Origin of the sequence: Chryseobacterium sp. 2987 (assembly GCF_031456375.1) — a bacterium.
Classification (GTDB): Bacteria; Bacteroidota; Bacteroidia; order Flavobacteriales; family Weeksellaceae; genus Chryseobacterium; species Chryseobacterium vaccae.
Map to the genome: position 1 here is coordinate 1 of NZ_JAVDUN010000003.1, position 461,373 is coordinate 461,373.

Below are 461,373 nucleotides of genomic sequence, written 5' to 3' on the forward strand. Positions count from 1 at the left end.
AAGACTTAATCTAAAAGGAAAGAGTCCGGTACAGTACCGAACTCTTTCATATAATAATATTGTTTAATTTTGTCTAAACTTTTGGGTGCAGTCTAGAATTGTCAATGGGATTTTTATTTTGTATTGATTTCAATTATCTTCCGAAGTCGTCCTGCACTCTTACGATATCGTCTTCATCTGAAGGATTGGATACATCCGTATGCTGCCAGATTTCAGCAACTACTCCCCAACCATCTAAGCCAATCAGACGGTGTCTTTCACCCTGTTGCAGCTTTACCTGTTCTTTCGGGTGGTATTCTTTCAGCTCGCCTTCTACATCTGTAGTGCTTCTTTTAATTCCTACCGTGCCTTCTACAACCTGCCAGATTTCAGCTCTGCGATGATGATACTGCCAGCTCAATCGTGCCTGTGGGGCTACGATAAGGATTTTAGGGCTTAATTTTCCGCTTATTTTCAGATTGTTAACATCAATTCCATCAAAATAAAGGTTGGCAAAATCCTGTGCCTGATTTTCATCAATCACAAAGAATCCGCCCCAAGGCCTTGTATCATCTTTTGCCACAAGATTAAAACCCTGTGCACCAAGCATTTTTTCTATTTTATCGAATACTTCTTTTTTCACTACACTCATACTTTTTGTATTGCTTTTAAAATTATTTCCAAAAATAAGTATTGTTTCATTATTCTGTAGACATTGAGTAAGGAAAATCTTTTTCCTGTGAGCCTCTTTCTTTATTCGGCTTATTATCCATCTGAAAATCCAAAACTGCTCCTTTTAGCAGTTCTTTGTGGCTTAACCAATTTCTGGAATATGGCTGAGCATTGACTTTCAAAGATTTCACATAGAAATTCTCCGTATTATTCTCCGATGCTTTTATTTCAATTTTCTTTCCGTTTTCCAGATGAATTATGGCTTCCTTAAATAAAGGTGCTCCTAAGACATACTGATCTGTAGCAGGAGTTACAGGATAAAATCCTAAAGCCGAAAATACATACCATGCAGAAGTCTGTCCGTTATCTTCATCTCCGCAGTATCCATCTGGAGCTGCCTGATACAGTTTGTCCAACACCTGTCTTGTCCAATATTGTGTTTTATAAGGTGCTCCGGCATAATTGTACAGATAAATCATATGCTGAATCGGCTGGTTTCCGTGGGCATATTGTCCCATATTCATGATCTGCATTTCCCGGATTTCATGAATAACGCTTCCGTAATAACTGTCATCAAAAATCGGAGGAAGAGAAAATACTTCATCCAGTTTGGCTTCAAATTTCTTTTTACCGCCCATCAGTTTAGAAAGCCCTTCAATATCCTGGAAAACCGACCATGTATAATGCCAGCTGTTTCCTTCTGTAAAGGCATCCCCCCATTTGAACGGGTTGAACGGAGCCTGAAAATTTCCATCTTTATTTTTACCTCTCATCAATCCGGTTTCAGGGTCGAAAAGATTTTTATAATTGTATGCTCTCTTTTTGTAAATATCAATTTCTGAAGCTGGCTTTCCTAAAGCTTTTCCCAGCTGGTAAATTGCAAAATCATCGTAAGCATATTCTAAAGTCCTGGCCGCATTTTCATTGATCTTTACATCATAAGGAACATAACCCAGCGTATTGTAATATTGAACTCCTCTACGTCCGACTGCATCAATAGGACCTTCGTTATTGGCTCCATGTTTAACGGCCTGCCAGAGGGCTTCAATATCATAACCCCGAATGCCTTTTATATAAGCATCTGCCACTACTGATGCAGAATTATTTCCCACCATAATGTCAGAATATCCCGGGCTGCTCCATTCAGGCAGAAAACCTCCTTCTTTGTAAGCATTAGCTAATCCTTCCTGCATTTCTGCATTGATGCCCGGATATACCAGGTTCAGGAATGGATATAAAGCACGGAAGGTATCCCAGAATCCGGTTCCGGCAAACATTCTTCCATCCAGAATTTTGCTGTTGTAAGGACTCCAGTGTTTTATTTTATTATTGGCATCGATTTCATATAGTTTTTGTGGAAAAAACAGTGTTCTGTACATAGAAGAATAGAATGTCCGCATCTGCTGATCGGTTCCTCCTTTTACTTCAATTTTTCCCAGTGTTTTATTCCATATATTTCTGGCATCTGTTTTTACCTGTTCAAAATTTCTGCCTCCGATCTCTCTTTTCAGATTGAGTTCTGCCTGTTCAAAACTGATGAATGAAGAAGCTATTTTCGCATAAACACTTTCTTTATTTTTAAGCTTAAAACCTACGATGGCTCCTGTATGTTCACTTGTAATTTCCAGTTGCCCGTTTACCAAGGCATTATCTTTCCAAAGCGTTGTCAGATCAAAATCTTTATCGAACTGAACGACAAAATAATTTTTAAAATTTTCATATTTTCCTCTGGCATATTTGGTGGTATAGCCCAGAATTTTTCTTTCTTTTGGGATGATTTTGATATAAGATCCTTTATTTAAGGCATCAATAACAACATAAGCGCTGTCTGTTTTCGGAAAATCAAATTTAAAAAACGCGGCCCTTTCTGTTGGGGTGAGTTCTGTAGTCACATTGATATCTGCCAGATAAACACTGTAATGATAAGGTTTTGCGGTCTCTGCTTTATGACTGAACCAACTTGCGCGTTCTTCTTCTTTAAACTTTGGCTTACCTACACCCGGCATGATGGCAAATGCTCCATAATCATTCATCCATGGAGAAGGCTGATGCGTCTGTTTAAAACCGTTGATTTTATCAGCATCGTAGGTATATGCCCATCCGTCTCCCATTTTTCCAGTTTGCGGTGTCCAGAGGTTCATTCCCCAGGGAAGCCCGATCGCCGGATAGGTATTTCCATTGGATAAGGATGGTTTGGATTGGGTGCCCATCAACGGATTTACATAATCTGCAGGAGATATATTCTGACCTAAGGCCAATGCCTGTAACAAAAGTAAGCAGGCAGATAATATAAACTTCATTGTATCTTTTCGTTTGTTAATTTATATAAGCTTTTTTGCATAACTGGCTGCTCCCAGAATAGCGGCATCTTCAAAGATGGCAGAGATTTTAACCTGCAAGTTAATATTATTCTCCTTTAAGTTTTTTATAAATCTTTTTTCGAAATGAGGATAGGCTTTGGCTATATTTCCTCCTATAACTAAAACTTCCGGTTTATAATGATTTACATGCTGCACAATAAATTCAGAGAAAGTATCTGCATATTCATTAAATATCTGAGCCTGTATTTCCAAAGGCTTATCCAATAAATCTTTTGTTCCTGAGATCTGTTCACCCGTAAGTTCTGCATAGCGTTTCACAAACCAACGTGTTGCCAGGTAATCTTCAAAGATAGACTCTCTGAAAGGCGAATCCCAGAGATCCTCATCAGTGGCAAACTCACCATTGTAGAAGGTTGTTCCCAGTCCTGTACCCAGAGTTACTCCGAACACTTTTCGGAATCCCTGCACACAGCCTCCAAAGACTTCTCCTTCCATAAATGCTGCCGCATCATTCACAAAATGGATCTGCTGCTCTGAAATCTCCAATCTTTTTGCCAGCTCTTCTTTAATATTGACTTGATATATATCGATAAATTTTCCCTGCTGCATCAGGGAAATTCCGCTTTCATAATCGAAAGGTCCCGGCATTGCGATCCCTATTAAAAGATGTTCTCTAACAAGTCCCTGCATACCCTTTTCAATGGCTGAAACCCAGGCTGAAAAAATATCTTCCCTGGAACCGAAAGAGTCTACATGTTCCCTGATATAGGTGGCCGTAATGATTTCACGCTTAGCTGGATCCACCTGGGCCATCGTAATATGGGACCCGCCTATGTCTATTCCTATTATATTCTGCATTATATCTTACTTTATTATAATCAAAAAAACCTGTGACCCAAACGGACAACAAAAGCAAAGTTAAGCACTAATGGATGTCCGTTCTAAGTCTCAGTTAAAAATCCCCTAATTTTTATTTTTTTGTTATGTATTCTATTATTTCTGGTTTTATTTCACCAGCACTTTTCCGGATGTCAGAATCTTCTTATCAGATGAACTTATTTTATAGATATACGTTCCTGCAGACAGGTTATGCGTATTGATGACCGTACCATTTTTATCTATTTTCTGTGTGACCATCAGTTTTCCTGACATATCGTAAAGCGTTACCTCATCTGCTGTGGTGTCGTTCGCTGCAAAATGAAGATCACTTCCTTTTTTAACAGGATTCGGATATAAATAACGGTCTGTTTTCTCTGATCTGCTTTCTTTTACTGATAACTGATCTGAACAGGCTACATCTGTTCTCCAGTTTGTATTGGTCATATTAATCATTGTTACAAAATGGGTATTTGCTGTTGCATCCAGAACACCGATTCCGCTTCCTTCATTCATTTTCCAGTTGGCTTCAAGACCAACGGCATTTGCCGCTACATTACATTTATGATCTAAAATCTCCTGAGCTGTCAATGCTTTTTTCCAAACTCTGAATTCATCCAAAAAACCGTTTAGAGTACGTGAGTTGTCATAGTTTCTTCCCAGATAAAGGATCCCGTTTGCTGTAAAATTACCGGAAACGGTATTACTTGCATCCTCAATCCCATTAACATAAAGTTTCATAGAGGCGCCATCATATACTGCTGCTACGTGATACCATGTATTGGTGGCAAATGCCGTAGTGCTGCTCAGCTTTACCTGAGATGATCCGAAACTTAAAGTAAACTGCAGCTTATTATTGGCAAGATTTCCATCTCCGAATCGCAGGATTGCGGAATTATTATCTCCCACCTCAATTCCGGCTACAGACGAAATATAAGGGAAGCCAGTTTTAAATGCATTTACTTTTACCCAGCCTTCAATTGTCAGGGCATTTCCACTTAAGTTAAACTGTCCGGCATTAAGATATTGGGTACTTCCATTAAAAGAAATCGATCTGGCTCCCGGGCTCTGAACCGGAGCGAAACCGCTGTTAAATGCTGTATCCGCTGAATAAGCGCTGGTATTTCCTGCCCCGCATACGGCCTGTACTCTCCAGACATAATTGGTATTCTCCGTAAGATTCTGAAGTGTGTACGTTGTGGTTGAAATATTCGGAACATCTATCCAGGTTGAAGCCGCAGCTGTTTTATACTGAAGGTTATAAGAAGTTGCAGTTCCTACGGCATCCCAGGATATTTTAGTGGTATTCCCGAGAAAACTCTCAGATTTAATTCCTGCCGGGACTGCGCATCCGTTTCCCGAATTAAAGCGTGGGGCAAACAGATATGTACTGGTGAGTGTTGGAGAGCAGTTGGACTGTATTCTCCAGTCATATTCTGTATTTAGGGTCAGATTATTGATAACAATACTGCTGCCTGAATAATTGCTTCCGGCACTCGTCCAAGTCGTGGAATTGGCTGGCTTATAGTCAATATTATAGGTTTGGGAAGCATTGGAGGTCCATTTCAAAGTAGCTGAAGTTCCAGTAACGTTGGCAGCTTCAAGCCCTAAAGGCGGGTCACATGACTGTCCCTGCGCCCATGAGTAAAGCTGTCCGGTAAGCTGGGTATTTTCATTGTAAAGGATATTGGATCCTGTGCTTAGGTAACTTGCTACATCTGTCGCTCCCAGATCATACCACATGAATACGCCATAACCGTCATTTTTCGTATTGGTAGCCAGCGTTGCCAGTGTAGAAGCTGTTGTAGAATCAGGATTGGTATTACGTATCCATGTTGCTGCAGCAGAAATTTTTGTTTTATCAAGAGGAGGTACAACAGGAGCATTGTACGTTCCGTAGTAGGCATTCCAGCTGTAGTTGATATAATTTCCGGCTGCATCGCCGTTGTAACTTTGTCTTGTCGTTGCCGGGCCTATGTAATAAAAAGTGATCAGCTTATCAGGCATTGCCGCTTTAAGTTCCTGCAGCAACATAACAAATGAGCTGTTGTTGGGTTGTCCCGTCCCGTTGTTTCCATATCCGGCATATTCATCATCTAAATCTACTCCATCTAAACCATACGTATATACAGTGTGGGCAATCTGTCTGGCAAAATCACGGGCTGCTTCACGGTTCGGGAAATTAGAAATTCCGGCTCCCTGGTGATTTCCTAAAATATCCAGCAGCACTTTAATTCCTTTCTGCTGTAATGGTCTCACATAGGTATTGACATCGTTCAGGACCTTGGTAACGTTATTGTTGCTGGAAATATAAGCTCTGCTTTTGGAAGTATCATAATTGATGTTTGCGGCAAAAATAATAGCAACATCAAAAAGCTGTTTACCACTGTTTTGCAAGGTATAGGACCCGGCATTCAGCATATTGCTGTTGTTTACTTCCACGTAGCATATTCCTACGGGATCAAGTTGCTGCGCCTTGAGCAAAGCCCCTGTCTGACAAGCCATAAGCATCAGTGCGGCAAGAATGGAGTTCTTTTTCATAGTATAATTTTTTTGTTTTTTTAAATATGCAGTTTCCTGTGCAGACTGATCAGAGAAATGCCAGTTCTGCAGAAGGGATATCGCAAAAAAGAGTAAACGGAACCTTAAGGATCTGAAATTTTAAGTCAGCAGATCCTGATTTTCGTTAAATGTTTTCCATAATAATTCTCCGAACAATGTGTTTGCCCAGGCAAACCATTCTCTGGTAAATTTCTTGTCGTTGTCCTTGTGAAAGGATTCATGCATAAAGCCTGTACCTCCGTGGGTTTTCTGCAGCGTTTGTATACACCATCTGATCTCATTTTTATCTTTGGTGGTAAGTGCTTTCATGATGATACTCATTGGCCAGATCATATCAAGGCCAATATGCGGACCTCCTATTCCTTCTGCCAGGCTTCCTTTGAAAAAGAACGGGTTGTCTTTTGACCATACATATTTTCTGGTATTAAGGTAAACCGGATCATCAGCTTTTACAGCATCCAGATATGGTAATCCTAAAAGGCTTGGGCAATTGGCATCATCCATCAGGTTATAGCTTCCGAATCCGTTGGTTTCAAAAGCATATATTTTCCCATATTCAGGGTGGTTATAAATACCGTATTTTTTGACTGCTGCATCTACCTCATCTGCAAGACTGTTCAGCTGTGCAGCCAATGTTTTTTCATTTTTAATTTTTGAAACCATTTCCGCGGCCTGGCGAAGACTTACTACAGCAAATAAATTCGATGGAATCAGAAATCCATAGATGGTAGCATCATCACTCGGACGGAACATGGAACTGATCAGTCCTACAGGATTTGTGGGATAGCCATAGCCTCCCATTGGAACTCCGTCTGTGGCCCATGCAGTGGTGCGTTCGAATTTATAAGGTCCGAGATCTTTTTTGCGCTGCTGTTCAATAAAGGTCTGTAAGGTAAGTTTAATCCCTTTCAGCCATTTGTCATCAAAAGGTTTGGTATCCCCTGTTGTTTTCCAGAAATGATAGGCCAGACGAATCGGGTAACACAGAGAGTCTATTTCCCATTTTCTTTCATGGGTTCCCGGTTTCATATCCGTGTGGTCGTATTCTTTCCACTTGCTTATTTTCTTATCGTCGTTATAGAATGCGTTGGCATAAGGATCTTTAAGAATGAACTCTGTCTGTTTATGGATTACTCCCGAGATCAGCTTATGAAGCCTCTCATCTTTTTTAGAGAACTGCAAATAAGGGAAAACCTGGGCGGAACTATCGCGGAGCCACATAGCATCAATATCTCCGGTAATCACATAAGTATCCGGTGTACCGTTGATTTCTTTATAAAATACTGTTGTATCTAATGTATTGGGGAAACAGTTTTCAAAAAGCCAGACTAATTCTTTATTTTTAACGTTCTTTTTGAAGGCAGCAATGGCATTTTCCACGGACTCACTGGTAAAATGTCTCTTGTCTTTAGGTACACGGACTACAGGGAAATCTTCTGTAACCAGGTTTTTAGCAAAAACATTTTGGGTAAACAGCAGTCCGGCTCCCGCCAGTGCGCTTGTCTTAATAAACTTTCTCCTTTCCATTGATACTTTTTATTTCTTTATTATTTATTAGATTTATTGTACAGGTTTGCTTCCCATGATAAATTTCAGCTCTCCTCCGTTCATAATATCGCTGTGATTCAATTCCCAGCTTTTGTATTCTTTTCCGTTCAGGAATATTTTCTGAACGTAGATATTTTTATCGGAAATTTTATCTGCAATAACCGTAAAGGTTTTTCCATTTTCCAGCTGCAGAGATGCTTTCGGGAATTGAGGGGCTCCTATGGCATATACAGGTTTCCCAGGCGTTACCGGATAGAATCCTAATGATGAGAAAATATACCATGCTGACATCTGCCCGCAGTCTTCATTATTCACAATTCCATCTGGTTTTGCGGCATACATATTATCACGGATGTATTTTACCATTTTCTGGGCTTTATGAGGAGTTCCTGCATAATTGTACAGATAAGGAACATGATGTCCCGGCTCGTCTCCAAACCCTAAAGATCCGATAAATCCTGAAATATCTACATGCTGTTCTCCCTGCATATTCAGTTTTTCGGTAAAGGTTTTGTCCAATTTTTCTTCAAATCCTTTTTTTCCGCCATATAGCTTTATCATTTCATCAATCTGATGCGGCACAAAGAAATCATAGGCCCAGATATTTCCTGAAACCCAGTGCGGCTGAAGTTTTTTCCAGTCATTCAGGGCAAAATCAGGTAAGAATTCTCCTTTTTTATTTCTTGGCCAGAAGTGATTATTCTCTTTGTTGAAGGTATTCAGGAAATTCATTGATCGTTTTCTGTATACTTCTGCTTCCTCTTTTTTTCCCAATTTTTCGGCTAACTGCTGAATACACCAGTCGTCATAAGCATATTCCAGAGTTGCAGAAACAGAAGCTCCGTTCTCGGAAGGTGAATATCCTAATTTGATATAGTCATTCAGGCCACCGCCACCGTCGCTACTGCTCATCTTATCAGTTAAAGAAGCATCTTTCATAGCAGCAAATGCTTTTTCGTGATCAATACCGGGTATCCCTTTGGAAATGGCATCCCAGATCACTGAAGTACTGTGATAGCCTAACATGCAAAAGTTGTCATACCCGCATAATTCCCAGATCGGCATATGATCTTTACGGTCTGTATATCTGCTGATGAGAGAATTGGCAAATTCTTTTGTATGCTTCTGGTCCATGATCGTCAACAGCGGATGTGTTGCTCTGAAACCGTCCCAATAAGAATACGTACTGTAGTTGGTAAACCATTTGGTATTCATATTTTCTTCTGCGGCAACGTAATCACCATTGACATCCATATAAAGGTTAGGAGCAATGAACGTATGATAAACTCCTGTATAGAAAATCTTCCTCTGATCATCTGTTCCGCCTGTCACCTGAAATCTGCTGATAAGATCTCTCCACGTTTTCTGAGCTGTTTCTTTGGCTTTTGCAAAGTCAACATTTCTGGCTTCGGAATCAAAGTTTTCCTGTGCTCCTTCTGTGCTTACCGGAGACAGGGAAACTTTCACTTCAATACCTTCATCTTTTTCCGTAGAAAATCTCACAAACGCTTTGGCATCTTTGGCAAGAGCCATTTTTTCATTATTTCTGATCTTCCCTTCCGAATACACCCCATAGGATTTAAAAGGCTTTGAAAATTCCATCACGAAATAGGCAAATCTTTTTCCTCCCCAGCCTGTACTGTAGCTGTATCCTTTAATCTTATTATTTCCTTCTATGCTTACCAGGGTATGATACACATTTCCGAAAATTTTGTTAACCGGATCAATAATAATATTGGATTCTTCACTTTTAGGAAAGGTATATTTATGGAATCCCACTCTTGGTGAGGCAGTCAATTCTGCTTTAATTCCATAGCTGTCCAGCATAACGGAATAATATCCCGGCGAAGCAGCTTCTCTTTCATGGCTGAATGTAGAACGGTATCCTGTTTCTGGTTTATCTTCCGATCCCGGAAGCATTTTGATCTGTCCTACCGTAGGCATCACAAGAATATCTCCAAGGTCTGCCCAGCCGGTTCCGCTAAGGTGATTATGACTGAAACCCATGATGGTCTTACTGCTGTAATGATATCCTGAACACCAGTCCCAATCCCCACTTTTGGTATTTTGGTCCGGACTGAGCTGTATCATTCCGAATGGCGTTGTAGCTCCCGGAAAGGTATGGCCATGGCCGCCTGTCCCAATGAACGGATCTACCCAGGAAAGGACATCATCCTTTCGCTGCTGTGCATTTCCGTTGTGTGAAAGCAGGATTGTTACTAAAAATATAAGCAGTTCTTTTTTCATAATGGTAAGGAAGGTCTCAAATTTTTTTTAAGATAAGAGTTTATTTAGGAATATGAAAATCATAATAACAATACTGTATGGTAAAAGCATAGGTTTTATCGATATTATTAAAGTTTTCAGACCATTATATTGAATTATTTTTCATAAAATCAATGATTTCTGAAATATATCCAAATGCGACAGCAACTACCGTATCGGCAGCACCATAATACACAGCTACCTTATCTCCTTCAGTTAATGCAGCACACGGGAAAATCACATTAGGAATATCTCCCGTAAGCTCATACATTTCTGCCGGAGCCAACAGGTATGGTTTGGTTCTGTACAATACTTTTGAGGGGTCTTCCAGGTCAAGCAATGCAGCTCCCATAGAATATCTGAAGCCTCTGCAGGTATTGATTACTCCGTGGTAGAAAAGCAGCCACCCTTCACTGGTTTTGATAGGTACCGGTCCTGCTCCTATTTTGGTACACTGCCAGGCACTGTCTTCAAAGGGGGTAACTTTCATTACGCATCTGTGTTCGCCCCAGTATTTCATATCCGGGCTGTAGCTGATGTAAATATCTCCAAACGGGGTATGTCCGTTATCACTCGGACGGCTCAGCATGGCATATTTCCCGTTGATTTTTTCAGGGAAAAGCACCCCATTTCTGTTGAAAGGCAGAAAGGCATTTTCGCACTGGAAGAATTCTTTAAAATCGAAGGTATATCCTATTCCGATGGTAGGGCCATTGTATCCGTTGCACCAGGTAATCCAATAACGGTCTTCAATAAAGGTTACGCGCGGATCATATTTGTAATCGGATTCGATCATTTCGGTATTCCCGGCTTTCATTTCAATGGGATCATGGTTGATCTTCCAATGAATGGCATCTTTACTGAAGCCGGCAAAGATATTCATCTGTACGGCTTTGTTATCACACCGGAAAACGCCTGCAAATCCGTCTTCAAAAGGAACAACTGCACTATTGAAAATGCTGTTGGATGAAGGGATTGCATATCTGCTGATAATTGGGTTTTCTGAAAAACGCCACATAATATCGCTGCAGTCTTTCGGACGGTCCTGCCAAGGGATCATTACTGATTGAGATGTCATAAAGTAGTGTTACTTTTTTATTTTTTGATTATTAATTAACTGATTGGTTCTTCTTTGGGTTTTTCAGGATACGGGAACGGAACCAGCAATGTTACAATGAATGCCGGTATGGTGGCAACAAGCACCCAGATGAAAAACATTTTATATCCTATCCAGTCGCTGATCATTCCACTGAACATTCCGGGAATCATTACTCCCAGATTCATAATTCCTGTGGCAAATGCATAATGGGCCGTCTTGTGTTTTCCGGGAGCAATCTGCTGCATCATGTACAGCATCAGTCCTACAAAACCAAATCCGTAACCGAAATATTCCGTTATTACAGCCAAGCCTACTGAAAAAAGATCTTCCGGCTGATAATGCGCCAGCAATGCATACACTACAAACGGTATATTAAATGCACAACAAAGCCAGATCAGGGATTTTTTAAGTCCTCTTGCCGAAATGAAATATCCCGCCAGTACGGATCCTAAAATAAATGCCGCAGAGCCGTATGTTCCATAAATAAGGCCGATATCTGAAGTGGATAATCCTAATCCTCCTGCTGTTCTCGGAGCCTTAAAAAATAAAGGCGCGATCTTAATGGCAAATCCTTCGGCAAAACGGTATAAGATGATAAACATAACCGACCATAATATATTCCGTTTGGTAAAGAAGGATGTGATTACTTCCAGCAGTTCTTTACGGATATTTCCTGCGTTTTTATCTTTTTTGTCCTCTTCATTTTTCTGTTCTTTCGGCAATACCCAATAATGATAAACTGCTAAAGCGAAAAATATAAGAGCATACACCCCCATGATGATCATCCAAGCATGGGTAACTCCTTTTGTTTTTTCCAGAACTCCGGCAAAATAAACCAAAGCACCACTGCTGATAATTTTGGCCAGATTATAGAATGCGCCCTGCCAGCCGATATATCTTGCCTGTTCTTTATTAGAGAGAAAGGTAATATAGGTACCGTCTGCTACTACGTCGTGTGTGGCTCCGCAGAAAGCAACCACTGCAAAAAGAGCAATGCTGTACCTGAAAAAATCATGAAGAGGAAGACTTAATGCGATCAGGGCAAAAAGCACTCCTATGGCTGCCTGAGTAAAAAGGACAAAGAATTTTTTTGTTTTATAGATTTCCAGAAAGGGGCTCCAGAGAGGCTTTAAAGTCCACGAAAGCATAATAAGCCCCGTCCAGAAGGTAATCTTTGCATCTGAAACACCCATGTCTTTATACATAATTCCGGAAACAGCATTAATGGTTACAAAGGGAATTCCCATTGCAAAGTATAATGTTGAGATCCAGAAAATAGGTTGTACTGAACGTGTCTCAGAATTGTTTTTTCCCATATTCAAACTAAAATGTTAAAGAAAAGAAGGCCTCTCGAAAGTATCATCCCGGCGTCAACGAAACTAAAAAAGAATAATCTAAAAAACGAATATGCTAAAGATTTTCCTATACCGGTATGAAAAAAAACCAAATTAAATCTATTTTTCGAGACGGCCTTCTGTTTTCTTTATAATTGATTCTGAAAAGTATTATTTTTTATCCCACCACAGTTTTGTTCCTCCTGTATCAGGACCGCCAAGGTACTGTAGAGCCTGTGCATAATTCAGGGTGTTATTTCTATATTTGGTTGGGATAGGAACTCTTCTGATCATGGCATCGGTGCTAATGGTTCCCTGGCTGTCATTCAGGACATTTTTGAAAATCACAGGATAGCCTGTTCTTCTTTGTTCTGCCCACGCTTCGGGTCCGTCAGGATAAATGCCAATCCATTTCTGGGTTATGATTCTCTCAAGCTTTCTTTCAAAAGAATCTCCATTGTTCCATTTGATGGTAATGGTGCTCAGCATTGGACTTCCTGCCAGAATACTGTTTGATGCATTTTTAGTATCAATATAAGGAGCTTCCACAGAAACGGCATCTTCTATATACGTTGCATATGAAGAGCTTTTTCCCCATTCTGCAAAGGACATTTCAACTCCTTTATTATAATTGGTTCCTGCATCTCCTGCTCCGGCATAGCCTCTGATGGCTGCTTCTGCTTTCAGGAACCAGATTTCTGCGGCAGTCATAATTTTGTTTTTGCCATCAGAATTTGAAAAATAATCTCCGGCGGCAGAGGTGGCAGCTGGCTGGGAAAAGTTACCATAACGGTCTTTACTTCCTCCCATATCAACCCCAAGCCTTACTCCAATGTATTGTCCGTTTACTGTAGGATCAACTGCAGGTTTGGCATATGATGAAATCCGCGGGTCATTAAATCCGTTCATATAAGCCATTAAAGGGGCTCCAATTTTGCAGTCTCCCCATGAATAAATGATATTATATAAAGGAGAAGCACCACCATAACTTACTAATGCATTCTGGCTATTAGTTTCGATCAGACCGGCTGAAGAGCTTAATGCTTCCTCAGCATATTGTTTTGACTTTACCGGATCTGCATAGCTAATCCTCATGGCCAGTCTCAATTTCAATGAATTTGCGAGACGGGCCCAGGAAGCGGCATTTCCACCAAATACAACATCTCCTTTTTTAAGAACTGACTGATCTTCGGTACCGATGCTTTTCTGAAGTGAAGTAATTGCTGATGTAAGATCCTGGATAAAATGATTATAGGCCTCCTGCTGACTGTCTACATCGGTAATTCCATTAGGGTTTGGCGTCAGATACTTACTGTATATTACCGGGCCATGTGCATCTGAAACTTTTTGAGAGGCCATTACTCTCAATATTTGTAAAACGGCCAATGAATGGGAGAAATCTATCCCTGCATAGTTTTTTGCTGAAACGGTGGAAAAATTCTTAATCTGCTGGAAAACATCTTCCAGCTGGGTCATCATTATTCTTTCATTCCATCCGTCCATTATAAAATAAGTGGTATTATTTTTACCTCCGTTATATGCCGTGGCAGTACTAAAAAGACCACTATACATATCTGCATTTAAATTGGTTTGCAGCTGATAAACCCAATCTGTAGGATGTGCCAGATTTCTCTGCATCTGCTTTAGCGGATTTACCAGTTGTACAAAATCAGCATTTAACTGCTCACTTCCAAGACCTGAATACTGAGAATTAATATCTTCAAAATCGCTTGTACAGCTTAAAATTGAAGAGGTTACCAATCCTCCGATTAATATTGTTTTTATTTTATTTTTCATTGCTGTAAAGATTAGAAAGTTGCTTTTAATGAAACACCTAGAGATCTGGTTATCGGCATACCAAACATATCTACTCCTACACCTCCCGGATTTACGCCTGACACCTGTTCCGGATCAAAAGGAGCCTTCTTGTATAAAAAGAAAAGATTAGATCCTGTTACTCCGACCGTTGCATTCTGCAAAAATCCGGACTTCAGATTAAATGTATATGAAATTGAAGCCTGACGTAATCTTATAGCGGTTCCGCTATACATATAAGCTTCCTCAACATTAGAAACTGCTTCGTAGTATTCTTTTGCATCTGTTTTCCCTGTATAGGCCTGTCCATTTTCGGTCACTGCATTATTAATGGTAACCCCGCCATTATCACGGGCATCTGCAGTTACTTTACTTACCCCGTATCTGTCATTCATCATTTGAGTATACCCTAATACCTTTCCGCCAAATCTTCCGTCTATCAGAAAGTCTATATTAAGTTTTCCTATACTGAAGGAATTATTGAGACCAAGCATAAATTTAGGATTCGGATTACCTAAATAGTCTACAGCCCCGGTATCAAATAAAGGAACTCCATGATCGCTTACAATAATCCTTCCTTCCCCATCACGTTTAAAAGTTTTTCCATAAATATCACCAAAAGAACCACCTAATTTCAATTTGTTATATCCTCCTCCTAACAGGGTAAAAAGTTTTTCATCGGAATCATTGAAATATTGTGAAGGGAAAAGTTCAACAATTTTATTCCTGTTGGCAGATATATTAAGTGTTGATGTCCATGAAAACCTTTCTCTTTTGAAAATATCTACCGCCAGAGAAGATTCAAATCCTGTGTTTCGTATTTTACCAGCATTAATATCCAATTTTCCTCCAAAAGTTACAGAAAGGTCTGAGGAAGCCTCAATACCCTGAAGATACTGATGAGAATTGTTGGAATTATAATACGTAAAATCAAGTCTCGCTCTGTTTTTAAATAACCGAATATCAGTTCCTACTTCAAACGTTTTATTTTCTTCAGGCCTTGGAAAAAGTGATTCATAGCCCTCACGAACAACTGGATAGGCGCTATATGTTCCTACGATATTTCCTGCATTAAAAATTAATTGCGGCATGGTAAATGTAGGATCCAAAGCATTACCTACAATCGCATAGGAGCCTCTTACTTTCCAGAAACTAAATAAATCCGGAAGTTTTACGATATCCGATAGAATGGCATTCACCCCTACAGATTCATAGTCGAAAGAAACATTTCCTAACCCGGCTAAAGTAGATGACCAGTCATTTCTGAAAGTCAAATCTAAATATAGCTTATTCTTAAATCCAATATTAGCACTTGCAAAAACAGATTGATCCTGTCTTCTTGTACCCGTAATTGTATAATTTTGTCCATTTCCATTTTGCCCTGTCCATTGCAGATTATTTAAGGTAAACTGATTAGGTACCACCAATAGATTGTTTTCTATACTGGTTACAGAAGCTCTTTTATCACTAATACTTGCGCCCACCGTAAAATCCAGAGTAAAGTTATCTCCGATATGTGGGTTTCCGCTTAATAAAACATCTCCGTAAGTAGATCTGTTATCATACAGGTTTTTGTAAATTTTACCATTATTATTTCCTCCTAATATTACCGGTAATGAGAAAACAGCAACATTTCTCTGCGTATCAGAATCAAAATAGCTGTAGTTTCCTCTGATTTTTGCTGTCAGCCATGGATTAATAGCATAACTTAGCGCTGCTGAACCATAGAAGTTTTTATTCTTGGTGGTAACAGCATTTCTATTTAATATCCAATATGGGTTTTGGGATTCTACGCTGAAGCTTCCATCAGGAGCAACCGCCCACCAATTTTGGGCCGGCAAATATCTTTCCTGATTAAAATAGGTATAATTATCGCCACTAAAATTATCAAAATTAATACCTCTTGGCAACCAATAAAGATTAGTAAGAGGTGAAAAATAAGAACCTGGAGTAAGCCTATTCTTTGTGTTCTGCATAGAGGCCATTACATTGACATCCAAGGTGAGTTTATCATCAAAAAACTTACTGGAATTTCTGAAATTAAGGTTATACTGATCAAAAGAAGAAGTTGGAATTACCCCTTTATTCGTTGTATTACCAAAGGAAAATAAGTTGGTACTTTTTTCATTTCCTGATTGAAAACTGAGACTATTAATCCAGGTCATTCCTGTTCTGAAAAAATCTTTTGTATAATCTTTGGATTCTCCTTTTGCACCCCAGCTTTGCAAAGATCCTGTTGCCCCTGCGGAAGGATTATAAGGTATCGTTTGCAGATAGCTGTTCTGTAATTCAGGCAAAGCATATACATTATCCATCGTCAGACTGGTTGAATAGGTTATATTGCTTCTTCCTGCTTTACCTTTTTTTGTCGTAATCAATACAGCTCCATTACTTCCTTGTGACCCATACAAAGCCGAAGCAGATGCCCCTTTCAAAAAGTTAATACTTTCTATATCTTCAGGATTTATAGTACTCAATATATCTCCTACATCCGGCATAGAAGCATAAAAATCTACATTCGGACCTCCAACACCATTGATAATAGGAATTCCATCAATCACATACAGCGGCTGGCTGTTTCTTGTGGATTTATCCCCTCTCATCACCACCCTCACAGATCCTCCGACCCCACCGTTGGTTTTATTGATTTGCACGTTGGAAACTTTTCCGTTGATGGAATTGAGAAGATTAGGCGTTTTTACCTCCGTAAGCTCATCCCCGCCAATCTGCTGGCTCGAATAGGTTAAAGACCGCGCCTGCCTTTTTATCCCCAAAGAAGTAACAACCACTTCTTCTATTTTGGTTGTTTTAGCAGTATCTGCCTTCTTCGTTTCCTGTGCATGAGCAGATAAAGAAATAGCTAATAAAACCGGTATAACAGTTTTTCTCATAAGGTTTAGGATTAGTTTAGATTTATTTGAGAATTAATTATATTTCCTTAAATAGGATTTTAAAACCTAAAACACATTCGTTGTATTTTTTTCGCAACATTATGTTTTGAAAGCTTCAAATAATTTAAAGTTTGATTAAGATTTAATTCACATTAGCAAATCTAAATTTTGTAAACAGCCAGATATAACACTATTTTATCATAAAACGATATTATTTTTTCAGGTCTATTTAAAAACAGTACAATACCGACTAAAAACCAACAGATTACGACCAAATAAAATCATGAAATTCAGCATGCTTTTTAGTCTGTTTTAGAGCAATTAAGGAGTAAATTTTGGTATTTTAATGCAAAAAATCCGGATACAATGATCCGGATTTTGATAATTAACAGTATAATTTTTAACTTTTTATACTTCTATTCAATTTTTTTCACTCCTTTAAACTGTTCTTTAAATTCAGTGGGTGTTGTTTTCTTTATGGACTTAAAAACCTTGTTGAAATTGGCAATATTGTTGAATCCGGCTTCAAAAGCTGTTTCAAAAACCGTAAGATTCTTTTCCATCAGCCATCGGGCAGCATAACTGATCCTGATTTCATTCAGGTAATTCACAAAAGTTTTTCCTGTTCTTTTTTTAATAAATCTGTTAAAGGTAACGTTGCTCATACTAACCAGTGATGCTGCATCATTCAGAGATATTTTACTTTCAAAATTCTTATGGACAAAATCATGAACAATCTTCATTTTATCATTATCAGCAAACGTCTCCAGTTCTATACTGTACGATGAAAGCAATGTTTTGTCTTCCGCAGTGGCCAGTTCATTCAGAATCTTCATAATTTCAATAAAAGATTCAAAACTGCTCATTTTGGATAGATTAAGAAAAGAATCTTTCAGTTTTTCCGCCAGTTCCGGTGAAAACAAAATCCCCCTGATTGAATCTTTCATCAGATTACTAATGGGCTTCAGAATATTTTTATCCATCATCGACTGGTTAAAAAAGTCCTGATTGAACTGTACGGTAATCTCGTGAGTCTTTCTGTTTTTACACTTGTGATTGGCCCAGCAATGAGGCAGATTCGGGCCTACCAGCACCAGTTCATAATCGCCGATCTCCCCGGTATGGTCGCCAATCATCCGCCGGTATCCTTTTCCTTTATAAACAAAGTTGATCTCTACTTCCGGATGATAATGATAGGGAAAATCAAACGATGCCTTGATACGGTCAAATACAAGAAAACTGTCTTCGGGAGATAACGGTGTTATTTCTCTCAATATATTTTCTAACTTGCTCATGAGTGGGTGAAAAAATTAAGTTATAAATCAAATACAGTACTTTTACAAAATTGATAAAAAAACAATCAACTAATATATAATTTTTATTTTTTATCTGTTTTTTGTTAAAAATTTGAAAATAGCGTATCCGCCAGATAACCTTACGACTTAATTCACCTTAAAAAAGTGGAAATATATTAGCTTAACAGGAGACAAATCTATACACAATAATAACTTTCGGCTTCCTTCTGTCGCCTTCATTTCTTTTCGTATCTTTAAACTAAAGTAATTCTATGCCGCTCATTTTTGAAGATCATTATAAAAAACTGGGGCTTGAAGTGTTTTCGGAAAGAAATCTGGAAGCCGTTCAAAGCAATGCTTTCATATCTGACATTAAAATCCTTTTCATTCCTGAAGGCTATGAACTAACAGTAGATTTCAGCCATTACAAAACTTCAAAACCTTCTTTATTTTTTCTTACCGGACAGCATATGAAGATTGAAAAGGGAAAAGAAGAGGCTTTATTACTCTATTATAATCGTGATTTTTACTGTATCCAGATTCATGATAAAGAAGTAGCCTGCGATGGGCTTTTATTCCATAATGTATTTGAAATTCCATTTGTTGAAATTGATCCTGAAGAAGCAACAGATTTCAAAAAGCTGTTTCAACATATAAGAGAAGAGCTTGAATATAAAGATTCTTCGGCTGAAGAAATGATACGAACGTATGTAAAACAGATTATCATCCGTGCCACCAGAAAATGGAAACAACAAAATCTTGATCATGACACTGTAAAAATTTCAGGTACCGAACTTGATGTTTTCAGAGATTTCAGCAGACATCTGGAAATTCATTTCAGGAAGAAACATAATGTATCAGATTACGCCGAGCTGCTTCATATCGCTCCGAAAACTTTAACGCACAAATTTAAAAGCCTTAGACTCGAATCTCCCAACCAGTTTATCATTAACAGAATTTTGCTGGAAGCCAAAAGGTTATTATTTTATACGGATAAACCTGTTAAGGAGATCGCCTATAATCTGGGATATGAAGATCCAGCCTATTTCAACCGATTATTTACTCAAAAAACAGGAAGCACTCCTTCCAATTTCAAAAAAAATTACACTTCAGGAAAAAAGTACAATATTTAAGTCTTTTTATCTATTGAATCCAGCTATAAACTGCAATACCTTTGTCATATCAAAAAACAATACAAAATATCAATAATAAAAACCAAACATTATGAGACGTAACGCAACAGCCGTTTGGAACGGTACCATCAAAGAAGGAAAAGGACACTTAACTACTCAGAGTACCACCTTAAACGAAACTCAGTATTCTTTTAACAGCCGTTTTGCCGATGGTGTAGGAACCAATCCTGAAGAACTTCTGGCAGCAGCACACGCGGGATGCTTTACCATGAAACTAAGCGCGGAACTTTCCCAGGCAGGTTACAATCCTGAAGAATTAAAAACAACTTCCGTCATCACTCTTGACCCAAGTATCGGAAAAATCACAAAATCTGAACTGACTTTAACAGCAAAAGTTCCGGGAATTTCTGAAGAAGAGTTCCAAAAGTACGCTAAAATCGCTGAAGAGGGATGCCCGGTAAGTGCTGCATTCAATTTTGAAATTACTCTGAATGCGACTTTAGCATAAGATTATATTCAATTTCTTTTTAAACCATTAAAAGTAAGTTTGAAAACATTAGGAAAATGCCTTGCAGTTCCTATTTCTGACTGGTTTTAATGGTTTATTTTATTCTTGCTGATTGAGCTGATTTTTTTGATAATAATAAAACTGATTTGCAGGTGATGAAATATTTTAAGAGAAAAATATACCGATTGGTATATTTCCGTATATTTGTATTGAAAAAAAAGATATAAAAATGTCAAAGGCAGAAAAGACCAGGCAGTTTATTATTGAAAGAACGGCATCTATATTCAATACTAAAGGGTATATGTCTACCTCACTATCAGACATTACTGAGGCAACAGGCCTTACAAAAGGGAGTATCTATGGAAATTTTGAGAATAAAGACGAAGTGGCTATTGAAGTTTACCGATACAATGCCAGCCAATTGAGCAAAATCATGAGCCGGTCTTTCGGGGACGAGTTTCCAACAACAGTGGATAAGCTTTATGCATTCGTAGCTTTTTACAGAAAAAACTGGCGTTCAGTTTTCTCCAACGGAGGCTGTCCAATTATGAATGCAGCCACTGAAGCGGATGATTCTTTTCCTGCATTGAAAAACCAAGTCAAAGAATCTTTTGAAATTTGGACCCATAAGATTTCCGGAGTCATTCAACAGGGGCAGAAAAACGGAGAGCTCAACCCTGATGTTCATCCCGATGAATATGCAGCTCTTTTCATTATGCTCATTGAAGGCGGGATATTGCTTTCCAAAACTACTGATGAAGAAAAATTCCTGAACCTCGCACTGGACAGGATCACCCAAATAATCGATTGCGAACTCATCATCCTTTCATCTTAAAAACAGAGATTATGGAAACAAAAAAAGTGGCTATTGTAGGATATAACAGAATTCCTTTTGCCAGAATCAATACAGCGTATGCAGATCAGGGAAACCAGCAATTGCTGGAAGCTGCACTCAAAGGCCTGATACAACAGTACCATCTACAAGGAAAGCTTTTGGGGGAAGTAGCGGGAGGTGCCGTTATCAAACATATTTCCGAAAGCAACCTCATCCGGGAATCTGTTATGAATACATCCCTAGATCCGGCAACTCCGGCCTGTGATCTTCAGCAGGCTTGTGATACGGGAATTGAAGCCGCCATTTATATCGGAAATAAAATTGCATTAGGCCAGATAGAAAGCGGAATTGCCTGCGGTGTAGAAGCCATGAGTAATATTCCTTTTGAATCTTCACTCCGTTTGAGAAAAGCTCTTTTAAAAGCCAATAAAGAGAAATCAGCATTTGGAAAAATAAAACAGTTATTAAGTCCCAAGCTTAAAGACTGGCTGCCCATTCCTTACAAAGGACAGGAACCCAAAACCGGCCTGGTTATGGGCGGACATACAGAAATTACCGCAAAATATTATGAAATTTCCCGTGAAGAACAGGATGAATTAGCTTTAAAAAGCCACCAGAATATGGCAAAAGCTTATGATGAAGGATTTTTTGATGATATGATTACACCAGCTTTTGGACTGGATAAAGACAATAATCTGCGTCGTGATACCAGCTTAGAAAAACTTTCGCAACTGAAACCTGCATTTGACAAACAGCATGGAACGCTGACTGCCGGGAACTCAACCCCTTTTACAGATGGAGCTTCCGCTGTATTATTGGCCAGTGAAGAATGGGCAAAAGCAAATAACCTACCCGTGCTGGCTTATATTACTTTTTCAGAGGTTGCGGGGATTGAATATGTTGAAAACAAACAGAATCTTCTTTTAGCACCTGTTTTTGCAGCCGACAGAATGCTCAGAAAAGCAGATATGAGACTGGAAGATTTTGATTTTTATGAAATTCATGAAGCCTTTGCCGCACAGGTTCTTGCTACCCTGAAGATCTGGGAACATGATGATCTGGCGAAAAAATTCGGACTGGAAAAAGCATTAGGAAAGATCGACAGAAATAAGCTGAATGTAAAAGGAGGAAGTCTTGCAGCTGCTCATCCTTTTGCTGCCACGGGAGGCAGGATCATTGCTACAATGGCCAAGCTTCTCCATGAAAAAGGAAGCGGAAAAGGATTTATCTCCATTTGTGCCGCTCGAGGACAGGGTGTTACGATGATTATAGAAAAATAGTACAAAATATATGGACAGATTAACACAGCTTCAGCAATTTATAGGAAAAGAATTCAGCCAGTCGCCATCACCCTTTATGAAATGGCTTAATCCAGTTGTCATTTCTGCGGAAGAAGGACATCTTCAATTTCAGTATACGGTAAGGCCGGAATGGCTGAACCCGATCGGAAATCTTCACGGCGGTGTAACAGCAGCCATTATTGACGATATCATTGGAGCTACTATGTTTTCCCTGAATGAAAATTCTTTCATCACCACCATCAATAATGTGATTGATTATTTCTCAACTGCAAAAGAAAATGATAATATTGTAGCCGAAACAAAAATTATAAAAAGAGGCCGGCAGTTTGTGAATGCCCAATGCGAAATATGGAATGCAGACAAGACAAGGCTTATTGCCAGAGGAACCTCCAATTTATTCAAAATTAATAACTAAGTATGAAATCACCATCATTGATTCTTTCAAACAAAAAGATGGTGGCGACTTATGACCCTTAAAAAGATAGATACGTATATATGAAAAGAGTTGTCATTACAGGACTGGGCGCAGTGACGCCTTTGGGAAACAATGTCGAAGATTTTTGGCACAACAGTATTAACGGAGTTAGCGGTGCAGGAATCATTACTCATTTTGACTCAGAGAAATTTAAAGTACATTTTGCCTGTGAGGTTAAAAACTTTGACCCGAAAGTCCACCTCACCCATAACGAAATAAAAAGAAGCGACCTGTTTACCCAATATGCCCTGTATTCATCTGCAGAGGCCATTCAGGATTCAGGGCTTGACCTTCCGAATATGGACCCTTTTGATACGGGAGTGATCTGGGGAACAGGGCAGGGTGGTATGTGGACCTTTGAAAGCGAACTGATGGAATTTGCGAAAGGAGACGGAACGCCAAGATTCAATCCGTTCTTTGTTCCTAAATTCATTGCTAATATGGCTTCGGGAATGATTTCTATGAAATTCGGTCTTCAGGGAATAAATTATACCACGATTTCAGCCTGTGCAACGGGAAATACAGCATTGATGGATGCCTTTAATTATATCCGTCTGGGGAAAGCGAAAGTAATTATCAGCGGAGGTTCAGAAGCGGCCATTTCTCCGGCATCAATAGGAGGTTTTTCCATTATGAAGGCCATGTCCACCAGAAATGATGATCCGGCTACAGCCAGCCGTCCTTATGATGCAGACAGAGACGGCTTTGTTATGGGAGAAGGTGCAGGAGCACTGGTTCTGGAAGAATACGAACACGCTAAAGCAAGAGGAGCCAGAATTTATGCAGAGCTAGTTGGGGCGGCTATGACTGCCGATGCTTATCATATGACCGCACCTCATCCTGATGGTGTAGGAGCCATTAAAGCGATGCAGCTCGCACTTAATGAAGCAGGAATTAATGCTGAAGATATTGATTATCTGAATCCTCATGCCACTTCTACTCCGCTTGGCGATCTTGTGGAATTGAAAGGGATCAGCAAGCTGTTTAACGGCAGTAAAAAGCTCGACATTAGTGCCACCAAGTCTATGACCGGACATTTATTAGGAGCGGCAGGGGCGGCAGAAGCCATCCTATCCATCAAAGCTGTGGAAAACGGAATTATTCCACCAACGATTAACCTTCATAAAATTGATGAAAATATTCCGAAAGATGTCAATATTGTTTTTGGAGAGGCTAAAGAGAAGGAGATCAATTATGCTTTGAGTAATGCTTTTGGATTTGGTGGGCACAATGCCACTTTGATTTTCAAGAAGTTTAAATAAAGGGAGTTTTTATTTTCTCACTGATCTAGCAGATATTAGGGGTTATTATAATATAGAATCTCATACTAATAAAAATAAAAGCAGCCATTAAATTGACTGCTTTTGTTTTTATGCTTATTTTAGCCATTCCGACGAAGAAAGGTATTTCTGGTCGGGATAATAAATAAAGAGAAGATTTCTTCCTTTGATGGTATTAATGATGGGCTGTGTAAGATCTCTCGGAATAGCAGGACATCCCCAGCTTCTTCCGATTCTTTTGTGCGTTGCGGCAAATTGTTCACTTACATAATCTGCTCCATGCATTACAATTGCTCTTCTGTATGCGGCATCATTAAAACCTTTATCCATTCCCAGCAATCTTAAAGAAAATCCGTTATCGCCTCTATAGGTTGCATCTGTGATATAAAATCCCATGCTACTCTGCTGCGAACTTTCCGTATTAGAAAAATTCGTAGCAAATTCTTCGCCGGTATTTTTTCCGTGGGCAACCAGTGAGTTGAACAATACTTTTTTGTCGTTAAGATCAATTACCCAAAGTCTTTTTGTATTAGAGGACATAGAAAAATCGCAGATGGTTAGTAAATGCGACTCCTGATTGAGCAATCCTGCTTTTTTCAGATTTTCAAATCCTGTCAGTGCTTTTGAGAAAACTTCGAAGTTCATTTCGTGATCAGGATCAAATGCAATAGATTGGAATAATGCTTCTGACGAAGATACAGCAGCTGTAGTCTTCTCAGATTTCGTGTCGGTTACTCTTTCAGTTTTTACTGTGGGGACATTCTCATTCTTTACTGCCGGTCTGGGAGAAAGATAGAATGAAGTCGTGACCATGTAAACAAGGCCTAATACGCTATAAAATCCTTTCATTCAATACTATATTAATTCCAAATTAGTGAGGCAAAATTATAAAAACATAATTACCAGCAGGTTATAACTCTAAAAAGTTTAACTCAATTTAAGAAACTTTAACGGTGCGATGATTCATCTATTTGATTATAAACCTCTTTCAGTTTTTTCCAATAACTCCTATTTATCGGTTCATAAATAGGATAAATACATTTGAGCGCAAAAATATCCAACTGACTTCTTGAGCCGAGCCAGCTTATAATATTTTTAACTAATCTTTTTTCCTCAAAGCCAGCCCATTCTCCGGCCGGATCTAATAGATTGAAAAAGAGAACAGGAAAAACTTCATATTGATCTATTTTTCTAATTTCTTCAAAAGTGAAGGGACTTTTAAAAAACGTAAGAGCTACATAATGAAAATCTGATTCCTGAAGTTCCGTATCCAGGTATAATTCGGATAATGCCTTCCAAACCATTTTCCGTTCATCCGTGAGCTCCAGCACTTCCATATCATTCAGTTAAAAAACTATTTTTCAGAATTCGGGACGAATTCTAAACTCACAGAGTTCATACAATAACGCAGTCCTGTAGGTTTCGGACCGTCATCAAAAACATGTCCCAGATGAGAATCGCATCTTTTGCATAGTACTTCTACCCTGTCCATCCCATAGGCAAGATCTCGTTTGTAATAAACGCCTTCTTTATCGGCTTCAAAAAAACTCGGCCATCCGCAACTGCTGGCAAATTTAGAAGTAGAACGGAACAGATGATTTCCACAAACAGAACAATAATATTCCCCGATTTCATCAAATTCATTGTACTTTCCGGTGAAAGCTCTTTCTGTAGCGGCTTCTCTGGCAATAGCATAAAGATCAGGAGCGAGGATTTTCTTCCATTCATCATTGGAAATGTTGAGTTTTGTGGTATCTGTTCTGGAATAGTATGGATTATTTTTTGCTTCTTTATTTTCCATGGAAGTGATTTTAAGGGGTTGATGTTTCTGCCCGCATCCTTGCAGAAAAATTAATATGATGATGTAAACTAAAAATCTCATCATAAGTTTTAAATTCTTGTATCTTACCCACAAAAGAGAGAGGAGATGTAAAAGCACTTCAGATTTTGAAAATCTTTAATTTTCTGCTTATTTGCATTTTTCAGAGACACGTTTCTATCTTTTATGGTTTAAATATTGAATGATTTGATAGTCAAATTTAGTAAATTTGAGAATATGAATGATGACGCAAAAAGAAAACAGCTCAGAAAATATAAAGCATTTGCCACAGGATTATTTGTTCTGATGGCGGTGATTTTCATTGTGACCACCCTATTACAGAAGTCCAATACTTCTCATTGGATCGGCTATGTGCGTGCTTTTGCAGAAGCAGCGATGGTCGGAGCGCTTGCAGACTGGTTTGCTGTTACCGCTTTATTCCGCCATCCTTTGGGAATTCCTATTCCTCATACCAATCTGATTGAGAATAGCAAACAACGGTTGGGAGATAATCTCGGAAGTTTTGTGGTGAGCAATTTCCTGTCTCCTCAGAATATCCGTCCCTATATTCAGAAGCTTAAAATTTCAAACTTCGTAGGAGATTGGCTGGGGAAAGAAAAGAATCAGAATATTCTGATCAGAAATATTTCGGATATTGTTCTTGACATTCTGAATAAACTTGATGATACGACAGTGAGCCAGTTTATCAGCAAAAAAGTGTCTGAAATGACAGATGATATTCAACTCAATAAAGTAGTAGGAAACGGGATCGGTTATATTCTGGAAAAAAATGACCATCAGAGGATCATCACCAACCTTTCAAGACAGATCAAGGAATATATTCTGGAAAATGATGAAATGATTAAAGACCGGGTAAAAAAAGGAAGCTACACGTTTATTCCGTCTTTTGTAGACAATAAAATTGCAGACAAGATTGCAGACGGACTTTCTGATTTTTTCAAGGAAATAGAAGAAAGCCCTCAGCATGAAGTGAGAACGCTGATTACACAAAAAATTCATGAATTTTCTGTTGATCTTAAAGAAGATCCAAAATGGAACGACGAATTTAAAACCATCAAAAACGGACTTCTGAAAAATGATAAACTGGAAGAATATTCCAACGACATCTGGATTTCTATCAAAAAAACGCTGATGAAGGAGTTGCAGGAAGAACATTCTGCATTAAAAAACTATCTTTCTAAAAACCTGAATGAGTTTGCACAGAATTTAAAGACAGATGAAAGTCTTCAGAACAAAATTGACCACTGGGTTCGCGTTACGGCTTACAAATATATTCTTAAAAATACCCATCAGTTCGGAAACCTCATCAGTACAACGGTTGGAAACTGGCAGGGAAAAGAACTGAGTGAAAAACTGGAACTGGAAGTTGGAAAAGACCTGCAGTTTATCCGTGTTAATGGAACTCTGGTAGGTGGTCTGGTGGGGCTTATCATCTATACGATTGCCCATTTCTTCCTTTAAAACTGAAAAACTAGCCATGAAAAAAACGTTTATTGTATTATTCCTTTTCTTTTTTATTGGCTGTTTCAGTCAAAAGATTGAATTGAAATCTGTAACGGATTCATCACAGATTTTCAAAGGCCAGATTGCAGGAATCCCTATTACCATGCAGCTTAATTATGCGGGTATCGCAGATTGCAGCCTGTATCAGTATTTTGTAGATGGCTGGTATTACTATGATAAGTATCAGAAGAAAATCCCTCTGACCGGAGTTTATGATTATGGCAAACTGTCATTGTATAATTTCGGAACTCAGCAAAAACTGAATTCTCAAAAACTTAAAGAGCAGATCACCTCCCCACAGAAAATGGAGAAAACGGACGAACTCGCTCAGGCATTGAATCCTAAAGAATATATTCTCTTCGATCGTGACTACACAAAAAAAAGTATAATTTCCGGCAGCTTTCATCTGGGCAAAAAAGTTCAACCGGCAGAACTTCTTACTGAAAATAACATGATTTATCGTTATAACAATTATCTGTCTCTGCCTAATAATAAAAAGATCAATACCTTCGATTTTATTAACCAGGCTGGCGGGAATGAATTGATTTCCTATGCATCGGGGGAAAACGGGAACAGAGTTTTGCTGTATTTTGAGCATACTTCCAACTTTAATGCCTGTGGAAGATGCGGGGCCAGCGAAGGAGAGAAAGGCTACCGCATTCTTTACTTTACAAAAGACTGGAATTTTAAAAATTACGAAGAGTTTTTGACAGAAAGTTGTCTGGAATCTATTTATGATACCTCAAAAATAAAATCTAAAGACAGAAAAACCATTCAATATAAAGTAGGTAAATCAACGTCTTCTCCTCCTTATACATTTACAGTTGACATAAAGAATTCATCCATAGTAAGATCAAAATAAAAAAGAGAGCCGTACTGACTCTCTTTTTGTATTTATCTTGGCAACCTGCCGGCTCTTTTTAAAAGTTCTTTATTGATCTCGCTGATCAGTCCCGGGCCTTCATAGATAAATCCGGTGTATAGCTGTATTAAGCTTGCTCCGGCATCTAATTTTTCCATTGCGTCTCTCACCGAGTGAATTCCTCCTACTCCGATGATTGGGAACGCACGGTTGCTTTTTTCAGAAAGATACCGGATCATTTTTGTGCTTCTCTCACGGATAGGTTTTCCGCTTAAGCCTCCGTTTCCTATTTGAGCTAATACTTCCGGCGAAGTTTTTAAACCTTCTCTGTTTACGGAGGTATTGGAAACAATCACTCCGTCTATTTTTGTTTCTGCGATCAGCTCAACAATTTCATCCAATTGGCTGTTGTTAAGATCCGGAGCGATTTTCAGTAATATGGGTTTCTGTACAGGTTTTGACTGATTGATTTTTTTCACTTCCGTAATCAGTTCACGCAGATAGTCTACATCTTCCAATTTGGCATGGCTTCCTACATTCGGGCAGCTTACATTCAATACAAAATAATCTACATGGGGATGAAGACCTTCAAAACAGTCCAGATAATCCTGGGTATAGTTTTCCGGAGTGGTATCTGTATTTTTTCCGATATTTCCACCGATGATTATTTTGCCCTTGTTGCCTTTCAGCTTTTCGATAGCCGCTTCAAGACCATCATTGTTGAAGCCCATCCTGTTGATGATTCCACCATCTTCTATTAAACGGAATAATCTTTTCTTAGGATTTCCTGCCTGAGCTCTTGGGGTTACCGTCCCGATTTCTACAAATCCGAAACCTAAGTCCCCTAATTCATTGAATAATGTGGCATTTTTATCAAAACCGGCCGCCAGTCCTACGGGATTTTTAAATTTTAAGCCGAAAACTTCTCTTTCCAGACGTTTATCTTCAATAGGTTTTGGAAAAAATAATTTGGTGAGAAATCCAAAATTTTTAAGCATTGAAAATGTAAAATGATGAACTTCCTCGGGATCAAATTTGAAGAGAACAGGTCTGATGATACTTTTGTACATTGAAAAAAAGTTTTACAAAAATACTCAATTTAAAATTAATCTATGGTTACCCTATGATATTTTATGGAAAAATGTTTTATAAACAGAATCTATAAAAGACAACACCACAATCTGTAGTAGAGAAAATATTGAGACTAAAAATTTTCTCTCGCAGAAGATGCATATTTTTTTGAATCCTTAAATTTTAAAGACCTGTGAAAGAAATATGGGGTAATCAAAATATTTCCCAATGACAGCTAGGAGTACAGGCTCAGGTCAAAGTTTAGGAGGTCTCCTACCCTTTTGAATTCTTCATCTATCGTAGCGTTCAGTATCATTTTTTCGTTGGTAACAGGATGATTGAAAATCAATTGATGAGCATGGAGCGTCATTTTGTTGATACCAAATGTCTGGAGCCACAGCTTATTCTGTTTATTACAGCCATGTTTTCTGCAGCCTAAAATAGGATGCAGAATATGTTTAAAATGTTTTCTCAGCTGATGAAACCGTCCCGTTTCAGGGATCGCTTCCACTAAACAATATCTGGAAGTCTGATGTTTTAAAAAAGGTAAATCAATTTCCGAAGTCTGCAGACGGTGATAGTTGGTAACAGCATTTTGCTTAACTTCATTTTCATTGATTAAATCATAATCGATGGTTTCTTTTTCTTTCGTCCAACCACGAAGAATTGCCAGGTATTTCTTCTCCACTTCGCGTGATGCAAACTGCTCACTCATGATTCTAAGGGTATCTTTATCTAAAGTAAACAGAAGAACACCTGAAGTCTTTCGGTCTAAACGGTGCACAGGATACACTTTTTGCCCAATCTGTTTCTTCAACTCCTGAATAGCATAAGTATCTGCCGCCCCTGCATAAAAAGATTTATGAACCAATAATCCACTGGGTTTGTTGATAGCAATGAGGTGTTCGTCGCGATAAAGAATTTCTAACATTTTGCAAAACTAAGTATAATTAGTTCTACAGCTCTCTTTTAAAGGTATAAATAACGCCATAAAAAGTTCCTCCATAATCTCTACTTTCAGCAGTCACCAGTTCCCAACCCTCACTTCCGTATTGATTTAAAGTTTTATCAATTTCAGCAGGTTCATATTTATTTCCCCAAAATCCCTTAGGCTCAATAATAACTGTTTTATATTCGAATCTTTTTTTCATAATAAATTTCTATTTTAAATGTACAATAAATTTTCGAAACTTAACACGGATTGAGTGGGATGTCTGAGCTCTTTTCGGGTTTTTGGCAGCGGCGGCTCCTAATTCTCTTGTATATAAAAACTTCTGTCTTCCATCCTTCAACTTCCCGCTTTTTCACTATTTTTGCACTTCAGACGTTAAAAAAATTATGGCAAAGCAAGAAGATGTTTTCAAGAAAGTGATTTCTCACGCTAAAGAATATGGTTTTATTTTCCCTTCTAGTGAGATCTACGATGGTTTATCCGCTGTTTATGATTATGGACAGAACGGAGCCGAACTTAAAAATAATATCAAACAATACTGGTGGAAAGCGATGGTACAGCTTAACGAAAATATTGTGGGTATTGATTCGGCAATCCTTATGCACCCAACAACATGGAAGGCATCAGGCCACGTAGACGCTTTCAACGATCCATTGATTGATAATAAAGATTCTAAGAAACGTTTCAGAGCTGACGTTTTGGTGGAAGACTACTGCGCTAAAATTGAAGATAAAGAGAATAAGGAAATTGAAAAAGCGGCGAAGAGATTCGGGGATGCTTTTGATAAGGATCAGTTTGTAGCGACTAATCCAAAAATTCTGGAATACAGGGCAAAAAGAGAAGCAATCCTTTCAAGGCTGGCAAAATCTCTGGAAAATGAAGACCTTGCCGATGTAAAAGCTTTGATTGAAGAACTTGAAATTGCTGATCCGGATACAGGTTCCAAAAACTGGACGGAAGTAAGACAGTTCAACTTAATGTTTGGGACTAAGCTTGGAGCATCTGCAGACAGCGCGATGGATCTTTATTTAAGACCGGAAACCGCTCAGGGGATCTTCGTAAACTTTTTAAATGTACAGAAAACTTCCCGTCATAAACTTCCTTTCGGTATCGCCCAGATTGGAAAAGCTTTCAGAAATGAGATTGTTGCAAGACAGTTTATCTTCAGAATGCGTGAATTCGAACAGATGGAAATGCAGTTCTTCGTAGCTCCGGGAACGGAACTTGAATTCTACGAACAATGGAAGCAGAAACGTCTGAACTGGCACTTAGCCTTAGGACTAGGAAACGACAACTACAGATTTCATGATCATGAGAAATTGGCTCACTATGCCAATGCTGCAGCTGATATTGAATTCAATTTCCCATTTGGATTTAAAGAACTGGAAGGTATTCACTCCAGAACGGATTTCGACCTGAAGGCTCATGAAGAGTTCTCAGGAAGAAAGCTTCAGTTCTTCGATCCTGAAAGAAATGAAAACTATGTTCCTTACGTAGTGGAAACTTCAGTAGGTTTAGACAGATTATTCCTTTCTATCTTTGCTCATTGCTTAAGAGACGAAGTTCTTGAAGACGGCTCAGAGAGAACAGTATTGTCTTTACCTCCTGCATTAGCACCAATCAAAGCAGCAATTCTTCCGTTGATGAAGAGAGATGGCCTGGCAGAATATGCAGAAAAGATCTTCAACGACCTGAAATATGATTTCAACTTATTCTACGAAGAAAAAGACGCCATCGGAAAACGTTACAGAAGACAGGATGCCATTGGTACTCCTTACTGTATCACCATCGATCATGATTCTCTTACGGATCATACGGTAACCATCAGAGACAGAGATACGATGCAGCAGGAAAGAGTTCCGGTTGCTGATCTCAGAAGAATCATTGATGAGAAGACCAACTTCAGAAATTTACTTTCAAAACTATAGACCCAAAGCCCTGATTTATCGGGGCTTTTTTCATGAAAATAAACAGACTGAAAAAGAACTTTCCAGGATATTCCCTATCAAAGATTTGATAACAGAATCAAACTCAGAACGGAAAATAAAATAGTGCATTTATTTTCTCATCTTCAAATTCTTTCCAAAATTATTTTAAATTTGTTGAGGACTGATACTCATACCTCTATGAAAGTATTGAAATATGTAATAGGCGGCGCAGCACTCGGGGTGGCAGCGGCCTATCTTTTTGGATATGACTACTTATTCAGCGGCATTTCCAAAACCTATCTGAAAGGAAAATCAAGTGCTTATATTGATGACGGGAATCTTTTTCCCAGCAACCCTGTTGCATCGGGAGAACCTCAACTCTGGGCAAAAGACTCCGAATACAATAAAAAGGAACTTCCGGAAAACATCACTGAGGATTTAAAACGCTCCAGAACAGCCGCTTTCATTGTCATTAAAAATGGCAAAATTCTTCACGAACAATATTGGGAAGGTTACAACCAACTTTCACATACCAATTCTTTTTCTATGGCAAAAGCGGTAACCGTGATGCTTTTAGGAAAAGCTCTTGAAGAAGGCATCATTAATAATATAGACGAGAAACTGTCTGATTTCTATCCTGAATTTAGAGAAAAAACATTCGGAAGCCAGGTCACACTTAGAAATCTGGCCCAGATGGAAGCCGGACTTGACTGGAATGAAGATTACAATAATCCTTTTCTTCCCAATGCAAAAGCGTATTACGGGAAAAGTCTTGTGAAAGCAGTATTTTCCAGAAGTTTTAAAGAGGAACCCGGCATCCGGTTTGAATACCAGAGCGGCTCCACGCAGCTGCTTGGTTTTGCCCTGAGAAAAGCACTTGGCCAACCTCTCGCCAGCTATTTATCTGAAAAATTCTGGATTCCCCTGGGAATGGAACAAGATGCAACGTGGAGTACTGACAATCATGGTATGGAAAAAACGTATTGCTGTATTCACGCCTGCGCAAGGGATTTTGCGAGACTGGGACAGCTGTTTTTAGATAATGGGAAAGTCGGAGCAACCCAGGTTCTGAATGAAAGATTTATAGAGCAGATGCGGACCCCCACCGAGAAATCAAACGAAATTTATGGTCTGGGACTTTGGATCAATCATGATAATCCTATTAAACATTATTATTTCCTTGGACTTCAGGGTCAGTATATCATTATGGTTCCTGAGCACAATATGGTTATTGTAAAAACCGGAAGCTATTCAAACAATCCTAAGAACGACAGAGGAAGGCCGGATCAGGTAAGATTCCTTGTTAATGAAACCGTACAACTATTTCAAACCTCATAATGGAAAAATACAACGCAAAAGTTGATGAATACATCGAGCAGGCTCCAGATTTTGCAAAGCCGATATTACATTACCTTCGTGAAACAATTCATGAGGTATGCCCTGATGCTGAAGAAGCCATCAAATGGAAATTTCCTACTTTTATGTATAAGGGGAAAACTCTATGTTCGATTACCGCTTTCAAGCAATATTGCAGTCTCGGATTCTGGCTTCATCAGGAAATGAAAACGATAAAGGAACTGGAAACCAACGCTGAAAAAAGCAATATGTTCAGTCTAGGCAAAATCACCAGAATGGAGGATCTTCCATCAAAAATTCTGCTGAAAAAAGCCATTAAGGAAGCCATGGAACTTACGGATATAGGCGTTACAATGAAGAAAGCAGCTCCTTCCAAAATAGAAACTGAAGTCCCTGATTATTTTCAGACAGCTTTAAATGCCAATCAAAAAGCGCTGCATATTTTTGAGAAAGCCTCACCATCATTCAGGAAAGAGTATATCAACTGGATTATGGATGCTAAAACAGAAACTACCCGTCATAAAAGAATGGAACAGGCTCTGGAATGGATCTCAGAAGGTAAAGGAAGAAACTGGAAATATGAAAGGAAGTAGGTTCAAAGGATATTTTTCTTCAGATCATTGATCTAGAAAAAACGTAACTAAATAATCAATGGAATCTGAAGTTCGCTTCAGGCAGAGTATTGTTCTTTAGAAAAGCCTCATACTCCGGAGATAGTTTTGCACGGCCGAATGTATTTTCCCCGCTCATACTTCCGAGGCGGACTTTATCTTTTCCGAATTTTCTGTTCATAGCATCCATCGCTTTCATCACCGGAAGGTGCTGGTTCTGGGTATCTTCTTCAAAAAGGCTGATCAGTCTCTCATTTTCGGGAACAAAGTCATTGACAATTACTCCGGCTCTTTTATAGTGAAACCCCTCTCTGTAAATCGCTTCAAACAATTCATTGACTACCCTTCCTATCAGAATGGAGGAATTGGTAGGATTGGGAAGAATTCGTGTCATGGCGTTCCTGTATTCGGGGAGATCTTTTCTGAAACGGTTGGTCTGTACAAAAACCGTGACCATTTTACAGCAGGTATTCTGCTTACGAAGCCTTTCCGAACAATACATTCCAAAAGTCTCTACCCTTTCGCGGACTTCTTCCTTTTTGGTAAGCATTTCCATGAAACTCCGGGTAACCGCAATTGATTTTTTAGGAGATGGTGTATCCAGCTCCAGCTGGCGGATTCCTTTCAACTCATTAATCATTCTTACTCCGTGAATTCCCATGATCTTTCGTACCCAGATTTCAGGTTTCTGAAGCAGATCCCAGGCTTTATAGACGCCGCTGTCGTGCATTTTGGCAGAAAGTCTCCGCCCTATTCCCCAGACATCCCCTATCGGAAGCCATTTCAAAGCTTTTTCAATTTTTTCAGGAGTATCCAGAATATAAACTCCTTCAAATTGATCGGTATATTTTTTTACAATCCGGTTGGCAACTTTGCACAAGGTTTTAGTAGGAGCAATGCCAATACTTACCGGAATATGCACTTTTTCTTTAATCTCGTTTTTAATCTTCAGGCAATAATCATATAGGTTAACATATTTAAAACTCGTCAGATCTAAAAAGAGTTCATCGATGCTGTATACTTCAAAATCTTTTACATCAACATACGATGTTGCGACCCCAATGACTTCCTGACTTTTAAAATTATACAGTTCAAATTTAGCAGAAAAGCTTTTTACATCATGTTCTTTAAAAAGCTCTTTATATTTAAAAGCGGGTGCTGCCATTGGAATTCCCAAATCCTGTGCCTCTTTACTTCTGGACACCACGCAACCGTCGTTGTTGGAAAGAACCACAACGGGTTTGCCTTCAAGCTTAGGATCCAGAGTCCTTTCGCAGGAAACAAAAAAATTATTGCAATCTACCAGAGCATACATAACGGATGGTGAATATCTAATACAAAATTATCATTTTAAAAGAAGAAATCTTCAGCTTTCTCAATGAAATCGTTTATAAGCTAAATCGCCCTTATTTTGGCGACAAAATCTTCGACAGATTAGTAATAGCGGCCATTACAGGAGTATGATTGAAAAACAGATATACATTAAAAAGCAATAAAAATTGAAAATTATATCGTTAAAACTATTATTAATATTACATTTGCGATACAAATTTAAAAAAAACTTAAATTAATTTACCATGAAAAAAGTCTATCTTATTTCATCTCTTGCATTAGTGATGATGACAAGCTGCAAAAAAGACCAAACTACAAATGTTGATGCAAACACAACAAACGACACTACAGCAATTAAAAAAGAAACTACGGTTGATGGTGCTAACACTGCATCAGCAGAAAAACCTGCAGGTACAATCGATCCAGCAACCGGAAAATTGTCAATATCTGAAAACAAATGGGTTTTATCAGAATTAAATGGAGCCGCTGTAACAAACAATACAGATAAAGATTATTTCATTTCTTTAGATTCTGGATTAGCAAGATTTTCTGGATTTACAGGTTGTAATACTGTAGAAGGAGATTATCAAATAGTTGAAGCGGGGAAATTATTGTTCGCCAATGTTAATAGCACAGAAGTGGCTTGCGACCAAACTAAAATGGAAAATGAATTTATTGCAGCTTTAAAAAGCACAGATAGTTATACGATTGAAGGTGATATGTTACAGCTTCAAAAGGGAAAAACTGTAGTTGCTAAATTTGCAATCAAAAAATAATTATTATAAAAATTTAATTTTTAAAATCCTCTTTTCAGAGGATTTTTTTGTTTAAAACTTAATATGTGTATCCGTAGAAAAGATGATGAATAATATGTTTGGAGGCTGGACCGATATCGGTTTTGATTCTAGTTGTAGTTTGGAAATTTGTTCTTACAATGAATTTTGTTAATTAAAATGTTTAATCTCAAAAAACGATGGATGTTAGAACTTTCTTACCAAAAGTAAATGCTACTTTTCGAAAATTCAGTTCTCTTTCAGGGTTATATCCGTCTGCAATGGGGCTAAATCATCTTTATCCGCTCTTCTTCCAGATCAATCTGATACAGCTGATGGCGTATCAATTCTTCATCAATCGACAGATCTTTGTTGAGTTCTGAAAGAAACCGTCTCTGACTTTCCAGCATTTCAATGAAAACGGCCTTGGTTTTCTCATTCATCCATTCTGTTTCATCAGCTTTATTTTTTTCTTCCCAGTGTTTCAGCATCCGCTCTATTCCGGCATGGCTGTTCAGTCCATTTTCATGTTTATTTTTCAGGAAATGATAAACATGCTGCCTCAACTTCTGCTTGATCTCCTGTCTGGCCTGATTTTCTTTTTCTTCATTGATAAAATCATCAAAAGGGCGCAGATATCTGATTACATAAGGAAGGGTAAGCCCCTGCACCAGAAGAGTAAGCAGTATGACTACAAAAGTAATGAACAGAATAAGGTTTCTGTTGGGAAAAGGAAGACCATTTTCAAGGGTAATAGGAATAGCCAGCGCTGCAGCCAGTGATACTACCCCTCTCATACCGGTCCAACCCAGTACAAGCGGCATCATCAAACGCCTTTTGGTAGAAGATGCTCTTGGAGCAACACCGGGTCTGAAAACAAGAGTAGCAATCATGGCTGCATAAGAACTTACGATCCGTGCTGCGATAAGAATTCCCGTTACCAGAACTCCATATTGAATAGCTGTCTTCAGGGGAATCCCTTCTGAGCGCAAGCCGCCTACAATTTCAGGAAGCTCCAGCCCAATGAGTAAAAAGACAATTCCATTCAGGATAAACACAAAACTTTCCCAGACACTGTATCCTCTTATACGGCTGGTACTGTTTAAGAAAATCATTCGCTTATTCGACATATACAGCCCTCCGAATACTACTCCCAACACCCCGGAACAATGAAACTGCTCTGCTACCCAGTACATGAGGTACGGTTCAATCAACGTAAGCGCAATATCTGATGAAGCGTCTGTAGGAAGCCGTTTATGAGCCTGTACAAAAATCCAGGCAAGCGCTAACCCAATAACAGGTCCTCCCAGCACCATCCATAAAAAATCCAGAGACGCATCCTGCCATACAAACTGCCCTGTCCCTACAGCAACCAGTGCAAAGCGGAAGATAATCAGTGAAGAAGCATCATTCAACAGACTTTCGCCTTCCAGAATTGCTGATGTAGTGTTGGGAATTTTCACAAATTTCATAATAGCTCCCGTACTCACCGCATCAGGAGGAGATACAATTCCGCCTAACAGGAATCCTAGTGCAATGGTAAAGCCAGGAATAAAATAATTAGCGGTTATGGCTACCGTAAACGCAGTGAAAAAGACCACCAGAAAAGCAAAACTTCCGATAATCCGCCACCATCTTTTCATTTCTTTGAAAGAGATTGTCCATGCAGCTTCAAATAACAGAGGTGGCAGAAAAATAAAAAAGATAAGATCCGGATTGATCTTTACAGCCGGAAGACCGGGTACAAAGCTGACCAGCAGGCCGAATACAACCAGTAAAATCGGATAAGCAATTTTCAGTCTGGCAGCCCACATATTCAACAAAACAATTGCAGCCACCATAGCCAGCAAAAAAGGTAAGATCGTGTGCATTCGGTATTATGTTTTCTATCTTTCATATTTACCACTTCTATTTGATTTTTAAAAATTTAGAGATCATTTTTTCTACTATTTTTTTATGTAATCGGATTTCCGGATAAAAAATTTCAGAATTCAATTAAAACACGTCAAGTCCTGTCGCCTACCGTCTATACTTTTGTTTTATAATAATAAACTCATGGATAAAGTAACATCAGAAAGAATCAATAAGCTTCACCCGGAAGTAAGAGAAGAAGTAAGACAGATCATTAGAGAATGTGACGAAGCCCTTACCGGCAGGGCTAAAGTAAGAATTACGCAGGGACTGAGGTCTATGGAAGAACAGGAAAGGCTGTATGCTATCGGAAGGATTACTTCCGGAAAAAAGGTAACCAATGCTAAAGCCGGCCAAAGTATTCACAATTACGGACTCGCTGTAGACATCTGCCTGATGATTGACGGGAAAACGGCAAGCTGGGACACGGCTAAAGACTGGGATAATGACAAGGTTGCCGACTGGTACGAATGTGTAAAAATTTTCGCCAGACACGGCTGGGATTGGGGCGGAAACTGGAAAACCTTTAAAGACCTCCCTCATTTTGAGAAAAAGAATATTCAAACCAAGAAAGGTATGGTAAAAACCAGTTGGAGAAACCTTTCTAAAATGGCAAAGGACCAACAGCAATATGTGATTTTTTAATTTTCTTTTATTTGAAATTGAATAAAATACGACAAGTTCTGTCGCTTCCCCGGTCTACCTTTGTTTCATAGGAAAATGTTAGTTACCTGAGATCTCAATACTAAAACCAGCATCAGCTTTCATCGGCAGATTGTTGGTTTTAGTTATCTCAGGACCTGTTATTAAAAAAAACCAACCAAACATCATGAAAAAGACCACCATTCTTTCTTTGGACGGAGGCGGAATAAGAGGAATTATTACCTGTATTATTCTGCGTTACATAGAGGAACAGCTCCAGCATTATGACAACCCGGGTGCCCGGCTCGGTGATTATTTTGATCTGGTAGCCGGAAGCAGTACCGGAGGGCTGATCGCTTCTATTATTTTATGTCCTGATGAGCACCGGAAGGCAAAATATTCTATTCAGAAAGGATTAGAATTATATGCTGAGAAGGGCGGAGATATATTTCAGGTCTCTTTTTGGGAAAAGCTGGTCAATCCTTTTGGCCTGCTGAACGAAAAGATCTCCCAGGAAGCGCTTGAAAAAAACCTGAATGACTTTTTTGGACACCTTGAGCTTAAAGAATTTATAAAACCATGTTTAATCACCAGCTATGATATAGAGAACAGAAGAGCCAAGCTTTTTAATTCGTGGGAGGCTCATCTGAGCACAGATAATTTTTATGTAAAAGACGTTTGTAGAGCGACTTCTGCTGCTCCTACTTATTTCAGACCAGTACAGATAAAATCGATGTACGGGCAGATTTTCAGTTTGATTGACGGAGGAATGTTTGCCAACAATCCTGCACTCTGTGCTTATGCCGAAGCAAGGAAAATTCCTTTCGCAGAGGTTCTGAAAAACCATCAGAAAGCCAATCATCCAACCGTAAACGATATGATCATTGTTTCTATAGGAACAGGAATTGAGGCGAGACCGTATTCTTTTAAGAAAATGGAGAAAGCCGGGAAGATTGGCTGGGTAAATCCTATCATTGATATTTTAATGTCTGCCAATGCAGAAACTGTAGATTATCAGCTAGGCCAGATGTTTCAGACATTAGGAATGAGGAATCAGAAGAATTATTACCGTCTGAATCCATCTTTAAAAAATGCTTCTCCTGCAATGGATAATGTAAAGAGGTCCAATATTGAAAATCTAATCCAGGCGGGATTAAGTTATATTGATGACAACCGTGAAAGCCTCAATCAGATTGTACAAAAACTGATCAGAAATAAAATATAAAAAAAGTAAAAAAGATTTTTAATGCGTCAAGTTTTGTCGCTTTCCACGGATATCTTTGAAGCATCAACAAAGACAAAAAAATAATCATTTAAAACTTTTAAAAGCCTTTGAATTCAACATCAATTTATACGGGACAACCTGAAATATGCCCGCTAAACCTTAAAGCACCCAACATGGAAACACCAGATCACAACCCGGATACCGCTTTCGATACCGATCTCTATACCATAGAATGGAGCGACATCGAACATGCAGAGATGGATTATGAAAACTATCTCAATGACATTGAACATTTTTTTAAGGAAGATTTTGAAGAAGATATTCTTGAAGAAGATGCACCCAGATAATTTTAACACAACAGGTTCCGGCGCTGTTCATCGCTCTTTGCAATCTCTCGCAATGCCTATAACAGTCTCATTAAACAGCCAATACACCTTTGAAATCACCAATCACAAAATGATGAGCAGCCGGAACCGTGTTTAATAATTGATAGATAAACCTGTATTTCTGATACAGGAAACCATGAACATTTTATTCAGCCGCAACACCAAAAGTTGCGGTTTTTTTTGTAATATTCCACAGACTAAAATAAAACCATGAGATATCCATTCATTTTTTTGCTGTTTATATTGATCGGATGTAAAAAAGAGAATATCACAGAGCTTCCCAAGCCATTGAAAATTAATAAGATTTTCACAGAGCAGACGTATGGTGATGATGCAAAAGCATATACCAATGACAGCCTATTTTGCATCTATCAGGATGATACTCATCTTAAAGTCTGGAAAAACGGAGTTTTCCTGAACGATAACCAGGATATTCTGCCTTTAATTAAAAAAAATGATTCAACAAAGATGTTCAAGACTTATAAATTCCAGTCGGAGCTAATGAATCTGGACTTTAAAAAATATTCTGATAAGGCTGTTAACCGGGATACAAAAGATTATCAGATCAGAAAAAAAGGCGAAGATTATTTTCTGTACAAAAAAGGATATAACGAAATAAAATTACCGGTCCGCCACTATGAATCTATGGATTGGATTACCTTTAACAGCATGGACATCAATAATGACAAAATTCCTGAACTTTTTATATTTAACGAGTACTATAACAGCCGGGAGGATAATGAAGATGGAAAAATGACCGTTTATGAAATAAAATAAATGATCTGTTTTTATGAAAATTATAATCTTAAAAGCATTGTCTATATTAAGAAGTATGGATGTTATTATTTGAAGAAATCCTCCCTTATTTAGACGATTACAGAAATCTTAATCAGATTACGATAATCATTGTTCATGAAAAAAAGAATGAAATAATCAAAATGCTGGAAAATGAAGGATTTGTTCTTGATTTCATATCAATTTCCACACTAAAACCATAATGAAAATGAAAACCAAAATCACAGAACAGGAACAACCTGTTACCACAGAAGATATAGAGCATATTGAAAAACAATTCGGCTTCACTATGCCCGAAAATCTAAAAAAGCTCTATTTAAAATATAACGGCGGTGTTCTGGAATCCGGGGAAAACTCCTATGATTTAGACAGCATAAAGTATGGAAACTCCCGGATGGAAGAAAGTATAGACAGTTTTCAGATTACGGAGCAGCACATTCCCCGGGAATATCTTCCTTTTGCCACTACGCCAATTGGTCATATCATTTGTATTTATACAGGAAACGGGAGCAAAAACGGATCCATCTTTCTTTTCCGGTATGATGAAATGGAACCTGTATTCTATAACCGGAATCTGGAAGATTTTTTAGCCATAGACTCTATTGAAGAACTTTAAAACAATAAACTGAATGATCAATTATATTGAAAGCTTTACTTTAAATTACCATCACAATTATTTTAAGTTTGACAGAAACTTTTATGAAGACCCTAAAAAAAACATCCTTACATTTCCGGGAGATTTTTACCACTATCAATCTGTAATCATATGGAAATATAATAACAGAAAATATATGTACTCTACAGAATTGGTTGGGCATATGCCTTGTCCTGACTTCAATGGCATTGCTTTTATTAGCAGAGTGGACAAAACCAAACTTATTATCTGTAATCCGGACGCCAGCGAAAGGTTTATCCTCTCTCCTCCCGATTTCCTTCAAAAGGAAGAATATGAGAAAAGGGATTTTGGCATTCATTTTTTTAGATTCTCTGCAATTTTTGAACGTTTTGATCATTATTTTGAATATAATGGTAAAAAATATCTGACTGTAAAAATATCCTTATACGAAAACGAATCCTGCCTTTTTGGTATTTCACAATTGCGCTATCTGGATGTAGAAAGCGGAGATTTCTTACCTTTTACAAAAACGATTTTCACAACAACAATGGACTTTGAATCAGGAAATCCTCATGCTGCACCAGTAGAGAAAAAAATAGATCTGTAGGATTTAGCCAAAACTTGTAAGAAAAAGTCTTAAATCTCATTCACAAAAAATAAAATACGACACGTTTTGTCGCATTAAGCACATATCTTTGTTACATAGAACTTTAGCCATTAAGCCCGTTCTGTTAACACGTTTTCTAACGATTACAGAGTAAGCAAAACCTTAAAAATAAACTCATGAAAAAAGATTTTTATCTGACAAGATATGCCTTAATCATCAAAAGATTAGAAAGCTCTCCTGCTACCTACCCTCAGCTGGAAGCATACCTTCTGAACTCTTTTGAATTTCAGGATGCGGAGATCAAAAGCTACTCCATCCGTACCCTTCAGCGCGACATCCGTGAGATATCCGATCTTTTTAACCTTTCTATCCACAACAAGAAAAAAGGCGACAACCGTTATTATATAGAAAGCCGCCCCATCATGGAAGTGGATGAATACAACCAAAAACTGCTGGAATCTTTCCAGGTAAGCAATGCCTTAAACCTTCATCCTGATTTTTCAGATTTTATCTTTTTCGAAAGCAGAAAACCTACCGGAATTGAGCACTTTTATGATCTGTTCTTCGCCATCCGCAATAAAAGAGTGGTTAGTTTTGAGCATTACAACTACAAAAATAAACTGATGACCTCCCGCAAGGTTCATCCTCTTGCTTTAAAGGAATCTAAAGACAGATGGTACCTGATTGCGATGGATACGAAAGATAAAATGCTAAAGTCATTTGGGCTGGACAGAGTTAATTATCTTGATGTAAGCAAAAACAAATTCAGGGAAAAATACAACTACAACTTCAGAGAACATTTCAAAAATGCTTTTGGTGTGATGAATCTTGCAGAACAGAACCCCCAGAGTATTGTCTTAAAATGCAGCCGCCATCAGGGAGAATACATCAGGAGCTTCCCGCTTCACCAGTCGCAGAAAGAAACCAAAGAAACACCGGAAGAGATCTATTTTGAGTTCTTTCTCCACCCTACTTATGATTTTATGCAGGAAATTCTTTCTTATGGAAAAGAGGTAACCGTTTTAGAACCGAAATGTTTAGTTGATGACATCCGCACCCATCTTCAGGAGTCCCTGAACCGCTATCTTGAAAGCTGATCAATAATCATTTCATCTCATATTTTTTAGTTATATTTACATAAATATACCCATCTTGAAAGCATTATTACTCTCTCTCTGCTGTATTATTTCTTCATTTTGCTTTGCACAGCAGAAAGAAGAATTCAGACTCGTGAAGAGCTACTATAATCAGCACAGGATGATGTTGAATTCAGAATTTAAAAAGAAGTTTGATTCAGAGACGAATACTTTTGTAAAAGCCGGCATTAAAAGTGACTATAAGCTTTTCATGAAAAAGATGGACAGCATTGAAAACATTGCACTCATCGGCGCTTTGTTGAAAGTAAGAAACATGGAAGATCTCCAGGGAATCGGTAAGCAGAAGCATTTATCTGATAACAATTCTGACAAACCCACAGACGTTGAAAAAGCCGCAAATTATCCCGGCGGGATTAATATCCTGAGACAGGAAGTGGCTGATCTCTTTTATACAGAGGGTGTTTATACCGAAACGAAAACCGTAAAAACCAATGTTGCTTTTATTGTAGAAAAGGACGGAAGCATCAGCAATGTTCACGCTCAGGGTGATAATTTCACCTTCAACAGGCAGGCAGAAATTGCGCTCTACTCTGTTGCTGAAAAGTTTTCCCCGGCTTTTGTTAAAGGAGATCCTGTGAGGTACCGTTTCAAGCTTCCTTTAACTTTAACTCTTGAATAAAATCTATGTTTACCGACGAATATTATATGAAGATGGCGCTTCAGGAAGCAGAAACCGCCCTGGAAAAAGATGAGGTTCCCATCGGATGTGTGATTGTTTCCAACAACCGCATCATAGCAAGAGCTCATAATCTTACTGAAACATTAAACGATGTTACAGCCCACGCAGAAATGCAGGCGATCACTTCAGCAGCCAATTTTCTTGGAGGAAAATATCTGAAAAACTGTACGCTTTACGTCACCCTTGAACCTTGTGTGATGTGCTCAGGCGCCCTTGCATGGTCACAAATCTCCAAAGTAGTGATTGGAGCAAGAGACGAACAACGCGGCTTCATCAATAAACACCTCACCCTCCATCCCAAAACGGAAATGGTAATCGGAATTATGGAAAACGAATGCTCTGCGATTGTTAAAGAGTTTTTCAAAAGCAAAAGATAAACAAGGGTAAGGAAGATGGTGGCTGGAAGGTGGAAGTTCCTGCAGCCTGAAAACAGCTGAAGATTTATTGTAAGAATTTTCTACTCAATAGAAAAGTTTTCCGGTATAGCCGGAGTTTACCTCATCCATATTCTACTCTACTTTTTCTATTACGGTGTGAAAAAGAGGCCGTAAAGCATTCATTTTCTTCCAGTTTAACTCTTTTGCCCGGATTTCGCCGCTTCCCCAATTAAGAATGATCAGGCTGTCTTTTTTTTCGTAAGAAATATTCATATGAATTTCTTTACCATCATCATCTTTAAGAAGAAATAATCCTCTAGGGCCTGAAGCATAATGAAAATCTCTCATCTGTTCTTTTTTATCCATCAGAATCAGGTAATGATTACGATGAAAGAAAATATACTGCAGATCTGAATTTTCATCTGTATTTTTAAAACCACCATGAATAGAAGGCCTTTCTGATATATCATCATTATAATTCCCGGAGCTGATGTAGGGAAACAAGATGAGGACCAATGATGATCCAAGAAAAGCAGTTTTAATAAATACACCCAGCGGCCGCAACATTCCCTGTACATCCCGGGTTTCATTTAGCTTTGTTTCTTTCTTCAACACTAAAAAATGGAAAATCGGAATCCAGTCATCTTTCAAGGCAAAAACCGTCATCAATAGTAAAATCAGGGAGAATAGCTTTACAGAAATATCAAACCCGATATTGATCGCTACTATATTGATGAAAATACCAACAGCAATCAGCAATCCCAGAACTCTTGTACGATAAATAAGAATCAGAAGTGCTGCCAGAAGTTCTATCCCACCGGTCCATACAGAATAAGACCGGGAAACTCCCATCGTGCTCCAGAAGAGGATATCCCGATCCAGATTTCCAAAGCGGGAATAAAGAATATTGGGTTCCGGAAGATAAAACTGGGCTTTAAAAACTTTATCAAAGCCATATTTCATCAGAACTACAGCCAGATATACAACGATTGCTTCTTTAGAAAAAGAGAGAACCTTTTGAATATATTTCGGGCTGACCAACGTTGTGATACCCAATGACAGTACCAGTAGAATTCCTATGAAAACAAGCATAGAAATACTATCCGAAGAAAAATCAATTCTGACATTTTCCAATCCGAAAACAATATTTGCTATCCATTCTGTAAGATCACCGAATAGAAAAACGGTAATTTCCCTCTGAAAATCCCCCAGAAAATCCAGCGGAAAAAAAAATATGAAAAGCAGAAAAAAAGTTCCTGCCCAGCTGATAAGCTTATCGCTCATTATTTCTTTTTATTTTTCTTCCAGTTGTATAATCCGGAAATTCCGGAAATCATCAGTACTCCCAATAAAAGACCTCTCGGAGTTTTTTCAGACTTTTCTTTGGCAGGTTTTACTGCGGCAGGTTTTATCGGCTTATAGGTTTTATTTTTTTTATCATATTCCACAAAAACAACACTGTCTACGTCATTAACGAAGAAATAATCTCTTTTCAGAACCTGTTTTACACTGTCTATATTTTTTTTTGAAAAAAGAGGTTTATTCACGATCTCTCTTCCCGGTGTCCATACTTTTCTGCTATCTCTCCTGTCTTTGGGTACCAATTTATCGGAAGAGCTGGTCACCAGAATGGCTTCATTATCATTAAGAATAATCACAGAATCGAGCCTTGCATCCTTTACAAATTTTTGAGGTGCAGCGCCGAGATTAGAAAAATTGGCATCGAAAAGGTCTTCCGAAACCGCTTTGGTAAAGTTTTCAGTACCTCCACTATGGCTTTTAAAAGCAATCAGCTTTGTTTGTGAAAAAGAAGTAATACTGGTGATGAGAGCAAACAACGAGTAAATTATTTTCATGGAAATATTTTAAGATTGGATTCCTTCTTCCATAAAAAGTTAAAATCAGAATTATTTTCTGAAGATGGAATACATCATCACATCGAAATATTCATCATCCTTTTTAAGGTGCTGTTTCAAAAGTGCTTCCTGCTCCATGCCTATTTTTTCCATAATCCTTCCGGAGGCCTGGTTATGAAGGAAATAAGTCGCATAAATCTTATTAAACTGCAGTTCCTTAAATCCGAACTCAATCAACGCTTTTGCAGCTTCTGTAATGTAGCCTTTGTTCCAGAAAGGCCTTCCCATCCAATAACCCAGCTCTGCTTTATCACCATCCCTATCGTGAAGGCCGATAGCTCCTATGATCTGCCTTTCTTTATTACGGACAGCAAATGTATAACCTGTATTCCTATCAAATGCTTCTTCAGACATTTTCAGCCAGAATTCGGCATTCTTTCTTGTGTAAGGAAACGGAATATTAGAGGTAAGATCTGAAAAAATCCGATCCTGAAGATATTCCGTGACAAGATCAAGATCCTCTTCTTTCAGTTTTGAAAGAACAAGCCTTTCTGTTTCTATTTCCGGGAATTCATTGAGTTTTTTCATGATAGGTTTTTATTTATAACTAAAGGTCTTTTCCTAAGAAATAAAGTCCTTTCAGAGTATGCAGCCTGTCCATGACATGGATCTTTTCAGTCAGAGGTTTATAAACATGAGAAACGCCTCCGGTTGCTACAACAAAGCAGTCATCATTCACCTCATCATTGATACGGTCTATAAAGCCTTCGACCATTCCCAGGAACCCGTAAACCATTCCGCTCTGCATGCAGGTTACCGTATCCAGTCCCAGTACAGATTTGGGCTTTTTCAGTTCAATTTCAGGGAGCTGGGCGGTATGGCTGATCAGGGAGTTCAGGGAGGTTACAATTCCCGGGGCAATAATTACGCCTAATGTTTCTCCTGTTTCTGCCACACAGCTTGCCGTGAGCGCTGTTCCGAAATCAATTACAATCTTCTTTCTGTTCGGATACATATTATGGGCCGCTACAAGGTTGGCATAAATATCGGTTCCCATCTGTTTGGATTTGGCCTGTACTCCCGAAGGGGTGGTCCGGTCTACAATAACCGGAAGAATTCCATGGATTTTTTTAATTGCCGAACTGATCACTTTGGTAAGCTGGGGAACTACAGATCCTATGATCACCTTACTGATGTCCTGTGGTTCTATTTTATACGTCTGATACAGCATCAGCATCTGTACATACAGCTCATCTGCCGTTCTGTACGGTTTGGTATTGATCACCCATGAAATATCACAGTTGTCTCCGTTAAAAAGTCCGAATCTTATATTGCTGTTTCCTACGTTGATGACGATTGAATTCATTTGATTTTCTAAACAGTTACGGGTTAAAAAAAGGATTGTAAAAATAAGGCTTTCTGCTTAAAAATCTGTTCGATATTTCTATTAATTTAAGATCGTTGTTAATGCATTTAGCACAATTCTCGTTTCACTTACTAAAAAACCCTCCGCAGTTGCTTATTGAGCTTATTAATTTTCTTTATAGCTCTTTACATTTGAGCATCACTAATCAATTAATCATTATGAAAAACTTAAAAAAACTTTCCAGAAGCGGATTAAAATCTATCATTGGCGGTGATGTTTTATGCCCTATGCCAAGCGGAATACCCGCACGATGTCCCGGAACCGTATGCCCGCCTGACCCATGTAAAGAGCTATGCTTTAGATCCTATAAAGATTGTCATTCATAAGGAATATTATAGTCATTAATCTCATTTTTATCCATTAAAAAAGGGAATATTTTTCAATACTCCCCCTTTTTTAATTTTTGCCGGTTATTTCACCTCAACAAAGTTATCTTCCGGATTAACATCGGCCATTCTCTGGCTGAAATCAACAGCCATGGCGGCTAATTGTGATTTTGTATAAGGAATAGTCAGTATATATTCTTTCTGAGTCCAAGGCCAGTACGGTTGGGTTTTTAAATCACCATAGATGTCCTTTTCTTTCCATGTATGCGTCAAATTCACAGGAATCTGGTAGTTGATAATTTTTTTATCTGCAGTCACAATACTGAAGTCGATCGGCATAGGAACCTGTCCGTTATTGACCAACGTAATCGTTGTAGATTTTGCATCATATTTCACATCCTTAATTCCGTAATCAATAGTTTTTGTTGTATTGATCCAGTAATGATGGAACCACTTAAGATCCATTCCGGAAACCTTCTGTGCAATGTGAAGGAAATCCCTGTCTGACGGATGTTTCAGATGCCATTGATCATAATACTGCTTTAAGGTTTCTGCCAGATTCTCTTCACCCATAATATAACCCAGCTGCACCAGGTATAATTCTCCTTTCACATAAGAGGCATACGTATAGGATGTACCGTTATCATGATGATCTCCCAGCCATACTGCAGGCTCTTCAATCCCCTTCTTCAGGAACTTCCTGTAAGCATCTAATGTTTTATAAAAAGGATTGGGAAGATCTTCAGGAAATAGCTGATGCATCACAAATCCTTCTGCATAACTTGTAAATCCTTCATCCATCCACGGGCGCATCGGCTCATTGGTTGCCAGCATCTGCTGATACCAGGAATGGGCACCTTCGTGGGCCATTAATCCCATTAAATCTTTTATACTTTTGGCTTCTCCTAAAATCATGGTACACATTCCGTATTCCATTCCTCCGTCACCTCCCTGGATAAATGCATATGTCGGATAAACATATTTTCCGAAATGCGTATTCATCATCTGGAAATATTTGGTGATATAGGGCTGTGCTTCCGCCCATACTTTAGTTTTATCATTTTTTTGATAGACCAGATATACTTTCGGGCCTTCCGGAACATCAAAGTTTTCAACAGAGTAGTCTCTGTCTGCGCTCCATGCAAAATCCAGGATATTTTTCGCGGTCCATTTCCAGACTGCTTTTTTATTTTTGTCTGCTTTGATTTTAGCGTCAGCGGTATAGCCTTTCACTTCTGCAGGATTTTCAAGGATTCCTCCTGCTCCCACAACGTAATCTTTATTGATTTTAATCGTTACATCAAAGTCGGCAAACGGAGCATGAAATTCTCGTCCGATATAATCAAAAGTGGCCCATCCGTCATAATCATATTCTGCAATTTTCGGATACCACTGGGTCATGGTCATATCCACACCTTCTTTATTATTTCTTCCGCTCCTTCTGATCTGTTGTGGAATGACAGCATCCCAATCCATTGTGAAAGTTGTTGTGGAATTCGGTTTAATGGGTTCTGCGAGGTATACTTTCATTACCGTTTCCTGGATCTCAAATTTCAGATTTTTACCATTCTGTTTGATCCAGTGAATATTCTGAGCGCCTTCTTCCTCTTTAGGAATAGAAGCCAATCTTGAAATGCCGTCTTTCTGAAGCCTTGAATCTCCGTTTTTTCCCTGACCGACTACTCTCTGATCCATCATAGAATTCGGTTTAAAGGCATTCCAGTACAGATGGAAATACACCACCTTCAGTTCGTCCGGTGAGTTATTAGTATATTCTAAAGTCTGGGTTCCCTGATAGGTAAATTTTTCAGCATTAACATCAATCTCCATTCTGTACTTCGCAGCCTGCTGATAATAAGGGCCCTGTTGGGCATGAAATTGTGAAATGATAAACGCAAAAAGGATTGCAACCGATTTTTTCATTTAAAATTTATTTTTTCTAAAGGTAGGTAAATTAAATAAAAGCCTCAAATAGGAGTTATCCGAGGCTTTATTCTGTTCATTATGGTTTTAGATTGATTTTTATCTGATTTGTTAAATGTTTGTGAGTTATATTTTTTCAGTATTATTCTTTAAATTTCCTTCTCATTCAGAAGCAACTTATACTGTGTCCAGCTCAATTACGAACGCAGTGTATTCGCAAATGGATTTTATATTATGAAGACAGGTGTTCAGCTTTAGATATCAGAAAGCAATTTTCTGATCAGAGTAATCTGTCCCAAATGGTAGTAAGCGTGTTCAATCATCCCGTCTATATTTCTTCGGTAGGTTCCGTATTTTTCATCCACGAAAACCTCATCTATTTTATCATCGGGTATCTGCTCCACCAATAATGCAAATCTTTCCGAATCCGTCCACAATTTATTCAACAGTTCTTCCCATTGCTCCTGAGATTCAATAGGGGTAAGATCAAAACTGAACTGGTCTTTTATTTCGAGTTCACCCCCTTCAAGAACATTCTTAACTCCTGCTATATAATAATGGATATGAAAGGTGAGCATTGCTATCGTATTTAAAGAACCTACTCTTGTGACCGCCTGTTCCCAGCTAACATCAGAAAGCTGGTTTTTATAATTGGTATTGGCAATCCAGAGACCATCCAGCAGGACTTCCCTGAATCTTTTAGCTAATTGTGAAGCTGAGCTCATGATTTTGATATTTTGATTTTCCTAAAGATAAGCAATTAAAGAATTGTTTCTAACTCTATGATTAGGCAGATTATGCAGATTTTTCCTGAATATTTCTTCTGGATCTATATATTAACCCTGTAATTATTTGGATCTAAAAACAAAAAACCTCAAATGCAAAAACATCTGAGGTTAATTTTTATAATTTTAATTACAATTATTTTTTAGCCGAAACTTCTTTCTTTCCGCTTTGTAAAATCTTTTCAAGGATTCTTAAAGTAATCAGATAGGTTGGCTTTACTCCTGTAAGGCCCAAACCTCCTGAAGATAGTGTACTTCCTGTTTCCAAAGGATTATCTGAAGCATAATAAGCATACATTACAAACAGATCCGGTGAAATATGGTGTCTGATCTTGGAAGCTACCTGAATGGCTTTCTGATAATGTGCTCCTTCCATTTCAAGACCAATTGCTTTCCATGAAGTATTCATAAAATAGGAAAGAATATCCCTGTTCTGAAGTGATGTTCCTAAAACCGTGATCATCGGGCCTTCAAAAGCTTTCAGTTCATCATCTATAAAATCATCAAGCTTCAGGGCGTTTTCAAAAGGATAGTTATCTGCTGTACCTTCAAAAATGTGGGACGTAGGAATCATAATATCTCCTTTTCCTCCGGCAAGAATTCCCGCTTTACCCATAATGGAAACAGACTTTACTTTCATCATGTAAACTTCTCCTTTATGCTCGTAAGGCCTCAGCAGCTCATCCATTACTTCATAAGCCTGCTCACCAAAGGCGTAGTCAAAGACCATTACCACATCATCTCCTCCGAATTTAAGATCTCCGAACGGTGTGTTTTTAAGATCTGTTTTGCTTAGGTCAATGATCTGAACATCAATATTACTTCCGCTCTTATCATTAATATAAATCATTCCTTCCTCCAAGGCATATTTGGAAACCTTGTCACGAAGTTCTTTTTTATCGGAAATATCACCGTACAGTTTATAATCTACCTCTTTGGTCTGTTTTTTCTTTAATGCATCATTGGCATACAGCATATTTTTTACAGAGTGCATATTGGCAGAAATAATATGCAGAGGACGCATGTGAAGGTTATTTTCAAACAAAACGTCTTTTACTGTATTGGCCCATTTTTCACCAAAATAATGATGCCCTACTCTTTCCTTTAATATAGCGCTGAAGTGAATTTCTCTTTCTCTGGTTTGTTTAGCATCCTCTAGACTTACTTTACCTAAGTTGTAGATGATTTTAAACAGACGGTCAGGATTCTGATCATCCCCGAACGTATTATAAGCGTTTAATGTTTCGTCAAAAGTTCTTCCTATTAAAGAAGAAAGGTGGATAAGGGCCACTTCTTTTTCTTTTCTGCTGAACTTCTTTTCGCCCTTCACCACTTCTTCAATAATTTTGAAGGCGCGTGTAGGCTTCCAGTTTTCATCCTTGATGAAAGCCAGGTTACGGATTTTATCAGCTTCTATAAATAAGAAGGTAAGGTGGGTAAGAATGTCATAAATTTCGGAACGGCCCAAAAGAACCTCAATATTCATCTGGTGTTCGTCTATTCTATAACAGTTTCTTCTTCTCTTTTTAGGTACAATTGGTTCGAAACTTCCTTTATCAAACCCTTCATCCGATGTAAGATGAATAAAAGCGCATTCTTCAATCCCTTCCGGAAGCCTGTCTAAAACATACATCAAACCATCCAGCTCCAGCTTATTGGGAATATTCATCGTACCGTAAATCTCCGGGTTGATTGTTTTCAGCAAGCTTCTGATGCTCTCTCCCGAAACACCTCCAGGCTTGAAAAATCCTCTATAAAATAAGTGTCTCATAGAGATATATAATCTTTCAATAGCCTCTGTTGTTTCTCTTGCTCTAGAATTTGTCATAAAATAAATTTCACACAAATATACAAAATCTCCGCTCAACTTATTTTAACTATCTTTTAATAAGTTGTTTAAAACGTACTGACAGAAAGACATATTTGAAATATGGTAGCTTCTTCTTATATTTATATTCGGACAGGTCTACTGCAGCAACTCTTTAACTTCATGAAAAACATAATCACTAAAATTTCTCTTTTCTGGAAGATATGGCTCAGTCATATTTTTATATATTATCCCATAAGAGCGGTATTCTTTCTGTTCGAGTTTGAAGAAAAGCCCGATCTCTTTCATATAACTAAAGTAATGCTGTTTGCTTTCTTTCCCGGGATCTATGGAATGTTTGAAAGGTTTCCGTTGATGATTGTCATTCAAATGGCAGTTATGCTCATCATAACGGAAATCATTTCCCTGAAAAAAGTTGCAGCCTATTTAATTACCATTATCATAACCAATATGATACTATACACTTCCGGTACTTATGACACTCATTGTTTAAAGGACTTTATCTGTTCATTTCTCATTTTTCTGACCATATTCCTTTTTATTTTCAGAAAAGATCTTAAAAATTGAATAATGCTCCTATCTTCATACTGATATAATAACAATATATCATTCACACCCTATCAAAAACACCACTATCACGCAAAAATTAAATAAAATTTCAAAACACCCCTTATTTTTTTTAGGGTAAAAACATTTTCAATTCATTTTTTTTGTAAATTTGCCCTACAAAATTAACCTTATTATGTCAACTTTAAGATTCAAAGCGTTAGAAACCCTTCCATTTAAGGACTTCAGAAGAGACAACTCGGTTGAGGTTCCGGTGAAACTGTCAGAATTATTCTGCCAGAATGTTTTCTCAGAAGAAACTATGAGAGAATATCTGACAAAGGAAGCATTCCAGTCTATTATGGATGCTGTAAAGAAAGGAACTAAGATCCAGAGACATATTGCAGACCAGGTAGCTGTAGCAATGAAAGACTGGGCGATGAGCAAAGGAGTAACCCACTATACTCACTGGTTTCAGCCTTTGACAGGAACGACTGCTGAAAAGCACGATTCTTTCTTCACCCCGATTGAAGGAGGCAGAGCGATTGAAAGATTCAGCGGTAACTTACTGATTCAGCAGGAACCGGATGCTTCTTCTTTTCCGAACGGAGGAATCAGAAATACTTTCGAGGCAAGAGGTTATACCGCATGGGATCCTACTTCTCCTGCATTCATCATGGGAACAACCCTTTGTATTCCTTCGATCTTCATTTCTTATACCGGGGAAACTCTGGATTATAAAGCCCCTCTTTTAAGAGCTTTGAATGCTGTAGATGAAGCTGCAACCAGCGTTATGCAGTATTTTGACAAAAACGTAACGAAGGTAACTCCTACTTTAGGCTGGGAGCAGGAATATTTCTTAGTTGACTCTGCATTATACCAATCACGTCCTGACCTTGTGATCACAGGGAAAACATTATTAGGACACTCTCCAGCAAAAGGACAGCAGCTGGATGACCACTACTTCGGTTCTATTCCTACAAGGGTAATGAACTTTATGAAAGAACTGGAAATTGAGTGTATGAAACTGGGAATTCCGGTAACTACGAGACATAATGAAGTAGCACCCAACCAGTTTGAGCTGGCTCCGATGTTTGAAGAAGTTAACGTTGCAGTAGATCACAACTCTTTATTGATGGACATCATGGCAAGAGTAGCACACAAGCACCATTTCCACATTCTGTTTCACGAAAAACCATTCGCAGGAGTAAACGGAAGCGGAAAGCACAACAACTGGTCTTTAGCGACAGATACTGGAGAAAATCTTTTAAGCCCGGGAAAAAATCCTAAGAAAAACTTACAGTTCCTTACCTTCTTCGTGAATACCATTAAGGCTGTATATGAATACGCTGATCTTTTAAGAGCCAGCATTGCATCAGCAAGCAACGACCACAGACTTGGAGCTAATGAAGCACCTCCTGCAATCATTTCCGTATTTATCGGAAGCCAGCTGTTCAGCGTGTTGGAAGAACTTGAAAAAGTAACCAACGGAAAACTGAGCCCGGAAGAAAAAACAGAATTAAAATTAAACGTTGTAGGAAAAATTCCTGAGATCCTTCTTGATAATACAGACCGAAACAGAACTTCTCCTTTTGCGTTTACAGGAAATAAATTTGAGATCAGAGCGGTAGGTTCTTCTGCCAACTGTGCAGAATCTATGACGGTAATGAATACCATCGCAGCCAAGCAACTGAATGACTTCAAAAAAGAGGTGGATGCTCTTATTGAAACAGGCCTTAAGAAAGATGAAGCAATCTTCAACGTATTAAGAGAATACATCAAGCAATGTAAAAACATTATGTTTGAAGGAGACGGATATTCTGACGACTGGGCTAAAGAAGCAAAAAAGAGAGGCCTGAACAACTTAAAAACCACTCCTGAAGCTCTTAAGCAGGAAATGAACAAAAAGTTCCTTGATCTTTATGAAGAAGTTGGTGTGTTCACGCACAGAGAAGTTGAAGCCAGAAACGAGATCAAATTAGAAAAATATTCCACGGTAATTGATATTGAAGCAAGGGTATTAAGTGATATCGCAAGAAACCACATTATTCCTTCTGCTTTAAATTATCAGAACCGATTAATTGAGAACGTTAAAGGATTAAAAGAGATTTTCGGAGACAAGGAATTCAAATCACTGGCAAAAGAACAGATGAGTTTAATTACAAGCATTTCTGAAAATGTTGCTAAAATTAAATTAGGGGTTGAAGACCTTATTAAAGCGAGAGAAACAGCGAAAGCCATATCAGATAGTCAGAAGCAGGCAGAAGATTACTGCAACAAAGTAAAACCATTATTCGATGCGATCAGAGACGCTTCTGATGATCTTGAAATGATGGTAGATGATGAACTTTGGCCAATGACTAAATATAGAGAAATGTTATTTACAAAATAACATCTGTAAAGTTCCATATTAGTTTTAAATCCTCGGTTTTCCGGGGATTTTTTTGTTTTGTTAACATCCTGAAAAATTGGAGTTTAAATTCACAAACCATGATTTATAGAAGAAAATCGATAGCGTTTGTTAAAGAATCTTAATAAAAAAAACCGCAGACTTACCAAAAACAGGCGGTTGCGGTTTGTTTTTCTTTAACATACTTAAATAATATGTTAAATAGTGTTAAAATAAGATCCTGACAATTATCATATCAGGGGTCTTTTGCTCGGAATCTCTACTTTTGTAATGCTTTTGAAAATAAATATTCCTTTTAACACGGATAATCAAATATATATGAAGAAAAGAGTTTTGTTTTATTTAGTTGCTTTAGTTTCTACAGTTTCATTACAGTCTTGCGCTACAAATTATGTAGTTTCACAACCAGCAACTTACACTAAAGAATACAAAACAGATGCCAAACTAGCTTCTATTGACAACAAGAAAATGGAGCAGGATAAGCAGAGACTCATCGATTCTTTCCTTGCTGAAAAAGCGGCATCTATCGCCAACGCGAAAAAGGCTATTAAAAATTCTGAGATTGCAAAAGCAGTCAAATACAATAAAACTATCGACAACATTCTTACAGAAGCTGAAACTTACCTTGGAACTCCTTACAGATACGGAGGAATGACCAGAAAAGGTATAGATTGTTCAGCTTTCGTTCTTTCTGTATTCGGAGCTGCGGCAGGATTAAGCTTACCAAGAGTAGCTGCTTCCCAGGCTCAGGAAGGTGAAAGAATTGAAAAAGAAAACCTTCAGAAAGGAGATCTTATTTTCTTCTCACACGGAAGAAGAATCTCTCACGTAGGTATTGTAGAAAGTGTTACTGAAGAGGGCGAGGTGAAATTTATTCACGCTGCCACTTCAAAAGGAGTGATGGTTTCGTCACTGAATGATTCTTATTGGGGACCTAAATACAGATTCGCAAAAAGAGTAATCAATGAAAACGGAGATGCTTACAATAATTTAGCATCTGCCACTCCAGCAGCCACTGCAAGTTTTTAATTTTAAATAATTGATTTAAATAATGAAGCCGTCAGAAAATCCTGACGGTTTTTTTATTGTGTCTTGCTGAATAATTATAATGTCTGTATTGAGGTTTCGGCTAAAGCCAGGTGAATGTATCTTTATGAATGAATGGAGTAACGCCCATTTCTATTGAATTGAATGCTTAATCCAATTTCCAGACTGTTAATTGCCCTTATCGATTTCAATATCCAGCTTATACAGCAGACCATATACTTCAGACAAAGAGAATTTAGCTTTTTTAAGCCTATTTACGACAGGATCTATAGAATAATTGAACGATGACCGCAAATCGGCTTTTTCAAGGTTAGAATGATCGAAAACGGCTCCGGAAAGATCACATCCTTTCAAAACAGAATTTGAAAGATCACAATCTGTGAAATCTACTTCAATTAATTTTGAATTTTTAAAAAGTGTCTTTTTTATAGAAGTTCCGTAAAACACAGAGTTATTCAGCATACAATCTTCAAACCTGAAGAAAAGGCCAAATCCGTTGCATTCACTGAACTGAAGACCCAGCATTTTACATTCTTTAAAATAAACATTTCGGAAAGCGGTATGGGCCAGCTTTACCATACTGAGATTACAGCCCAAAAATTCACAATCCGTGAACGTAAAACCGGAGAGATCTGTATATTCAAAATTGCAGTTGCTGAAAGTACAGTTTTCATACTCTCCTTTTTCCAATGGAGACTGGACAAGGTCTGTATTCTCGAAGTTTTGGTCAACTGCATATATATCTTTCATAAGTAAACAGGAATTATATTGAGAATAATCTTCCTCAAAATTTAAATATGGATTGTTGTAATTTCTATTGAATAAAAAACTTATTGCTAAACAAGACTATTTTTGTCTGAATAGTTCAGCTTAAAGAAAATAAAAGTCATCATAGAGAAAGCCAGCAAAGAACTTCCTCCGTAACTGAAATACGGGAGCGGAATTCCTACGGTAGGGAAAAGCCCCATAACCATCCCTAAATTGATTGAAAAGTGCATCAGCAGAATCGAGGCAAAACAATAGCCGAACACCCTGTTAAAAGTGGATTTCTGGCGTTCTGCAAGATAGTAGATCCGTCCGATATAGACCATATAACATAAAACCAGCACAGCACTTCCTATAAAACCCCATTCTTCTCCAACAGTACAGAAAATATAATCTGTCTCCTGTTCCGGAACGAATTTCCCCTGTGTTACAGATCCTTCGCGGTATCCTTTTCCGGTCAGTCCTCCAGATCCGATTGCTGTTTTTGAATATAATAAGTTATACCCTGAAGTATCCCGGAATGCTTTTTCTCCTTTATAAAGCACTTCAATTCTCTCTCTCTGGTGCTTAGGAAGCTTTTCCAGAATATAAGGTGATCCAAAGGCTAGTCCGCAAAGCAGAAGAATAGATCCCGAAATACCTGAAATAGAAATCACATCCCATGACATTCTATGGTAGTTCATGGCGATTAAAACTCCGGCAATAATCAATATCGTAATAACGACATACAGAGGAGGAATGGCCAGGGAAACAAGAAATACTCCTGCGAAAATAAATCCAACCCCAAACAGCATTCCGCTAAGTCCTTCTCTGTATAAAGCAATAAAAAAGGCTATAAATACAAGCATGGAACCTACATCAGGAATAGCAAGCACCACAGCCGCAGGAATTCCTATAACAGCAAGTGCTGTCCAAAGGGATTTTTTATTTTTAAGATTAAAGTCTGGTCCGGAAACATAGTTCGCCAGCATCAGAGCGGTTCCTATTTTTGCAAATTCTACAGGCTGCATGGTAAAGCTTCCGAACTTATACCAGTTCTTCTGTCCCAAGATCTCTTTTCCAAAAGGAAACAAACCAATCAGCAGCAGAACCCCGCCTATATAGATTATTCCTGCCATATTTTCGAAGAACTTACTTCTTCCTACAAATATCACAAGCCCTACAAACAAAGAAATACAAAAGAATACAAGCTGCTTTTCTCCCAGCTTCTGATCAACACTGTAAATATTGGCAATAGCAAAAATGCAAAGCAGGAAATACAGTCCGAGACCTAATTTATCTATTCCTTCTGCCCACTTCATTGCTTTATAGGTTTTTTGTTATTTTTAGTTTCTTCGTCTATCTTTTTCTGAAGTTTGGCTTTTTGCTGCTTCACCCGCTCCAGACTATCTTTTATTCTTTTTTGCTTGATTGAATCAGGTTTAGGATCAACATATAAACCTTTACGTTTTAAATCTGCAATCCATTGCCTTTTATACTCAGGCATGAAACTCGAGGTAATCATCTTTTTATACAGATTCTCTCTTTTCAAGTCACCTGTAATATATTTTTCAGCAATTACCGTACAAGCCGGCCCGGCCCACGTAGCTCCAAATCCGGCATGCTCCATTACTGCCACTACAACAATTTTAGGTTTATCAGCCGGGGCAATCAATACAAAAATAGAATTATCTTTTCCTTGCGGAACCTGAGCTGTACCTGTTTTAGCTAATTGTGTAAAGTCGTTGGATTTCAACCCTCTTGCCGTTCCTCTCAGAACTACCGCTTCCATACCTTTCAGAACCGGTTCGAAGTGTTTTTCATCAACCAGGGTTTTATGTTTAACCTTAAATCTTGGATCAGGATTTGGTTTTCCATCAATTGCTTTTACAATATGAGGGGTATAATACCATCCTTTGTTAGCAATAGCTGCTACATAATTGGCCAGCTGAATTGGGGTTACCAAAACATCTCCCTGCCCCATCCCGTTATAAATAGCACCGGTTGACATTTCATCCCAGTTTTTAAAATCAGTTCTCTGGGAACCACTTGCCTTCATGATGGCTTTAAACCTTTTCTCATAAAAGTCTCCTGAAGGGATTCTTCCTTTTGCACCCACGGCAAAATCATTATTCAAGAATTCACCAACTCCAAAACTGCTCATGATCTTTTTCCATTCATCAACACCTTTTGACGGATTTCCCGGATATTTTTTGATGATTGCAATAAACGCATAAGTGAAGAAACAGTTACTGGAAACCTGAATTGAAGGAATCAGCGGATCTGCCCCACCATGACCTTTAATTCTTTTACCTTTATAGAAAAATCCGCCTCCACAAGGAAAAATAGTCTTTTCATCCATAACTCCCATCTGCATTGCCGCCAGGGCAGTCAACAATTTGAACGTTGATCCCGGAGGGTATCCGGCCTGTAAAGAACGGTCAAAAGTAGGCTTGTTTTCGTAAAGAGTATCTTTTGATAGGGCATATAAATTTTTTGACTTATAGGGCCCTGTGAAAAGGTTCGGATCAATATCCGGTCCGGTTGCTGCAACCAATACTTCTCCATTATTAGGATCCAAAGCTACAATTGCACCGTGTTTGTTGACCAACATTTCTTCAGCTGTTCTCTGAAGATCATAATCAATGGTTAACGTAATATCTTTACCTGTAATTACATCTTTATCTAAAGATCCGTTTTTATAAGAACCAATATTTCGGAGCTTGATATCTTTTTGGATATATTTCACCCCTTTTACTCCACGAAGTTCTTTTTCATAAGATTTTTCAACTCCTGTTTTTCCGATGAAATCTCCCGGTAAATAGTATACAGAATCTTTTTTTATTTCACGTTCATTCACCTCACTGGTATACCCCAGAAGGTTTCCGGAAGTAGAAACTTCATACTGACGCTGAGGTCTCGAAACAATGCTGAATGCCGGATATTTGAAAATGATTTCCTGTACTCTTGCAATATCTTCCCTGCTGAGGTTTTTGATAAACGTCATAGGGGTCAGCTTTGAATAATATTTTTCTTTTTTAATAAGATTGATTCTGTTGATAAAGTCATTTTTAGAAATCTGCATAAGCCCGCAGAAACCCAAGGTATCAAAATCAGGCTTCATCAGGGCCTGGGTAAATGAAATTTCATAGGCAGGCTGATTTCCTACCAGGATCTTTCCGTTCCTGTCAAAAATAACCCCTCTCTGCGGGATTACATATTCTGTCTTAATGGAAGTATTAGCTGCATTCAGAGCATACCGGTCTGTAAACAGCTGTAAATAGGCAAGCCTCGCTACAAAAATAAGAGCGATAACAACGAGAATGGAAAAGATTTTTAAATAACGTGTGTTCAAACTTTTTGTTTGATTTTAAATATTAATGCATAAATAACGATAAATATAAAGGAAATTATACTTGTTATCACAACATTAAGTAATATTTCAAAAAACCTGCTAAACTTAAAAAATTCAATATACTGCACTACAAGCTGATGCAGGAAGATACTGGAAAACAGAAACAGCAAAAATTGCGCCCATTGAAGGGACTGAAAAGAAAAAAAGTCTGTAGATGTATCTGTAGAAGTTCTGAAGATTAATGTTCTGAAATACGCAATAAGTGTTGTTGCAAAAGCATTGATTCCCCATGTGTTGAGGAACCCATCTACAGAAAGCCCTATTAAAAAGCTTAGCGCTAAAAACTGAAATTTATTTCTGAAAAAGGGATAAAACATTACAAATACAGGATATAATACCGGAGTATATTTCCCAAAAATAGTAATCCTGTTCAATACAAAAATCTGTAATGCAACAAGAAAAATCATGATCAATATATCGGTAAATAAAGTCCTGCTAATCATTTTCCTTTTTTATTACAGCCTGCATCGTGTCCTGAATTTTCTGCACTTCAGCTTTTTTCAGGTTTTTCACGACATACACTTTATTCAACGCTCCCATTTTTTCACTCAGCTCTACTGAGATATCCCAGAAGCCTGTTTTATTGTCTACTGAATATCCGGCAATAGTTCCTATCGTTACCCCTTTTGGAAAAATAGCAGATTTTCCATCTGTAACAACGGTGTCTCCTATTTTTAAAGCAACATATTTAGGAATATCTGCAAGGTGCATCACTCTGGAATTATCTCCATTCCACGTTAATGTTCCAAAATATCCGGAATTTTTAAGGGCAGCATTAATTCTGATTGTATTGACACTTAATACAGACTGAACCAATGCATAACTGTCTGTAGAATTGATCACAATCCCCGCGATACCCCTAGGAGCCATTACCCCCATTTGAGGAAAAACCCCGTCTCTACGGCCACGATTAATTGTAAAATAGTTATTTCTTCTGTTGATACTGTTGAAAACAATTTCACCATCAACAAAAGTATAGATCTGTCCACCACCTAAAGTATCATGAACTTTTCTGAACATGGGATTCTTTGCTCCTTCCTTACCGTAAAGTTCGGTCATCAGAGCTTTATTCTGTGCTACAAGATCCTCATTGGTCTGTTTCAGCTTCAGATAAGAAACCCCTTCATCAATATAACCGGAAACCCAGGAATTCAGCGCAGCCGTTTGGCCCGCAATCCAGGATCTCTGCATGGCGTTTTTAGAGAATATCAAAATGAGAGCAATAATTTGCAGAAATATAAAGAAGACAAAAAGAGCGTTCTTCGAAAATAATCTCAGCAAAAATCCCATTCAGATATAAAGTCGTAAAAAGTTAAAATTATTTAATTAAGAAATTGAATTTATCCATATTCTTAAGGGCGATACCGGTTCCGCGTACTACAGCTCTCAACGGATCTTCTGCTACAAAAACAGGAAGACCGGTCTTTTTGTGTAATCTGTCTGCAAGACCTCTCAATAATGCACCTCCACCAGCAAGATAAATACCTGTTTTATAGATATCAGCTGCCAGTTCCGGCGGTGTAAGGGAAAGTGTTTCCATTACGGCATCTTCAATTCTGATGATGGATTTATCCAATGCACGTGCAATTTCTTTGTATCCCACCATGATCTCTTTTGGCTTACCTGTGATAAGATCTCTTCCCTGTACCGGAATATCTTCAATATCCACATCAAGATCTTCAACCGCAGAACCTACTTCAATTTTGATTCTTTCTGCTGTTCTTTCTCCGATGTAAAGGTTATGGTGAGTTCTTAAATAATAAGCAATATCGTTGGTAAATACATCTCCTGCAATTTTCACAGATTTATCACATACAATACCTCCTAAAGCCACTACAGCAATCTCGGTAGTACCTCCACCTATATCGATGATCATATTTCCTTCAGGCTTCTGAACATCAATTCCTACTCCTATTGCAGCAGCCATTGGTTCATAAATTAGCCTTACTTCTTTTGCATTTACTTTCTGTGCCGAGTCTCTTACGGCTCTTTTTTCAACTTCAGTAATACCAGAAGGAATACAGATCACAATTCTTAGTGCCGGCTGAATGAATTTACCTTTAATTCCAGGAATTTTTTTGATAAATTCTTTGATCATATGCTCCGAAGCATGGAAATCTGCAATAACTCCATCCTTTAGCGGACGAATAGTCTTAATATCTTCGTGAGTTTTACCCTGCATATGTTTAGCCTGCTCCCCGACAGCAATCGGTCTACCCGTAGAACGTTCAATTGCGACAATTGACGGCTGATCTATAACAATTTTATTATTATGGATGATAAGGGTATTGGCAGTACCAAGGTCTATCGCAATTTCTTGCGTAAACATATCGAATAAACTCATATTTTTCTTCTGATTTTAAGTTTACAAAGATATAAATTTAACACTACTAAAGAAATTTAACGAGCATATAATTTGGTTAAAGTTTTATTAAAATTTACAATCATTTATTAACTTTTGCCCTAATCATTTACAGAGCCTGATTTAAACTAAAATTCATGGAAAGGGGGAGGAAAGGCAAAATCACGGAAAAATTCGCAAATCTGTTCATTTGCTAGGGGCGATAAATTGTTTTTTCAGCTTTCTTCTATTCTATCAATTTAATAAAAAGCACCAATAATCGGATGTAGTCAAATAGTTTTTTACGATAATTATCATATACATTATCAGAGGACGGTTAATGAAAAAAAACGTAAATTTGCGACTGCTTATGTTACAGTATTCCAACATCCATCAAACATCGAATTTTGCAGTGCTTTCCATCAGCTACGAGAAGGCTGATGTAGAAACCAGAGGCAAGTTTGCATTCTTTGATGAGAATATTAAAAACTTCGTTACCCGAATCCACAATGAGGATCTTGGTGATGCTTTTGTGGTTTCTACCTGTAACAGAACCGAAATCTACACCACTTCGCCCAATTATCTTCTGGTGGCAGAGGAATACTGCAAAACTATCGGAGTACATCTAACCGATTTTCTTCAGTTTGCCAATATTCTCACCAAAGAAGAAGCGCTGATCCATCTGTTCAGAGTAGCCGCGGGACTGGAAAGCCAGATTATTGGAGATTTTGAGATTATCGGGCAGATAAAAAAAGCATACAGCCGTTTTAAGAAAGAAAGGCAGAATTCAAACCCTTATCTGGAAAGAGCAATCAATGCTGCGATCCAGATTTCGAAAAGAATTAAAAATGAAACAGGCATTTCCAACGGAGCTGCTTCTGTTTCTTATGCCGCTGTTCATTACATCCTGAACAGTCAGAAAAGGATTACTGAAAAAAATATTCTTCTTCTGGGTGTGGGAGAAATTGGTCAGAATACTGTTGAAAACCTGGTAAAACATGTTTATCAGCCGAAAATAAAGATCGCTAACCGAACTCAGGAGAAGGCTGAAAAGATTTCTCAGAAATATAATATTCCTCATGTTGATTATTCTGATTTTGACAAGGAGCTTAGAAATACGGATATCCTGATTGTAGCAACGGGAGCCAAACACCCCATCGTTAACAAGTCTCATTTTCCCAACGGAAAGGAAACCCTGGTAATAGATCTTTCCATCCCGCATAACGTGGAAAAAAATATTATCGAAAATGAAAACGTAACGCTGATTGATGTGGATGAACTTTCCAAACAGATTCAGGAAACGATTCAGCAACGGGAAAAAGAGATCCCAAAAGCAGAGAAGATCATCAAAGAACTGATGAAAGACTTTATTGAATGGGAGAAAAAAAGAAAACTGGCTCCGAATATTCACCACTTCAAAGCCGTTCTGAAAAACATGGAACGCAATGAAATGCATAATTTTTATAAAAAAAATAAATACATAAACATCACGGACATGGAGCTTTCTGATAAGATGATACAGAAAATCACCAACCGTTTTGCAAAATATATTATAGACAACCCTTTAAAAGCCGAAGAAATTAGTAAATTAATGCACGAAATATTAGTTGAACAACCAAACAACGAATTCAATGAAAAGCATTAGAATCGGAACAAGGAATTCCGCACTTGCACTTTGGCAGGCCAGGGAGGTTGCGAGGCACCTTCAAAATAATAATTATTTAACGGAAATTGTTCCTATCGTATCTTCAGGCGATAAGAACTTAAACCAGCCGCTGTATTCTTTGGGAATTACAGGAGTTTTTACGAGAGATCTTGATGTTGCATTATTAAATGACGAGATCGATATTGCCGTACATTCTCTGAAAGACGTCCCTACACAGCTGCCTCAAAATATTGAGCTGATTGCTTATCTGGAAAGAGATTATCCACAGGATGTTCTTATTCGTAAGGAATCAGCACGAAACAAAGAGTTTCACGAACTTAAACTGGCAACAAGCAGCCTGAGAAGAAGAGCATTCTGGCTCAGAAATTATCCAAATGCTGAGTTTTCAGATATCCGTGGGAATATTCAAACCCGTCTTCAGAAACTGGAGGAAGGTGATTTTGATGCTACCATCTTATCTTTAGCCGGAATCAAAAGGATGAAAATGGACATTGATTATGAAATGCTTCCACTGATGATCCCAGCTCCGTCACAGGGCGTAATTGCAGTGGCCGGACACTCTGACAAAAAAGAAATCAACGAAATCTTAAGGCAGATTAATCATAAATCCACCCAGATTTGTGTAGAAATGGAACGAAATTTCCTGAGCACACTGGAAGGAGGTTGTACTGCCCCTATTGGCGCTTTTGCAGAAATCATCGAAAATCAGATTCGCTTTAAAGCAGCATTATGTTCACTGGACGGAAAGAACTGTATTGCTACTGATGAGAATTTCGAGTACAATGAAACAGAAAACTTTGGAGAAAAGTTCGCAAAAGCTGTTCTTGAGAACGGAGGAAAAGAATTAATGGCGGAAATCAAAAGCCAGATCTAGACTGATTTTACATCATTAATTTCAGTCTTTATTACTTTCTTATCTTTACCTTCCATCATCAAGCTTACCAACAATGAAAATCTTATTTACCAAAAACATAGACCCTGCCGTTATATCCAGAGAATTAGGCCCGGAAATTTCAGCTGACTGTGTTGAAGTAATTAAGACTTCACCGATAAGAATAACACCGTTTGACCTTAAAAATTACTCTTTAATTTTTACAAGTGTCAATGGTGTTACTTCATTTTTTGAAAACGGCTTTAAACCCAACGAAGATTTTACCGTAAAGAACTATAATAAAATCTACTGTGTTGGAGAAAAGACAAAACGGGAACTTAGAAAACATGGTTTCGGCACTTTTAAAGTATTGAAAAACGCTGAATCCCTTTCCGGTTTTATTATTGGAAAATGCCAGCACGAAAAGTTTCTTCACTTCTGCGGCAATCTGGCTATTGATGTTCTGGACAAAGATCTTCCTTTACAGAATATTAAGTATAAAAAGATTACCATTTACACGACAGAAGAACTATATCCTTCAGTATCTGAAAAATATCATGCTGCAGTTTTTTTTAGTCCGAGCGGAGTTCGTAGTTTTGCAAAATTAAATTCTCTGGATGGCATGAAAATTTTTTCGATAGGCGAAACAACTTCCGGAGAACTTAGAAAATATACAAAAGAGAAGATCTTTACATCAGAGGGCAACACTTTGATTTCAATTTTTGAACTGATAAAAAAAGAGCTTTAAAAATCTTCTAAGATCCATCAATAATAACTGCCTGAAAAGACAGGACGACAGTTTTAAGTTTAAATAAATTATGATTAAAAACGACTTATATTTAAAAGCACTCCGCGGAGAAACCGTTGAAAGGCCTCCAGTATGGATGATGAGACAGGCCGGAAGATATCTGCCGGAATTCATTGCTCTTCGTGATCAGTATGATTTCTTTACAAGATGTCAGACTCCTGAACTTGCCGCAGAAATTACCATACAGCCAATCAGAAGATTCCCTCTGGATGCTGCCATTCTGTTCTCTGATATTTTAGTGGTTCCCCAGGCTATGGGAATTGATTTTAAAATGAAAGAATCCGTAGGCCCTTGGCTGGATAATCCTATCAGAACAGCAGAACAGGTTCAGAATATTGAAGTTCCTGATGTAAATGATACCTTAGGATACGTTTTTGACGCTATTGAACTCACTCTTCAGAAACTGGACAATGAAATCCCATTGATTGGTTTTGCAGGTTCTCCATGGACGATTCTTTGCTACTGTGTAGAAGGAAAAGGCAGCAAAGCTTTTGATATTGCGAAATCATTCTGTTTCCAGCAGCCTGAAGCAGCTCACTTACTTCTTCAGAAAATCACCGATACTACCATTGCTTATCTTAAAAGAAAAGTAGAAAAAGGAGTTTCTGCCGTTCAGGTATTTGATTCCTGGGGAGGAATGTTATCTCCTGCTGACTATCAGGAATTCTCATGGCAGTATATCAACCAGATTGTTGAAGCATTAAGCCCATTAACCCACGTTGTGGTATTTGGAAAAGGATGTTGGTTTGCCCTGGAAGATATGACTATCTCCAAAGCTTCTGCATTGGGTGTTGACTGGACGATCACTCCTGAGTTTGCAAGAACTTTAACCAATCATACGATGACCCTTCAGGGAAATTTTGATCCGGCAAGACTGCATTCCACTCCTGAAACAATCAAAAAAATGGTGACTGAAATGATCAACCGTTTTGGAAAAGACCGTTATATCGCCAACCTTGGACATGGAATTCTTCCTAATATCCCGGTAGAAAATGCTGAAGCCTTCATCAGAGCTGTTGTGGACTGGAAACCAAACTCTGAATTTTAAATACAAACTGAATACAATCCTAAATAATAAGCCTCATGAGTTTTAAACTTATGAGGTTTTTACATCAAAAAAACTAAATCTATGGAAAACGAAAATAATCCTAATTTTGAGGACTTTATGAACTTTGTTAATCAAACCAGTGAAGAGAAAAAGCAGGAAATTAATACTGAGTTATATGGCAAAATATCTTTGTGTGTGGATCAGGTTATTGAGTTCCGGCAAAGTAAAGACCCGGGCCTTTTTATTACAACATTTCAGAAGCTTAAAGAAATAGCCTTGGAATGCGATATAGATGAGATTACCAACATCTTACTATACGAAAGAATTTACGCCACCCATTCAAAGGAATACAGCGAATTTTTCTCAGACATTGTGGTCCCTCAAATGTATGGAAAGATTAAAAAAGAAAATTTTCAGTATATCGAAAATATCATATTTACCCAGGAGGACAGCAAAAGAGAGCAGGCTCTGGTTATCTATCTCAAAATAGCCAAAGAACATGGCGAGCATCAGCGAAAGATTCTGAACTTTGTGGAACAGAACTATCAACAATTTTCTAAAAATCAAAAAGTTCTTTATTGTATGCTGACAGATGAAACACTGAGCCACAGCCCACACGCCAATAGAATTAAAAAATTAATGAACATAAAAGAATATTCATTAACCTATGGAGGTGATTACACTCGCGAAAGCAATCAGGAACACAAATCCCTCAATAAAAAATGGTGGGAAATCTGGAAATAAACTATAAAAAAACCTCTGAACATCCAGAGGTTAATTTTTTTATTATGAAAGCATTCGTTGCGCCTTTTTAACACCTTCTACGAGAAGATCAATTTCCTCAAAAGTATTGTAGACTGCGAAACTGGCTCTTACCGTACCTGCGATATTAAAGAAATTCATAATCGGCTGCGTACAGTGATGTCCCGTTCTTACAGCAATACCCATTTTATCAAGGATCATTCCTACATCTGAAGAAATACCCACTCCTTCCAAGTTAAAGGAAACAACACCTGTTCTTTTGGCTTTTTCACCATAAATTTTAATGTTATCCAACTGTAAAAGCTGTCGCTGTGCATATTCCAGTAATGCATTTTCATGATTCTGAATATTCTGTCTTCCTACTTTTTCCATGAAATCGACTGCTGCACCTAAAGCTATATTTCCGCCTACGTTAGGGGTTCCTGCTTCATATTTAAACGGAAGTCCTGCATAAGTAGTTCCCTCAAATGAACAGGTTGCAATCATTTCTCCACCTCCGTGAAACGGCGGCAACTCTTCCAGGATTTCACGTTTACCATATAAAATCCCTGTTCCCATCGGAGCATACATCTTATGACCGGAGAACACAAAGAAATCACAATCCAGTTTCTGAACATCAATATCGAAATGAGGTGCAGACTGTGCTCCATCAATAACAATATAGGCATCCGTATTTTTTCTGGTTCTGGCAATGATCTCTTCAATAGGATTCACGATTCCCAATGCATTGGAAACCTGATTCACAGAAACCACCTTAGTCTTTTCGCTTAAAAACCGATCCAGATAATCCAGCTGAAGAATACCATTTTCATCAATTGGAATAACACGCAGTTTAGCCCCCGTTCTTTCACACAGCATTTGCCAGGGAACAATATTGGAATGGTGCTCCAGATATGAAATAATGATCTCATCATCTTTCTTTAATTTCTGTGTCAGGATATAAGCGATAAGGTTTAAGCCTTCTGTTGTTCCTTTTGTAAAGATTACTTCAAAATCATGTTCAGCATTGATGAATTTTTGAATCTTTCTTCTGGAAAGCTCCATTTCTTCTGTTGCCAGCTGGCTCAATGTATGAATTCCCCGGTGAACATTTGCATTGATCTCTGTATAATATGCATGACAGACTTCTAAAACCGAATTTGGCTTCTGAGATGTAGCTGCATTATCTAAATAAACCAGCGGCTTACCGTTCACTTCCCTGCTCAATATAGAAAACTGGTTTCTTATTTCCTGAATGTCAAACATTTATTTATTTTTTAAATTAAAACGTTCTTATTTAGAACACTTCAAATTTACGGCTTTTTTTCCGAAAGGAGGTACCCGGTTAAGAGGTGATCGTTGTCATTTGATAGAAATATTCAATGATTCCAAGTGAAGAATGCTGATAAATAGAAAATTTAAATTCAGTAATTGTTTATTATCATTCTGTTTTAAGCACAAAAAAACCTGTCAAAAAATTGACAGGTTTATATGGTCTAAATAAGAAATTCTTATTCTGCAGATTTTTCTTCTGTTGTAGGAACATCAGGAGACTGAGTTGCCACTTCTTCTGCTTCTTCTTCATCTTCATCATCCATTGCAGCAGCACCTCCTTTCATTGCATTTCTAGACATCTTAACAGCTACAACAACTGCATTGTCCGGGTGCATGAAAGAATATCCTTCAGTTTTGATTCCTCCAACATAAAGTTTGTTACCAATTCTTAATGGAGTTACATCTACAACGATCTCATCAGGAAGGTTTGCAGGAATAGCTTTCACTTTTAGTTTTCTGAAAGACTGACGTAGAACACCACCAGCAACAACACCTTTAGAACGCCCTGTAATTCTTACTGGAACTTCCATAATAACCGGCTTATCATCAGATAACTGGTAGAAGTCAATGTGAAGAATTTTGTCTGTAATTGGGTGGAACTGAATATCCTGAAGAACAGCTGGAATAGTTTTTCCGTCAACTTCAATAGATACCGTGTGTGCTTCAGGAGTGTATACTAATCCTTTGAAAGCTCTCTCTTCTGCAGAGAAGTTCAAAGGTGCCTCACCTCCATAAACAACACAAGGAACTAATTCAGCATCACGTAAAGCTTTTGTAGACTTTTTGCCCACGCTTTCTCTTTTTGTACCTTGAATTGTAATAGATTTCATTTATAAAAATTTAAAAATTTGTTCTGATTTAAATTTGCAATCCGTTTAAAATCAATTAAATAACAAACTTACTACTAATTGATTGGTGCTCATGAACCATCTTCATCACGTCCGCAAATAACGGGGCGCAAGATAGCACTTTTATTTTAGATGACAAATTATTTTGCACAGGAATTGAATCAGTTACAATAACTTCCAGTAATTTTGATTTCTCAATATTCTCATAAGCTTTTCCTGAAAGCACTCCGTGAGTAGCCATAGCTCTTACTGTTTTTGCTCCCTTCTCCATCAGGATCTCAGCAGCTTTGCAAAGTGTTCCCGCAGTATCAATCATATCATCAATAAGAATCACGTTCTTCCCATCTACATCACCAATAAGGAACATCTCCTCTACTACATTCGCTTTTTTTCTTTCCTTATAAGCAATTACAACTTCTGCACCCAGGTGGCCTGCATAGTTTTTCGCTCTTTTCGCACCTCCCATATCCGGAGAAGCAATGGTAAGGTTATCCAGATTCAGAGATTTGATGTAGTCTACGAAAATAGTAGAAGCATACAGATGATCTACCGGAATTTCGAAGAATCCCTGGATCTGATCTGCGTGCAGGTCCATTGTCATTACTCTTGTAGCCCCTGCTGCTGTTAACAGGTTAGCAACCAATTTTGCCCCTATCGGAGCTCTCGGCTTGTCTTTCCTGTCCTGTCTTGCAAGTCCGAAATAAGGAATTACAACAGTAATACTCTTCGCGGAAGCTCTTTTTGCTGCATCAATCATTAGAAGAAGTTCCAAAAGATTGTCTGCAGGAGGGAAAGTAGATCCGATTAAGAAAACTCTTCCTCCTCTTACGGATTCATCCAGAACAGGTTCAAATTCCCCGTCGCTAAACTCCTGAAAGTTGATTTTTCCTAATTCTTTCCCATAATACTGGGCAATTTTTTCTGCCAAGTCCTTGCTCGTCCTTGTACAAAATAGATAACTTAACTGATCGGCCATTTTTACTTTTTAAAGATTTTGCAAATTTAAAAAAAAACCACAAGATTTGTTCTTGTGGTTTCTAAGTTTTTATTTTCGTGTATGATTACGGGAATTTTATTCCGGAATATTTATTAGGATCTACCTGTGGTAAAGTAGATTTATATCTTGCATTGATTGCTTTAATGAATTCGTTGGCAATCACAGCATATCCTCTTCCTGTCAGGTGAACTCCATCCAGTGAAAATGCGCCTCCGGTTACAAATTTAGCAGTGTATCTCACACCATCCCATGAAATTCCGGATTGCCCACCCAGCTCATTCATTTTAGCATTTGCATCTACGAAAGCAAGCCCTTTTGCTGAGGCAATTTCTTTAAGCGCATCATTATAAGCTTTTGTGGCAGTCATTACTTTTGCCGTTTCTTTTTCTGTAAGAACATATCTGTCTTCTAAAGGAACTGCAGTCCCTGCGCTTATCCCTTGCGGATTACATGTTGCGTCGTAAGGCTTAAGCAGATTTGAAGCTGGTAAAATGATAAAATCATTACTTGTTGTCTGTCTGTAAGACTTCAATCCAGGATTATATACAGTAAGGTCTTTTAGATCTTTATCCAATATTATGGCTCCGTTTGCAGTGGCTCCGGCAGTAAACTTGATCACTCTGCTCTGATATTCAGCATCAGTAATCACTCCCATTGTTTTCATCTGTAAAATTCCGGCATTGTAAGGAGCATAAGCGGTGTTCAGCTGTGCTGCCTGTGCATCGGAAAGATTAGAAATAGGCTTACTAGGCACTGTAGTGAAAAACGGAATTGTCGTTACATTAGGAATGTTTGCCAACACTCCTTTTGCCCCATTAGCGGTAAGCGCAGTTACATAAGAATTGATCGTAGACTTATAAAGTGTAGGGTCTGTAATGTCATTATTCCCATAGGTAAGAGGATTGGGATTTCCTGTTTGATCCACCCCTGTTCCACCACTGGTAGCATAAGAAAGAACATCGTTATTACCAATCCAAAGAGAGAAGAAAGTAGGCGCCTGAGCAACAGCTGCTGCAACCGGACTTACTCCTGTTGAGAATCTTGAATAATAAGGATTTAATGCTCCATAATTACCCAATCCCAAATGGAAAGACTTCGCTCCCGGAACCCCAAGATTCTGGTAAGGTCCGCCGGAAGAAACATTATCTAACGGAGCACCCGGTGCAGATGGTTTTGGAGCCAAAGCATTATTACACCCCACTGTTAAAGTAATTTTACCATAAAAATCACCTGTTGCAGGATTAGCAAGGTTGGTAAAACCTCCGCTATTATTAGGCATCATCGGCTGCTTGAACTCTCCTCCGCCGGCAAGTTTCATCTGAGTAGCCAACATTAATGGATAGGATTCATTCTGCCCGTCGACATAGAGAGCATTATCTCTGAAACCTGAAGTTAATGAGTTTCCAAGGGCTATGTATTTTGAGAAATTCGCCTCGCCATTCGTTACCTTAATATCTTTTACATCAGTATCAAAGTCGTTGTTACAGCTTGTTGTAAAAAGAAGTGCAGAAACAGCAAGTGTTGATATTATAATTTTTTTCATAGTCTTTTAATTAAAAAGGATTATAAGATAAACCTAAACCAAAGTAGAATGCTTTAGCTTTTGCCTGTCCGTAAAAACCAAGATTCGCATTGTTTACGTCTCTCGCCTGAGGTATAGCATATCCACCTGCTATATCAACTCCGAATTGCTTTAATTTAAATCCAAGTCCTCCCGTAATTACATAGGTATTGAACGAAGGAGTCTCAGGAATAAAATGATCATCGGTGTAAGGAGATTCGTCATAGTAAGCACCCAAACGTCCAAAGATCATATTGCTGAATGCATATTGTGTTCCCAATCTGAAGGTCTTGGAATTTCTGAAGTTTTTAGAAGCTACAAGAACAGTAGGATCTGCCTGATTTCCAACCGGAGCGTTTGCAAAATCTAATGTCAGCTTACCATATCTTTCCCATCCATGATAGTTAAAGTCCGCTGAAACTAACCACTTAGGAGTGACTTTATAGGTAAGACCAATTGTGTATTCTTCTACCAAAGGAAGGGTTGCAGTGAATTTATCCTGTCCGGTACTTGGATCCAAACCTAAAAGCGGATAAATATTAGCTGACGGGAACTGGAATGTTGCTGTTCCTTTTTTAGCTTTCATATCTACAGGAGAACGGTAAGCGATACTTACATCCAGCTTAGGATCAGGTCTGAAATAGAATCCGAATCCATATCCGCTTCCACTGGCTTTTTCATCTTTAATATTGAGTTGTCCGCCGAATTGCGTAACGGCTTTATCCCAGTTTACTTTTCCTTTAGCATAGATATAACTTGCACCGAATGACATCCAGGGAGCAAGTTTCACAGATACCATCGGCTGAAAATAAAAACTTTTTAGTTCTAACTTCTGCACCATCTCTTTCCCCTCCCAATCGTTAGGCCATTGAATGGTACTTCCAAAAGGTGTTGAAAAACTAAAACCAACTGATAAATTCTCTATCGGCTTATATGCAATTGCAGCATAGATAGGTGTTCCAAGAGGATTATCAGTTTCCGTACTCTGTAAAGTATTCAGGTTTTGAAAAGTCACCTTATTACTCGCCCCAAATCCTCCTGCAACAATACTCAGTTTAGAAGGAATGAATGACATACCCGCCGGGTTGAAGAATGCCACACTTGCATCTTCGGCATGAGCACTAGTATGTGCCATTGCCAATTGCTTCACCCCTTGCAGAGAAACCCTGAAGCCTCCTGCATAAGCCAAAACACCCGCCAATAAAGCAGTTGATACTAATATTTTTTTCATAGACTATTATTATATAACCCAAATATAAAGTTATTTTAAATACACTTGTTAATAATTCCCAATATTTTAAACAATATCCTAAAAGAAAATTATGTTTAAAATAATACTTTGATGATTATTATCCATAATGTTATAATTTTTAGTGATTTAGGCCTTACAATAATAAATTAAGATTTTAACGTTTAATGTTAAACAAGGATGTTATTGAATATTTAAGTATTTTAGAATTGCGTAAAGATAAATTTACATAAATTTGCAAGATTATAAACAAATAATAGTGATATGAGTTGTGGATGCAAAACATCCGGCGATTCTACACATTCGTGCGGACCTAAAAAGACCGCGAATGGCTGTGAAAATGTAAATACCTGCGGGAATAGTTATAAATTAAGTGTTTTTGACTGGCTTTCTAACATCAACAATCCCACGCCGAACAGGTGTGATTTTGTAGAAGTTAGATTTAAAAATGACAGAAAATCGTTTTTTAAGAATGTAAACAATATTCCTTTACATATAGGTAGCGTAGTAACAGTAGAATCCAGCCCGGGACACGATGTAGGCGTAGTAAGCCTTACGGGAGAATTAGTAAAGATTCAGATGAAAAAGAAGAAATTTCCTGATGAATCTGCACTGAAAATATACAGACAAGCCAACCAGAAGGACCTCGAGGTCTGGCAGGAAGTGCGAAAAAAAGAAGACAGTGTAAAACTTGAGGCCAGAAAGATCGCTCATCGCATCGGCCTTGAGATGAAGGTTACCGATGTAGAGTATCAGGGTGATGCATCAAAGATCACATTTTACTATACAGCAGATAACCGAGTGGATTTCAGGCAATTGATCAAAGACTATGCCGGGGCTTTCAGAACAAAGATCGACATGAAACAGATTGGGTTCAGACAGGAAGCTGCAAAAGTAGGAGGAATAGGATCTTGTGGAAGAGAACTCTGCTGCTCCACCTGGCTTACAGATTTCAGGTCTGTCAATACCAATGTGGCTAGATATCAACAGTTGAGTATTAATCCCCAGAAACTTGCAGGGCAGTGTGGTAAGCTTAAATGCTGTCTCAATTATGAATTGGATAGTTATCTGGATGCTTTGAGCCATTTCCCATCTTCTTCAACCACTTTAGACACCGAAAAAGGACGGGCATTCTGCATCAAAATAGATGTTTTCAAAAAGAAAATGTGGTTTGCTTATGTGGAAAACTCTATTGCATGGTATGATTTTGATATCGACCTTGTAAAAAAACTGATCTCCAAAAACAAACGCGGAGAAAAGACACTTCCTTTAGAAGATCTTAAACAGCCTGATACTTCTATGCAGACTATTGATCTGATCCAGGAAAACAATGTAGATCGTTTCGAAAAGAAAAACAGAGGAAACAGAAACAGAAATAACCAGAATAAGCAAAATAATAACCCACAAAATCAGGGACAGGGACAAAAGAGAAACAGACCGGAAAGGCAAGAAAGACCGGAACGTTCTGAAAAACCTGAAAATCCAAATGCTCATTCAGGAAATCAGCAGAGGCAGCAAAAACCAAACCCACAGCCAAAAGCACAAGTGGAAAAGGCAGAAACCGGAGCTGATGGTGAGAAAAAATCTCAAAACAACAACCCGAACAAAAAGAAATTCAAAAAGAAATACCCGCCAAAAAAAGATAAAGATGTATAAAATTTTAGGATTATTTACCCTTATCCTTTTCTTTAGCTGTACTTCTTCTTCAGGAGAAGAAGTCATCATGAGTTCTGTTAACAATAAATGGAATAAGAAAAGTGAACAGAAATTTAATCTTGAAGTTTCAGATCCGCAGAATCTTAAAAATATTATATTTGTTGTAAGAAACAACAATAGTTATCCTTACAGCAATATAAGATTTATCGTGAATTTCACCAATCTTCAGAACAAGAAAAAGGAAACTGATACCCTGAATTATGTTCTGGCAAAACCAAACGGCGAATGGCTTGGTACAGGTTTTGGTGACACGAAGGAAGTTTTGTTTCAGTATAGAACGAATTATAAGTTTCCAACAAAAGGGAAATATGAAATAGGGCTGATCCAGGCGATGCGGAATGATAACCTTCCGGGAATAGAGGATGTTGGAGTAAAAATAGAAACGGCTAAACCGTAACCATAAATGGAAGACAACAAACAAAATGCAGGAAACAGGGGAAAAACCTTCCCTCTTCCTCCCAAAAATAAGAAAAATAACTCATGGAAGAGATGGGTTAAATTTATTTGGATTGGACTCATTGCGGTAGTTTTAGGAATTTCAGGACTTTTCTTTGCTGTTTCCCAGGGATTTCTTGGGGAAATGCCGGATGTAAAAGAACTGGAAAACCCAGACATCTATGTAGCTTCTGAAATTATTTCATCAGACGGGGTTACCTTAGGTAAGTTTGAAAAAGAAAAAACACAGCCTATCGTTTATAAAGACCTTCCTCCTTATCTTATATATGCTCTTCAGGCTAAAGAAGATGAACGTTTCAAGGAGCATTCCGGTATCGATTTAAAATCTATTCTGAGAGCAGTACGATATGGAGGAGACCGAGGTGGAGGTTCTACCATTACCCAGCAGCTGGCTAAACTTTTATTTACTAAAAATCCATCTAAAAATCCTATTAAAAGAGGGATCCAAAAGCTAAAAGAATGGTCTGTTGCCGTAAGTTTAGAAAAGCGCTACACCAAAGAAGAAATCATTACCCTCTATTTCAATAAATTCGATTTCACCTATAATGCGAATGGTATTGAAATGGCTTCCAAGATTTACTTTAACAAAAAAACTTCGGAACTTACCCTTCCTGAAGCAGCGGTTTTTGTAGCCATGTTAGAAGCTCCTATTGCCAATAACCCTATGAGAAACCCTGAGCGTGCCAAGCGAAGAAGAGATGTTGTTTTGCAACAAATGTTTGAAACAGGATATATAGACCAGTCAACCTATGATAAAGCAGTTAACACACCTATTGAGGTAGACTATCATCCCATTAAAAATATTAATGATGACTACTCGGCTTACTATAAGTTTTATTTAAGAAAGGAAATTGATAAGTATCTTGAAGCCAACGAAAAAGAGACGGGTAAAAAACTGAATCTTTATAAAGACGGACTAAAAATCTATGTAACTCTTGATTCAAAAATGCAGAAGTATGCAGAAGAAGCAATCAAGGAACACTTAACAGATCTTCAAAAAAGATTTGATGCAGAACAAAGAGGCAGAAAAAACAGACCTTTCTATTATTTAACAGATAAGCAGGTGACCAGTGTAATGACCCAGGCAATGAAGAGAACCGGGCGTTACAAACAACTGAAAGCAGCCGGAATTACAGAAGATTCTATTTTATTGGAATTCCACAAGCCCATCAAAACATCACGTTTCACATGGAGCGGAGAAGAAGAAGTTGAAATGTCACCTTGGGACTCTATCAGATATCACAAACAGATTGCTCAGGCAGGTCTAATGTCTATGGTTCCGGGAAGTGGAGAGATCAAAGCATGGGTAGGAGGTATTGACTGGCAGCACTTCCAGTATGACCATATCAAACAAGGGAAAAGACAGGTGGGATCTACCTTTAAACCGTTTGTATATGCCACTGCTATTATGAAACTTGGAATGACTCCATGTTCCACTGTTTCTAACGGAACTTACGACCACAAAGGATGGCACGTTCCGGGAAGAGGAGGAATGCTTACCTTAAAAGATGCATTAGCTCATTCTCAAAACCCGGTAGCAGCGCGTCTTATTGAAATGACGGGTGTAGATGCCGTAATCCAGACAGCAAGAGACTTGGGTGTTACAGAAGACATTCCTAGAAACAATACCATTGCATTAGGTTCATCAGATATTACCATCTATGAAATGCTAGGTGCCTACAGTACCTTCGCCAACTATGGAAACTACAACAAACCGGAGATGATCTGGAGAATTGAAGACGCCAACGGACGAGTGATCAAAGAAGTTAATGTAGAGCCTAAAGAAGTAATGAATCCAATGTACGCGTACACCATGATTGAACTGATGAAGGGCGTTTCACAATACGGAACTGCTTCAGGAGAATTAGGAAGAAGAGGGATTTCAAAAGCTGTGGAAATTGCAGCCAAAACAGGTACTACACAGAACAACTCTGACGGTTGGTTTATGGGAATCACTCCAAAACTGGCTACCGGAGCCTGGGTAGGATGGGAAGACAGAGCTACCCACTTCTACGGAACTGGTGAAGGTCAGGGTGCGAAAATGGCACTCCCAATCTGGGCGATCTTCATGAAGAAAGTATGGGCAGATAAGAGTTTAGGAATTACACCAGACGACAAGTTCACCCGCCCATCAGACTGGAAAGACGGCTGTTCAAATCTTAAAGGACTAGGTGAAGGCTATGGTGATGAAGGAGGTCTTCAGACCATCGATGAGATCAAAAACCCAAGACCTGCCGATCCTACTCCAAAGAATAACACAGAAAAGAAAGAAGAAAATATCAATGAAAACCTTCATTCATCAGACAATGTAGATTTCAATAAATAAATTCTCTTTTATCAATACATAAGACCTTTCATTAATTTGGAAGGTCTTTTCTTTTTTAATTAATACCTTTGATGGATGAATATTGAACAGATCAGACAGCCTTTTACTGAAATATTTCCCGGAGACTTATCCGGCAATACTATACAGAGAAACACTCCAAAGGTTTTATTTGCCTCCACTCAGCCCGCTGGTTTTAATCATCCACAGCTGATTGTCTTCAACCAGAGTCTTTCAGATGAAATTGGATTGGGAAAATATGAAGAAAAAGACCTGGATTTTCTTGTCGGAAATAATCTTTCGGAAAATATTCACCCTTATTCTACCGCTTATGCAGGTCATCAGTTCGGAAACTGGGCCGGCCAGCTTGGAGATGGAAGGGCAATACTGGCTGGAGAAATCACCAATACTGCAGGAAAGAAAACAGAAATACAATGGAAGGGAGCCGGAGCCACACCCTATTCAAGACATGCAGATGGCAGAGCCGTACTGAGATCTTCGGTACGTGAATATCTGATGAGCGAAGCCATGTATCATTTAGGAGTTCCTACTACCAGAGCTTTAAGCCTTGCTTTAACCGGCGAAGATGTCGTTCGGGATATGATGTACAACGGCAATCCCCAACTGGAAAAAGGAGCTGTGGTGATAAGAACTGCCGAAAGCTTCCTTCGGTTCGGGCATTTTGAACTAATGTCTGCCCAGAGAGAATATGATACCCTACAGGATCTTGTTGATTTTACTATAGATCATTACTTCCCGGAAATTACCTCGGAAGGGATACAGAAATATAAAGACTTCTTTGCTGCAGTTTGTACCAGAACAGCAGATTTAATGACTGAATGGTTCAGGGTTGGATTTGTACATGGGGTAATGAATACAGATAATATGTCTATTTTAGGACTGACTATTGATTATGGACCTTATTCTATGATGGATGAATATGATTTAAACTTTACCCCAAACACCACTGATCTTCCGGGAAGAAGATACGCCTTCGGAAAGCAGGGGCAAATCTCCCAATGGAACCTCTGGCAACTTGCCAATGCACTTCACCCGTTAATCAAAGATGAGACATTTTTAGAAGATACACTGAATCATTACGGAACCTATTTCTGGGAAGCTCACGACAAAATGCTCTGCAGAAAATTTGGATTTGATGAACTGCGAAAAGATGATGAAGATTTTTTCACCAACTGGCAGGGCTTAATGCAGGAACTCCAACTGGATTATACTTTATTTTTCAATCAGCTGGAAAAGCTGTTCTTTACTCAGGATACCCGATCTCTTTTTGAAAATGTTTCTTATACTGTGTGGACTGAAGAAAAATTCAGAAAGCTGGAGAACTTTATCAAGCAATATCAAACCAGAATCACTTCCAATACAATTTCAACTGAAGAATCTTTGGCATTGATGAGACGGTCAAATCCTAAATTTACCCTTAGAAACTATCTTCTTTATGAATGTATTGAAGAGATTACCCATGGAAAAACCGAAATGCTGAATAAGCTCACAAAAGCTTTGGAAAATCCTTACGAAGAAATTTATCCTGAATGGTCTGCAAAACGCCCTTCAGCTTATGATGAAACAACTGGGTGCTCTACTCTTTCTTGTAGTTCTTAAATTGATTATTATTAATTAAATATGTTGATATTATGTTTTTTTACTATATTTACAAGTAAATTTAAACGTATAAATCAATGAAAACAAAATTACTCTTCATTTTACTAACCTCTTCAATATTTGGAAATGCACAAATATTATCAGAGACATTTCAAGGAACGACATTTCCTCCTACAGGATGGACAACGGGTTCAACAGTAGCATCCAGACCTTGGGCATTCACAACAGATATGTTTGATGATGAAGGTCAAGCAACATTCAACATCACAGGAGGAAAATCTGCAGCTATCGGATGGATTGCACAAAGCAATAATGCTCATTTAACAAGTCCTTCTTTTAGTTTAGCCGGAACAACCGACCCTGTTCTAAAATTCAACGCTAAAATAGGATATGAGTACATGGTTGCTCCGTTCGCCAACGGAGATTTAAAAGTTGAAGTTTCAACAAACGGGGGAACTACATGGACTCAGGTATGGGTTGAAGAAAATTATGGAGTTTATGATGATTATGAAACATTAGCAATTACTGTTAATTTAACTCCATATGCTGGTCAGGCAAATGTCAAAATTAGATTCCGTTATGTAGCTACCGATGCAGACAGCCTTTCAATTGATGATATAAGAGTCTTAGCAAGTGGAACACTGTCTACTCAGGAAGCAAATGGTAAAGCTAATCACTCAACAAACATCTACCCGAATCCTACCAAAGGTGAAATTAACATAAAGACAGACAAAAAAATCAAATCCACTACGGTATTTGATATGACTGGTAAATCTTTATTAATAAATAATTCTGAAAAAACAGATATTTCTTCACTTCCAAAAGGAATCTATTTATTAAAAGTAGACTTCCTTGACGGAACATCTGTTTCTGAAAAAGTAATCAAACAATAATTTTATTTATTAAATATCATAAACCTCACCCAATCCGGTGAGGTTTTTATTTTTACTTTTGCAAAAAAATAGATCCATGTCTTTTATTAAAACAAAAATCATCCATTTTTTAAGGTTGGCATTCCCGTCCTCTCGTACTGAGCTGGCTGTTTTCCTGTTTTTCTTTATCTGCTATGGAATTCTAGGTACTTACATCGCCCTTAACTACAGAATTATTTTTGACAGCAGGATTCCGTGGGATGCCTATTTTAGCTTTGATAATAAAGCGATTGTAATGTCCGGCGGAAGCTTTGAAAGGCACCCTCTCTCCTATTATTTCTTCAACTGGATAAGAGAGACTGCTCTTTTTATTTCAGGCGGAAAAATGGACGCTAATTTCAGACTAACACTGGCTTGGTTCAGCAATACAGCCATTAGTCTGTGCATGCTTCAAATTTTTAAATATCTTAAAAATATTATCGAGCTGCCGCTTAAAATCAGTCTTCTGATCCTTCTATTTTTTGGATTTTTCTCGACCAATATTATTCTTTCATTCACTCCTGAAAACTTCACTTATACGCTCTTCCTGCTAAGTTTATATAACTATTATGCAGCCATAAAACTTAAAAAAGACGGAAAAATTGCAGGATCCGCGATGGTATTGGCCGGAATTTCAATCGGAGGGCTTACCATCACCAATCTGGTCAAAGTTTTTATTCCGGTAGCCTTTGAAAAAGATCTTTTCAGAAACTGGAAAAAATTTGGGAATGCTGTTTTCAGAGTAATGCTTACGACAGCCAGCTTTGTATTCTTATACTTATTCAGGATTGATTTTAAATACCAGAACATTTTTTCAAAAACCAACCAGCAATATGAAAAGTTCTCCAATGTAGAATCTATTCCGGATTGGGATATGATCCTTTCTTACTTTTTAGGAGGTAATATTCTGTTTCCGAGCTTCATGATTACCGATAAACACAATATGAAAGGATTTGATTTCAAAGGTCTTTTAATGGAACCTTATTCATCCCTGTTTCCTTATATTTTCATAGTCATTCTTTTAGCTCTGATATGTTGGAGTTATTTTAAAAATTTCAACAATAAACTGGTCCAGATCCTGATGATTTCTTTCCTTGTAGACATTGTCATTCACTGCATCATGAGGTTCGGGCTCCACACGTCATATATTTACGGCGGACACTTCGTTTTCGTCTATCCGTTGTTGTTGGGATGGCTTTTTTATGCCTATAAAAAACAGCCTCAGATCGTGACATTTTTAACTGTTTCGACAGGCATTTTATTCATTTTTCTGGCAGTCAATAATACCCTGCGGATGTCAGACTTTTTCTGGTTTCTGAATCGCTATTATCAATAAAAAAAACTCCGGAAATTCCGGAGTTTTATACTGTATTATAATTGGTTTATTTTGCTTCTGAACAGAAAATTCTGTACTGTACTGCAAGAGCCGATTTAAAGTATTCTCTTATTTTCGAAAGGTCAGAGGCTGCACTTTGTTTTGTAAAATAACTTCCCGCCAGAATTTTATAGTTGGGCCTTAAAGAAGCATCCGTCTCCACTTTCAGATTAGGAAATCGCTTTCTGAAATATGCTTTTACCTCATTTGCTTCTTCATTACTTTTCACTGTAGTAATCTGGATCTTAAATCCTAAAATTCTAGGATTTTTACGACAGATTTCCGCATTCGTAAGTTCTCTGTTCGGAACATAAATTTTAGAAGGCTTTGTGGGAATAGTTGTACCACTATCCACAGTATTGTCTTTCACCGTACCTGTAGATACAGTTTTAGAACACTTTCCTTCGATGCCTTCCAAAGCTGCACTCACTTTGGAGTCCATAGTCATGGTAAGCTCAGTTCCCGCAAGGGTATCTTTTTTAACAACCTGCTGTGCCTCAATGGTATAAAATCCGAATAAAGATATTATCGAAAATATTTTGATTAAATTTCTCATTTAAACTTGTTTCCGCAAATTTATACAAATTAAAAAATTATACCAAACATGGTTATTTAGAATCAATACAAATTAAACGTAAATGATATTTTCCCTTTTCCATATACCGTTAAATTCCTGTTAAAAATATTATTTTTGCGGAATTGATTGAATGTTCAATATTTTACTAACATAAGATAATTTAAATGATTAGTTGGAGAAAGCATTATAAACAAACGTTGATCGCAATAGGCTTATTGCTATCAACCAGTGCTTCAATTTACGGGCAAGACGGCGATCCAAAAAATGGTGAGAAACTTTTCAAAGCGAATTGTACTGCATGTCACGCGCTGGATAAACAGGTAATAGGACCTCCTTTGAAAGGAGTTGTAGAACGTGTAAAGACAGAAGGTGGTGTAGACAAAGATTGGCTTCACAAGTGGATCAAGGACAACAAAGCTCTGAGAGCTTCTGGAGACAAATACGCCAATGAAATTTTTGAAAAGTATAACAAGACTGAAATGCAGGTCTTTCCAAATCTTACCGATAAGGATATTGACGACATTTTAGCTTTTACAACTAATCCTCCAGCACCAGAACCGGAAAAAACAGCAGAAACAACTCCAGGAGGAGAGACTGCAGCTGCTCCGGCAGACAAATCCACAACAAACATTGTGATCATTTCTCTTTTAGCAATCGCAGGTTTATTAGTATGGATATTAATTAAACTAAGACAATTGGTTAAATTAGGTCAATCTGAAGACTTAGCCGGACTAAACGAAACAAGAGTTAGATCTTTCAGTGAAATCTATCAGAAATACCACTATGTAGGTAAAGCAGCATTAGGTATCCTTGCTATTTTAGCAGCTTATGGAGTTTGGAACTGGATTATGTGGATCGGGGTTTACAAAGGGTATAAACCAGAACAGCCTATCTATTTCTCGCACAAAATCCACGCTGGAGAAAATAAAATCGACTGTCAGCTGTGCCACTCAAGTGCTAAATACGGAAAAGTATCTGAAATCCCTTCTATGAACGTTTGTATGAACTGTCACAGAACCATTTCTGAATACAACGGTAAATACCTTGAGCCAGGAAAAGACAAAGCATTCTACGATGGGGAAATCCAGAAGATTTATGCTGCAACAGGCTGGGATCCTGCAAAACAACAGTACACAGGAAAAACACAGCCAGTTGAATGGACAAGAATCCACAACATGCCAGACTTCGTTTACTTCAACCACTCTCAGCACGTAGTAGCAGGTGAGCAGGCGATCATCAACTCTTTCAACAAGAAGAACCCTAACAACAAAATTGATGTTGTTTGTAAAGCTTGTCACGGAAAAATCGATACAATGAATGTTGTTCAGATGGCTAACGACTTTACAATGGGATGGTGTATCGAATGTCACAGAACAACTGAGGTTGATATGAACAACGGTTATAATAAAGAGTACTTCAAAAATCTACACGACAAGTTGAAAAAACAATACCCTAAAGACGGCGGTAAGATCACTGTAGATGCAATTGGAGGTCTTGAGTGTGGTAAATGTCATTATTAATAACTAAAAAATTAGAAGTATAAATGGCTTCAAACAAAATACAATTCAGAAGTATTCATGAACTTAAAGATCCGGCTTTAAATAATAAGCTGGCTCAGAAAGAGTTTCAGGAAGAAATTCCGGTAGAAGATTTCCTTGGAGATGCTGAACAGAACGGATCAAGTACTTCAAGAAGAGATTTCTTAAAATTATTAGGATTCTCAACGGCAGCGGTAACACTAGCTGCCTGCGAAGCTCCGGTTATTAAAACGATTCCTTATGTGGTAAAACCGCATGACATCATTCCGGGGGTTCCAAATTATTACGCTTCAACTTATTTTGATGGTTTCGATTTCGCCAGCGTTTTAGTAAAAACCAGAGAAGGAAGACCAATCAAAATTGATCCGAACCCGGCAGCTGGTGATTTAGGTAAAACTAACGCAAGAGCTCAGGCAAGTGTACTTTCTCTTTATGATAACGATAAAGTAAAGCAGCCTAAATTTGAGGGTAAAGACGAAACTTTCGATAAAGTAGACAGCTTCGTTCTTAAAGGATTAGATGAGGCCAAGGCAGCAGGTAAAAAGATTGTACTTTTATCACACTCTTTACCTTCCCCTACTTTCAAAAAATTATTTGCTGAATTCAAAGCTAAATATCCTACAGCAGAATTAGTAACTTATGATGCTTTCCCTTACTCTGCAGCTTTAGATGCTGCTCAGGAAGTATTCGGACAAAGAGCTTTACCAGTTTACGACCTTAAAGGTTCAGAATTGGTAGTTTCTTTCCAAGCTGATTTCTTAGGAGATTACAACGCTGCAAGCTTAGAAACATCTTATGCGGCAGCTAGAAAGCCAGGTCCGAACATGTTGAGACACATTCAGGTGGAAGCCAACATGTCTTTAACAGGTGCTAACGCAGATTCAAGATACAGATTAAAGCCAAGTGCTGTAAACAAAACTTTAGTTGAAGTTTACAATGTAATCGTAGGAGGAGCCAGCACTTCAGATAAAGCAGCTTCTGAGATTGCGAAAGAACTTAATGCAAAAGGCAGCAAAGCTGTTGTTTTCGCTGACGGTTCCAAAGGGGCTCAGGTTTTAGCGCACTTAATCAACCAAAAGTTAACTTCAGTTGCTTTCACAGGTAAAGCTAACTTACTTAAAGAATTTGATAACGCAAGATACCAGGAATTCTTAGGATGGGTAAACGGTGGTCAGGTTGGCGTATTGATCGCGAACAATGTAGACCCTATCTACTCTCACCCGAAAGGAGAAGATTTCAAGAAGTCTTTAACTAAAGTTCCTTACGTAATTGCTGTTGCTGATAAGAAAAATGAAATGTATAAGGCAGCGAAAGCTGTTATTCCGGTAGCTAACTGGTTAGAGTCTTGGGGAGATATTGAGCCTCAGACCGGAGTATATTCATTAATGCAGCCTACAATCCAGAAGATCTACAAATCAAGACAGATTGAAGAATCTCTATTGGTTTGGAAAAATGGTAAAAATAATGCTGCTAACAGCTACTACGATTACTTAAAAGCCAATGCACCTTCAGTTTTAGGAGGTACCTCTTTCAACAAAGCTTTATATAACGGGATCAATACTTCTTCTAACGCTACAACACTAGCTTATACAGGAGGAAATGGAGCTCAGGCTGTTGCTGAATTAGGAAACTTCAAAGCTTCTGATTTAGAATTGGTATTATACACCAAGCCTTCAATGGGTGACGGTACTCAGGCTAACAACCCTTGGCTTCAGGAATTACCGGATCCGTTGACTAGAATGTCTTGGGATAATTATCTGACTATTTCTCCAAAAGATGCAGAAAAGTTTGCTATCGATAACGATCTTAATGCAAGAATGCAGTTAGACGGTTCAATTGTAAACCTTACTGTAAACGGAGTAACAATAAAAGATGTTCCTGTATTCATCCAACCAGGACAGGCAGAAGGATCAGTAGGTCTTGCGCTTGGTTATGGTAAGAAAAACTCAGGAGCAACTGCTGATACCGGAGTAAATGCATATCCTTTATTTGATGGTTCTAACTTAGCTGTTTCAGGAGTTAAGATCGAAAAAACAGGAGAAAGCCATGAATTTGCAGGTATCCAGCTTCAAAATACATTAATGGGCCGTTATGAGATTGCTAAAGAAGTTCCTTTGGCAGAATTCATCAGCGTACCTTTCGATGACGAACACAAAGGATGGAACAAGCCTTTGGAATACCACACCATCAGTGGAGCACTTCCTGCGAGAAAAATTGACCTTTGGGATGCTTTTGATGATACAGACGGACCTCACTTCAACCTATCTATTGACCTGAACTCTTGTACAGGATGTGGAGCATGTATTATTGCTTGTCAGGCTGAAAACAACGTTCCTGTAGTAGGTAAAGAAGAGATCAGAATGTCAAGAGATATGTACTGGTTAAGAATTGACCGTTACTATTCTTCAAGACAGAAGGTAGAAGTATACGAAGGATTGAAAGAAGGAATGGCAGTACCTGAATTATATGGGACAGCATTCGGAGACGGAGGGGCATTGAACCACCCGGCAGATAATCCAGATGTAATCTTCCAGCCAGTAATGTGTCAGCACTGTAACCACGCACCTTGTGAAACAGTATGTCCGGTAGCGGCTACTTCACATGGTAAGCAAGGTCAGAACCACATGGCTTACAACAGATGTATCGGTACCAGATATTGTGCAAACAACTGTCCATACAAAGTAAGACGTTTCAACTGGTTTACATATAACCTGAATGATAAGTTCGACTTCAACATGAACAATGATTTAGGAAGAATGGTACTTAACCCTGACGTAGTTGTAAGAACAAGAGGGGTAATGGAGAAATGTTCAATGTGTATCCAGGAAACTCAGGCAACGATTCTAGCTGCTAAGAGAGAGAACAGAAAAGTAACAGACAATGAGTTCAAGAACTCTTGTGCATGTGCTGCTGCTTGTTCTACCGGAGCAATGACGTTCGGAGATATGAATGACAAAGAGTCTGAAGTTAGAGAATTATACTCCAGCAACAGAAGATATTATTTACTAGAGGAGATCGGAACCAAGCCAAATGTGTTCTATCACGCTAAAGTAAGAAACAGAGTAGAAAAATAAAGTTTAAATAATAAATAGGTAAAAAATGTCAGGACATTACGAAGCTCCGATAAGGGAACCTCTAATTATTGGTCACAAAACTTATCACGATATCACAGAAGATATTGCACGACCTATCGAAGAAAGAGCAGGTAAATTATGGTGGATCTCATTATATGCAGCCTTAGTTCTATTCATCTATGGATTCGGATGTATCGCTTATACTATCGGAACAGGTATTGGAGCATGGGGGCTTAACAGAACTATTAACTGGGGTTGGGATATTACCAACTTCGTATGGTGGGTAGGTATCGGTCACGCCGGGACCCTAATCTCCGCAGTATTATTATTATTTAGACAGAGATGGAGAATGTCTGTAAACAGATCTGCAGAGGCGATGACGATCTTTGCGGTTGTACAGGCAGCAATCTTCCCGGTAATTCACATGGGTAGAGTTTGGGTAGGATATTGGGTATTCCCTTTACCAAACCAATTCGGTTCTCTTTGGGGGAACTTCAACTCTCCTCTACTTTGGGACGTATTTGCAATCTCTACGTATTTCTCAGTATCAACAGTATTCTGGTTCATGGGACTAATCCCTGACTTTGCAATGATCAGAGACAGAGCGAAAACGCCTTGGACTAAAAAGATTTATACATTCCTTGCATTCGGTTGGGGTGGTAAAGCAAAACACTGGCAAAGATTCGAAGAACTATCTTTGGTTCTTGCAGGTTTAGCAACGCCGCTTGTATTCTCAGTACACACTACCGTATCTTTTGACTTCGCAACTTCGGTTATTAAAGGATGGCACTCTACAATCTACCCTCCTTACTTCGTTGCCGGTGCGATCTTCTCAGGGTTTGCAATGGTACAGACGCTATTGTTGGTTGCAAGAAAAGTGTGTCACTTAGAAGAGTACATTACAATGTATCATATCGAAATTATGAACATCGTAATCATCTTAACAGGTGGTATGGTAACTGTAGCTTATGCTACTGAATATTTCATCGGATGGTATTCCGGATCAAGATTTGAAGACTTTACTTATCTTTCTCCAGGTGCTGCTGTTGGACCTTACTGGTGGGCTTTCTGGTCACTGATTATCTGTAACCTTGTAGTTCCTGCTTCATTCTGGTTTAAGAGACTAAGAACGAACATTATCTGGACTTTCATCGTTGCATTGATCATCAACATCGGTATGTGGTTTGAGCGTTTTGATATCATCGTTATCAACCTTTCAAGAGACTACCTACCAGGATCATGGACTATGTTTAAGCCGACGATCATTGACGTAGGTGTATACTTAGGAACAATCGGATTCTTCTCTGTATTATTCTTATTATATGCGAGAACATTCCCTGTAATTGCACAGGCTGAATTAAAATCGATTTTGAAAATCTCAGGTGAAACTTATAAAGCAAAAGAAGGAGATGAGCACCACTAAAATTGTATACGGACTTTATGCTGACGACGACGATTTAATGAACGGCGTTAAGGCATTCAACGATAAAGGAATCAAAATAAACGAGGTTTATACTCCGTTTCCGGTTCACGGACTTGACAAAGCTTTAGGGTTAAAGAAAACAAGAATTTCTGATGCCGCATTTATATATGCGCTTTATGGGGTAACCATCGGTGCTACTATAACATGGTACGTAATGAACCATGACTGGCCGCAGAATATTGGTGGTAAACCAGCTTTTGACTGGGGACACAATATGCCTGCATTCGTAGTTCCAATGTTTGAATTAATGGTATTCTGTGCCGCTCACATGATGTCTTTAACTTTCTTGGTTAGAAACAAAATGTATCCGGGAGCTCCGGCTCAGAACCCAGATCCAAGAACTACCGATGACAAGTTTTTAATGGAATTTGTAACTGATGATGTAGAATCTGTAAAACAGTTGCTTATTGAAACTGGAGTTGAAGAAATAACTGTTAAAGATGCTTAAAATGAAAAAGAACGTATTAAGAATTACAGCAGTTTTAGGTTTAACAACCGTTTTACTTAACTCTTGCGGACCAAAAGAAAATACACCATTAGTATATTTCCCGGATATGTATTTTCCTGTAGCTTACGATCCATTGATGAAAGCTGAGGATGCTTATTCCGATCATGAAAATGAAATTCCTGCTTTCGTTAAAAACAACGGAGCAACCGGACTTTCTCCAGTAGAAGGAACCGTAGCTCAGAACAAAGACGGAGTTTTTGAAGAAAGTCTTTTACCTAAAAATGTTGACGAGTACAATGCAGGGTATGACGCTTCCAAAAAGATTGCTGCCTCTCCTTTGAATCCTGCTAATGCAGAGAAAGATATTGAAAGAGGAAAATTCTTATTTGAGCGTACCTGTGCAGCTTGTCACGGTACAGGAGGAGATGGACAAGGACCAATAGTACAGAGCGGAGCCTATTCAGGAGTTCCAAACTATGCAGATAGAGAAATTACTGTAGGATCTGTTCATTATGTATTAACTAACGGTAGAAACGCGATGGGGTCTTATGCAGGACAGCTAAACCCTGGTGACAGATGGAGAGTAGCCATGTATGTGATGAATGCTTTCAAAAAAGGAGCAGCAGCACCGGCAGCAGCTACGGCAACTCCAGCAGCAGCAAAAACTGAAACGACTACCGAAACTAAAAAATAAGAAAAGAAATGTATAGTTTTTCACCAAAATTAAAATCAACTTCTATAATACTTCTTGTTGTAGGTTTAATTCTATTCGGTGCCGGTTATTTCATGAACCATGGTCTGGATGATGTTAAGATAGGAGAAATGATGGAAGCTGTTCATGCTTCAGGTCATACTGCCCCTACCCACTCAAGTGAAATGGTAGGTCCACAGGATCACCAGGCTCATTTGGAACATGCTAAAATGCAGGTTCACAACCAGCCTTTAGCTTCTCTTCACTTTGTAGCTGTCTTTTTCTTTGGAGTAAGTTGTGCTGTACTGTTTTTCTACTGTATTCAGCACGCAGCACACGCAGGATGGCCAATTATTATTACAAGAGTAATGGAGGCTATTGCTTCTTTTATCCCTTACGGAGGTGCTATTCTGATTATTATGATGATCTTAAATATCACTCATAACGGACACCTTTTCCATTGGATGGATCCGGCTTTAACTGATCCTAAAGATCCTCACTTTGATGTGATCCTATTTGAAAAGAAGAAATTCTTAAATATTCCTTTCTATGCAGTAAGAACTTTAATCTATGTGATTGGTGCTTCTTTCTTCGCTTGGAAACTTAAGGCTCAATCTAAGAAAGTAGACGAAACTAAGTCTAAAGTAGAGTATCAAATGCTTTACAGATGGTCTGTAGGTTATATTGCATTCTTCGGATTTGCATCTGCAGCTTGGGCTTGGGACTGGTTGATGTCTATTGACCCTCACTGGTATTCTACAATGTATATCTGGTATTCAATGGTTAGCTGTCTTTCAAGTGGTATTGCGGTAATCATTCTTTTAAGTGTTTATCTTAAGAAAAATGGTTTCCTTCCACAGTTCAATGATAACCACTTACACGATTTAGGAGTATTCCTATTCGCTACAAGTATGCTTTGGACGTATACATGGTTTGCACAGTTCATGCTTTACTGGTATGCCAACGTTCCGGAAGAGGTGAACTACTTCTTCGGAAGATTCCAGCACTACTCTCCTACTTTCTTACCAATGCTGATCATCAACTTCTTATTACCACTATTGGTATTAGTAAGCAGCAGCATCAAGAGAAATTACAAAGTAGTAACAACAATGGCTGTTGTAGTTATTTTAGGACACATCTTAGACTACTTCAACATGGTAATGCCTGGAACGGTAGGACCATACTGGAAAACTCCTGAAGTATTCTTATTAATTCTGGGAGCTGTTCTATTTGTTGTTGGATTATTTATGTTTACTGTACTTTCAGCTTTATCTAAACTGAAGTTGATCCCTACAGGAAACCCATTCTTACACGAATCTGAAATTTATGAATATCCTTTCTAAGGATTTTGTAACAGAAATAAAGAAAAAAAGACTGATTGTAATGATCAGTCTTTTTTTATGGACCAAAGTCATCAGGCAACCATTCTGAATTTTGTACGTCTATAAAAAAGAAGATATAACCACTAAAAACAATTTCTTATTATGAAAACAAAACTATTAATTTACTCCGTATTCATATTTCTGTTCAACTTTATCCAGGCGCAGACCATTACTTTCGTTTCTGAAAAAACAAATAAACCTCTTCCCAAAGTTTCAGTTTTTGGCAAAGACGGGAGTATTCTCGCCTATTCTGATATTGACGGAAAGATTGATAAAAAGGTGTTGAGCCCGGATCAGGAAAAATTCCAGCTGGTGTATAACAATTTTCCTGTTGCCACTCTTTCTTATGCAGACCTTAGTCAGGAAATAATCAGGATCAATGATCAGGTAAAAGAAATCGAAGCAGTGATCATCAAAAACACAAAACCTGCAAAATATATTTTCATTAAAGGAAACTTTAATGCCTATGTAACAGTTAACAATAAACTTAACAGTTATGCAGACGGTATTGCCACCTATATTTTTGACAACAAAACAAAAAAACTGAAAAGTGCCAATGTTGAGCAATACAGAGTATTCAGACTGACCGATGCTAAAGAAGAGAAAAAACAAACAGCATCCTGGGATTATGGAAGTTCGCTTCAGATTCCTAAGCTAAAAAATGTAGGAAATCCCGAAGAATATAAAACAAAGAAAAATACCATTAAAGAACTGAAAGGTGACCGTAAAGATCAGATTGAAGTAACCGGTGCCGCTCTTCAGGAAAAAGAATTTTCCCTATTCGGATTTAGATTCTTTGATATTAGAACCATCCTGAATATGTCTTTCGAAAAAGAATCAGAAAAAACACTCAAGGATTTCCTGGAATATAACGAAGTAGCCTTTGTAAAATTGAAACATAAGAGCGAACCGGATTATACCCAGATCATTCTTTATAATAATTTTTATCCTACAGAATTTAGCTTCAGCAATGACAATGATATTGAGAAAGTGAAGTTTGATAAAAATAACAGCAATTACAATGCATCCTACTGGCAGGACTCTTCATTCCCTAATATGCAGACTATTTTCAGCAGCTTTTTTAAAGGTGACTTAAAGGAACAGCCTAATAAAAAATAGTGAAAATAGCAGGATTCAGACTTTTGGAAAACATAAAGTAAAATAAAAATCCAGTATTAATAAAGGTTTTACTAAATTTGTAGCAAACCAAATAAAAATGAAAAAGTTTTCTTTGCTACTTATTTTCAGTTTGTTGCTGTTTACAGCATGCAAGAAAGATCATGTAGATGCTACGAATACTAAAACGCTGCAGTCCAGTATCAATGATATGACTTCCAGCCTTTCAACGATTAACCAGATCAAGTTCAATGAAGCTCTTTATATTCTGAAGACCTTTGGTGTGGAAGCTGATGGAGATGTGGAGGAACTTAAAGCCTTAGGAAAACTTATCAATGGTAAAAAAGTACCTGAGATCCTATCCATGGCTGACGGTGTCGCTCAGAAAAACGGCATTGAATGGGCAAGTACAGCCCCGCCATCTCTTGGAGAAATGAATATCTTCGGGGATGACAAAGCAAAAGAAACGGACCCTAATGACGTAAAAGCAAGCTCATTAACGATTACTGCCAATCCAACAGGAGATGACGGAACAGGTGCTGCTACGGCTATCCAGATCGTTCCAAGATTAGTAGATATTGCAGGAAAACCCGTTTCATTCACCGGAGCAGGTCTTGAAGCAACTTTAGAGGTATTCAGCAACGGAGTAAAGCTTGCTACCGCTAAAAACCTGATGCAGGATAATAATTTCAAAGGATTTAATCTTAAATTCTCATCCATTCCTGCTGCAAAAGTGGTAGACAATAAAATTGACATTACTGTGTCTGTAAAAACAACAGCTAAAACTTTTAAAATGTCTAAGATCGGGCTTGATGTAAATCCTTCCGCTCTTAAGGTTCCGGCTGCTCCAAAAACGGACTCTACCGCTGTCAATCAAGATCCAAGTGCTGTTATTGATCCAAATAATCCGGGATCTACAACTCCAGGTACTACTACAGATCCAAATGCAACGCCGACTCCAACAACACCGGCAGCACCTAAACAACCTGCTGCTGATCCGAAAAATACGGTAACCAAGTTCTTAAGCAATGTAAGCTCACAAAACCTTAAAGCGGCTTATGATGCTTCCAACAACCCAGGATGGGGAAGCTATGAATCTTTCTCCAATCCTAATTCAGGATTTGGTTCTGTGAAAAATGTAAGCGTAAAAAACATCAGTACCAATGGAACAACAACCAACAGTGCCAGCGTAAATGCTACTTATGATGTAACGGATAAAAACGGAAAAACAACTTCATTAAAAGTTACTTTCGGACTTAAAAATGTAAACGGTGACTGGAAAATTTCCAGCTATAAAATAAATCCATAAATGGCATCAGCAGAACTGATCACAAGACTTAACGAAACCATTGAAAACATCCCTGATTTTCCTATTCCCGGAATACAGTTCAAGGATATATCCCCCATTTTCTTAAATCCGAAGCTTTATGAGGATGTTATTGCTGATCTTGTGGCTTTCAGTAAAGGAAAGGTAGATGCTGTATGTGGAATAGAAAGCCGCGGTTATCTTTTCGGGATCGCCATTGCGGTTGCGTTAGAAGTTCCTTTTATTCTCATCAGAAAAGCGGGAAAACTTCCTCCCCCAGTAATCTCAGAAAGCTATGATCTGGAATATGGAAGCGCCATCATTGAAACCCGTGAAGGGCAGATAAAACCTGGGCAGCGAATTCTGATCCATGATGATCTTCTGGCCACAGGCGGAACCACAGAAGCAGCAGCAAAACTGGTTGAAAAACAAGAAGCAGTTGTATCCCAATTCAGCTTCCTGATTGGATTGACAGGATTGAATGGTGATGAAAAGCTGAAAAAATTTAACGCAGAAGTTTATCATATTTTAGAATATTAGATCTTATAAAAATATTTTCGGCTCCGCTCAGCATGACAGCAACTGACAAGCATATAAAAACGCAGCATCAGAGAAGTCGTTCAGAGCGGAGTCGATTCGTTTTCAAGGTTCATCATTGACAATTCACTCTATTTATTTAAATAAAATCAATAATACTCACAAAGTATTTTGTAAATCATTCAGAAACAATTAAATTTGCATTTCAATTTTTAGAAATTTATGGCAAAATTGGGAAAGAATGCTCAGAATGAGCAAGAAGGTAAAGAAACCGTTGAGTTTTTTAAAGACCTTGACAGAGAAGCTTTAAACACTGAAAGATTCCTTGAAAAATATTCAAAACCACTAAGTATTGTTTTTGGTGCTTTGGTATTGGGTGTTTTAGGGTTCTTTGCTTACAAGCAGTTTGTAGTAGCTCCTAAAAACGCTGAAGCCGTAAAAAGTTTCCTAGCTGCTCAGAAAAACCAGATGGATGGAAAGGATAAAGAAGCTTTGGGTGGAAAATCTGCAGCTAATCCTGGATTTGTTGGAACATACAACGAATATTCAAATACAAAAGTAGGTAAACTTTCAGGATACAATGCCGGATTATTAAAATTCAAAGAAGGAAAATTCCAGGAGGCTTATGATCTTTTCGATCAGTTTTCATCTGACAATAAAACATTAATGGCTCTGAAATACGGAGCAATGGCAGATGCAAAATCCGGACTTAATAAAAATGATGAAGCTTTAGCTTTATTAGACAAAGCAGCAGGAGCATCAAGTGATCCTTATACAACCTACTATTTCACAAGAAAAGCAGGTATTGTTGCAATAGGATTAAAGAAAAATGCTGAAGCTAAAAAATACTTCTCTACTATTGACGAGAAATATCAGGATTATGACAACGGAATGTCTGATTCTTATATTGAAATGACTAAATACTTTTAAAAAATGGCAACAGTTAATCTTTCCGATTACAAGCCACTTCATATAACTAATGCCGAAGATTTTTCTATCGGCATTGTTTTTTCTGAGTGGAATGATTTTGTAACGTACAATCTTCGTGATGCAGCTTTGGAAATTCTTGAAAAAGAAGGCGTAAAACCAGGAAACGTTAAACTTTTCCCGGTTCCGGGTGCCTTTGAGCTGAATTACGCAAGCATGCAGCTTTGCAAAGAGAGAAAATATGATGCAGTAATCGCTATAGGATGCGTAATCCGTGGAGAAACCCCTCATTTTGATTACGTATGTTCTGCAGTAGCACAAGGAATCAAAGACTGCAATATCATGACAGATACCCCTACCATTTTCTGCGTACTTACAGACGATACCAAAGAACAGTCTGTAGCAAGAAGCGGCGGTGATTTGGGAAATAAAGGTGTAGAAGCAGCCGTAACCGCTCTGAGAATGATCGATTTCAAAAAGAACCTTTCAGAGAAGAAAGGAAACATAGGTTTCGGACACTCTTAAACCTGTTAATACAGCTTAACGATACAAAGGACTATTTTTCAATAGTCCTTTTTTATTGGATCACGTTTAAACATCATGATCTCCAGAACTTTCTCTGCCTTAACATATTTTAAAAAAAATTAAAAAATGGATAAGAAATATCATGTTTTTACTTTTTATCACTAAAAGTTGTGTACAAAAGCTATCTTTGCGAAAATTAACAAAGATTTACACAAAATGTTTTCAAAAAAAATAACTCCTTTTTTGTATTTAGGAATATTCTATCTTATTATATCACTGATACTAAGGATTGTATTCTTTTTCCATCCGATCACAACAGCAAGTTTCGGATTCTTTGAAATCATAAAAGTGCTGGGTATTGGCCTCCTGAATGATATTTTTGTATTCATTCTCGCCAGTTCATTGCTAGCTGTTTACTTCTTGTTTATTTCCGATTCCAAGTATAAAAAACCATATGGTTACCTTATTTTCGGGGCTCTGGTCCTGTTCTTCCTATATATCTGGCTTATTCCTAACAATATTTTCAAGCAATACGGAGGTTCTATTTCAGAAGTCGCTCTTACTTTTGTCGGTATAAAGACACTCTTTTTCGGATTAATGCTTTTCCTTCCGACTCAAAGGATTAAAATACGGAACGTTTTATACTTTATTACCCTGTTTCTGTATGTACTTCTCATCATTTTCAACTGTGTAAGTGAATATTTCTTTTATAACGAATTCGGAGTACGTTATAACTTCATTGCCGTAGATTACCTGATCTATACCAACGAAGTTATCGGAAACATCATGGAAAGCTACCCTATTATTCCGTTATTTTCAATCATCATAGCTCTTACAGCCATCGTAACATGGTTTATCTATAAAAAAACAAAAGGAGAGCTTCTGGATCTCCCGAATATCAAGCAGAAAATGATCCTGTTGGGAACCTTTGTTGTGCTTTGCGGAATCAGTCTTCTTGCCATATCTTCGTTAATGCAGATCCGTTCTGATAATGTATTTGCTGACGAAATTGAAGACAACGGTCTTCCTAAATTTTATTGGGCATTCACCCATAATGAGCTGGATTATTTTCAGTTTTACCAACAAATCAACCAACAGCAGGCAGAAAAAAGCTTCTTAAGCCAATATGCTGAACAGACATTACAGAGAAACATTGTTGCAGAACAGCCTGAACTTAAAAAGAATGTTGTTTTGATTTCTATTGAAAGTCTCTCTGCTGATTTTATGGAACATTACGGCGGAACCAAAAAGATCACACCATTCCTTGACAGCCTGGCAGACCGCTCATTGATGTTTACCAATCTCTATGCTACCGGAAACAGAACCGTAAGAGGTCTTGAAGCCCTTACCCTCTGCATTCCTCCTACAGCCGGAGAAAGTATTATCAAAAGAGATGATAATAAAAACAAGTTTACCACAGGAAGTGTTTTCAAATCCAAAGGATATGACGTGAAGTTCCTGTATGGTGGCTACAGCTATTTTGATAATATGGAAGACTTCTTCGGTGGAAACGGTTATGATATTGTTGACAGAAATAGCTTTAAACCGGAAGAAATCTCTTTTGCCAATGTTTGGGGCGTAGCTGATGAAGATATGGCTAAAAAAGCAATCCAGGTGATGAATGCAGAAGCTAAGTCAGGGAAACCATTTTTCAACCACTGGATGACGGTTTCCAATCATAGGCCTTTTACTTATCCTGAAGGACGAATTGATATTCCGGGAACGGCAAAATCAAGGGACGGAGGTGTAAAATATACAGATTATTCCCTTAGAAAGTTCTTTGAAATGGCTAAAAAACAGGACTGGTATAAAAATACAGTCTTTGTAATCATTGCGGATCACTGTGCTTCCAGTGCGGGGAAAACAGAGCTTCCAATGGATAAATACAGAATTCCGGCTATGATCTTCTCTGATGGGTTCATTCAGCCTCAGAAATTTGACAGGCTGATGTCACAGATCGACGTGATGCCTACTCTCTTCGGAATGCTTAATTTTAATTATAAATCGAAGTTCTTAGGGCAGGATGTTTTCAAAAAAGAATTTCAGCCGAAGGCTTATATTGCAACATATCAGGATTTAGGATTTGTAAAAGATAACCGCCTGACGATTATTTCGCCTGTAAAAAAAGTAAAACAGTACAGTCTGGATCTGGAGCCAAGCAGCCTTGCTCCTGAATTCAAACTTTATTATAACGAAAAATTGCTGAAAAAGCCTGAGCAGAAACTGGTAGACGAAACAGTTTCCGCCTATCAGTCTACGTCATACTGGCTTAAAGAAAAGCAGCTTAACCGATAAGGTGAGGTACAAAACGGCTCTGGTTATTGGTGATTAGGTGAATACTTTCCCTGATCCCGATACCGGCAGGCTCCTGTCCTATGACCCAACTTCCTATGACCGGATAATTTCCTTCAAAAGCAGGAAGATCAAACAATTGCTGATAAATAAAACCTTCTTTACCGTACACTCCTGAATTCTGCTCAACCGGAATATGATTTCTGGTGAGGGTAACGTTGGCTCCTTCTCTTGAATAAATTGGTTTTTTAGCAAAATCTTTCAGATGTCTCTGTTCAAAATAAGCCTCAAGCAGATAAGGATGCCCGGGATACATTTCCCAGAGTACAGGCAGAATCGCTTTCGACGAGAGCAGGATTTTCCAGGCAGGCTCAATCCATTGCGATCTGAAATCGTTTTTCACTAATTTTTCTCCAAAACCGTCCTGAAGAATCCATTCATAGGGGTAAAGTTTAAAAATATATTCCATGATGGAATGGTCTCCGGCAATAAACTCTGCGGCTTCATCCGCCCAGCCGATATCCTGAACAGGAATAAATTCCGTATCAAATCCTGCCTGAGAAGCACAATCTCGCATATATTCCACATTCGTTACGTCTTCAATATTGGTAAGCGAGGCAAAATAAATATGATGCGGATTCATGTATTTTTTAAGATAGCTCCAATAAGCAACCAGTTTTTCATGAATGGAATTAAACTGATCTTTATACGGGTACATCTCCTGAAGCCAGTACCATTGTATCACCGATGCTTCATACAGCGAAGTGGGTGTATCCGCATTAAACTCCAGCAGTTTCAGGTTCTTTCCGTCAAATCCAAAATCAAATCTTCCATATACGGAAGGGTGATCTTCTTCCCAGCTTGTGATGATATACTTCCGGAACCATTCAGGGATATTGAATTTGGCCCAGAGATTTTTTTCAATAATATAATCCACGGCTTCCAGACACATCTGCCATAATTCCGAAGTTGCCGTTTCGATCTTATTAACTTCTTCTGAACTCAACTGATAATAATGGCTTTCATCCCAATAAAGGCCGTCCAGAGAATGGTATCCGAATCCCAGATTTTCCAGCTTATGTTGCCAGTTTTTTCTGAATGGTGACTGAATTCTTTCCATAATTTATGATGATGCTCTGAAACCGCTTTTTCCTAATCCACCTCTTACTACATTTCCTTTATAGGTATTTCTTCCGATATTGGATTTGCTGCTAATTGCATCACTGTAATATCCCGCTTTCTGATAAGAGCCATGGCTGTAAGATCCGTAAGGTCTGAATGCATGAAACAGAAGAAGCCCCGCCACAAAACCATGTGATCTGGAATAAGAAGCTGTAGTATCAGATCTCATATAGACTTTCTTTTCATTCTGATTTTTGGGTTTTTCCTGAGAACAGGCCGCTAAAATTCCTGTTACAAAAAGTAATTTTATAGAACCGGACTTTTTCATTATTGAACCGTTATAAAGAATTCGTAATCTTTTTTCGTCTTCGCAATAGGATTATTCCCGTCATTGTCATCTCCTCCTACCAGTGTATCCCCAAGACTTGGAATAGTATCTTTTTTTATAATCTCTTTAAAAAGCTTATTGTCTTTCCATATTTTATGTTTGGTAACCAAAACATCCGCATTTTCAATATGTTCCACAGAAAGCTGCGTCTCAACAGATCCTTTCTTGTCTACAGTATTCACTTCATCCTCTTTCACTTCTTTACATGCTGTAAGTGACAATATTCCAGTCAACAACAGCCAACATTTAAATTTTTTCACGTAGTTTTTAATTTTTCACAAAAGTAGTCATTTAGTAACGATATTATTTTAAATTTACAATTCAAAAAATTTATTACTATGAGATGGACAGACGACAGAGGCGGAAACGTTGAAGACCGCCGTGGTTCCGGAGGTGGCGGAGGAGGAATGATTGTAGGAGGCGGACTCGGGACCTTAATAATAGCAGCCATTGTTTTTTTCCTGGGAGGTGATCCTTCCGGTATACTGAATTCCGGCAGCGTACAGTCTTCCGGCAGTTCCCAGCAAAGAGAGCTTACAGCCAATGAAAAAAAGATCGGGGAAATGGTAGATATGATGGGAAAATGGAACATCATTACCTGGGATCAGATCTTTAAAGAAAACAATATGGAATATAAAGCTCCGAGGATTGTTCTTTTCGAAGATGCTACCCGTTCAGGATGCGGTCCTGCACAATCGGCTATGGGACCATTTTACTGTCCTGCCGATCAGACGGTGTATATGGATATGAGTTTCTTCAATGAACTTCAGCAGCGGTTCGGGGCACAGGTAACCGAATTTACAGTAGCTTATGTAATGGCCCATGAAGTAGGACACCACGTACAAACTCTACTGGGAACTACCCAGAAAGTAGATCAGTTAAGAAGAAGTGGAGAATATTCTGAAGCCCAGATGAATCGTGTTTCAGTAGCCACTGAACTACAGGCTGATTTTTATGCAGGGGTATGGGCGAAAAGAATAGACCAATCCAGAAAAGTTCTGGAGCCCGGAGACATTCAGTCTGCCATTGATGCTGCCCAAGCTGTTGGAGATGACAATATTCAGAAAAGATCTCAGGGATATGTAAACCAGGAAAGCTTTACCCACGGCTCTTCCGCACAGCGTAAAGAATGGTTTATGAAAGGATATAATACCGGAGATATCAGACAGGGCAATACATTTGATGAGCTTTTGAAATAAAGAATGGAAACTGGAAGTTACAACCCTGCCTGCCACTTCTAACAGCCATCATGTGAATTTGAACACTATTATTCTGAATCACTAAGAACATAAAAAAACCTGAAGGGATCTTCAGGTTTTTATTTTTATTTCAGCTCAATAGGATTACTGTTTTTCTTAGCTTCCTCTTTTACTCTTTCTTCTACTCTCTTTTTCATATCTGCCGGATTCTGATTGCCTCCGCCAGGGCCTCTTCCTCCGCCTCCAACTCTAATTGGAGCAGAAATACCACCGGAACCGCCGCCGCCCTGAGCCATCATAAATGACATCGGATCTGTTTTATATTTTTCCTGCTGCTTCAGATAATCTGCTCTTTTTACTTTCAATACATTTCCAAACTGATTCAGGCTTGGCGATTCAGTAATCTTATAGTTTTTCATCAGGTCAAAAGAATAATCTCCTTTGTCATCTTCAATTTTCACAATCAGTCCCGGAAGTCCTCCAAATTTATAAGGCCCATCCTGGTAAGGTAAATCTGTAGAAAACCAGGCAGTCCATTTTCTTCCTGCAAAATCAGTTTCAGCCTTCTGAACTTTATATTCTCCTATCTTCATCGTTTCTGAAGAAATTTTCCAGTTCAGAGGTCTGTCTTCCTCATAAGAATAAATATCCCTTCCTATTCTGTCTTTAAAATAGGTTTTTTGATTGGCCTTATCTTTTTCAACAGAATAATTGATATTGCTCCTCAGGCCTTCCATCTGCTCTCTGCTAAAGTTTACTCTGTCACCTCCACCCTGAAAGGCTTTCCGCATAATAGAATCTCTTTTTATTCTGTTCTCAGAGTAAAATACAGACTTTTCAGGTGAAATATCAAGATAAGCATTTTCTGTTTTTATATCACTTTTGTTCTCTGCATCCGGTTTCATAGTCACCTGATACACAAACCTATTAGTTTGGGCAGAAATATGCTGCATAAAGAACGCCAAAGCAATGATTCCTAATTTTTTCATGTATATTTTTTTTATTTTAATTCAATTGGGTTTTGACTGACATCATGTTTCATTGTTAAGTTTTCTATTGCGGAACTCTGCATAGAGAGATTACTATTTTCGCCTCCCATTCCCCTGTGCATTCCTCCCGAACGGCCGCCTCCATCTATTCCGCCTCCGTGTCTTCCGCCGGTGAAATTAGTATTCCCGGCTGTCATTGTTCTCCTGTTTTTATTAAACTCTAACTCCAGCGCTGCCTTATCTCCATTAAAATTAATTCTTGTACTTTGTTTGGCTTCTTCATTTACAGCTTCTTCAAATGCATTATTAACCATAATTTTTTTAACAAGATCAAACTTATAGTCTCCTTTGTCATCTTCGAGCTTAACAATCAGTCCCGGCAATCCGGAAAACTTGTATGGGCCGTCTGAAATAGCGATGTCCTTTGTAAACCACGCAGTCCAGGTTCTTCCTCCGAAATTAACAATGGCTTTCTGAGCAGAATATCCATTTTGTTTCTCCACAATATTGGTGATTTCCCATTTCACAGGTCTGTCTTCCTGATAATACACAGGTTTTCCCGCTGCCCTTTCATAATAATGCACTTTCTGTTCCGGAATATCTTTCATGATAAAATACTCAAAAAAAGTGGGTTCAATAGGTTTCTTTAATTTGAGTTTAGAAAAACTTTTCTCCTCTTTTCTGCTGCTTCCCTTTTCTTCCGGTTTAAAAGACGCTAAAAGAGAATCTCTGATCAATTTATTTTCGCTGATAAATAAAGACCGGGCCCCCTTAATATCCAAAAAAGTCCTTTCCTTCTTCATACTCACCAGATTAATGGAGTCCGGATTTACAGATGTTTCATAAATATATCTTGTCGTCTGCCCATAGAACAGTGTTGTTAACAGCACAAAAAAGCCAAGTAATCTTTGTCTCATTACTAATTTTCTTTATAGATGAAAAATATAATTCAAAGTTAAACCAAAACAGAGTCTCTCAGATGACAGGGGAAAAATTTATATAACTTTAACTAAAAAACATGCTATTAAGAACAGAATCATTAAAATAGATATCTTCGATTTGAGATTGCGGAAATTAGTTCGTATTTTTGCATCATTAAATCATTCTAAATAAATACAATGATAAAAGTATCAGATCACGCAAAAGAAAAAGCCATCCAGCTGATGACAGAAGACGGCTTTAATCCTTTTGAAGATTATATAAGAGTAGGGGTTAAAAGTGGAGGATGTTCTGGTTTAGAGTATGTTTTGAAGTTTGACAACCAAAAAACAGATTCCGACCAGATTTTCGAGGACAATAACATTAAAATTATTGTAGATAAAAAATCGATCCTATATTTAGCAGGAACTATTCTTGAATATTCAGGAGGACTGAACGGAAAAGGGTTTGTTTTTAACAATCCTAATGCATCCAGAACATGTGGATGCGGCGAATCATTTAGTCTTTAGAGAAAAGACATAAGATCCTAGATTTCAAGGCTCAGCATGTTTCTGGCCAATGAAATCTAAAATCTGAAATCTAAAAAATAATAATGAGTAAATATACTGAAGACGATTTAAGAGTCGATCTAGAAAATAAAAAATATGAGTTCGGTTGGGAAACCAAAATTGATTATGAAGATTTCCCGATTGGATTGAATGAAGATATCATCCGTGCCATCTCTGCTAAAAAAGAAGAACCGGAATGGATGACAGAATGGCGTCTGGAGTCTTTCAGAATCTGGCTTAAAATGACGGAACCGACGTGGGCCAACATTAAATATGAAAAACCTGATTTTCAGGCTATCCGTTATTATGCTGCTCCAAAAGTAAAACCGGAACTGGCAAGCTTAGATGAAGTAGATCCTGAATTATTAAAGACTTTTGCAAAACTGGGAATCAATATTGAGGAACAGAAAAGGCTTTCAGGAGTTGCTGTAGATATTGTAATGGACTCTGTTTCTGTAAAGACCACTTTCCAGGAAACACTGATGGAAAAAGGAATTATTTTCTGCTCCATCTCAGAAGCCATTAAAAACCACCCTGACCTGGTAAGAAAGTATCTTGGAAAAGTAGTTCCGAGAGGTGATAATTTTTACTCTGCACTGAACTCCGCGGTATTCTCTGACGGAAGTTTCTGTTATATTCCTAAAGGAGTAAAATGTCCAATGGAACTTTCAACATATTTCAGAATTAATCAGGCCGGAACAGGACAGTTTGAAAGAACGCTTCTGATTGCCGATGAGGGAAGTTATGTTTCTTATCTTGAAGGATGTACTGCACCGTCAAGAGATGAGAACCAGCTTCACGCCGCTGTAGTTGAACTGATTGCAATGGATAATGCTGAAATTAAATATTCAACGGTACAGAACTGGTATCCTGGAAATGAAGAAGGAAAAGGAGGCGTTTTCAATTTCGTAACGAAAAGAGGGCTTTGCGAGAAAAATGCAAAAATCTCATGGACACAGGTTGAAACTGGTTCTGCCGTAACCTGGAAATATCCTTCATGTATCCTGAAAGGTGACGGATCGATTGGAGAATTCTACTCTATCGCTGTAACCAATAATCATCAGTATGCTGATACAGGAACAAAGATGATCCACATCGGAAAAAATACGAAATCAACGATTATTTCCAAAGGGATCTCTGCCGGAAAATCTCAGAACTCATACAGAGGTCAGGTAAAAGTAATGCCTTCTGCCAAAGGAGCCAGAAACTTCTCTCAGTGTGACTCTCTGTTGATGGGTAATGAATGTGGGGCTCATACTTTCCCATATATTGAAATTAAAGATCCTACCGCTCAACTGGAACATGAGGCAACGACTTCAAAAATTGGTGAAGATCAGATCTTCTATTGTAACCAGAGAGGTATTGATACAGAAAGGGCCATTGCTTTGATTGTTAACGGTTTCAGCAAGGAGGTTTTAAATAAACTTCCGATGGAGTTTGCCATTGAAGCACAAAAACTATTGGAAATTTCATTGGAAGGATCAGTAGGGTAATAAAGAGATGATAGCTACAGAAAGATTAATTTTAAGAAAACCTGTAAAAGAAGATTTTGAAAGATTCTTTGAAATTAATCATGATCCTGGGACCAATATTCATAATCCAAGCGGACCGATGAGTTTTGAAAAGGCAGAAAGCACATTTGCCAGAATGCTTGAGCATTGGGAAAAGTATAATTTCGGAGGCTGGGTGATTGCAGAAAAGGATATTCCCGAAAGCACAATAGGTTTTGGAGGACTGAGCTATAAACTCTATGGAGAAGAAGAAAAGCTGAATTTAGGTTATCGCCTGGCTTGCGAAGCATGGGGGAAAGGATACGCCACAGAGTTCACAAAGAAAGCTATAGATTTTGGGCTTAATGAGGAAAATAAAGAAGAAATACTCGCAATTGTCCGTCCCAGTAATATAGCTTCTGTTAAAGTTTTGGAAAAGGCAGGTATGATACAAATCGGGACCCTTAATGATGTCCCGGGTCAACCTGAAAGTTTAGTATATAGAATTCAAAAATAATTTGTTTAAGCAAATAAAATGTTAGAAATTAAAAACCTTCACGCCAAAATTGAAGATGGCGCAGAAATATTAAAAGGTATTAATCTTGAAATAAAACCGGGTGAAGTTCACGCGATTATGGGGCCAAACGGAGCCGGTAAATCTACCCTTTCTTCTGTCATTGCAGGAAAAGAAGATTATGAGGTAACTGACGGAGAAATTCTTTTCGAAGGAGAGGAAATCAGCGAAGACGCCCCTGAAGAAAGAGCACACAAAGGAATTTTCCTTTCTTTCCAGTATCCTGTAGAAATTCCAGGAGTTTCTGTAACGAACTTCATCAAAGCAGCTTTGAATGAAAACAGAAAAGCAAACGGACTGGAAGATATGCCTGCTAAAGAAATGCTTGCCCTGATCCGTGAAAAATCTGAAAAACTAGGTATCAAGAAAGACTTCCTTTCAAGATCTCTGAACGAAGGATTCTCAGGAGGAGAAAAGAAAAGAAATGAAATTTTCCAGATGATGATGCTTAATCCTAAACTGGCTATTCTTGATGAAACCGATTCAGGATTAGACATTGATGCTTTAAGAATTGTTGCAGATGGTGTTAATCATTTTAAAAATGAAGGAAACGCAGTACTTTTGATCACTCACTATCAAAGATTGCTTAACTATATTCAGCCTGATTTTGTTCACGTTCTGGCAGACGGAAAGATCATCAAAACCGGTGATAAGTCTCTGGCATTAGAACTTGAAGAAAAAGGTTACGACTGGCTTCTTAACTAAGAAGAAAATATTTTGGAAGGGATTTTATCAAACCTTTCTGAAGATGCGGAAAAACCGCGGTACTATTATTATTTTAAATATATAAATCAGGTGTGATGGCCGAAATATCAGTAATGGCTTTATACGATCAAATTATTGACAACCACGGTGAATTCTTGGAGACTCTTCGTCATAGATTTCTGGATGAAAACAGAAAAGAGGCGCTTCAGAAATTCGAGAACCTGGGTTTCCCTACCAAAAAAGACGAAGAATATAAATATACCAGCTTAAAAGAGATCACAGAGAAAAACTATAATTTTTTCCCGAAAGAAAGTCACAATATCACTAAAGAACAGCTTGACCAGCTTCATTTAGGTGAGGAACATTTTGACTGGATCGTTTTTGTAAATGGTAAACTTCATAAAGAACTGTCCAAAATTTCTATTGAAAATGTAGAGTTCCTTTCATTCAACTATGCTTTGAATGATGAGAAACACAAAGAGGTTTTTGACACTTATTTTAATACAATTGCTTCTAAAGACACTGCTTTCACGAACTTAAACCTTGCTTATTGCAAGTATGGATTCTTCCTGAAGGTTCCTAAAAATGTGGTCATTGAAAAACCAATCCATGTTTTTTACATTTCTCAGAACCAGGAAGAAAACACCTTCTACAATACCAGAAATTTACTGATCGTAGAAGAAGGCGCTAAGGTTGAGGTTATTGAAAGCCACCACAATTTTGACAGCACATATGTTCTGACCAACTCGGTGACTGAAATCTTTACTCATCCCAATGCAAAAGCAGACTGGCATAAGCTTCAGAATGACAACAACACGTCTTATCTTATTGACAATACTTTTGCAAGACAGGAAAAAGACAGCTTAACCACTGTAAATACCTTTTCTTTCGGGGGTAAACTGGTAAGAAACAACCTTGATTTTATTCATAACGGATCAAATATCAATTCATTCATGAATGGGATTACGATCATTGGAAAAGATCAGTTGGTTGACCATCATACAGCAGTGCACCACAACTTCCCTCACTGTGAAAGCTACCAGAACTATAAAGGGATCTTCGATGGCAATGCACACGGTGTTTTCAATGGAAAAGTTTTTGTAGATAAAATTGCCCAGAAAACCAATGCTTATCAGCAAAACAATAACGTATTGCTGAGTGAAGGCGCTTCTATCGATACTAAGCCACAGCTGGAGATTTTTGCAGATGATGTAAAATGCTCTCATGGATGTACCGTAGGCCAGCTGAATGAAGATGCTCTGTTCTATTTAAGAGCGAGAGGTATTTCTAAAAAAGAGGCGCAAGCTCTTCTTTTATATGCTTTTGCTAATGATGCGATGCAAAACATCGATATTGAACCGCTTAAAGAAAAAATATCAAAATTATTAGCGGAAAAGCTTGGAGTAGATATAGAATTTTAATCCATATACAATTGATACATAAAAAGCACTTCAAATGAAGTGCTTTTTTGTTTTTTATGCTGACTGCGTTATTTCTTTAACCATGATTGGTTATCTTTATTATCCGAACGTTTTCTACCATTGTCTATATTATAAGCAAAACCAACTCCCAGTGTCTGTTTCAGCTGGGTTTTCTGAATCTGGTTGTGGTCGTATAGAAGATCCAGCGTAATATTGGTAGAAACAAATTTATTGATCTTCATATTGAGGATTCCGCTGTAGCCAAGAACCAATCTTTCAGGGTGATCCAGGTAATTGGAAAATACAGAAGCTGTATTGATCAAGCTCATATTTTCCATGATTTTAAGCTTATAGATGGCTGTCCCTAAGAAACCGAACTGAAATAAAGAAGAGTCGCCATCGTTTTTCAGACCATAGGTTCCGGCAGTCTGCAGCTCTTTATCCAGAACAAAGGTCCAGCGGGCGTTGGCAGGACGAAGAGTCATGGTAAAGTTATCGTTAGGACGATACGTTACACCAGCCCCCACATTAAGATATCCCGGGGCCATGAAGTTTGAAATTTTCTTGGCATCCGGATTATTTCCATCTTCATAACCTGCTGCAAACTGCGTCTGAAGGCTCATTCCGCCTGAAATATACCAATTTTTAGCAAATTCACGCCCATAGTTCGTGGAAAGATTAATAACATCCTGGGTTTTTCTGGTTCCGATGCCTTTGGTATTATTCTGCCCGTATCCCAGAATGATAATGTTTTCCCAAAGATCTTTACCCTTCTCATAAGTCAGATTGTAATTTACTCCGGCAAGCCAACCAACGTTATTGGCTCCTCCCCCTACCCAGTTAGAAAAGGCAGCCTGGTTCAGCATTAATGTATTCTGTCCCTGGATAGACCAGGCTTTTACGGTATCAGCTGCAGGAGCATCTGTCTTTGTCTCCTGAGCCATTACGCCGATTCCAACAGATATGGAAGCAGCTAATAAAAGTTTTTTCATAATTAAGATTTTTCGATACAAAAATATACATATAATTTTTGTTAAAATACTAATCACTTTGTTTTGAAATACTAAAACTAGTATTTAATACATTAAAAACTTGAATAATACCATAAAAACAACGTACAATATGCCAAATGAACTTATAATATTTTTGTTTCTGAACAAAAAAAGCGCTTCTATAATGAAGCGCCTTTATAGGATATTTAAAAAAATTATTTCTTAAGCCACCATTGGCTGTCCTTACGATCCGAACGTTTTACTCCGTTATTCAGAGTATATCCGAAACCAATGCCCAAGGTCTGCTTAAGCTGTGTTTTCTGAATCTGATTATGATCGTACAACAAATCCAAGGTAATGTTGGACGAGATATATTTATTAACCTTCAGATTTAATACTGCTCCATAGGCAAGAACCAGTCTTTCCGGATGATCCAGATAGTTTGAAAAGACGGAAGCAGTATTGCTGATGCTTACATTTTCCATAAGTTTTACCTTATACAAAGCTGTTCCCAGGAAACCGAACTGAAGCAATGAAGAATCGCCATCATTTTTCAAACCATAATTTCCTGCAAGCTGAAGATTTTTATCTAACACAAAGGTCCATCTGGCATTGGTAGGACGAAGCGTTACAGTCAGATTATCATTTGGTCTGTAGGTGATACCCATACCGAGATTAAGGTATCCCGGAGCCATGAAGTTTGAGATTTTCTTTGCTTCCGGGTTGTTGCCGTCTTCATATCCTGAAGAAAACTGAGATTGGAAGCCGGCACCTAAAGAAAAATACCAGCTCTTAGAAAATTTCCTCCCGTAATTGGTTGAAATATTGATGACGTCCTGTGTTTTCCTTACTCCTACTCCTTTTGTATCATTCTGGCCGTAATCCATCACGATAATATTTTCCCAAAGATCTTTGTCTTTTTCATACGTGATATTATAGTTTACCCCGGCAAGCCAGCCTACATTATTGGCTCCCCCGCCAACCCAGTTTGAAAAGGCCGCCTGATTGATCATTAAATTGTTTTTTCCTAAAACCGACCAGTATTTAACGGTATCTGTCACTACCGAATCTTTTTTCAATTCTTCTTGTGCACTTGTATAGATCCCTATAGAAAAGGAAAGAATCAACAAAAACTTCTTCATTACAATAAATAATTTTCAATGCAAAAATATTAATATAATTTTTGTTTAAAAAAAATTCAGTCTGTAAAATCATGTAGTACTATTGAATTTAAACAGTTAAATGCTATTTCGATTTAGTAAATTCAATGTCAGAATATTACGTTTTCGTGTTAAAATTTAATCCCTTTTGTCTTAAAATAACCGGTTCCGGAAAAATACCTCGACAAATTTTCCGAAATTTATCATTGGCTTTTGATTTGACATATTTTCCGCATGTTTAAAAACGTTGTTTCCAAAAGAGCTGTTCTCTATCCTTTGCTGATGCTGTCAGCCATGTGGTTCGGCTATTTCCTCCAGATGCAGGGCTTTTTCCAAAGCTGTTTCGGAGCTATTATTCCTCTGCTGCCTGAAGGATTGCTGGGAATAATCACCTCACCCTTTTTACACGGAAATATAGATCATATTATAGGAAATTCTATTCCGATTGCTGTCCTGATGTTTCTTTTATACCAGTTTTACCCTCAGGTAGCTAATAAAGTTTTCATTACCGGATGGCTTGCTACAGGGCTTCTGGTCTGGCTGCTTCCTCCTATTGATATTCTCACAGGTGAATATATGTATACCTGTACCATAGGAGCCAGCGGAGTGGTGTATGTATTGGCTTTCTTCCTGTTTTTCAGCGGAGTATTCAAATGGAATATGAAATTGCTTACCATATCCATGCTGGTCGTATTATACTATGGCAGTCTTGTGTGGGGTATGTTTCCTGAAGAGTTGTTCTACAACCTTCAGGAGCCGAGCAGGATTTCATGGCAGGCCCATCTCTCCGGAGCTGTGGTAGGAAGTATTATTGCATTTGCTTTTAAAAAAGTAGGCGAGAAAAAAAAGAAGTTTATTTGGGAGTTTCCTAATTATTACAATGAAAAAGACGACAAGTTATGGCAGGAATATAAAGAAAATCACCCGGAGGACTTCATGGAGCTTCCCTATAAAAAAAGAGACGATATCTGGGATCATCTGGATGAATTAAGGAGAAAATAAAACTTAATTTACTACATTTGATAAAAAACGCATAATGATCTCTGATGAACACCTTTACACTATTGCTCTCCGCGAATGCAGCCTTATTGGTGATATTCTTTTTCACAGACTGATACAAACTTTCGGAAGTGCCGAAGAGGCCTGGAAAAGAGCAAAAAAAGAGTACTCTAAAACGGAAGGTCTGGGCCGGAAAACGGTTTCTGATATCGGAAATAAAGAACATCTGGAATTTGCAGAACAGGAGCTGAAGTTCTGTGAAAAAAACGGGGTACAGATCAGACTGAGACACCTAAATGAAACCCCTTCCCTGCTTAACGAATGTCCCGATGCTCCCGCAATTCTCTACCAGAAGGGAAGTTTTGACGAAAATGCTCCCAAAATAAGTATTGTTGGCACCCGGAATATGACTTCCTACGGCAAACAATTCATTCAGGATTTTTTCGAGGCTACTCAATCTTCAAAATATATATCGGTAAGCGGTTTGGCTTTAGGGGTTGATAAAGAAGTTCATGAACAGTCTGTTCATCATAAAATTCCTACAATAGCTGTGTTGGCTCATGGCTTTCACACCCTGTATCCATCAAAAAATAAAAAACTATCTGAAAAAATTCTTCAGGAAGGCGGTGCATTACTGACTGAATTCAACTCGTCCAGAAAACCTGACCGGGAAAATTTCATCCAGAGAAACAGAATCATAGCAGGACTATCACCTGTTACAATTGTTGTAGAGACAGCATTCGGAGGAGGTTCTATAAGTACAGTAAGCTTTGCCAATGATTATAACCGGGAAGTTTTTGCTCTTCCTGGAAAAATCACAGATCCTTACAGCCAGGGATGCAACCAGCTGATTTCCCAGAACAAAGCCGCCACCATTTCTATGGTAAGAGAACTTATAGATTCTTTGGGGATCAACAATCCCAGAGAGAAAATGGAGGAACTCTTTCCATACAGTGAAACAATCACTCAACTTTCTGACAATCAACAAATAGTATATCAATCCATCAAAGAGAATCCACAGATCACACTGGATGATCTGGCGCAGAAAATTTCCATCTCTTCATACAAAATACTGCCTGTTATTTTAGAATTAGAACTTTTAGGGAAAGTAAAATCATTTTCCGGGAGACAATTTACCGCAATTTAAGAATTAACGATTTCTTAATATTGCATTATTTAAGACATAACATTTAATTTTTAATAAAATTTAAACACAAATTATCAATTTAATAATATTTCGAAACATTATTATTTAATTTTTAACAATGTTAAAATAGAGTGTTGTGAATCTTGAAAAAAAAATTAAATTTGTTGACAATAATATTCAACCTTAGTATATGGAACAATATAATATTGACCAGAAAATCCAGGAGTTTATTGCAAAAATTGAAGCAAAAAATCCTAATGAGCCAGAATTTTTACAAGCTGTAAAAGAAGTTGCTGTAACTGTAATTCCGTTTATTATGACTAAAAAGGAATACACAGGCATGAAACTTCTTGAGAGAATGGCTGAAGCTGAAAGAATTATTATTTTCAGAGTTCCATGGGTTGATGATAAAGGAGAGATCCAGGTAAACAGAGGTTTCAGAATCCAGATGAACTCTGCAATCGGACCATACAAAGGAGGAATCCGTTTCCATCCTACTGTAAACCTGTCAGTTCTTAAATTCTTAGCATTCGAGCAGGTATTTAAAAACTCACTGACGACTCTTCCGATGGGTGGAGGTAAAGGAGGTTCTGATTTCGATCCTCAAGGAAAATCTGATATGGAAGTAATGCGTTTCTGCCAGGCTTTCATGACTGAATTATGCAAGCACATCGGTCCTGAAACAGACGTACCAGCAGGAGATATTGGTGTAGGAGCAAGAGAAATCGGATATTTATTCGGACAGTATAAGAAAATCAGAAATGAATTTACCGGTGTACTTACAGGAAAAGGTCTTGCCTATGGAGGTTCACTAATCCGTCCTGAAGCTACAGGATACGGTGTAGTATATTTCGCAGAGCAGATGCTTAAAACTATCGGACAGAATTTCGAAGGTAAAACAGTAACGGTTTCAGGTTTCGGAAACGTAGCCTGGGGAGTGATCAAAAAAGCGACTGAGCTTGGAGCGAAGGTAGTAACCATCTCTGGACCTGATGGATATATCTATGATAAAGATGGTATCAGTGGAGAAAAAATTGATTATTTATTAGAACTAAGATCTTCAGGAAACAACAGAGCTGAGGATTATGCTAAGAAATATCCATCTGCTGAATTCCACGCAGGAAAACGTCCTTGGGATGTAAAATGTGATGTAGCATTCCCATCTGCAACTCAAAATGAATTAGATCTTGAAGATGCTAAGAAATTGGTTGAGAACGGATGTCTTTGTGTAACTGAGGCTGCAAATATGCCTTCTACTTTAGATGCTATCAACTATTTCCTTGATAATAAAGTGTTATTCTCTCCTGGTAAAGCTTCCAATGCCGGAGGTGTTGCTACTTCAGGTCTTGAAATGACGCAGAACTCTATCCGTCTTAACTGGACTTCTGAAGAGGTAGATGCAAGATTGAAGGAAATCATGATCGGTATCCACAAAGCTTGTAGAGACTACGGAAAAGATGAGGATGGTTATGTAAACTACGTAAAAGGCGCCAATATTGCCGGATTCGTGAAGGTTGCAGAAGCCATGTTAGCTCAAGGAGTGGTATAAAATAAACCAAGGCTGGGAAAATTCCCGGCCTTTTTTGATATAGCCTGTTCCCGGGACAATGGGAAAAAAGTAAAAAGTGAAAGGAGAAAGCGCTGTATTGTACAGCGCTTTTTTTATTTTTAAATAGGCTGCTCTTTATCTGTGAAATGAATGTAATAAAACGAGCCGAAAAGCAGGACAAAAATTATTATTGGGCAATTTTTAATACAAAAGCTGTTTAGACTTTTTTATTAAACGAGCTTTACCATAAAAAAGTCCTGAAACAAGAATGCTTCAGGACTTACTTTCTGTTTGCTGAAATATTTACTTTGATGACTTTGCTTTCTTTTTGCCTTTTTTATCTTCTTTGGTTGCTTTTGAAGGTTTTGTAGCTTCTGTGTTTACTTCTGCGCTCATCGTCGCCTCAGTAGCTGGAGCAGCCGTAGCGGCATCAACGGTAGCTGTGGCTGTAGTGCTTTGTTTTGTTGCACCGGCATCTGTAGAAACGGTTCCGGTAGTTGTAGCTGCAGGCATCGTTGTCTGTGGTTGGGCTGTCGTAGTTTTAGCAGGGGTAGTCTCAGCTGGTTTCTTTGTTTCTGTCTGGGCTGATACGGTAACTATTCCGGCTGCCATAAATGCTGCCGCCAAGATTAACTTTTTCATAATGTAATATTTTAAATGGTTGTTTAGTTTAAACGAAACATTTTTCATTAAATTATCTGTAAAGTCCTTATTTAACGTACTTTATAATTATTTAAGAGGAATTTTGAAAAATGCAGTTGAGATGGAAGATGGAGGTTAGAAAATGGGAGTTATTTGTGGTTAAGCCTAATTATGAAAGCCATTTACAGAACATTGAATACAAAAATTAATGAAATTTTTTGATGAGAAGAAAGGAAGATGGAGGATGGAAGTTTCTCACAGTTAAGCGCACTTCTGAAAGTATTCCAATAGAATAACTAATTGAGGCGGATTGCTCCTAAAGGATTGTTAAAATGACAATCTTTTGTTTTTCAGAATTCTTAAACTTCCTTTCTTCAGGCTTTATCGGCTAATATTCTTCATCATTTTCTCTACAAATTCGTAGGCTGCGGGACAGATTACTGTATTTTTCAGCATCAGGTGATTGATCTGGTAGATCTTTTTCCGGTCGGTATGCGGATATTCGCGGCAGGCTTTAGGCCTTACTTCATAAATTGAGCATGTATTATCACTGTTCAGGAAAAAACACGGAAGATGTTGCAGCACTTTGTCCTGATCTTCATCCACTCTTAAAAATTTCGTTTCAAAATCTGCAGGTTTCATCCGGAGGTACTTCGCAATACGTTCAATGTCCTTTTCGGCGTATAAAGGTCCTGTAGTTTTGCAGCAATTGGCGCATTGAAGACAGTTGATTTCATCAAACACTTCATCATGGGTTTCCTGAACGATATAATCGAGGTTTTTAGGCGGTTTCTTCTTTAATCCGTCCAAAAACTTCTTATGTTCCTTTTGCTTCTGTAAAGCCTGTTTTTTGTAAAAATCTAAATCCATATTCTTTCTGCCTGATTGTTATTTGCCCATGAGGCAGTCTGCTTTTCTTTTGCAAAGATAAAATATTGTTTTCATGAAATTTATCAAGCTAAGGATTGAATTTATCAATTGAATTTACTGTACATTTGGACTATGAAAAAACTGGAATCCCGAGAAGATATTGAACATCTGGTCAATTCATTTTACACCAAAGTAGTTAAGGACGAGACGATTGGATTTTTCTTCAACGATATCGCCAAAGTAGACTGGAACAAACATCTTCCTAAAATGTATTCATTCTGGGAATCGATTCTGTTTGGACAGATGACTTACAAAGGAAATCCTATGGGGGTGCACTTTCCCATCAATGAAATCCAGGCGATGGAACAGAAACATTTCAACCGTTGGCTGGAACTCTGGAAACAGACCATTGAAGAAAATTTCATCGGAGAAAATGCTGATATGGCGGTCTACAAATCCGAAAATATCGCTAAACTGATGGCCTTCAAAATGGAACTGGCAAGAAGACTTTAGCAGACCACAGAATAGATTATTTCTAGCCTATAAATTCAAAAAACCACAATTATACTTCCTGTTTTTAAGGAACGATTACTGTAAAAATATACGCTGCCAGATTCACTAAAAGCACTGTTCCGTAAAGAATATTCGTCTTTCCACGGCTTAATGAAAGCATTACGATAAATACGGAGAGCGAAAGCAGGATAATATCTTTTTTATCCAATCCCAGCACCAAAGGAATATCATACAGAATACACACCGTAGAAACCGCAGGAATCGTCAGTCCTATACTGGCCAGTGCAGAACCTAATGCCAGGTTTAAACTGGACTGGATCTGATTGCTTCTTGCCGCACGAATAGCCGCTACCCCTTCAGGAAGAAGCACTACTGCAGCAATAATCACTCCTACCAAAGATTTTGGAGCACCTATACTCTGAACCATATCTTCAATAGTTCCTGAAAGTCCTTTTGCCATCATTACAACGATTGCCAGGCAGACAACCAGGAATCCAAAGCTTATCACTGTTTTCGTGAATGTCGGGATATAATGTTCTTCCGGGTGTTCATCAGGCACAATAAAATAGCTTCTGTGTCTTACCGTCTGAACCATCAGGAATACTCCATAAATGACAAGACAGGCAATGGATACAAAAACAAGCTGAGCTTCATTATAGAAAGGACCGTTGACACTTGAGGTAAAATTAGGAAGAACCAATGTCAGGATCAGAATAGAAACAATACTTACCAGATAAGTCGTTGCAGATGTTCTGGCAAAGAACTGTTCGTGATATTTTACCCCTCCTACCAGAATACAGATTCCCAAAATACCATTCAGAATAAGCATTACCGCAGCAAAAACAGTATCTCTGGCCAACGTGATGGCCTGATCTCCTCCGGCAACCATAAGTGATATAATTAAGGCCACTTCAATAATAGTGATACAAAGCGCAAGAATAATGGTTCCAAAGGGTTCTCCTACTTTATGAGCGACCATTTCGGCATGATGCACTGCTGACAGAACGCTTCCTGTAAGCAGGATCCCTGCAATAACATCATAAATGACTCCTCCTCCCATCAATCCGGAAAAATAATAAACTACTGCCAGAATGGGAAAAATATACGTGTAATGTAAAAGTTCTTTTAATTTCATAAAGTGTCTACAAAATACAAAAACTATATGAATTTTGAAATATCCTGAGATAATATTAATGATATTTTAATGCCCCATAGATTAAAGTCCTGAAAATCTGTCAACATATGGAATAAAAGACCAACAGCTGCAATCCTGATATTCCCTTTAAAGAACAGCATTAAAAAATAAACAGCAATAGCGTAATATGAATGCAAAAAATGAAACCCAATACTGTTTCTGGACGGATCAAATATAGGATTGGCAAAAAGGTGATCCAGATCCACAAGCATGGTAGCCAGCATAATAAAATAAGCCTTTTTCCAATTTTCACGAAAAAAAACCAAGGCAATAAACACCGGAAACACCAGATGTAAAAAGTAATGAGTGATTTGTTTTATCAATATAATTTCAGAAGGCACCGTCATCTACAAATCGTTTTTATTATAAAAATGATCTCCTTAAAATGAGAGGAAGATCTCCTTTCTTTGCTTTCAGTTTAATATAATGGTCCTGCCCTTTGTTTCCATAAAAGATATACTCTATATCTGACATCAATTTCTTCTCGCGTTCTGTTAAACTTTTTAAAGAGGAATAGAGCAAAGCATTATTTCTGATAAAAATATAATTTTCCTTCTCATTCCGAGACAGGGGTTCCAGATTTCCGGAAGATCTTATGATGACCGCTTTTTGACTTTTAGACACCGTATTCGGCTGAAACGGAATAATCGTCAGCTGGTTCTGTGCATTGATCCATTTTTTATTTTGAAAATAGGCCCATGTTTTCTCAGGATCCGGAGTTAGAAGTGAAATAGCATACTTAGGCTGAACAATCTTCTGATAGCTTTTCTGCTCCACTTCATTGAAATTATCATCATACCCGTAAGTGATAATGGTATCGTTTACCTGCTCCAGATCAGCGATACCTTTCATATGGCTGATCCCAGCTGAATCACTGATGCTTTTATTAAAAAAACGGCTAAGGTTTTTCATATTTCCGGCATCCAATTGCATTTCTAAAAAGTGGCTCTTCCCTTGAAATTCAGCAATAACAGAAGTAAAGTCTGCCGATCCATCAGCATTTTTAATCTCAATTTCATCATCCCTGAGATCAATGGAAAAATTACTGATGTTTTGTCCTGAAATAAAAGAAAAGCTTCCTAATGTTCTGTTGATGAAATGATCTGCATTATATTTTTTCTTCTCTGAAGCCTTAAAAAAATCTGAATCCGTATTTTTTAAAGCCCGGTCAGAAGTCCCGAAGATACAGTAACCCTTTCCGATTTTAATGAAAATCTGGTCTTTCTGATAAAGACTATTCCCCTTATCTTTAAACTTCTGCTGCTTTAAATAGGTTAGAAATTTGGGTTGATCTTTGAGTTCAACCGCAGTGTACCACTCGGTGAATTTCGTATTCTTCAGGTGGAATATCTGCAAAAAATCGGGGATACGAATCCCCGAATCTTTTAAAGCAATATGTTCTTTTTTTTCTTCTGCATCATTAAACCACAACGATGGATGTGTTGTAAGACTGAAAACGTACTGTCCCGCCAGTTTCTTCACATCAATCAAAACCACAGCATCTGCATTTTCCGGGACAAATTGTAAGGTTTTGTCTTTATAAAAAAACACAAAATATATAACGGCGGCCAGCGGAATGATCAGCCAGGCAATCAGTTTCTTTTTCTTCATTTATAATATAGGTGGCTTTTTATCGGCTTCTTTTATTTTATAAATTTCATCGAAAAGATCAAAGAAATACATCAGGCTGTTTTCAGAAGAATTTTTGATGTTATAATCTGCTTCTGTCTGAATGCTGTTGTTTTTCACCTCTGTTTTATAATACACTTCTCCTACATTTTTTCTGATCAGATCCAAAGTCTTTCTTTCTGAAGGGCTCTTGAATTCTCTTTCAAGACCTACTAAAACTCTCTGCAGATCCAGTCTTCCTGACAACGGATATTTAGATGAATCTTTTGCCCATTTTTTAGAAACCTCGGACTGGTTTTTAGGATTGATATTATCTTTAAAAGAAGTAAGATAAACGACACCGTCTTTCACCGTAAAGAACATCTGGTCAAGATAGCCTCCGCCCTTTTCATCTTTAAAAGCATAAAAATCTCCTGTTTTTGTAAACTTTTTAGCCAGATCTTTATTGGTCACCAGTAAATTGAAAACACGGTTCCAGTAGCCTTCATTTTCCGTAGCAAATGCAAAGGTGAAGTTAGGAACCATTACTTCCTTCGTCTTTTTCACTTCTTTTGCATTGTAATCTTCATCGTATTCGTAATCTGTGTAATCCACTGTTTTTGGCTTCAGCTCATTCAGAACGAAAATCCCGTTTCCTGGGGCTATTTTGCTGATCGCCTCTTCATCCAGAATGATCTTCATGGTTTCCATCACCAGTTCCATTTCTTTCTGATATTCTCCTTCTCCTGTATCTTTAAGCAGATCATACATCATATCAAAAGATTTTCTTCCGTTGATATTCATCACGTAATATCCTAAACTTTTATCGTTGATAAGTGCTGCCAGCTTTTTGTTTTTCTTTCCTTTATAAACCTCTGAAATACTCTTCTGAATATCGGAATTTTTATGCTGATAATTATTAATCAGTTTTACTTTATCCTTATCAAAATACAGGTTATAAGCAGAATCCGAGTTGTACGCTCTTCCAAGGAACTGACTGAAATTATATCCTCTCATCATTCTCCCATAAAGCCCTTCATTCACCATTCTTCCGTAGTCTGTATAGATAAAAACATCTGAATTGGCATCGCGGAAATTAAGTTTATCCTTAGGCACTTCAATTTCTAAATTTGAACTGAAATACCGGTCGAATGCATCCTCTGCCAGTTTTTTCACAACCTTGAAGTTTTCTCTTCTGATAGAATCCTGTTCTTTTTGATACGCTGAATCTGCTTCTGCAATAGAATACTCCTCTTCTTCAGTCATTTCGTCTTCCCCTTCATAGTCCGGCTGCTTTTTCTCTTCAGGATATTTATGGTGTTTTTCCAGATACTTGATATCCTTCTGAATTCTCGTAATTTCAGTGTTGCTTTCTTTGATGCTTTCTTTAAGATATTTGATCTGGTCTTTCAGATCTTTTATTTCCTCTTTATAGTTAAAAGGTCTTTCCGGTTCTACTACATAAGCACTGTCTATTACTGCTTCAGCTGTTGAATCTACTGCAATTGCGGCGCTGTCTGCCACTGCTTCTTCTGCCCATAAATCCTTATAAGGTTTGGTATAGCTTACAAGACTCAGTACTGCGCGCTTATCATTCCAGGCAACAAATACATCATCATCCAGATCAACATAAGAGTAGTTATTTTTCTGGGAAACTTCCTGTCCTTTTTTCTTTGTAGAATTAATAAACTCTTTGAATTTATCTTTGTTATCTAAAATAAAATGAGCTGTATAGGTTTTTACAGAATCACTAAAGCAGGCATAATGGTACTGAACTTCATCATATTTGATCCCGGTTTTGGAATAATCATTCCATGAGGCTTTTTCTTTGCTGCTTTTCGTTATTTCCTGCAGTAAAGGATTAAATTTCTCCCAGTTTATTTTATTATTAAGCTGTTTCCCATTGATTTCCATATAAAATACGGCATCTTTAGGAAGCTTCATGCTGTTCTGTGCAAAAGCGAGCGCAAAACCAAAAAGTAAAAAGGTGATCTTTTGTGTTTTTAATAGGATAGATTTCATGGCTGAAAAGTACTTTTTATTGAAAGATAATAATATTTTGCATCTGTTTTTTCTGAAGGATCAGGTCTAAAACATCTGCTTCAAGTTTTACGGCTTTCTTATTGGGAGAAAGCTGGTAAGAACTGTTAGATTGCGATTTTATAGTGTTTTCAAACTGCAAAACAGAAGTATATTTAGCATTATTGAATACTTCTTTATCTGCCTTGCTCATTTTATCGTAGTCTGCTTTAAAAGTGTTTACTTTATTTCTGGTAAACGATTTTTTCTCAAGGCTCTGTCCGTAAATCTGGGTAGGAATCATTTTCCCAAGAATATTTTTTGATTTCAGCTGCTCCAGCCCGGCATTGATGTTTTCAATTTTCTTAAAATTACAGCTTAGCTTAATGATGTAATTATCAAAGTCCATCGTAGTCTTTACATTGCTGATTCCCGGGGTTGCCTTGAAAATTCTGGCCGCTTCACTGATCTTATTTTCAATTTCAGATTTTTTCGGAACTTTTTTCCCATTGATCGTTTCCATTTTAGAGATCGAAGCCAGTCTTGTTTTGCTCTTGCTGGCATTCACAATGATGGTATATTCCCCTGTTCCGTCTGCTTTTACGGAGGCTTTGTCTACAATATCAAAACAGCTTGTGAGCAGCATCAAAGGAAAGCAAAGTAAAAACAACCTGATTACGTTCTTCATAATTGAGTTTTTAAAATACAAAACTACTTAATTTTTTATCGGTGTAAAATACCGGATTCCATTGGTTTTTTTATGATCTGAAGGGATGCCTTTATACTCTCCCTTTCAGATAATCCTGTCTAAGGTCTTCATCAAGTTTTTCAATGGCATATCTCAGGCAGGTTCTTGGCATTTCTTTGTAATATTGATTGAGGTAAGAGATCAGTTCCTGTTCGTTTTTGTTCCCCATTTCCCTTAGCAGCCAGCCATTTGCTTTGTGCATCAGATCATGCGGATGTTTCAGGTTTTTGGTGACAAATTCTTTAGTCAGTTCATACGACCCTTTTTTAACGTAATGCATCGTTCCCACAACGGCTATTCTTTTATGCCACATTTCATCAGAATCTGAAAGGTCTCTCAATAAATTTTCTTTTTGATTTTCAAAAGCATACCGTCCTAATATTTTATAACAGCTTGAGTCTACCAGATCCCAGTTATTGACATGGGGAAGATGGTTCAGGTAAAAAGTAATAATTCTTTCTTTTATTCTGATGTCTTTTGTTTTTTCAAACTTGGTGATCAGCATAAAGAGAGCTGTAAGCCTATGCTCATGATACTCTGATGAAAGCAGTATGCTCAATTCTTCAAGGCTTATTTTATCATAATACTCTTTCGCTACAGACCTTTGATCCGGAACTTTCACTCCAAGAAAGAGATCTCCTTCTCCGTATTCTCCCTTTCCTGTTTTGAAAAATCTGGGAAAGAATTCCGCTTTTTCAGGAATGGACAAGACAGCTAAGGCTTCCTTAATCTCTTTGATTATATTATTGGCCATCTTTAAAACGATATTTATGATGAACAGATCAAGTTATGATATTAATGCTCTTCCAGAACAATACTTTCCTGCTCCTCCTCTTCTTTTGCAATCTGCTTAGGATTGGCCACTTTAGCAATGGTAAGTCCCTGAACAATAATAGAAAAGACGACTACACAATAGGTAATACTTAAAATAATTTCGCTGTATTCACTCTTCGGAATAGACATCGCCAATGCAATGGAAACCCCTCCACGGATTCCTCCCCAAACAAGCACTTTTACAGTCTGCGGACTAAACCTTGTTCTTAAAGACATGAATTTCGTTGGTCCCCAGATCGAAATAAAACGGGCTAGTAAAACCACGATAATAGCAAGAAGACCAGGCAGCATAAAATGCTTAAGATCTTTGATCATCAGAAGTTCAAATCCTATGAACAGGAATAAAACAGCGTTCAGAATCTCATCAATCAGTTCCCAGAACTTAATCAGATAATCCTGAGTAACAGACTTCATTTTGAACCTCACATTGAAATTCCCCATAAACAGACCAGCAGCAACCATCGTCAAAGGTCCTGAAATATGCATCTGTCTGGCGATAAGATATCCTCCCATTACTACAGAAAGAGTTACCAGAACCGAAATAATATAATCATCCACTTCACGCATCAGCCTGGAGGTTATCCATCCCAGAAGGACCCCAAGCAGGATTCCTCCCCCGGCTTCTTTCATCAGTAATAATCCTATGCTTTCAACGCCCAGATCCACTTCTTTTCCAATCGCAAGCTGCATAACTACGGTAAATACCACAACAGCCATACCGTCGTTGAAAAGAGATTCTCCGGCTACTTTTGTTTCTAATGATTTTGAAACTTTAGCCTGCTTCAAAACACTCAGGACAGCCACCGGATCGGTAGGAGAAATCAGGGCTCCGAATACCAGACAATAGATAAAAGGAAGCTTGATCCCTACGAACGGTAAGAGATAAAACATTCCAAATCCTACAACAAATGTAGAAATTACCACACCTACTGTAGAAAATATCAGTACTGGACGAAACTGTTCCTTAAGATCGTTGATATTAATGTGAATTCCTCCTGCAAAGAGAAGGAAGTTAAGCATGGCCCCCATCAGGACTTCTGTAAAATCAATGCTGTTCATCAATTTATTGAGATGTCCGAATGTTCTCGGAAGTACTGTTTCCCCAAACATCACCAGAAAAATGGAAACCACAATGGCAATTACCATAATTCCGATCGTACTCGGGAGTTTCAGAAATCTGTAATTCAGGTAGGCAAATATGGACGCTAGCACTATTAATGCTGAAAATGAATAATATAACTCCACTAAGTGTTTTTTTTATTGAATTTTAAAAGTCTAAATAAAGTATTTTAATATAAAGTTTTTGACTGTCTTTTTCCCAGATATCAAACATTCCGTCTTTGGCAGGTTTTGAACTTCGGGTATAACCATTTCCAATGTTCAGAATGTTCAGCAGAATATATTCGTCTCCTACAGAATTGACCAGGTAAGCTGTTTTTTCGGATTTTCCGTCTCCGGAATCTTTGATGCCGTTAGTCAGTGCCCGAAGCTGGCTCAAATGATGGACAAAGTTATTGGCATCTTTCAGGGAGTCATAGGTACGGAGCAGGATAAGAAGAACGTCCAGATTGGTAGGGTCTTTATCATACAAATCTTTACCCAGCTTGATACAATCTGCAAAATGATTCTGCTTAAAGGCATCCGCAAGGCTTTTAAAACGGTCGTCTGTTGTCGAAATTTTATCATTTCTAAAATTCCTTCCGTAGTAAAGATGCTGGGCTTCGATGCTGTCCAGAGATTTTGGAAATCCTTTGTACTTAAAGATAAGCTTCTCGTAATTGTAAGGAGAGTCCGGATTTTTGAGGTTTTTCTCAATACTTTTTAAATCAATTTTTGATTTCTGGCTAAATCCAAAAACCGAAAACAGAAGGAATAAAAGGAAAAAGTGATATTTCATTAATCGTTGTTTTCTTCGTCGTCGTTATCGAAATATTCGAAAAGAAAATCATTGTATGGGAATCTGGAAATATGAATCTTCATTACCTCATCATAGATCATTTTCTTCATCTCCGGGAAATTTTCTTTCGTAAGAGCAGAAATGAAAACGGTTGGATATTTGGATTTAGCCATCCAGGTCTTTTTCCACTCTTCTAATGAAATATTTTTACGGGTAGAAGGTGTCAGATCATCCTCATCTTTTTTCTCATAGCTGAAGTCATCAATTTTATTGAAAACCATGATCATAGGCTTTCTGTGGGCATCAATCTCCTGAAGAATCTGGTTAACTGACGTAATATGATCTTCAAAGCTTTCATGCGAGATATCTACCACGTGAATTAGTAAATCCGATTCTCTCACCTCATCCAAAGTAGATTTAAATGATTCTACCAGCTGAGTAGGGAGCTTTCTGATAAACCCTACGGTATCCGTCAGCAGGAACGGAAGATTTCCAATCACCACTTTTCTTACGGTAGTATCCAACGTTGCAAATAACTTATTTTCAGCGAAAACTTCTGATTTTGAAAGGGTGTTCATCAGCGTAGATTTTCCTACGTTGGTATATCCCACCAAAGCAGCACGCACCATCTTTCCTCTGTTGTTACGCTGGGTGGCCATCTGTTTGTCTATGGTCTTCAGTTTCTCTTTAAGCAAAGAGATCCTGTCACGGATGATACGACGGTCTGTTTCAATTTCGGTTTCCCCCGGACCTCTCATCCCGATTCCCCCCCTCTGTCTTTCAAGGTGGGTCCACATTCTTGTCAGTCTTGGAAGCAGGTATTCGTACTGTGCCAGCTCCACCTGGGTTCTTGCATAAGACGTTTGCGCTCTTTGCGCAAAAATATCAAGAATAAGATTGGTCCGGTCTAATATTTTGACTTCCATTTCCCTTTCCAGGTTTTTAAGCTGTGAAGGGGAAAGTTCATCATCAAAGATCACTGTTCCAATCTCATGTTCTTTCACATAGTCTTTAATTTCCAGTGCTTTCCCACTCCCTACAAACGTTTTGGAGTCCGGCTGTGATAATTTTTGGGTGAACCTTTTTTCAACTGTTGCTCCTGCCGTGTAGGCAAGGAACTCCAGCTCGTCCATATATTCTTTTAGTTTTTCCTCGTCCTGGTCTTTGGTAACCAAACCTACCAAAACCGCCTTTTCATAATTATGTTCTTTCTTTTCTAGCATTAAGTTCTATCTATGTTTGTGATTTTCACAAGTTACCATTTTTCAGGAAAAAAAACAAAATCTATTTTTAATTAACTGCATTTTTAATGTTAATTTAAGATTATAATATTTCTTTTTTATGAAAAAACACTAACTTTATATTGCAATTTTCTGATTTTAAAACATTTAAATTCAGATTTAAATATAAAACTAACATCCAACAGCTCATGACTCCCCATATCAGATGTATGATCATTGATAATGATGAACTGGACAGATTGGTTCTTCAGCATTATCTCAGACAATACAAAAACATAGAGATTATAGCTTCTTTCGATTCGGCAGAAAAAGCAATTCCTTATCTTGAATTCCCCATAGATCTTTTGATTTCCGAAACGGTTATGAACGGAATGAGTGGACTGGAATTCAAAAAAATAGCCCATAAGATACCCGCCTGCATTTTCATCAGTTCCCACCCCGAATCAGCAGTCAGCGCGTTTGAACTCAATACACTGGACTTTCTTACCAAGCCTTTGAAAATGGAACGCTTTCATGATTCTATGCAAAGAGTTTTTGATTTTTTTGAAACGAAAGAAAAATGTAAATGTTTTGATGCCATTCTCGGTGGCAACTGCATCAGAATAAAAGAAAACGGAAATATCTCCCACATCAGAATAACGGATATTTTATACCTGGAGGCCCTGAAGGATTATACCCGTATCATCACCTACGAAAAAAAACACTGTGTTCTGGATTCGTTAGGAAGCCTTCTTCACAAAAACGTCTTTTCATCATTTGTAAGAATACACAGAAGCTATGCCATCCCACGGTACCTCATCCGTGGAAAAAACTACCACGAAGTAGAACTAACCTGCAATATAAAACTCCCTATCGGCAGAACCTACAAAGACAATCTCTCTTTCTTTGACCAGTAAAATATCTGAATACCAACATTTTTACTCAAAAACGGCGTTGGTCGATTTTTTCTGCCGTTGGTCTATTTTCCCCATATCCGGTTTTGATATGTGGTAATTTAGTAATCCCAAATTTCATTAAAAAAACGGGATAACCTATTAATAACCACAAAATCAATTCATATGAAAAGAACATCTATTCAAGGCTTCTTTCTCATTCTGTTTACTCTTTCCGTCAGCCTTTTAAATGCACAGTCAGCCGTTCTTGCCACAGGAACAGATGCATCAGGAGGCGGAGGCTCAGTTTCTTACAGTATCGGACAGACCGCTTATCTTTACAAAGGCTCCAGTGCCCAGATCATAGAGGGTGTACAGCAAGCCTACGAAATCACAACGCTCTCTGTTTATGAAAATACAGTACAACAGGAAGGTATTCTACTTTACCCCAATCCTTTCAGGGATTACCTGTACATTGATTTCACTTCAGAAAACTACAAAAATGCAGAATATCAGCTATTTGATGCTCAGGGCAAACTGATCAGAAAAGACGTTATTCTACAGATCAAATCTGAACTTAATCTTTCTTCTCTTCCTTCCGCCATGTATATCATCCGGATCAATCAGAGCGGAAAACATTTGAAAACATTTAAAATCATCAAAAAATAATTACCATGAAAAAAATATTACTTTCACTGGGGATCATGCTGGGCTTATTTATGGGCCTTGCACAGGCTCCGGAAAAAATGAGCTATCAGGCCGTCATGAGAAACGGCTCCGGCCAGCTTTTAACTAATCAGAATGTTGCCGTAAAAGTAAGTGTACTGGAGGGATCTCCTGCCGGAACACTGGTTTATTCGGAAAGACTTACCGGAAATACCAATATTAATGGTCTTATCAGCCTTGAAATAGGGACAGGAACTGTTCTTTCAGGAGTTTTTTCAACCATCAACTGGCCTTCAGGAAATTATTATCTTAAAACAGAAACAGATCCTGCAGGAGGAACCAATTATACCATCACAGGAACCAGCCAGCTGTTAAGTGTTCCTTACGCTATGTATGCAAAATCTGCTGGAGGTGGAGGTGGTAGCTTTGCAATTCCCTATGCTGCTACAGTAAATAATGCCGCAACACTGTTTTCATTAACCAATGACGGAGACGGAACCTCTCTTGAAGGTGTTAACAATACTACGACCTCAAGTATTTCTGCTGTAAGGGGAATTGTCAACAGTACAGCTCCCGGCGGCTTTTCTTCTGCTGTCCGCGGTATCAATAATGGTACAGGAGGATTAGGAATTGGTACCTGGGGAAGCCAGAACGGAAGCGGTTGGGGAGTTTATGGGGTTACTCCCAACGGATTAGGGGTTTATGGGAATTCAAGCGCTAACGGAACAGGAGTATATGCCAACAGCAATACAGGAACAGGGCTTACTGCCACCAGTAATAGTGGAATTCCTGCAAGCCTAGCTATTTTCAATAATGCTAACGCCAATAATGTTCTTAATGCTTCCAGTGTAGGAAACGGAACGATAATAAACGTAACCACAACAGGAAACGGAGCCGGAGTTAAAAGTTCAACAGCCAGTGGTTTCAGTATGCATGGAATGACCAGTGCCCAGACTTCAGCTGGGGTTGTGGGAGACAACAATGGCGCCGGAGAAGCTGTAGTGGGAAGAACAACCAGTGATATTGCAGGAGCTGTTGTAGGCCGTAACGATGGAGGCGGATATGGAGTACGTGGATTTGTTGCTACGAATACAGCAGGAACTGCGATCGGGGTTTACGGACAGGTAGGACTGAATAATAGTACCGGACGTGCCGGAAAATTTGAAAACTTTAACCAAACCAACCCACAAAATACTTTCGAAGTGATCACCAACGGCAATGGTAACATTCCGGATAATACTCTTGGTAATGCGTCTTCATTCCTTGTAGACAATACCAATAGTGTTGCAGCAGCGGTAAGAGGCGAAGTAAAAACCATATTCGGAAACTTTGGAGCTGCCGGAGTTTTTGGTGTTTCTTCAGGTACAGGAGGGTTTGCCGGATTATTTCATGCTTCCAATCCTGCCGGAAACGGAGCTTCGCTGGTCTCTATTAACGACGGAAACGGAAATGCTATTACTGCCAACGCCAGTAAAGACGGTAATGGTGTAGAAACTAATATTGACGGAGCCGGAAATGCTCTGTACGCCTGGGTTCCTTCTTTTGCTACGGGAAGAGCAGGAAGATTCAATATTTTCAATGAAGACAACAACAGTGATGTAATTACCGTGACCACCATAGGTAACGGAATCGCCGGAAATTTCAAAGTAGACCGTACTACAGGGACTTCAGCGGCTGTAAAGGGTGAAGTAAATTCAATTTTTGCCAATTTTGGTACCGCTGGTGTGTACGGGCTGTCTTCCGGTACCGGAGGATACGGCGGATTATTCTACTCCAGCAATGCAACAGGAAATGGTCCTGCTTTATTAGCCTTAACGGAAGGAAACGGAAATGGAATGACTGCCAATGCCGGAGGAAACGGTGATGGTATTGAGGCATCATGCGACGGAACCGGCAATGCTGTTTCAGGCTTTGTTCCTAATTTTGGAACCGGTAAAGCAGGAAGGTTCGCCAATTACAATACCAGCAATGGCCAGCCAGTAGTTCATGTAACAACTACAGGTACAGGTTCCGGAATTCTTATTAATCATACGGGTGCTTCAGGAAATCTTGCAGTCTTCCAAAGTGCCAATGCGAATGTTGCCCGAATTAATAAAGCCGGACGGGGATTCTTTAACGGAGGAACTCAAACCAATGGAGCGGACGTTGCAGAAGCCTTTGATGTAGAAGGTTCTGTTTCTGAATATGAAATGGGAGATATTCTGGTAATCTCAACGAATACTGACCGTACAGTTGAAAAGTCTTCAGAGCCATATTCTGATCTTGTGGCCGGAGTGTATGCTACCAAACCGGGAGTACTTCTCGCAGAAGAACATATTGACTCTGACCTTTCCGGTAAAGTTCCAATGGGAGTAATCGGAGTAATCCCCACCAAAGTATGTCTGGAAGGTGGTGCCATAAAAAGAGGAGACTTATTGGTAACCTCATCAAAACCCGGTACTGCGATGAAAGCTGATCCTGAAAAAGTCAGAATAGGGCAGGTCATCGGTAAAGCACTTCAGGATTACAGCCAGAATGAGCCCGGAAAAATTCAGGTATTAGTTAACATCAAATAATAAATTGTCATGAAATCAATATATATTACTCTATTTCTTCTGATAGGAGCTGGGATTTATGCTCAGGAAAACAAACAAGTTTCCCAAACAGAAGATCAAACCCTTGCTTTAAAACAGATTAAAGAATTTGAATCTAAAATGATGAAAGAAGCACAGCTAAATGCTGAGAAGAAAACACCTCAGACAGCTCTTGTCTCTGAACAGGGACTGGAGGTAAAAAAACAGGAGCAAAAGCCTAAAGCTACATCCGGCAATTCAGGAACAATGCTTCCCAATACAGCCAGTCTTGATGAAATTAAAAGATCAATTCCCAACAGACAGGCCTCCAGAAGCACCGCAGTAAAAACACAAAATGCCCGGAACCAGACTGGGCTATCCAATACTGCAACTTTAGCGGAGATTAAAAAGACTATTCCCAAAAACTGATAACCTTCCAGGTTTAAAAAAGTCCGCGTGCTGCGGACTTTTTTCTATTTTCATAATATTTTTTATTTTTAGTGTAGTTTCCCGTATTACTTAATCCCAATCTGCTGCAACAAACTTCATTGAATTCCCGTTCTCATCAGATAAAGTAAGAAAATGTCCTTCCACGGAGTATTTCGTCATTTTGTCAAATTTCTGGATGAAGGCGCTTTCCAGATCCATATTCTGGCAGGCTTTCATTGTGCTTCCCACACCGGAAATTTTTACCTTCCCCCCGTTTTTAAATTCGGAAGTAAAGAACATATTGTTGCATCCCATATAGGCCCCTCCGTGAATTTTTCCGCCTTTCATTTCTGCTGTAAGATTTACTTCTGCTTTATTTTTCATCAATTCTTCTTTTGAAAATTTGTCAAACGAAATCAGCATCCACTGCCTCTGAAGACCCGGATTTTTTTCAGGTATTGATGAACAATTGATAACAACTCCCAGGAGTAAAACTGCAAAAAGTGCCAATAGTATCTTTTTCATGCGGATTATCATTCCATTTTCATACCAATCCGGGACAGAATATCGTAAAAATTAGTAAATTAGCGACACAAAAATTATATTATAAAATGAAAAGACTATTTCTACTGTTCACTTTCTTGCTGGGCTTTGCTCAGATGAGGGCGGATGAGGGGATGTGGCTGTTAATGCTCATCAAAAGACTTAACGGGGTCGACATGCAAAAGGAAGGCTTGCATCTGACACCTGATGAAATCTATTCTGTAAACAATTCCAGTTTAAAAGATGCAATTGTAAGCTTTGGAGGTTTCTGTACTGGTGAAATTGTTTCTGATAAAGGACTTATTTTCACCAACCACCATTGCGGTTATGGTGCTGTAGCAGCAGCTTCTACTCCTGAAAAAGACTATCTTAAGAATGGTTTCTGGGCAATGAAGCAGAAAGATGAATTCAATGCAAAAGATCTTTATGTAAGATTTTTAGTAAGAATGGATGATGCTACCCAAAGAATCACTTCCAAGCTGAACAACAATATGACTGGAGCTGAGAGAAAAGCAATTATTGATGCTGAAACGAAAGCGATCCAGACAGAAAACTCTGAAAATGGGAAATACACTGTTGTGGTAAGAGATTTCTTCAACGGAAATGAATTTTATTATTTCGTATATCAGGATTACAAAGATATCAGATTGGTAGGTGCTCCACCTTCATCATTAGGTAAATTCGGAGGTGATACAGACAACTGGGAGTGGCCAAGACATACTGCGGACTTCACTGTTTTCAGAGTATATGCTGATGCTGCCGGAAATCCAGCAGAATATTCTCCAAGCAATACCCCATTGAAGCCTAAACACTTCCTTCCGGTTTCTCTTAAAGGAATCAAACCGGGAGACTTCTCTATGATCATGGGATATCCGGGAAGAACCAACCGTTACCTGACTTCTTATGGAATCCAGCAGATGGTAAACAAAGATTATCCGGCCTGGGTAGAAGCTTCTAAAATGGCAATGGATGTCATGAAGAAGTATATGGATAAAGATAAAGCAACTCAGCTTAATTATGCTTCTCAATATGCTTCTGTAGCCAACTACTGGAAAAACAGACAGGGAACTATTGATGCGGTAGAAAAGAATGGAACAATTTCTGACAAACAGAAAATCGAAAGTACATACAGAACATGGTCTATGATGGCTGGAAATGATATGTATGACGGTGTTTTAGAAAATATTTCAGCTTATTACAAGCAGGTTTCTGACAGAAATGTTGAGAGAAACTATGCATCACAATTCACAAGAAATGCAAAGTATATGAGCCTAGCTCTTCAGCTTGGTTCTGTTCTTAAAACATACGCTGCCCAGGATATGCAGGGAAGAATTGCAATGAAGGCTAAAACTGAAGCAGCCATCAAAGCAGCTTATGAAAACTTCAATCCGGCTCTGGAAGGAGAAATGCTAGTGGCAATGACTACACTTTACCAGGCAAGAGTAACAAACAAAGACATCGCTTCTGCTACAATCTTAGGATTAGATGCTAAGAATCTTTCTAATATAGCTTACTCTTCAATTTTTGCCAACAAGACATCTGCAACGAATTTCTTATTGAACCCGGATGCATTGAAGCTTGATGCTGATCCGCTTTGGAAAATGTCAAAAGGAATTGTAGCAGATCAAAAAGCAGTTGCAGAAAGCTATGTAAATGTAGATGATAATTTTGCTAAAAACAATCGTCTTTTCTTAGCTGGTCTGATGAAAGCTATGCCTGAGAAAAAATTCTATCCGGATGCTAACTCTACCATGAGATTAACTTACGGAACAGTAGATAAATTACCTATCAGAGAAGACAGAAATTACTTCGGAGTTACTGATAACTATTATACGGATATGGCCGGTCTTGTAGGAAAATACAAGAAAAATGATGAAGAATTTGATCTGCCTCAAAGAGTGATTGATCTTTATAACCTTAAAGATTTCGGGCAGTATGCTGATGCTGCAGGATATATGCCTGTAAACTTCCTTTCTAACAATGACATTACTGGAGGTAACTCTGGTTCTCCGGTAATTGACGGAGATGGAAACCTTATCGGTATTGCATTCGACGGAAATAGTGAAGCATTAAGCGGTGATATCGTATTTGAACCGGAATGGCAGAAAACGATCAATGTTGACGTACGTTTCGTTCTTTGGACGATTGACAAGTATGCTGGTGCAAGAAGGCTGATTGACGAATTAAAGCTTGTAAGAGGAGAAAATACACCTCCTGATACCAAGACTAAAAATTCAGGAACAACTCAAATGCCTAAGAAAGAAAAGAAGAAAAAATAATCTTATCTGATCTATAATGAAACCGTGGAAATTATTTCCACGGTTTTTTATTTTTGATTTAAATAAATGATCATGAAAACTAAAGCAATAGAGTTTAAGGCATTGATTCAGAAAAATGGAGAACTAAACGCTGCATTTGTAGAATTTCCTTTTTCTGTGGAAGAACTTTTCGGTAAAAAGGGACAGATAAAGATCAAAGCCCTATTTGATGGTGTAGTGGAATACCATGGAATTCTGGCCAAAATGAAATCTGACAGCCATATTATTGGAGTCACCCAGGAGATCAGAAAACAGCTTGGAAAAACGTTTGGAGATGAAGTAATGGTTTCTATCATGGAGGATAAAGAAGAAAGAACTGTAGACATCGCAGAAGATATTGATGCGGTTTTCAATGAAAATCCTGATGCAAAAGAGCTGTTTGAAAAGATGAGTTACACGCATAAAAAAGAATATATCCGTTGGATTGAAGAGGCTAAGAAGCCCGAGACCCGAGACAGCAGGAAAGTGAAGATGATCCAGATGATCTTAAACGGGAAGAAAGGAAAATAAAACTGCCCAAAGCATAGAGCTAAGGGCAGCCTAAAAAAGGAAATATTTTTTAGCTGGCTGTTAATACAGGTTTTGTGGGCTCTGTAGGTTCTGTGGGTTTAGTAGGCCCTGTACTTACGCCACAATCATTAACACATGCTATAACGGATGAGTACTCACCTTTGTAAGTCCCATTGCAATAGCAGGCAAAACCACCTTGTACAGATTTCATGTTCTCTCTTGTTAATTTTTTTAGATTTTTCATATTGAATTAATTTTTTTATGGTCCCTACTCTATCAGCTTTTCGGGCAACGCTTTAATTCCCTAAATATAGAAATAAATCTAAAACAAACAACATTTTTAACCTGAATTTTAATTAGTTACGACAAACAAAAAACAATATATCACAAAACCAACACACCCAAAATTGTCATTATCTGCCATCACTAAACAAGATTTCCGGAATTATCCATTCCAAAATTCTCTGTCTAAACTTCTGTATTGTATAGCCTCCGAAATATGTCCGGAAAGTATATTTCTCTCTCCTTCAAGGTCTGCAATGGTTCTGGCAACTTTAAGAATGCGGTCATATGCTCTTGCGGAAAGGTTAAGTTTTTCCATGGCTAATTTGATGAGGGTAAGCGAAGTATCATCCAGACTACAGAAAGCTTCAATTTCTTTAGGTCCCATCTGAGCATTATAACTGATATTCAAATTTTTATATCTTTCATTTTGAGTAAATCTTGCTTTCAGTACCCGTTCTCTGATCACTTCACTTTTTTCTCCTTTTCTCTTTTCTGAAAGCTGCTCGAATTCAACTTTCTGTACTTCAATATGAATATCAATTCTATCCAAAAGCGGTCCTGAAAGCTTGTTCATATAACGCTGCATTTCGAGAGCTGATGAGGTATTATTAGGATCATCAGGAAAAAAACCACTGGGGCTTGGATTCATGGAAGCCACCAGCATAAAACTTGCAGGATAGTTGACGGTAAACCGGGCCCTGGATATGGTTACTTCACGGTCTTCGAGGGGCTGGCGCATCACTTCCAGGACAGTCCTTTTAAACTCCGGCATTTCATCCAGAAAAAGAACTCCGTTGTGGGCAAGAGAAATTTCTCCGGGTTGGGGATAGCTTCCTCCGCCTACCAAAGCAACATCAGTTATTTTATCAAATGTGGGGGTATTTATAAAATTAATTAACTTGCTGTAATACAAAATAATACACCAAAAGCATTAAAATAATTTTAACATTTTTTGTCGTTCCAAAATCGCTCACTAAAATTGCTAAATGAAGACAAAGAAAAACAAAGAAATGTTAAAAAATGAGGAGCAATTTTATTTCAAAAATAAAGGTTGGAAAAGTAATCAACAATTATTATCTGTTAAACATAAAATAAGAAGCTATGCAGGATAATTTGAGAATTTATTTTAAAGACAAAATGCATTTTGAAAGTTTAATTAAGAAAAATAGAAAATTCAATTGTACTATTGACAGTGAGGATCTAAAAAATGATAATCCAGAAGCCTTATACTATCCAATTAAAGGAAAAATTGGATCATTGGTGTATGTCATAAACCCCCAAAGTGCTTATATTGAAAATTCTATACATAAGTATCATAATTTAATTATGACAGGAAAAGAATATAATTATAACGATTTTTCTTATTGTGATATGGTACAAACCTTAGATGAATTATTAAATGAATTTCCTGAATATGATTTCTTAGATACTAAAATTACATCATTGGAATTTGGGTTCAATCTTGCAGTAGATATAAACGTAAAGGATCTGATTGAAAAAAATGTTTTATTATATAATTTTAAACCCCATTATGTTTTTGAAGATAACAAAAATTTTGTACTTAAAAAGTTTAAATCAGGAAATCACATCTTTAAAATTTATGATAAAGGCAGACAAAATAAGCTTGATTATGAACTATTAAGAGTCGAATTGAAGTATAACACGAAAGAGCTAAAGAAATTAGGAATAATCAACTTTCTTGATTTATACGACCCTCATAAAAACTTGGGTCTATTTAATGATTTTATGAAAAAGTTTGAAGATCTTATTATTATTGATGATCGATTTACTGAGGGACTTTCTAAGGAAGAAATTGCAAATCTCGGCAACAAACTGGAATATTCTTATTGGAAAAGAAAAGATTTTTCAGAATCTACAAAAAGTAGACATAAAAAGAAATTGTTGAAGTTTATTGAGGATAAAAAAATGGATAAAAAATTCATATATATAAAAGATTTGATTATTCAGAAATTTAACCAGCTATTTGAAGATTGTAATAAATCTTACCCTCTTCCTATTAATTATTAAAAATGAAGGGTTTTACTATAGTGATATGGATAGTAAAACCCTTCATTTATGATATTAAATCTTAAACATATTTTGATTTATTCAATTTAGACAGTTGGTAAATTAAGTTTCTCAAAAAGGACTTTATTTCTGTTCTTAGAATCTCTTATCAATTTATCAAAACTGATTATTTCCACATATAAATAATAATTCCTATTGTAATTAAAATAACCATCATTATCAGGTAAAACAGTGAAATTTTGATCCTCAGCAAATTTTCTCATATTAGGGGTTAAGTCACAAACTATATATGCATATATTGGAGTTTTATCCTTAATATCAAAAGGTCTCCCGTCCTTATCCAATACTTTATTATTAATAATTTCCCTAACGTAAGTATTTATCTGGTTTATTGGATTTTCACTATCTGTATAATCATTTCTCATTGGTCTTTTAAACTCCACAATTATTATCGATGAATAAGGTTTTTCATCATCTGTTAGCAAGTGAGCTTTGTTGAAAATCAATAAGTCTGTTTCCTTTGTAGATTTTGATTCTGTTCGTTCGTTTGACTTAAAAGTTTTATCAGATGCCAAATAATCATGAAAGGATAATTTATCATCAATCACCCATAAATTGTGTTCATCAAGGGAAATTTCATCTGAAGTTTTACGAAGTGGAAATATTAGATTATGTATAACTTCTTCAGTAGAATATTTATTTTCCTTTTTTCTTAAATTTAATTCAAGCAGATCTAAAATATGTTTCCTATGTAGAATATATTCTGAAAGCTTAGCGTTTCCAACATCCAGAATTTTTTCATATAAACCATCGTTCATTTTATCCTCTTTGTTTTCAATACCCTGCAATTCAACTTTTGTTTCATTTAAAACCTCTAATTCAAGTTTTTGTTGAATCTTAAATAATTCTACTTCAAGTTTTGAATCATCATTTGAATTAGATATTTTGAGAATATCATTAGGCTTATATTTCAATAAATGTCTATATCTTGGATGAGAAGTAACAAAGGTTCTAACCCTATTAAATTTTTTCTCCGAAAACTCAACCAAATGCTCTTTGAAATGTTCCCTAATGATTTCTGCAACACCATCTTTTAAATCTTGAAATGTAACAGCTTCTTCAAACATACTTTCTTCATTATCAAAAATAACTCCTGTTCTTTCTTCATTCACCCTTCCATTCTCGTCAAAATAATCTCCCGAGACATATATGCTGATTGAAAATTTTTGTCCAATTTCATCAACAAAATAATCGGGTATTTCAGGAATTGTATCAGAAATTGGGTAATTTATAACTTCTCTTTTGTGCGCAAGTAAGTGTACTTTATTATCTGTTCTTGTGTTATATAACTTTACTATATCAAGATCAAATTTGTTTGTATTAATAGTAAATGGTTTTCCTTCAACAGCTTTATTAATATACATTGAGAAATAATCATTTACGACAATCGGTTTATTTACATCTTTTAAAACAATTGTAGGACAATTAGAATCTAAAAAAAATGAAAAACAATGCTCTATAATTTTAAATGCAATATCTTCGGAATTATTGTTACACCATCTTCTGTAATTTTCTTTTAAGTTTTTTAAAATTACAATTGTTGACCAAAAATCTTCTTTACTTTCAATTTCAATTAAAGACTCCTTTTCAATTCCTTTTTTAGTTGGTACAAAATTAAATGTTCTTTTTTTAAATACTTCTCCTTCTTTAAATTGGCTTTCAATTATTGCCTTTTCAAAGGCTCTTAGCCAAGTTATACGTCCTATTCCTTTCCCTCCTCTTTTTTCAAATTTATATGATGAATGAGCAAAATTGAAAGAATCATAATTTTCTTCATTAAATCCGATGCCATTATCCTTTATATGGAAATCAATAATAGGGGGTAATTTTTGTAAATCATCATAAGGGAACTCTTCTTGGTTTAATCTTATTAAATCAATTTCAATTAATCCTTTTTCACTTAATTTTGCATCTTCAATTGCATGTATTGAATTAACTATTGCCTCATATAAAGGCAGGAGGACATTATTATGAGCAAGTTTTTTCTCTCTTACTTTTCCAGCAATATCAATTTGCATAATATTAGTTTTTTATTAAATCAGGTGTTTCAAAGATACTAAATTGATGTTCTGAAATAAAACATATTTTCTCTATAAATATCTGACAGTTATTAGTTGTGTAATCTTGTATCTTTATATTTTAATCATTCAGTTTTCAAAGATACCAACCAATCCAAATACATTGTATCAAAAAGCTTTTTAGCCATAGAATGACGAAAATAACAATTTGTATAGTTTTTTCACAATATATTTTAGCATCACGTCAAAACTTGACGTTTTTTATTTTAAAAGTTGAGTCTTTAATAATTCCTCTAAAGGACTTTGAGGTTTGCTCGTAATGACAGTTTTTAAATTTTTTTCAGATAATTCGGCAAACTCAACAGTTTTCAATATGGAGAATGCAACATCTTTTAATCCTAACTTTCGTAGTGCTATCCGAATTTCCTTATCAGTAGGAAACAGATTGTCGTATTGTTTTAAATGGATTTTGTGATTTTTCATATTGGATTTTAATTCTTTTTAGTGTTTATATTTTCCATTTTTAATAGAAGGCTTTGTAAACTCAAATCACTTGAATTGCTCTCCTTTGTATAGTCTTTATTAAGTTGATAAAAAATATTGTGAATAACCTTTTCTGTAAGGCTTTCTTCAATCGAATAACCTTTTGCAAATTTTTCTTTCATATTCAAAGTTTTTATGAAATAGTGATTAATCATATTTTCATAAATAAACTTCAAATCATCACTGTTTTTGTATTTTATTGCTTTTATGTCTTCTTTTAAATAGTTGGAGATTGTATGGTTGAGATCTGAAATTAATTTATTCACATACTTGTCTATGATATGACTTAAATCACTATATATAGGCTGTTGATGATAAGTTTTTCTAATAGTTTGAAATGTTTCACTGATAATAGCCTGTATTTTGATTTTAGAAATTTTGGCAGTCATTGAAATTTCATTGACTGAGGTATTCCAATACTTCTCATAATCCAGAATGAGTTCAAGGCTAGATTTATAGTTTTTCTTACCCATAAATATGTCCTTCAGATCCGCTACAAGACACTTTTCGACCATTTGGCTGATAGTCTCTTTTAATTGTAACTCTGCACTATTTTCCATTATTTTGCCACATTAAAAGGATTTTCCCCTGCACCCATAAAAACTGTCCCCATACGTTTGTATTTCATTGGCTTTCCTTCAACGCAAACGGAATACATTCCATTTCCTTTCTGTTCTGAAATTCTTAAAAAGATTACATCTTTCTCGTTACAGTCATTTTCAACTGCAATATGTTTTCTTAAATCTTCAATAGTAGCATCACCTCGTTTTAACCAAGACTGGATTTTTTTGTCTTGTTTTGGCTCCTGATAATTGGAGGGTAGATCACATTCTTTGACAGTTTGTTTTGGATTTTCTGTTTGTTGTGCAAAAGTTATTGTTGAAACAATAATTACTAATGCTGATAAAAACTTTTTCATGATAGTATTATTATTGTTTAGTTAAATAAAATGCACCTACTGTTGAAGCATAAGGATAATTTACCCATTCAATTGTGGTAGAATTGATCTTTTTGAACTTGTATTCTGCATTTGCAGAACCTGATTTAATCGTAAATTCATATACAGTTTCGGAAATATTTTCTGGAACACTGGAAGAGGCTCCTAAACTTGCACCTTGCTGTAATATTGATTTATAACTTGTTTCGATACTCCCTGCAATAGTATAAAAATCATCATTAGTAAACTTGTAGAGTGCCGTACCGTATTTCTGCCATTTCCCCTGAATCCACGTTGGAGGATGGAAATACTGTGTTGCTACTGGATTGGTTGTTGTTTGTGTGTTTTCATCATCGTGATTTGAACAACCAATAAATGATAATGCTGTAAAAACTGTGAATAATAGTTTTTTCATAAGTGAATATTTTACTCACTCAGTCCCAAAAGTGAAAGGTTATAAATGAAGAAAGCATGGGATCAACCATACTTGCTTATAGAGGTTCTGACAAAACCCAACGATACAAATAGGTATAACCCATGCCATATAGCACGAGTCATCAACTATTTATTTTGTATCGTTTTTTGAAACTGTCAGATTTCTATAAACAAAATAAAAGCTATGCTTCTTTTTTCGATAAAATTTGAATTACAAAGATATAAATTTTTGTAATCTGTGTTTCATAAGCAAAAATTGTTCCTTTAAATGTTATTTACTAGGTATAGTGTATTTATTCTATACTTGCTAACCATCCATCTTGAGCAGCAAGAAAAATTAACTCTTGCATATCTCTGAAACTTGGTATTCTTGCTTGTCCTCTTGCAGCTTGGAGTGTATCATCATCTCTTCTCCATATGAATCTATATCCTTTTTCTGTTGAACCATTATCATAAATATACTCACACCACTGAAAACAAAGTCTCCAATTTCCAGGAGATCCATTTGTAACTTCTCTAATAATTTTTACATTAGCCATTTTTGTTCTTTTTAAATAAATAGTATATTTTATTTTTATCAAGTTCTATATGGTTCGTTGAAATAAAACTTTGAAACTTTTCTTTAGTATTAATTTCATAATCGTGAATTTTTGAATAAAAAAATGTGTCAGATAACTTTCCTAAAAGAATATATTGAAAGTCATTAAAATAGGTTTTTAACAAGATTTCTTCTAATTTCCCATCTGTCTTCACATAACTTTCAATTCCAGAAATTATTTTCTGATCGTTTTCGACTTCTAAAATTACATATTCAACATTTTCAGTATTAAAATAAATATTTTTCATTCTATATTCTTAAATTTATTTCGAAGTAAAATGCCCAGAGTTTCCATTTAGCATCAAGACACTCAAAATATTTGTACTTATAACATTTACAAAGTGATTTTCTTCATCATCTGGAATGAATTGCATATTTTTTAGATAGCCTAACTGTCCTTCTCTACCTTTATAGCCAACAATATAAATTTTTGTAGTGGAAATATTAAATAGCTCTAAATCAACTAGAGGCTCAGAGCTTACCATAACCTTGAAAACAGCTTCTGAATATTCTTTACTTCCTAAATTTTCAATTGTGTCAATTTCTTCATCATTGAGCGAAGTAATTATTCCTTTAATAATATATTCGTTTAAATGTAATTCAAATGTTTTATTAGTTTCTTCCATATTTATTAATTTACCAGCAATTTACAAATTAGAATCTACTTCTAATAATTGAATTGGGTCATTTGAATAAACAATTATCAAAAAATTTTTACCCTTTTTTTATTGGGGTGAAAAAACACATTGGTGAATCTCCTCCTACAAATTCCCCCCTCTAAATATCTCTCAAAAAATCATATGTTACTTTATAGTAGACTTTGTAACAATTTAATACCAGTAAAATTATTTTGATTGTACAGACTCAACCCACTTTCCCCCTAACCATGCCATTAAATTAAAAAAATTTTATATCCCCCCACCAACTGTCAAATCTTTTCTCAAAAGTAGATTTTGTTTTATTTGGTTTTTCTGGATCTGTTTTTATTTTCCACTTACTCTTTTTTAATGATGATATTCTTTTAGACTGTTGGTTTTATAGTTTGATTTTATGACAGTTTTTGTTTGTGGCGGTTTATGCTTGAAAATATTTCTAAAACTTTTATTTTAAAGTTAAAACCTCTGTTAATTGGCATGAATATTGAGTTTATAAATGTATCAAATTTAGATTATACTCTAAATAAAATACGATTTTTACTTAGCAAAATAAGTTAATAAGAGCTTAGTTATGTGTCAAATATACCCACATTAAATTTATCACACTTTATAGTTATTTCAAAATGAAAGCAAGATATATAAGAGTTTCCACTGCTAACCAAAAGACGGAAAGACAATTACAGAAAAGTTACCCTGATGAAAAGCTATACATTGATATTATTAGTGGGGCAATTCCATTTAAGGAAAGAGAAAAAGGAAAAGAACTAATAAGAGATATTGAGAAAGGAAATATAGATTATATTAATGTTCATTCCATTGATAGGTTGGGCAGAAATTTATTTGACATTTTAGCCACTTTAGAGCTTCTTAATGACAAGAAAATTACTTTAAAGGTGGACAACCTCGGAATTGAAAGTTTAGTCAATAAAAAGCCTAATTCTGCCTTTAAGTTAATTATATCTGTAATGGCTAATATTGCAGAAATGGAAAGGGAAACATTGCTTGAAAGACAAAGGGAAGGTATAAAAATTGCTGTTGCTAAAGGTGTTTATAAAGGTAGGCTTAAAGGTTCTGTTGAGACCAATGAGCAAGTTTTAGAAAAATATAAGGAAATTGTTAAATTTTTAAATAAAGGTCAATCCCTCAGAAATACAGCTAAACTATGTAATGTTAGTTTGGGGACTGTTCAGAAGGTGAAAAAAGTGCTTGGTTCTTAAGCCATATATTTACCCAACTAGCAAGAGGTTTATTTTTATATAGTTTATATTCTTCACAAAAAAATGCATAAGAGTCTTTCTCCCTAGCAACTGATAATGTGCTTAATCCTGAATCTTTACATAGTAATTCGGGATTTTTGGAATAAAATTCAATTATTTTTCCAGAAGTCCAATTTTGAATGTTTCCATAGGGATATATAGAGTTACTAATAATTTGTAAATTTTCTCCATTTTGGATATATGGAGGTAAAACAAATTTCTCCTCAGACGGAATAAAGATAATTTTTTCCAGAATTGAACTCTCAATAAAATCTATCATATTTTCCGCTTTACTGTTAAAATACTTGGAAAATAAAAGTTCATTATCTGTAATGGAATAAAGTAAATCTTTTTTTCTAAAGAATAAATAATGTTCTTCTTCTGACTTAATTTTAAATCTTATAATTAAAGAATATACATCTTGATTTTTTTCAGAAGAAATAACTTTTATATTCTGGATGTATTTATTAACTATTTCCTTTTGCTCTAAAAATGAAAGTGAATCTGTAAATTGTTCAAATTCTTCTTCATAATTGTTTATCAACTCATCGCTATTAACTACATTACTTAGTTGTAATTCGTAATCTTTCAATAAAATATCAGCCCCTCTTATTTCCGAATCAATGCTATTTTTTTGCTTTTTTATTTCTTCTTCACTTAGTAACCCTTTTGACACAGCAATAATTAAATTATCTTTCTGCTGTTGCAAATTTGATAATTGTTTTCTTACAGCAAAAATATTTTCTGAAATTGATTCTTTATTATCTCTTTTCATTGAAATATCCTTCTGTAAAAGGTTTAACAAATCGGAACCTTTAAAAAATCTTGACCAAACTATTCCTTCAATCTTATCAATGTTGATACTCCTATTACCGCAACTTTCTCCTTTATATCTTTTTGATGAGCATTGATAAGCATGGTCTTTTTTGTTCTCTCTACTTCTTCCAACCATATTCCTTCCACACTTTCCACAACGGATTAATCCTTTTAGTAAATATCTGTAATTGACCTTTTTACCAGTATTATTAGAGTTGTTAATAAGATTTTCATTCACTTTATCCCATAATTCCTCTGAAATTACAATTGGAGATTCAAAAATTTCATCTTTCCATTTTCTTTGCCCTTTATATATGGTATTTTTTAAAATGCTTCTTATGGTATTTCCTCTCCATTTTGCATCAATTTTTTTTATTTCTTTAATCTCACCTGTATATTTATTTTTTGTTGTATATACGCCTTTTCCAATTTTATTATATGATGTTGGAATATTTGTATCATTTAAAACATTTGCAATTGTATCTGTACCTTTCCCCTCCAATGATAAACTGAATATTTTGTGAATAATTTCTTTCTCCTGTTCATCAATAACCAAAAACCCTTCAGAATCTTTTTTATACCCGTAAGGGGGGATTGCATGTACTTTACCCGCCTCTATATTTCTCTTTAATACACTTTTGATTTTTCTACTTCCTATCTTAATGTAGAAATTATTCATTAATGAAATAATATGTGATTGTAAATAGTTTTCATCACTATTAAAATCAAATTCTCCAGTACCATTATAGAAAAGTCTAACTTTCTTATTTTGAAATAAATTGTAAAGCTTTGCCCAAATATCATTATTTCTTTCTAATCTTGATTGGTCGAAAGAAAAAACATGTGTTATTTTATTATCAAATATATCTTCAACTAAGTTTGCTAATCCTGGTCGATTATCAATGTCGAGACTTCCTGAATATCCTTCATCAATATATATATTGTAACTAATCCCTAATTTATTCGCTAAAGATTTTCCCAATTCAACTTGGTCATTAATTGATCTATCTTTACCTTCTTCTTTCTCTTTTGATATTCTTGCGTAAATACCTAACATACAATAATCTTTTATATATTTACAGATATGATGCTTTTAATTGATTAAAATACTTACTTAACAAATATTTTGATAGTTTTCAAACTATATAATCTTAATTTTCAACAATAGCGTTTAATTTTGAAGAAAATCTGTCAAAATAGGCATCGTCTACGTTTTCATTATTTGCGTTTTTCAAGAGAATTAACATATCTTCTATTGTTTTTTTAATTGTATTTGGCTGCATTTTGCTCTTCTCAGAATTTAATACTAACCAAGTTATATAGAAATCTTGATAGGATCTCCTAAAAGACTTAGTTTTTTTAACATTAAAAAAATCATTTATTTCATCTTTTTGTAATTCAGAATTAAATAACTCACCAAATTTCTCTATCAGTCTTTTTGTTTTGTCTATACTATCCATAAACATCTGCTTTTCCATACTGTTTTCATCTAATTTCGTCAAGAAATCTGTTATCGATGATTTATTTTTTATCCTACAGGTAATACGGTCTATTCGTAAAAATAGACCTAACACCTTGTCATAAGATTCGTTTTTATCTAATTGATAGATCAGATAAGACAAAATGGTAATTAACTCTTCATTTTCCATTCTATCAGTTTTACCTTCAGTTCTTTCTTTACTATAAAACCAAGAAATATTTTCCTCTGTGACTTTTTTTATTTTGTTAATTACCTCATTATCTACAGTGGAATTCCACATTTCAAAAGAATTATTATTTATAGGATATGGTTTTTGATTTAAACGAATGAATAAATCCGTTGCCGAGAACTGTTCATTTAAGCTCTCTTCAATTATAATTTCATCAATAATGAAATCCAAAATCTTATCTTTTTCCAAATTTGATAATGCAGAATAATTCATCCCATTTTTATCAAGAATTTTTAACCCCTTCAATTTAAAATTATTATTTATTGAATAAGTTAAATCCCCATTCTCATTAACATAAGTCCTTCCTAGAAATGCTATAATAGATAATAATCTTTGTTGCCCATCTATTACCTCTTTTACATTATCTTTTCTTTTATATATAAATATCGGTGGTAAATTAATGCCTAGTAAAATACTTTCGATAATCGAAGAAGCTTTAAATACAGATATTTTTTCTTGTCTTTGGTAAGATGGTCTTATTAAATATTTATATGAATTTACATCAGATAAAATTTCTTCTATAGGCTTTGAAACTGGGGATGGCTTATTTATCCTTAAATTAGCTAAATTCTTTAATACATCTTGTGCATCACTGTCAGTCTGAAGTAAATCTTTTAATTCATCTTTAAAATCTGACTTGCGTAAATATACTTCAAAATCAAATTTATATTTTTTATTAAAAAATTTCGAAATGTTGCCAAATCTATCAATTATATTCTTATAAAAATATGCACTATCTTCTGCATATATTATTTGATGCTCCTTTAAATACTTCAATAAATCTTGTTGTATCTCAGATATATTAATGAAAATATTTTCCTGTTCTAAAATCCGAATACCCCATAATAATGTTTCATTAATAAATCTATTGTTATGATCAAATCCATTAGTGAGAAAGAAATTATTAATTGCAAACAATTTATTAAGTTGCTTTTTATATACCAAAAATTCTGAATCCAGATCTTCAATTGTATTTACAAATGTCTCATAAAGTATTGACATTATTTCACTCCTTCTAGTTCCCCTAGCGTATTGGGATATTGGAAATTTTGAAAGAATAAATGATCTTCGCAAAAAATCTATCATTTTCTCTATAATATCAGCAGTAGCGTAGTCATTTGCGAAAAAACATTTTTTGATATTTGAATAAAATTGTTGGTCTTTTTTAATTTCTTTTTCAAATAATTTTGAAAGATAGTCCGTGTCATATTTTGCAGCATCAACTTCAACTGAAGTTAGAGAAGTAATACCTGTATTATATCTCCTAAAAATCTCCTTCTTAATCTTGTCTTCCAACTTCTCATCAATTCCTACAATTACTTCAAATTCAAAAATTCTTATATTAGAATTCCAAAATATTTCTTTAACAGCATCATTCAATTTATTATAGTTTTGTTTTGCAAGTGCAGGTAACGACAAAAGTCCCTTCTCTGTTAGAGAAAAATCATTCTCAATAAATCTTTTTAAAGTCTCATATCTTTGCCTACCATCAATTACTTCAATATTAGTTCCCGATTTAAATAAAATTAATGGAGGAATCTCTGTTCCTAAAATTACACTTTCAATAAAGAATGTCTGTTTTACATTATCCCAGACATAATTACGTTGATAATAAGGCTTATAATCAATTCTACGCAGATTGCGTTCACTTAGTAATGTTTTTATGGATATGGTTCTAGGAGTAATCTTTAGACTTCCTTTAAATATATCTATGAAATTTTTTTCAGTTAAGTTACTCATATTATAAATTTTCTAATTTTTCAATAGCAAACAAAAATTCTATAGTTTCATCATCCTCCTTAAAAGAAGCATTTAATTCAGTCTCTGTTGGAGATTGATATTTTGAAAAAAATAGGATTGTATATAAATGTCGACTAATAATTTTCTTTAATAGCTCCCTAGTAAGTTCAGTATTACTATTGAAATCGTCTAATTTAAATGTTACAGAAAATAAGAAGTTATCTGTAATTATTAATTTTAACTCAACATCCAAATTAAATAGTTTAACTAGACTTGATTTATTTACATCTGTTGTAGTTTCAATATTCCCAAAATCTTTTAAACCATCAACTATAAAACTTTCATTAAATTTTAGAAATTGTTCTAGCTTATACTTTTTTATACCACTTAAACCGCATTCAAATTCAAACTTATCCAATATATTTAAGTGTTTTAATAGCTCATATTTAATTACATAAGATCTTACCTTAACTCCAAGATTTGTTTGGTAGTTGTAATTTAGTATTAGCAATTCATCATCTGATAACTGAGATCTTATAAGCTTGAAATATTCAACTTTTTTATAATCATCAATATTGGAGGACTCTACCAATACCATTAATCTATACAAAGTTTTAAAATAAGGTGATAATTTATCTCTATTCTCATTATAAATTTCTAAATATTTTTCACAAATATTTTCAATGGACTTCCCCACACTTCGATCATCTAATATAACATCCTTTAGCTTATCAGTAAGTGTACCAAAAAAATTCTTTGTTTCAATATTAAGAGAATTTTTATAATTGTTAAAAACAGATAGATAAGAAAAAAAGCTTGTATCAAATTGTTGAACTTTGGCAATACCAGACTGCTCCTTCAATTCTCGATTCTGTAATCTATAGAGATTTGTTTGTTCCATAATTAACTTGGTCTGCTCTTCATAAACTTTCCTTGTTTCCACAAGCTCTTCTTTCTGATCTTTAAATTCAAGAACCTGCTGATTCAAAGCATCAGTCTGTAGACCTAGATTCATCTGGTTTATATTAATATCCCTTCTTTGTTCCTTTAATGCCACATAAAAAAGTATTACACCAGCAAGCGAAAATAAACTACCAATAAACCCACCAATAAAATCACCAAATTGTCCCATAATGGCTTCATCAAAGTACCATTCAAAATACCAACTGCCAAAAATCAAGTACAAAAATATTGTTATAGCAATTACAATTAAGCCAAATATGCTTATTCTTTTTCCTGTTTTTTCTGAAAAAAAACCTTCTTTTTCAGTGTTAGAATCGTTGTTTATTAAATCGCTCATATATCTGAATAAAATAATGATTATTAAGATTTTTAAGATAACTGTAGAATTATACTTCTTGCAAAATATTTTATCAATTGTAAATTAATAGACTTTTACTTTACGTGTAATAACAACCTATCTATTAGTTATTATAGTAGATTTTGATAAAATTATGCAATCAAACGCAACGGCAATTTCGAATAATATTAGAAATATCATAGTTATTAATTTTAAAGTTATCAGATTATTAGTTTTAATTTTTTAGCTAAAAAGACGTAATATAAAGCTTTTTCATTTTCTGCAAGATAAAACTTAAAAATTAATTATACCCGATACAAATAGAATAATTTCATTAATGGTTACATTATATACAATAACATCTGAAATGGTATGATGCGGCGATCTGAAAGGCCTTACTGTCATTAAAGATGTTTCTGCTCCCATTTTTCCGGCTACTGAATGGATCTTGGTGGTTTCCAGAGCTTCCTTCAATGTCAGTGGAGGCAGAATACTCGGAACCCTTTTAGCCAGCATCGTTTTTCCGCTTCCCGGAGGTCCGATAAGAATAATATTATGCCCTCCGGCTGCGGCTACTTCCATTGCTCTTTTGGCCGTTTCCTGCCCTTTCACTTCAGAAAAATCAAAGGGAAAATGGGCAATTTTCTCCTGAAACTCCTTTTCTACGTCTAATTTTATCTTCCTGAGCGGCTGTCCTTCGTTGAAAAAATCAATAACTTCTTTTATATTTTCGGCTCCGTATACTTCAAGACCTTCTACAATGGCTGCCTCACAGGTATTCTGCATCGGTAGGATAATTCCTTTAAACCCTTCTTCTTTTGCCTGAGCAGCAATGGGAAGCACTCCTTTAATGGGCTGCAGACTTCCGTCAAGGGAAAGTTCACCCATAATGATATAGTCATGAATATTTTCTGCCTGAAGCTGATCTGAAGCCGCCAGGATCCCAATCGCAATACTAAGATCATAAGAAGATCCTTCTTTACGAAGATCCGCCGGTGCCATATTGATGGTAATTTTCTTTCCCGGAATTTTATAGCCTACATTTTTCAGGGCCGCAGAGATCCTGTAACTACTTTCTTTTATTGCATTGTCCGGAAGTCCCACTAAATGGTATCCTACTCCGGTATCAACATTTACTTCAATGGTAATCGTTTGCGCAGCAACTCCGTGAATGGCACTGCCATAAATTTTGATCAGCATGGTGTGTTTTTGAAGTAAAAATAATGAATATGTTATTTTGAAAATCAGGAGTTTGGGTGGATAGTTTTCTATCAGAAAATGGATGATGGGGAAATATTTTAATAAAAACGTACTGGTTTTTCAAGGTGTGACATAAGCGGAGTTACTTCTTTCTGAGCCGTCACTATACAACAAAACAGGAAAGTTCATCATCTACACAGATCTATCCCTAAAACATTAAGAAAAAACTTCAGCAATTTTGCCGAAGTTTGAGTTATAAAGTTAGTTATTAAGATAATTTCTAATTATCGGTCGCAAAAGAAAAAACCTTAGTCAGGGTTTGTTAAGGAGGTGGAAAAAGATTTTGAGCAACTGCTACAACACCACTTAAGATCCCCACTAGCAAGCATTTGTGCATCTGACATACTAAGGCCACATTGTGATATTTTCCAATCTGTTGTATGCCAACAACAACTACCTCCCCCCAGTATGTTTTTTAATTGTGATCTTGTAAGTACTTCATGTGTACCTGATTTAAATGTTTTAAATTTTTTCATGATTAATAAATTTTATTTGGTTATGTAAATTGTTTTTACTTTTTAAATGAAGCCTCTCTCCGTCTATTCCTGGAATAGTTTTACGTTAAGTCATTTCAGGACGTAAGAATGCGCAATTTAATTATGTTTAAAAATCCTGATTAAAAATTCAGAAGATCATTAGGGCTTAATCAACTGTTTGTGAAATAAATATAATACATTTTTTCCGTTTATCATAATAAAAATATAAAAAGACAGTATAGTCTATCTGAAAGCATAAAATTTCGCCCGAATTTATTTTGATAAAATTGATACTTTGAAAATCATAGGGTTAAGCGGATAATATTCTATGATACAAAGAATAGACGGAAAGATTTTAATACAATGACACAAGTGAGACATTTGAGATTGTGGAGCTAAATTATCGTCGTCTGGAATTATTGCTCTTAAGTTTCATTTTAAGACTCATGTTTTCAACTATGTCTTTAATTAACGAAAATACTTCCAACGCCAACGTTTATTCATTGAGTGGTATATTTATGTCTGATATGAAGTAATTTTGATATAAAGATTCATATTTTTTTTATGGGAGTCAGTGAACAGTCTGCCATAGATTTTGATCAGTATGCTGTATTTTAAATGCGCACAATATGATTATCAAAAATAATCTTATTTTTAACTTTTAAACTGAATAACCATGAAAAAACTATTTTTTGCATTTTGCATCATCATCTTAGGCAGTACTCAGATGGCAATGGCACAATCAAAAGCAAAGTCAACTGACACTAAAGCTTCAATGTTGAAAACAATGCATAACAATCTTGCTAAAGAGACCATGAAAGACGGTACCTCTAAAGAAAAGTCTGAAAAATTTGCGGATTGCTTTACAAAAGATTTAGGTGAAAAATTAAGTCTTGAAGAGCTTAAAGTGTTTTATAAGCTGAATAGCCTAAAATCCGGACAAACACCTCCAAAAGAACTGATAAAGCAGGCTGAAAAAATGGGTATAAAAGAAAAAATGGAAACTGTGGGAGTAGATTGCGGATCTATCTTTCAATAGCATTTAATTCAATAGCCCGTACAAGGCTCTAATAAATCCAAATAAAAGACACTACAGACGGTACGTTAATTCGTACCGTCTGTGTTTATATCTATCTGATGCATTGTTCATATCTTTGGGTATATATAAGCCTAAAGTATCTGTTGCTAAAATAAATTACCGTTTTCGTGCAGGGTTTATAGATTTTGTAAAACATTATCAGCCAGTTCTTCCATCATTTTTTGTTGTTATTTGCTAGTATAAGTAAACTCAATTTCATTATCTTTAAAAATGAAATACTACTGCCATGGATAATACCTCCAATTTTTCCAACCCAGGAAAACGTAATGTTGCATTACGTTTCCTGCATTTGTATTCTATTGCTTATGTGTACATTTTTATGCTTAGCTCGCAATTTTCACCTTTGGCTGAGGTATATAAAAAAGGAGTACTGTGGTTGTGTAAAAATATTTTTCAGCAGCAGAAGGTAGAATATATACAAATGACCGGCAGCGGCGATACCACATTAGATTATTGGGTAGTACTTATCAATATTGGTTTAGCGGCAGTGGTTGCACTCGTTGTACTTCTTGCTGATAAAAGACAGCGCACCTTTAAAGACCTTCATTGGTTTACGGTGGTAGTAGTACGCTATTATGTAGCCATGATTATGCTTTCATATGGATTTGCAAAGCTGCATGACGGGCAGTTCCCTGCAAACACCGTTGGGAGACTGGAAAAAAAGGTTGGCGATATGTCGCCCATGGGTGTGGTATGGACTATGATGGGTGCTTCCAAAGGATACACCTTTGTTTCCGGACTGCTGGAAAGTATTGGCGGACTTTTGCTTCTTTTCAGACGTACCAAGACTTTTGGTGCCCTTTTTTCCATGACCGTGATGATCAATGTGGCTCTGCTGAACTTTTTTTACGATGTCCCTGTAAAAATATTTTCCAGCCATATTGTTTTATTTTGCCTGTTTATTGTAAGTGGTGATGCCATTGCGCTGTATCGTTTTTTTGTTCTCCATCAGCCATCACAGTTGCGTTTCCAAAAACGAACCGCCGACAAAAGGTGGAAGCGTATTACCCTTATCTGTCTGAAGTGTTTTGTATTTGTTTTTTTTATATTCAGTTTTTCATCCATGTTTTTCTATACCCCTCCTGCTGTACCTATGGAAGGGGCCTATATTGTTAAAAAATTTACGGTAAACAATCGGGAAGTACCGCCCTGCAGCACTGATTCTCTCGGATGGAAAAAACTATTAATCAGCTATGCCGGCCGGGCAAGTATAATTCGTAACAACGATAGTACTAAGGCTTTTCAGGGGATTATAGATACGGGCAAAAAAACACTTACACTCCGTAAAACGGAACAGGACAATATATATGCATCTCTGCATTACAATACTCAGAAAGACATTGTTGTTTTCACAGGAAATATAGGCCGCGACATGGTAAGAATAGAGACAAAAACAAAGAAAAAGGAAGATTACCCGCTTAACAAGCGTGGTTTTCACTGGGTTAATGAATATCCGTTTAACAGATAGTCCGTCAATATAAAGATGTACTCTTCGGAAGTGTATATTTCGCAGAGCATATCCTTTTGTTTTAATCGATTATTGATGGGATATTTCTGCTTTTAATTTGTGTGAAATATTTTGATATTATTCCTTCATAAGAAATCCAAATCCATTGGTATAAGACATTCTATTAAGTCCAATTATTAAAAATTTCAAATTTTCCTGAGTTAAAAGATTCATCCCGACTCTACCCTCTTTCTATAAAATAAATTCAAGACAAAATATTATACGTCAAGTTTTGGCGCTATGCTGTAATACCTTTGATTCAATCACTTAAGAGATTACACCTTATCAAAAGCGCGCAAAAAAAACTATTTATTAATCTTAAAAATTTATTTTCATGGACAAATCATCATGTACTATAAAACCTCCTTTTGTAAAGCTGGAGGATAATGGAGAGGCATCAATCTTAAATTATAACCTGCCTCAGCAAACCACTTACAATTCTGTAAGTTACGTCGGACTTAATATCCGTAAGGAATTATTTAAAAAAGAACAGTATACGCAAACACAATCTACTTACTGGACAGCAATTGATGAGATAAAACAGCTCAATACACAGGGAATCAAAGAGGCTATCAAAACGGATAATAACCTTATTCAGAACTTTGCTGTTCTTGATAAAAACATTAAGCTTCAGGCAACGGAATTATCAGCCATTACCAAAACAACTTTACTGAACAAGTTGCAACAGGCAAAAACTATTTCACCGGAGCTTATCCAGCTGCAGGCTGTAAAAAATGACGGAACAAGAATTGCAGAAGTGAAAAGTATACTTCCCACTGTCAACATTAAGGATATAGTAAAAGCAGAATTCATTGATGATGATTTAATTGCACAAAAACTATCCAAAGGGTTGATGCCTATAGCTGTTGAACGTTTTTCAAAAAAACCGGAAGTCTTGTATATTCCGAGACCCAAGGAGGCCACTCCCACTTTGAGTATGGTTCTGCATCTTAAAATGGCTTCTTATCTTGGAGATTACGGAGCGGGACAAACCGTTAAAACATTCTCATTGCTTCCGGGAGAAAAAACAACCATCACCGTCCGTTCCTATCAGCACGATGAAACCAAAAAAGAACAGTCGCAGAACGTACTGGACAGCTACAGCGAATCAAGTGCAGACGATCTTCAGAATACTGTAGAAAAAGAAACCCAGTTTACAACAGGATCTTCCAAAGAAGAAACCACTTCTAAAACCGGAGGATGGAATGCCGGTGGTAGCATTGGTCTTAACCTTGGATTCTTATCCATCGGTGGTGGCGGTGGCGGACAGGGAAGCAATACCGAAGGATCTACTTTCAATTCCAGCGTACAGACGCAGGTGAGCAATCTTGTAGGATCTGTAAGCCATCACGTATCCAAGGCTGACAGCATGCGTCAGATTGAAGTGAATTCTGAAAGCAGCAGCGTTCGTATTAATGAAAACGAAGAGACTATTGTCCGCGAACTTGAAAACATCAATAAAAGCCGTGTGCTGAACTTCGTTTTCCGCCAGTTATTACAGGAATATTTCAGTATCACCTATCTGTACGATGTTTCATTTGTTTATTATAACGGTTTCCCTGAAAGCAAAAGAACGGTAAAATTGGCTCAGCTTCCGGAACTGCTTAATGAAATATTAGTGGATGACTCTGCGGTAAATGAAGTTAAAAACCAAGTATATAGCTATCTATGCAGCATTTACGATTTCCAAGGTACCCCATCGAGCTTTATTGAAAAAGTTGAAGAAAAGCTTGGAAACTGCATCAATCCTGAAATTCCGGCAAAAACAACGTATTATGTACGTAAGCGTAAAGGCTTAAAGCAGGTTTATAAAGACAAATCGGTAGATGGGATTATACTGGATGTTACCCACAGGGTAATGCGTACTCCTTCCCTTGTTGTAGACGCGTTATTAGGCCAGGGAGAAGCACTGGATTGCTACAACCAGAACTTACAGGGTTCTGCTGTAGAAGCCGCTGAATTAAACAATGAGGCTTTAGGATTACAGAATTCAGGAATGAAATCTTCCATAGAGCAATCTGATAAGCGTTTGGAGATAGAAACCCAAAAATGGGAGCAGGAACAAGAACGAATCAGCCAGGCAATGAAAATCATTAGTCAGATTAACGACGCTGCTGAACAGGCAAAACTGTACAAAAAGATATTCTCAGAATGCTGCGATGTACCCCAAAGCGGAGGATGTGGCTGTAGCCCTACTGCAGAAAAAGTATAAATAATCACCTTACCCGTTATGGTGAAACGCCATAACGGGTTTTCAAAAAAATCACATTACTATGGCAAATAATTTTAAAAATCCCTGGGAAAGTAATACATGGGGACAAGGCAGCGAAGCATTTACCCGATGGCTGCCTGAAGATGCCGCCTATTTTACAGGGGTTAATCCCAATACGGGTGAAAGTGCAAATGATCTTGATTTCTTTTCTCCTGAATCTCAAAGCGGAAGCATTAAAACGATCTGGGATTATGATAAGATTAAAAAGAATTATCAAAAAGACGGACAATTGATATTAAAAAAGGAATATAATGCCGGAACATCAGGTCCTATGAAAGACCGATGGAAAAGCTTATTTGGAGAAAACACCTGTGCTATTAAACTCTCGTGGGCACTCAACAATGCAGGATATTATATTCCTGAGCATACTACCTCAAATAAAAGAAGTACCTGGACAGGCAATATCAACCCCAAACATCAGTATATTCTTTCTGCTGATGAAATGGGAACTTACCTGAAACAGAAATTGGGTACACCGACTCTTAAATCAGACGGACCTATTAAATCGGACGATGAATTAGACACCTTCATTGCAGAAACAAAAAAATGGAAAAGTTATGGAGGTATTATTTATCTGGATTCTCATAATTACGAAGAATACGGTGCAACAGGACATGTAGATCTGGTGTATGAAGATTCAGGCGGTGACGCCCGTATATATGGCATGGATGAAGAACTGGATAACTATATAGACTGGCGTAACGGAGATTGGTTTAACAGTGACTCTCAGCTAGAAGTCTATATATGGCTTCTGAAAGGGGAAAAACGTTAACTTTTTTTTCCGGCTTCAAATTCAGTTATTATATTTTTCTGATAAAATCAAGAGGCTATCTCACTTTTGAGATAGTCTCTTTTCTATTTCATGCAGGAGGTTTTCAAAGAAATAAGATTACCCTTTTGGGGTATTGCGCCAAGCCAGCAAAAATGTAAAATTTGTGATACTAAATACCTCTGTCATGAAAACTAAAATTTTATTTATGCTGCTCCTATGCGTGTACTGCATAATTCATTCCCAAGAAAATACCATTTATTATGATTTTGAAAGATCCGGTTATTTTGTGAAAAATACTAAATCCGAGCTGAAAGAATTAACTCCTCATGAGCTTAAGAATAATACAGAATATCAGCTGAAAATGATCAATATTAATCCGTTTTACTATAAAATATCACTGCAGATAAAGCAGCAGGATAAAATCAAAGAAATTTTTGATTTTCTGCGAAAAGCAATGTCCGGAGATATTTCTCCCGATCTTAAAATTATGAATGTAGTAGAAGGAGAAAGAGATGCAGCCTTTAAAAAACTTTATAATGAGGCAATATTAATAGATGCACTATTGAAAAACTCCTATTTTTCAAAAGATATAAAGACTAAAATCGAAAAATTTAAAAAAGAAAATACTCTGTTAGCGGCTTATCAAAGTTCTGACAACCCCTCATCATATACCTTTACAGACGTTCAAAAGCTCAATTCCCTTATGAACGATGTTTCCTATTTTGTCCATGAGAAGCATTCAACAATGGATTTGGGAAAATTTACAACCGCCGGTACCGATTATACTTTTGAACTGACCTTCACCCCTCCTGAAGATAATTCAATTAAACAGTCTGAAAAAAAAGATGTAACAACTTTCACTTCAAAAAGTAAATTTAAGGCTTACTTCAGTTCCGGGCTATTTCTTGCTGCTCCTGTCAACAGTAAGTATTATGTATCTGATAAAAACGCAAATAATGCCTATACCATCAGGGAAGAAGACCGGGGTAAAATGTCTTTAGGGGCCATGACTTTAGCTCACTTCTTGTATGGTTTCAGGAATTCAACAACCAAAATAGGCTTTAATGTCGGAGCAGGAATTGATCTGGATACACAGCTCAGGTTTCTGCTCGGAGGAACCTTTATGACTAATAACATTACGTTTAATGCCGGTTATAACTGGGCTTTTAAAGAAGTTTTATCTGACAAATTACAGCAGGATAAAGAATATACGGAGCAGCCTGAGATCGCTTATAAAAAAGTTCTGAAAGGCGGATTCTGGCTTGGAATCAGCTACAGAATATTTTAATCAGACTGATATAATTCCCTGTATAAAAAATAAGCCGGTATAGGATTACCGGCTTATTAAGCATAAAAAAACTAACTCAGGATGATCATGTTGATCTTTTATTTTTTGATGAACTTGTTTTTGTAAACATTTCCTTTTGTATCGGTCGAAAGAACGAAGTAATTTCCGGGAACCAATCTGCTTACATCAATTGCTTCATTATACTGATGTCCGTTTTTCTTCAGGACCACTTTTCCGGATACATCAATGATAGAAACTTCGCTGTACGTTTTATCTGATTCTTTTCCGATGTACAGGAACTGAGCTGTTGGATTCGGATAAATTTTCAGATTGTTGTCTTTAGCTTTTGTTTCTCCTGTTCCCAGGTTACTGCAAAATTCAAAATTTCCGAAATTCAGTTTGATGAATGATGCTGTTCCTAAAAACTCACACTGATCCGGACAATATTCTGTACAGGCATAAAAACCGTATTCCCCGGACTCTGTCGCAGTATAGGAATCTCCTGTTTCGCCTTCAATAACACACTCATCTCCCACAGAAGGCGGTGCAATACTTGGAATACATTTGTACCAGGTATGGGTTCCGTATACCACAGGAAACGCATTGCTGAACTGTACGGATGCTCCTGCACAAATGTTGAATTCCCCGTCTCCTATCTGTTCAAAAGTTCCGGGAGTGAATGTGCTGATCATGGAAGGAAGTCCATAAACAAATCCGTCTGCCATTACCGCAGGGCTTTCTGCTGAACAGTCTCCCTGGGTTACCGCTACTTTAAAATAATAAAGCTGGTCATCATTCCCGTTAATGGTGAGGGTTTGTGAAGTTTCTCCCGGAATGGGTTCCCAAGGATTGTTATTAGGCGTCTGCCAGGTCCATGCCTGCTTATACCATTGATAGGTGCCGAATGCCTGTGTAGAAAGGACTTCGTTTTCCGTATTGCAGAACAAAATTTTGTCCGGAAACTTTACGCCAAGCCTCGGGCTGGTGATGGTAGGATTACACTGGGCTTTTATACTCATGGCACTGATGAATAGAAAAGCCAAAAACATTAATTTTGCTTTCATATATATAAATCGTTAAGGGTTAATCAAGTAAACAGGTCAGTCCAGCAGCAGCCTGACCCCGAATTTTACATTGAAGTGTAAGGGTTTTTCTTTATAGATCGTGTTAAGTCCACTATTATCTTTAAAATGATAACCGATTCCCGGTTCTGCATATATTCCGAATTTATCAATCACCTTCAGCTGAAGTCCGGCCGCCGTATTGACTGAAAACTGTATTGGTTTTGAATCCAGGCGTTCTTCTGAGGTTTCCTTTACCTCATCGTTGACAATATATTTTGTTTTGAGACTTCCTGCCACAGGTTTTTCCGCAATCATTCCTCCCGTAACATATCCTGTAAACCTCCCTTTTTTCACCACATTATAATTGATCTGAACAGGGATGCCGATATAATGAACGGTCTGCTCCCCTTTGATATAGTTGGAGCTGGTTCCGGAATGAAGTTCAGACGAAAGCTTGGTATAGTTCACTCCTGTTCCAACGCCCCATCTTTTTCCAAGATTATAGTAGAGCGAAAGGCCAAAAGTAACAGGGATTTTATGTCTTATTCTTGCTTCTACTTCTTTGCTCTGATTGGCCAGTAAAATTTCGGTTAACGGGTCGTCTTCGGTACTTGTAGCACTCCACACTTCATCAACAATCATTGGATTTCCACTCATAGAAGCATATCCCGAAAACTGCTGTACGGAAGAATTTGAAGAAGCATTTCCCGTCAACATACTCAGCATCCATGACCTCTTAGAATGTTGTTTTCCTTGATTGGATTTATCATTTCTGACATATTTCTCCTGTAAAGATGTTTCATCCGCAACAGATACCTCATCAATTTTTTCTTTTTCTTCTTTTGGAGTAAGAACATAATTCTGGCCGGGAATCTCTTTATTTTGCAGTGATCTTAAGTCAAAAACATTCCTTTTCTCTTCTGAAATTTCTTTGTTGATATTACTTTCAAAAGTATTCTTCTGTACTTTTTCATCTATATTTTTCCCTGTGACCATGCCTTTTGAAACACTAAATTTTTCCGGATCTGCGGTTTTGATACCTGGTGCAGTATCCGGGACCTCTGAATGGCCTGATTCCCTTCCGAAATTCGCGATCTGATCTTTCTTTCCAGAGTTGGCCGTACTCCTACTCTCCGTTGTCTCTGCATTCATTTCCAGCAACAGCTTTCCGGTAAAAAATAACAGAACAACAGCTGCTGCAATTCCCGCAATACGATATAGCCAGGCTTTATGGCTTCCGACAGACATATTTTTATTTTCGACTCCATTTTCTGAACCTGAATTAAGGCTCACAGGAATTATATTCTCATTTTTTTCTGAAAACAATTCATCCCTGATATCTTCCCACAGCCCATCCGGAACATCCTCTTCATGGTCTTCCATCTTGCTGCGCAGATCATTGAGCCACCGGTTATTCATATTGTGCTTTTTTGGACATTTTAAATTCTTTAATTTTCTGGACCAGTAGTCCTTTTGCCCTGTGAAACTGTGAAGCTGAAGAGTTTTCTGCTATTCCCAGCAGCTCCGCAATTTCTTTATGGCTTTTTTTCTCAAATACATACAGATTAAAAACAGTTCTGTATCCATCCGGAAGTGCTTTTATCATTTCCATGACCTCTGTCTGTGGAACTTCTTCAAGATCAGGCTCTTCTTCTTCCGGAGTGTCAGGAAAATCGGAAGTCCAGGCTGTGGTCTGAAAACCGGAATTCTGCCTGATATGTTTTAGTGATTCATTCACTGCAATTCTCATCATCCATGCCTTTAACGATCCTTCTCCCCGATATTCAAACGTGTCTATTGACCGGAACATTTTAATGAAACTATTCTGCAAAATATCTCTTACATCATCTTTTTCAGCAATATAGCGGGAGCAGACCCCGGACAGGCTTCCGGAATAAATTCCGAAAAGTTCTTTCCAGGCAGCTTCTTCTTTTATCAGAAGGCGGTTAATCAAAATCTGCTCCTTGTTTTCTTTCATGTATGGCTACAGCGTCCGGCTTTTTAAATGGTAGGGCAAAAATAGACTGGATCTTTTAAACGGTATCTATCTATTTGTTATTTCTATCAATTCTTCAGATGATAAGGGAAATTATAATAAATGATTTCATAGGGATCTAAATCTGTTCCGTCTACTGTGATTCTTTCGGCAGTCAGGCCAAATCTCAACGATCTGTCCAGTCCTGCAAAATACCCTTTTTGCTTAGCAGCTAATGTGATCACGGCATTTTTACTAACTCCGTCAACAGGAATCCGAAATGCCAGTTTTTCAGGAGTAAAAGTCAGTTCTATTACATTTTTATCAGCATACAATACAGAAGTGTAATTCAGATTATATTTCACTTTTCCAATGGCAGCCAGTGCCGCGTCTGCTTTTACAGGGTCTTTTATCACTGATTTTACAATTTCTTTTACCGGAAATTCCGCAAATGTTATGGTATCTTTTTTTGTTCTAAATTCTATTGCCTTTTCTGTTCTGGAGATTCCCTGAACAGTAATCAGCCTTCCTCTGTAATTCCCCTTAAGATCTTCCAGTTTTACGGGGGGAGCCTCAATATCATTATCATCAAGACATGAGGCAAACAGAGTAAAAATTACTCCTACGGCTAAAATGGCCGCAAAAAATTTAAGTACTATCAGATTCTTCATTACATTATTTTTTACTGTATTAAACATTCATTGATTTTGAGTACTCATTAGTAAAACCCGGTTTTTGGAAAATCTTGCATGAAATTTTATAAAAAAGGCCAAACAACACGACAATCACCTGATTTACAGATCATAAATTTTCAATAATATCTGAAAGCCTGTTTAAATTTCTAAATTTGATTTTTTGTATAACATTCACATCTTTATTTAAATCACATTCTTTGAGTATTTTTTGATTAAAAAGATAATATACTGGCGATGTGTTTTTTCCACGCAAAGCTTTCATTTTATAAACTACTGACTTTAAGGGAGCAAAGGCTGTAATCAACTCGGTTGATTCGTTGAAGCGTATGGATAAACATTCCGCTTCATCAGCGATGAAGTCGCATCACTTTGATGACTCAAAATAAGGTGGAATTATTCATCAACTTTGCGTTAGTCTTTTTGAAGACTTGAAGAAATGTAAAATTTAAACCGTCTCTTACAGTCTCCATTATTTTATTTTGAAATACAAGATTTTGAGCTTTCTAATCACCTCTGTTTATCGAATCTTTTCCCATTGAAACTCTCATATACTCTTCCTTCTACCTAATTTCAGGGAGAATAAAAATCCTGATTTTTCTGTATTGTTCGGACAGCTTATCCAGCACTACATTTGCAGGATCAACATTCAAAAGTAGTATTATGAAAATGCAAAAGACAAAACGAATTATTTTCAGTCTTCTTACTGTAATAGCTATAGGAAGCATATCTGTAGCATGTGGTAAAGATGATGACGACCCTTCCAATGCGAAGGCCAATATGAAAATGACCATTACAATAAACGGAGCAGATTCTAACGACCAGGTGGATTTCGGAATAGCGGCAGGAAACCATGATGCCAGCCAGTACGGCTCCCCGGTATGGAAAATAAACGGTGTCACACAGGGAAATGAAGATGATATTATCCTGGGAATAAATGATTTTACAGGTTCCACTCAAACCTATGTTCTTGAAACCGTGAAACCTTTTAATTTTGGAAATTTAAGTGCCCATGTTACCAATCATGACGGAGGCCCTATTGCTGTGAGCTACAAAACTGAGGTAGGAGGAAGCGTAGAAACCAATGTAACCACAACGGTAGTTGCCGGACAAACCCATAATAAGAATTATACGTATGTAGCCAAGTAGGCTTTGTTTCGGAGAGAATTAAATCGATATCAGATATTTTTTTTGCTAATCAGACCGGTAGTTTAAAACTGCCGGTCTTTTTTTAATTCATCTTTCTTGAAATTTTCTCTAATCTAAAACCAAAAAAAGAAAAACCAGCATGGGAATCATGCTGGTTGATTTAAAAGTTTTGAATATTTTCTGAAGCAGTAAAAATTACTGTAGTTCTTCTGGGACTTTGTATAATCCGTTTTTAGTTATAATCTTCAATAGCTTATTTGTCTTTCTATCGACTGTTATAGCAGCTCCAGTTCCAAGAACCGGGGGATTAAAGTTAAAATGAACCGAATACTGAAACTCAATGTCAGGATTCATTTCCAAGATCATAGGATTTATATCTCTATATACTCCAATACTGTTATAATCAGCAAGTAAATCTAATGCTTTTAAAGCTTTAGTTGCTTTTTCTATTATTTCTTTATCTGTCATAGTCCGTAATTTTTAAATCTTATAATAAATTCTGGAATCATTTCCACTCCCAAATTAACTGCTGGTAGAATAATCTTCTCTTGATAGTACAATTTAATATGTTTTAATTCACTCAAGGATAAATTTAGTATTTCTGCATTTTCTAGCAATCTTTCAGCAACATATTTCTCACGCAATATATTATTCACAAGTGCTTCTTTTAAAGTGCCAAAATCTTTTTTAGTGAAAGCTTTTTTTCCAATTTTACAAAATTCTTCCAAATGATAATATTCATGGGCAATTACATAATTAGAAGAACCTTCTTTATACCATATTACAGGTGGTATTTCATGAGCATCAAAATATGCTGCAATATTATTCTTTTCTATATATCTATATGCTGGAGTGTTTTTTGTCGCTAATCTAAACCTCCCCTTTTCCTTAAATGCTAAGATTTTAATTTTTTTATCACAATCTAACAACTCTTCTTTTGTTGCTGGTTTAGAACCTAATTCATCTACATCTTCTAAATTATACTTTCCTCCTCTTCTTTTTCTCTCAAACTTATTCTGAGCTCTCTTTTGCTTCTCCTTCACTCTTCTCTCCGCAGGCGTCAGAGCATGATCCGCTACTTCATCTCCCAATCCAAAGACCTCATCTAAAACTTTCTCTAATTTAGAAAAAATTTCCTTTGTTCCTTTTTTAAATTCGCGAAGCATCATTTTAATGAACTCCAGGATTCTTGTCATGAAATTTCCGGCATGGGTAACGGCTTTGGAAATCTTTTCAAGAGGATTTAATATAAAGCTTTCTACCGTTTTAGCCAGCTTAGCAACCGCAGCTGTTCCGCCGGTAAGAAGCGTTTCAACAACGATGTCTACGATAATCCCAATGATATATCCATAATAGTAAGAAGCTTTTTCAAAAGTCAGCTAAGGGACTTTTTCCTCAATCCATGCTACCAGACGAATAATGGTTCTTATCTGAAAGGTCAGGCATTGTTTAAAAAAGTCCAGATAATCAAAGTTCATAATCCCCTCCATAAGGTCTTCCGTTAGCTCAAGGAACATTTCACCATATTCAACTTTCCGGTCATTCACTCTATCCATAGCAGCAACTGCCTTGAAAATAAAGCCAATGATTGAAAAAATTCCTGCGATAATATCAATCAGACTGTTGTAAATCCCACACAGAAAAGCATTAGTCATCTGATGACCTCTATAGATAATATGCTGCATTCCGGTAAGGGGATCGATAAGAAAACTTTCAATTTTATCTATCTGGTTGAAAAAGAAGTTGATGGATTTTTTAATTCTCTTAAAAATAAAAGCAGGAAAGAAATTTTCTGCATTAGCCAGGAGATTACTAAAATCTGTTTTAACATCATTTATTTTTTCAAACAGGGTTTTTACAATTTGGGCATTTATTTTCTTCTGTCCTTCCAGATTTTCATACGGATTCTTTTGACCTTCATGTTCATAGAATTTTTTAAGTTCCTTATAAAGTGCATCTGGAATAAAAACAGGATCGTATTCACCTTCTTTAGGATAGGGATTCCAGCCATTTTCAGTAATCCTGAGTTTTGCAATATTATCTGCGATACCTTCTATAAAAAAATCAGCAGCTCCTTCTAACATTTCCTGTTTAAAGAAACTAAATATCTTACCGATGCTGGCATCTTTTAATCCCAGAAACCAGCTAATGAAACTTACTTTATTTCTATAAATTTCATTTTTGATCAGCTCTTCAAGTGCTTTTGGAGAAACAGTAACCTGATGTTTTCTTGTAAAACTAAGAATATCGTCAAAGGAATTATTTTTAGTTTTCGTAAGCTCCGCACCTGCCACAGCCCGCATTACCGTGCTGTAATTATATTGATCATTAATTTCCAGGAAAAGAATCAGCTGATTACTATCCGGCAGCGCCTCCATATAACGCTGAAGAAGAAAAGCTCCGTCTTTACTGGCAAAAAGAATCACATCAATTCCTTCAATGGTCTTTCTGTACATACTTTGATAAATAACGACCTCTTCTATATTTCCTCCAAATATGGGATCATCTGTATAGATCTGAAAACCCTTACCACTCAGAGCGGCTTTTCCATCATAATAGGTATTAGCAATTTGTTTTGCTGTAAGCTGTTTCTGTTCGGAAGGTGATTTCAAAACAGGGAAAGAAGGGCTGTCTGTTTTAAAAAAAGAATGTTCGGAGCTGCCCAATAAAGGATTGTTTAATATTTCTAAGCTCATCACGGTATTTTTAATTCGTTCTCCGGGAAAACCATCGTCAGTTTATTTCCTGAATAATACGTTTTGATCCTTTCTTCATCCAGAACAAGAAGATCCACGTAATAATCTTTATCTACCAGAATCTGAGCGTTCTTCAGTTTGTATTTGGTCTGTACCATAACGTCCCAGTCTTTTCCTTCCAGATCCTTCCATTGTTCAAAAGGAATCCGGCCCCTGCTTCCGAAAAGGAATATCTTTTCTACCGCAGTAATCTCACTAATCTTATCTTTTAAGGTCGTGAGGATATAAGGCAGCACTTTATCGTGCTGCCAGATAGCCTCGTGTTTTACACGGCTCATGGGTTAAATTTTAAGGGATTAAACTAGGAATTTGGAAAGAGGAGCTTTATCTGTAAAATCATTCATTGTAAGCTCAATTCTATCTTTATCTAAAACTCTTTCACGGTATTGTTCAGGAGATAAAATTTTAAGGTAATCCTGCCCATCAGTTACAAACTTTAACAAACCATATTCATCATTATCATCTGGTTTTCTGAATGTAAATGTTTTTATCTTATTAACATCTATTTTAAATGTTAATCCATTATTTCCAGTAGGAACAGCTTTTAACCCATCAATTGCGGATAATTCAAATGCTAAACTTTTGTAGAAGACCGTTGAAAGTTCCGTTGCACTCCAGGCAGCATCTCTTTCAATTGTAATAGTATTTCCCATACACTCATATATTCTGGGGAAAACGGAATTATCATCCATCGAATAAATATTAGAATATTTATCCATACGATCAAACGTAATCTCAATCCATTTTTCACCTATACCTCCGCCCAGCAAGCTGTTATCTTTTTCAAAATTGAATTTATCTTCTGTAATCACTTCTGACGGTACTTCAAAATCATCCGGATTTTCTGTACTGAAAGGCAGCGCATGTTTCACTTTCAATCCGATACTTTCTGCCTGAAGGATGTTTAGAGACGTTGGAAGCCTTGTCATCCAGGCTTTTCCTTGTTTCATTCCTTTGGGTTCCTTCATTTCATCTGCAATAGACAGGTATAATTCATCACCAATGACAGGAATTTCGCCTCCGTTCCAGATCTTTCCGGTGGCCAGATAGAATTGTACTGCGTCCTCAAATCCCGGACGTACCGTAACAACAACTCTCGCCATACCACTCTGCATAAAGGCTCTGAACAACGGATCGGTGTCTTCAGCCTGATAAAGATCCATCCAGTTTTCTCTGTTGCCCCAATAATAGGGATACAGGTTATAGGAAAGATTTTCCCACTCAAAAGCCTGTTCCATAAACTTCACAAAAGCGGTGTATTTATCAAGATTGCTGTTTAAAACCGTTTCATAGTCTCTGAAGGAAGAACCGCTGGTCTGCCCTTCTAATCCGTAGCCATGAGTAGAACCGGAAGTTCTGTCTGACAGATATGAAATACAGTTTTTACGCAGAATGGTATTTTCAATCTGACGGTAGAACATCGGGTTTGAACCTTTGATTTCTACAGCCTTATTCTTTTCTTCTCCAAGTTTATTATTATACCCCACCAAAGCATCTTCATAGGCGTCTATAATCGCTTTAAAAACTTTCTGATACCATGCATTTTTGGCTTCGGTTGTTAACTCCAGATCAACCACACAATTCACTGTTCCTGAAAAAGCCTCGTAGAAAGTAGTAGAAATAGGAATGGACTTTGAATAAGGCATTGTAAGAACTTGTCTAGGGTGCATTTCAAGCTGGGACCACCTTCCGTGAATATAGAACGTCTGATCTCCTACCAGAATACACATCGCCGTTGCGCTGCTATCACCTGCCGCACTGTATCCTGCTGCACATTTTACAGCCACATAATTATCCGGAATCTGGATTTCATCTTTAAAGGATGCATTCTGGATGGCACTGTTTTCATTGACAAACTGCCCGCTCATTGATTTTCCAACGCTGTAAGATTCAATTGGCTTTTCTGGAATTTCAACATTATATTTCGCTGTCCAGTACTTGAGAACGTTATCATTCGCCAGATCTCCAAAATGAGCAAGCTTCATTACAGAAGAGGTTCTTGGGTCTTCCGGCTTTACCAAAGTTACCTGATCCGGTTTTTTCTGAGAAGCCATTCCCAACAAATGAAGTTTTGCAGGCTCCGGAACCATAAATTCAAACATCATACGTTTACCGTAGTTGTAGATCTGGTTTTTCATCAGTTTATCTACCCAACGGTACACTCCTACTACATTTTTATCCCCTTTACGGTTATCAAATCCGTGGGAATTGTTTTCTTCAAACTCATCAATGATCTTTTCAATCCGTTCTTCATGAACTTTGGTCACGATTCTGTCCATTGCTCTGGCAGTAATATCCTGAGCCTGACTCACCGCCTGTCTTGTACTTTCATCTTTGGAACGGTGATTGGCATAATTAGCTCCTGCATTCAGAGAGAATAATCCATTAGGGCTTCTATAACTTGCATTAGCAAAGCCGGCAAAATCATTGGATTCCTGCATAATTTTTGATACTTCAGACTGCATTTCGAAGCGGTTAGCCGTAGTGGTATCTGAAAGCTGCTCTCTTTCAGTATCTGAAGAGGAGGTGGTTGTATTTTCGCTTCTTCTTAATCTTCGGGTAGATTTTTCACGGTATTCTCTTGCCATGATATTCTCAATATGAGCTACTTCTCCTTCCACATAAGCATGGGTACTCTGTTCTACTTTCAGATAATCAGCAATCCCTATTTGTTTAAATCCAAATCCTGAAGGGATGAAGTTCTGTTCACCCTCAATGACAACCGGAGGATTTTCTGTTTCTTCAACCAGCAGTTCAAATTGGGAAGAAATACATGATCTTGTGCTAATTCCATTGGTTCTGAACTGAGCCATTCTTCCGTTGGTAAAATAGACTTTAATATCAAAAGAGGAATCCTGTAAAGCAGCATATTCAACACCTTCCTTTAAAAGGTTGTTTAAGAAAATAGTATTTCCTGTTCTTGATTTTACAAACCAGAATCCATCGTTGTCTGCATTCAAATTACCATTGCTTTCAATCAGGGCATATGATACTCCGGAAACATCCCAGGAAGCATCCGGAACATTTAAAGAAAGATCAAGTGCATACCTCTTATATAAAACCCGTGGACAAATCTGGTAAGTAAACGGTACAGAAACAGTTCTTGTTAAAGGAACAATAACCCCTCCAATACTGGTATAAACTTCTGTATTGCTTTCTGTATTTTCTGCAATAATCGTATTACACTTTTCCTCCGTTTCTTTGATCAGAGCATTGATTTCTGAAAAAGTGTTTCTTCCATCCAGTAATTCATTAAGATTCGGAGTTCCAGGAGCTGCAGCACGGTTACTGATTTGATCCTGCGGAAAATCAAACCCAAGAATATCCAATAGCGCCTCCATATTATCAGGCTTAAGCTCCAATTCTAAATTTCCGGCTTCTATTTCCGGGCGGAACTGGAAATCAAATTTTGGAAGGACTGGTTCTGGAACTTTTGGGATCTGCTGGCATGGATCTGCCGGATCATATTTTTCGCCGGGAGCTCTTGTAGGACAGTATTTATCTCTCATTTCAGCTACTTCAAGATTATAGCGCTCAATAATAGGAGCAATTTCTCTTTGATACCCTTCCTGGTAAACTTCATATTCTGTCTGATATTCCCTCCTATATCTTCTTTCTATTGCAGAAAGGTTCTTCTTTAGTCCTGCATATTTTTCAAGTTTTGCTTTTGTTACAGAAACCAGCTGCTGCTTTCTCATTTCCTCTGTAGGAATTGTTTCTTTTGCTTCTCTTGCTCCGGCTTTTGAGAACGTTTCAGACGCCGGAAGAGGTTTGTCATCCAGCATTAATTCTTTAGGAAGAACTACTTTGGCATTTACTAATATCTTTGTTGTTTCCTCATTAACGGCCGGCAGAACATGCATGGCAAGTAAGGCCTGCATCAGCGTTTCTTTAATATAAAAGTCTTTTTGTGTCACGACCTGGTAAATTAGGTTATTCCAGATATCGGCAGGCTCAGGAGTAGGTTGTATTTGCCCGGCAAAATAGGTATTTCTTACAGCAAGAATTTCTTGGGCAGTGTGGGTATCTTTGTTTTTTACAATCCATGCTCCAAATTCACAAACTGCTTTGTAATTTCTTTTAAAATTTGATAAATTATGTAAACTGGCAGGATCGCTGCTAATACATTTTGGACTACTGGCAAAAGCAGCAGCGCATTCAATTAATTTCCTTTGTTTTGAGCCTACTGCATTTACTACAGGAATATAAAATGTATTATCATTTTTATAGGTCTCAGGAATCAGAATAAATCTTTTATTCTGTTCTTTTTCATCAGAAAGCTGGGGGCTTCTTAAGCTTACAAATCTAAACAGGGTTTGAGATGGAATGTTTTCTGCCGGAGTTTCGGCAGCATTGTTTTCAATGTTGTTCATTTTTTGTGATTTTGATTGTTTTTTATTGAATAAATGAATAAGAAAAGTCTTTTTTTCAATAATGACTTTTGATGTAAGCCTTATTTTTTAAGGTGGTATCAGGCGGGATGTCCACCCCTATTTTTTAAGTCTATTTTCATGTTCTGTGTTTTATTGATGCAAATATCAGAGCCGGAAGCGACAGAACTCGACGTATTAAAAACAGGTTTTATATTTTTTTGAAAAACAATCCCCACTAGTAATATTAAGCTTATACAGTTGAGATTTCCTATATTTATTCCATGGCTGTACACATACAATCTTATCATCAATCTGATTTTCCCACAGACCTTACGACAGAAAATTATAGTGTCATTTTACTGAACGGGTCTGGCGTTTTTTCTGTAGATCACATTAATTATTTTTATGAAGACTGTACAGTCCTGTTTCTTTCTCCTTTTCAGAAGTTAAATCTGGTACCACATTCCGGGCAGGAGATTTTTTGTCTTTTCTTCCATGGTGATTATTATTGTATAGAATATCATAAAGAAGAAGTTGCCTGTAATGGGCTTCTTTTTAACAATATCTATTTAAACCCGGCCATACAGCTCACTAAGGAAAATTATGCCTTGATTCTGGAAATTTTTAATCATGTTCAACTTGAAAATTCGGAAGATCATCCGTTTTCAGCATCAATTATTAAAACTTATATTCAGCTGATCCTTGCCATTTGCAGCAAACAGAAAATCAATATAGTGCAGAATGAGATTTACCATAAAACACCCGCTAATAAACACGCCGGAGAATTCCGAAAGCTGCTGGATCTTCATTTTAAGGAGGAAAAGGAACTTGCGTTTTACAGTAATCTACTGTATATCACTGGCGGAACATTAAGCAAAACCATTAAGAAAGAATTTGGTAAAACTCCCAGCCAGCTTATTAATGAAAGAGTCATTCTGGAAGCCAAAAAACTACTTCATCTTACCTATCGATCTGTGAAAGAAATTGCTGCTGAGCTAGGTTTTAATGATGAATTTTATTTCAGCAGGTATTTTAAGAAATCCGTTGGCTGTTCTCCTAAAAAATACAGAGAAAAGGTAGGAATCTCTGTAGTGGCAAAAATGTCCATGTAATATCCTGATATCTCTATTTTTAAGAGGCTTGTGCCTCAATACCTTTGTAGAAAAGCAAATTATGCAGCACAACAGATTACTTAACCGTCTTACGGCATTGGACTCTTACTTCCTTAATTTTCTGAGGGTTTCCATATTCATCGTTATGGCATGGATTGGAGGATTAAAAGCATTTCAGTATGAAGCAGAGGGAATCGTCCCTTTTGTCGCGAATAGTCCTGTTATGAATTTCTTTTATAAAAATGCAGCCAATAAAGTGCTTAATAAGGAAAATAAAATGGTTCCGGAATATACTATTTATAAGAATCCGGAAGGAAAAGTTGTTCAGAGAAATATAGACTGGCACCAAGAAAACGGAACTTATATTTTTTCTTACGGACTTGGCAGTGTGATTGTCATCATAGGGATTCTGGTTGTTCTGGGAGTATGGTTTCCCAAAATTGGAGCGGCTGGCGGAGCATTAACATTCCTGATGTCTTTAGTTACTTTGTCTTTTCTGATTACTACCCCGGAAGTATATGTTCCTGATCTCGGTGGTGATTTTCCCACACCTCAGCATGGATTTCCTTATTTATCAGGAGCCGGACGTCTTGTTCTGAAGGACATTATCATGATGGCTGCCGGGCTGGTCTTGCTTTCAGACAGCTTAAAAAAGATATTCGCCAAAGGCGGAATTTCCATTCCGGATAAAAATGATTAATAAATTCTCTGTGCCCCCCTGTGCTAATTTATTGGCGGTGGCTCCTTCGGAGCCACCGCCAATAAATTTTATTCAAAAATTCATTAATATACAAGATCCTTAGCTGCAATTTTCTTTCCAGAGTTTTCTTCTCCTAAAAATATCCTCCTCCATTTCGCTACAGAATTACGGCTAAGGCTGAAGTGTCTTGCCAATTCACTGTTATTCATGTTATTTTCTTTTTGATACTTCAGGATCTGCAGTATGGTCTGTTTATCGTATGAACGATGTTTCTGATTGCTGATGAGTGTATCCTGCATTACATCTTTCGTAAAAATTAGCTTGTTCAGCTTAATAACATCCATTACTGAAAGATCTTTTTTGGTAAGGATAAATCTGCACTTTTCTTCTTTATCAGGGTATTTTCTGGTGATAATATCACTATAGATTTTCTGGTAGTTTGGTTTTATATACTTTTCCATATACTTTCTTAATGTTTTTGTGTTGTAGCTTTCCGTTTCGGAAAATCAGGAATAGAACCGTTTTCATTCCCCACCATGTCCTCTTTATTTCATAATACCAGATATCATCCGGATAAAAATTGAATCCGTGTCCAAGTTCATTGATGACTTCTTTTTTTGAGAGCCCCAAAAGAAAATCTTTTTCGTACAGTTGCTTGTCTGGTTTCATAAAATCTGGAATTTTTGATTGGCTTATTTTACAGATCTATTCTGAAATGACAGTCATAAATGATTCCCTTACAGGTAGAAATATGTAGACGTCTTTTTAAAATACCAAAGCAATAACGCTCTAATTCAAAAGCATATCTTGAGCTGTACATTCTTACTGTTTTCTGCCCTACAAGTTCTTCTGCTTCTTCAATTGTTTTCCCGATCAGGATCATTTCAGTTAGTATCATTTTATACTTGTATATTAAGTTAACTGGCTGCTTTACTACTGTATTTATCCATCCATTTATACAATGTGGTCTTGGGTATTCTATATTCTTCTATCACCTGATATCTTGTTTTTTCTCCTGTAAGGATCAATTCCATAATAAAATCAATGATCTCCTTTGTATAAATATTCTTTCTGAATTGGGGAAGATCTGATTTCTTCTTGTCTGTCTGTCTGCTCAGATTGGCATTGGCCGGGGGAGAATATAATATAAGATGCTGTGAATACACTCTAAAAAAATCGTATTCCAATAACTTACTCCATTTTAGCATCAGATCAGAGGGCATATCCGGCTGCTGATACATGATTTTCAAATCATCTTCCGTACATTTAAAAAATCTGCATATTCTGAATGTATCAATCTCACATTCTGCCACTCTCTTTTTTACCAGTTTTCCAACATGGATATTTTTAAAATCAGTATTCATTTTTATTCGTCTTTTTTATACTTTCCAGTGAATCTGTAAGGTCTTTTATTTGTTGATTATTAAAACCCGCTATTTGAAGTTTCATTTTGAATCCTTTTCTTTTTTCCGTATCCAGCACAATAACCAGGCTGGAAACCATCTGTCTTTCTTCAAGCACGAAATCTTTGAGGTATTGTCTTGGAAATTCGGCGAAAGGCGACATCTTTTTTCGTTGGTAAAAAGGATGAAATCTTTTAATCGTTATGCATTCTCCTGAGAATTCATATTCAATGCATTTAGCCTTTAGGAATAGTCTCAGCAGGAGAGCTCCCGTAGCGAGAAGAACAAATTTGACAGCTGTATTCCAAGGTGCGCAGGCCAGGACTAAAAAAATAACAAGGATCATGACTGTTAAAACCTTCATGATCATCTGCATTGTATGAAAATTATTAATTTTTGTCATTTTTTTTTAACTTATAAAAGCAGCAGAAGAGGACTATTTCTACCCCTCATTCTGCAGCTCAAAACTAAACTGATGATTTTCTTATTTCCAGTAGCTCCAATTCGTTCCATCATATACAGCCAGCATATCAGAAGCCGTATCATATACCATCGTTCCTGCTACTGAGCTTTTCATAGTCAGATGCGGATTGGTCACTACAGGTAAAACCATTGCCTTTGTTGTAGATTCCAGCACCAGAGTTCCTGGCTTACTTGTTGTTGTTGCTCCGATAATCACTCCGGCTGTTGCTGCTGCATCTGTGCCTGTATTAAATAAAGCATGAAGAATACCTTGTCCCTGATCCGTAAGCGAAGTCCAGCCTCCGGTATTGTTATTGTTTTTTTCCTCCCACACTTCCACTGCTTTATCGGCCGTATTAAAAACAAAAGTCCCTCCTACCGCTCCTGAAGCTGAAGCAACTGATGGTAGTATAATCCCTTTATTTCCCGGACCAAATTCTACCAGAGCACTCGGGTTCGCTACATTATCTTTACCAAATGCTACCTGAGCCTTTATATTATTGAATAAAGCTGCAGAAAAGAGAGCTATTGATGTAATTATTATATTTCTCATTTTTAATTTCATTTTTTTATCCGTTAAAAAGCTGCCAGGATATTTGTTTCCAGCTATCCCGGCAATCTTTAAAAACTTAATCACCTATTGTTATTCGTTACAGCCTCTTTTAATACAGTTCCATCCGGTACGGGAAATATCTACTCCCGGGGTGGTACCTCTGTAAAGCTGAACACATTTTAAATCTGTATTATAAATAACCATTCCTTCCACCGGAACCAGAGCATTTCTCTGAGCGGTGGTCATATGAGTAACCACAAGACCTTTTCCGGCACTATCCAGAACAAGCTGCCCGTTCGGAACATTTTTAGGCCAGTTCGCAGCAGTAATCGATGGTTTGGTAAGAATTCCGATCTGTGCATAGCTGTCCGGCGTACCTGTTGCTCCAGGTTTGATACAATGGCAAGGCACGATTTTCTTTCCTGATCCGTAACCGGTCATATAAGTAGGACCTACCACCACCTGTGTTGCTGTAACGATATTGGCTGATGCTACGTTCCAGGTTATTATATTAAAGGTTGCTCCATTATATAATTCCAAAGGAAATAACGGACCTCCTGATGTCTTACTACCGAATAATGTTACCGCTCCTGTAGCACTGATATTTACTCTTACTGAAGGGGCTGAAGATGTTCCTATGATCTGCCAGATTTCAGGTATTCCACCCGATCCGTAAACAGATCCGTCTGCGAAACGGATATTCGGAACAGCTGTAGAAAACTGAATTTCCTGCGTAGCAAGCTGAGTTCCGTTGATGTTAAGGTTAAAAGAATTATCAAGCGTATAAATATCGAAGACAAAACCAAAATCGGTGGCTGGCTGAGAGAAAGTTACCGGATCTCCGTCTTCTGTACTGAAAGCATTCCCCTGAACATCTTCCGTACATATTGGCGTTGGAGAAAACATTACATTGGCATTATTCAATAAATTGTTACAATTACCTCCTAACCCGTTATTCGCACATTCATATTCTGCATTGGTAGGTGGAACTGCAGGGTTAGGGTTGGTTGCATCCGGGTCGGTTACGTCATTCGGACGAAGTATTCCTGCTTTTACTGTTAAATTTCCCGGTGTTGCAGAAGCAGTAACCGTTACAGTGAATTTATAGGTAATTTCACATCCGTTAGGCAAATTAAGTGCAGACGAATAAGTACGTGTCGCAGGATTGTAAGTTATTGCTGTCGATTCACTTCCGCATCCGTTGGCTGTGAAAACAAGAGACTGCGGATCCAGACCCGGCGGAAGAGTAAAAGTAAACGGAGCTTCCGTAACACCGCTTGGACCGTCATTTTTCACTTTTACAGTGTAGGTAAGCTGTTCTCCTACTGAAACCGCAGATTTATCCGGTACTACCTGGGTTACTTTTAAGTCTGCAATTTTCACTTCCACAGTGGTAGCAATTGTCGCTGCATTTCCTTTGATAAAAGTCCATGTATCAATTGACCTTACATCTCCGAACAGCCCGGAGGTTCCTGATCCTCCTACTCCCCAGATATGTCCGTTAGTTACACTGCTGATTCCTGCACTGTTTACCGGAGGCAGGTGGGTATTGTTTTTAGGGTTAGAAGATGTACCGGTGCTTCCATTTGGAATATCAGTATCATTCCAGTAAACAAGATCTGATGCTACATTACTCAGATTGGTATGATCCAGAAGCTGGATAATTGTTCCATTCCTGTTATACTCCATATCAATGAACGGGAAGTGTACTTCCGCTCCCTGAAGCTGTACCGTTACTTCTGCTGGTACTGAACCTATTGGCAGTGAATTTCCGGAACCATCCTTTCCATCCCAGAAAATAGAATTAACTCCTGCTACAGACGGTCCCGTAAGGGTACGCGTAACAAAAGCAGCCGGATTTGCTGTGCTTTGGATCACAATTTTATACTGCCCGGGAGCCCCTGCGTTAAATTTAATATATCCTCCTTTCCCACTTACCTGTGCTGGTGTTCCATCAACTCCTACCAGCTGAACTCCTGTCACATCTGGTACAATTACTGTGCTTTTAAGCCAGGTAGAACCTCCCGGAACAGCTCCTGATGATGTTGTTGGCAAATCTGCCGCAGGAAGGCTGTAGAACAGTTTATGGGTAATGTGTTTAGAAGTATCGGCTAAATTGGGATTATGTGCTTTTCCTGTTAAAAAAGCGGTTGTGGACTGGTCAAGACTTTTATAAACAGGATTTTGTGTAGTGGGATCTATAAACCCATTGTTATTCGCATAAAAAGTAAAATAAAGTCCATTATTCCCGTTATTATTTACTCTATAAGTGTATCCGTCTTTTGTTAGTACATATACCAATCCATAAAATCCATCAGTAGCTGCAGAAGAGGTTCCGTTGGAAAGATTCAGGATATTGGCATACACACGTCCTTGCACAAATCCTGTATTGCCTGTATTAATAACGGATACGTCCCATGCTGCAATTCCGGCATTGGTACTGCTTTGCGTCCAGTTACTATCTGCACTTACTGTTGTGGAAGGATCTGATGTTGCCCGTCCCACGAACTCAACACGGTAAATACCGGCTTCTGTTACAGGATGATAGATGGGTGTATATCTGCCTCCCCCTGTCTGCCCAGACAGCTGTGGTCCTGCAATTTCTGCACTTCTGCTGGAAATCTGTCCACTGGAAGTATTGTTAACAACCTGTGTTCCATCTGGTGCAAAAAGCCTTATTCTTCCTGTTCCTCCATTCTGTGCACTTGAAGCCAGAGTAATGATTTCTCCTGGTATGGCATATACATAATGCGTTCCTTCATTGGCGAAAGGCCAGCTATCTGTGGTAGTGGTGCTTGATCTCAAAAATGCACGGAGCCCGGTAGCACCTGACGGGTACAAATTCCTGGAGCCGTCTGCCAAAAGCCATCCGCTGCACAACAGACATACAAAAGTTATTACAGCTCTAAACTGTAGATGATACTTCATATTATTTTTCATTAATTCATTCATTTATTGTTCGTTCATTTTCAGATTCAGGCATGAACTTACCTGTGCTCCTGTAAAAGAAGCATGAGAATTTTAGTTAATACGTTAAAAATCAAATAATAAAAGGAGGTGGCCTTATGGCATGGGATTCAGAAAAATGGTGTTCTAAAAACAGCTCATCCAAACTTCCGGAGACGATACTGGTTCCGTATAAATAATTCTGAACATAAAGAACATCCACAGATCTATGAAGTGATGATTTTATTTGAGTTTCTCCTGTTGAAGCAATAAAAAAGAGGTCTTTCCTGCCCGGAACGGACAGGTCACTTCCGGAAGAAGAGTTTTTGGAATATAGAATAGCCGCTGCTTTGATCTGCTCTGTTTTGATCTGCTCTCTTTTATCTGAAGATTTTACAGTTTTCGGTTTCTTATTCTGTCTGATTTTTATTTTCCTGTTTTCTTTAGAAATCAGGACTTGTTTTATTTTTATATTGGAATCTCCAATAAAAATAGTTGTACCCTTGGTTACGTATATTACGTTCTGTCCTAAGCCTTCTATTCGCTCATTATAAGATAGTGCATGGAATTTTGAAGAAACACTGATTAAAATAAGAATACACAGCGTAATCCACTTCCTTAAAGAAAGTATACCCGGCAGCACATCTATTTGCGTTTTTTTATTCATTATTCCTGTGTCAGGATATTATAAACTGCAGACATAAATAATACAGTTTATGAGATTTGATCGGTACAGTGACCACACCCCCCTCCTCTGACAGGCACAAAGATAATGCGCTAAAAACCGCTTTAAAAGGCATTCTATTACCATTTTCCTCAAAATGATAAAGTTCCCGGATGATTATTTCACCTTCTCTTCTTCAAGATGTTTTATAAATAGAGAAGGAGACATTGAAGTTACTTTTTTGAAAATAGTAGCAAATTTATTCTGGGAAGAAAAACCGGCTTCCTCTGCCAGAACTGCAATTTTATATTTCCTGTACTTTGGATTGATTTTCAATTTCTTTATCACATAATAAACTCTGAGCTCATTGATATAGTTATTGAAATCTTTCTTCTTATGGGTATTGATAATAAATGAAAGGTATTTTGTGTTGGTCTCAAAAAGTGAGGCCAGATAAGGAAGTGAAATATTATTATTGGTAAATATATCAGACCTTTCAAATTCGTATAGCTTAATCAGTATTTTTCTTTCTGTGGCAGTGGTCATTGTAACTGAATATTCCTGTTCTGTTCTTCTTTCGTTTTCTTCAATATCTTTTGAAAAAGATTCGGCTTCCTCAACCGGCTCTTTCTCAGATATTCTTTCTTTATTCACTTGTTTAAGGATTTCATTGAACCGCTGTAAGTTTTTTTTGTGTTTTATTCTTGTATAGAGCATAAATCCAACGATAATCAAGATGAGTAGCACAGCTCCAATAAAGATGATAACATCTTTTCTGAAACTGCCTTCCGATATTTCATTGTTCTGTTCATACAGCCGGGTGTAGGATTCGTTAATAAAAGCATTACTTTTTTCAGTGATTTTCTTGTTCACCGAATCCTTTTTTATGGCAACTTTTGTTAAGTTTCTGACATCATTTGTTTTCAGATAATATTGCTGGGCAGTATTGTATACCGCATTTTTCAGCTGAAGAAATCCTGATGTCCCGGAAATTTTTTCGGCCAGATCCAGATATTTTTTGGCATTTTTCAAATCGCCCTTCTCAATACATACCTGAGCAAGGCCATTGTAAATTAAACCGGTGATATGGCTTTCCGGAAGTTCTTTACTAAGCCCCATCGCTTTTTGATAATGGGTCAGGGCTTCATCCTGATTTTTCAGATAATAATAGTTAAGCCCCAGAAGCTGTTCATTGTTTGCAGAAAAGAAATCTGTTTTCTGACCGGATTCATTGAAATATTTTTGGGCTTTAAGAATATACTGATTCGATTTATGAAACTGCTCACGTTCCTGCTCATAATAGGCTAGCTCCTGCATAGCCATTCCTCTGGTCATATTGGCGACTTTCTTATTCTCTATCCTGTCGCAGAGATTAAAGGTTTTCAGGGAATATTTTTTAGACTGGCTATAAAGCTTCAAAAGACGATACTGGGTTGCTAAAAAGCCGGAAACCTTAGCCCTCCAAAGGTAGTCTTCAGAATCCTCGAGTAGTACTTCAGTTTTATGAGCATAACCGATAGATTTTTTGAGATCTCCTGACTGCTGATATAATGAAGCCAAAAGCATCAGGCTTTTTACCTGAAAGTATGGAGATGCAGATACAGTATACAATGAATCAGCCGTTTTCACAGCCTGACTAAAGTTTTTTTGAGAGGTTTCAAGATACGTTTTCGTATAAATTGTATTATACTTTAGGGTATCCTGAGCATTTACGGCTATATACAGCAGTAAAACAAAAGGTAGAAATAATTTATTCATCCAAGTGTACTAATATTCGGAAAATGACAGCTAAAACATAAATCCTACTTATTCCAAAAGCTTAATGACTCCGGAATAAAACATTAATCATTTTTCGGAAATGAAAAATTTAAAAATAAAAGAATTGGAAGGGCAGAAACGCCCGGGTTTGAATACATACCTGCTCATTAAACAGGTACAGTAGCTGATGTATCTTGTTTCATAATTTTTTTCTGGTTATAGGGTTGTGTTTATATTTTTTATTTCCACTTCTTACAATTGGAGTTATTCAGACATCCGTTCAGAAGTTTTTTTCGTTGTCTCCTCTATTTAAAGGATTCAGCTGTGTTTTATCTTTTATTCTGATAAGCTCTTTTGTGATATCACAAAATTATATTTTCATATTTCCGGCATCCTTATCTAAAGCCGCATAAAAATGATAAAAAAGCGAACATCCTTATAACAGATCCCCGCTTTGTAAAAAAGCAAAGAGTAAACTCTGATCTGAGTCTCTTTGCTATTTTTTTTCATTTCATTGTTTTTTAGAATCGCAGCTCTTTATAAACTTGCAGTGCAAAAGTAGACTTCTATCTCCTACTAATAAACTGTATCATTTACCAAATTAAGGAACAAACAATAAAAAAAATCAATACAAATGGATGATTAGCAACAAATTATAAATATTGTTAAATTCACGATAATAATAAAAACAAACCCTGATAAAAAGCAAAACAGACCTTCAGAAGTTGATACTCTCTTTAAACCGGCCCTAGATTTTCTCTAAACTGGCTCGGAGTAAGTCCGGTGTTTGATTTAAAAAATTTCGTAAAATTGGTTACTTCATTAAATCCTAAACTATAGGCAACCTCACTTATATTATATTCTTTACACGCCAGGTTTCTTTTAATTTCCAGAACCATTCTTTCAGCCATCCATTTTTTAGGAGTGCTTTTTTCTATCTCAACAAATGCTTTTTCGAGAGTTCTTATACTTACATTAAGGTGGTCTGTAATATCCTGTATTGTATATTGTCTGCTTAACTTCTGGCTGACAAAAGATTTAAACTTAGAAACCAGAAGCTTATATGGATGGGTATCCAGAATATGGTCCTGCGGCTTATACAACTGATCTGCAATAAGCAGAATATTAAACAGATAATTGTTCAAAATACAGGTTTGCAGCTCACTGTAAGGTCTTGAAAGCTCTTCACTGATAAAATTAAAAAGAGACAACAATTCTTCAAAGCGGCTTTCTACACACACATACGGCATTTTCAAAGGATCGTTGAACAGATTTGTCAATCCAAAAAACTGGGTCTGAATATTATTTCTGCAGAGAAAATCTTCTGTAAAAATCAGCACCCTGCCCTTATAGGAAACAGGATCATGAAACTGAGCAATCTGATTTTGAGATAGAAACAGCATATGTTTTTCTTTAACATCAATGCAATTAAAGTCAACAGAATGTTTTCCCTGCCCTTCACAATAAAAATTAACGGCATAAAATGATATTTTATGAGGCTTTAAAAGTTGTTCAGGCCTGAGCACAAGCAGTTCCGAAATCTCTTTCGTATTGATAGACTTCTGGTTATTTTCTGCGTGTAAAAACGGTTCTATTGAAAATTCTTTCATCTCTGTGATTATGTTATGTTTAGAAATTTCTACACATAAACCGCTATAAATATAATATTTTTTCTAAAATAAAGTGTATTTAATAAATATTATAAATCATAATGCTTTATGAAAGCAGTCAATTTTTAATAATTTAAAACATCTGCTGGATATAATTATAACAAAAAAACCATATTTATAAAAAATATGGTTTAATAAACACAATTGATGAAAAAAAATATTTCTATAAACTTATTCGCAGACTGCGGTAAGAGGCAAGAAATAAAAATTAGAAACATAGAGTGGACTGTGAATTTCTATGAAATCTAAAAATTGGGTCAAAGATAATTCTTTATCCTTCCAATAGATTGATAGAAACCCGCAATAGAATGGTAAAAACACGAACGAACAGAACAGACTGTTCTGTTTTCTCAAACAGCAAGCCTCAATTTCATTTATTTTTATATATCTATTTATAATAAAACCATTATAAATTTCATCCTTATCATTATTTTCTGTTATCCACTTACCAATAAGCCATTTCACTCTAACTTTCTTCATCTGAAATCAGGTTATTTTAATACATTTGTTATAAAACATATTGTTTATGAATTTTGAGCAGATCCATTTACATCTTGATGCTTACAAAGAACATGACCAGATTCTGGATGCCGCCAAATATCTGATCCACTCTTTTAATCTGGAACATGAGAACTTTGCCGGATTTGGATTCAGGCAAGAGCTTTCACCAACCTCAATGCTTCTTACGGCAGAGGGAGTACTGGGGGGGCCGCAAACCGTTATGATTCCGCGGAATTTATTTGATTTTGACCTGGGCCTTGTCCTCAATATGATCGCCCATGAAATGCTGCATGTTCGCCAGAAAGCACCCGGACAAGTAATAGAAGACAAAAATGAAAGAGAGTTTCAGGCGTACTATGAAATGCTTTTTCATACCGTTTTTCCTCAAATTCCGGATGTTTCAGACTTTCATAAGAAATTTTTCGGTGGAAAAGCCCTGGAATATTATAAAAGAATGGGTGAAAGCTCAGAACTACAGCAAAAATATGCAGAACAAAAAACAGAAGTTGAACATTTAATTAATACACTACCATGACCACAAAACCAGATATTACCTGGGCCGATTTTGAAAAAATAGACATCCGTTGCGGAACCATACTTTCAGTTAACGATTTTGAAAAAGCGAGGAATCCATCTTATCAGCTGGAAATAGACTTTGGGGATTTGGGAATCAGAAAATCATCAGCACAAATTACATCACTTTATCAAAAAGAAGAATTAATAGGCAAACAGATTTTAGCCGTTGTTAATTTCCCTAAAAAACAAATTGCCAACTTTTTTAGTGAATGCCTTGTTTTGGGATTGTATGGGGAAGACAAAAAAGATGTTACCCTTCTAAGCCCTTCTCTGCCTACAAAAAACGGAATGCAGGTGGGATAATCAATAAAAAACACCTATGATACAGAATATACCATTAGAAAGAATTTTATTTCTTGATATCGAAACGGTTCCTCAGGCAGGATCCTGGAATGAATTATCTGAAACCGAGCAGCATCTCTGGGACAAAAAAACCAAATTTCAGAGAAAAGACGATATTTCAGCTGCTGAATTTTATGAAAGAGCCGGTATTATGGCCGAATTCGGGAAGATCATCTGCATTACCATAGGAATGCTTGAAAAAAATGAAACCCTGAAAATAAAAAGTTTCTCCGGACATGATGAAAAGAAAATGTTGCAGGAATTCGGGGAAATCTTCAACAGCCCAAGGCTTCGTGACGTGATCCTTTGTGCCCATAACGGAAAGGAATTTGATTTCCCCTGGATTGCAAGACGGTTTCTGATCAACGGTATGCAGCCTCCTGTCCCCTTCCAAATGTTTGGGAAAAAGCCATGGGAAATTCCGCATATTGATACCATGGAACTTTGGAAATTTGGGGATTATAAAAGTTTTGTGTCTCTGGAATTACTGGCTCATGTCTTTGGTATTCCCACTCCTAAAGACGATATAGACGGTTCAATGGTTTCATCAATTTACTACATAGAAAAAGACTTGCAGCGAATAGTGGACTATTGTGAAAAAGATGTCTTAACTTTGGCAAATATTTTCCGGCGCATGCGTCAGGAAGATTTGTTGAAAAGGAATATCAATCTAGATTAAAAAATGAAATTTACTGACGATCAAATTGCTGACATTGGTGAGGAAATCATCAAAGTACTGAAATCCGTATATGACCCTGAAATTCCGGTGGATATTTACGAATTAGGACTGGTGTATGATGTACAGATCTCTGATGACGCTGACGTAAAAATTATAATGACCCTTACCACTCCAAACTGCCCCGTTGCTGAAACTCTGCCACAGGAAGTAAAGGATAAGGTTGCAGAAGTAGAACACGTGAAAAGCGTTGATCTGGAGCTTACTTTCGAGCCCAGCTGGAACAAAGATATGATGAGCGAAGAAGCCAAGTTTGAATTGGGAATGCTTTAAATCTAAGGCAGAGGTTTAACTGTCTTTTACAGACCACTCAAATTCTCTCCCAACCTTCGACTTTCATTAAAATAATAAAACCTCAGAAATAAATCTGAGGTTTTTTGTTTTTCTAAATATCTTTTGCAATTTCTTTCCCTTCTCTACGGCTCCATTCGCTCCAGGAACCTACATAAAGATCAGGAATATTGAATCCTGCATAGTTCAGTGCTAAAATGGTATGACATGCAGTAACCCCTGATCCACAGTGAATAATCAGATGCTCGGGTTTACCTTGTAATAATTGTGAATATTTTTCTTTTAAGACTTCTGGCTTCAGGAAACTCCCAGTTTCATCAAGGTTTTCCGAAAAAGGAATATTGATAGCTCCCGGAATATGCCCTGCCACCAGATCAATAGGCTCTGACTCTCCTCTGTAACGGTATGCATCCCGTACATCAATAACGACAGATGAATTATTTCTCAGCCCATTTTCAACATCTTCAAGGCTTACAACAGGCAAAATCCAATGATCTTTTTCAGTTAATAGAGCTTTGTCAAAAGTTTCCTCTCCTGAAGAAAATTCAATTCCGTTTTGTTCTGCAGCCTGCATTCCTCCGTCAAGAACCTGTACATTTTCAAATCCGAATGCTTTTAACATCCACCACGCCCTCGCAGCAGCATTAGCCCCGTTTTTATCATCATAAATAACAATACGGGAGTCTTCGGATATTCCAAGATCAACAAGAGTCTCTGCAAACCTTTCAACAGCCGGAAGCGGATGTCTTCCACCAAACGCAGCATCTTCACCTATTTCAGCAAGATCGTTATCCAGGTCTATAAAACGGGCTCCTTCAATATGTTTTTCAAGATAGTTCTGACGCATATCTTTTCCAGCTCTGGCATCAAGAATGATGAGGTTTTCTGCTGAAATATTTTTTAATTCGGATGATGAGATTATTGGAGACATCTTGTTTATTTTGGTGTTAATTCTAATTAAAGTAAAGCGGGCTAAAGCCCGCTTCTATTAATATTTTATAAACCTTACAGATCAAACGGATACGTATGCTTGCTAAATCTGTTAAAGTTTTTATCTAAAAATGAAAAATATCCTTTGCTTTATTGTATGAGCTTTCGAAATTCAGCAGATTCAGATTATGATCTACTTTTTCAACACTCATAAAATTGATCACCTGTTCTGTAGGCATATTGCCCACAAGATCATCTTTTGCCATCGGACACCCTCCTATTCCTTTGATTGCACTGTCGAATCTTCGGCAGCCTTTATCGTAAGCCGCTTTTAATTTGGAGTAAGAATCTTCATATCGGTTATGGAAATGTCCTCCAAAATTAATTTCCGGATATTGGGAAGGAATTTTCTCAAATAAAAGAGCTATCGTTTCCGGAGTTGCAACTCCTGTTGTATCAGACAGTAAAACATCTTTAACTCCTATTTCTGAAAATCTTTTCGCCCAGAAATCTACGTCTTCCCACTTCCACATTTCGCCGTACGGATTTCCAAAAGCCATGGAAAAGTAGATATTCAGCTGCTTTCCTTCATTTTTAGTCAGCTCCAGCATTTTAATGATTTCCTCAAAAGCTTCTTCCTGACTTTTATTGGTATTTCTGTGCTGAAACGTTTCCGAAATAGAAAACGGAAAACCTAAAATATCCACAGAAGGATGTTTTAAAGCTTTTTCTGCCCCTCTGTAATTTCCGATAATAGCAGAAACTTTGGTATTGGATAATGATTTATCAATATTTTCAGCAACCTCATAAGAATCAGCCATCTGAGGAATTGCTTTTGGAGACACAAAGCTCAGACAGTCCAATACATCAAAACCAACTTCCATCAAAGAGTTGATATAATCTATTTTTTTGTTGGTAGGGATAAATTCTCCCCATCCCTGCATGGCATCTCTAGGACATTCGGTAAGAAACATTGTACTTTTTGATTTTCTCAAATATAATAAAACTAAATAATTTGATATACACGGCATACAAATCTAAGATTATTTTGATTTTCAACAGCTTACTTCCAATTTATAATTTCAATACTTTATATTTCTTTACAAATAAATTATCCCGGGTATAATATTTCCGGTTATTTCCAGATAAAGAGTACATCAGATCTATTCAACATTAGTATTTAAAAAAGAAATTTTAATAAAAATTTAGTTTTTAAATATTTTAATTATTCTTTATGATTTTGTGATCACTAGAGATCAAATTTTGTGAAAAAATTAAAAATATAAAACAAATGATCTTACTCGCCTAAATTCCATTTTGAAATAACTATACTTTTATATATTTTATTAAAAAAACAGTCTATTATCAGATAAAAATGATATAAATTTGTTAAAAAAAACACACATTAGACGAGATATGAACAATTATGACGATAAAGAGCAGAAAAAAATCATTCTAGGGTATAAACTGATGAAAAAGTTGAAGCCTGTTGCAGAGGTGCTGAGCTTGGTTTTGTTACTGCTGGTGTTATTTTTATTATTAAAAACCTTTATAAAGGGTTCATAAAGAGAGCTTAATAAACTAATTTTCCGGAAAATATCCGAACGCAACATTAGACCGTATTCTTCAATATAGTCTATCTGAATTTATATACAGGCATTCGTGCAAATTATGAACAAATTACATTGTATATTTGTTCAAATTTATGATATCTGATGAGTACAATAGAATTTAGCCCATTGTGGAAAGAGAAATTACTGAACCGTTTTCTCAGCTATGTAAAAATATATTCAACCAGTGATGCTGAAAGTGAAACAACACCTTCAACAGCAAGACAGTGGGATATTGCAAAATATATTACTGAAGAACTGAGAACAATTGGTTTAGAAAATGTCTCAATAGATGACAACGGCTATATCATGGGCTATGTGCCTTCTAACCTTGAAAATGATGACAGACCTACAATCGGGTTTATTTCACATTATGATACCTCGCCTGATTTCAGCGGGGAAAATGTAAACCCTCAGGTTTGGAAAAATTATGACGGAAACGATCTTCTTTTAAACCAGGCTACAGGATTTACCCTGTCTTCTTCAAAATTTGAAAGTTTAAAAAAATATATTGGCCAGACCCTCATTACAACAGACGGAAATACTCTTCTGGGAGCAGATGATAAAGCAGGATGTGCAGAAATTGTAACTGCAGCAGAGTATCTGATCGCCCACCCGGAGATCAAGCACGGAAGAATTGCCGTAGGATTTACGCCTGATGAAGAGATCGGAAGAGGAGCACACAAGTTTGATGTTGCCAAATTCGGTGCGGAATGGGCTTACACGATGGATGGCGGAGAAGTAGGTGAACTGGAGTATGAAAACTTTAATGCAGCAGGTGCTGTAGTAAAAATCCATGGTCTCAGTGTTCACCCGGGATATGCTTATGGAAAAATGGTGAATGCTGCCCTTTTAGCCGCTGAATTTGCCCAAATGCTTCCTGCCGGAGAAACCCCAGCTACCACTAAAGGTTTTGATGGGTTCTATCATTTAATGGACATCAATGCTGATATTTCTGAAGCTAAACTTCAATATATCATCCGTGACCATGATGCTGATAAATTTGAAGGCAGAAAGAAATTCATGGAGGAAAAAATCGCTGAATTCAACCAGAAACATGGTGAAGGAACTGCTGAAGTGGAAATTAAGGAACAATACAGAAACATGAAACAGCAGTTTGAAGGCAAAATGCATATTGTAGATCTTGCAGCCAAAGCGATGAAAGACGCTGGTATTGAGCCTAAAATTAAAGCGATCAGAGGAGGTACTGACGGTGCTCAATTATCATACATGGGTCTTCCATGTCCGAATATTTTTGCAGGAGGAATTAATTTCCATGGTCCTTATGAATATGTTGCTCTGGAAAGTATGGAAAAAGCAACGGAAGTCATCATTAACATTGTAAAAGCTTAGTTTTGATGAAAAGATTCTCAGTGTTCTTATTCATGTTAATCTTTGCTGTCAGCCATGCACAGGTTTCTGCCTTCCTGAAAGCAGACTCTCGGTATGACAGGAAGGTAAAGGCTCTGTACAAAAAATACCCCAAGCCTAATGATGAAAGAACCAAGCAGGAATGGCTTCTTACGGAAGAGAAAATTTCCGCCTATGAAAACGCTTTAGAGAAGATTTCTGAGGAAGAAAAGAAGAAAATAACGGACGCTCCACCTCCTTTTGCACAAAAGGTAACTAAGGAAGCCGAATATGAAACAGGAAAAGCCGCTTTTCAAAAACTCTTAAATGAGGCTGTAGATTTATCTTTTCTGAATTATCCGGCTGGCTCTTATAAAGCAACCTTAAGATTTGCTGTAGATGCTAAAGGAAACGTCTTCCAACCTAAAGTAAAAGGGAATAATGAAGATGTGAATACTTTTGTTGAAGCCGCTTTTTACAAAATCAAAGATAAAGGAAAATGGAAACCTGCTGAAGAAAACGGAAAACCGGTAATGTCAGCCGTTGTCCTTCCTTTAAATCTAAACCTTAAACAATAAAATATACAACCCGCTGAATGTACAGCGGGTTTATTTTTTTCTATATTTACCTGATCACCAATCATTAACAAAAACTTTTTTATTATGAAAACAATGAAAAAACTTTTAAGAAAGGACCTTATTCTGATTCTTGGAAACGGCGGAGGAGGCTGTCATATGAACGGAGATTCTGCCTATTGCTGGTCTGACTGTGAGTGCACTTTTGGAAAGGCCTGTGAAATGGCTGATGACGGAAATCCCGGAACCTGTGTATCTGTTGGCGGCGGAAATCCCGGTGGAGGTGGCGGAGGTTGTGAGCCTATACAAATCTGTGAAGAGCAGCCTTATTAAAAAAATCAACCGGAAGAATATTCATCCGGTTTTTTTATGCTCTATTTATGGCAAACTTTCCTTTTAGTCTCTTCCGGTCGTTAAATAAAAGCTTTTTTACCTGTAAGGGAACGCCAGCCGAACCATACGGCAATCAGGGCAATTCCTGCCCGCATCACCACCATGGGGATAATAGAATCCGATTCTAAAAATCCTGCTAATCCAGACAGCAGGAAAGTAACCATCAGCTGCATAAATCCCATCACAGCAGCAGCCGTTCCCCTACCTTCTTTAAAAGGAGACAGCGCATGGGCAGAAGTAATGGGAAACAGAATTCCTATAGCCAGCAATGACAGATACAGCATCCCGATTTCTAAAGCAACCGAAAGATCTCCAGCTGCAATAAGGATATGAAGACAGCAAACAGACAATAATACAACAGTAGCCATAAACAAAAGCTTAGTGTCTTTTATCCTTTTAACCAGCTTTGGAGTAAGGTATGCTGCCGTAATTAAAGCCAAAGAATTAAACCCGAATATCAAGCTGAATACTCCACTGGAGAAACCGTGAAGTTTCATAAATAAAAAAGGGGCATTGGAGATATAAATGATCAGGGAAGCAAAGGCAATACTCCCGATCATGGTATTATTGATAAAATCCTTATTGGAAAGAATGAATTTCAACTGCTCTTTTAAACTCTTTTCATTTTCTATCTGATCCTGGATTTCTATTTTGGAATTGGTTTCAGGAATATATCTGATCACCATAAACAAAGTAATCATTCCCAATATACCCAAGAAAGCAAACGAACTGTTCCAACCCCAGAATTTAAGAAATACACTTCCCAGCAACGGAGCAACAATCGGAGCAATTCCGCTGATCTGAGACTGCTGTGAAAAAATAGCGACCGACTTTTGTTTGTCATACAGATCGATCACAATAGCCCTGCCGATCACAATACCGGCACTTCCTCCAAAAGCCTGCAGAAAACGCATCACCCATAAAACATAAATATTAGCCGTGAAAAATATAGCAGCTGTTCCGGCAATGAAAAGCAGAAGTCCGCAGTACAGCATGGGTTTCCTTCCTGTTTTATCAGACAAAGGGCCCCAAAGCAATTGCCCAAAGGCAAATCCGGCAAAAAATACGGAAATTGAAATCTGAATATGCCCGATATCTGTTTTAAAAATTTGGGCCATACTTGGGAAAGCTGGCAGATAAAGGTCTATACTAAGGGATTCCAACGTGTTGAGCAGTGCCAGAATAAACACTACCAGATTCAAATTCTTCATAAAAAGCAATAAGCCTTCACAGGCGGTTTTCTGTCTGCAAAATTGATTGAAAAACCAAGACCTTTCAATAAAAGAACTGAAGGAAGACCAGCACAAACTGAAGATTTACCATTACACCCACACCTTTATTCTACCTTTTAAGCTAAAATAAAAGGAACATTCTGAAGATCAATGATCCCCTTGTTTAAATCCCTCAGGATTCTGCCCTGTCTGTTTTTTAAAAAACCGGGAAAAGTAAGAAGCATCACTGAACCCCAGTTTAAAAGCAATTTCTTTAACCGTCAAAGCCCCAAAGCTAAGTTCTCTTTTAGCCTCAAGCAAAAGCCGCTGATTAACCATTTTCTTTACGGTTGTACCTCTTGAAAGACGGACAATATCATTAAGATGATGAGGACTTATCTTTATTTCATCTGCATAAAAACGGGTATCTTTATGAACAATATAATGTTCTTCTATCAGGCTGATCAACTCCTGAATACGCTGCTTTTCCTTAGCTAACGGATTCTGTACATTCATCTGCTCCGTAATGATAATACAAAATGCTTTCAGATAGGTTTTCAGCAGATCAATTCGTGAAGCACCATCATATTCCTGTTTTATGAGTGAAATGATGCTGCTACAGGCTTTTTCACTTTGATTATCTAAAGAAAAAGGAACCGTTCCTCCGGTAAGTACAGGCTCAATAGCACATGCTTCTTTAAATATTTCCCTCGACACCGCAAGCACATACCCCTTTTCACCGCGCAGTTTCATATTAAATACCTGCCCCGGAGCAATAATGCAGACCTGACCATGGCGAAGAATATGTCTTTCAAAATCCAGTTCAAGAAAGCTGTTTTCCTTAATTTCACCGAACCAGATGATCTCAAAGAAATTATGACGGTGAACATCATTAAAATTCTCCGGATGTCCTGTTTCCAGAGTACTGAACTGAAATTCTTCGGAAGTCAGATGATGGACAGGGATTTCTTTTTCTGGTAAATTCATAGATACAGCTGTTCATAAACAAAAACCACAGCAAAAAAGTGCTGCGGTTTTCTACAATATTCAAATTAAATATAATTTTATTGATTTTGCTGGCTGCCTAAAAAAGCATCCCAGCCCTGGGCCGTAAGAGCAACTAACTGATTAGATCCTCTTGCTACCATAAAGTTTCCGTCTTCTTTTTCCACCGCATGACCAATAATAGTAAAATCAGGATGATTTTTAATTTTATCAAAATCATTTGGAGAGATAGTGAATAGCAGCTCATAATCTTCACCTCCGCTTAATGCTGTCATTACCGGGTTTAAATTCATTTCATCAGCTGTAGAGATGGTAAGACTGTCCAGAGGAATCTTCTCTTCATACAGTCTGAATCCTACTTTAGACTGATCGGAAAGGTGAAGGATTTCAGAAGCCAGACCGTCCGAAATGTCAATCATAGAAGTTGGTTTAATACCCAGTTCTTCCAGAATTTGTTTAACATCTGTTCTTGCCTCTGGTTTCAACTGTCTTTCCAGGATATAGTCATACCCTTCCATTTCCGGCTGCATATCAGGATTGGCCAGATAAACGGCATGCTCTCTTTCAAGAATCTGAAGTCCCATATACGCTCCGCCTAAATCACCTGTAACCACAAGAAGATCATTTGGTTTTGCTCCGCTTCTTTTGACAATATTTTCTTCATTTTCAATTCCAACTGCAGTAATGCTCATCACCAGCCCTGAATTAGAACTTGTAGTATCACCTCCAATCAGATCAACCTTGTATCTTGCACAGGCTGCCTGAATTCCGGCATAGATCTCTTCCAGTGCTTCTACCGGAAAACGGCTTGAAACAGCAAGGGAAACCAGAATCTGTGTAGGAACGGCATTCATTGCGGCAATATCGCTGAGGTTTACCACCACCGCTTTATATCCTAAATGCTTTAAAGGTACATAACCCAGGTTAAAATGTACGCCTTCTGCCAGAACATCGGTCGTAAGGATTACTCTTTTATTTTCAGGATTAATAACTGCGGCATCATCTCCCACACCAAGCTCCGAAGATTCATTGGTAAGCGGAAAATGCTCTGTCAAATGCTTAATAAGACCAAATTCTCCCAGCTTTGAGATGGGTGTTAATTCCTCTGATTTATCTTCAAACATATTTTCTTGTATTAATGTTCAGTGTAAAAAGTATTAATAATTGCAAATCAATTCGGAACTATTAAACTCGGAACTTGAACGTTGAATTATTTAGTAAATTCTGCCGGATCAATATTATGCGGATGGAAAGGAAACTTTTTGAAATCTTCTTTGCTCAGCACTACGGTTTCCGGGGTTTTATATTTATTCATTGCTTCCACCACATCATCCGGCGGTGTCGTCATTTTTCTCAGCATCATATCAATCCATACGCCTGTAGCCTCAGCGGTTGCACAGTGTGCCCCATCCGGAGTATAGAATTTGTGAACAAAACGGTAGATGGCTGAATCATCAGAACATCCGTCAATTTCTACGCTTACAATGACCGTCTGATCAGCATAAATTTCTTTGAAAAATGAATACCTTTCGTGCAGGATCACCGGTCCGATTCCCCATCTGCTTAACTGGGTAACCCCCATTTTTTCTTTGGTCATAAAAGCCATTCTGGCCTGGGCACAGTACTGAACGTATGATGAATTAGCCAGGTGCTTGTTTGCATCAAGATCACTCCAGCGTACTTCGAATGTATGGTAGAAAATCATGTAAAAGTCGTTTTTAGTATGATTAAATTATAATCTTCAAAAATACTCAAATAAGATGGTTTATAAAAATTGTACTTTTGGAAAAATAATCTTCAGCATAAGATTACCTATACATGAAAAAGATCATCATTATCGGAGGCGGTGCAGCAGGGTTTTTCTGTGCATCGAATCTTGACGAAAAGAAATATCACATTACGATTCTAGAGCAGAATTCAGACGTTCTGCAAAAGGTAAAGATCTCCGGAGGCGGGAGATGTAACGTTACGCATGCCTGTTTTGATCCCAGAGAACTGGTTCAGTTCTATCCGAGAGGGAATAAAGAATTATTAAGCGTTTTTACTAAATTTCAACCCGGAGATACCATGGAATGGTTTGATCAGCGCAATGTTCCGCTGAAAATTGAAAATGACAACAGAACTTTTCCTGAAAGCAATTCTTCCCAGACGATCATCAATACTTTCCTGAATGAAATCCAGAAGAAAAATATTGAAGTAAAAACAAAATGCACGGTAAAAGAAATTGAAAAACAGGATGAAAAGTATCTCATAAAGACCAATTCCGGAGATTTTGAAGCAGATTATGTAGTTTACACTACCGGAAGTTCACCAAAATCATTGAAAATTGTTGAAAACCTGGGGCACAAGATCGTTCCCCTCGTTCCTTCCCTTTTTACTTTCAATATTAAAGATGAACTTTTAAAAGATCTTCCGGGAACCAGTTTTGAAAATGCCGGCATCTCAATTCCTCAACTGAAAACAGATGAAAGCGGACCATTGCTGATTACGCACTGGGGACTTTCCGGGCCTGCAGTTCTGAAGATTTCTGCATGGGAAGCCATTAGTCTTGCAAAATTGAAGTATAACTTTGAAATTGAGGTCAATTTTGTCTCCATAGCCATAGATGATGCAGAAGAAATTTTCCAGGACTTTAAACAAAATAACCCTAAAAAGTCTATCGGACAATCTAAAATCTTTGATATTACCAACAGATTCTGGCAAAAAATCCTGGATATTTCAAAAATAGACCTCAACAAACAGGTGGCTAATATTTCAGGAAAGGAAATGCAGAAAATACTGGAAAATCTTTGTAAAAAGAAATTTCCGGTGACCGGAAAATCTACTTTTAAAGATGAATTTGTAACCGCCGGAGGCGTTGATTTAAAGGAAATTAACTTTAAAAACATGGCTTCAAAATTGCTCCCGAATTTTTATATTGCAGGTGAGGTCCTGAATATCGATGCGGTAACCGGAGGATTTAATTTTCAGGCCTGCTGGAGTGAGGGGTGGCTGATTGCACAGGATTTAAATGCCTTATAACGATGAAAAAACTATCATTATTACTATTTTTGATCGGATTTAATTTTGTCTTTGCACAGATACAGACAACAGAAACTCCTCCTCCTCAGGGTTCTCTCGGGAAGGGCCAGAAAAGCTATCAATCAGCTGAATACCCCGGAGGAATAAGTAAGCTACGGGTAGACATTAGTGAAAAGATCAATTTAAAGCGATTAAAAGGGCTAAAAGGGCGTTTTTATTCGCAAGCAAAATTTTCGGTTAATACTGAGGGCGAAATAGAAAATATAGTAGTAACCGGGGAGAATATTGATTTCAATAACGAAGTAGAAAGAGCCATAAAATCACTGAAAGCCAAATGGAAACCGGCAGAAAGTAACGGAATGCTTGTCTCTGCCCAATATACAGTTCCTTTACACTTGACTACTGAATAAAGAAATGGACAGTGTCGTAAAGGCTTTAAAAACAAAATGGAAACCAGCAACTAAAAATGGGCAGCCGGTTAAATCAACATATAAAATTCCTATGACTTTAAATCATTTATAAGCTTAACGGATTAAAATGCTATTGGTCAAAAAAAATATTTCTATATGCTTTAAAATCCTTTTACTCATTGGATTTGGATATTTCTTTTGGCTGATGCTGAAGATCACACTGGAATATATTCCTTTGGATCCTAATGTGAGTTTCTTAATGATCAAGCAGACTGAAGTTCACGAAAGACCAGAGTATCTTCCTTTTTTCTATACTCATGTTTATACCAGTATTTTTGTGCTGCTTTCCGGGTTTCTTGCTATTCTCAGGAAGAATTTCGGGGTAAAGAATTTTCATCGTACTGCCGGAAAAGTCTATATTTTTCTGATTCTGATCTGTGCTGCCCCTTCCGGAATTTATATGGGAATTTTTGCGAATGGCGGTATTTTATCAAAGATCTCATTTGTTGTTTTAGGTGCACTGTGGTGGTTTACGACTTATAAAGCTTATCAGCTGGCAAGGCAGAAACGGTTCGCGGAACACAAGCATTGGATGTGGCGGAGTTTTACTCTTACTTTATCAGCCGTCACCCTACGAATATGGAAAGTTATTATCGTATATTTATTCCACCCGAATCCTATGGATGTTTACCAGATCATTGCATGGCTCGGCTGGATCCCTAATATCCTTTTAATTGAATACTTAATCTCAAAAAAACATATATGAAAATCTTACATTACACTCTTGTCTCTTTGCTGGCCGTTTCTTTGGTAAGCTGCAAAAAAGATGGCAAAACTGATGGGAAAACAAAGGATTCCCTGACGGCAAAAAGAGACTCTGCCGTTATTCCCGAAGTTCACAAAGAATACTACGGAATCTACACCGGAGAATTTGCCGGAATGGAAAAAATGACTGATGACGATGGATCTGAATTCGACGGAACTGTTTACAAAAGAATCTCTCTGAAAATCAATAGGATTACAGAAGACAGTGTATACGGACAAAGCATCGTTAATGGAAACCAGCGCCCGATACGAGGTATTTTCAATGAAACCTCAAAGTCTTTCGTTCTGGATGAGCCCGGAAACGATAAAACAGACGGCAGATTTGAAGTAAAACTGGCTGGCGACAGCATGACTGGTAAATGGAATGCTTTCAATAAAAAAGCAGTAAAAGCCCCTTTAAAAACAATCAAATTAGCGAAGAAAGAATTTGTTTACAACCCGAATTTCATGCTTGATCCGGACTCCAATCTTGTAGACTGGAGCAACCCTAAAGATTTTGTAGAAAAATATACAGACAGTGACGGCAAAGCGGAAAGCTATACCATATCCAAAAACAGAGTAGCATCTGAGGCCGTCTTTACCCTGAATGCTTCCAAGCAGAAACTAGCTGAAAAAGATATCAAAAACCTGCGCAAACTGGATCTTGAGATCATTAAAAATTCTGTGTTTGCCAGACATGGTTACTCTTTCAAAAAAGAAACCTACAGAAACTTTTTTGAGCAGACTGACTGGTATATTCCTGTTTCCGGCAATGTAGATAAAGACCTTTCCCCTATGGAAAAAGAGAATGTAGCCCTTCTCAATCGATTTATCAAATATGCTGAAGACAAATATGACAGTTTTGGAAGATAATTTTAACGGCATGAAAAAATACCTGATATTTATGATAATGTTCTGGGCCATTTCAACTTTTGCCCAGATTACTCCGCCGCCTATTGACCCGTCTCCTAAACCGCAGGATACGTTAGCCAATTTTAAAAATCCGGAGTTCCCTGGCGGGCACAGAGCTTTTGTGCAGCAGTTTTTGAAAAACTTCCGCACCTCTATTCCTGCCAAGGAGAATATAAAAACCGCCAAGGTAATTGCTACATTTATAGTAGAGCCAGACGGCAGCATGAGCCAGTTTGCGATAGAATCATCTGAAAACGAGCTTGTAAAAAATGAATTCTTAAGAGCGCTGAAAATGGTAACCACCAAATGGGTTCCCGCAGAAAAAGACGGGGTGAAAGTGAAGGCAAAGATGAGACAACCTCTTGTTTTTGTTCTTGAATAGACAAAAAGGAAGCTGGAAAAGGGAGGATGGAAGTTAAAACCAGTCCTGATGCTTCATACATTCCTGATCTGGAGAACTTCCGCCTTTTTTAGTACAATCTATATTGAACTAATCTCATCTGTTTTTTGAGGCTTATATTTTACAAATAGGTACAGAACCAAGCCTCCTGCTGCATAGCACAGAATATCAATCCATGAAAATGAATTACCTATTATAATATACATCAGGCTTCCAGGACGGAAGCCTAGTTTTTCCGCGATCTTAAAATACTGGGCAAATTCTACCAGACAGGAAAAGATAAGGATTCCGAAAATCAGTTTTTCATTATTTACCCTGATAAAACTTTTTACCAGTGTATACAGAAGTATTACCACAATAACATCTCCAAGATAGACTCTTACAAAGAATATACCTGCCAGTTTTGTCGCGATGAGAATTTCTATCAGGAAGAGAAATAGGGTCAGAAGAAAGTATTTCAGATTGAATTTAAAGTTCATGGTTAGATTTTTGGGGTCATTAAAATTTTTAGCCATAAAAAATCGGTACTCTTAAGAATACCGATCTATAGCAAACCGTAAGGCAAATATATTTATTTCTTTACTTTTATGGTGCACCCGATAGCGACTGTTTTCTGCATTTTTACAGTTCCCTCTTTCAGCAGTGTAGTCACAGCATCCTGTACATAGTATTCTGAAACATCATTCGGGTTATCATAGTTATTGTCAATAGCCCCTATATATTTCACAATATTTTTCCCTTCTTCTTTCTTCAGCACAAAAACATGCGGGGTCTTGGTGGCTCCATACTGTGGATAGATTTTCTGTCCTTCATCCACCAGATAAGGAAAGGTGAATCCTTTCTGCTTGGCCCGGACAATCATTTCTTTATAGCCATCTTCCGGCTGTACATTGGGATCGTTAGGATTGATCGCAATTACCGGATATCCCTGATTTTTAAACTTTTCATCAAGTTCAATGATCCGGTCTTCATATTTTTTAGCATACGGACAATGATTACAGGTGAAAATGACAATAAATCCTTTAGCACTTTTAAAATCGCTTAGAGAAACCATTTTCCCGTCAACATTTTTCAGTTTAAAATCAGTGGCTTCGTCCCCTATTTCATAGCCTTTCACAGCAGAAGGAGCATTAGTTTCCACAGGGCTATTATCGTTATGATTGACCGCGGTGAAGCTTAGCAGCCCCAATCCGGTGATACATGCTGTTAGTAGAATTTTTAAATTTTTCATATTCTATTTTTATTGCAAATTGTCGTTAATTGTTTTTTCCAGCTCTTCCCTGCTCATTTCTCCATCATTGAAATATACTTTTTCCCCGTTTTTATAGAATAGGGTAACCGGAATATTTCCGTCCCAGTTTTTTTCAAACCTGGGAATCCATGTATTCATTCTTTTAATGTCATCCAGAAGAATCACCTCAGCAGTCAGGTTTTTATTTTTTATGAATTTCATTACCCTTTCTTTGTCAGCCAGCCTGTCAAGGGAAATCAGAATCATTTTAAATTTCGGATTCCCTGAGTTTTTGTTATTGATTTCCATAAAATGAGGAAGCTCTTTAACACAAGGAGCACAGGTGGTAGACCAGAAATTAACGACCAGCAGTTGATCATTTTCCTGCTGAATACGCTTTTCCAGTTCTTCATATTTCATTACTTTCAGGTCAGATTGCTGGGCTTTAAATACCGTGAAACTGAGAAAGATAAATAATAGTGTTATCCAATTCTTCATATTCAAAAATAACAAATTAATTCATTGGCCTGAAGTAAATCTTTACAATAGCCCGTTTTTTTACTTTATTACTATTCAGAAGACTGTATTTATTTCTTACACAATAATATTTTAATCACTCCGTTTTGAATTATACACAACCCAATCTAAATAATATGAAAAAATCAAGCATTCAAAAAAGAAAACTCACTAAAAGCGAGCTGAAAGAGATTAACGGAGGAGCCGGAGCATGCGCAGAAGGTTTATGCAAACTCAGAGGTGTAAGTCATTTTCTGATTATCGGGCCGAAAGGTAAAGACGGATACTGCTGTTAGTCTTATTCTCTGAAATAAAAAATGATTGGATTAACCTCCAATCATTTTTTTTATCGAATTCAGTTTCATTAAAGCTTCAATAGGTGTCAGCGTGTTGATATCTATTTTGGTAAGCTCTTCTCTGATATTTTCCAGGACCGGGTCATCCAGCTGGAAGAAAGAAAGCTGCATATTCTCTTCCGTTACCCGTTTGATGCTTTCCGAGGTATTTCCACCTTGAGTACGGCTCGCTTCAAGCGTTTTCAGGATCTCATTAGCCCTGTTGACTACTTTCGCAGGCATTCCGGCCAGTTTTGCCACATGAATACCAAAGCTGTGTTCACTTCCGCCCGGAATCAGTTTTCTTAAAAAGATGATATTCCCTTTATTTTCCTGGATAGAAACGTGGAAATTTTTAACACGGTCAAAATTTACCGTCATCTCGTTCAGTTCATGATAGTGTGTCGCGAACAGAGTCTTGGCCTGGCTTGGATGCTGGTGAAGATATTCTGCAATAGCCCATGCGATAGAAACCCCGTCATAGGTAGAGGTTCCTCTTCCTATCTCATCCAGAAGAATAAGGCTTCTTTCGGAAATATTGTTCAGGATATTGGCTGCTTCATTCATTTCTACCATGAATGTAGATTCTCCGGCAGAAATATTATCAGTGGCTCCTACTCTTGTAAAAATCTTGTCCAGCATTCCGATCTCTGCATGTTTGGCAGGCACAAAGCTCCCGATCTGCGCCAGAAGACATACAATTGCGGTCTGACGGAGGATCGCTGATTTACCAGCCATGTTCGGGCCTGTAACCATAATGATCTGCTGAGAATCTTTATCTAAAAAGATATCGTTCGGAATATATTTTTCCCCTAAAGGAAGGGCATTTTCAATAATCGGGTGCCTTGCTTCTTTAAGGTCTATTGCAAAACCGTCATTCAGAACAGGCTTGGTATAGCTCTCAGAAACAGCAAGCTCAGAAAGACCTGCAGCCACATCAAGCTGGGCAATAATATTGGAGTTCCCTTGGATCTGATCAATATAGATCATCGTTTCTGAACATACATTTCTGTACAGCTCATTCTCAAGAACTCCTATTTTTTCTTCAGCTCCCAGAATCTGGTTTTCATATTCTTTCAGCTCCTCGGTAATGTATCGCTCCGCATTCACAAGGGTTTGTTTTCTTACCCATTCACCCGGAACTTTATCTTTGTGCGTATTTCTTACTTCTATAAAATAGCCGAAAACATTATTAAAATCAATTTTCAGACTGGAAATTCCCGTTCTTTCGATCTCTCGTTGGCACATTTCATCCAGAAAGCCTCTTCCTTTACTTTGAAGACCTCTCAGACGGTCCAGTTCTTCTGAAACGCCCTCCTTAATGATATTTCCTTTTGAAATATTAACGGGAAGTTCTTCGTTGAGGCGGCTTTGCAAAAGTTTAATCAGTTCTTCCAGATCAAACAGCGGCTCCAGCCATGCCAGTACATCAGCATGAGGGTGAAGCAGTCCTTTTATTGTATGAATATTAATAAGGCTCTGACGCAGATATCCCAGTTCTTTTGGAGATATTTTCTCTGCAGCCAGTTTTCCCATCAGACGGTCAAGATCTGAAATGGATTTCAACAGCTGGCTGATCTCGTATTTAAGGCTGTCATTTTCGTTTAAAAAGTCGATCAGAGAAAGCCTTCTCATAATCTCTTCCACCGATTTTAAGGGAAGAATAATTCTTCTTCTCAACAATCTTCCTCCCATTGGAGTAGACGTTTTATCAATGATATCCAGAAGAGACTTCCCCTGAGGGTTGCTTGGATAAACAATTTCCAGATTTCTCAGGGTAAAACTGTCCATCATCAGGTAATCTTCCTGTGGAATGGTTTGCAATTTCGTAATATGGGCGAGCAGATTATGATGGGTATCTTCTACCAGATAAGCAAAAATAGCTCCTGCAGCTGTAATGGCCAGCGGAAGATTTTCTACCCCGAATCCCTTTAAAGAATTGGTCTTAAAATGAGAAGTTAGTTTTTCATAGGCAAAATTATACTGGAAAGCCCAGTCTTCAAGCTTAAAAGCACTTTTATTTTTCAGCTGTTCCGGCATCTGCATACTTCTCTGATAAATGATCTCACTTGGATCAAAAGTATTAACGATATGCAGAAGCTTGTCTAAATTTCCTTCGCTTACCAGAAATTCTCCGGTAGAAACATCTACCAAAGCGATTCCGTATTTTTCCTTTTCTTTATGCAGGGCAAGAAGAAAATTATTCTTTTTTGAATTCAGTACCTGATCATTAAAAGTAACCCCCGGTGTTACCAATTCTGTAACGCCTCTTTTTACAATTCCTTTCACCATTTTAGGGTCTTCCAGCTGATCACAGATGGCCACCCTCATTCCTGCTCTTACCAATTTGGGAAGATATGAGTCTACTGAATGGTGTGGAAATCCGGCCAATTCTATACTTCCATCTCCGTTTGCTCTTTTGGTAAGAACAATGCCCAGGATTTGGGATGTTTTCACGGCATCCTGCCCGAAAGTTTCATAAAAGTCCCCTACTCTGAACAGCAGAAGTGCATCAGGGTATTTTGCCTTGATGGTATTATACTGCGTCATTAGCGGGGTTTCCTTCTTCGTTTTTGCCATAATAAAAAATGAGGTCCAAATTTAAAAAAATAAATTCACGCTTTGTAATTTGTTCAGAAATTAATCGCCATCCGGAGATATTGTTTGATACTAATGTTCTTCAAAACAAAATATTTATCGTATTTTTCAGTAAAATAAACCATAATGATCTATCCGGTATTAGAAACTGAAAGACTTATCTTAAGGCAGCTTACTCCTGATGATGCAGAAGATCTGTTTGAATACTTTTCTCTTGATGAAGTAATGGAATATTATGACCTGGCTCCTTTTAAAACCATAGAAGACGCTCAGAATATCATCACTCATTTCAATGGTGAATTCGAGAAGGGAAAGGGATTCCGCTGGGCATTGGAGCTTAAATCTGAAAAGAGAGTCATCGGAACCTGCGGATATCACAACTGGCACAAAGAACATTATAAAGCTGAGATTGGATATGAGCTGAATCCAAAATTCTGGCGAAACTCATATATGAAAGAAGCTGTTCTTCCTATTTTAACCTTTGGGTTTGAAACCCTACAGCTTCACCGGGTAGATGCCTTCATCGATCCTGCCAATATTGCCTCTGAAAAACTTTTAAAATCTCTTAACTTTAAAGAAGAAGGTTTTCTCCGCGATTTCTTCTTTGAGAAAGGAAAGTTTGTGGATGCCAAAATTTTCGGATTGATTAATGAGTAAGGAAGAGGGAAGTTTTTGAAACCAGAAAAACAAAAGTACTTTTTCTTCAAATTTTCCCTATCTGATATTTAAAATCTATTGCTGCTCAAAAATAATGTTGAGAACAAATCAGAGCTTCCATCCTCCCTTTTCCTTCTTCCTGTCTAAAAAACTATTTCCCTGTTTTTAAATGTTTCTCCAACGCCTCTGAGCTTTTCTCATAGGCCCATTTCTGCTTATAGTTCACCCACTTTTCCTTAAACAGTTTACGCAGAATCTTATCTGTGTAACGCATGATAAAAACGTGGTACAGCATATTGGCAAAAACTTTCGGCTTGTTGGGAAGTGCTCTTAGTGAAAGGGAAAAACCCGGTTCAAGATAACGGTTGAAGTGCCAGAATGCTCCCGGAATAAAAAGGGCATCTCCGTGCTCCATAAAAATTTCATAGCCTTTGGCGTATTTCAATGCAGGGAATTTCTCGTAATCCGGATTTTCGTAATCCAGATCATAAATGGTATGAACAGATAATGGGACTTTATACAGGAAAGGAGACTGCTTTTGATCAAACAGCAGAATTCTCTTTTTTCCTTCAAAATGAATATGCATAAAATCACCCAGATCTACATCATAATGCATCAGAACGTGAGCTTCACTGCCTCCGAAAAACAATGTGGGAAGCCTTTTAAAAAACTTCATCCCCAGATCCGGATAAGTAAAGTTTTTCAGCAGTTCCGGCAGGCGGTCTGTGATAATGTAGAAAAAAATACGAAGGTCGGAGGGTTTGCTTTTAATAGTATCAATATACTCCTTCATTTTCATATGTGTTACCGGAGCGTCTGAACTTTTAGAGGCATCAGCCGGTCTATTATCATATAAAGGAACTTCCTGATCACCTGCTTTTTCACGGATATAGGCAAGATTCCATTTATCGAAAGCATCCCAGCGGCTTGCAAAATTTTTAATCAGAAGCGGCTTCTGCTTCCTGAAATAGTTGTTCTGAAAGTCTTCTTTGCTGATATCGTTTACAACATCTACATTTTCGAGGATCATTTTATTTTTCTGTTATTTAATGTGAAATAAAAATAGTGTTTTTTTAAAATCTGCAGAAACTTAAAGCTAATATTCGTTATCATTTTCCATCAATGACTTTCTCTTATCCTTGAAAACTATAGAATTTATGGGAGCTGAAAGATTATTTACCGAGACATTAAAAAAAATTTATGCCAAAGACACAAAATATTTTTAAAACAGGATGTCTCGTACGGAAAACAGATAAAATGAAAAAAAATTATATTTGTAATACCAAGTAAATTTATGAGAGTCTACAACACCAAACATTTCCTGAAAATCCTTTTCAGCTTACATAAAAGTGACACTTTAAAAATTCTGTTTCCTAGTATGGTTCTTGTAGGGTTATATTCCTGGGGAATTCAGTATTTAGAAGTTGAATATTTCCATTTGACGTCCAAATCCGCTGTCAGCAATGTAGGAATGATTCATTCTTTACTGGGATTTGTGTTGTCTCTTTTACTCGTTTTCAGAACTAACACGGCTTACGACCGATGGTGGGAAGGGAGAAAACTTTGGGGAAAATTAGTGAACGACACCAGAAACTTTGCCATAAAGATCAATACCATTCTTGGGGATAACCGCCAGGATGCAGAACAGATTTCACGATATTTAAAATATTTTCCTCACTTTTTAGCCAAGCACCTTTCCAAAGAATCTACGAGACTGGCTTTGGATGAAGATTATTCTGAAATTGAAAAATCACTTAAAAATCACGGGCCAAGTGAAATTATCATCCTTTTAAGCCATAAGCTGAACCAGTTGAAAAAAGAAGGTAAAATTTCAGAAATTGAAATGCTTTATCTGGACACCCAATTATCCGGCTTTCTGGAAGTATGCGGAGGATGTGAGAGAATTAAAAACACTCCGATTCCTTACTCTTATTCTTCTTTCATTAAGAAGTTCATTATCCTGTATGTATTTGCGCTTCCTATTGCTTATGTAATTACCATCGGGCTTTTCATGATCCCTCTTACCGTTTTTGTATATTACGTGCTGATGAGCCTTGAACTTATTGCAGAAGAGATTGAAGATCCTTTTAATAATGATGAAAATGATATTCCAATGGAAACATTAGCTCAGAATATCGAAAAAAATGTTCATCAGATCATGAGCAAAAAATAAGGAATCAGCCTTAAAGGTTGATTTCTTTGAGTTCTCCGTCCTGTTTTATTTCTACAAATTTACTCTCCCTGTTGGCGGCTGAGTAGCCATAGAAAAAAGTCTGATAAATTGGTGAAGAATACATATACCCTCCCATTCCGTTATAGGTATCTGTTCTTCCCGTCTGTTCCTGATAGCTGGCTGTTGCTGTGAAATTAACGATGGTTTCAAGATAATATTTCCCGGGTTTCAGTTTTTCAAATTTAAAACGTCCGTGATCATCCGTTAAGGCTTCAATTTTATATTTGAAGGCTTCTTCAGACATGTAAACCGTAGTTTTTTTGTTTTCATACTTCTTCCTCATGTTATAGAACTCTTCAAAATAAGGTGTTACAGGAAAAAGCATCACAACGGTTCCTTTGGGAGCATAATGTTTTGTTCCGAATACGGGTTTGATTCCCCAGTTATTTTTTTGTTTAGTGGAAGCAACCCCTTCTATGGTGGAATTTCCGAAGCTGAGCATATCCCGGGCTATCTTTTTATCAAAAAAAACCTGCGGAAAATAGGTATTTTGTGCCTTCATAAAAATAAAACCCAATACCAACAACAGTAAAACGGATATTTTTTTCATACTAATATTTTAAATCAAATATAACTATTTTGCTATTTTTGAAATAAAAAAATCTATGAAATACATTTTTCTGCTATTGATCTCTACTTCAACGTGGGTTATAGCACAAAAACCCTGTGGATTTAAAGACGGTTTACAGGATGGTTCCTGCAAAGATTTTTATGAAAACGGACAGGTAAAGCAGGTCGTGGAATGGAAAAAAGGTAAAATAGACGGAGACGCTGTATATTACTATGAGAACGGAAAAGTAAAGGCGAAAGGTGAAAACAAGAAAGGCTATAAGTCTAAAGAATGGACTTATTATGACCAAAACGGCGTTCTTGCCTCCAAAGAATATTTCAGAAATGGTGAAAAAAACATCTATGACGATAATTCTACAGCTACTTTCTACTCTCCGAACGGAAAAATAAATGAAGTCTCCAATTATAAATTCGGGAAACTGGATGGCGAGAGCAAGCTCTATCATGAAGACGGAAAATCTGTAAAACAGATTGGGTTCTATGAAAAAGGTCTGGCCCAGGGGAAATGGAAGGTTTATTATCCTTCGGGAAAGCTCCAGCGGGAAACGGAACTGGTCAACGACAAACGCCATGGAAACAGAATTCATTACCGTGAAGACGGAAGCATTGAAAAAACAGAAGTCTATAAAGACGGACAATTAATCTCTACAAAATAAAACATTGGTACAAAAATTAAAACTGGAAGAACTTAACAGAATTGATGTGGAAACGTTTAAAAAAGTTAAGAAAATTCCACTCGTTATTATCTTAGACAACATCAGAAGTATGCACAATGTAGGTGCGGCTTTCAGAACAGCGGATGCATTTCTTATTGAAAAAATTATTCTCTGTGGTATTACCCCTCAGCCTCCTCACCGTGAGATTCACAAAGCAGCACTGGGAGCTACAGAAAGTGTAGATTGGGGCCATGAAAGTGACATCAACACAGCGATCAGCGACTATAAAGCCCAGGGATATGAGATTATTGGCATTGAACAGACCTCCGACAGCAGAATGATTACTGATTTCAGCATCGACCCATCAAAGAAATATGCCCTGATCTTAGGGAATGAAGTGGAAGGAATCAGCGATGAAGCACTTCCGAATATTGATACTTTCCTTGAAATTCCTCAGCTGGGAACCAAACATTCTCTTAATGTAAGCGTATGCGGCGGAATCGTGATGTGGGAATTTGCAAAAGCCCTAAAATAAAAAAACTGCATATGTCCTTAGTAGACAGTGCAGTTTGAAATAAATCTAATAAAAAGTAAAAATGAAAGGCGACAAAGGTACCTTTTTTTTCTTTACAAACAAATTTTAATTTCATTTTTTTTATTTTTCCAGAAAAAAAGTTTTGTTTTCAGAAATTATTTCATTTAATTTTTTATAAATTAGCACAATGTTTATCAAGGACTATATCTCAAAGGACTTTCCGTGTTTTAGCCTGACTGACTCAATTGAATCAGCAAGAGATACATTAGAAGATTTTGGATATTCTCATGTTTTCATCAAAAAATCCCATCACTTCTACGGAGCTATCGCCAAAGATTTCCTGTATGAAGCCAATGGAGTTCTGAAAGATCTTGAACACCAGCTTGAACGATTTACGATTCTGGAGGATAGTAATCTGATGGACAGCATCCGTTTGTTCCATACCTTCAACGCTAATGTTATTCCGGTGATCAACAAAAATGAAAAATACCAGGGCTACATTACCAGTGAAGATATTTTTCAGGACCTGTCCCGTTATCCCCTGTTTTCTGAAAGCGGTGCTATCCTTACGATAGAAACCCCTGCAAGAAAGTATTCGATGACGGAAATCGCCAATATTGTAGAAAGCAATAATTCGAAATTTTACGGTGGATTTATCAGTTTTATATCGGATGAAGTCATTCATGTGACCATCAAGATCAGCCATGAAAATTTATCCTCGATAGACTCCACTTTTGACCGGTACGATTATAGAATCGTTGAAAAATTTTATTCTGATGAAAAATCAGATCTGTTTAAAAACCGGTTCGGATTTTTCCAAAAATTTATAGAAATCTAACATGAAGGCTGCCATATACTCCCAGAAAAAAGACCTCGATACTTTTTTATATTTAAGCAAGTTCATTTCTGAGCTTGAAAACAGAGGTGTAAAATCTGTTCTGTACGATGAAATGGCTGAGGCCCTTCAGTTTTCGAAGATATTTGAAACCTTCAACAATAAGCAGGATCTTCTGGATAAGAAAGTAGACCTGTTTTTTACTTTCGGAGGCGACGGAACCATTGTGAACTCGCTTACTTTCATTGAAGATCTTGAAATTCCGATTGTGGGAGTAAATACCGGGAGATTAGGATTTCTGGCAAGCTTTACCAAAGAAGAAGCATTCAAAGAGCTGGATGCCATTTTAAAAGGAGATGTTAAAACAAGCCGGCGTGCGGTTATTCAGGTTGTTTCACCAACATCTGATGATTTTTTCCCATATGCTCTGAATGACGTTACCGTTTCGAGAAAAGAAACCACCTCTATGATTACTGTAGACTCTTATATTAATGATGAGTTTCTGAATGTTTTCTGGGGTGACGGGGTTATTGTTTCTACTCCTACAGGTTCTACCGCTTATTCTTTAAGCTGTGGCGGCCCGATCATTTCCCCGAATAACGAGAATTTCGTCATCACTCCTATTGCCCCTCACAATCTGAATGTGAGACCTTTAGTTGTGAATGACAGGGTGGAGATCAAATTTAAAGTAGAAAGCAGAGTTCCTCAATATTCCCTTTCTTTGGATTCCAGGCTGATTCATATTGAAACTGATAAAGAAATTATCATCAAAAAGGCGGATTTCCAGATCCTTCTGGTACAGCCTAACCATTTAAGCTTCTACGAAACGATCCGTCAGAAACTGCTTTGGGGCAGGGACAAAAGAAATTAGTAATTCCTCAAAAATGATTACCTTTACAGGAATTTAAAAACGCCTAATAATAAAAATAAAAAGTAAAACATGAGCAGAATTTTTCCGGCAGGAGTTGCCACAGGTCAGTTAGTTACCGACATTTTTCAGTACGCTAAAGAAAACAAATTTGCACTGCCTGCAGTAAACGTAATTGGTTCTAGCAACGTAAACGCTACGATGGAAACTGCAGCAAAATTAAATTCACCTGTTATTATCCAGTTTTCAAACGGAGGCGCTGCCTTCAACGCAGGGAAAGGATTAAGCAATGACGGACAGAAAGCTGCTATCTTAGGAGCAATTGCCGGAGCAAAGCATATTCACACTTTAGCAGAAGCTTACGGAGCAACTGTAATTTTACATACAGACCACTGTGCCAAGAAATTATTACCTTGGATTGACGGACTAATGGATGCTAATGAAGAATTCTTCAAACAAACCGGAAAATCTCTTTATTCATCCCACATGCTTGATCTTTCTGAAGAATCTTTAGAAGAGAACTTAGACATTTCAGTTCAATATTTTGAAAGAATGGCTAAACTTCAGATGACTCTTGAAGTAGAGATCGGAGTAACAGGAGGTGAAGAAGACGGTGTTGACAATTCAGACGTAGACAATTCAAAACTATACACACAGCCGGAAGATATCGCTTATACTTACGAAAAACTAAAAGCGATTTCTGATAACTTTACCATCGCTGCTGCTTTTGGTAACGTACACGGAGTTTACAAGCCAGGAAATGTGGTTCTTACACCAAAAATCCTTGACAACTCTCAGAAATATGTTCAGGAGAAATTCGGAACAGCAGACAAGCCGATCAATTTCGTATTCCACGGAGGTTCTGGTTCTACATTAGAAGAAATCAGAGAAGCGATCGACTACGGAGTGATCAAAATGAACATTGATACTGACCTTCAGTTTGCTTATACAGAAGGGGTTAGAGATTATATGGTAAACAACATCGATTACCTGAGATCACAAATCGGAAACCCTGAAGGAGAAGAAAAACCTAACAAGAAATTCTACGACCCGAGAGTATGGGTTAGAAAAGGTGAGGAAACTTTCTCTACAAGACTGGTAAAAGCGTTTGAAGATTTAAATAACGTAAATACTTTAAAATAAGAACTGTACATTTGTATTAATGTAAAAACATCCATCAGGACACGTTTACATTAATACATTTTACATTTATACATTAATACTAATATAAAATGGCATTCGACTGGTTTAAAAGAAAAGCAAAAAACATTACCACCTCTACTGATGAAAAAAAGGATGTTCCTAAAGGCCTATGGCACCAGACTCCATCAGGAAAAATAGTGGAACATGATGAACTGAAGAGAAACAATTACGTTTCTCCTGAAGACGGATTTCATGTAAGAATAGGAAGTGCAGAATTTTTTGAGATCCTTTTTGACGAAGGTAAGTTCACAGAACTGGATGCCAATGTTGAAAGTATTGATATCCTGAACTTCAAAGATACAAAGCCTTATAAAGACCGTTTAAAGGAAGTAAAAGCCAAAACAAAGCTTACTGACTCTATCCGAAATGCAGTAGGAACCGTAAAAGGAACCGAAATGGTGGTTTCATGTATGGATTTCGCTTTCATTGGAGGATCTTTAGGTTCTGTAATGGGTGAAAAGATCAGAAGGGCGGTAGATTATTGTATCGCTAACAAACTTCCGTATATGATCATTTGTCAGTCCGGAGGAGCGAGAATGCAGGAAGCAACGTATTCCCTGATGCAGCTTGCTAAAGTTCAGGCTAAATTGGCCCAGCTTTCAGAAGCCGGACTTTTATACATCGCTTATCTGTGTGACCCTACTTTTGGAGGGATTACCGCTTCTTTCGCCATGACGGCTGACATTATTATGGCTGAGCCGGGTGCACTGATCGGTTTTGCAGGTCCTAGAGTAATCCGTGAAACCATCGGAAGAGACCTTCCGGAAGGCTTCCAGACCTCTGAATTCCTGCAGGAAAAAGGATTTGTAGACTTCATTGTTAAAAGAACAGAAATTCAGGATACTGTAGCAAAAACAGTTAATTTATTAGCCGTAAAAGCATAGTATCTGTAACAAAAACAATACAATCTCTCTCTAATTGGGGAGAGATTTTTATTTATGAGGACTTTTAAGATATTTTTTAATACCATCCGAAGTATGAGCTTTAAAAAGATTATGCGTCTTTTATCGCTTATCCTTCCTCATCCTCTTTTTGCTTTACTAAGCTTTCATGCAACGGTAAAGGCTTTTGCCATCGCGCAGAAAAAATTTCCCGAAACCGCCTCTAATAACGGAATTGGAAACTCTTTCAGACACGCACTATGGTGTTGTTTCATCATGATGTACTGCTGTAAGGTTTCTTCTCCTGAAAAAGCACTGGATTTCTGTAAAAGAATGACCGATATGCATGAAGAACTCTTTCCCAATAAGCCTTTAGAAACCAAAATGGATCTTCATAACAACAAAATCGGTATGGATTATTTTATGGAACTCCTTCCGGGAATTCACCGTCAGTTTTTTGAAAAAAGTTTTTTTATAGATGGCCTAGTTAAAAAAATGGATGAGGCCAAAGTCCTGAAGAACCTTGATGATGATTTTGAAGGACATCTTGTCTACCTGGAAGAGTAAATTACTTTATTTTCACGCATAGAATACGCAAAAAAATCTATAAAACTCTAACGGGTATCACATTAAAACAGATGATTTTCAAAAACTTAAAAGCATTCCTCAACAGAATCCTATTAACTTTATAGAAACATGACTCTTTAAATCTTCTGGGGTCTTTTGCGGTTTAAAGTATTTTTAATAAGTTTAATCAATTAAATCAATCAGATGGTTCTCAGCAGAATTTGGTCGGCTTTTATTATTATTGCCATTGCCATTGCCAGTATAAAATACATTTCATCCAGTCACTACAAGACCATTTTCAACGATATGGTGGTGGGAAAAGGTGGTGATACGGTTCAGATTGCCGCTCAGCCAATGAACAGCCTCTCTCCTATTGTTAAGGACAGCCTGATGAAAAAAAATGATTTTGCAGACAGCAGAATTCATTATAAAACAGATTCTTTAAAACAAAATGTAAAAGTTTACCGCGTTCAGGAAGCAGATGGTGTGATCGGAACCTCCGAAACAGCCGTAAAGATCTGTATTGGATTGATTGGAATTATGACATTATTCATGGGGTTCATGAGTATTGCTGAAAAAGCTGGCGGAATTAACCTTTTAAGCCGTTTTATTCAGCCTTTTTTCTCCAAATTATTCCCCGACATTCCTAAAAACCATCCGGCTTTCGGGCATATGCTGATGAATTTCAGTGCCAACCTTCTCGGTCTGGACAACGCTGCAACTCCTTTCGGCCTTAAAGCGATGGAAAGTCTTCAGACTTTAAACCCGAATAAAGATACCGCCAGTAATTCACAGATCATGTTTCTGTGTCTCCATGCGGGCGGAATGACGCTGATTCCGGTTTCCATTATTGCGATCAGAGCATCAATGGGATCCAAAACCCCGACAGATATTTTCCTTCCGTGTATGATCGCTACTTTTGCCGCAACAATGGCTGCGATGATTATTGTATCCTTGTATCAGAAGATCAACCTTCTTCGTCCGATAGTGATTGCTTATGTAGGTGGAATTTCTGCTATAATCGGGCTTCTCGTGCTCTATCTGGTTCGTTTAAGCAAAGATGAACTGGATGATTTCAGTAAAGTACTCAGCAACGGTCTTATTTTGTTTATTTTCCTTGCGATCGTATTAGGAGCTGTTTATAAAAAGATCAATGTTTTTGATGCGTTTATTGAAGGAGCCAAAGAAGGTTTCACCACCTGTGTGAAGATCATCCCTTATCTGGTAGGAATGCTGATCGCGATTTCATTACTCAGAACTTCCGGTGTTTTTGATGTAATCATCGACGGAATGAAATGGGTAGCGAATACCGCCGGTTTCGATCCAAGATTCGTAGACGGACTTCCTACAGCTCTGATCAAACCTTTATCCGGTTCGGGAGCCAGAGGAATGATGGTAGATACTATGGCCACTTTTGGGGCAGACAGCTTCCAGGGTAAACTGGCAGCCGTGCTTCAGGGAAGCTCAGATACGACGTTTTATGTGATTGCCGTATATTTTGGAGCCGTAGCTGTAAAGAACACGAGATACACCGTAATTGCTATGCTTCTGGCCGATTTGGTTGGAGTTATTACATCGATTGCATTGGCTTATCTGTTTTTTGCTTGATGAGTTATTAAAAACAGGAACAATATAAACTTTTAGGAGGAAAAATAAATAACTTTATAAAATACGTTCAATTAAACTGGCGAACATAACCAGTAACAAATAAAAACATCATGATTACAGATAAAGAATTCACATTAAGACTGATCCGCCAGTTAACTCAGGCATTGGAAAAACTGATTTTGGATAAACCGGAAGAAAGCCTGATGCAGAAAGAGCTTGATTTCGATACGCTGATGAGAGATATTTTCAAAATGAGTTTTACTGAGGTTTCTTCGATGACTAAAGAAGAAATGATCGCTCTTGTCAACGAAAGACAGGAAAGAGATCGCAAAGACTACTACGAAATGCTGGGAAACCTTTTCTATTTTAAAGGAAAACAAGATCAGAACAATGATTTTCTGGATAAGGCCCAAACGTTTTATGAGCTCTATCTTCAGACCAGCGGCATTTTTGCCCTTCCGGTCATCAACAGAATTAATGAAATAAAAAAAGCACTTGAATAAAGTGCTTTTGTATTTTTAGAATGTAATTTTATACGTTCCGGTGGAAGATGTGCTTGCTTTTTCAGCTTTCACATATTTTTTAACCCACGCTACAGAAGTGGAAGAAACACAAGGATCTGAAACTCCTCCTGCTCTTCTCGCAGACACTACATTTCCGGCTTTATCTACAGTGTAGGCAATGGTAATGGAACCGCTGGCTGTACAACTGTGTGAAGGCTGTGCACCTCCTCTTCCCATTGTTCCGGGAATGTAGCCCGTCAGTTTTCGGTCTATTCCTACTTTGCTGTCTCCATTTCCGTCTCCTCCTAAAGGATCTCCTGCATTACCTATTCCTTCTCCTGTTCCCTGACTTCCGGCTTTCGTTCCTCTTCCTCTGATCAGGTTTCCAATAGCTGCATTTCCTTTGCCATCTCCGGTTCCTGTTTTAGAATTGGCTGTTGCAGCCCCTGCTTTTTTAGTAGCCTTTGAAGAACTTGAGCTGGCAGAAGCTTTATTATCAGCCTTCTTAGATTCTTCTTTTTTAGGAACTGCTACTTTGGAATTGTTTCCGGTGATGATCTTCTCCTTAACCTCTGTCTTTTTCGGTTCAGGTGCAGGCTCTGGTTTCACAACTGTTTTTGTCTCAGGAACAGGCGTTTCTACAGGCTCCGGAGTTACGTCTTCTGTTGCAGCAGCCAGGCTTCCCGGTTGATCGGCAGGTTCTTCAATTCCGTTACCGTTTCTGTTATCCCCAAAGTTGACAAGCATAGTGGTAACCACTTCCGGTTGCTGCTCCAGATCGGGTTTCAGTTTATATAAAAAAACAAAAAGAAGGACAGCAGCCCATATCAGAACAGAAAGCAATGCGCTTTTTATCCGATCGCGGTTTTCTTCGTTTTTGTTTACAGTATAACTTCTCATTTTACAATATATTCCGCCGGTATTCCGGCTTTATTATTTGTCTTTAACGGTTGCAATAGCTACATTAAATTTATGCTTTTCAGCAATTTCCATTGCAAATACAAAATCTTTGTGAAGCGTATTTTCATCAGCTCTTATCGTGAAGGATTTATTGGTCTGACCTGTTAATTTACTAACAATGATCTGCTCCAGCTGGTCTTTTGTTACCGGATTATCGTCTACATAATAAGATCCGTCCGGTTTTATGCTCACGGTAAGAGGATTGGGAATATTATCCTCAACAGCTCCCGCTTTGGGCAGCTTTACATCAATAGCACTCTGATTGGCTGCTGATGACGTGATCATAAAGAATATCAGCATCAGCAAGATCACATCGGTCATCGCTGCCAAGCTGAATTCGGGGTTAGCTTTATTTCTTCTCTGAATTTTCATACAACAGAATTATAAAGGTTTGTTGATAAGGTCTAAAAATTCACCTGACATATTCTGAGCCTTCAATACAAATTTATCAATTCTTGTCAAAAGGATATTGTAGAAAAAGTTAGCAGGAATTGCTACAGCCAAACCTACCGCCGTCTGCCCTAATGCAGTATAAATACCTTCAGATAGTGTTTTTGGTGAGAAAGAACCGGTTGCATGAGAAAGATTGAAGAAAGCAATAATCATCCCGATTACTGTTCCTAAAAGCCCCAGCATTGGTGCAATACTCGGCACAACAGCCAGAAGGTTAAGATTCTTTTCCATATTGGCCACTTCTACCTGCGCCTGAGATTCCATAGCGCTTACAATATCAGAAACCGGACGTCCCAATCTCGAAATTCCTTTTTCCAGGATTCTTCCTTCAGGGGAGTTCTGTCTTTTACAGTAATCAGCTGCAGATTCTATCTTTCCTTCTTTGATAAAATCTTCAATATTATCCATAAAATTGGAATCTGTTTTTGAGGTTAGCCTTTTAATAAAGAAGAAACGTTCAAAAAACAGGTATAGAGAAAATACACCCAGAGCCAAAACGGTTACCATCACTATTTTAGCGAAAGCTCCTCCGTGGAACATGATCTTCCAAAATGAAAATTCTAAATCGTCTGTTGCAACTGCAGGTGCAGTAATTTGTGCAAATAAAATCTGAGTAAGTTCCGTTAACAGCATTAATGTGAATTTTTATAAAAGTTTTAACGACAAATGTAGTGGAATATTATGAATTGCTTTCTTAAAAAATGCTTAAAAACAACTTAAATTTGTTATAATACATCAACAGCAAATTTCTTTCCAAAAGAGTTTTTGAAAAGAAATCTGGTATAAAATAAGGATAACTGAAGTGCTTAGTCTTCGTCTACTTCAATGTCGTCCTGCTTAAATTCGCATTTTAATCGGAATGGGATCGGCTGATCAGATCCGGTATAGAAATCATCAATGGTTCCCTTCCAGATGACCTGAAGTTCTCCTTCTTCGTTTTTCTCGAAAAGAAGCTCGTTATCATAAATAAAGGCTTCTTCATCGTCGAAAAGATCTACCTCAGTGTAGGTGTCTTCTTCGGAATCATTGATCATAATGGTCTTTCCTTCTATTTCTGCTGATTCAATCGGAAAATCGAAAACCTCAAGTGAAAGCTGTGGAAAGTTGTACTGCAGTGAATCATCGTCTACATGATCCAGTCCGTCATCCGTGATCACTTCAACCTCTAGAAAGTGCTGCTGGTTGCTGTATACCGCTTTACAATAAGTATTTCTGATATTGTATTTTAGGGTCTCGTCCGGATGGTAAATTTTTAAAATCCCTTTCATTATTTCTTAAAAAAGAGCTGTAATAATATGATTGTTAAACGTTTTAGACAAAGATAAAAAATTGATCTTAAGTTGAAAATATTTTGAAAATTATTTTTTTAAATCATTCATCAATTATTCTGTATATTGCAATAATACTTACTTTTGTTTCCTAAAGATTTTGAAAATGAAAAACATTTTATCAAAAAGCATTTTAGGATTGGGACTGATGATAGGACTTGCTTCGTGCAAAAAATCAGATTCACCCCTGACAAAAGTGACCCCGACCAATCTGGACTCTATTGCAGCCAATTATTATGAACAGGCTCTTAAATTATATCCTCTGGAGGCTACCTCTCAGGGAGATCTGCGATATAATGACCAGCTTCCGATCAACATCGACAAAGATTTTATCTCTGGTGAGATCGCTTTTTATAATTCAGTGCAAAAGCAGCTGGAAAGTGTAGATTATAAAGGTCTTTCGGATGAAGATAAAGTGGTATATGATGTGCTGGATTATACTTTAAAAGATAAAACCGAAGCTTATGCTTATCATCCTGAATATATTCCTTTTACACAGTTTGGCGGACTGCCTCTAACTTTTCCTCTCTATGGAAGCGGTGAAGGAAGCCAGCCATTTAAAACAGAAAAGGATTACAGCGACTGGATGAAAAGAATGGAAAAATTCCCTGAGTGGATGAATACTGCCACGGAAAATTTCCGTGAAGGGATCAGCAATAAGATTGTGCTTCCTAAAAAACTGGTGGTAAAAATGATTCCTCAAATGAAAGCTGAGGAGATCACCACTTCCGATATGGAAAAAAATATTTTCTACGGACCGATCAGAAAGTTCCCGAAAAACTTTACCAAAGAGCAGAAAGATAAGTTCAGTGCACAGTATAAAGAAATCATCACCAAAAAGATCATTCCTGCCTATACCAAAATGGGAACTTTCCTGGAGAAAGAATATCTTCCGAAAGCGAGGGATACCGATGGCTATAACAGTCTTCCTAACGGAAATGAGATTTACAGGTATTATGCAAAAAGCTGGACTACCACCAAGAAAAGTCCTGAAGAAATCAACAAAATCGGGCTACAGCAGGTGGCTATGCTCCGTGCTGAAATGGAAAAGGTAAAACAACAGTTAGGATTTACAGGATCTCTGGAAGAATTCATCAATTTTGTAAAAACAGATCCAAAAGCAATGCCTTATAAAACGTCTAAGGAAGTTCTGGACGGATTCAACGGTATTTTGACGAAGATTACGCCGAAGCTGAAAACCATGTTCAGTGTCACACCAAAAACGAAATTTGAAATCAGACAGACCGAGAAATTCAGAGAAGCCAGTGCCAGTGCAGAATATATCCAGGGAACTCCGGATGGAAAAAGACCGGGAATATTTTATATGCCGCTTCCTGATCCTTCAAAATTCAATGTAACTTCAGGAATGGAATCCCTTTTCCTTCATGAAGCTATTCCGGGGCACCATTATCAGGTTTCTCTGCAGCAGGAAAACACAAAGCTTCCCAAATTCATGAGATTTGGTTGGTTTGGAGCTTACGGTGAAGGCTGGGCTCATTATTGTGAAACTCTGGGACCTGAATTCGGTCTATACACCGATCCTTACCAGAAAATGGGCTATTTAAGTGATCAGATGCTGAGAGCGGTAAGACTGGTTGTAGATACAGGAATCCATACGGGAACGATGACGAGAGAAGAAGCCATCAAATATTTCCTAAGCAATATCTCTTATGACGAAGCCAGCGCAACCGCTGAAGTGGAAAGATATATGGCAATGCCGGGACAGGCTCTGGGCTACAAAATCGGCTCACTAAAGATCCGTGAACTGAGAGATAAGTATCAGAAAGAGCTGGGTACAAAATTCAGTCTGGCAAGCTTCCATGATGAAGTATTAAGCCAGGGATGCCTTCCGCTGGATGTATTAGACAGAAAAATGAAGCTCTGGGCTAAGAAACAGAAATAAAAAATAATAAGAAAATGGGACATTGATGATGATCCCATTTTTTTATGTTTTGTTTAAATGAATGCTCAAATTTTATAATTTTAACAGCAAGTATTTAAAGGAAAGAAATCTGGTTTGATTTTCTTCAATAATTAAAACTCACAATACACTAAAACATGATCGTAGAAAGCCTACAATCTCTTTATAACAGGGATTTAAATAAATTAAAAGCAGAAATCGAAGCGTATCAGCAGGAAGCTGTGATCTGGAAAACGGATCAAAACATCTCTAATTCTGCGGGAAACCTATGTCTCCATCTCATTGGAAACCTCAATCATTTTATAGGTGCACACCTTGGTAACACTGGCTACATCAGAAACCGGGATATTGAATTTTCATTAAAAGACATTCCCAAAACAGAGCTTACTGAAAAAGTTGAGGCAACATTAACCATGATCAATACTGTTCTCAGCCAATTAACTCCGGAAGATCTTGAAAAAGAATACCCTCTTGTTGTTTTTGAAGATAAAATGACTACAGGATATTTTCTGATCCACCTGATTACCCATCTGGATTATCATCTGGGACAGATTAATTATCACAGAAGATTACTTGATAGATAAAATATGAAAAAAGCGTTTACTCCTGTCATTAATACCTCCAGCTTTGAAGAAGTAATTTTGAAGAAACAAGGAAACGAAGGAAACAATACCCTGGTCATCAACACCATTGATGAAAAAATTAAGAATTCGGATATTTATACCAGCTTCATTGCTCTTTGTCGGGAATTCAACATTGAAGTTGAAAGTTTTATACAGGATGATTTCTGCCATGTTGTTCTTTCAACAAACGGCTGGGGATCTCTTTCTATGGAATATGAAGACCCACTTACAGATATCAGTACAGATCTGGCTACTGCTCTCTACAAAGAACTGTTTACACAGATCCTAAATCAGGATTTTGTACAAAAAAGCCTACCAAAGAAATAAATTTTATTGCTCAAACATCATCTTCGTGATAAAATCTTTTTCTCCTTTTCCTCTCGCAGGAGAATATTCTCTGCCATAGAAAATAATCTGAAGATGCAGCTTATTCCATACTTCTTCCGGGAATAGTTTCTTGGCATCTTTTTCCGTTTCCACCACATTCTTTCCTGAGGTAAGCTTCCATTGGGTCATAAGACGATGAATGTGTGTATCTACCGGGAAAGCGGGAAAACCAAATCCCTGGCTCATGACAACAGATGCGGTTTTATGTCCTACGCCCGGAAGCGCTTCTAATTCTTCATAAGTCTGCGGAACGATACCGTTATGCCTTTCCAGTAAAAGTTCTGCCATTCTCTTCAGGTTTTTGGCTTTTGTATTGGATAATCCTATTTCTTTGATCAGTTCCTTAATTTCGAATTCTTCCAGTCTGGCCATTCTTTGCGGTGTTCCGGCTACGGCGAAAAGATCAGGAGTAACCTGGTTAACTTTTTTATCTGTTGTCTGGGCAGAAAGAGCCACGGCAACCATTAATGTATACGGATCTGTATGATCCAGCGGAATAGGTGTTGTAGGATATAATTTTTCTAATTCCTGCTGAACGAGTTCGGCTCTTTGCTTTTTTGTCATGTAACCCTTAAATTTGAACAAAAATAAATCATTATGTTGAAAGTTGGAGACAAATTACCTGAATTTGAAGGGGTAAATCAGGATGAAAAAACAATATCCTCAGCAAAATTAATCGGAAAAAAGCTGGTTGTTTTCTTTTATCCGCAGGCTAATACTCCGACCTGTACCGTGGAAGCCTGTAACCTGAGTGATAATTATACCAAGCTTAAAAAAGCAGGATTTCAATTGTTGGGAGTAAGTGGAGACACTGTAAAAAAACAGAAAAATTTTCACAGCAAGTTTGCTTTTCCATATGACCTCATTGCAGATGAAAGCCATGACATTATTGAAAAATTTGGCGTTTGGCAGGAGAAAAAAACATTTGGAAAAACCTATATGGGAATTGTAAGAACCACTTTTATTTTTGATGAAAATGGAATTTGCACAAGGGTTATTGAAAAGGTGACTTCAAAAACAGCTGCTGAGCAAATTTTAGAATAACACTCTTTCAATTTACAGTAAAAAATTAACAAACAGAACTTTAGAATAATAATTTTTCCATTTAAAATTTCTTCGGATTTATAAAAATCATTCTTTTTTTATCAAAATTTGATTAGATTTATTTCATTATACATAACTATTGTATTTTTAATAAAAACGATTTAAACCTATGAAAAAATTATTATTCTCTAGCCTTATGCTTATAGGGCTTTATGCTAATGCACAGATTAATGTGACTGCCAGCGCAGGAACACCCACTGCAACTTACCCAACGCTTAAAGATGCATTTGATGCTATAAACACGGGAACACACCAGGGAAGTATTAACTTAAGTGTAACGGCTAACACTACAGAAACCACAACGGCTGTTCTGAATGCTGTTACCACCTATTCTTCTCTTACTATCAAACCAACCTCTGCTGCTACGATCAGCGGAGCTGTTGCTTCAAATCCGCTTATCCGTATTTTAGGGTCCAATGTTACCATTGACGGCTCTTCTACTGCAGGAGGAACAACCAGAGATCTTACTTTCAGCAACACTTCAACAACAAGTCCTACAGTGCTTATTATTGGCTCTGCCTCTGCTGCTTCGCCACTAACTAATGTTGTTGTTAAAAATTCGGTTTTATTAAATACAGGTAACTCTTCCACCAATTTTTTCATTGCAGGCGGAGCATCAACAGCAGCCGGATATTTTAATAATATTACCGTTCAAAATAACGATATCAAAAACGGATACAATGGTGTATTCATTAGTGCAGATGCAACAACAGCCGGCAACGGGAACAATCTGTTGGTTACAGGTAATACCATTAACACTAATATTTCCCAAATTGGAATTCAGGTATCCGGGATTGGAGGAACTTCTACAATCAGCAACAACACAATTGCTCTCGTCCGCCCAAGTGCGGGAACCTCTGCTACCCCAGGAGCTTCTATAGGAATTAACATTGCTACAGGAACTAACAATGCTTCAGTATTTGGAAATACCATAAGCGCTAAAAATACCTCAACCTCGACCACAGGTGTTAATTATGCTACAGGAATTGCAATCACCCCCGGAGCCACCAATACTGCCACTGTTGTCCGTAATAATACAATTACTGAAATCAGCGGGATTCTGGCTTATGTAAACAGTGCCGGAGTATACCTTGGAGGAGCGACACCTAATGTCACTATTTACTCTAATAAAATATCCGGTCTTAAAAATACAGGGACAGCAGGAAATCCTATGCAGGGAATTCTTCTGGGGTCTTCATCCACAGCAGCCAATGCCCTGGTATATAACAATGTAATTTCAGACGTCCAGGCAACAGGAGCCGGGCAGGTTTCAGGAATTTATGCGTTTTCCGGAGCCGGATATAAAGTATACAACAACACTGTTAATCTTAATACTTCTAATTCCGAAACAGGAACCTCAAGCGCATTGTACGTTTTAGGAGGTGCTACCAATGTTTCAGCGGCTAATGCCCTGGATGTAAGAAATAATATTTTTGCCAATAATAAAACCAGCGGATCCAGATTTGCTATCTATTCTACGGCAGCCAATACGGTTTTTGGAAATATTAATTATAATGATTATTATACCACCGGAACTGCGCTGGGGTTCATAGGTTCTAACAGAACCACTCTTACAGATATTCAAACCGGATTTGGAGGCAACGTTAATTCACTGAATGTATCGCCCGTTTTTGTAAGCGCTACAGATCTTCATCTGAATTCCAGTTCTAATTCAGGATTAAACAATACCGGCACTTCCCTTCCTGAAGTAACAACCGATTTCGATGGAACTGCAAGGGGAGCCTCTCCTGATATGGGAGCCTACGAGTTTACTTTTGTTCCTCTTGCGGTATCAGAAGTAAATACAGATCAGGTAAAAGTATCAGTTTATCCGAATCCTTTTGTTGATGTTCTGAAAATTTCAGATGTGAAAGGAATTAAATCTATTCAGATTAATGATATTTCCGGAAGAAGTTTAAAAAATCTGGCTCCGGCTTCCGAGCTTGACGTAAGAGACCTAAAAACAGGATTATACATCATATCATTCCAATATGAAAACGGATCTGTAAAAGCATTTAAAATAATAAAAAAATAACGATTAATAATAAACTGCGGCGGCCAAAGGCCGCCGCAGTTATTTTATAAATGATAAAATCTTATTCCGTTTCGTAATACATGAGTTCCTCATCATCCTCAGGAAGAGTTACATATCCTTTGAGCTGAAGTCCTAGTTTTTCAATCAGTTTCTGGGAAGAAAAATTATCTTTCGAAGTAATTGCAGAAATTTTCTTCAATCCGAAATCATCCATTCCTATAGATTTTACTTTTGCTGCAGCTTCATAGGCATAGCCTTTCCCTTCAAATTCTTCCAATAGCGAAAATCCTATATCTACAACATCCAGTCCTTCTCTTTCGAAGATTCCTACCCCTCCTATTTTATTTCCTTCTTTGGTCATCATCAGATAATTTCCATAGCCCAATCTTTCGAACTGGGGAAGAAATCTATTCGTAATATAATTCTCTGCATCAGCCAGGGTCTTAATATGGCGGTCTCCGATATATTGAATAAACTTAGGCCTGTTATAAAGTTCAAAGATGAAATCACGGTCTTCTACACCCATCGGGCGAAGAATCAGCCGTTCCGTTTCGTAGGTATTATTTGTTTTTGGTTGTTTTTTTAGAGTCATCTTTCGGTTCTTCTTTTTTCTGGATTTTCAAAAGCCTTGGGTTATTCGGACATCTTTTATTGTAAAGTTCAATATAAGTTCCGTTATCTTTTATACTGGAAATAACACCTGTGGACTTATTAACAGTCAGGGTGTAATGGGTCTTTTGGTAAGGACATTCTTTGGACGTCAGCTTTCCAAGATCAAGATAATAATTTGAAGAATCTTCATAGTAATTTCCGGCAATATCTGTGAATTCTTCGTCTACCATATAGTCTCCTGCAGTAAGCAAAATAGCTGCTTCTTCGGCATTATCAATTTTTCCCACAAATTTTCGAAGCCCTTCCAGGTCTGTTATATAATTCATTTTTCCTCCCGTAGAATAGGCAATATAATAAAAGCTGGTTTCGCTTGGGAATAGATTAAATCCCGAAAATTGCGGCGTATATTCTATCTTCCCTCCGGATTTTTTTATTTCCTGGTTTTTTCCATAGCTGTTGTAAACCAACACCCATGAATCCACCTTATCATTCGGAGTAACATGCTGTAAAATATTGGAAATACTTGAAAATTTTATTTTTTTTTCCTGGGCGTATCCAAGAATTCCCAAAAACAAAAAAATAAAAGCGATGATTCGTGTTGTAGTTTTTATCATAATCTCAAAATCAACAGAAAGTATACCAACTTATCTATTTTACATGAACTTATCTCCTTTCTTGAAGCTTTTTAAATCAAGAACATAGTCTTTGATCAGCTGATCATTATCTCTGGGACAAATCAGCAGCGCCTTATCCGTATCTACCACTATATAATTTTCAAGCCCGTCAATGATGACCGCTTTATTATTATTTTTCAGACGGATGATATTTCCTTTTGAATTATAAGCCAGTAAATGTTTTAGCTTTACAGCATTTCCATCCTTATCTTTCTCTGTATTTTCGTACACGGAAGTCCAGGTTCCCAGATCACTCCATCCCAGATCAGAAGGGATAACATATACATTCTTAGCCTTTTCTAATATTCCGTTATCGATAGAGATCTTCTGAACTTTCGGGTAAATGATCTCAATACAGTTATTTTCCTTCTCAGAATTATATTCACAGGCCATAAAATGCTGCATCATTTCAGGAAGATACATTTCAAAAGCATGATGAATGCTTTTTACATTCCAGATGAATATTCCGGCATTCCACAGAAAATCTCCGCTTTCCAGGAAACTTTGGGCAATTTCCAGAATGGGTTTTTCGGTAAACGTTTTTACTTTAAAATATTCCGATCCTTTCTTTTCTACAAACTGAATATATCCGTACCCGGTATCAGGTCTTGTAGGAGTAATTCCTAATGTTACAAGATAATCATTCTTTGCTGCCAGGTCGAAAGCCAGCTCAACTTTTTCTAAAAATATATCTTCCTTCAGAATCAGATGATCTGCCGGCAGTACAATCATGGTAGCATCGGGGTTTATTTCAGCAATCTTATTGGCCATGTACAGATTACATGCCGCTGTATTTTTCATCAGAGGTTCTCCCACAATATTTTCTTCAGGAATTTCCGGAAGCTGCTGATGAGAAAGCGCCACGTATTCTTTATTCGTAATCACGAATATATGTTCTTTAGGGATGAGCCTGCTGATTCTGTCGTACGTCTGCTGAATCATAGTGCGTCCTGTCCCTAAAATATCCTGAAACTGTTTTGGAAATTTCTGTGTACTCATTGGCCAGAATCGGCTTCCGATTCCTCCCGCCATAATAACACAGTATCTATCTGATTTTAACATTCTTGCCTACATTTTTCAACCCTAGCCAAAGGCTTGAAAGAATACTTCCTTCCAGTAGCCAGATTCTTACAAAGATAGTTTTTTTTAATCAGACCTTCTAATAAATACTTTTCGTTGCGGTACATAAAAAAATCGCCCTTTTGAAGCTCTTCGATGAAATAAAGCCTATCATCCTGTTTTTCAGTATGAAAATATCTTACAAGATCAGGACTCGCCATAAAATTGGCTTTTGGAGATTTTGAAAATTTTACAATAATTGGTTTCAATTCTTCATCATATACCTCAAGGCTTTCCAGAAGCATATTTCTGAACACTTCTTTCCACTCGCTTCCATGAGGAGAGATTCTTCTTCCGTATTTTTCAAAGGCAATCAAATGAGCCAGTTCATGAGTAAGCACGAAGAAAAAAAGCGGTGGTGTAAGCGTAGAGTTTACGGTTATTTCATGGGAGTTGTCCGGCAATTTTCTGTAATCGCCTAATTTGGAATTCCTGTTGCGTGTTACTTTTATATGAATATAATAATCTGCAAACCAGATTTTTAAGTATTTAAGTGTATTTTGGGGTAAGTATTTTTCTAACGATTGGATTGGCATTTTATAAACTTAATGGAATTCCCGCATAGAAACTCAACATTTTAAGGCTGAAAAGATAGTTGTATTTTGCCTGTGCAACTGATCCCTGTGCGTTTGCATAATTATTTCTGGCAACATTTACGTCGTAAATAGTTGTTCTTCCTGCAGCATAGCTTTTATCGGCAAATTCTAAAGCCAGCTTTGTGCTCTTCTCTGCTTCCACAGCAGATAAATAAGTTTCATAATTGGCATCAGCATCAAACTGGGCCTTCTGAACATTCTGCCTTACTGTCTGTTTCTGCTGATCCAGTGTATTTTTAGCAATGCTTTCATTGATCCTGGACTGCTCTACCTGTAATTTTGTTATTCCTTTATTAAAAATAGGAACATTCAGTGATAATCCAACATTTTGTCCGAACTGATCACTGTATTGCTTGAAAAATCCAGGTTGAACAACACCTTCCTGACCTTTTGATATTTGATAATTATAGAAAGTGCTAAGTCCGGCACTGGCTGTCAGTGTAGGCCAGAAAGCCGTTTTACTAACTTCTGTCTGAGCCTCGGCAGATCTTATCCTACTTTCTGCGGCTTTAATCTGTGGCTGTATTTCATAAGCCGTAGTAAGAACCTCATCTGCTGTTATCAGCTGTGAATCCAACGTTTCAGGAACATTTACGTTTTCCACATCAAAATCTTTATAGTCAGGTAGCTGCAAAAGCTGGGCAATAGCAAATAATGCTCTTCCGACATCAATTTCAGCTTTCTTAACGTTCTGTTTTTCTCTGGCCAATGCAGCTTCGGCTTCTGCTAAAACAGTTTGGGCAGTGGTTCCGACTTCGGTGGTTATTTTGGCTCTGTCATATTGCTTTTGAGCATTTTCTAATGCGCTTTGAGAAATCTTAACAATCTCCCTGTTCAAAAGAGCTGTCAGATATTGTTGAGCAATCTGAAGAGATATATCATTTTTAATCGTCTCAATATCATATTGGCTGGCCTCTACATCAAACTGGGCTTTTCTGACGCTTTTTTCCAGTCTTCCGTTATTATAGACCAATATATCCGCCCCAATTCCCACACTGTTATTGAATCTGTCGTTTCTGAAACTTCCGGCACCTAACGATGCCTGCCCGAAACTTACTCCGTTCGACATATTAGCTGATAAAGTAGGCAGATATCCATTTTTTGCGATTTTAAGGCTGGCATCCTGTGATTGTTTGTTATACTGATTTTGGATAACCTGAAGATTATGCTCTACAGCATAGTCTACACATTCTTTTAAGGACCATTTCTTCTGAGCACTCAGCCCCAGACAGCTTAATCCAAAAACGATAATCCAAACTTTTTTCATATTAAGAATTTTCCATATTAGACGTACCAAATATAAAAAAGTTACAGTTTAAAAAAATTATTGTTTCATGTTATTAAAACTTTTGAGAATTTTGCATCATGACATATGAACAATACCAGGAAGCGGTAGACTGGCTTTTTGTACAGGCTCCCAATTATCAGATTGACGGCCAAAAGGCATACAAGCCCGGTCTGGACAATATCAGCAGGCTCTGTGCCTTCTTCGGAAACCCTCAGGATAAAATACAATGCATCCACATTGGAGGAACCAACGGAAAAGGATCTTCAAGCAACATGCTCGCCTCTGTGCTTCAGGAAGCCGGATATAAGGTGGGATTATACAATTCTCCTCATCTTATTGACTTCACAGAACGCATTAAAGTGAACGGAACCAACTGTGATAAAGAATTTGTTTATGAATTTATCCAAAAGCTTAAAAAGCTCCCGGAAGATATCCGTCCCTCATTTTTTGAGTTTACCACCATCATGGCTTTTGAATATTTTTATCAGAAACAGGTAGATTTTGCCATTATTGAAGTAGGATTGGGAGGAAGACTGGATTCTACGAACATTATAAAACCATTGGTTTCTGCCATTACCAACGTTCAGCTGGATCATCAGGATATTCTCGGAAACACTATCGAAAAAATTGCAGCAGAAAAGGCTGGTATTATCAAAAGCAGTATTCCTGTAATTTCTGGTGACGAAAATGAAACAGTAAAGAATATACTTCAAAATAAAGCCATTGAGGAAAAAGCTCCATTTATTGATGCTACCCCTATACAAACTGATCTCAAATCTGATCTTCAGGGAAACTATCAGCAAAAAAACATCCGTGTTGTACTTGCTCTCGTCTCAGAATTGAAGAAACTAAACATCCCTATTTCCGATGAAAGTATTGAATGGGGTCTGTTAAATGTTCATAGAAATACAGGATTTATTGGCCGATGGTATGAGTTTTCCAAAAATCCGCTTACTATTTGCGATACGGGACACAATCAGGCTGGATTAGAGTATGTTTTTTCACAGCTCAATACTATTAACAAGCATAAGCATGTCATTTTGGGGTTTGTAAATGATAAAAAAATAGATGAAGTGATGACTCTTCTTCCGGAAAATTCTGAGTTTTATTTTGCCAAACCGTCCATCAACAGGGGAAGACATCCCAAAGATTATGAAAATCTGCTTCAGGAGGCGAAAATTTTTTATAAAATTTTTGATTCTGTACAGGACGCGTATCTCGCTGCAAAAGAACGATGTACAAAGGAAGAAATGATTTTTATCGGCGGAAGCAACTTTGTTGTTGGAGAATTTTTAGAAAAAAATTTGCAATTATCCGAATAAGTCGTATATTTGCACCACTCTAATCGAGGAAACAAAGATAAGAGGGTTCTTAGCTCAGTTGGTTCAGAGCATCTGGTTTACACCCAGAGGGTCGGGGGTTCGAATCCCTCAGGACCCACAGAAAAGGAAACGAAACCTTTCAAAAAAATTCGGGTTCTTAGCTCAGTTGGTTCAGAGCATCTGGTTTACACCCAGAGGGTCGGGGGTTCGAATCCCTCAGGACCCACAAAAATCTCTCTTTTACAAGGGAGATTTTTTTTGTTTTTCTAATACGTGAGAATTTTTGAGTTAGTTTTTTAACCCACATCATTAATTTGAAATGGGTTATCTATTTTAAAATCATAATAAAACTGAAAATATACTTTATCTTTAACCAATCTGTATTGAAAATCACCAAAATCCCATATTCTTCCACACCAATGATTATTTTCATCAATCTCAGATTCATTAAAGTACCCTCTATCATTACTGTCTGTTCCTAAATAATCTACTATAATTTTAACCATTTCTTCAACCTCCTTGTAAAACACCACTAGACAATTAGTTAGTAATTCTTTACTAAACATAAAACTAAACAAATCTTTATCTTCATCAGAATTAAATAGATTTATTCTATTAAAGTAACCAAAATAGTTAAAAGTGGAGAAATGAACTTGGTTCACATCATCAGGATTATTCTTATCTGAAATATCATAAAAGTTACCTGTTTTTACAACTTGATTAAACTTCTTCCAACTAGTCATAAAATCAGACTTTTCAAGATTTTCATTATAGATTACACAACAAAATATAACACGTCAAGTTTTGGCGTGAGTGAATATTAGCTTTGCTTTTAGAAACATCAAATAAAATATTAATTACTAAAACACAGCTTATGGAAGAATTTGATGATGAATTTGGTGATTTATCTCAATTCAAAATACTCTCTTTTGAAGAAGTAAATCAAGGATTTACAGGAAACAATGCTTTTGCAAATACAATTATCAACAAAGATGATTCTCCTGATTACAGAAGCCCATTTCATGACTACAGAAATACTCCTTTAGGGTATTCTTATCTTACAGATAATCCTGTATCTGTATTTCCTTCAACTGGTGTAAACGAAAATGGAAAGAAAGGATATGAATACAGAGCAGAAGTGCTGCCTTGTGAGAATGGTTCTCAAGTATTAGGAAGCTATAATGCTAACAAAAGAGAGCCTCAAAGTCTTTTCCTCTTTTATGAGAAGCCTGATTCTAAGAAATCCAACTTTGCAGGAGGCTTTTATATTGCTAAGATGGGAGATTATTTTGTAACTCTATTTAAGAGATTTCCTGAACCATTACCTTCTTCTATTGGTGGAAAATTTTTCAAGGATATTACCTCTATGGAAGATGAGGCTGCATACTTAGCACAGTTAGCATATGCTTATGAGGGAGACAGGATTAATGCCACTCTTGTTCGTGATGCATTGATGAGAGAATATCAATACTACACTGGGGAGAGGAGATTTGAAGAAATCATAGGTAATATTACCTCCATCCCTGCTGATGCTTTTGGGTGGTGTGCAGAACAATTAGAAAGTTTAAAGCCTACAGAGAAAAACTACAATCCAGAAGCTAAGAACTATTCCCCTCTTGTACCTATTATAATTGGTGGAGCTGTAACTCCTATACCTATCAATATGAATAAGGCATCAGAATTCTTTGAAAATCTTGGAAATAATCCTTTTGTTCAGGGAGCAGAAGTTGCTTTTACTCAGGTTTGGGAGCTAGTGAAACAGGCAGCGAGTAAGGTTAAAGATGCTTCTATAGAACATCTTCCTGATGCTTTTAAAGGACTTGTAGAGAAGATTAGTAGTGTCATTAATACTATTAAAAACTTCCTTTCTGAGGTTAAGGATGAATTGGTAGAACTAGCCAAGATAAGTGTAGAAGTTTTGAAACTTGCTAATGCTTTTTACTGTGGTATCAACAGTGGTCTTGTTGGTCTTTTACAGTGTATTTTATATATCCTACAGGCTCTTTTCCAACCAACAATGGCTTTATCTTATGAACAGTATAAAGAGAGAAGAGATTTACTAGAGAAGGCAGAAGATGTATTAGATTGGATTCTTGCAAATGCTCCTGTATTTTTTAAAGGTGTAAAAGACCTGTTCAGTTCAAGTGGAGGAATCTCCAAGTCTGATTTTGAAAGGATGTTTAGCATGCTAAAAAAATATTGGGACAATACCTCTCGTTATACAGTTGCATATTATTCAGGAGTTATCGCTTTTGAGTTCATCATTAATATTTTACTTCTGATTTTCACCGAAGGTGCGGGTAACATCATAAAAGGAACTACTTACGTACAAAAAGCAGCAAGTTTGTTAAAAGTAATTACAAGGGAAGCAATGTCTGCTGTAACATTAGGAATTACAGATTTATTAACATTTCTTGCGCGATTTGTTGTTAGCTTTGGAAAAGCATGTGCAAAAGGATTCAAATCTTTTATAAAATGGATGGAGGAACTATTTTCTGGATTGAAAAAAGGTAAGAGCCTTGATGAAATTTTTGAAAATAGTCATATTGAAGGAATTGGTCGGTATGGAGGTAAAATTTTATCTGAGGTGGAAATAGAAGATTGGGCTAAAATTTTAAAAAAGAAATTCGGAACTAAGCTTGAAAGAGTTGAAAGCTTTGATAATCCTACTGTGTTAGCTGCTTTTGATCCTAATACTAATACTGTAAAATATGTTGATGATGTAACTGAATATTTTATAATCCATGAATCTTTTCATGCAGAAGAAATGTATAAAATTGGATTTAAAGTATATACTAAAAACGCACATGTCAGCAAAACGCCTTGGACTATTGAAAATAGAATACACGAATATATGAGAGAAAAATATGTTTATGAAAGATTGGTACAGTATTCAAAAAAACATAAATTCACTCCAGAAGAGTTAAGCACACCTCCTTTGGGGCATGCTTTCCAGTATTATGACACATTAAAGTTCAAATTACAAATTTTATTAAAAGAAAATAACATACCTTTTCCAAATTAAAAAATATTAAAAATGAAAGAACAAGCACTTATAGAAAAAGTTGAAAACTACCTTTTAGATTCTAGTACAGAATTCGTTAAAAATAGCATTGAATATGTGGGGATTAGAGAAAATCATGTAATTTCTAATGAAAAACCTAAAGATTATTATTTTCTAAGCTATGACGCAGTCGCTGACAAAAACAATCAATATAGTACAAAATCATATTTTGTACTGATAGATAAAATATCTAAGAAGATTTCTTATATATTAGGACCACAATCATTGGAAAAAATTGAAGATAACGAGTAAAAAGTATTTCGATACTGAGAGTATGTCTGTAAATTAAGTAAATGATTAGGCATATTCGTGAAATATAGAGAAGTAAAGATTTTCTAAGCATAAAAAGATAAAGAGCCGGGCAATTTTTAAGAAAACTGCTTGGCTTTTATTTTCTGAGTATTGATTTTTCAAAATTGAGATGCCATTCCCTAGAGTATGAACATAATTCTCACGATACTAATTTTTATATGTATCAGGGTGTTTTCAGGGTGTAAATAATTCTTTGCAGCCTGTCCTAGTGCTTAGGGGTTTTTCAAGTTTATTGAGGAACTATTACAGGGAGCTAAGAATGGAGCTAAAGCTGAGGACTTAGCCATGACAGCAGAAGAAATTGAAGAAGTTGTATTGAGAGGTAGGAAAGTTCAAAGCATTTACAATATTCTTGCTAGCACCAGAATTGGCTTTAAGAAACTGGGTATTGAAATTTTGTCTAAAGCGGATGGTTATCTTTTCAAGTGGAAAGAAAAACCTATATTCAAAGGAGATTTTAAAGAGGTAAATGCTTTCTGGAATAAGATTCTGAAACCTAGAATAGGAACAGGTACAGGAGGAATTTTAAAATATCTTGAAGTTCTTTCCAGAAGCATGATTGCTCAGGAGCATAGTATGTCTTGCGCTGCTGCATGTATCAGACAATTAGCTAAAGATCATGGAATAGAAATGACAGAAGCAGCAATAAGAAAACTAGCAGGTACTACGGAAGAATTTGGAACAATAGATTTAGGAATGGTTTTAGCTTTAGAGGATGTTTTCAAAGGTAAGAATATTGAAGCTCTTTCTTATTTTAAAAATACAGAGGAAGTAATGCCTGATATTTTAAAAAACATTTCTAAAGAAGGAAGCTGGCTAGCATCTATTCATCCATTAAATGGTCAAAAGCACGCTGTTATTGTAGATAAAATTATTGATAGTAAAGTTTACATTAGAGATCCATGGCCTATTGAAGGAATAGGTAAAGGAAATGGTGTAGAAGTTATTGTAAATCTAGATGATTTTGTCTATTCTTGGGTAAAAGCAGGGGCAAATAAATATAAAGTGAAATAAATTAATTATGGACTATAAAGAGATTTCAGAAAAACTAGAAGAATTAGGTTATGCCACTCAGTATCATAATCTTATTAATTCATTAACAGTTGGCATTCCAGAAAATGGAAATTTTAAGCTGGATTCAATATTTAGAATAGAGAAAAATGGTGATAAAATGAATGTTAATTATTTCACTGGGCAAATTCCTGTGAGAAAGAATTTAAAGCCATTGAAGACCTTCTTAAGTTTGTTAGACAAGTTTTTCCAATGCAAGAATAACTAATTTAATATTCTTAAACTGAACCATTCTTGAATTACAGTAAAGAATGGTTTTCTTTTTCATACATTATACATTCTCCCCCACTCAACACCCCCACTTATTCCTAACTCTCTGGAAAAAACTTTATAAAAAATAAATTTCAGAGAGTTTATTCTTACGTGATTGCCCCAAGAGAACACCCCACCTATGTTTGAATGGGGAAATACCCCTTATCTTTAATCCCCCAAAACGGATCCAAGTCTCTTCAGTTTTGAAGAGATTTTCTATCCCTTCATCTTCTTAAAAAGCAACCCAAGCTTATAAACATCAAGATATCTGAGACTGACATTTCCTTTTAAAAGAATTTTCTTTACCATCTTCAATCCTTTATTTCCTAAAAAGATTCTGATAAAAAAAGCAAACGGGGTTTTATAAAGCTGATAATACAATCTGACCAGTTTAACCTCTGCCAATTTGGACCTTAGACTGTCATCCTTGAGCATTTTAGCCAGGCTTTCTACAGATTCATCTACTTTTCCAAGATATACACTATTGCTTTCCAGATCATTATTGAGTATGGCATTATCAATATGGCTGATCTTTACTTTTTCAGATTTTAATTCCATAGCAAAAAGAAGATCTTCATACCCGTATTTTTGAAAATCAGGATTGAAATTCACTTTTTTAAAGATTTCTCTTTTAATGACAAAATTATTCGTCTGAAAGCTTAAATAAGGTTTATTCCGGCGCAGCCCAACCGGCAGATTTTCCCTTTCTACCGCAAACTTCCATCTCAGATAATGTTCAGGGTCTGAAGCCGTTTTTGGAGCATTTCTTCCGCCATAGACAACAGCAGTATCCGGATTTCCTTGTATAAAGCTTATATAATTCTTTAAGAAGTTTTTATCTGTAATCTTGCCGTCGCAGTCCAGAAACAATAGATACTCCCCTGCTGTATATTGATAAAAAAGATTCCGGATTCGTGATCTTCCTATATTTTCTTCAAGGAAAATAAAATTTTCCACCTCATTTTGAAGATTTTGATTAATTTCCCGGTAATGAATATCAGAAGCATCGTCAATCAGGATAATTTCGGCATCAATGTCATTTATTCTGATCTCATTATTCAAATCAGAAACAAGTTGGTGAACATCAAAATTATATACAGGAATACATACTGAAAGCATCATTACAGCTGGATTTTTTCAACAATCTTCTGAACATCAAGTTCTTCAAGACATGCCCAGTCTCCGCGGTAACATTCTTTATCACCAAAAACAGAACAAGGCCTGCAGGTAAGATCTTTAACCTGCACCACATCTTCTTCACGCTGCCCAAAGCCCAGAAATCCTGCATAAGGATGTGTTGCACCCCATACAGAAACACATCGGGTTCCCATTAAGCTGGCCAAATGCATGTTAGCAGAATCCATAGAAATCATCAGCTCCAGTTCTGAAATCTTATTCAGTTCTTCTTTAAGGCTTAATTTTCCTGAAAGGCTTTTAGTATTTGGAATTTCCCTTTCCCACTTTTCAAGGGTTTCTGTTTCTCTTTTCCCTCCGCCAAAAAAGTATATGGTGTGTTTTTGAGCCAATATTTTTGCCAGTTCATATGATTTTTCCAAAGGAAGCATTTTTCCTTTATGTTGGGCAAAAGGAGCAAAACCTATTCCCGATTTCGGACCTGGCGCTGGCCTCAGCTGATTGGAAAGCTGTACAGTAAAGCCCATATTACGGAAAACATCGGCATAACGCTCAACTGTCCTTTTCAATTGTACTTTATTCAGATTCCAGACATCGGTAAGCTCTTCTTTTTCTTCTTTTCCCTTATCTATTTTAAAAACTTTGAGCCCTCGCCTTCTGTAAATCCTGTCAAGGATCTTCGTTCTGATGACATCGTGAAGGTTAGCGATGAAATCAGGATTGAATTCTTTGATTAACTCATGGGCAAGCTTTCTTAAACCCAAAAGACCTTTATAATCATCCAGATTAATTCCTTTGAAAGTCACATTTGGAATTCCTGTAAATAAGCTTTCAAAATTCTTTCTGGAAACCATAATGATCTCCACATCGGGGTTCTGTTCCAGAAATTCTCTGAAAACAGGAGCTGTCATGGCAACATCGCCAAAAGCCGAAAAACGATATGCTAAAATTCTGGTCACGACTAAGACTTTAGCTGATACGCTACTGCATAAAATTTGATCTGTTTCGTCATGGCCATCAGCCCATTCGCTCTGGAAGGTGAAAGAAACTCCTGCAATCCGATCTCAGAAATAAATTCAAAATCAGAATCCAGAATTTCCTGTGTAGAATGACCACTGTAAATGCTTACCAAAAGAGAAACAATACCTTTTGGCAGAATTCCGTCAGAATCTGCATTGAAAAAAAGCTTTCCATCTTTGAATTCAGCATCAATCCATACCTTACTTTGGCATCCTTTAATCAGATTTTCTTCAGTTTTTTTGTCTTCCGGTAGCCCCTTCAATTCTTTTCCAAGATCTATGATATACTCATATTTTTGCTCCCAATCTTCAAGAAACTCAAATTCTCCGATAATTTCCTGCTGTTTTTCTCTAATGGTCATTTTTCACAAATTTCTTAATGCAAAGATACTAAATTTAGAAATTTTAAGTTTTTCTTAAGCTTTTATTTGAAATATTATGCTGATTAAAATCTGCAGACTCCCTAAGACCGGGATGCTTTTTCAAATACCTGCAGCAGTTTTACTTCCTCATTTTCCCAGCACAGAGCATCTGAAGCCTTTTCAAGCTCTTTCTGATAAGATATCCGTCCTTTATTTAAAACAATCTTTATTGCTGTGGCAATATTTTCAGGCTGGTGATCCTTAATAATCTCACCTACATCAAACAGGTTTCTAATATTTTTCATTTCAGGAAAACTGGTCAAAATTACAGGAACCCGGCTTTGAATATAATCCATCACCTTATTAGGCAGTGAATACAGATAGCTGTCTCCCCCATTCTCTTCAATACTCATTCCTACATCTGCCGTTATCGTAATCTTTCTCAAATCATCCGGGTTCAGCTTTCCTAAAAACTGAACTTTATTCTGAAGCTTTTCCCTGATGACAAGCTGTTCATATTCTTTTTTCTGAGGTCCGTCACCCGCAATCTTTAAAACAACCCCTTCCAGATGATGCATGGCCAGAATGGCTTTATCAATTCCGCGAAAAGGATTGATCACTCCCTGATACAAAAATATTTTAAGAGAGTTTTCCGGGATTTTTTCTGTGAAGTCTATTTTTCTCGGAGCATTCTGGATGACAACAGGGTTTACTCCGTATCTATTTTGAAACCACCTGGCATAGCTTTCGCTTGCCGTTATCATCATATCAAGCTTCGGAATGATGCTTTTCTCCAGGTACCTCCATAATTTTTGTGACATTTTGCCCTGAATGGCAGGCATTTCTGAAAAAATTTCATGACTGTCAAATATCAGGGGAATATTCAGCTTTTTAGAAAGAAGATAATTCGGCAGCAATGCATCCACATCGTTGGCATGAAGAATCGTATTGTGATCTGCTTTCTTTTTTAATTCACGGTACAATTTCCAGTTGAATTCAAAATAAGCCGTTTTTAAGCTGCTGGAAACTAAATGTATTCTGGAAAACGGGTAAGGACGTTCCATTTTTTCAGCCCCGTTCCAGTCATTTCCTATCAGTTCGAGCTGATATCCGTTCCCATATAAAGTTCTGCAAACCTTTTCTATACGCTGGTCTGTATATAAATTACTGAATGCAGAAGTGATTATTTTTTTCTTCATTATTTTTTATTTCCGATCATCAGATGGTAGATCTGTATAAAGCAGATCAATCCGTTCGGAATAATAACCGGCCAAAGCCATCCGTTATAGATACCATAAATAACAAAGCAGATACAGCCGATCATATTGACCACCCTAATTTTTCTTACATCTTTCAGAATGAAACTCAGTACGATAAAAACTGAAGCAGAATAACCGATATAGGTTGTGATATTGGAATCCATGGGGAAATTTTAAGGATCACAAACTTAATCATTTTCAATAAGATAATAAAATTTTTTCTGCCATAAAGTCATTAATTGTTTTTTGGTAAAATATTTGTAATTTAGATAATGAATAAATGGCACCGCAGCCTTTATTCTAATGAGATATATTATGGATTATAAGTTTTCACAAGGTTTGAGCCAGGTGTTCAAACAAAGCAAGAGCGAAGCTAAAAGGCTGAAAAGTGAATTTCTTAATACAGAACACCTACTTTTAGGTATTATAAAGACGGAAAACTCTGCAAAAGAAATCCTTCAAAACCTTAATGCGGATTTAACACAAATCAGAAGAAAAATTGAAACTCTAAATACAGCAAGTTTAAATCCTATTTCTGAGGAGGTTACCAATATTTCTTTCACTAAGATGGCAGATCATGCCATTAAACGTGCAGAGCTGGAATGCAGACAATATAAAAGCAATGAAATTAATACCGTTCATCTGCTCTTAGGCATTCTTTATAAATATGAGGACCCTACCTCCAACATTTTAGGAGCTTACGACATTGATTATGAAGGAGTTTCAAGAGAATATCAGACGATGCTTAAAAATTCCGGGCAGGCACCACAAATGAGTGCTTATGACGATGATGATGAAAGAGAGGAATTTGAGCAGATGAGAAAGCCTACAGGAAACTTAGGTTCAGCTAAAAGTAAAACGCCTACACTGGATAACTTTGGCCGTGACTTAACTTCTTTGGCAAGAGACGGAAAATTAGACCCTGTAATCGGACGTGAAAAGGAAATTGAGCGTGTTTCTCAAATCTTATCCCGTAGAAAGAAAAACAATCCGCTTCTTATCGGGGAGCCGGGAGTTGGTAAATCTGCAATTGCAGAAGGGTTGGCTTTAAGAATTCAACAGAAAAAAGTATCAAGAGTTCTTTACGGAAAACGTGTGATTACTTTAGACCTGGCCAGTTTGGTGGCAGGAACAAAATATCGTGGTCAGTTTGAAGAAAGAATGAAGGCTATCATGACGGAACTGGAAAAGAACCGTGATGTGATCCTGTTTATTGATGAGCTTCACACCATTGTAGGAGCAGGAAGTTCCACAGGAAGTTTAGATGCTTCGAATATGTTCAAACCTGCTTTGGCAAGGGGTGAAATTCAATGCATCGGAGCGACTACTCTGGATGAATACCGTCAGTATATAGAGAAAGATGGTGCTTTGGAAAGAAGATTCCAGAAAGTAATGGTGGAGCCTACTTCTATTGATGAAACGATTCAGATCCTGAACCAGATTAAAGATAAGTATGAAGAGCATCACAATGTAATTTATACTCCTGAAGCCATTGCAGCGTGTGTTAATCTTACGTCAAGATATATTACGGACCGTTTCTTACCGGACAAAGCGATTGACGCGATGGATGAAGCCGGTTCCAGAGTATATATTAAAAATATGAAAGTTCCGACTGAAATCATTGATTTTGAGAAAAAGATCGAAGATATCAAAGAACTGAAGCAAAAAGCAGTAAAAGCTCAGGATTATCTTGAAGCAAGAAAACTGAAAGATGAAGAAGAACGTCTTCAGATGGAACTGAATGCTGCCCAGGATAAGTGGGACAAAGATGTAAAAGAGAAAAAAGAAACCGTAACAGAAGAAAATGTAGCGGAAGTGGTTTCTATGATGAGTGGAGTTCCCGTAACGAAAGTGGGCAAAAATGAGCTTGATAAACTCGCTCAGATGGATGAAAAGCTTAACGGAAAAGTGATCGGACAGGAAGATGCTGTGAAGAAAGTGGTTAAGGCCATTCAAAGAAACAGAGCTGGTCTGAAAGATCCTAACCGCCCTATCGGAACATTTATTTTCCTTGGTACAACCGGGGTTGGTAAAACCGAGCTGGCTAAAGTAATGGCAAGAGAATTATTCGAATCTGATGAATCTCTGATCCGAATTGACATGAGTGAATACATGGAAAAATTCGCGGTTTCAAGATTAGTAGGAGCGCCTCCGGGATACGTAGGATATGAAGAAGGAGGTCAGCTAACAGAAGCTGTAAGAAGAAAACCTTATGCTGTGGTTCTTTTGGATGAGATTGAGAAAGCTCACCCTGATGTATTCAATATTCTTTTACAGATTCTGGATGAAGGCCACGTGACTGACAGCTTAGGAAGAAAGATTGATTTCAGAAACACCATCATTATCCTTACTTCCAATATCGGAACAAGAGATCTTAAAGATTTCGGAGATGGTGTAGGATTTGGTACTTCGGCTAAAAAGACTACTTCAGATTCAAGAGCGAGAAGCACAATTGAAAATGCCCTTAAAAAAGCATTTGCTCCGGAATTCCTGAACAGAATTGATGATATTGTGATCTTCAACTCTCTTGTACAGGATGATATCAAGAAAATTATTGATATTGAGCTGAACAAGCTTTACGGAAGACTGGAAAAACTAGGTTACAAAGTAGAACTTACTGATGAAGCTAAAGATTTCATCTCTGAAAAAGGATGGGATAAAGATTTTGGTGCAAGACCACTGAAACGTGCCATCCAGAAATACATTGAAGACCTATTGGCTGAAATGCTTGTCAACAAACAGCTTAATGAAGGAGAAACAGTAATTCTTGATCTGAATGAAGCGAAAGACGGATTGACCGGAAAGGCCTCAAAGCCTAAAAAAACGGCTGAAAAATCTTCTCAATCTTAAAAGTAGATAATTTAATCATAATGAAAAGCATCGGATTTTTCCGATGCTTTTTTGTTTTATTTTTTCGCTTAAATACCAATTCATGAATATTATTCGTTTTTGTTTTCCTATTTTTGTGAATAACTAACTAAAAACCACGAAATATCAAATAAATTATGAAATCAAAACATCTGTTTCTCATATTATTCCCTTCTCTTTTATACTCACAAAACTTTCCTTATCAAAGGGATTGGGCTACTTATTTTGGGGGGTTCAATACTGAAATTTCATCTATTTATGAAGACCCTGGCACTCATTCTATTACAGCAGATGGGATTTCGGGCCATGATGCAAATAATCCTGTGCAGCCTACCCTTTATTACAACCAGTTTGTTACTCCCGGAGGTCATCTTTTTACTCCTTCAGCAACACCGCCTTATACCAATGAATTTTACGCAAAGCTCTCTTCATCCGGAAATATGCTTCTTTCAGAATATCCCTTCACTGGAAAATATGTCCGCTTCAGAGACCAATCAGGAAATATCTATTATATTGAGAGAGCAGAATCAAACTCACCACCACTGCCTTCCGGAGTCTGGCTTCCCGAATCGGTAACAGATGGTGATACCATTCTTTCAAAATATGATGAAAACAACCAGCTTTTGTGGAAAACCTATATCCCCGGCGGAAGCTCATATACTCTGACAGACGATGAACAGGGAAATATATATATTACTGGTACAACGATCTGGCAGAACCTTGGAGATCCCGGAACATTTCAGCCTGCCTTCACCATTGTACCTGATATAAACGGCACATCACTAGCCAATTCTTATCTCGTAAAGCTTAATCCCCAAGGACAGAAAATATGGGCAACTTACACGCCTTCCAAAATCATTTACTGCCTCAATGCTTATGGCAATGATCTTTATATTGCAGGAAGCGATGATCTTGATGAAACGAGTTCTGTTCTTGCAACTCCAGGAGCTTTTCAATCAGAAAAATCAAAGCAGTTTTTTTCTAAAATTGACGGAAATACCGGAAAAAGGATCTGGGGGACTTATTATGGAATTCCTCAGACAGCATCCGGTCAGATTATTGGTATAAAAGCAACTTCTACCGGTATTTATATGGCAGGTATTACCGTAAATCTCAGCACCTATTATGCTACTTCGGGAGCTTATAAACAGCAGTCTACAGGCTGGCTTGATCTTTTCCTGACTAAATTCGATTCAAACGGAAAACGGGCATGGAGCACTTACCTGGGAGGAGACGACCTTGATTTTGTATCTTCCTACAACTTTCTTGATGTAAAAGATGACAAAATACTCATCGCAGGAACTTCGCAGGGAAGTCAGAACATAGCATCACCCGGAACTTTTGTTCCTACCAAGCCTAATCCGACAAGAGATGATGCTTTCTTTTCTATGTTTACCACTTCAGGATCACATCTTTTCACTTCTTATTATGGAGGATTTAATAATATGGAAAATGACGGATATCAATATCTTACAGATATTGGCTGTAAATTCTCAAAAAACACAAATGCATTCTACCTTTTTGGTAACACCGAAAACCCAAATGGATTCAGTTCAGCTAACGGACACCAGCAAAATATTATTTATCCGCCTACTGAAACCCGCGGAAAAGCAGGTTTTCTGGCTAAGTTCAGCTCAACGGTCCTTTCTACTGCTGAAGCCAACTCATCGAAGGATCTGATTCTTTACAACAACCCCAATAACGGAAATTTCAGTTTAAAAGGATCTGTTTTAGAAAAAGAATCCTATCTGATCAACATTTCCGATATGTCCGGAAGACTTGTCTATTCTGCCGCAACTTCAAAAAACAGGGAAGAACATTTCAGGCTTGCCGGTAAACTGGACAACGGCAGCTATCTCTTATCTGTCAGTAAAACAGATAAAACCCCCGTAAAAACCTTTAAACTGATCATTAAGAAATAGCAACAGGCACCGGAAAAACTCCCGGTGTTTTTTTGTTCTATAGCTCTTACAATAGGTTGAAGATTACATCCCTATTACAAAACCAATATTGGGAATCAGGCCGCTTGAAAATACGCTGGAATTTTCTTTCCATAAAACATTGTACATCAATCCGATCTGCATGAAAGAATTCCCTCCTATTCTCTGCATATAACCGCCTCCTAAGTACAAAGCCGTTTCTTCTTCATTGAATTTATAGTCGTAGTATTTATCTTTGTAATTGATAAAATAGTGCTGAAGATTGGCTCCTACATAGAATGATCTTGCAAAATAGTAATTGGCAAACGGCCCTACCCCGAACATTGTTGACCTGTAAAAGTCCGAAGTCTGCCAGGAAACACTTCCCATAACTCCCGCTTCCAGATCATTGGTAAGCCGGTATCCTACTCTGGGTGAAGCCTGCAAATAAAAAGCGCTGTTACTTCCGAAGCCCAGGCCAATTCCGCCCCCAAAGGTCCATTTATTGTTTTCCTGAGCCGGGGTACCTACTGAAATCTGTGAAAACGCAGGTACTGAGAGCATCAGCATCAGAGGAATAATAAACTTTTTCATATACTATTGTTTTTGTCAATGTTTAAAATTATGTTTTTTTTACGAATATTTTTAATTGTATTTTTGCCGGATCAAACTAAGGACTCCCGTTAAGAGTTCCGTAAAATTGAAATAGAATGAAAATAGTAGTAGGCCTCTCCGGAGGTGTAGATTCCAGTGTTACAGCATATTTGTTACAACAGCAAGGGCATGAAGTCGTGGCTTTGTTCATGAGGAACTGGAATGATGCGTCGGTAACTTTAGAGGATGAATGTCCCTGGATTGAAGACAGTAATGATGCGCTTATGGTAGCTCAGAAATTGGGAATTCCTTTCCAGGTTATTGATATGAGTGAACTCTACAAAGAGCGTATTGTAGATTATATGTTTGCTGAATATGAGAAAGGGAGAACCCCAAATCCTGATGTTTTATGCAACCGTGAGGTAAAATTTGATGTTTTTATGAAAACAGCAATGTCTCTTGGTGCTGATAAGGTCGCGACCGGACATTATGCCAGAGTCAACTCAACGTTTGACGAAAACGGGAAGGAAATTTTTCATCTTTTAGCCGGAAAAGACAACAATAAAGATCAATCGTATTTCCTATGTCAGCTGAGCCAGGATCAGCTTTCTAAGGCATTGTTTCCTATCGGGGAACTTACAAAACCACAGGTTAGGGAAATTGCAAAGGAAATCGGACTTGTAACCGCTGATAAAAAAGATTCTCAGGGCTTGTGTTTCATTGGAAAGGTAAGTCTGCCCCAGTTTCTACAGCAGCAATTGGTTCCAAAAGAAGGGGAAATTGTTGAAATTTTCAAAGATTCACCACTTTTTGCTGGTGAAACTCCTGAATTTTCCTCAAAACAGGAAGAGCTTGAATTTTTATCCCAGAAAATCCATTATAAAAAATCTGACGGAAAAGTAATCGGAAAGCATCAGGGTGCCCAGTTTTTTACGATCGGACAAAGTAAAGGCCTAGGTATAGGCGGGCATAAGGAAAGCTGTTTTATCGTCTCCAGAGATATGGAAAACAATATTCTTTTTGTAGGTGAAGGTCACAGCTTCCCGGGATTGTACAGAAAGGCATTAAAAATTGATAATTCTGAACTGCATTGGGTACGGGAAGACATGAAACTTCAGAACGGAGAATCTATGGAGGTAATGGCCAGATTCAGATACAGGCAGCCGTTGCAGAAAGCTGTTCTTTATCAGTTTGATGATGCTTTTTATATTGAATTTGATGAGCCGCAGTCGGCCATTGCAGAAGGACAGTTTGCTTCCTGGTATATTGGGGAAGAGCTGATTGGAAGCGGAGTTATTTCATAAAAAGAAAAATTTTTGATTTTTTTTGTAACGTATTCTATATTGTCATACTTACTCAGTAAATAACAATAAAAAATATCATTATGAAAACGACTTCAAACCATCAGTATGCTGCAGCCAATAGTGTTTTGCTATTCCTTGTATCTCTTTTATTAGGATACAATATTTACCAGGAAATTTACCACCCTGAAAAATCAGAGCTTTTTCTGTGTGCAGTGCTGGTAGCCATTACTGCCGCCATGATCAGGAGATACGGTCTTAAAACGGATCATGAAAATCAGAAGAAATCTTAAATCATATAACCCGAAGCAATCTGTTTCGGGTTACTTTTTTATTTTATTCTGAATAATCAGACCTTAGTCTTATGATTGACATGATACGACATAACAACCATTATGACAATAAATTCCAGGATCAGGATCATTACCAGAAAGCCAACCGGTTTTCCCAGGCTGATTCCTCTGACCAGTTTGATGATTCCGAGAATCAATATAAAAAAGATAAAATACAGTGAAGTTTTCAAAGTTGTTTCTCCCGATCGTTTTAAGAAAAAAGTGACGAGATAGGTTCCCAGTATCAGGATCAGGTAAAACTTCAGGAAGTCCGGACCTTTTGCCATTACCGGATTGAGGGTCTGATTTTCCGTATAAAGCCATATCAGGCCAGTAATTACCGGAACTAAATGAATGAATATATTTTTCATAGCTTATCATTTTTTTAACCACCACATCCGCCGCACCCCCCACAACCCCCGCCGCATCCTCCACCTCCACCGCAGCTGCTTCCTCCACAACTACCTCCGGCACTTCCATCATCTTTCCCTTTAGGATTTTCTCCATCGCTGCCAGAGAATAATGAAATGACAGATCCGAAAATAGTAACTCCCAATAGGGAAAAGAAGATCATTCCTAAAGTGCTCAGAATTTCTCCTAGGCAGGATGACAGTAAGAATGGGATCATAAACAACGGAAGAATCCTGAGTTTCCTTAACCAGTTTTTCCTGCTCTTTTCGGGTGTTTTTTCCTGCCAGATGTCTTCAGGAGCTTCTTTCTGAAAGATGGTTTTGTATTGGCTGAGGGTATCCAGAAACCAGTCCTGGTGTTTGCATTTTTCCTGTTGCCCGCCTTTTGAAGGATGATGATGAAGCTTTCTTCTGAGGATTTCAGGGCAAAATTCTTCCCAGTAATTTTGGGTGTAAATCAGATGCATATGCCATACTTTGTCTACAATCTTACTGGGTGAGGCGCCGTGAGGCAGAATACAGCACAAATAAATGAATTTCTTATACTCCTCTATTGCTTTTTTGGTGAAGTCCAGAGTCCAGTTTTCTTCTTTAGCCAGCTTTTTAGAAAAAGGGAAATCGGCATCGGAAGCATCTAATGAAAATCCCTGTAATCTGTTCCAGAGAGATTCGTCTTTTAATTGCATTGTTGTTTCCATTGTCTTTACTTTTATTTTTCTATTCAAATATCTTTTGATTTTGAAATATAAAAGTCTTTCAATAGTCTTTTTTAGTTCTGTAAAAATCTTAAATTAGTCTTATAAAATAAATTCATGAAAAAAGAAGATATCTTACATCTGGAAAAGCTAATGAATTTTTTAAGTCGTCATTTCTTAAAGAAAAATCATTGGGAGGATGTCACCAAGACCGAATGGGCCTATATCAGTGAGGAACTGAATGAACTGATCTCCGCCAGTCAAACAGAGAAGGGAATCAAAAAAGCACCGGATCTTCTTGGTCTGAATTATCTGTATGAGCACCTGATCATTAATAAACTAAAAAAGTACAGACACAATGAAAATGCAGATTTAAGCAGGCCGAACCTAGCTAAACTGAGCAGTATTGTCAAGGTTTTAGGATATTCAAATTATATTGACTTCATCAATTCCAATACGGAGGCTTTTAATTTTAATAACCTTAAAATCGATCTTAATAATGTCAGTCAGAATACAGCCCTTTTAGACCGTCTTATGGGCTGTTGGTATTCTTATAACAGGAATCTTCCGGAAAACCCTTTACAGGCAAAAGAAGAGCGCATCTGGCGTTCTGCAATGGAAATCTACAAATCTGAAACTACCGGAGAATACTTTATTGAAAGAAGCGGGGGCGACCATCACAAATATTTCGGAAAAGTTACCGCCTATTCAGACTATGTATTCATCATCATGAACAGCAATACCTTCATCCGTCAGCGGCATTTTATCTCAAGGATAAAAGATATCAAGGAAAAGCTCAAAAATCCAGACTATAAGCTCCATGAGTTGCATTTTATAAGTACATGTATCAGTTTTAATCAAGAGCCTATTGCTCTTTTTGAAATATTTCAGAAAGCTGACAGAAAGACTTTTATTTCAGACTCCGTCAGTTTTCCGATTGACAGTGATGAGATTCCCCAATCTATTATAAAACAACTTGAAGATACAGAATCTAACAGGATAGATTACAGATAACTATGTGTTCGTTTTTTAGCTTACCAACCAGTCTTTAAAATCTTTCACCCGGTCACGGCTGACCGTGATTTCTTCCTGCGGCTGAAACTCAAGTTCTACTTTATAATAAGGCGAGGTGTGAATATTTTTAATATGATCTGAATTGATGATAAACTGTCTGTTTGTCCGGAAAAATTTCTTTTCATCAAGGACATCCTCAAGCTCATCCAATGTAAAATCTGAAGGGTAAGTACGTTCTTTTGTCTGAAGATATACGATCTTATTTTCACTGAAAAAACAGCTTATTTCGTCGGTCTGTACGATCTTCAGATTATAACCTATCTTCACCAGAACTCTGGAAAGGGTAGACTTTTCTTTTCTGATAAGCTGTTTAATATCCTCTGAACCCGTTGTATTATCTGATGGAATAAATGATTTAAACTTTTCTACTGCTGTTGTAAGATCTTCATCCAGAATGGGTTTTAAAAGATAATCTATACTGTTCAATTTGAATGCTTTCAGAGTGTATTGGTCAAAAGCTGTGGTATAGATGATAAAACCTTTGGTAGGTACTTTTTCAAAGATATCGAAGGACAGTCCGTCACCCAGTACAATATCTGAAAAGATCAGCTGCGGATGTTCATTTTCTGAAAACCAGGCCACTCCGTCTTCTACCGATTCAATTTTAGCAACTACCTCAATTTCAGGAAAATTACTCAGCATACGTTCTAATTTCCTTGAAGCAGGTTTCTCGTCTTCGATAATGACAGTTTTGATCATAGATATTGAGTTTGGGGTTAAAATCCGGAATAAAATTAGAAAAAAGTAGAGAGAATCTAAAAATCAATTGATTTTTTATTGTTTTTAAAATGTTTTTCCACGATTCCTCTTTCCCATTGATCATCAAAAATAAATAAGTCAACGGCTTTTACAGTCAGGACTATTCCCCAAATGGTAAGCAGCAGAGAGCCTCCTGTTACTGAAAAATCAAGGGTTCCATACTTCATATATTTTCTAAGAAGAAGCACTCCGGCTACGATTGTAAACCATAAAAGGTTTTTATAAAATTTCTTTAGTTTTTCTACTCTTGTGTAGGCATTATTATAGTTCATGGCAGTACGTTTTTTTAGATTAAAATTGAGTTTATAATGTTTTGGTATTTCTTTTTTCTTCTTCCATTAATTGTCTGATCTTCTTTTCCTCCCAGTCTTTTCCAATTCCGAAAACGTTGACTGCATGAGCGGCGATTCCGATTCCCCATCCCAGTGCCGGCCAGAAAAACCATAAGTGATTAGGAGCAGTTAAAAGATTCAGAGCCAATAAAAAAGGAATAACCAGGCAGTATGAGGTAAGATTTCCGTAGAATCCTTTCAGTTCTTTTACTCTTTTAGATGCTTTTTCATAAGCAAGTGTCTCATTAGTGAATGATGTTGTTTCCATAATTTTCTGTTTTAAAGATTGATTTGTTATTTTGTTGAATCAAAGGTAAGGCGGAAAACCAGCCTGATTCAACTTTATATAACTGAACGGTAAATTATGGTGACTGAATGGTAAATGTAAGATACCAAAGACGAGATGGAAGTAGCTTTTAGTTATAAATATTCAAGGTCAAATTAAAATACAAAAAAAGAGATTGAAAACAGGGTATCATTTATTATTGATGATTTTCATAACTTCCCTCTTCCAGCTCCCTGTTACAAACCTGTTTAAATCTGAAATTATAATCCCGAACTAAAGTGATTTTTAATAGATAAACGGAATCAGTTTCTTTGTTTTTTTCCTGTACTCAATATATTCGTTCCCAAACTGTTCGATAAGAGCCTGTTCCTCAATTTTAATTCTGTAGGCAAAAGCAACGAACGGAGGAACAAAAGCCAGTATCAATGACAGCCAGTTGTCCAGATACAGCCCAAGACCTAACGATGTCAGCAGAGAAAAAGCATAAGAAGGATGTCTGAGGTATTTGTAAAATCCTTCTTTTTTGATTTTATGGTCCTGTTTTATCGTAACATCTACCGTAAAATACTTTCCTAATGACCTGATGATCACAAACCGTAAAATAATTCCGATAAGAATAAATGATTCTCCCAGATATAGAATCCAGTTTTTGCCGGTAATGGAAAAATTGGTGAGATTAGACACTGCTATTGAAACAGCAATAGAAAAAGGAATGGCCAGCCACAAAACATTAAGACTGGACTTATCTTTATCCTTCTGGTCATCTTTTGTAGATTTAAGGATTCTCTTGTAAAGAAATTCACTGAGAAACCATGCGGCCATTGAAACGTAAAATATAATTTGTAACGAATTCATATAGATCTATTTTTTGAGAAGGTAAAGCACGAAAAGGTAAAAGGACTAAAAAGCGATTTTTTTTTCCTTTTAGCCCTTATGTATTTCTATTTTTTCATTAATTCTTTGATCTTCTTTTCCTCCCATTTGCGCCCCAGCATAAATCCGGGAAAGAAAACGGTAAGGCCATAAAGTAAGATCAAAATCCCCCAGACAATGGGAACAACAAAATACTGTATTCTCCATATACTTTCACCTGGATTAAGATCTGTATAGTTTACGAACAGAATGAAGAGGTTTACAGCCAGATAAACAAATACAGACATATAAAAACCTTTCAACTTTTTTACTCTTTTCTCTGCTTCTTTATAGCGGATGCTGCTGGTATCTAAATGTTCCATAATCATTATAGATTTATTGTTGGTTTTGTTTTTCTAAAATTTCCCTGATTTTCCTGTCTTCCCAGTTCTTTCCTATCGCAAATACGCTCATTCCGTGGGCGGCAAGCCCTATTCCCCACCCCAGCATCGGAAAGTAGAACCAGATGTGTTTCGGATTGGTTAAAAGATTTAGAAGAATCAGGAACGGAATGACAATACAGTAAGAAATAAGATTGGCATAAAACCCTTTTATTTCTTTTACCCGTTTTTGGGCTCTTTCATAAGCTTTATCTTTATCTTCCGGCTGAATACTGACTACATTAGGCTTAGTAACCAATACCGGAAGTTTTACTTTAAAATAATCCCCGGATTTTTCTATAAATACATTTCTTTTGGTAAGCAGTGAATATCGCTGAACGATATTGGCAAGTCCAATTCCCGAACTCTCTTTGATCTGTTCTCTTACCTGGAGGTTATTTTCTATACACAAGGTGTCATGATCAGAAAATATTTTAATAGCCAGAGGTCTTGAAGAAGTGGCAAAATTATGTTTGATACAGTTTTCCAGCAAAAGCTGTAGTGAAAGCGGTACTACATACTTCCGGTAATCCTCTTTGTTGACTTCAAAAGTGAAGTCTACACTGTCTTCAAATCTGGTTTTTAAAAGTTCACAATAGGTTTTCGCAAATTCTATCTCGTCTTCCACCGTTACCAGCTCTTTATCTTTTTGCTCAAGTACATAACGGTATATCTTTGACATTGAGGAGGTAAACTTCTGAGCCTGCTGTGGGTTTTCATCAATTAAAGAACTCAAAACATTCAATGAATTGAAAAGGAAATGGGGATCAAGCTGGTTCTTTAAACTTTCAAATTGTGCGTTGGCCGACTTGGCAATCAATTTCTGCTCCACCACCTCTTTTTTGGAGGTTTTCTTCAGCTCATCTGCAAAGCCTTTCGCATGTAGAAAAGCAGAGATCAGAAGAGCGATATTGATCATGAACCAGTTCGTCAACCCATATTTATTAGAGAAAAAAACTTCTGGAGTTGCGGCCTTTTGAATCACGACAAAGTTCATGTAATTGCAAAAGTAAACCAGGATAAAATTACTTACTATAATAGAAATAATACTTAAAACAGCTCTGGTTCTGGTTGCTTCAGACCAAGGGAATCTTCTGTCCAGAAAATCACTGATCACCCCGTTTCCAATGCCAATCACAAAAGAATACATCCCTGAGATGAGCAGTGTGATGAAAAAGTTGTAAAAGGTCTTTTCAGAATTAAAAAACAGAAAGAAGAACAAGGCTGTCCCCAGCGATACCCAGAATAATATGATTAGATCTTTACGTTTCATGTTGGTTTTTTATTACTCCAAAATTAGTCCCTATTAAAGATATTAAAAATTATTTCTCACTGAAGGGTAGATTTCCCTTCCTGAATGGTATAAAAAAACCTTCATAGAATGAAGGTTAATTTTATTTGAGACAGGAATAAAGAATCTTTTATTAAAGATAATTTTTCATCCTTTTTTTATTTTACCGGCTGGCTGATAAAATATTCGGCTTCTGCTTTTCCCCAGTTCGGATCTAATGCTGATTTTGGAGTATATGCATTAAACTTTGCCAATGCTTCTTTAAACATCGTTACCCCTTTAGCTTTGCTTCCTCCGTATTGTTTTGGAGTAAAATATACATCTTCTGCTTTAATCAGGGCAATTCTAGGGTTTTCCGGATCCAGCTTTTCTGCGGCTTTCATTTCAGCTTCAGCAATAGCACCAGCTGTTTTATATCGCTGCTGTGGATTAACCATCATTCTTAATGAATAAGCCATTTTTCTAAGAAGGTGGGTTTCTGCATTATCTCCTCTTAATACCCCCGTAGCTCCAGCCAGATACTTTTCTGCTTCTAAGGCTGCATTATCAAGTTCCTTCAGTTTACCGTCTCTCATCAAAACTCTACCTTTTTGAATGTAAGCAAATGCAGCATAATATCCTGGAAGCCATTCTTTGGTTTCTTTGGCATTAATTCTTATAAAGTCATTGGCTAAAGCCTGAAAATCTTCGGCAGTTCTGCATGTTTCTATTTTGGCAATTTTTTCTGTCATTACTTTTTCATAATCGGTCTGAGCAAAAGCTGTTAAACTCATAAAAGCAAAAGCAAAACTTAATAGATATTTTTTCATTACATCAATTTTTAAGATTAATTATATTTTTATCAAAGATATGTATTTCGCAGAAAACATTGTATTATTACAATTTAATTCCCATTATTTTTATAAATTATTATTAATAGCATCCTGTGTTTTATCAACTCCGAAGCTGATAAATGCCCCTACAAAAACAAAGGTATTCACTGGCGGAACGACGGCCGAACTTCTTGCCCCGTCCACAGAAAAATTATATCCATAGACATTTTTCGCTCCCAAAACATTGGAAATACTCAATACAAAGACTGTGAAAGCTTTAGCGTCTTTTTTTCCGATGCTGGGAATATAATTAAAGCTCACGTTAAGTGCATTATAATCTTTCAGACGCCCTTCATTCCTTGTATAGTTAACAGCTCTTCCATCTTCAAAAGAAGAAACAATATCATAATAAGGCCGTCCTTTGGCATAGGTATAAGACAGATTTGCTCCCAGTTTCCACTCCGGTATGAATCTTTTTACCACAGCTGAAAATGTATGTTCTGCAGCAAATCCTGGTTTTAAACTGACCGGATAATTAAGGAAGTCTCTTTTGGAATCCAGAAACGAATAGGTAATCCAGTAATCAATGTTTTTAAATGTTTTATTGTTATCTCTCCAAAATAGCTCTATTCCTTTAGCATAGCCGTATCCATCATTATTTAAAGCCGATTGGGTCTGCTGATTCTGTGAATTTCCCTGTGTGATATTGAATGTTTTTATCAGCTGGTCATATTTTTTATAAAAGGCTTCAAGGCGCAGGGTTCTTCCTTCCGTTCCTCTCTGAAGCTGGAAGACATAATGCTGTGATTTCTGAAAACCCAGATCTGCAGGACCGTTGATATATTTGCTTTCCGGGTTCTGATAAAAGAGTCCGTAAGCTAAAGAGGTCGTCCAGCGGTCTGCAAGGCGATAGGCCAGCGCAAAACGGGGTGCTATATTATTTTTGTTCAGAAAAGAGGAATGCTCTGCTCTTACTCCGATTTTAGCGGATAATGCATTGCTGAATCCAAGATCTGTTTCTGCAAAAACAGAAGAGATAAGGTCTTTGTAATTCTTTCGGATGGCTTCAAAATTCAGTTTTTCATCCGTATTATTCAATTCAAACCCGGCTCTAACAGCGCTGATCCTGTTGATTTTCCGGTCAGCAACTGCTTTAAAATTAATGTAGTTGCCATCTGTCAGAAGTGTGGTCCGTCCCGATTCAACTTCATTTGTTTCTGTAGAAAAGTTAAGATCCGAACTGTTGAAAGAATAAGAAGTTCCTACATTCAGAAGGTATTTCCCGAATTTTTGTCTGAATGACAGATTATGATAGGTATTCTGTCCTTTCAATCTCACCAGTGAAAAATCATATCCGGGTTCCAGACTTTCTGATTTTACTCCCATTTTGTTGGAGGTATACATTCCGTAGTATTTTAAAATTCCTCCTGATTTTGTTTTAATTCTGAAATTAAAATTCCCGTCTAATCCTTTTGGAGCATCGATAAAATCTGTATTGAAGTTGAATACTTTCTGCATCAGGCTCAGAAGAGAATAACTGAAAGAAGCGCCATAAGAATGCTGCTGATCCTTCCCTAATTTTTGAAATCCTGCACTAACAAATATCGGTGAAATCCCGAAATCATATGAACTCTGATCCGGAAGATCAACACTTTCCAGCATCAAAACCCCTGAAAGCGCCTGTCCGTATAATGCAGAATATCCGCCGCTTGAAAATACATTTCCTTTGAACAGTGATGTATTGAACTGATCCCTTCCTGCAATTCCGGGTATGGAATTGGAAAAATAATTATTGATAAGGCTTCCATCCATAAAAATCCTGGATTCTGATGCCGTTCCTCCTCTGATGAAAAGTCCGCCTGTTTCTCCGACTTTCTGAACTCCCGGAAGATAATTTAATGCAGAAGAGATTTGTCCGTCCGCTCCCGCTATGGTATAGATATCTATAGGAGTAAGAAGTGCTGTTGCCCTTTTTTTATCACTGGCTTCGATAGAGCCCGCGGAAACAACTATAGCATCAATCTCACTGATCTGCTCTTTAAGTTCTGCATTGAAAGAGACATTCTGATTGTCAATAACAATAGCTTTTTCAGTCTCCTCATACTTTGGATGAGTAAACGTTAGTATGTGACTCCCTTTTTCTGAGGTTTCAAAAGAGAAATTACCCTCAGCATCGGTTGTTGTTCCATCGTATGTGTTTTTTAAGGTGACATTTACCTCACCTACTCCTTTATTTCTAAAGGTTACTTTTCCTGAAATTTTCACCTGGGAATATCCCGTTATAAAAGTGAGCAGAGCTATCAGAAACAGTATTTTATGTCCTTGTATTTTCATGGAATGTTGTTTTCTGAATCAAAAATAAGATGAAAAATACCTTCCTGTAAAAAATTTATTACTGAAAGGTATTCTTTTATTACTGAATGGTAATTAATGAACAGGAATGCAGAAATCCACGATCATTTTTCCTTCAGGATGTTCTTTAAAGTTAGAATGATAGATCTCAAACGGAAATGTTTTCCGCATTGAATAATGATGTTCATTCATCCATAAAAATAGGGAAACCCAGCATTGTTCAAAATCATTGAGAGTAACCTCCCCGCTTCCTACAATGAACTTTCCGGCCTCAATGGTTTCAGAAAAAATCTGTCCTTCCTGTTCTTTCAGCTTTTCTTCTAAAAGCATACATGCGTGAATCCTGACTTTTTCCGGTGGTGTTACTTTGAAGCTGTCATGATACACAGAGATCATTTTGATATTTTCTCCGGGAAATAGCCGTTTCTTTACAGCCCAGTCAAGCAACACATTATACGATGGCTCTACATTACTCAGCCCGAGGCTCATTACCGCAGCCAGATTCATTTCCGGCAGCTCTTTAACTTCAATTTTTAAATTCATTTTTGTCCAGTTTAATAGGTTTTCGACATTGCAAATGTATGGGCTGAAAACCGTATCAATTTGTCCATTCTTGCTTGGAACGTGTACAATCTTGTGAAAAGATGCAGGAGCAGATTTACGGAATTCTGAAGGAGACATCCTGTAATATTTTTTAAACGTTTTATTAAAAACCGAATGATTGGCAAAACCCAGTTCAAGGTAGATCTCCTTAATATCGAGGTGTTTGTGTACAGCCAGATAAAATGCGCTTTTTTCAGTTTTTTTCCTGAGAATATACTGTTGAAGTGTTTCACCTGTAATAAGCTTAAATATTCTATGGAAATGAAACGGCGAATAGGCGGCTACTTCCGCTATTTTTTCCAACGAAAGGTCTGTGTCAAGGTTATTTTCTATATACCAGATCGTTTTGATAATCCTCTTTTTATAATCTTCCAATTCAAAAAATACTAATTTGTAAAGGTATCAGAATAAAGAAAATTTAAGTTGTCTTTTATTGCGTTTTTTTAATTTCATATCCATCATTTTACTCTTCGTAGAAAGTAAAAAGAAAAAATTTAATTCTGCTATAAAATGCAATGTGCCTTTTTTTATTGGAGACAATTGTAAAAAACGATTGAAATCATAAAGCGCTTTGGAAAATCTTTTATACATTTATCATTAAAATCACTATAAATCATTTAAAAAATGAGAGGACAAACATTAGCATTATTAGCGGGATGTGCGTTTCTGGCAGCTTCTTGCTGTACAACGAAAACGTACTCAGTAAACGCTAAGAGCGGAACACAAACAGGCGGTACTGCCAAATTTACCCAGAAAGGAGATGAAGTTGTGATGAAACTTGAGGTAACGAATCTTACTCCGGGAATTCATGCTGTACATATCCACGAAAAAGGCGACTGTTCTGCCGCTGACGGAACTTCTACAGGAGGCCACTGGAATCCTGCCAAAGATGACCACGGAAAATGGGGAGCCGAGCATTTTCATATGGGAGATATAGGTAACCTGACTGCTGACCAGAGCGGAAAAGCCGTTTTAACCTTTAAGACCAATAAATGGTGCCTTGGCTGTACAGATGAGTCTAAAAACATCATCGGAAAAGGACTGATTGTACATGCAGCAGCTGATGACTTCCATACCCAGCCTACCGGAAATGCCGGCGGAAGAGTGGGATGTGTAGAAATTAAGTAATCTGTTATTCAATAAAAAAAGACCGCCGATCGATGATCGGCGGTCTTTTTTTATGTTATGATTTCATTCCCATATCGGAAACGATATTCATTGCTTCCTGCAGGTATGGATCTTTTTTAAGGTTTTTGATCCACATTTCAGATTTTTTCTTGAATGCTTCGTCTTTTTTCTCCCTTTCAATTTCATTTGGATACATCATGAATTTCAATCCGTTTTCAAATTTTGTTAAAGCTTTGAATTTCTCGATCTGAGATTTTCTCTGTTTCATCAGGTCATTGAATTTATTGATATTCAGTGTAATGCTTTCTTCTTTATCCAATTTTTCTCTCCATTGGGCTGATTCCAGCAATAATTGATAGTTGCTGTTTTTAGCCATTCTGTCAGCGCTTGCTTTTTCAAGAGCCTGGATATTGAAATAGTTCAGTTTCTGGTATTTGGTGGTAGGAATTTTATCCCATGCCAGCGCAAAATCATCATAACGCTCTCCTACTTCCGCGTAGGTAAAGAAGTCTTTCATCTGGATATCGGAAACAATTCCTTTTCTCTGGGTAGATTCTCCGGATATTCTGTAGAACTTCTGAATCGTCAGTTTTAAAGATCCGAAATCATCTTCTGTATTTAAGAATCTATTCAGGTCTACAAAGGTCTGCACAGTACCTTTTCCGAAAGACTGCGGAGAACCGATAATCATCGCTCTTCCATAATCCTGCATTACTCCGGCAAGGATCTCAGAAGCTGAAGCAGAAAGTTCGTTCTGCATGATGACAAGCGGCCCTGTCCAGATTGGTGTTTCATTTTTATTCTTTAAAGTCTGAATTTTTCCGTTTCCGTCTTTCACCTGAACATAAGGTCCGGCTTCCATAAACAGTCCCATAATATCCCCTACTTCTGTAAGAGAACCTCCTCCGTTGTTTCTAAGATCCAGAACAATTCCTTCAATATTCTGCCCTTTCAGCTTGATGATCTCATTTTTAATATCATCGGAGGCATTTCTTCCTTTAGAATCTTCAAAATCAGCATTGAAGCTTGGAAGATTGATAAATCCGTACTTTTTTCCGTTCGGAGAGTTCACAACAATACTTCTCGCAAAAGTATCTTCAATGGCTACTTCTTCACGAATCATTGTTACATCCTTGATGGTTCCGTCTTTCTTCTGAACCGTTAATGTCACAGGAGTTCCTTTTTCTCCTCTGATTAGTCTTACGGCTTCATCAGAAAGCATTCCTACAACGTTTACGGCATCATCTTTCGGCTTTGATTTTACTTTCAGGATCTTATCTCCTTCTGAAAGCTGTTTGGACTTCCATGCCGGAGCTCCGATTGTCAACGCTCCAAGATAAAGATTTCCTTTTTTCTCCTGGATAATGGCACCGATACCGATTACTTTTCCTGTAAACTGGGTATCAAAATCTTCTTTATCTTTTGGAGAATAATAATTGGTATGTGGATCGAAAACTTCAGTATAAGCGTTCATATACACCGTAAACCAATCCATTTTCTTTCTCTTTTTGAATCGGGTAAAGGTATCTTTTACCAGGTCTTTCACCTCATCTGTTGCTTTTTTGATCTTCTGATCCTGGGTAAGCACCTGAAGCTTAATGGTATCTTTCAATTTGAATTTCTGAACGGAATCTTTCTTCTCTTTCTGAGCTTCTTCCTTGCTGTTCATTGATTCAACTTCCTGAAGAATATTATACTTGATGTATTTTTTCCATTCATTATACTGTTCCTGCTTGGTAGTAGGGACTTTTTTTAATTTAGGCTCCAGGGTAAGTGCATCATCTTCCTGAAGATTAATTGGTTTGCTGAAGATGTCCTGAGTAATCTTATCTATCTCATCAACCCTTTGATATAGCCTGTCGATGGTAAGCTTATAGAAGGTAAGATCTCCCTGGTTAATATAATCATCAAGCTTTGTTTCGTGCTTGCTGAATTCGTCCATATCCGACTGCAGGAAATATCTTTTTGCAGGGTCTACCAGTTCGAAATAATGCTTATAAACGTCCTTCGAATAGGCATCATTAATAGGCTTTGGGCTGTAATGCAAATAAGAAAGTGTATTTTTTACGCTCACCATAATCGTCTGCATCTTTTCGTCATCATTCTTTGGCGAGTTGAAACAAAACATTAGACTTGTTAATGGAATCAGGAGTAAAAATTTATTCAGTTTGAAATTTTTCCACATAAACTGTCTTTATTTATTAATTTTTTTTTTAAAAATAAGTATTATAATTAGTAGCAGTAATTTTGGTCCTGTTACAAACGATCAAATTTAATACCTTATTTACAAATATCGAATAGTTTTCCCTTTTTTTATTAAAAGAAGAAAATAAATAATGAAACACCTTTTAATCATCTCCTGTTATTAGGAGCTTTGGTTGGAAATAAGGGAAACTCTCTTATTTCTTTCCGAATGTTTTTATAAAGGAAACCTCAATAAAAAGATACCACAAAAATGAATTTAATGACGTAAAGGCATAAAATATGCTGGTATTTAATTACATAACTTTAAAATGTAATATCATGAGAAGTTTATTATGGTTAATTGCGGTCATCTGTATCGTTGTTTGGCTTTTAGGAATGTTAGGAATAGTACCGGGCATCAGCACAGGCTATTTGATACACATTCTACTGGTTATAGCAATTATTGTTATCCTTTACAATATTATTACCGGCAGAAAGCCTCTTGAGTAATTTAAATTTTGTAAAACCACTTAATTAAATCAATTAGCAGGCTTCAGCAGATACTGTTTTCAGATTTTGCTAAAGCCTGTTTTTTTTAGAGTCTCCGGATTACAATTCTTATCAGCCGGAATTAATTATTCTTTTAATTCCTAATGATCTTCCTACAGTCATTATCAAGACATACCGTATATGTTCCTGATACTAATGAACTGAGATCAAGGATACTTCTATCTTTATTTTTTTCCACTGCAATTATTGAAGAAATATCTCTTCCTGAACGATCATAAACTTTCAGGTTTTTATAAGATTTTTTTATGGAGATAATTGTGACTTTTCCTTTTGTTGGATTCGGATATATGGAAAAAGCAGCATCCTTATTTCCAATCTCCTGAGTTCCCAGAAAAACTTCAGGAATCAAAGTGGTCTGAATCGTAATTCCGTTGATGGTATTAAAGGTAACTTCAGTATTATTTCCTGTAATAGAAATGTTTATATTATTGTTTGGAGATTCCAGCTGCCATTTACCAGCCAGAGTAAGCTTTACAGGGTCAACTTGTGGTATTTGATAAAAACGGGATGCCGTTCCGGATATCTGATTAAAAGTATAATTCTCATTATCACTCAAAAGTCCCAGTGGACTCGTAAGGCTTACCTTTAGTTTATTTCCGCTATTTAGCGTTTGAGTCATTATTATCGATGGTTTATTTACAGAAATCACTTTATCATTTTGGAATACGGATGACGCATCAAAAACAGCATAACCATAGATGTTGTCTTCCACAGATTTCATCACATGGGCTTTATTATCCTGCTGAAAAACCTCAAAATAATTGGAAAAATTATTCGCCATATTCTGCGCACCGGCTGCTCCACCCTGCATAATGATCCCGTAACGGTATTTACCTGAAGAAGGGGCTGTACCATGGTCTATATAGGCCGTAGTATAATCCCCTTGGGTATCCGCAGTATTAGCCTGATTACGGGACTGTTGGGTACTCCTTTTAATTACTACCGAACCTGTATAACCGTCTGAAGGAATTGCAAATCCGTTGCCTACAGCATCCGTAGCCCATACATTTCCTGTACTTTGTGAAAAATTCACATTAAGCCCGGTTTGAACAGTTCCGTTTATATTTGTAGGGGTAGCGGCAGTAGGCAGGCCTGTCTGAAATAGGGTTGTATGAATAGGGTATGTTCCTCCCGCATCTTTGATCTCAGAGCCCAGACACAGCATTTTGTCTTTAAAGAAGAAAACCGTTTTAAGTGCAGAAGCTCCTGTAACGGAATTGGCATCCTTATAATCCATGGCGAATATTCCATTATTATCCAGCGAAGCATGAGCAAGGAATTTTTTTCCACTAAATAATCTATGAGTTCCCGTAGGAAAAGCACTTAATGGTATATTGGCAACCGTTGTTCCGGGAAGATGGCTCCAATCCCATCCGTTATCTGTAACAGCACCATTTGTCCCTGCTACTCCTAAACCATTAGAAAGTCTTGTTTTAAAAGTCCCCGCAGAAAGAATTTCCATTGCTCCGGCGGAAATATATCTTCCGAAAATATTTTCTGTAGCACTGTTTTCGTAATGCCAAATATGATTACTGGTTCCTTTTACAGCAACATGATAACCATTGTATTTGTGAACGCTAAGCCCTCCGTAAGGGAAGCTGAACTGTCCTTCTGTAATTGAGTTACTTGGCAACAATGAAACATTATTTTTAATGTTGATAACAATCTGTCCCATAGACATTGTATTTCCCGTTCCCGATGTAACCGCAGGATTAAATCCACCTCCGGGCATGTTATAAATCTGTTTAAAAAACTGACCTGCTTCCAGGTTTTCAACAGGATCTGCAGCATACAACAAAGCAAAAGCGGATCTGATAGTAAGAAGAGGTGTTGTGGTATTGGGAAAACGGCCAGTCCAGCCCCTGTGAATCTCAAAATCGGCACTGTATTTCTGATAAGCCATCAGTGCATTTTTGAGATTGTTTCTTGAAGTGGCATTTAACTCGTACGCTGTATTTTTAAGAATGTAATTCAATACAGCGGCAACACTAAGTCCATTTGCCCCATATGAATTAGGGTAGGCACCTAAATGATGAAAGGCAGTAAAGTCCGGTTTAATCATATCTGCCCATCCGCTTGCAATAGACAATGAGTTATTCATAAAACGATACAGGAAATTCATTTTCTCCAGTTTTTGCGGAGCAGTATCATCCAACGCCAAGATATAACATAGGCGGACGTGCATCATTGAACGTATCACATCAGTATTGCATCCAGAATACGTAAAATGATAGTTGGGGTTGGAGGGATCTATAAAGGAAGTAAACCCCTCCAAAATTCCCATATGATGTGAAAACTCACCAGCCTGAACCAACTCATCTTTCATAAGGAGTACACATTCTCCTAAAGGAGAACTTCTCAATCCAAAGCTCGAATTCCCCATTGCTATCCGCTCCATAGCAGGTTCCACAGAAAGTTTAAAATTGGTTGTACTGTTTATCCCTTTGTCTTTGATGTATTTAAATACTTTAAGAATTAATTCTTTAAGCTGCGGGCTATGGTATTTAGGATTGGAGGGTTGACCATTCACAATGGGTCCTTTCAGATGGTAAGCCATTACGAGGTAAAAAAGATTGCTGTTTACCAGGCTTATTAATGCACTTTCATCAGAAGAGTTTACCATATTCCAAGCTGCTCCTGGTGAATCAAAGTTATAATTGTTATTAATGGTAGATTCCACACTGTTGGCCTGCTGAATATATTTATTATACAGTGCCTTCACATTATTGTCCGAGTAAGTTGTTATCGAAGCATCCGTAAGCCAGTTGATATACTTTGTCTTGACGTTGTTTATTTCGCTAAGCTGCGCTTTCAGGAAGCCGGAACTTAAAACAATCAAAAATAATAGAACTCTGGGAAACATAATATATATTTTTCTGTTAACTAAAATTTGTATTAAGTCTTCATTTTCTGCCACTTCATCCAATTCTTTGATTATGAAATAAAAGACTATGTAAAAATACATCTTTTCCATCTACATCAATAAATTATTCACTATTCAAAATATATTTTAATGATTTTTTTATCATTTACATCATTTATTAATATGAAATAATTAAAAATGTTTATATTTTATTATAATTTTTACAAAACACGATAAAATATTATTTTAAAAAATCGATCATCTGAAAAGATTACTACAAAAACAATCTGTTTTATAAAATGTCTGTCCTTTATCTTATATTCAGGACATCAATTCTATTCAATTTTGGTAAGAACACCGTTTATTTTTGAAAACTTTTATCTACTTTTGAGGTAAATTAATTTTCTTATTCTCAGAATAAAAGAAAGTTAAATTGCACTATTTGTTAAAATCAATTTTTTTATGGAAAGACCACTTATTCTGGTTACTAATGATGATGGAATTACCGCACCAGGAATCAGAAATCTTATAAATTTTATGAACGAAATAGGGGAAGTTATTGTTGTTGCACCTAACTCTCCTCAAAGTGGAAAAGGCCACGCTATTACAATCAATTCTACGTTAAGCTACGAAGAAGTAACCCTTGACGGGCCGCAGACTGATTATTCATGCAGCGGAACGCCTGTAGATTGTGTAAAAATGGCTCTTGACAAGATCTTGAAAAGAAGACCGGATATTGTCGTTTCAGGAATCAACCACGGGGCTAATTCTTCAATCAATGTGATTTATTCAGGAACCATGTCTGCGGCTGTAGAAGCCGGAGTGGAAGGAATTCCTGCTATTGGATTTTCTTTGCTGGATTTCAGCTGGGAAGCTGATTTTACTCAAGCTAAGGAGTTTATTCAGAATATTGTAAAAAGAACACTGGAAAACCCCATGCCGAAAGGTATTGTATTGAACGTTAACATCCCGAAACTTCCTGCAGAAGAAATCAAAGGAATTAAAGTTTGTAAACAGGCTAACGCCAAATGGGAAGAAAGCTTTGACGAAAGGGTAAACCCACACGGAAAAAAATACTACTGGCTTACTGGTTATTTCAACAATATGGATGAATCTGAAGATGCTGATGAAACAGCATTAGCCAACGGATATATCTCCATTGTTCCGGTGAAGTTCGATCTTACGGCTTATGAGTATATGAAAACATTGGAAGAGGTAATGAATTTCAATTGATTTATATAGCCGGAATATGACAATATCCGGTAAACAATACATTTAAGGGGCGTGAAAGAATAATTTCCGCCCCTTTTCTATTAAAATAAAACTTTATCTTCCCTTCTGAGTTCTTCCAGATATTCTTTCTTTTCATCTCTGTAGAAAAGATTCATCGTCTCAAAAGGAATCAGCTTCAGGTTTTTATCTACAATATGAACGCATGATTTTTTTACCGCTCTTACATCAAAATCATGGGCATCCATAAAATTCATGATGATGATTCTGAATAGATTATCATAATCCAGATCCGGAGCACATACCTCAGGAAGACAGCACAGTAACTGGTTCACCTTAGGTTTTACTTTATCTACAGAAATCCCTGTACTGAAGATATCCAGCAGCTGCATATGAAGTCCCTGATCCTGTTCGTAGACAATGGTATTTCTGGATTCATTGTTCAGGAGATCTGCAGGATTGATATATCTTGTCAAAGGAATGATTTCTCCCTGTAGCTTAAGAATATATCCCATTGCCAAAGCATCCGGATTACAAGGAACCGGAATAATATCATCCCCGTTAAGAAGCGGAAACTGGTTGAGAATTTCCTGTCTTACTTCCGTCAGGGTAATCTTCTCATGAGCAGAATCTTCCCTGTTTCTTCCTGCAATTTCTACAGGCTGGAAAGTAATTCCTCTTACACATTTCTGCTTTAGGGCAAATTCAATGATCTTCCCTATTTCATCAATATTTTTACCTTTCTGGAGCACAATCACCAGGGTGGTGGAAAGGTTAAGCTCATTCAGCTTTTCCAGTGCCTTCATTCTGACTGAGCTAAGGTCTTTACCTCTGAAATCTTCAAGCACTTCCGGCTTAAAAGAATCAAACTGGAGATAGACTTCAAATTCAGGAGCATAAGATGCCAGTTTTTCAGCAAATCCGGGATCATTGGCAATTCTTATTCCGTTGGTATTCAACATCAGATGTTTGATCGGCTTTGATTTGGCAATATCCATAATCTTAAAAAACTCTGGATGAATCGTGGGTTCTCCCCCACTGATCTGGACCACGTCCGGCTCGCCTTCATTTTTCACGATGGTATCAAACATGGCCTCAATTTCTTCCAGACTTCTGTGGCTTCCGTAATGAGGAGAAGACATAGCATAGCACGTAGGACAGGTTAGATTACACCGATCCGTCACTTCCACAATAGAAAGACAGCTGTGCTGCTCGTGATCTACACACAACCCGCAGTCGTAAGGACATCCATATTCCACATCCGTTCCAAAATGCACGGGCATTTCTGATGCTTTGTTGTAATTTCTTATGTTTTTATAATATTGCACATCTGAAGCAATTTTTGTTTTGAAAAACCCATGGTCCGGGCATCTTTTCGTCATGAAAACGGCTTCATCCTCTATAATGATCTTGGCTCCTACCCTTTTAAGGCAATCAGGGCAAAGGCTGATGGTATAATCGTAATAGGTATAATTTCTTACTGGCATAATTTAATTTTAAAATACTCATCCACAAATATATCCACTGATAAGACCACAAATCAGAAGACAGATCAGCATGGTCTGTATAAACTGTTTTTTACTGAATTTTCTCTCATCCTTAGATTCATAGATCATCTTTACGATAACCGTTATGACCAGCGAAATCAAAAGTGCTCCCAGAATGATCAAACCGATGATCATAATCACCAGACCCAACAGGCCTCCTGCTTCCAGAATTGTTAAATTTTTCATTTTGAATATTTTAAATAGAGAGATTGGGTATTTTTAATGGTATAAATGTAGTAAATAATTACACAAATACATACCAGCTGTATCGTTCCAAGTTTTCCGATGATCTCAGCTCTCGGTTTAATAAAATCCAGGAAAAACCGGAATGTAAAATAGCTGAGCATAAATAACTGAAAAACAAATCCTGAAGCGAATTTATTCCGGGTCTGAATATATTTTAAGACAATCCAGAGTATCATTAAAAAAGCAATTTCATAAAGGGCAACAGGATGCCTGAGATATTGATCGCCCAGATGCATTCCAAAAACAGAACTGGTAGGAATTCCATAGGTTTCTTCATAAATTCCGGTCAGGAAGCAGCCTATTCTTCCGATAATGATGGCCAGCATCAGCGGAAAAACAATCAGATCTCCCGTACTTTCTTTATGATGTACTATTTTCTTAGCCAGCTCTACCCCTATCAATCCGAAAGCAAGACCTCCTACGATCGTATTATTAGACCAGAATTTTGTAAAGCTGAAGTTTTCAAAAATAATGTACGGATTTTCCAGATTTCCGATGAGTTTGGAACCGATTAATGCTCCTGCTGTGGCTCCTATCAATACGGCAGCAGAGGTATTGAAAGAAAGCTTCTCACTGGATTTTCTTTTAAGATAAAAATAATACCGCATCCCAAGGAACATTCCTACCGCTTCAAAAAGCGGATGTGCAAGAACCGTACGGCCGAAGATTTCAAAAGTTACAGGAAAATCCATAGGTTCAAAAATAAACCATTTCATATTATTCACTACCTTTATTCTGATAAATAATTACCAGATGCGTATAGAATATGAAATAAAACTGGGGTTCAAGGATGTCATGTTCCGTCCCAAACGTTCAACTTTAAAATCCCGTTCGGAAGTTGATCTGGAAAGGGAATTCACCTTCAGACACACTCAAAAAAAATGGAGCGGTGTTCCGCTGATTGCCGCCAATATGGATACAGTTGGTACTTTTGAAATGGCGTTGGAACTTGCTAAAGATAAAATCATCACAGCAGTGCACAAACATTATACGCCTGAAGAATGGAGTGCATTTCTTAACAGCCAGCCTGATAGCATTCATCAGTATATCGCTTTAAGTACAGGAACCGGAAAGGCTGATGAAGAGAAACTCAGAACGATCATCGAAAAGCACCCGAAAATTGAGTTTCTCTGCATTGATGTAGCGAATGGCTATTCTGAGCATTTTGTGGAGTTTGTGAAGCGCGCAAGAGCTAATTTTCCGGATAAGATTATTATGGCAGGTAATGTAGTAACCGGAGAAATGGTGGAAGAGCTTCTTCTGGCCGGAGCGGATATCATCAAAGTAGGAATTGGCCCCGGTTCGGTTTGCACCACCCGTGTAAAAACAGGGGTAGGCTATCCACAACTTTCTGCAATCATTGAGTGCTCTGATGCTGCCCACGGACTGGGAGGTCATATTATTGCCGACGGAGGCTGCAAGGTTCCGGGAGATGTAGCCAAAGCTTTCGGAGGCGGTGCTGATTTTGTGATGCTTGGCGGAATGTTTGCCGGACATGATGAAAGCGGCGGGGAGATCATTGAAGAAAACGGAAAAAAATACCGCCTGTTTTACGGAATGAGTTCCAAAACAGCAATGGATAAACATTCTGGTGGTGTTGCTGAATACCGTGCATCAGAAGGAAAAACAGTAAAAGCTGCTTACAAAGGACCGGTTTCAGAAACCGTAAAGGATATTCTCGGTGGTGTGCGTTCTACGTGTACGTATGTAGGAGCATCAAAACTTAAAGAGCTTTCTAAAAGAACTACTTTTATCAGGGTACAGGAGCAGGAAAACCAAGTCTTTAAAGATTAAATAAACAAAAGCCAGATCGTAAAGATCTGGCTTTTTTATCGTTTTTTGTTATCTATTAAGTTAACATCCCTCCGTCTACCTGCAATGTCTGTCCTGTAATGTAAGAAGCCATATCACTTCCTAAGAAAACACATGCATTGGCAACATCCTCGGTTTGTCCAAGTCTTTTTGCCGGGATCTGATCTTTCCATCCCTGGATTACTTTTTCATCCAGAACGGCAGTCATTTCAGTTTCAATGAATCCTGGAGCGACAGCGTTGCATCTGATGTTTCTTGAGCCTAATTCTACTGCAATAGACTTTGTAAATCCAATAACCCCAGCTTTAGAAGCTGCGTAGTTCGATTGTCCTGCGTTTCCGCTTATTCCAACAACCGAAGTCATATTGATGATAGATCCTGATTTAGCCTTCATCATCGGTTTAATCACCGCTTTAGTAAGGTTGAACACAGAATCCAGATTTACTCTCATGATTACGTCCCAGTCTTCTTTAGACATTCTCAGCAGAAGATTATCTTTTGTAATCCCTGCATTGTTGATTAAAATATCAATTTTTCCGAACTCCTCCATTACATCATCAATCAGTTTTTGAGCAGCATCATAATCTGATGCATCGGACTGGTATCCTTTAATCTGGGTTACAGAACTTAAAGCTGCTTCTAATTCTTTAGCTTTGTCTACAGAGCCGGCATAAGTAAAAGCTACTTTTGCACCCTGGTTAGCGTACATTTCAGCGATTGCTTTTCCGATTCCTCTTGTAGCTCCTGTAATTAGCGCTACTTTTCCTTCTAATAGTTTCATATCTCTTGACAATTATATTCTTACAATTATTCCGTTTCTGGAAAACGGCAATATAGTATATTTAATTTTATATGGATTAAACAGTGCGCAAAGATATTATAAATTGTTATTCAATGCATTCCAAATCATCAAATTACTTATTTTTTTTCGCTGTTTTTTATCATATTACTAAAGACTGCTGCCGATGTTCTTAAATCTGGTGAAATAAATAACGTCTGTTTTCCTGTCTTTATCAAGCTTCAGAACTTCTTTCTGCCAAACGTATTTATCGTATACAATTTCTTTCAGAGGTTCATTCTGAAAGTTAATTACTCCATATTTGCCGTCTTTTTTTACGATAATTTCATTTTCAGAATTTTCAAATACCACAATATCATCATAGGTGAAAGGAACAATTTCTTTGCCGTTTTCGTTGAGGATGCCATATAAATTACTGCTATTTTTACAAACTGCCGGTTTTGAATACAGGTTCAGGATATTATAAAAATCGGGTTCCTGTTCTTTAATGAAAACAATATCTTTCAGCACAGTTAAAGACCTGTTTGAAACTGAAAATGTGTAATAAACACTATCTTTTTTAATGATCAGAAAATCTGGATAAAAAGCAATGACCTGGGTATTTGCATCCAGAATGTTCTGCAGATCCTTATTCAGAAGCTTTTCTTCTTTTTCTTTTTTAAGATAAATAAAATCTTTTCCTGAAATCTTAAAACTTTTTACAAAATCGTATTCCGGCGCGACTACTGTTTCTCCCGACAGATTGACAACTCCTGTTTTTTTTGCAGAATTGCTGTAAAAGCTGAAAAGATCTTTGGATAAAGGAACCAGATCTTTAAAATTGTTAGGATATAACTTCTTTTCCTTCTTGTTAAAAACAGTTGTTTTCCCTTTTTTCTTCAGATAAATATAGTTTTGGCCACTGAAATATTCTGGTACAGCACCATCAAAGATTTCTTTTGCAAGGATATTTTCTTCGGTGTCTATGATACCATATTTTCCGGTTGACTGTTTTTTTGTAATAAGATAAGGATAGGAATGGATATTAACTATTTGCTTAGAAAACTGATGAAGGGTCTGTCCTTCTGTTCCAATGATTTCACTCTGTCCGTTTTCATTGATGATCAGTGCTCTTTCACCTTCAAAATCATAGTCTTTTTTAAAGCCTCTGCTGCTCATTTGCTTTCCCCGGAAATCATATAGAAACCATTGATTCTCCTTCAAAACGAAAAACCGTTTCTTTCCTGCAAGCCTTATCCTGTCCGAATAAGGAATGATCTGTTTTCCGTTATAATCGTAAACGGCATCTTTACCTTGCTTTGAGGATATGATCCATTCATTGCTGAGCCATGGCATATTGAAACTCTGGTTATCAGATGGGATCATCCTGTTTCCTTTTTCATCGATAACCGCTGATTCAACTACACGGGCGGATTCTTCGGAAGTGAGGATAAACCTGTTTTTTACAATATGTGAAACCCTTTCTTTAGGAGAAGTTTCAAACGTAATATTACCTAAGGAATCGACGATACTTTGAGACCTGGTTTTAAAATCATAAGCCGTCCCATAGCCTCCGGAATAGGAAGTCACTTCTTTTCCTGTCTTTTTTGATAAAAGGATTTTAGTGTACTGAGTGGTCTGTGCCATACATAACGATGTAAAGCATACAAAAACTAATTTTTTCAATGAAATTAAATGGAATTATTGACAATAAGAACGATCTCCCCTTTTAAAGTTTTACTTTTGGAAAATTCAATTAATTCATTGATCGTTCCGCGTTTAGTCTCTTCGAATTTTTTAGAGATTTCCCGGCTCAGGCTTGCTTTGGTTTCTTCACCGAAGAATTCTTTGATCTGCTCCAATGTGGTATTGATCTTATGCGGGCTTTCGTACAGGACAATGGTTTTTTTCTCTTCGGCCAGCTGTTTCAGCTTGGTCTGTCTTCCTTTTTTTTGCGGAAGAAATCCTGCAAACAGAAACTCATTATTTGGAAGACCTGAAACAACTAATGCCGGGATCAGTGCTGTAGCTCCGGGAAGGCAGATCATTTCAATATCATTATCTGCTCCCGCTTTTGCAAGAAGATAACCGGGATCTGAAATTCCGGGAGTTCCCGCATCCGTAATAATAGCGATATTCTGCCCGTTTTTAAGATCAGTAATCACTTTTTCAGTGGCCTGATGCTCATTATGCAGATGATAAGATTTCAAAGGTTTAGAGATCTCGAAATGCTTCAAAAGTATTCCGGATGTTCTGGTGTCTTCACACAAAATATAATCAACTTCCTTAAGGACATTTACAGCCCTGAAGGTCATGTCTTCAAGATTTCCTACGGGGGTAGGAACAAAATATAGGATTCCGCTCAAAATTTAAAATTATAAGAATTTATTTTCTACCAATATCCAGAGCCTTTGGGCGTATTCATCCACCTTGCTCCATTTTCTTTCATAATACAGGTCGCTCAGGTATTCTTTAGCCTCTTCCAGATTTTTGAAGTGATTTAGCTGGGCCACCGTATCATTAAGGTCAGTCTGGCTTCCTCCGAAGAGCATTTTCGAAAAAGCAATCCGGTCATTTAAATCAAGTTTAAATTCAGGTTTTGTTTTTTCTGCTTCCATCAAGTGGGTCGGAATATTGGTTTTCAGGATACTTCCCAAGTCCTCTCTTTCTGAAAGAACCGGTGGTTTTTCCTTAGGTATATCTCTTTCTAAAGGATCATCATCAAAAAGAGATTGTACCGCCTTCAGCCCTTTTATATTGGCCAGACGGATCTTCTTTTCTTCATGATAGGCATCCAGATCTTCAAAGCTTTCATCGGAGGCATGCCTTTCGGTATCGTTTTCCTGAGCATGTTTGTCTATTTCTACAATTTTCCTTCTGTCATGAACTTCGCCAGCTTCAGTTTCTGTACTTTTTTCTTCTGCAGGAAGATCATTTTTTATTTCGCTGAGAATATTCTCTACATTAGAAACATCACTTCCCATTTCTCCCTGCTCCATTATCATATCAGAATTCATGAATTCTTCTGTTTCTTCAATCAATATTTCATCATCCAGCGTTTCTGTATCAAAAATACTTGGAATGATCTCTATTCGCTCCGGAGTATCTCTGACGGCAGTTTTAGTGATTTTCTCTTCTTCATTTTCAGATTCATCAATTTCATTTAACTGATTATTGAAAACTGCTTCCTCTTCTGTTGTTTTATCGGTAAAAAGATCTTCGCTGATATCTTCTTCATCATCAGGTTCTGCATCCGCAAGAATTCTTTCTTCATCTACGAAACTGAAAATAATCTCTTTTTTCTCAGAGGTTTCATTCTCATCAATTTCGTTCAGCTGTCTACTGAAAATGGCTTCTTCATCCGTTATTCCATTTTCGGAATTTTCCTGGGTAGAATCTGTATTTTCTTCTACAAAACTGATGATATTTTCATGAAATTCATTTTCAGCAATCCCTTCAATCTGGCTATTAAAAACACCTTCTTCATCAGCTGACTCGCTGGCAAAATTTTCATTTTCAAACTCATCTATTTCATTCAGTTCATTATTGAAAATAGCTTCTTCCTCTGTAACCTCATTACCGGAATCCTGCGTTTCCTGTTCACCGGAAGCAAAAGAATGGTAGTGATTTTCTGAGGTTTGGCCGGAATGATCCGGTATGAAATAATCAATATTTTTTTCCAGAAGCCGTAGAAAAGAAATCCTGTTGGCAAGCTCATCTACAAGATCCTGCTTGGAAAGTAATTCGTCTACGTTATTTATTTTGTCCAAAATATCAATGATATTCTTGGATTCAAAAAAAATTTTTTCCTTTAAATCTTGGATGTTCTGCATATTAAGAATCTTGTTAAAATTGCTTACTTTTGATCTTAAAAATATACGGCTAATTTAACAAATGTTTTTAGAAAATACAATTAATCATTCCAAACAAAGTGGTTGGATGGAAGTTATCTGCGGCTCTATGTTTTCCGGAAAAACCGAAGAGTTGATCCGAAGACTGAGGAGAGCAGAGATGGCGGGACAGAATGTAGAGATTTTTAAACCCAAACTGGATACACGGTATTCTGATGAGGATGTTGTTTCCCATAATCACAATAAAATCCGCAGTACAGCAGTAGAAAATCCCAATGAAATTCTCCTTCTGGCTTCCAACTGTGATGTAGTAGGTATTGATGAAGCCCAGTTTTTTGATGAAAGCATTGTAGATATTGCCAACGAACTTGCCAACAGCGGGATAAGAGTAGTGGTTGCAGGACTGGATATGGATTTTCTGGGGCGCCCATTCGGGCCGATGCCTAATTTGATGGCTACCGCCGAATATGTTACAAAAGTGCATGCTATTTGCAAGAGAACAGGCAACCTGGCCAATTATTCCATGAGAACCTCACAGGGCAATGACCTTGTGGAACTGGGAGAAACAGAGAGCTATGAAGCCGTAAGCCGCAGGGTTTTTATTGATGAAGTGCTTTTGAAGAGAAAGTAACTTTAAAGGGATCTACAGATTCATTAAATAGAATAATAATAAATGGAAAACGGAAAAGTAAAACTGTAATGTTGCAAAGTAAAACAGATAGATTTTAAACTTTTGCAATTTTGCCTTTTTGCAGTTCCAACTAAAATATAAAGCAGAAGGGGTATCAATGAACTATACAGTACAACAAATTGCAGCCATTACCAATTCGCAAACGATTGGTGATAAGGATCTGGAAGTAAAAAACATAGCTTTTGACAGCAGAATCATCTATTCAACAAAGAATACCGCATTTATTGCAGTAAATACGCATAAAAACTCGGGAGAAAAATTTATTGAAGCTGCTATTGACAGGGGAATTGATATCATTATCTCAGAACATCATTATCCGCAGTTTGAAAATGTAACATGGATCATTGTTGAAAATGCCGTGGATTTTCTTCAGAAATTAGCTAAATATCATTTTGAAAATGCAGCACTGAAATCTATAGGAATTACCGGAAGCAATGGAAAAACCATTTTAAAAGAATGGCTTTATCAGTGCTTGTGGAATGAATTTCCAACTGTGAAAAGCCCGAAGAGCTTTAACTCTCAGATTGGCCTTCCTCTATCGTTGCTGCAAATCAACAGTTCTCATCAACTGGGAATTTTTGAAGCAGGGATTTCCCACCCGCATGAAATGGAGAAACTGGAGAATATCTTCCATCCTCAAATCGGACTGCTTACTCACATCGGAACGGCTCACGCAGCCAATTTTAATTCTGAAGAAGAACTGATTGATGAAAAGATCATCCTTTTCAGACATTCTGAAGTTATTATTTATAACGGAGACAATTCTTTGGTAGACAAAAAGATAAAAGAATTATATTCAAGCAGAAAATTAATTTCCTACGGTCTTAAAGAAAACAATCAGGTTTCCATCAAAAATTATCCTTCAAAAGATGAAAAAATCATTGTGAAATATTTTGATGAAGAGATCTCCTTCCCTGTTCACCAACGAGACGAAGCTACCTTAACAAATGCTCTTGCCCTTGTTACAGTTCTGAAAGAACTTCATATCGACAATCAGAAAATCATAGAAAAGATCAATACTTTAAAAGCCGTAGAAATGCGTCTTGAAGCAATTGAGGGAATTAAAAACAATATTGTCATCAATGATTCTTTTAACCTTGATCTGGATTCTCTGAAAACAGCTCTTCAGTTTCTGAAGGAATATAATAAATCTAAAAAATCATTGGTTCTGACAGATATTGTCGGGGTTAATTCCAATTCTAAAGAACTCTACGAAGAAGTTTCCGAACTCGTGAATGAACAGCAGTTTGATTCTGTATTCCTGATCGGAGACAAAATATCAAAATTCAAAGAATTGTTTAAATCTAAAACGTATACTTTCATCAGCACTCAGGAATTAATTGACAGTAAGCATCTTACTGAAATTGAAAACCAGATCATCCTGCTGAAAGGAGCCAGAAAATTTGAAATTGAGAAGCTTAAAGATATTCTTGAACTCAGAAAACATGATACGGTCCTGGAAATCAATCTGAATGCTATTCTTCATAATATCAACTATCATAAATCCCTGCTGAAGCCGGGAACCAAAATGATGGCTATGGTAAAAGCCAACGCTTACGGATTGGGAAGCTATGAAATTTCAGAATTTTTACAGCATCATCATATTGATTATTTAGGGGTAGCATTTGCTGACGAAGGCGTTGAACTTCGCAAAAAAGGGATTACCACCCCTATTATTGTGATGAATCCTGAGCAACACAGCTATGATGCCATCATTGAATATAATCTGGAACCTGAAATTTACAGTTTCAGAGTTTTGGAACTGTTTTACGATACCGTACAAAAATCAGGATACGACAAAAAATATCCAATTCATATTAAACTGGAAACCGGAATGCACAGACTTGGTTTCAAAGATTTTGAACTGGATCAGTTAGGTGAAGCTTTAAGTAATAAAAACCTGAAGGTTCAGAGTATCTTCAGCCATCTTTCTTCTTCAGACATGCCCGAAGAAAAAGAATTTACATTAAAGCAGCTGGAAGTTTTCGACAAAAATTCTGCTTATTTAATTGAAAAACTAGGGTATGCCCCCCTTCGCCACATCCTGAATTCTTCTGGAATAACAAGTTATACCAACCATCAGTATGATATGGTGAGGATCGGAATAGGAATGCTTGGAGAATCACCAAGTAGTGAAATACAAAAACAATTACAGTCTGTTGTCAGCTTTAAAACCGTTATTTCTCAGATTTCAACTGTAGAAAACGGAGAATCAGTTGGTTACAGCAGAAAATACAAACCAGATCATGCTGCAAAGATCGCAACAATTCCTGTAGGATATGCAGATGGAATTCCCCGAATGATAGGAAATCAGGTAGGAAGCCTGGGTGTAAACAAAGCACTGGCTCCTATTGTTGGAAATATCTGTATGGATATGATGATGATAAACGTAGATCATATCCCGAATGTAAAAGAAGGCGATAAAGTTACTATCTTTAATGCGCAGCCCAGCTTAAAAGAATTTGCAGGCTACTGCAAAACGATAACCTATGAAGTACTAACATCCATTTCACCCCGGGTGAAACGGATTTATATAAAAGATTAGTTATGAGAAAACTCCTGTTTCTATTTTTCATATTCCCTTTACTAATGATCCAGTCCCAGGTAAAAAAGGATCTGGTCATTCCGAAAAATCCCAGAATAGGTCTTTCGCTTGCGGGCGGAGGAGCCAAAGGTTTTTCACATGTCGGAGTACTGAAAGTATTAGATTCCCTAGGAGTAAAAGTGGATTATATTGCCGGAACCAGTATGGGAGCCATTGTAGGTGGTTTGTATGCTTCAGGTTATTCGGGAAAGGAAATAGAAAAAATTGTCATGGACACAGACTTCTATTCTTTAATTATGGATCCGAAATCCAGACAGGAATCTTCTTTTTTCAACAAATCAGTAGACAAGTATCTTTTATCCATTCCATTAAAGAACGGAAAAATGTCACTGCCTTCTTCCATCAGCACTGGGCAGAGGAATGTTTATCTTCTTAAAGAATTATTCAAGAATGTTTCCAATATCGACGACTTTTCGAAGCTTCCCATTCCTTTTATGTGTGTAGCCACCAATCTGGAAAGCGGCAATATGCAGATCTTTGAAAAAGGAGATCTCGTACAGTCTATTATGGCGAGTTCTGCTTTTCCTTCTCTGATGGACCCTGTAAAAATTAGCGACAGTATTTATATTGATGGTGCTATGACGGTTAATTATCCCTCAAAGCCTTTAAAGGACAAAGGAATCGATATCGTCATCGGGGTGGACCTTAACCAGGATCTTTCAAAAAGAGAGGATTTAAGCAATATTATTTCAATTCTGAACCAGGTAATTGATTTCGGAATTAAAAGAGATACGAAAAGACAATATAAATATACAGACATCAATATCAAACCTAATCTGAAAGGAATGTCCGCAACCAGCTATGATGACAAGAAAAAAATTCTTGACAGCGGGTATGCGGAAGGGATGAAATATACCTCAATACTGGACCAGCTTCCGAAACGGCAGTTTGACCGTCTCAGACAACGCATCAATCCAATCTACTCCAATGTGTATAAGATTGACAGTATCGCTTTAGATGGAGGACGTATTTACGGTAAAAACTATGTTTTGGGAAAAATGGGTCTTCGCCTCCCCTCTCTGCAAACTTATGGAAGTATAAATAAAAAAATAGACAGACTGGTTGCCACCAATAATTACAAGTTTATCAACTACGATATCATTTCTGAAAATGATGCAAGCTATCTCAAGCTCTACGTAACAGAAGATGAAGCCCGTCATTTTTTAAAGGTAGGTCTTCATTATGATGAAATATTCAAGACCGGACTTCTTTTAAATTACTCCGCAAAGAGGCTTTTAACCAAAAACTCTAATCTTTCACTGGATGTAGTTGTAGGAGATAAACCAAGATATTATCTTAATTACTTTATTGATAATGGATATATTCCCGGTTTCGGAATTTATTCTTCCGGAATGACGATTGATTTAAAGAACTTAGATAATAATGTAGTGGATAAATGGGAATGGTTCCGAAATGAAGCCTTTATACAGTCTGTCTGGAAGGATAAATTTGCGATCGGAGGCGGAATCAGCCATGACTATTTCGGAGCAGAAATAAACGGCTTAAATAAGCGGTATATGCGTTTTCTGAATCCATATGTATTTTTAAAGAGTGATACTCAAAATGATAAAGATTTTCCTTCCAGAGGTATTTATATTAATACAGAAGGAAAAGTAATTGATCTCCTCAAATCTGAAGTAGAAAAAAGAGTGATCCAGATAAAGGCAGATATCAGACTGAATATTCCTCTGTCTAAGCAGTTCTCTTACCGCCTGAATTTATACGGTGGAATTACCCTTGGTGATGATCTTCCGGAATTTTACCAGTACAGACTGGGTGGAATTTTTGAACAGAATCTGGTTAATTTTAAAAGCTTCGGAGGCTTCTACTTTGCCCAACTGAATGCTAACAATGTGATATTGGTTTCAAACGATGTTCAGTTTAAATTCAATAAAAACTATTTTCTAAGCGGAAATTTCAGCTTTGCCAATCTTTCCAACGATATAAGTTTTGAAGATGCAGCCAAGGTAAATTTCAGCTCACTTGGGCTAACAGCCGGATATAAATCTCCTTTCGGGCAGATTAAAATAAACTTTAGCCATTCATTAAAAAATAATCAAAAAGGCATATTCAGTGTTATATTAGGACACTGGTTTTAATACAATGATACAATTCTTTTACGAAAACTTACCGGAATCTGTAGCTACAGATTACCAGCAATGGCTGGAAGATATTATTCTTTCAGAAGAAAAAAAACTAGGTGAAATCAGTTACATTTTCTGTGATGATGAATACCTTCTTAAGATTAATCAAGATTATTTACAGCATGATTATTATACCGATATCATCACTTTTGATTATGTAAAAGGCAAAACAATAAGCGGTGAGATTTTTGTATCTTTGCAGCGCGTTTCGGATAATGCTTCTACTCTATCCAGAGATTATGAAGAAGAAGTAAGAAGGGTCTTAGCTCATGGAATTTTACACCTTGCAGGATACAAAGACAAGACTGAAGAAGAGGAAAAAGAGATGCGTAGAAAAGAAGATTTCTATTTGAACAAATACTATAATTTAAAGGGTTAGAAATTGAAGAATCACTTAAAGCCCGATTCCTAACTCATTCAATTATAAGCACAATAAGAAATCATCTACAGTGCATTTTCCGAAAATGTTTCACGTGAAACATTCGCGAAATATTAAAATTAAAAGGCTTAAAACAAGCATAACAAAATGATTTCAGAAACATATGATGTAATCGTAGTAGGTGCCGGACATGCAGGTTGTGAAGCAGCAGCAGCGGCAGCCAATTTAGGTTCAAAGACCCTACTTGTTACCATGAATATGCAGACCATCGGACAGATGAGTTGCAACCCGGCAATGGGTGGAATTGCGAAAGGACAGATCGTCCGTGAAATTGATGCGATGGGAGGATACTCCGGAATCGTAGCAGATAAATCTGCCATACAATTTAAAATGCTGAACCTCTCAAAAGGTCCCGCAATGTGGTCACCAAGAACTCAAAATGACAGAATGCTTTTTGCTGAAGAATGGAGACTCGCTTTAGAAAATACACCCAATCTTGATTTCTTTCAGGATATGGTAAAACAGCTTATTGTTGAAAATAATAAAGTAACCGGAGTTGTTACTTCTTTGGGAATTGAGATTAAAGCAAAATCTGTAGTTCTAACTAATGGAACTTTCCTTAACGGATTAATTCACGTTGGAGATAAACAATTAGGCGGAGGAAGAATGGGTGAACCAAGAGCATTCGGAATCACAGAACAATTGGTATCTTTAGGATTTGAAGCAGGAAGAATGAAAACTGGTACTCCACCGAGAGTAGACGGAAGAAGTTTGGATTATTCAAAAATGGAAGAACAGAAAGGAGATCAAAATCCGCAAAAGTTCAGCTATCTTGATACTCCGAAATTAACAAAACAACTAAGCTGCCATATCGTATATACTAATGAAACAGTACACGATATTTTAAGAGAAGGTTTTGACAGGAGTCCAATGTTCAATGGAACCATTCAAAGTTTAGGGCCAAGATACTGTCCAAGTATTGAAGATAAAATCAACCGTTTCGCAGAAAGAAACAGACACCAGCTTTTCGTAGAACCCGAAGGATGGAAGACCGTAGAAATTTACGTAAACGGATTCAGCTCTTCTCTTCCGGAAGATGTACAGATCAAAGCAATGAAACATATACCGGGATTTGAAAATGTAAAAGTTTTCCGTCCGGGTTACGCCATTGAATATGACTACTTCCCTCCTACCCAGCTAAAGCATACGTTAGAAACAAAACTGATCGACAATTTATATTTTGCAGGACAGATCAACGGAACAACAGGATATGAGGAAGCAGCCGGACAAGGTTTAATCGCCGGCATCAATGCCCACAATAAAGTACACGAAAAAGGAGAATTCATTCTTAACAGAGATGAAGCTTATATCGGCGTTCTTATTGACGACCTTATTACAAAGGGAACTGAGGAACCTTACAGAATGTTTACTTCACGTGCCGAATACAGACTTCTTTTAAGACAGGACAATGCAGATATCAGATTAACGGAGAAAGCATACCATTTAGGCCTTGCCAAAGAAGACAGATTAAGAAAAGTAGAAACAAAACTATCTGAAAGTCAAAAACTTGAAGAGTTTCTACGCGAAACTTCTTTAAAACCAGGAATAATCAACCCTATTCTGCAATCTATAGAAAGCAGTCCTGTAGATCAGGCATACAGAGCTGCACAGATCCTCACCAGACCTAATATGACTTTAGAAAAGCTGGATGAAATTGAAGCCATCAAAGAATTCTCATCTCAATACAATGACGAAGTAAGAGAGCAGGCTGAAATTAATATCAAGTACAAAGGGTATATAGAAAAGGAAAAGGAAAATGTTGCCAAACTTAACCGTCTTGAAAATATTAAAATCCCTGAAGATTTTGATTATACCAAGCTTTCAAGCCTTTCTGCAGAGGCAAAACAGAAAATGACCAACGTAAAACCGAAAACAATAGCACAAGCAGGAAGAATCAGCGGTGTTTCCCCTGCTGATATCAACGTTTTGCTGGTCTATTTAGGACGTTAACTATAAAATGTTTCACGTGAAACATTTTTAAAAATAAAGCAAAAATTAAGGTATTTATGAGCTTAGCTAAAACTTATAGATATCTTAATTTTTAATATAAAAAGATAGAGTTTAATGAAAATAAAAGATCATTTTCTTTCACAGGAAATTTTTGAGATTAAGGAAACAGATACAAAAGGTGTTTTTAAAACCACCCCTATCCCATCCAATATTTCCAGATATTATGAAAGCGAAGATTATATTTCCCATCATCAGGATTCAGGAAGCTTAAAAGAAAAGGTATATAAATTTCTTCAGTCTTTCAATTTAAACTACAAAAGAAATATCCTTGCAGAGAGAATACATAAAGGTGCCAAAGTTCTGGATTACGGATGTGGTGCCGGAGAATTTGTAAAGTATATTGAAGACGATTTTGAGACCTACGGTTATGAGCCAGATTCAGATGCAAGAAAAGCAGCCACGGCAAAAATAACAAAAACAACGATTATTGATGATATTCAAAAAATAGGAGATCAAAGCCTGGATGCAATTACATTATGGCATGTATTTGAACACATCGAAAATCAGGATGAGATGCTCAGAATTTTCCATGGGAAATTAAAAGACAAAGGACTTCTTATTATTGCTGTTCCCAATCCTACTTCCTATGACGCCTTACACTATAAAGAATATTGGGCAGCTTATGATGTACCCAGACATATTTATCATTTCTCAAAAAATGGAATGGAAAATTTAATTTCTAAAAATCCGGATTGGAAAATGAGGAAGATCAAACCTTTGATACTGGACTCATATTACATCTCTATGTTAAGCGAAAAATATAAAAAATCACCTCTATTTTGGTTTAAAGCGACTATTTACGGAACAATTTCGAACGTAAAGGCACTTTTTTCGAACGAATATTCCAGTTTGATATACATTATCGAAAAAAGATAGAAAATCGATTTTAAAGGCGTTTATGAAGGTCGTTTTTCAGCATATTAACGTTAAATTTACAAGACTCAGGAAAAAATTTCCTGAGTTTTATTTTTTAAAGGCAGGACAGAAGCTTATGGTTTCTTCGTTATTTAAAATCAAATTAATTTTCTTCCGCACTACCCTATTTAATTTTTACAAAAAGAGACTCAAACTCATAATATGAAAAAATGAAATTAACTGTTCATTAATTAAATTATTAAAAAAAGTAGCATCAGGGAAAATCAAAGAAAATTAAAGCTAAAAAAGTAAAAATAAGGCTTATTAAAAGTAAATTCTTTCAAAAACACAGCATTTGAAGCTTATTTTCTTAATTAACATATAAAACCATGGAAAATTACAGAAAATCGATTTAAACCATGATTCTGAAAGTCATTTTTCCATGCTTTTTCAACTGAAAGCCAAAAATGAATATGAAAAGACTCCTAATGGCAAACTTCATCCTGAAAATAAAAAACAGAGAGAAACTAAAAAATACATATTTTCTCTTTTTATTTAATTTCAATAAAATAGGTTTGGTAAAAAATGACCAGGCTTCCCCCTACTCAATACATAATCATACTTCTGAAAACACAATTCAAAAATTAATGCAGTTCTTAAATCACAGAAATCTGTAACCGAAACAGGAGAAAAATAAATTTTTTTAGTCCTCAGATTTCGAAAAAATAAAATTACGTTCAAAAAAACGAGCAATATATATTTTCATGAGCATTGAGAAATATTTTGTTGAAATTTAAGAACAAACATTAAGTTGGAAGAAAAAAGCAATTAAAATAATAATGGAATAATTTCTGAAAAAAAGAACTTCACAGGATTAATACATATTCCAAATTTAAAACTAACTAAGGGAATCTAAATAAAATTATTTCATACAAATAAAAAAATAGTTTAAATATTAATAATCAAATAATTACAACCATATCACTAATATATGAAATAAATAAAAATCAATATAATATAGATAACTTTAAAACATCAAGCAATGATACCTCAATACTGTGTAAAATAAAATAATTAGTTCCGAGAATAAATTTCAATTTAAACCTTCCTATTAACCTCAGTTTGAAATAAGAAATTCTAACTTAAATAAAGAGTTATAACCTATGATTAATATATGAATTTAATAAAAAATAGGAGTTATTTGAATTTTTAAAAGTGCTCCATAGGAGTACTCTGTTCATAGAAATTAATACATAATCTAAGGTGAGCTCCTACGGAGCGAAAGGATAATAAACCTGATCAATATCTAATTCTCATAGAGTTTTAATACGTACAAAATCCAGAAACAATTTTTCAATGATCTTAAAAAAAACTAACTTCCAGCTCCAGTCCATTATCTTAGTTTCCATAACCCGAAATCAGGTTAAATATATTTTTCAAAAAAAAAGCAAAATACGATCAATAAACACAAAAATAAATCAATCACAATCTATCAAATTATGGTCAAAATATCGAAAAAAAAATGCTAATTTTCAAAGGCGAATAAGAACAAATTATAAATCATACGGAATCAAAGTATTACCCAAGGTATAACCTGAGGTTATATTTAAAACACATTTAAAATCCGATGAATAAAGCATTTTATGAGTAAATTTATATGTAAAAAAACCTGCTAATATAATTAGCAGGTTTCAAAAATATCTATGATCTTTCTATTAATTGTTGATCGCAGCTACACCAGGTAACTCCAATCCTTCAAGACTTTCAAGCATTGCTCCACCACCGGTAGAAACATAACTTACTTTATCTCCGTAACCGAATTGCTTAACAAAAGCAACACTGTCACCACCTCCTACTAATGAGAAAGCTCCCAAACTAGTTGCTTCAGCAATGCTATCTCCAAGAGCAATGGTTCCACCAGCGAAATTAGACATTTCAAAAACTCCGATAGGACCATTCCAAAGAATAGTTCTTGAGTTCAGCAGTACATCATTGAACTGATCTCTTGATTTATGACCAGCATCAAGCCCCATCCATCCTTCAGGGATTGCATAAATATCAGCTTCTTTTCTATCCGCTTCATTATTAAAGCTCTCAGCAATGATAGCATCAGATGGCAGATATACTTTTACATTATGTTCTTTAGCTTTACCTAGAATTTCAAGAGCCAAAGGAAGTTTATCCTCTTCTACTAAAGAATTTCCGACTTTCCCTCCCAATGCTTTAATAAAAGTGAAAGCCATACCACCTCCTACGATCAAATTATCGATGGCAGGAAGTATATTTTCTATAATGGTAATTTTAGTTGAAACTTTAGACCCTCCTAGAATAGCAGTTACGGGTCTCTCGCCACCCTTCAGAACTTTATCTATTGCCTGAAGTTCTTTAGCCATCAGTAAACCGAAAAATTTAGTTGATGAAAAATATTTTGCAATTACAGCAGTAGAAGCATGAGCACGGTGGGCGGTACCGAATGCATCATTCACATAAGCATCTCCTAATTTAGAAAGCTCTTCTGCGAAGGCTTCATCTCCTTTTTCTTCTTCATTATGAAAACGCAGATTCTCCAACAATAAGATTTCACCCGGCTGAAGCTCAGAAGCAGCCTTTTCAGCCTTCTCCCCTACGCATTCTTCAACAAACTTCACTTCCTGTCCAAGAACATTCGAAACCTCGTCTTTTATATGTTTCAGAGAAAATTCATCCTTCACTTCTCCTTTGGGTCTCCCTAGGTGGGTCATCAGGATGACAGAACCTCCGTCCTTAAGAATTTTTTCTACTGTGGGCTTCACCGCAACGATTCTAGTATTATCCGTTACATTAAGCTGATCATCCTGTGGAACATTAAAATCCACACGAACCAAAGCTTTCTTGTCTTTAAAATTGAAATCATTGATTGTTTTCATAAGTAACATTGAATTTTTCGTTTCACAAATGTAAGGTTTTAAACTTTTTCAACAGATTCATTGAAACAAAAGTTTTCAAAAACTTTCCCGAAGTCTCAACATTCATTAATCAACAATTTTTTCTCTTTAAAAAAAAAGAATAATGTCTTTGTTGTTGAGTATTGTTAGTTTCGGGGATAAGTTTTAAACTAAAAATTGATAACATTTAATTTTGATACAATTCATATTTAACTCACAATGTAAAATATTGTAAACCTGTCTTTTCACATACTTATGCACAGTTGTTGATAACTTTGATAGAAAACCATTATTAGTAATTTTTTTATGGAAAAACTTAAGATTACCTGTGAAAAAGATTTTGAAAATTGTGGTTAAAGTTTCCAGATTAATTTTCCATTACGAAATAATTTAATGTTAAAAAATATAAACTTGATAAAAGTTTTCCACAGTTATTCACACGGCTTTTCACAATTAACTCCCGGTTTACTAACATCAATTGTTATTATTCTTACCTTTGTCATGAAATAAAATCTATACAAGACTTAATAAAGGTATTATGAAAAGAAAAATAGCGATTGCTGCAGACCATGCAGGCTATGAATACAAGGAGGTTGTTAAAAACTATCTTTCAGAACGATTTGAAATTCAGGACTTTGGAACGTTTTCCACAAACAGTGTGGATTATCCGGACTTTGTACACCCTGCCGCAACTTCTGTGGAAAACGGGGAAAATGAACTCGGAATTTTAATCTGCGGAAGCGGAAATGGAGTACAGATCACAGCAAACAAACATCAGAAGATTCGATGTGCCTTATGCTGGATGCCGGAGATTGCATCACTGGCAAGACAACATAATGATGCCAATATGATCTCAATGCCGGCAAGGTTTATTTCTAAGGAACTGGCTATTGAAATTGCTGAAAAGTTTCTCACTACAGATTTTGAAGGTGGAAGACACCAGAACAGAGTTGATAAAATCGCAGTTTGCTAAAAATATAAAGGCCTGTAAATCATATTACAGGCCTTATTTATTTTTTATTTTATATCTTTGCACTGCCTTACAGAGTTTACCATTCTGTATTTCCTATAAAATTAAAGACAATTTAATCATAGGTTTCCCCACACTTTCCCCATATTTGTATTGAATTTATAAAACGAAATTTATAGTTTTAAAATAGATTGGAAACAAAACTAAAACTTGAACTTGAAATAAAAATTACCCTTGCATAGACTAATTTTATGAGAATTTATCTGACCTTTCCTTTTCTGTTTTTATTTATTGGGGTATCTGGGCAGCTGGATAGAAGAGACAGACTGGAATGCAGTATAAAAAAATTCAGAACCTATTGTATGGAAAATCCCCGAAAAAATATTTCGGAGATATCATTTTCAAAAGGTTTAAAATTTTTTGGAAGATATGAAGATTTCAAAGATGAGTTTTCAGAGTATCTGATTAGAATGAAGAAGAAAGATATTACATGCTTTTACAAAGACAGTATAAGATATGATGAATATGGGCAATCGAAAATATGGTCTTACAGTGAGAAAGACAGACTGCCGTTTTATTATTCTTACTCCAGAAAATTTTCATATAAAGGAACTGTTGAGAATATAAAGTTTCCGGATTACTATAAATATAATCCTGCTTCCAAAAAGAACTACCTTATTTTCTACAGTAAAGAGCAGGAGAATAATAAAAATTATGAAGTATTTTTTAATTTGTTTAACAATAATGATCAATTAATTTATACTTTTCACCAACGGGAAAATGAGTTTAATGAATTTACATTTCATGAGACTGAAGACGATCCGTTTTATAAAAAGAGCGTGTATAAAAACGGGAAACTCTTCTCAGAGATTCGTATTGCCAAACATTATGAAACTGGATTCAAAAAAGATATTAAGCAGTATAATCTGACGCAGTCTTATATAATTAATGAAAAAGGAATTCCGATTTTAATGCAGTCAAAATTTGTCGAAGAAAACGCAGACTGTAACTGCAACAAAGGATTTATTACGAAAATAAGATACAAACCTGAGGAAGCTTGCAACCGTGGAATAATTCTGGACTAAAAATTGATAGAATAAAATTTTAAAAACTAATACCCAATGAAAATAAAAGCATCTGTACTATTACTTTTAGTTATAAGTTTTCTTCATGCTCAGGAAATAGAAAACCAGGAGGCTTTTAAAAAATGCAGAAAAGAATTCAGCAAAAAAATATGTCTTTCTGATACGGATGGAGATGGGACTCTATTTTATCTGGACAAGTGTCCCGAAGAAGCCGGTCCGGAAGAAAATAATGGCTGTCTTTGGCCGGATGCAGATGGTGATGGTACACCGGATAGAGATGATCTATGTCCTACAGTAGCAGGACCTCAGGAAAACAATGGCTGTCCGTGGCTGGATACAGATGGTGATGGTATTCTGGATAAGGATGATGCGTGCCCAACTGTAAAGGGAACCGTTGAGCTCCAAGGTTGCGCTCCTTATGTTCCTCATTATTATACACAGGAGGAACTTAAAAAAGTTGAAGAGGATTTTACTGCCAGTATAAAGGGATATAATTTTCATGCGCTTGCAGACCTGCTTTTTAAAAAGATTGATAAAAAATCAGTTAAACATAAAATAGTGTATGTGGGTGTTATTAATGTTTTTACAGCAGGATGTGGAATGGACAGAACAGACTATTCTGCAGCTAATCTGGTAAATAGCCTGAAATTCAAATCTTTTTGGGATGAAAGAAACTTTAAGAAATTTGTCAGTCTTTTTCCGGAAAAAACCATTATTCCGATTCCAAGATCTGCAGTGGCTGGTTACTATGGTGAATATTTAGAACAATTGAACTTTAAAGGAGTTCCCCAATCTAAACTGGATTACAGGATTGTTTATAATGCAAAGGGCAATTTTGTGAAAACAGTAAATACGAAAGAATTGATAATCCCTGAGAGTAATTTCATTACTTTGTATATCAATACGGAAGAAAAGAAAAACAAAGCTGAAGTACAGCTGGGAGATCTTATCTGTTATTTTGAATTCAAAAACGGCTCGGTTATTGAAATTTCAAAAGCGGATTATGAGAACTCATAACAATTAAATTAACATTAAAATGTCAAAAAAAAGAAAATATATAAGTCAGAAAAATGACCATAAATTAATGGATATCGGGAGACAAATCCTCCGTTTTATGAATGCTAATTCGTCTAAAGTTTATAATTATAAGCAGATTGCAGACGGAATAGATCATAAGAATCCAAGACAGAGAGAGCAGGTAATTCAGGCTCTTCACAAACTTCAGGCATCTGAAAAGATCAAAGAAGTAGACAAAGGAAAATATATTGTGAACCTGGAAATTGCAGGAACACTAACTGGAATTATCGATTTTAATCAATCCGGGAATGCGTATGTAAACGTTGAAGGTCTGGAAGATGATATCTTTATTCATTCTAAAAATGTAAAAGATGCGTTACAGGGTGATAAGGTTCTGATTATAACCTATCATTTTAAAGGGAAAAAACTGGAAGGCTCAGTACTGGAAGTTCTGGAAAGAACAAGAACTGAATTTGTAGGGACTTTCCAGGTGGTTACCCATAAAGATTTTGGATTTGTTGTATGTGATAAAAAAACAATCAATACCGATATTTTTATTCCAAAAACAAAATTCGGAGGTGCTGAAAACGGGGATAAGGTCATCGTGAAAATGACAGAATGGAGACCGGGTGATAAAAACCCTCAAGGAGAAATTATCCAGGTATTAGGCGCACCGGGTGAGCACGAAACAGAAATTCACTCTATTCTTGCAGAATACGGACTGCCTTATGATTTCCCTGAAGAAGTGGAATTGGATGCAGATAAGATTGACAGAAGGATTACCGATGAAGAAGCTGCAAAACGCTGGGATATGAGGGATATCTGTACTTTTACTATTGACCCTAAAGATGCAAAAGACTTTGATGATGCCCTATCCATCAGAAAACTGGAAAATGGCAACTGGGAGATAGGGGTTCATATTGCAGATGTTTCTCATTATGTAGTGCCGGGAACGATTCTGGATGATGAAGCTTATAAAAGAGCAACTTCCGTGTATCTGGTAGACCGTGTGGTTCCGATGCTTCCGGAAGTTTTGAGTAATGATGTATGTTCACTCCGTCCGAATGAAGATAAATACACCTTTTCCGCAGTTTTTCAGCTGAATGACAAAGCTGAGATCCAGAAACAATGGTTTGGAAGAACAGTAATCCATTCAGACAGAAGATTTACTTATGAAGAAGCTCAGGAACGTATAGAAACGGGCCAGGGAGATTTAGCTGAGGAAATCAATACGCTGGATAAATTAGCGAAGATCATGCGTGAAGAAAGGATCAGAAAAGGAGCCATTACTTTTGACAGAAGTGAAGTGCGGTTCAATCTGGATGAAAATAATGAACCAATTGGGGTTTACTTTAAAATCAGTAAAGATTCCAATCACCTGATCGAAGAATTCATGCTTTTAGCCAATAAAAAAGTCTCTGAATTTGTTTCATTAACGGGTAAAGGAAGTTTATCCAATAATACTTTCATTTACAGGGTTCACGACGATCCGGATCCTGCAAAACTGGAAGCACTGAGAGATTTTGTATCTACTTTCGGCTATAAAATGAATCTGGATAATACCAAAAAAGTGGCAGAATCTCTGAACAAGCTTTTACATGATGTGAAAGGAAAAGGAGAAGAAAATATGATTGAAACGCTCGCTATGAGAAGTATGAGTAAAGCGGTATATTCTACAGAACCTATCGGTCACTATGGTCTTGGTTTTGAGTATTACAGTCACTTCACCTCTCCTATCCGACGTTATCCCGACCTTCTCGCCCATCGTCTTTTACAGCATTATCTTGACGGAGGGAAATCTCCAAGCAAGACAGAGCTGGAAGAAAAAGCAAAACACTGCAGTGCGATGGAAAGACTTGCTGCAGATGCAGAAAGAGATTCCATTAAATTCATGCAGGTGAAATTCATGGAAAAACATCTTGGTGAAACTTTCAAAGGAGTGATTTCAGGAGTTGCAGAATTTGGCTTCTGGGTTGAAATCCCTGAAAACGGAGCCGAAGGGCTTATCAAATTGAGAGACCTGGTAGACGATTCTTATTCCTATGATGCGAAATCACATGCGGTATACGGTAACAGGACCGGTAAGAAATATCAGCTGGGTGATGAAGTTCAGATTAAAGTAGTGAAAGCCAATCTGATCCAGAAACAACTGGATTTTAAGGTTGTTGATTAACGAAACTTTAAATAAAAATAAAAATGAGGTTGTTCCGGACAGGAGCAGCCTTTTTTATATCAAAAAGTATCCCTTATCAATCTTTTTTCTTCTTAATTATCACAAATATTGTTCTTAAGAATGTAAAAACTTCCCCCTTCCATCACCCTGCTTCCATTCCTTCTTGAAAATATAACGGGCTCTAAAACTTAGTTGATATATCACAACTTTATTGAATAATTAAATCATAAAGTATAACTTTGTATAAAACGGAATGAAAATTATTTTTCATTTTAAATATTATTGAATGTTTGAACTCGTACTTTCTGCTATTGTATTAGGATTCATGCTGAGTCTGGTTTTTATAGGACCCATTTTTTTCCTTCTCATTGAAACCAGCTTTTCCAGAGGACCGAAGCATGCTTTGGCCTTAGATCTGGGTGTGATTACAGCTGATCTTTTATGTATCGTTGCTGCTTATTATGCCAGTGCAGATATTGTAACATTAATTGATAAACATCCTGGTTTTTACAGAATTACCTCTATCCTTATTTTTGTATACGGAATCGTCATGATGGTTACCAAAACCAAAATGCATATGCCAGGCGAGGAAAAAATCATCAGTCAGAATTATTTTAAGACCTTTTTTAATGGGTTTTTCTTTAATTTATTGAACGTAGGAGTCATTCTTTTCTGGCTGGTAACAGTAATTTCTGTAAGAAACCAGTATCCTGATACCAGCAGTTTCATTCTGTATATAAGTATCGTGATCGGTACATATCTGTGCATTGATCTGGCTAAAATATTCCTTGCAAAACAATTTCATGATAAATTAACCCAGAAGCTGGCCAACCAGATCAGAAGAATTGTTGGAGTCATTCTGATCGTTTTCAGTTTCTTTATCTTCCTGCAGAGCTTTAAAAAATTCAATCAGTTTGACAGGCAGCTGGAAGAAGCAGAGAAAAAAGAAGTTAAATACCAAAAGACCAAATGAAAAAAATTATCTTTCCGGAACCCCTGAAAAAAGGGGCTAAAATAGCTGTTATTTCCCCTGCCGGAGCTGTAGAGGTTTCCCAACTGGAAAAGGGAATAGAAATGATCAGAAAAAAAGGCTTTGAACCTGTATTGGGTGAGCATCTGTATACCAAGTTTTCAAACGGATACAACTACGCCGGAACAGAAAAGGAAAGAATAAAAGATATCAACTGGGCTTTAAACGATAAGGAAATCAGTGCCATCTGGGCCTCAAGAGGAGGTTACGGATGCCAGCATCTGGTTCAGCATCTGGATCTGAAAAATTTCACCAAAAATCCTAAATGGTATATTGGCTATTCAGATAATACGGTGATCCAGAGTTACCTGTTGAAAAAAGGATTTGCTTCCATTCACGGGCAGACGATCAAAACATCAAGTTTTGGGGTAACAGAGGAAAGCTATGATCTGATTTTTGATGTATTAAAAGGGAAAAAGCTTAAATATGCCTTAAAATCTTATGAATTGAATAAACCGGGGAATATGGAAGGAGAATTGATAGGAGGTAATTTAGCCCTTATTTATGCCCTTCTGGGAACCCCTTATTCTTTCGATTTTAAAGATAAAATCCTGTTTATTGAAGATATCGGTGAAAACTTTTATGCACTGGACAGGATGATCATGAGCCTGGAGCTTGCCGGAGTTTTCAAAAAGATAAAAGGCTTGATAGTAGGAGGAATGACCAATATGGGCGATGAAAAGGATAATAAGGATTACGAAGAAAGCTTTGACGGATTTGCCTATACCCTAATTTCAGAAAGAATTTCAAAATATAAATTTCCGGTTGTTTTCGGTTTTCCGAACGGACACATAAAGGATAACAGACCCCTTTTAATTGGAGGAAATGCCAAAGTAAAAGTGGCTGATAAAGTTAAGATTGAGTTTTAAAAAATGGATGATTTCCTTCTTAAATATAGCTATTCACCAGGTTTTATGGGAGAATTTATATCTAAGAATCTGTCTGTTTCCGAAACTTTTGAGACTAAGCTGGAGTTTTTCTGGTACTTCGATCCCGGCTATTTTCCCGATAATGATGAAGAAAGAAGGCAGCAGAGACGCTTTTCCAGAATAAAAGATAAATTACCCCGGGAATTACAGGAACAGTTGGAAATGATAATGAGATCCGGGCTGAAAGTAATTTTACCTGAAAAGAATACAACAGATAAAATCATTTACTCCCCTTCAGGCTTATCACATGAAAGTTATGAAGTGCGGGTAAATAATGAGAAAAAATATATCAAAATTCCTTATGATGTTTCTACGATTATGATTGAAGATGAAGGAAAAGATCTTTTTCTGGATTTTCATATCCGACTTATGGCATGGATAGATCAGGAATTTGAGCTAGCATCAGAAGGAAAAGCGGTAAGGTTTAATAAATAAGAAATGATTTGTTCTCCAAATGAAGTCTGAAGAAAGTAAAATTACCCCAAACAGGATAAAAGGTTTTCTATATATCATTTTTTTAATTACCATAGGAATCTATTTTATCTTTTTTCACAGAAGCCTGAAGCTTGAACGGAAAGAGAAATGCCCGTGTGATGATAGCTACACTTTATACCAATACCGTGACAGAGGAACGGTTTGGAACAGAGGTAAATTTGATCATACAGATTATAAAACCTATAAACTTGAAAATAAATTGGGTTTTACAGTAGATCAACTGGTTCATATTAATCCGGAAAACTGGAATGATACAATGTATTCCGTTCCCCAAAAATCAGAATTTCAGATTTTCACCCGGCAATTTTCATGGGATTGTAAAAATAAGAGCGTGAAAGTGGCAAAAAATCATACACTATCTTTTAAATAATTAAATAATGGCTGATCATAACGAGTTCGGGAAAAAAGCAGAAGATCTGGCTGTAGATTATCTTTTAAAAAACGGGTATAAAATTCTGGTCAGAAATTTTCGTTTTCAAAAGGCTGAAATCGATATTATTGCAGAAAAAGAGGATCTTATTGTCATTGTCGAAGTAAAAGCAAGATCCACAGATGCTTTTATGCTGCCTCAGGAAGCGGTTACCAAGACTAAAATCAAATCTATTGTATCTGCAGCCAATCATTATCTGGAAGAATTCAATAAACACAATGAAGTAAGGTTTGACATCATCTCCGTACTTCCCGATGAAAATAAAAACTTAATTGTAGAACATATAGCCGATGCTTTTCAGGCGTTGGATGCGAATTAATTGAATAATCTAACAATCTAGCAATGGAACAATGTATGAATTGCGGATATAATTATTGGTAAACTGCTCCATTGCTACAGTAAAAAAATATGAAAACAATACTCATCACCGGAGCTACATCCGGAATAGGAAAATCCACAGCGGAACTCTTCGCAAAACAGGGAAACAGAATCATTATCTGCGGAAGAAGAACGGAAGTTCTTGAAGAAGTAAAAATTGAATTATCCGCATTTGCCGAAATATTTAGTTTAAAGTTTGATGTAAGGAATCTTACAGAGGTTGAAGCTGCTATAAATTCACTTCCTGAAGAATGGAAAAATATTGATGTACTGGTCAATAATGCAGGAAATGCCCATGGCCTTGATCCTCTTTCTGCCGGAAAGACAGAGGATTGGGATTCTATGATCGATGGAAATGTAAAAGGTCTTTTATATGTTTCAAAGATGATTATTCCTTCTATGAAAGAAAGAAATACAGGTCATATTGTAAATATTAGTTCAGTAGCGGCAAGACAGACCTACATCAACGGTGTAGTCTATTGTGCGACGAAAAAAGCAGTCGATGTGATCTCCGAAGGAATGCGTCTTGAACTGACAGAATTTGGGGTTAAAGTAACCAACATCCAGCCCGGTGCCGTGGAAACTGATTTCTCTATGGTAAGGTTTAAAGGAAACCAGGAAAAATCGGCGGCGGTATACGCAGGCTATGACGCTTTGAAAGCAGAAGATATTGCTGATGCCATTGCTTATTGTGTGAATGCTCCCAAACATGTTACGGTTTCTGATATGACGATTTATCCAAGCGCTCAGGCAGAACCGAGAACGATTTACAGGAAATAGTATCAAAATAAAGATTTAAATTTGCATAAAAATAGTTTAGCATTCTGACTATCGGATGATTGCTATACTGTTAAACAGGTACATTATCTTATGAAAATACTATATCTCGAAACCTCTTCTAAAAACTGTTCCGTAGCCATATCAGACAATGAAAAGCTGCTGTGCCTGTGTGAAGAGGTGTCCGAAAACTATAAACAATCAGAAAGCCTTCATGCGTTTGTAGAGTGGGCTCTGGAAGGAGCAGGAATTTCTATGAACGACATTAAAGCCGTTTCTTTAGGAAAGGGTCCCGGATCTTATACCGGATTAAGAATCGGAGCAGCTTCTGCAAAAGGCTTCTGCTACGGACTAAAAGTTCCGCTGATGGCAGTGAATTCCTTGGAAAGCATGATAGAGCCTTTTTTAGGCAGTAACTATGAATTTATAGTACCATTGATCGATGCAAGAAGAATGGAGGTTTATACGGCCGTTTATGAAGGTGTGACAGGAAAAGAAATCTCAGGAACCGAAGCTAAGATTCTTGATGAAAATTCTTTTGAAGAATTCCGGAATAAAAAAGTGATTTTTGTAGGAGATGGTGCTAAAAAAGCGCAGGAAATTCTGAATCTGCCTGATGCTGAATTCAGAGATGATATCTACCCTTCTGCACAATACCTGATCAAGAAAACTTTAGAAAAGCTTGATCAAAAAGATCTGGAAGATATTGCTTACTTCGAACCCTTCTATCTAAAAGATTTTCATGGAGTAAAGAAAAAGAAAAGCGAAGAATAAATCTTCGCTTTTTTTTATTTTTTAGGTTTTACCGGAAGGTTTTCTGTTGGTTGTATTTCCTTCAATTTAGACGAAGGCGTAAACCCTTTATTTTTCATGGGTTTAGGCTGAGAATCACTAGACTGAGGCATTCCGCTGTTTATACTCCCCGGAGGACTCTGTGGCATGTTCCCATTATTCTGAATCTGATCAGGCTGTGCAGGTACTCCCATTGGCTGTTGAGGAACTGCATTTCCTTTATTATCGGTAGCCTGGAAACTTAGTTCGCTTTTCAGGTAATTCAGCATTTCCTTGGCTTTAATCCCTTCAGGGGTTTTGGAATAATTCAGGGCTACCTGTTCCAGTTGGAGAATCATTACTTCCTTTCCGCTGGTTTTTCCCGCATTGAAAGCATTGAGCAGGTAAAACTTGGGAACCAGGGCATCCTTAGGGAACTTCTGAATGGTCTGATCAATCACATCCCTGCTCTCCGTAAATTTCTCGGATTCATAAAGTGCATAGGCTCTTTTATATTCATTTTCAACATCTTCAGAAGATTTTACGAATGAACCGTTTTTCGGATTTCTGGCAAATTCCGCATAAGAAGTATAAGGATAATCCGTTAAAAGAATTTGTTTTGCCCTTTCAGAAGCCTGCGGATTCTTTTCATAGTTCATGGCAAAGATCTCATACAACGCCTGAAGCATTACCTTTTCTTCCGGCTTTACATCTACAAGATCATACAGCGTTTTTGTAGCCAGTGGTGTGTTGGTAAAATAATTCTGGTACATAATACCCAATCCTAATGATGCAGTATCTCTGTCTTTCTTCAGCTGATCCAGCTTACCCTGATCTGTAGGGATCTGCTCAATATAATAGGCTGGTTCAAAACGCCTCGGATTGGGTGCAGCTGCTACGCCCAGCGCTTCATTTTTCATATCCTCAATAGAAGCCATTTTTTTAGAATAACGCCAGTTATCAGCAAGAGCACGGTCTCCCCAGATCTGTTTAAATGAAGAGGTTCCTTTACTTACCGTTCCTGTATTACTGAAATAAAATCCTTTCGTTGTAACTCCAAAATCTTCAAAAGCATTGGAACTATTGGCAAAAATAGAATTGGCACTGTAATCTCCGGAATCAAAACCCTTATTCCTTTCCGCAAGTCTTCTTTCCTGTTCTTCTTTTTCTTCTTTAGCCTTCAGCTTTGCAATGTATTTGCCGAAAAAGTCTGTTTTTTGAGCCTCACTCATCTTCGCTAAAGATAGAATACTGTCATTTTTTTTGATCAGATAGTAATTCTTGGAGATCTTTTTAATATAAGCAGACTGATCCTTTAAAAGGATTTTAGACGGCTCATAAGTCATGGCAACCAAAGCAGAATCATAATAGATTCCTGCCCCGATATAATCATTTTTATCAAGGTAGCTCTTCCCTATTTCGTAATAGGTAAGTCCGCGTACCTGTGGATCAGAAACCTTTTCATGCAGTGATCTCTTGAAAAACTGCTGGGCTTCCTCTTTTTTTCCTGCTTTATTAGCCATTAAGCCTAGAGCATAGTAAAATTCATTTTTCCTTGAACCGTAAGTTCCTTTTTTACTGATGCCTTCAAGATAACTTTTAGCACCATTATAGTCTCCTTTTCCGTTAAAGGTCTTGGCAATAGCAATCTGGGATTTTACCTCAAATTCAAAATCATTGGCATATTTGTAGGCTGCGGTATAACTTTCTCTGGCTTTTTCATTCTGGTTCAGGTTTTCAAGAACCTGCCCTCTCAGATAAGCAATTCTGCTTTTCAATTTTCGGTCAGAATTCAGTTCGAAAGCATTATCAAGTTCTTTTGCAGCTTCTTCTTTTTTCCCCGCATCCAGAAGAGATTCAGAATAATAAATGCTCAGTAGTTTGGCATAGCTTTTACTGATATCCTCCCCTTTCAGCTTGGCAAAAGTTTCATGAGCTTTATGATAATCTTTGATTTTTGCATAAGCGGCACCCTGATAAATTCTCGCTAAAGGAAGTCTTTTATCCTCCTTCATGTGTGTAAAAACATAATTTAAAGCGTCCAGTGCCTCCAAAGGTTTATTCTGGTAAATTCTGGATTGTACAAGAATCATGTAAGCATCAAAAATCTGCTTATTTTTCTCCTCTCCGTTTCTGATAACAGAATATTTATTGATGGCTTTCAATGCTTTGGCTTCAGCAATTTCTAAAGTGGTAGCTCCCTTCTGAGGAGTATCAGAGGAACCGGGCATTCCGGTATTCCCCGGCATTCCCGGAGGCATTCCGGAAGGAGGTCCTCCTCTGCTGTCCATGGGTGCAGGCGTGTTTACCTGTGCCATTTTCATTGAGTTTTCTGCAAAGGCGGTACTCTGTCCCAGATCACTTCCCAAAGGCTGATCTTCATAGGTAAGGATAGGAATATAGGGAGCATAGAAATTATCCTTATGTCCCTTGTCTCGGCTCGTAAACTCACTGTTCAATGCATCTTTTGCATTAAAAAGGGTGTTATAGTATGTGGAAAACCCTTTTAGAAGCTTTGAACGCTGTTCCGGCTTTTTTGTTCTGGTAGCACAGGAAGCAACGATGCACATCACTAAAAGGAATAAAATATTCTTTTTCATTATTCAATTATAACTCGCTAATGCGTTTTTTATTATCAGCAGTTTGATGATTTTGTAAAAATAATAAAATTTTATAATGAATAATATTTATATTTCTTTCAAAATTTTGTAAACCAAATGGGTAGGAAGTCCCATAATGGTATAAAAGCTTCCGGTGATCTTTTTAATCTTGGCCATTCCCAGCCATTCCTGGATACCATAGCTTCCTGCTTTATCAAATGGTTTGTATTTCTGAATATAATACTCTATCTCGTCATCTGTTAATTCATCCAGTTCCACATCAGCTACATCAGTTTCTGTAACCGTTTTATCAGCTTTTTTAAGCGTAATTCCTGTAAAAACCTGATGTGTTTTTCCGGAAAGGCTTCTGAGCATTTTTCGGGCATCATTCTCATCCTTAGGCTTTCCGAGGATCTGTCCGTCAATGGCCACTACCGTATCTGCAGTCAGCAGAATTTCATCCTCAGCCTGGCCTTCAAATGCATCAGCCTTTAATTCTGATAAATAAGCGGCGGCCTCTTCCACTCTGATGATGTCCGGAAGAATTTCTTCACAGTCTATTTTTACGACCTCAAAATCAAAACCTAAACCGGAAAGAAGTTCCTTCCGCCTTGGAGATTGGGATGCTAAAAGTATTTTCATAAGCCGTTTTTATACAGATTGGGTATTATCATCGTGCCAGTTACCCTGAACTTTCATCACCTGCTCGATTACGTCACGTACTGCCCCGCTTCCGCCTTTTTTGGAAGAAATATAATCAGAGATTCCTTTTACTTCAGGAACTGCATTTTCCGGACAGGCTGCAATGGCAGAATTTTCCATGATATGGATATCAGGAAGATCATCGCCCATCGTAAGGATTTCTTCATTTTTGAGGTTGTGTTTTGTTTTAAAGTCTTCAAAATCAGTCATTTTGTTGTGTGATTTTGGATAGTAATCTTCTATGCCTAGATAATTGATCCTATGTTTTACCATTTCATCATTTCCACCAGTGATTACCCCTATTAAATAATTGTTTTTTAAGGCTTTAACTACAGCGTATCCGTCTAAGACATTCATTACCCTGCACATATTTCCTCCGGGAAGAAGATAGACACTTCCATCTGTAAAAACTCCGTCTACATCAAATACAAAGGCTTTAATATCTTTTAATTTCTCTTTATAACTCATACATTTTTTGAATTGAGTGATTCATTATTTTATAAATTTCAAGACTTTCGTCTTTTAACAGCTTTTCATGCAGATCCAGAACTCTAAGGTCATTTCTTACAGCAGGCCCGGTCTGAGCATCTTTAGGTTCAATTTCATGAATTTTCTGAACCGTTTCATCAATAAGCGGAAGGAAATAATCAAAGGGAATTTCCTGTGAATCAGATATTTCTTTGGCTCTTGTGAACAGATGATTCACAAAATTACAGGCAAAAACAGCAGTAAGGTGAATGTATTTTCTCTTTTCATGATTGCTCTCCATCACATTTTCAGAAATCTGAGATGCTAATTCAAACAAAATCTTTTTATCACTTTCATTTTCAGCTTCAATGAAAAAAGGAATTTTTTCGTATTCAAGCTCTTTTGATTTTGAAAAAGTCTGTAAGGGATAAAAGCTTGATTTTCTGTACTCCCCTGCCAGTATTTCTTTGGGAAGAGAACCCGAAGTATGGGCTACAAGAGCATCTTTTTTCGTGATAATTTTAGAAACACTTTCCACAGAATTATCGCTGATACAGATGATATACAGATCAGCATCTTCCAAATCTTTCGTGGAATAAGGAATATTGAGCTCTTCTGAAATTTTCTTCAGTTCCTCTTCATTTCTTCCAAAGATCTGAGCTATTGGAATACCTTTTAGGGTAAAAGCTTTGGCCATATGATAGGCCACATTTCCTGAACCTATGATTACTTTTTGCATCTAACAAAGATAATATTTTACGGTGAGTTCAGAAAAGAAAGGACAAACCGGCAGTCAGGAAATTTTTGATATTTCCTTATAAAGTAAGTGGAGTAAAGGTTTTGGTGTAACCCGCTCATATTATTTGTAATATTTGGACTAAAAATTGAATAAGTAATTTAACTTTCAGTTATTTTTGTAATCCAAAACAGTGAAAGCATCTTATGAAGATCAAGGACGCGGAAATTATTTCGTTGATGCAAAACCCACGGACCCAGGATAAAGGTGTCCGTGCCTTGATGGATGCTTATCAGAGCAGGTTGTACTGGCACATCAGAAGAATTATTGTGGATGGCGATCTTGCTCAGGATACATTGCAGGAGACTTTTATTAAAGCCTACCAGAATTTTCACCAGTTCAAAAATGACAGCCAGCTGTATACCTGGCTTTACAGGATTGCTACCAACGAAGCATTACAGCAGGTCAATAAGATGAAGAAAATGCAGAAAACTGATGAAAATGCAGAGTATCATATGCAGAATCTGGTTGCTGACAATACAGAAGGTGATGCAGAAGAAATACAGATCCTGCTTCAGAATGCTATACAAAGTCTGCCAGAAAAGCAGAAACTGGTATTTATGATGCGGTATTATGATGATCTTCCTTACGAAGAAATATCTAAAATTGTAGATATGTCTGTAGGGACCCTTAAAACAAATTATCATTATGCCAAACAAAAGATAGAAGATTATATTAAAGAAAATTACGAAAGATAATTTTTGAACAACAAAAGATGAAAGAGTTCGACATAGAAAAACTAGAACGCAAGAACATTTACAAAGTTCCGGATGAATTATTTGAAAATATCCAGAACAGGGTAATGAGTGAAGTGAAAACAGAGAAAAAAGCACCTGTTTTCAAACTGAACTGGATGTATGCGGCAGCGGCTTCCGTAGCTTTGATATTTGGAGTTACCTATGTTTTTAATTCTGATAGTGATTCTGCGCTTCAGCCTAAAGCAGCTTATGCAGCAGAAAAACAAGGTTCTGCAACTGAAGGAGAACTTGCTTATGAAACATTGAAATCAGATTTAACTTCTGTTGAAAATACTAATCAAACAGCTGGAAATCAAATGAATAATAACGGTTCTTCTCTTAGGGATAATGGTGATGTAAAAGAAACTGCACAGCCGGTGAAAGCTGTATCAAAGAAAGAAGAAACTCAAATGAATGAGTATCTGGATTCATTCTCCAATTCTGAAATAGCAGAGTTGGCAAGCAATTCAACCCAGGACGTTTATTTGGATCTATATAATTAATAAGAAAAATGAAAAAGATATTATTTGCGCTTTTTATTATTTATGGTTTTGGTCTGAATGCCCAGAGTGCAGATTATGACTGGAAAAAAATGGACCCTAAACAAAGAAAAGAAGTAATCAATAATCTTTCTCCGGAAGAAAGAAAAGCACTTCTTACCAAGTTCAGGAACAATATGGTCATGGATAATCTGAATATTGATGCGGATGATAAGGCTGAATTTACACAGCTTTACAATGAATATCTGGAAAATCAGAAACAGATCAAAAGCCAGTTTGATCCTAACTTTAATCCCGAAACTTTATCGGATGATGAAGCAAAAGCCAAACTTCAGCAGAGTTTTGAGGTAGGGCAGAAGTTGTTGGATAACAGAAAGAAGTATGCAGATAAAATGCAGCAGGTGATTCCTTGTCAGAAAGTACTGAAGCTCTTTCAGTCCGAAGGAATGATGAGAGATAAAATGAATGAAAGAAAGCCTCACAACCATGGGAATGTGAAGCCTAAACAAAACCCATAATAGTTTATTTTTTTAATGTTGGACGGCTCTTACAAGACGATTTGTGAGAGCCGTTTAATTTTCACAGCATCTGTATTTTGGGCAAAAAATTAAATAATTTAATACAATGAATATAAGAGAGATAAAATGTCTTGCTTTTTTTTATCTTTGCAAATTACAACGTTCTTAAATGAAAAACATACGAAATTTTTGCATAATCGCTCATATTGACCACGGTAAAAGTACTTTGGCTGACCGTCTTTTGGAGTATACCAACACCGTTACCCAAAGAGAACTGCAGTCTCAGACCCTGGATGATATGGACCTGGAGAAAGAACGCGGGATTACCATCAAGTCCCACGCGATCCAGATGGATTATGAATATAAAGGAGAGAAATATATTTTAAACCTGATTGATACCCCGGGACACGTAGATTTCTCATATGAAGTTTCCCGTTCAATTGCTGCGTGTGAAGGAGCCCTTCTTATTGTAGATGCGGCACAGAGTATTCAGGCTCAGACGATCAGTAACCTTTATCTTGCATTGGAAAATGATCTGACTATTATCCCGATTCTTAATAAAATTGACCTTCCTTCTGCCAACCCTGAAGAAGTAACCGACGAGATCATGAATCTTATCGGATGCGAATATGAAGACGTATTAAGGGTTTCAGGAAAAACAGGAGAAGGAGTTCATAGCCTTCTGGAGCAGATTGTTGAAAGAATTCCTGCACCGGTAGGAAATCCTGACGGACCGCTTCAGGCTTTGATTTTCGACTCGGTATACAACCCGTTCAGAGGGATTGAAGCCTATTTTAAAGTAGTGAACGGAAGTATCTCTAAAAATGAAAAGATCAAATTCTTTGCAACTGGAAAAGAATATGGAGCAGATGAAGTAGGTACTTTAAAACTAAAACAGGTTCCAAAGAAAACCATTCAGTGTGGAGATGTAGGGTATTTGGTTTCAGGGATAAAAGATGCCCGTGAAGTAAAAGTAGGAGACACCATCACTTCTTTCGAGAAGCCGGCAGACGGGCCTATCGATGGTTTTGAAGAAGTAAAGCCAATGGTATTTGCTGGTATCTATCCAATTGATTCTGAAGATTTTGAAGAATTGAGATTCTCTCTTGAAAAATTAAGACTTAATGATGCTTCTTTGGTTTTCGAACCAGAAAGTTCGGCAGCTCTTGGTTTCGGATTCCGTTGCGGATTCTTAGGAATGCTTCACATGGAAATCGTTCAGGAACGTCTTGACAGAGAGTTCAATATGAACGTGATTACTACGGTACCTAACGTTTCTTATTTCGGATATACTAAAAAAGAACCTGAAGTTCCGATCTTGATCAATAACCCATCTGAAATGATGGATCCTTCCACGATGGATAGAGTAGAAGAACCTTTCATCAAGGCGTCTATCATTACAAAGTCTGACTTCGTTGGTTCAGTAATGACTCTGTGTATTGAAAAGAGAGGAGAGATTGTTAATCAAAGTTATTTAACATCAGAAAGAGTTGAGCTGATTTTCAATATGCCATTAGCAGAAGTAGTTTTCGATTTCTATGACAGATTGAAATCCATCTCTAAAGGATATGCATCTTTTGATTATCACCCAATCGGATTCAGAGCTTCCAAGCTTGTAAAAATGGATATCCTGATCAATGGTGACATGGTAGATGCACTTTCATCATTGATTCATGACAGTAATGCATACTATATCGGTAAAAGGATGTGTGAAAAGCTTCGTGAACTGATCCCGAGACAACAGTTTGATATTGCTGTTCAGGCAGCTCTTGGAACAAAAGTTATTGCGAGAGAAACCATCAAGGCTTTAAGAAAAGACGTTACCGCAAAATGTTACGGAGGAGATATTTCCAGAAAACGTAAACTTTTGGAAAAACAGAAAGAAGGTAAGAAGAAAATGAAGCAGATCGGAAGAGTAGAAGTACCGCAGTCTGCATTCATGGCAGTTTTGAAACTAAATGACTAATCATAAAAAAGACCGGTATTTGTGCCGGTCTTTTATTTTCAATAATTTCTCTGCTTTTCAATCATATTAGACTGAATTATCAGGGCACCGAGACCGAGAATAATTTCGGCAATACCCAATATTCTTATAAGATTGATTCCGCATACAATACATTCCGGTTCAGGGAAAGGTCTTTTCCCTACAACAATGATTAATACTCCGCCTATAATAATAATGACTACTATTAAGGCTGTTAATAAAGTTTTCATGATGGTATAAATTATTTCTGGTTATTTCCGTTTTTATCTATACCAAAGTTGGCTATAACATTTTATAAATCAACAAGTAAAATCACTGTTTCCCGGAAGGTGTTTTTCCTGTATTTTATTTTTTGCGGACAAATTTTATCTCCATTGTTTTCATTTCCTTTCCGGTTTTCCAGTCTGGGCCGTACATTTCCAGCATGTGGTTGTTATCATCCGTAAAGGTGTAGACCTCTCTTACATCACAGTCTTTTTCAGGACGGCTGGGGTCTGTCATTTTTCCTTTAAACTCAATGGATTTTTTAGCAGGATTCCAATCTCCCTCGGCATGCATCATTCCTGTCCCCATATTATCAATCCAAGTGCTTATGAACTTTTTCTTGGCATTATCATAACCCATAATACTCATCCCTTCAAAGGGCATTCCCATAAAATTACCCTTGTAAGTGCTGTGCTGGTAACGTCCGTCAAAAATCATTTTGTTCGTGCATTCAGACTGGCTGGTCATAGGTTGGGCACCTTCTTCCATCCATGTGGTGGTGGTACCGGTCCAGTTTCCGTCAAATTTGGCGAGCATTTTATGCATTTCACCTGGGGTGGCAAATTCCATCCAGGCTTTAGTCGCAGCAGCAGAATCTACAGGCTTCCATGCTGTTGAAGCAGAATCTTTTTTATCAGATTCTTTATCTGTGGTTGTTTTGCCTTTTTCACAGGCGATACATAAAAATGCAACTGATAAGGCGAATAGTAAATTTCTCATAATCAATTAATTTTAAGTGGTTTATATTGATAACATAAAGGTAAGCCTTTTTATTATGCAGTAAATTATTTTTCTCATGTTATTATTAATCGTACCTTTGTGTAATCGTAACGCAAATTAGCCTATATGGAGTCTCCAAAAAAATTACAGGATATAAAAGTAGCTGTAGATGCAGTAATTTTCGGATATTTCGATAAGAAAGATCTTCAGATCCTTTTAATAAAAAGAAATATTGAACCTTTCAAAGGAGGCTGGGCGCTTCCTGGAGGGCTTGTTTTGGATGATGAAGACGTAGATACTGCAGTAAAGCGAGAATTATATGAAGAGGCGGGCATAAAGCCCGATTTTTTGGAACAACTCTATACTTTTGGCAAGGTAGGCCGTGATCCGAGGAACAGGGTAGTTTCTGTGGCTTATCTGGGCCTTGTAAACCCTTCCTATCACGAGCTGTTTGCCGATTCTGATGCTGAAGATGCCCAATGGTTCAGTGTAAATAAACTTCCGTCTCTGGCATTCGACCATAAAACTATAATTGATACCGCATTGCAAAGACTGCGTACCAAAATCCGTTACCAACCGATAGGTTTCAACCTTCTCAATGAAGAATTTCCTTTTTCAGACCTTGAAAACCTTTATAAAACCATCATTGGGCAGGAAATCGACCGCCGTAATTTCCGTAAAAAGATGATGAGCTACGGACTTCTCAACGAAACCAACAACGTTAAAAAAGAAGGCAGCGGAAGACCAGGCAAACTCTTCACCTTCAATCAGGAAAAATATGAGGAACTCGAAAAAGAAGGTTTCTATTTTGAAATCAAATAAATTCTTCATTTCAATTTGCACCTAATCCTATTCAATTTTGAGAACTTTAACCAGAAATAAATAGTAGTTTTCTATTCAATATAAATGGTTAGTTCATAGCCTGTTAATTTATTTTTAGTGGTATTGTCTGGGGTTTAACATGGTGTATATGAAATACAGCCTTCTAATCAATAAAGATCTCTTTATTCAATAGAGGCGGATTTTTCCCGCCTTGAAATTTCAAGATCATATAGTCCGGTACATCTCCATTCCAATTAAAACGATCCCACGGAAATTCCTCCAATATTTTTTATGAATAAAATTTATCCATTGATAATCAGTTGGTTAAATTATTTAGTGTAAAATAAACACAAATAAATTTGGTGTGTAAAATAATTATCCTTTAAATTTGTGTATAAATAACGCAATCATGAATTACACTCTACAGCATATTATTGAAAAATTTCAGAAAAATGAAGCGATACAATTTTTATTCTTCTGGGGACACACAGTAAAAGAGGAACTTACCAAATCATGCTTCAGTCAGTGGTTTCCTGCATCATTTGAAGAAAACGGAATAGAATACCCTACAGCTGAACATTATATGATGGCTGGAAAGGCAAGATTATTTGATGATGAGAAAATACTTGAAAGAATCCTGCAGGCTAAAACTCCGAATGAAGTAAAATCTTTAGGCAGAAAAGTAAAAAACTTTGATCCACAGCTTTGGGATGAGCATAAATATGAAATTGTAAAGAGGGGAAACCTTCTGAAATTTTCACAAAATTCTAAATTACAAGGATTCCTGATATCAACGGAAGATAAAATTCTCGTAGAAGCCAGCCCGTATGATAACATTTGGGGAATCGGAATGCTAGAATCAGATTCAAGAGCGCAGAATCCATCTTTGTGGAACGGAGAAAATCTTTTAGGTTTCGCTTTAATGGAAGTAAGAGATGAATTAAGAAGGTAAAAACACGATCATCAACACAAAATATTAATTATGGAAAAAATAGAATTACATCCGCAGATCTTTTTGATTGAAAGCTTTCTCACCGATACAGAGTGTGATGAATACATTGCCGTTTCAGAGGAAAAAGTCTTTGAAGAAGCCAAAATCACCATGCACGGAAAGCAGCTGATGAGTAAAGGAATAAGAAATAATGACAGGCTGATGATCTTCGACCGTGATCTGGCGGAAAAGCTTTTTACAAGAGCTTATGATTTTCTTCCTGAATTTCATGAAAATTATAAAATTCATGATTTTAATGAAATGTTCAGGGTTTATAAATACACTCCGGGACAGCGTTTTAAAATGCATCATGACGGAAGCTATATCCGCAACGAAAATGAGAAAAGTTTCTATACATTCATGATCTACCTGAATGATGATTTCGAAGGAGGTGAAACAGAATTTGAACGCTTATTTACAGTAGCACCGAAAAAAGGATCAGCATTAGTTTTTTATCATCCGTTAAGACATGAAGGAAAAACCCTGATCAGTGGAACAAAATACGTATTGAGAACCGACGTAATGTACACCAACGTGTAAATAATTCTGCTCAAAAGCAGTGTAAAACTATGTCATTTTCAATTAGCGTTAAAATAACACAAATAATTTAAATGCAGCCAACATGGAAGACGAATTGAAATCAAGGTTCATTGAATCACTACAGAGAAACAATGACCAGATCAGAAAAGACCGTGCACACACGATCGGGGAAGATTCAGAATTAATTTACAGAAGGACGGTAGAAGATATTGAGCTCAGGATAAAGAGGATGGAGCGTGAACAGGAGGGCCTTATCGATATCAGCCCTCTGGATAGGAACAGCTTAACCTTTGCGGATTTTCATCCCGAAGAATTTGTTCAGAAAGACATGGAATTATCATTAATCATTAGAAACTTAAATATTCAGCTGGAAGTAACCAAAAAAAGATTTGAATATTTATTCGGAAAAACAATTTAATTATGGGAGGTACAAAATATGATCTGGACGCTCGCTTTGCAAAAGCCAGAAAAGAAGGATACGGATCAAAATCAGCCGGTGAAATTTTCACTCAGAATGCCAAAAGAATGGCGCACGAATCTATGAATCCAAAAGGAATTTCTTTCAGGGAATCCCGGGATTCTGAAGCCAATCCGAATTCAGTTCCGATTATTTTAGGACTGGATGTAACGGGAAGCATGGGACATATTCCCCACGAATTGATCAAAGAAGGTCTTCCTAAGTTAATGGGAGGAATTATGCAGGGAGGAGTTCCAGATCCCGCTCTTTTATTTTTGGGAATCGGGGACCATGAATGCGACGGTTATCCGCTGCAGGTAGGGCAGTTTGAATCAGGTGATGATGAACTGGATATGTGGCTTACCCGCACCTATATTGAATCCGGCGGCGGAGGTAACGGGGGAGAAAGTTATCTTCTGGCGTGGTATTTTGCCGCTTTTCATACCAGAACAGATGCCTTTGAGAAAAGAAATCAGAAAGGATTACTGTTTACAATAGGAGACGAGCCTTGCCTTAAAGTTCTTCCCGCTTCTGCCATAAGAGAAATTATGGGAACCGGTCAGCATACCTATACCCATACAGAGCTGCTGAAAGAAGCTCAAAAAAGGTATGAAGTATATCACATCAGTGTTCTGCATTCAGGCCAGGCATTAGCTGCGGATAAAGGCTGGAAGGAGTTGCTGGGTAAAAACTGTTTATCTATAACGGATCACACAGAAATTCCGGATCTTATCAAAGGAGTGGTATGTGATAAATTTAAAAACAGTACCTCCGGAACCGGAATTGTAAGCGGGCTGGATAGTATTCAAATGTTTTAAGCAATGAAAAAGGCACAAATAGTAATAGGACTGGGTTTTGGTGACGAAGGAAAAGGAATCACCACAGATTTTCTGGCAAGCCGGAACCCAGATTCTGTTGTCATCAGGTTTTCAGGAGGACAGCAAGCAGCACATACCGTAATGATTGGCAATGAAAAGCATGTGCATTCCAGCTTCGCAAGCGGAGCGCTCCGAGGATTGCCGTCTTATTTTTCCGAACACTGTACCATTCATCCTGTGTTTATGCTGAATGAAAGGGAAGAATTGAAAATGAAAAACGGGAATACCGAACTTCATATTCATCCCCTGGCAAAAGTAACAACACCTTTTGATGTGTGGCAGAACAGAACCAATACGAGAAACCTTGAACACGGAACCTGCGGAAAAGGAATCGGGGCTACGATGAAAAGGCATGAAAGTCCCTATAAATTATTTGCAGCCGATCTTATTGCTTCACGTGAAATGCTGATTGAAAAGCTGAAAGGAATTGCTTATTTCTATGGGTTTATGGATCAGGACCAGATTCAGGAAGAGCTTAATATTTTTCTGGATGCAGTAGATCAGATCGATTGGGAAATCAGGGATTACAGCTATCTGGAATCTTTTGATAACCTTATTTTTGAAGGAAGTCAGGGAATTCTTCTGGATATGGATCACGGCGTATTTCCTAATGTGACCTACGCTCATACCACTTCGAAAAATGCTTATGAGATCTGCAGAAGACTGAACATTGAAGACATAGAAATGTATTATGTGACCAGAAATTATTCCACACGACATGGAAGCGGCTGGATGAGTAATGAAAAACGTATGGATTTAAAGAACAATCAGGAGGAAACTTGTGTTTTCAATGAATATCAGAAAGAGCTCCGTTACGGTAATCTGGATTATGATCTTCTGAACTACGCATTGCTGCTGGATGGAGCTTATATTTCCGGAGCCCGCAAGAATCTTGTGGTTACCTGCCTGGATCAGACAGATTCAGCATTTAAACACGAAAACCTGAAAACAGAATTTGAAGCGGTGTACGGATCATACTCTCCGTATTCAAAAGATTTTAAACAATTGAAATAAATAAAAACACAACTCATGATGAAAAAAATATATGCATTTGGAAACGGAAACCTGTCATGGGAGAAATTTCATGAATTTTATGTCAGTCCGTTAAAAGAAGCCAACCTTGCTGAATGTGAATTCATCATAGGCGATTATTCAGGAGCAGACACCTTAATGATGGAATACCTGAAAAATAAAACCGAAAAAGTAACCATCCTTCATATCGGGATAAAACCAAGATATAAGATCAATACTTTTAAAACCAAAGCTGCCGGCTGGACTTTTTCCGGAGGCTTTCAGTCTGATGCTGAACGGGATGCTTACGGTGTGTCACAGTGCACCCATTTTCTCGGGGTAGATTTTAATTCAGACGCAAAGAGAAAAAGCGGTACCTTGAAAAATATTGAAAAATGCCTGAATTCAGGTAAAATAAAAATAGAATAACCATGAAAATGCACTATATACAAGGTGACGCCACAGCTCCGGAATCTGAAGGAAACAAAATAATTGCCCATATCTGCAACGATATTGGTGGCTGGGGAAAAGGTTTTGTAACAGCCATTTCCAGAAAATGGAAAGAGCCGGAAAGCAAATACAGACAATGGTTTAAAAGCGGAGGAAATTTTTATCTTGGTGAAATCCAATTGGTAAAAGTTGAAGATGAAATCTGGATAGCCAATATGATTGGGCAGCATAAAATCATCACCAACTCCGGCGGAATTCCACCCATTCGATATGATGCTGTCGAAAAATGTCTGGAAAAACTGGCAGAAGAAGCCTTACAGATCAATGCCACAATCCACATGCCGAGAATAGGATGCGGACTGGCAGGAGGAAAATGGGAAAAAATAGAACCCATTATTGAAAAAACACTATTAAAAAATAATCTCGAAGTATACGTTTACGACTTCGGATAAAAAATAAAAGCAATGAAAACAACAACACTTTACAGACCTGTAGGAGAAAAAGAAATGATTCTGATCATGGAGAGCGGATATAAAAAATTCCCTCCAAGATTGGACTGGCAGCCAATATTTTACCCGGTGCTGGATGAAAGCTATGCCTCCGAAATTGCTGAAAAGTGGAATACCAGAGATGAAGCCGGAAATTTTCTGGGCTTTGTAACAAGTTTTGAAGTGCTTAAAGAAATAGCAGATCAATATCCCGCTCAAAATGTAGGAGCCAGAAACCATAATGAGCTATGGGTTCCTTCTGAAGAACTTGAAACATTCAATGAAGCCATCGCAGGAAAAATTAAAGTGCTCAGAGTATTTATGGGAAAAGACTTTAAAAAACCGGCAAACGATGAGGTGGAGAATTTATTATTCAATATAAAAAAACTAACGATGACCAATAAAGGAATGGCAAAAGATACTTTGGAGATCCTTGCCAGAAAATATTATATAAACGAAAACAACGAAAAAATAAACATAGAAAACGAGCTGGAAATCAGCAAAAATGAAACGATTCTGTACTCTTCGGAAATACTTGAGGGATTTACAAAAGTCCGGCTGCCGGAATTTATTTTTGAAACAAAGTTTGAAACTTGGAACTGCAGCTCACTGAAAGCTATTTTACAATTAGCCGAAGAAGAAAATCCAGAGAAGCTGATGTGCCTTAATTTCGCTTCAGCAAAAAATCCGGGTGGCGGATTCATCAACGGAGCAGAAGCACAGGAAGAAAGCTTGGCAAGAACTTCAGGATTATATGAAAGCCTGCTTCAGGCTCCTTACTATTATGAGGCTCATCGGGCAATGGAATCCTGTTTCTATACAGATATGATGATTTACAGTCCTAAAGTTCCCGTTTTCAGAAAAGATAAAGGAGAACTGCTCGAAAAACCTGTTATATGTAATTTCATTACTTCTCCGGCAGTAAATGCAGGCGTTGTCAGGAAACAGGAACCGGAAAGGCAGGATGAAATAGCAGATGCAATGGATGTGAGAATAGATAAAATGCTTGCACTTGCTTTTCATAGAGAAAATGAAGTATTGATCTTAGGTGCCTGGGGATGCGGAGTTTTTAAAAATGATCCCAAAGAAATTGCAGGGTTGTTTAAAAAACACCTTCAGGGAAAATATAAAAATAAATTTAAAAGAGTGGTCTTTGCTGTGATGACCAAGAAAAAAGAAGAAATGCTGAGACCTTTTGAAGAAATATCATGAAACTGACAAGAGGAGAATTGTTTAGTCAGCTTCCAGATAGAAGAATTTGGGTTGAATATGCTGAAAGGAAAATATAATTATCCTGGATAAAGACTACAAAACCGTTGAAAACAGAAAGAAATGAATTTTAAACTTAAAAAATATAAAGAACAATTACAGGATTGGCCTAAGGAAAGGCATCATATCATGGCACAGTACGATGATGAAAAAATTATAGTCTATCAGTCCTATCGTAAAGAAATAGGAGAATTTGCCGTGAGAAACCAATATTTTGGAGGGGCTTTCAGTCTGGAAAGGATGACCTGGATAAAACCCAATTTCCTTTGGATGATGTACCGTAACGGCTGGGGAACCAAAGAAGGTCAGGAATACGTTCTGGCTATTCATCTAAAGAAAGAAGCTTTCAAAAAGTACTTTGAAAATGCGGTATATTCTTCCTATGATGAAAAACTGGGAGTGTCCAGAGAAGAATGGCAGAATCAGGTGAAAGAATCTTCTGTGAGATTACAATGGGATCCGGATCATGATCCTTTCGGACAGAAGCAGGAAAGAAGAGCCATACAGATTGGTCTTAGGAATGAATTTACCCGTTCCTTTGCCCGGGAAGACATTCTTTTCATTGAAAATATTTCAGATTTTGTGAAAGAACAGCATGCATTTGTTGTAAACGGAGATCTGGACAGCCTGATGATTCCTGAAGAAAAACCATTGCTGTTTGATGATGAACATTTAAATAAAAAACTAAGATTAATAACGCCATGAAAACAGACAGGCTCCTCCTCGCTTCAAAATCCCTGACAGGAGTTTCCATCGGTGATGCCTTTGGAGAAAGCTTTTTTGGTGAAGAAAGCCTGATGAAAAGCTATATCCATCAAAGAATTCTCCCTGAAACGGCTCTGGATTTTACTGATGACACCATTATGGCAGTGGCCATTTTTAAATCGCTGGAAAAATTTGGAAAGATTGATCAGGATTTTCTTGCAGAAGAATTTACCAGGAACTACTATCTGGATATTAATAGAGGATATGGGCCTTCCATGCATCAGTATTTCAGGACTGTGAAAAGCGGAGAATATTGGAAAGATGTTTCCCAGGCTAAATTTGAAGGGCAGGGTTCCATGGGAAATGGCGGTGCAATGAGAGCATCCGTAATCGGGGCCTATTTTTATGATAATATAGAACAGCTTAAAAAAAATGCAGAACTTTCCTGTGAAGTAACCCATGCGAATAAAGAAGCTATAGAAGGAACAAAAGCTGTTGCTCTGGCTGCTGCCTTTACCGTTCAGGAAAAACTGGGATTGGCAAAATTTGGACAGCAGGAATTTATCCGGAATATCCAAAATGAGCTGGATGATTCTGATATGAAAAGTAAGCTGAACAAAGTCCTTTATCTGGATGGAAATCCAGGCATCGAAATGTTGGTGCAAACATTAGGAAACGGAGTAAAAATGACCGCTCAGGATACCGTTCCTCTTGTCATCTGGATGTTGTCAAGATACCGGAACAATTTTAAAGAATGCCTGTGGAATACCGTTGCTGCTTTAGGAGACAGAGATACCACCTGTGCTATAGCCGGAGGAGTAAGCATTTTGTGCTGTGAAGAAAATATGGGTCCTGATTGGATAGATGAGGTAGAAAACTGGAAAAAAAGCAGATTTTATGAACATTGAACTGATAAAAGGAGATATTACAAAGATCTATACAGATGCTATCGTTAATGCTGCCAATTCCTCACTGCTTGGTGGTGGCGGAGTAGATGGAGCTATTCATCGGGCAGGCGGAAAACAGATCCTTGAAGAATGTATCGAAATCAGAAACAGGCAAGGAAAATGTAATACGGGAGAAGCAGTAGTTACCTCTGCTGGAAACCTTCCTGCTGATTATGTCATTCACACGGTAGGTCCGGTCTGGAACGGAGACGAAGAAAGGTGCTCAAAACTTCTGGCTGGCTGCTATCAAAATGTATTAAACCTGGCAGAAAGTCTCAACGTAAAAAGTATTGCCTTTCCCAATATCAGTACAGGAATCTATAAATTTCCAAAAGAAATGGCGGGAATAATTGCTGTGAATGAAGTAAGAAAATTCAAATCAGAAAGTATAGAAAAAGTTATTTTTGTCTGTTTTGATGATGAAAATGAAGAAATTTACAGGAAGCTTTTAATCTAGCTTCCGCATATTCAACAAAAATTCGTGCATCAGTGGCAAATAAAATGCTAAGTGAACGAAATAAAACTTATAAACCAATGAAAAAACTAACCATATTAAGCGGCGCAGGAATCAGTGCCGAAAGCGGAATAAAAACATTCAGAGACGGAGACGGGCTCTGGGAAAATCATAATATAACCGATGTGGCAAGCCCTGAAGGGTGGAGAAAAGACCCTGCGCTCGTACTGGAGTTCTATAACCAGAGAAGACGCCAGCTGCATCAAGTACAGCCCAATGAAGCTCATTATCTGCTGGCTGAGCTGGAGAATCATTTTAAAGTTCAGATCATTACCCAAAATATTGATGACCTGCACGAAAGAGCAGGATCTACAGATATTCTTCATCTCCATGGAGAGCTGTTCAAATCCTGTTCATGCAATAATAAAGATCTGATCTATGAGCAGAAGGAGGATATCAATATCGGGGATAAAGCAGAAGACGGAGGTCAATTAAGGCCATTCATCGTATGGTTCGGAGAAGATGTTCCTATGTTCCAGCCTGCCCGGGAAATTGTAAAAGAATCGGATATTTTATTGGTAATTGGTACCTCTTTGCAGGTATATCCGGCAGCCGGACTGATCCACGATATCAAAGATGACTGTCTCCTGATTGTTATCAATCCTAATGAAACCGGATTCGGGTACGGAAAGAGAGCTGTGGTAATGAAAGAAACCGCAACTCAGGGAATGAAACTGCTGTTTGATAAGCTGGTTAATCTTGCATAATGGAAAATATGGTAAAAGCAGGAATTCTGGGGCTTTGCATTGGAGATGCACTGGGAGTTCCTGTGGAATTTAAAAAGAGAGAGGATTTAAAGAAATTTCCTGTGTCTGAATATCTGGAGTATATGTCATGGAATCAGCCTAAAGGTACGTGGAGTGATGATAGTTCCTTAACGTTATGTCTTGCGGATGAATTAACCAAAGGCTATGATCTTGAGAAAATTGGACAGAGTTTTGTCCGCTGGAATAAATACGGCCACTGGACTGCCCATGGAAAGCTTTTCGATATAGGAGGAACAACAAGGCATTCAATCGCAAGACTGATTAAAGGTGAAAGTGCCAGGTTTTCCGGAAATATTTTTGAAGAAGACAACGGAAACGGCTCCCTGATGAGAATCCTTCCTTTAGCATTTTATCTTAAGGATGAAGAAAATATTGAAAAACTATATCAGACTGTAAAAGAAGTATCAGCCATTACCCACGGTCATTTTCGGTCGGTTTTCGCTTGTTTTATTTACATTGTTTTTGCGATTCAGCTGATAAAAGGAAGAACCAAAGAAGAAGCATATGGTTATACACAGGAATTAGCCTTGAAATACGCAGATTTACAGGGTTTTAACTCTGTTTATATTGAGCTTTTTAGCAGAATTTTAAAGAACAATATTTCAAGCTATCCCGAAGACGAAATCAAAAGCAGCGGTTACGTTTTGCATAGTCTGGAAGCCTCATTATGGTGTTTCCTGAATTCGGAAAGCTATTCCGAAGCCGTTCTGAAAGCCGTGAATCTGGGTGAAGATACAGACACCACAGGAGCAATTACAGGAGGAATAGCAGGTATTTATTATGGCTTTGGAAATATTCTGCAGGATTGGATCGCAGAGTTGGTAAGGAAAGATGATATTGCAGAACTTTGCGAAAAATTGGAGAATAAATATTTCCCAATAGTATAATGATTAAGAACATAAGTTATGAACGAAATAGAAAAGAAAAGAATAAGTAAGTTTTTGAGCCTTATTCTGAGGCATCACCCGGAAACCATTCAGCTGAAACTGGATGAAAACGGATGGGCAGATGTAGAAGAACTGAGAACAAAATCAGCGAAGAGAAGTGTTTTCTTTACCGTTGAAGAATTGGATGAGGTAGTAGAAACGAACAATAAAAAACGTTTTGCTTTCAATGAAGATAAAACGAAAATAAGAGCCAGCCAGGGTCATTCCATTGATATTGATCTGGGCGTTGAACCACAAACCCCGCCTGCATATCTATACCACGGAACAGCAGAAACCAATATCGCCTCAATCCTGGAAAAAGGAATTGAAAAAAGAAGCCGCCAGCATGTACATTTAAGCATTGATAAAGAGACCGCAACAAAAGTTGGGATGAGACACGGAAAACCTGTTATTTTAACCATTAGAACAGGGAAAATGGCTGAAGACGGAGTTTTGTTTTACCTCTCTGCAAACGGAGTCTGGCTGACAGATTTTGTTGAGGCTAAATACATCTCAAAGTAAAAGCCAGAGTTTTAAACCGAATAGAGAGAAATGAGCAGAACATTAGCAATAGGAGATATTCACGGAGGGTTGAGAGCCTTAATACAGGTTCTGGAAAGGGCAGAGGTTTCAAAGTCGGACCGCCTGGTTTTTCTTGGAGATTATGTAGACGGGTGGAGCGAATCTTCTGAAGTAATCACTTTTTTAAAGAAGCTCTCAGAAGAGCAGGAGTGTATCTTTATCAAAGGAAATCATGATGCCTGGTGTGAAGACTGGATTGCTTTTGGAAATGAACCGGATGTATGGCTTTTCAATGGAGGAAAAAGCACCGTAGAAAGCTATAAAAACTATTCTTTGGAAGAGCTGGAGGTTCATCTTGAATTTTTTCAGAGCATGAAAAATTTTCATATCGATGAAAAGAACCGCTTGTTTATTCATGCCGGATATTCCTCCATGCACGGTCCTGAAAAAGAAGTCTATTCCAGCAACTATCATTGGGACAGAACCCTTTGGGAAACAGCTGTTTCAATGGATACCAAACTGGAAAAGAGTTCTGAATTGTATCCTAAAAGGCTGCTTTTGTACCATGAAATCTTTATTGGCCACACCCCGACTTTATATATCGGAAGCAAAGAACCTGTCAATAAAGCCAACGTTTGGAACCTTGATACAGGCGCAGCTTTTACAGGAGCCCTTACTATACTGGATATTGATACTAAAGAATTCTGGCAGAGCGATTCCCTACCATCTTTATACCCGGATGAAAAAGGAAGGAATAACGATTAATGTACACCCTAAAAAAACAATGAAAATTTTATTTTAAAATACAGAAATGACAATGCCTCAACCTCATGGACTTCAAAATCCATGAGGTTTTCTTTTTCCAATAATTTTAATCAGAAAATTGATTTTTCTTTAATTGTAGTTCCTTAATTTTGAAGTCCAAATATTGCTTATGAAACTGCACTATATTCTGTTGATCCTAAGTTGTTCCTTTCTATCTGCACAGAAAAACTTTCAGACCCCTTTTGAAAAAGGAAATGGAAATCAGACTCTTACCTATTCGGAAATGAATGAGTATTATCAGGATCTGGCGAAAAATTTTAATACCATCCAATACCTTAAAAAAGGCGAAGATGACAATGGAAAGCCTATTTATGTTGTTCTGTACAACCCTTTTCCTGAAAAAGACCTTGAAAAGCTGAGAAAAGATAAAGCCATTCTTTTCATCAACAACGGAATACATCCCGGTGAGCCGGACGGAATAGATGCCACCATGATGCTGATGCGGGATCTGGCAGTAAAGAAAATAAAAACACCTCAGAACTTTGTTGTTGCAGCGATTTCAGCCTATAACATTAGTGGTATGCTGAACAGAAGTTCTCATTCAAGAGCCAACCAGAATGGGCCGGAACAGTATGGTTTCAGGGGAAACGCAAGAAATTATGACCTGAACCGGGATTTCATCAAAGCAGATTCCAAAAATGCCAGAAGCTTTCAGGAGATCTATCAATGGCTGAAACCGGATGTGTTTATCGATAATCATGTAAGTAACGGGGCAGATTATCAGTATACTTTCACCTATATTTCTACTTTCAAAGAACGTCTTGGAAATGTTTTGGGAGATTATTTTTATAAAAATTATCAGGCAGCCAATCTTGAAGAGATGAAGAAACTTGGCTACGAAAGTACCCCATATGTAAATATTCACGGTGATGTTCCGGATATCGGTTTTGCTTCATTTGAAGATTCACCTAGATATTCTACGGGCTATACTTCTTTATTCAACTCATTAGGAACTGTTCCAGAGACCCACATGCTCAAACCGTATGATAAAAGAGTGGATGCTACCTACAAATACATGCTGGTAAACCTTCATAACCTGGATAAAGACTATAAAAAGATAAAACAGCTCCGGATTGATAATGTAAAGCAATATCAAGCCGGACAGCAATACGGAATCCGCTGGAAGATAGATTCAACCCGATTTTCTACCATGGATTTTAAAGGCTATGAAGGAAGTTATAAACCCAGTGAGATTTCTGGCAAACCACGACTGTATTATGACCGAAACAAACCTTTTACAAAGAAAATAAAACTGTTTACCGAGGCTGTTCCTACAGGATACATTACCATTCCGAAATATTATGTGATTCCGCAGTCTCAGTACAGGGTTCTTGAAGAGTTCAGGAGAAATCGGATCGTCATGAAACCCGTTCAGAAAGACAGTATGATTACAGTTGAATCATATAAAATCAAGGATTTCAAAACAGTAAAGAATCCTTATGAAGGACATTATCTGCACTTTGATACTACGGTAGAATCGGCTAAAAAAGAGCATTCTTTTTCGGCTGGAGATTATATTGTTCCGACCGATCAGCCTGGAGTAAAATACATCATTGAAACCCTTGAACCTGAAGCATTAGACTCTTTTTTCAACTGGAATTTATTTGATGGAATTCTGGCACAGAAAGAATATTATTCAGCCTATATTTTTGAAGATACCGCAGCTGAATTACTGAAGAAAGATAAAAAGCTTAAAGAAGCTTTCGAGGCTCAGAAAGCATCAGATAAAAAATTTGCGGAAGACGGAGAGGCGCAGCTTGATTGGGTCTACAGACACTCACCTTATTTTGAAGAAAAAACATTCAGGCAATATCCTGTTTACAGAATTTTGTAGAGAATCTATTAAGTAATAATTTGAATAAATAAGTTGATATTTTTCGTATAAAATAATTTTTTGATTTATTTTTTTAATGATTTGTTTTAAAATTATTAAATTAGTATAAAATCAATACTTATGAAACAAATTTATCAATTTCTATTGATCATGGGTTTTTTGCCCGTATGCCTTTCAGCGCAGCAGTACTCACAAAGTTTCGATTCGGATACGATGCCGTCAGATTGGACAGTCATTAACGGAGGAGATCCTGAGAAAGAATGGAAAGCCTGGGCCCCGGGCAGTCTCTCTCTTGTTGATTCGCATTCCGGGTCTCATTTCTTAGGACTGCAGTATGGCTCCACAGCACACGATGATTATGCGATAAGCCCTGCCATAACAGTTACGGCGGGAGTATCGGATAAGCTGTCCTTTTGGAGCAGAAACAAAGGATCCAGTTTGGCAGAACAATTTGATGTAAAAATATCAACTACTACGCCTACTGCCGATGCCTTTACGAATACAATGGCTGCCGCAGTGAAGCCGCCGACAGCCTGGACGAAATACAGCTACGATCTTACGCCATATATAGGGCAGACCATTTATATTGCCTTCTATTCTTCAACAAATAATATCTGGTTTATCGGGATCGATGATTTTGAAATCTCTTCAAACAGTCTCGGAACTTCTGAAGCCGCTTTAAGTAAAGCTTCCATTTACCCGAATCCTGTAACGGATATTTTAAACATTAAAAATAAAAACAAAATGTCTGAAATAACTGTTTATGATCTTACAGGAAAAATGCATAAACAAGAAATGGTAAATTCAGATCAGGCAGCTGTAAATGTAAGCGATCTGACAGCAGGAAATTATCTCATAAAAATTAAAGAAGGACAAACTGAAAAAACATATAAAATCATTAAAAAATAACTTTAACTGAATAACAGAAAAAGACGCCTCAATTTGAGGCGTCTTTTTATTTATCTCGGCAGGCCTCTTTTCAGGGCCAGTTCAGCTCTTATAATAGCTTTCTTTTCTTTCCAGTCCATATACTTCTTTTTGAAGTTCTTTTTCATAATATCATCAAACTTACGCTGTACGGTAAGATTCCATAATGAATGAGCTTTTACAGCCCATGATTTGTCCCAGGCTCTCAGGGAGATTGAAAAACTTCCGTCCAGATACTTCATCCAGTGCCACCATCCAGTGGGCATGAAAAGAGTATCACCATGTTCAAGGAAGCATTCAATTCCTTCTATACCGTCAAGGGCCGGGAATTTTTCAAAGTCAGGATTGTCAATATCATAATCTTCCAGTGCATAGGTAGCATAAGGAAGCTGATATAGTCTCTCTTTCCACTTGTATTCGAATAATTTTACATGCTTTCTTCCATTAAAATGAGTATGGAAAATATGGGCCATATCAATATCATAATGAAGGAAGGTTACAGAGCCTCTCCCTCCGAAAAACATAGACGGATATTTATCCAGAAATCCACCCATAAGGTCTTTAGGTGAAATATAATCCTGTAATAAATTTTTCGCGTGTTTTATTGGATCAAAGAAAAAAATCCTCAAATCAGTAGGTTCTCTCTGAATAAGATCTATATAATCACCGAATTTCATCTCGGCAGTAGGGGTATTAATCGGAGCTGCCGGATCAGCCTTTGAACTATCATATAAAGGAACTATTACATCTCCTACCGTCTCCTTCACATAGTCCATTGTCCATTTCTGATAAGCAGGCCATTTTCTTGCCATATTTTTGATGACAACGGGCCTCCTGGGCTTAAGATATTTTTCGTAGAAATCTTCTTTTGAAATATCATCTACAACATCTATAGGCTTTAAAATAATTCCCATTCTATAAATTTTATGTTACAAAATTATTAAATAAATATATATGAATCAGTGTTTAAGTTTTTTTTAATCTATGATTCAAATCATTTTTAACTATTTAGACTAAATAAAAATATATTAAACTGTCCTTTCTTATCATGTTCTGCATTTTTTCCTTTTAATAAGACAATATTCTCCATAAAAGGTTACAGACGGATGAAATAAATAGAAAAACCTAATTTACAAAATTAGGTCCGGATTTTAAAGATTTAATATGCCATAATAGTTATGATTAAAAAATTGAATGTTGAAAATTTTTTTCAGATGAAAAACTATAAATATTGCAAAAAAATAGTACCCTGAAATTTTTTTATAGCTAAAAATTAACTTATTCTTTTAAATGTATTTATTTTATTAATCTGCCTAATAAATACATCATAATTTGCTGGTTTTGTTATACATATAATGTTTTGTTTTTCATGTATTTGTGATATAACACAAATGGGAAAGTCAGCAGAACACTTCAGAACTGCTTGCCTGAAGTGTATTTCTCCTTTTTGTTTTTATGATGCATCATCCGGTTGGCAATCCTATTCTAGAAAAGGTTTCCGTAACTGGGAAAAATTATTTTTTAATTCATTAAAACAAAACTTATGACAAAAAGAATTTTATTTTCCGTCATGCTCGGGATATCCGTGATGGCGTTAGCTGCGGTAAAAGCCGTATGGACTTCTACCTGTGGGTGAAACACTACACAACGTTTCCAGATAGCTATATCTATAATGATATAGCAGAATGGATTGCAACTGCAAATGAACTTGAGTGTGGAACAAAAGTGAAAGTTATAATTAATCCTACGGAATTATCCTTATTATCGAAAGTATTATTTGAAATTTCTAACCTTCTTTCACTATCAAAAAGGTCCTGAATTTTGACATTAAAAATTTCAGTCAGCTTCGGATATACTGCGATTTGATATCCGTAGTTTCGTTCTCCCAATTCGTGCATGTATTCCTGTCTAATCCAAGCATATCTGCAATTTCCTGCTGAGAAAATTTTGTTTTGCTTCTTAATCTTTTGAGATGGGTACCTCTTAATGAGGTTTTTGTGAAAATTTATGTATTTAGTCCTATAAAGAATAAAAAACAGTTTAAAATTTATTCCTTCCAATTAGAAGTGTGCTTAAAAAAATAAATTATTAATAAAAAATTATCACTAGTTTTATAGTGTTAATGAGCGATTTAACTTTTCCTCATAAAATACATCTTTAAAAAAAGTGTAACAAAAAACGCAAGTAGCAAACTAATTAGTCAAATAATAAACTATGAAAAGAAAGATTTCTTTATTTCTGATGCTTTTCTTTACAGTGCTTGCCATGGCACAGAAAACAGTTTCAGGAAAGATTACTGATGAGGATGGAACGGCTATTCCCAGTGCCAGTGTTACCGTAGAGGAACCTGGTAAAGATGCTATTCTGGCATACGGGATTACCAACTCTAAAGGAGAATACAAGGTAACATTCACTTCTTCAGAATCCAATGTAGACCTTAAGGTAAAGGCATTCAACCAGAAATCACTGATTAAGCAGATCAGCAACAGCGATCAGACCCAGAACTTCAAAATGCAATCTGAAGCTACAGAAATAAAGGAAGTACAGCTGAAAACCAGGATGATCACCGCAAGAGGGGATACCATTTCATATGATCTTAAAGCTTTCGGTAGCCAAAATGACAGGACGCTTGCCGATGTAATGAAGAAAATTCCGGGGATTGAAGTCAATAAAGACGGAACCATTCTTTATCAGGGGAATGCGATTAATAAATTCTATGTTAACGGAAAGGACCTTATGGAAGGTGGTTACGGAACCATCAACAATTCCCTGCCAAAAGATGCCGTACAGAAAGTAGAAGTACTTGAAAATCACCAGCCAGTAAAAATCCTTCAGGATAAAGTACCTTCCGATCAGGCAGCCATCAACATCAAGCTGAAAAACTCCGTAACCATGACAGGAAGAGGAGAGGTAGGTTCCGGTTTCGGAGACCCGTGGCTTTGGAATGTAAAGCTTACCCCAATGTTTTTCGGACAGAAAAGCCAGTGGGTAGTCAATTATAAAACCAACAACATGGGGGAGCAGGTTGAAAATGAAGGAAATATTCTTGCATTTGGAAGCTCCTGGGAAGGACGAAGAATTAATGCATCCCAGAATGACTGGCTGAACGTGGAGAATGCCAGCACCCCGAATCTTCCGGTAAAAAGATACCTGATGAACAGTGTACACTATCTTTCGGCCAATTATCTGACCAACATCGATAAAAAGAAAGAATGGGAGCTGAAAGCCAACGCCAATTATACCAATAACGCCGTAGAAAGAGAAGATATTACAGAAGAAGTATTCAGTCCGAGGGACAACAGACCGATGTCAACGGTAGTTACCAGCACCAGAAATAATTTCTATACAGATAAGCTGAAAGGAGAATTAATCTTTACAAAAAACGCGAAGAAGGGGTTCTTTAAAAATACAACCAGCTTCAGCCAGTTCTGGAATGGCGATCGTGCCGTAGCAACCAGAGTGGGAAGGCTTGGAAACCAGGCGGTAGAATCTCCTACCTCTTCATTTCAGAACTCTTTAAGCACCATTATACCATGGAAAGAAAAAATGGTTAATTTTAAATCCTACATCAGTTATCAGGATGACAGACAGACATTAGAGGTTTCTCCGGCTAATTACCTTCAGGTATTATATAGAAATCCTGTTGTAGACTCTATCAAACCTATCATTTTTGCTCCGGGTACATCAGTATTGCAGAGTATGAGGCTTAAAACATTAGAAACTTCCCATTCTGCCAATATCAGCTTTAGTAAAAAAGGATGGACGTTCACTCCACAGGTAGCCCTTGATTTCTCGTCCAAAAAACTGAATACAGACTTTATGGGAACAGCAATTCCTAATCCAACAATTCCGGGAGATATTGCGCCAACCTTTGATGGTCCGGAATATGAAAACAACCTGAGATTCACAGAATTTAATCCTTCAGGATCACTAGGTATTAACTATAAATCTGAATCATGGCTTTTATTTGCCAATCTTCCTGTGAATTTCAATACCATTAAAGCAGAAGATGATCTTCGTAATGTTCATAAATCCCTGAATAAAACGACCTTTACTCCGAATGCTTTTGTACAATATTCATTTGCTTCTTTTTTCAAAGCAAGTGTAAGCGGTAATATCAGTAACAACTTTGGTGATGTTAAAACAGCTTATGCGGGATATACTCTTTTAAGTCCGGGAGGATTTAATGTAATGGATCCGAATAATCCAATTCCACAAACCACTTCAAAAAGTGCAAGCTCAAGAATTGAATACAGAAACCCGCTGAATAATTTATTTTTTAATATCAGCTATGCTTTGGGTGACAGCAAAAGAAACCTTCTTGCATCTCCATTCCTGGATACTAATACAGGTTTCACCTTAACAAGGTATAAAGAGCAGGAAAATCATGCAAAAACCAACAGGTTCGGTGCCGAGATAGGAAAATATTTCCCGAAATTCAAAACCAATATGTCGGTAAGCTATAGCAATACTTTGTCAAAAGCAGATGCATTCCTTGACGACACACAGTATCTGAGTAAAAACAATACACAGGCATACGGATTTAAATTTAACAATACCTATTTCAACTGGATGAGTATAGATTATAACCTTAGCTTTTCCAGAAATAAGCAGGATAACGTAGGATTAAACGCCCAGGGAGGAAGATTAGGTATAAACGAAGGCTTTAACCATAATCTTGGCGCTTATTTCTATCCGATAGAAAACCATACCATAGGGTTCAATTGGGATCAGGTGAATACAGGGGACGGTGAGAAAAAATACAACAATGCCTTTTACGACCTTTCTTATCAGTTCTCATGGTCTAAAAAGAAAATAGATTTCGAACTGAAATGGATGAATATTGCCAACAGAAGAGTATTTGAAACATATAATATCAACCAGGTTACAAACAGTGTATCATACACCAGGGTACAACTTCGTCCGAGCCAGGTGATGCTCAGCGTAAAATTCAACTTTAAATAAATTAAAAAGAGACTGTTCAAAAGACGGTCTCTTTTCTGTTATATCAGTAATCAATATTGTTTCTAAAAACTCGGATGATCTGCAGATGGGCCATAACTTCCCGGCAACGGAATGTCATTCAGCCTGTAGTAAACGCCCAGCTGTGCCCGGTGATGAGTAATCTGGTTCAGGGCATGCCGGATAGAATTGTATTTCGTCCATTTTGCCAGCTCCTGACCATTGTTTTTCAATGCCCACGTATCATTAAGATCGTCTTCTTTGGCATTTTCAAGAGCCTCTTTTCCGGATTTAAAGTTATCATCAAGGGTGTTGAGGAGATCTTCCCTGCCGGAGAGATGTTTCGGTTGAAAGGCTCCACTGGCAAAATCCAGTTCGGACGTTTTTAGCATGGTATTCGGCCATTCAAAAATTTCTGCAAGATGGGTGGCCAGCGACATCATTTTCATGCTTTTCTCATGCGGAGCATAGTCGTTTTTTCCGTCGGGATAAGCGTCAATAAATTTTCTGGTGGTGCGGTACTCGGCTTCAAGCTCGTCTCTTAGTTGTGATAAAGTATCCATAATATTTTGTTTTTAAGCCCATTAAAGGTAAAACTTTTATTGCCTAAAATGTTTTAATGAAATCATAATTTTAATGAAGACAGGAAGTTAGGGGCTGGAAGAGGGAAGTTACCGGAGTCCGAAGTACAAGAAATGCCCTTTTAAAAGTATTTTATAGGAATCAGATTTTGGTAAAATTAGGAAGCGCATGAGGTTGAAAAATAAAGTTGATAAACAGGACTGCTGCTGAGCCCAGACATAATAAAACTTTCCTCTCGCTCTTTAAGCTTTCCTCCAAATCTCAACGTACTTCTAATTTTGGCCCTAATTTTAAAGCAAAGGCATAAAACAAAAATATGTATTTAATGTTATTGATAATGAGATTGTTAAAATAAATTGAAATAAAAAAATATAAAAAAACTGTAACATATTTCAACATTTAATCACTAATTGATAAACGCCACAACAATGAAAAAGCTATTTTCTGTATTCTTAATTGCTCTTTTTGCTTTTGCAGGAGCTCAGGAATCTAAAGAAACGGCCAACAGGTTCTTTTATGAACTGACTTTTAAGCCTAAAAAAGATTCTGCAAAGCTGGATAAGGTGATTACCGTACTGGATATTACAGATAAAAACAGATCTGTTTATCAGGACTACACCATCATAGCACAGGATTCTATTATGAAGGTAGAGTTTGAAGCCATGCAGAAGGCCGGAATGATGAAAGACATTTCAAAGTCAATCAAGACACCAAAAATTTCAGCAAGGGTATATAAATTTTATCCGGGAATGAAAATTCAGTACACAGATAAAATAGCCAATGGGTTTATTCCTAGCAATATAGGGTATAATGAAGATCTGAAGTTTAACTGGAAGATTCTTAACGATAAGCAAAAAATAGGAGAATATAATGCCCAGAAAGCAACCACCGAATTTGGAGGAAGAAAATGGACAGCATGGTTCAGTACAGACATTCCTTTTCAGGACGGACCTTACAAGTTCTGGGGACTTCCGGGGCTTATTGTAAAGATAGAAGATGATCAGAAAAATTATTCATGGGTACTGCAGGGAAATAAAAAAGTAAAAGATTATACAGAGTTTTCATATATCGAAACTTTTGCCCAGGCTACAGGAGGAAAAGTAAGAGAGTTAACAAGAGAGAAATTTGAGAAGACATTTAACGATTTCAAAAAAGATCCTTTTGCAACAGTACGCCCAATGATGACACAGGAAATGCTTTCCAAAACAATTCCCGGTATGGACGGAACACTTGGAGACATGATGAAAAAACAGGAAAAACAATACAAAGACTTTTACAATGCCAATGATAACCCTATCGAGCCGCCATACACAAAGTTAAGTGTAGGGAATGTTGAAAAGGTAGAAAAGTAGGCTTCAGAATAAGCATTCATATCAACTAAATTATATTTTGAATCAACCCAGGTACAGCAATGTATTTGGGTTGATTTCTTTCATGCCGGATCGTTATTTAGATTAAATTTAAATAACGTATATTTGCATTTACTAAAATTTCAGGCTTTGAAAGAGAAGGATTTACATAAATTAAGCGGATTCCCCAAAAATAAAAAAGGGAAGATATTGGGTTATGATAATGATCACCTAAAAATGCCCAACAAGATCATTGAAATGGGACTTCTACCGGAAACCGTTTTCAGGATATTGTATCAGGCTCCGTTTAATGGTCCCATGTATGTGGAATTTGGAGAAGAAAAAAGCCGTATCGCCCTTCGTGAAGAAGAAGGAGAGTATATCATTGTTGAAGAATTGAATTAATGCAGGCAAACAAGAAAAAACAGGTACTTTTAGTAGGAAACCCCAATGTAGGAAAGTCTACGGTTTTCAATGCACTCTGTAACAAAAAGCAAAAAACCGGAAATTATGCAGGAGTCACCGTTGCTAGTCATTCCGGGAATTACACCTATAAGAACGAAGAGGTTGAGGTAGTGGATCTGCCGGGCTCGTACAGTATTTATCCAAGTTCCGAAGACGAAGCTATTTTTTCCAAATTTTTGATAGATGAGCAGGAAAATTATGCCGGCGTCATTTACATCCTTGAAGCATTAAGCCTAAAAAGAGGATTGCTTTTATTCCAGCAGATTCAGGACTTGGGTGTTCCTATAATCCTTGTGGTCAATCAGATTGATCAGGCAGAAAGAAGAGGAATTACCATTGATATTCAGAAATTTTCAGAGGCTTTAGGATGTAAAATCATTCAGACCAATGCTAAAGAACAGCTGGGAATAGAGGAAATCAAAGAAGCGGTTTTGACAAACGATTTTGCCAAAACAGCAAAAACCTCTTTTGAAACTCCGGCCGAACATAAAGATTTTATTCAGAAAATTGCAGCTCACAAAGGGTTTGACAATGAATATAAAGCCTGGATAAGCCTGTCCTCAGGATCCGATCTGGGAAAGATAGAATCTGTAAAGGATCTGATGAACGAGTCGGAAGCTAAAAGTATGGTTCCTAAAAGACTACAGGTTCAGGAAACCGTAAGAAGATACCAGATTGTTGATAAGATTCTTGCAAATGTAATTTCTAAAAAACCGCAATTCAAAGAGCTGCTGACAGAAAAACTAGATAAAATACTGGTTCATAAATTTTGGGGCTATGTCGTTTTCCTTGGAATTCTTTTGGTTATTTTCCAGAGTGTATTCTTCCTGGCTGAATATCCAATGACCTGGATTGAGGATTTATTCTCATGGCTTTCCGCCTTCACGGGAGAACACCTTCCGGAAGGACCCATCAATTCACTTGTCTCCAGCGGAATTATTCCTGGAATTGGCGGAATTGTTGTTTTTGCCCCGCAGATCGGGATTTTATTATATTTTCTCTACCTGTTGGAAGATTCAGGATATATGGCCAGAGTGGTATTCCTTATGGACCGCCTTTTGCGCCCCTTCGGACTAAACGGGAAGAGTATTGTACCATTGGTTTCGGGAACAGCCTGCGCCATTCCAGCCGTTATTTCTACCAGAAATATTGAAAATGTAAAAGAAAGACTGCTTACTATTCTGGTAACTCCTTTTATGACGTGTTCTGCGAGACTTCCGGTATATAGTATCATCATCGGGCTGATTATCTCAGATAATTCTTTTCTGGGAATCAAATATAAAGCCCTTGTACTGATGGGAATGTACCTTTTAGGCTTCCTTGTGGCATTATTTTCTGCAGCAATTCTTAACCGGTTTATTAAAAATAAAGGTAAAACCTATCTTGTAATGGATCTTCCCGCCTATAAAAAACCACTTTTCGGATATGATCTTAAAATGGTCCTGGGAAAAGTATGGGACTTCATTACAGGAGCAGGAAAGATCATTTTCATTGTTAGTATCATTATCTGGTTCCTGAGTTATTTCGGTCCGAAACAAAAGCCTGATGAGATGGTTGCAGCAAACGTTGAGCTGGATCACTCCTACCTGGCAAGAATGGGGAAAAGCATTGAGCCTCTTATTGAGCCTCTGGGCTACGACTGGAAAATGGGCGTAGGAATTCTGACAAGCTTTGTAGCAAGAGAAGTATTCGTAGGAACGATGTCTACATTGTACAGTCTGGAAGAAGACGCTCCTGAAGTGAAAGTGATTGATAAAATGAGAAGAGACGTAAAACCAAACGGTGAGAAAGTTTTCAGCTTTGCCACAGGCGTTTCTGTACTCTTATTTTATGCATTTGCAATGCAGTGTGTTTCTACACTTGCAGCGGTCTACAGAGAAACCAAAAGCTGGAAATGGACTGGCTTTCAGGTGGCGATGATGACAGGTTTGGCATATTTTGTATCAATGATAGTATATCAGATTTTAAAATAATGGACACTTCATTAATCTTTCAGTACATCCTTGTGGCATTAATCGTTGCATTTGCCTGTTACTCTTTATTTAAGGTACTCAGAAAAAACTTTGCACCGAAAAAATTCAGCTCCAAAAGAACAAACTGCGACAAAGACTGCGGTTGTTCTTAATATGCTTTTAAATTCAAATTGAAAAAAATGTAGTAATTTTCGGTCTTTAAACTAAAACCGTTTCAATTTTGAACTTAAAAGCAGTAACTGCACTTCTGTTTTCTTTCGCAGTAACATGGGCTAATGCCCAGACCGATACTACCACTATTAAATCTTATGCGGATCAGGTGATGGTTCGCGTGAACTTTGATACCAATATTGAGAAGTATGTCTTTACGGAAGGACCGGAGGAGCAGGCAAAAGAAACCTCTCTTTCAATCAATAACAAAACCAGAGCTTCTCTATCTCTGGATTACAGGATCATAAGTGCCACCCTTTCATTTGCGCCCAACTTTCTTCCCGGAAACAGCGATGATGATGTGAAAGGAAGAAGTTCCTATACCGATATCAGGTTCAGATTCTTCCCGAAAAAATTCATTCAGACCGTTTACTATAAAAATGTAAAAGGATTCTATATAGACAATATGAAAGACCTGTATCCTGGATGGCAGGAAGGAAGAGATCCGTATCTTAAATTCCCTGATCTGAGAGTGCAGAGCTTCGGAGGATCTACAGCCTATGTTCTCAAGAACGATTTTTCCCTAAAAAGTACCTATACGCAAGGGGAATGGCAGAGTGTAAGCCGGGGAAGCTGGGTACCGATTGTTGATTACGACCTGTCCATTTTCAGAGATGTGATAGATGGGCAGAAATCTAAAGAATACCAATATAACATTGGGGCGAGCATGGGCTACTTTTATAACTGGATAATCAGTAAAAAAGTAAACGTTTCCCCACACGTTTCATTCGGTCTTGGCGGGATGTTTTCCAACAGCCGCAGCTATGAGAGAGACGGAACCTTTACAAAGGAAAATACCCAATATATGACCGTTAGATTTTCAACAGGATTACATATTGGCTATAATACGGACCGATTTTTGTTTGGGGGTAAATTCAATATCAATGCACAGGCTTATGAAGAAAAAGAAAACCAGACTGTACAGAGTAATTCCATGTATGGACTTTTATACATTGGTTACCGTTTTGCACCGCCAAGAGCCGTAAAAAACACTTATGATGCCGTGCAGAAAAAGATCCCGGTTTTATAAGTTAAAAGTCTTTTTAAGTATCTTTGTTCAGGAACAATAAACACAATAACAACTAAAAAAATAATCAAGCAGAATGTCATTAATAAAATCTATTTCAGGAATCAGAGGAACGATTGGCGGAAAAGTGAATGATAACCTGACTCCTTTGGATGTCGTAAAATTCGCTTCTGCATTCGGAACATGGCTTCAGAATAATAAAAATAAAAAAGATTTAACCCTTATCATCGGGAGAGATGCCAGAATTTCAGGGCAGATGGTCTCTTCTCTGGTTACCGCTACATTACAGGGATTAGGAATCAATGTGGTGGATCTTGGTCTTTCCACAACCCCTACCGTAGAAATAATGGTTCCGGAACTGAAAGCAGACGGAGGAATTATTCTTACTGCTTCCCACAATCCGAAACAATGGAATGCCCTTAAGCTTTTAAACGATAAAGGAGAATTCATCAGTGGTGAAAACGGAGCAGAAGTTCTTGCTTTGGCAGAAAATGAAGATTTCAACTATGCAGAAGTAGATGATCTTGGGAAATACGAAACCAGAGACGACGCTTTTGATATTCATATCCAGCAGATCCTTGACCTTCCAATGGTAGATGCAGAAGCCATTAAAGCGAAAAACTTTAAAGTGGTTCTGGATGCCGTAAACTCTACGGGAGGAATTGCCATTCCGATGTTGCTGAATAAATTAGGCTGCGAAACCATTAAATTATACTGTGAGCCAACAGGGCATTTCCCGCACAATCCTGAACCTTTGAAAGAGCATTTGGGAGATATCTGTGATTTGGTTAAAAAAGAAAATGCAGACCTTGGAATTGTAGTAGATCCGGACGTAGACCGATTAGCGCTGATTGATGAAAAAGGAGAAATGTTCGGAGAAGAATATACACTGGTAGCCGTTGCAGATTATCTGTTGAAACATAAAAAAGGAGCCGCAATCTCCAATCTTTCTTCAAGCCGTGCACTGAGAGATATTGCACAAAACCACGATTCAGAATACTTTGCAAGTGCTGTAGGAGAAGTGAATGTAGTGACTTTAATGAAAGAGCAAAACGCAGTAATAGGCGGCGAAGGAAACGGGGGCATTATTTACCCAGACCTTCATTACGGGAGAGATTCTTTGGTAGGAGTAGCCTTATTCTTAACCCATCTGGCAAAAGAAAACAAAACTGTTTCAGAACTAAGAGCCGGGTATCCAAGCTATTTCATGGGTAAAAAGAAGATCGAACTTACTCCGGAAATCAATGTAGATGAGATCCTTTCCAAAATGGAAAAGGAATATGAAAATGAAGAAGTTTCTACAGTAGACGGGGTAAAAATAGACTTTGAAAACAACTGGGTTCACCTTAGAAAATCAAATACAGAGCCTATTATCAGGATTTATACAGAAGCAAAATCCCAGGAAGAAGCAGATCAGCTGGGAGATGCTATCATTGCAAAAATTAAAAGTTTAATCTAAATATAAAGAAGAACGGAACAGAAACAGTTTCGTTCTTTTTTCTTGATATTCATATGTTTGAGCATATTCAGGACCGTTTTCCTTTTCCCAAAGAAAAATGGCGGAAATTTCACCGTTGTTTCCAACGTATGGAAGTTCCGGCCAAAACCCTGCTTCTACAGGAAGGAGAAATATCAGAATATGCCTACTATATAGAAAAAGGAGTGGTAAGAGCCTGGTATAATAATGACGGAAAAGATGTTACCTTCCAGTTTTTCATGGAAAATACCATGTTTTCTTCTCTGGAAAGCTTTAGGAAAGGGCTTCCGAGTATGGTTTCTTTTGAGACGATAGAGCCCTGTATTTTGTGGAAGATCAGTAAATCTGATGCAGAGGCTGTCCTGGAAGAAGTATATGAAGACAAAGAACTCAGGAATATGTTCATGGATTCCCTGTTTGAAAGGGTATTCGATTATATGAAACACTTTTTCTCCTTCATTAAAGATACCCCGAAACAGAGGTACATCAGTCTGGCCAAAGAACGCCCCGAAATCATCCGGAGAATTCCCCAGCATTATATTGCATCCTACTTAGGGATTACCACAGTACACCTGAGCAGGATAAAAAGTGCGATTCTGAAAGAAAAGTAGTGGGGAAGAAAGCCGGGATGATGGAAGTTATGATTTTTCCTAAAATACTATTCTATCCTATAATTATTGATTTGAAAAATCATTAGTTATACCAGGATGGTAATAAACTTCCCTCTTCAAATCTCCATCTTCCCTCCTGAAACTGATAACAAATGTTATTGCACTCTGATATTCGCTAAACCTAATTTTGTACAAAAATTAAACCTAATGAAAGCAGCAGTTGTATTTGAAAAAGAAAGTATTCCTCAATATGCCGATTTTCCGGATCCGGAAATAACAGAGAAAGGGATTCCGGTAATGGTAAAAGCGGCACCTATTAAAAACCTTGACCGTGCCATAGCCGGAGGAAATCATTATTCTGTAAGCAGTGAAGCCCACCAGCCAAGAATTATAGGAACAGATGGCGCCGGATACCTGGAAAATGGGCAGAAAGTATATTTTTTCAGCAAGAAAGGAACCGTAGCAGAAAAAGCGATGGCAGATCGTAATCTTATCGTTCAGATTCCTGAAAGATTAGATTTTGTTACAGCATCCGCACTTCCTAATGCCGTGATGGGCTCAGCAATGGGGTTGAAATTTAAAGCCGGAATGAAGCCGGGAGATACCGTTTTAATCAACGGAGCAACCGGAGTAACCGGGAAAATTGCTCTTCAGATTGCAAAACTGTACGGTGCCGGGAAAATTATTGTGACCGGAAGAAACCAAGAATCATTACAATCTCTGCTCAGTCTGGGTGCAGATGAAACGGTTTCTTTAAAAATACAGGACGAAGATTTCAAAAAAAGAATACAGGAAATTCACAGCGAAACTCCGGTTGATATTGTTTTAGATTACATCTGGGGGCATTCTGTGGAAATGATCCTTGCAGCCATGAAAGGAAACGGAACCTTCTCCCATACAACAAAACTGGTTTCTGTAGGCGGCATGAGCGGTGATACCCTTCAGTTATCTTCACAGATTCTGAGAGGAACAGATATTCAGATCTCCGGATCAGGGCTGGGAAGCTGGACTCCTGAGGAATCAAAACTTTTGTTCTCAGAAATTATCCCGGAAATGTTTCAGGCAGCAGCAGACGGAAAAATTAAAATAGATACTGAAACCGCAGAGATAAAAGACATAGAAACGGTCTGGAATAAAGAAATTCCGGGTGGAAAAAGGCTGGTTATTATCATTTAAAGAAAAGAAGCTGGAAGAGAGAGGCTGGAAGATATTGCTCTGCTTTAAACAAATAATAGTTTTATTGAACATTAGTTTAAAGGATTTCCTGTAATCCCTCATACCTTCATAACTTCCCTCTTCCGGCTCCCATCTTCCCATCTTATCCATAATTTCCTTTTTTTATCCACAATCTTTTCATATTGTTTTCTTTTTTTGCTATCTTTAAAATAGAAATTTACGAAACAGGTAATTCAAAAAAAAGTTGCAACTTTGCATAAACATTTGAAATTCAGTTTCAGAAGTTTTTTATTATTAATTAAAACAAGGTTTGCCGAGGTCTGCAAGCAAATTCAGACATCAGGCCGACAGAGAAGACACTATTGGAAGAGTATTTTGGAAATGAACTGGTAAAAAAGTTCGAGGAAATGATGGAAAATAATGATGAATTCTACTTCGATACTGAGGAGTTGGAAGATATTATTGTTTATTACCTGGAGCTGGGAGATTTTAACTACGCAGACAATGCTGTTAACTATGGCCTTAAGCTTCATCCCAATTCATTAGATATCAAGATCAAAAGACTTGAAATTCTTCTGGAATGGGAAGACTATAATACGGCAAAAGATCTTATTGACGAGCTGAAAGGCTCATCAATGGAAAACACAGACTTCATGGTCTGTTATGCCAAGTATTATTCGAACCTGGGAAATCCCAGAAAATCCATTGAAATCTGTAAAAAAGCTTTAGAACTGAAAGAAGAAGAAAACTTCCTTCATAACTTTATTGCAGATGAATATGTGAACTTAGGAGATCCCTTTAACGCTCTTAAGCATTACAGAAAAGCACTGAAAGAAGATCCTACGGATGAATATTCGCTGGAAAACTGTATGATCTGCTTCAGCGACCTGAATAAGAGCGAGGAGGCTATTGCCTTTCTTAATGAATATTTAGATGAATTTTCCTATTCTGAAATCGCATGGTTTGAATATGGACAGTTCTATTTTAACCGTAAGAATTATGATGAAGCTATAAAAGGATATGATTATCTGCTGGCCATCAATTCAAATTCTGTAGGAGTATATGCTAATAAAGCAGCCTGTTATGAGGCTTTGGGACAATATGACAAAGCTGTGGAGGTCTATGAGGAAATGCTTGAGTTGGAATACACCAAGGCTTTCACCTTCTACAAAATAGGATTGTGCTATAAAGCGCAGAAACAGCCTATATTAGCGCTTAACGCATTTCAGAAATCGTTGAGGGAAGATCCCCAGTTCTATCTTGCCATGATGGAGCAGTCTTACCTTTACGAGGAAATGGGCGGAATGTCAGAGGCCCTTCACTTTGCTAAGGAAGCCACCATGCTGAATGAAAACAATCTTGACTATCAGAAAAGACTGGCTTTCCTGTTCATCGATTCAGGAAAATTTGAAGAAAGTCTTTATTGTCTTAAAAAGCTGGTAGACGCAGAACCATCGAGGTTTTATAACTGGTATGCCTATTCAGAAGTACTGATGCTTTTAGGGGAATATGAAGAAGCGGTAACCCTTTTGAACAGAGCTGTAAAGGCACATGACAGAGCAGAATTATATTATCAGCTAAGTAACTGTTACCTAAATCTTAGAGATCAGGAAAAAGGAGCTGAATCTCTTCAGAAAGCCTTAAGTCTTGATTCATCTCTTGTACAGGATATGCAGAAAAAATATCCTTTCATCAAAGATGAGGTGAAGAAAGCAAGAACAAAGCTGAAAAAGAAAAATTCATAAGAAGAAATTAATGAATAATCAAGCCTGGAGGAATACCTTCAGGCTTTTTATTTTGAGTGAAAGAATATATGAATTAGGCGTAGACTTAGCAAAGTAATACGAAGACTTTGTATTTCAAAACTAAGCGAAGCGGCTTTGTTTACCATTGCGATTAATAAAAAATTATCTTCTCAACTTTTAAAACAGATTTATAAGATATAGCCGAAAAGGTAACTTCAGGCTTCCTTATTTCTTAGGTTTTGCCCTTAAAAAGATCAGTCCTGCAATGATGATCCCAGCTCCTATAAATTGCATTAAAGATAACCTGTCACCGTCCAGAAAACCCCAGGCGATGGCTACAATAGGCATCAACAGGGTTACGGTTGAAGCAAAAAGAGGAGTAGATACTTTCAGCAGTCTGTAATTCATCATCATGGCCAGGCCGGTTCCGAAGACGGACAATAGGCTTACAAACATCAGTCCCAGCATATTGTCTTCAGTAAAGCTGAACGTAGAAAAGAAACCTGTAAATGTTAAAGCAATCACAGAAGGAAAAAATAAAACAAACGAAAATACAAAAGCTGATAAAACGGTAGAGGAAACCTCCATCAGTTTAGATTTTACCGTAGTTGTACTCATGGCATAGCACAAAGTGGCCAATAACAGAAGGAGTATCGGAATAAGCTTAAATTTCCCATCCTCGCCGTCTCCCCCGCCAAAAGCGAGTAAACAGACGCCTGTAAAGCTGATTAGTGTTCCAATAATCTGCTGTTTGGTGGTTTCAAACTTCCAGACCAAGGCTCCTACAATGATGACGAAGATTGGCATCATGGAATTGATGATCCCGGCAATGCTGCTGCTTACCTCCGTTTCTGCGATCGGAAAAAGGAACATCGGGATAAAATTTCCGGTAAATGCAGCTAGAATAAGCCATTTCAGATGTTTTTTAGGGAAAAGTTTATATTTTGAAATGGCAATCGGCATCAGAATAATTCCCGCAATAAGTACTCTGAGCGCTCCTACCTGATACGGACTGAAATGTTCCAGAGACTTTTTAATTAAAATAAACGATGATCCCCAGATAATGCTTAAGACTATCAGAAGGACCCATTTTTCTTTATCCGCGTTCATTGTTTTCGTGTAAAATTTTTAAAAATTCTTTTTTAGGAATCATTACAGCACCTAAACTTTCCAGATGTTCGGTATGCGACTGGCAGTCAATAAGATCAAGGGTTTCTTTATGGCTTTCTACAAAGTGAATGAAGCCTGCTTTTGAGGCATTGCTTACCTTGGCAAACATACTTTCTCCGCAGAATACATTCCCAATCTGAAGCCCGTAAAACCCGCCAACCAGCTCATGATCCTGCCATACTTCGATGCTCTTGGCAAGGCCGTATTCATGCAGTTTAATAAACGATTCCATCATCTCATCCGAAAGCCAGGTTCCGGTCTGTCCTTTTCTGCTGGCTTGCTGGCAGTTTCTGATAACCTCTCTGAAATTCTGGTTTTCTGAAAAGGTAAAAACATTCCGGTTCAGTATTTTCCGCATCGATTTTGATACTTTTATGTCATGAGGAAACAGCACAAATCTGGGATCAGGGCACCACCACAGTATTTCCTCTTCGGGATTATACCAGGGAAAAATACCCAGCTGGTAGGCAAACCATATACGCTCTATAGACAGATCACCGCCAATAGCAATTAATCCTTCATGACCATCGTAAACTTCGGGGTCGGGAAAAGAGATTTCGTTTTCGTCTAGTCGGAACATTGTTGAAAAAAAATCCCACTTGAGAAAGCAGGATTTATATTTGATCTTTATTTTTTAATTAAAATGGCAAATCGTCATCATCGTCACCAGCGAAAGGGTTTTCGTTGGAAACCGGAGATGCAGATTGAGACGGAGCCGCCTGAGTAGGTTCTGAAGCATTATCAAATACTTTTTCTACTCTCCATCCTGTAATAGAGTTGAAGTATTTTGTTTCACCCTGTGGAGAAACCCATTCTCTTCCTCTGATGTTGATTCCTACTTTTACGTTCTCACCTTCTTTAAGGTTATCTAATAAACTGATCTTATCTGATAAAAATTCTATGTTTATCGGCTGTGGATACTGTTCTTGGGTTAAAATAACCATTTCTCTCTTTTGGAAACCGCTCGCAAAAGTCTGAGCATCAAAAAGTTTCTTTACCGTTCCTTGTAATTCCATATTGTAATTATTAACGTTGTAAAAGTAAGAAAATGAAATGTAATATCAGGTCTCACAGAAAAAAAATGTAAAAATTTTAATTTTTTTTCCTGAAAAGTTTGGAGGTAAAGGAAAATGCCCTATATTTGCACTCACAAAAACGAGACAAGCTCTTTAAATTTAAATATAAAATAGCAACATGCGGATGTGGTGTAATTGGTAGCCACGCCAGACTTAGGATCTGGTGCCGTGAGGCGTGGGGGTTCGAGTCCCTTCATCCGCACTATGCGAAAATAGCTCAGCTGGTAGAGCACAACCTTGCCAAGGTTGGGGTCGCGGGTTCGAATCCCGTTTTTCGCTCCACACCATGCCCTGGTGGTGGAACTGGTAGACACGCAGGACTTAAAATCCTGTGCCTCTTTTGGCGTGCGGGTTCAAGTCCCGCCCGGGGTACTAAAACCCTCTGTAACTTCGGTTAACAGAGGGTTTTTTATGTTTAAAAGTTACCTGAAATACGACTGGGTTTAAAATATTTCACTGAATATTATCCCTTTCCATATTTTATACAAAAATTTACAGACTGCATAAAAATCAACTTTTCTCTCATACTTTTGGAACTTAAGAGGTCCTTTTAAGGAAATTTATATCTGTTATTTCCTTCAACTCAATAGATTGGGCTATACTCTTCGAATTCAAATCGTTTTATACACTTATTTCATGATAATATCAACTCTTTTTAATCGAGTTCATATAATACATCTACTTTCTTAAATAATTTTTAATACGTCAAGTTGTGTCGTTTTCAGCATGGATATTTGCAATAAGAAAACACAGAAAATGAAATTAAAGATTATTCTGGATATTTTATTTCCCTTAAAAGGAGCTTTAAAATCAACCTTTTACTTAATTCATTTGAGAATGTTTTCATACTTACCTTTTACTAACCTTAAAACTTGTAAACAATGAGTGATGAAAATTATTATAATGATTTTGATGATTTTGACGAAGAAAGTAAAGAAATACTGAAGTCTTCATATCATAATTTAATTTCCCCGAAAGGCTTTCTTGGCAAAACAGTACAGCCAGATAAATCATTGCAAAAGGACAACGCTATAACGCTTGCTCTGCCTCAGATTTCGGAAGCTGCAGATTGGCAAACGGACGAATATATTAACCTGGAGCTTCTCGTTTCAAAAATTAAATATGCAAATAATGGAATGAGGGACTATATTCTGGAATACAATCCGAAAGATTACAAAACTGCTACTCGAAATACAAGTATTTCTCTTTCAGGAGGCAATTTCATAAGATTGAAAGCTTATCTCAATTCAAAAACAGGAAATGTACCGGCAAAATGGGATCAGGCTCAAATTACTCAGGAAATAGAGGCCGGCAAAGAAAAGATGTATTACAGGATCAGTTTTTTATATGAAGGAATACCCGAGAAAAGTATCATTCTGGAAACCTGTTCATATCAGGAATTTAGGGATCTGAATATCATATTAGGCTATGGTGATATTGATAATTATAAGAACGATTACGAATACTTCCTGAAAAATTTTGCAGATGCTCTCAAAAAACATGAAAATCCTGAAGCGCTGAGATTCATTTATGAAAATATCCCCGAAACGATTTTATCTAACCTTTTTGTGCATATTGACCACATCACCTTTTTCAATCATCTTGAAATACTTTCAAAAGCTGATGATTCAGATATTTTCAGGGATAGCAGCTCTGCAATGATACAGATTTTTAAAGCCATTGGAGACCCAATTCCTGTTCTTAAGTACTTTCGGGAAAATCCGGATAAGCTGAACAGGATTTATTACAATTTAGACGGCAGCACAGAGCATGATGGCAGAATGCAAAGCAACCGGATGATACTGGCCAATATCATGATGTTATTTTCACTGTTTGCCAACAATGATAAGCGAAAAAAAGAAGCTCAAACCTTTACCATTGGCAAAGGGTATAAAATCAACAGTGATATTCTGGAAATGGGAATTTTCCAGGGGAGTAATGACCGGTATAGAGATACGTTTTTCTTACAGCAGCAGAAGGAGGTACAGAAAAGAGTAGAAATAGTTAGTAAAGAGGGCGATCCCAACGCAACCGAAACCGTTACACAAGACCTGGATGAAGGGGCACAATTTCACCCTCTGGATATGGTATACCTCATAGATATTAGTGGAGGGACTGAAGAAACTTACCTGGTTCCGGCCATATACCTGAAGACACTGGCAGATGAAAAGGAATGGGCAGTTGTACATCAGAATATCCGTATTGCGGCCAATCTTGTTGCCATTGTGCTCGGTGTTGCAACATTGGCAACAACGGGAAATCCATACTTTATTTTATTAGCTGCCGCCGATATGTCTCTGGCAGGGGCAGACCTTACAATACAGGCATTTAAAGAAGAAATTGCCAAAATAGGTAAAGACCCTGACAACCCTGAAGCAAAATCTGAAGGAGAAATTTTTTTAGAAAACTGGGAAAAGGTTTATTTGGCAGGAGGTTTTGCATTAGCCGGTTTAACTATTGTTGGCGGATTTTATATTGGAGCAGCAAAATTGCTTGCAAAAATTGGAGACGGAAGTGCCAGGAATTATCTTAAAACTCTGGTTTTGAAAGCAGCATTGGAAACCAATATCTCCAATTTCACAAAAGATACGATAAAAGTAGCAGAGCCTAAAGAAATTTTCCTGAGTTCACAGTACAGGGCAGTGGGAGAAGAAATGGCCGAAAACGGAGTGTTTTTCTTATCCGGAAAAAAGGAGGGAAAATTTGCAGAAAGCTATGCTGCTGTATATAAAGGTGAAGTTATAGACGAGTTTACCAAAGCCGAAATGCACAATTTCTACAGAAAATGGAGTAAATTGCATGGGGGAGAATTAGTAGAAGAGCTAGAACATCTGGGTGGGCATGTCCCGCCAGGCAATTCTATTGTAGAAACAACAATTGAAGCAGAAATAAAGGCTTTTGAAAAAGGGGCAGAACAATTCTCAAAAACAATTGCAAAGCCATTTGATCACATAGAAGAAGCAATGCCTTATTTTAATCATAAATCAGTTGGTGATGCTGTAAAACAAGTAAGTAGAACAAATTGTGGTAATACAGCTGAAGTTTTAGTTGAGTTTCTAAAAACAGGAAAACTACGAACAGCTAAACCATCAGGATACCAAAACTTTGAAGAAGTGTCTCCAAAGTTTGGAGGAGGAAGCTTTCAACCATTAGAGGCAGCGACTATAAATGGTGTTTTTCAAAGTTCATTTGAGAGATTGAAGGCATTACTAAATAATAATGATATAGCGGTTATTTATGGAGTTAAGAAAGTGAATAGTATAACAAAAAGTACAGAGGGGCATTATTTTGTAGGAATAAAAAAAGACAAAAAACTTTATCTATTTGATGGCCAAACAGGAGAGCATATCGTATTTGAACCAACAAGAGAATTTCAAAACTTTCTTCAAAGTAAATATAATAGAAATTATACCCCAGCAGAAGGAGGTGGATTTAAATATTTAAAAGTAAAATAATAACTCATTAAAAAATTAATTTTATGCTAACAGAGAAAGAAATGCTATCAATAGCAGAACGTTATTTAAAAAGACGCGGAGAATTTGGAGGGAGTGAAATTGAAGTAGTTATAGATGATATTATTAAAAAATCTTATGGTAATATTTACCATTATAATTCTAAAGAATACCTTTTGACAGGAAACTTTAATAAGTCATTGGTAGGCAATGCTCCTTTCTTAGTTGAAAAAGAAACAGGCAGGGTGGTTGGTTTTGGTACATCAGGCAGTTTAGAAGATTATTTGGAAGCCTATGAAAATGGTACTTTCACTTCAGCTTTAGATACTTATTGGTACCCAGATGAAGATCGGTTTGATTATAAATAATTTTCAGGTGAAATCATGGTTTATTTTCCAGTAACTTCTCCAGCCTCAGAAAATCCCCGCAGCTTCCAAAGTTTCTCACACTTTTTTGTGTTCCTCTTATGATGGCAAAACGACATTGGTAACATAGTTTAACAACCCCAACTACTTGATGATCTTTCAGGAAAACCAGAATATCCCTGAAAGTCGGAATACAAAAACCTCCGCCGATATGATCACTGCATTCTTTTTCACTGAAAATATCGTTTAATTCAGGATGCAGGGCTTTATCTACAGTCTTTATGCTAAAACCATGATCCGTTAATGTTTTTGAGATAGTATCGTCTGCTTTCTCAGGGTAATTTCCTCTGATGATCTCCCGGAGTAAAGCGTCTTTTTTCTGATTTTTAAACTCCATTTTAGAAATCTCATCGGTGCTTATTTTTATGGAATAATGATCAATCTGATCAAAATCGAAAAAACGGGAATTCTGGTTGTCAGCATGAGAAGATTGTGAGAAAAGAAGATATGGAATAAGGAATAAAGTGAAGGTTAAGAATTTCATATGGAGGAGTTGTTGTACTGTTTTCATTCGGTTTTCAGGCAAAATATCATTTTTTCACCCTCGAATACCTATTCACTATTTTCATCTCAGGGCCACCCTGTTTTATGGTCAGAATATCAGTGTCTTTATCAAAATCAATGGTATATTGGTGTTTTTGATTTCCTTTCTCATCGGGAATAATTTTCCCGTCAATTAATTTATATTTTAAATTTATTTCAGTCAGCATTCCGGCAGACCGGTAAGACTGAATGGTATTTTTACTAATCTGTAACTCAACTGTTTTAAATTGGTTGTATAATTTCTGGCCTTCAGCTTTAATTTTATTCCTTTTTTCTTCAGTATCTGCAAGATTTTTCATGTTTTTTTCAAAATAACTGAGCGTATACTTCTCAGAGTTTTCAATGTACAGAGTATCTGAATCCATAGTATACAGATTCATTTTCCATGTGCCCTCAATTCCGTTGCCAGCTTCTTTTTTCGACATAAAAAGAATGCTTATCAGCATGAACAGGGAAGCCATAATGATTTTCATTGTTGGGTTATTTAGAGTTGATATTTTGTTTTCTTTGTTGTAATAAAATGTACCATAAAGCTATTGTGGGTAGGCTTATAAAGAAAGTCATCAGTACCGCAGCGTTATAAAATCCAGATACCTCATTACCCATTTTACTGCCCCAATAACTTACGTTCATAGCGATGCAGGCAATGATCATGGCTAAAAGTAATAAGGTGCTGATGATGGTCAGTATAACAATTAGAATTCTGGAGAACTTTTTCATGGTCTGTGAATATTATGATGATTTAAGCTTTTTTGTGATCAGCCTTTCGTAATATTTTGCTTTTTCCTGCTTACCCCAACGAGTGTAAATATCAACTAAAGTTTTGAGTTCTTCAATTGAAATTTCATGGTCATCTTTTTTGAGGATTTCAGAAAGGGTATTATTTTCAATTTTCAACAAACGGACTTGCTTTCTGCAAGGTAAGCAATTCACCGGCATTGATTCCATTCTGAATTTTAATGTTTCATACCAGAGTTTTTTTTCTTCTTTAGTAAACTTAAAGTCTGTTCCGCAGGTTCTGCAGGTGAAGTCTGTATCATAGTAAGCTAAATAAGAATCCAGCTCGTTACTTTGGAATATGGGAAATGCAACAATGGCTTTTTTACGGCTTAAACAGTCGTCACAGGCCCATTTATAACTACTGTCAATCAACATTTCGTAAGCATCAGTAGCGGGCATTTTATAGTGTTTGACGATGATCTTTCCAAGAATCGACAGACAGACTGTAATTTCTGTTCTGTGCTTCTCTATGGAGCAGCACGGGCATTTCGCGTATTTTTCTTTTTGTTTTCTCATTTGAAAGCATTCATTCAGATTGTTTTTTCATTTTCAATAAATAACTGGTCGCCATAATCAATGGTGTGAAAAATTGTTGTTCCGTTTTCCAGATGGAGGGTCAGTTGGTCATATTCGTTCTGGGTGAGGTTAACTATTTTCTGTTCTTTAAATGCCAGGTTTTCCGGAAAATACGTCATAAACAACAGTGTTTTTCCAAGATCAGGAGATCCTTTTATGGCTTTTCAAATAGATATTCTTAGAAAGTTGGAGCAGGGACAGCAAATGGGGTTTCATGGCAGCTTTAGTTTTGTAAGATGAAATTTTTTGCTATACTTCAGCTAACGGAAATTTTTGTTTCACATTCAGACTAAATACAGGCTCTTTTTCAATAAAACTAATCTACAAAAATTTATGAAATCCTAACACATATGGTATCAAATACTTGGTATTTTTTATGGAATACTCAGGATTTTTGTTTTGTAAATTTAATTTAAAATCCTATATTTGCCAACAGATAAATCCTGCGGATGTGGTGTAATTGGTAGCCACGCCAGACTTAGGATCTGGTGCCGTGAGGCGTGGGGGTTCGAGTCCCTTCATCCGCACTAAGCCAATAGTGCTTTAAAACTCTCTGTCGATCACGGCAGAGAGTTTTTGTTTTTTAATGATTTAAATAGTTGTAGATAACGGATCTGTCTCAAAAAATGAGATGACTTTTGGTAAGTCTTAAGCTCCTGTTTTTTTTCTTTATTTTCTGCCAATAGTTTTTTCTAATAACTCCAGCCTTTCCAGGATATCCATGAAAATATTTTTTTCCGAAGTAGAAAAAGAGCCTACCACTTTATAGAGGTCTGAATGATCTTCCGAAGCATATTGTAAGTGTCCATCTATAAGGGTAAAAAGAGTGCCGGGCTGGTTGTTTTTATACTCTGCTTTATTCAGAAATAAGATGTCTCCGTAATGGTAAGGTGAAAGCAGGGGGCTCTGAGGAGTGAATTCATACACCAGATCAACAGATGCTAATATTTTTTGCAATATAATGGCGTTGGCTGAGCTATTTTCCGGCTCCTTTGCCTCTTCGACATTATTTTTTATAGCCAGTTCCGGAAAAAACATGAGCTGGTCAATGTCAGAAACACTGGCTAACTGGTTTACCTGTAGGGTTTCAGTCAGTAATTTGTCAAGATTCAGATTAAAATGGCTGGCCACTTTCAGAATTGTTTCAATTTTGGGCTCGGCACGTCCTTCTTCATAGGAGCTGATTACCCCTCTGTTTAAATCAAACAGATCGGCAAAAGCCTTTTGGCTCAATCCTTTAACCTGTCTTATTTTCTTGATATTGGTTCCGAAAAAGCTCATTTTGTCTAATCTTTTTTGCAAATATAGACAAATATCAAACAAATGAATGCTAAAAATATTTGCATTTTGAAAATTTTATTTTATATTTGTGTAAGAATTTTAAACAACTAAAACCAGCCGTCATGAAAAATCAAATATTTAGAACAGTCAAAGAGTGGTTGTTAGATTATGAGTTTAATATCATGCTGGAAGATGAAGCTCAGAGAATTTTAATCATCGAAAAGGAATCCAACGGAATCAAGAATATGATCCTTATTATATCTGATTCGATCCTGATCATGGAGCAGTTTCTTTTCGAAATAAAAAATCCCACAGAAAAAATATACAGAAGCCTGCTTCAGAAAAACAGGGATATTGTACACGGAGCGTTTGTTCTGGACCAAACGGGAAAACGGGTCATTTTCAGAGATACTCTTCCTACAGATAATATGGCGCAAAACGAAGTAATGGCCTCCATCAATTCACTGGGAATTCTCGTAGGGGAATTTGCCAACGAAATGCTTGAAATGAGTAAGTAATTCACAAAAGATATTGTCATGAACATTTTTAAAAGACTATTAACAATAGGAAAAGCAGAGATCCATTCGGTGATCGAAAGCTTTGAAGATCCCATCAACCTAACCGAACAGGGGATCCGGGAAATGAAAGAAGAGCTGGGTAAAAGCATCGAAGCGCTGGCTCAGCTGAAAGCACTGGCTATCCGTAAAAAAAATGCGGCAGAAACAGAAGAACAGGTAGCAGAAGATTATTACAACAAAGCGGTGATGATCATTCAGAAGGCAGAAAAAGGAGAAGCAGATCCGTCTGAAGCTGACCGTCTGGCCAAAGAAGCCCTGAAAAGACAGACTTCCTCTAAAGAAAATGCAGCCTCATTGCAGAAAGAACATGAAAAGCTTCAGGCTGATTGTGAGAAAATGCAGACGAACATCACTCATCTGAAGTCCAGTATTGCCAAATGGGAAAATGAATTAATTACCCTGAAAGCAAGGGTTCAGGTAAGTGAAGCCACCAGAGACATCAATCAGAAAATGACCCAGATGGATACCAGCAGCGCCGTAACCATGCTGGAGAAACTTAAAGAAAGAGTGGTGCAGCAGGAAGCTGTTGCAGAGGCCTATGCCGATATTTCAAAAACAGGAAAAAGTATTGATGAAGAAATAGATGCCATGGTCAGTACTAAAGACACCGAAGCCGAAGAAGCTTTGAACAGGTTAAAAGAAACACTTAAAAAAGGCTAAATATGACCTTTCAGGAATTTTTAAACACAGCATTTTCCCCGGTAAACACCGTATTAAGCGTTTTGCTGATCCTGTCGGTGATATACTGGATATTTACCATACTCACCGGACTGGATATTGATGTGGGAATACACCATGACCTGGATACAGGTACCGATTCTCCGGACGGTCATGTTCATATTGCTGATCACGATGCCTCCGCATGGATGCAGTTCCTGAAATTTCTTAATCTGGATATTGTTCCGATGACTTATTTCCTTACCCTGTCACTTCTGATCGCGTGGTTAGGTTCTTTCTATCTGAACTATTTCATAACAATGCCTACGTGGCTGGGAATTTTAGCCCTATTTCCATTGCTCATTGCAGGAATGCTGTTAACAAAGCTGATCTTAAAACCACTAAACCCGTTTTTCAAAGAGATCAACCATAAAGGAGAGGTAGCCCATGATTTTCTGGGAAGAGAAGGAAGGCTGAAATCCAGCATACAGGATGAAAAAATCGGAATGATGGAAGTCTTTATCGGCAGTGATCCAATGACCCTGATGGTAAAAAGTGAAAACGGAGTAAAGCTGGAATACGGAACGCACGTCATGATTGTAGACGAAGACTATGATAAAAGAATTTACTACGTACGGAAATCAATGAGATATTAAAAAATTGAAGATATGCTTTCTATTTTTATGATTATATTCAGCTATATCCTGGATATCCTGATTCAATATTTTTAGAAAAAAACAAAAAACACATTCACCTATAAATAAACATTAATAAACTATGAATTTACCTTTTATTGCTGGAATTATTGTTGCTGTAGTGGCTTCAGTCGGGTTGGTTTTCTGGATCTTATCCATGTATAAGAAGACCGTTCAGGGAATCGTTATTTTGAGAACAGGATATGGCGGAACGAAAGTATTTTTTAATGCAGGTATTGTAATCCCTATCATTCACCGTATGGAATCTATGGATATTTCCGTAAAAAAGCTGGAAATCGCAAGAGAAGGAAAAGCCGGGCTGATTTGTAAAGATAACATGAGAGCCGATATTCAGGTAGCTTTCTTTATCCGTGTCAACAAATCAGTAGATGATATTGTCAATGTTGCCCAAACCATCGGATGTCAGAGAGCTTCTGATGCAGGTACCTTAAGAGAACTGTTTGAAGCAAAATTCTCAGAAGCCCTTAAAACGGTAGGAAAGAAATTTGATTTTACTGAATTATACGAAGCAAGAAGCGAATTTCGCCAGGAAATCCTTCACATTATCGGAACAGATCTGAACGGATATGTCCTTGACGACTGTGCGATTGACTATCTTGAACAGACTTCAATTGACAAACTTGATAAAGATAATATTTTAGATTCTGAGGGGATCAAAAAAATAACTGAACTTACAGCAAACCAGAATATTAAAGCGAACCAGGTGCGCAGAGATCAGGAAAAAACAATCACAAAACAAAATGTTGAAGCCCGTGAGGCCATCCTGGAACTGGAAAAACAGCTGGCGGAAAAAGAAGAATCTCAAAAAAGAGAAGTAGCCAACATCAAGGCTCGTGAAAATGCAGAAATTTTAAAAGTAGAAGAAGAAGAACGTCTGAGATATGAAACGGTTCGAATTGCTACAGAAGAAAAACTGCAGATTGCAGAAGAAAATAAGCTTCGTCAGGTGGTTATTGCTGCTAAAAATAAAGAGCGTGCCGATCTTGTAGAAACAGAAAGAGTGATGAAAGACAAAGCTCTTGAAGCTACAGAAAGAGAAAGGATCGTTTCCCTGGCACAGATTGAAAAAGACAAAGCCATCGAACTCGAAAAGAAAAGCATTCAGGATGCGATCCGTGAGCGTCTGACCATGGAAAAAACAGTGGTGGAAGAACAGCAGGGCATTAAAGACCTTGAAGCATTCAAAACTGCAGAAAGAAACAAGCAGGTAGAAATTACAGTAGCCACTCAGGAGGCAGAGAAAAAACTGATCGAGGAAACCAGAGCGGCGGAATCCAGAAGGCTGGCAGCAGAAAAAGATGCTCAGAAATATGTGATTGAAGCCCAGGCCAAAAGAGATGCTGCAGAAAAAGAAGCAGAAGCACGTAAAATCATTGCTGATGCCAAAGCGAAAGAAGAAGCAACAGTAGGCCTATCTGAAGCTCAGGTATTGCATGCTAAAGCTGATGCTGCAGAAAGACAGGGTATTGTAGAAGCAGTAGTAATCGAGAAAAAAGCAGAAGCTGTTAAAAAAGAAGGAATTGCTCAGGCAGAAGTAATCAAAGAAAAAGCCTTAGCAGAAGCGGCTGGAATCAATGAGAAAGCAGAAGCCATGAAGAAACTGAACGATGCCGGAAAAGATCACGAAGAATTCCGTCTGAAACTGAATAAAGAAAAAGAAGTAGAACTGGCTCAGATTGCTGTTCAGAAAGATATTGCAGACGCACAGTCGCTGGTATTGGCAGAAGCCTTCAAATCGGCTAAGATTGATATTGTAGGAGGAGATAACACCTTCTTTGATAATGTGATCCGCCAGGTTTCAGCAGGAAAAGGATTGGATAAATTCGTAAATCATAGTGAAAATGCCCAGATTCTCAGAGATAACCTTCTGGGGGATGGTGAAAATATCATTGGCAGAGTGATGGGAATGGTAGACAAATACAAGATCTCAACAGATGATATTAAAAATATGAGCATCGCTTCCCTGATTTTTAAACTGAACGGAGTGGCAGATCAGCAGGAGAGAGGCATTCTGGAAAGAGCTCTGGACATGGCAAAACATCTTGGTGTGGAAAATAAACCGGTAAACAATAACTCTATTTAATACATCATCAAAAAACTCACAATGTATTCTTCAATGAGAGTTTTTTACTTTGCTAAATATAGTTAACGTATTGATAATCAAATTAAAAATACATTATCTGTTTATGAAGCAGACCTTATAGGTTTTCAAAGCCTATAAGGTTTAGATGAAGATAAAAGCAAAGCATTATAAGTTCCACAAAAAGATCTATCGTATTACGATTACGGTAGCCATGACAACCTAATCCAACACTATGTCAGAAAAACTTAATTCCGGAACATACGAAATTATTCAGAACCGTCTGAATGAGCAGAAGAATGATCTGATCCAAAGACTTCAAAAGCTTAATGAAAGCCGTAAAAGTATCTTCGGAGGAATAGATTTTTCTCTTATTGCCAACGAAAGGATTTCTACAGATCACAACTGTATCGCCAAAGATATATTTTCTCTAGGGGATCAGCTCATCTTCGGATCCAATGCGCACCTGGGACTGCAGACGGAAATTAATATTTCAGATGTTTTTTCAATATACACAATCAATAAAAACCGCTTTGAACCTCAGGATTATACCCTGATTAATGATGAGGTTTTTATTGACGAATTCAAAAACCTTTACAAATATTACAGAAATACCTTCTTTGCAAGGTTCGCTTTTACAGAGAATTATCTCTATATGGTTTTCCAGCTTTCAGAGAGTACTTCAGATATCAAGGCTTTCAAATGGTTGATCAAAGATAATCAGCTTACTTATGTAGATTCAAGAAGTGCTTCGGAAACATCATATCCGCAGCAGCACGGCTTCGTATGGACAAAAGCCACAAGAGATATGCAGCGGTCCGGAAAACATCCGCATATTTCTTTGGCAGATAAAGTCTTTGTAGAAAGCATTGGCGGAGACATTACCATCAAGGTAGAAGACAATACAGACACCGGAAAAGGAATCTATTCCGAGGACGTCATCCATAAAGACCAGAATCTCGATGATGCCGAGATCCACTTCTGCGACCTGGATAACCTTGTTTTGTTTAAAATAAAACCTTACCAGGAAACAGAACGCTATTTCATTTATAATCACAAGGAAAAGACCGTTTCGAGGGCAGATGCACTGAAATATTCAGGGTTGCTGCTTCCTGAAAATCAAGGGGTATTATTTTCCAATGGATATGCTTTACAGACCGGAGGGCTGAAAGTAATCTCACAGGATCAGAACAGGCTGTATTACCTGAAAACAGTAACAGAACCCAATGGAGAGAATTTCCTGTATGTGTTCTATGATGATAAAACCAATAATTATCAGCTGATCTCTTACAACATTATCACCCAGACCATAGAAACACCCATCCGGTGTAGCGGCTTCTCCCTTCTGAATGATGGGAAGCTTATTTATCTAAGGGAAAGTATTGAAACCACCAAACATCATCTTGCACAGATCTGGCAGACTCCTTTCTCCAAAGAGCTGCAGCCGAATGCTGAAAAAGCAGACAGCCTGATTTACAAAATCGGAAACAAAGATATTGTAAGGGTAATGGCAGAAAGCCAGGAGCTGATCACCCTTCTGAATAAAAAAGACTCTTACAGCGGACTATATGATGATATTGTCAAACTTTCCACCTTTATTCTGGATACCTATTACTTTTTAGGTGAGAATGAAGTTCAGAACCTGAACCAGCCGCTTAAAGAGATCCGGAAAATTGCCCATTCAGCCATCAATGAGTACGAAAAAGTTGTAGAACAGAGAAAAAATACGGCGGAAGCTTTAGAGAAAATAAAACTTTCCTGCCAGAAAATACTTGATGATACCAAAAGACTTCATTATTCCCAGCTTACAGAATACATTGATGCTCTTTCCCAGATCAGAACGTTAAGAGGTGAAGTAACCGGAGCGAGAGAACTGAAATATGCAGATACAGCGCTTCTGGATTCATTGGAAAAATCATTGGCTGACCGGTATACTGAACTGTCCAATGCCTGTGTAGATTTTCTGCTTCAGGAAGGTGCGTTATTGCCATATGAGGAAAAAGCTCAGCAGATTTCAGAAGAAATCACGGGGCTTCAGAAGGCTGTGGATGCTAAAGTCATTGAAGAGAATATCAATACGCTTTCCGGGCAGCTTGAACTTCTGGTAGACATTGTGAACAACCTTAAAATAGAAGACACCTCACAGTCTACCCAGATCATTGAAAATATTTCCCAGATCTTTGCCCGTCTCAATCAGGAAAGACTGGAACTCGGAAAAAGAAAGCGGGAGATTTCCGGAAAAGAGCTGGCTTCAGATTTTCAGGCGCAGATTACCTTATTTGACCAATCGGTTATTAATTTTCTGGAACTTTCTCAAACCCCTGAAAAATGTGATGAATACCTGACCAAACTTTCCATTCAGCTGGAAGAAATGGGAACAAAATTCGTTGATTTTGACGAATTCATCCAGAAAATCGAAGAGAAAAGGGAAGAGGTTTACGGACACTTCCAGAACAAAAGGGTGCAGCTTACCGAAGCCAGAAATAAAAGAACTCAGAATCTTTTTGAGGCCGCTCAGAGAATCCTGAAATCGGTACAGACCAAAGCCGAATCTTTTGATTCTGAAAATGAAATCAATGGATATTATGCTTCAGACCTGATGGTTGAAAAAGCACGGGATCTTGCGAGGCAGCTGGCTGAGCTGGAAGATTCTGCTAAATCTGAAGAGATCCAGACCCTTTTAAAAACATCCCAGCAGGAAGCCGTAAGAAAGCTGAAGGATAAAAAAGAAATCTATGCGGACGGAGAAAGCATTATTGCGCTCGGCGACTACAAATTTGCAGTGAACCAACAGAAGCTGGATCTTACCCTTGTTCTCAGAAATGCACAATATTATTATCACCTTACAGGAACAAGCTTCTATGAGCCGCTTCTCTTTGATGGCACAGAAGATTTCAGAGAAGTCTGGAATCAGGAATTCGTTTCAGAAAATGCTCAGGTTAAAAGATTTGAATACCTGGCCTGGAATGTATTTTCAACCCATAAAAAAATAGCAGCAGATCCGGAAAATGAAGCGGCAGTACAACAGTTCACTGCAGCACATTTCGGAGAAGGTCTCGTAAAGGGAGTTCACGATAAAGATGCACAGGTGATTGTCTCAAAATTGCAGCAAATGCATAATGAACTTGGCCTGATGAGGTTTTCTGCCGGAGAAAGAGCTCTGGCCCAGTTATTCTGGCTCTTTTTAAAAGAAGAAAGAAAAGAATATTATACCAGACAGTTTGAAGCCGCGGAAATAATTTCCCGTTCATTTGCCAACACTCAGGGATTTGAGTATCTGCTGAAAGAACTATCAGAAGAGATCAGAACCTTTGCTTCAGAGACCAAATTTCTGGATAACACAGATTTTTCGAATGCGGCGTTATATCTGAAACAGGAAAACCGTGAGAGCTTCCTTATCACAGAACAGGCAGGAGCATTGTATGAACTGTTTTTAAAAGAATTAAAAGAAAAAGGTAAAGACCTTGAATTCATAGAACAGATCAAAGCAATGTATATATACCCTTCAGCCTGTTATTACACAGCAGAAAGCGCCCTGAAAGCCTTTGATCCTAATGCGGATGAAAATGTAATCTGTGAAACTGCGGCATTCCTGATCACCCAGAAGTTTGATCCGAAAAATATCAGACATGTTTCTTATGAAACAACCATAAAGGATCTTAAGTCTCTTGAAAAAGATACGGAATATCCTCTTAATTATTTTGAATTTGCATCCCGTTTAGGCCATTTCAATACCGTTACCGTTCCTAAATACAGAAAGTTGCAGGATCTGAAATACAATTGGGTGGGTGAAAAGAAAAAAGCACTGAAGCTGGATACTTTTAAACCTCAGGTGCTCAGCTCTTTTGTAAGAAATAAGCTGATCAATGATGTTTATTTTCCGCTGATCGGGGCCAATCTGGCAAAACAGCTGGGAACAGCAGGTTCAGATAAAAGAACCGACCGTATGGGAATGCTCCTTCTGGTATCGCCTCCGGGCTATGGAAAGACAACTCTTATGGAATATATGGCGGAAAGAATGGGACTGGTTTTTATGAAGATCAACGGACCATCTCTTGGCTATGACATTCTTTCCACTGATCCTTCGGAAGCTAAAAATGCAGGAGCCAGACAGGAGCTTGAAAAGCTGAATCTTGCTCTTGAAATGGGAGATAATGTCATGCTGTATTTAGATGATATTCAGCACTGTAACCCGGAATTCCTGCAAAAATTCATCTCCCTTGCCGATGGGCAGAGAAAAATAGAAGGAATCTACAACGGTGAAAGCAAAACCTATGACCTCCGGTCCAAGAGATTCTGCCTTGTGATGGCCGGAAACCCATATACGGAAAATGGCGAGAAGTTTAAAATTCCGGATATGCTGGCCAACCGTTCGGATACGTATAACCTCGGAGAAATTTCAGGTGCCAGAACAGATCTCTTTGATTTGAGCTTAATTGAGAACTCCCTGATGTCTAATGAATATCTCACCAGGCTTACCCAACCGGGAATTGATAACCTTTACGAACTGTATGAATGTGTGATAACAAATAATCCTGCAGATAACCTTAAAGGAAACTTCAGTTCCAACGAGATCGCAGATTTCAGAGCGGTGCTGGAAAATACCATTATGGTTAGAAACATGATCCTGAAAGTCAACAGGGAATATATTGCATCTGCAGCCATGTCTGATGATTACAGAAATGAACCGCCGTTCAAACTGCAGGGATCGTATCGTAATATGAATAAGCTGATTGCTCAGATCCAGCCGATCTTAAAAAAGAATGAAGTCATTCAGATTGTTCTTGATCATTATCAGAATGAATCCCAGACTTTAACTACCGGTGCAGAAGCCAATATGCTTAAACTTAAAGAACTGATCGATGTGATTTCAGAAGAGGAAAATGAACGCTGGAACGAGATTAAAAAGACATTTGTAAAGAATAAAACCTTAAAAGGACTGGGAGAAAATGACAGGATGTCCCAGATTGTTGCTTTGCTGGCTCAATTCGGAGACGGATTGGAAGGCATCAAAGAAGCTTTGAGAAAAACAGAACAATAACCATGAGATTTTAAATATCACCAGACAGGCTGTTCCAATGAGGAGCAGTCTGTTTTTAATAAATGATCATCTGTAAAATCTACGGTTGTTGTCCGGTTCAGACGAATTATATTCAGTCTGTACCCTTAATATTGTATACTTCTGTATCTGTATCCAATGTTGAATACTCCATAATTTTGTTTAGCTAAAGAATAAAATACGATGGAAACAACAGTTCAATATCAAGAGCAGATTCAATATGCTGAGGTGTATATTTCAGATATGCCTGTGCTGAAGAATATATTTTTACAGAGGCAGCCTGCCCAAGCTGTCCATACAGATTTTGGGGTTCCTTTTCTTTTGGCGAAAAAGCGGAGGCAAATCATCATGTTTGCGAGCCTTGTGATCCATGAAAAGGGAGGAATTACTTTTAAAATTTATCATAAAAAAGAAGCCACAGAACCAGACAAACAAAATTTTTATCTCAAGGCAGAAAGTTATTTTAAGCAAAACACAACTTCTAATTTCCGGAATCCGGAACAGCTGAAAAGCAGCATCAAAAGCATGATCAGCTGGCTGGATTTTTAACAAAGCCTGGAGAAAGTTGTACATTTACTTAAAACCTGAATTCAATGTCTAAAGATGTTCTGTATCTTAAAATAGCCAATTCCGTCACCGAGCAGATCAAAAGTGAAACCCTACAGTATGGGGACAGGCTGCCTTCTTTGAGGAGTGCCCAGAAACTTTATAATGTTAGCTTAAATACGATAAAGCAGGCTTATATGGAGCTGGAAAGCCGCTCTCTGGTAGAGTCGCGTCCTAAATACGGATATTATGTAAGCCAGACTTCCCAACGGAAACTGGCATTGCCTTCAGTAGGCAAAATAAAGGTTTCAGAAGGAGAAAATACTCCGGAAGATCTTATCGGTAAAGTATTCGGAACCATTGCAGGAACAGATGTAACCCAGTTTGCATTGGGAATTCCGGGCAAGAGTCTTCTTCCTGTTGCAAAGATGAAGAAATGCATGATTGATGTGATGAAGAGAAAACACGACAGCGGGACGAATTATGAGCCGGTACAGGGAAGTGAACGTCTCCGTCGTGAAATTGCCAAATGGTCCATCGTGATGGAAGGGAAAATAACGGAAGATGATCTGGTAATCACTTCCGGAGCTATGAATGGCGTTTATAACTGTCTGATGGCCGTTACCCAACCGGGTGATTCTGTTGCCGTAGAAAGTCCGGTGTATTTCGGAATCCTTCAGGCGATTCAGCTGCTGGGACTGAAAGCCGTGGAAATTCCCACCCATCCTATTACCGGAGTAGATCTGGATGCGTTGAAAAAAGTGCTTCCTGACCTTTCAGCATGCTGTTTCGTAGTGAATTACAACAATCCGTTAGGTTTCCAGATGCCGGATGAGAACAAAAAAGAACTGGTGAGTATGCTTACTGAACATAATGTTCCCTTGGTTGAAGATGATGTGTATGGAAATATCTATTTCGGAGCAGGGAGACCAAAACCCTGCAAATTTTATGATGAAGCCGGAATCGTAATGTGGGTAGGCTCAGTTTCCAAGACACTGGCGCCGGGCTATAGAGTGGGTTGGGTAGCCCCGGGAAAATTTAAAGAAAAGATCATCCGTCAGAAATTGGTTCAGACGGTATCAGGGCCTTCTTTATTTTCGGATGTTATTGCTGATTTCCTTGAACATGGCCGCTATGACCATCATCTGAGGATGTTCAGAAAAAAGCTGTATGCGAATTATCTTCAGATTCAGAAATCGGTGACCCAGTATTTCCCGGATAACACCAAAATATCTGAGCCGAAAGGAGGTTTTATGCTGTGGCTGGAACTGGATAAAAAGATCTGTACGGAAGATCTGTACGATGTGGCGCTTAGCCAGAAGATCAACTTTGCTCCCGGAAGAATGTTTTCACAATACAACCAGTATCAGAACTGCATGCGTCTGAATTATGCTTTGGAATGGACCGATCGTGTTGAAAGCGACCTGGAGAAACTGGGTAAAATGATTAAAAAAAGAATTTAATAAAATAACTTCAGTTCGGGATAAGAATATCTTGTAGATGCAGTTTTGAAGCTGGATGAGGGAAGAGGGAAGTTGTGAAAGTCATTAAGAGCAAATATTGATCTGTTTTTATTTAATTTTCTGGAGGCTTTCAATACCTATAACTAAAATTAACTTCCAGCCTCCTTCTTCCATCTTTCTGCCTTTTACATTTAAACTCCTTAACCCGAACCCACATTAAAATATATAGTGATGAGTGATATAAATAATGAAGTAACAATTGTCAATTTTGAGCCTCAGTATAAAGAGACTTTTAAAACATTGAATGAAGAATGGATCAAAACGTTCTTTATCATGGAACCCGGCGATTATAAGCTGCTGGATCATCCTGAAGAACAGATTCTGAATAAAGGCGGTCATGTTGTTTTTGCTTTGCTCAACGGCGAAGTGGTAGGAACCTGTGCCCTGGTAAAAACCAATAATGAACCCCTTACGTTTGAACTTTCAAAGATGGCGGTAAGCCCTAAAGCTCAGGGAAAGAAAATCGGGTATCTGCTGGGACATACTTTAATAGAAAAAGCAAAAGAGCTAAAAGCGGAAAGGGTTTTTCTGGAGACCAATTCAGTTTTGGTTCCTGCGATAAAACTCTACGAAAAATTAGGTTTTCAGCATATGCCGGTTACCAGTCCCGCATATGACCGGGCGGATGTACAGATGGAGCTACATCTGTAGTTTCTGGAATAAAAAAAGATATTAGAACGCAGATAGAAATATCTTTGTTCTAATATCTAAAAAATTAAATCTGATTACTTTACTGTTTTATTTTTTGATGAAGGATTTTGTAAGAGATTCTTTACTTCCGCTGATCCTGATAAAGTACATTCCCGCAGAAAGCCCTTCTATTCCAAGCTTTTCGTGATACTTTCCTTTGGGGGATTTTAATTGTTTTGAAGCAACAGAAACTCCTCTGGCATCCAAAATATCTGCCCGGATTTCTTTATCGTCAGAAGTATAAACAATGCTTATGCTTTCTGATGCCGGATTGGGATAAACGTTAAGATCGCTTTTTATGTCATCATAGGATTCTTTTACCGCTAAACTTTCGTTTGAACAGGCCGGTATACGGTTTATACCATCAATTCCCCATGAAGGCTGAACCGGAATACAAAGCCAGTTGAGTACAGTAGGAAGGTGATCCGTTTCTCTTGTGGTAGAGCCATAGTTGTAGATTTTAAAGGCGGAAGTAATCCCTGTGTTATACGTAGGAGAACCGGTAATGGTCATATGATTGGCATTTGGACCAGAATCGGCTAAAGTATTTCCTGAAGTTTCAGCACATTTCCAGTTAGCTAATAATTGAGCATAGAAAGGGTGGGCAGGTGTAATATCCTGATTGGCCCAGTTGGCAATGACCTCGTTGGGAAGAGCCGATTTCCAGATTCTGACATCTTTATAGGAGGCTGCAAGTTTAGGGTCATAGGTATTGGTGCCATCCTGATTTAGCGTTAACGGGAGTCCTGAGTCTATATTTCCGATGGTATTCATTTTGGCAAAAGTTACGGGAACGCCGTCTTCATACAGGGTGACAAGGCCGTCACGGTCAAAACTTACCGCAATATGTTTCCACTTTCCGGTTTCTGCTTTACCGCCAACGAGGTCAATCCGGTTGGTTCCGTCTCCGATGTTCATCTTAAAGGTCTGCCCGGAATATCCCGAGATAACCACTCCCTTGTTCTTTCCGTTTGCCCAGTTTTTATTACTGATCATCACCGGATCACTTGAATAGGCGGCATTGGGCTTCACCCAAAATTCAATGGTAAAATCCTGGCTGGTTCCGAAGTTAAAAGGCGTCTGGCTGCCAGGTTTCGCATAAGTTCCGGCCGGAAAGCTAAGTTGGTTAAACGTTTTATTAGATTCCAGAACAGTCTTACTGATCTGCTGTGGGGTGAATCCCGGATTGGAATAGATGGTGAAAATATTTCTTTCCGAAAGATTTCCACCACCATGAGAACTATCAACAGCTCCATGATCTGTGGTTAACACAACAAGCCAGTCTTCATTATGATATGAAGCCCTGTTTTTCATTGCAGATATGATCTCTCCAATATAAGAATCTGTAGTCTGGATAGAAGAAACATACTGAGGAACACTGGATGAGAAACCGTAAGAATGTCCGGCATGATCTACATCATCAAAATCAACGAATAAAATATCAGGATTATCATTCTGTAAAGCATTAACCGCTGCATTTTTTACCGCCAGATCTGTTCCGAAATTGGTTTTTACATCTGCGTTCTGAACAATCTTATCATTGATGGGAGTCCAGTGTGCCAGGGAGATTGTTCTTAAATTGGGATTATGGCTTTCGGCTCTGGTGAGAAAATCAGGGTAATTGGCAAAATTGGGACTGGTAAAATTATTGTCCTGTACATTATGCTTCGTATGCCATACTCCTGTAAGCATCGTGCTCCAGCCGTTTCCGCTCCAGGTTGTGGCGGCACATAAACCATCCAGAGAATAAATGGACTGGCTGATGAGGTTTTGGATGTTTGGAATGCCGGAAGACATCATGACATCGGCACGACAGCCATCTATTCCAATAAAAAGGACTTTTTTGGTTTGTGCACCTAATAAACAGCTCATTATAACTGCCATTGAAAATAGTTTTGTTTTCATAGGAAAAAATATTTTTTGAAAGAGAAATGTTTACAAATAGTAATTTATTTTTAATAATTGTAAAATTAGTTTACTATTTGTAAATATATATAAACAAAAAGTTAATTAATTGATAATTAAAAATTTACTTTAAATCACGATTTGAATGGAAAATAGAGATATTAAAAAACACAACGGCACATCCTGTTAATAAAACTTCTGTGCGGCTGTGTTTAAATTAAATTGAGGCTGAATAAAATAAGTACTGTTGAAAGAAAAGTTTAAAGAATGCTTTCAGCCTCAGATATGGTATTAAAGATATAATCAGGTTCTGCCTTTTCAAGCTCTTTTCTGTTCTGTGCACCGGAAAGAACAGCAATGGTCAATCCGCAGCCAGCATTTTTACCTTCCTCAATATCAATGACGGAATCTCCTGCCTTTAAGACGCTGCCAGGCTCAGCGATATTGAATTTCCTCATAGCCAGATTGATCATTTCAGGGCTTGGTCTGCTTTCCGAAACATCATCCGCTGTAATCAGAGCATCAAAATGAATATTTTCTTTCCATTGTAATTTGCTTAGAAGCTGCTGGGCAATTTCAGAAGTATACCCTGTATTAAGCACAACTTTCTTATTCAGGGATTTCATTTTTAATAAGAAATTTTCGGTTCCGTTGATAGGCTTTACATCAAGGTTGTGGTAAGCCTGTTTTAATTTTTCAGAGAAAATTTTAAAAATAATAACGGCATCTTCTTCATTTCCGTTAATTTCTCTCAGCAGGTTGGTAATGGCTTCCAGTTTTTCCATTCCGGCACAGCTTACAAGAACCTTATCTAAACTAACGGTGTAGCCATGCTCATTAACGGCTTCTGTAAGCGTTTTGTAGACTACATTATCTTCATTAATTGTTGTTCCGGCCATATCCAGAACCAGTAATTCTATATTTTTCATTGAAATTTATGCGTAAATTTTTTCTATGTTAAACTTTGAGAAGCCACCGCTTCCCGTCATTCCCTTTCCTCCGATTCCTGTTACAATATGAATATTCGGAGAAGGGCTATGTTCGAAAATATCTTTCGTTTTACACTGTGAATAGACCCCAAACCATCTTCTCTGAATCTCGTAAGTAGGAAGATCTATGATTTTTCTGGCCTCATGGATCATGAATTCATCAATTTCCATATTAAGATCAAAACCAAGGTCGTCTGCATTTTTAGCATCTGCGTATTCATGAGAGTCTCCAAGAATGACTGAGCCGTCCAGTGCCTGCTTGAAAAGCATATGAACTCCGTATTTTTTCTCAAATGAATTGGGGTCTTCTAACGATTTGATTTTCTGGAAAGAAGGACATTCACTAAATGACTCATACCGTCTGATGGAAAGCCCGGTCAGAATATTTCCCTGAAGAGAATAAATTCCCTGAGGTTTGGTCTGAAGCATCTGAAGTTTACTTACTTCCAGATCGCTCTCATTGAATACATTAGGATATAATGTTTTAAACTCATGTCCGCCACAAATAATAATTTTGGAAGCCAGATATTTTTCTCCGTCAGCTGTAATAGCGACACATTTCTGATCGTCTTCATACGTTTCAACAACAGTCGTATTATAAATGATCTGTAATCCCATTTTGTCCCGAAGCAGCTGATGAAGTTTTACAATCATATCAGCAGAATCTACAGACAGTTCTTGTGGGAAAAAGAGACCTCCTTTACAGTAATCCGAGCGCAGTCCATCATACTTTTTGATGCACTCATTCCTGGATAGCAGAACAGAGTTATAATCATTATTCCGATTGATCTCATAGAGTTCCTCAATAAGCTGAACTTCTTCATCATTGGATGCAATATATACTGAGCCATTTTTTCTGATGGTAAGATCTGCCTGCTGATGCAGTTCATTATAAAGGGCAAGGCTTTCCCTTCCGAAATTCTGCCATTTAAGGTCCATTCCGGATGGAACTACCTGTCCGAAATTTCTTACAGTAGCCCCCTGAGGTATTGAGTTTCTTTCCAGTAAAGCTACCTTAAGATTTTTCTTCAGAGCATGATAAGCATGGAATGTTCCTAAAATTCCGCCTCCCACAACGATTAAATCAAATTTTGCTGTCATTTTGGTATAATTTATTAAATTTTCGAAGTATCGAAATTGATGAATGGGTTAGAGTTTGATTTCGGCTTATGCTTTTTTCTGAACGCCAGAAAAGCAATCACCGAAAGAATGAATACGGCGGCTGTAATAATATAATTCAGCCCGATATAAAAATTGAGCCATGAGGTACGGGAAGAACCGAAATTCTTATAAAGCAGCACCAGAACGCTTCCGAGGTACCCGAATGAATCTACGGTATAGATCAGAAAACCAACATTTCCTTTCATTTCAAAAGCCGCAATCATCCGGTCAAAATAAATTCCGTTAAAAGGAATATAGCAGATATACATCCCGAATCCTGAGACCGTCATCCATAAAAAAGGAGACAGCAGGTTCTGTTGGAATAGGTATGTTGAAAACCCCACGGTAAGAATTCCGGCCAAAAGGATATAGTGATAATAAGCAAATGCTTTCTTATTGTTTTTTACCCTTACCATCAGGCTTAAGATCAGCAGTACCATTACTGCGATCGGGATTTCTGTTAATGTGAAAACAGAACTGTCGAATTTGAAATGCATTCCGTCCCAGATTTCACGGTTGAAATTATCCCTGAAGTCCCGCAAAACCGTTAAGCATACATACAGAAAGATGATACAGGTAATAGGAATGAAAAATCTTCGGATCAGTTTCTTTCTCTCAGCGCCGTTAAGGGGCTGCCTTTTATTCTTAAGTAGTATATCCTCTTCAGAAGGCTGCGGAATTTTTTCAAGAAGCAACCCGGAAATAATCAGGGGAATAATAAAAACAAGTCCGGCAGAAAAAGGCATCCAGAATTCTGAAATATGGAACGTATCCATTAAAAACTTCCCGACCGATTTCGTAAATCCGGAAGACACCACAAAACTGGAACATAAAAATAACCCGATGATTTCTGTAGCTTTACGCCCCTCGATATAGGAAAAAACAATTCCCCAGATCATTCCCAATGGGATCCCGTTGAAAAACATAAAGATGATATTATAAGGAGCAGGAACAACAGCAAATCCAAGAAGGGCAAGCCCGGCAGCGGTAATAAATCCGAAGAGATAAACGATCCTTTTTTCCGGTTTCAGTTCAGAAATAAATTTGATGCCAATGAATTTTGAAATAAAATATCCTACTGCCTGGGCAATGATGATCAGGATCTTATAGTCAACCCCAAAATAAGAAAGGCTTTCAAAAGAGGCGGCAGTAAACGGTTTCCTGAAACCATACATGCAGAAGTAGACTCCGAAAGCAGCGAAGGCCGCTTTCAGAATTACCATTGTTTTTTGATGGGAGGTTTTGATCATTACTGTGGTTTAAAAATTCAGTTTAATACCAAGGTTACATCTCACTCCATAATATTCTACCTGCTCAGGACGGTCTTCATTTTTTCCGAAATGATAGATCAGAGGCTTATTCAGAATGTTGTTGACGTCAGCATACAGGGAAAGATATTTGGTAAGCTGATAAGATCCACCGAAATCCAGACTGCTGTATTTTCCATAATAAGAGTCATTAAGATCCTCTTCTGCATATTCTACAGCATATTTTCCTTTGTAATTATAAGCCAGCCTTGCATTGAATCCCTTTTTCTCAAAGAAGAGCTGTACATTATAGAGTTCTTTAGCCTGATAGGGAAGTTTTACTTTTCTTCCGCTGGGTTTTTCCATTTCAGAAGTCATGAAAGTGGCATTGACCTGGGTTCCGAAATACTGAAGGAATCCGGGAAGGAAATCAAACCTTTTATTGATGCCCAATTCAATACCACCCAGCCATGCTGCACTTCCGTTATTCGGAGCAGAAAACTGTACCCCGGTCATTCCATTATAGTTTCCGATAAAAGAATCCTGGAAAATAGGGTCGGTAATGGATTTGTAGAAAATACTACCGCTCAGGATTCCGACATTTGAGAAATAATATTCTCCCATCAGGTCAAAATTCAATGAATACGTTGGATTAAGATTGGGATTTCCGCCTTTGAATTCGTTATCAGCTTCAATATAAGTTCCTCCCGGTGTTAAATCTCCGAAATTCGGTCTTGAAAAAGTTCTTGTTGCTGCAAAACGAAGATTGGTTTTATCATTTAAGGAATATTTCAGGTGGAGCATAGGAAGAACAGCCAGATAATTTTTGGTATGTTCTACAGGAGTCAACACATTATCAATTACATTATAACCTTTTACGCGGGTATTGGTATTGGATAACCTGATTCCTCCTAAAACCGTAATTTTATCATTGATTTTGTACGTTCCCATTCCATAGGCATCGGCATGCTTTTCAAAAACATCAAAGTTTCTTCCTAATGCTTTATTATATTCCAGGGCTTCAGAATCTGCCGTGTTGATTTTCAGGTTTCCCTGGTTGTCATACCAGAACTGATTCATTCCTCCGGCAGAAAGTACAGGCCCAAAGGTGTTTCCGAAATGTACGTTCATATCACTGAGGTATTTAGGGGCGTTGGGCTGGGTGGTGATGTATTGGGCGTAATCTGAAAGAAAAGGTGCTGTTCCATTGCTCCAGGTATAGAAAATATCAGAGAACTTTGCATTACGTTCCTTATCTCTGTACTTGAAACCGTATTTTAAAGTAAGTTTATCCGAAGTATTGATTTCATGATTGAATCCTGCAACGATCTTATCTTTTTCCTGTACAAAAACCTTATAGAATTCAAGATCAGTGAATTTCATTTGTGAAGCGTCCATTTTGAAATTCGGATCACTGTAAAAACCAAATAAAGCATCCGGGTTTTTGTAATCTAATTTTCCTCCATCTGCTTTCCAGTAAGCTCTCGGGCCGTTTCCGCGGTCTGACATATAATCCGCATTAATGCCTACTCCGGACTGTGTATATTTAATCACATAATAAGAATTGTTTTGCTTATCCGGGATATTTCCGTATTTGAACTGATTATCATAATAAGATAAATCCCAGTCAATTTTCCCTTTGTTTAAATTGTGAATTCCGCCTACAGAAACAGAAGTAAGCTGGGTGATCAGGAGATTATGAATATTCTGAAGCTCTACTCTGGCGGTATTGTTCGCTGCACTGAATTTATCAAATCTGACTCTGTGCTTATAGTGCATTTCATTATCAGATAAAGTTCCGTACATTCCTTTCACGTAGAAGGTCGTTTTGGGAGACAGCACATATTCAAAAGCGGCATTGATCCCAGTTGTTTTCCGGACTCCGTTATAATCACGCAGCTCCATTCTGAAAACACCTTCATCACCACTTCTCCGAGCTTCAAAATTATCGGTAGACCAGTTTCTGATGAAGTGGGCAAAATTAAATAAATACCCAAACTTTTTATCCTTTGTTCTTCCGCCGTATAAAAGGCCGAGATTATAAACTCCCTTATCTGCTTTGGCATTATATCCGCTTCCGATCGTTGCCCTGAATTCCGTTTTCATGGGAGGGGTTTTGGTAATAAAGTTTACTCCTCCTCCTATTCCGTCTGCTTCCAGATCGGGAGTGAAAGATTTGTTAACGTGTACGTAAGAGATGAGTTCTGTAGGGAAAAAATCGAAGGCTGTAGCCCTTGAAGTAGTCTCTTCCTCAGCGGTTGGAAGCCTGTTTCCATTGATCGTTGTAGAAGCCCAGAAGGGAGGGAGTCCTCTTAATGAAACAAATCTTCCTTCTCCCTGGTCCCTTTCTATAGACACTCCCTGTACACGCTGTACAGTTTCTGCGGCATTCCTGTCCGGAAGCTTTCCGATTCCGTCGGAGGCAATAACATTGGTAATGTTGATGGCATTTTTCTGAAGATTTAAAGCTCTTGCTTCGGTATTCTTTAAAGTTCCCGTTACTACCACTTCATCAATATTTTTTCGGGGTTGGGAAAGCTTTATCATTCCAAGATCTGCCGTCTCATCAGGCTTTATACTAATCTCTATATCTGCGGTTTCATAGCCGATATAGCTGATCTGTAAGGTGTATTGACCTTCTTTGATGTCATTGATGGTAAACTTTCCGTCAACATCGGTGGTTATATTTTTAGATGAACCTTTTATTTTAACGGAGGCACCTGGTAAAGGCTGGCTGTCATCCAGAACTGTTCCTATAATTAACTGTTTCTGTGCTGAAACAAAAATGATAAAACAGACAAAAACAAGGGTAAGTAATTTCTCTAAATTTGTTTTCATTTTTACATATATTAAATTTTTCATGCAAATCACGCTAATAATTTTAATATATATAAATATTTTATGTTAAGTATTGTTTAATAAATTCAGGCCGTTTGTTACTTCTATTTTACCTGAAAAAGTATTGTAAAAGTGAGATAAGAATTAGAAATTTATTTTAAATACCTTTATATTAAGATGTTTTGGACTTGTTGATAGATTGGTTGAAAGACTTTCGTTTTTAGAAGAAATTCATTTTTTTGTTAATATAAAGTTCATTTTGAATAAAATCAGGATTTCAAAAGTTTACAAATAGTAAACTTTTTGTAAAAATGATTGGCTGGATTTCTAAAGAAAGTGAATATAAAAATGTAATTCTGCCTGAAGAAGTTAACAGAATTTATGTAGGATCAATATCAAACGCTGAGAGAAAGTTTACTTTTATTAAGCAGTATAGAAGTAGAGAACAAGCATTACACAGCTTTCATTACTGATGCTTACCGGAACATGCGGGAATTTACCGTTGAAATATAAAGAATCTCCTTCTTTTAAAATAATTTCTTCATTATCAATGATATATTTTACCTCTCCTTTCAGAATATATTTGAATTCCCAGGCATCGGTAATCACTTTTTCCCTTTTGGAATGAGGTTCAAGAGTTAGTAGCACAGCTTCAAAACCTAAAGAATGAAGGCTTTTACTGAAAATGTGCATATATCTGAAGCCTTCAGCTTCAACTTCTTTTTCTATGACCTGCTGGCTTTCTTTGGGAACATAAATGAATTTAGCATGAGATCTTTTCTCTACACCTTCAAAGAAATAGCTGGCATCAATTTCCAGAGATTGAATCAGGTCAAGTAAAACAGGAAGAGAGGGAATTGTTCTTCCGTTTTCAATCCGGGAAACAAGGCCGTTGCTCACATTGGCTTTAAAGGCCAGTTCATTGATGGTTAAATTATTCTTTTTTCTAATATCCTTTAATCGCTTACCGATACCTATTAAAAAGTCATTCATACTATTATCATTTAACCTGAATTATTTTTTTCACCATAAGATGGAAGACAAAGGTAATATTATTCTGTATAGATTGTGTGGAGGAGATGATCAATTCACTCAAAATTATTATTCAATCGGAGGTTGCTTTAAAACCGGAATCTTAACTTTCTTGTTGTTTGGCTCCCGGTCTCCAGAAAAAATTTTCCTATTTTTGTGGAATTCCTTATTTCAATGAAAAAGATTATTCTCATCGAGGACGAAACCAGTGTAGTATCTTTTATAAAAAAGGGACTTCAGGAAAACGGATACGAAGTTTCTGTTGCTTTTGACGGGCGTACAGGTGTACAGCTGGTACAGGCTAATGATTTTGATCTGGTTATCCTGGATATTATGCTTCCGGAAATGAATGGTCTGGATGTATGCAAAGAAATAAGAAAAACCAATCAGAGTGTTCCTATTTTATTCTTAACGGCATTGGGAACCTCAGAAAATATCGTTCTGGGTCTGGAAAGCGGAGGAGATGATTATCTGGTGAAACCTTTCAAATTCATAGAGCTGGTAGCGCGTGTAAAATCTCTTTTAAGACGAAGTCATAATCATGTGCCGCAGGAAGTAGCAGAACCGGAACCTGATAATGAGTATGTATTTCAGTTTTCTGATCTTGTCGTTAATGATTATACTAAAAAAGTAACCCGTGCAGGAGAAGATATTTCACTGACTTCTACAGAGTATAAGCTGCTGCTGTATTTTCTGAACAATCCTGAAAAAGTGATTTCCAGAGCAGAAATTCTGGATGCCGTCTGGGGTGTTAATTATGAACTGGGAACCAATGTTGTGGATGTTTACGTGAATTATTTAAGAAAAAAACTGGATAGTCACGAGGATAATAAGCTGATCCATACGGTAATAGGAATGGGATATGTTTTGAAAAAGCCTTAATGAATGTTTAATAAAGTTGTCACAAATCAGACCAAAACGATGGTGCTTCTGATGTTGGTTTTTACGGCCATCATCTTGCTGTTCAGCGGTTTGGTTTACTTTTCAATCGTCAACTTTTCACATCAGAGGTTTTATGAGTTGCTGAAGATTCGTACGGCTACTATTGTACAGATCGAAAAAAGTAAAGACCACCTTGATCTTCCGGAAAACTATATTCTCAACAGCCTGAATGACGAAGAACTTCCCATGGAAAGGGATTATGTTTTTGCTGTTCCTTCGGATTCCAATTTCACAAAGATCTCTAAGGAGGTACATATCCCGGATTCTTTTTTCAAAAACATCGTAAAAAAAGGAGAAGCCAATTATAACGATGAAGAGTTTTACTACATAGGCCAGACTTTCAGGTATGATGATAAAGATTACATTGCCATTGCTTCAGCTAAAAACCACTATGTTATTTATTACCTCGGGTTTTTAAAAAGAACACTGATTACCTGTATTGTACTGTCCCTGTTTTTCAGTATGATCTTCTCTTTTTATCTGTCTAAAACCTTATTTAAGCCGATCCTGAAAATTACAGGAAAAGTAAAGGAGATCAGTTCTGAAAATCTTCACCTGAGATTGGAGGCACAGCCTGATAATAAGGAGCTGAATGAGCTGGTGGATACCTTTAACGGAATGCTCAACCGCATTGAAACCTCCTTTGAAACCCAGAATCACCTGATCGGAAATGTTTCCCATGAACTAAGAACACCGCTTACCTCAATTATGGGCGAAGCAGATGTTGCGCTCTCCATCAGCAGAACAGCAGAAGAATACAAAGAAACCCTTGAAATCATTCTGGATGAAGCTGAAAAGCTGGACAGAAAGATCAAAGCACTATTAATGATTGCACAAACCGGTTTTGACGGTAAGATCCAGAAAATGGATAAGGTAAGAATTGATCAGCTGCTATGGGATGTTATCGAAACACTAAGGAAAATAGACTCAAGAAATAATATCTATCTGGATATCAGTATGCTTCCTGATAATCCTAAAAAACTGAAAGTGCAGGGCAACGAACAGCTTTTACACCTCGCGGTAGCCAATATCATCAGTAACGGCTGTAAATATTCCAATTTCCAGCAGGTGAAAGTATCGCTTGGAGCTACAGATACCGATGTATACATTATCGTAAAAGACAACGGGATCGGAATTCCTGAAGAGGAAATGAATAAGATTTACGATCCGTTTTTCAGAGCTTCCAATACCAAAAACTATGAAGGTTATGGAATCGGGCTTCCTCTGGCCAGAAATATCGTAAGAATGCATCAGGGAGAACTGATCGTAAGTTCTCACGAAAACCACGGAACCACCGTACAGATGCGCTTCCCGAATTTTTACAGCATGTATCCGGAAGGGTAAATTTCAAAGTGCCTCTTTGATTTCTTTAAAGCGTATTTATAATTTTAGATGTAGAAACAGCTCCTTTATTTCTTATTGGTGCATAAATCTTAGTAGTTGATTTTCAATAATAATACCGTCTCCTTTTCCGCCATGTTAACTCCCGTTAACAATTTTCTAATCTCATTTTAATCTCTTTAATCACATTTTAATTCCATTCCAAAGATCTTCTAATCTGGCCGTTCTAGTTTTGTATCATCAAAAAAGATCAACACAAAACAAAATCATAAAGAACATGGCTAAAACAATTTTAATTGCAACAGATTACTCTCTTGAGTCTTTAAACATATTGAAAAAAGTACTGAAAGAGAAAGATTCACAGGAAGATCAGAATCAGTATAAAATACTTCTTGTTTCAGGATATGACCAGGGAGATTCTATCAGGGATCTTTTATTCAATACCAAGAGTACCATATTCAGTAAGATAAGACCGGAAGAATTTTGTGACGCCTACGGTATCATCAGGAATAAATACCCGCATTTAGTCGATAAGATCGTCTGTGATATTTTCACTGGAAGCTTTCAGAGAACATTCAACCAATATGTGAAAGCAGAGAATATTGAGGAGGCTTACTATTCTCCATCTATTAAAAGTAAAGGAAAAGGAAAATTCGACCTTATTCCTTATATCAAAAAATGTAAAGAACTGCAGTCTCAGGAAGTTAAAGTAGAAGTTCCTGAAAGGCTTCCGGAAAGAGGAAGACTGGCTGAGATCTTTGTTGAAGCCTAAAAAATAAACCCACGATTTAAAAAAAGAAAAAATGTTAAGAAATTATAGTAACAGCAGAACGTTGGGAGACAACATCAGATTGGGAACGCTGACTGCATTCACTGCAGGTACTATAAATATAGCTTCTCTATTGATTTTCCTCTCATTTACGTCTAACGTAACGGGACATTACGCCATTTTAGCGGCAGAGATCAGTAAAGCCAACTGGACGCAGGTAGCAGTAGTAGGAGGGTGGATCTTCTTATTCTTCTTTGGAAGTTTCCTGTCCAACTTCATCGTCATCAACTTTAATAAAAAAAGTAAATATTTTGCTCATGCAATGCCAATCGTACTAGAGATTATATGTCTTTTGTTCGTAGGAGTATACGGCCAGCTGTATTATCAGAAAACACTGGAAGAAACAGAATATCTGGTCGCACTGATGCTTTTTGCCACGGGACTTCAAAATGGTCTCACAGCAAGTATTTCCAATTTCTCGGTAAAAACAACCCATCTTACGGGAACCACTACCGACCTTGGAATTTTACTCTCCATGTTTACCCAGAAAAAATACCGTAAAAACGGAGAACTGATCGGAAGGGCAAAACTGTTGATGAGTATTATGGCGGCCTATGTTTTAGGAGCGGTATTCTCAGGACTGACCTATTATTACCTCGAGTTTAGAGTGTTTTATGTCATCAGTGTCTGTCTTCTGATCGTCATCGGATATGATGCTTACAAAATTCATGTAAGACACTTCAATACGAGATACCGATACAGCAGAATTTATAAAAAACCGAACATTTTGGCCTATCTGTATGACAAAATTCACGGAATTCCTAACAGAAAGGAAAAAAGAAAGCTTGTCTTTGAAGACTAAATTATAAAGTAAATATCAGTATTATTTTTTGTGTAAACTAGCTGTGAATCAGTCCTCTGTTTGTTATGAGCAATCAGAGGACTGTTCTTTTTTAATGAAGACAGACTGTCAAAGGTTTTCTGCCAGCGGCATTTCCGGCAGGATTGTTGATTTGTTGATAATTTAAATAGTAATTCACGGCTTTAATCTTTTAATTCCCGATTTCATTGACTATTTTTGTAAGTTGATTACACGTTTTATGTCAGATATTATTCAGCTTTTACCGGATCATGTAGCGAACCAAATTGCGGCAGGGGAAGTGGTGCAGAGACCTGCATCCATAGTGAAAGAACTTTTGGAAAATGCTATTGATGCTGGAGCAACTAAAATAGAGTTGATCGTAAGAGATGCCGGCAAGAACCTGATCCAGGTAGTTGATGACGGAAAAGGAATGTCTGAGACAGATGCCAGAATGGCGTTTGAAAGACATGCTACCTCCAAAATCAAAGGAACAGAGGATATCTTTAAGATCGCTACCAAAGGTTTCAGAGGGGAAGCTCTGGCTTCTATTGCTGCGGTATCTCAGGTTGAACTGAAAACCAAACAGAATGATGCCAAAATCGGAACCAATATCTACATTGAAGGAGGTGTTTTCCAGTTTCAGGACCCGGTGCAGACCGCAGACGGCTCCAACTTTATGGTGAAAAACCTGTTTTATAACGTTCCGGCAAGAAGAAAATTCCTTAAAAATAATAATGTTGAATTCCGTCATGTGATTGATGAGTTCCAGCGTGTAGCATTGGCTCATGAAAACCTGGAATTTTCTCTTTTTCATGATGATGAAGCCGTTTTCAGACTGAGAAAAGGAAGCCAGATGCAGCGTATCGTTGATGTGTTCGGAAGAAAACTTCAGCCACAGCTTGTCCCTATTAAAGAAGATATTGTTTGGTGCCAGCTTCACGGATTTGTTGCAAAACCGGAGGGTGCTAAAAAAAACCGGGGCGAACAGTTTCTTTTCGTTAACGGAAGGTATTTCAAAAGCCCATACTTTAACAAAGCGGTTCAGGAAGCTTTTGAAGGATTGCTGTTACCAGGCTACGTTCCTTCTTTTTTCCTTTATTTGGAACTGGATCCGGGGAAAATAGATGTGAATATTCATCCGCAGAAAACAGAAGTGAAATTTGAGGATGAACACCTTATTTTTGCTTTACTGCGTTCAACCATTAAAAGATCTTTGGGAATTTATAACGTTTCTCCAAGTCTTGATTTCGACAGAGATCCGGAGCTGGATGAAATGATGAACAAACCTATCCCAAGCAAAGGCAATGGTGGAGGCGGGGGAATGATCAAGATGCCTGAAATTATTGTTGATAAAGATTATAATCCGTTTCTGGAAGAAAGAAATGTACAGCCGGAAGAAATTCAGAATCTTACGGAAATGTATCATCAGAATATCACTGCAGAACCTTCTAAGATCAATTTGTTTGAAGATGAAGATTTTGATGAAGACCTGATGAGGCTTCCGAACGGGTATTGGCTGTTCAATAAAGGAGATGTGACGCTGATGCTGGATCTGGGAAGAATGCACAGACTGCTGGTTTCGGAAAATAACAAATCCACCAGAAAATCAAATACAAACAGTCATGCGCTGCTGTTTTCTCTGGAGTATCATATGAATGAAATAGAGAAGACAAAATATAATGCTTTCAAAAAATATCTTCCGGAACTGGGGTTCGAAATGAAAATTGCCCATGAAAGTGTACTCAGAATAGATTCACTTCCGGAAGGGCTGAAAGAAACACAGGCGATGAAGTTCCTCGAAAACCTGTTTGAGATCCTGGAATATAAAACAGAAGAAGAGTTCATGCATTATTATCATAACCAATGGAGCAAAATGCAGTCGAAATCAAGATTCGATTTTATTTATAAAAAAGATGCGGAACAGGTGATTAAAGACTTTACAGCATTAGGTTTCCCGGAATTTTTACCGGATGGGAAAAGATGCTTCTACGAAGTTCCGTTTAATGATTTTAAAAACAAATTTTAAAGATGTTTAACAATATACCGCCCATTACAAGAAATATTATCATAATCAATATCATCGTATTTATTGGTTCCTATTTTCTGGGAAGTAAGGCCATAGAATACCTTGCCGGATTTTATCCTTTTTCTCCGTTCTTCCATTCATGGCAGATCATTACCCATATGTTTATGCATGGAAGTATTATGCATATTCTGTTTAATATGCTGACCCTGTATAGTTTTGGGCCTATTCTGGAACAGACCTTGGGAGAAAGAAGATATCTCATCCTTTATTTCGTAAGTGGATTAGGAGCTTTTTTCCTCTTTAACGGATGGAATTTTATTGAAGCACAGCAATATACCCGTGAACTACAACAACTGGGGTTTAATGTAAATGCATATTTGTCGGGCGCAAGCGTTGAATTTTCAGGAAATGCAGAATCTGTCCTGAGACAAAAAGAACTGCTGGAAAACTTCAGAGGTATTGTAGCAACTCCAATGGTAGGAGCTTCTGGTGCAATTTTCGGAGTGGTGGCTGCCTTTGCAACCCTTTATCCGGATTCAAAGATTATGATGATGTTTATTCCGGTTCCTATAAAAGTAAAATATCTGATGCCTATTGTTATTATAGTTTCTGTATACCTTGGAGTTTCCGGAAATGGAGGAGGAATTGCTCATCTGGCTCACGTGGGAGGAGCATTGGTGGGATGGATTCTGGCACGAAACTGGAAGAAGCATCTGTACCGATTCAATTAAAGACCTGCTGTGAAAGTTTTCCGCCTCATCGTACTTATCCTGCATTTGGGCATTTTGTTCATGTTGTTGGGAACCTTAATGAATGCTTATATTCCGCCTAAGATATTTCCGTGGTTCAATCTGCTTTCGTTAGGATTTCCCGTTCTTATTGCGGCTTATATCATCTGTACCCTGTTCTGGCTTTTCAGCTGGAAAAAAAGAACTTTTGCGTTTATGCTGGTTGGGTTGATTTTTATCAGCCCCGTTAAAAGATGGATCAATTATTCCCCTGATAAGAAAAGCAGTTCAGATGATATCAAAGTGGTTACCTTTAATATAAAAGCTGGAGTTCTTGGAGCTCAGGAAATAGAGCAGTACCTGAACAGAATGGATGCAGATGTAATTGTGCTTCAGGAAGATGGAGGACGTGAGTTTACAATAAAAGGGATGTCAAAAGTTAAAATTACACATAATAACGGAGTTCTTGCTTTTTATTCCAGACACAGGATAGTAGATACTAAAAGTCTGATTGAAGGAAACTATGACCTGAATAATGCTTATGCCAGCCAGGCTGATATTGAAATCAGAGGAAAGGTATATCGTTTTGTTAACGCTTATCTGGAACCGTATAAATTTGATAAGTCGATGGTGAAGATGGATGGTGATAAAGAACAGGATGAGAGAAGGCTGCGGGATATTGTAAAAAAGCTTATTCCGGTTTTTAAAAAGCATCAGGATCAGGTGAGTGAAATCAGGACGGGAATTGATCAGTCTCCGTATCCGGTATTTCTGGCGGGAGACTTTAATTCAGTGCCGAATTCCTACGAATATTATCATCTATCTGAAGGGTTGGAAGATGCTTTTATGAAAGCAGGAAAAGGGAGTGCTACGAGCTTCCATGATTACAAATTTCCAATCAGGATTGATTATATCTTTACCTCAAAATCCATACAGCCTATTTCCTATAAAGTAGACCGTACTGTAAAGTTTTCAGATCATTATCCTGTGGTCGCAACTTTTTCATTAAAGAACTAATAATCATAAAATTAGTTAAAATTTATCGGCTTGGTAGGGTTTTTGATTAAAAAAATCCGTACCTAGATCGTTATTTCATGAAGCCGAACCAGATATTGCTATTTCTACATATTGCCGTTGCCGTTTTATTGCTGTGCACATTAGGGAATGCATGGATTCCACCTAATCTTTTGGGAAATCTTAATCTGCTTTCTTTGGGCTTCCCTTACCTGATTATTACTTATATTTTGATGACGCTGATCTGGGTATTTCAAAGAAAAAAAATAGCCATTGTATTTGCTTTGGGAATTTTGGTTTTCTATAATCCAATAAGAAGATGGGTGAATTTTACTCCCAAAACAGCCAATGTAAGAACAATCAGAGATATTAAAGTGCTTACATTCAATGTGAAATACGGTGATTTTGGCTGGGATAAAGTAAAAAAATATATCAAGGATCAGAATGCCGATATTATTCTGGTTCAGGAAAAAGACACGAACAGAGCTATAAGAAAAGATCTTGTAAAATATCCTACCGTAATTCTTAAAACAAAACATAAGATTGTTAGACAGGAAGAATTGATTCAGGATAATTCAAGAGGGAATTCATTTTATGCAGATGTTGATATCAATGGAAAAATCATAAGAGTGGTAAACGTTTATCTGGAACCTTTCAGACTTCATAAATCTATGTTTCAGTTTGATGGTTTTGGAAAACAGAAAGATAAAATTTCAACCCTGCTTTCTCATATGACGCCAACGTTTAAAGCCCATGAAGAACAAATCAGAAAAATCAGAAAGGTTATTGATTTCTCTCCTTATCCGGTAATTCTGGCGGGTGATTTCAATTCTGTACCGAATTCTTATGAATATTATAGTCTGGGAAAAGATCTTCAGGATGCTTTTCTCACCGTAGGAAACGGAATATCTACCAGTTTTCATGATTATAAGGTTCCTCTTAGAATTGACTATATCTTCACCTCAAAATCCATTATTCCTTTAAGCTATAAAGTGGATCAGTCTGTAAAATTATCGGATCATTATCCGGTAATTGCTGAATTTCTGCTAAATTAGTTCCATGAAAAATTTATCTGCTGTACTTTTTATTATATTGCTGTTTATGGCTGCCTGTTCAAAGAAAGAAACTCGCGGTTTTGAAGGAGAACAGGAAGTAAAGATGAATTATGATACAACAGCTGTTGATTCTTTTTCAAATGGAGCAACATCAATAGATATTGTCCGTAAGATCAGGATGTCTTCACAGAAATATCAGGATTCTTTAGTACAGGCTAAAAAACTTCAGGATGAAGAGACAAAACTGAAAGCAGAGCTGGAAAAAGAAAATAAAAAGAAACAGGAAGAAGAGAAGAAAAAGGCCGATGCTGAGAAAAAGCAGAAAGAAACAGCTTCTCCCGCAGCTGAGAACAAAACACAATAGAATATCATTTAACTTTAAAAAATATATAATATGAAAAAACAAGTTTTAGCCGCAATCGTAATGATTTCACTGGCTGTAGTATCGTGTACAAAATCAACAACTAAAACAGAGCAGGTTGAAAATCCGGACGGATCTGTAACTACTACTTCTACAACCGTAACGGAGGGCCCTGGTGTGGATACCTCTAAGATTAATAAAGCCAAAGAAGATGTAAAAACAAAGGTAGATGAAGCCGGAAATAAAATAGACAATGCTGCTCAGAAAGCTAAAGATAAAATTGATGAAACTGCAGATAAAACAAAGCAGGATCTTGATAAAGTAGGAAAAGATATTAAAAGCGGAGTTCAGGAAGCCGGAAAAGACGCTAAAGAGGCCGCAGCAAAAGGTGCATCAAAAGTAGAGGAAGCTGCTAAGAAAGTAAAAGAAGACTTAAAGAAATAAATTAATATAATTTCTATTTAAAACACACAAAAGCCCAATTTTGGGCTTTTGTGCGTTTTATTTTAATAGAATAGAAACAAATTTAAAGGTCAGGGTTTTCAAAATACTCTCTTGGTGTCTTGCCATATTTTTCTTTAAAAGCAGTAGCGAAAAATTCGGGAGTTCCAAATCCAAGATATTTAGCAATTTCTTTTATTTTTTTTTCTTTGAAATCAGTATCGCTCTTTAAAATGCTTTCAAGATGGGCGAAGCGAAGATCACTAATATAATTGTTGAAATTTTTTCCTGTTTTTATTTTAATAACACGGCTCAGGTATTTATCATTCGTATTAAATTTTTCAGCAAGAGTATTTAATCTTAAGTCTGAAGCCAGATATTTATTGGATTTTTCAAAATCAGCTAAGCTTTTAAGGAGCTGTTTAACAGTGTGTTTGTTGATAGGTAAATAAGCTTCATAATCAATTTCCAAGGGATTGTTTTTTTGTTGATTTTGTAAGCTGTAAACAATGGGAATTTCCTCTTCAGGAGCTATTTCTGATGGATTGTTTTCTTCTTTTTCGTAAATTATAGTCGTTTTTAGAGAAGGTATTTCTTCTTTATCCTTATCACCTATTCCGGACGATTCCGTATTATCCAACTCTTCTGCAACATCAGCTTGAATGGCTTGCTGCAGGCTTTTATTCTTTTTGTTCTGATACATGAAAAAACCTGTAGCAGCGATAATTCCTAAGATTCCTACGCTGATAAAGCTCCAGCGTTCTTTTTTCCGGTCGGAGAGCAGGTTTTCTTTTTCTTCTACAAGCCTTTTTTCATCATAATCCGTCTTTAATTTCTGAGCAATATTATTTTGTTCTTCTTTAAATTTTTTCTCGTATTGCAAAAGCTCGTCTACTGAAATGAGCTGCTTTTCTCTGTTTCCTTTCTTCTTATAATAATCTATAAAAAACTCAAATGATGGACGAAATTCTAAAGATATTTTCCCTGTTTTTTTATAATCATCAATGATTTCCTGAAAAAAAGGTAGAGCTCTCTCATCATCTTCTAATTTCCAATAGCACATTCCCAGATAAAACTTTTCATAGAAATGGTTATCAGAATCATTGTATAAACTTAAAGATTTTTCTAATTTTTGAATAGCAGAAGAATATTTTCTTTGCGAATACTCATTAAACGCATCGGATGAGATGAAATCTGCCAAATAAAAAGCAACATCCTGATTGTTTTCAATAAATGAATAACCTTCTTTTAATAGAATAGTATTCTGGCCAAAATTATTGATTGCAGAGTTTATTCTTATTAAAGTATTTAAGGTGTAAATATAGGAAGATCTAATATCAGCGGTGTTTTTCTTTTCCTTTTTCCATTTGTAATATTCATATATTTCATTGGCTATCTTCTGTGCCTCAATATTATCCCCGATTTTATTTTTAAGCCGGGCAATGGTAAACAGCCCTTCATAAGCGAACTCTTTAGAAGTATCATTTTTAAGATAATCATCGGCTATTATCGCCATTTCCAATGCTTTTTTATAGTCGTAATTTTTAAAATTTGCATTGGCGGCACTGGCATAGGCCATACCGATATACCGATTGTCTTTAGTTTTGACCGACTCTATAATTAAACTATCTCCATATTTTGCTTTTTCACTATCAGGAGCATACGTTGTGGCAAATCCATAGCCTGTTATTACTTCTTCAACCTGGTTATTTTTCTTTGCGAGCTCTATATATTTTTGAGTGAGATAAAATGCTTGTTTTCTATCTTTCGAAATGACTGATATTTTGTTTCGGAGACTTTCAAAATCTATTTTTTTTGAAGAGTTATCTTCTTGTTGTCTAAAAGATGCCCCCAATAAGAATATAAGAATATTGAATAAAAGTAAATTAAAATACTTTTTTTCTCTTTTTTTTAATGTTTTCATTTCAAAATAAGGAAATATTTTGTTTACCTGCATTTCTTTTAAAATGTATTGATTATCAATGGTCTATTTTTTTGTTTTTTCTGTCTTCAAAATTATTTTTTCCTATTTGCGAAGCTTTTTGTGGTTTTAAACAAAGATATTTTAATTTTTTGCATACTGCGTAAAAAGGAAAATTTGTTTTTAGAAAACTTGTGATTATATATTTGGAACAACAGAAAGGAATACCATTTTAACCTCAGTTCGGGATAAGAATTTTTGATTTAGAGCTTGTAATCCGGGAGATGGAAGATGGGGGTTCTGAAGGTCATCAATAATAGGTTGCCATCTTTTTTAGCTAATTTGATTTTTACAGACATTTTCGTTATCTATAACTAAAAGTGACTTCCAGCCTCCTTCTTCTATCTTCCAACCTTTTATAAGTTTTAAATAAAACATAATTATATAACATTAAAAAAAATAAACTTTAACGACTATGAAAAACAAATTAATGCTTACAACTACCAGAATTTCAGGTTTGGTCATGCTTGCTTTTATGACAGTATACAGTTTTCTTACTGCTTATAAAAACATAGACCTTCCCAATGGCTGGAAATTTTACTGCAGTGCTTTAGGTTTTATACTGTTTAGCTCCCTTTTAGTACTTACCCTGTTCAAAACGAATAAAAATCAATAACCATGAAAAAAGAAAATATTTCAATGATTGTGTTTGTAGCTCTGTTTATTATTGCTCTGATACGTTTTTTGGATTCGTCCGTCTATACCATGCTCTCTGCGGATAATGCAGGTTTAATACAGGAATATATTAAAAAATCTTTCTCATGGGGAATTTTTTTCGGAGGAAGCATTGCTGCAGGAATTGTTATCGTAACAAAATTATTAAAGAAATCTAAATAGTGATGAATTTGAAAAAACTGATGCTAATAATTGTATTCTTCTCTATCAATTCAGGATTGAACTGTTTCCTCAATTCTGATTATAAAATTACTGGGAAGAGTGGTTTTGTATTAGTGCTAAGCAGTATTTTATTTGCTGTTTTTATGTCTTTTTTTATGAAGAAATCGGATTCATAACTTAAGACAGGCTAATTTATAAAAAACTACCGCAAATTCATTTGCGGTAGTTTTTTATTTATTCATTTCCAGTAAAGGATCGATATATTCCCGGTCATTGCTTAATCTTGGCACTTTATTCTGCCCGCCAAGTTTTCCTTTGGATTCCAGCCAGTGATAGAACAGATTATCTTTAGCAATATGTACAATCGGCCTTTTCAGGGTTATGTTGTTATATCTTTTGGCTTCATAATCAGAATTGATGGTCTTAAGATGCTGGTCAAAGGCATCAATAAAACGATCGAGGTCGTCAGGGTGCCGGTTGAATTCAAAGATCCATTCGTGGGCACCTCCTTCATCTCCTTTCATGAAAACCGGAGCTCCTGTAAAGTCTGCAATAGAGGCTCCTGTGGATTCGCAGGCTTTGGAAAGAGCAGATTCTACATTGGTAATCATGAGCTCTTCCCCGAAAGCATTGATATAATGTTTGGTTCTTCCTGTGATCTTTATTCTGAACGGGCTGATGGAGGTAAAAACAACGGTATCGCCGATAAGGTATCTCCAAAGTCCGCCATTTGTGGTAATAACCATTGCATAGTTTTTCCCGATTTCTACGTCTTCAAGACTAACAACCTTCGGATTTGAAAAATGAAACTGATCCATAGGAATAAATTCATAGAAAATTCCGTAGTCCAGCATCAACAGCATTTCATCACTATCCGAGCGGTCCTGGATTCCGAAGAAGCCTTCAGAAGCATTATAAATTTCGTAGTAATTGATGTTTTTTCCGATGATCTGTTTGTATTGCTCCCTGTAGGGCTTAAAACTGATTCCGCCGTGAAAAAACACCTCTAAATTAGGCCACAGCTTAGAAATGCTTTCCGCATCTGTTTCCTTTAAAACTCTTTGCAGAAGAACCATCATCCAGCTCGGAACCCCAAGGATACTTCCTACATCTTCATTTTTTACTTCTGAAGTAATGGCTTTAAGCTTACTTTCCCATTCAGACATCAGGGAAACTTTTTTGCTGGGTATGGTGGTAATTTCCACCCAAAACGGAAGATTATCAATCAAAATAGCAGACAGATCCCCGAATTTAGTGTTGAAATCTGCATATAGTTCAGAACTTCCCCCAAGGCGTAAATTTTTGTTGGTGAAAAGCTGGTTTTCGGGATGGTTATTGGCATAGATGGAAACCATATCTTTCCCGGCTTTCATATGACAGTATTCAAGGCTCTCTGCTGAAATGGGAATGAATTTGCTTTTGGCATTCGTTGTCCCGGAGGATTTGGCAAAATGCTTGATATATCCGGGCCAGCTTACGTCTTTGCAGCCCTGTCTTGCCTTTTCTATATACGGTTCAAAATCTTCATAAGTTACAATCGGAACCTTGTTTTTAAAGTCCTGATAACTTGAAATCGAATTGAAACCGTGTATTCTTCCGTACTCTGTATCTTCCGCATGGAAGAGCTGAGAGAAAAGTATACCTTTCTGGGTTTCAATAGGATGGTTCATGAAATTCTGTATCTGATCTATCCTTTGGCGGATAAACCAGTTGACTACCGTATTGAAGAGTGCCTTTGTTGCCATTTCAACAAATATAATGATATTTGGATTTTCAGAAAATTTTTATAGCATGAAATAAAAAAACCGCTACAAAATTTGTAACGGTTTATTATTTAGATTATTGTTTCTTAGCAATACTCATCATAAGCAGCCTGAAGATTGGCAGCGATAGCCCCGGCAGGATTACCTTCAATATGATGTCTTTCCAGCATATGAACCAATTCTCCGTCTTTGAAAAGCGCTACACATGGAGAGCTTGGAGGGAACGGAGCAAGGTGTTTTCTTGCTTCTACTACTGCTTCAGTATCATATCCTGCAAAAACAGTCGTTAAATGATCAGGTTTTTTATCTCCTGTCAAAGAATATACTACACCTGGTCTTGCAGCTCCGGCAGCACATCCGCAAACAGAATTGATCACTAATAGGGTGGTTCCTGACTGCTTTAATGCTCCCTCTACCTGAGCAGGAGTTGTTAGATCTTCGAAACCTTTATCTGTAAGTTCAGCCTTCATAGGCATTACTAAATCTGTTGGATACATATATTTTGTTTTTTATCCCTACAAAGTTAAGCAATTCTTTACGTTTGTTCAATACATAAAAACTATCAATGGTTTAGGCATAGAAAATTAATTAAATATTAATAATTCAATAATATTTGAAAAAATATAAAATAAAATAACAAATAATGAAAAATAATTGTTAAATTTGAAATGATTCTGAAAAACAAAGGACCATGAAAAAAACAATTACGGCTTTCCCTCAGGCAAACAAATTATTCAATACAGCCTAAGAGGCAGTTGAATGAGCTCTTTTTCAGTTTTAGATATTATTAAACTGAAATTAATAATCTTGAATATCCCAAAAATGAAGCCCGAAATTAAACAATTTCGGGCTTCTTTAATCAAATCGATATGCAAAGGTTGGATATCCTTATAAATAGGTTGGTGTTTTTCAACGGCCAACTAAGAAAGGAGTTTTTTAGCCATCTCGGAAATACTTTTTCCGTCAGACTTTCCGGCTAATGCTTTTGAAGCTGCTCCCATTACCTTTCCCAGGTCCTTAATAGACTCGGCTCCGGTTTCTGAAATAATATTTTTAATCTCTGTTTCCAGTTCTTCTAAGGAAAGCTGTTTTGGCAGAAACTGCTCAATCACTTTCATCTGTGCTTCTTCTACTTCAGCAAGGTCATTTCTTCCCTGTGCAGCAAACTGTTCAAAAGAGTCTTTACGTTGTTTGATCATTCTCTGCAGAATTGCAATTTCCTGCTCTGCAGAAACTTCAGCACCTCTTGCTTCTGTTTGCAGAAGTAAGATCTGAGATTTTACAGCACGCAAAGAATCCAGAGCAACTCTGTCTTTTGCTCTCATGGCTGTTTTTATAGCTTCACTTATGGTATTTTCTAAACTCATGTTTTATGCTTTTGGCTTCTGGCAGTTAGCTGCTCGCTTTGACGTGACTTTTAAAGCCATTTGCTAGTAGCTATCTGCCATCAGCATTAATCTACGTCTTTATTTAAAAATCTGTTTTCTCTCACCTGCATAGATCCGTTGTTATCAGACAGATAGGTATTGATGTTCTGGTCTGAGGCATTGACTCCGTCGATAGAGATATTTTTTCTTTTGAAAGCAGGAATAGATTCAAATTCGCTGGAGCTGTCAAAACTCTGATATCTTGAATTGAACTCTTTCAGCTTGTTTCTTCTTTCCAATACTCTTTCCTGATCTACTGCTTTATTGACAAACGTGAATTCAGACTCTTCCGTTTTCGGAGTTTCAAGTTCTGTTGTATGCTCAACTGCAGGTTTGATTTCAACTTTTGGTTCTTCCTGTTTTGTCTGGAAGAACGTTTCAGTCTGTTGAACCGGTGTTTCAGTCAAAGTACTTACAGGTGCATTGAATTCTGCCTTAGGCTGCCCGAAATCAGTCTTTGGTTCATTGGATGAAGGCTGGTTTACAAAGAAGCTGAATTCTACAGGCTTTTCTTCTGAAAAAGAGGTATTGAAAGTGCTTCCTGATTGAGGCTCATCTTTTTTATTTTCAAAGTCAAATGAGAAAGACTGGATTTCTAAATCGTTTGGATCTTCACCCTCTTCATCATCAATAGAAAACAGGTTGTAGGCGTCCTGGCTGCTTTCTTCCTCATTTTTCCAGGCCTGTTCAGGAGTATTCAGGGTATCTTCTTTGTCTGTAAATCTAATTTCTGTTTTAATTTCCTCTTCCTCAATGATCATTTTTTTTTCAATAGATGTAGAACCAAACTGTGGAGTGTTATGGTCTTCGTCATCTAATCTGAAAAGATTTTTTCTGCCAAAATCGTGTGTTGCCTCAGGAGCAGATTCTCTTTCTTCTCTTGTTTTGAATGGTGAAGATTTTGGAGCATCAAAATTGTCATTAAGACTGATTCTGATTTTTTCTGTAGGTCCTGCAAATTTTTTGTTCTCATTGGAAAATCCTGTAGCGATAACAAGAACACTTACAGCATCTCCCAGTTCCTCATCTGCACCAACTCCGAAGATGATATCAGCGGTATTTCCTGCTTCTTTCTGAATATGATCCATGATGATACCTATTTCATCCATGGTAACTTCTTCTGCGCCACTTCTGATCAGTAACAGTACATTTTTGGCTCCTGTAATCTTATTGTCATTTAATAACGGGGAGTCAAGAGCTTTTCTTACGGCTTCTTCAGCTTTATTCTCTCCGGAAGCTGTTCCTGTAGACATCAGAGCTGTACCGGAATTCTGAAGCACTGATTTAGCATCTCTAAAGTCAATGTTTACATCAAAATATCCCGTAATAACTTCTGCCATTCCTTTGGCTGCATTGGCTAAAACTTCGTCTGCCTTGGAGAATCCCTGTTTGAATCCAAGATTTCCAAACTGCTGTCTTAGCTTATCGTTGTTGATGACAATTAATGAGTCAACGTTATTTTTTAGTTTATCAAGGCCGTTTTCAGCCTGATCTAATCTTCTTTTTCCTTCAAAGCTGAAAGGAACGGTAACAATACCTACCGTTAAAATTCCCATGTCTTTGGCTACTTTAGCAATAACAGGAGCGGCTCCTGTACCTGTACCACCACCCATTCCGGCAGTGATGAACACCATTTTCGTGTTCTGGCCCATAGCAGCTTTAATATCTTCAATGCTTTCAATAGCTGATTTTTCTCCAACTTCAGGATCAGCGCCGGCACCAAGGCCTTCAGTGATGGTAGTTCCCAACTGTACTTTGTTGGCAACAGGGTTATTATCTAAAGTCTGGGCATCTGTATTGCAGATCACGAAATCTACTCCGTGAATTCCTTTCTCGTACATGTGTTTCAGAGCATTGTTTCCGCCGCCACCTACACCGATCACTTTTATAATGGATGAATTTCCTTTTGGCAAATCAAATGAAAATCCTTGTGTACCTATATTTTCCATAACTATATTTTTAATAATTGATAACTGATAACGATGGCTGATAAATGTTTTATTTAGTTTAAGATAATAAATCTCCTGCTATTTCTGATAATATTTATCACATCTTTTATCATTTATATTTATTCTACTTCTTCAAAGAATTTTTTTACTTTTTCCATGAGTGACTGTCCAAAGGTCAGTTTCGCTCTTTTGTTTTCCTGCTGTTCGGTTAAAACGGGGTTTTCCTCAACGGGAACAGCCTGCTGAACCTGTTGTTGTACCGTTTCTGCCTGTATGCTGTCGGTAACTTCTGTTTTCTGTTCTTCCAAAACAGGTTCTGTAATATCAGCATTTTGCTTCTTGTCCCTGATCTTTAAACTTTCCATAAGCAAGCCGATAGAGGTAGCAAATTCCGGACCTTTCAGGTACTGGTTTTTATCGTTGGCAATATATTCATTGGCAAAACCGATTCTGCTGTCGAAACCTGTTGTGTAATTGGCCAGCTGACGAAGATGCTTCAGGTTTGAACCGCCTCCTGTAAGGACAATTCCTGCAATAAGCTTCTTTTTCTGTTCAAATGCACCGTACGCCTTCAATTCTGTATTTACCATTTCAAGGATCTCTTCTACTCTGGCATTGATGATTTGTGCTAAAGTTTTTAGAGAAATCTCTTTGTCTGGTCTGCCGTGAAGTCCGGGAATGGTAACAAATGTACTGTCTTTTTCCAATTCGGGAACTGCTGAACCGAATTTTACTTTCAGCTGTTCTGCATGTTTTTCGATAATGGAACAGCCTTCTTTGATATCTTCCGTAATAATGCCTCCTCCGTAAGGAATTACGCATGTGTGGCGGATGATATTATCTTTAAAAATAGCTATATCTGTAGTACCACCACCAATATCTACGATAGCAACACCGGCTTCTTTTTCTTCTTTGGTAAGTACTGCTTCTGAAGAGGCTAGAGGTTCCAGGGTAAGGGCTTCCATTTCCAGGCCTGCTTCTCTTACACATCTTGCGATATTTCGGATGCTGCCCATCTGTCCCACTACAACGTGGAAGTTAGCTTCTAAACGCTTTCCGTGCATTCCTACAGGTTCCTGAATTTCGCCTTCGGAATCTACTTTATACTCTTGAGGAAGTACGTGGATGATTTCTTCACCGGGAAGCATAACCAGTTTTTTTACCTGATCTTTCAGTGCTTCAATGTCATCATCTGTAATAAATTTATCCGGATGTTCACGCATAATATAATCGGAATGCTGCAGTGAACGGATGTGTTTTCCTGCGATACCGACTGTGACTTTACGGATGGGAACACCTGCGCTGGACTGTGCCTCAGAAACGGCAGCCTTGATTGAATTAATGGTCTGTGAGATATTGTTCACAATACCTTTATGAACTCCAAGACTTTTGGCCTTCCCTACACCGAGAACTTCTATTTTCCCGTGTGCATTCCTCCTTCCGACAATCGCGACAATCTTTGTTGTCCCGATGTCCAGACCTACTGAATACTCTTGATTTTCCATTTGTTTATATCGATTTGATTTTTTTCTACTTTTTTCCCGATTGGATCTTATCCAATTTTGTGCTAAAATGTCTTTCTGAGACTAGATTTTATTCTATTTTGACCTTTGCTTTGGGCTTTGCCGCTGCTGGCTTTTTCTCTGCTTTCTTCGTTTCCTTTGGTTTGGCCGTTGTTTTTGGCTTTATATTTTCTTTTGGCTTTGCTGAGGATGAAGCCGGTTTCTTTTTTTCAGCGGGTTTGGGTGCTAAATCAGGTTTCTTCGCTGATGTAGGGATTGGGGCTTTTGCAAGCTCCTTATTTCCTGCCTTCAGAATACTGTCATTTTCTTTAAAATAAGGATTTAAAGTGGTTACAATCTGGTTTTGGTATTTCACGGAGACCATATTGTATTTCTGAGGATCCTGATAGACCAGGTATTTTTCTACAAACGCTTTAAAACCTTTTACTTTAAATTCAATATTATCAAGATCACCTATTTCTACTTTATAATTTCCTTCACTGGTCAGGAGATTATAATCGTCCTTGTATTTGGAGATTCCGATAAAGAATTTTTTGCTGAAATTATCTTTGTCTATTTTTTCTACCAATTCAGCCAGCTTCTGATATTCCTCGGGTTTTACATTTCCCGTTACGAGCATGCAAGGATGAGAATAGGTCTTTGAAATAGGAAACTCTGTTCCTTTCTGGTCTACATAAAAATCTCTTCCGTCCTTGTTAAGTCTGAAAACAGGAACTCTTTGTTTAATATCCAAGTTCAGTTTACCATTTAGATTTAAATATACATTAGCACTGTCTACGGCAGGAAGGGAGTTAATCTTCTTTTCCAGTGCGGGAATATTGAGATCTCCAACTTTTCCTGAAGGGTTTTCTTTTTTGACAATGGCTCTTATATCTTTTTCATCGATAAAGTAAACCGGTGTTTTTTCATTCATTTTTACAGAAATCTTTTGGTCCGTAATCTTCTGACCACTGAATCTCTTTAATGAGAAACTCAGCAGTAATCCTAAGATGATCACAGTGACCGCAATTTTTAATATTCTGTATTTTTTTTTCATTTTTTTCTATAAGCGCTATTGCCGCAAGTTTTTTTATTCAGTTTGGATTAAACTTATATTTTTGAAATCCATTCACAAACAGGGTCGTACAGGGTGTCTATATTTCCTGCGCCAACGGTTAGAAGAATGTCAAAATCTTTTTCTTTTATCTTTTCAAAAGCATCGGATAATGCTGATACTTCTTTTTTATCTAAGGTTACTTTTTCCAAAAGCCAGTCTGAGGTAATTCCTTCAAAATTTTCCTGAAGTTCTCTTGCAGGATAGATGTCCAGAAGGATCAGCTCATCAGAATTGCTGAGGCTTTCCGCAAATCCGTCAGCAAAGTCTCTTGTTCTGCTGAACAGATGCGGTTGAAATACCACCAATAATTTTTTATCCGGATAAAAAGTTCTTACTGAACTCATTACGGCATTGATCTCTGTTGGATGATGGGCGTAATCATCGATGTAGATTTTACCGTTTGGATAAATATGTTTGGTATATCTTCTCTTAATGCCTTTAAAATTGGCAATTGCCTTTTTCAGGGTCTCAAAATCTACGCCTAAATTGTGCAGGATAGCCAATGCCGCCGTGGCGTTTTCCACGTTGTGGATACCCGGGATTTCCCAAACGAAATCTTTTATGGTTTCAGTCGGGGTATGGAAATCAAAATAGATTTTATCGTGATCCATACGCAGATTATCTGAATAGTAATCTGCTTTTTCATTAACGGCATAGGTCTGATGCGCTCTGCCTATTTCTAGTCCTTTTCTCACAAACAGCTGTCTGTCTTCCGGAACCAGTGCTGCAAACTGTCTGAATCCTTCCTCAATATGGCTTTTGTCGCCATAAATATCAAGATGGTCTGCATCGGTAGAGGTAATAACCGCCCAGTCCGGAGAAAGATTCAGGAAGCTTCTGTCATATTCATCCGCTTCTACTACTGAATATTGTGTTCCATTGTACAGAAAGTTAGACTTAAAGTTCTCAGAAATTCCTCCTAAAAAGCATGAGAAAGGAAGATCTGCTTCTTTACACAAATGGGAAACCAGAGTAGAGGTGGTGGTTTTTCCATGGGTTCCGGCTACCGCAATACATTCTGTATTTTCTGTGATCAGTCCTAATACTTTGGCACGTTTTAAAACTTCAAACTGGTTTTGATTGAAATAATCAAGGATTCCCAGTGTTTTAATAGCCGGAGTATAGATCACCAGAGTGTCTTCTTTGTGAAGGGAAGTAATTCTTTCGTCAAGAATATCCTCAAAAGCAATATCAATTCCTTCTTTCATCAGCTGTTGAGTCAGTTTGGTATCGGTTTTATCATATCCCAATACTTTTTTGCCTGATGCGTTGAAGTAACGCGCCAGAGCACTCATCCCGATCCCGCCGATTCCGACGAAGTAAAATTTCTGATATGTTTCTAAAATATTCATTTCTTTTTGTATTACTCTATGATGTAGAATGTATTGTTATTACTATTTTCTACAACTTTTTCATTATTTCGTCTACAATCTGTTTTGCGGCATCAGGCTTGGCAAAATATTCCAGATTGTCAGACATTTCTTTTCTTAAATTTTCGCTTTCGCAAATCTCTGATAAGGTGTTCCAGAATTTCTCCTGCATTTCAGAGTCTTTTACCATTCTGGCTGCATTTTTTTCAACCAGATTCATGGCATTTTTGGTCTGGTGGTCTTCTGCCGCAAACGGGAAAGGGACCAACAGAACCGGTTTTTTTGCTACGGCCAGTTCTGAGATGGCAATGGCTCCGGCTCTCGAAACAATAATATCTGCTGCGGAATAGGCCAGTTCCATGTCTTTAATGAATTCACGTATCTGGATATTTCGGGTATCAACATCTTTTGTCTCTTCAATAATATTTTGATAATCGAGTTTTCCTGTTTGCCAGATCAGCTGATAGTCTTTGTTTATGATGTCATTTAAATGCGATTTCCAGGCATTATTTAATGTTCTGGAGCCCAAAGATCCGCCTACGGAAAGGATGGTCAGCTTATCTTTGCTTATTCCCATTTTTTCTTTGGCAAGAGCGGTTTCCGTCATTCCGGTAACGATATTCTCACGAATCGGGTTACCCAGGAATTTTATTTTTTCTGCTGGGAAGCCTTCTACTTTCGGATAGGCTGTAAATACGGCCTTTGCTTTCTTGCTCAGAATCTTATTGGTTACTCCTGCGTGGGCATTCTGTTCCTGAATAAAGATTGGGATTCCCATTTTGCTTGCTTCATATAAGGCCGGACCGCTGGCAAAACCACCTGTTCCGACAGCAAAATCCGGAGCAAAACTTTTAATGATTTTTTTGGATCTGGACAGGCTTTTCAGAATTTTGAAAGGCAGGCCCAGATTGGATAAAAGGTTCCCTCTGTCTATTCCGGCGATATCAATTCCTTCAATTTTATAGCCGGCCTGAGGAACTTTTTCCATTTCCATTTTTCCGTTGGCTCCGATGAACAAAAATTCTGTATCAGGAAATCTTTTTCTGATTTCGTCTGCAATGGCGATTGCCGGGAAGATGTGTCCTCCTGTTCCGCCGCCGGATAATACTACTTTTAATTTTTTGTTCATTTTAATGGGGCCGTGCCCGGTTTTATTTTAATTCAATATTCAAATTTCAATATAATAGGATTTTATCCTATTCTTTGTTAAATCGTCCCTTTGGGACTTTTGTTTTATGCGATATCGTTAATTTCTGCTATGCTTTGTTTTTTGCCCATTCCTTCTTCATCGTAGATCTGTATTCTTGAGCTTATATTTAAAATAATTCCCAGCTGAAGGTAGGTTACCAGCATTGAGGTTCCTCCGTAGCTGATAAGTGGCAGCGGCTGTCCGGTTACTGGAATCAGGTTGACGGCAACGGCTATATTTACTGAGAGCTGTATGAAGATCATTACCCCGAGACTGAGCACCAGCAGCGACCCAAAAAAGGCGGGCATTTTACTGGCTATCATGACAATCCGGATCATCATAATCAAATAGAGGCTTATCAGAAAGGCGGCACCTATCAATCCGTATTCTTCTACGATAACGGCGAAGATAAAGTCGGAGGCAGACTGGGGAAGCATTTGTTTCAGTGCGCTTTTTCCTGGCCCCATTCCGGTAATTCCACCATGAACGATGGCTGCTTTAGCCTGCATTACCTGATAGTTTTTTGCTTTTACGCTTTCGTCATCTACGTCAGCTGTTTTGGCCTTGCTGGAGGTAAATGTTTCGATACGGCTCATCCAGGTATGTACACGGTTTCCTCCGATCATGTTGGTATTCAGTGCAATCAGCAGGAAGAAGACAATGGCTACAAATGATGCGGAGATAAATCCGGCAATGTATTTCCAGTGAAGCTGTCCTATGATGAGAACCACTACGGAAACCATTAGAATCATCAAAGCGGTTGAACCGTTATCCTTGGCTACCAGTACAAATACAAGAAGAATTGGCCCGAAAATGTACATGATATTTTCTATCGGGAGTCTTTCTCTGGTTATTTTCTTTGTTAAATATCTGCACAGGTAAATAATCAGCATTAAAAAGGCGAATGATGACGGTTGGAATGAAATTGGAGTTCCGGGAATTTTAAGCCATCTGGAAGCACTGGCTCCGTCGATGGTTTGGCCCGTAAACATGGTAACGATCAATAGAACAATCATCAGGCCCAGCAGGATGCTGCTGAGTTTTCCGATGTATTCATATTTTACGGTTCCTACCAGTCTCATGATTCCAAGACCTAAGACTACAAAGAACATATGCTTGATAACGTGACCGGTGGTGGTCCCGTTATTGACAATGTATTCGAGATTTGAACTTGCAGAATATACAGGGAAGATAGAGAAAATGGAAATCACAAGAATGACCATCCAAAGTACTTTATCGCCCTTTAGAAATTCAAATCTGCTTTCTGTGTTCTGTTCGTCCATATTTAATGCTATTGGCTTCTGGCTAATGGCCATTGGCTTTTAATACCTGTTCTTTAAATTGTTTTCCTCTGTCTTCATAGCTTTTGAAAAGATCAAAACTTGCGCAACATGGGGAAAGTAAAACGGTATCTCCGTTCTTTGCCAGAGATTTTGATATTCTTACGGCTTCTTCCATGCTTGAAGTATCGTAGATGAATTCTTTTTTGTTTTTAAAGAAGTCTATGATCTTCTGGTTGTCTATTCCAAGGCAGACAATGGCTTTTACCTTTCTTTTCACCAGATCCTCAATTTCTGAGTAGTCGTTTCCTTTATCCAGTCCTCCTACAATCCATACGGTAGGCGTTTTCATACTTTCTAAAGCGTAATAGGTGGCGTTTACGTTGGTTGCCTTACTGTCGTTGATGTATTTTACTCCTTCAATTTCAGTTACAAACTCGAGCCTGTGTTCTACTGCCTGGAAAGTCATCAGGGAATTTCTGATGCTGTCGTTGTTGATTTCCAGTATTTTACCTGCAATAGATGCGGCTAAACTGTTGGCAACATTGTGGTTTCCGAGAAGTGAAAGTTCATCAATTTTCATGGTGAACTCATCTTTCATCTTAACTTCAATTTTATCTTCATTGATAAAACCTCCTTCTGCCAGTTTTTCCTTGGTTGAAAAAGGGATCATTTTGGCTCTGATCTCCAGTTTTTCAAGAATATTTTTGCTCATTTCATCATCTTTATTGTAGATGAAGAAATTGTCATTTTCCTGATTTTCAGCGATTCGGAATTTAGCCAATGCATATTCCTCATAGTTGTAGTTGTACTGATCCAGGTGATCCTGAGACAGGTTCAATAGAAGGGAAATATAAGGTCTGAAGTTCTGAATATCATCTAATTGGAAAGAGCTTACTTCCAGGACATAATATTCATGGTTTTCATCAGCAACCTGTCTGGCAAAGCTGTAGCCAATGTTTCCGCCTAAGCCTACATTCAATCCGTCATTTTTCAGGATATAATAGATCAGGGAAGTTGTGGTGGTTTTTCCGTTACTTCCGGTGATGGCGATAATTTTAGCATTGGTGAATTCTGACGCAAATTCTATTTCAGAGGAAAGTCTGATTCCTTTCTCATGAATTTTATGGATGATTTCTGCCTTTTTGGGAATTCCCGGGCTTTTTACAATCCAGTCTGCGTTTAAAATTCTTTCTTCGTTGTGATTTCCTTCTTCAAATTCAATTTCATTTTCAGTCAGAAACTGTTTGTAGTGATCCTTAATAGCTCCCTTGTCTGAAAGAAAAACTTCCAGACCTTGTTTTTTAGCCAAATAAGCAGCACCACATCCGCTTTCTCCTCCTCCTAAAACAACTATTTTCATAATTAATTTTTTTGTAAAATGTAAATTGTAAAACGTACAATGTAAGGGTGTCTTTTACATTAATACTTTCTACTTTTTACAAAAATTATCTCATTTTCAGTGTGATCAGACATATGATAGCCAGTATTACTCCAATAATAATCATACGGTTCACGATTTTACTTTCGTGGAAACCTTCTTTCTGATAGTGGTGGTGTAATGGTGACATTCTGAACAGCCTATTGTTTTGGGCATATTCCAACCCATATTTTTTCTTTCTGTATTTGAAAACGATTACCTGAAGCATCACGGATAGGTTTTCGATTAAGAAAATTCCGCATAAAACAGGAATCAGTAATTCTTTTCTCAGGATAATGGCCAGAACGGCAATTACGCCTCCCAGCATTAAACTTCCGGTATCTCCCATAAAAACCTGTGCAGGATAGGTATTGTACCAGAAAAAGCCAATTACGGCACCTACCATGGCTACTGCAAAAATGGTGGTTTCTCCCATATTCGGAAGGAACATGATGTTGAGATAATCTGCGAAGATAATGTTCCCGGAAAGGTAGGCGAACAATGCAAGGGTGAGCAGTATGACTACACTGGTTCCTGCGGCAAGACCGTCTATACCGTCTGTAATGTTGGCTCCGTTGGATACGGCGGTTACAATGAAGATAACAATAGGAATAAAGACAATCCATGCCCACTCATGGGCATCTTTATCATTCATCCAGAACAGAATTCCGCTGTAATCGAATTCATTATTTTTAGCAAAAGGAACGGTAGAGACTGTAATTTTTTCTGTAGGCATAAAGTTTTGTTCTACATTGTTCCGGTTCACTACTTTTGCATCGGCATATTTTCTTTTAACGGTAATGTCCGGATGGAAATACATGGTGATTCCGACAATCAGTCCCAGTCCCACCTGTCCGACTACTTTAAATTTACCGCTCAGACCGTCTTTATTTTTTTTGATTTTCTTTAAATAATCATCCAGAAAACCGATTGCACCCATCCATAACATAGAAACCAGCAGGAGAACAATGTAGACGTTGGTGATCCTTGTAAATAGCAGGACCGGAATGATGGTTGCCAGAATGATGATTAGTCCTCCCATGGTAGGGGTTCCTTCTTTCTGCTTTTGCCCGTCTAATCCAAGATCGCGTACCAGTTCACCCATTTGTTTCGTTCTCAGGTAGTTGATTACTCTTTTTCCGTAAACCAGAGCAATGACCAGAGAAAAAAGCACGGCGATCCCTGCACGGAAGGAAATGTATTTCAACATTCCTAATCCGGGGATATGGATTCCATGGCTGGTTAAGTATTCGTATAGATAGTATAGCATGTTGTCAAGTTTTAATTAATGATCGTTTTAAATTCTATTTACTCATTAATTTCCAAAGTTCATTAATCGTTTCTTTATCGTCAAAATGATGTTTTACACCATTGATTTCCTGATAGGTTTCGTGTCCTTTTCCGGCTACGAGAACAATATCTTTCGGTTCTGCAAATTTTATGGCCATTTTGATGGCTTCTTTTCTGTCTGGAATTGAAGTGTATTTGCTGAAGTTCTGAGGTTCAACGCCTGCTTCAATTTCTTTGATGATCTGCGCGGGATCTTCTGTTCTCGGATTGTCTGAAGTGATAATCGCCAGTGTTGATTTTTTGGTGGCAATATTTCCCATTTCAGGTCTTTTCGAGTGGTCTCTGTCACCTCCGCATCCAAAAACAGTGATCAGTCTTTCATTTTTGGTTCTGATATCGTTGATGCTGTCCAGAATGTTTTCTAAGGCATCTGGTGTGTGGGCATAATCTACAATGAAGAAAATTCCGCCATCTGATCTGAATGTTTCAAATCTTCCGGAAACTCTTTTTAGTTTACTTACAGCCTGAAGAACTTCATCCTGCTCAAAACCCAGTTCTTCTGCGATTCCGAAAACCAAAAGAAGGTTATAGACATTGAATTTTCCGGTCAGCGTTGTCCAGAATTCTTTTCCGTTGAAATTTAAAAGCATTCCGTTAAAATCAACTTCAAGAAGCTTTCCATGGTAATCTGCCATCGTTTTCAAAGCATAAGATTTTTTCTTTGCTTTGGTGTTCTGAAGCATCACATTTCCGTTTTTGTCATCAACATTGGTAATGGCAACGGCTGTACCTTCCAGTTCGTCGAAAAATCTTTTTTTGGTTTTAAGATATTCGCCAAAGGTTTTATGATAATCTAAATGATCGTGGGTAAGATTGGTAAATCCTGCCACTTTGAAGTGCAATCCTTCGATTCTGTTTTGTGCAATCCCGTGGGAACTTACTTCCATAAAAGCAAATTCACATCCTTTTTCCACTGCTTCAGCCAGAATTTTATTGATGGTGATCACATCCGGAGTGGTATGGGTGGCGGGAATGATTTCTTCTCCTATTCTGATCTCAACTGTTGAAAGTAAGGCAGAATCATAGCCCATATTTTTGAAAACATCAAAAAGCAGGGTAGAGACAGATGTTTTTCCGTTGGTTCCTGTAACTCCTACCAGTTTTAATTTTCTGGAAGGGTTTCCATAGAAATTAGAAGCGAGATGTCCTAAAGCTTTGGATGAATCTTTTACCTGTATATAGGTTATATTTTCTGCCAATACTTCCGGAAGTTCTTCGCAGACAATTGTTGCGGCTCCTTTTTCAATTGCTGAGGAAATGAAAGAGTGGCCATCAGAAACAGTTCCTTTTATTGCAATATAAAGGGAGTTTTCTGTAGCTTTTCTACTATCAAACACCAATTCGGTAACTTCACGGCTGCTGTTGCCATGAATTGCTGTTACCGGGATTCTGTTTACTAATTCTGTTATTATCATTTTTATTAATAGGATTGCATCCTATTCCTTGTTAAATCGTCCCTTCGGGACTTTGTTTTTCTATTAATTCTGCAGCGATAAATAAATTCTCTGGTTCTTGCTGATCGTAGTACCTTCCAGTGGGAATTGCTCTTTGATCCTTCCAACTCCTTTGTAATCGACACGGTATCCTAAGTTTTCCAGTTGTGGAATTACATTTTTACCAATAAGTCCTACTACGTTAGGCATTTGTTTATCATTAACTGCTACTTTGACGTTAGGTTCAACCATTTTGCTTAGGTCTACCCTTTTGTCTACCAGCATTTCTTTTTCAATATTCTGTGGTGTTTTCAGGAATGTTTTTCCTGCGATTTCCTTAAATACGGGTGCAGAAACGGCTCCTCCATAAAATCCTTTTGCTGTATTGGGTTCGCTGACCATTACATAGCAGGTGTACTTCGGACTATCCGCGGGATAGAAACCAGCGAATGAAGCACGGTATTTCATTGGACCAGGAAGCCAATATTCAAATCTTGCCGTTCCTGTTTTTCCGGCCATTTTAAGGTTCGGGGTGAAGATGCTTCGTCCGGTTCCTTTTTCTACGGCTTTGGTCAGAGCGCTGGTCATCATTTTAATTGCTTTTTCGGAAGCCATTTTGTTGACCATTACTTCCGGCTTGGCGCTGTACATTACTTTTCCGTCTTTCATGATCTTGTCAATGAAAAGTGGCTTCACCATTTTACCACCATTAGCAACCCCATTATAGAAAGTTGTTAACTGTAGTAGATTGATATTTGAGGAGTACCCGAAAGAAATGGAGGCCAGGGTAGCAGCGTTCCATCTCGAGTGCTGCGGGGTCAGGATTTTAGGCTTTGTGATTCCCGGCAGTTCGATATCCATTTTATCGAATAATTTCCAGCGTTTCAGATGATCCAGAAATATCTGTGGTTTTTCTGCATAGTATTTTGTGATCAGTTTTGCGGTACCCACATTACTGGATTTTGCAAGAACATCACTGATGTCGTAGGTTCCTCCACCGTGGCCGTCTGAAATTCTTTGTTTGGCATAAACCCATACTCCGTTTCCTACGTTTACTGTGGTGTTTTCATCAATAAAGCCGTCATCCATTGCGGCAAGCAGAGAGATGGTTTTAAAGGTGGAACCGGGTTCGATGTTATCTTTTAAGGCGTAGTTGTAAGAGTCTTCATATTCGCCTGATTCTGTTCTTTTTAGGTTGACAAGCGCGCGTACTTTTCCGGTTTCTACCTCCATCACGATCACGGTTCCGTGCTTTGCTTCGTAATTGATAAGCTGTTTTTCTAACGCGGAGTGTGCAATATCCTGAATTCTAAGGTCCAGGGTTGTATATACGTCTTCTCCGTCTACAGGCTCCTTAACTTTCCAGTAATCAATTGGTTTCCATTGAGAGGAATTGATTCTCTGCTCCAGTCTTTTTCCGTCGGTTCCGGTCAGGTATTTGGAGAAAGCACCTTCCAGTCCGGATTTTAATTCACCGTTATCCATCCCGATGGTTCCGGCTCCGATTTCTGAAGTGGCTAATTCCCTTTTGTAGTTTCTGTCAACGATAAATCCTCCTTTATTTTTTCCTTTTTTGAAGATCGGAAAGTTTCGGATTCTGTCGTACTGGTCGAAATCTAGCCCTTTTACTAAGGTATAGTATTGGTTTTTTTTCTTTTTCTGCTCATCAAATTTCTGTCTGAATTCTCCTCTGGATTTTCCAAACATTTTGCTCAAAGAATCAGTAAGTGCCCCAATATTGTTGGTGTAGACACTGTCTTTCATAGTTTTAAAATCAAGATAGATGTCATAACGCATTACGGTGGTAGCCAGAATAGAACCGTCTGAGGCGAAAAGGTTTCCGCGGGCAGCTTTCAGGGTTGCTTCGCGATAATTTTTATTAATGTAATCGTCTTTAATTTCCTGAACGTTAGTGTTTTGCAGGATTACAATCCTTGTAAGAAACATTACGAATACGCACAGAGCTGCCACTGCGAAGAGATAGCCCCACCTTAACGTTTTTTTACGTTTGTTGTCGTATTCATTTTGTTTTTGCATCTGTACTGTCTAGTTTAATTAGCAGTTTGTGAGGATGATTTTCAAGGGTCATTAAAGAATCCCTTGCTACTTCTTTCCCCAGCTCCGATTCCATTTTTACTTTGATCAGCTTACTCTGGGCGTAAGCGTTTCTTGATTTATATTCTTCTGTTTCTTCTTTTAAAGCATTAACAATTTTAATTTTTTTGTTGACGAGATGGTTGCTATAAATCATGGCCATCATCAGGATGAACAACAACAGAAAATACTTGTAATGTATTTTGATTTCATCACGGTTCAGAAAATTTCCTTTTATAATGTCTATAAAAGTGAGTCTTTTCTGGGGGCGATTTGTTGTTCTTTTTGCCAATTTATTTGTTTGTCAATTTGCTTTGCAGTGAATTCACTTCGTGGTCAATTGTCAATTTTGTGATGTGAAAAAATCACTATTGACTTTCCACAATTCACTTTTATATTTTAATTCCTGTTCTCATTTTAGCACTTCGGGCTCTGGAATTTTCTTCGATTTCCTCACTGTCTGGGATAACCGCTTTACTTTTCAGAAGCTCAAATGCTTTTTTATAATTTCCGTAGATGTCTCTTTCCGGTTCACCTTCAAACATTCCGTTCTTTAAGAATCTTTTTACCAGACGGTCTTCTAATGAATGGTAAGAAATAACGACCAGTCTTCCTTCCGGTTTCAGAACGTTGTAGGCCTGAACGAGCATTTCTTTTAAAACCTCCAGCTCCTGATTTACTTCAATTCTTATGGCCTGGAAAAGCTGGGCATAGAATTTATTAACCTTATGGGGCGGAATGTAGCTGAATAGCTTTTTCAGGTCTTCCGTGGTATTGATGATCTTCGTTTTTCTGTGATGAACGATTTCTCTCGCCAGCTTTCTTGCTTCTCTCAGTTCTCCGTAGTGGTAGAAAATGTCAGCAAGCTCTTCTTCTCCGTATTCATTAATCACCCGTTTAGCATCAAGATTCTGCATCACGTTCATTCTCATGTCCAGAGGGGCATCACTTCTTGTTGAAAATCCTCTTTCTGCCTCATCAAACTGATGGGATGAAACGCCTAAGTCTGCCAGGATTCCGTCTACCTGAGGAACTCCATACATCAGCAGGGAGTTTTCCAGAAATCTGAAATTCTGGTTTACCAGTGTAAATCTGGGATCATCAATTGCATTTTTAAGAGCATCAAGATCCTGATCAAAACTGAACAATCTTCCTTTGTCCGAAAGCCTGTTCAGGATTTCCCTGGAGTGGCCTCCGCCTCCAAAAGTGCAGTCCACGTATATTCCGTCCGGATTCGTCACCAAATCATCAACACTCTGCTTTAATAAAACGGGGTTATGGTACATGCTTAACTTGTGTTTTTTATCACGCTACAACTGCGTGGTTCTTATTCTTCATCGAAAGAGCCCATCACATCTTCAGCAAGGCTGGCAAAATCGGCTTCGTTGGTTGCGATCACCTTTTCATAGGCTTCTTTATCCCAAATTTCGAAAAGCTCTCCTGCGCTGGTAATTACAGTATCTTTCTGAAGGTTTGCAAAGGTTACCAGGTCTTTAGAGATCTGAAGCCTTCCTGCATTATCCAGTTCTACTGTTTTTACGCCTGCCGTAAACATTCGTATGAAATCAGCATTCTTTTTAATGAATCTGTTTAATTTATTTATTTTGCCCATCAGTTTGTCCCATGCATTCATTGGGTAAACTTCCAGGCAGGGTTGGAACACAGATCTCTTGACTACAAACGCCTTATCGTCGAAGTTTTCCATCTGTTTGATTAAAGATGAAGGAACTTTTAAGCGGCCTTTGTCGTCAATTTTACACTCATATGTCCCAATGAAATTTTTCATTTGGGACAAATTTATATAAAAGTTTCCAAAATTTCCCACTTTTTCCCACTTTTTGACTTAATGTTAATAAGTTTTATTAAAGATTTAGTTTTTAAGGGATAAGTAGCTGGTATCCGGATTGTTGTGAAAAGTCTTATTTAGGCCATACTAAAGTGGTTTTGAAAAAAATGAAGAAAAAGGGGGAGATTATATTATTTTTATTTTAAATTAGGGTAATCAAAATATTTTTGAGGTTTAATTTGTATTTTTGCAAGGCTTTATTAAGGCATTATATGATATTTAGTACAAAAAAAGAAAAGAAATATACTTTTGTAGAGGCGGGAGAAGGACATCCATTGGTGCTGTTGCACGGTTTAATGGGTGGTTTGAGTAATTTCGATAAAATGGTAGATTTTTTTTCGGAAAGAGGTTTCAAGGTATATGTGCCTCAGCTGCCGATCTATGATCTGCCGGTACTCAATACGAATCTTACCACGCTTGCAAAATATATTATCAAGTTTATTGAGAGCCATATTTCAGGACCTGTTACTATTGTAGGAAACTCAATGGGAGGTCATGTTGGGCTTATTTTAACCCTGGCAAGACCGGATCTGGTAAAGAATCTTGTTCTTACCGGAAGTTCAGGTCTGTACGAAAGAACTTTCGGAGATAGTTTTCCCCGAAAGAATGACCGTTCCTATATCAGAAAGAAAACGGAAGAGGTTTTTTACGACCCGGCGATTGCAACAGAAGATCTTGTAGATGAAGTATTTTCTGTAGTGAACGACAGAATGAAAGGAATCAAAACGGTGATGCTGGCAAGAAGTGCCATCAAGCACAACATGCTGAATGATCTTCCGAAGATTAAAACCCCGACTTGTCTGATCTGGGGAAAACAGGATAATGTAACACCACCGGAAGTAGCAGAGGATATGCATAAGTTTATCCCGAATTCAGATCTGTTCTGGCTTGATCACTGTGGACATGCTGCCATGATGGAAAAACCGGATGAGTTCAACGAAACTCTGTACAGCTGGTTAAAAGATAAAGTGTAAATATATACAACATATAAATGACCATTAAGAGCTTTTCTTAATGGTTTATTTTTCTAAAAATATTCGAGAAATGGTTATTAAAACAGCAAATTTTGTAAAGAGCAGCGGAAAATGGCAGGACTGTCCTGAGCCTACACTTCCTGAATATGCTTTTATCGGAAGGTCTAATGTAGGAAAATCGTCCCTGATCAATGCGATGATGAATCATAAAGATCTGGCCAAAACTTCACAGACTCCGGGAAAAACACAGCTGATCAATCATTTTTTAGTAAATGAAAACTGGTATCTTACCGATTTACCGGGGTATGGTTATGCCAAAGTTTCCAAGTCTATAAGAAAGGATTTTGAAAAGCTGATCACCAATTATATTTTAAACAGGAGGAATCTGGTGAATCTTTTTGTTTTGGTAGATTCCCGGCATACTCCGCAAAAAATTGATCTGGAGTTTATTCAGTGGTGTGGAGAAAGCGGAGTTCCTTTTTCCATTGTTTTCACAAAAGTTGATAAGCTGAAACCCAATGTTGCCATTCAGAATGTAGAAAATTACAAGAATGAACTGCATAAGACCTGGGAAGATCTGCCGGAATTATATATTACTTCGGCTGAAAAGAAGGAAGGCTGCGGTGAAATTCTGGATTTCATTGAAAAGACAAACGACTTTTTAACGCTTAATCATGTCACTTTTGATGAGTAATATAGTCTGGAAGATCAAAACGTTTGATGAGTTTACCGTACCGGAGCTGTATGCTATTTTGAAAGCACGTATTGATGTATTTGTCATAGAGCAGAACTGCCCTTATCCTGATCTGGATAATTATGATCAGAAAGCTATTCATATATGGGCAGAGGAACATGGAGATATTCTTGCTTACTGCCGTATTTTTGATAAGGGTATCAAATATGATGAGACTTCTATAGGAAGAGTTCTTACTACTGAAATAGCAAGAGGAAAGAATTTAGGAAAGCAGTTGATACAATATGCTGTGGAGACGATAGAAAACCGTTTTCATACAACAGCAGTAAGAATTTCTGCACAGGATTATTTACTGAGGTTTTACTCCGGATTCGGATTTGAAGATACCGGAAAAAAATATCTGGAAGACGATATTCCGCATACGGAAATGGTCAGAAAATAATAAAAGCGAAGAGAGATCTTCGCTTTTTTGATATATGATGAGTGTTTTTAGTTTTTTTGATTGAAAGCAGGGTGATAAAAGCTTAGTTACACCCTGAGCAATAGGAACGGTCTACATATTGTTTACTGTTTCCAGTGTAATAATAGCAGCCGCCTCTTTTGCCTACATAAAGTTGATTTCCATTATAAGTACAGCCTCTGCCTGAAGAGTAAGAGGTAAAACTTCTGGTATTGCTGCTTTTTTTGCTTTTTGAAGTTTTTTTCTTGGGTTTCCTGTTAGAGAGTTCAGAATTAGCCTTTTGTGGTGCTGCTGTGAAGCTGGCAGGAAGTAGCAATCCTAAGCCCAAAAGGGAGGTGAAGAGTAGTTTTTTCATAGTAGAATTGTTTAAAATTATTAAGGATTGTTTTATGAGGATTAATAATTCTCTAATGTTTTATGGAGTTTCTCTCTGAAATCATATATTTCATCAAGGGTATTTAATAACATTTTTTCTCCGGCATCTTTACCATTGTGGAACGTTTCTATATATTTATTGGTAGTGTTGAAGTGGAGTCTGCAAAGAGGTTTTCTATTATTATCATCCAATAAGATCCCAAAGTAGGATAAGGTGTCTCTGTACGCTATACGGTTTGAAGAAATTTTTTCTCTCATAATAGCCTTTACAATTTGGAAACCTTCCAATTCTTCTTCTGTTGTAACGATTTTAGAGTCATTATTTTCATCAATAGACAGAGCCGTTTTTACTTCATCATCTTGTTTTTCAATCTGTTCATTAATGCTTAGTGCAGATTTAAGTCTGAAGCTAATAGATTCATTGATGGATGTTGTCAGGGCTTTTTTGGTATACTCCTTAAAGGAAATCATTCTGTTGGCGGTAATAGACTTTCCAAAGAATCTGCTTACCAAAAGTTTTACAATTTCATCAGATGGGGTTTCTATTTCTTTTTCAAATTCTTTTCGTATTGCCTTAATATATTTTAAAGCTTCAGCAGAATCGAGAATGTTTTCCAGATTATAATCTTTTTTAGTGAAATTTTCCAGTATTTTTATAGAGCTGTCTTTCAAATCCTCAATATTGATGCTGAAAAAAGGCTTTTCATCCATAATATTAGGTTTTTCCAGATCGGTATAAAAATTATAGATAATCCCATTGGTAAGAACGCCAAGTCTTGTTTTGGAAACATGAAAATATCTGTGAAGCTGTGAATTATGAGCATCCACATTTTCTTTCCAGTGTTTGCATTCAATGATGATGACTGGTTCATCATTGTTTTTAATCACATAGTCCACTTTTTCTCCTTTTTTAGTTCCTATGTCACAAACGTGTTCAGGAACGACTTCAGTAGGGTTAAATATATCGTAGCCTAAAATCTGTATAAAAGGCATTACAAAAGCATTTTTAGTGGCTTCTTCAGTTGAAATCTGATCCTTTAATCCGCCTACTTTTTGTTGTAATTGCTCAAGCTTAAGTTTAAGATCCATGATGATGTTTTATTTATTTTCAAAAGTAATATCCTTTAAAACTCAATCCTTACGGGAATCCGTAAAAACAAAAAGCCTCTCAAAAAATGAAAGGCTGTATGATGAGTATTTGAAATATTAAATAACCCCCAGATCTTTACAAAACGCAATAAGCTGTTCGTTACTGGTTACCTGCAGGTCTTCTTTTAAGCTGTTCAGCTTTTTTTCTACGCTGCTCAGGCCGTTGGGAGTAATTCCTTTTGCTTTAAGGTGATCTGGAATATTCTTTTGAAGAATTCCTTTGGCAAGGAGAGAGACGATGTTGATATCATAGGCTGTAAATTCGTAGCTGTTGAGTTTTTTAACTTCCTGTTTCAGGTCGAAAGACAGATAGTTTTCGTTGATAAAAACAGAAGCAATGGATTTTTTTAATTCTTTTGAGTCATTTCTTGCTTTACGGACGTAGCCATTGATGTGGTATTGGGTAAAAAGGGAGTCTATAACTCCGGATCTATGTTCTGCAGAAAAAACAATCACTTTAATGGAGGGTTGCAATTCCCGGATCTTTTGGATAAGTTCAGTTCCGTTTTTTATGTTTTGCTCACGGTGGTCTTCTTCAAAGAAAAGATCGGTGATGAGCAAATCATACGGATCATTTTCCCGGATGGATTTTTGGATTTTAGCTAATGCATCATCGCAATAATAAACATAATCTGCATTGGTAATATGAAGGTCTTCTAGTGTTTTCTGTACAGAGATACTGCTGCTTTCGTGGTCTTCGGCTATTAAGATTTTTTCGAACATTTTTTTACTTTTTTAAGAAACAGGAAATGAAATATTGATCTTCAGTCCTTTTTCGGTTTTGGTGTCAAAAATAATAGCTCCATGTATTGCTGCCATACGGGAAACCGTATTAGTAAGGCCGTTTTTATGAATGATATCGCCAGGAATTCCAATTCCGTTATCTGTATAGTGTATTTCAACTTGATTTTCGAATCTTTCAAATTTAAAAACGACACGTGATGCCCGGCTGTGTTTTTTCATATTCACGAGCAGTTCGCGGATGACCTGATAGATTTCTTCAAAATGCGATTGGGGTAGGCCAGTCCATATTTCATCTTCATTGCCTACAGTGTAGGTTTCTGTATCATCGTTTTTGAACGAAGCGATAAGTTTGGATATTTTTTCTTTACAATCTTTTGGGCTGCCCATCTGATCCAGTTTATCATAGGAAATGTCTCTTGATTTTTCGTAAACAAATTCAAGTTCATCAAGGGCCTTTTCTTTATCGAAGCTTTCCTGGTTTTCTATTTTGGTCATTACCTGATAGATGCCATTCGCTACAACATCATGAACTTTTTTGGACATTTTGAGCTCTGTGTTTTTGACCTCTAGTTCTTTTTCCTGTTTTAGCCGTATTTGGCGTTTACGATACCATACTATAATGATGATAATGGATATAGCTAGAGCTACAGAAGCAAATTGTTGTTGCAACAATAAAGTCTCGCCTTGTGCATTGTCAAGCTTTAGTTTTTGATTCTCCTCACTTTTCTTTTGACTGTCATATTTAATATAAGCAAACTGAGATTTGTAATTATTTTTATTTTTCTGAATACTATCCGAGAGAGTTTTATATTCAATAAATGCTTTTTTAAGATTTGAGGGATTATCAGTGTATAAAATTTTTTCAAGAGCTTCTAATTTGTCCTCCGGGTTATGACTAATTTTTGCCAGAGATAACATCTTCTTTGCATAATACAAAGATTTTTCTGGATTTTTGACTTTATTAATTTCAACTAAATGAATGTAGTTGGAATGAAGTCCCCAATTATCATTTTCCGCAATTCTTAGTTGTAAAATTTTTTCCAAACTGTCTTCTGCGGGATAACTATTGTCAAATAACCAATTGATATACTCTTTATTATCTCTTACAATGAGAGTGAAATTTTTGTTAGAAATAGAATCCAGAATTATACTGTTTAGAATCTTTATTGAATTTTTATAATTGTGAATTTTAGAAAGAGAGACTGCTTTATTATTAAGAATCTTAGCTTTTGTTTGATAATCTATGTTTTCATTTAAAGCTTTATCACTCCATTCAATAGATGATTTATATTCTTTCTGTAACAATTTTATATTAGCCATTGTACCATACACCGAGAAAAAGCTTTCATCTCCTTCTTTCATATAGGTTAAAGCTTCAACCAAGGTTTCTTCTGCTCCAGAATAATCTCCTTGTATATGTTGAATATTAGCTTGACATATTAATGATTTGGAAATGTTTGGTGAATCATGAGATAATTTATAATATGAAATTGCTTTCTGAAAGTTGGCATAAGATTGAACATCATCTTTTTGAAACAAACTTATTCCTTTATCGTAAAATTGATCTCCGATAGCCGTATTCTTTGTTACCATGTTATCATTTTTACAAGATAACATAAGTATAAAAAGGAAGCAATATTGTAAAGCTTTTATCATAGCCCTAAAATATAAAAAACCACTCAAATTTAGAGTGGTCTTTTGGTCTTTTACTTTTTAGGAGGTAAAATTGGTATTGTTTCTCCGCTGGTATCTCCTGGATTTACACCTGTTCCTCCTCCCGTATCGCTTTGCACTGTTACCGGATTCTGGCCGTTATTATCTGTTACTGTATGGGCATTATTATTTGAGAATGCTAAAGCGATTAGCATTAGAATGAACTGTATCATCTTCTTAAAAATTTAAAAATTTGGGACTTCTGTAGTTGCCCGCGAAACCGATCACAGGTAGAGCTACATGTTTAAAAAAAATTGAAGCGCTTCTAAATTTTTGGGAAGTGAACCTTCAAAAACGGAGGAGAAAACATCTGCTTCCCAACCCGGAGTTTTGCCTCCGTTTTATCTGGTCATTTGAAATCAGTTTCGTATTTTTGTTTTTGTAATGTTTTGTTTGTCACTGATTTCTATGGCAAATTTGGAGAAAATGCTCATACGGGACTAAGACAAAAGACGGACACCAATAGACAGAGAATGGACAGGCGCCGTGTTACGGAAATCCGTAATGTGGTATGAAGAAAAATTACCTATTTTGTAACGGCTGTAAAAAACTAAATATGTCCAAGGTAAAACTATTAATTCATGAGGTTTTTAGACTAGGAAAAGAGGGCTCAGGAAGGGATACGAAAAATGGGATAGCTTTGTATTTAAGTCTATATTTAAGTGATACATTGAATTTTGATATTGCAGATAGAACCTTAGTCAGGTATTATGATGCCTATATTGCAGAGACGGGTGTGGAAGTCAAAATTGAACCTTATAAACTTGATAAGCTTAGCCAATATGCAGGCTATAGAGATTTTTCAGAGTTTTCCAGAACTTTTATTAGAACAGATGAAGCTGCTAATTCCACAACGGTGAGAATAAGTGTGGATAAGGATGAAGAAGCAATTTCAGAGAATCTATCCAAGATCAATATCAATATTACGAATGAGCAGCATTTTAAGATGCCGGATTTTATGAAGAAAAACGGTATGGGTATTATGGAAATTGCTTTGCTCATCTGTCTGGTTACCGGAAATGTACTTTTTTCCAATAATAAGAAAGTCAATAAAGATTATTCGGGTGCCCTTGGGTTTATGTCAATGGGAGGGTCTGTAGACAAGAAATATATGTATTGGGACGGAGAAAGATATATAGGGACTGACAGCAGTTATATCAGGCCCGGATTGACAATAGTTGCCATGAACAGGCAAAAGTTTCTTTTTTTTAAGAAGATTATGAGAAAAGATACTTTGACAGATCTAAATGCCACAGGAAAAACGTGGTATTCGAAATACAATAATGAAGTTGAATTTTTTACGGATGACGGCGTGGATCCGGATACTGGACGGGAATTAAGACGGTCAACATCCTGGATTATCTTCAAATATGCAGGCAAGCAAAAAGATACAATAGTGGCAGAGGAATAAAAAAGAGAGACAAACTTTATTTTATCTCTCTTTTACTATTTTTTATTCTATATTCAGCATTCCCAGTTCTCCATAATGTTTTTTGAACTTCTGGATCTTCGGTCCTACCACTGCACTGCAGTAAGGCTGTGTTGGGTTTTCATGATAATATCCCTGGTGATATTGTTCTGCCGGCCAGAATTTTTCAAACTTTGTAAGTTCTGTAACATAAGTTCCGGTCCATCTTCCCGAAGCTTCAGATACTTTTAAAGCCTCTTCTGCCTTCGCTTTTTCAGCATCATCTTTATAGTAAATAACCGAACGGTATTGGGTACCAATGTCATTGCCCTGTCTGTTCAGCTGCGTAGGATCGTGAAGGAAGAAAAATACATCCATAAGCTGCTCATAAGAAATAACAGCAGGATCATAAGTAATCTGTACAACTTCTGCATGTCCCGTTTCACCGGTACAGACTTCTTCATAGGTGGGATTATCTTTGTGGCCTCCCGAATATCCGGAAACAGCAGACTGTACTCCTTTCAGCATATTAAAACAGCTTTCCACACACCAGAAGCAGCCGCCTCCGAAAGTGATCTGCTCAAATTGATTATTCTCCATTGTAATTGATTATTTTTATTCGTTGTTTTTGAAGGATTGTAACCCCGAAAAACCAATCAAAAATAAGAAAAACTTTGATGGTTTTAAATACAAATAATGTGAATGTTTGCATCGATAAAAACTATAAATTAATGAAATGTTTTATGCCACGGAGGCACGAATTTTTTATTTATTATGTTTTGCAGATTATATAAGTTTGGGCTAAGGCCAGTGGATTGTTTTTCTATTATTTAGGCGGATTAAAGTCCTCCTCTATTTTTCTCTTGCTGATCATGATTGAGCAGATTTTTTGTTGGCTAAACGCTAAAGGACGCAAGGTTTTTAACCATTATGCTGTTTTTAAGGCGCAAAAAAAATCAAAGATTTTTAGCAATTTTTTATGATCTGTTTTCATCATTGAAAGAGCCGAAGGCTGGTCTATCGCTTCATCGGATCAACGAAGTTGATTCTACACTTTGCTCCCTTAAAATCAATATTGCCTATACATGAACTTTGCGTGAAAAAAAGCAAGCTATCATATCAATAAGAATTAAATTTCCCATAGATTCCACAAATCCCACTAATGTGGTTAAAAAATTCATTGTCACAGATACCGAATCATTTTACTCGTTAATGGTTGATAAGAAGATCTTTGTATATGTGTATGAACAAAAAAAGCAGCCATTAATGACTGCTTAATATATATATAAAATTTACTCTGTTATTTTTCCCATACAAGGGCACTTGCTCCTAAGATGGCTGCATCGGCTTCATCCAGTTCACTGAAAACCAGTTTTACTTTATTTCTGAAGATCGGCAGAAGGTTTCTTTCCATGTAGAGTTTGGCCGGTTTCAGGATAAAATCCCCAGCTTTGATTACGCCTCCGAAAAGAAGAATCGCTTCTGGTGAAGAAAACATCACAAAGTTGGCTAAAGCTTCACCCAGTTTCTGTCCGGTATATCTGAAAACCTCAATAGCGATCGGGTCTCCTTTCAAAGCACATTCATGTACTGTTTTGGAGTTGATCTCGTCTTCAGGATACTGATTCAGCATGGATTCCGGGAATTCGGCTCTCATTTTCTTTGCTGTAATGGCAATTCCGGTGGCAGAAGCATAGGCTTCTAGGCTTCCTTCAGATCCAGTACTCCAGTGTTTTCTTCCTCCAGGTTTTACAATGGTATGTCCCAGCTCTCCGGCAAAACCGTCATGTCCGTAAATCAGGCTTCCGTTGGAAATAATTCCGCTTCCAACACCTGTTCCCAGGGTGATCATAATGAAATCTTTCATTCCGCGGGCGGCTCCGAAAAGCATTTCTCCAAGAGCGGCTGCATTGGCATCATTGGTTACCTTGCACGGAAGATTGAATTTAGCCGTCATCAGATCCGTGAAATGAATAACACCTTTCCATGGCAGATTAGGGGCCTGTTCAATGGTTCCTTTATAATAGTTGGCATTAGGAGCACCTACTCCGATTCCGTCAAAGTTTTTTTCTGTGCCGTGTTTTTCGATTAAAGGGCGTACCTGTTCATGCAGAGCATCAATGAAATCTTCTACCTTATCGTATGCGTCGGTTCTCAGACTTCCTTTTTCCAGTACTTCGCCGCGGTGGTTTACTACTCCGAACTTGGTATTCGTTCCTCCGATGTCAATTCCCAGGGCAACTTGTTTTGATAAATCTATTAATGACATTTCTATTTGTAATTCTAAAGGGTTAAAATTATAAAAAAGATTGTATTAATAGATTATTAACAAAACATTTATTTAAAAAAGTTTCAGGCAGTTCTGGCGGGTTTCTTTTTTCTTCTTCCCCACCAGATCATGAATCCTGTAACAGGAAGAGAGGCGCATATTAAACTGACAATGAATGCGATGATCTTAGTAGGTAATCCCAGAATGGCACCGACATGGATGTCATAATTGGCATTGACCACTTTTTCACCGAAATTTTTATCCTTAGGATCATGAGTGTGAAGAAGTTCTCCTGAGTTTTCATCAAAGATCAGGCTGCTGCTCTTATGATAAGAGTAGGAAAGATGCTTTACATACACCTCGAAATTCGGGTGCTCATGATCGTCCATATGTTCGTGCCCAAGGTCGATGGCAAGACCGTAAGAGTCGGGATATTTCTGTTTTACGGTATTGATAATCTTATCTAGTGTTCCTTCTGTTCTCAGCTCAATGGGTGCTTTGGTTTTGATGTGGGAAAAGTCCGGATATTTTGTTTCTCCTCCAGAAAATAGTACATAAATCATGGCCTGAACCACAAAGAAAGCATAGAATAATCCGGTGATGGAGAAAATTAAGGCAAAGATTGAGGCATAAAATCCAAGGATATTGTGAAGGTCGTAGTTCTTTCTTTTCCAGCTTTTAACATTTTTCCATTTGAAGGAGAGACGCTGTTTCCTTGCGGCTTTATTTTTCGGCCACCAGAGCACGATTCCTGTAATCAGCATGATCACAAATATAATAACAGGAATTCCTACAACGTAGGCTCCCCAATCCTGTTTCAGAAGGAAACTCCAGTGGATCATCTTTACAATGTTGAAGAATCCATTCTTTTCATCATAAACCCTCAACACTTTTCCGGTATAGGGGTTGACATACGCCTGCTTATAGATCGGGTATTCGTCAAAATAATTCCAGGCTTTCGTATTATGTTCGTACCAGAAGAACATGTATGACATTTTCTTGTCAATAGGAACATTAACCCAGTGGATAGGGTATTTTTCCTTGACCTGGTCAGCAACGGCCTTTTCCATCACTTTGATCGGAAGAACCTGCTTTTGTTCAACATTCTGTTCGTTATGGTAGATAACATCTTTACGGGTAAAGTTTTCCACCTCGTCTTTAAAGACATATAATGCTCCGGTAATGGAAATTATAAAGATCAGGAACCCAATTCCCAAACCAAACCAAAGATGCAGTTTGGCCGACCATGTTTTAAAGAATCCCGGTTTCTTTTTATTATGATGATGTTTTTTCTTCATATGGGTTGTAAAAGCAAAACAAAGATAAGTTTTACTTTTTATTTAGATTAATTAAAATTTATATTCCAGCATTAAGGTTCCTCTGGTTCCCGGTGCGTTCACAAATTCACTATCTCTGGCAGACCACCAGGCAATAGCAGGCTGGTAATTGATATTGAATATATTTTCAACACCAAGAGAGACCTTCCAGTTTTTGTTGATCTCATAGCTTGATTTGAAATTGAAGACAGTATATTCAGGAACGTAACCTTCTCCGTAAGCGAATAATCCGGTTTTGGTATTAGGCTGGAATCTGTCCTGTTGGAAAGCGTGAAGCATATCAATTCCAAGGGATAGGGCCGGGATGGGTTTTGCCTGGATATAGGCAAGGACTTTCGGAGCAGAAATCCTGCTGTTGTTGATCTTCGCAGAATAATCACCATCGTCTTTTAATGAAGTAATTCCTTCCATCCAGCTGTAGCTTCCACCGAAATTGATCCATTTAGCAGGGGTAATATGTAAGAATCCTTCCACACCGTAAACAATTTCAGGGGATCTCTGAATGGTTAAAGCTCTGTCCGGGCTCTGCACAAATGAAGCTCCTAGTTTTGAAGTACTCACATAAGAAGTGATCTCATAGTTGATCCATTTTGAAATTTGTCCCGTAGCTCCAAATTCATAGTTATTAACGATGATCGGTTTTGTTTCAAGATTCTGGATGGTTCCCTGGGTTGAGGTTCTTAATATCCTTCCCAGTTCATTGATGGAATAGGACTGTGAGAAGCTTCCGAACAGATTCAGGAAAGGTTCAATGTTATAGCGTACCCCAAGATTGGCTACTAGGGCATTGTATTTCAGATTTCCGCCTGTCACGAAAATACTTTGCGTAAAAGTCCCGTCGCTTTTAAGCGTAGAAAGCGTGTTGAAATCACCGACTTTAACTTTCATATTTTCGTATCGGAGGCCTCCTTTTAGGGTAAGTTTCTTTAAAAGATCTACTTTTATCAAAAGGAAAGGGGCAAGATTGGTCATGCTCATGTCTGGGGTCCAGTAGCGGCCGTCTTCAAGCTTCTGTACCGTCTGGTCATTCAGGATATCCATTCCGTACATGATTTCGGCCTGTGAATTCTGAGCATTCCATAATTTGGTGTCAAAATTAATTCTGGCTCCGTATTTTTTGGAAATCACATTAGACTGCCCGCCGCCGAAGAAAGTGTCGCTATAGCCATATACAGTCTTGAAATCCTGCATATACGCATTAAAGTTCAGTGAAGTGCTTCCCCAGAAGATATTCTGGTTGTCATAATTGATTCTGAAATTATGATTTTTTGGTGTTCCCTGAGGTGTAGTTTCAAGGCTTTTTCCCACACCGTCTCCGATGGTTGGAGAAATGCCATACTTTCCGGTCTTTAATCCTAAGTTAAGATCTGATTTTGATGCGTAACCAATGTAGGAAGCTTCAATTCTCTGATCAGCATTGATGTTATATCCCAATTTCAGCATACCATTGTAATTGTTCATTTTGGCAGTGCTGTAAGTCGGGGTAAGATAGATGCCGTCTGCATCTTTCATATAACCTGTTCTTTCGTAGGCTAAAGAAAATACATAATCAAACTTATTGATCTTCCCGGATAAAAGCTGGCTGGCTCTTACCCCAAGGGTACCACCGCCTTCGTAAGGCTGGCCCGTAAAGCCGATCTGTGACAGTCCGGAGATTTTCTTATCAGACTTGCTTCTTCTGGTGATATAGTTGATGATCCCTCCATCTGCTCCGTTTCCGTAAATGGAAGATGCTCCTTTGATTACTTCAATTCTTTCAATAACAGAAGGATCGATGCTTCTTAAATCTCTGGCTCCGTTTCTGAGCGGAGTAGACTGTGGAATTCCATCAATAAGAACAAGAACCTGGCGCCCTCTTAAAGTCTGCCCGGTATTGGACGTTTGTCCGGAATTGGTTCCTAAACTGGGAACGGTATACTGAAGAATGCTTGTAATATCTGAATTGACCGTCAGCTGAGACTGAATCTGTTTTTCAGCAACAACGGTTACAGAGCTTGGTATTTCTTTGATGTTTTCTTTTTTCCGGGAAGCGGTCATGATAACTTCTTCCACATCATTTGTCCGGGTGCTGTCTTTAACTTGTGCAAAAACCGTAACAGACCCTAAACACGCAGCTGATAAAAGCGCTTTTTTCATTATATTTTCTTTCCTTGTTTCTTTTGTTTTCCCCACCATACCAGAAATCCTGTTACAGGAAGTGAGGTACAGATGAGCCCGGTGATGAACCAGATGATTTTCCCGAACAGCCCGAAATAAGATCCTGTGTGGATGTCATAATTGGCGTTCGCGTATTTTTCAGCATTGCTTAACTGCTGATGAGGTTTATTGGCCAGAAGTTTTCCTGAGTATTTGTCGAAGACCAGGGTGTTTCTTTCGCTGAACCTTCCTTCCTCTCCGTAAATCGTTATCGGAATATTCTTCAGATCTTTTCCTTTCTTGTTTTTTCCGCTCAGAGGAATTCTGAAGCTGGCAGATCCTGCATATAATTTTCTCGTTTGTTGTGCCGTAAGATCATATACTGAACTGTTTTTAGCCATCAGCGAATCAGGAGACTTGATTTCTTTGTCTTTGGGAAGGTCTGCCGCTCCGGATAACGTAAAATGAATGGTATTTTTCACATACGGATAAGCGAAATAGATTCCTGTAACACTCATTAACAGGGCAATAAATGAAGCGTAAAATCCTAATACATTATGAAGATCATAGTTTCTGCGTTTCCAGGTCTTTACATTCTCCCAGCTGAACCAGAAGCGTCCTTTTCTCGCTTTTTTATTTTTCGGCCACCATAAAACAATCCCGGTGATCAGCATGATGATAAAGAGAACGGTAGGGATACCTACCACATATTTCCCCCATTCGGAGTTGAGCAGGAGGCTCCAGTGGATGTATTTCAGGATGTTGAAGAAGTTATATTTTTCATCATATACTGCCAAAATTTTCCCGTTGTACTGGTCTACGTACACTAATTTGTTGATCTTTACTTCTTCAAAATAATTCCACCCTTTTTTATTTTTCTCATAGTACAGAAAGCGGTAGGACTTATTTTTATCCAAAGGAATTTCCACAGAATTCAACGGAAATTTTTCATTAAGCTCTGTGCTGACTTTTTCCTTCAGAACATGAATAGAAATGGGTTCGGCTGACGTTTCTTTTACATAAATAGCCTCCTTTCGCAGACTGTTTTGTATTTCGTCTTTAAACACATAGAGAGTTCCCGTCAGTGAAACAATGAAAACAATGATTCCAACGGACAAACCAAACCACAGATGCAGTTTGGCAGACCATTTTTTTGCAGGTGAAGTTTTCTTCTTATGATGATGTTTTTTCTTCATACCAAAAAAGTTAACCCGATGAAGGGCTAACTTTTCATTATTTAAAATTTATATCCTATTGATAGTCTCCAGTTGCGCGGGGCATTGTAGATCCATACGTATTTATCGTCACTTGTATCATTCGGTGTATTGTATCCCGGATCATAGTAACCACTGAACAGCTTTCTGTTCAAAGCATTGTTAAGCATCAGATTGATATCAAACTTCTTAGCCCTGTAGGTGATTCCGAAATTGGTATCAAAGTAATCAGGCAATGACTGGTTTCCGGAATTTGTGCCATACCAGGAAACTCTTCCTCCCTGATACTGATAACCGGCAGATATACCGAATCCCTTTAATAAGCTGTCGCTAAAGTGATAAGAAACCCAGGTATTTTGTACGTTTTTAGCATTCCCCGGGGAAGCCGCTCCAAGAATTTCCGGATTAGTGTCTTTAATGGTTTTGGCGTCAGTGTAAGCATAATTGATAATAATGTTCAGACCTTTTACAATTTCTCCTTTCAGATCAGCTTCAAAACCTCTGGCTCTTTGTTCTCCATTAGCATAATAGAAGGTTTTTGAAGGGGTACTGTTTACAAAATCTTTGGTTAAAATATTTTGCCTTCTTATCTCATATACCGCAAATGTTGAATTCCATTTTCCTCCGAACCAGTCTTTTTTCAAACCAAATTCAATGTTCTGGCCCTTTAACGGAGCCGATATTGAACCTGTAAAAGTATTGGCGGACTGAGGGGAGAATGTTTTGTCAAATACTCCGTATGCGGAAAAATCTTCTGTGATGGAATAGCTTGCACCTACTCTCGGTGTAAATTCTCCGGCTTTATCAGGAGTAACCTCACCCAGATTGGGATATCCTGCATAAGTTGTTCCGCTGGTATATCTTCCTGCCAGAGTAAGACGAAGCTTATTATTGAACATTTCAATCTGATCCTGTGCATAATATGAAGTATATTTTACTCCTTCATCATCATAGAATGCGGCATTTCTGTTCAGGAAATAAGCATCTTGTGAAGGAAGGGCAGCAGGATCTACACCATACATGATATTGTGAATATTTATAGAGCCTCCGCTTCCCATTGAAGAGAAATCAGCCTGGTATTTTCTGTCTCCATAGTCAAATCCGGCAATGATTTTATGTACAATATTTCCTGTATTCAGGCTTCCTCTTAAATAAGTCTGGAAAATATGATTTTTTCCGATAGCTTGCCAGTTGCTCAGGTCTCTTGAAAAGATATTAGGGTCAGAAGGTGTTCTGAAATCTCCCCACCATGAACCTCCATCATAGTTCATGTCCATATAAGCATACTGTGTGCTCCATACCCAGTCTTTATAAAGCTTTTGATCCAGGCTTAAGAATAAGCTTTGATCTCTTACTTTAGTTTCTTTAAAATTAGGATCATTAAAGTTAGTGTGGACCCCTAGTGTGGCATAGCCTTCTTTCGACATGATATAGGCACCCGGCTGGTTAAATTTTAAATGCTGAAAATTATATTGTGCAGTAAAAGTCGTTGTTTTTGTAGGCCTGAAAGTTATAGAAGGAGCAATGATGATTTTGCTTGTTTTGTCATTTTCTACCCATGATTTGTTGGAGCTTCCCATTAAGTTTAAGCGGTAATCCAATACCCCGTTTTTAATAAGAACGCCATCTAGGTCAGCTTCGCCTCGGAAAAGATTGTAACTTCCTGTTGTGAATCTTACACTGTTTGCAAATTTTCCCGTAGGTTTTTTGGTAACTACATTATAAAATCCGGCAGGGTCTCCCATAGATCCCATGAATCCGGCAGGCCCTTTCACAAATTCTATTCTGTCTATAATGGATGCATCAGGGTTAATAGGCCCCCATGTGGAAGAAACGTTCATTCCGTTCATATAAGTGGCGATACTTGCTCCTCTCATGAAAACGTTTGAATAGACATTATCCCAGTGTTCTACTTTTCTTGCGCCGCTCACGTTTCGCACAATTCCTTCAGACATGTTGAGGGTAATCTGATCGGATAAAACCTGTGAACTGACTGACTGTACATTTTGCGGAAGCTCTATAATAGGAGTCTGAAGTCTTAATGATCCGGAAACTTCATTAAGCTTATATTTCTGATAATACCTTCCGTTGACTACAACTTCTTCAATAGCATTGGATTTGATGGTATCTTTTTTCTGAGCGAAAGCCAGCATAGAACTTAGCATAGAAGCACAGATCAGTATATTTTTCATGAAAGTCAAATTTTCTGCAAATATATTGTTTTTAATTATTCTAAATAAATAACTTAATTGATATTTATCATAATTTTATTATACGCTAAATAATAAAACCCCGCTTCATGCAGTTATGAAGCGGGGTTTTAACTTATTTTATTAATTATTTCCTAAGCAGGAATTTCTCCTTTATATAAGAAAGAAATAATTTCTTTGTTCATTTTGTCTACCATTTCACTGAATAGGTGGAATGATTCCTGTTTGTAAATCACAAGCGGATCTTTCTGCTCATAAACGGCACCTTGAGAAGATCTTCTAAGATCATCCATTTCACGAAGGTGAAGCTTCCAGTTTTCATCGATGATAGAAAGGGTAATATTCTTTTCAAAATCGTTGATAAGGCTTTCACACTGCGTATCATAAGCTTCTTTCAGGTCGGCTACGATGGTCATTGTCTTATGTCCGTCTGAGAAAGGAACCTGGATCATTTTAAACATAGACCCTTGGTTTTGATATACATTCTCAATGATAGGGAATGATTTTTCTTTCAGAAGATTAAGCTTCATCTGATAATCTTCCTGAGCCGCTTTAAATAAAATATTGGTCAGGTCCTGAAGGTTTTTCGTTTTGAAATCATTTTCAGAAACCGGAGATTCCATGGTAAAGGTTTTGATGATATCATATTCGAAATCTTTAAAGCTTCCGGTAGATTTTCCTTTAGCTGCAATAGAATTGGCAACATCAAAAATCATGTTGGTGATATCATACTTCAGGTGATCTCCGAACAGAGCGTTCTTTCTTCTCTTGTAGATCACGTCACGCTGTTTGTTCATTACGTCATCATATTCAAGAAGTCTCTTTCTGATCCCGAAGTTGTTTTCTTCCACTTTTTTCTGAGCTCTTTCAATAGACTTGCTGATCATAGAGTGCTGGATAACTTCACCTTCTTTATGACCCATTCTGTCCATCATTTTAGCAATTCTTTCAGAACCGAATAAACGCATCAGATTATCCTCAAGAGATACATAGAACTGAGAACTTCCAGGATCTCCCTGACGTCCTGCTCTACCTCTAAGCTGTCTGTCAACACGTCTTGAATCGTGTCTTTCTGTACCAATAATGGCCAAACCACCAGCTTCTTTTACTTCTTTTGAAAGCTTAATGTCGGTACCACGACCCGCCATGTTGGTTGCAATGGTTACAACTCCCGGCTGTCCTGCTCCGGCAACGATTTCTGCTTCTTTTTTGTGAAGCTTCGCGTTCAATACCTGGTGCTGAATTTTTCTTAATTGAAGGGCCTTAGAAAGCAACTGTGAAATTTCAACAGAAGTTGTTCCTACAAGAACAGGTCTTCCGGCAGCGGTTAGCTTTTCAACTTCTTCAATTACAGCGTTATATTTTTCACGGTTAGTTTTGTAAACTAAATCCTGTCTGTCATGTCTTAAAATAGGACGGTTGGTAGGAATTACCACTACATCAAGTTTGTAGATCTCCCAAAGTTCGCCAGCTTCTGTTTCAGCAGTACCCGTCATCCCCGCAAGTTTGTTGTACATACGGAAATAGTTCTGAAGGGTAATCGTGGCAAAAGTCTGGGTTGCCGCTTCGATTTTTACATTTTCTTTAGCTTCAATTGCCTGGTGAAGACCGTCTGAATAACGTCTTCCTTCCATGATACGTCCTGTCTGCTCGTCTACAATTTTCACCTCGCCATCAATCACTACATACTCATCATCTTTTTCAAATAACGTATAGGCTTTCAATAGCTGGCTCATGGTGTGTACGCGCTCAGATTTTTCAGCAAAATCAGAGAACAATCTTTCTTTAGCTTCAAATTCCTCTTCTTTGGTAAGGTTTTTAGCTTCTACTTCAGCAATCTCAGTTCCGATGTCCGGAAGAACGAAGAAGTTAGGATCAGAGTTCCCCTGAGACATGTATTCTACACCTTTGTCTGTAAGGTCTACCTGATTGTTCTTCTCCTCGATTACGAAGTAAAGATCTTTATCTACAATCGGCATATCACGGTTGTTGTCCTGCATATACTGAGCTTCAGTCTTTTGAAGCAATGCTCTGTTTCCGCTTTCCGATAAGAATTTGATTAACTGTCTGTTCTTAGGAAGACCTCTGTAAGCCTGAAGAAGTTTAAATCCTCCTTCTTTGTTGTTTCCTGCTGCAATTAATTTTTTAGCTTCATTGAAAATGGTAGAAACTGTTTTCTTCTGAACATCAACAATTCTGTCAATAGAAGGTTTAAGAACATCAAACTCCTGTCTGTCTCCCTGAGGAACCGGACCGGAAATAATTAAAGGTGTTCTTGCATCATCTACCAATACAGAATCCACCTCATCTACGATAGCGAAGTTCAGTTCTCTCTGTACCAGTTCTGAAGGTGAAGTTACCATGTTATCTCTCAGATAATCAAAACCGAATTCGTTATTTGTTCCGTAGGTAATATCTGAGTTATATGCTTTTCTTCTTCCGTCCGAGTTCGGCTGGTGGTTATCGATACAATCGATAGACATTCCGTGGAACTGATAAAGAGGCCCCATCCATGCGGAGTCCCTTTTGGCAAGGTAGTCATTCACGGTTACAACGTGAACTCCTCTTTCGGGAAGTGAATTTAAGTAAATAGGTAATGTTCCTACCAGGGTTTTACCCTCACCGGTTGCCATTTCGGCAATTTTACCACTGTGAAGAATAACCCCTCCGATAAACTGAACATCATAATGGACCATATCCCAGACTACAGGAGTCCCGGCAGCGTCCCATGAGTTTTTCCAGATCGCAGTATCCCCCTGAATCTCTACGAAATCTTTACCCGCAGCAGCCAGCTGTCTGTCCCAGTCTGTTGCTGTAATACGGATTTCTCCGTTCTGTGCCCATCTTCTTGCAGTTTCTTTTACCAGGGCAAAAGCTTCCGGAAGGATCTCACCAAGAACTTTCTCTTCAATTTCGTATGATTCTTTCTTCAGAGATTCAATCTTTGAGAAAAGAGCTTCTTTTTCATCTACGTTAGTTGAATTTTTTACCTGCTCTCTTATCTGTTCTATCTGAGCTGTTATTTTGCTGGTTGCAGATTTTATGTTCTCTTTAAATTCAGCAGTTTTTTGTCTCAGTCCATCATCAGTTAGCTGTTGGATGGCTGGTTCTACAGCTTTGATTTTTGTTACAACTTTTTTTACTTCTTTTAGGTCCTGCGCTTTTTTGTCTCCCAAAAACCCTTTAAGAACTTTGTTTAAAAAACTCATAAATTTTTTGCTTTATGCTTAAAACATGATGCTTTAAGCGTTTTACTGACACGCTTATCGTGTGAATTTTATATCTGAAAAAGGGCAAAAAAGCTCTAAGCATTGTGCTTAAAGCTTATTGCTTTAATTAATATTCGTCTTCGTTCCAAAGGAAATCCTCATCTGTAGGATAGTCACTCCAAACTTCTTCTATTGATTCATAGATTTCTCCTTCGTCCTCAATAGCCTGAAGGTTTTCCACTACTTCCATAGGTGCACCAGTTCTGATTGCATAGTCAATAAGTTCTGCTTTTGTCATTGGCCAAGGTGCGTCACTTAGATATGAGGCTAATTCTAATGTCCAGTACATAATTTTCTGATTTTTTTGCAAAAGTATAAAAATAGCTTATATTATACGCTTTTTTATTACTTGATTTTCAATTCTTTTTAATTAATTTTTGTTCATTGTCCGTCATAGAAAGCATTGCAGCTATGTCAGCAACGTACCTGATGTCATTTTCTCAAAAACCATTCCACAAATTTTTTTATGCCATTTTGGAAGTCGGTGTCTGGTTTGTAGCCTATTAATGTCCGGGCTTTTGCTATATCTGCATTGGTTTTTTTGACATCTCCCGGCTGCATTGGCAGATTTTTTCTGATGGCAGACATTCCAAGTGTATTTTCTATTATGGATACCATTTCAGATAGAGTAATAACCTGGCTCTCTCCCAGATTAAGGACTTCATAGACATTGGAGTGGTCTTCTAAATAAAGGACGGATTTGGTGATTCCATCGATAATATCATCAATATAAGTATAGTCTCTGGCTGTATTTCCGTCGCCATAGAAAGGAATTTCATGTCCTTCAGAAATTAGTTTTGTAAACTTATGAATCGCGAGATCCGGTCTCTGTCTCGGGCCATATACCGTGAAAAATCTCAATTGAATCATGTCGATACCATAAAGCTGATGGTATACATGTCCTAAAATTTCCCCGCATTTCTTGGTTGCAGCATAAGGAGAAATAGGGTTATCCACATTATCCATTTCTTCAAAAGGGATTTTTTCGTTATTTCCATAAACGCTTGATGAAGAGGCGCATATGAATTTTTTAATATTAAATTCCTTGCAGAGTTCCCACAGGTTCATGGTTCCTCTGACGTTGACTTCTTCGTATTCCAGTGGGCGTTCAATAGAGGGGCGTACCCCGGCGAGAGCGGCCAGATGAATAATCATATCAATAGAGTGGTTTTTGAGGATGTTTTCAAGTCCTTTTTTGTCTCTAATATCTTGATAGTAAAGAGTGTATTTGTTGGATTGTGTAAGCTGGGCCAGCTGCCGGATATCCGACTCTTTGTCAGTAAATGTAAAATCCGAATTTTGACCAATAGATTCTAAAGTATTTTTAATTTTGATCTGATAACTGTAGAAATCATCAAAATTGTCAACGTTTATGACAGAATGTCCATTTCTTAATAATTTTTCTGTTAAATGTGATCCGATGAATCCGCTTCCTCCTGTTATTAGATAAACCATTTGTGATTTTTTTTCCGTACAAAAATATAAATTTACTTTTTGAAAATATAATCATTAAATTTACTTAAAAAAGTAATATAAATACGATGCAGTTTCAAGGGCAAATTTTAAAAATGACAAGTTTCGACGCACAGCCGATTCAATATTATCTTAATCTTTCAGGGGATCTTATTCATATGAATGAGCTGTTTGGAAAAGAACTGCATATCAGACATACTGGATTTCAGTGTGTAAACTGCGGTGAAAATAAACCAATTTACAGGATGGGTTTTTGTAAAAGCTGTTTTTTTGAAAGTCCTTATGCCAGTGACACGATTATCCGGCCGGAACTATCTACAGCACATTTAGGAGTTGCTGAGCGTGATCTGGAAGTTGAAAAAGAAATCCAGTTGCAGCCTCATACTGTTTATCTTGCCTATACTGGGGATGTAAAGGTGGGGGTAACAAGAAATACCCAGATTCCGACGAGATGGATTGATCAGGGAGCTACTTTTGCCCTGCCGATTGCCAGAACTGAAAACCGCTACGAAGCAGGAATGATAGAGGTTGCTTTGAAAGAACATCTGCCTGATAAGACTAACTGGAAGAAAATGCTTCAAGATGATTTTGAAGGTGAGATTGATCTTGCTGATTTTCAACAAAAAATAAAAGAATATTTCCCGGAAGACTTCCAGAAATTCTACAGTGAAGGTGAAAATTTATGGAAATTTGACTACCCTTATGAAAAGCCTGCAAAAGTAAGTTCTTTCACATTGGATAAAAAACCGGAATTCACAGGAAAACTAGTTGGAATTAAAGGGCAATATCTGGGTTTTGAAGGAGGAGATTTTATCAATGTAAGAGGGCATGAGGGATATGTAATTGAATTGGTAATAAAATAGAAAATTATAAAAAAAGACTGCTTCAAAATGAAACAGTCTTTTTTATTTATTGTTATTTACTTTTTTTGAAATACTCTACGCCGCATTCGAGGAATTTTTTAAAATCTTCTTTCGGCATGTATCCTGAAACCGGAGTGTTGATTACCTTTCCGTCGGGCGTTATTAAAACATAGTGAGGCTGGGAATTATTATTGAAGTTGACCTGCTGGAATAAGCTCCATCGGTCCCCAATAGTTTTTACCTTTTTGATCTGTCCGTCCCCAAGGTCAATCTTTGTTTTCTGGTCTTCCGGAAGCTCTTCCTTATCATCAACATATAAAGAAGCCAGGACAACATCATTTTGAAGCGTTGGCAGAATATCCGGCTCACTCCATACAAATTCTTCCATTTTACGGCAGTTTTCACATCCATATCCGGTAAAATCAATCAGGATAGGCTTGTTCTCTTTCTTCGCAATTTCAATGGCTTTAAAGAAATCATTTTCAGGATGCATTCCTAAGATGCCGTCTTTTTCGTCATGGAAATAACTTACATTCAGAGGAGGGAGGATTCCGCTTAACAGCTGAAGTTTCGGGCGGTCAGAAGGAATTAATCCCTGAATGAGATAAATCACAAAACCCATTCCCCAAGCCCCCAAAATCTTTCTGGTAATGGAGATTTTAGGTTTTTTATCATCATGCGGGAATCTGATCAGCCCGAACAGATATAAAGCGAGGCCTAATGCAATGATAATCCAGATTGCAATGAAAAGTTCTCTTTTTAAGAAGAATGTTTTGGAAACCAGGTCAGCTTTGGATAAGAATTTTAAAGCCAGTGCCAATTCTACAAAACCTAAGACCACTTTCACGGTATTCATCCATCCTCCGGATTTCGAAAGACTTTGTAAAGCCTGAGGGAATAAAGCCAGTAGCCCAAAAACAATCGCCCATGCCAGTCCGAACCCTGCCAGAGCAAAAGTAAGCAGCATCGGAACGTTGGTAGAGCCTGTTACAGCGCTTCCCAATAAACTTCCCAGAATAGGGCCCGTACATGAGAATGAAACAATCACAAGCGTTAAAGCCATAAAGAAAATACCGATAATTCCTCCTGCTTCCTCAGCCTTTGAAGATTTGTTGGCAATAGAGCTTGGAAGCGTAATATCGTAGTATCCGAAGAAACTACCTGCAAAGAAGATAAATATGATGAAGAACGCAATATTCAGCCATACACTGGTAGAAATTTCGTTGAAAATATTTCCGGCAATTCCATCAATTAAGTGAAACGGAAGACTTAGCAAAACGAAGATTAAAAGGATGAAAAATCCATAGATCAATGCATCTCTTTTCCCCTTTGCCTTGTTCTTGCTTCCTTTAGTAAAGAATGAAACCGTTAGTGGAATCATTGGGAATACACAAGGGGTCAGTAAGGCAATTAATCCTCCGATGAACCCTAAGAACAGATAGGTCCAGTAATTTTCATCCACCTTTGTTGAGGCTGTTCCGCAGTCCGTTAGTGGTTTCTGGAAATCAAGGGTTTCAATTTTCAGCTGTTTTGGATCCAGTTTAGAAGCCTCTGTAATCGTTACTTCTCCTTTTGCAGGATCTGTAGCAACTGTTTCTGTTACTTTTGCGGAATCTTTGGCTGGTTCAGCCGTTTCGTCAGTCGCTGCTGCTTCCTCAACACCTTTTGGAGTAACTTTTTGGTTGAATTCTAAAGTATTGGGAGCCAGACACACCCTGTCATCACAGGTCTGATAGGTAATTTCAGAAGTAACGTCTGCGGGTTTTGTAGGATCTTTTAATTTGAATTTCTGTTTGAAGCCTGCTGTATTGGAGTAATATACAATAGTTCCTCCGAAAGCCTCAGAAAATTCCTCGTGCTTTTTACCGACTTCGGTGAATTTACCAATCAGTTCAATATTTTTCCCTGAAACCTTATATTCAGTAGGAATCCCGGTATCTTCAGGAAGATCTTTGGAATAAATATGCCATCCGCTTTCCATGGTGGCATTCAAAACAGCTTCATACTGATTGTTCCCTAAGTCATTGACGGTGAACTTAAATTTTACAGGATTTTTAATCTGTGCATTGATTCCTGCCGCTAAAAATAGGAGGACTGCTAAAAACCAGTTTCTAAATTTCATTTTACTTTTCATTAAAAATTTTGAGAATGCTGAACTGTATTGATTTTAATATGGTATCTTTTTAAATAAAAAATAGAAGAGGAAAGACTAATAGCTGGTACTTATTCCTAATGAAAAGCCTGCGCTTTCAGGCACGAATCTGCAAACTCCGCCTACACACAATAATCCTCCACGCTGTCTTCCGTATGATGCCTGAATTCTCGTGCTGTTTTTCCTGAAAACAAGTCCTCCTGTATAGTAATGCATTTGTTTTTCCTTGTCCGGATTGCCGTAATTATACAGATCATTGATGAAGAATGACCAGTTTTTGTTGAAATTGTACTCCAGAAGTCCTGCTGCCCAATTTCCATGATAGCCTTCAGCCCATTGATGCTGAAGTTCCAGCTTTACAGAACTTTTAGAAAATCTGTAAATATTATCCAGAACAACCGTTTGTGCTTTTACTTCTCCTGAAGTTTCTTCGGTTCTGTACGTATTATAAAACTGATTAATGAGCACCAAAGCAATTTTCCAGTTATCTTTCAGTCTTGTTCTTATATCAAGACTCTGATCTGAGTAGTATTTTTCTCCTAATGCAAGAAAGTCTGTTTTGTAATCTCTTATATTATTGATGTAGGCCCGGTAAGTTCCTTTCAGTCCGTACCAGTTGGAAATGTTAAGTGACAGATCGGTCCCGTATTTCCCTCCCAGGGGTGTTCCTTTTTTTATTTTATAAAAAATATCAAATTGAGACCCTATTTCACCTGATTTTTTTTGAGGAAGAAATGCCAGCCGGGGTTGTGCCTGATAGACATAAATATTGGCAAGACTGTAGTCGTACTGCTTGGTGAGCGCGGGAACATAGTTCAGAACTGAATTATGGTAAATATTTCCTATCTGGTCTCTTTGAGAATAGAAATTAAAGTTTTCCAGTCTTCTTAAGCTTGCAATAATACCAAACCGGTCAGTTGCATAGGATAGATTGAGAAGATAGGCATTTCCTGAAAATATATTGTTGGGATCCAGTGTAGATACCTGTTTTATATTATCCTTGGTTTTGTATAGATATTCAAATTCCAGGGCAAATTTAGAATACTCCATTTTAAGCCGGGATGAGTAGATATTTACATTTTTAGGATATAGGGAATTTTCTTTATTGTCTTCATATTTGTTTACATAGCTAAAGCCTATGCTGGATCTGAAATCCTTCACTTTCATAAGGGAATCCAATCTCATTTCCGCATCCAGTCCTCCAACAACGCCGTCAGAAAGGTTAAATCCGAATCGTTGTTTTCCTAATAAAGCTTTTAGGGTTACAATCTGGTCCGGATCTGTGTATTTTATTTTTCCACCCAGTAAAGAGTTAGAGATCCCTAGCTGCTTATCTTCCCATACCCGCAATGCTAAACCGCTTCCAAATTGTTCATAAAAGTGACCTAAAGTAATATCTATTCCTGCTTTTTCATTGTTATAATTCACAAAATAAGTTCCAAGGTTGGTTTTGGTTAAAGCAGGCGAATAGTTAAGAAGGGCTTTGGGTTCGTAAGATTCAAGCTGAGCGCCAACGGTGAAATTTTTCAATTTATAATTGACGTTCAGGTAATTGTTTGATCTGAACCTTTGGTCAGCTTCGTTTTCTGAAAGCTTTATTTTATTATCGTCTATGTAATATTGTGAATTGGATTCCAGGTTTACTGATAATTGGCAAAAAGACTTAATGCTAAAGAACAGTAATACTATACTTATTGATTTGTGCCGCATAGAAATTAATGTATAGAGTTACATTCTTTAATCTTTTTTATCAGTTCATCCTCATCCCCGGCAGAATAACCCACGTGTGAGTAAACAATTTTTCCTTTGTGTACGAGAATTACATGAGGGATGCTGTTGATATTTAGAGCACGCTTAAGAGTTTGATTGGGATCAAGAAGTATGGTATACGGCCAACCTTTACTTTTTACAACGGTTTTTACTTTTGACGTAGTACGTGAATCGTCTGTTGAGACTGCATAGATAGTAAACTTGCTTTCTTTTTGCCAGTCTTCATATTTTTCATTGATAGTGGTAAGCTCTTCCATACAGGGTAGGCACCACGTGGCCCAAAAACTCATCACCACAGGTGTTGAAGAGTCAATTTTTGAAACATTAAGTTTTTCACCATTTAAGGTCGTAATAGATACATTAGGGACTTCCTGAGCAAGACATAAACCTAAACAGAAGATTAAGAATCCCGATAAAATCATTTTCAACATAGTATTCTTTATTTTTTGATGACAAATATATAATTTTATTGTCAATATTAAAATAAATCCATAATTTCGATGCGAAATATTTATTAAAATACGTGATTTCATTGAAATATTTTAAATAAAATATGTAAAAAATAAACTTTCTATTAAAATAAGCTTTATAAAATTTTGAAAATGCTCTTTTTTAACTAAATACTTAATAAGATTATGAAAAAAAAGTTATTGTTTCCTTTTTGTGTGATATTTTCACTCTTCTTAATCCTTTCCTGTAGCGGATCTCAGAGCGATGAGGGCGATGCTACAGCTACCTATCTGATTATTTCTTCTGAAGGAGGTAATGAAAAATTATTAGGAAAAACTTTTACATTTAAAGTAAAAGATAATCTCAATCATGATATTACTGCGGAAACCGAGATCTATGTTAATGATAAGCTCATTAACGGTAATCTTTATACTCCCGGAGAAAAAGGGACTTATACTGTTTCTGCAAAATATAAAGCATTTCCGGTAAATCCGATTTCTGTAACGGCAATTGTTAATGAAGGTATAAACTTCAAACATCGGATTCTGTACGAGGACTTTACAGGAACGTGGTGTGGGAACTGTACCCGTGCTGGTGCAAGGGCTAAAAATCTCACACTGCAAACTGATGACGGATTTGTTTTTCTTGGCGTACATGGGCCAAGCGGACAAGATCCCTGGTCTAATGCTATAAGTACAGAACTTGAACTTTTTAAAAATGTTACCGGAGCAGATCTGGGCTGGCCTACAATGTTTATCAATAGAAATACAATGTGGGAGGATATGGAAAATTATACAGATATGTCGTTGCCATTATCTCAATTAAAGGCTTCCAGCAAAATAGGGATAAAAATAGGCTCTGCTATATCCGGTAATACACTGAATATTGATACCAGGGTTTCATTTGCACAAAATTTTACAGGACTTAAGATTGCAGCGTTTATCGTAGAAGATGAACTTGTGGGTAAACAAAAGAATTATATCCCAGCCTTAGGTCCTCCTACTATCTATGATTATGTACATCACAATGTTTTACGGAATAAGCTGACTTCTTCTGTGGCGGGAGAAAATATTCCTGATGAACAAACAGTGGTGTCTGGTGAGTACGCAAGATCATTCCAATTCTCTATTTCCTCAGATTATAACCGTAACCATCTTAAAATCATTGTTGCAGTATTAGATGGAGCCGGAGCAGTGCTCAATGTAAGAGAAGAAAAAATTGGAGCAACAAATAATTACGAATTTTTATAAACCTAATGAATTAAAAATATTAACAACTAAAAAACTACTGAATGAAAAAGATTCTATTTATGGCGTGTATTCTCATGTTTGGAATACATCAATCACAGACTTATTACAGTCAGAATTTTAATACAGGATTAAACGGATGGACAAGTACTGATCTGGACGGAGACGGAAAGCAATGGGCGACTATAAATGCTTCAAACGGATTCCCAAGCTTGGGAGCAGGGTCGTTGATTTCGTATTCTTATCAAAATAATGTGGCACTTACTCCCAATAATTTGATTACATCGCCGTTGATCGATTTGAGCACTGTTACTGCTTCTAATGTTTATTTAACGTATGCTCAGGTAACTCATGCCGGTTATCCTGAAGATAAATATTCAATATATGTTACAGCTTCTAATGCAGCTGGGACTATTACTGCTTCCACACCTGTTTATACTGAAACAGTAGCTGTTGGAGGTCTTCAGTACAGATCTATTAATCTGAGTTCTTTTATTGGGCAGCAGGTATATCTTTCCTTTAGGCATTATGATTGTACCGATCAATATTATCTCCTGATAGATGAGGTTCAGATAAAAACTATTCCGAATAATGATTTTACTCTTAAAAATGTTTCTTTAAATCGTTACGGACTTATAAATACTGATTATTCTATTAAAGCAACTGTTAAGAATAATGGAGCACAGAGTATTAATAACGTTACTCTTAACTGGAATGATGGAATAGCGGATCATATTTCTACCATACCATTAGCATCCCCTCTGGGTTTTGAACAAGAAGTGACAATTACCCATCCTGTTGCTGTAAATTTTGCTTCAGTAACAGAAAAAAACCTCAATATTTCAATCAGTCAGGTGAACGGAACTTCGGATTCTTCGCCTGCAGATAACACACTAGCAACGAAGTTTACCACTGTAAGCCAAAACTCACCTAAAAAAGTAGTTATTGAAGAAGGTACAGGGACATGGTGCGGATATTGTCCAAGAGGAGCGGTTGCCATGGAGAATGCGACAAACAGTTTTCCTAATGATTTTATAGGGATTGCTGTACACAATGGAGATCCAATGCAAGTGGATGAGTATGATACCAATGCGAACTTTAGTGGATTTCCAGGGATGAATGTGGACCGAAGTTTACTGAATGAGGGGGTATCAGTAAGTTTTGCATCGTTTATTAATGAAAGAAAAACCTTAATAATTCCGGCAGCATTAAATGCAACTACTGCTTTGGCTGGACAAGCCCTTACGCTGAATGCTTCAGCAGTATTCAGATCAAACTTTACAAATGCCAACTTTAGGTTTGCAGCAGTATTAATAGAAAACGATGTGAAAGGAACTGCAGCTGGATATAATCAGGTTAACTATTATGCAGGGTCTACAACTCCTATGGGAGGATATGAAAATAAACCTAATCCGGTACCTGCCGCAGATATGGTTTATAATCATGTGGGTAGAATGTTATTAGGAGGATATGCAGGGCAGGCAGGTTCGATACCCGCTACTATTACTGACGGACAAACAGTGAACTATACATTTACAGCTAATATCCCGACCGCCTATAATATTAGCAAAATGAAAGCCATATTGCTTCTGATAGATGCAACAACCGGAGAAATAGTTAATGCTGCAGGACCTTTTGCCATCACTGGTACGCTTGGTGTTCATGATGAGAAAACAGATGCTGATGATCTTGTTATATACCCTAATCCATCAAGAGATTTTATCAAAATACAGACGAAAGGAAAAGTAGATTTGAAAATCTTTGATGCCAGCGGAAGGGTTGTTTTAGAAAAATCAGGAGTAGAACCGGATACTTCAATTTCTGTACAGGATTGGGTGAAAGGTGCGTATATCGTTTCTGTTAAAGAAAAAGGTTCAGAACCAATCACTAAAAAATTAATTATTAAATAACAATTTCAAAAATTCGGGGAGGTCTTACGTGGATCTTCCCGGTTTAATAAAGATTATGAAAAAAATTAATATTACAATATTGTTATGCTTACTCTTTTCTTTCCAGAGTAAAGCTCAGATTGCTTTAGCCAAAGAAGATGGAACTCCAATTGCTAATGGACAAATCATTACTTATAATACAGTGAATGAAATGCCGGCAAATCTTCATTATAAGATCAAAAATACCTCAGGATTTCCAATCAATATTCGTATAAAAATTACAGATATAGTGAATGCTACAGGAAGCAGTTTTCAGTTTTGTTATCTAAGCACCTGCCTGCCTTTCGTCACGAAAAATGCTGTTTATCCTGCTAATTCAAAACCTGCAATTAGCATAGGAGCGAACTCAGAAGTGTCCAATGGATATACAATGTGGAATTCAGATACCGGATCAGGGACATTTCCTATTGACTATGTCATAAAATATTATATGGTTGATGATTTTAATAATGAATTGGGAACTCCTGTAACATTTACTTATAGATATAACCCTAATGCGGTGTTAAATGTAAGTGATGTAAAAAAGGATCAAAATTCTTTTGCCAATATTTACTCAACTCTGATCATGGATAACATTAAGATTATATCTAAAGAAAATGGATTCTACTCCATATACAATATGGAAGGAAGAACTATATCAGAGGGAGGCATTAAGAAAGGTGAAAATCTAATAGACTCTTCAGTATTGCTTTCGGGAGCATATATCGTTACTTTGAAAAATGATAAAGGAGAAATTATTTCAAAAAAAGTGATTAAAAAATAATTGATTCAGTTTTAGTATATCTATAAAAGCAGCTCATTCGTGGGTTGCTTTTGTTTTATTAATTTTACTAGAGTTCAGGTTAAGGAAGCTAAGATTAAAGGATTGAAGATGGAGGTTACTTCTAGTTTTTTCTAATGAAAGCCACTGTAAAATCAAATTATTTTAAAAGAGATGAAAACAGATCAAAACATACTATTGATGACCTCTATAGCCTCCCTCTTCCGGCTCTCAGCTTCAAAACTATGTAAATAAGGAACTTCCATCCTGGACTGAGGTTAATTTTAATTGATGTTAAACTATTTTATGGATTTAAATTACAGGAAAATTAAATTCCTTATATTTAAGGTAGTTAAAACTAAATCACAATATGAAAAAATGGGTTAAAAGACTTCTTTGGGGCTTCGGAGTCCTGCTGGTTATTCTTCTGGTAGCCAACTTCGGTCTCAATATGTGGCTTAAAACTCAGCTTCCTGATTATATTAAAAAGAATACCAATTATAAAGTTTCTTATAAGACACTGGATATAGACCTGGGAACAGGAAATATTCTGGCATCAGGAATTACCGTCAACAATAAAAACCCGCAGAATACTGACGTTATAGGGCTGCAGGGAACAATTGATACTTTAAAGATCAGCCGCTTCGGAATTTATGATGCTCTGTTCAATAAAAAGATAAGCTCATCAGACCTTCTGCTAGCCAATCCCAATCTGAATATCAGTTTAGCTAAACCTGTCAACAAGAAAACTGGTAAGAAAAGAAACCCTGTTTCATTCGAAAACATCAGGATCAATAACGGAACGATCAATATTTTTAAGCATACCAGACAAAAGTTTTTATCGGTACAGAAATTGGATCTGTTTGTTGAAAATCTTCAGATGACAGAAGAGTCGGTAGAAGATAGATTACCCGTTGTCTTTGATCGTTATAATATCAGTGGAGAACGTTTTTTCTTTCGCCCGGATAATGTGTATGCCATCACCATCAGTACGATCAGCACAACAGACGGGCAGATGTCAGTTGGGAATTTCAGACTGATTCCGCTATTGCCTTTTGACCAGTTTAAAAAGTATTATCCTCAGAAAACCAGACTATTCGAATTTTCTATTTCTAAAATGGATTTCAAAGATGTGGTGCTGAGGAAAAATAAAATATCCCTGAGCAATGCTGATTTTCAAAATCCCGTTCTTGTCGTTCATAATACCGGAGTTCAGCCGAAAAAATCAGAAAAAAAGCTCGATTTCGAAGTTAACCTGGATGGTGTAAAGCTTAATAATGCTTCCGTACAAATCAATAAACCTGATGGGAACAGATTATTATATGCTCAAAGTCTTAATTTAAATATCAATCAGCTGAAATTTGACAAGGTCACAGCATCAGAAGTGATTCCGGTAGGCTATAAAGATTTTCTGTTTTCAGGAAAAAATATACAATACTCCAATCATCAGGATTTTACAGTCGGAAGTATTGCATTAAATCCCAAAGGAGGAGAGCTCAGAAATATTCTGCTGAAACCGGGAACTGCGGCGACCGGGAAAACAACAATGGATATGAAAACCAATCTTGTGGCATTTAATATTGATAAATTTGAGTTTGTCAACAGGAAGTTAAATCTGGATCTTAAGAGTGTGCTCATTGAAAATGTCAACGGTACTGTTAAAGCCGGAGAAAATAAGCCAGAGAAAAAAACAGGGCCTGGGATGATTGGGTCTGTGAAAATTCAGAAAATATCTTTTAAAAACTCCAGTATTGTTTATGATAAAGGGAAACAACCGCTGGCATTTCATGATTTGAATGCAACTGTCAATGCTGTTGAAATTACACCAAAGCCTAATAACCAAGGACTGGATCTTAAGGTGAAGGACTATTTCTTGACCACCCGAAATTTCACTTACAGAACAGAATTTTATAACTTAAGCGTCGGGCTTCTTAAGCTGAATAAAAATAAAGTCCAGATCAATAATTTTGCCATGAAGCCTCTCGTTTCGAGAACTCAGTTTATCAGAATGATTCCAGTGGAGCGGGATCTGTATGATCTGAAAGCATCCCAGATCACCGCAGATGGAAACTGGGATTTATTTTCGAATCAAAAATCAATCAATGCATCTAATGTGACGATTCAGACTGCAGATGCCAATATCTTCAGAAGTAAGATTCCAAAAGACGATCCTAAAGTAAAACCTTTGTATTCAAAGCTATTGAGGTCTGTTAAAATTCCGGTTTTGGTTCATAATCTGGATCTGAAAAACTCGGTGTTGGTGTATGAAGAAGATACTCCTGAAAGTGCTGGACCAGGAAAGCTGACATTCAGCAATTTTAATATGAATGTTAAAAACCTGAATTCAGCAAAAACAAAAGGAAAGCCGACCCGTGTTGATATTAAGATCAATTGTTCATTTATGAATCTGGCTCCTCTTTCTGTGAACTGGAATTTTGATGTGGCAGATCAGAATGATGCGTTTGCGATCTCAGGAAAAACGTCCAATCTTCCGGCCAGTGGAATTAATCCGTTTATCAGGCCTTACCTTCATGTGACCGCAACTTCAGGGACGATCCAGGAAATGCTCTTCAGCTTTAAAGGGAACCCTGCCGGGCTGCATGGTACATTCAACCTGAAACATCAAGATCTGAAAATAGCTGTTTTAAATAAGCATAATCACGAGAAAAAGGGAGTTTTAACTGCGGTGGCGAATCTCTTCCTGAAATCCAATTCCGGTAAATTTCCAGAGGCTGTTGATGTGGAAGGGGTAGAGCGTGATCCTACAAAGTCATTCTTTAATCTTTTCTGGAAAGGAGTTGAACAGGGCCTGAAGAAAACCCTGATTGGGAAGAATGTTGATAAAACGGAAAAGACTGTAAAAAATGCGGTTTCTTCTGTAAAGGAAATGAAAGAATCGGTAAAGGAAATTAAGCAGGAGATCCAAAAAGGAAAAAAGGAAACACCTAAACCTCAGGAGGAAAAAAAGGAGAAGAAAGGATTTTTACGAAATGTGTTCAAGAAAAAAGAAAATCCCGAAGCGGAATAGCCTCGGGACAAGATCTTAAACGTAATGGTCAAAAATAGATCTAGAAATTGTATTCTTCACTTTCCTGAACCGGAATATCTCTTAGAAATTCATCAAACTTTTCACCGGGATAATTGCTGTCAGCGCCATAAGAGTCGATAATCATGCCGCGGTTTCCGGCATAGTCCCTTACTACATATAAAACAGCACTGTCGTCAGGGTTGCTGTCGCCTTCAAAACGGTATGTTTTTAAAATGGTCAGATCAGAAGGTTTGTATATAGTGTCAGAATTTTCAAACTTCATTTCACAGTTTTCGTTCATTCTGAATTCCCTGTGTATTCCTCTTTCTGACAATGTTTTCATAACCTGGCTTAAAGTGGTCATTCTGTCAAAGTTCTCTGAATTTTCCATAATAATATTTTTTAAGGGTAGTGCAATAATTAAACCATTATTTTGCTAAATTTAATAAAAAAACAGATTACATTTTTGATGATGATAAAGTCTAATGTTAACAAAATTTATAATTTGAAAAAAAAGAATAGGTACACTTTTTGCAATAGGTAAATCAATAAATCGGACAAAATATGAAAAAAGAAGTTGGAGTTCTACTGGCAGGAGGAGTTGGACTTTTGGCAGTATTAAGTTTTATAGGAATTAAAAAAATATTGACTAAAAAAGATAAAAAATATAGTGATACCTATTCGGATTATCACAGACATTTTGATGAAAAGAACCAGGAGGATGAATACCATGGGGTAGAATTTTACGCAGTGAAGTAGTAAAAGAATATATTTAATTTATGTTTAAATCCAGCACTTTTGAAAGGTCTGGATTTTTTTGTGGATAACTTTAGTGTTAAAACTCATTATTTTATAAAAAAACCATTCTAATTTTACACCATCATGCAGAACGGAAATTTCATAAAAGGACAAGGCGCTCAGCGAAACTTAATCAACCGTTTCGACAGGTATACTTTTGAGCCCGAGGATGAAGATTTCGAAACAATGAAGACAACTTTCACAGAAGTTTTTCCAAAAACAATCGTCAATCAGGTAAAAAGTGAAGACCTTCCGATGGAATATTCTATGAATCCTTATCAGGGATGTGAGCATGGCTGTTCTTATTGTTTTGCAAGACCAACCCATGAATATTGGGGATACAGTGCCGGAATTGATTTTGAAAGAAAAATCATGGTAAAGAAAAATGCTCCGGAACTCCTTGAAAAATTTTTTCAGAAAAGAGGATATAAGCCTGCACCAATTTTGCTTTCCGGAAATACAGATTGTTACCAGCCTGCGGAACGGCAATTTGAGATCACAAGAAAATTACTCAAGGTGTGTCTTGATTACCGTCACCCTGTTAATGTGCTGACAAAAAATGCATTAGTGTTAAGAGATCTGGATATTCTACAGCCTTTGGCAGAACAAAATCTTGTTTCTGTCTCATTGAGTATTCCCACCATCAATGAAGAGCTCAGACGAAAGATGGAGCCTAGAACCAGCTCATCCCAGAATAAACTGAAAGCAGTTGAAATTCTTTCTGAACACCATATTCCTGTGCATGTTATGGTAGCACCCATTATTCCGGGTCTGAACAGTGATGAGCCATTAGGAATTCTGAAAGCTATTTCGGAGGCAGGAGCTAAAAGTTTCGGCTATACCCTGGTAAGGCTGAATGATACTGTTGAACCTGTTTTTGTGCAGTGGATCGAAAAAACTTTCCCGGACCGGGCGCAAAAAGTGCTGAACCTGATCCGTTCTATGCGTGGTGGAAAATTAGGAGAGAAAAAACTTTTTGACAGGCAGAAAGGGGAGGGTAATATTGCGGAAATGATTCATAACACGTTTAAGATCGGAAGGAAAAAATTCTTTGATGGAGGAGCGTTTCCTAAACTTTCTACAGCAGGTTTTACAGGAGCTAAAGATCAGCAGCTGAGGTTGTTTGACTGATGTTTTATTCTTCTGTTGCCTGAGAGGTTTTACAGTATAATAAAATAACCACCTGTTTCACAGAAAAGGTGGCTGTTATAATTTTCAATATTTCAGAGTCTTACATTGTAGGATCTCCTTCAGGACATTTAAAATCATCACTGCAGGTTGCACAAACAATCATGCCATTGCAGTAATACATGCAGAAGTCTGGCTCAGGACGTGTGATTCCAGCACCAGAAATGCCTTTTAACTGCCCTTTGTTTAGTTTTTTTAGATTTTTCATATTGTTTTAATTTGAAAGTTAAGAGTATGGTAAATATAATTAAAAATGTTTTTCATTTGCTAAATAAAAAGCTTTTTAATTAATCAATGTTTGAAAAATCATAGTAATAAAGCTTTACGCTGTCATTTATTACCTTTTTAGATGAATAACTGAGTGTAAGTGGTTGATTTTTAGGCAGAAATTGCTTCTCTTGTACTGTTGAAGAATTCTCTGAAACGTTTTCCGGGTGAAAATTGTTGGAAAAAAAAGAACTTGACCGCAGATGGAGTCTGCTAAGAGGAACCTTGTAGAAAGGAAGTATAAAAGTCAATAACTGACCAGCGGTTATGAAAACCGACTAACGATCAGCTATTGACTTTTTGTATTATTTATTTTTTGATCAGACCTAATTCTATCAGTCTTTCATGCAGAAATTCTCCTGCTGTTGTGTCCTCGTATAACTTTGGATTATTTTCATCCACACAGTTTTCAAGGGCATTTAAAGACATAGCACTGATTGGGTGCATGAAGAAGGGAATAGAGAATCTTGAAGTTCCCCATAATTCTCTAGGTGGGTTTACCACTCTGTGAATTGTTGATTTCAGTTTGTTGTTGGTATGTCTTGAAAGCATATCACCAACATTGATCATCAATTCATCCGGTTCTGCGATGGCGTCAATCCATTCCCCGTTGTGGTTCTGAACCTGAAGTCCTTTACCCTGAGCACCCATTAGGAGTGTGATAAGGTTGATGTCTCCGTGTGCTGCTGCTCTTACAGCATCATCCGGTTCTTCTGTGATTGGCGGATAATGGATAGGTCTTAAAATAGAATTTCCTTCAGCGATCTTATCGTCAAAGTAAAACTCATCCAGACCAAGGTGAAGTGCCAATGCTCTCAGTACGTACTGGCCTGTTTTTTCAAGCATCTGGTAAGCTTCTTTACCTACCTCGTTGAATCTTGGAAGTTCTTCAACGATTACGTTGTCAGGATACTCAGCTTTGTATTTTGAATCATCAGACACATACTGTCCAAAGTGCCAAAACTCTTTTAAGTCTCCTTTTTTGAAACCTTTTGCAGTTTCTTTACCGAATCCTACATACCCTCTCTGGCCACCAATTCCCGGAATTTCATACTTCTGTTTTGTTTCCGTTGGTTGGTCAAAAAAGTTTTTTACCTCTCCATATAAATCATCTACTAGTTTGTCATCAAGAAAATGGCCTTTTAAGGCTACAAAACCAATTTCTTCATAAGCTTTTCCGATTTCATTTACAAATTTCTGTTTGCGTTCCGGGTTGTCCGAAAGGAAATCACGCAGGTCTACACTAGGTATTTTATCCATTTTTAGAAATTTACGAATAGCAAAATTACATTTTTTTTAATTCAAATGATTTTAAAATCATTATTTATCATTTAAATTTGCTGTATGAAAAAATATTCTTCTAAGAGAAGTATTCAGATACTTGCCCATCTTCTTCAGCAGTACGGAATTTCGGACGTTGTGATCTCTCCTGGATCAAGAAATGCTCCTTTGGCGATTCATTTTTCAGAGATTGATGCTTTCAACTGTTACAGCATTGTAGATGAAAGAAGTGCGGCTTTTGTTGGAATGGGTATGGCAAAAAGTGAGAAGAAACCGGTGGCAATTACCTGTACCAGTGGTTCTGCTGTGGCTAATTATTATCCGGCTGTTACCGAAGCTTTTTATCAGAATATTCCGCTTTTAATCCTGAGTGCTGACAGACCGACTGATTTTGTTGATATCTTTGACGGGCAGACGATCAGACAGAGGGATATTTTTCATCAGCATTCTTACGGTGATTTCCAGCTTTTGGAAGACAGCAAAGACGGGGCAGAAGATGTTAATTTTGATCTCATTAAAAAAGCAATTGAGCTTTGTTTTGAAAAGCAGGGTCCCGTACATATCAATATTCCTTTAGAAGAACCTTTATATGAACTGGTTTCTGAGCTTCCGGCTTTTCCTACAGTGGAAAAAACCATCAAGCATAAAGACTATGAGATTCCATCCAATCTTGTTGCAGACTGGCATACCTCCCAAAGGATCATGCTTCTGGTCGGGACGAGGGATTATAGCCCTGAGCTTGAAAATCAGCTTACACAGTTGGTTAAAAATCATTCGGTAGTGGTTTTAAGCGAAGCGAATTCCAATCTTTATCATGAAAAGTTTTTCAGACATATAGACCGCTATATCTTTAATTTCACGGAAGAAGATTATAAAACGTATGCTCCGGATCTTCTGATTACGGTAGGACAGAATGTAGTTTCTAAAAAAGTAAAACAGTTTTTAAGAAAAGCCCGCCCGAAACAGCACTGGCATCTGGATGAAGTATGGCAGCCGGATACCTATTTCTCCCTAACGGAGAAAATTGAAGTAAAACCGGAAGTTTTCTTTTCAAAGCTTCTAAATTTCATCAATCTTGAACCGAGACCTTATTTCAACCTATGGGATGTTTTAAGGGATAAAAAAGATACCAGACATCAGCAGTTTCTGAATAAGGTTGATTTCTCTGATTTTTATTTCTTTAATAAAGCATCACAGACCATCCCGGAAAATTATAATGTCCATTTCAGCAACTCTTCGGCAATCCGTTACGCTCAGCTGTTCGATTTTGGAAAGAGAAAAATATACTGCAACAGAGGAACAAGCGGTATTGATGGATGTACGTCTACAGCAATGGGATTTGCCATTAAAAATGCTAATCCAACCCTTTTAATTACAGGCGATCTTAGCTTTTTCTATGACATCAATGGGTTGTGGAATCAATACATTCCACCGTTTGTGAGAATTATTATTTTCAATAACGGGGAAGGAAATATCTTTAAGATCATTCCGGGACCGGGCAATGCCAATCCCAATACTTTAGATGAGTTTATTGCCACAAAGCACCGGAAGCATGCAGAACATCTGGCGAAGCATTTCGGTTTCTCCTATATTAAAGTAGAGGATGAACCTACACTCGACAGGGTTCTTGAGAATTTCTTCAAGCCTGATACGCAACCGAAAATCCTCGAAGTAAATACCTATGGAAAGAACAGTGCAGATGTTCAGAAAGCGTATTTCGAGTTTATGAAAGGAAATTAAAGGTCCAGATATTCTTCATTTCCAGGCAGGTTGGTAATTCTGCTTATCGGATAAATAAACATATCATCAAAGTCATTCATGGCGTTGATCAGCTGAAAATGGGAAAACTGCTTGATATTCTGCAGGGTGATTTCTGTTTCCTTTATTTTTTTCTGCTTCAGAAGATTTTGTCTCTGTACTCCGTTCAGAAGGTATGAGGATGGTGTAAACCAGTCTTTACCTTTAAGAAAGAGAATATTGGAGAAGGAAGTATCAGTAATATGGTTGTTTTTAACAATAATGATTTCCTCTGCCTTAGACTTCATTTTCATTTTATCTAATTCTTTCCGGTCTTCAAATTTGAAGGAATAGTCAAAGCTGTTATTTTCAACCAGTTGAAAATCATGGATCTCAGGAATAGCATAAGGAATCATCTGTGTTCTGACCCTTTTATCCAGATCATAAGAAATCCGGAGCTTGAAAAGTCCGTCTTCATCATGCTGAAGGTTTTTAAAGATTTTGGCCAGATCAATAGAGCCTTCTTTCCCGAAATGAGTGAAGGTCTGGTTAACACGTTTCTGATGTAATTCCAGTAAAAAGATTTCCTGATCTTCTACTTTAATGCTTTCAATGAATTGGGACATAGATTTTGTTTTTCATTTCCTGATACTCGTCTTCTAATCTGCTCATATGGGTGATGCCGCCTCCGCTTTTGAAATACAGACGATCTTCTTCTTTCTCAATAAAACGGATCATAACGCAGCTGTCAAGGTTTTTACCATCGAACCAGCCGCAGACTCCTGTATAATATCCTCTGTCATAACCTTCAGCGTCCAGAATAATTTCCAGCGTTTTTGGCTTGGGCGCACCCAGTATGGAACCTGCGGGAAGCAATTTTTTCATCATACTTCCTGTTTTTCCTTCAAATTCAGGTTTTATTGTTCCTGATATTTCAGAGCTCATGGCGTACAGGTCTTTCTGCCAGGTTTTGATGAGGTCGATATGCTGGAACTGATCCACTTTTACATCATCTGCTACCATGCTGAGGTCATTTCTGAGGAGATCCACTACCGTATAGTGCTCTGCTTTTTCCTTTTTATCGTTCTTCAATACTTCAGCGGCATTATCTATTGATGCGTCAATAGTACCTTTCATCGGGTAGGTCAGAATTTTGCCGTCTATAATTTTTACAAAAGTTTCAGGAGAAAAAAATACAAAAAAATCTTTATAAAAAACTTTGTATTTCGCATTTGAATGATAAAAAATTTCTTCAAGGCTTAAATTCGTTTGAATTTCAGTTTTTCTAGTATAATTTACAAGGTAAGAGTTTCCAAGGCGTATATTTTTCTGAACTTTATCAAATCCTATTTTAAAACTTTCTAATGTTTCGGGAAAGGATTTCCATTCAATATTTTTGTTAAGTTTAGGTTTCCTTTTTGTGTTTGAAAATGTTTGAAAATCAATTAGTAAGCCTGATTTTTCTATTTCAGACTCTGTATATATCTCTATATTTTCCGAAAGGAAGTCGATCATGAAAAAGTAAGGAACCTTCTGTAGGGAAAGTTCGTCCATTTTCATAAATTTTTGATGATTCACTGAAAACATTCGGCAAAAATACTTATTGATGATTACTTTTGCATAAAAAATTTTTGATGCAGAACAGATATCCTCAGAGACCGGGAGCAGAATTTATATTAAAGCAGGCGTTTTTTTACTGGAATAAGACCTTGATTTTTCAGCTGATGTTTTCCATTGTGTTTTTCGCTATGTTTTTTACTTCGATGTTTTTCTTTGCAGAGAGATACGGAATCTGGGAACAGAACCAGGAACTTGCAGAAGCTTTAAAACAGGGGAGTAAAGCTTACATGGAGAAGCTTTCAGCACTTGCTGCTACTGAAAATTATCAGATGTTCAGCTATGCTATCCTGGGAACATCGGTTTTCCTTTTTCCGTTGAATCTGGGACTGTTTCAGATCTTCAGAAAGATTGATCTGAATGAGAAAATTGAACTGAGAGACCTTTTTGTAGGGTATAACGGATTTAATTTTTTTAAATATGCCGGATATTACCTGTTTTGGGCAATGATTTACAGGATGGGAATTCCTACTGTATTTCTTGCTGTACTGTGGGTTTCAGTAACCGTTTTTGTAGCCCCGCTAATGTTTTTTATGAACAAAGGAATTTTTGAAGCAATATCTTTGAATTTTAAGGCGCTCAGGGTATATTCAGTACAGATATGGGTAGGAATTCTGGTTGCTATTGCTTTTAAATATGCTGGTTTTGCCTTGTTTCTTGTAGGTGGACTATTCACGTTTCCTTTCTGGAATGCCATGGTTTATTCTCTTTATAAAACCATTTTTTCAGAAAAACAATAAAATTTACATGGGTTTAATATGATTTTCTGTCAAAAAAAGTTAATTTTGATGGAATCATTAAATATTAAACTATGTCTGAATTTAACGAATTTGACCAGCAGGGATCCGTTCCAAACAAAGATACGGGATCTATTATTTCGCATGCTTTTGAAATGTATAAAGGGGTCTTCCTTTACGGCATTGTAGCTATGGTAATCTACTTTGTCGGTAGCTTTATCGTGCAGTCTATCAGTGGATTTAATTCTACATCCATGATGGAAGAAATGAGAAATAGCGGAGGAGACTACTCCAGTTTCAGCTACTGGAATGCTCCCGGTTTTACCATGTATCTTACATTATCCAGTCTTTTGGGGCTTTTGCTTGCTCCTTTGTATGTGGGATTGATTTACATTGTTAATAAGTACAATACCAAGAGCCAGATTGAGTTTGGGGATCTTTTTATTGGGTACCGTCAGAATTTTGTCAATATTCTGATCTATAGTTTCCTTTCAGGGATTATTTCGAGTATTGCCCTGGCTTTATGCGTAATTCCGGCCTTTTTTGTGTATCCTTTATTGCTATTGGGGTACCCGATTCTGTTATTTGAAAACGCTTCTGCTACTGAAGCATTAGGAAAGTCTTTCAATATTGCTAAAGAAAATTACGGAACATTTCTTGGGGCAACAGTTGTAGGTGGACTAATCTCTATTGCCGGAATCATTCTTTGCGGAATAGGGATCATTCTTACTGCTCCGTTTATTATGATTGTTGCCTATTCTGTGTATTGTGCCTTTTTAGGGAAGCCAAGACAGATACTAACTAAGTAATTAAAAATAAAATTTAATGTTGAATAAGGATAAACAGATAAGCAGTAATGTCATAAAACAGGTTTCCCTGCTGGCCATTATTCTGGTGCTTGCAGGACTGATCTGCTTTAATCTTTCGCTTTTTATTCCTTCAGTACTTGGGGCAATTACTATTTACGTAGTCTGCCGCAGATATAATTTTTATCTGCAGGAGGAAAAGAAGTGGAAACCCTGGCTTTCGGCACTTGTTCTGATGCTTGCGAGTCTGATTATCCTTATTCTTCCAATTTACTTTATCGCTGATCTGTTGATCGAGAAGCTGGGAAATGCTCAGGCCTATATGGCTAAGTTTAATGTGTTTCTGGATAAGATCCATGATTATATTTACAAAAAGGTAGAATTTGATATTCTCAGCAAGGAAAATATGGACAAGCTGAAGAGTTCTGCAGGTAGGTTTTCAACGTCTGCACTCAGCGGAACCTTCAATACGCTTACCGTAGTGATGTCCATGTATTTTATCCTTTATTTTATGCTGGAACGGCCTAGGTTGTTTGAAAAAATTCTTAGCTCTTCTGCTCCTTTAAAAAGAGCCAATATTTCTTTGATCGGCGATAAACTCAGAAAACTGATTATGGCTAATGCGATCGGGATTCCTGTTGTAGCATTAGGTCAGGGTATTGTCGGGTTGGTTGGGTATTTTATTTTTGGAGCGCCAAGTCCGGTACTGCTTTTCGCTTTAACCGCTGCTGCATCCATGATTCCTGTTGTAGGTGCTGCCATTGTTTATATTCCCGTCTGTATCTTTATGATCGCGGAAGGAAATACAGGGCAAGGACTTGGACTTGCCGCCTACTGTGTGGTGGTGGTCGGACTTACCGATAACCTGCTTCGTTTTACCCTTCTGAAAAAGCTGGAAAATATCCATCCGCTTAACACCGTATTCGGAATTATTATGGGGATGAATCTTTTTGGATTTATGGGCCTTATTTTTGGTCCTATTCTGATCTCATTTACCCTTCTTCTTATTCAGATATATAGAAATGAATTTTCAGAAGAAGAAACACGGCCTGAGCTGCAACTATCAGATAAAGACAGAGAAGGAGATAATAAAGTTGATTTAATCATATAAAAGTGGAAGGAATAAACCCGGAAATATTAAAAGAAATATGCGTCGTTAAAATGCCTTTCGGAAAATACGAAGGAACTGTTCTTGCTGACCTCCCTGTCAGTTATCTGGAATGGTTCAATCGAAACGGAATGCCTAAAGGTAAGTTGGGAATGCAGCTTGCAACGGTATATGAAATAAAATTAAACGGTCTTATGGATCTATTGGCGCCTATCAGGGCATCAGTCAGAAAGTAGATAGTATTGACCTGTAAAAGTTTCGGGCGGCATCGAAGATGCCGCCCGAAACTTTATATTTCTTGTATTATTTTTCTCCTGTATCAGTTTTATTTTTTGATAAATTTGAAATTATAGCCATTGCTTTGCTTTTCAGTATGTAATTCCCTTTTGATAATAACCGGGTTAGGATATATGGTGCCTTCATTTTTTATCTATTATTTCTTTATCAGGATTTTAATGCGGCAATTTCATCCCTTAGCTTTGCTGCTTTAATGAAATCAAGATTTTTAGCTGCTGCTTCCATTTCTTTCTGTTTCTGGGAAATCATTTTATCAAGATCTTCACCACCATAGCTTGCTTTGGTTTCCGCTGCTTTCTGAAGAATCTCTTTCTGAGTGTATTTTTCATCAGGGAAATCTTTGCTTCTGCCCACCAGATTTTCAGATATTTTCTTATTCAAGGCCTGAGGAACAAGTCCATGGTCCTCGTTGTACTTCATTTGCTTGGTACGGCGGTAGGCTGTTTCGTCCAAAGTGGCCTGCATCGATTTTGTAATCTTATCGGCATACATGATGGCTTTTCCGTTCACATTTCTCGCGGCCCGTCCTACCGTCTGTGTCATGGATCTTCTGCTTCTCAACATTCCTTCTTTGTCAGCATCAAGGATAGCTACTAGAGATACTTCTGGCAGGTCTAGGCCTTCCCTTAATAGGTTGACCCCGATCAGTACATCAAAAAGACCAAGACGAAGATCCTGCATAATCTGAATACGCTCCAAAGTTTCCACATCGGAATGAATATATCTTGTTCTGATTCCGAACTTTGTAAAATATTTGGTAAGTTCTTCAGCCATTTTCTTGGTCAGGGTAGTTACCAGTACTCGCTCATCAGCATCCGATCTTTTCTGGATTTCTTCCATCAGGTCATCAATCTGGTTTAAAGTAGGCCTTACCTCAATAATTGGATCCAAAAGCCCGGTTGGACGGATAATCTGTTCAATATAGGCGCCTCCGGTTTTTTCCAGTTCATAATCAGCAGGGGTTGCCGAAACATAGATTACCTGATTCTGCATGGCCTCAAATTCTTCGAATTTAAGAGGCCTGTTATCCATCGCTGCAGGAAGCCGGAAGCCGTATTCCACCAGAGATTCTTTTCTGCTTCGGTCTCCGCCATACATGGCATGAACCTGTGGAACTGTAACGTGGCTTTCATCAATGACCATTAAAAAGTCCTTTGGAAAATAGTCGATCAGGCAGAATGGTCTCGTTCCCGGAAGTCTTCCGTCCAGATACCTGGAATAATTTTCAATTCCCGAGCAGTAGCCTAATTCTTTGATCATTTCAAGATCGAGTTCGGTTCTTTCCTGAAGACGTTTTGCTTCCAAAGGTTTTTCAACAGAATTAAAAAAATCAACCTGTTTTACCATGTCATCCTGAATTTCTCTGATAGCTCCGTTTAAGGTTTCCTTTGAGGTAACAAAGAGATTGGCAGGGTAAATCTGGATCTGATCAAAATTGGCCTCTACATTTCCGGTTACCGGATCAAAGCTTTGGATTTTCTCGATCTCATCACCGAAAAACTGTATTCTTATGGCGTTATCAGCATAAGCAGGGAAAACATCAATGACATCTCCTTTTACCCGGAAGGTTCCTCTCTGAAACTCATTTAAAGTTCTGGCGTATAATGCATTGACGAGAGAGTGGAGAAGTGCTGTTCTGGTTACCTTCTCGCCGATGGCAATTGAAATTAATGATTTGTGAAATTCCGTAGGATTCCCAATACCATAAATACAGGAAACAGATGCTACGATCAATACGTCTCTCCTTCCTGAAAGAAGGCTGGCGGTAGCAGAAAGACGTAATTTTTCAACTTCTTCGTTGATGCTAAGGTCTTTTTCAATATAAGTTCCCGTTGTGGCAATATAAGCTTCCGGTTGATAATAATCGTAGTAACTCACAAAGTATTCAACAGCATTGTTAGGGAAAAACTCTTTGAATTCCATGAATAACTGTGCTGCCAGTGTTTTGTTGTGAGCAAGGACAAGCGTTGGCTTTTGTACATTTTGTACAACATTGGCAACGGTAAAAGTCTTTCCGGAGCCTGTTACTCCAAGAAGAGTCTGGTATTTTTCACCAATCTCAATTCCTTCGGTAAGCTTTTCTATAGCTTGAGGCTGGTCGCCGGTGGGTTTATATTCTGAGTGAAGATTAAAGTTCATAGGAAATGATGTATACAACAAAAATACGAAAGAAAATATTAGTCAGAATAAAGTATTTTAATGCGAATTCAGAATAAGAATAATGAAGTAAGGAATATTGTTTGTGAAAAAAGGAAATTATCAAGCTGTGAGAATCTTAAAATAAAAAAGCGCTAAAATAATAGCGCTTGTTGTTTATGAATGTTCAAAATATATTGAGGCAGGAAATTGGTGTTATTATCTTCATTAATATTAGATGAGTTTTTGGTGAAATAATATCACTTTTTATATGCCTGTGCCTTGAATCCCATTGCTGTAGCAGATTTCTCTTTCAGATACTTTTCAAAAGAAGCATGAGTCAACAGAGTTACCTGGTAAGGCTGTGGATTTCTGGCTGTTCTCGCATTTTTATAGACTTTGCTGATCGATACATGGGAGAAATCGGAAGTTTTGTAATTTTTTAAAGTGCTGTTTTCTATTTTTTTTGAATCAATCCACACCGCATAATTGCTTTTGTTTAAAAAAGAATTGAGTTCATTTTCAGTAGGCGTCCGTTTTTTTAAAGTAGGAACGGTAATGAAAGTGATTTTCTGCTCATCTTTTTGAGCATCTGTTAATTGGGAGTAAAGTTCTTCCAGTCTGGCTTTATCCTGTTCAGTGATTGTTTTAGAAAACTCAGCATATTGTCTGTTGTTCAGAAGATCGGAATATTTGTTTAAAATATCCTTAAATTCCTTATATGGATCAGGAGTTGTTGCGCGGTCTGAATTTTTGTAAGTAATCTCTTTTGAAGAGCCTGCATCAGCACTGGTGTTCACATATTTTTTTTCAGCAAACAGGGTTGCTGCAGCCACAAATGCAGTAAAAGCGGCGGCTTTTTTAAGCAAAATAAGTTTAGATTTTTTAGCGTTCATCATGATAAATCGTTTTTTGGTATTATTAAAATTAAATGAATGGATCAGGGAAAGATTCTGGCTATTGATCATTTCATCAAGAATTAAATTCTGATAGTCTTTAATGTTGAACTGGCTATTCAGAACAGCTTCATCGGCAAGGAATTCATGATTGGTGATCATTGCTTTTTTATACAGAAAAAGAGCAGGATTAAACCAGGAAAAGATTTTTAACAGTTCAATAAATATAAGATCAATACTGTGCTTCTGATCAAGATGGCTCTTTTCATGCAGAAATATCCTTGGATCAATCACATCATTTTGTACATAGTTTTCTCCCAGATAAATGGTGTTCCAAAAACTGAATGGCGAAAGATTTTTTTGAGTTAGAACAACATTATGCTGCTGGTAAATCTGTTTTCTTCCCTGTATTCTTTTTATTGCAACTATGGATAAAATACTCCTTATTAACAACATAAAAGTGACTGCCACGTAAAGGATCCATACGAGATTCATCCAGTCAAAACTCTCTTCTGCAGGCTGTACAAAAACAATTTGCTGCACCGCTTCCTCAAAGATCAACTGAGGTTTTGGGCTGTTTTCTGTGATCGGAGCTTCTGAAGTAACCGTTATAAAAGGAATAGTATAAGACAGAATAAGTGACCCGAGCAGATAGAATCTATTGAATCTGTACATCTTCTCCTTTTCCAGCAACAAATAATATACTGCAATGAATAGGGATGAACTTAGAATAATTTTCAGAATGATCAAAAACATAGCTATTCCTTTATTTGTTCGTCTATTATACTTCGAAGTTCTTTCAACTGTTTCTGGCTAAGTTTGGCATTGGATGTAAAAAATGATGCAAACTGAGTAACAGAACTATTGAAAAAACGGTCAATCATAGAGGTCATTTCCTCTTTGAAATATTCCCCTTTCTCTATCTTCGGATAGTATTCACGGGAATTTCCATACAGTGTATAGCCTACCAGGTCTTTATTCTGCATTCTTTTCAGCAGGGTAGCAATAGTGGTAGCAGCGGGCTTAGGCTCGGGATAAGATTCCAGAATATCTTTCATGAATATCTTTTTCTTGTCCCAAAGAATTTCCATGAGATCTTTTTCAGAATCGGTTAGTTTTATCTCTTTCATTCTACAATGTTGTAATTTGTTCTACAAATGTAGAATAAAAATTTAATCCTGCAAATTTTTATGGCATTATTTTTCCATTCAATTTGATAACCGATTAATCCTAATCTTATGAAATTCAATCAATTTTATATTCCTGTACTAAGTTTTTCATTATTCCTTACTTCATGTAAAAAGAGTTCTGTACAGGCCCAGCAGACCGGAAGTGATGGTAGTGTGGAAACAGAAAAACCGAATTCAGATTATCAGCCGGCCTTTAAAGGACAAACCAGGATTAAGGCGGTAAAGACTGCCGGAGATTATCAGGTAGAAATTCTGAATAAAGATTTAGGCCGTCCATGGGGAATCATTAACCTGCCTGACGGAAAATTTCTGATTACAGATAAGAAAGGGCATATGAATGTGGTTTCCGCAGACGGGAAACAGGTCTCAAAAATTGAAGGGTTTCCCAAAGTAGACTCCAAAGGGCAGGGAGGAATGCTGGACGTAGCACTTGATCCTGATTTTAAAACGAATAGTATTATTTATTTCAGTTTTTCAGAACCCTTCGGAAAAGGAAATCTGACCTCAGTGGCTAAAGGAAAACTGTCTGTCGACCTGAAAAGCATTTCAGAAGTTAAAGTAATTTTCAGGGCAGAACCCTCTTATGACGGAGATAAACATTATGGAAGCAGACTTGTATTTGATAAAGAAGGCTATTTATTTGTAAGTACAGGGGAAAGATCAGATAAGGTTACAAGGGTATATGCCCAGAAAACAGATAATTATTTAGGAAAGATATTGAAGATTACTAAAGAAGGAAAACCTGCTCCGGGAAATCCGTTTGTAGGAAAAGAAGGATATAAGCCCGAAATCTATGCATACGGAATAAGAAATCCGCAGGGATTGGCTATTGATGCTAATGGAAATCTCTGGGATGTTGAAATGGGGCCGAGGGGAGGAGATGAGATCAACCTGATCCTTCCGGGAAAAAACTACGGCTGGGGCGATGTTACCTATGGAATTGAATATTCCGGCCAGAAAGTAGGGCAGGGAATCACACAGAAAGAGGGAACGGAGCAGCCTGTTTACTACTGGGATCCTGTTATTTCTCCCAGTGGCGTTACTTTTTATACCGGGAATATGGAAGAATGGAAAGGTAATCTGTTCATTGGCTGCCTGAGTGGTGAGCATATCAACAGGATTGTGATGAAAGATAATAAAGTAGTGGGAGAAGAACGCCTGCTTGCAGACCAGAATGAGCGTTTTCGGGATGTTCTTAGCGGAATGGATGGTAATTTATATGCTGTTACAGATAGCGGGAAATTGTATAAAATTTCAAAGAAATAAAACAAAATCTCCTGAGAATTTTTTCAGGAGATTTTTAATTTTTAAATTACAGATAGAAAAATTGGTTCTACTAAAAGCTTTTGATAATCCTGTCAAGCCCTTCTTCCAAAATCTCCTGAGAAGTGGAAAAACAAATCCTGATATGGCCTTCTGCTCCTTTTCCAAACCATCTTTCTGAACCGGGAACAACAGCAACCTTACCATACTGTAAAACATGTTGGGTAAATTCTTCGCTGGACATGCCGTTTTCAATTTTCGGGAACAATACAAAAGTGGCTTCAGGCAGATTGGGTGTCAAAATTCCGGAATGGCTTAATTGGTTAAAAGCCAGATCTCTGTTGTTCTGCAGGTGACTTAGGAATTCCTTATACCATGGCTTTGCTCTTTCTATAGCTACACTTCCTGCAATCTGCGATAACGTGGAAACACCTTCTATGGTAGAATTAAAATTTGATTTTTCCGTGAAATCTTCAAGAATTTCAGCATCATTACAAAGAACCGCCCCGATTCTCAATCCGGCAATTCCGAATGACTTTGAAAACCCGTAAACTGTAAAGCTTTTCTTCTTAGCTTCTTCCGAAACGGAAGAGTAAGTATGAAAATCTTTCTGATCATAAATAATATCACTCCATATCTCGTCACTCATTACCCACAGGTTATGGGCAGAGGCAATTTCGGATATTTTTTTCAATACTTCCTTAGAATAAACCTTTCCAAGCGGATTGTGAGGATTACAGATGCTGATCAGCTTCGTTTTCGGATTAATTAATGCAACCATTTTTTCAAAATCTATGGCTCCGGTAGTATGATCTACAGGACATAATCTGACGGTTCCTCCTGCAGCTTCTACCGATCTTTTAAACAGGAAATCAACAGGATCTAAAATGATGGCTTCATCTCCCGGAGAAAGTACATAAGACGCAATAAGAAACATCCCCTGTGCAGCACTGTTGATAGCCAATACATTTTCAGGAGTAAAGGTTCCATGCTTTTCGGTGTTAAAATGTTCTGCAACATTTTTCTTAAATTCCGGAAGACCTGAGAATGGGCCGTAACTCAGATAACCATCCTTTAAATACTCTATAATTCCCTCTTCAATAGCTGGAGCTATCCTGAAATCCGGATCAGCTGCGGTAAGAGGAATGATTCCGTCTTCTATGGCAGCCCATCTTCCGTTGTAGGCTTTTCTTTTTAAGGCTTCAAAATTAATATCGTTATTCGTAAACATTGCTTTATTTATATGAGATGGGTAAAATATTTTCTGATTGCTGGCTAAGAGGGAGTAGGAACTGATCAAGAAGGATTCTTCCGTTCCTGATATGGGTTTCGATTTCCGGTTTTCTTTCTGCTTCATATTTTTTGAAAGTTTCTGTTATGTTTTTTTCCTGAAGCAGATATTGAGTTAGAGTAAAAGAATCCTTTAATGCGGAAGTGACTCCCTGGCTGGTAAAAGGAATAAGAGGATGGGCAGCATCCCCGATGAAAACAATATGGTTTTTGTGAAAAGGATTCAGTTTTTCCAGCTCGTAAACCCTCCACAGATGTACATTTTCGTAGCTGGAGCCTTTCACAATATCAGCAACGAGAGGGTTCCAATCATCAAAAACCTCAAACATGTATTTTTTAAGACTGTCTACTGAGCATTGTTCACCGATTTTGTACTTTTCATTGTCGAATTGAGAGTACCATAAAACGGTATCCGCAGAAAGTTTAAGGATTCCAAAGGTCAGTCCCCCATCTTCATGATGGAATTTCATGAAATTGCTGTCTAAACGGGCAGCTATATCATTACATTTGATGATATTAACCACTTCGTTCTCTCTTACCATCCGCATATTCTCATCTTTAAATATTGCCCTTCTGATCCTGCTTTTAGAGCCGTCGGAAACAATAATCATGTCAGAGTCAAGGTAAGAACCGTCGGTTCTTATTAATTTACCCTGCTGAACAGGGGAGTAAGTAAGTGTTTCTCCATAAGTGATTTTTTCTTCTGGAATATTTTGAGCTAAAATCCGGATCAGAGAGCTCCTTGATATGACAAAAACATTATCCAGATCCTTTTCTGCCAGAATTTCTCCTTTATGAGAATACCGGATATATTTCTTTAAAAAATTACCGTGCTCAAAAAGTTGGGATTGATCCACGATCTGGGATAGATATTCGATCCCTTCCTGAGGAAGCAGGAAGCCATGACCGGTTAAATCATCCTTCTCTCTCCGTTCATAAATGTGATAATTTAAATTGTGCTTTTCTAAGTAACCCGCTATGCTTAAGCCAGATATACCGGCGCCCACGACAGCAATTTTGTTCATTTCGGAATAATGGAGTTTTTCAAGTTAGTGTTTGGGTTTACTTTATGGGTAAACCGTTTTTAAGTATGTGCAAATGTAAATTAAAAACATTCATGATTTGAAAAAAATAAATCACTCCGGTTTAAAATCATGAATTAATAAAATGAAAAGCATAAGGTATTGTGTTTTTTTATAAATGCTGAAATGTAAACCGAATTGTGAAAACACCTTCTTCCTTGAAAGTAGAGTTTGTTTTCTATAATAAATAAAAACCGGGAGTAGATCCCGGTTCTGTTTTTTATGCTTCTTCAAGCTGTACTGTAAAATGTCTTAACAGATCTGGCTCCCAGGTAATCTTGTACCCTTTTGAAATCTCATCCCGTCTTTCATATACATTTTTAATAGCAGCGGCAATATAATCCATATGATTGTTGGTATAGGTCCTTCTTGGAATAGCAAGACGTACCAGCTCCAATTTCGGATAACGGTTTTCTCTAGTTTCCGGATCTCTGTCTGCCAGTAAAGTTCCGATCTCAACAGTTCTGATACCGGCTTCTTTGTAAATCTCAAGACCTAAAGTCTGGGCCGGATATTCCTCGCGGGAAACATTAGGAAGGAAATTAAGAGAATCAATAAATACGGCATGTCCTCCAATTGGCTTCTGAACCGGAATTCCATACTCTATCAATTTGTTCCCAAGATATTCCACCTGAGAAATTCTGCTTTCCAGGTAAGCAAATTCAGTAGCTTCATCAAGACCTACAGCCAGGGCAGCCATATCTCTTCCGGCCATTCCTCCGTAAGTAATAAATCCTTCGTAAATAATGGTGAAATTAGAGGCTTTTCTGAAAACTTCCTCACTGTTTAAGGCAATGAATCCTCCGATATTTACTAAACCGTCCTTTTTAGAACTCATGGTCATCCCGTCTCCATAGGAAAAGATCTCTTTGCAGATTTCTTTAATGCTTCGATTTTCCTGACCTTTTTCTCTTTTTTTAATGAAATAAGCGTTTTCTGCAAACCTCGCTGAATCAAAGAAAACAGGGATTCCGTAACGGTCTGAAAGTTCTCTTACAGCCTTCATATTTTCTAAAGATACAGGCTGTCCACCTGAAGAGTTGCAGGTAATGGTGATCAGACAGAAAGGAATGTTTTCTTTCGGATGGCTTTTATAAACCTCTTCCAGTTTTTCAAGGTTGATATTTCCTTTAAAAGGATGAAGGTCATTAATGTCGAAAGCTTCATCAATCGTACAGTCGATGGCGTGTGCTTTTCTAAACTCAATATGACCTTTTGTGGTATCAAAATGAGAGTTTCCGGGAACAACATCCCCTTCTTTTACCAACACAGAGAACAGAACATTCTCTGCCGCTCTTCCCTGGTGGGTAGGCAATAAATATTTAAAACCTGTGATCTTTTCAACAGTATTCTGAAGCTGTTCGAAAGAACGGGATCCTGCATAGCTTTCATCGCCGGTCATCAGGGCTCCCCATTGTCTGTCAGACATGGCTCCGGTTCCTGAGTCGGTAAGAAGGTCGATGAAAACCTGTGACGATTTTAGATTGAATAAGTTATAATTAGCTTCTTTAAGCCATTGCTCTCTTTCTTCTCTTGTAGACTGGCGAATTTCTTCCACCATTTTAATGCGGAAAGGCTCCGCGTACGGTAAATTCATGCGTTATGTTATTTATTAGATTGTTAACGAAAATTTTTTGAAAATAATTTCAAATTCATCAAAGTATATACGTAAAGGAGCAGAAGGCTGCTATTCAGGAGCTTTAAATATATTGTCGTCAGAATGAAATCCGGCAACACCGCCGCTTACCGCAAACTTCATCGCTGAAGCTGCAGTCATTCCGACAACAGGTTTGATGTTTTTTTCTTCCGTAACAATTACCCATCCTGAAATAGCATAGGAATGAGGTAGATATACCGCAACGTAATTGTGTTTGTCAACGTCCGACATCTCTTTTTGAGTTAAAAACCCGATTCTCCAGATCTCCGGATTCTCATTAGTCTTTACCCAGACAGGATCGTTGAATTTCTTTTTGTCTCCTACAAATGAGGACATAACGTCTTTTGTAGGCGTGTAGATATGCTTAACTCCCGGAGTTTTCTCCAGAAGGCTGTCCATAGTGTCGAAAAAAAATCGCCCCACTACAAACTTATTTCCTAAATATCCGAGAATAGCTGTAAATAGAATGGTTGAAACAAATACCAGCCCCGGGATTTCCTTTGCAACCGAAGGAATAATATTGTCGATAGCACTTACGATATACCAGATTACAAATATAGTAAGGCCTATAGGACCGATAATAACCAGTCCCTGAAAGAAATTTTTCAGAAAAAAATTGGCAATATTTTCGAAGCTTAGCTTTTTCAAGGGTTGTTTTTATTTTAACCGTGTATTGTTTCTTTGTTTCCGTAAGATTGAATAATATTAGCTTCATACTCCAGCCATGCATCCCATCGTTTATTTACTTTTTCAGGATCGCCAAGCTGTCTTGCAAAACCTATAAAAGTGGTGTAATGATTGGCTTCAGAGATCATCAGTTCTCTATAAAATTCCTTAAGCTCTTCATCCTTAATGTTTTCTGTAAGAACTTTGAATCTTTCACAGCTTCTGGCTTCAATCATCGCTGCAAAAAGCATTTTATCTACGATGAGGTCTTCTCTGCTTCCCTGAATGATGAATTTAGCCAGTTCATTTACATAATCATCTTTTCGGGCTCTTCCGAAACGGTAGCCTCTTTTTTTGATGATCTCATGAACCTGGTTAAAATGGTCGAGCTCTTCCTGCGCAATAGCAAGAAGCTCTGTAACGATCTCAGGATACTCCGGAAGCATCGTGATCAGTCCAATGGCATTGGTCGCTGCTTTCTGCTCGCACCAGGCATGATCCGTTAAAATTTCTTCAATGTTTCCCTCCGCAATATTTGCCCACCTTGGATCGGTAGGAAGTTTCAACTTAAACATGTTGTAAATTTTTTGTAAAAATAAAACAAATTAGACATATTCAATGCTTTTGGTTTTGCAGAATTTACTTTCTGTTGGTTTTTGTTCAAATGATAACCGTAATTATTGATGATCAAACGCATTTTATTTTTGAAGATTTTCCCGGCAGATCAGATGGCTGTTTTATTTCTTAAAAACTGCAGAACTTTCCATCCCTGACTATCTATTCTCTTTAAACCCGAAGCAATGATGAAAGCCAGGATGATGTTAATAATATATATGATGACCATCAATAGCCACCAAGGCATATATTCTTTCAATGGTACTACCAGGAAATATACCAATGATGAACTTATCCCTTGTGCGAAGTAAAAGAAAATAGCATTCTTTCCGATATGGGTTACAAAGCTTTCTTTAGTAATCTTTAATCTGTTGTACAATACAAATAAGGTAGTCAAAGAAAATAAAGACCAGATGATATAAGGAATTTTCGGTGGAAATTTATTTTTGTTGATTTTATAGAAGATTTCGCTTCCATAATACCAGAACATCCAGATTAAAGCTGCGGCAACAAGACCATATAATACGGGGATTATTTTTGTCGGAATTTTTTTGCCCCGCATTTGGTGTGCAATCAGAAAAACAGCAAGATAAAAGGCAACATAGCCCACCTGTCCTGCCGGATAATATTCAAGGAAAACGTTAAAAACTAAGGTCAGGCCGATGCACAGCGCAATAAACCAGTTGATATGCTTTGGAAAGAAACGTAATATAAGAACCCCAAATACGGCCAGGATAAAATATACTTTCAGATACCAGAAACTTCCCATCACTACAGGAAAAGTATCGGCATTGGTATACTGGTGAAGGTACCAGTTTCCAAGATTCTGCCACTGAGGATAAACGGAAACTCCGGTTGTGGAATATTTAGATCCAAATGTTGAATAAAACTTCTGCAGCCATTCCAATGAAAAGAAAGACAGTCCGAAGACCTTGAAAAAATAATCTAAAAAGAATAGGAAAGTCACGAAGATCATATAAGTGATCTGCAGTTTTAAAAGCCTGTAGAATGTTTTCTCTATATTCGAGCCTGACGTTATTCCGCTGAGGGCATAAAAAAGAGCCACATCAAAGACCAGGGAAAATACCCTGACTTCCGTAGGAATATAAAACTGTCCCGACCAGAAAGCGGTATGGATGAATATAATAGAAAGCGTTGCCATTCCCTTGGCAAAATCAATGTAGAGGTCTCTGTTCATATATTACAGGATATGGGTCAAAAGTAATTAAACTTTAGTTATTTATCAAATAAACAAAAGAGGCAGAACATGAATGCTCTGCCGCCTTATTAAATATGCTAAAAATGAATGTTTACTTAAGGTGCTTGAATTCTTCCGCAGAAATTTCTCCGGACTGGATTTTTCTCAATTCATCCATATACTGGCTCATATAAGCATCAATTTCCGGATTCTGTGAGTTTTTGCCCATTTTGTATGTTCCGTTCAATACCCCCTGATAATAATAGAAGAAATTATAATCAAAGTTGGATGCATTGAGGTCATACTGTCCCAAAAGGAATCCTAAACGTACTGCAGATCTTCTTTGCGCTGGAGTACCGTGGTGGCCCGGGCTGGAGGTCTGATAATCACCAATACTCTGTGCAAATTCGTATGCTGCAGCAATTTCAGAGAAGTTGGTTTTATTATAACCGTTTGGTCTTCTTAAATAATATCCGGCAAAACCATCCGCTTCCAGCTCGTTAGGTCTGGCTGTAGACTCGTTTACAGAAGGAAGCCCGAAGATATATTGCAGCTGATGGCCATACTCATGAGCAAGGATCATGGCATTAACGATATCACCGCCTTTGTTTTTTGCGTCATAATAGATGGCATAACCGTAATAAATTTTTCCGGTGGAATAAGAAATGGCGTTGTACGTAGAATTGAAATTGGAAGGGTCATCTACGAAACGCAGAGTTGGGTTGCTTCTTCCCCAAAGACCAGCAATTTTGGTCATTTGGGCATTCATGAAGTTAGTATCTGTAGAATTTTGAAGTGCTGTTTTCAGAATTGAAGAAGAAGACCAGTACTGATCTACATAATAACAGACTTTTTCAAGTTCTCCGGGCTGTTCGATTTTTGAACTTTCAGTCTGGGTTTCAGGAAGGACACTTTCTTCCATTTTGTCATCACGGCATCCTGTAAGCAAGAATGCAGCTAGAGCTCCTGCAAATAGGCAGGAATTAAAATTAAATTTCATATAAAATATTTTTTGGTGATAACGAAGGTATGAAATTATATGTTAACTATTAGCACTTTACTGTTAAAAATTATTCAAAGCATAGTGATATGATTTTGGAGTGAAAAAATAGATTGTTGATTGTAAGTTATTTAGAAATTTATTCTTATATTTGCACCTCGAAATAACTAAAAATTTTATAAACAATGTTTGCAATTGTAGAAATAGCAGGGCTTCAATACAAAGTTGAGCAAGACCAGAAGTTGTTTGTAAACCGTTTAAAAGGAGATAAAGGAGGAAAAGTTTCTTTTGATAAAGTACTTCTTACTGTAAACGGAGCAATCACTGTAGGCGCCCCAGCTGTAAGCGGAATCACTGTGGAAGCAGAGATCCTAGATCACGTTAAAGCTGATAAAGTAATCGTTTTCAAAAAGAAAAGAAGAAAAGGTTACAAAGTGAAAAACGGTCACAGACAATCTTTAACTCAAATCGTAATCACTGGTATTACAGGTTTTGAAGGTGGAGCAAAAAAAGCGGCTAAAAAAGAAACTGTGAAAGCAGAAGTTCTTTCTGACCATGCAACTGTTAACTTTGGTGAAGATCACGAGTTGAACTACCACTTAAAGAAAAACAACTTGTCTCAGTCTAAAGAGAACAGAGAAACTTTAATTACTTTAGGTAAAGCAGTTAAAGTGGAATTAGAAAAGAATATTCTTACTCATGAAGAAGTAGATGCTGCTATCATTAAGAATATCGATCAATTTAAAGCACTTAATAAATAATCCAGTAATAAAATGGCACACAAGAAAGGAGTCGGTAGTTCCAAGAACGGTAGAGAGTCTCACTCTAAAAGATTAGGTGTGAAGATTTTCGGAGGACAAGCAGCTATTGCCGGAAATATTATTGTTAGACAAAGAGGTACTCAGCACCACCCAGGTGATAACGTGGGAATCGGTAAAGATCACACTTTGTTCGCATTAGTAGACGGTAAAGTAGTTTTCAGAAAGAAAGCAAACAACAGATCTTTCGTATCTGTAGAACCGAACGCATAATTTAAGCGTTTTATAAAAATAAAAACCTCGGCATCTGCTGAGGTTTTTTTTTATGTTTTTTCGTTAAAAAAATAAAATTTTTCTTCATTTATTCTTTTGTTGGTGAAATATTTTTATATTTGTTAACAATCAAATAACAAATCAGTTGCGGGAGCCGAAAAGCATATAGAGTAGGCAAAAAACTAAAACAAAATACTATGAAAAATCTAAGAAAACTTTCAAAAAAACAACTGAGAACAATTGAGGGAGGAGCTATGATCTGTCCACCTCCGGCAACTACCTGTGCAGAATGGTGTTCATGGACGCCTCAACAGAGATTACGCTGCATTAATATGATTATTGATGCGGATCCTTGTCCATGTTAATATAAATAATAGTATTGAAAAATGAACCTCGACTCTGTCGGGGTTTTTTTATGCAGAAATTGTAAACTTTTATAGGATAAGCTTTATTGAGCAGGATTGTTGTTTTAACTTAAAATCCAATGGAATTGATGGTGGGGAAAATAAAAACCAAAGCAAAAAGTATTGCCTTGGTTTAAATTATTTTTTTTATTTAGTTTGTTAATTTATTCCTTTAGAATCCTACCTGGAATCCCGCTTTCACGCCAAATGTTGAAATATCAGGTCGGTCAAGATAATTTCCTCTCCAGTTGAAATCAACCCTGAAAATTCTCAGATTCCCAAATCCGATGTTTTCAATTCCGAATCCGTACTCAAAATAGATCTGTTCGCTGGGTGCAGAATATTTAAATCCATCTACATTGACTGCTTTGGAGGCATCGCTCAAAGTTCCATATGCACTTCTGATAAATGCAATTTCTCTAAGCTTCAGTTTTTTGATCAAAGGAATGAATGAAAGAATCTTTCCATTAAAATGATGCTCCAGGTGTAAAGTGGAATACGTATCTGCTACAAACTCATAATAATTAAGCTGGGCAAAAGTATTCGGTGCCAGACTGTAGGATTGGTTTCCAGGAATCACGTTCTGCAATGCCAGAGGAAGGGTGTTGAAGGTTTTTCCGGCTTCAAAACTTACCAGTGTTTTTCCCCAGCTTCCCATCAGTATAGGCTTGTAGAACATGAATTGAAGTTTGTTGTAATTATAATCTGCATTGAAAAGCCCTTCAATACCTCTGGTGTATCTTAATATAATGGTTGGCGCTAAAGTACCATGTTCATAACGGTCAACCCCGGTCTGTGAAAATTTGGCTCCCGGTCTTGCGATAAGGCTTAATGTAACGTGAGAGTCATTAACTGTTTTTCGCAGATCACCATTGCGGTAATACATCAGGCTGAATTTCTCAGGATTAGCAGATTTTATGCTCTGTAAAGTTCCGTCTACTCTTACCTGAAAGTTTTTCCATGGTTCAATAGAGGCGAAAATATTGGTTTTATTGATCGTGCTTAAAGAGGCGTTTTCTCCTCTTGCAAATAGGGTGGAAGAAGCGAAAGTTCGAGCCATGATTCCGTCATCTGTGGTAAGCTGCACCCCAAGCTGCTCAATATCTCTTTTGGTTCCTGCTCCAATCATGAATCTGTTGACCCGGTTGAACATATAACGGGCTTCAGCTCCGTATTTAACCTGCTGGTCTTTGAATCCGTAAGCTGTATAAAATTGAAGTCTCCATGGATCATTTTGGCCGAAATAGGTTCTCGCTCCAAGTCTTATCCTATCGCCTTCCACTTCATTTTTGCCGTAGATAGAGAAAATTGGGCCTATGTCAATACCTTTAAAGGCGTTATAATATCCAGATGCAAGGGTTTCGTAGATTTTAACAATACGATTGAATTTTGGGGTCTGTTGAAGCTTGTCAAGCATTTCATAAACTCCGCGTTCAGATTTCGATAAGGTGTCCGGCCTTGCTTTTACCCAATAAGCGTCATCTTTATCCACAAATTTATCATCATACTCTTCCTGTTTGCGGGTGAATACTTTGTCATCAAGAGGTTTGTTGAAATCATATTGGGAATAATCTACAGTCCTCTTGGCAATGATACTTTTTGAAGTCCTCTTTTTTGCGAAAGGAGTTAATTCTATTTCTGTGATGAATTTTTTAGGAAGGAATGTATTTTCGTCCGGATTGTCATATTCCAACTCGGTGGAAATACTATTAATAAAGTTAACATTGATCTTCTGCGTGGATTTTAAAGTAGCACCTAAAACGGCATAGCTATCCGTATCTATATAAAGATAACCCTGGAAGGCCAGAACGTCTTTCCTTTTAGGCTGATAGCGTATTTTATAAGCGTTTTCCCCGTGAATAGAAATGGTGTCTGTTAAATTATAATCATAAGTACTGAATCCATTGGTTCCGACAGGGCTTGGAAATCCGATGTCAAAATAATTCAGGGTATTATCGTAAATATTAATATCCCGATAGAGATTTTTAGCAGTAATGGTGATGACCTGATTGTCCTGAAATCCTGATGTTTTCTGAGCTACCAGTAGTCTTTTCGTCTTTTTCCCCGGTTTGTTTTCTCCGTAATTTTCATAAATAGACTCATTGAGGAAAATTGGAAGCCCGATTTTTCCGCTGGCTGTAGAATCTGCATAGTCGAAGATGAAATCCAACTTATTGAAGATTTTTTTACTCATAAATGCACTATCCAGATTATTCGCATCAAACTGAATTTTTTCGTATTCTTTATAAGTGTACGTATCGAATTTCTCTAACCCGTTGTTTCTTTTCCTTTTCCATACTTCCTGCATAATGGCGTATGCGGGATTCTCCTTCTTATTCTTGTATTTAGGTTTTTCGTTGTGGATAACAATCTCGGCGATGGTGTTTTCTTTTTCCTGTGAAAGTTTCACAAAGATATTTTCCGTACTTCCGGGAACGATGGTAACCGTTTCGGTAATATAATTCTTTTTCGAGAATTTCAGTTTGGATATAAGGCTGTCGGACTGCACGGTAAAACTTCCCAATGAAGTTTTTAAAGCGGGTTCCGTATTATCGTTGATAAAGATATCCACACCTGGAATTTCTTTATTGGTTTTTGCATCAACAATTCTCCCGGTCGCTATATTTTGGGCATACGTCAGGCTGGATATAAAGAGCAGAAAAAAGAGATTGTAATATTTAAAGTTGTTGTTTAACATCATTTGGTTCTTCAGGCAATTAGCATAAACAAAAAGCGTGCAGTTTCTTGTAAAAAGATCATAATTTTTAACGTTTTATGCGATTAATCACAAAACTACAAATGTAACGAAAATAACTGTATAAGATTGTGTGATATAAGAGGTTCTGCGGGAATGTTTATAACTATGATATCTGTTGTGGATACGGTGGATTTTTTAATCGTGATGTGGATAACTCTATAAAGCTCTGAAATTAAGAAATCTGTAAAAATAAAAAGAATGTTGATTACCTGAACGGGATACTGTTTTTGTAGATTGTTCTGCATTTGATTTTGTATCAATTCACATTTTATCCACGTGTTTTAAGACCTTTTTCACAGATGCCTCACTTTGAATCCACATCTTTTCCACGCTTTATCCATAGGTTTTCAGATGCTTTTAAACAGGTTATTAATCTGCTTTTAACAGCATACTAATACGTTTTCCACATGTTTTCCACAATTGGAGTTGGGAGTACACCTGAATGCGTGATATTCTGTCGGATAATGTTAAAAATTACAGGAAAAATGGTTACTTTAGTCGGTATAAAGCCATTGTAATTTAATCTAAACACATTATTAATCATGAATATCATTATTTCTGATGAGCTTCTGAACGGAACCGTCACCAATCAGGTCGAAATCCGGGTGGAAAATGAAATCATCTCTGTGGAAGAACTTATTTATAAAAGAGTTTCCATAGAAGTGGAAAACTATAACAGCCGTTTGCCTGAATATTTCAACGGACTTGTTGAACCTCTGGACGCAGAAAAAACGCTTAATGGCTATAAACTGAAAAAGAAACAGCTAATAGATGCTGAAAAACAGACTTATATCGCATTGGATGCCTTTCAGAAGAACGGTTTTTTTATTCTTGTGGATAATGAACAGGTAGATGATCTGAATCAGAAGATTGTTTTGAAAAGCAACTCAAAAATTTCCTTTATCAAACTTACTCCGCTTGTAGGGGGATAAACTTCAAAGTATGGGAATATTAGATCAGATAAAATCCGCTGTAGGATTAGAAAATAAAGAAAATAAAGAGTTCCGGGATACTTTAAAGCAGTCGGTAGGGCAGTATGAGAAGGTTTCCAATTATTTTTATACAATCACTTTTTCAGATGTACAGATTTACAATGAGGTGGTTAAAAAATGGGATGATAATAAGAAAGCAGATTTTATTATGTTTTTGACCACTGCTGCTGAAAAAAAGAAATCTTTCAGGAATACCTCCAGTGATCCGGTGTATAAAGAAACCCAGATGGCTTTTTCGTATATCCAGACCCTCTTTAAATCTAAGATAAAACTTGGGGAAGACAAGCTGCTGAATATATATCAGGCGTTCTGTAATCATACGGCTGAGTCAGATTATTATAACCACGGAGCTATTGCCTGGCCGCTTGCCGGATGGTTTAAACAGGTCGAGTCCAGCTTTCCTGATGAGACCCCTGAATCCATTAGAAAAGTTCTCAACGAAATTTTAAGTTTTGAGAAAAAACCAGAGGCTTATTACTACAAAGAACATATTAAACTGGAAGAAAAAATTAAATCTTACCTTCATAAAACAGGGGATGGAAGCAATGTTTTCAGGCCGGTTTATTTTTTAGGAGAAGATGCTTTCAGAGATTTTGCCAACGAATTAATAGATGCTCAGAAAGAAGAAGAAAAATCATGTTGGTTCGAACTTGTTGCTATAGCGCAAAAAGCTTCAGGAGGTAAGCCCTCTCAAAAATTTCTGAATGAAGCAAAAGGAGTTATTGACCGCCTGGGATCTGATAAATTTAAAAAAGTAACCCATGACTGGTTCGGGTTTATCATCAATCTTAAAGAATCGATAACACAGCATGAGCACCGGTATAATAATCAGGTGTATACTTATCAGTCCAGTGAATTTCTGAGCGCTCTGAATGCTGATGCAGTTAAAGGCTTTGTCTGGATGTCGTCATGGTTTCATGATAATGCCACCATACAGACAATCGGTAGATTGGCAGAGCGGTGCTTTAAAAAAATTCCTGAAAAAGGACCAGCTGCAGCGGGTATAGGAAATGCCTGTCTGTATACACTGTTTGCATCAAAAGGTCTGGATGGAATTGCGCAGCTTTCGAGATTAAAACTAAAAATTAAGCAGAACAATACGCTGAATCTTATTGAAAAATACATCAATGAAGCGGCAGAAAAATTAAAGATCTCTTCAACAGAAATTGAAGATCTAGCTGTTGATCATTTTAAACTGAAGGATCATCAGCTAACTTATGAAATTGAGGGCTATACCTGCATTCTTGAACTGACAGGAATCGGAAAATCTGTTTTAAAATGGTTGAAGCCGGACGGTTCAGAACAAAAATCTGTTCCACAAGCAGTAAAAGACAATGCGGCTGCAAAACTGAAGAAAATCAAAGATACCCAGAAACAGATTGACCAGACTACTTCGTCTCAAAAAGAAAGGTTCGACAGGATGATGAGAAGCAGCAGAGTTCTTAGTCTTGATTATTTTAAAGAAAAATATCTTAACCATGGGCTTCTTTCATTTGTGATCGGAAAAGTGATCTTTAAGTTTTCAAAAGAAAAAGAAGAGAGGCTGGCTGTTTATCTGAAAGGAGAGTGGATTGATATTGATTACAATAGTATTGATATTGAACAGTATGACACCGTTTCTTTATGGCATCCGGTAACGAGCGGTACTACTGAAGTCAGGGCATGGAGGCAGTTTTTAATGGAAGGTGAAATTCAGCAGCCGTTTAAGCAGGCCTACCGGGAAATTTACCTTCTTACGGAAGCAGAAATCAACACCAGAACATACAGTAACAGGATGGCTTCCCATATCCTTAAACAGCATCAGTATGTTACGCTGGCTAAAGGCAGAAACTGGAAAGCAAGACTTATTGGTGCGTGGGATGGCGGAGACAATGATACGGCTGAGCTGATGATGCCTGAATATCATATTTCCGTTGAATACTGGGTGAATGCCTTAAATGCCAATGATGAATTTAATGCAACAGGAATCTGGAATTATGTAACGACAGACCAGATCAGGTTCATTAATACGGAAACCAATGAGGTGATGAATCTTATAGATGTTCCTGCTGTTGCTTTTTCAGAGGCGATGAGAGATGTGGATCTTTTTGTAGGAGTCGCCAGTGTCGGGAATGATCCTGCCTGGAGTGATTCCGGAGGTCTGCCAGCGTACAGAGATTACTGGCAGTCTTATTCCTTTGGTAATTTATCTGAAATTGCCAAGAACAGGAAAGAAATACTCCAGAATCTTATCCCGCGCCTGAAAATAGCATCCGTTACTCATATTGAAGATAAGTTTGTAGTGGTGAAAGGGAAAATCAGAACTTATAAAATTCATATCGGAAGTACTAATATCCTGATGGAGCCCAATGACCAGTACTTATGTATTGTTCCGGATAGAAGTAAAAAAGATGCGGGTAATGCTCTGTTTTTACCTTTTGAAGGGGATAACGGCCTGTCTGTGATTATTTCAAAAGCACTCCTGCTGGCAAATGATGATAAGATAACCGACTCTACCATCACCTCGCAAATCAACAGGTGATCTATAATTTTTTGAATCAATTAAATAATTAAAAAAAAGACTTACACAGATGCGTAAGTCTTTTTTTTATGAAACGGTTTGCTCTATATCAATTATTTTTTATCAGCTGCTTCCATGGTCTGTCTGATCTCTTTGATCTTGTTCTCGGCATTATTGTTTTGAGGATCCAGCTCAAGAGATTTTGTATAGTTTGCTAAAGCAAGTTTGTAGTTTTTAACAGCAAGATAACCTTCACCTAAACTGTCAAAAGCCATTCCTGACTTTGGGTGTTCTTTGACATTCATTTCAAAAACTTTGACAGCTTCTTCGGCTCTTGAAAGCCCAAGCAGGACGTAGCCAATAGTATTTATGGTATTTTCAAAATCCCATGTCGGATTCTTTGTTTTAATGCTGTAATATTTTTTTTCTGCATCAGGATTTCCTTTTTTCATGAATTCGGAAATGATGGATTCTTCGGCTAACGAATAGGGATCTTTCAGACGGTTGTCTACGATCTGGGCAATATGGTTGACCATCTGATACTGAACCGGGAATCCTTTGTATCCGTTGTACATGATAATAATGGATAAATCACTGTCCGGACAAATTTTGTAAACGCTTACATTGCCTCCGGAAAACCCATAGGATGAAATCCCATTCATTTTGTTGATTTCCCAACCGTAGGCAAAAGGGTATGTACTATTTTCATAAACAAAAGGTTGCCACATCATTTCCTTGGTTTGTTCCTTCAGAAATTTGTTTTTATTGAACTGAATGCTCCACTTTAAAAAAGCAGGAAGGGTAATGGCAAGGCCGTTCCCGGAATGAGATCTCACACCGCTGACGTGTTTTGATTTCTCATATCGGTCTGTTTGTGCGTTGTAATCATATTTTACAATCCGGTTGGGGATGTTTTCCAGAGAATTGGACGAGAATACCACTTCCTTTCGGGAATCCGGAAACTGATTGTTGATAATAAAGTCTTCAAAATGCTGCCCTGTTACCTTTTCAATAATCATGGTAAGCAGAAGGTAATTGGTTTGATTGTATCTGTACTCATTACCTGTTTTAAAATCCATTCTTTCATTGAATAATCGTGCCAGTGATTCCATATTGGATGCATCAACGGAAATATCATTGAAGTAGATAATATCGGGAACCCCTGAAGAATGGGTCAGAAGATGTTTTATTTTTACTTCCTTCCATGCTTCCGGCAGATTGTCAAAATATTTTGAAATAGGGTCTTCCAAAGCGATCTTTCCCTGTTCAATAAGCTGAAAAACACCAACATTAGTCATGAGTTTCGTTGTGGAATAAACCCTGAACATGGAGCCGGGATTAACTTTTTTAGGGCTTTCAAGTGCTTCAGTACCGTAATATTTCTGATAAATAACCTGATTATTTTTGATAATCCCGACAGCCAGTCCGGGTATATCACTATTTTTCATCACCTCTTTTATGTAGTGGTCAATTGATTTTGAAGGATCTGTTTTTTGTGAATATCCCAGGAAGGGAAAAGATAAAAATAAGGTGAACAGAAAAGATAATTTCATTGATTGGGGATGGTTTTATTTTCTAATAGGACAATTGCGGCTTTTATTTCATTACATGGAATGGGTAAATCGTTTGAGAAAGAATATGTGTATTTTTTTTAGTCGGTTGTTAATGTACCGTTTTGGCTTAAAATATTCTGGCCGTCTTTTTCTACTTCAAGAGCAGCGTCTGCACCGTTTTCTTCAGAGATGATATTTCTGTAAACTTTATAAGTGTAATTTCCGCTGGTAAAGGTGATCACGTGATTTCCACCGCTTCCCAGAAAATCCAGTTCGCCGTTATTCAAAATAAGGTCCGGCCGGGTATTTTCTTTGCTGCCTAGTTTCCAGGAAGCGTATCTGTATTTACCGTCGGAAATTTCGTCAATCCTGATGAGGTATTGTTTCGTCTTTATTTTATATACCGGAACTTCGAATTTTTTCAAGGAAATGTGTACGCTTTCTTTTTCCTTTTGGATCAATTTTTTCCTTAAATTTTTTTCAAAAGGACTCTCGTAATTTACAGCCTTTATCTTTCCTTCATAGCTGTCTATCCATACCAGTCCGTTATCCAGCATGATTCCTCTCCAACCGACTTCCGACCATTGGCTGGTTTTTGAATGGGCAATCTGCCTGATAAGAACCTTATCAAAAATTTCACTGAACCTTTGCTTAAATTCCTTTTTGTTTTTAATATCAGGAATAGGATATTTCCTCTGTAAAGGATAATTGATCATATTTGAAATGTCATTTACATTGTTCCTTTTAAATAAAGAGATGATGTTGTTGACATTTGCTTTTTTAGAAGCATCAAGTTCTTCGTCCTGTGCGTGAATGAAACTATACATTAGCAGCACTAATACTAAAAATCTGAATTTCATCTGTTAATTTGGATAATGTTGACTGTGAAATTACTGAAAATAGATGATCATTGTGGAAGTTATTCTTTGGGCTTATTGATATAATCTTTTATCAGAATATAAACACAGAATATAAGAGTGACGAAATAGAGAATTGCGAGACCAGTGCTCTTAAATTTTAGATTTTCAATGTCGAATTGTTTGTACAATGCCGATCCTATAATGATCGCCAGAATGATGAAAATAATGGATGGACCTTTTTTACTTTTCATGATTTTAATAGTTAGTTTTTACACATAAACAAAAAAAGACCTACATTTCTGTAAGTCTTTTTGCTCCTCCTGCTGGGCTCGAACCAGCGACCCTCTGATTAACAGTCAGATGCTCTAACCAACTGAGCTAAGGAGGAATTTTCCTTTGTTTTAAGTGGTGCAAATATAATAGGAATATCAGTACCAAGCAAATTTTTATTTCCTAATATTAAACGAAATCAGCTATCCATTTATTTTTCAGGAAAATAAAATTGTGGAAACCTTAAATTTTTTTTGATGGTATTTAGGCTATGTGTACAAATTGAGAAGTCATCTTTGATGATGAAGCTGTTTTTACTTATTTAGATGAAATATTGTAAGCGCAAATTCTTTTGTGATAAAAAATAATTGCACATAAGATTATTTAACCATATGTTTTAGTCTAGTTCAACTTCTAGCCTGATCCGTTTAATTTATCAAAAGATTATAAACAAAAAAAGACCTACATTTCTGTAAGTCTTTTTGCTCCTCCTGCTGGGCTCGAACCAGCGACCCTCTGATTAACAGTCAGATGCTCTAACCAACTGAGCTAAGGAGGAATGTCCTTTGTTTTAAGTGGTGCAAATATAGGACGAATATTTATACCCTACAAATATTTTCTGAAAAAAATTCAAAAATCTTATAAACTTCCGGTAATGGCTTTGAAAATGTCGCTTCCGAAGATCAGTACCATCAATCCAAGCAGGAAGATAACTCCAACCATCTGGGCATTTTCCAGTATCTTTTGTGGAACCGGTTTTCCAGTAATCACTTCCCATAATGTAAACAGTACGTGCCCGCCATCAAGCCCCGGAATTGGGATTAGGTTAAGGAAAGCCAGCCATACAGAGAACATTGCAGTGAAGCCCCAGAACATAGTCCAGTTGATCGATACTTTGCCTTCTTTAGACTTTTCTACAGGCATATTCTTGATAATCGCAAGAGGTCCGCCTACTTTCTTATATCCCTGAACTTTCTTATTGAAAATTAGTTTAAACTGCTTAACCTGGTACGTTAAACTCTCGATACTTCTTGTATAGCCTCTTCCGATAGCCTGTGCAAAAGTGAAATGCTCAGTTTTTGCATATTTATCCATTTGTTTATAAGAAGAAATTCCTAAAGTTCCTTCTTTGGAAATCTCAAGGCTCAGAGGAACCTGTGTTCCGTTTCTCAATACCTCTACATTAATTGTTTTCCCCGGATTTTTACCGACAACAGTTCGGAATTCATCATAATAAGCGATTTTCTGTCCGTTCACTGAAGTTACCTGGTCACCAACTTTTAAACCAGCTGCTGCTGTTTTAGGATTGACAATGGTATCTATTACTGCTGCAAATCTAGGCGTAAGGAATGCTCTTGGATTTTCATCCTTGAATGCCATTGCTTTTCCGTCGTCATTCGTATTGAAAGTAAGTTCTTTTCCGTCTCTTAACACCGTGATCTGATCACTTAATAAAATATCAAGAGATAATTTGTCAAGGTTATTCTGAGTTTTTCCGTCTACTTTTAAAATTTTGTCTCCATCTTTAAAGCCCATTGCTTTGGCGATCTCCGTATAATGCATCGGAGCATCCACTTTAGACGTGTCAAAAGAAGTTTCTCCATTAAAATAGGAAAGACATCCGAAAATGATCCATGCCAGGAAAAAGTTTACTGTAACCCCTCCAAGCATAATGATCAGACGCTGCCAGGCCGGTTTAGATCTGAATTCCCATGGCTGTGCAGGCTTTTTCATCTGCTCTTTGTCCATGCTCTCATCAATCATTCCTGCGATCTTAACGTATCCTCCGAAAGGAAGCCACCCGATACCGTATTTGGTCTGTTCAGGATGCTTTCTCCAGTCGTTGTCCGGAAGCTTTGATATATCGATAGGAACCTCCTTTTTTTCTCCGTTTACTTCAATTATTTCTGTATCAGGAAGGTTTTTGGATATAAATTTATACTGCCATTTTCCGTTGATCTTCTTCATTGAGAAAATTGAAAACCAGGGATCGAAAAACAGGAAAAATTTCTCTGCTCTGGTTTTGAACCATTTCGCTGGTAAAAAATGTCCAAGCTCATGAAGAACTACTAAAATAGAAATACTTAGTATGAACTGGAAAATCTTGATTGCTAATTCCATTAATAAATTTTAGATTTTAATTTGCAAAGGTAACAATTATCAAAACTATGCCAAATAAAAAAGCTCCTCGAAATGAGAAGCTTTGTCATATATTGTAAGGATGTTACAGATTGAAAGAAACTCCCAGACTGCCATTGTTGCCCACTTCGGCAAAAACACCCACTTTTTCAGTGAAATAGTATCGGGCTCCGATATGCGCTCCGATCCCGAAATCCTTTCCTAAAACCCCAAGATCAACTCCCGGATAGATATCCCATTTGGAAGGTAGTCCAAGAGCCTCCTGAAGGTGAAAGTTCAGTCTTCCGAAAACAAAAACACGGTTATCCTTATCATTGTCTTTATAATCGCCGAAATATGCATTAAGCCCGGCTCCTATGGATATAAGTTTGTTTAGCCCGTAGTCATAAGTTCCTGTTACTCCTGTTCCGTATCCCCAGGCATTAAGTCCCAGCTGAATCTTCTGGTCACCTTTTCCCGTCCACGCCTGAGCATGGGCTGCTGTTCCGAAAAAAGAGATCATAAACACAAAAAGCAATTTCTTCATAAATTTTACATTTTTAATTGAATGTGATGAATAAAAAATATCCGCATCAAAAATAGAACCGAAATCAATGGAAAATCGTATTTTTAGTGAAGTTTTTTAACAAAGTTTATGAAAATTGCAGGACTTAATCTAGATATTGTCTGGAAAAATAAAGACAAAAACTTTCAGCTGATCGAAGGACAATTCAGAGATCACAACGCAGATCTGTTTTTATTGCCCGAAATGTTTTCTACAGGTTTTTGTATGGATGCCGCGGAAGTTTCAGATAAAAATGAAGAATCTCTGGAATTCCTGAAAAAGATTGCCCGTGAAAAAAATGCAGCATTTTGCGGAAGCGCTCCGGTGGAAGAAAATGGAAAGTTTTATAACCGAATGTATTTTGTACAGCCTGATGCTGAAACTGTTTTTTATGATAAGAGGCATCTGTTCTCTTTTTCAGGAGAAGATAAAGTATATACGCCCGGAAATAAAAGGGTAATTGTTAATTATAAAGGATTCAGAATATTGCTGCAGGTATGTTATGATCTGCGTTTTCCGGTCTTTGTAAGAAATAATGATGACTATGATGCCATTTTATATGTGGCGAACTGGCCTGAAAAAAGAGTGGGAGCCTGGGAACATCTGCTGAAAGCCCGAGCGATTGAGAACCTTGCTTTTGTTTTTGGGCTGAACAGAACAGGAACCGATGGGAACAACCTTTTCTATCAGGAAAGCTCACACTGCTTTTTTGCGGACGGAAAAGAAATTTCGGAAAAGAAAGGAAATATTGTTTCTGCCAACCTGGATATGGAAGAACTAAAAAGCTTCAGACAGCACTTCCAGTTTCTGAATGACAGAGATCAGTTTACCGTTGAATTATAAAGTAAAGCCGGGATTGAAATGCAGACAAAATATTCATTGTTTTAATCTCAATCCCGGCCTTAAAATTTTTAAGCATATTGTTTAAGCAGTTCCGTCAATGTATTAACATCGTGAACTCCGCTTTCTTTCCATAAAAGTTCACCGTTTTTGAAAACCGCGAGAGTAGGAACACCCCGTACCCCATATTGAGCCGCTATGGCTGGATACTGGTCTACATCTACTTTTATGATTCTGGCTCCTTCGCCTACGTTTTCCTTTACAGTATTCAAAACAGAAGACTGTACTTTGCACGGTTGGCACCATGTTGCGAAAAAGTCAATAAGTACCGGTCTCTCCGAGTTAATG

At 37.3% G+C, this 461,373-nt stretch carries 429 protein-coding genes, 8 tRNA genes and 6 pseudogenes (1 of these 443 only partly in view); 222 read left to right on the forward strand and 221 right to left on the reverse strand.

Going from position 1 to position 461,373, the window contains the following annotated elements; all coding sequences use genetic code 11:
• Positions 1-133: 133 nt before the first annotated feature.
• The 11 genes from J2Y40_RS09535 to J2Y40_RS09585 all read right to left on the reverse strand — a co-directional run bounded on the left by J2Y40_RS09535 (position 134) and on the right by J2Y40_RS09585 (position 18,657).
• Positions 134-631 carry a phosphoheptose isomerase gene (locus J2Y40_RS09535; RefSeq protein WP_309998620.1) on the reverse strand — a complete coding sequence of 166 codons (498 nt, stop codon included), beginning with the start codon at positions 629-631 and terminating at the stop codon, positions 134-136.
• Positions 632-680: 49 nt separating this feature from the next.
• Complete coding sequence (locus tag J2Y40_RS09540; protein ID WP_153397277.1) at positions 681-2,951, reverse strand: GH92 family glycosyl hydrolase; 2,271 nt, start codon at positions 2,949-2,951, stop codon at positions 681-683.
• A 21-nt stretch (positions 2,952-2,972) separates the two neighbouring features.
• A complete protein-coding gene (locus tag J2Y40_RS09545; protein WP_309998623.1) occupies positions 2,973-3,830 on the reverse strand; it encodes an ROK family protein in 858 nt (285 codons plus the stop codon).
• A gap of 147 nt (positions 3,831-3,977) precedes the next feature.
• Entirely contained in the window at positions 3,978-6,389 is a 2,412-nt protein-coding gene (locus tag J2Y40_RS09550) for an endo-beta-N-acetylglucosaminidase H (RefSeq protein ID WP_309998626.1), read from the reverse strand.
• A 120-nt stretch (positions 6,390-6,509) separates the two neighbouring features.
• Positions 6,510-7,937, reverse strand: coding sequence for a glycoside hydrolase family 125 protein (locus J2Y40_RS09555; RefSeq protein WP_309998628.1), 1,428 nt, complete (start codon positions 7,935-7,937; stop codon positions 6,510-6,512).
• Between the two features lie 33 nt (positions 7,938-7,970).
• Entirely contained in the window at positions 7,971-10,205 is a 2,235-nt protein-coding gene (locus tag J2Y40_RS09560; protein WP_309998631.1) for a GH92 family glycosyl hydrolase, read from the reverse strand.
• Between the two features lie 124 nt (positions 10,206-10,329).
• Positions 10,330-11,301: a glycoside hydrolase family 130 protein gene (locus tag J2Y40_RS09565; protein ID WP_153397272.1), complete on the reverse strand. Its 972-nt coding sequence runs from the start codon at positions 11,299-11,301 to the stop codon at positions 10,330-10,332.
• Between the two features lie 35 nt (positions 11,302-11,336).
• A complete protein-coding gene (locus J2Y40_RS09570; protein ID WP_153397271.1) occupies positions 11,337-12,638 on the reverse strand; it encodes an MFS transporter in 1,302 nt (433 codons plus the stop codon).
• Between the two features lie 189 nt (positions 12,639-12,827).
• Entirely contained in the window at positions 12,828-14,453 is a 1,626-nt protein-coding gene (locus J2Y40_RS09575) for a SusD/RagB family nutrient-binding outer membrane lipoprotein (RefSeq protein ID WP_153397270.1), read from the reverse strand.
• 11 nt (positions 14,454-14,464) lie between these two features.
• Positions 14,465-17,362 (reverse strand): SusC/RagA family TonB-linked outer membrane protein, encoded by a 2,898-nt coding sequence (locus J2Y40_RS09580; RefSeq protein WP_309998636.1) that lies wholly within the window; start codon positions 17,360-17,362, stop codon positions 14,465-14,467.
• A 416-nt stretch (positions 17,363-17,778) separates the two neighbouring features.
• Positions 17,779-18,657 (reverse strand): AraC family transcriptional regulator, encoded by an 879-nt coding sequence (locus J2Y40_RS09585; RefSeq protein WP_153397269.1) that lies wholly within the window; start codon positions 18,655-18,657, stop codon positions 17,779-17,781.
• 272 nt (positions 18,658-18,929) lie between these two features.
• Here J2Y40_RS09585 and J2Y40_RS09590 point away from each other — a divergent pair, with 272 nt between their 5' ends.
• The 6 genes from J2Y40_RS09590 to fabF all read left to right on the forward strand — a co-directional run bounded on the left by J2Y40_RS09590 (position 18,930) and on the right by fabF (position 24,171).
• Entirely contained in the window at positions 18,930-19,790 is an 861-nt protein-coding gene (locus J2Y40_RS09590) for an AraC family transcriptional regulator (protein ID WP_153397267.1), read from the forward strand.
• A 91-nt stretch (positions 19,791-19,881) separates the two neighbouring features.
• The gene (locus tag J2Y40_RS09595) at positions 19,882-20,298 is read left to right on the forward strand and encodes an OsmC family protein (RefSeq protein WP_062698185.1); all 417 of its coding nucleotides are present in this window, start codon (positions 19,882-19,884) and stop codon (positions 20,296-20,298) included.
• 229 nt (positions 20,299-20,527) lie between these two features.
• Positions 20,528-21,133 carry a TetR/AcrR family transcriptional regulator gene (locus J2Y40_RS09600; RefSeq protein ID WP_153397265.1) on the forward strand — a complete coding sequence of 202 codons (606 nt, stop codon included), beginning with the start codon at positions 20,528-20,530 and terminating at the stop codon, positions 21,131-21,133.
• Positions 21,134-21,144: 11 nt separating this feature from the next.
• A complete protein-coding gene (locus J2Y40_RS09605; RefSeq protein WP_309998642.1) occupies positions 21,145-22,413 on the forward strand; it encodes an acetyl-CoA C-acetyltransferase in 1,269 nt (422 codons plus the stop codon).
• Between the two features lie 10 nt (positions 22,414-22,423).
• Positions 22,424-22,849: a PaaI family thioesterase gene (locus J2Y40_RS09610; protein ID WP_153397261.1), complete on the forward strand. Its 426-nt coding sequence runs from the start codon at positions 22,424-22,426 to the stop codon at positions 22,847-22,849.
• 80 nt (positions 22,850-22,929) lie between these two features.
• Positions 22,930-24,171, forward strand: a complete 1,242-nt coding sequence (fabF, locus tag J2Y40_RS09615; RefSeq protein ID WP_153397259.1) for a beta-ketoacyl-ACP synthase II — start codon at positions 22,930-22,932, stop codon at positions 24,169-24,171.
• Between the two features lie 114 nt (positions 24,172-24,285).
• Here fabF and J2Y40_RS09620 read toward each other — a convergent pair whose 3' ends face one another.
• The 3 genes from J2Y40_RS09620 to msrB all read right to left on the reverse strand — a co-directional run bounded on the left by J2Y40_RS09620 (position 24,286) and on the right by msrB (position 25,990).
• Positions 24,286-25,038 (reverse strand): murein L,D-transpeptidase catalytic domain family protein, encoded by a 753-nt coding sequence (locus J2Y40_RS09620; RefSeq protein ID WP_309998645.1) that lies wholly within the window; start codon positions 25,036-25,038, stop codon positions 24,286-24,288.
• Between the two features lie 98 nt (positions 25,039-25,136).
• Positions 25,137-25,526, reverse strand: coding sequence for a hypothetical protein (locus J2Y40_RS09625; protein ID WP_153397255.1), 390 nt, complete (start codon positions 25,524-25,526; stop codon positions 25,137-25,139).
• Between the two features lie 17 nt (positions 25,527-25,543).
• On the reverse strand, positions 25,544-25,990 hold the full coding sequence (msrB, locus tag J2Y40_RS09630) for a peptide-methionine (R)-S-oxide reductase MsrB (RefSeq protein ID WP_231128706.1): 447 nt from the start codon (positions 25,988-25,990) through the stop codon (positions 25,544-25,546).
• Positions 25,991-26,245: 255 nt separating this feature from the next.
• On the opposite strand from msrB, the gene J2Y40_RS09635 reads away from it, so the two are divergent.
• Together J2Y40_RS09635 and J2Y40_RS09640 are read left to right on the forward strand one after the other, a co-directional pair.
• Complete coding sequence (locus J2Y40_RS09635; RefSeq protein WP_309998647.1) at positions 26,246-27,490, forward strand: DUF445 domain-containing protein; 1,245 nt, start codon at positions 26,246-26,248, stop codon at positions 27,488-27,490.
• A gap of 16 nt (positions 27,491-27,506) precedes the next feature.
• Complete coding sequence (locus J2Y40_RS09640) at positions 27,507-28,394, forward strand: hypothetical protein (protein WP_309998649.1); 888 nt, start codon at positions 27,507-27,509, stop codon at positions 28,392-28,394.
• A 32-nt stretch (positions 28,395-28,426) separates the two neighbouring features.
• On the opposite strand, the gene J2Y40_RS09645 is transcribed toward J2Y40_RS09640, so the two are convergent.
• The 3 genes from J2Y40_RS09645 to J2Y40_RS09655 form a co-directional block, all read right to left on the reverse strand.
• Positions 28,427-29,464: a quinone-dependent dihydroorotate dehydrogenase gene (locus tag J2Y40_RS09645; protein WP_309998651.1), complete on the reverse strand. Its 1,038-nt coding sequence runs from the start codon at positions 29,462-29,464 to the stop codon at positions 28,427-28,429.
• Between the two features lie 236 nt (positions 29,465-29,700).
• Positions 29,701-30,396: a pseudouridine synthase gene (locus J2Y40_RS09650; protein ID WP_153397246.1), complete on the reverse strand. Its 696-nt coding sequence runs from the start codon at positions 30,394-30,396 to the stop codon at positions 29,701-29,703.
• Between the two features lie 25 nt (positions 30,397-30,421).
• On the reverse strand, positions 30,422-30,616 hold the full coding sequence (locus tag J2Y40_RS09655; RefSeq protein ID WP_153397244.1) for a DUF4177 domain-containing protein: 195 nt from the start codon (positions 30,614-30,616) through the stop codon (positions 30,422-30,424).
• Positions 30,617-30,803: 187 nt separating this feature from the next.
• On the opposite strand from J2Y40_RS09655, the gene J2Y40_RS09660 reads away from it, so the two are divergent.
• The 3 genes from J2Y40_RS09660 (at position 30,804) to J2Y40_RS09670 (ending at position 34,294) form a co-directional block, all read left to right on the forward strand.
• Complete coding sequence (locus J2Y40_RS09660) at positions 30,804-32,345, forward strand: glycine--tRNA ligase (protein WP_153397242.1); 1,542 nt, start codon at positions 30,804-30,806, stop codon at positions 32,343-32,345.
• 198 nt (positions 32,346-32,543) lie between these two features.
• Positions 32,544-33,683, forward strand: a complete 1,140-nt coding sequence (locus J2Y40_RS09665) for a serine hydrolase (RefSeq protein ID WP_309998655.1) — start codon at positions 32,544-32,546, stop codon at positions 33,681-33,683.
• Positions 33,683-34,294: a YdeI/OmpD-associated family protein gene (locus J2Y40_RS09670; protein WP_309998657.1), complete on the forward strand. Its 612-nt coding sequence runs from the start codon at positions 33,683-33,685 to the stop codon at positions 34,292-34,294. Before J2Y40_RS09665 ends, J2Y40_RS09670 begins: the two co-directional genes overlap by 1 nt.
• A gap of 55 nt (positions 34,295-34,349) precedes the next feature.
• On the opposite strand, the gene J2Y40_RS09675 is transcribed toward J2Y40_RS09670, so the two are convergent.
• Positions 34,350-35,627: a Y-family DNA polymerase gene (locus J2Y40_RS09675; RefSeq protein ID WP_153397236.1), complete on the reverse strand. Its 1,278-nt coding sequence runs from the start codon at positions 35,625-35,627 to the stop codon at positions 34,350-34,352.
• Between the two features lie 16 nt (positions 35,628-35,643).
• Between J2Y40_RS09675 and J2Y40_RS23980 the strand changes: the two are divergent.
• Both J2Y40_RS23980 and J2Y40_RS09680 read left to right on the forward strand, forming a co-directional pair.
• Positions 35,644-35,776 (forward strand): annotated as a pseudogene (locus J2Y40_RS23980) (IS1595 family transposase); the annotation flags it as partial.
• A gap of 113 nt (positions 35,777-35,889) precedes the next feature.
• Positions 35,890-36,420 carry an META domain-containing protein gene (locus J2Y40_RS09680; protein ID WP_309998660.1) on the forward strand — a complete coding sequence of 177 codons (531 nt, stop codon included), beginning with the start codon at positions 35,890-35,892 and terminating at the stop codon, positions 36,418-36,420.
• A 284-nt stretch (positions 36,421-36,704) separates the two neighbouring features.
• Here J2Y40_RS09680 and J2Y40_RS09685 read toward each other — a convergent pair whose 3' ends face one another.
• Positions 36,705-38,288 carry a Na+/H+ antiporter gene (locus J2Y40_RS09685; protein WP_153397232.1) on the reverse strand — a complete coding sequence of 528 codons (1,584 nt, stop codon included), beginning with the start codon at positions 38,286-38,288 and terminating at the stop codon, positions 36,705-36,707.
• Positions 38,289-38,472: 184 nt separating this feature from the next.
• Here J2Y40_RS09685 and J2Y40_RS09690 point away from each other — a divergent pair, with 184 nt between their 5' ends.
• The 9 genes from J2Y40_RS09690 to J2Y40_RS09730 all read left to right on the forward strand — a co-directional run bounded on the left by J2Y40_RS09690 (position 38,473) and on the right by J2Y40_RS09730 (position 44,812).
• Entirely contained in the window at positions 38,473-38,973 is a 501-nt protein-coding gene (locus J2Y40_RS09690) for a M15 family metallopeptidase (protein ID WP_153397230.1), read from the forward strand.
• 184 nt (positions 38,974-39,157) lie between these two features.
• On the forward strand, positions 39,158-40,195 hold the full coding sequence (locus tag J2Y40_RS09695; protein WP_153397228.1) for a patatin-like phospholipase family protein: 1,038 nt from the start codon (positions 39,158-39,160) through the stop codon (positions 40,193-40,195).
• A gap of 173 nt (positions 40,196-40,368) precedes the next feature.
• Positions 40,369-40,542, forward strand: coding sequence for a hypothetical protein (locus tag J2Y40_RS09700; protein ID WP_153397226.1), 174 nt, complete (start codon positions 40,369-40,371; stop codon positions 40,540-40,542).
• A gap of 249 nt (positions 40,543-40,791) precedes the next feature.
• The gene (locus J2Y40_RS09705; RefSeq protein WP_153397224.1) at positions 40,792-41,358 is read left to right on the forward strand and encodes a hypothetical protein; all 567 of its coding nucleotides are present in this window, start codon (positions 40,792-40,794) and stop codon (positions 41,356-41,358) included.
• A gap of 226 nt (positions 41,359-41,584) precedes the next feature.
• On the forward strand, positions 41,585-41,992 hold the full coding sequence (locus J2Y40_RS09710) for an SMI1/KNR4 family protein (protein WP_309998665.1): 408 nt from the start codon (positions 41,585-41,587) through the stop codon (positions 41,990-41,992).
• 13 nt (positions 41,993-42,005) lie between these two features.
• A complete protein-coding gene (locus tag J2Y40_RS09715) occupies positions 42,006-42,599 on the forward strand; it encodes a hypothetical protein (protein ID WP_153397220.1) in 594 nt (197 codons plus the stop codon).
• A 176-nt stretch (positions 42,600-42,775) separates the two neighbouring features.
• A complete protein-coding gene (locus J2Y40_RS09720) occupies positions 42,776-43,696 on the forward strand; it encodes a YafY family protein (protein WP_153397218.1) in 921 nt (306 codons plus the stop codon).
• A 55-nt stretch (positions 43,697-43,751) separates the two neighbouring features.
• Positions 43,752-44,375 carry a hypothetical protein gene (locus J2Y40_RS09725; RefSeq protein ID WP_309998667.1) on the forward strand — a complete coding sequence of 208 codons (624 nt, stop codon included), beginning with the start codon at positions 43,752-43,754 and terminating at the stop codon, positions 44,373-44,375.
• A 5-nt stretch (positions 44,376-44,380) separates the two neighbouring features.
• Complete coding sequence (locus J2Y40_RS09730; protein ID WP_153397216.1) at positions 44,381-44,812, forward strand: nucleoside deaminase; 432 nt, start codon at positions 44,381-44,383, stop codon at positions 44,810-44,812.
• A 132-nt stretch (positions 44,813-44,944) separates the two neighbouring features.
• Here J2Y40_RS09730 and J2Y40_RS09735 read toward each other — a convergent pair whose 3' ends face one another.
• Genes J2Y40_RS09735 through J2Y40_RS09750 form a run of 4 tightly spaced genes read right to left on the reverse strand, consistent with a single transcriptional unit; the run spans position 44,945 to position 48,034 of the window.
• Positions 44,945-46,096, reverse strand: coding sequence for a hypothetical protein (locus J2Y40_RS09735; RefSeq protein ID WP_309998669.1), 1,152 nt, complete (start codon positions 46,094-46,096; stop codon positions 44,945-44,947).
• Positions 46,096-46,668 carry a hypothetical protein gene (locus tag J2Y40_RS09740; protein WP_153397212.1) on the reverse strand — a complete coding sequence of 191 codons (573 nt, stop codon included), beginning with the start codon at positions 46,666-46,668 and terminating at the stop codon, positions 46,096-46,098. The genes J2Y40_RS09735 and J2Y40_RS09740 overlap by 1 nt, the downstream gene beginning before the upstream one ends.
• A 51-nt stretch (positions 46,669-46,719) precedes the next feature.
• A complete protein-coding gene (locus J2Y40_RS09745) occupies positions 46,720-47,256 on the reverse strand; it encodes a GNAT family N-acetyltransferase (protein WP_309998671.1) in 537 nt (178 codons plus the stop codon).
• 19 nt (positions 47,257-47,275) lie between these two features.
• Positions 47,276-48,034: a type III pantothenate kinase gene (locus J2Y40_RS09750; protein ID WP_153397208.1), complete on the reverse strand. Its 759-nt coding sequence runs from the start codon at positions 48,032-48,034 to the stop codon at positions 47,276-47,278.
• A gap of 218 nt (positions 48,035-48,252) precedes the next feature.
• On the opposite strand from J2Y40_RS09750, the gene J2Y40_RS09755 reads away from it, so the two are divergent.
• Positions 48,253-48,420 (forward strand): bacteriocin-like protein, encoded by a 168-nt coding sequence (locus tag J2Y40_RS09755; protein ID WP_153397206.1) that lies wholly within the window; start codon positions 48,253-48,255, stop codon positions 48,418-48,420.
• Between the two features lie 84 nt (positions 48,421-48,504).
• Here the strand turns inward: J2Y40_RS09755 and J2Y40_RS09760 are convergent, their stop codons facing one another.
• From J2Y40_RS09760 to J2Y40_RS09770, 3 genes are all read right to left on the reverse strand, one after another.
• A complete protein-coding gene (locus tag J2Y40_RS09760) occupies positions 48,505-50,343 on the reverse strand; it encodes a M1 family metallopeptidase (RefSeq protein ID WP_309998674.1) in 1,839 nt (612 codons plus the stop codon).
• A gap of 254 nt (positions 50,344-50,597) precedes the next feature.
• Positions 50,598-51,068, reverse strand: a complete 471-nt coding sequence (locus J2Y40_RS09765) for a DUF1572 domain-containing protein (protein ID WP_153397202.1) — start codon at positions 51,066-51,068, stop codon at positions 50,598-50,600.
• A gap of 196 nt (positions 51,069-51,264) precedes the next feature.
• The gene (locus tag J2Y40_RS09770) at positions 51,265-52,956 is read right to left on the reverse strand and encodes a DUF6909 family protein (protein ID WP_153397200.1); all 1,692 of its coding nucleotides are present in this window, start codon (positions 52,954-52,956) and stop codon (positions 51,265-51,267) included.
• A gap of 162 nt (positions 52,957-53,118) precedes the next feature.
• Between J2Y40_RS09770 and J2Y40_RS09775 the strand changes: the two genes are divergently transcribed.
• The 3 genes from J2Y40_RS09775 to J2Y40_RS09785 all read left to right on the forward strand — a co-directional run bounded on the left by J2Y40_RS09775 (position 53,119) and on the right by J2Y40_RS09785 (position 56,941).
• The gene (locus J2Y40_RS09775; RefSeq protein WP_309998676.1) at positions 53,119-53,523 is read left to right on the forward strand and encodes a hypothetical protein; all 405 of its coding nucleotides are present in this window, start codon (positions 53,119-53,121) and stop codon (positions 53,521-53,523) included.
• Between the two features lie 175 nt (positions 53,524-53,698).
• Positions 53,699-55,894: a glutamine synthetase III gene (locus J2Y40_RS09780; protein ID WP_309998678.1), complete on the forward strand. Its 2,196-nt coding sequence runs from the start codon at positions 53,699-53,701 to the stop codon at positions 55,892-55,894.
• Between the two features lie 336 nt (positions 55,895-56,230).
• Positions 56,231-56,941 carry a C40 family peptidase gene (locus tag J2Y40_RS09785; protein WP_153397196.1) on the forward strand — a complete coding sequence of 237 codons (711 nt, stop codon included), beginning with the start codon at positions 56,231-56,233 and terminating at the stop codon, positions 56,939-56,941.
• Between the two features lie 186 nt (positions 56,942-57,127).
• Here the strand turns inward: J2Y40_RS09785 and J2Y40_RS09790 are convergent, their stop codons facing one another.
• The 6 genes from J2Y40_RS09790 to J2Y40_RS09815 form a co-directional block, all read right to left on the reverse strand.
• Positions 57,128-57,709 carry a pentapeptide repeat-containing protein gene (locus tag J2Y40_RS09790; RefSeq protein ID WP_309998681.1) on the reverse strand — a complete coding sequence of 194 codons (582 nt, stop codon included), beginning with the start codon at positions 57,707-57,709 and terminating at the stop codon, positions 57,128-57,130.
• Positions 57,710-57,795: 86 nt separating this feature from the next.
• Positions 57,796-59,025 (reverse strand): rod shape-determining protein RodA, encoded by a 1,230-nt coding sequence (rodA, locus tag J2Y40_RS09795; protein WP_153397192.1) that lies wholly within the window; start codon positions 59,023-59,025, stop codon positions 57,796-57,798.
• Positions 59,022-61,058: a penicillin-binding protein 2 gene (locus J2Y40_RS09800; RefSeq protein WP_153397190.1), complete on the reverse strand. Its 2,037-nt coding sequence runs from the start codon at positions 61,056-61,058 to the stop codon at positions 59,022-59,024. The genes rodA and J2Y40_RS09800 overlap by 4 nt, the downstream gene beginning before the upstream one ends.
• Complete coding sequence (locus J2Y40_RS09805; RefSeq protein ID WP_153397188.1) at positions 61,055-61,561, reverse strand: rod shape-determining protein MreD; 507 nt, start codon at positions 61,559-61,561, stop codon at positions 61,055-61,057. Before J2Y40_RS09805 ends, J2Y40_RS09800 begins: the two co-directional genes overlap by 4 nt.
• The gene (gene mreC, locus J2Y40_RS09810) at positions 61,554-62,408 is read right to left on the reverse strand and encodes a rod shape-determining protein MreC (protein ID WP_153397186.1); all 855 of its coding nucleotides are present in this window, start codon (positions 62,406-62,408) and stop codon (positions 61,554-61,556) included. Before mreC ends, J2Y40_RS09805 begins: the two co-directional genes overlap by 8 nt.
• Positions 62,409-62,436: 28 nt before the next feature.
• Positions 62,437-63,462 (reverse strand): rod shape-determining protein, encoded by a 1,026-nt coding sequence (locus J2Y40_RS09815; protein ID WP_027381028.1) that lies wholly within the window; start codon positions 63,460-63,462, stop codon positions 62,437-62,439.
• Positions 63,463-63,829: 367 nt separating this feature from the next.
• Here J2Y40_RS09815 and hemA point away from each other — a divergent pair, with 367 nt between their 5' ends.
• The 5 genes from hemA to J2Y40_RS09840 all read left to right on the forward strand — a co-directional run bounded on the left by hemA (position 63,830) and on the right by J2Y40_RS09840 (position 68,596).
• Entirely contained in the window at positions 63,830-65,104 is a 1,275-nt protein-coding gene (gene hemA, locus J2Y40_RS09820) for a glutamyl-tRNA reductase (protein ID WP_153397184.1), read from the forward strand.
• Positions 65,091-65,999: a hydroxymethylbilane synthase gene (gene hemC / locus J2Y40_RS09825; RefSeq protein ID WP_153397182.1), complete on the forward strand. Its 909-nt coding sequence runs from the start codon at positions 65,091-65,093 to the stop codon at positions 65,997-65,999. The genes hemA and hemC overlap by 14 nt, the downstream gene beginning before the upstream one ends.
• A 73-nt stretch (positions 66,000-66,072) precedes the next feature.
• Entirely contained in the window at positions 66,073-66,744 is a 672-nt protein-coding gene (locus J2Y40_RS09830) for a uroporphyrinogen-III synthase (protein ID WP_153397180.1), read from the forward strand.
• Positions 66,745-66,814: 70 nt separating this feature from the next.
• Positions 66,815-67,852, forward strand: a complete 1,038-nt coding sequence (gene hemE / locus J2Y40_RS09835) for a uroporphyrinogen decarboxylase (RefSeq protein ID WP_153397178.1) — start codon at positions 66,815-66,817, stop codon at positions 67,850-67,852.
• A gap of 81 nt (positions 67,853-67,933) precedes the next feature.
• On the forward strand, positions 67,934-68,596 hold the full coding sequence (locus tag J2Y40_RS09840) for a hypothetical protein (protein ID WP_309998689.1): 663 nt from the start codon (positions 67,934-67,936) through the stop codon (positions 68,594-68,596).
• Between the two features lie 42 nt (positions 68,597-68,638).
• On the opposite strand, the gene J2Y40_RS09845 is transcribed toward J2Y40_RS09840, so the two are convergent.
• The 5 genes from J2Y40_RS09845 to J2Y40_RS09865 form a co-directional block, all read right to left on the reverse strand.
• Positions 68,639-69,859 (reverse strand): cysteine desulfurase, encoded by a 1,221-nt coding sequence (locus J2Y40_RS09845; RefSeq protein ID WP_153397174.1) that lies wholly within the window; start codon positions 69,857-69,859, stop codon positions 68,639-68,641.
• Positions 69,860-70,104: 245 nt separating this feature from the next.
• A complete protein-coding gene (locus tag J2Y40_RS09850; RefSeq protein ID WP_153397172.1) occupies positions 70,105-70,758 on the reverse strand; it encodes a 50S ribosomal protein L25/general stress protein Ctc in 654 nt (217 codons plus the stop codon).
• 55 nt (positions 70,759-70,813) lie between these two features.
• Complete coding sequence (locus J2Y40_RS09855; RefSeq protein WP_153397170.1) at positions 70,814-71,752, reverse strand: ribose-phosphate pyrophosphokinase; 939 nt, start codon at positions 71,750-71,752, stop codon at positions 70,814-70,816.
• An 85-nt stretch (positions 71,753-71,837) separates the two neighbouring features.
• Positions 71,838-73,316 (reverse strand): G-D-S-L family lipolytic protein, encoded by a 1,479-nt coding sequence (locus J2Y40_RS09860; protein ID WP_153397168.1) that lies wholly within the window; start codon positions 73,314-73,316, stop codon positions 71,838-71,840.
• A 10-nt stretch (positions 73,317-73,326) separates the two neighbouring features.
• Positions 73,327-74,565, reverse strand: coding sequence for an OmpP1/FadL family transporter (locus tag J2Y40_RS09865; protein ID WP_153397166.1), 1,239 nt, complete (start codon positions 74,563-74,565; stop codon positions 73,327-73,329).
• A 282-nt stretch (positions 74,566-74,847) separates the two neighbouring features.
• On the opposite strand from J2Y40_RS09865, the gene J2Y40_RS09870 reads away from it, so the two are divergent.
• The 6 genes from J2Y40_RS09870 to J2Y40_RS09895 all read left to right on the forward strand — a co-directional run bounded on the left by J2Y40_RS09870 (position 74,848) and on the right by J2Y40_RS09895 (position 82,945).
• The gene (locus tag J2Y40_RS09870) at positions 74,848-76,239 is read left to right on the forward strand and encodes a regulatory iron-sulfur-containing complex subunit RicT (protein WP_153397164.1); all 1,392 of its coding nucleotides are present in this window, start codon (positions 74,848-74,850) and stop codon (positions 76,237-76,239) included.
• Positions 76,232-76,696 (forward strand): gliding motility lipoprotein GldH, encoded by a 465-nt coding sequence (locus tag J2Y40_RS09875; protein ID WP_153397162.1) that lies wholly within the window; start codon positions 76,232-76,234, stop codon positions 76,694-76,696. Before J2Y40_RS09870 ends, J2Y40_RS09875 begins: the two co-directional genes overlap by 8 nt.
• Before the next feature lie 6 nt (positions 76,697-76,702).
• Entirely contained in the window at positions 76,703-79,081 is a 2,379-nt protein-coding gene (locus tag J2Y40_RS09880; RefSeq protein ID WP_153397160.1) for a penicillin-binding protein 1A, read from the forward strand.
• 75 nt (positions 79,082-79,156) lie between these two features.
• Entirely contained in the window at positions 79,157-80,698 is a 1,542-nt protein-coding gene (locus J2Y40_RS09885) for a YdiU family protein (protein WP_153397158.1), read from the forward strand.
• Positions 80,699-80,775: 77 nt separating this feature from the next.
• Entirely contained in the window at positions 80,776-81,591 is an 816-nt protein-coding gene (locus tag J2Y40_RS09890; RefSeq protein WP_153397156.1) for a T9SS type A sorting domain-containing protein, read from the forward strand.
• Positions 81,592-81,667: 76 nt separating this feature from the next.
• Complete coding sequence (locus J2Y40_RS09895; RefSeq protein ID WP_309998699.1) at positions 81,668-82,945, forward strand: DUF6080 domain-containing protein; 1,278 nt, start codon at positions 81,668-81,670, stop codon at positions 82,943-82,945.
• 46 nt (positions 82,946-82,991) lie between these two features.
• Here the strand turns inward: J2Y40_RS09895 and J2Y40_RS09900 are convergent, their stop codons facing one another.
• The gene (locus tag J2Y40_RS09900) at positions 82,992-83,540 is read right to left on the reverse strand and encodes an SPOR domain-containing protein (RefSeq protein WP_153397153.1); all 549 of its coding nucleotides are present in this window, start codon (positions 83,538-83,540) and stop codon (positions 82,992-82,994) included.
• Between the two features lie 185 nt (positions 83,541-83,725).
• Here J2Y40_RS09900 and J2Y40_RS09905 point away from each other — a divergent pair, with 185 nt between their 5' ends.
• The 14 genes and pseudogenes from J2Y40_RS09905 (at position 83,726) to J2Y40_RS09960 (ending at position 98,883) form a co-directional block, all read left to right on the forward strand.
• The gene (locus J2Y40_RS09905) at positions 83,726-85,081 is read left to right on the forward strand and encodes a c-type cytochrome (protein WP_153397151.1); all 1,356 of its coding nucleotides are present in this window, start codon (positions 83,726-83,728) and stop codon (positions 85,079-85,081) included.
• 23 nt (positions 85,082-85,104) lie between these two features.
• Positions 85,105-85,257 (forward strand): annotated as a pseudogene (locus J2Y40_RS23985) (TAT-variant-translocated molybdopterin oxidoreductase); the annotation flags it as partial.
• 998 nt (positions 85,258-86,255) lie between these two features.
• A complete protein-coding gene (locus J2Y40_RS23990) occupies positions 86,256-86,354 on the forward strand; it encodes a DUF3653 domain-containing protein (RefSeq protein ID WP_394349979.1) in 99 nt (32 codons plus the stop codon).
• Between the two features lie 1,279 nt (positions 86,355-87,633).
• A pseudogene (locus J2Y40_RS23995) lies at positions 87,634-88,173 on the forward strand (4Fe-4S dicluster domain-containing protein); the annotation flags it as partial.
• A gap of 25 nt (positions 88,174-88,198) precedes the next feature.
• Positions 88,199-89,596: an NrfD/PsrC family molybdoenzyme membrane anchor subunit gene (gene nrfD / locus J2Y40_RS09915; protein WP_050021927.1), complete on the forward strand. Its 1,398-nt coding sequence runs from the start codon at positions 88,199-88,201 to the stop codon at positions 89,594-89,596.
• Complete coding sequence (locus tag J2Y40_RS09920; protein ID WP_062698310.1) at positions 89,583-90,104, forward strand: DUF3341 domain-containing protein; 522 nt, start codon at positions 89,583-89,585, stop codon at positions 90,102-90,104. Before nrfD ends, J2Y40_RS09920 begins: the two co-directional genes overlap by 14 nt.
• Entirely contained in the window at positions 90,097-90,798 is a 702-nt protein-coding gene (locus J2Y40_RS09925) for a cytochrome c (protein WP_153397147.1), read from the forward strand. Before J2Y40_RS09920 ends, J2Y40_RS09925 begins: the two co-directional genes overlap by 8 nt.
• Before the next feature lie 8 nt (positions 90,799-90,806).
• On the forward strand, positions 90,807-92,138 hold the full coding sequence (locus tag J2Y40_RS09930; protein WP_153397145.1) for a quinol:cytochrome C oxidoreductase: 1,332 nt from the start codon (positions 90,807-90,809) through the stop codon (positions 92,136-92,138).
• 141 nt (positions 92,139-92,279) lie between these two features.
• Positions 92,280-93,296, forward strand: a complete 1,017-nt coding sequence (locus tag J2Y40_RS09935; RefSeq protein WP_153397143.1) for a hypothetical protein — start codon at positions 92,280-92,282, stop codon at positions 93,294-93,296.
• Positions 93,297-93,393: 97 nt separating this feature from the next.
• Entirely contained in the window at positions 93,394-94,602 is a 1,209-nt protein-coding gene (locus J2Y40_RS09940) for a hypothetical protein (RefSeq protein WP_153397141.1), read from the forward strand.
• Positions 94,603-95,139 (forward strand): adenine phosphoribosyltransferase, encoded by a 537-nt coding sequence (locus J2Y40_RS09945; RefSeq protein WP_153397140.1) that lies wholly within the window; start codon positions 94,603-94,605, stop codon positions 95,137-95,139.
• Positions 95,140-95,358: 219 nt separating this feature from the next.
• On the forward strand, positions 95,359-96,066 hold the full coding sequence (locus tag J2Y40_RS09950; RefSeq protein ID WP_153397138.1) for a tetratricopeptide repeat protein: 708 nt from the start codon (positions 95,359-95,361) through the stop codon (positions 96,064-96,066).
• 3 nt (positions 96,067-96,069) lie between these two features.
• On the forward strand, positions 96,070-96,588 hold the full coding sequence (gene ribH / locus J2Y40_RS09955; protein ID WP_153397136.1) for a 6,7-dimethyl-8-ribityllumazine synthase: 519 nt from the start codon (positions 96,070-96,072) through the stop codon (positions 96,586-96,588).
• Between the two features lie 216 nt (positions 96,589-96,804).
• On the forward strand, positions 96,805-98,883 hold the full coding sequence (locus J2Y40_RS09960) for an LTA synthase family protein (RefSeq protein WP_153397134.1): 2,079 nt from the start codon (positions 96,805-96,807) through the stop codon (positions 98,881-98,883).
• On the opposite strand, the gene J2Y40_RS09965 is transcribed toward J2Y40_RS09960, so the two are convergent.
• The 3 genes from J2Y40_RS09965 to J2Y40_RS09975 are packed head-to-tail and all read right to left on the reverse strand — an operon-like array spanning position 98,873 to position 100,650.
• The gene (locus tag J2Y40_RS09965; protein WP_153397132.1) at positions 98,873-100,000 is read right to left on the reverse strand and encodes a glutathionylspermidine synthase family protein; all 1,128 of its coding nucleotides are present in this window, start codon (positions 99,998-100,000) and stop codon (positions 98,873-98,875) included. The genes J2Y40_RS09960 and J2Y40_RS09965 overlap by 11 nt on opposite strands.
• Before the next feature lie 3 nt (positions 100,001-100,003).
• A complete protein-coding gene (locus J2Y40_RS09970; protein ID WP_153397131.1) occupies positions 100,004-100,330 on the reverse strand; it encodes a hypothetical protein in 327 nt (108 codons plus the stop codon).
• The gene (locus tag J2Y40_RS09975) at positions 100,330-100,650 is read right to left on the reverse strand and encodes a hypothetical protein (RefSeq protein ID WP_153397129.1); all 321 of its coding nucleotides are present in this window, start codon (positions 100,648-100,650) and stop codon (positions 100,330-100,332) included. Before J2Y40_RS09975 ends, J2Y40_RS09970 begins: the two co-directional genes overlap by 1 nt.
• Positions 100,651-100,728: 78 nt before the next feature.
• Between J2Y40_RS09975 and J2Y40_RS09980 the strand changes: the two genes are divergently transcribed.
• Positions 100,729-101,589, forward strand: coding sequence for a neutral zinc metallopeptidase (locus J2Y40_RS09980; protein ID WP_153397127.1), 861 nt, complete (start codon positions 100,729-100,731; stop codon positions 101,587-101,589).
• Between the two features lie 125 nt (positions 101,590-101,714).
• On the opposite strand, the gene J2Y40_RS09985 is transcribed toward J2Y40_RS09980, so the two are convergent.
• Together J2Y40_RS09985 and J2Y40_RS09990 are read right to left on the reverse strand one after the other, a co-directional pair.
• Positions 101,715-102,578 carry a GLPGLI family protein gene (locus J2Y40_RS09985; protein ID WP_309998714.1) on the reverse strand — a complete coding sequence of 288 codons (864 nt, stop codon included), beginning with the start codon at positions 102,576-102,578 and terminating at the stop codon, positions 101,715-101,717.
• A gap of 11 nt (positions 102,579-102,589) precedes the next feature.
• Positions 102,590-103,495, reverse strand: a complete 906-nt coding sequence (locus J2Y40_RS09990) for a GLPGLI family protein (RefSeq protein WP_309998716.1) — start codon at positions 103,493-103,495, stop codon at positions 102,590-102,592.
• A 201-nt stretch (positions 103,496-103,696) separates the two neighbouring features.
• Between J2Y40_RS09990 and J2Y40_RS09995 the strand changes: the two genes are divergently transcribed.
• The 5 genes from J2Y40_RS09995 to sufD all read left to right on the forward strand — a co-directional run bounded on the left by J2Y40_RS09995 (position 103,697) and on the right by sufD (position 108,255).
• Positions 103,697-104,026, forward strand: coding sequence for an iron-sulfur cluster assembly accessory protein (locus J2Y40_RS09995; protein ID WP_153397121.1), 330 nt, complete (start codon positions 103,697-103,699; stop codon positions 104,024-104,026).
• A gap of 83 nt (positions 104,027-104,109) precedes the next feature.
• Complete coding sequence (sufB, locus tag J2Y40_RS10000) at positions 104,110-105,558, forward strand: Fe-S cluster assembly protein SufB (protein WP_153397119.1); 1,449 nt, start codon at positions 104,110-104,112, stop codon at positions 105,556-105,558.
• A 7-nt stretch (positions 105,559-105,565) separates the two neighbouring features.
• Complete coding sequence (locus tag J2Y40_RS10005) at positions 105,566-106,072, forward strand: GNAT family N-acetyltransferase (RefSeq protein WP_153397117.1); 507 nt, start codon at positions 105,566-105,568, stop codon at positions 106,070-106,072.
• Between the two features lie 18 nt (positions 106,073-106,090).
• Complete coding sequence (sufC, locus tag J2Y40_RS10010) at positions 106,091-106,834, forward strand: Fe-S cluster assembly ATPase SufC (protein WP_153397115.1); 744 nt, start codon at positions 106,091-106,093, stop codon at positions 106,832-106,834.
• A gap of 113 nt (positions 106,835-106,947) precedes the next feature.
• A complete protein-coding gene (sufD, locus tag J2Y40_RS10015) occupies positions 106,948-108,255 on the forward strand; it encodes a Fe-S cluster assembly protein SufD (RefSeq protein ID WP_185152049.1) in 1,308 nt (435 codons plus the stop codon).
• Positions 108,256-108,323: 68 nt separating this feature from the next.
• Here sufD and J2Y40_RS10020 read toward each other — a convergent pair whose 3' ends face one another.
• Both J2Y40_RS10020 and J2Y40_RS10025 read right to left on the reverse strand, forming a co-directional pair.
• Positions 108,324-109,247 carry a DUF3078 domain-containing protein gene (locus J2Y40_RS10020; RefSeq protein ID WP_153397113.1) on the reverse strand — a complete coding sequence of 308 codons (924 nt, stop codon included), beginning with the start codon at positions 109,245-109,247 and terminating at the stop codon, positions 108,324-108,326.
• 215 nt (positions 109,248-109,462) lie between these two features.
• The gene (locus tag J2Y40_RS10025) at positions 109,463-110,389 is read right to left on the reverse strand and encodes a DUF3078 domain-containing protein (RefSeq protein ID WP_153397111.1); all 927 of its coding nucleotides are present in this window, start codon (positions 110,387-110,389) and stop codon (positions 109,463-109,465) included.
• Between the two features lie 252 nt (positions 110,390-110,641).
• Here J2Y40_RS10025 and J2Y40_RS10030 point away from each other — a divergent pair, with 252 nt between their 5' ends.
• From J2Y40_RS10030 to gdhA, 3 genes are all read left to right on the forward strand, one after another.
• Positions 110,642-111,409, forward strand: coding sequence for a rhomboid family intramembrane serine protease (locus tag J2Y40_RS10030; RefSeq protein WP_153397109.1), 768 nt, complete (start codon positions 110,642-110,644; stop codon positions 111,407-111,409).
• A gap of 34 nt (positions 111,410-111,443) precedes the next feature.
• On the forward strand, positions 111,444-112,553 hold the full coding sequence (dprA, locus tag J2Y40_RS10035; RefSeq protein ID WP_153397107.1) for a DNA-processing protein DprA: 1,110 nt from the start codon (positions 111,444-111,446) through the stop codon (positions 112,551-112,553).
• Between the two features lie 190 nt (positions 112,554-112,743).
• The gene (gdhA, locus tag J2Y40_RS10040) at positions 112,744-114,102 is read left to right on the forward strand and encodes an NADP-specific glutamate dehydrogenase (protein ID WP_153397106.1); all 1,359 of its coding nucleotides are present in this window, start codon (positions 112,744-112,746) and stop codon (positions 114,100-114,102) included.
• Positions 114,103-114,405: 303 nt separating this feature from the next.
• On the opposite strand, the gene J2Y40_RS10045 is transcribed toward gdhA, so the two are convergent.
• On the reverse strand, positions 114,406-114,744 hold the full coding sequence (locus J2Y40_RS10045) for a hypothetical protein (protein WP_309998725.1): 339 nt from the start codon (positions 114,742-114,744) through the stop codon (positions 114,406-114,408).
• A gap of 381 nt (positions 114,745-115,125) precedes the next feature.
• The gene (locus tag J2Y40_RS10050; protein ID WP_309998727.1) at positions 115,126-115,614 is read right to left on the reverse strand and encodes a YkgJ family cysteine cluster protein; all 489 of its coding nucleotides are present in this window, start codon (positions 115,612-115,614) and stop codon (positions 115,126-115,128) included.
• Positions 115,615-115,746: 132 nt separating this feature from the next.
• On the opposite strand from J2Y40_RS10050, the gene J2Y40_RS10055 reads away from it, so the two are divergent.
• Positions 115,747-116,127, forward strand: a complete 381-nt coding sequence (locus tag J2Y40_RS10055) for a group III truncated hemoglobin (protein WP_153397100.1) — start codon at positions 115,747-115,749, stop codon at positions 116,125-116,127.
• A gap of 64 nt (positions 116,128-116,191) precedes the next feature.
• On the opposite strand, the gene J2Y40_RS10060 is transcribed toward J2Y40_RS10055, so the two are convergent.
• The 9 genes from J2Y40_RS10060 to hflX form a co-directional block, all read right to left on the reverse strand.
• Complete coding sequence (locus J2Y40_RS10060; protein ID WP_153397098.1) at positions 116,192-117,262, reverse strand: calcium:proton antiporter; 1,071 nt, start codon at positions 117,260-117,262, stop codon at positions 116,192-116,194.
• 23 nt (positions 117,263-117,285) lie between these two features.
• Positions 117,286-117,669, reverse strand: coding sequence for a DUF6122 family protein (locus J2Y40_RS10065; RefSeq protein WP_185151993.1), 384 nt, complete (start codon positions 117,667-117,669; stop codon positions 117,286-117,288).
• Between the two features lie 16 nt (positions 117,670-117,685).
• Positions 117,686-118,933 (reverse strand): hypothetical protein, encoded by a 1,248-nt coding sequence (locus tag J2Y40_RS10070; protein ID WP_153397096.1) that lies wholly within the window; start codon positions 118,931-118,933, stop codon positions 117,686-117,688.
• Entirely contained in the window at positions 118,934-120,952 is a 2,019-nt protein-coding gene (locus J2Y40_RS10075) for a hypothetical protein (RefSeq protein WP_153397094.1), read from the reverse strand. It abuts the gene before it with no gap.
• A 16-nt stretch (positions 120,953-120,968) separates the two neighbouring features.
• Positions 120,969-121,637: a hypothetical protein gene (locus J2Y40_RS10080; protein ID WP_153397092.1), complete on the reverse strand. Its 669-nt coding sequence runs from the start codon at positions 121,635-121,637 to the stop codon at positions 120,969-120,971.
• 91 nt (positions 121,638-121,728) lie between these two features.
• Positions 121,729-122,451, reverse strand: coding sequence for a DNA alkylation repair protein (locus J2Y40_RS10085; protein ID WP_153397090.1), 723 nt, complete (start codon positions 122,449-122,451; stop codon positions 121,729-121,731).
• Positions 122,452-122,492: 41 nt separating this feature from the next.
• The gene (locus J2Y40_RS10090) at positions 122,493-123,776 is read right to left on the reverse strand and encodes a sodium:proton antiporter (RefSeq protein WP_153397088.1); all 1,284 of its coding nucleotides are present in this window, start codon (positions 123,774-123,776) and stop codon (positions 122,493-122,495) included.
• A gap of 22 nt (positions 123,777-123,798) precedes the next feature.
• Positions 123,799-124,428, reverse strand: a complete 630-nt coding sequence (locus tag J2Y40_RS10095) for a DUF4919 domain-containing protein (RefSeq protein ID WP_153397086.1) — start codon at positions 124,426-124,428, stop codon at positions 123,799-123,801.
• Complete coding sequence (hflX, locus tag J2Y40_RS10100; protein ID WP_309998733.1) at positions 124,428-125,651, reverse strand: GTPase HflX; 1,224 nt, start codon at positions 125,649-125,651, stop codon at positions 124,428-124,430. Before hflX ends, J2Y40_RS10095 begins: the two co-directional genes overlap by 1 nt.
• A gap of 206 nt (positions 125,652-125,857) precedes the next feature.
• Between hflX and J2Y40_RS10105 the strand changes: the two genes are divergently transcribed.
• The 4 genes from J2Y40_RS10105 to J2Y40_RS10120 all read left to right on the forward strand — a co-directional run bounded on the left by J2Y40_RS10105 (position 125,858) and on the right by J2Y40_RS10120 (position 130,188).
• Positions 125,858-126,565, forward strand: a complete 708-nt coding sequence (locus J2Y40_RS10105; protein ID WP_231128704.1) for a LytTR family DNA-binding domain-containing protein — start codon at positions 125,858-125,860, stop codon at positions 126,563-126,565.
• A 162-nt stretch (positions 126,566-126,727) separates the two neighbouring features.
• A complete protein-coding gene (locus tag J2Y40_RS10110; protein ID WP_153397082.1) occupies positions 126,728-127,210 on the forward strand; it encodes a T9SS type A sorting domain-containing protein in 483 nt (160 codons plus the stop codon).
• A 5-nt stretch (positions 127,211-127,215) separates the two neighbouring features.
• The gene (locus tag J2Y40_RS10115; RefSeq protein ID WP_153397080.1) at positions 127,216-129,762 is read left to right on the forward strand and encodes a collagen-like protein; all 2,547 of its coding nucleotides are present in this window, start codon (positions 127,216-127,218) and stop codon (positions 129,760-129,762) included.
• Between the two features lie 9 nt (positions 129,763-129,771).
• A complete protein-coding gene (locus J2Y40_RS10120; RefSeq protein WP_153397078.1) occupies positions 129,772-130,188 on the forward strand; it encodes a hypothetical protein in 417 nt (138 codons plus the stop codon).
• A 90-nt stretch (positions 130,189-130,278) separates the two neighbouring features.
• Here J2Y40_RS10120 and J2Y40_RS10125 read toward each other — a convergent pair whose 3' ends face one another.
• The gene (locus J2Y40_RS10125) at positions 130,279-130,713 is read right to left on the reverse strand and encodes an META domain-containing protein (RefSeq protein WP_153397076.1); all 435 of its coding nucleotides are present in this window, start codon (positions 130,711-130,713) and stop codon (positions 130,279-130,281) included.
• Positions 130,714-130,799: 86 nt separating this feature from the next.
• Between J2Y40_RS10125 and J2Y40_RS10130 the strand changes: the two genes are divergently transcribed.
• Both J2Y40_RS10130 and J2Y40_RS10135 read left to right on the forward strand, forming a co-directional pair.
• Positions 130,800-133,010: a S46 family peptidase gene (locus tag J2Y40_RS10130; protein WP_153397074.1), complete on the forward strand. Its 2,211-nt coding sequence runs from the start codon at positions 130,800-130,802 to the stop codon at positions 133,008-133,010.
• A 72-nt stretch (positions 133,011-133,082) separates the two neighbouring features.
• Positions 133,083-133,559 carry a YdeI/OmpD-associated family protein gene (locus J2Y40_RS10135; protein ID WP_309998736.1) on the forward strand — a complete coding sequence of 159 codons (477 nt, stop codon included), beginning with the start codon at positions 133,083-133,085 and terminating at the stop codon, positions 133,557-133,559.
• A 49-nt stretch (positions 133,560-133,608) separates the two neighbouring features.
• Here the strand turns inward: J2Y40_RS10135 and J2Y40_RS10140 are convergent, their stop codons facing one another.
• Both J2Y40_RS10140 and J2Y40_RS10145 read right to left on the reverse strand, forming a co-directional pair.
• The gene (locus J2Y40_RS10140) at positions 133,609-133,803 is read right to left on the reverse strand and encodes a bacteriocin-like protein (RefSeq protein ID WP_409017691.1); all 195 of its coding nucleotides are present in this window, start codon (positions 133,801-133,803) and stop codon (positions 133,609-133,611) included.
• 201 nt (positions 133,804-134,004) lie between these two features.
• Positions 134,005-134,706, reverse strand: a pseudogene (locus tag J2Y40_RS10145) (YifB family Mg chelatase-like AAA ATPase); the annotation flags it as partial.
• A gap of 124 nt (positions 134,707-134,830) precedes the next feature.
• Between J2Y40_RS10145 and J2Y40_RS10150 the strand changes: the two are divergent.
• Both J2Y40_RS10150 and J2Y40_RS10155 read left to right on the forward strand, forming a co-directional pair.
• Complete coding sequence (locus J2Y40_RS10150) at positions 134,831-134,956, forward strand: hypothetical protein (protein WP_309998739.1); 126 nt, start codon at positions 134,831-134,833, stop codon at positions 134,954-134,956.
• On the forward strand, positions 134,946-135,872 hold the full coding sequence (locus J2Y40_RS10155; protein ID WP_309998741.1) for a hypothetical protein: 927 nt from the start codon (positions 134,946-134,948) through the stop codon (positions 135,870-135,872). Before J2Y40_RS10150 ends, J2Y40_RS10155 begins: the two co-directional genes overlap by 11 nt.
• 86 nt (positions 135,873-135,958) lie before the next feature.
• Here the strand turns inward: J2Y40_RS10155 and J2Y40_RS10160 are convergent, their stop codons facing one another.
• The 8 genes from J2Y40_RS10160 to J2Y40_RS10195 form a co-directional block, all read right to left on the reverse strand.
• Entirely contained in the window at positions 135,959-137,950 is a 1,992-nt protein-coding gene (locus J2Y40_RS10160; protein WP_076551982.1) for a hypothetical protein, read from the reverse strand.
• A gap of 261 nt (positions 137,951-138,211) precedes the next feature.
• Entirely contained in the window at positions 138,212-138,433 is a 222-nt protein-coding gene (locus J2Y40_RS10165; RefSeq protein ID WP_076551981.1) for a hypothetical protein, read from the reverse strand.
• A gap of 8 nt (positions 138,434-138,441) precedes the next feature.
• Positions 138,442-139,053 carry a hypothetical protein gene (locus tag J2Y40_RS10170; protein ID WP_076551980.1) on the reverse strand — a complete coding sequence of 204 codons (612 nt, stop codon included), beginning with the start codon at positions 139,051-139,053 and terminating at the stop codon, positions 138,442-138,444.
• Positions 139,053-139,412: a hypothetical protein gene (locus J2Y40_RS10175; RefSeq protein ID WP_076551979.1), complete on the reverse strand. Its 360-nt coding sequence runs from the start codon at positions 139,410-139,412 to the stop codon at positions 139,053-139,055. Before J2Y40_RS10175 ends, J2Y40_RS10170 begins: the two co-directional genes overlap by 1 nt.
• Positions 139,413-139,422: 10 nt before the next feature.
• On the reverse strand, positions 139,423-139,845 hold the full coding sequence (locus J2Y40_RS10180) for a hypothetical protein (RefSeq protein ID WP_309998742.1): 423 nt from the start codon (positions 139,843-139,845) through the stop codon (positions 139,423-139,425).
• Positions 139,846-140,158: 313 nt separating this feature from the next.
• Complete coding sequence (locus J2Y40_RS10185; protein WP_076551977.1) at positions 140,159-140,404, reverse strand: hypothetical protein; 246 nt, start codon at positions 140,402-140,404, stop codon at positions 140,159-140,161.
• The gene (locus J2Y40_RS10190) at positions 140,397-140,711 is read right to left on the reverse strand and encodes a hypothetical protein (RefSeq protein WP_309998743.1); all 315 of its coding nucleotides are present in this window, start codon (positions 140,709-140,711) and stop codon (positions 140,397-140,399) included. Before J2Y40_RS10190 ends, J2Y40_RS10185 begins: the two co-directional genes overlap by 8 nt.
• Positions 140,712-140,726: 15 nt before the next feature.
• Positions 140,727-141,089 carry a hypothetical protein gene (locus J2Y40_RS10195; protein WP_076551975.1) on the reverse strand — a complete coding sequence of 121 codons (363 nt, stop codon included), beginning with the start codon at positions 141,087-141,089 and terminating at the stop codon, positions 140,727-140,729.
• 653 nt (positions 141,090-141,742) lie between these two features.
• Between J2Y40_RS10195 and J2Y40_RS10200 the strand changes: the two genes are divergently transcribed.
• Entirely contained in the window at positions 141,743-142,336 is a 594-nt protein-coding gene (locus J2Y40_RS10200) for a recombinase family protein (RefSeq protein WP_076551974.1), read from the forward strand.
• Here J2Y40_RS10200 and J2Y40_RS10205 read toward each other — a convergent pair.
• From J2Y40_RS10205 to J2Y40_RS10220, 4 genes and pseudogenes are all read right to left on the reverse strand, one after another.
• Positions 142,290-144,248: a recombinase family protein gene (locus J2Y40_RS10205; protein ID WP_309998747.1), complete on the reverse strand. Its 1,959-nt coding sequence runs from the start codon at positions 144,246-144,248 to the stop codon at positions 142,290-142,292. The two genes, J2Y40_RS10200 and J2Y40_RS10205, sit on opposite strands and share 47 nt — an antisense overlap.
• Before the next feature lie 94 nt (positions 144,249-144,342).
• Positions 144,343-146,640 carry a DUF262 domain-containing protein gene (locus J2Y40_RS10210; protein WP_076551972.1) on the reverse strand — a complete coding sequence of 766 codons (2,298 nt, stop codon included), beginning with the start codon at positions 146,638-146,640 and terminating at the stop codon, positions 144,343-144,345.
• A 1-nt stretch (position 146,641) separates the two neighbouring features.
• On the reverse strand, positions 146,642-147,940 hold the full coding sequence (locus J2Y40_RS10215; RefSeq protein ID WP_076551971.1) for a putative phage abortive infection protein: 1,299 nt from the start codon (positions 147,938-147,940) through the stop codon (positions 146,642-146,644).
• Between the two features lie 357 nt (positions 147,941-148,297).
• Positions 148,298-149,140 (reverse strand): annotated as a pseudogene (locus J2Y40_RS10220) (YifB family Mg chelatase-like AAA ATPase); the annotation flags it as partial.
• 1,212 nt (positions 149,141-150,352) lie between these two features.
• Here J2Y40_RS10220 and J2Y40_RS10225 point away from each other — a divergent pair.
• The 5 genes from J2Y40_RS10225 to J2Y40_RS10245 all read left to right on the forward strand — a co-directional run bounded on the left by J2Y40_RS10225 (position 150,353) and on the right by J2Y40_RS10245 (position 156,614).
• Complete coding sequence (locus tag J2Y40_RS10225; protein ID WP_153397066.1) at positions 150,353-150,715, forward strand: hypothetical protein; 363 nt, start codon at positions 150,353-150,355, stop codon at positions 150,713-150,715.
• A 286-nt stretch (positions 150,716-151,001) separates the two neighbouring features.
• Complete coding sequence (locus J2Y40_RS10230; RefSeq protein ID WP_153397064.1) at positions 151,002-152,243, forward strand: hypothetical protein; 1,242 nt, start codon at positions 151,002-151,004, stop codon at positions 152,241-152,243.
• 373 nt (positions 152,244-152,616) lie between these two features.
• Positions 152,617-154,494 (forward strand): hypothetical protein, encoded by a 1,878-nt coding sequence (locus J2Y40_RS10235; RefSeq protein ID WP_153397062.1) that lies wholly within the window; start codon positions 152,617-152,619, stop codon positions 154,492-154,494.
• A 61-nt stretch (positions 154,495-154,555) separates the two neighbouring features.
• Complete coding sequence (locus J2Y40_RS10240) at positions 154,556-155,326, forward strand: T6SS effector amidase Tae4 family protein (RefSeq protein ID WP_153397060.1); 771 nt, start codon at positions 154,556-154,558, stop codon at positions 155,324-155,326.
• Between the two features lie 184 nt (positions 155,327-155,510).
• Entirely contained in the window at positions 155,511-156,614 is a 1,104-nt protein-coding gene (locus tag J2Y40_RS10245) for a hypothetical protein (protein ID WP_153397058.1), read from the forward strand.
• Positions 156,615-156,712: 98 nt separating this feature from the next.
• Here J2Y40_RS10245 and J2Y40_RS10250 read toward each other — a convergent pair whose 3' ends face one another.
• The 4 genes from J2Y40_RS10250 to J2Y40_RS10265 form a co-directional block, all read right to left on the reverse strand.
• Complete coding sequence (locus J2Y40_RS10250; RefSeq protein WP_153397056.1) at positions 156,713-157,678, reverse strand: T9SS type A sorting domain-containing protein; 966 nt, start codon at positions 157,676-157,678, stop codon at positions 156,713-156,715.
• A gap of 36 nt (positions 157,679-157,714) precedes the next feature.
• Entirely contained in the window at positions 157,715-159,097 is a 1,383-nt protein-coding gene (locus J2Y40_RS10255; protein ID WP_153397054.1) for a porin family protein, read from the reverse strand.
• The gene (locus J2Y40_RS10260; RefSeq protein ID WP_153397052.1) at positions 159,090-159,656 is read right to left on the reverse strand and encodes an RNA polymerase sigma factor; all 567 of its coding nucleotides are present in this window, start codon (positions 159,654-159,656) and stop codon (positions 159,090-159,092) included. Before J2Y40_RS10260 ends, J2Y40_RS10255 begins: the two co-directional genes overlap by 8 nt.
• A gap of 86 nt (positions 159,657-159,742) precedes the next feature.
• Positions 159,743-160,324, reverse strand: a complete 582-nt coding sequence (locus J2Y40_RS10265; protein ID WP_153397050.1) for a DUF4840 domain-containing protein — start codon at positions 160,322-160,324, stop codon at positions 159,743-159,745.
• A gap of 684 nt (positions 160,325-161,008) precedes the next feature.
• Here J2Y40_RS10265 and J2Y40_RS10270 point away from each other — a divergent pair.
• Positions 161,009-161,494, forward strand: coding sequence for a hypothetical protein (locus tag J2Y40_RS10270; RefSeq protein ID WP_153397048.1), 486 nt, complete (start codon positions 161,009-161,011; stop codon positions 161,492-161,494).
• 217 nt (positions 161,495-161,711) lie between these two features.
• A complete protein-coding gene (locus J2Y40_RS24000; RefSeq protein ID WP_153397046.1) occupies positions 161,712-161,816 on the forward strand; it encodes a hypothetical protein in 105 nt (34 codons plus the stop codon).
• A 142-nt stretch (positions 161,817-161,958) separates the two neighbouring features.
• Here the strand turns inward: J2Y40_RS24000 and J2Y40_RS10280 are convergent, their stop codons facing one another.
• Complete coding sequence (locus tag J2Y40_RS10280; RefSeq protein WP_309998761.1) at positions 161,959-162,690, reverse strand: hypothetical protein; 732 nt, start codon at positions 162,688-162,690, stop codon at positions 161,959-161,961.
• On the opposite strand from J2Y40_RS10280, the gene J2Y40_RS10285 reads away from it, so the two are divergent.
• Complete coding sequence (locus tag J2Y40_RS10285) at positions 162,689-162,847, forward strand: hypothetical protein (RefSeq protein ID WP_309998764.1); 159 nt, start codon at positions 162,689-162,691, stop codon at positions 162,845-162,847. The two genes, J2Y40_RS10280 and J2Y40_RS10285, sit on opposite strands and share 2 nt — an antisense overlap.
• Before the next feature lie 26 nt (positions 162,848-162,873).
• Here J2Y40_RS10285 and J2Y40_RS10290 read toward each other — a convergent pair whose 3' ends face one another.
• Genes J2Y40_RS10290 through J2Y40_RS10300 form a run of 3 tightly spaced genes read right to left on the reverse strand, consistent with a single transcriptional unit; the run spans position 162,874 to position 168,623 of the window.
• Positions 162,874-164,190 (reverse strand): hypothetical protein, encoded by a 1,317-nt coding sequence (locus J2Y40_RS10290; protein WP_309998767.1) that lies wholly within the window; start codon positions 164,188-164,190, stop codon positions 162,874-162,876.
• On the reverse strand, positions 164,190-164,528 hold the full coding sequence (locus J2Y40_RS10295) for a hypothetical protein (RefSeq protein WP_153397042.1): 339 nt from the start codon (positions 164,526-164,528) through the stop codon (positions 164,190-164,192). The genes J2Y40_RS10290 and J2Y40_RS10295 overlap by 1 nt, the downstream gene beginning before the upstream one ends.
• Positions 164,529-164,546: 18 nt before the next feature.
• Positions 164,547-168,623, reverse strand: coding sequence for a hypothetical protein (locus J2Y40_RS10300; protein ID WP_185151990.1), 4,077 nt, complete (start codon positions 168,621-168,623; stop codon positions 164,547-164,549).
• 281 nt (positions 168,624-168,904) lie between these two features.
• Between J2Y40_RS10300 and J2Y40_RS10305 the strand changes: the two genes are divergently transcribed.
• Complete coding sequence (locus tag J2Y40_RS10305; protein WP_153397040.1) at positions 168,905-169,735, forward strand: AraC family transcriptional regulator; 831 nt, start codon at positions 168,905-168,907, stop codon at positions 169,733-169,735.
• A 61-nt stretch (positions 169,736-169,796) separates the two neighbouring features.
• Positions 169,797-170,435 (forward strand): DUF417 family protein, encoded by a 639-nt coding sequence (locus J2Y40_RS10310; protein ID WP_153397038.1) that lies wholly within the window; start codon positions 169,797-169,799, stop codon positions 170,433-170,435.
• An 83-nt stretch (positions 170,436-170,518) separates the two neighbouring features.
• Here J2Y40_RS10310 and J2Y40_RS10315 read toward each other — a convergent pair whose 3' ends face one another.
• From J2Y40_RS10315 to J2Y40_RS10360, 10 genes are all read right to left on the reverse strand, one after another.
• On the reverse strand, positions 170,519-170,896 hold the full coding sequence (locus J2Y40_RS10315; protein WP_309998768.1) for a transposase: 378 nt from the start codon (positions 170,894-170,896) through the stop codon (positions 170,519-170,521).
• Complete coding sequence (locus tag J2Y40_RS10320; RefSeq protein WP_153397035.1) at positions 170,856-171,104, reverse strand: hypothetical protein; 249 nt, start codon at positions 171,102-171,104, stop codon at positions 170,856-170,858. The genes J2Y40_RS10315 and J2Y40_RS10320 overlap by 41 nt, the downstream gene beginning before the upstream one ends.
• 28 nt (positions 171,105-171,132) lie before the next feature.
• Positions 171,133-171,333: a hypothetical protein gene (locus J2Y40_RS10325; RefSeq protein ID WP_153397033.1), complete on the reverse strand. Its 201-nt coding sequence runs from the start codon at positions 171,331-171,333 to the stop codon at positions 171,133-171,135.
• A 19-nt stretch (positions 171,334-171,352) separates the two neighbouring features.
• Entirely contained in the window at positions 171,353-171,799 is a 447-nt protein-coding gene (locus tag J2Y40_RS10330; RefSeq protein ID WP_153397031.1) for a transposase, read from the reverse strand.
• Positions 171,789-172,241, reverse strand: a complete 453-nt coding sequence (locus tag J2Y40_RS10335) for a hypothetical protein (RefSeq protein WP_153397029.1) — start codon at positions 172,239-172,241, stop codon at positions 171,789-171,791. Before J2Y40_RS10335 ends, J2Y40_RS10330 begins: the two co-directional genes overlap by 11 nt.
• Before the next feature lie 81 nt (positions 172,242-172,322).
• Positions 172,323-172,853 (reverse strand): hypothetical protein, encoded by a 531-nt coding sequence (locus tag J2Y40_RS10340; RefSeq protein WP_153397027.1) that lies wholly within the window; start codon positions 172,851-172,853, stop codon positions 172,323-172,325.
• A gap of 90 nt (positions 172,854-172,943) precedes the next feature.
• Positions 172,944-175,781: a hypothetical protein gene (locus J2Y40_RS10345; RefSeq protein ID WP_309998781.1), complete on the reverse strand. Its 2,838-nt coding sequence runs from the start codon at positions 175,779-175,781 to the stop codon at positions 172,944-172,946.
• Positions 175,782-175,893: 112 nt separating this feature from the next.
• The gene (locus tag J2Y40_RS10350) at positions 175,894-176,466 is read right to left on the reverse strand and encodes a hypothetical protein (RefSeq protein WP_153397023.1); all 573 of its coding nucleotides are present in this window, start codon (positions 176,464-176,466) and stop codon (positions 175,894-175,896) included.
• A gap of 174 nt (positions 176,467-176,640) precedes the next feature.
• Entirely contained in the window at positions 176,641-178,221 is a 1,581-nt protein-coding gene (locus J2Y40_RS10355; RefSeq protein ID WP_309998783.1) for a tetratricopeptide repeat protein, read from the reverse strand.
• A 737-nt stretch (positions 178,222-178,958) separates the two neighbouring features.
• Positions 178,959-179,831 carry a helix-turn-helix domain-containing protein gene (locus J2Y40_RS10360; RefSeq protein WP_309998786.1) on the reverse strand — a complete coding sequence of 291 codons (873 nt, stop codon included), beginning with the start codon at positions 179,829-179,831 and terminating at the stop codon, positions 178,959-178,961.
• A 586-nt stretch (positions 179,832-180,417) separates the two neighbouring features.
• Here J2Y40_RS10360 and J2Y40_RS10365 point away from each other — a divergent pair.
• From J2Y40_RS10365 to J2Y40_RS10380, 4 genes are read left to right on the forward strand one after another with little or no spacing between them, the layout of a single operon-like run.
• A complete protein-coding gene (locus J2Y40_RS10365; RefSeq protein ID WP_309998793.1) occupies positions 180,418-180,927 on the forward strand; it encodes a hypothetical protein in 510 nt (169 codons plus the stop codon).
• Positions 180,924-181,271 (forward strand): tRNA-binding protein, encoded by a 348-nt coding sequence (locus J2Y40_RS10370; RefSeq protein WP_153397013.1) that lies wholly within the window; start codon positions 180,924-180,926, stop codon positions 181,269-181,271. Before J2Y40_RS10365 ends, J2Y40_RS10370 begins: the two co-directional genes overlap by 4 nt.
• A 16-nt stretch (positions 181,272-181,287) precedes the next feature.
• Entirely contained in the window at positions 181,288-181,989 is a 702-nt protein-coding gene (locus J2Y40_RS10375) for a 3'-5' exonuclease (protein WP_153397011.1), read from the forward strand.
• A 3-nt stretch (positions 181,990-181,992) separates the two neighbouring features.
• Positions 181,993-182,319 carry an SUF system Fe-S cluster assembly protein gene (locus tag J2Y40_RS10380; RefSeq protein WP_062698447.1) on the forward strand — a complete coding sequence of 109 codons (327 nt, stop codon included), beginning with the start codon at positions 181,993-181,995 and terminating at the stop codon, positions 182,317-182,319.
• 112 nt (positions 182,320-182,431) lie between these two features.
• On the opposite strand, the gene J2Y40_RS10385 is transcribed toward J2Y40_RS10380, so the two are convergent.
• Both J2Y40_RS10385 and J2Y40_RS10390 read right to left on the reverse strand, forming a co-directional pair.
• Positions 182,432-183,268, reverse strand: coding sequence for a sulfurtransferase (locus tag J2Y40_RS10385; RefSeq protein WP_153397009.1), 837 nt, complete (start codon positions 183,266-183,268; stop codon positions 182,432-182,434).
• 124 nt (positions 183,269-183,392) lie between these two features.
• Positions 183,393-184,241: a hydroxymethylglutaryl-CoA lyase gene (locus J2Y40_RS10390; protein WP_153397007.1), complete on the reverse strand. Its 849-nt coding sequence runs from the start codon at positions 184,239-184,241 to the stop codon at positions 183,393-183,395.
• Between the two features lie 741 nt (positions 184,242-184,982).
• Here J2Y40_RS10390 and pepT point away from each other — a divergent pair.
• From pepT to J2Y40_RS10405, 3 genes are all read left to right on the forward strand, one after another.
• Positions 184,983-186,230, forward strand: a complete 1,248-nt coding sequence (pepT, locus tag J2Y40_RS10395) for a peptidase T (protein ID WP_153397005.1) — start codon at positions 184,983-184,985, stop codon at positions 186,228-186,230.
• A 5-nt stretch (positions 186,231-186,235) separates the two neighbouring features.
• Entirely contained in the window at positions 186,236-186,805 is a 570-nt protein-coding gene (locus J2Y40_RS10400) for a hypothetical protein (protein WP_153397003.1), read from the forward strand.
• 84 nt (positions 186,806-186,889) lie between these two features.
• Positions 186,890-187,135, forward strand: coding sequence for a hypothetical protein (locus tag J2Y40_RS10405; protein WP_153397001.1), 246 nt, complete (start codon positions 186,890-186,892; stop codon positions 187,133-187,135).
• Between the two features lie 80 nt (positions 187,136-187,215).
• Here the strand turns inward: J2Y40_RS10405 and J2Y40_RS10410 are convergent, their stop codons facing one another.
• The 4 genes from J2Y40_RS10410 to J2Y40_RS10425 form a co-directional block, all read right to left on the reverse strand.
• Positions 187,216-188,406, reverse strand: a complete 1,191-nt coding sequence (locus J2Y40_RS10410) for a multidrug effflux MFS transporter (protein WP_153396999.1) — start codon at positions 188,404-188,406, stop codon at positions 187,216-187,218.
• A 168-nt stretch (positions 188,407-188,574) separates the two neighbouring features.
• Positions 188,575-189,393 (reverse strand): AraC family transcriptional regulator, encoded by an 819-nt coding sequence (locus J2Y40_RS10415; RefSeq protein ID WP_153396997.1) that lies wholly within the window; start codon positions 189,391-189,393, stop codon positions 188,575-188,577.
• Between the two features lie 77 nt (positions 189,394-189,470).
• Positions 189,471-190,535, reverse strand: a complete 1,065-nt coding sequence (gene thiL / locus J2Y40_RS10420; protein ID WP_153396995.1) for a thiamine-phosphate kinase — start codon at positions 190,533-190,535, stop codon at positions 189,471-189,473.
• Between the two features lie 86 nt (positions 190,536-190,621).
• On the reverse strand, positions 190,622-191,116 hold the full coding sequence (locus J2Y40_RS10425; protein WP_153396993.1) for a thioesterase family protein: 495 nt from the start codon (positions 191,114-191,116) through the stop codon (positions 190,622-190,624).
• 113 nt (positions 191,117-191,229) lie between these two features.
• Here J2Y40_RS10425 and J2Y40_RS10430 point away from each other — a divergent pair, with 113 nt between their 5' ends.
• The 5 genes from J2Y40_RS10430 (at position 191,230) to J2Y40_RS10450 (ending at position 194,940) form a co-directional block, all read left to right on the forward strand.
• The gene (locus J2Y40_RS10430) at positions 191,230-192,432 is read left to right on the forward strand and encodes an NAD(P)/FAD-dependent oxidoreductase (protein WP_309998811.1); all 1,203 of its coding nucleotides are present in this window, start codon (positions 191,230-191,232) and stop codon (positions 192,430-192,432) included.
• A 2-nt stretch (positions 192,433-192,434) separates the two neighbouring features.
• Positions 192,435-192,842, forward strand: a complete 408-nt coding sequence (locus J2Y40_RS10435) for a hypothetical protein (protein WP_309998813.1) — start codon at positions 192,435-192,437, stop codon at positions 192,840-192,842.
• Between the two features lie 127 nt (positions 192,843-192,969).
• Complete coding sequence (locus J2Y40_RS10440; protein WP_309998815.1) at positions 192,970-193,608, forward strand: DUF2306 domain-containing protein; 639 nt, start codon at positions 192,970-192,972, stop codon at positions 193,606-193,608.
• Positions 193,605-194,519, forward strand: coding sequence for a YARHG domain-containing protein (locus J2Y40_RS10445; protein WP_309998817.1), 915 nt, complete (start codon positions 193,605-193,607; stop codon positions 194,517-194,519). The genes J2Y40_RS10440 and J2Y40_RS10445 overlap by 4 nt, the downstream gene beginning before the upstream one ends.
• 31 nt (positions 194,520-194,550) lie before the next feature.
• Positions 194,551-194,940 carry an energy transducer TonB gene (locus tag J2Y40_RS10450; RefSeq protein WP_185151987.1) on the forward strand — a complete coding sequence of 130 codons (390 nt, stop codon included), beginning with the start codon at positions 194,551-194,553 and terminating at the stop codon, positions 194,938-194,940.
• Positions 194,941-195,038: 98 nt separating this feature from the next.
• Here J2Y40_RS10450 and J2Y40_RS10455 read toward each other — a convergent pair whose 3' ends face one another.
• The 3 genes from J2Y40_RS10455 to J2Y40_RS10465 all read right to left on the reverse strand — a co-directional run bounded on the left by J2Y40_RS10455 (position 195,039) and on the right by J2Y40_RS10465 (position 196,687).
• Positions 195,039-195,437, reverse strand: a complete 399-nt coding sequence (locus J2Y40_RS10455) for a DUF2809 domain-containing protein (RefSeq protein WP_309998818.1) — start codon at positions 195,435-195,437, stop codon at positions 195,039-195,041.
• 92 nt (positions 195,438-195,529) lie between these two features.
• Positions 195,530-196,189 carry a thioredoxin family protein gene (locus J2Y40_RS10460; RefSeq protein WP_309998820.1) on the reverse strand — a complete coding sequence of 220 codons (660 nt, stop codon included), beginning with the start codon at positions 196,187-196,189 and terminating at the stop codon, positions 195,530-195,532.
• Positions 196,190-196,198: 9 nt separating this feature from the next.
• A complete protein-coding gene (locus J2Y40_RS10465) occupies positions 196,199-196,687 on the reverse strand; it encodes a TlpA disulfide reductase family protein (protein ID WP_153396980.1) in 489 nt (162 codons plus the stop codon).
• A 155-nt stretch (positions 196,688-196,842) separates the two neighbouring features.
• Between J2Y40_RS10465 and J2Y40_RS10470 the strand changes: the two genes are divergently transcribed.
• Complete coding sequence (locus J2Y40_RS10470; protein WP_153396978.1) at positions 196,843-197,001, forward strand: hypothetical protein; 159 nt, start codon at positions 196,843-196,845, stop codon at positions 196,999-197,001.
• Positions 197,002-197,031: 30 nt separating this feature from the next.
• Here J2Y40_RS10470 and mutS read toward each other — a convergent pair whose 3' ends face one another.
• A complete protein-coding gene (mutS, locus tag J2Y40_RS10475) occupies positions 197,032-199,620 on the reverse strand; it encodes a DNA mismatch repair protein MutS (RefSeq protein WP_309998823.1) in 2,589 nt (862 codons plus the stop codon).
• Positions 199,621-199,764: 144 nt separating this feature from the next.
• Here mutS and J2Y40_RS10480 point away from each other — a divergent pair, with 144 nt between their 5' ends.
• Positions 199,765-200,295 carry a GNAT family N-acetyltransferase gene (locus J2Y40_RS10480; RefSeq protein ID WP_309998827.1) on the forward strand — a complete coding sequence of 177 codons (531 nt, stop codon included), beginning with the start codon at positions 199,765-199,767 and terminating at the stop codon, positions 200,293-200,295.
• A 151-nt stretch (positions 200,296-200,446) separates the two neighbouring features.
• Here J2Y40_RS10480 and J2Y40_RS10485 read toward each other — a convergent pair whose 3' ends face one another.
• Positions 200,447-201,325: a cupin-like domain-containing protein gene (locus J2Y40_RS10485; RefSeq protein ID WP_153396972.1), complete on the reverse strand. Its 879-nt coding sequence runs from the start codon at positions 201,323-201,325 to the stop codon at positions 200,447-200,449.
• A 264-nt stretch (positions 201,326-201,589) separates the two neighbouring features.
• Here J2Y40_RS10485 and J2Y40_RS10490 point away from each other — a divergent pair, with 264 nt between their 5' ends.
• On the forward strand, positions 201,590-202,468 hold the full coding sequence (locus J2Y40_RS10490; RefSeq protein WP_153396970.1) for a bestrophin family protein: 879 nt from the start codon (positions 201,590-201,592) through the stop codon (positions 202,466-202,468).
• 10 nt (positions 202,469-202,478) lie between these two features.
• Here the strand turns inward: J2Y40_RS10490 and J2Y40_RS10495 are convergent, their stop codons facing one another.
• Positions 202,479-203,078 (reverse strand): hypothetical protein, encoded by a 600-nt coding sequence (locus tag J2Y40_RS10495; protein WP_153396968.1) that lies wholly within the window; start codon positions 203,076-203,078, stop codon positions 202,479-202,481.
• A gap of 55 nt (positions 203,079-203,133) precedes the next feature.
• On the opposite strand from J2Y40_RS10495, the gene J2Y40_RS10500 reads away from it, so the two are divergent.
• From J2Y40_RS10500 to J2Y40_RS10540, 9 genes are all read left to right on the forward strand, one after another.
• Positions 203,134-203,754 (forward strand): toxin-antitoxin system YwqK family antitoxin, encoded by a 621-nt coding sequence (locus J2Y40_RS10500; protein ID WP_309998832.1) that lies wholly within the window; start codon positions 203,134-203,136, stop codon positions 203,752-203,754.
• A 4-nt stretch (positions 203,755-203,758) separates the two neighbouring features.
• Positions 203,759-204,289 (forward strand): RNA methyltransferase, encoded by a 531-nt coding sequence (locus J2Y40_RS10505; protein ID WP_153396964.1) that lies wholly within the window; start codon positions 203,759-203,761, stop codon positions 204,287-204,289.
• 187 nt (positions 204,290-204,476) lie between these two features.
• Positions 204,477-205,127 (forward strand): CBS domain-containing protein, encoded by a 651-nt coding sequence (locus J2Y40_RS10510; protein WP_153396962.1) that lies wholly within the window; start codon positions 204,477-204,479, stop codon positions 205,125-205,127.
• A gap of 1 nt (position 205,128) precedes the next feature.
• The gene (locus J2Y40_RS10515; RefSeq protein WP_153396960.1) at positions 205,129-205,995 is read left to right on the forward strand and encodes an NAD kinase; all 867 of its coding nucleotides are present in this window, start codon (positions 205,129-205,131) and stop codon (positions 205,993-205,995) included.
• A gap of 69 nt (positions 205,996-206,064) precedes the next feature.
• Positions 206,065-207,135 carry a class II fructose-bisphosphate aldolase gene (gene fbaA, locus J2Y40_RS10520; RefSeq protein WP_153396959.1) on the forward strand — a complete coding sequence of 357 codons (1,071 nt, stop codon included), beginning with the start codon at positions 206,065-206,067 and terminating at the stop codon, positions 207,133-207,135.
• Between the two features lie 89 nt (positions 207,136-207,224).
• Positions 207,225-208,079 (forward strand): acetyl-CoA carboxylase, carboxyltransferase subunit beta, encoded by an 855-nt coding sequence (gene accD, locus J2Y40_RS10525; protein ID WP_153396957.1) that lies wholly within the window; start codon positions 207,225-207,227, stop codon positions 208,077-208,079.
• A 54-nt stretch (positions 208,080-208,133) separates the two neighbouring features.
• Positions 208,134-208,643 (forward strand): DUF6973 domain-containing protein, encoded by a 510-nt coding sequence (locus J2Y40_RS10530; protein ID WP_153396955.1) that lies wholly within the window; start codon positions 208,134-208,136, stop codon positions 208,641-208,643.
• A 204-nt stretch (positions 208,644-208,847) separates the two neighbouring features.
• A complete protein-coding gene (locus J2Y40_RS10535) occupies positions 208,848-210,251 on the forward strand; it encodes a nucleoside recognition domain-containing protein (protein ID WP_153396953.1) in 1,404 nt (467 codons plus the stop codon).
• 110 nt (positions 210,252-210,361) lie between these two features.
• Positions 210,362-210,754 carry a hypothetical protein gene (locus J2Y40_RS10540; protein WP_153396951.1) on the forward strand — a complete coding sequence of 131 codons (393 nt, stop codon included), beginning with the start codon at positions 210,362-210,364 and terminating at the stop codon, positions 210,752-210,754.
• A gap of 15 nt (positions 210,755-210,769) precedes the next feature.
• Here J2Y40_RS10540 and J2Y40_RS10545 read toward each other — a convergent pair whose 3' ends face one another.
• The 4 genes from J2Y40_RS10545 to J2Y40_RS10560 all read right to left on the reverse strand — a co-directional run bounded on the left by J2Y40_RS10545 (position 210,770) and on the right by J2Y40_RS10560 (position 213,435).
• Entirely contained in the window at positions 210,770-211,654 is an 885-nt protein-coding gene (locus tag J2Y40_RS10545) for a ferric siderophore ABC transporter substrate-binding protein (RefSeq protein WP_309998837.1), read from the reverse strand.
• Between the two features lie 33 nt (positions 211,655-211,687).
• A complete protein-coding gene (locus tag J2Y40_RS10550; protein WP_153396947.1) occupies positions 211,688-212,086 on the reverse strand; it encodes a biopolymer transporter ExbD in 399 nt (132 codons plus the stop codon).
• Between the two features lie 9 nt (positions 212,087-212,095).
• Positions 212,096-212,800 carry a MotA/TolQ/ExbB proton channel family protein gene (locus J2Y40_RS10555; protein ID WP_153396945.1) on the reverse strand — a complete coding sequence of 235 codons (705 nt, stop codon included), beginning with the start codon at positions 212,798-212,800 and terminating at the stop codon, positions 212,096-212,098.
• A gap of 173 nt (positions 212,801-212,973) precedes the next feature.
• Entirely contained in the window at positions 212,974-213,435 is a 462-nt protein-coding gene (locus J2Y40_RS10560) for a hypothetical protein (RefSeq protein ID WP_153396943.1), read from the reverse strand.
• Positions 213,436-213,601: 166 nt separating this feature from the next.
• Here J2Y40_RS10560 and J2Y40_RS10565 point away from each other — a divergent pair, with 166 nt between their 5' ends.
• The 3 genes from J2Y40_RS10565 (at position 213,602) to J2Y40_RS10575 (ending at position 216,366) form a co-directional block, all read left to right on the forward strand.
• Positions 213,602-215,398, forward strand: coding sequence for a DUF885 domain-containing protein (locus J2Y40_RS10565; protein ID WP_309998842.1), 1,797 nt, complete (start codon positions 213,602-213,604; stop codon positions 215,396-215,398).
• A gap of 155 nt (positions 215,399-215,553) precedes the next feature.
• Positions 215,554-216,000, forward strand: coding sequence for a DinB family protein (locus J2Y40_RS10570; RefSeq protein WP_309998844.1), 447 nt, complete (start codon positions 215,554-215,556; stop codon positions 215,998-216,000).
• A 3-nt stretch (positions 216,001-216,003) separates the two neighbouring features.
• Positions 216,004-216,366, forward strand: coding sequence for a hypothetical protein (locus J2Y40_RS10575; RefSeq protein ID WP_153396939.1), 363 nt, complete (start codon positions 216,004-216,006; stop codon positions 216,364-216,366).
• A gap of 3 nt (positions 216,367-216,369) precedes the next feature.
• Here J2Y40_RS10575 and nth read toward each other — a convergent pair whose 3' ends face one another.
• Positions 216,370-216,990: an endonuclease III gene (gene nth / locus J2Y40_RS10580; RefSeq protein ID WP_153396937.1), complete on the reverse strand. Its 621-nt coding sequence runs from the start codon at positions 216,988-216,990 to the stop codon at positions 216,370-216,372.
• 33 nt (positions 216,991-217,023) lie between these two features.
• On the opposite strand from nth, the gene bcp reads away from it, so the two are divergent.
• The gene (gene bcp, locus J2Y40_RS10585) at positions 217,024-217,470 is read left to right on the forward strand and encodes a thioredoxin-dependent thiol peroxidase (RefSeq protein ID WP_153396935.1); all 447 of its coding nucleotides are present in this window, start codon (positions 217,024-217,026) and stop codon (positions 217,468-217,470) included.
• Between the two features lie 169 nt (positions 217,471-217,639).
• A complete protein-coding gene (locus J2Y40_RS10590; protein ID WP_309998849.1) occupies positions 217,640-219,565 on the forward strand; it encodes a T9SS type A sorting domain-containing protein in 1,926 nt (641 codons plus the stop codon).
• 61 nt (positions 219,566-219,626) lie between these two features.
• Here the strand turns inward: J2Y40_RS10590 and J2Y40_RS10595 are convergent, their stop codons facing one another.
• The 5 genes from J2Y40_RS10595 to J2Y40_RS10615 are packed head-to-tail and all read right to left on the reverse strand — an operon-like array spanning position 219,627 to position 223,833.
• Positions 219,627-220,157 (reverse strand): GNAT family N-acetyltransferase, encoded by a 531-nt coding sequence (locus tag J2Y40_RS10595; protein WP_153396933.1) that lies wholly within the window; start codon positions 220,155-220,157, stop codon positions 219,627-219,629.
• A complete protein-coding gene (locus J2Y40_RS10600; RefSeq protein WP_153396931.1) occupies positions 220,126-220,791 on the reverse strand; it encodes a hypothetical protein in 666 nt (221 codons plus the stop codon). Before J2Y40_RS10600 ends, J2Y40_RS10595 begins: the two co-directional genes overlap by 32 nt.
• A gap of 39 nt (positions 220,792-220,830) precedes the next feature.
• The gene (locus tag J2Y40_RS10605; protein ID WP_231128702.1) at positions 220,831-221,913 is read right to left on the reverse strand and encodes a mannose-1-phosphate guanylyltransferase; all 1,083 of its coding nucleotides are present in this window, start codon (positions 221,911-221,913) and stop codon (positions 220,831-220,833) included.
• On the reverse strand, positions 221,907-222,506 hold the full coding sequence (locus J2Y40_RS10610; protein ID WP_153396929.1) for a SprT-like domain-containing protein: 600 nt from the start codon (positions 222,504-222,506) through the stop codon (positions 221,907-221,909). The genes J2Y40_RS10605 and J2Y40_RS10610 overlap by 7 nt, the downstream gene beginning before the upstream one ends.
• Before the next feature lies 1 nt (position 222,507).
• The gene (locus tag J2Y40_RS10615) at positions 222,508-223,833 is read right to left on the reverse strand and encodes a TolC family protein (protein WP_153396927.1); all 1,326 of its coding nucleotides are present in this window, start codon (positions 223,831-223,833) and stop codon (positions 222,508-222,510) included.
• Between the two features lie 98 nt (positions 223,834-223,931).
• Between J2Y40_RS10615 and J2Y40_RS10620 the strand changes: the two genes are divergently transcribed.
• The 3 genes from J2Y40_RS10620 (at position 223,932) to J2Y40_RS10630 (ending at position 225,402) form a co-directional block, all read left to right on the forward strand.
• On the forward strand, positions 223,932-225,176 hold the full coding sequence (locus J2Y40_RS10620) for a folylpolyglutamate synthase/dihydrofolate synthase family protein (RefSeq protein WP_153396925.1): 1,245 nt from the start codon (positions 223,932-223,934) through the stop codon (positions 225,174-225,176).
• A gap of 43 nt (positions 225,177-225,219) precedes the next feature.
• Positions 225,220-225,294: transfer RNA gene (locus J2Y40_RS10625), tRNA-Val, on the forward strand.
• A gap of 33 nt (positions 225,295-225,327) precedes the next feature.
• Positions 225,328-225,402 (forward strand) — tRNA-Val (locus tag J2Y40_RS10630).
• Between the two features lie 70 nt (positions 225,403-225,472).
• On the opposite strand, the gene J2Y40_RS10635 is transcribed toward J2Y40_RS10630, so the two are convergent.
• Positions 225,473-225,919, reverse strand: coding sequence for a hypothetical protein (locus J2Y40_RS10635; protein ID WP_153396923.1), 447 nt, complete (start codon positions 225,917-225,919; stop codon positions 225,473-225,475).
• A 131-nt stretch (positions 225,920-226,050) separates the two neighbouring features.
• Between J2Y40_RS10635 and J2Y40_RS10640 the strand changes: the two genes are divergently transcribed.
• The 4 genes from J2Y40_RS10640 (at position 226,051) to J2Y40_RS10655 (ending at position 229,831) form a co-directional block, all read left to right on the forward strand.
• On the forward strand, positions 226,051-228,201 hold the full coding sequence (locus J2Y40_RS10640; protein ID WP_309998855.1) for a hypothetical protein: 2,151 nt from the start codon (positions 226,051-226,053) through the stop codon (positions 228,199-228,201).
• 12 nt (positions 228,202-228,213) lie between these two features.
• A complete protein-coding gene (locus J2Y40_RS10645; RefSeq protein ID WP_153396919.1) occupies positions 228,214-228,492 on the forward strand; it encodes a hypothetical protein in 279 nt (92 codons plus the stop codon).
• Positions 228,493-228,837: 345 nt separating this feature from the next.
• Complete coding sequence (locus J2Y40_RS10650) at positions 228,838-229,566, forward strand: cysteine peptidase family C39 domain-containing protein (protein WP_153396917.1); 729 nt, start codon at positions 228,838-228,840, stop codon at positions 229,564-229,566.
• Positions 229,567-229,573: 7 nt separating this feature from the next.
• The gene (locus J2Y40_RS10655; protein WP_309998859.1) at positions 229,574-229,831 is read left to right on the forward strand and encodes a hypothetical protein; all 258 of its coding nucleotides are present in this window, start codon (positions 229,574-229,576) and stop codon (positions 229,829-229,831) included.
• Positions 229,832-230,091: 260 nt separating this feature from the next.
• On the opposite strand, the gene J2Y40_RS10660 is transcribed toward J2Y40_RS10655, so the two are convergent.
• The 5 genes from J2Y40_RS10660 to J2Y40_RS10680 all read right to left on the reverse strand — a co-directional run bounded on the left by J2Y40_RS10660 (position 230,092) and on the right by J2Y40_RS10680 (position 233,813).
• Complete coding sequence (locus J2Y40_RS10660; RefSeq protein ID WP_309998861.1) at positions 230,092-230,997, reverse strand: glycosyltransferase; 906 nt, start codon at positions 230,995-230,997, stop codon at positions 230,092-230,094.
• Positions 230,997-231,968 (reverse strand): glycosyltransferase family 9 protein, encoded by a 972-nt coding sequence (locus J2Y40_RS10665; protein ID WP_231128701.1) that lies wholly within the window; start codon positions 231,966-231,968, stop codon positions 230,997-230,999. The genes J2Y40_RS10660 and J2Y40_RS10665 overlap by 1 nt, the downstream gene beginning before the upstream one ends.
• Before the next feature lie 2 nt (positions 231,969-231,970).
• Positions 231,971-232,390: a SufE family protein gene (locus J2Y40_RS10670; RefSeq protein ID WP_153396911.1), complete on the reverse strand. Its 420-nt coding sequence runs from the start codon at positions 232,388-232,390 to the stop codon at positions 231,971-231,973.
• Positions 232,391-232,491: 101 nt separating this feature from the next.
• On the reverse strand, positions 232,492-233,589 hold the full coding sequence (locus J2Y40_RS10675; protein WP_309998864.1) for a glycosyltransferase: 1,098 nt from the start codon (positions 233,587-233,589) through the stop codon (positions 232,492-232,494).
• Positions 233,589-233,813, reverse strand: a complete 225-nt coding sequence (locus J2Y40_RS10680) for a hypothetical protein (protein ID WP_062700699.1) — start codon at positions 233,811-233,813, stop codon at positions 233,589-233,591. The genes J2Y40_RS10675 and J2Y40_RS10680 overlap by 1 nt, the downstream gene beginning before the upstream one ends.
• Before the next feature lie 151 nt (positions 233,814-233,964).
• On the opposite strand from J2Y40_RS10680, the gene J2Y40_RS10685 reads away from it, so the two are divergent.
• Positions 233,965-236,499: an ATP-dependent Clp protease ATP-binding subunit gene (locus J2Y40_RS10685; protein ID WP_153396907.1), complete on the forward strand. Its 2,535-nt coding sequence runs from the start codon at positions 233,965-233,967 to the stop codon at positions 236,497-236,499.
• Positions 236,500-236,654: 155 nt separating this feature from the next.
• Complete coding sequence (locus J2Y40_RS10690; protein WP_153396905.1) at positions 236,655-238,439, forward strand: T9SS type A sorting domain-containing protein; 1,785 nt, start codon at positions 236,655-236,657, stop codon at positions 238,437-238,439.
• Positions 238,440-238,502: 63 nt separating this feature from the next.
• On the opposite strand, the gene J2Y40_RS10695 is transcribed toward J2Y40_RS10690, so the two are convergent.
• Positions 238,503-239,030: a hypothetical protein gene (locus J2Y40_RS10695; protein ID WP_309998867.1), complete on the reverse strand. Its 528-nt coding sequence runs from the start codon at positions 239,028-239,030 to the stop codon at positions 238,503-238,505.
• Positions 239,031-239,146: 116 nt separating this feature from the next.
• On the opposite strand from J2Y40_RS10695, the gene mnmA reads away from it, so the two are divergent.
• Together mnmA and J2Y40_RS10705 are read left to right on the forward strand one after the other, a co-directional pair.
• Complete coding sequence (gene mnmA / locus J2Y40_RS10700; RefSeq protein WP_153396901.1) at positions 239,147-240,334, forward strand: tRNA 2-thiouridine(34) synthase MnmA; 1,188 nt, start codon at positions 239,147-239,149, stop codon at positions 240,332-240,334.
• 80 nt (positions 240,335-240,414) lie between these two features.
• Positions 240,415-240,624, forward strand: a complete 210-nt coding sequence (locus J2Y40_RS10705) for a hypothetical protein (RefSeq protein ID WP_153396899.1) — start codon at positions 240,415-240,417, stop codon at positions 240,622-240,624.
• A gap of 56 nt (positions 240,625-240,680) precedes the next feature.
• On the opposite strand, the gene J2Y40_RS10710 is transcribed toward J2Y40_RS10705, so the two are convergent.
• Both J2Y40_RS10710 and J2Y40_RS10715 read right to left on the reverse strand, forming a co-directional pair.
• Positions 240,681-241,034 (reverse strand): hypothetical protein, encoded by a 354-nt coding sequence (locus J2Y40_RS10710; protein ID WP_153396898.1) that lies wholly within the window; start codon positions 241,032-241,034, stop codon positions 240,681-240,683.
• Between the two features lie 14 nt (positions 241,035-241,048).
• Positions 241,049-241,771 (reverse strand): hypothetical protein, encoded by a 723-nt coding sequence (locus J2Y40_RS10715; protein ID WP_153396896.1) that lies wholly within the window; start codon positions 241,769-241,771, stop codon positions 241,049-241,051.
• Between the two features lie 114 nt (positions 241,772-241,885).
• Here J2Y40_RS10715 and J2Y40_RS10720 point away from each other — a divergent pair, with 114 nt between their 5' ends.
• Positions 241,886-242,782 (forward strand): hypothetical protein, encoded by an 897-nt coding sequence (locus J2Y40_RS10720; RefSeq protein WP_153396894.1) that lies wholly within the window; start codon positions 241,886-241,888, stop codon positions 242,780-242,782.
• A 15-nt stretch (positions 242,783-242,797) separates the two neighbouring features.
• Here the strand turns inward: J2Y40_RS10720 and J2Y40_RS10725 are convergent, their stop codons facing one another.
• The 9 genes from J2Y40_RS10725 to J2Y40_RS10765 all read right to left on the reverse strand — a co-directional run bounded on the left by J2Y40_RS10725 (position 242,798) and on the right by J2Y40_RS10765 (position 250,944).
• Complete coding sequence (locus J2Y40_RS10725) at positions 242,798-243,541, reverse strand: LytTR family DNA-binding domain-containing protein (RefSeq protein WP_153396892.1); 744 nt, start codon at positions 243,539-243,541, stop codon at positions 242,798-242,800.
• A 56-nt stretch (positions 243,542-243,597) separates the two neighbouring features.
• Complete coding sequence (locus J2Y40_RS10730) at positions 243,598-243,873, reverse strand: 2TM domain-containing protein (RefSeq protein ID WP_153396890.1); 276 nt, start codon at positions 243,871-243,873, stop codon at positions 243,598-243,600.
• Positions 243,874-243,904: 31 nt separating this feature from the next.
• Positions 243,905-244,201, reverse strand: a complete 297-nt coding sequence (locus tag J2Y40_RS10735) for a 2TM domain-containing protein (RefSeq protein WP_153396889.1) — start codon at positions 244,199-244,201, stop codon at positions 243,905-243,907.
• 303 nt (positions 244,202-244,504) lie between these two features.
• Positions 244,505-245,074, reverse strand: a complete 570-nt coding sequence (locus tag J2Y40_RS10740; RefSeq protein WP_153396887.1) for an isoprenylcysteine carboxylmethyltransferase family protein — start codon at positions 245,072-245,074, stop codon at positions 244,505-244,507.
• Positions 245,075-245,160: 86 nt separating this feature from the next.
• Entirely contained in the window at positions 245,161-245,454 is a 294-nt protein-coding gene (locus J2Y40_RS10745) for a 2TM domain-containing protein (RefSeq protein ID WP_153396885.1), read from the reverse strand.
• Positions 245,455-245,467: 13 nt separating this feature from the next.
• Positions 245,468-246,784 carry a 2TM domain-containing protein gene (locus tag J2Y40_RS10750; protein WP_153396883.1) on the reverse strand — a complete coding sequence of 439 codons (1,317 nt, stop codon included), beginning with the start codon at positions 246,782-246,784 and terminating at the stop codon, positions 245,468-245,470.
• A gap of 176 nt (positions 246,785-246,960) precedes the next feature.
• Positions 246,961-247,611: a hypothetical protein gene (locus tag J2Y40_RS10755; protein WP_153396881.1), complete on the reverse strand. Its 651-nt coding sequence runs from the start codon at positions 247,609-247,611 to the stop codon at positions 246,961-246,963.
• Between the two features lie 90 nt (positions 247,612-247,701).
• Positions 247,702-249,948, reverse strand: a complete 2,247-nt coding sequence (locus J2Y40_RS10760; RefSeq protein WP_309998874.1) for a TonB-dependent receptor — start codon at positions 249,946-249,948, stop codon at positions 247,702-247,704.
• Positions 249,949-250,041: 93 nt separating this feature from the next.
• Entirely contained in the window at positions 250,042-250,944 is a 903-nt protein-coding gene (locus tag J2Y40_RS10765) for an AraC family transcriptional regulator (protein ID WP_309998876.1), read from the reverse strand.
• A 249-nt stretch (positions 250,945-251,193) separates the two neighbouring features.
• Between J2Y40_RS10765 and J2Y40_RS10770 the strand changes: the two genes are divergently transcribed.
• Positions 251,194-251,697, forward strand: coding sequence for a superoxide dismutase family protein (locus tag J2Y40_RS10770; protein WP_153396875.1), 504 nt, complete (start codon positions 251,194-251,196; stop codon positions 251,695-251,697).
• A 55-nt stretch (positions 251,698-251,752) separates the two neighbouring features.
• Here the strand turns inward: J2Y40_RS10770 and J2Y40_RS10775 are convergent, their stop codons facing one another.
• Positions 251,753-253,882 (reverse strand): carboxy terminal-processing peptidase, encoded by a 2,130-nt coding sequence (locus J2Y40_RS10775; RefSeq protein WP_153396873.1) that lies wholly within the window; start codon positions 253,880-253,882, stop codon positions 251,753-251,755.
• A 338-nt stretch (positions 253,883-254,220) separates the two neighbouring features.
• Here J2Y40_RS10775 and J2Y40_RS10780 point away from each other — a divergent pair, with 338 nt between their 5' ends.
• A complete protein-coding gene (locus J2Y40_RS10780) occupies positions 254,221-254,391 on the forward strand; it encodes a lmo0937 family membrane protein (protein ID WP_153396871.1) in 171 nt (56 codons plus the stop codon).
• Positions 254,392-254,524: 133 nt separating this feature from the next.
• Here the strand turns inward: J2Y40_RS10780 and J2Y40_RS10785 are convergent, their stop codons facing one another.
• Entirely contained in the window at positions 254,525-257,314 is a 2,790-nt protein-coding gene (locus J2Y40_RS10785; RefSeq protein ID WP_309998878.1) for a chondroitinase family polysaccharide lyase, read from the reverse strand.
• A 462-nt stretch (positions 257,315-257,776) separates the two neighbouring features.
• Here J2Y40_RS10785 and surE point away from each other — a divergent pair, with 462 nt between their 5' ends.
• The gene (surE, locus tag J2Y40_RS10790) at positions 257,777-258,547 is read left to right on the forward strand and encodes a 5'/3'-nucleotidase SurE (RefSeq protein ID WP_153396867.1); all 771 of its coding nucleotides are present in this window, start codon (positions 257,777-257,779) and stop codon (positions 258,545-258,547) included.
• An 80-nt stretch (positions 258,548-258,627) separates the two neighbouring features.
• On the opposite strand, the gene J2Y40_RS10795 is transcribed toward surE, so the two are convergent.
• From J2Y40_RS10795 to J2Y40_RS10805, 3 genes are read right to left on the reverse strand one after another with little or no spacing between them, the layout of a single operon-like run.
• Positions 258,628-260,031 carry a radical SAM protein gene (locus J2Y40_RS10795; RefSeq protein WP_153396865.1) on the reverse strand — a complete coding sequence of 468 codons (1,404 nt, stop codon included), beginning with the start codon at positions 260,029-260,031 and terminating at the stop codon, positions 258,628-258,630.
• An 18-nt stretch (positions 260,032-260,049) separates the two neighbouring features.
• Positions 260,050-260,277, reverse strand: a complete 228-nt coding sequence (locus J2Y40_RS10800; RefSeq protein WP_153396863.1) for a hypothetical protein — start codon at positions 260,275-260,277, stop codon at positions 260,050-260,052.
• Positions 260,274-261,053, reverse strand: coding sequence for a prolipoprotein diacylglyceryl transferase (locus J2Y40_RS10805; RefSeq protein WP_231128700.1), 780 nt, complete (start codon positions 261,051-261,053; stop codon positions 260,274-260,276). Before J2Y40_RS10805 ends, J2Y40_RS10800 begins: the two co-directional genes overlap by 4 nt.
• Positions 261,054-261,090: 37 nt before the next feature.
• On the opposite strand from J2Y40_RS10805, the gene J2Y40_RS10810 reads away from it, so the two are divergent.
• Entirely contained in the window at positions 261,091-262,131 is a 1,041-nt protein-coding gene (locus J2Y40_RS10810; RefSeq protein WP_153396861.1) for a GMP reductase, read from the forward strand.
• Between the two features lie 55 nt (positions 262,132-262,186).
• On the opposite strand, the gene fabG is transcribed toward J2Y40_RS10810, so the two are convergent.
• From fabG to J2Y40_RS10830, 4 genes are all read right to left on the reverse strand, one after another.
• Positions 262,187-262,930: a 3-oxoacyl-[acyl-carrier-protein] reductase gene (fabG, locus tag J2Y40_RS10815; RefSeq protein ID WP_153396859.1), complete on the reverse strand. Its 744-nt coding sequence runs from the start codon at positions 262,928-262,930 to the stop codon at positions 262,187-262,189.
• Positions 262,931-263,098: 168 nt separating this feature from the next.
• Positions 263,099-264,574, reverse strand: coding sequence for a WG repeat-containing protein (locus J2Y40_RS10820; RefSeq protein ID WP_153396857.1), 1,476 nt, complete (start codon positions 264,572-264,574; stop codon positions 263,099-263,101).
• A gap of 44 nt (positions 264,575-264,618) precedes the next feature.
• Positions 264,619-265,293, reverse strand: a complete 675-nt coding sequence (rsmI, locus tag J2Y40_RS10825; RefSeq protein WP_153396855.1) for a 16S rRNA (cytidine(1402)-2'-O)-methyltransferase — start codon at positions 265,291-265,293, stop codon at positions 264,619-264,621.
• Between the two features lie 9 nt (positions 265,294-265,302).
• Positions 265,303-266,760 carry a hypothetical protein gene (locus tag J2Y40_RS10830; RefSeq protein ID WP_309998884.1) on the reverse strand — a complete coding sequence of 486 codons (1,458 nt, stop codon included), beginning with the start codon at positions 266,758-266,760 and terminating at the stop codon, positions 265,303-265,305.
• Positions 266,761-266,821: 61 nt separating this feature from the next.
• On the opposite strand from J2Y40_RS10830, the gene J2Y40_RS10835 reads away from it, so the two are divergent.
• From J2Y40_RS10835 to J2Y40_RS10860, 6 genes are all read left to right on the forward strand, one after another.
• Complete coding sequence (locus tag J2Y40_RS10835; protein ID WP_153396851.1) at positions 266,822-267,409, forward strand: thymidine kinase; 588 nt, start codon at positions 266,822-266,824, stop codon at positions 267,407-267,409.
• Between the two features lie 157 nt (positions 267,410-267,566).
• The gene (locus J2Y40_RS10840; protein ID WP_309998886.1) at positions 267,567-270,014 is read left to right on the forward strand and encodes a bifunctional UDP-N-acetylmuramoyl-tripeptide:D-alanyl-D-alanine ligase/alanine racemase; all 2,448 of its coding nucleotides are present in this window, start codon (positions 267,567-267,569) and stop codon (positions 270,012-270,014) included.
• 2 nt (positions 270,015-270,016) lie between these two features.
• Positions 270,017-272,173, forward strand: a complete 2,157-nt coding sequence (locus J2Y40_RS10845) for a patatin-like phospholipase family protein (protein WP_153396847.1) — start codon at positions 270,017-270,019, stop codon at positions 272,171-272,173.
• A 4-nt stretch (positions 272,174-272,177) separates the two neighbouring features.
• Entirely contained in the window at positions 272,178-272,597 is a 420-nt protein-coding gene (gene ybeY, locus J2Y40_RS10850) for an rRNA maturation RNase YbeY (RefSeq protein WP_153396846.1), read from the forward strand.
• Positions 272,598-272,744: 147 nt separating this feature from the next.
• Positions 272,745-274,607, forward strand: a complete 1,863-nt coding sequence (mnmG, locus tag J2Y40_RS10855; RefSeq protein ID WP_153396844.1) for a tRNA uridine-5-carboxymethylaminomethyl(34) synthesis enzyme MnmG — start codon at positions 272,745-272,747, stop codon at positions 274,605-274,607.
• Positions 274,608-274,721: 114 nt separating this feature from the next.
• A complete protein-coding gene (locus J2Y40_RS10860) occupies positions 274,722-275,543 on the forward strand; it encodes a bifunctional 2-polyprenyl-6-hydroxyphenol methylase/3-demethylubiquinol 3-O-methyltransferase UbiG (protein ID WP_153396842.1) in 822 nt (273 codons plus the stop codon).
• 1,694 nt (positions 275,544-277,237) lie between these two features.
• Here J2Y40_RS10860 and J2Y40_RS10865 read toward each other — a convergent pair.
• Positions 277,238-278,428, reverse strand: coding sequence for a phosphoglycerate kinase (locus J2Y40_RS10865; protein ID WP_309998892.1), 1,191 nt, complete (start codon positions 278,426-278,428; stop codon positions 277,238-277,240).
• 556 nt (positions 278,429-278,984) lie between these two features.
• Here J2Y40_RS10865 and rpiB point away from each other — a divergent pair.
• From rpiB to tsaB, 11 genes and pseudogenes are all read left to right on the forward strand, one after another.
• Complete coding sequence (gene rpiB, locus J2Y40_RS10870) at positions 278,985-279,419, forward strand: ribose 5-phosphate isomerase B (RefSeq protein ID WP_309998894.1); 435 nt, start codon at positions 278,985-278,987, stop codon at positions 279,417-279,419.
• 248 nt (positions 279,420-279,667) lie between these two features.
• Positions 279,668-280,501, forward strand: coding sequence for a hypothetical protein (locus tag J2Y40_RS10875; RefSeq protein ID WP_153396836.1), 834 nt, complete (start codon positions 279,668-279,670; stop codon positions 280,499-280,501).
• 159 nt (positions 280,502-280,660) lie between these two features.
• Positions 280,661-280,912, forward strand: a pseudogene (locus tag J2Y40_RS10880) (thrombospondin type 3 repeat-containing protein); the annotation flags it as partial.
• Positions 280,913-281,537: 625 nt separating this feature from the next.
• Positions 281,538-283,691 carry a ribonuclease R gene (rnr, locus tag J2Y40_RS10885; RefSeq protein WP_309998896.1) on the forward strand — a complete coding sequence of 718 codons (2,154 nt, stop codon included), beginning with the start codon at positions 281,538-281,540 and terminating at the stop codon, positions 283,689-283,691.
• A 286-nt stretch (positions 283,692-283,977) separates the two neighbouring features.
• On the forward strand, positions 283,978-284,664 hold the full coding sequence (locus J2Y40_RS10890; protein ID WP_309998899.1) for a LysE family transporter: 687 nt from the start codon (positions 283,978-283,980) through the stop codon (positions 284,662-284,664).
• A complete protein-coding gene (locus J2Y40_RS10895) occupies positions 284,661-285,590 on the forward strand; it encodes an LD-carboxypeptidase (RefSeq protein ID WP_153396830.1) in 930 nt (309 codons plus the stop codon). Before J2Y40_RS10890 ends, J2Y40_RS10895 begins: the two co-directional genes overlap by 4 nt.
• Positions 285,591-285,593: 3 nt before the next feature.
• Complete coding sequence (locus J2Y40_RS10900) at positions 285,594-286,085, forward strand: hypothetical protein (protein WP_153396828.1); 492 nt, start codon at positions 285,594-285,596, stop codon at positions 286,083-286,085.
• Positions 286,086-286,104: 19 nt separating this feature from the next.
• On the forward strand, positions 286,105-286,515 hold the full coding sequence (locus J2Y40_RS10905; RefSeq protein ID WP_153396826.1) for a hypothetical protein: 411 nt from the start codon (positions 286,105-286,107) through the stop codon (positions 286,513-286,515).
• A gap of 7 nt (positions 286,516-286,522) precedes the next feature.
• On the forward strand, positions 286,523-286,894 hold the full coding sequence (locus J2Y40_RS10910) for a YraN family protein (protein ID WP_153396824.1): 372 nt from the start codon (positions 286,523-286,525) through the stop codon (positions 286,892-286,894).
• Positions 286,895-286,983: 89 nt separating this feature from the next.
• A complete protein-coding gene (locus J2Y40_RS10915; protein WP_153396822.1) occupies positions 286,984-287,733 on the forward strand; it encodes an SDR family NAD(P)-dependent oxidoreductase in 750 nt (249 codons plus the stop codon).
• A gap of 90 nt (positions 287,734-287,823) precedes the next feature.
• Positions 287,824-288,504 carry a tRNA (adenosine(37)-N6)-threonylcarbamoyltransferase complex dimerization subunit type 1 TsaB gene (tsaB, locus tag J2Y40_RS10920; protein ID WP_309998903.1) on the forward strand — a complete coding sequence of 227 codons (681 nt, stop codon included), beginning with the start codon at positions 287,824-287,826 and terminating at the stop codon, positions 288,502-288,504.
• A gap of 14 nt (positions 288,505-288,518) precedes the next feature.
• Here tsaB and J2Y40_RS10925 read toward each other — a convergent pair whose 3' ends face one another.
• The 4 genes from J2Y40_RS10925 to J2Y40_RS10940 form a co-directional block, all read right to left on the reverse strand.
• The gene (locus J2Y40_RS10925; RefSeq protein WP_309998905.1) at positions 288,519-291,101 is read right to left on the reverse strand and encodes a tetratricopeptide repeat protein; all 2,583 of its coding nucleotides are present in this window, start codon (positions 291,099-291,101) and stop codon (positions 288,519-288,521) included.
• An 87-nt stretch (positions 291,102-291,188) separates the two neighbouring features.
• Positions 291,189-291,743 (reverse strand): Maf family nucleotide pyrophosphatase, encoded by a 555-nt coding sequence (locus tag J2Y40_RS10930; RefSeq protein WP_309998907.1) that lies wholly within the window; start codon positions 291,741-291,743, stop codon positions 291,189-291,191.
• Between the two features lie 9 nt (positions 291,744-291,752).
• Positions 291,753-292,271 (reverse strand): HAD family hydrolase, encoded by a 519-nt coding sequence (locus J2Y40_RS10935; RefSeq protein WP_153396814.1) that lies wholly within the window; start codon positions 292,269-292,271, stop codon positions 291,753-291,755.
• Entirely contained in the window at positions 292,261-293,010 is a 750-nt protein-coding gene (locus J2Y40_RS10940) for a Rossmann-like and DUF2520 domain-containing protein (RefSeq protein ID WP_153396812.1), read from the reverse strand. The genes J2Y40_RS10935 and J2Y40_RS10940 overlap by 11 nt, the downstream gene beginning before the upstream one ends.
• A gap of 203 nt (positions 293,011-293,213) precedes the next feature.
• Between J2Y40_RS10940 and J2Y40_RS10945 the strand changes: the two genes are divergently transcribed.
• From J2Y40_RS10945 to lepA, 4 genes are all read left to right on the forward strand, one after another.
• Entirely contained in the window at positions 293,214-293,765 is a 552-nt protein-coding gene (locus tag J2Y40_RS10945; protein WP_309998912.1) for a sigma-70 family RNA polymerase sigma factor, read from the forward strand.
• Positions 293,766-293,782: 17 nt separating this feature from the next.
• Positions 293,783-294,307: a hypothetical protein gene (locus J2Y40_RS10950; protein WP_153396808.1), complete on the forward strand. Its 525-nt coding sequence runs from the start codon at positions 293,783-293,785 to the stop codon at positions 294,305-294,307.
• A gap of 8 nt (positions 294,308-294,315) precedes the next feature.
• The gene (locus J2Y40_RS10955; protein WP_153396806.1) at positions 294,316-294,822 is read left to right on the forward strand and encodes a hypothetical protein; all 507 of its coding nucleotides are present in this window, start codon (positions 294,316-294,318) and stop codon (positions 294,820-294,822) included.
• A 169-nt stretch (positions 294,823-294,991) separates the two neighbouring features.
• Positions 294,992-296,788 carry a translation elongation factor 4 gene (gene lepA, locus J2Y40_RS10960; protein WP_153396804.1) on the forward strand — a complete coding sequence of 599 codons (1,797 nt, stop codon included), beginning with the start codon at positions 294,992-294,994 and terminating at the stop codon, positions 296,786-296,788.
• Between the two features lie 38 nt (positions 296,789-296,826).
• On the opposite strand, the gene J2Y40_RS10965 is transcribed toward lepA, so the two are convergent.
• Entirely contained in the window at positions 296,827-297,036 is a 210-nt protein-coding gene (locus J2Y40_RS10965) for a hypothetical protein (protein ID WP_153396802.1), read from the reverse strand.
• A gap of 115 nt (positions 297,037-297,151) precedes the next feature.
• Positions 297,152-297,790, reverse strand: coding sequence for a DUF1579 domain-containing protein (locus J2Y40_RS10970; protein WP_153396800.1), 639 nt, complete (start codon positions 297,788-297,790; stop codon positions 297,152-297,154).
• 126 nt (positions 297,791-297,916) lie between these two features.
• Here J2Y40_RS10970 and J2Y40_RS10975 point away from each other — a divergent pair, with 126 nt between their 5' ends.
• From J2Y40_RS10975 to J2Y40_RS11060, 18 genes are all read left to right on the forward strand, one after another.
• Entirely contained in the window at positions 297,917-298,612 is a 696-nt protein-coding gene (locus J2Y40_RS10975) for an NrtR DNA-binding winged helix domain-containing protein (protein WP_153396798.1), read from the forward strand.
• Between the two features lie 409 nt (positions 298,613-299,021).
• The gene (locus J2Y40_RS10980) at positions 299,022-299,564 is read left to right on the forward strand and encodes an NADAR family protein (RefSeq protein WP_153396796.1); all 543 of its coding nucleotides are present in this window, start codon (positions 299,022-299,024) and stop codon (positions 299,562-299,564) included.
• A gap of 30 nt (positions 299,565-299,594) precedes the next feature.
• Positions 299,595-300,143, forward strand: a complete 549-nt coding sequence (locus J2Y40_RS10985) for a 2OG-Fe(II) oxygenase (protein WP_153396794.1) — start codon at positions 299,595-299,597, stop codon at positions 300,141-300,143.
• A gap of 82 nt (positions 300,144-300,225) precedes the next feature.
• The gene (locus J2Y40_RS10990; RefSeq protein WP_153396792.1) at positions 300,226-300,561 is read left to right on the forward strand and encodes a hypothetical protein; all 336 of its coding nucleotides are present in this window, start codon (positions 300,226-300,228) and stop codon (positions 300,559-300,561) included.
• 2 nt (positions 300,562-300,563) lie between these two features.
• Positions 300,564-301,418 carry a hypothetical protein gene (locus J2Y40_RS10995; RefSeq protein ID WP_153396790.1) on the forward strand — a complete coding sequence of 285 codons (855 nt, stop codon included), beginning with the start codon at positions 300,564-300,566 and terminating at the stop codon, positions 301,416-301,418.
• Positions 301,419-301,421: 3 nt separating this feature from the next.
• The gene (locus J2Y40_RS11000; RefSeq protein WP_309998920.1) at positions 301,422-302,492 is read left to right on the forward strand and encodes an adenylosuccinate synthetase; all 1,071 of its coding nucleotides are present in this window, start codon (positions 301,422-301,424) and stop codon (positions 302,490-302,492) included.
• A gap of 15 nt (positions 302,493-302,507) precedes the next feature.
• Entirely contained in the window at positions 302,508-302,918 is a 411-nt protein-coding gene (locus J2Y40_RS11005) for a hypothetical protein (RefSeq protein ID WP_309998921.1), read from the forward strand.
• A gap of 2 nt (positions 302,919-302,920) precedes the next feature.
• Complete coding sequence (locus J2Y40_RS11010) at positions 302,921-303,391, forward strand: macro domain-containing protein (RefSeq protein WP_153396786.1); 471 nt, start codon at positions 302,921-302,923, stop codon at positions 303,389-303,391.
• A gap of 12 nt (positions 303,392-303,403) precedes the next feature.
• A complete protein-coding gene (locus tag J2Y40_RS11015; RefSeq protein ID WP_231128698.1) occupies positions 303,404-304,639 on the forward strand; it encodes a TIGR02452 family protein in 1,236 nt (411 codons plus the stop codon).
• A 120-nt stretch (positions 304,640-304,759) separates the two neighbouring features.
• Positions 304,760-305,401 (forward strand): DUF4291 domain-containing protein, encoded by a 642-nt coding sequence (locus tag J2Y40_RS11020; RefSeq protein WP_309998924.1) that lies wholly within the window; start codon positions 304,760-304,762, stop codon positions 305,399-305,401.
• Positions 305,398-306,309: an ADP-ribosylglycohydrolase family protein gene (locus J2Y40_RS11025; RefSeq protein ID WP_309998927.1), complete on the forward strand. Its 912-nt coding sequence runs from the start codon at positions 305,398-305,400 to the stop codon at positions 306,307-306,309. Before J2Y40_RS11020 ends, J2Y40_RS11025 begins: the two co-directional genes overlap by 4 nt.
• Positions 306,299-306,805 (forward strand): O-acetyl-ADP-ribose deacetylase, encoded by a 507-nt coding sequence (locus J2Y40_RS11030; protein WP_309998929.1) that lies wholly within the window; start codon positions 306,299-306,301, stop codon positions 306,803-306,805. The genes J2Y40_RS11025 and J2Y40_RS11030 overlap by 11 nt, the downstream gene beginning before the upstream one ends.
• A 77-nt stretch (positions 306,806-306,882) precedes the next feature.
• Entirely contained in the window at positions 306,883-307,569 is a 687-nt protein-coding gene (locus J2Y40_RS11035; RefSeq protein WP_309998931.1) for an NAD-dependent deacylase, read from the forward strand.
• Positions 307,569-308,516, forward strand: a complete 948-nt coding sequence (locus J2Y40_RS11040; protein WP_309998933.1) for an ADP-ribosylglycohydrolase family protein — start codon at positions 307,569-307,571, stop codon at positions 308,514-308,516. Before J2Y40_RS11035 ends, J2Y40_RS11040 begins: the two co-directional genes overlap by 1 nt.
• Positions 308,517-308,534: 18 nt before the next feature.
• Positions 308,535-309,077 carry an RNA 2'-phosphotransferase gene (locus J2Y40_RS11045; protein ID WP_153396776.1) on the forward strand — a complete coding sequence of 181 codons (543 nt, stop codon included), beginning with the start codon at positions 308,535-308,537 and terminating at the stop codon, positions 309,075-309,077.
• A 30-nt stretch (positions 309,078-309,107) separates the two neighbouring features.
• Positions 309,108-309,842 carry a metallophosphoesterase family protein gene (locus J2Y40_RS11050; RefSeq protein WP_309998936.1) on the forward strand — a complete coding sequence of 245 codons (735 nt, stop codon included), beginning with the start codon at positions 309,108-309,110 and terminating at the stop codon, positions 309,840-309,842.
• 169 nt (positions 309,843-310,011) lie between these two features.
• Complete coding sequence (locus J2Y40_RS11055) at positions 310,012-311,736, forward strand: hypothetical protein (protein WP_153396772.1); 1,725 nt, start codon at positions 310,012-310,014, stop codon at positions 311,734-311,736.
• A 120-nt stretch (positions 311,737-311,856) separates the two neighbouring features.
• Entirely contained in the window at positions 311,857-312,645 is a 789-nt protein-coding gene (locus J2Y40_RS11060) for a T9SS-dependent choice-of-anchor J family protein (RefSeq protein ID WP_153396770.1), read from the forward strand.
• Between the two features lie 50 nt (positions 312,646-312,695).
• Here the strand turns inward: J2Y40_RS11060 and J2Y40_RS11065 are convergent, their stop codons facing one another.
• The gene (locus J2Y40_RS11065; RefSeq protein ID WP_153396768.1) at positions 312,696-313,577 is read right to left on the reverse strand and encodes a cupin-like domain-containing protein; all 882 of its coding nucleotides are present in this window, start codon (positions 313,575-313,577) and stop codon (positions 312,696-312,698) included.
• A 926-nt stretch (positions 313,578-314,503) separates the two neighbouring features.
• Positions 314,504-314,668 (reverse strand): helix-turn-helix domain-containing protein, encoded by a 165-nt coding sequence (locus J2Y40_RS24005; RefSeq protein ID WP_409017701.1) that lies wholly within the window; start codon positions 314,666-314,668, stop codon positions 314,504-314,506.
• 209 nt (positions 314,669-314,877) lie between these two features.
• Here J2Y40_RS24005 and J2Y40_RS11070 point away from each other — a divergent pair, with 209 nt between their 5' ends.
• Positions 314,878-317,628 carry a hypothetical protein gene (locus tag J2Y40_RS11070; protein WP_309998940.1) on the forward strand — a complete coding sequence of 917 codons (2,751 nt, stop codon included), beginning with the start codon at positions 314,878-314,880 and terminating at the stop codon, positions 317,626-317,628.
• Positions 317,629-317,690: 62 nt separating this feature from the next.
• Here J2Y40_RS11070 and J2Y40_RS11075 read toward each other — a convergent pair whose 3' ends face one another.
• A complete protein-coding gene (locus tag J2Y40_RS11075; protein WP_309998943.1) occupies positions 317,691-318,188 on the reverse strand; it encodes a DinB family protein in 498 nt (165 codons plus the stop codon).
• Positions 318,189-318,635: 447 nt separating this feature from the next.
• On the opposite strand from J2Y40_RS11075, the gene J2Y40_RS11080 reads away from it, so the two are divergent.
• The 8 genes from J2Y40_RS11080 (at position 318,636) to J2Y40_RS11115 (ending at position 328,240) form a co-directional block, all read left to right on the forward strand.
• The gene (locus J2Y40_RS11080) at positions 318,636-319,559 is read left to right on the forward strand and encodes a GLPGLI family protein (protein WP_153396756.1); all 924 of its coding nucleotides are present in this window, start codon (positions 318,636-318,638) and stop codon (positions 319,557-319,559) included.
• A 147-nt stretch (positions 319,560-319,706) separates the two neighbouring features.
• The gene (locus J2Y40_RS11085) at positions 319,707-319,961 is read left to right on the forward strand and encodes a FeoA family protein (RefSeq protein WP_153396754.1); all 255 of its coding nucleotides are present in this window, start codon (positions 319,707-319,709) and stop codon (positions 319,959-319,961) included.
• A complete protein-coding gene (gene feoB, locus J2Y40_RS11090; RefSeq protein ID WP_153396752.1) occupies positions 319,961-321,994 on the forward strand; it encodes a ferrous iron transport protein B in 2,034 nt (677 codons plus the stop codon). The genes J2Y40_RS11085 and feoB overlap by 1 nt, the downstream gene beginning before the upstream one ends.
• A gap of 220 nt (positions 321,995-322,214) precedes the next feature.
• Positions 322,215-323,234 (forward strand): DUF4421 family protein, encoded by a 1,020-nt coding sequence (locus J2Y40_RS11095; RefSeq protein ID WP_309998947.1) that lies wholly within the window; start codon positions 322,215-322,217, stop codon positions 323,232-323,234.
• Positions 323,235-323,307: 73 nt separating this feature from the next.
• On the forward strand, positions 323,308-324,690 hold the full coding sequence (gene glmM, locus J2Y40_RS11100; RefSeq protein WP_309998949.1) for a phosphoglucosamine mutase: 1,383 nt from the start codon (positions 323,308-323,310) through the stop codon (positions 324,688-324,690).
• Positions 324,691-324,743: 53 nt separating this feature from the next.
• A complete protein-coding gene (locus tag J2Y40_RS11105) occupies positions 324,744-325,319 on the forward strand; it encodes a Crp/Fnr family transcriptional regulator (RefSeq protein ID WP_153396746.1) in 576 nt (191 codons plus the stop codon).
• A 207-nt stretch (positions 325,320-325,526) separates the two neighbouring features.
• Positions 325,527-326,495, forward strand: a complete 969-nt coding sequence (locus J2Y40_RS11110) for a zinc-binding alcohol dehydrogenase family protein (protein WP_309998952.1) — start codon at positions 325,527-325,529, stop codon at positions 326,493-326,495.
• A 362-nt stretch (positions 326,496-326,857) separates the two neighbouring features.
• A complete protein-coding gene (locus tag J2Y40_RS11115) occupies positions 326,858-328,240 on the forward strand; it encodes a tetratricopeptide repeat protein (RefSeq protein ID WP_153396742.1) in 1,383 nt (460 codons plus the stop codon).
• A gap of 225 nt (positions 328,241-328,465) precedes the next feature.
• Here the strand turns inward: J2Y40_RS11115 and J2Y40_RS11120 are convergent, their stop codons facing one another.
• Genes J2Y40_RS11120 through J2Y40_RS11130 form a run of 3 tightly spaced genes read right to left on the reverse strand, consistent with a single transcriptional unit; the run spans position 328,466 to position 330,426 of the window.
• Positions 328,466-329,350: a DMT family transporter gene (locus tag J2Y40_RS11120; RefSeq protein WP_309998955.1), complete on the reverse strand. Its 885-nt coding sequence runs from the start codon at positions 329,348-329,350 to the stop codon at positions 328,466-328,468.
• Positions 329,337-329,990, reverse strand: a complete 654-nt coding sequence (gene aat, locus J2Y40_RS11125) for a leucyl/phenylalanyl-tRNA--protein transferase (protein ID WP_309998958.1) — start codon at positions 329,988-329,990, stop codon at positions 329,337-329,339. The genes J2Y40_RS11120 and aat overlap by 14 nt, the downstream gene beginning before the upstream one ends.
• 58 nt (positions 329,991-330,048) lie before the next feature.
• Positions 330,049-330,426: a DUF3127 domain-containing protein gene (locus J2Y40_RS11130; RefSeq protein ID WP_153396736.1), complete on the reverse strand. Its 378-nt coding sequence runs from the start codon at positions 330,424-330,426 to the stop codon at positions 330,049-330,051.
• Positions 330,427-330,606: 180 nt separating this feature from the next.
• Here J2Y40_RS11130 and J2Y40_RS11135 point away from each other — a divergent pair.
• The 5 genes from J2Y40_RS11135 (at position 330,607) to J2Y40_RS11155 (ending at position 334,306) form a co-directional block, all read left to right on the forward strand.
• Positions 330,607-330,688, forward strand: a tRNA-Leu gene (locus tag J2Y40_RS11135).
• A 4-nt stretch (positions 330,689-330,692) separates the two neighbouring features.
• Positions 330,693-330,768 (forward strand) — tRNA-Gly (locus tag J2Y40_RS11140).
• A 6-nt stretch (positions 330,769-330,774) separates the two neighbouring features.
• Positions 330,775-330,858: transfer RNA gene (locus J2Y40_RS11145), tRNA-Leu, on the forward strand.
• A gap of 509 nt (positions 330,859-331,367) precedes the next feature.
• Positions 331,368-333,941, forward strand: coding sequence for a hypothetical protein (locus J2Y40_RS11150; protein ID WP_309998961.1), 2,574 nt, complete (start codon positions 331,368-331,370; stop codon positions 333,939-333,941).
• Between the two features lie 23 nt (positions 333,942-333,964).
• Complete coding sequence (locus J2Y40_RS11155; protein WP_153396732.1) at positions 333,965-334,306, forward strand: YrhB domain-containing protein; 342 nt, start codon at positions 333,965-333,967, stop codon at positions 334,304-334,306.
• Between the two features lie 13 nt (positions 334,307-334,319).
• Here J2Y40_RS11155 and J2Y40_RS11160 read toward each other — a convergent pair whose 3' ends face one another.
• From J2Y40_RS11160 to J2Y40_RS11180, 5 genes are read right to left on the reverse strand one after another with little or no spacing between them, the layout of a single operon-like run.
• The gene (locus J2Y40_RS11160) at positions 334,320-334,874 is read right to left on the reverse strand and encodes a hypothetical protein (protein WP_153396730.1); all 555 of its coding nucleotides are present in this window, start codon (positions 334,872-334,874) and stop codon (positions 334,320-334,322) included.
• 19 nt (positions 334,875-334,893) lie between these two features.
• Positions 334,894-335,379, reverse strand: a complete 486-nt coding sequence (locus J2Y40_RS11165) for a hypothetical protein (RefSeq protein ID WP_153396728.1) — start codon at positions 335,377-335,379, stop codon at positions 334,894-334,896.
• A 7-nt stretch (positions 335,380-335,386) separates the two neighbouring features.
• Positions 335,387-335,626: a hypothetical protein gene (locus J2Y40_RS11170; RefSeq protein WP_309998964.1), complete on the reverse strand. Its 240-nt coding sequence runs from the start codon at positions 335,624-335,626 to the stop codon at positions 335,387-335,389.
• A 12-nt stretch (positions 335,627-335,638) separates the two neighbouring features.
• The gene (locus tag J2Y40_RS11175) at positions 335,639-336,202 is read right to left on the reverse strand and encodes a zinc-ribbon domain containing protein (protein ID WP_153396724.1); all 564 of its coding nucleotides are present in this window, start codon (positions 336,200-336,202) and stop codon (positions 335,639-335,641) included.
• 14 nt (positions 336,203-336,216) lie between these two features.
• Entirely contained in the window at positions 336,217-336,381 is a 165-nt protein-coding gene (locus tag J2Y40_RS11180) for a hypothetical protein (RefSeq protein WP_153396722.1), read from the reverse strand.
• A 326-nt stretch (positions 336,382-336,707) separates the two neighbouring features.
• Between J2Y40_RS11180 and J2Y40_RS11185 the strand changes: the two genes are divergently transcribed.
• Positions 336,708-336,789, forward strand: a tRNA-Leu gene (locus J2Y40_RS11185).
• Between the two features lie 142 nt (positions 336,790-336,931).
• On the opposite strand, the gene J2Y40_RS11190 is transcribed toward J2Y40_RS11185, so the two are convergent.
• Complete coding sequence (locus tag J2Y40_RS11190; RefSeq protein WP_309998967.1) at positions 336,932-337,543, reverse strand: helix-turn-helix transcriptional regulator; 612 nt, start codon at positions 337,541-337,543, stop codon at positions 336,932-336,934.
• A 122-nt stretch (positions 337,544-337,665) separates the two neighbouring features.
• Between J2Y40_RS11190 and J2Y40_RS11195 the strand changes: the two genes are divergently transcribed.
• The 8 genes from J2Y40_RS11195 to J2Y40_RS11230 all read left to right on the forward strand — a co-directional run bounded on the left by J2Y40_RS11195 (position 337,666) and on the right by J2Y40_RS11230 (position 349,353).
• Positions 337,666-338,061, forward strand: a complete 396-nt coding sequence (locus tag J2Y40_RS11195; protein ID WP_153396718.1) for a YbjN domain-containing protein — start codon at positions 337,666-337,668, stop codon at positions 338,059-338,061.
• A gap of 18 nt (positions 338,062-338,079) precedes the next feature.
• Positions 338,080-338,781, forward strand: a complete 702-nt coding sequence (locus tag J2Y40_RS11200) for a PspA/IM30 family protein (RefSeq protein ID WP_153396716.1) — start codon at positions 338,080-338,082, stop codon at positions 338,779-338,781.
• Positions 338,782-338,783: 2 nt separating this feature from the next.
• Entirely contained in the window at positions 338,784-339,434 is a 651-nt protein-coding gene (locus tag J2Y40_RS11205) for a hypothetical protein (RefSeq protein WP_153396714.1), read from the forward strand.
• A 121-nt stretch (positions 339,435-339,555) separates the two neighbouring features.
• Positions 339,556-341,577: a flotillin family protein gene (locus J2Y40_RS11210; protein ID WP_309998972.1), complete on the forward strand. Its 2,022-nt coding sequence runs from the start codon at positions 339,556-339,558 to the stop codon at positions 341,575-341,577.
• Positions 341,578-341,809: 232 nt separating this feature from the next.
• Entirely contained in the window at positions 341,810-346,615 is a 4,806-nt protein-coding gene (locus tag J2Y40_RS11215) for a DNA repair ATPase (protein WP_153396710.1), read from the forward strand.
• Between the two features lie 201 nt (positions 346,616-346,816).
• Complete coding sequence (locus J2Y40_RS11220; protein WP_153396708.1) at positions 346,817-347,182, forward strand: hypothetical protein; 366 nt, start codon at positions 346,817-346,819, stop codon at positions 347,180-347,182.
• Between the two features lie 44 nt (positions 347,183-347,226).
• A complete protein-coding gene (locus J2Y40_RS11225; protein ID WP_309998975.1) occupies positions 347,227-348,642 on the forward strand; it encodes a PLP-dependent aminotransferase family protein in 1,416 nt (471 codons plus the stop codon).
• 231 nt (positions 348,643-348,873) lie between these two features.
• Positions 348,874-349,353, forward strand: a complete 480-nt coding sequence (locus J2Y40_RS11230) for a GNAT family N-acetyltransferase (protein WP_153396704.1) — start codon at positions 348,874-348,876, stop codon at positions 349,351-349,353.
• Between the two features lie 87 nt (positions 349,354-349,440).
• Here J2Y40_RS11230 and J2Y40_RS11235 read toward each other — a convergent pair whose 3' ends face one another.
• The 6 genes from J2Y40_RS11235 to J2Y40_RS11260 form a co-directional block, all read right to left on the reverse strand.
• Positions 349,441-351,297 (reverse strand): LamG-like jellyroll fold domain-containing protein, encoded by a 1,857-nt coding sequence (locus J2Y40_RS11235; protein WP_309998978.1) that lies wholly within the window; start codon positions 351,295-351,297, stop codon positions 349,441-349,443.
• 260 nt (positions 351,298-351,557) lie between these two features.
• Positions 351,558-352,226: an HAD-IA family hydrolase gene (locus J2Y40_RS11240; RefSeq protein ID WP_153396700.1), complete on the reverse strand. Its 669-nt coding sequence runs from the start codon at positions 352,224-352,226 to the stop codon at positions 351,558-351,560.
• Positions 352,227-352,232: 6 nt separating this feature from the next.
• On the reverse strand, positions 352,233-353,387 hold the full coding sequence (locus J2Y40_RS11245) for a TIGR03364 family FAD-dependent oxidoreductase (RefSeq protein ID WP_309998982.1): 1,155 nt from the start codon (positions 353,385-353,387) through the stop codon (positions 352,233-352,235).
• 14 nt (positions 353,388-353,401) lie between these two features.
• Positions 353,402-354,697 carry a DUF5690 family protein gene (locus tag J2Y40_RS11250; protein ID WP_153396696.1) on the reverse strand — a complete coding sequence of 432 codons (1,296 nt, stop codon included), beginning with the start codon at positions 354,695-354,697 and terminating at the stop codon, positions 353,402-353,404.
• 9 nt (positions 354,698-354,706) lie between these two features.
• On the reverse strand, positions 354,707-357,532 hold the full coding sequence (locus J2Y40_RS11255) for a TonB-dependent receptor (protein ID WP_153396694.1): 2,826 nt from the start codon (positions 357,530-357,532) through the stop codon (positions 354,707-354,709).
• Positions 357,533-357,955: 423 nt separating this feature from the next.
• Entirely contained in the window at positions 357,956-358,525 is a 570-nt protein-coding gene (locus tag J2Y40_RS11260; protein ID WP_153396692.1) for a helix-turn-helix domain-containing protein, read from the reverse strand.
• Between the two features lie 213 nt (positions 358,526-358,738).
• Here J2Y40_RS11260 and J2Y40_RS11265 point away from each other — a divergent pair, with 213 nt between their 5' ends.
• The 10 genes from J2Y40_RS11265 (at position 358,739) to J2Y40_RS11310 (ending at position 368,106) form a co-directional block, all read left to right on the forward strand.
• Positions 358,739-359,446 carry a response regulator transcription factor gene (locus tag J2Y40_RS11265; protein WP_153396690.1) on the forward strand — a complete coding sequence of 236 codons (708 nt, stop codon included), beginning with the start codon at positions 358,739-358,741 and terminating at the stop codon, positions 359,444-359,446.
• Between the two features lie 3 nt (positions 359,447-359,449).
• Positions 359,450-360,850: a HAMP domain-containing sensor histidine kinase gene (locus tag J2Y40_RS11270; RefSeq protein WP_153396687.1), complete on the forward strand. Its 1,401-nt coding sequence runs from the start codon at positions 359,450-359,452 to the stop codon at positions 360,848-360,850.
• A gap of 274 nt (positions 360,851-361,124) precedes the next feature.
• Positions 361,125-361,619 (forward strand): hypothetical protein, encoded by a 495-nt coding sequence (locus tag J2Y40_RS11275; RefSeq protein WP_153396685.1) that lies wholly within the window; start codon positions 361,125-361,127, stop codon positions 361,617-361,619.
• A 31-nt stretch (positions 361,620-361,650) separates the two neighbouring features.
• Positions 361,651-362,478 (forward strand): YoaK family protein, encoded by an 828-nt coding sequence (locus tag J2Y40_RS11280; RefSeq protein ID WP_153396683.1) that lies wholly within the window; start codon positions 361,651-361,653, stop codon positions 362,476-362,478.
• 238 nt (positions 362,479-362,716) lie between these two features.
• A complete protein-coding gene (mutL, locus tag J2Y40_RS11285; RefSeq protein ID WP_153396681.1) occupies positions 362,717-364,504 on the forward strand; it encodes a DNA mismatch repair endonuclease MutL in 1,788 nt (595 codons plus the stop codon).
• 2 nt (positions 364,505-364,506) lie between these two features.
• Positions 364,507-365,235: a rhomboid family intramembrane serine protease gene (locus J2Y40_RS11290; RefSeq protein WP_153396680.1), complete on the forward strand. Its 729-nt coding sequence runs from the start codon at positions 364,507-364,509 to the stop codon at positions 365,233-365,235.
• Positions 365,236-365,244: 9 nt separating this feature from the next.
• Positions 365,245-366,249, forward strand: a complete 1,005-nt coding sequence (locus tag J2Y40_RS11295; RefSeq protein ID WP_153396678.1) for an endonuclease/exonuclease/phosphatase family protein — start codon at positions 365,245-365,247, stop codon at positions 366,247-366,249.
• Between the two features lie 77 nt (positions 366,250-366,326).
• Positions 366,327-367,301 (forward strand): endonuclease/exonuclease/phosphatase family protein, encoded by a 975-nt coding sequence (locus J2Y40_RS11300; protein ID WP_153396676.1) that lies wholly within the window; start codon positions 366,327-366,329, stop codon positions 367,299-367,301.
• 4 nt (positions 367,302-367,305) lie between these two features.
• The gene (locus tag J2Y40_RS11305) at positions 367,306-367,665 is read left to right on the forward strand and encodes a hypothetical protein (protein WP_309998990.1); all 360 of its coding nucleotides are present in this window, start codon (positions 367,306-367,308) and stop codon (positions 367,663-367,665) included.
• A gap of 30 nt (positions 367,666-367,695) precedes the next feature.
• Positions 367,696-368,106, forward strand: a complete 411-nt coding sequence (locus J2Y40_RS11310) for a hypothetical protein (protein WP_153396672.1) — start codon at positions 367,696-367,698, stop codon at positions 368,104-368,106.
• Between the two features lie 82 nt (positions 368,107-368,188).
• On the opposite strand, the gene J2Y40_RS11315 is transcribed toward J2Y40_RS11310, so the two are convergent.
• Complete coding sequence (locus J2Y40_RS11315) at positions 368,189-370,027, reverse strand: AraC family transcriptional regulator (RefSeq protein WP_309998992.1); 1,839 nt, start codon at positions 370,025-370,027, stop codon at positions 368,189-368,191.
• 472 nt (positions 370,028-370,499) lie between these two features.
• Between J2Y40_RS11315 and J2Y40_RS11320 the strand changes: the two genes are divergently transcribed.
• Both J2Y40_RS11320 and J2Y40_RS11325 read left to right on the forward strand, forming a co-directional pair.
• Positions 370,500-370,700, forward strand: a complete 201-nt coding sequence (locus J2Y40_RS11320; protein WP_153396668.1) for a hypothetical protein — start codon at positions 370,500-370,502, stop codon at positions 370,698-370,700.
• 2 nt (positions 370,701-370,702) lie between these two features.
• Entirely contained in the window at positions 370,703-370,921 is a 219-nt protein-coding gene (locus tag J2Y40_RS11325; RefSeq protein ID WP_153396666.1) for a hypothetical protein, read from the forward strand.
• A 230-nt stretch (positions 370,922-371,151) separates the two neighbouring features.
• On the opposite strand, the gene J2Y40_RS11330 is transcribed toward J2Y40_RS11325, so the two are convergent.
• The 16 genes from J2Y40_RS11330 to mraZ form a co-directional block, all read right to left on the reverse strand.
• Positions 371,152-372,666 carry a GH3 auxin-responsive promoter family protein gene (locus J2Y40_RS11330; RefSeq protein ID WP_309998996.1) on the reverse strand — a complete coding sequence of 505 codons (1,515 nt, stop codon included), beginning with the start codon at positions 372,664-372,666 and terminating at the stop codon, positions 371,152-371,154.
• Between the two features lie 104 nt (positions 372,667-372,770).
• Positions 372,771-373,181, reverse strand: a complete 411-nt coding sequence (locus J2Y40_RS11335) for a BrxA/BrxB family bacilliredoxin (protein WP_153396662.1) — start codon at positions 373,179-373,181, stop codon at positions 372,771-372,773.
• Positions 373,182-373,604: 423 nt separating this feature from the next.
• Positions 373,605-374,051 carry a GatB/YqeY domain-containing protein gene (locus J2Y40_RS11340; protein ID WP_153396660.1) on the reverse strand — a complete coding sequence of 149 codons (447 nt, stop codon included), beginning with the start codon at positions 374,049-374,051 and terminating at the stop codon, positions 373,605-373,607.
• A gap of 86 nt (positions 374,052-374,137) precedes the next feature.
• Positions 374,138-376,060 (reverse strand): cell division protein FtsZ, encoded by a 1,923-nt coding sequence (gene ftsZ, locus J2Y40_RS11345; RefSeq protein WP_309998999.1) that lies wholly within the window; start codon positions 376,058-376,060, stop codon positions 374,138-374,140.
• 119 nt (positions 376,061-376,179) lie between these two features.
• The gene (gene ftsA, locus J2Y40_RS11350; RefSeq protein ID WP_153396656.1) at positions 376,180-377,565 is read right to left on the reverse strand and encodes a cell division protein FtsA; all 1,386 of its coding nucleotides are present in this window, start codon (positions 377,563-377,565) and stop codon (positions 376,180-376,182) included.
• 88 nt (positions 377,566-377,653) lie between these two features.
• Positions 377,654-378,619 (reverse strand): cell division protein FtsQ/DivIB, encoded by a 966-nt coding sequence (locus J2Y40_RS11355; protein ID WP_153396654.1) that lies wholly within the window; start codon positions 378,617-378,619, stop codon positions 377,654-377,656.
• Positions 378,620-378,672: 53 nt separating this feature from the next.
• A complete protein-coding gene (gene murC / locus J2Y40_RS11360) occupies positions 378,673-380,031 on the reverse strand; it encodes a UDP-N-acetylmuramate--L-alanine ligase (protein WP_153396652.1) in 1,359 nt (452 codons plus the stop codon).
• 49 nt (positions 380,032-380,080) lie between these two features.
• Positions 380,081-381,178 (reverse strand): undecaprenyldiphospho-muramoylpentapeptide beta-N-acetylglucosaminyltransferase, encoded by a 1,098-nt coding sequence (gene murG / locus J2Y40_RS11365; RefSeq protein WP_153396650.1) that lies wholly within the window; start codon positions 381,176-381,178, stop codon positions 380,081-380,083.
• A 104-nt stretch (positions 381,179-381,282) separates the two neighbouring features.
• The gene (locus J2Y40_RS11370) at positions 381,283-382,521 is read right to left on the reverse strand and encodes an FtsW/RodA/SpoVE family cell cycle protein (RefSeq protein ID WP_153396648.1); all 1,239 of its coding nucleotides are present in this window, start codon (positions 382,519-382,521) and stop codon (positions 381,283-381,285) included.
• Positions 382,522-382,543: 22 nt separating this feature from the next.
• Entirely contained in the window at positions 382,544-383,881 is a 1,338-nt protein-coding gene (murD, locus tag J2Y40_RS11375; protein WP_153396646.1) for a UDP-N-acetylmuramoyl-L-alanine--D-glutamate ligase, read from the reverse strand.
• An 85-nt stretch (positions 383,882-383,966) separates the two neighbouring features.
• Positions 383,967-385,208: a phospho-N-acetylmuramoyl-pentapeptide-transferase gene (gene mraY, locus J2Y40_RS11380; protein ID WP_153396645.1), complete on the reverse strand. Its 1,242-nt coding sequence runs from the start codon at positions 385,206-385,208 to the stop codon at positions 383,967-383,969.
• Positions 385,209-385,242: 34 nt separating this feature from the next.
• The gene (locus J2Y40_RS11385; RefSeq protein WP_153396643.1) at positions 385,243-386,703 is read right to left on the reverse strand and encodes a UDP-N-acetylmuramoyl-L-alanyl-D-glutamate--2,6-diaminopimelate ligase; all 1,461 of its coding nucleotides are present in this window, start codon (positions 386,701-386,703) and stop codon (positions 385,243-385,245) included.
• Positions 386,704-386,766: 63 nt separating this feature from the next.
• The gene (locus J2Y40_RS11390) at positions 386,767-388,758 is read right to left on the reverse strand and encodes a penicillin-binding transpeptidase domain-containing protein (protein WP_153396641.1); all 1,992 of its coding nucleotides are present in this window, start codon (positions 388,756-388,758) and stop codon (positions 386,767-386,769) included.
• Positions 388,742-389,107 carry an FtsL-like putative cell division protein gene (locus J2Y40_RS11395; protein ID WP_153396639.1) on the reverse strand — a complete coding sequence of 122 codons (366 nt, stop codon included), beginning with the start codon at positions 389,105-389,107 and terminating at the stop codon, positions 388,742-388,744. Before J2Y40_RS11395 ends, J2Y40_RS11390 begins: the two co-directional genes overlap by 17 nt.
• Before the next feature lie 100 nt (positions 389,108-389,207).
• On the reverse strand, positions 389,208-390,101 hold the full coding sequence (rsmH, locus tag J2Y40_RS11400; RefSeq protein ID WP_309999007.1) for a 16S rRNA (cytosine(1402)-N(4))-methyltransferase RsmH: 894 nt from the start codon (positions 390,099-390,101) through the stop codon (positions 389,208-389,210).
• Positions 390,102-390,142: 41 nt separating this feature from the next.
• Positions 390,143-390,601, reverse strand: coding sequence for a division/cell wall cluster transcriptional repressor MraZ (mraZ, locus tag J2Y40_RS11405; protein WP_153396635.1), 459 nt, complete (start codon positions 390,599-390,601; stop codon positions 390,143-390,145).
• Between the two features lie 272 nt (positions 390,602-390,873).
• Between mraZ and J2Y40_RS11410 the strand changes: the two genes are divergently transcribed.
• The 3 genes from J2Y40_RS11410 (at position 390,874) to J2Y40_RS11420 (ending at position 392,771) form a co-directional block, all read left to right on the forward strand.
• Complete coding sequence (locus J2Y40_RS11410; protein ID WP_153396633.1) at positions 390,874-391,635, forward strand: alpha/beta fold hydrolase; 762 nt, start codon at positions 390,874-390,876, stop codon at positions 391,633-391,635.
• Positions 391,636-391,705: 70 nt separating this feature from the next.
• The gene (gene yihA / locus J2Y40_RS11415; protein WP_309999011.1) at positions 391,706-392,329 is read left to right on the forward strand and encodes a ribosome biogenesis GTP-binding protein YihA/YsxC; all 624 of its coding nucleotides are present in this window, start codon (positions 391,706-391,708) and stop codon (positions 392,327-392,329) included.
• Complete coding sequence (locus J2Y40_RS11420) at positions 392,322-392,771, forward strand: GNAT family N-acetyltransferase (RefSeq protein ID WP_153396630.1); 450 nt, start codon at positions 392,322-392,324, stop codon at positions 392,769-392,771. The genes yihA and J2Y40_RS11420 overlap by 8 nt, the downstream gene beginning before the upstream one ends.
• Before the next feature lie 82 nt (positions 392,772-392,853).
• On the opposite strand, the gene J2Y40_RS11425 is transcribed toward J2Y40_RS11420, so the two are convergent.
• From J2Y40_RS11425 to J2Y40_RS11445, 5 genes are all read right to left on the reverse strand, one after another.
• On the reverse strand, positions 392,854-393,144 hold the full coding sequence (locus J2Y40_RS11425; protein ID WP_309999014.1) for a hypothetical protein: 291 nt from the start codon (positions 393,142-393,144) through the stop codon (positions 392,854-392,856).
• A gap of 41 nt (positions 393,145-393,185) precedes the next feature.
• Positions 393,186-394,253 carry a type I restriction endonuclease gene (locus J2Y40_RS11430; protein WP_309999016.1) on the reverse strand — a complete coding sequence of 356 codons (1,068 nt, stop codon included), beginning with the start codon at positions 394,251-394,253 and terminating at the stop codon, positions 393,186-393,188.
• A 117-nt stretch (positions 394,254-394,370) separates the two neighbouring features.
• On the reverse strand, positions 394,371-395,036 hold the full coding sequence (locus tag J2Y40_RS11435; RefSeq protein WP_309999019.1) for a response regulator: 666 nt from the start codon (positions 395,034-395,036) through the stop codon (positions 394,371-394,373).
• Positions 395,037-395,048: 12 nt separating this feature from the next.
• The gene (locus J2Y40_RS11440) at positions 395,049-396,650 is read right to left on the reverse strand and encodes an ATP-binding protein (RefSeq protein WP_309999022.1); all 1,602 of its coding nucleotides are present in this window, start codon (positions 396,648-396,650) and stop codon (positions 395,049-395,051) included.
• A gap of 113 nt (positions 396,651-396,763) precedes the next feature.
• Positions 396,764-396,943 (reverse strand): hypothetical protein, encoded by a 180-nt coding sequence (locus tag J2Y40_RS11445; RefSeq protein ID WP_309999024.1) that lies wholly within the window; start codon positions 396,941-396,943, stop codon positions 396,764-396,766.
• 383 nt (positions 396,944-397,326) lie between these two features.
• Between J2Y40_RS11445 and J2Y40_RS11450 the strand changes: the two genes are divergently transcribed.
• On the forward strand, positions 397,327-398,181 hold the full coding sequence (locus J2Y40_RS11450) for a hypothetical protein (protein WP_309999027.1): 855 nt from the start codon (positions 397,327-397,329) through the stop codon (positions 398,179-398,181).
• A gap of 42 nt (positions 398,182-398,223) precedes the next feature.
• On the opposite strand, the gene msrA is transcribed toward J2Y40_RS11450, so the two are convergent.
• The 9 genes from msrA to J2Y40_RS11495 all read right to left on the reverse strand — a co-directional run bounded on the left by msrA (position 398,224) and on the right by J2Y40_RS11495 (position 412,068).
• Positions 398,224-398,778, reverse strand: a complete 555-nt coding sequence (gene msrA / locus J2Y40_RS11455; RefSeq protein WP_309999030.1) for a peptide-methionine (S)-S-oxide reductase MsrA — start codon at positions 398,776-398,778, stop codon at positions 398,224-398,226.
• Between the two features lie 700 nt (positions 398,779-399,478).
• Entirely contained in the window at positions 399,479-400,447 is a 969-nt protein-coding gene (locus J2Y40_RS11460; RefSeq protein WP_153396612.1) for an ROK family protein, read from the reverse strand.
• A gap of 83 nt (positions 400,448-400,530) precedes the next feature.
• Positions 400,531-401,745 carry a PepSY-associated TM helix domain-containing protein gene (locus J2Y40_RS11465; RefSeq protein WP_309999033.1) on the reverse strand — a complete coding sequence of 405 codons (1,215 nt, stop codon included), beginning with the start codon at positions 401,743-401,745 and terminating at the stop codon, positions 400,531-400,533.
• 51 nt (positions 401,746-401,796) lie between these two features.
• Positions 401,797-403,920, reverse strand: coding sequence for a TonB-dependent receptor domain-containing protein (locus J2Y40_RS11470; RefSeq protein WP_309999036.1), 2,124 nt, complete (start codon positions 403,918-403,920; stop codon positions 401,797-401,799).
• A complete protein-coding gene (locus J2Y40_RS11475; RefSeq protein WP_153396607.1) occupies positions 403,920-405,116 on the reverse strand; it encodes a PepSY domain-containing protein in 1,197 nt (398 codons plus the stop codon). Before J2Y40_RS11475 ends, J2Y40_RS11470 begins: the two co-directional genes overlap by 1 nt.
• 41 nt (positions 405,117-405,157) lie before the next feature.
• On the reverse strand, positions 405,158-407,326 hold the full coding sequence (locus tag J2Y40_RS11480; protein ID WP_309999040.1) for a TonB-dependent siderophore receptor: 2,169 nt from the start codon (positions 407,324-407,326) through the stop codon (positions 405,158-405,160).
• 152 nt (positions 407,327-407,478) lie between these two features.
• Complete coding sequence (gene secA / locus J2Y40_RS11485; protein ID WP_153396603.1) at positions 407,479-410,553, reverse strand: preprotein translocase subunit SecA; 3,075 nt, start codon at positions 410,551-410,553, stop codon at positions 407,479-407,481.
• Between the two features lie 127 nt (positions 410,554-410,680).
• Positions 410,681-410,902 (reverse strand): DUF2795 domain-containing protein, encoded by a 222-nt coding sequence (locus tag J2Y40_RS11490; RefSeq protein WP_002662059.1) that lies wholly within the window; start codon positions 410,900-410,902, stop codon positions 410,681-410,683.
• 143 nt (positions 410,903-411,045) lie between these two features.
• A complete protein-coding gene (locus J2Y40_RS11495; protein WP_153396601.1) occupies positions 411,046-412,068 on the reverse strand; it encodes a GDP-mannose 4,6-dehydratase in 1,023 nt (340 codons plus the stop codon).
• Between the two features lie 86 nt (positions 412,069-412,154).
• Between J2Y40_RS11495 and J2Y40_RS11500 the strand changes: the two genes are divergently transcribed.
• Positions 412,155-412,949: a DUF2797 domain-containing protein gene (locus tag J2Y40_RS11500; protein WP_153396599.1), complete on the forward strand. Its 795-nt coding sequence runs from the start codon at positions 412,155-412,157 to the stop codon at positions 412,947-412,949.
• A gap of 52 nt (positions 412,950-413,001) precedes the next feature.
• Here the strand turns inward: J2Y40_RS11500 and J2Y40_RS11505 are convergent, their stop codons facing one another.
• The 3 genes from J2Y40_RS11505 to J2Y40_RS11515 all read right to left on the reverse strand — a co-directional run bounded on the left by J2Y40_RS11505 (position 413,002) and on the right by J2Y40_RS11515 (position 417,404).
• Positions 413,002-415,071 carry a cytochrome c biogenesis protein CcdA gene (locus tag J2Y40_RS11505; protein WP_309999045.1) on the reverse strand — a complete coding sequence of 690 codons (2,070 nt, stop codon included), beginning with the start codon at positions 415,069-415,071 and terminating at the stop codon, positions 413,002-413,004.
• A gap of 87 nt (positions 415,072-415,158) precedes the next feature.
• A complete protein-coding gene (locus J2Y40_RS11510; protein ID WP_153396596.1) occupies positions 415,159-416,811 on the reverse strand; it encodes a DUF6029 family protein in 1,653 nt (550 codons plus the stop codon).
• A gap of 5 nt (positions 416,812-416,816) precedes the next feature.
• Complete coding sequence (locus tag J2Y40_RS11515; RefSeq protein WP_309999047.1) at positions 416,817-417,404, reverse strand: TlpA disulfide reductase family protein; 588 nt, start codon at positions 417,402-417,404, stop codon at positions 416,817-416,819.
• A 102-nt stretch (positions 417,405-417,506) separates the two neighbouring features.
• Between J2Y40_RS11515 and J2Y40_RS11520 the strand changes: the two genes are divergently transcribed.
• The 4 genes from J2Y40_RS11520 to J2Y40_RS11535 all read left to right on the forward strand — a co-directional run bounded on the left by J2Y40_RS11520 (position 417,507) and on the right by J2Y40_RS11535 (position 424,305).
• Positions 417,507-418,571 (forward strand): Omp28-related outer membrane protein, encoded by a 1,065-nt coding sequence (locus J2Y40_RS11520; protein WP_309999049.1) that lies wholly within the window; start codon positions 417,507-417,509, stop codon positions 418,569-418,571.
• A 41-nt stretch (positions 418,572-418,612) separates the two neighbouring features.
• Complete coding sequence (locus J2Y40_RS11525; protein WP_309999052.1) at positions 418,613-420,478, forward strand: T9SS-dependent choice-of-anchor J family protein; 1,866 nt, start codon at positions 418,613-418,615, stop codon at positions 420,476-420,478.
• A 55-nt stretch (positions 420,479-420,533) separates the two neighbouring features.
• Positions 420,534-421,280: a T9SS type A sorting domain-containing protein gene (locus J2Y40_RS11530; protein ID WP_153396590.1), complete on the forward strand. Its 747-nt coding sequence runs from the start codon at positions 420,534-420,536 to the stop codon at positions 421,278-421,280.
• A gap of 367 nt (positions 421,281-421,647) precedes the next feature.
• Positions 421,648-424,305, forward strand: coding sequence for a hypothetical protein (locus J2Y40_RS11535; protein ID WP_153396588.1), 2,658 nt, complete (start codon positions 421,648-421,650; stop codon positions 424,303-424,305).
• A gap of 40 nt (positions 424,306-424,345) precedes the next feature.
• Here J2Y40_RS11535 and J2Y40_RS11540 read toward each other — a convergent pair whose 3' ends face one another.
• A complete protein-coding gene (locus J2Y40_RS11540; protein WP_153396586.1) occupies positions 424,346-424,696 on the reverse strand; it encodes a hypothetical protein in 351 nt (116 codons plus the stop codon).
• 173 nt (positions 424,697-424,869) lie between these two features.
• On the opposite strand from J2Y40_RS11540, the gene J2Y40_RS11545 reads away from it, so the two are divergent.
• Both J2Y40_RS11545 and J2Y40_RS11550 read left to right on the forward strand, forming a co-directional pair.
• On the forward strand, positions 424,870-425,064 hold the full coding sequence (locus tag J2Y40_RS11545) for a hypothetical protein (RefSeq protein WP_153396584.1): 195 nt from the start codon (positions 424,870-424,872) through the stop codon (positions 425,062-425,064).
• A 123-nt stretch (positions 425,065-425,187) separates the two neighbouring features.
• The gene (locus J2Y40_RS11550) at positions 425,188-426,234 is read left to right on the forward strand and encodes a PA0069 family radical SAM protein (protein WP_153396582.1); all 1,047 of its coding nucleotides are present in this window, start codon (positions 425,188-425,190) and stop codon (positions 426,232-426,234) included.
• A gap of 100 nt (positions 426,235-426,334) precedes the next feature.
• Here the strand turns inward: J2Y40_RS11550 and J2Y40_RS11555 are convergent, their stop codons facing one another.
• Together J2Y40_RS11555 and J2Y40_RS11560 are read right to left on the reverse strand one after the other, a co-directional pair.
• Positions 426,335-426,499 carry a bacteriocin-like protein gene (locus J2Y40_RS11555; protein WP_185151983.1) on the reverse strand — a complete coding sequence of 55 codons (165 nt, stop codon included), beginning with the start codon at positions 426,497-426,499 and terminating at the stop codon, positions 426,335-426,337.
• A gap of 368 nt (positions 426,500-426,867) precedes the next feature.
• Complete coding sequence (locus J2Y40_RS11560; protein ID WP_153396580.1) at positions 426,868-427,818, reverse strand: isopenicillin N synthase family oxygenase; 951 nt, start codon at positions 427,816-427,818, stop codon at positions 426,868-426,870.
• Positions 427,819-427,902: 84 nt separating this feature from the next.
• Between J2Y40_RS11560 and menD the strand changes: the two genes are divergently transcribed.
• Positions 427,903-429,579: a 2-succinyl-5-enolpyruvyl-6-hydroxy-3-cyclohexene-1-carboxylic-acid synthase gene (gene menD, locus J2Y40_RS11565; protein ID WP_153396578.1), complete on the forward strand. Its 1,677-nt coding sequence runs from the start codon at positions 427,903-427,905 to the stop codon at positions 429,577-429,579.
• Here menD and J2Y40_RS11570 read toward each other — a convergent pair.
• Positions 429,576-430,202 (reverse strand): aminotransferase class IV, encoded by a 627-nt coding sequence (locus J2Y40_RS11570; protein ID WP_153396576.1) that lies wholly within the window; start codon positions 430,200-430,202, stop codon positions 429,576-429,578. The genes menD and J2Y40_RS11570 overlap by 4 nt on opposite strands.
• Positions 430,186-431,163 carry an aminodeoxychorismate synthase component I gene (locus J2Y40_RS11575; protein WP_309999061.1) on the reverse strand — a complete coding sequence of 326 codons (978 nt, stop codon included), beginning with the start codon at positions 431,161-431,163 and terminating at the stop codon, positions 430,186-430,188. Before J2Y40_RS11575 ends, J2Y40_RS11570 begins: the two co-directional genes overlap by 17 nt.
• Before the next feature lie 47 nt (positions 431,164-431,210).
• Here J2Y40_RS11575 and J2Y40_RS11580 point away from each other — a divergent pair, with 47 nt between their 5' ends.
• From J2Y40_RS11580 to J2Y40_RS11595, 4 genes are all read left to right on the forward strand, one after another.
• The gene (locus tag J2Y40_RS11580; RefSeq protein ID WP_309999064.1) at positions 431,211-431,933 is read left to right on the forward strand and encodes a hypothetical protein; all 723 of its coding nucleotides are present in this window, start codon (positions 431,211-431,213) and stop codon (positions 431,931-431,933) included.
• Positions 431,934-432,004: 71 nt separating this feature from the next.
• A complete protein-coding gene (locus J2Y40_RS11585) occupies positions 432,005-432,739 on the forward strand; it encodes a beta-carotene 15,15'-monooxygenase (protein WP_153396570.1) in 735 nt (244 codons plus the stop codon).
• A gap of 16 nt (positions 432,740-432,755) precedes the next feature.
• Positions 432,756-433,847 carry an AI-2E family transporter gene (locus J2Y40_RS11590; RefSeq protein WP_153396568.1) on the forward strand — a complete coding sequence of 364 codons (1,092 nt, stop codon included), beginning with the start codon at positions 432,756-432,758 and terminating at the stop codon, positions 433,845-433,847.
• 11 nt (positions 433,848-433,858) lie between these two features.
• Positions 433,859-434,080, forward strand: a complete 222-nt coding sequence (locus J2Y40_RS11595; protein ID WP_153399915.1) for a DUF3820 family protein — start codon at positions 433,859-433,861, stop codon at positions 434,078-434,080.
• A 208-nt stretch (positions 434,081-434,288) separates the two neighbouring features.
• On the opposite strand, the gene uvrB is transcribed toward J2Y40_RS11595, so the two are convergent.
• The 3 genes from uvrB to J2Y40_RS11610 all read right to left on the reverse strand — a co-directional run bounded on the left by uvrB (position 434,289) and on the right by J2Y40_RS11610 (position 438,303).
• Positions 434,289-436,280: an excinuclease ABC subunit UvrB gene (uvrB, locus tag J2Y40_RS11600; protein ID WP_153396566.1), complete on the reverse strand. Its 1,992-nt coding sequence runs from the start codon at positions 436,278-436,280 to the stop codon at positions 434,289-434,291.
• A 257-nt stretch (positions 436,281-436,537) separates the two neighbouring features.
• Entirely contained in the window at positions 436,538-437,929 is a 1,392-nt protein-coding gene (locus J2Y40_RS11605; protein ID WP_153396564.1) for a M56 family metallopeptidase, read from the reverse strand.
• Between the two features lie 2 nt (positions 437,930-437,931).
• On the reverse strand, positions 437,932-438,303 hold the full coding sequence (locus J2Y40_RS11610) for a BlaI/MecI/CopY family transcriptional regulator (protein ID WP_153396563.1): 372 nt from the start codon (positions 438,301-438,303) through the stop codon (positions 437,932-437,934).
• A 108-nt stretch (positions 438,304-438,411) separates the two neighbouring features.
• On the opposite strand from J2Y40_RS11610, the gene J2Y40_RS11615 reads away from it, so the two are divergent.
• On the forward strand, positions 438,412-439,629 hold the full coding sequence (locus tag J2Y40_RS11615; RefSeq protein WP_153396561.1) for a PQQ-dependent sugar dehydrogenase: 1,218 nt from the start codon (positions 438,412-438,414) through the stop codon (positions 439,627-439,629).
• Between the two features lie 70 nt (positions 439,630-439,699).
• Here the strand turns inward: J2Y40_RS11615 and J2Y40_RS11620 are convergent, their stop codons facing one another.
• The 7 genes from J2Y40_RS11620 to J2Y40_RS11650 form a co-directional block, all read right to left on the reverse strand.
• Positions 439,700-440,857, reverse strand: a complete 1,158-nt coding sequence (locus J2Y40_RS11620) for a pyridoxal phosphate-dependent aminotransferase (protein WP_153396559.1) — start codon at positions 440,855-440,857, stop codon at positions 439,700-439,702.
• A 4-nt stretch (positions 440,858-440,861) separates the two neighbouring features.
• A complete protein-coding gene (locus tag J2Y40_RS11625) occupies positions 440,862-441,941 on the reverse strand; it encodes an NAD(P)/FAD-dependent oxidoreductase (RefSeq protein WP_153396557.1) in 1,080 nt (359 codons plus the stop codon).
• A 277-nt stretch (positions 441,942-442,218) separates the two neighbouring features.
• Positions 442,219-443,595, reverse strand: coding sequence for a tryptophanase (locus J2Y40_RS11630; protein WP_153396555.1), 1,377 nt, complete (start codon positions 443,593-443,595; stop codon positions 442,219-442,221).
• A gap of 90 nt (positions 443,596-443,685) precedes the next feature.
• Positions 443,686-444,303 (reverse strand): DUF502 domain-containing protein, encoded by a 618-nt coding sequence (locus J2Y40_RS11635; RefSeq protein ID WP_062698892.1) that lies wholly within the window; start codon positions 444,301-444,303, stop codon positions 443,686-443,688.
• A gap of 14 nt (positions 444,304-444,317) precedes the next feature.
• The gene (locus J2Y40_RS11640) at positions 444,318-444,896 is read right to left on the reverse strand and encodes a tRNA-(ms[2]io[6]A)-hydroxylase (protein ID WP_153396553.1); all 579 of its coding nucleotides are present in this window, start codon (positions 444,894-444,896) and stop codon (positions 444,318-444,320) included.
• 149 nt (positions 444,897-445,045) lie between these two features.
• Entirely contained in the window at positions 445,046-446,134 is a 1,089-nt protein-coding gene (locus J2Y40_RS11645) for an acyltransferase family protein (RefSeq protein WP_309999072.1), read from the reverse strand.
• Positions 446,135-446,246: 112 nt separating this feature from the next.
• Positions 446,247-447,134 carry a metalloprotease gene (locus J2Y40_RS11650; protein ID WP_153396549.1) on the reverse strand — a complete coding sequence of 296 codons (888 nt, stop codon included), beginning with the start codon at positions 447,132-447,134 and terminating at the stop codon, positions 446,247-446,249.
• A 185-nt stretch (positions 447,135-447,319) separates the two neighbouring features.
• On the opposite strand from J2Y40_RS11650, the gene rplU reads away from it, so the two are divergent.
• The 3 genes from rplU to J2Y40_RS11665 all read left to right on the forward strand — a co-directional run bounded on the left by rplU (position 447,320) and on the right by J2Y40_RS11665 (position 448,530).
• Positions 447,320-447,895 carry a 50S ribosomal protein L21 gene (gene rplU / locus J2Y40_RS11655; protein ID WP_076357125.1) on the forward strand — a complete coding sequence of 192 codons (576 nt, stop codon included), beginning with the start codon at positions 447,320-447,322 and terminating at the stop codon, positions 447,893-447,895.
• A gap of 12 nt (positions 447,896-447,907) precedes the next feature.
• A complete protein-coding gene (rpmA, locus tag J2Y40_RS11660) occupies positions 447,908-448,165 on the forward strand; it encodes a 50S ribosomal protein L27 (RefSeq protein WP_027372929.1) in 258 nt (85 codons plus the stop codon).
• A 197-nt stretch (positions 448,166-448,362) separates the two neighbouring features.
• Positions 448,363-448,530, forward strand: coding sequence for a bacteriocin-like protein (locus J2Y40_RS11665; protein ID WP_153396547.1), 168 nt, complete (start codon positions 448,363-448,365; stop codon positions 448,528-448,530).
• Between the two features lie 211 nt (positions 448,531-448,741).
• Here J2Y40_RS11665 and J2Y40_RS11670 read toward each other — a convergent pair whose 3' ends face one another.
• Positions 448,742-451,270, reverse strand: a complete 2,529-nt coding sequence (locus J2Y40_RS11670) for a DUF5686 family protein (RefSeq protein ID WP_309999076.1) — start codon at positions 451,268-451,270, stop codon at positions 448,742-448,744.
• A 599-nt stretch (positions 451,271-451,869) separates the two neighbouring features.
• Between J2Y40_RS11670 and J2Y40_RS11675 the strand changes: the two genes are divergently transcribed.
• Positions 451,870-452,259 (forward strand): hypothetical protein, encoded by a 390-nt coding sequence (locus tag J2Y40_RS11675; protein ID WP_153396545.1) that lies wholly within the window; start codon positions 451,870-451,872, stop codon positions 452,257-452,259.
• Positions 452,260-452,269: 10 nt separating this feature from the next.
• Positions 452,270-454,840 carry a DUF4132 domain-containing protein gene (locus J2Y40_RS11680; protein ID WP_309999079.1) on the forward strand — a complete coding sequence of 857 codons (2,571 nt, stop codon included), beginning with the start codon at positions 452,270-452,272 and terminating at the stop codon, positions 454,838-454,840.
• 92 nt (positions 454,841-454,932) lie between these two features.
• Here the strand turns inward: J2Y40_RS11680 and J2Y40_RS11685 are convergent, their stop codons facing one another.
• The 7 genes from J2Y40_RS11685 to J2Y40_RS11715 all read right to left on the reverse strand — a co-directional run bounded on the left by J2Y40_RS11685 (position 454,933) and on the right by J2Y40_RS11715 (position 460,167).
• Positions 454,933-456,372 carry a serine hydrolase domain-containing protein gene (locus J2Y40_RS11685; RefSeq protein WP_153396541.1) on the reverse strand — a complete coding sequence of 480 codons (1,440 nt, stop codon included), beginning with the start codon at positions 456,370-456,372 and terminating at the stop codon, positions 454,933-454,935.
• Positions 456,373-456,470: 98 nt separating this feature from the next.
• Entirely contained in the window at positions 456,471-457,232 is a 762-nt protein-coding gene (locus J2Y40_RS11690; RefSeq protein WP_231128694.1) for a hypothetical protein, read from the reverse strand.
• Between the two features lie 59 nt (positions 457,233-457,291).
• Complete coding sequence (locus J2Y40_RS11695; RefSeq protein ID WP_153396539.1) at positions 457,292-457,483, reverse strand: hypothetical protein; 192 nt, start codon at positions 457,481-457,483, stop codon at positions 457,292-457,294.
• Between the two features lie 63 nt (positions 457,484-457,546).
• Positions 457,547-457,620, reverse strand: a tRNA-Asn gene (locus J2Y40_RS11700).
• A gap of 367 nt (positions 457,621-457,987) precedes the next feature.
• Positions 457,988-458,061 (reverse strand) — tRNA-Asn (locus J2Y40_RS11705).
• Positions 458,062-458,141: 80 nt separating this feature from the next.
• Positions 458,142-459,623: an RIP metalloprotease RseP gene (gene rseP, locus J2Y40_RS11710; RefSeq protein ID WP_153396537.1), complete on the reverse strand. Its 1,482-nt coding sequence runs from the start codon at positions 459,621-459,623 to the stop codon at positions 458,142-458,144.
• 103 nt (positions 459,624-459,726) lie between these two features.
• Entirely contained in the window at positions 459,727-460,167 is a 441-nt protein-coding gene (locus J2Y40_RS11715) for a DUF6646 family protein (RefSeq protein WP_309999083.1), read from the reverse strand.
• A gap of 108 nt (positions 460,168-460,275) precedes the next feature.
• Here J2Y40_RS11715 and J2Y40_RS11720 point away from each other — a divergent pair, with 108 nt between their 5' ends.
• Complete coding sequence (locus J2Y40_RS11720) at positions 460,276-461,028, forward strand: nitrilase family protein (RefSeq protein ID WP_153396533.1); 753 nt, start codon at positions 460,276-460,278, stop codon at positions 461,026-461,028.
• Between the two features lie 68 nt (positions 461,029-461,096).
• Here the strand turns inward: J2Y40_RS11720 and J2Y40_RS11725 are convergent, their stop codons facing one another.
• Positions 461,097-461,373, reverse strand: the 3' portion of a protein-coding gene (locus J2Y40_RS11725) for a co-chaperone YbbN (RefSeq protein ID WP_153396531.1). 23 nt of this gene lie beyond the right edge of the window; only the last 277 of its 300 coding nucleotides appear in the window; its start codon lies beyond the right edge, outside the window; its stop codon occupies positions 461,097-461,099.

Bases quoted from the DNA above. Each gene is read 5' to 3' on its own strand.
- J2Y40_RS09535 (WP_309998620.1), bottom strand. From the start codon at position 631: ATGAGTGTAGTGAAAAAAGAAGTATTCGATAAAATAGAAAAAATGCTT.
- J2Y40_RS09540 (WP_153397277.1), bottom strand. From the start codon at position 2,951: ATGAAGTTTATATTATCTGCCTGCTTACTTTTGTTACAGGCATTGGCC.
- J2Y40_RS09545 (WP_309998623.1), bottom strand. From the start codon at position 3,830: ATGCAGAATATAATAGGAATAGACATAGGCGGGTCCCATATTACGATG.
- J2Y40_RS09550 (WP_309998626.1), bottom strand. From the start codon at position 6,389: ATGAAAAAGAACTCCATTCTTGCCGCACTGATGCTTATGGCTTGTCAG.
- J2Y40_RS09555 (WP_309998628.1), bottom strand. From the start codon at position 7,937: ATGGAAAGGAGAAAGTTTATTAAGACAAGCGCACTGGCGGGAGCCGGA.
- J2Y40_RS09560 (WP_309998631.1), bottom strand. From the start codon at position 10,205: ATGAAAAAAGAACTGCTTATATTTTTAGTAACAATCCTGCTTTCACAC.
- J2Y40_RS09565 (WP_153397272.1), bottom strand. From the start codon at position 11,301: ATGACATCTCAATCAGTAATGATCCCTTGGCAGGACCGTCCGAAAGAC.
- J2Y40_RS09570 (WP_153397271.1), bottom strand. From the start codon at position 12,638: ATGGGAAAAAACAATTCTGAGACACGTTCAGTACAACCTATTTTCTGG.
- J2Y40_RS09575 (WP_153397270.1), bottom strand. From the start codon at position 14,453: ATGAAAAATAAAATAAAAACAATATTAATCGGAGGATTGGTAACCTCT.
- J2Y40_RS09580 (WP_309998636.1), bottom strand. From the start codon at position 17,362: ATGAGAAAAACTGTTATACCGGTTTTATTAGCTATTTCTTTATCTGCT.
- J2Y40_RS09585 (WP_153397269.1), bottom strand. From the start codon at position 18,657: ATGAGCAAGTTAGAAAATATATTGAGAGAAATAACACCGTTATCTCCC.
- J2Y40_RS09590 (WP_153397267.1), top strand. From the start codon at position 18,930: ATGCCGCTCATTTTTGAAGATCATTATAAAAAACTGGGGCTTGAAGTG.
- J2Y40_RS09595 (WP_062698185.1), top strand. From the start codon at position 19,882: ATGAGACGTAACGCAACAGCCGTTTGGAACGGTACCATCAAAGAAGGA.
- J2Y40_RS09600 (WP_153397265.1), top strand. From the start codon at position 20,528: ATGTCAAAGGCAGAAAAGACCAGGCAGTTTATTATTGAAAGAACGGCA.
- J2Y40_RS09605 (WP_309998642.1), top strand. From the start codon at position 21,145: ATGGAAACAAAAAAAGTGGCTATTGTAGGATATAACAGAATTCCTTTT.
- J2Y40_RS09610 (WP_153397261.1), top strand. From the start codon at position 22,424: ATGGACAGATTAACACAGCTTCAGCAATTTATAGGAAAAGAATTCAGC.
- fabF (WP_153397259.1), top strand. From the start codon at position 22,930: ATGAAAAGAGTTGTCATTACAGGACTGGGCGCAGTGACGCCTTTGGGA.
- J2Y40_RS09620 (WP_309998645.1), bottom strand. From the start codon at position 25,038: ATGAAAGGATTTTATAGCGTATTAGGCCTTGTTTACATGGTCACGACT.
- J2Y40_RS09625 (WP_153397255.1), bottom strand. From the start codon at position 25,526: ATGGAAGTGCTGGAGCTCACGGATGAACGGAAAATGGTTTGGAAGGCA.
- msrB (WP_231128706.1), bottom strand. From the start codon at position 25,990: ATGGAAAATAAAGAAGCAAAAAATAATCCATACTATTCCAGAACAGAT.
- J2Y40_RS09635 (WP_309998647.1), top strand. From the start codon at position 26,246: ATGAATGATGACGCAAAAAGAAAACAGCTCAGAAAATATAAAGCATTT.
- J2Y40_RS09640 (WP_309998649.1), top strand. From the start codon at position 27,507: ATGAAAAAAACGTTTATTGTATTATTCCTTTTCTTTTTTATTGGCTGT.
- J2Y40_RS09645 (WP_309998651.1), bottom strand. From the start codon at position 29,464: ATGTACAAAAGTATCATCAGACCTGTTCTCTTCAAATTTGATCCCGAG.
- J2Y40_RS09650 (WP_153397246.1), bottom strand. From the start codon at position 30,396: ATGTTAGAAATTCTTTATCGCGACGAACACCTCATTGCTATCAACAAA.
- J2Y40_RS09655 (WP_153397244.1), bottom strand. From the start codon at position 30,616: ATGAAAAAAAGATTCGAATATAAAACAGTTATTATTGAGCCTAAGGGA.
- J2Y40_RS09660 (WP_153397242.1), top strand. From the start codon at position 30,804: ATGGCAAAGCAAGAAGATGTTTTCAAGAAAGTGATTTCTCACGCTAAA.
- J2Y40_RS09665 (WP_309998655.1), top strand. From the start codon at position 32,544: ATGAAAGTATTGAAATATGTAATAGGCGGCGCAGCACTCGGGGTGGCA.
- J2Y40_RS09670 (WP_309998657.1), top strand. From the start codon at position 33,683: ATGGAAAAATACAACGCAAAAGTTGATGAATACATCGAGCAGGCTCCA.
- J2Y40_RS09675 (WP_153397236.1), bottom strand. From the start codon at position 35,627: ATGTATGCTCTGGTAGATTGCAATAATTTTTTTGTTTCCTGCGAAAGG.
- J2Y40_RS09680 (WP_309998660.1), top strand. From the start codon at position 35,890: ATGAAAAAAGTCTATCTTATTTCATCTCTTGCATTAGTGATGATGACA.
- J2Y40_RS09685 (WP_153397232.1), bottom strand. From the start codon at position 38,288: ATGCACACGATCTTACCTTTTTTGCTGGCTATGGTGGCTGCAATTGTT.
- J2Y40_RS09690 (WP_153397230.1), top strand. From the start codon at position 38,473: ATGGATAAAGTAACATCAGAAAGAATCAATAAGCTTCACCCGGAAGTA.
- J2Y40_RS09695 (WP_153397228.1), top strand. From the start codon at position 39,158: ATGAAAAAGACCACCATTCTTTCTTTGGACGGAGGCGGAATAAGAGGA.
- J2Y40_RS09700 (WP_153397226.1), top strand. From the start codon at position 40,369: ATGGAAACACCAGATCACAACCCGGATACCGCTTTCGATACCGATCTC.
- J2Y40_RS09705 (WP_153397224.1), top strand. From the start codon at position 40,792: ATGAGATATCCATTCATTTTTTTGCTGTTTATATTGATCGGATGTAAA.
- J2Y40_RS09710 (WP_309998665.1), top strand. From the start codon at position 41,585: ATGAAAACCAAAATCACAGAACAGGAACAACCTGTTACCACAGAAGAT.
- J2Y40_RS09715 (WP_153397220.1), top strand. From the start codon at position 42,006: ATGATCAATTATATTGAAAGCTTTACTTTAAATTACCATCACAATTAT.
- J2Y40_RS09720 (WP_153397218.1), top strand. From the start codon at position 42,776: ATGAAAAAAGATTTTTATCTGACAAGATATGCCTTAATCATCAAAAGA.
- J2Y40_RS09730 (WP_153397216.1), top strand. From the start codon at position 44,381: ATGTTTACCGACGAATATTATATGAAGATGGCGCTTCAGGAAGCAGAA.
- J2Y40_RS09735 (WP_309998669.1), bottom strand. From the start codon at position 46,096: ATGAGCGATAAGCTTATCAGCTGGGCAGGAACTTTTTTTCTGCTTTTC.
- J2Y40_RS09740 (WP_153397212.1), bottom strand. From the start codon at position 46,668: ATGAAAATAATTTACTCGTTGTTTGCTCTCATCACCAGTATTACTTCT.
- J2Y40_RS09745 (WP_309998671.1), bottom strand. From the start codon at position 47,256: ATGAAAAAACTCAATGAATTCCCGGAAATAGAAACAGAAAGGCTTGTT.
- J2Y40_RS09750 (WP_153397208.1), bottom strand. From the start codon at position 48,034: ATGAATTCAATCGTCATCAACGTAGGAAACAGCAATATAAGATTCGGA.
- J2Y40_RS09755 (WP_153397206.1), top strand. From the start codon at position 48,253: ATGAAAAACTTAAAAAAACTTTCCAGAAGCGGATTAAAATCTATCATT.
- J2Y40_RS09760 (WP_309998674.1), bottom strand. From the start codon at position 50,343: ATGAAAAAATCGGTTGCAATCCTTTTTGCGTTTATCATTTCACAATTT.
- J2Y40_RS09765 (WP_153397202.1), bottom strand. From the start codon at position 51,068: ATGAGCTCAGCTTCACAATTAGCTAAAAGATTCAGGGAAGTCCTGCTG.
- J2Y40_RS09770 (WP_153397200.1), bottom strand. From the start codon at position 52,956: ATGACAAATTCTAGAGCAAGAGAAACAACAGAGGCTATTGAAAGATTA.
- J2Y40_RS09775 (WP_309998676.1), top strand. From the start codon at position 53,119: ATGAAAAACATAATCACTAAAATTTCTCTTTTCTGGAAGATATGGCTC.
- J2Y40_RS09780 (WP_309998678.1), top strand. From the start codon at position 53,699: ATGTCAACTTTAAGATTCAAAGCGTTAGAAACCCTTCCATTTAAGGAC.
- J2Y40_RS09785 (WP_153397196.1), top strand. From the start codon at position 56,231: ATGAAGAAAAGAGTTTTGTTTTATTTAGTTGCTTTAGTTTCTACAGTT.
- J2Y40_RS09790 (WP_309998681.1), bottom strand. From the start codon at position 57,709: ATGAAAGATATATATGCAGTTGACCAAAACTTCGAGAATACAGACCTT.
- rodA (WP_153397192.1), bottom strand. From the start codon at position 59,025: ATGAAGTGGGCAGAAGGAATAGATAAATTAGGTCTCGGACTGTATTTC.
- J2Y40_RS09805 (WP_153397188.1), bottom strand. From the start codon at position 61,561: ATGATTAGCAGGACTTTATTTACCGATATATTGATCATGATTTTTCTT.
- mreC (WP_153397186.1), bottom strand. From the start codon at position 62,408: ATGGGATTTTTGCTGAGATTATTTTCGAAGAACGCTCTTTTTGTCTTC.
- J2Y40_RS09815 (WP_027381028.1), bottom strand. From the start codon at position 63,462: ATGAGTTTATTCGATATGTTTACGCAAGAAATTGCGATAGACCTTGGT.
- hemA (WP_153397184.1), top strand. From the start codon at position 63,830: ATGTTACAGTATTCCAACATCCATCAAACATCGAATTTTGCAGTGCTT.
- hemC (WP_153397182.1), top strand. From the start codon at position 65,091: ATGAAAAGCATTAGAATCGGAACAAGGAATTCCGCACTTGCACTTTGG.
- J2Y40_RS09830 (WP_153397180.1), top strand. From the start codon at position 66,073: ATGAAAATCTTATTTACCAAAAACATAGACCCTGCCGTTATATCCAGA.
- hemE (WP_153397178.1), top strand. From the start codon at position 66,815: ATGATTAAAAACGACTTATATTTAAAAGCACTCCGCGGAGAAACCGTT.
- J2Y40_RS09840 (WP_309998689.1), top strand. From the start codon at position 67,934: ATGGAAAACGAAAATAATCCTAATTTTGAGGACTTTATGAACTTTGTT.
- J2Y40_RS09845 (WP_153397174.1), bottom strand. From the start codon at position 69,859: ATGTTTGACATTCAGGAAATAAGAAACCAGTTTTCTATATTGAGCAGG.
- J2Y40_RS09850 (WP_153397172.1), bottom strand. From the start codon at position 70,758: ATGAAATCTATTACAATTCAAGGTACAAAAAGAGAAAGCGTGGGCAAA.
- J2Y40_RS09855 (WP_153397170.1), bottom strand. From the start codon at position 71,752: ATGGCCGATCAGTTAAGTTATCTATTTTGTACAAGGACGAGCAAGGAC.
- J2Y40_RS09860 (WP_153397168.1), bottom strand. From the start codon at position 73,316: ATGAAAAAAATTATAATATCAACACTTGCTGTTTCTGCACTTCTTTTT.
- J2Y40_RS09865 (WP_153397166.1), bottom strand. From the start codon at position 74,565: ATGAAAAAAATATTAGTATCAACTGCTTTATTGGCGGGTGTTTTGGCT.
- J2Y40_RS09870 (WP_153397164.1), top strand. From the start codon at position 74,848: ATGAGTTGTGGATGCAAAACATCCGGCGATTCTACACATTCGTGCGGA.
- J2Y40_RS09875 (WP_153397162.1), top strand. From the start codon at position 76,232: ATGTATAAAATTTTAGGATTATTTACCCTTATCCTTTTCTTTAGCTGT.
- J2Y40_RS09880 (WP_153397160.1), top strand. From the start codon at position 76,703: ATGGAAGACAACAAACAAAATGCAGGAAACAGGGGAAAAACCTTCCCT.
- J2Y40_RS09885 (WP_153397158.1), top strand. From the start codon at position 79,157: ATGAATATTGAACAGATCAGACAGCCTTTTACTGAAATATTTCCCGGA.
- J2Y40_RS09890 (WP_153397156.1), top strand. From the start codon at position 80,776: ATGAAAACAAAATTACTCTTCATTTTACTAACCTCTTCAATATTTGGA.
- J2Y40_RS09895 (WP_309998699.1), top strand. From the start codon at position 81,668: ATGTCTTTTATTAAAACAAAAATCATCCATTTTTTAAGGTTGGCATTC.
- J2Y40_RS09900 (WP_153397153.1), bottom strand. From the start codon at position 83,540: ATGAGAAATTTAATCAAAATATTTTCGATAATATCTTTATTCGGATTT.
- J2Y40_RS09905 (WP_153397151.1), top strand. From the start codon at position 83,726: ATGATTAGTTGGAGAAAGCATTATAAACAAACGTTGATCGCAATAGGC.
- J2Y40_RS23990 (WP_394349979.1), top strand. From the start codon at position 86,256: ATGGGTAAACGGTGGTCAGGTTGGCGTATTGATCGCGAACAATGTAGA.
- nrfD (WP_050021927.1), top strand. From the start codon at position 88,199: ATGTCAGGACATTACGAAGCTCCGATAAGGGAACCTCTAATTATTGGT.
- J2Y40_RS09920 (WP_062698310.1), top strand. From the start codon at position 89,583: ATGAGCACCACTAAAATTGTATACGGACTTTATGCTGACGACGACGAT.
- J2Y40_RS09925 (WP_153397147.1), top strand. From the start codon at position 90,097: ATGCTTAAAATGAAAAAGAACGTATTAAGAATTACAGCAGTTTTAGGT.
- J2Y40_RS09930 (WP_153397145.1), top strand. From the start codon at position 90,807: ATGTATAGTTTTTCACCAAAATTAAAATCAACTTCTATAATACTTCTT.
- J2Y40_RS09935 (WP_153397143.1), top strand. From the start codon at position 92,280: ATGAAAACAAAACTATTAATTTACTCCGTATTCATATTTCTGTTCAAC.
- J2Y40_RS09940 (WP_153397141.1), top strand. From the start codon at position 93,394: ATGAAAAAGTTTTCTTTGCTACTTATTTTCAGTTTGTTGCTGTTTACA.
- J2Y40_RS09945 (WP_153397140.1), top strand. From the start codon at position 94,603: ATGGCATCAGCAGAACTGATCACAAGACTTAACGAAACCATTGAAAAC.
- J2Y40_RS09950 (WP_153397138.1), top strand. From the start codon at position 95,359: ATGGCAAAATTGGGAAAGAATGCTCAGAATGAGCAAGAAGGTAAAGAA.
- ribH (WP_153397136.1), top strand. From the start codon at position 96,070: ATGGCAACAGTTAATCTTTCCGATTACAAGCCACTTCATATAACTAAT.
- J2Y40_RS09960 (WP_153397134.1), top strand. From the start codon at position 96,805: ATGTTTTCAAAAAAAATAACTCCTTTTTTGTATTTAGGAATATTCTAT.
- J2Y40_RS09965 (WP_153397132.1), bottom strand. From the start codon at position 100,000: ATGGAAAGAATTCAGTCACCATTCAGAAAAAACTGGCAACATAAGCTG.
- J2Y40_RS09970 (WP_153397131.1), bottom strand. From the start codon at position 100,330: ATGAAAAAGTCCGGTTCTATAAAATTACTTTTTGTAACAGGAATTTTA.
- J2Y40_RS09980 (WP_153397127.1), top strand. From the start codon at position 100,729: ATGAGATGGACAGACGACAGAGGCGGAAACGTTGAAGACCGCCGTGGT.
- J2Y40_RS09985 (WP_309998714.1), bottom strand. From the start codon at position 102,578: ATGAAAAAATTAGGAATCATTGCTTTGGCGTTCTTTATGCAGCATATT.
- J2Y40_RS09990 (WP_309998716.1), bottom strand. From the start codon at position 103,495: ATGAGACAAAGATTACTTGGCTTTTTTGTGCTGTTAACAACACTGTTC.
- J2Y40_RS09995 (WP_153397121.1), top strand. From the start codon at position 103,697: ATGATAAAAGTATCAGATCACGCAAAAGAAAAAGCCATCCAGCTGATG.
- sufB (WP_153397119.1), top strand. From the start codon at position 104,110: ATGAGTAAATATACTGAAGACGATTTAAGAGTCGATCTAGAAAATAAA.
- J2Y40_RS10005 (WP_153397117.1), top strand. From the start codon at position 105,566: ATGATAGCTACAGAAAGATTAATTTTAAGAAAACCTGTAAAAGAAGAT.
- sufC (WP_153397115.1), top strand. From the start codon at position 106,091: ATGTTAGAAATTAAAAACCTTCACGCCAAAATTGAAGATGGCGCAGAA.
- sufD (WP_185152049.1), top strand. From the start codon at position 106,948: ATGGCTTTATACGATCAAATTATTGACAACCACGGTGAATTCTTGGAG.
- J2Y40_RS10020 (WP_153397113.1), bottom strand. From the start codon at position 109,247: ATGAAAAAACTTTTATTAGCTGCTTCCATATCTGTTGGAATCGGCGTA.
- J2Y40_RS10025 (WP_153397111.1), bottom strand. From the start codon at position 110,389: ATGAAGAAGTTTTTGTTGATTCTTTCCTTTTCTATAGGGATCTATACA.
- J2Y40_RS10030 (WP_153397109.1), top strand. From the start codon at position 110,642: ATGTTTAAAAACGTTGTTTCCAAAAGAGCTGTTCTCTATCCTTTGCTG.
- dprA (WP_153397107.1), top strand. From the start codon at position 111,444: ATGATCTCTGATGAACACCTTTACACTATTGCTCTCCGCGAATGCAGC.
- gdhA (WP_153397106.1), top strand. From the start codon at position 112,744: ATGGAACAATATAATATTGACCAGAAAATCCAGGAGTTTATTGCAAAA.
- J2Y40_RS10045 (WP_309998725.1), bottom strand. From the start codon at position 114,744: ATGAAAAAGTTAATCTTGGCGGCAGCATTTATGGCAGCCGGAATAGTT.
- J2Y40_RS10050 (WP_309998727.1), bottom strand. From the start codon at position 115,614: ATGGATTTAGATTTTTACAAAAAACAGGCTTTACAGAAGCAAAAGGAA.
- J2Y40_RS10055 (WP_153397100.1), top strand. From the start codon at position 115,747: ATGAAAAAACTGGAATCCCGAGAAGATATTGAACATCTGGTCAATTCA.
- J2Y40_RS10060 (WP_153397098.1), bottom strand. From the start codon at position 117,262: ATGAAATTAAAAGAACTTTTACATTACACGTATATTTTTCCCATTCTG.
- J2Y40_RS10065 (WP_185151993.1), bottom strand. From the start codon at position 117,669: ATGACGGTGCCTTCTGAAATTATATTGATAAAACAAATCACTCATTAC.
- J2Y40_RS10070 (WP_153397096.1), bottom strand. From the start codon at position 118,933: ATGAAGAAAAAGAAACTGATTGCCTGGCTGATCATTCCGCTGGCCGCC.
- J2Y40_RS10075 (WP_153397094.1), bottom strand. From the start codon at position 120,952: ATGAAATCTATCCTATTAAAAACACAAAAGATCACCTTTTTACTTTTT.
- J2Y40_RS10080 (WP_153397092.1), bottom strand. From the start codon at position 121,637: ATGAAGAACGTAATCAGGTTGTTTTTACTTTGCTTTCCTTTGATGCTG.
- J2Y40_RS10085 (WP_153397090.1), bottom strand. From the start codon at position 122,451: ATGGCCAATAATATAATCAAAGAGATTAAGGAAGCCTTAGCTGTCTTG.
- J2Y40_RS10095 (WP_153397086.1), bottom strand. From the start codon at position 124,428: ATGAAATATCACTTTTTCCTTTTATTCCTTCTGTTTTCGGTTTTTGGA.
- hflX (WP_309998733.1), bottom strand. From the start codon at position 125,651: ATGCTAGAAAAGAAAGAACATAATTATGAAAAGGCGGTTTTGGTAGGT.
- J2Y40_RS10105 (WP_231128704.1), top strand. From the start codon at position 125,858: ATGACTCCCCATATCAGATGTATGATCATTGATAATGATGAACTGGAC.
- J2Y40_RS10110 (WP_153397082.1), top strand. From the start codon at position 126,728: ATGAAAAGAACATCTATTCAAGGCTTCTTTCTCATTCTGTTTACTCTT.
- J2Y40_RS10115 (WP_153397080.1), top strand. From the start codon at position 127,216: ATGAAAAAAATATTACTTTCACTGGGGATCATGCTGGGCTTATTTATG.
- J2Y40_RS10120 (WP_153397078.1), top strand. From the start codon at position 129,772: ATGAAATCAATATATATTACTCTATTTCTTCTGATAGGAGCTGGGATT.
- J2Y40_RS10125 (WP_153397076.1), bottom strand. From the start codon at position 130,713: ATGAAAAAGATACTATTGGCACTTTTTGCAGTTTTACTCCTGGGAGTT.
- J2Y40_RS10130 (WP_153397074.1), top strand. From the start codon at position 130,800: ATGAAAAGACTATTTCTACTGTTCACTTTCTTGCTGGGCTTTGCTCAG.
- J2Y40_RS10135 (WP_309998736.1), top strand. From the start codon at position 133,083: ATGAAAACTAAAGCAATAGAGTTTAAGGCATTGATTCAGAAAAATGGA.
- J2Y40_RS10140 (WP_409017691.1), bottom strand. From the start codon at position 133,803: ATGAAAAATCTAAAAAAATTAACAAGAGAGAACATGAAATCTGTACAA.
- J2Y40_RS10150 (WP_309998739.1), top strand. From the start codon at position 134,831: ATGAAGACAAAGAAAAACAAAGAAATGTTAAAAAATGAGGAGCAATTT.
- J2Y40_RS10155 (WP_309998741.1), top strand. From the start codon at position 134,946: ATGCAGGATAATTTGAGAATTTATTTTAAAGACAAAATGCATTTTGAA.
- J2Y40_RS10160 (WP_076551982.1), bottom strand. From the start codon at position 137,950: ATGCAAATTGATATTGCTGGAAAAGTAAGAGAGAAAAAACTTGCTCAT.
- J2Y40_RS10165 (WP_076551981.1), bottom strand. From the start codon at position 138,433: ATGAAAAATCACAAAATCCATTTAAAACAATACGACAATCTGTTTCCT.
- J2Y40_RS10170 (WP_076551980.1), bottom strand. From the start codon at position 139,053: ATGGAAAATAGTGCAGAGTTACAATTAAAAGAGACTATCAGCCAAATG.
- J2Y40_RS10175 (WP_076551979.1), bottom strand. From the start codon at position 139,412: ATGAAAAAGTTTTTATCAGCATTAGTAATTATTGTTTCAACAATAACT.
- J2Y40_RS10180 (WP_309998742.1), bottom strand. From the start codon at position 139,845: ATGAAAAAACTATTATTCACAGTTTTTACAGCATTATCATTTATTGGT.
- J2Y40_RS10185 (WP_076551977.1), bottom strand. From the start codon at position 140,404: ATGGCTAATGTAAAAATTATTAGAGAAGTTACAAATGGATCTCCTGGA.
- J2Y40_RS10190 (WP_309998743.1), bottom strand. From the start codon at position 140,711: ATGAAAAATATTTATTTTAATACTGAAAATGTTGAATATGTAATTTTA.
- J2Y40_RS10195 (WP_076551975.1), bottom strand. From the start codon at position 141,089: ATGGAAGAAACTAATAAAACATTTGAATTACATTTAAACGAATATATT.
- J2Y40_RS10200 (WP_076551974.1), top strand. From the start codon at position 141,743: ATGAAAGCAAGATATATAAGAGTTTCCACTGCTAACCAAAAGACGGAA.
- J2Y40_RS10205 (WP_309998747.1), bottom strand. From the start codon at position 144,248: ATGTTAGGTATTTACGCAAGAATATCAAAAGAGAAAGAAGAAGGTAAA.
- J2Y40_RS10210 (WP_076551972.1), bottom strand. From the start codon at position 146,640: ATGAGTAACTTAACTGAAAAAAATTTCATAGATATATTTAAAGGAAGT.
- J2Y40_RS10215 (WP_076551971.1), bottom strand. From the start codon at position 147,940: ATGAGCGATTTAATAAACAACGATTCTAACACTGAAAAAGAAGGTTTT.
- J2Y40_RS10225 (WP_153397066.1), top strand. From the start codon at position 150,353: ATGAAAAAACTATTTTTTGCATTTTGCATCATCATCTTAGGCAGTACT.
- J2Y40_RS10230 (WP_153397064.1), top strand. From the start codon at position 151,002: ATGGATAATACCTCCAATTTTTCCAACCCAGGAAAACGTAATGTTGCA.
- J2Y40_RS10235 (WP_153397062.1), top strand. From the start codon at position 152,617: ATGGACAAATCATCATGTACTATAAAACCTCCTTTTGTAAAGCTGGAG.
- J2Y40_RS10240 (WP_153397060.1), top strand. From the start codon at position 154,556: ATGGCAAATAATTTTAAAAATCCCTGGGAAAGTAATACATGGGGACAA.
- J2Y40_RS10245 (WP_153397058.1), top strand. From the start codon at position 155,511: ATGAAAACTAAAATTTTATTTATGCTGCTCCTATGCGTGTACTGCATA.
- J2Y40_RS10250 (WP_153397056.1), bottom strand. From the start codon at position 157,678: ATGAAAGCAAAATTAATGTTTTTGGCTTTTCTATTCATCAGTGCCATG.
- J2Y40_RS10255 (WP_153397054.1), bottom strand. From the start codon at position 159,097: ATGAATAACCGGTGGCTCAATGATCTGCGCAGCAAGATGGAAGACCAT.
- J2Y40_RS10260 (WP_153397052.1), bottom strand. From the start codon at position 159,656: ATGAAAGAAAACAAGGAGCAGATTTTGATTAACCGCCTTCTGATAAAA.
- J2Y40_RS10265 (WP_153397050.1), bottom strand. From the start codon at position 160,324: ATGAAGAATCTGATAGTACTTAAATTTTTTGCGGCCATTTTAGCCGTA.
- J2Y40_RS10270 (WP_153397048.1), top strand. From the start codon at position 161,009: ATGAAAATGCAAAAGACAAAACGAATTATTTTCAGTCTTCTTACTGTA.
- J2Y40_RS10285 (WP_309998764.1), top strand. From the start codon at position 162,689: ATGAAATTTCCGGCATGGGTAACGGCTTTGGAAATCTTTTCAAGAGGA.
- J2Y40_RS10280 (WP_309998761.1), bottom strand. From the start codon at position 162,690: ATGACAAGAATCCTGGAGTTCATTAAAATGATGCTTCGCGAATTTAAA.
- J2Y40_RS10290 (WP_309998767.1), bottom strand. From the start codon at position 164,190: ATGAGCTTAGAAATATTAAACAATCCTTTATTGGGCAGCTCCGAACAT.
- J2Y40_RS10295 (WP_153397042.1), bottom strand. From the start codon at position 164,528: ATGAGCCGTGTAAAACACGAGGCTATCTGGCAGCACGATAAAGTGCTG.
- J2Y40_RS10300 (WP_185151990.1), bottom strand. From the start codon at position 168,623: ATGAACAACATTGAAAACAATGCTGCCGAAACTCCGGCAGAAAACATT.
- J2Y40_RS10305 (WP_153397040.1), top strand. From the start codon at position 168,905: ATGGCTGTACACATACAATCTTATCATCAATCTGATTTTCCCACAGAC.
- J2Y40_RS10310 (WP_153397038.1), top strand. From the start codon at position 169,797: ATGCAGCACAACAGATTACTTAACCGTCTTACGGCATTGGACTCTTAC.
- J2Y40_RS10315 (WP_309998768.1), bottom strand. From the start codon at position 170,896: ATGGAAAAGTATATAAAACCAAACTACCAGAAAATCTATAGTGATATT.
- J2Y40_RS10320 (WP_153397035.1), bottom strand. From the start codon at position 171,104: ATGAAACCAGACAAGCAACTGTACGAAAAAGATTTTCTTTTGGGGCTC.
- J2Y40_RS10325 (WP_153397033.1), bottom strand. From the start codon at position 171,333: ATGATACTAACTGAAATGATCCTGATCGGGAAAACAATTGAAGAAGCA.
- J2Y40_RS10330 (WP_153397031.1), bottom strand. From the start codon at position 171,799: ATGAATACTGATTTTAAAAATATCCATGTTGGAAAACTGGTAAAAAAG.
- J2Y40_RS10335 (WP_153397029.1), bottom strand. From the start codon at position 172,241: ATGACAAAAATTAATAATTTTCATACAATGCAGATGATCATGAAGGTT.
- J2Y40_RS10340 (WP_153397027.1), bottom strand. From the start codon at position 172,853: ATGAGAAATATAATAATTACATCAATAGCTCTCTTTTCTGCAGCTTTA.
- J2Y40_RS10345 (WP_309998781.1), bottom strand. From the start codon at position 175,781: ATGAAGTATCATCTACAGTTTAGAGCTGTAATAACTTTTGTATGTCTG.
- J2Y40_RS10350 (WP_153397023.1), bottom strand. From the start codon at position 176,466: ATGAATAAAAAAACGCAAATAGATGTGCTGCCGGGTATACTTTCTTTA.
- J2Y40_RS10355 (WP_309998783.1), bottom strand. From the start codon at position 178,221: ATGAATAAATTATTTCTACCTTTTGTTTTACTGCTGTATATAGCCGTA.
- J2Y40_RS10360 (WP_309998786.1), bottom strand. From the start codon at position 179,831: ATGAAAGAATTTTCAATAGAACCGTTTTTACACGCAGAAAATAACCAG.
- J2Y40_RS10365 (WP_309998793.1), top strand. From the start codon at position 180,418: ATGAATTTTGAGCAGATCCATTTACATCTTGATGCTTACAAAGAACAT.
- J2Y40_RS10370 (WP_153397013.1), top strand. From the start codon at position 180,924: ATGACCACAAAACCAGATATTACCTGGGCCGATTTTGAAAAAATAGAC.
- J2Y40_RS10375 (WP_153397011.1), top strand. From the start codon at position 181,288: ATGATACAGAATATACCATTAGAAAGAATTTTATTTCTTGATATCGAA.
- J2Y40_RS10380 (WP_062698447.1), top strand. From the start codon at position 181,993: ATGAAATTTACTGACGATCAAATTGCTGACATTGGTGAGGAAATCATC.
- J2Y40_RS10385 (WP_153397009.1), bottom strand. From the start codon at position 183,268: ATGTCTCCAATAATCTCATCATCCGAATTAAAAAATATTTCAGCAGAA.
- J2Y40_RS10390 (WP_153397007.1), bottom strand. From the start codon at position 184,241: ATGTTTCTTACCGAATGTCCTAGAGATGCCATGCAGGGATGGGGAGAA.
- pepT (WP_153397005.1), top strand. From the start codon at position 184,983: ATGAGTACAATAGAATTTAGCCCATTGTGGAAAGAGAAATTACTGAAC.
- J2Y40_RS10400 (WP_153397003.1), top strand. From the start codon at position 186,236: ATGAAAAGATTCTCAGTGTTCTTATTCATGTTAATCTTTGCTGTCAGC.
- J2Y40_RS10405 (WP_153397001.1), top strand. From the start codon at position 186,890: ATGAAAACAATGAAAAAACTTTTAAGAAAGGACCTTATTCTGATTCTT.
- J2Y40_RS10410 (WP_153396999.1), bottom strand. From the start codon at position 188,406: ATGAAGAATTTGAATCTGGTAGTGTTTATTCTGGCACTGCTCAACACG.
- J2Y40_RS10415 (WP_153396997.1), bottom strand. From the start codon at position 189,393: ATGAATTTACCAGAAAAAGAAATCCCTGTCCATCATCTGACTTCCGAA.
- thiL (WP_153396995.1), bottom strand. From the start codon at position 190,535: ATGTTTGAAGATAAATCAGAGGAATTAACACCCATCTCAAAGCTGGGA.
- J2Y40_RS10425 (WP_153396993.1), bottom strand. From the start codon at position 191,116: ATGATTTTCTACCATACATTCGAAGTACGCTGGAGTGATCTTGATGCA.
- J2Y40_RS10430 (WP_309998811.1), top strand. From the start codon at position 191,230: ATGAAAAAGATCATCATTATCGGAGGCGGTGCAGCAGGGTTTTTCTGT.
- J2Y40_RS10435 (WP_309998813.1), top strand. From the start codon at position 192,435: ATGAAAAAACTATCATTATTACTATTTTTGATCGGATTTAATTTTGTC.
- J2Y40_RS10440 (WP_309998815.1), top strand. From the start codon at position 192,970: ATGCTATTGGTCAAAAAAAATATTTCTATATGCTTTAAAATCCTTTTA.
- J2Y40_RS10445 (WP_309998817.1), top strand. From the start codon at position 193,605: ATGAAAATCTTACATTACACTCTTGTCTCTTTGCTGGCCGTTTCTTTG.
- J2Y40_RS10450 (WP_185151987.1), top strand. From the start codon at position 194,551: ATGATAATGTTCTGGGCCATTTCAACTTTTGCCCAGATTACTCCGCCG.
- J2Y40_RS10455 (WP_309998818.1), bottom strand. From the start codon at position 195,437: ATGAACTTTAAATTCAATCTGAAATACTTTCTTCTGACCCTATTTCTC.
- J2Y40_RS10460 (WP_309998820.1), bottom strand. From the start codon at position 196,189: ATGAAAAATTTAAAAATTCTACTAACAGCATGTATCACCGGATTGGGG.
- J2Y40_RS10465 (WP_153396980.1), bottom strand. From the start codon at position 196,687: ATGAAGAATTGGATAACACTATTATTTATCTTTCTCAGTTTCACGGTA.
- J2Y40_RS10470 (WP_153396978.1), top strand. From the start codon at position 196,843: ATGAAAAAATCAAGCATTCAAAAAAGAAAACTCACTAAAAGCGAGCTG.
- mutS (WP_309998823.1), bottom strand. From the start codon at position 199,620: ATGGCAAAAACGAAGAAGGAAACCCCGCTAATGACGCAGTATAATACC.
- J2Y40_RS10480 (WP_309998827.1), top strand. From the start codon at position 199,765: ATGATCTATCCGGTATTAGAAACTGAAAGACTTATCTTAAGGCAGCTT.
- J2Y40_RS10485 (WP_153396972.1), bottom strand. From the start codon at position 201,325: ATGATCCTCGAAAATGTAGATGTTGTAAACGATATCAGCAAAGAAGAC.
- J2Y40_RS10490 (WP_153396970.1), top strand. From the start codon at position 201,590: ATGAGAGTCTACAACACCAAACATTTCCTGAAAATCCTTTTCAGCTTA.
- J2Y40_RS10495 (WP_153396968.1), bottom strand. From the start codon at position 203,078: ATGAAAAAAATATCCGTTTTACTGTTGTTGGTATTGGGTTTTATTTTT.
- J2Y40_RS10500 (WP_309998832.1), top strand. From the start codon at position 203,134: ATGAAATACATTTTTCTGCTATTGATCTCTACTTCAACGTGGGTTATA.
- J2Y40_RS10510 (WP_153396962.1), top strand. From the start codon at position 204,477: ATGTTTATCAAGGACTATATCTCAAAGGACTTTCCGTGTTTTAGCCTG.
- J2Y40_RS10515 (WP_153396960.1), top strand. From the start codon at position 205,129: ATGAAGGCTGCCATATACTCCCAGAAAAAAGACCTCGATACTTTTTTA.
- fbaA (WP_153396959.1), top strand. From the start codon at position 206,065: ATGAGCAGAATTTTTCCGGCAGGAGTTGCCACAGGTCAGTTAGTTACC.
- accD (WP_153396957.1), top strand. From the start codon at position 207,225: ATGGCATTCGACTGGTTTAAAAGAAAAGCAAAAAACATTACCACCTCT.
- J2Y40_RS10530 (WP_153396955.1), top strand. From the start codon at position 208,134: ATGAGGACTTTTAAGATATTTTTTAATACCATCCGAAGTATGAGCTTT.
- J2Y40_RS10535 (WP_153396953.1), top strand. From the start codon at position 208,848: ATGGTTCTCAGCAGAATTTGGTCGGCTTTTATTATTATTGCCATTGCC.
- J2Y40_RS10540 (WP_153396951.1), top strand. From the start codon at position 210,362: ATGATTACAGATAAAGAATTCACATTAAGACTGATCCGCCAGTTAACT.
- J2Y40_RS10545 (WP_309998837.1), bottom strand. From the start codon at position 211,654: ATGAGAAGTTATACTGTAAACAAAAACGAAGAAAACCGCGATCGGATA.
- J2Y40_RS10550 (WP_153396947.1), bottom strand. From the start codon at position 212,086: ATGAAAATTCAGAGAAGAAATAAAGCTAACCCCGAATTCAGCTTGGCA.
- J2Y40_RS10555 (WP_153396945.1), bottom strand. From the start codon at position 212,800: ATGCTGTTAACGGAACTTACTCAGATTTTATTTGCACAAATTACTGCA.
- J2Y40_RS10560 (WP_153396943.1), bottom strand. From the start codon at position 213,435: ATGAAAGGGATTTTAAAAATTTACCATCCGGACGAGACCCTAAAATAC.
- J2Y40_RS10565 (WP_309998842.1), top strand. From the start codon at position 213,602: ATGAAAAACATTTTATCAAAAAGCATTTTAGGATTGGGACTGATGATA.
- J2Y40_RS10570 (WP_309998844.1), top strand. From the start codon at position 215,554: ATGATCGTAGAAAGCCTACAATCTCTTTATAACAGGGATTTAAATAAA.
- J2Y40_RS10575 (WP_153396939.1), top strand. From the start codon at position 216,004: ATGAAAAAAGCGTTTACTCCTGTCATTAATACCTCCAGCTTTGAAGAA.
- nth (WP_153396937.1), bottom strand. From the start codon at position 216,990: ATGACAAAAAAGCAAAGAGCCGAACTCGTTCAGCAGGAATTAGAAAAA.
- bcp (WP_153396935.1), top strand. From the start codon at position 217,024: ATGTTGAAAGTTGGAGACAAATTACCTGAATTTGAAGGGGTAAATCAG.
- J2Y40_RS10590 (WP_309998849.1), top strand. From the start codon at position 217,640: ATGAAAAAATTATTATTCTCTAGCCTTATGCTTATAGGGCTTTATGCT.
- J2Y40_RS10595 (WP_153396933.1), bottom strand. From the start codon at position 220,157: ATGACTCTAAAAAAACAACCAAAAACAAATAATACCTACGAAACGGAA.
- J2Y40_RS10600 (WP_153396931.1), bottom strand. From the start codon at position 220,791: ATGATAAAAACTACAACACGAATCATCGCTTTTATTTTTTTGTTTTTG.
- J2Y40_RS10605 (WP_231128702.1), bottom strand. From the start codon at position 221,913: ATGTTAAAATCAGATAGATACTGTGTTATTATGGCGGGAGGAATCGGA.
- J2Y40_RS10610 (WP_153396929.1), bottom strand. From the start codon at position 222,506: ATGCCAATCCAATCGTTAGAAAAATACTTACCCCAAAATACACTTAAA.
- J2Y40_RS10615 (WP_153396927.1), bottom strand. From the start codon at position 223,833: ATGAAAAAAGTTTGGATTATCGTTTTTGGATTAAGCTGTCTGGGGCTG.
- J2Y40_RS10620 (WP_153396925.1), top strand. From the start codon at position 223,932: ATGACATATGAACAATACCAGGAAGCGGTAGACTGGCTTTTTGTACAG.
- J2Y40_RS10635 (WP_153396923.1), bottom strand. From the start codon at position 225,919: ATGACTAGTTGGAAGAAGTTTAATCAAGTTGTAAAAACAGGTAACTTT.
- J2Y40_RS10640 (WP_309998855.1), top strand. From the start codon at position 226,051: ATGGAAGAATTTGATGATGAATTTGGTGATTTATCTCAATTCAAAATA.
- J2Y40_RS10645 (WP_153396919.1), top strand. From the start codon at position 228,214: ATGAAAGAACAAGCACTTATAGAAAAAGTTGAAAACTACCTTTTAGAT.
- J2Y40_RS10650 (WP_153396917.1), top strand. From the start codon at position 228,838: ATGACAGCAGAAGAAATTGAAGAAGTTGTATTGAGAGGTAGGAAAGTT.
- J2Y40_RS10655 (WP_309998859.1), top strand. From the start codon at position 229,574: ATGGACTATAAAGAGATTTCAGAAAAACTAGAAGAATTAGGTTATGCC.
- J2Y40_RS10660 (WP_309998861.1), bottom strand. From the start codon at position 230,997: ATGATGCTTTCAGTATGTATTCCTGTATATAATTTTGATGTTCACCAA.
- J2Y40_RS10670 (WP_153396911.1), bottom strand. From the start codon at position 232,390: ATGACCATTAGAGAAAAACAGCAGGAAATTATCGGAGAATTTGAGTTT.
- J2Y40_RS10675 (WP_309998864.1), bottom strand. From the start codon at position 233,589: ATGAAGAAAAAAATAATCACTTCTGCATTCAGTAATTTATATACAGAC.
- J2Y40_RS10680 (WP_062700699.1), bottom strand. From the start codon at position 233,813: ATGGATTCCAATATCACAACCTATATCGGTTATTCTGCTTCAGTTTTT.
- J2Y40_RS10685 (WP_153396907.1), top strand. From the start codon at position 233,965: ATGGATTATAAGTTTTCACAAGGTTTGAGCCAGGTGTTCAAACAAAGC.
- J2Y40_RS10690 (WP_153396905.1), top strand. From the start codon at position 236,655: ATGAAATCAAAACATCTGTTTCTCATATTATTCCCTTCTCTTTTATAC.
- J2Y40_RS10695 (WP_309998867.1), bottom strand. From the start codon at position 239,030: ATGAAAAAGTTTATTATTCCTCTGATGCTGATGCTCTCAGTACCTGCG.
- mnmA (WP_153396901.1), top strand. From the start codon at position 239,147: ATGAAAATAGTAGTAGGCCTCTCCGGAGGTGTAGATTCCAGTGTTACA.
- J2Y40_RS10705 (WP_153396899.1), top strand. From the start codon at position 240,415: ATGAAAACGACTTCAAACCATCAGTATGCTGCAGCCAATAGTGTTTTG.
- J2Y40_RS10710 (WP_153396898.1), bottom strand. From the start codon at position 241,034: ATGAAAAATATATTCATTCATTTAGTTCCGGTAATTACTGGCCTGATA.
- J2Y40_RS10715 (WP_153396896.1), bottom strand. From the start codon at position 241,771: ATGGAAACAACAATGCAATTAAAAGACGAATCTCTCTGGAACAGATTA.
- J2Y40_RS10720 (WP_153396894.1), top strand. From the start codon at position 241,886: ATGAAAAAAGAAGATATCTTACATCTGGAAAAGCTAATGAATTTTTTA.
- J2Y40_RS10725 (WP_153396892.1), bottom strand. From the start codon at position 243,541: ATGATCAAAACTGTCATTATCGAAGACGAGAAACCTGCTTCAAGGAAA.
- J2Y40_RS10730 (WP_153396890.1), bottom strand. From the start codon at position 243,873: ATGAACTATAATAATGCCTACACAAGAGTAGAAAAACTAAAGAAATTT.
- J2Y40_RS10735 (WP_153396889.1), bottom strand. From the start codon at position 244,201: ATGGAAACAACATCATTCACTAATGAGACACTTGCTTATGAAAAAGCA.
- J2Y40_RS10740 (WP_153396887.1), bottom strand. From the start codon at position 245,074: ATGAATTCGTTACAAATTATATTTTACGTTTCAATGGCCGCATGGTTT.
- J2Y40_RS10745 (WP_153396885.1), bottom strand. From the start codon at position 245,454: ATGGAACATTTAGATACCAGCAGCATCCGCTATAAAGAAGCAGAGAAA.
- J2Y40_RS10750 (WP_153396883.1), bottom strand. From the start codon at position 246,784: ATGAAACGTAAAGATCTAATCATATTATTCTGGGTATCGCTGGGGACA.
- J2Y40_RS10755 (WP_153396881.1), bottom strand. From the start codon at position 247,611: ATGAAAAAATATCTATTAAGTTTTGCTTTTGCTTTTATGAGTTTAACA.
- J2Y40_RS10760 (WP_309998874.1), bottom strand. From the start codon at position 249,948: ATGAAAATACAAGGACATAAAATACTGTTTCTGATAGCTCTGCTCACT.
- J2Y40_RS10770 (WP_153396875.1), top strand. From the start codon at position 251,194: ATGAGAGGACAAACATTAGCATTATTAGCGGGATGTGCGTTTCTGGCA.
- J2Y40_RS10775 (WP_153396873.1), bottom strand. From the start codon at position 253,882: ATGTGGAAAAATTTCAAACTGAATAAATTTTTACTCCTGATTCCATTA.
- J2Y40_RS10780 (WP_153396871.1), top strand. From the start codon at position 254,221: ATGAGAAGTTTATTATGGTTAATTGCGGTCATCTGTATCGTTGTTTGG.
- J2Y40_RS10785 (WP_309998878.1), bottom strand. From the start codon at position 257,314: ATGTTTCCCAGAGTTCTATTATTTTTGATTGTTTTAAGTTCCGGCTTC.
- surE (WP_153396867.1), top strand. From the start codon at position 257,777: ATGGAAAGACCACTTATTCTGGTTACTAATGATGATGGAATTACCGCA.
- J2Y40_RS10795 (WP_153396865.1), bottom strand. From the start codon at position 260,031: ATGCCAGTAAGAAATTATACCTATTACGATTATACCATCAGCCTTTGC.
- J2Y40_RS10800 (WP_153396863.1), bottom strand. From the start codon at position 260,277: ATGAAAAATTTAACAATTCTGGAAGCAGGAGGCCTGTTGGGTCTGGTG.
- J2Y40_RS10805 (WP_231128700.1), bottom strand. From the start codon at position 261,053: ATGAAATGGTTTATTTTTGAACCTATGGATTTTCCTGTAACTTTTGAA.
- J2Y40_RS10810 (WP_153396861.1), top strand. From the start codon at position 261,091: ATGCGTATAGAATATGAAATAAAACTGGGGTTCAAGGATGTCATGTTC.
- fabG (WP_153396859.1), bottom strand. From the start codon at position 262,930: ATGAAACTATTAGAAGGAAAAGTAGCGCTAATTACAGGAGCTACAAGA.
- J2Y40_RS10820 (WP_153396857.1), bottom strand. From the start codon at position 264,574: ATGGCACAGACCACTCAGTACACTAAAATCCTTTTATCAAAAAAGACA.
- J2Y40_RS10830 (WP_309998884.1), bottom strand. From the start codon at position 266,760: ATGCAGAACATCCAAGATTTAAAGGAAAAAATTTTTTTTGAATCCAAG.
- J2Y40_RS10835 (WP_153396851.1), top strand. From the start codon at position 266,822: ATGTTTTTAGAAAATACAATTAATCATTCCAAACAAAGTGGTTGGATG.
- J2Y40_RS10840 (WP_309998886.1), top strand. From the start codon at position 267,567: ATGAACTATACAGTACAACAAATTGCAGCCATTACCAATTCGCAAACG.
- J2Y40_RS10845 (WP_153396847.1), top strand. From the start codon at position 270,017: ATGAGAAAACTCCTGTTTCTATTTTTCATATTCCCTTTACTAATGATC.
- ybeY (WP_153396846.1), top strand. From the start codon at position 272,178: ATGATACAATTCTTTTACGAAAACTTACCGGAATCTGTAGCTACAGAT.
- mnmG (WP_153396844.1), top strand. From the start codon at position 272,745: ATGATTTCAGAAACATATGATGTAATCGTAGTAGGTGCCGGACATGCA.
- J2Y40_RS10860 (WP_153396842.1), top strand. From the start codon at position 274,722: ATGAAAATAAAAGATCATTTTCTTTCACAGGAAATTTTTGAGATTAAG.
- J2Y40_RS10865 (WP_309998892.1), bottom strand. From the start codon at position 278,428: ATGAAAACAATCAATGATTTCAATTTTAAAGACAAGAAAGCTTTGGTT.
- rpiB (WP_309998894.1), top strand. From the start codon at position 278,985: ATGAAAAGAAAAATAGCGATTGCTGCAGACCATGCAGGCTATGAATAC.
- J2Y40_RS10875 (WP_153396836.1), top strand. From the start codon at position 279,668: ATGAGAATTTATCTGACCTTTCCTTTTCTGTTTTTATTTATTGGGGTA.
- rnr (WP_309998896.1), top strand. From the start codon at position 281,538: ATGTCAAAAAAAAGAAAATATATAAGTCAGAAAAATGACCATAAATTA.
- J2Y40_RS10890 (WP_309998899.1), top strand. From the start codon at position 283,978: ATGTTTGAACTCGTACTTTCTGCTATTGTATTAGGATTCATGCTGAGT.
- J2Y40_RS10895 (WP_153396830.1), top strand. From the start codon at position 284,661: ATGAAAAAAATTATCTTTCCGGAACCCCTGAAAAAAGGGGCTAAAATA.
- J2Y40_RS10900 (WP_153396828.1), top strand. From the start codon at position 285,594: ATGGATGATTTCCTTCTTAAATATAGCTATTCACCAGGTTTTATGGGA.
- J2Y40_RS10905 (WP_153396826.1), top strand. From the start codon at position 286,105: ATGAAGTCTGAAGAAAGTAAAATTACCCCAAACAGGATAAAAGGTTTT.
- J2Y40_RS10910 (WP_153396824.1), top strand. From the start codon at position 286,523: ATGGCTGATCATAACGAGTTCGGGAAAAAAGCAGAAGATCTGGCTGTA.
- J2Y40_RS10915 (WP_153396822.1), top strand. From the start codon at position 286,984: ATGAAAACAATACTCATCACCGGAGCTACATCCGGAATAGGAAAATCC.
- tsaB (WP_309998903.1), top strand. From the start codon at position 287,824: ATGAAAATACTATATCTCGAAACCTCTTCTAAAAACTGTTCCGTAGCC.
- J2Y40_RS10925 (WP_309998905.1), bottom strand. From the start codon at position 291,101: ATGAAAAAGAATATTTTATTCCTTTTAGTGATGTGCATCGTTGCTTCC.
- J2Y40_RS10930 (WP_309998907.1), bottom strand. From the start codon at position 291,743: ATGAAAATACTTTTAGCATCCCAATCTCCAAGGCGGAAGGAACTTCTT.
- J2Y40_RS10935 (WP_153396814.1), bottom strand. From the start codon at position 292,271: ATGAGTTATAAAGAGAAATTAAAAGATATTAAAGCCTTTGTATTTGAT.
- J2Y40_RS10940 (WP_153396812.1), bottom strand. From the start codon at position 293,010: ATGCAAAAAGTAATCATAGGTTCAGGAAATGTGGCCTATCATATGGCC.
- J2Y40_RS10945 (WP_309998912.1), top strand. From the start codon at position 293,214: ATGAAGATCAAGGACGCGGAAATTATTTCGTTGATGCAAAACCCACGG.
- J2Y40_RS10950 (WP_153396808.1), top strand. From the start codon at position 293,783: ATGAAAGAGTTCGACATAGAAAAACTAGAACGCAAGAACATTTACAAA.
- J2Y40_RS10955 (WP_153396806.1), top strand. From the start codon at position 294,316: ATGAAAAAGATATTATTTGCGCTTTTTATTATTTATGGTTTTGGTCTG.
- lepA (WP_153396804.1), top strand. From the start codon at position 294,992: ATGAAAAACATACGAAATTTTTGCATAATCGCTCATATTGACCACGGT.
- J2Y40_RS10965 (WP_153396802.1), bottom strand. From the start codon at position 297,036: ATGAAAACTTTATTAACAGCCTTAATAGTAGTCATTATTATTATAGGC.
- J2Y40_RS10970 (WP_153396800.1), bottom strand. From the start codon at position 297,790: ATGAGAAATTTACTATTCGCCTTATCAGTTGCATTTTTATGTATCGCC.
- J2Y40_RS10975 (WP_153396798.1), top strand. From the start codon at position 297,917: ATGGAGTCTCCAAAAAAATTACAGGATATAAAAGTAGCTGTAGATGCA.
- J2Y40_RS10980 (WP_153396796.1), top strand. From the start codon at position 299,022: ATGAATTACACTCTACAGCATATTATTGAAAAATTTCAGAAAAATGAA.
- J2Y40_RS10985 (WP_153396794.1), top strand. From the start codon at position 299,595: ATGGAAAAAATAGAATTACATCCGCAGATCTTTTTGATTGAAAGCTTT.
- J2Y40_RS10990 (WP_153396792.1), top strand. From the start codon at position 300,226: ATGGAAGACGAATTGAAATCAAGGTTCATTGAATCACTACAGAGAAAC.
- J2Y40_RS10995 (WP_153396790.1), top strand. From the start codon at position 300,564: ATGGGAGGTACAAAATATGATCTGGACGCTCGCTTTGCAAAAGCCAGA.
- J2Y40_RS11000 (WP_309998920.1), top strand. From the start codon at position 301,422: ATGAAAAAGGCACAAATAGTAATAGGACTGGGTTTTGGTGACGAAGGA.
- J2Y40_RS11005 (WP_309998921.1), top strand. From the start codon at position 302,508: ATGATGAAAAAAATATATGCATTTGGAAACGGAAACCTGTCATGGGAG.
- J2Y40_RS11010 (WP_153396786.1), top strand. From the start codon at position 302,921: ATGAAAATGCACTATATACAAGGTGACGCCACAGCTCCGGAATCTGAA.
- J2Y40_RS11015 (WP_231128698.1), top strand. From the start codon at position 303,404: ATGAAAACAACAACACTTTACAGACCTGTAGGAGAAAAAGAAATGATT.
- J2Y40_RS11020 (WP_309998924.1), top strand. From the start codon at position 304,760: ATGAATTTTAAACTTAAAAAATATAAAGAACAATTACAGGATTGGCCT.
- J2Y40_RS11025 (WP_309998927.1), top strand. From the start codon at position 305,398: ATGAAAACAGACAGGCTCCTCCTCGCTTCAAAATCCCTGACAGGAGTT.
- J2Y40_RS11030 (WP_309998929.1), top strand. From the start codon at position 306,299: ATGAACATTGAACTGATAAAAGGAGATATTACAAAGATCTATACAGAT.
- J2Y40_RS11035 (WP_309998931.1), top strand. From the start codon at position 306,883: ATGAAAAAACTAACCATATTAAGCGGCGCAGGAATCAGTGCCGAAAGC.
- J2Y40_RS11040 (WP_309998933.1), top strand. From the start codon at position 307,569: ATGGAAAATATGGTAAAAGCAGGAATTCTGGGGCTTTGCATTGGAGAT.
- J2Y40_RS11045 (WP_153396776.1), top strand. From the start codon at position 308,535: ATGAACGAAATAGAAAAGAAAAGAATAAGTAAGTTTTTGAGCCTTATT.
- J2Y40_RS11050 (WP_309998936.1), top strand. From the start codon at position 309,108: ATGAGCAGAACATTAGCAATAGGAGATATTCACGGAGGGTTGAGAGCC.
- J2Y40_RS11055 (WP_153396772.1), top strand. From the start codon at position 310,012: ATGAAACTGCACTATATTCTGTTGATCCTAAGTTGTTCCTTTCTATCT.
- J2Y40_RS11060 (WP_153396770.1), top strand. From the start codon at position 311,857: ATGAAACAAATTTATCAATTTCTATTGATCATGGGTTTTTTGCCCGTA.
- J2Y40_RS11065 (WP_153396768.1), bottom strand. From the start codon at position 313,577: ATGGGAATTATTTTAAAGCCTATAGATGTTGTAGATGATATTTCAAAA.
- J2Y40_RS11070 (WP_309998940.1), top strand. From the start codon at position 314,878: ATGAAAAGAAAGATTTCTTTATTTCTGATGCTTTTCTTTACAGTGCTT.
- J2Y40_RS11075 (WP_309998943.1), bottom strand. From the start codon at position 318,188: ATGGATACTTTATCACAACTAAGAGACGAGCTTGAAGCCGAGTACCGC.
- J2Y40_RS11080 (WP_153396756.1), top strand. From the start codon at position 318,636: ATGAAAAAGCTATTTTCTGTATTCTTAATTGCTCTTTTTGCTTTTGCA.
- feoB (WP_153396752.1), top strand. From the start codon at position 319,961: ATGCAGGCAAACAAGAAAAAACAGGTACTTTTAGTAGGAAACCCCAAT.
- glmM (WP_309998949.1), top strand. From the start codon at position 323,308: ATGTCATTAATAAAATCTATTTCAGGAATCAGAGGAACGATTGGCGGA.
- J2Y40_RS11105 (WP_153396746.1), top strand. From the start codon at position 324,744: ATGTTTGAGCATATTCAGGACCGTTTTCCTTTTCCCAAAGAAAAATGG.
- J2Y40_RS11110 (WP_309998952.1), top strand. From the start codon at position 325,527: ATGAAAGCAGCAGTTGTATTTGAAAAAGAAAGTATTCCTCAATATGCC.
- J2Y40_RS11120 (WP_309998955.1), bottom strand. From the start codon at position 329,350: ATGAACGCGGATAAAGAAAAATGGGTCCTTCTGATAGTCTTAAGCATT.
- aat (WP_309998958.1), bottom strand. From the start codon at position 329,990: ATGTTCCGACTAGACGAAAACGAAATCTCTTTTCCCGACCCCGAAGTT.
- J2Y40_RS11130 (WP_153396736.1), bottom strand. From the start codon at position 330,426: ATGGAATTACAAGGAACGGTAAAGAAACTTTTTGATGCTCAGACTTTT.
- J2Y40_RS11150 (WP_309998961.1), top strand. From the start codon at position 331,368: ATGAGTGATGAAAATTATTATAATGATTTTGATGATTTTGACGAAGAA.
- J2Y40_RS11155 (WP_153396732.1), top strand. From the start codon at position 333,965: ATGCTAACAGAGAAAGAAATGCTATCAATAGCAGAACGTTATTTAAAA.
- J2Y40_RS11160 (WP_153396730.1), bottom strand. From the start codon at position 334,874: ATGAAAACAGTACAACAACTCCTCCATATGAAATTCTTAACCTTCACT.
- J2Y40_RS11165 (WP_153396728.1), bottom strand. From the start codon at position 335,379: ATGAAAATCATTATGGCTTCCCTGTTCATGCTGATAAGCATTCTTTTT.
- J2Y40_RS11170 (WP_309998964.1), bottom strand. From the start codon at position 335,626: ATGAAAAAGTTCTCCAGAATTCTAATTGTTATACTGACCATCATCAGC.
- J2Y40_RS11175 (WP_153396724.1), bottom strand. From the start codon at position 336,202: ATGAGAAAACAAAAAGAAAAATACGCGAAATGCCCGTGCTGCTCCATA.
- J2Y40_RS11180 (WP_153396722.1), bottom strand. From the start codon at position 336,381: ATGACGTATTTTCCGGAAAACCTGGCATTTAAAGAACAGAAAATAGTT.
- J2Y40_RS11190 (WP_309998967.1), bottom strand. From the start codon at position 337,543: ATGAGCTTTTTCGGAACCAATATCAAGAAAATAAGACAGGTTAAAGGA.
- J2Y40_RS11195 (WP_153396718.1), top strand. From the start codon at position 337,666: ATGAAAAATCAAATATTTAGAACAGTCAAAGAGTGGTTGTTAGATTAT.
- J2Y40_RS11200 (WP_153396716.1), top strand. From the start codon at position 338,080: ATGAACATTTTTAAAAGACTATTAACAATAGGAAAAGCAGAGATCCAT.
- J2Y40_RS11205 (WP_153396714.1), top strand. From the start codon at position 338,784: ATGACCTTTCAGGAATTTTTAAACACAGCATTTTCCCCGGTAAACACC.
- J2Y40_RS11210 (WP_309998972.1), top strand. From the start codon at position 339,556: ATGAATTTACCTTTTATTGCTGGAATTATTGTTGCTGTAGTGGCTTCA.
- J2Y40_RS11215 (WP_153396710.1), top strand. From the start codon at position 341,810: ATGTCAGAAAAACTTAATTCCGGAACATACGAAATTATTCAGAACCGT.
- J2Y40_RS11220 (WP_153396708.1), top strand. From the start codon at position 346,817: ATGGAAACAACAGTTCAATATCAAGAGCAGATTCAATATGCTGAGGTG.
- J2Y40_RS11225 (WP_309998975.1), top strand. From the start codon at position 347,227: ATGTCTAAAGATGTTCTGTATCTTAAAATAGCCAATTCCGTCACCGAG.
- J2Y40_RS11230 (WP_153396704.1), top strand. From the start codon at position 348,874: ATGAGTGATATAAATAATGAAGTAACAATTGTCAATTTTGAGCCTCAG.
- J2Y40_RS11235 (WP_309998978.1), bottom strand. From the start codon at position 351,297: ATGAAAACAAAACTATTTTCAATGGCAGTTATAATGAGCTGTTTATTA.
- J2Y40_RS11240 (WP_153396700.1), bottom strand. From the start codon at position 352,226: ATGAAAAATATAGAATTACTGGTTCTGGATATGGCCGGAACAACAATT.
- J2Y40_RS11245 (WP_309998982.1), bottom strand. From the start codon at position 353,387: ATGACAGCAAAATTTGATTTAATCGTTGTGGGAGGCGGAATTTTAGGA.
- J2Y40_RS11250 (WP_153396696.1), bottom strand. From the start codon at position 354,697: ATGATCAAAACCTCCCATCAAAAAACAATGGTAATTCTGAAAGCGGCC.
- J2Y40_RS11255 (WP_153396694.1), bottom strand. From the start codon at position 357,532: ATGAAAACAAATTTAGAGAAATTACTTACCCTTGTTTTTGTCTGTTTT.
- J2Y40_RS11260 (WP_153396692.1), bottom strand. From the start codon at position 358,525: ATGAATGACTTTTTAATAGGTATCGGTAAGCGATTAAAGGATATTAGA.
- J2Y40_RS11265 (WP_153396690.1), top strand. From the start codon at position 358,739: ATGAAAAAGATTATTCTCATCGAGGACGAAACCAGTGTAGTATCTTTT.
- J2Y40_RS11270 (WP_153396687.1), top strand. From the start codon at position 359,450: ATGTTTAATAAAGTTGTCACAAATCAGACCAAAACGATGGTGCTTCTG.
- J2Y40_RS11275 (WP_153396685.1), top strand. From the start codon at position 361,125: ATGGCTAAAACAATTTTAATTGCAACAGATTACTCTCTTGAGTCTTTA.
- J2Y40_RS11280 (WP_153396683.1), top strand. From the start codon at position 361,651: ATGTTAAGAAATTATAGTAACAGCAGAACGTTGGGAGACAACATCAGA.
- mutL (WP_153396681.1), top strand. From the start codon at position 362,717: ATGTCAGATATTATTCAGCTTTTACCGGATCATGTAGCGAACCAAATT.
- J2Y40_RS11290 (WP_153396680.1), top strand. From the start codon at position 364,507: ATGTTTAACAATATACCGCCCATTACAAGAAATATTATCATAATCAAT.
- J2Y40_RS11300 (WP_153396676.1), top strand. From the start codon at position 366,327: ATGAAGCCGAACCAGATATTGCTATTTCTACATATTGCCGTTGCCGTT.
- J2Y40_RS11305 (WP_309998990.1), top strand. From the start codon at position 367,306: ATGAAAAATTTATCTGCTGTACTTTTTATTATATTGCTGTTTATGGCT.
- J2Y40_RS11310 (WP_153396672.1), top strand. From the start codon at position 367,696: ATGAAAAAACAAGTTTTAGCCGCAATCGTAATGATTTCACTGGCTGTA.
- J2Y40_RS11315 (WP_309998992.1), bottom strand. From the start codon at position 370,027: ATGAAAACATTAAAAAAAAGAGAAAAAAAGTATTTTAATTTACTTTTA.
- J2Y40_RS11320 (WP_153396668.1), top strand. From the start codon at position 370,500: ATGAAAAACAAATTAATGCTTACAACTACCAGAATTTCAGGTTTGGTC.
- J2Y40_RS11325 (WP_153396666.1), top strand. From the start codon at position 370,703: ATGAAAAAAGAAAATATTTCAATGATTGTGTTTGTAGCTCTGTTTATT.
- J2Y40_RS11330 (WP_309998996.1), bottom strand. From the start codon at position 372,666: ATGGCAACAAAGGCACTCTTCAATACGGTAGTCAACTGGTTTATCCGC.
- J2Y40_RS11335 (WP_153396662.1), bottom strand. From the start codon at position 373,181: ATGTATCCAACAGATTTAGTAATGCCTATGAAGGCTGAACTTACAGAT.
- J2Y40_RS11340 (WP_153396660.1), bottom strand. From the start codon at position 374,051: ATGAGTTTAGAAAATACCATAAGTGAAGCTATAAAAACAGCCATGAGA.
- ftsZ (WP_309998999.1), bottom strand. From the start codon at position 376,060: ATGGAAAATATAGGTACACAAGGATTTTCATTTGATTTGCCAAAAGGA.
- ftsA (WP_153396656.1), bottom strand. From the start codon at position 377,565: ATGGAAAATCAAGAGTATTCAGTAGGTCTGGACATCGGGACAACAAAG.
- J2Y40_RS11355 (WP_153396654.1), bottom strand. From the start codon at position 378,619: ATGAAAAAAAAATACAGAATATTAAAAATTGCGGTCACTGTGATCATC.
- murC (WP_153396652.1), bottom strand. From the start codon at position 380,031: ATGAATATTTTAGAAACATATCAGAAATTTTACTTCGTCGGAATCGGC.
- murG (WP_153396650.1), bottom strand. From the start codon at position 381,178: ATGAACAAAAAATTAAAAGTAGTATTATCCGGCGGCGGAACAGGAGGA.
- J2Y40_RS11370 (WP_153396648.1), bottom strand. From the start codon at position 382,521: ATGGACGAACAGAACACAGAAAGCAGATTTGAATTTCTAAAGGGCGAT.
- murD (WP_153396646.1), bottom strand. From the start codon at position 383,881: ATGAAAATAGTTGTTTTAGGAGGAGGAGAAAGCGGATGTGGTGCTGCT.
- mraY (WP_153396645.1), bottom strand. From the start codon at position 385,208: ATGCTATACTATCTATACGAATACTTAACCAGCCATGGAATCCATATC.
- J2Y40_RS11385 (WP_153396643.1), bottom strand. From the start codon at position 386,703: ATGATAATAACAGAATTAGTAAACAGAATCCCGGTAACAGCAATTCAT.
- J2Y40_RS11390 (WP_153396641.1), bottom strand. From the start codon at position 388,758: ATGCAAAAACAAAATGAATACGACAACAAACGTAAAAAAACGTTAAGG.
- rsmH (WP_309999007.1), bottom strand. From the start codon at position 390,101: ATGTACCATAACCCCGTTTTATTAAAGCAGAGTGTTGATGATTTGGTG.
- mraZ (WP_153396635.1), bottom strand. From the start codon at position 390,601: ATGAAAAATTTCATTGGGACATATGAGTGTAAAATTGACGACAAAGGC.
- J2Y40_RS11410 (WP_153396633.1), top strand. From the start codon at position 390,874: ATGATATTTAGTACAAAAAAAGAAAAGAAATATACTTTTGTAGAGGCG.
- yihA (WP_309999011.1), top strand. From the start codon at position 391,706: ATGGTTATTAAAACAGCAAATTTTGTAAAGAGCAGCGGAAAATGGCAG.
- J2Y40_RS11420 (WP_153396630.1), top strand. From the start codon at position 392,322: ATGAGTAATATAGTCTGGAAGATCAAAACGTTTGATGAGTTTACCGTA.
- J2Y40_RS11425 (WP_309999014.1), bottom strand. From the start codon at position 393,144: ATGAAAAAACTACTCTTCACCTCCCTTTTGGGCTTAGGATTGCTACTT.
- J2Y40_RS11430 (WP_309999016.1), bottom strand. From the start codon at position 394,253: ATGGATCTTAAACTTAAGCTTGAGCAATTACAACAAAAAGTAGGCGGA.
- J2Y40_RS11435 (WP_309999019.1), bottom strand. From the start codon at position 395,036: ATGTTCGAAAAAATCTTAATAGCCGAAGACCACGAAAGCAGCAGTATC.
- J2Y40_RS11440 (WP_309999022.1), bottom strand. From the start codon at position 396,650: ATGGTAACAAAGAATACGGCTATCGGAGATCAATTTTACGATAAAGGA.
- J2Y40_RS11445 (WP_309999024.1), bottom strand. From the start codon at position 396,943: ATGATACAGTTCATTCTAATGCTAATCGCTTTAGCATTCTCAAATAAT.
- J2Y40_RS11450 (WP_309999027.1), top strand. From the start codon at position 397,327: ATGTCCAAGGTAAAACTATTAATTCATGAGGTTTTTAGACTAGGAAAA.
- msrA (WP_309999030.1), bottom strand. From the start codon at position 398,778: ATGGAGAATAATCAATTTGAGCAGATCACTTTCGGAGGCGGCTGCTTC.
- J2Y40_RS11460 (WP_153396612.1), bottom strand. From the start codon at position 400,447: ATGTCATTAATAGATTTATCAAAACAAGTTGCCCTGGGAATTGACATC.
- J2Y40_RS11465 (WP_309999033.1), bottom strand. From the start codon at position 401,745: ATGAAGAAAAAACATCATCATAATAAAAAGAAACCGGGATTCTTTAAA.
- J2Y40_RS11470 (WP_309999036.1), bottom strand. From the start codon at position 403,920: ATGAAAAAAGCGCTTTTATCAGCTGCGTGTTTAGGGTCTGTTACGGTT.
- J2Y40_RS11475 (WP_153396607.1), bottom strand. From the start codon at position 405,116: ATGAAGAAAAAACATCATCATAAGAAGAAAACTTCACCTGCAAAAAAA.
- J2Y40_RS11480 (WP_309999040.1), bottom strand. From the start codon at position 407,326: ATGAAAAATATACTGATCTGTGCTTCTATGCTAAGTTCTATGCTGGCT.
- secA (WP_153396603.1), bottom strand. From the start codon at position 410,553: ATGAGTTTTTTAAACAAAGTTCTTAAAGGGTTTTTGGGAGACAAAAAA.
- J2Y40_RS11490 (WP_002662059.1), bottom strand. From the start codon at position 410,902: ATGTACTGGACATTAGAATTAGCCTCATATCTAAGTGACGCACCTTGG.
- J2Y40_RS11495 (WP_153396601.1), bottom strand. From the start codon at position 412,068: ATGGTTTATCTAATAACAGGAGGAAGCGGATTCATCGGATCACATTTA.
- J2Y40_RS11500 (WP_153396599.1), top strand. From the start codon at position 412,155: ATGCAGTTTCAAGGGCAAATTTTAAAAATGACAAGTTTCGACGCACAG.
- J2Y40_RS11505 (WP_309999045.1), bottom strand. From the start codon at position 415,071: ATGAAATTTAGAAACTGGTTTTTAGCAGTCCTCCTATTTTTAGCGGCA.
- J2Y40_RS11510 (WP_153396596.1), bottom strand. From the start codon at position 416,811: ATGCGGCACAAATCAATAAGTATAGTATTACTGTTCTTTAGCATTAAG.
- J2Y40_RS11515 (WP_309999047.1), bottom strand. From the start codon at position 417,404: ATGAAATCACGTATTTTAATAAATATTTCGCATCGAAATTATGGATTT.
- J2Y40_RS11520 (WP_309999049.1), top strand. From the start codon at position 417,507: ATGAAAAAAAAGTTATTGTTTCCTTTTTGTGTGATATTTTCACTCTTC.
- J2Y40_RS11525 (WP_309999052.1), top strand. From the start codon at position 418,613: ATGAAAAAGATTCTATTTATGGCGTGTATTCTCATGTTTGGAATACAT.
- J2Y40_RS11530 (WP_153396590.1), top strand. From the start codon at position 420,534: ATGAAAAAAATTAATATTACAATATTGTTATGCTTACTCTTTTCTTTC.
- J2Y40_RS11535 (WP_153396588.1), top strand. From the start codon at position 421,648: ATGAAAAAATGGGTTAAAAGACTTCTTTGGGGCTTCGGAGTCCTGCTG.
- J2Y40_RS11540 (WP_153396586.1), bottom strand. From the start codon at position 424,696: ATGGAAAATTCAGAGAACTTTGACAGAATGACCACTTTAAGCCAGGTT.
- J2Y40_RS11545 (WP_153396584.1), top strand. From the start codon at position 424,870: ATGAAAAAAGAAGTTGGAGTTCTACTGGCAGGAGGAGTTGGACTTTTG.
- J2Y40_RS11550 (WP_153396582.1), top strand. From the start codon at position 425,188: ATGCAGAACGGAAATTTCATAAAAGGACAAGGCGCTCAGCGAAACTTA.
- J2Y40_RS11555 (WP_185151983.1), bottom strand. From the start codon at position 426,499: ATGAAAAATCTAAAAAAACTAAACAAAGGGCAGTTAAAAGGCATTTCT.
- J2Y40_RS11560 (WP_153396580.1), bottom strand. From the start codon at position 427,818: ATGGATAAAATACCTAGTGTAGACCTGCGTGATTTCCTTTCGGACAAC.
- menD (WP_153396578.1), top strand. From the start codon at position 427,903: ATGAAAAAATATTCTTCTAAGAGAAGTATTCAGATACTTGCCCATCTT.
- J2Y40_RS11570 (WP_153396576.1), bottom strand. From the start codon at position 430,202: ATGTCCCAATTCATTGAAAGCATTAAAGTAGAAGATCAGGAAATCTTT.
- J2Y40_RS11575 (WP_309999061.1), bottom strand. From the start codon at position 431,163: ATGTTTTCAGTGAATCATCAAAAATTTATGAAAATGGACGAACTTTCC.
- J2Y40_RS11580 (WP_309999064.1), top strand. From the start codon at position 431,211: ATGCAGAACAGATATCCTCAGAGACCGGGAGCAGAATTTATATTAAAG.
- J2Y40_RS11585 (WP_153396570.1), top strand. From the start codon at position 432,005: ATGTCTGAATTTAACGAATTTGACCAGCAGGGATCCGTTCCAAACAAA.
- J2Y40_RS11590 (WP_153396568.1), top strand. From the start codon at position 432,756: ATGTTGAATAAGGATAAACAGATAAGCAGTAATGTCATAAAACAGGTT.
- uvrB (WP_153396566.1), bottom strand. From the start codon at position 436,280: ATGAACTTTAATCTTCACTCAGAATATAAACCCACCGGCGACCAGCCT.
- J2Y40_RS11605 (WP_153396564.1), bottom strand. From the start codon at position 437,929: ATGTTTTTGATCATTCTGAAAATTATTCTAAGTTCATCCCTATTCATT.
- J2Y40_RS11610 (WP_153396563.1), bottom strand. From the start codon at position 438,303: ATGAAAGAGATAAAACTAACCGATTCTGAAAAAGATCTCATGGAAATT.
- J2Y40_RS11615 (WP_153396561.1), top strand. From the start codon at position 438,412: ATGAAATTCAATCAATTTTATATTCCTGTACTAAGTTTTTCATTATTC.
- J2Y40_RS11620 (WP_153396559.1), bottom strand. From the start codon at position 440,857: ATGTTTACGAATAACGATATTAATTTTGAAGCCTTAAAAAGAAAAGCC.
- J2Y40_RS11625 (WP_153396557.1), bottom strand. From the start codon at position 441,941: ATGAACAAAATTGCTGTCGTGGGCGCCGGTATATCTGGCTTAAGCATA.
- J2Y40_RS11630 (WP_153396555.1), bottom strand. From the start codon at position 443,595: ATGAATTTACCGTACGCGGAGCCTTTCCGCATTAAAATGGTGGAAGAA.
- J2Y40_RS11640 (WP_153396553.1), bottom strand. From the start codon at position 444,896: ATGTTTAAGTTGAAACTTCCTACCGATCCAAGGTGGGCAAATATTGCG.
- J2Y40_RS11645 (WP_309999072.1), bottom strand. From the start codon at position 446,134: ATGAACAGAGACCTCTACATTGATTTTGCCAAGGGAATGGCAACGCTT.
- J2Y40_RS11650 (WP_153396549.1), bottom strand. From the start codon at position 447,134: ATGAAATTTAATTTTAATTCCTGCCTATTTGCAGGAGCTCTAGCTGCA.
- rplU (WP_076357125.1), top strand. From the start codon at position 447,320: ATGTTTGCAATTGTAGAAATAGCAGGGCTTCAATACAAAGTTGAGCAA.
- rpmA (WP_027372929.1), top strand. From the start codon at position 447,908: ATGGCACACAAGAAAGGAGTCGGTAGTTCCAAGAACGGTAGAGAGTCT.
- J2Y40_RS11665 (WP_153396547.1), top strand. From the start codon at position 448,363: ATGAAAAATCTAAGAAAACTTTCAAAAAAACAACTGAGAACAATTGAG.
- J2Y40_RS11670 (WP_309999076.1), bottom strand. From the start codon at position 451,270: ATGATGTTAAACAACAACTTTAAATATTACAATCTCTTTTTTCTGCTC.
- J2Y40_RS11675 (WP_153396545.1), top strand. From the start codon at position 451,870: ATGAATATCATTATTTCTGATGAGCTTCTGAACGGAACCGTCACCAAT.
- J2Y40_RS11680 (WP_309999079.1), top strand. From the start codon at position 452,270: ATGGGAATATTAGATCAGATAAAATCCGCTGTAGGATTAGAAAATAAA.
- J2Y40_RS11685 (WP_153396541.1), bottom strand. From the start codon at position 456,372: ATGAAATTATCTTTTCTGTTCACCTTATTTTTATCTTTTCCCTTCCTG.
- J2Y40_RS11690 (WP_231128694.1), bottom strand. From the start codon at position 457,232: ATGAAATTCAGATTTTTAGTATTAGTGCTGCTAATGTATAGTTTCATT.
- J2Y40_RS11695 (WP_153396539.1), bottom strand. From the start codon at position 457,483: ATGAAAAGTAAAAAAGGTCCATCCATTATTTTCATCATTCTGGCGATC.
- rseP (WP_153396537.1), bottom strand. From the start codon at position 459,623: ATGGAATTAGCAATCAAGATTTTCCAGTTCATACTAAGTATTTCTATT.
- J2Y40_RS11715 (WP_309999083.1), bottom strand. From the start codon at position 460,167: ATGAAGAAATTGCTTTTTGTGTTTATGATCTCTTTTTTCGGAACAGCA.
- J2Y40_RS11720 (WP_153396533.1), top strand. From the start codon at position 460,276: ATGAAAATTGCAGGACTTAATCTAGATATTGTCTGGAAAAATAAAGAC.